The organism is Lentzea pudingi, assembly GCF_014646255.1.
GTDB lineage: Bacteria > Actinomycetota > Actinomycetes > Mycobacteriales > Pseudonocardiaceae > Lentzea > Lentzea pudingi.
The window spans coordinates 1-432,100 of record NZ_BMNC01000002.1 but is presented as its reverse complement, the minus strand read 5'-3'; the positions used below and the strand labels follow the sequence as shown (position 1 = coordinate 432,100).

Annotated in this window: 418 protein-coding genes, 2 tRNA genes, 1 pseudogene and 2 riboswitches; of the genes and pseudogenes, 277 read left to right on the top strand and 144 right to left on the bottom strand. The window is 69.2% G+C overall.

Annotation, left to right across the window (positions count from 1 at the left end; all coding sequences use genetic code 11):
• Positions 1-183 precede the first annotated feature (183 nt).
• The 3 genes from IEY88_RS07910 (at position 184) to IEY88_RS07900 (ending at position 5,365) form a co-directional block, all read left to right on the top strand.
• Positions 184-1,776, top strand: coding sequence for a serine/threonine-protein kinase (locus tag IEY88_RS07910; RefSeq protein ID WP_229693172.1), 1,593 nt, complete (start codon positions 184-186; stop codon positions 1,774-1,776).
• Between the two features lie 167 nt (positions 1,777-1,943).
• Positions 1,944-4,532: an alpha-glucan family phosphorylase gene (gene glgP / locus IEY88_RS07905; RefSeq protein ID WP_189153951.1), complete on the top strand. Its 2,589-nt coding sequence runs from the start codon at positions 1,944-1,946 to the stop codon at positions 4,530-4,532.
• Positions 4,533-4,828: 296 nt separating this feature from the next.
• Positions 4,829-5,365, top strand: a complete 537-nt coding sequence (locus tag IEY88_RS07900) for a hypothetical protein (protein WP_189153950.1) — start codon at positions 4,829-4,831, stop codon at positions 5,363-5,365.
• Positions 5,366-5,485: 120 nt separating this feature from the next.
• Here the strand turns inward: IEY88_RS07900 and IEY88_RS07895 are convergent, their stop codons facing one another.
• From IEY88_RS07895 to glgX, 4 genes are all read right to left on the bottom strand, one after another.
• The gene (locus IEY88_RS07895; RefSeq protein ID WP_189153949.1) at positions 5,486-6,607 is read right to left on the bottom strand and encodes a hypothetical protein; all 1,122 of its coding nucleotides are present in this window, start codon (positions 6,605-6,607) and stop codon (positions 5,486-5,488) included.
• A gap of 40 nt (positions 6,608-6,647) precedes the next feature.
• On the bottom strand, positions 6,648-7,037 hold the full coding sequence (locus tag IEY88_RS07890; RefSeq protein WP_189153948.1) for a rhodanese-like domain-containing protein: 390 nt from the start codon (positions 7,035-7,037) through the stop codon (positions 6,648-6,650).
• Positions 7,034-7,621, bottom strand: coding sequence for a cysteine dioxygenase (locus tag IEY88_RS07885; RefSeq protein WP_189153947.1), 588 nt, complete (start codon positions 7,619-7,621; stop codon positions 7,034-7,036). The genes IEY88_RS07890 and IEY88_RS07885 overlap by 4 nt, the downstream gene beginning before the upstream one ends.
• Before the next feature lie 242 nt (positions 7,622-7,863).
• Entirely contained in the window at positions 7,864-9,978 is a 2,115-nt protein-coding gene (gene glgX, locus IEY88_RS07880) for a glycogen debranching protein GlgX (protein WP_189153946.1), read from the bottom strand.
• 89 nt (positions 9,979-10,067) lie between these two features.
• On the opposite strand from glgX, the gene IEY88_RS07875 reads away from it, so the two are divergent.
• From IEY88_RS07875 to IEY88_RS07860, 4 genes are all read left to right on the top strand, one after another.
• Positions 10,068-10,910, top strand: a complete 843-nt coding sequence (locus IEY88_RS07875) for an ABC transporter ATP-binding protein (RefSeq protein ID WP_189153945.1) — start codon at positions 10,068-10,070, stop codon at positions 10,908-10,910.
• Between the two features lie 180 nt (positions 10,911-11,090).
• Positions 11,091-11,870: an enoyl-CoA hydratase/isomerase family protein gene (locus IEY88_RS07870; RefSeq protein ID WP_189153944.1), complete on the top strand. Its 780-nt coding sequence runs from the start codon at positions 11,091-11,093 to the stop codon at positions 11,868-11,870.
• The gene (locus IEY88_RS07865; protein WP_189153943.1) at positions 11,860-12,816 is read left to right on the top strand and encodes a class I SAM-dependent methyltransferase; all 957 of its coding nucleotides are present in this window, start codon (positions 11,860-11,862) and stop codon (positions 12,814-12,816) included. Before IEY88_RS07870 ends, IEY88_RS07865 begins: the two co-directional genes overlap by 11 nt.
• Complete coding sequence (locus IEY88_RS07860; protein WP_189153942.1) at positions 12,817-13,977, top strand: THUMP-like domain-containing protein; 1,161 nt, start codon at positions 12,817-12,819, stop codon at positions 13,975-13,977. It begins immediately after the preceding gene.
• Here the strand turns inward: IEY88_RS07860 and IEY88_RS07855 are convergent.
• The gene (locus IEY88_RS07855) at positions 13,936-14,523 is read right to left on the bottom strand and encodes a TetR/AcrR family transcriptional regulator (protein ID WP_189153941.1); all 588 of its coding nucleotides are present in this window, start codon (positions 14,521-14,523) and stop codon (positions 13,936-13,938) included. The genes IEY88_RS07860 and IEY88_RS07855 overlap by 42 nt on opposite strands.
• Before the next feature lie 92 nt (positions 14,524-14,615).
• Here IEY88_RS07855 and IEY88_RS07850 point away from each other — a divergent pair, with 92 nt between their 5' ends.
• On the top strand, positions 14,616-15,005 hold the full coding sequence (locus tag IEY88_RS07850; RefSeq protein WP_189153940.1) for a DUF4267 domain-containing protein: 390 nt from the start codon (positions 14,616-14,618) through the stop codon (positions 15,003-15,005).
• Here the strand turns inward: IEY88_RS07850 and IEY88_RS07845 are convergent.
• The 4 genes from IEY88_RS07845 to IEY88_RS07830 form a co-directional block, all read right to left on the bottom strand.
• Entirely contained in the window at positions 14,941-15,666 is a 726-nt protein-coding gene (locus tag IEY88_RS07845; protein ID WP_189153939.1) for a nucleotidyltransferase domain-containing protein, read from the bottom strand. The two genes, IEY88_RS07850 and IEY88_RS07845, sit on opposite strands and share 65 nt — an antisense overlap.
• A gap of 24 nt (positions 15,667-15,690) precedes the next feature.
• The gene (locus tag IEY88_RS07840; RefSeq protein WP_189153938.1) at positions 15,691-17,514 is read right to left on the bottom strand and encodes a hypothetical protein; all 1,824 of its coding nucleotides are present in this window, start codon (positions 17,512-17,514) and stop codon (positions 15,691-15,693) included.
• Positions 17,515-17,576: 62 nt separating this feature from the next.
• Positions 17,577-20,837 (bottom strand): GH92 family glycosyl hydrolase, encoded by a 3,261-nt coding sequence (locus tag IEY88_RS07835; RefSeq protein WP_189153937.1) that lies wholly within the window; start codon positions 20,835-20,837, stop codon positions 17,577-17,579.
• A gap of 58 nt (positions 20,838-20,895) precedes the next feature.
• Complete coding sequence (locus tag IEY88_RS07830) at positions 20,896-21,750, bottom strand: nucleoside hydrolase (RefSeq protein WP_189153936.1); 855 nt, start codon at positions 21,748-21,750, stop codon at positions 20,896-20,898.
• Positions 21,751-21,851: 101 nt separating this feature from the next.
• Here IEY88_RS07830 and IEY88_RS07825 point away from each other — a divergent pair, with 101 nt between their 5' ends.
• Positions 21,852-22,601: an acyltransferase gene (locus IEY88_RS07825; protein WP_189153935.1), complete on the top strand. Its 750-nt coding sequence runs from the start codon at positions 21,852-21,854 to the stop codon at positions 22,599-22,601.
• Positions 22,598-23,131, top strand: a complete 534-nt coding sequence (locus IEY88_RS07820; protein WP_189153934.1) for a GIY-YIG nuclease family protein — start codon at positions 22,598-22,600, stop codon at positions 23,129-23,131. Before IEY88_RS07825 ends, IEY88_RS07820 begins: the two co-directional genes overlap by 4 nt.
• Here IEY88_RS07820 and IEY88_RS07815 read toward each other — a convergent pair.
• Genes IEY88_RS07815 through IEY88_RS07795 form a run of 5 tightly spaced genes read right to left on the bottom strand, consistent with a single transcriptional unit; the run spans position 23,046 to position 27,696 of the window.
• Positions 23,046-23,822: an SGNH/GDSL hydrolase family protein gene (locus tag IEY88_RS07815; protein WP_189153933.1), complete on the bottom strand. Its 777-nt coding sequence runs from the start codon at positions 23,820-23,822 to the stop codon at positions 23,046-23,048. The genes IEY88_RS07820 and IEY88_RS07815 overlap by 86 nt on opposite strands.
• A gap of 48 nt (positions 23,823-23,870) precedes the next feature.
• A complete protein-coding gene (locus tag IEY88_RS07810) occupies positions 23,871-25,118 on the bottom strand; it encodes a glycosyltransferase family 4 protein (RefSeq protein ID WP_189153932.1) in 1,248 nt (415 codons plus the stop codon).
• A 4-nt stretch (positions 25,119-25,122) separates the two neighbouring features.
• Positions 25,123-26,598, bottom strand: a complete 1,476-nt coding sequence (locus tag IEY88_RS07805) for a 1,4-alpha-glucan branching protein domain-containing protein (protein ID WP_189153931.1) — start codon at positions 26,596-26,598, stop codon at positions 25,123-25,125.
• Complete coding sequence (locus IEY88_RS07800) at positions 26,595-27,323, bottom strand: class I SAM-dependent methyltransferase (protein WP_229693171.1); 729 nt, start codon at positions 27,321-27,323, stop codon at positions 26,595-26,597. Before IEY88_RS07800 ends, IEY88_RS07805 begins: the two co-directional genes overlap by 4 nt.
• Positions 27,324-27,333: 10 nt before the next feature.
• Positions 27,334-27,696: a hypothetical protein gene (locus IEY88_RS07795; RefSeq protein WP_189153930.1), complete on the bottom strand. Its 363-nt coding sequence runs from the start codon at positions 27,694-27,696 to the stop codon at positions 27,334-27,336.
• Positions 27,697-27,816: 120 nt separating this feature from the next.
• Here IEY88_RS07795 and IEY88_RS07790 point away from each other — a divergent pair, with 120 nt between their 5' ends.
• Positions 27,817-28,452 (top strand): TetR/AcrR family transcriptional regulator, encoded by a 636-nt coding sequence (locus IEY88_RS07790; protein ID WP_189153929.1) that lies wholly within the window; start codon positions 27,817-27,819, stop codon positions 28,450-28,452.
• A gap of 16 nt (positions 28,453-28,468) precedes the next feature.
• On the opposite strand, the gene IEY88_RS07785 is transcribed toward IEY88_RS07790, so the two are convergent.
• Positions 28,469-29,311 (bottom strand): DegV family protein, encoded by an 843-nt coding sequence (locus IEY88_RS07785; RefSeq protein ID WP_189153928.1) that lies wholly within the window; start codon positions 29,309-29,311, stop codon positions 28,469-28,471.
• Positions 29,312-29,625: 314 nt separating this feature from the next.
• Here IEY88_RS07785 and IEY88_RS07780 point away from each other — a divergent pair, with 314 nt between their 5' ends.
• The 4 genes from IEY88_RS07780 (at position 29,626) to IEY88_RS07765 (ending at position 32,873) form a co-directional block, all read left to right on the top strand.
• Complete coding sequence (locus tag IEY88_RS07780; protein ID WP_189153927.1) at positions 29,626-30,579, top strand: coiled-coil domain-containing protein; 954 nt, start codon at positions 29,626-29,628, stop codon at positions 30,577-30,579.
• Positions 30,576-31,130: a hypothetical protein gene (locus IEY88_RS07775; RefSeq protein ID WP_189153926.1), complete on the top strand. Its 555-nt coding sequence runs from the start codon at positions 30,576-30,578 to the stop codon at positions 31,128-31,130. The genes IEY88_RS07780 and IEY88_RS07775 overlap by 4 nt, the downstream gene beginning before the upstream one ends.
• 11 nt (positions 31,131-31,141) lie before the next feature.
• The gene (locus tag IEY88_RS07770; protein ID WP_189153925.1) at positions 31,142-31,978 is read left to right on the top strand and encodes a hypothetical protein; all 837 of its coding nucleotides are present in this window, start codon (positions 31,142-31,144) and stop codon (positions 31,976-31,978) included.
• 85 nt (positions 31,979-32,063) lie between these two features.
• Complete coding sequence (locus IEY88_RS07765) at positions 32,064-32,873, top strand: isocitrate lyase/PEP mutase family protein (protein WP_189153924.1); 810 nt, start codon at positions 32,064-32,066, stop codon at positions 32,871-32,873.
• Here IEY88_RS07765 and IEY88_RS07760 read toward each other — a convergent pair.
• Complete coding sequence (locus IEY88_RS07760) at positions 32,870-33,019, bottom strand: hypothetical protein (RefSeq protein WP_189153923.1); 150 nt, start codon at positions 33,017-33,019, stop codon at positions 32,870-32,872. The two genes, IEY88_RS07765 and IEY88_RS07760, sit on opposite strands and share 4 nt — an antisense overlap.
• Before the next feature lie 63 nt (positions 33,020-33,082).
• Entirely contained in the window at positions 33,083-33,925 is an 843-nt protein-coding gene (locus IEY88_RS07755; RefSeq protein WP_189153922.1) for a DegV family protein, read from the bottom strand.
• 215 nt (positions 33,926-34,140) lie between these two features.
• Here IEY88_RS07755 and IEY88_RS07750 point away from each other — a divergent pair, with 215 nt between their 5' ends.
• The 3 genes from IEY88_RS07750 (at position 34,141) to IEY88_RS07740 (ending at position 36,382) form a co-directional block, all read left to right on the top strand.
• Positions 34,141-34,923: an electron transfer flavoprotein subunit beta/FixA family protein gene (locus tag IEY88_RS07750; RefSeq protein ID WP_189153921.1), complete on the top strand. Its 783-nt coding sequence runs from the start codon at positions 34,141-34,143 to the stop codon at positions 34,921-34,923.
• A 13-nt stretch (positions 34,924-34,936) separates the two neighbouring features.
• Positions 34,937-35,890: an electron transfer flavoprotein subunit alpha/FixB family protein gene (locus IEY88_RS07745; RefSeq protein ID WP_189153920.1), complete on the top strand. Its 954-nt coding sequence runs from the start codon at positions 34,937-34,939 to the stop codon at positions 35,888-35,890.
• Positions 35,891-36,052: 162 nt separating this feature from the next.
• The gene (locus IEY88_RS07740; protein WP_143022527.1) at positions 36,053-36,382 is read left to right on the top strand and encodes a hypothetical protein; all 330 of its coding nucleotides are present in this window, start codon (positions 36,053-36,055) and stop codon (positions 36,380-36,382) included.
• Positions 36,383-36,450: 68 nt separating this feature from the next.
• Here IEY88_RS07740 and IEY88_RS07735 read toward each other — a convergent pair whose 3' ends face one another.
• Complete coding sequence (locus IEY88_RS07735; protein WP_189153919.1) at positions 36,451-36,942, bottom strand: RICIN domain-containing protein; 492 nt, start codon at positions 36,940-36,942, stop codon at positions 36,451-36,453.
• Positions 36,943-36,955: 13 nt separating this feature from the next.
• On the bottom strand, positions 36,956-38,989 hold the full coding sequence (locus IEY88_RS07730) for a tachylectin-related carbohydrate-binding protein (protein WP_189153918.1): 2,034 nt from the start codon (positions 38,987-38,989) through the stop codon (positions 36,956-36,958).
• 350 nt (positions 38,990-39,339) lie between these two features.
• Between IEY88_RS07730 and IEY88_RS07725 the strand changes: the two genes are divergently transcribed.
• The 6 genes from IEY88_RS07725 to mnmA all read left to right on the top strand — a co-directional run bounded on the left by IEY88_RS07725 (position 39,340) and on the right by mnmA (position 54,813).
• The gene (locus IEY88_RS07725) at positions 39,340-49,131 is read left to right on the top strand and encodes a LamG-like jellyroll fold domain-containing protein (protein WP_189153917.1); all 9,792 of its coding nucleotides are present in this window, start codon (positions 39,340-39,342) and stop codon (positions 49,129-49,131) included.
• 491 nt (positions 49,132-49,622) lie between these two features.
• A complete protein-coding gene (locus tag IEY88_RS07720; RefSeq protein ID WP_189153916.1) occupies positions 49,623-50,396 on the top strand; it encodes a GNAT family N-acetyltransferase in 774 nt (257 codons plus the stop codon).
• Positions 50,393-51,265 carry a lysophospholipid acyltransferase family protein gene (locus IEY88_RS07715; protein ID WP_189153915.1) on the top strand — a complete coding sequence of 291 codons (873 nt, stop codon included), beginning with the start codon at positions 50,393-50,395 and terminating at the stop codon, positions 51,263-51,265. The genes IEY88_RS07720 and IEY88_RS07715 overlap by 4 nt, the downstream gene beginning before the upstream one ends.
• The gene (locus IEY88_RS07710; protein ID WP_229693170.1) at positions 51,222-52,565 is read left to right on the top strand and encodes an MFS transporter; all 1,344 of its coding nucleotides are present in this window, start codon (positions 51,222-51,224) and stop codon (positions 52,563-52,565) included. Before IEY88_RS07715 ends, IEY88_RS07710 begins: the two co-directional genes overlap by 44 nt.
• The gene (locus tag IEY88_RS07705; protein WP_189153914.1) at positions 52,565-53,734 is read left to right on the top strand and encodes a cysteine desulfurase family protein; all 1,170 of its coding nucleotides are present in this window, start codon (positions 52,565-52,567) and stop codon (positions 53,732-53,734) included. Before IEY88_RS07710 ends, IEY88_RS07705 begins: the two co-directional genes overlap by 1 nt.
• The gene (gene mnmA / locus IEY88_RS07700) at positions 53,731-54,813 is read left to right on the top strand and encodes a tRNA 2-thiouridine(34) synthase MnmA (protein WP_189153913.1); all 1,083 of its coding nucleotides are present in this window, start codon (positions 53,731-53,733) and stop codon (positions 54,811-54,813) included. Before IEY88_RS07705 ends, mnmA begins: the two co-directional genes overlap by 4 nt.
• Before the next feature lie 290 nt (positions 54,814-55,103).
• Here the strand turns inward: mnmA and IEY88_RS07695 are convergent, their stop codons facing one another.
• Both IEY88_RS07695 and IEY88_RS07690 read right to left on the bottom strand, forming a co-directional pair.
• Positions 55,104-55,955: a serine/threonine dehydratase gene (locus IEY88_RS07695; protein ID WP_189153912.1), complete on the bottom strand. Its 852-nt coding sequence runs from the start codon at positions 55,953-55,955 to the stop codon at positions 55,104-55,106.
• The gene (locus tag IEY88_RS07690; protein WP_189153911.1) at positions 55,952-56,455 is read right to left on the bottom strand and encodes a DUF6584 family protein; all 504 of its coding nucleotides are present in this window, start codon (positions 56,453-56,455) and stop codon (positions 55,952-55,954) included. Before IEY88_RS07690 ends, IEY88_RS07695 begins: the two co-directional genes overlap by 4 nt.
• A gap of 36 nt (positions 56,456-56,491) precedes the next feature.
• Between IEY88_RS07690 and IEY88_RS07685 the strand changes: the two genes are divergently transcribed.
• Both IEY88_RS07685 and IEY88_RS07680 read left to right on the top strand, forming a co-directional pair.
• Positions 56,492-57,634 carry a hypothetical protein gene (locus IEY88_RS07685; RefSeq protein WP_189153910.1) on the top strand — a complete coding sequence of 381 codons (1,143 nt, stop codon included), beginning with the start codon at positions 56,492-56,494 and terminating at the stop codon, positions 57,632-57,634.
• A 38-nt stretch (positions 57,635-57,672) separates the two neighbouring features.
• The gene (locus IEY88_RS07680; protein ID WP_189153909.1) at positions 57,673-58,086 is read left to right on the top strand and encodes a hypothetical protein; all 414 of its coding nucleotides are present in this window, start codon (positions 57,673-57,675) and stop codon (positions 58,084-58,086) included.
• Here IEY88_RS07680 and paaI read toward each other — a convergent pair.
• Both paaI and IEY88_RS07670 read right to left on the bottom strand, forming a co-directional pair.
• A complete protein-coding gene (gene paaI, locus IEY88_RS07675) occupies positions 58,010-58,411 on the bottom strand; it encodes a hydroxyphenylacetyl-CoA thioesterase PaaI (RefSeq protein WP_189153908.1) in 402 nt (133 codons plus the stop codon). The genes IEY88_RS07680 and paaI overlap by 77 nt on opposite strands.
• Positions 58,412-58,645: 234 nt before the next feature.
• Entirely contained in the window at positions 58,646-59,986 is a 1,341-nt protein-coding gene (locus tag IEY88_RS07670) for a glycoside hydrolase family 18 protein (protein WP_189153907.1), read from the bottom strand.
• 140 nt (positions 59,987-60,126) lie between these two features.
• On the opposite strand from IEY88_RS07670, the gene IEY88_RS07665 reads away from it, so the two are divergent.
• The 3 genes from IEY88_RS07665 to IEY88_RS44075 all read left to right on the top strand — a co-directional run bounded on the left by IEY88_RS07665 (position 60,127) and on the right by IEY88_RS44075 (position 64,297).
• Positions 60,127-61,176 (top strand): methionine synthase, encoded by a 1,050-nt coding sequence (locus tag IEY88_RS07665; protein ID WP_189153906.1) that lies wholly within the window; start codon positions 60,127-60,129, stop codon positions 61,174-61,176.
• A 92-nt stretch (positions 61,177-61,268) separates the two neighbouring features.
• Positions 61,269-63,122 carry a glycoside hydrolase family 9 protein gene (locus IEY88_RS07660; RefSeq protein ID WP_189153905.1) on the top strand — a complete coding sequence of 618 codons (1,854 nt, stop codon included), beginning with the start codon at positions 61,269-61,271 and terminating at the stop codon, positions 63,120-63,122.
• A 71-nt stretch (positions 63,123-63,193) separates the two neighbouring features.
• Positions 63,194-64,297, top strand: coding sequence for a PLL family lectin (locus tag IEY88_RS44075; protein ID WP_229693168.1), 1,104 nt, complete (start codon positions 63,194-63,196; stop codon positions 64,295-64,297).
• Here IEY88_RS44075 and IEY88_RS07650 read toward each other — a convergent pair.
• A complete protein-coding gene (locus tag IEY88_RS07650) occupies positions 64,284-64,763 on the bottom strand; it encodes a GNAT family N-acetyltransferase (protein WP_189153904.1) in 480 nt (159 codons plus the stop codon). The genes IEY88_RS44075 and IEY88_RS07650 overlap by 14 nt on opposite strands.
• A 65-nt stretch (positions 64,764-64,828) precedes the next feature.
• On the opposite strand from IEY88_RS07650, the gene IEY88_RS07645 reads away from it, so the two are divergent.
• Genes IEY88_RS07645 through IEY88_RS07620 form a run of 6 tightly spaced genes read left to right on the top strand, consistent with a single transcriptional unit; the run spans position 64,829 to position 69,778 of the window.
• Positions 64,829-65,344: an LppU/SCO3897 family protein gene (locus IEY88_RS07645; RefSeq protein WP_189153903.1), complete on the top strand. Its 516-nt coding sequence runs from the start codon at positions 64,829-64,831 to the stop codon at positions 65,342-65,344.
• Entirely contained in the window at positions 65,341-65,898 is a 558-nt protein-coding gene (locus IEY88_RS07640; protein ID WP_229693167.1) for a YdeI/OmpD-associated family protein, read from the top strand. Before IEY88_RS07645 ends, IEY88_RS07640 begins: the two co-directional genes overlap by 4 nt.
• A 4-nt stretch (positions 65,899-65,902) precedes the next feature.
• Positions 65,903-66,556 carry a globin family protein gene (locus IEY88_RS07635; protein ID WP_189153902.1) on the top strand — a complete coding sequence of 218 codons (654 nt, stop codon included), beginning with the start codon at positions 65,903-65,905 and terminating at the stop codon, positions 66,554-66,556.
• 33 nt (positions 66,557-66,589) lie between these two features.
• On the top strand, positions 66,590-68,716 hold the full coding sequence (gene ligA / locus IEY88_RS07630; RefSeq protein WP_229693166.1) for an NAD-dependent DNA ligase LigA: 2,127 nt from the start codon (positions 66,590-66,592) through the stop codon (positions 68,714-68,716).
• Complete coding sequence (locus tag IEY88_RS07625) at positions 68,709-69,209, top strand: GNAT family N-acetyltransferase (RefSeq protein ID WP_189153901.1); 501 nt, start codon at positions 68,709-68,711, stop codon at positions 69,207-69,209. The genes ligA and IEY88_RS07625 overlap by 8 nt, the downstream gene beginning before the upstream one ends.
• Positions 69,210-69,268: 59 nt before the next feature.
• Positions 69,269-69,778 carry a hypothetical protein gene (locus tag IEY88_RS07620; protein ID WP_189153900.1) on the top strand — a complete coding sequence of 170 codons (510 nt, stop codon included), beginning with the start codon at positions 69,269-69,271 and terminating at the stop codon, positions 69,776-69,778.
• Here the strand turns inward: IEY88_RS07620 and IEY88_RS07615 are convergent.
• From IEY88_RS07615 to IEY88_RS45040, 3 genes are all read right to left on the bottom strand, one after another.
• Entirely contained in the window at positions 69,767-70,183 is a 417-nt protein-coding gene (locus IEY88_RS07615) for an SWIM zinc finger family protein (RefSeq protein ID WP_189153899.1), read from the bottom strand. The genes IEY88_RS07620 and IEY88_RS07615 overlap by 12 nt on opposite strands.
• A gap of 267 nt (positions 70,184-70,450) precedes the next feature.
• Positions 70,451-70,684 carry a hypothetical protein gene (locus tag IEY88_RS07610; RefSeq protein WP_373294043.1) on the bottom strand — a complete coding sequence of 78 codons (234 nt, stop codon included), beginning with the start codon at positions 70,682-70,684 and terminating at the stop codon, positions 70,451-70,453.
• A 66-nt stretch (positions 70,685-70,750) separates the two neighbouring features.
• Positions 70,751-70,873 carry a hypothetical protein gene (locus tag IEY88_RS45040; protein ID WP_268241218.1) on the bottom strand — a complete coding sequence of 41 codons (123 nt, stop codon included), beginning with the start codon at positions 70,871-70,873 and terminating at the stop codon, positions 70,751-70,753.
• A gap of 60 nt (positions 70,874-70,933) precedes the next feature.
• Between IEY88_RS45040 and IEY88_RS07605 the strand changes: the two genes are divergently transcribed.
• Positions 70,934-71,617 carry a 3-keto-5-aminohexanoate cleavage protein gene (locus tag IEY88_RS07605; RefSeq protein WP_189153898.1) on the top strand — a complete coding sequence of 228 codons (684 nt, stop codon included), beginning with the start codon at positions 70,934-70,936 and terminating at the stop codon, positions 71,615-71,617.
• Here IEY88_RS07605 and IEY88_RS07600 read toward each other — a convergent pair.
• Positions 71,614-72,267, bottom strand: a complete 654-nt coding sequence (locus IEY88_RS07600; RefSeq protein ID WP_189154511.1) for an ACT domain-containing protein — start codon at positions 72,265-72,267, stop codon at positions 71,614-71,616. The genes IEY88_RS07605 and IEY88_RS07600 overlap by 4 nt on opposite strands.
• Before the next feature lie 231 nt (positions 72,268-72,498).
• Here IEY88_RS07600 and gatC point away from each other — a divergent pair, with 231 nt between their 5' ends.
• The 8 genes from gatC (at position 72,499) to IEY88_RS07560 (ending at position 82,593) form a co-directional block, all read left to right on the top strand.
• Positions 72,499-72,798, top strand: coding sequence for an Asp-tRNA(Asn)/Glu-tRNA(Gln) amidotransferase subunit GatC (gene gatC / locus IEY88_RS07595; RefSeq protein WP_189154510.1), 300 nt, complete (start codon positions 72,499-72,501; stop codon positions 72,796-72,798).
• Positions 72,795-74,279, top strand: a complete 1,485-nt coding sequence (gene gatA / locus IEY88_RS07590; protein WP_189153897.1) for an Asp-tRNA(Asn)/Glu-tRNA(Gln) amidotransferase subunit GatA — start codon at positions 72,795-72,797, stop codon at positions 74,277-74,279. The genes gatC and gatA overlap by 4 nt, the downstream gene beginning before the upstream one ends.
• Positions 74,276-74,473: a hypothetical protein gene (locus IEY88_RS07585; RefSeq protein ID WP_308425962.1), complete on the top strand. Its 198-nt coding sequence runs from the start codon at positions 74,276-74,278 to the stop codon at positions 74,471-74,473. The genes gatA and IEY88_RS07585 overlap by 4 nt, the downstream gene beginning before the upstream one ends.
• The gene (gene gatB, locus IEY88_RS07580) at positions 74,470-75,972 is read left to right on the top strand and encodes an Asp-tRNA(Asn)/Glu-tRNA(Gln) amidotransferase subunit GatB (RefSeq protein WP_189153896.1); all 1,503 of its coding nucleotides are present in this window, start codon (positions 74,470-74,472) and stop codon (positions 75,970-75,972) included. Before IEY88_RS07585 ends, gatB begins: the two co-directional genes overlap by 4 nt.
• 69 nt (positions 75,973-76,041) lie before the next feature.
• A complete protein-coding gene (locus tag IEY88_RS07575) occupies positions 76,042-76,764 on the top strand; it encodes a hypothetical protein (RefSeq protein WP_189153895.1) in 723 nt (240 codons plus the stop codon).
• Between the two features lie 183 nt (positions 76,765-76,947).
• Positions 76,948-77,232: a hypothetical protein gene (locus IEY88_RS45035; protein WP_189154579.1), complete on the top strand. Its 285-nt coding sequence runs from the start codon at positions 76,948-76,950 to the stop codon at positions 77,230-77,232.
• Positions 77,233-77,313: 81 nt separating this feature from the next.
• On the top strand, positions 77,314-79,887 hold the full coding sequence (locus IEY88_RS07565) for a CHAT domain-containing protein (protein ID WP_189153894.1): 2,574 nt from the start codon (positions 77,314-77,316) through the stop codon (positions 79,885-79,887).
• A gap of 219 nt (positions 79,888-80,106) precedes the next feature.
• On the top strand, positions 80,107-82,593 hold the full coding sequence (locus tag IEY88_RS07560) for a M14 family zinc carboxypeptidase (protein ID WP_189153893.1): 2,487 nt from the start codon (positions 80,107-80,109) through the stop codon (positions 82,591-82,593).
• 94 nt (positions 82,594-82,687) lie between these two features.
• Here IEY88_RS07560 and IEY88_RS07555 read toward each other — a convergent pair whose 3' ends face one another.
• From IEY88_RS07555 to IEY88_RS07545, 3 genes are read right to left on the bottom strand one after another with little or no spacing between them, the layout of a single operon-like run.
• Positions 82,688-83,047 carry a VOC family protein gene (locus tag IEY88_RS07555; RefSeq protein WP_189153892.1) on the bottom strand — a complete coding sequence of 120 codons (360 nt, stop codon included), beginning with the start codon at positions 83,045-83,047 and terminating at the stop codon, positions 82,688-82,690.
• Positions 83,044-83,412, bottom strand: coding sequence for an SgcJ/EcaC family oxidoreductase (locus IEY88_RS07550; RefSeq protein ID WP_189153891.1), 369 nt, complete (start codon positions 83,410-83,412; stop codon positions 83,044-83,046). Before IEY88_RS07550 ends, IEY88_RS07555 begins: the two co-directional genes overlap by 4 nt.
• The gene (locus tag IEY88_RS07545; protein WP_189153890.1) at positions 83,409-83,933 is read right to left on the bottom strand and encodes a hypothetical protein; all 525 of its coding nucleotides are present in this window, start codon (positions 83,931-83,933) and stop codon (positions 83,409-83,411) included. Before IEY88_RS07545 ends, IEY88_RS07550 begins: the two co-directional genes overlap by 4 nt.
• Before the next feature lie 124 nt (positions 83,934-84,057).
• Here IEY88_RS07545 and IEY88_RS07540 point away from each other — a divergent pair, with 124 nt between their 5' ends.
• Positions 84,058-85,005 (top strand): LysR family transcriptional regulator, encoded by a 948-nt coding sequence (locus IEY88_RS07540; protein WP_189153889.1) that lies wholly within the window; start codon positions 84,058-84,060, stop codon positions 85,003-85,005.
• Here IEY88_RS07540 and IEY88_RS07535 read toward each other — a convergent pair.
• Complete coding sequence (locus IEY88_RS07535) at positions 84,995-86,152, bottom strand: PQQ-dependent sugar dehydrogenase (protein WP_229693165.1); 1,158 nt, start codon at positions 86,150-86,152, stop codon at positions 84,995-84,997. The genes IEY88_RS07540 and IEY88_RS07535 overlap by 11 nt on opposite strands.
• A 35-nt stretch (positions 86,153-86,187) precedes the next feature.
• The gene (locus IEY88_RS07530) at positions 86,188-87,066 is read right to left on the bottom strand and encodes an alpha/beta fold hydrolase (RefSeq protein WP_189153888.1); all 879 of its coding nucleotides are present in this window, start codon (positions 87,064-87,066) and stop codon (positions 86,188-86,190) included.
• On the opposite strand from IEY88_RS07530, the gene IEY88_RS07525 reads away from it, so the two are divergent.
• From IEY88_RS07525 to IEY88_RS07515, 3 genes are all read left to right on the top strand, one after another.
• Positions 87,065-88,009, top strand: a complete 945-nt coding sequence (locus tag IEY88_RS07525) for a 2-hydroxyacid dehydrogenase (protein ID WP_189153887.1) — start codon at positions 87,065-87,067, stop codon at positions 88,007-88,009. The genes IEY88_RS07530 and IEY88_RS07525 overlap by 2 nt on opposite strands.
• 69 nt (positions 88,010-88,078) lie before the next feature.
• Entirely contained in the window at positions 88,079-88,807 is a 729-nt protein-coding gene (locus tag IEY88_RS07520) for a DoxX family protein (protein WP_189153886.1), read from the top strand.
• A gap of 10 nt (positions 88,808-88,817) precedes the next feature.
• Positions 88,818-89,060, top strand: a complete 243-nt coding sequence (locus IEY88_RS07515; RefSeq protein WP_189153885.1) for a hypothetical protein — start codon at positions 88,818-88,820, stop codon at positions 89,058-89,060.
• On the opposite strand, the gene ilvD is transcribed toward IEY88_RS07515, so the two are convergent.
• From ilvD to IEY88_RS07500, 3 genes are all read right to left on the bottom strand, one after another.
• Positions 89,057-90,901 (bottom strand): dihydroxy-acid dehydratase, encoded by a 1,845-nt coding sequence (gene ilvD, locus IEY88_RS07510; protein ID WP_189153884.1) that lies wholly within the window; start codon positions 90,899-90,901, stop codon positions 89,057-89,059. The genes IEY88_RS07515 and ilvD overlap by 4 nt on opposite strands.
• A 77-nt stretch (positions 90,902-90,978) precedes the next feature.
• Entirely contained in the window at positions 90,979-91,404 is a 426-nt protein-coding gene (locus IEY88_RS07505; protein ID WP_189153883.1) for a vitamin K epoxide reductase family protein, read from the bottom strand.
• Positions 91,401-91,856: a PH domain-containing protein gene (locus tag IEY88_RS07500; protein WP_189153882.1), complete on the bottom strand. Its 456-nt coding sequence runs from the start codon at positions 91,854-91,856 to the stop codon at positions 91,401-91,403. Before IEY88_RS07500 ends, IEY88_RS07505 begins: the two co-directional genes overlap by 4 nt.
• 232 nt (positions 91,857-92,088) lie before the next feature.
• Between IEY88_RS07500 and IEY88_RS07495 the strand changes: the two genes are divergently transcribed.
• The 4 genes from IEY88_RS07495 to IEY88_RS07480 all read left to right on the top strand — a co-directional run bounded on the left by IEY88_RS07495 (position 92,089) and on the right by IEY88_RS07480 (position 95,829).
• Positions 92,089-93,921 carry an acetolactate synthase large subunit gene (locus IEY88_RS07495; protein ID WP_189153881.1) on the top strand — a complete coding sequence of 611 codons (1,833 nt, stop codon included), beginning with the start codon at positions 92,089-92,091 and terminating at the stop codon, positions 93,919-93,921.
• Positions 93,921-94,427, top strand: a complete 507-nt coding sequence (gene ilvN, locus IEY88_RS07490) for an acetolactate synthase small subunit (protein ID WP_045310681.1) — start codon at positions 93,921-93,923, stop codon at positions 94,425-94,427. Before IEY88_RS07495 ends, ilvN begins: the two co-directional genes overlap by 1 nt.
• Before the next feature lie 22 nt (positions 94,428-94,449).
• Complete coding sequence (gene ilvC, locus IEY88_RS07485; protein ID WP_189153880.1) at positions 94,450-95,463, top strand: ketol-acid reductoisomerase; 1,014 nt, start codon at positions 94,450-94,452, stop codon at positions 95,461-95,463.
• A gap of 102 nt (positions 95,464-95,565) precedes the next feature.
• The gene (locus IEY88_RS07480) at positions 95,566-95,829 is read left to right on the top strand and encodes a DUF397 domain-containing protein (protein ID WP_189153879.1); all 264 of its coding nucleotides are present in this window, start codon (positions 95,566-95,568) and stop codon (positions 95,827-95,829) included.
• Here IEY88_RS07480 and IEY88_RS07475 read toward each other — a convergent pair.
• Positions 95,762-96,328, bottom strand: a complete 567-nt coding sequence (locus IEY88_RS07475) for an ATP-binding protein (protein ID WP_189153878.1) — start codon at positions 96,326-96,328, stop codon at positions 95,762-95,764. The two genes, IEY88_RS07480 and IEY88_RS07475, sit on opposite strands and share 68 nt — an antisense overlap.
• A gap of 709 nt (positions 96,329-97,037) precedes the next feature.
• Here IEY88_RS07475 and serA point away from each other — a divergent pair.
• The 4 genes from serA (at position 97,038) to IEY88_RS07455 (ending at position 103,964) form a co-directional block, all read left to right on the top strand.
• Entirely contained in the window at positions 97,038-98,627 is a 1,590-nt protein-coding gene (gene serA, locus IEY88_RS07470) for a phosphoglycerate dehydrogenase (RefSeq protein ID WP_189153877.1), read from the top strand.
• Positions 98,628-98,869: 242 nt separating this feature from the next.
• Positions 98,870-102,145 carry a S8 family peptidase gene (locus IEY88_RS07465; protein ID WP_373294062.1) on the top strand — a complete coding sequence of 1,092 codons (3,276 nt, stop codon included), beginning with the start codon at positions 98,870-98,872 and terminating at the stop codon, positions 102,143-102,145.
• A 276-nt stretch (positions 102,146-102,421) separates the two neighbouring features.
• Positions 102,422-103,459 carry a 3-isopropylmalate dehydrogenase gene (locus IEY88_RS07460; protein WP_093593785.1) on the top strand — a complete coding sequence of 346 codons (1,038 nt, stop codon included), beginning with the start codon at positions 102,422-102,424 and terminating at the stop codon, positions 103,457-103,459.
• A gap of 79 nt (positions 103,460-103,538) precedes the next feature.
• A complete protein-coding gene (locus tag IEY88_RS07455) occupies positions 103,539-103,964 on the top strand; it encodes a hypothetical protein (protein ID WP_189153875.1) in 426 nt (141 codons plus the stop codon).
• Between the two features lie 2 nt (positions 103,965-103,966).
• Here IEY88_RS07455 and IEY88_RS07450 read toward each other — a convergent pair whose 3' ends face one another.
• Positions 103,967-104,386, bottom strand: coding sequence for a YciI family protein (locus IEY88_RS07450; RefSeq protein WP_189153874.1), 420 nt, complete (start codon positions 104,384-104,386; stop codon positions 103,967-103,969).
• 88 nt (positions 104,387-104,474) lie between these two features.
• Positions 104,475-104,611, top strand: a riboswitch (cobalamin riboswitch).
• A 33-nt stretch (positions 104,612-104,644) separates the two neighbouring features.
• On the opposite strand from IEY88_RS07450, the gene IEY88_RS07445 reads away from it, so the two are divergent.
• The 7 genes from IEY88_RS07445 (at position 104,645) to IEY88_RS07415 (ending at position 111,168) form a co-directional block, all read left to right on the top strand.
• Positions 104,645-105,667, top strand: a complete 1,023-nt coding sequence (locus IEY88_RS07445; protein WP_229693164.1) for a FecCD family ABC transporter permease — start codon at positions 104,645-104,647, stop codon at positions 105,665-105,667.
• Entirely contained in the window at positions 105,667-106,407 is a 741-nt protein-coding gene (locus tag IEY88_RS07440) for an ABC transporter ATP-binding protein (RefSeq protein WP_189153872.1), read from the top strand. Before IEY88_RS07445 ends, IEY88_RS07440 begins: the two co-directional genes overlap by 1 nt.
• Positions 106,404-107,381 carry an ABC transporter substrate-binding protein gene (locus tag IEY88_RS07435; protein WP_189153871.1) on the top strand — a complete coding sequence of 326 codons (978 nt, stop codon included), beginning with the start codon at positions 106,404-106,406 and terminating at the stop codon, positions 107,379-107,381. The genes IEY88_RS07440 and IEY88_RS07435 overlap by 4 nt, the downstream gene beginning before the upstream one ends.
• 701 nt (positions 107,382-108,082) lie before the next feature.
• Complete coding sequence (gene cimA / locus IEY88_RS07430) at positions 108,083-109,666, top strand: citramalate synthase (protein WP_189153870.1); 1,584 nt, start codon at positions 108,083-108,085, stop codon at positions 109,664-109,666.
• Positions 109,667-109,683: 17 nt separating this feature from the next.
• Positions 109,684-110,442 (top strand): fumarylacetoacetate hydrolase family protein, encoded by a 759-nt coding sequence (locus tag IEY88_RS07425; protein ID WP_189153869.1) that lies wholly within the window; start codon positions 109,684-109,686, stop codon positions 110,440-110,442.
• A gap of 67 nt (positions 110,443-110,509) precedes the next feature.
• Entirely contained in the window at positions 110,510-110,833 is a 324-nt protein-coding gene (locus tag IEY88_RS07420; protein ID WP_189153868.1) for a response regulator, read from the top strand.
• Positions 110,818-111,168 (top strand): helix-turn-helix domain-containing protein, encoded by a 351-nt coding sequence (locus IEY88_RS07415; RefSeq protein ID WP_189153867.1) that lies wholly within the window; start codon positions 110,818-110,820, stop codon positions 111,166-111,168. The genes IEY88_RS07420 and IEY88_RS07415 overlap by 16 nt, the downstream gene beginning before the upstream one ends.
• Here the strand turns inward: IEY88_RS07415 and IEY88_RS07410 are convergent.
• Entirely contained in the window at positions 111,158-112,414 is a 1,257-nt protein-coding gene (locus IEY88_RS07410) for an FAD-dependent oxidoreductase (protein WP_189153866.1), read from the bottom strand. The two genes, IEY88_RS07415 and IEY88_RS07410, sit on opposite strands and share 11 nt — an antisense overlap.
• Before the next feature lie 379 nt (positions 112,415-112,793).
• Between IEY88_RS07410 and IEY88_RS07405 the strand changes: the two genes are divergently transcribed.
• The 3 genes from IEY88_RS07405 (at position 112,794) to IEY88_RS07395 (ending at position 113,974) form a co-directional block, all read left to right on the top strand.
• A complete protein-coding gene (locus IEY88_RS07405) occupies positions 112,794-113,531 on the top strand; it encodes an HAD family hydrolase (protein ID WP_229693163.1) in 738 nt (245 codons plus the stop codon).
• A gap of 149 nt (positions 113,532-113,680) precedes the next feature.
• Positions 113,681-113,752: transfer RNA gene (locus IEY88_RS07400), tRNA-Gln, on the top strand.
• A gap of 149 nt (positions 113,753-113,901) precedes the next feature.
• Positions 113,902-113,974, top strand: a tRNA-Glu gene (locus IEY88_RS07395).
• Between the two features lie 366 nt (positions 113,975-114,340).
• On the opposite strand, the gene IEY88_RS07390 is transcribed toward IEY88_RS07395, so the two are convergent.
• On the bottom strand, positions 114,341-115,042 hold the full coding sequence (locus IEY88_RS07390) for an IclR family transcriptional regulator (protein ID WP_176929766.1): 702 nt from the start codon (positions 115,040-115,042) through the stop codon (positions 114,341-114,343).
• 73 nt (positions 115,043-115,115) lie between these two features.
• Here IEY88_RS07390 and leuC point away from each other — a divergent pair, with 73 nt between their 5' ends.
• From leuC to IEY88_RS07375, 3 genes are all read left to right on the top strand, one after another.
• Positions 115,116-116,522, top strand: coding sequence for a 3-isopropylmalate dehydratase large subunit (gene leuC / locus IEY88_RS07385; RefSeq protein ID WP_189153865.1), 1,407 nt, complete (start codon positions 115,116-115,118; stop codon positions 116,520-116,522).
• A 3-nt stretch (positions 116,523-116,525) separates the two neighbouring features.
• On the top strand, positions 116,526-117,128 hold the full coding sequence (leuD, locus tag IEY88_RS07380) for a 3-isopropylmalate dehydratase small subunit (protein ID WP_189153864.1): 603 nt from the start codon (positions 116,526-116,528) through the stop codon (positions 117,126-117,128).
• A gap of 186 nt (positions 117,129-117,314) precedes the next feature.
• A complete protein-coding gene (locus IEY88_RS07375; RefSeq protein WP_189153863.1) occupies positions 117,315-117,986 on the top strand; it encodes an HU family DNA-binding protein in 672 nt (223 codons plus the stop codon).
• Positions 117,987-118,533: 547 nt separating this feature from the next.
• On the opposite strand, the gene IEY88_RS07370 is transcribed toward IEY88_RS07375, so the two are convergent.
• Together IEY88_RS07370 and IEY88_RS07365 are read right to left on the bottom strand one after the other, a co-directional pair.
• The gene (locus IEY88_RS07370) at positions 118,534-119,451 is read right to left on the bottom strand and encodes an NUDIX hydrolase (RefSeq protein WP_229693265.1); all 918 of its coding nucleotides are present in this window, start codon (positions 119,449-119,451) and stop codon (positions 118,534-118,536) included.
• Positions 119,451-121,745: an RNA degradosome polyphosphate kinase gene (locus IEY88_RS07365; RefSeq protein WP_189153861.1), complete on the bottom strand. Its 2,295-nt coding sequence runs from the start codon at positions 121,743-121,745 to the stop codon at positions 119,451-119,453. Before IEY88_RS07365 ends, IEY88_RS07370 begins: the two co-directional genes overlap by 1 nt.
• 409 nt (positions 121,746-122,154) lie before the next feature.
• On the opposite strand from IEY88_RS07365, the gene IEY88_RS07360 reads away from it, so the two are divergent.
• Entirely contained in the window at positions 122,155-123,591 is a 1,437-nt protein-coding gene (locus IEY88_RS07360) for an LVIVD repeat-containing protein (protein WP_189153860.1), read from the top strand.
• Here the strand turns inward: IEY88_RS07360 and IEY88_RS07355 are convergent.
• The 3 genes from IEY88_RS07355 to cofC all read right to left on the bottom strand — a co-directional run bounded on the left by IEY88_RS07355 (position 123,513) and on the right by cofC (position 126,501).
• Positions 123,513-124,679: an acyltransferase family protein gene (locus tag IEY88_RS07355; protein WP_189153859.1), complete on the bottom strand. Its 1,167-nt coding sequence runs from the start codon at positions 124,677-124,679 to the stop codon at positions 123,513-123,515. The genes IEY88_RS07360 and IEY88_RS07355 overlap by 79 nt on opposite strands.
• Positions 124,680-124,849: 170 nt before the next feature.
• Complete coding sequence (locus IEY88_RS07350) at positions 124,850-125,824, bottom strand: hypothetical protein (RefSeq protein WP_189153858.1); 975 nt, start codon at positions 125,822-125,824, stop codon at positions 124,850-124,852.
• 53 nt (positions 125,825-125,877) lie between these two features.
• Positions 125,878-126,501 carry a 2-phospho-L-lactate guanylyltransferase gene (cofC, locus tag IEY88_RS07345; protein ID WP_189153857.1) on the bottom strand — a complete coding sequence of 208 codons (624 nt, stop codon included), beginning with the start codon at positions 126,499-126,501 and terminating at the stop codon, positions 125,878-125,880.
• Between the two features lie 71 nt (positions 126,502-126,572).
• On the opposite strand from cofC, the gene IEY88_RS07340 reads away from it, so the two are divergent.
• From IEY88_RS07340 to IEY88_RS07325, 4 genes are all read left to right on the top strand, one after another.
• Positions 126,573-127,280: a lysophospholipid acyltransferase family protein gene (locus IEY88_RS07340; protein ID WP_189153856.1), complete on the top strand. Its 708-nt coding sequence runs from the start codon at positions 126,573-126,575 to the stop codon at positions 127,278-127,280.
• Positions 127,281-127,282: 2 nt separating this feature from the next.
• Positions 127,283-128,293: an NAD(P)H-dependent glycerol-3-phosphate dehydrogenase gene (locus IEY88_RS07335; protein ID WP_189153855.1), complete on the top strand. Its 1,011-nt coding sequence runs from the start codon at positions 127,283-127,285 to the stop codon at positions 128,291-128,293.
• The gene (locus tag IEY88_RS07330; RefSeq protein ID WP_189153854.1) at positions 128,290-129,357 is read left to right on the top strand and encodes a cystathionine gamma-lyase; all 1,068 of its coding nucleotides are present in this window, start codon (positions 128,290-128,292) and stop codon (positions 129,355-129,357) included. Before IEY88_RS07335 ends, IEY88_RS07330 begins: the two co-directional genes overlap by 4 nt.
• Positions 129,358-129,476: 119 nt before the next feature.
• Positions 129,477-129,935: a cysteine dioxygenase gene (locus IEY88_RS07325; protein WP_189153853.1), complete on the top strand. Its 459-nt coding sequence runs from the start codon at positions 129,477-129,479 to the stop codon at positions 129,933-129,935.
• A 50-nt stretch (positions 129,936-129,985) separates the two neighbouring features.
• Here IEY88_RS07325 and IEY88_RS07320 read toward each other — a convergent pair whose 3' ends face one another.
• The gene (locus tag IEY88_RS07320) at positions 129,986-130,669 is read right to left on the bottom strand and encodes a pyridoxamine 5'-phosphate oxidase family protein (protein ID WP_189153852.1); all 684 of its coding nucleotides are present in this window, start codon (positions 130,667-130,669) and stop codon (positions 129,986-129,988) included.
• A gap of 67 nt (positions 130,670-130,736) precedes the next feature.
• On the opposite strand from IEY88_RS07320, the gene pdxR reads away from it, so the two are divergent.
• On the top strand, positions 130,737-132,107 hold the full coding sequence (pdxR, locus tag IEY88_RS07315) for a MocR-like pyridoxine biosynthesis transcription factor PdxR (RefSeq protein ID WP_189153851.1): 1,371 nt from the start codon (positions 130,737-130,739) through the stop codon (positions 132,105-132,107).
• Here pdxR and IEY88_RS07310 read toward each other — a convergent pair.
• Positions 132,091-133,041 (bottom strand): GNAT family N-acetyltransferase, encoded by a 951-nt coding sequence (locus IEY88_RS07310; RefSeq protein ID WP_189153850.1) that lies wholly within the window; start codon positions 133,039-133,041, stop codon positions 132,091-132,093. The genes pdxR and IEY88_RS07310 overlap by 17 nt on opposite strands.
• A 57-nt stretch (positions 133,042-133,098) precedes the next feature.
• Here IEY88_RS07310 and IEY88_RS07305 point away from each other — a divergent pair, with 57 nt between their 5' ends.
• Positions 133,099-134,148, top strand: a complete 1,050-nt coding sequence (locus IEY88_RS07305) for a D-alanine--D-alanine ligase family protein (RefSeq protein WP_189153849.1) — start codon at positions 133,099-133,101, stop codon at positions 134,146-134,148.
• Here the strand turns inward: IEY88_RS07305 and IEY88_RS07300 are convergent.
• Positions 134,145-134,708 carry a DUF3515 domain-containing protein gene (locus IEY88_RS07300; RefSeq protein ID WP_229693162.1) on the bottom strand — a complete coding sequence of 188 codons (564 nt, stop codon included), beginning with the start codon at positions 134,706-134,708 and terminating at the stop codon, positions 134,145-134,147. The genes IEY88_RS07305 and IEY88_RS07300 overlap by 4 nt on opposite strands.
• 23 nt (positions 134,709-134,731) lie before the next feature.
• Positions 134,732-134,965, bottom strand: coding sequence for an Lrp/AsnC ligand binding domain-containing protein (locus IEY88_RS07295; protein WP_090008449.1), 234 nt, complete (start codon positions 134,963-134,965; stop codon positions 134,732-134,734).
• A gap of 97 nt (positions 134,966-135,062) precedes the next feature.
• Here IEY88_RS07295 and IEY88_RS07290 point away from each other — a divergent pair, with 97 nt between their 5' ends.
• From IEY88_RS07290 to IEY88_RS07270, 5 genes are read left to right on the top strand one after another with little or no spacing between them, the layout of a single operon-like run.
• A complete protein-coding gene (locus tag IEY88_RS07290) occupies positions 135,063-136,031 on the top strand; it encodes a thiamine-phosphate kinase (RefSeq protein ID WP_229693161.1) in 969 nt (322 codons plus the stop codon).
• Between the two features lie 56 nt (positions 136,032-136,087).
• Positions 136,088-136,498 (top strand): GNAT family N-acetyltransferase, encoded by a 411-nt coding sequence (locus tag IEY88_RS07285; protein WP_189153848.1) that lies wholly within the window; start codon positions 136,088-136,090, stop codon positions 136,496-136,498.
• 10 nt (positions 136,499-136,508) lie between these two features.
• Positions 136,509-137,030: a gamma carbonic anhydrase family protein gene (locus IEY88_RS07280; protein ID WP_189153847.1), complete on the top strand. Its 522-nt coding sequence runs from the start codon at positions 136,509-136,511 to the stop codon at positions 137,028-137,030.
• A 20-nt stretch (positions 137,031-137,050) separates the two neighbouring features.
• A complete protein-coding gene (locus IEY88_RS07275) occupies positions 137,051-137,725 on the top strand; it encodes a uracil-DNA glycosylase (protein ID WP_189153846.1) in 675 nt (224 codons plus the stop codon).
• Positions 137,710-138,927 (top strand): MFS transporter, encoded by a 1,218-nt coding sequence (locus IEY88_RS07270; protein ID WP_268241224.1) that lies wholly within the window; start codon positions 137,710-137,712, stop codon positions 138,925-138,927. Before IEY88_RS07275 ends, IEY88_RS07270 begins: the two co-directional genes overlap by 16 nt.
• A gap of 19 nt (positions 138,928-138,946) precedes the next feature.
• Here IEY88_RS07270 and rpmB read toward each other — a convergent pair whose 3' ends face one another.
• Positions 138,947-139,138 carry a 50S ribosomal protein L28 gene (gene rpmB / locus IEY88_RS07265; protein WP_030467945.1) on the bottom strand — a complete coding sequence of 64 codons (192 nt, stop codon included), beginning with the start codon at positions 139,136-139,138 and terminating at the stop codon, positions 138,947-138,949.
• Between the two features lie 148 nt (positions 139,139-139,286).
• On the opposite strand from rpmB, the gene fakA reads away from it, so the two are divergent.
• The 3 genes from fakA to IEY88_RS07250 all read left to right on the top strand — a co-directional run bounded on the left by fakA (position 139,287) and on the right by IEY88_RS07250 (position 144,881).
• Positions 139,287-140,897 carry a DAK2 domain-containing protein gene (gene fakA / locus IEY88_RS07260; RefSeq protein WP_189153844.1) on the top strand — a complete coding sequence of 537 codons (1,611 nt, stop codon included), beginning with the start codon at positions 139,287-139,289 and terminating at the stop codon, positions 140,895-140,897.
• A 14-nt stretch (positions 140,898-140,911) separates the two neighbouring features.
• The gene (gene recG / locus IEY88_RS07255) at positions 140,912-143,071 is read left to right on the top strand and encodes an ATP-dependent DNA helicase RecG (protein WP_189153843.1); all 2,160 of its coding nucleotides are present in this window, start codon (positions 140,912-140,914) and stop codon (positions 143,069-143,071) included.
• Positions 143,072-143,750: 679 nt separating this feature from the next.
• Positions 143,751-144,881 (top strand): glycoside hydrolase family protein, encoded by a 1,131-nt coding sequence (locus tag IEY88_RS07250; RefSeq protein WP_189153842.1) that lies wholly within the window; start codon positions 143,751-143,753, stop codon positions 144,879-144,881.
• A gap of 3 nt (positions 144,882-144,884) precedes the next feature.
• On the opposite strand, the gene IEY88_RS07245 is transcribed toward IEY88_RS07250, so the two are convergent.
• Positions 144,885-146,219 (bottom strand): coiled-coil domain-containing protein, encoded by a 1,335-nt coding sequence (locus IEY88_RS07245; RefSeq protein ID WP_189153841.1) that lies wholly within the window; start codon positions 146,217-146,219, stop codon positions 144,885-144,887.
• Between the two features lie 318 nt (positions 146,220-146,537).
• Between IEY88_RS07245 and IEY88_RS07240 the strand changes: the two genes are divergently transcribed.
• Both IEY88_RS07240 and IEY88_RS07235 read left to right on the top strand, forming a co-directional pair.
• Positions 146,538-149,915, top strand: a complete 3,378-nt coding sequence (locus IEY88_RS07240) for a pyruvate carboxylase (protein ID WP_189153840.1) — start codon at positions 146,538-146,540, stop codon at positions 149,913-149,915.
• A 128-nt stretch (positions 149,916-150,043) separates the two neighbouring features.
• Positions 150,044-151,117 carry an MBL fold metallo-hydrolase gene (locus IEY88_RS07235; protein ID WP_189153839.1) on the top strand — a complete coding sequence of 358 codons (1,074 nt, stop codon included), beginning with the start codon at positions 150,044-150,046 and terminating at the stop codon, positions 151,115-151,117.
• 62 nt (positions 151,118-151,179) lie between these two features.
• Here IEY88_RS07235 and IEY88_RS07230 read toward each other — a convergent pair whose 3' ends face one another.
• Positions 151,180-151,446, bottom strand: a complete 267-nt coding sequence (locus IEY88_RS07230) for a hypothetical protein (protein WP_189153838.1) — start codon at positions 151,444-151,446, stop codon at positions 151,180-151,182.
• Positions 151,447-152,249: 803 nt separating this feature from the next.
• Between IEY88_RS07230 and rsmD the strand changes: the two genes are divergently transcribed.
• Together rsmD and coaD are read left to right on the top strand one after the other, a co-directional pair.
• Positions 152,250-152,804, top strand: coding sequence for a 16S rRNA (guanine(966)-N(2))-methyltransferase RsmD (gene rsmD, locus IEY88_RS07225; RefSeq protein ID WP_189154504.1), 555 nt, complete (start codon positions 152,250-152,252; stop codon positions 152,802-152,804).
• Positions 152,805-152,856: 52 nt separating this feature from the next.
• Positions 152,857-153,339, top strand: coding sequence for a pantetheine-phosphate adenylyltransferase (coaD, locus tag IEY88_RS07220; protein ID WP_189153837.1), 483 nt, complete (start codon positions 152,857-152,859; stop codon positions 153,337-153,339).
• Here coaD and IEY88_RS07215 read toward each other — a convergent pair.
• Positions 153,336-153,776 (bottom strand): GNAT family N-acetyltransferase, encoded by a 441-nt coding sequence (locus tag IEY88_RS07215; protein WP_308425971.1) that lies wholly within the window; start codon positions 153,774-153,776, stop codon positions 153,336-153,338. The genes coaD and IEY88_RS07215 overlap by 4 nt on opposite strands.
• Before the next feature lie 121 nt (positions 153,777-153,897).
• On the opposite strand from IEY88_RS07215, the gene IEY88_RS07210 reads away from it, so the two are divergent.
• The 6 genes from IEY88_RS07210 to mutM all read left to right on the top strand — a co-directional run bounded on the left by IEY88_RS07210 (position 153,898) and on the right by mutM (position 157,417).
• Positions 153,898-154,614: a DivIVA domain-containing protein gene (locus IEY88_RS07210; RefSeq protein ID WP_189153836.1), complete on the top strand. Its 717-nt coding sequence runs from the start codon at positions 153,898-153,900 to the stop codon at positions 154,612-154,614.
• A 148-nt stretch (positions 154,615-154,762) separates the two neighbouring features.
• The gene (locus IEY88_RS07205; RefSeq protein WP_189153835.1) at positions 154,763-155,344 is read left to right on the top strand and encodes a YceD family protein; all 582 of its coding nucleotides are present in this window, start codon (positions 154,763-154,765) and stop codon (positions 155,342-155,344) included.
• A gap of 2 nt (positions 155,345-155,346) precedes the next feature.
• Entirely contained in the window at positions 155,347-155,529 is a 183-nt protein-coding gene (gene rpmF / locus IEY88_RS07200) for a 50S ribosomal protein L32 (RefSeq protein WP_065916643.1), read from the top strand.
• A gap of 16 nt (positions 155,530-155,545) precedes the next feature.
• The gene (gene rnc / locus IEY88_RS07195; RefSeq protein ID WP_189153834.1) at positions 155,546-156,349 is read left to right on the top strand and encodes a ribonuclease III; all 804 of its coding nucleotides are present in this window, start codon (positions 155,546-155,548) and stop codon (positions 156,347-156,349) included.
• 8 nt (positions 156,350-156,357) lie between these two features.
• Entirely contained in the window at positions 156,358-156,558 is a 201-nt protein-coding gene (locus tag IEY88_RS07190; RefSeq protein WP_030467960.1) for a hypothetical protein, read from the top strand.
• A gap of 1 nt (position 156,559) precedes the next feature.
• Positions 156,560-157,417 carry a bifunctional DNA-formamidopyrimidine glycosylase/DNA-(apurinic or apyrimidinic site) lyase gene (gene mutM / locus IEY88_RS07185; protein WP_189153833.1) on the top strand — a complete coding sequence of 286 codons (858 nt, stop codon included), beginning with the start codon at positions 156,560-156,562 and terminating at the stop codon, positions 157,415-157,417.
• Between the two features lie 83 nt (positions 157,418-157,500).
• Here the strand turns inward: mutM and IEY88_RS07180 are convergent, their stop codons facing one another.
• Positions 157,501-158,820 (bottom strand): TIR domain-containing protein, encoded by a 1,320-nt coding sequence (locus IEY88_RS07180; protein WP_189153832.1) that lies wholly within the window; start codon positions 158,818-158,820, stop codon positions 157,501-157,503.
• Between the two features lie 133 nt (positions 158,821-158,953).
• Between IEY88_RS07180 and IEY88_RS07175 the strand changes: the two genes are divergently transcribed.
• From IEY88_RS07175 to IEY88_RS07160, 4 genes are all read left to right on the top strand, one after another.
• Positions 158,954-160,348: a TIR domain-containing protein gene (locus IEY88_RS07175; protein ID WP_189153831.1), complete on the top strand. Its 1,395-nt coding sequence runs from the start codon at positions 158,954-158,956 to the stop codon at positions 160,346-160,348.
• Positions 160,345-160,587 carry a hypothetical protein gene (locus IEY88_RS07170; protein WP_189153830.1) on the top strand — a complete coding sequence of 81 codons (243 nt, stop codon included), beginning with the start codon at positions 160,345-160,347 and terminating at the stop codon, positions 160,585-160,587. The genes IEY88_RS07175 and IEY88_RS07170 overlap by 4 nt, the downstream gene beginning before the upstream one ends.
• A 196-nt stretch (positions 160,588-160,783) precedes the next feature.
• Entirely contained in the window at positions 160,784-161,110 is a 327-nt protein-coding gene (locus IEY88_RS07165) for a PadR family transcriptional regulator (protein ID WP_189153829.1), read from the top strand.
• A complete protein-coding gene (locus IEY88_RS07160; protein ID WP_189153828.1) occupies positions 161,107-162,234 on the top strand; it encodes a DUF1700 domain-containing protein in 1,128 nt (375 codons plus the stop codon). Before IEY88_RS07165 ends, IEY88_RS07160 begins: the two co-directional genes overlap by 4 nt.
• Positions 162,235-162,267: 33 nt before the next feature.
• On the opposite strand, the gene IEY88_RS07155 is transcribed toward IEY88_RS07160, so the two are convergent.
• Positions 162,268-162,708 (bottom strand): MarR family winged helix-turn-helix transcriptional regulator, encoded by a 441-nt coding sequence (locus IEY88_RS07155; RefSeq protein ID WP_189153827.1) that lies wholly within the window; start codon positions 162,706-162,708, stop codon positions 162,268-162,270.
• Positions 162,709-163,038: 330 nt separating this feature from the next.
• Between IEY88_RS07155 and IEY88_RS07150 the strand changes: the two genes are divergently transcribed.
• From IEY88_RS07150 to IEY88_RS07140, 3 genes are read left to right on the top strand one after another with little or no spacing between them, the layout of a single operon-like run.
• On the top strand, positions 163,039-165,528 hold the full coding sequence (locus IEY88_RS07150) for a DUF4118 domain-containing protein (protein WP_229693160.1): 2,490 nt from the start codon (positions 163,039-163,041) through the stop codon (positions 165,526-165,528).
• The gene (locus IEY88_RS07145; protein WP_189153826.1) at positions 165,525-166,205 is read left to right on the top strand and encodes a response regulator; all 681 of its coding nucleotides are present in this window, start codon (positions 165,525-165,527) and stop codon (positions 166,203-166,205) included. Before IEY88_RS07150 ends, IEY88_RS07145 begins: the two co-directional genes overlap by 4 nt.
• The gene (locus IEY88_RS07140; RefSeq protein ID WP_189153825.1) at positions 166,202-166,648 is read left to right on the top strand and encodes a hypothetical protein; all 447 of its coding nucleotides are present in this window, start codon (positions 166,202-166,204) and stop codon (positions 166,646-166,648) included. Before IEY88_RS07145 ends, IEY88_RS07140 begins: the two co-directional genes overlap by 4 nt.
• Here the strand turns inward: IEY88_RS07140 and IEY88_RS07135 are convergent.
• The 3 genes from IEY88_RS07135 to IEY88_RS44065 form a co-directional block, all read right to left on the bottom strand.
• On the bottom strand, positions 166,645-167,133 hold the full coding sequence (locus tag IEY88_RS07135) for a hypothetical protein (protein WP_189153824.1): 489 nt from the start codon (positions 167,131-167,133) through the stop codon (positions 166,645-166,647). The genes IEY88_RS07140 and IEY88_RS07135 overlap by 4 nt on opposite strands.
• A gap of 128 nt (positions 167,134-167,261) precedes the next feature.
• Positions 167,262-167,723: a hypothetical protein gene (locus IEY88_RS07130; RefSeq protein ID WP_189153823.1), complete on the bottom strand. Its 462-nt coding sequence runs from the start codon at positions 167,721-167,723 to the stop codon at positions 167,262-167,264.
• Positions 167,724-167,745: 22 nt separating this feature from the next.
• Positions 167,746-168,477: a CAP domain-containing protein gene (locus IEY88_RS44065; protein WP_229693159.1), complete on the bottom strand. Its 732-nt coding sequence runs from the start codon at positions 168,475-168,477 to the stop codon at positions 167,746-167,748.
• Positions 168,478-168,558: 81 nt separating this feature from the next.
• Between IEY88_RS44065 and IEY88_RS07120 the strand changes: the two genes are divergently transcribed.
• Genes IEY88_RS07120 through smc form a run of 4 tightly spaced genes read left to right on the top strand, consistent with a single transcriptional unit; the run spans position 168,559 to position 173,723 of the window.
• Positions 168,559-168,831, top strand: coding sequence for an acylphosphatase (locus tag IEY88_RS07120; RefSeq protein WP_229693264.1), 273 nt, complete (start codon positions 168,559-168,561; stop codon positions 168,829-168,831).
• Positions 168,832-168,864: 33 nt separating this feature from the next.
• Complete coding sequence (locus IEY88_RS07115) at positions 168,865-169,371, top strand: sigma-70 family RNA polymerase sigma factor (RefSeq protein WP_189153822.1); 507 nt, start codon at positions 168,865-168,867, stop codon at positions 169,369-169,371.
• A complete protein-coding gene (locus IEY88_RS07110) occupies positions 169,368-169,997 on the top strand; it encodes an anti-sigma factor family protein (RefSeq protein ID WP_189153821.1) in 630 nt (209 codons plus the stop codon). Before IEY88_RS07115 ends, IEY88_RS07110 begins: the two co-directional genes overlap by 4 nt.
• A 60-nt stretch (positions 169,998-170,057) precedes the next feature.
• The gene (gene smc, locus IEY88_RS07105) at positions 170,058-173,723 is read left to right on the top strand and encodes a chromosome segregation protein SMC (RefSeq protein ID WP_189153820.1); all 3,666 of its coding nucleotides are present in this window, start codon (positions 170,058-170,060) and stop codon (positions 173,721-173,723) included.
• A 235-nt stretch (positions 173,724-173,958) separates the two neighbouring features.
• Here smc and IEY88_RS07100 read toward each other — a convergent pair whose 3' ends face one another.
• The 3 genes from IEY88_RS07100 to IEY88_RS07090 form a co-directional block, all read right to left on the bottom strand.
• Positions 173,959-174,672, bottom strand: a complete 714-nt coding sequence (locus IEY88_RS07100) for a lysophospholipid acyltransferase family protein (protein ID WP_189153819.1) — start codon at positions 174,670-174,672, stop codon at positions 173,959-173,961.
• A 25-nt stretch (positions 174,673-174,697) separates the two neighbouring features.
• On the bottom strand, positions 174,698-175,036 hold the full coding sequence (locus IEY88_RS07095) for a hypothetical protein (RefSeq protein WP_189153818.1): 339 nt from the start codon (positions 175,034-175,036) through the stop codon (positions 174,698-174,700).
• A 128-nt stretch (positions 175,037-175,164) separates the two neighbouring features.
• Positions 175,165-175,602, bottom strand: a complete 438-nt coding sequence (locus IEY88_RS07090) for a tetratricopeptide repeat protein (RefSeq protein WP_189153817.1) — start codon at positions 175,600-175,602, stop codon at positions 175,165-175,167.
• A gap of 90 nt (positions 175,603-175,692) precedes the next feature.
• On the opposite strand from IEY88_RS07090, the gene IEY88_RS07085 reads away from it, so the two are divergent.
• On the top strand, positions 175,693-176,616 hold the full coding sequence (locus IEY88_RS07085) for a GNAT family N-acetyltransferase (protein ID WP_189153816.1): 924 nt from the start codon (positions 175,693-175,695) through the stop codon (positions 176,614-176,616).
• On the opposite strand, the gene IEY88_RS07080 is transcribed toward IEY88_RS07085, so the two are convergent.
• On the bottom strand, positions 176,566-178,125 hold the full coding sequence (locus IEY88_RS07080) for a sodium:solute symporter (protein ID WP_189153815.1): 1,560 nt from the start codon (positions 178,123-178,125) through the stop codon (positions 176,566-176,568). The two genes, IEY88_RS07085 and IEY88_RS07080, sit on opposite strands and share 51 nt — an antisense overlap.
• On the bottom strand, positions 178,113-179,237 hold the full coding sequence (locus IEY88_RS07075) for an anhydro-N-acetylmuramic acid kinase (protein ID WP_189154500.1): 1,125 nt from the start codon (positions 179,235-179,237) through the stop codon (positions 178,113-178,115). Before IEY88_RS07075 ends, IEY88_RS07080 begins: the two co-directional genes overlap by 13 nt.
• 120 nt (positions 179,238-179,357) lie before the next feature.
• Between IEY88_RS07075 and ftsY the strand changes: the two genes are divergently transcribed.
• A complete protein-coding gene (ftsY, locus tag IEY88_RS07070; protein WP_189153814.1) occupies positions 179,358-180,647 on the top strand; it encodes a signal recognition particle-docking protein FtsY in 1,290 nt (429 codons plus the stop codon).
• Between the two features lie 448 nt (positions 180,648-181,095).
• On the opposite strand, the gene IEY88_RS07065 is transcribed toward ftsY, so the two are convergent.
• The gene (locus IEY88_RS07065; RefSeq protein WP_229693158.1) at positions 181,096-181,842 is read right to left on the bottom strand and encodes an IclR family transcriptional regulator; all 747 of its coding nucleotides are present in this window, start codon (positions 181,840-181,842) and stop codon (positions 181,096-181,098) included.
• A 76-nt stretch (positions 181,843-181,918) separates the two neighbouring features.
• On the opposite strand from IEY88_RS07065, the gene aceB reads away from it, so the two are divergent.
• From aceB to IEY88_RS07045, 4 genes are all read left to right on the top strand, one after another.
• On the top strand, positions 181,919-183,403 hold the full coding sequence (gene aceB / locus IEY88_RS07060) for a malate synthase A (protein ID WP_229693157.1): 1,485 nt from the start codon (positions 181,919-181,921) through the stop codon (positions 183,401-183,403).
• Positions 183,403-184,572 (top strand): DUF6986 family protein, encoded by a 1,170-nt coding sequence (locus IEY88_RS07055; protein ID WP_189153813.1) that lies wholly within the window; start codon positions 183,403-183,405, stop codon positions 184,570-184,572. The genes aceB and IEY88_RS07055 overlap by 1 nt, the downstream gene beginning before the upstream one ends.
• 76 nt (positions 184,573-184,648) lie before the next feature.
• Positions 184,649-185,116: an Imm1 family immunity protein gene (locus IEY88_RS07050; protein ID WP_189153812.1), complete on the top strand. Its 468-nt coding sequence runs from the start codon at positions 184,649-184,651 to the stop codon at positions 185,114-185,116.
• Positions 185,117-185,146: 30 nt separating this feature from the next.
• Positions 185,147-186,430, top strand: coding sequence for an FAD-dependent oxidoreductase (locus tag IEY88_RS07045; RefSeq protein WP_189153811.1), 1,284 nt, complete (start codon positions 185,147-185,149; stop codon positions 186,428-186,430).
• On the opposite strand, the gene pucL is transcribed toward IEY88_RS07045, so the two are convergent.
• On the bottom strand, positions 186,357-187,235 hold the full coding sequence (gene pucL / locus IEY88_RS07040) for a factor-independent urate hydroxylase (protein WP_189153810.1): 879 nt from the start codon (positions 187,233-187,235) through the stop codon (positions 186,357-186,359). The two genes, IEY88_RS07045 and pucL, sit on opposite strands and share 74 nt — an antisense overlap.
• Positions 187,236-187,239: 4 nt before the next feature.
• Positions 187,240-187,722, bottom strand: coding sequence for a 2-oxo-4-hydroxy-4-carboxy-5-ureidoimidazoline decarboxylase (gene uraD, locus IEY88_RS07035; protein WP_189153809.1), 483 nt, complete (start codon positions 187,720-187,722; stop codon positions 187,240-187,242).
• Positions 187,723-187,844: 122 nt separating this feature from the next.
• Here uraD and IEY88_RS07030 point away from each other — a divergent pair, with 122 nt between their 5' ends.
• The 7 genes from IEY88_RS07030 (at position 187,845) to IEY88_RS07000 (ending at position 196,084) form a co-directional block, all read left to right on the top strand.
• Positions 187,845-188,591 carry a hydroxypyruvate isomerase family protein gene (locus tag IEY88_RS07030; RefSeq protein WP_229693156.1) on the top strand — a complete coding sequence of 249 codons (747 nt, stop codon included), beginning with the start codon at positions 187,845-187,847 and terminating at the stop codon, positions 188,589-188,591.
• The gene (locus IEY88_RS07025; RefSeq protein ID WP_189153807.1) at positions 188,588-189,445 is read left to right on the top strand and encodes an NAD(P)-dependent oxidoreductase; all 858 of its coding nucleotides are present in this window, start codon (positions 188,588-188,590) and stop codon (positions 189,443-189,445) included. Before IEY88_RS07030 ends, IEY88_RS07025 begins: the two co-directional genes overlap by 4 nt.
• Before the next feature lie 4 nt (positions 189,446-189,449).
• Positions 189,450-191,150 carry a glyoxylate carboligase gene (gcl, locus tag IEY88_RS07020; protein WP_189153806.1) on the top strand — a complete coding sequence of 567 codons (1,701 nt, stop codon included), beginning with the start codon at positions 189,450-189,452 and terminating at the stop codon, positions 191,148-191,150.
• Positions 191,147-192,151 carry a glycerate kinase family protein gene (locus tag IEY88_RS07015; RefSeq protein ID WP_229693154.1) on the top strand — a complete coding sequence of 335 codons (1,005 nt, stop codon included), beginning with the start codon at positions 191,147-191,149 and terminating at the stop codon, positions 192,149-192,151. The genes gcl and IEY88_RS07015 overlap by 4 nt, the downstream gene beginning before the upstream one ends.
• Before the next feature lie 5 nt (positions 192,152-192,156).
• Positions 192,157-193,446, top strand: coding sequence for an allantoinase AllB (gene allB / locus IEY88_RS07010; RefSeq protein WP_189153805.1), 1,290 nt, complete (start codon positions 192,157-192,159; stop codon positions 193,444-193,446).
• The gene (alc, locus tag IEY88_RS07005) at positions 193,443-194,435 is read left to right on the top strand and encodes an allantoicase (protein WP_189153804.1); all 993 of its coding nucleotides are present in this window, start codon (positions 193,443-193,445) and stop codon (positions 194,433-194,435) included. Before allB ends, alc begins: the two co-directional genes overlap by 4 nt.
• 113 nt (positions 194,436-194,548) lie before the next feature.
• On the top strand, positions 194,549-196,084 hold the full coding sequence (locus IEY88_RS07000; protein WP_189153803.1) for an alpha/beta hydrolase: 1,536 nt from the start codon (positions 194,549-194,551) through the stop codon (positions 196,082-196,084).
• Between the two features lie 63 nt (positions 196,085-196,147).
• Here the strand turns inward: IEY88_RS07000 and IEY88_RS06995 are convergent, their stop codons facing one another.
• Positions 196,148-196,858 carry a hypothetical protein gene (locus tag IEY88_RS06995; protein WP_189153802.1) on the bottom strand — a complete coding sequence of 237 codons (711 nt, stop codon included), beginning with the start codon at positions 196,856-196,858 and terminating at the stop codon, positions 196,148-196,150.
• 175 nt (positions 196,859-197,033) lie between these two features.
• Here IEY88_RS06995 and IEY88_RS06990 point away from each other — a divergent pair, with 175 nt between their 5' ends.
• From IEY88_RS06990 to IEY88_RS06955, 8 genes are all read left to right on the top strand, one after another.
• Positions 197,034-198,377: an ammonium transporter gene (locus IEY88_RS06990; protein WP_189153801.1), complete on the top strand. Its 1,344-nt coding sequence runs from the start codon at positions 197,034-197,036 to the stop codon at positions 198,375-198,377.
• Positions 198,374-198,712, top strand: a complete 339-nt coding sequence (locus tag IEY88_RS06985; RefSeq protein ID WP_189153800.1) for a P-II family nitrogen regulator — start codon at positions 198,374-198,376, stop codon at positions 198,710-198,712. Before IEY88_RS06990 ends, IEY88_RS06985 begins: the two co-directional genes overlap by 4 nt.
• Before the next feature lie 18 nt (positions 198,713-198,730).
• Positions 198,731-201,055, top strand: a complete 2,325-nt coding sequence (locus IEY88_RS06980; protein ID WP_189153799.1) for a [protein-PII] uridylyltransferase — start codon at positions 198,731-198,733, stop codon at positions 201,053-201,055.
• Positions 201,056-201,330: 275 nt separating this feature from the next.
• On the top strand, positions 201,331-202,341 hold the full coding sequence (locus IEY88_RS06975) for a hypothetical protein (protein ID WP_189153798.1): 1,011 nt from the start codon (positions 201,331-201,333) through the stop codon (positions 202,339-202,341).
• A 69-nt stretch (positions 202,342-202,410) separates the two neighbouring features.
• Positions 202,411-202,971: an AAA family ATPase gene (locus tag IEY88_RS06970; protein ID WP_189153797.1), complete on the top strand. Its 561-nt coding sequence runs from the start codon at positions 202,411-202,413 to the stop codon at positions 202,969-202,971.
• On the top strand, positions 202,968-203,582 hold the full coding sequence (locus IEY88_RS06965) for an HAD family hydrolase (protein ID WP_189153796.1): 615 nt from the start codon (positions 202,968-202,970) through the stop codon (positions 203,580-203,582). The genes IEY88_RS06970 and IEY88_RS06965 overlap by 4 nt, the downstream gene beginning before the upstream one ends.
• Before the next feature lie 26 nt (positions 203,583-203,608).
• Positions 203,609-205,171, top strand: a complete 1,563-nt coding sequence (gene ffh / locus IEY88_RS06960) for a signal recognition particle protein (RefSeq protein WP_189153795.1) — start codon at positions 203,609-203,611, stop codon at positions 205,169-205,171.
• 2 nt (positions 205,172-205,173) lie between these two features.
• Positions 205,174-206,229 carry an amidohydrolase family protein gene (locus tag IEY88_RS06955; RefSeq protein ID WP_189153794.1) on the top strand — a complete coding sequence of 352 codons (1,056 nt, stop codon included), beginning with the start codon at positions 205,174-205,176 and terminating at the stop codon, positions 206,227-206,229.
• Here the strand turns inward: IEY88_RS06955 and IEY88_RS06950 are convergent.
• Positions 206,226-206,702 (bottom strand): carboxymuconolactone decarboxylase family protein, encoded by a 477-nt coding sequence (locus tag IEY88_RS06950; protein WP_189153793.1) that lies wholly within the window; start codon positions 206,700-206,702, stop codon positions 206,226-206,228. The two genes, IEY88_RS06955 and IEY88_RS06950, sit on opposite strands and share 4 nt — an antisense overlap.
• A gap of 114 nt (positions 206,703-206,816) precedes the next feature.
• Between IEY88_RS06950 and IEY88_RS06945 the strand changes: the two genes are divergently transcribed.
• Entirely contained in the window at positions 206,817-207,692 is an 876-nt protein-coding gene (locus IEY88_RS06945; RefSeq protein WP_189153792.1) for an RNA polymerase sigma-70 factor, read from the top strand.
• On the opposite strand, the gene IEY88_RS06940 is transcribed toward IEY88_RS06945, so the two are convergent.
• On the bottom strand, positions 207,693-208,031 hold the full coding sequence (locus tag IEY88_RS06940; RefSeq protein WP_189153791.1) for an HIT domain-containing protein: 339 nt from the start codon (positions 208,029-208,031) through the stop codon (positions 207,693-207,695).
• A 245-nt stretch (positions 208,032-208,276) separates the two neighbouring features.
• Between IEY88_RS06940 and IEY88_RS06935 the strand changes: the two genes are divergently transcribed.
• The 15 genes from IEY88_RS06935 to dprA all read left to right on the top strand — a co-directional run bounded on the left by IEY88_RS06935 (position 208,277) and on the right by dprA (position 219,479).
• A complete protein-coding gene (locus IEY88_RS06935) occupies positions 208,277-209,053 on the top strand; it encodes a type II CAAX endopeptidase family protein (RefSeq protein WP_189153790.1) in 777 nt (258 codons plus the stop codon).
• Positions 209,053-209,784: a LamB/YcsF family protein gene (locus tag IEY88_RS06930; RefSeq protein WP_189153789.1), complete on the top strand. Its 732-nt coding sequence runs from the start codon at positions 209,053-209,055 to the stop codon at positions 209,782-209,784. Before IEY88_RS06935 ends, IEY88_RS06930 begins: the two co-directional genes overlap by 1 nt.
• Positions 209,785-209,908: 124 nt before the next feature.
• Positions 209,909-210,352, top strand: coding sequence for a 30S ribosomal protein S16 (gene rpsP, locus IEY88_RS06925; RefSeq protein ID WP_189153788.1), 444 nt, complete (start codon positions 209,909-209,911; stop codon positions 210,350-210,352).
• A complete protein-coding gene (locus IEY88_RS06920) occupies positions 210,349-210,588 on the top strand; it encodes an RNA-binding protein (protein ID WP_030468017.1) in 240 nt (79 codons plus the stop codon). The genes rpsP and IEY88_RS06920 overlap by 4 nt, the downstream gene beginning before the upstream one ends.
• A gap of 19 nt (positions 210,589-210,607) precedes the next feature.
• Positions 210,608-211,123: a ribosome maturation factor RimM gene (rimM, locus tag IEY88_RS06915; protein ID WP_189153787.1), complete on the top strand. Its 516-nt coding sequence runs from the start codon at positions 210,608-210,610 to the stop codon at positions 211,121-211,123.
• On the top strand, positions 211,113-211,859 hold the full coding sequence (trmD, locus tag IEY88_RS06910; RefSeq protein ID WP_189153786.1) for a tRNA (guanosine(37)-N1)-methyltransferase TrmD: 747 nt from the start codon (positions 211,113-211,115) through the stop codon (positions 211,857-211,859). The genes rimM and trmD overlap by 11 nt, the downstream gene beginning before the upstream one ends.
• Before the next feature lie 150 nt (positions 211,860-212,009).
• Positions 212,010-212,369 (top strand): 50S ribosomal protein L19, encoded by a 360-nt coding sequence (gene rplS / locus IEY88_RS06905; RefSeq protein WP_189153785.1) that lies wholly within the window; start codon positions 212,010-212,012, stop codon positions 212,367-212,369.
• Positions 212,370-212,372: 3 nt separating this feature from the next.
• Entirely contained in the window at positions 212,373-213,113 is a 741-nt protein-coding gene (lepB, locus tag IEY88_RS06900) for a signal peptidase I (protein WP_189153784.1), read from the top strand.
• 4 nt (positions 213,114-213,117) lie between these two features.
• Entirely contained in the window at positions 213,118-213,981 is an 864-nt protein-coding gene (gene lepB / locus IEY88_RS06895; protein ID WP_189153783.1) for a signal peptidase I, read from the top strand.
• Positions 213,978-214,769, top strand: coding sequence for a ribonuclease HII (locus IEY88_RS06890; protein ID WP_189153782.1), 792 nt, complete (start codon positions 213,978-213,980; stop codon positions 214,767-214,769). Before lepB (IEY88_RS06895) ends, IEY88_RS06890 begins: the two co-directional genes overlap by 4 nt.
• Positions 214,769-215,095 carry a DUF2469 domain-containing protein gene (locus IEY88_RS06885; protein ID WP_189153781.1) on the top strand — a complete coding sequence of 109 codons (327 nt, stop codon included), beginning with the start codon at positions 214,769-214,771 and terminating at the stop codon, positions 215,093-215,095. The genes IEY88_RS06890 and IEY88_RS06885 overlap by 1 nt, the downstream gene beginning before the upstream one ends.
• 210 nt (positions 215,096-215,305) lie before the next feature.
• Positions 215,306-215,680, top strand: coding sequence for a YraN family protein (locus IEY88_RS06880; RefSeq protein WP_229693153.1), 375 nt, complete (start codon positions 215,306-215,308; stop codon positions 215,678-215,680).
• Position 215,681: 1 nt separating this feature from the next.
• A complete protein-coding gene (locus tag IEY88_RS06875) occupies positions 215,682-217,205 on the top strand; it encodes a YifB family Mg chelatase-like AAA ATPase (RefSeq protein WP_189153780.1) in 1,524 nt (507 codons plus the stop codon).
• A gap of 961 nt (positions 217,206-218,166) precedes the next feature.
• Positions 218,167-218,331: a hypothetical protein gene (locus IEY88_RS06870; protein ID WP_189153779.1), complete on the top strand. Its 165-nt coding sequence runs from the start codon at positions 218,167-218,169 to the stop codon at positions 218,329-218,331.
• Positions 218,328-219,479 carry a DNA-processing protein DprA gene (gene dprA, locus IEY88_RS06865; protein WP_189153778.1) on the top strand — a complete coding sequence of 384 codons (1,152 nt, stop codon included), beginning with the start codon at positions 218,328-218,330 and terminating at the stop codon, positions 219,477-219,479. The genes IEY88_RS06870 and dprA overlap by 4 nt, the downstream gene beginning before the upstream one ends.
• A gap of 20 nt (positions 219,480-219,499) precedes the next feature.
• On the opposite strand, the gene IEY88_RS06860 is transcribed toward dprA, so the two are convergent.
• Entirely contained in the window at positions 219,500-219,655 is a 156-nt protein-coding gene (locus tag IEY88_RS06860; protein ID WP_189153777.1) for a hypothetical protein, read from the bottom strand.
• Between the two features lie 237 nt (positions 219,656-219,892).
• Between IEY88_RS06860 and IEY88_RS06855 the strand changes: the two genes are divergently transcribed.
• Together IEY88_RS06855 and IEY88_RS06850 are read left to right on the top strand one after the other, a co-directional pair.
• Positions 219,893-220,870 carry a tyrosine recombinase XerC gene (locus IEY88_RS06855; RefSeq protein WP_189153776.1) on the top strand — a complete coding sequence of 326 codons (978 nt, stop codon included), beginning with the start codon at positions 219,893-219,895 and terminating at the stop codon, positions 220,868-220,870.
• On the top strand, positions 220,845-221,840 hold the full coding sequence (locus IEY88_RS06850) for a FliA/WhiG family RNA polymerase sigma factor (RefSeq protein WP_189153775.1): 996 nt from the start codon (positions 220,845-220,847) through the stop codon (positions 221,838-221,840). Before IEY88_RS06855 ends, IEY88_RS06850 begins: the two co-directional genes overlap by 26 nt.
• Positions 221,841-222,738: 898 nt before the next feature.
• Here IEY88_RS06850 and IEY88_RS06845 read toward each other — a convergent pair.
• Complete coding sequence (locus IEY88_RS06845) at positions 222,739-223,206, bottom strand: M23 family metallopeptidase (RefSeq protein ID WP_189153774.1); 468 nt, start codon at positions 223,204-223,206, stop codon at positions 222,739-222,741.
• 371 nt (positions 223,207-223,577) lie between these two features.
• On the opposite strand from IEY88_RS06845, the gene rpsB reads away from it, so the two are divergent.
• The 5 genes from rpsB (at position 223,578) to IEY88_RS06820 (ending at position 227,689) form a co-directional block, all read left to right on the top strand.
• The gene (rpsB, locus tag IEY88_RS06840; RefSeq protein ID WP_189153773.1) at positions 223,578-224,426 is read left to right on the top strand and encodes a 30S ribosomal protein S2; all 849 of its coding nucleotides are present in this window, start codon (positions 223,578-223,580) and stop codon (positions 224,424-224,426) included.
• Between the two features lie 72 nt (positions 224,427-224,498).
• Entirely contained in the window at positions 224,499-225,314 is an 816-nt protein-coding gene (gene tsf, locus IEY88_RS06835) for a translation elongation factor Ts (protein ID WP_093593403.1), read from the top strand.
• Positions 225,315-225,435: 121 nt separating this feature from the next.
• Entirely contained in the window at positions 225,436-226,146 is a 711-nt protein-coding gene (pyrH, locus tag IEY88_RS06830; RefSeq protein ID WP_301325822.1) for a UMP kinase, read from the top strand.
• 61 nt (positions 226,147-226,207) lie between these two features.
• Positions 226,208-226,765, top strand: coding sequence for a ribosome recycling factor (gene frr / locus IEY88_RS06825; RefSeq protein WP_189153771.1), 558 nt, complete (start codon positions 226,208-226,210; stop codon positions 226,763-226,765).
• A 69-nt stretch (positions 226,766-226,834) separates the two neighbouring features.
• Positions 226,835-227,689, top strand: a complete 855-nt coding sequence (locus IEY88_RS06820) for a phosphatidate cytidylyltransferase (protein WP_189153770.1) — start codon at positions 226,835-226,837, stop codon at positions 227,687-227,689.
• A 13-nt stretch (positions 227,690-227,702) separates the two neighbouring features.
• On the opposite strand, the gene IEY88_RS06815 is transcribed toward IEY88_RS06820, so the two are convergent.
• Complete coding sequence (locus IEY88_RS06815) at positions 227,703-228,521, bottom strand: VOC family protein (RefSeq protein ID WP_189153769.1); 819 nt, start codon at positions 228,519-228,521, stop codon at positions 227,703-227,705.
• Here IEY88_RS06815 and IEY88_RS06810 point away from each other — a divergent pair.
• Positions 228,505-229,359 (top strand): class I SAM-dependent methyltransferase, encoded by an 855-nt coding sequence (locus IEY88_RS06810; RefSeq protein ID WP_229693152.1) that lies wholly within the window; start codon positions 228,505-228,507, stop codon positions 229,357-229,359. The genes IEY88_RS06815 and IEY88_RS06810 overlap by 17 nt on opposite strands.
• Positions 229,360-229,401: 42 nt before the next feature.
• Here the strand turns inward: IEY88_RS06810 and IEY88_RS06805 are convergent, their stop codons facing one another.
• Entirely contained in the window at positions 229,402-230,061 is a 660-nt protein-coding gene (locus IEY88_RS06805; RefSeq protein ID WP_505744119.1) for a DUF8189 domain-containing protein, read from the bottom strand.
• 245 nt (positions 230,062-230,306) lie between these two features.
• On the opposite strand from IEY88_RS06805, the gene IEY88_RS06800 reads away from it, so the two are divergent.
• Both IEY88_RS06800 and IEY88_RS06795 read left to right on the top strand, forming a co-directional pair.
• Positions 230,307-230,792, top strand: a complete 486-nt coding sequence (locus IEY88_RS06800; RefSeq protein WP_189153767.1) for a hypothetical protein — start codon at positions 230,307-230,309, stop codon at positions 230,790-230,792.
• A 1,008-nt stretch (positions 230,793-231,800) separates the two neighbouring features.
• Entirely contained in the window at positions 231,801-232,778 is a 978-nt protein-coding gene (locus tag IEY88_RS06795) for an aldo/keto reductase (protein WP_229693151.1), read from the top strand.
• 1 nt (position 232,779) lies between these two features.
• Here IEY88_RS06795 and IEY88_RS06790 read toward each other — a convergent pair whose 3' ends face one another.
• Positions 232,780-233,283 (bottom strand): PadR family transcriptional regulator, encoded by a 504-nt coding sequence (locus IEY88_RS06790; protein WP_189153765.1) that lies wholly within the window; start codon positions 233,281-233,283, stop codon positions 232,780-232,782.
• 77 nt (positions 233,284-233,360) lie between these two features.
• On the opposite strand from IEY88_RS06790, the gene rlmN reads away from it, so the two are divergent.
• A complete protein-coding gene (rlmN, locus tag IEY88_RS06785; protein ID WP_189153764.1) occupies positions 233,361-234,467 on the top strand; it encodes a dual-specificity RNA methyltransferase RlmN in 1,107 nt (368 codons plus the stop codon).
• Between the two features lie 44 nt (positions 234,468-234,511).
• Positions 234,512-235,147 (top strand): hypothetical protein, encoded by a 636-nt coding sequence (locus IEY88_RS06780; RefSeq protein ID WP_189153763.1) that lies wholly within the window; start codon positions 234,512-234,514, stop codon positions 235,145-235,147.
• Here IEY88_RS06780 and IEY88_RS06775 read toward each other — a convergent pair.
• Positions 235,144-235,635 (bottom strand): beta-class carbonic anhydrase, encoded by a 492-nt coding sequence (locus IEY88_RS06775; protein ID WP_189153762.1) that lies wholly within the window; start codon positions 235,633-235,635, stop codon positions 235,144-235,146. The genes IEY88_RS06780 and IEY88_RS06775 overlap by 4 nt on opposite strands.
• Before the next feature lie 142 nt (positions 235,636-235,777).
• Between IEY88_RS06775 and IEY88_RS06770 the strand changes: the two genes are divergently transcribed.
• Positions 235,778-237,346: a serine/threonine-protein kinase gene (locus IEY88_RS06770; RefSeq protein WP_308425961.1), complete on the top strand. Its 1,569-nt coding sequence runs from the start codon at positions 235,778-235,780 to the stop codon at positions 237,344-237,346.
• Here IEY88_RS06770 and IEY88_RS06765 read toward each other — a convergent pair.
• A complete protein-coding gene (locus tag IEY88_RS06765) occupies positions 237,336-237,698 on the bottom strand; it encodes a winged helix-turn-helix transcriptional regulator (RefSeq protein ID WP_189154494.1) in 363 nt (120 codons plus the stop codon). The genes IEY88_RS06770 and IEY88_RS06765 overlap by 11 nt on opposite strands.
• Before the next feature lie 103 nt (positions 237,699-237,801).
• On the opposite strand from IEY88_RS06765, the gene IEY88_RS06760 reads away from it, so the two are divergent.
• On the top strand, positions 237,802-238,701 hold the full coding sequence (locus IEY88_RS06760; protein WP_189153760.1) for an NADP-dependent oxidoreductase: 900 nt from the start codon (positions 237,802-237,804) through the stop codon (positions 238,699-238,701).
• Here the strand turns inward: IEY88_RS06760 and IEY88_RS06755 are convergent.
• Positions 238,698-238,955: a DUF2631 domain-containing protein gene (locus tag IEY88_RS06755; protein WP_189153759.1), complete on the bottom strand. Its 258-nt coding sequence runs from the start codon at positions 238,953-238,955 to the stop codon at positions 238,698-238,700. The two genes, IEY88_RS06760 and IEY88_RS06755, sit on opposite strands and share 4 nt — an antisense overlap.
• Positions 238,956-239,111: 156 nt before the next feature.
• On the opposite strand from IEY88_RS06755, the gene IEY88_RS06750 reads away from it, so the two are divergent.
• Together IEY88_RS06750 and IEY88_RS06745 are read left to right on the top strand one after the other, a co-directional pair.
• Positions 239,112-240,251, top strand: a complete 1,140-nt coding sequence (locus IEY88_RS06750) for an ABC transporter ATP-binding protein (protein WP_189153758.1) — start codon at positions 239,112-239,114, stop codon at positions 240,249-240,251.
• On the top strand, positions 240,244-241,374 hold the full coding sequence (locus tag IEY88_RS06745) for a polyamine ABC transporter substrate-binding protein (protein ID WP_189153757.1): 1,131 nt from the start codon (positions 240,244-240,246) through the stop codon (positions 241,372-241,374). The genes IEY88_RS06750 and IEY88_RS06745 overlap by 8 nt, the downstream gene beginning before the upstream one ends.
• Here IEY88_RS06745 and IEY88_RS06740 read toward each other — a convergent pair.
• Positions 241,361-242,473, bottom strand: coding sequence for a cytochrome P450 (locus tag IEY88_RS06740; protein ID WP_189153756.1), 1,113 nt, complete (start codon positions 242,471-242,473; stop codon positions 241,361-241,363). The two genes, IEY88_RS06745 and IEY88_RS06740, sit on opposite strands and share 14 nt — an antisense overlap.
• Entirely contained in the window at positions 242,448-242,987 is a 540-nt protein-coding gene (locus IEY88_RS06735) for a TetR/AcrR family transcriptional regulator (RefSeq protein WP_189153755.1), read from the bottom strand. The genes IEY88_RS06740 and IEY88_RS06735 overlap by 26 nt, the downstream gene beginning before the upstream one ends.
• A gap of 44 nt (positions 242,988-243,031) precedes the next feature.
• On the opposite strand from IEY88_RS06735, the gene IEY88_RS06730 reads away from it, so the two are divergent.
• From IEY88_RS06730 to IEY88_RS06715, 4 genes are all read left to right on the top strand, one after another.
• On the top strand, positions 243,032-243,871 hold the full coding sequence (locus IEY88_RS06730) for an ABC transporter permease (protein WP_189153754.1): 840 nt from the start codon (positions 243,032-243,034) through the stop codon (positions 243,869-243,871).
• Positions 243,868-244,677, top strand: coding sequence for an ABC transporter permease (locus IEY88_RS06725; protein ID WP_189153753.1), 810 nt, complete (start codon positions 243,868-243,870; stop codon positions 244,675-244,677). Before IEY88_RS06730 ends, IEY88_RS06725 begins: the two co-directional genes overlap by 4 nt.
• 74 nt (positions 244,678-244,751) lie before the next feature.
• The gene (locus IEY88_RS06720; protein WP_229693262.1) at positions 244,752-246,353 is read left to right on the top strand and encodes a sensor histidine kinase; all 1,602 of its coding nucleotides are present in this window, start codon (positions 244,752-244,754) and stop codon (positions 246,351-246,353) included.
• Positions 246,350-247,000 (top strand): response regulator, encoded by a 651-nt coding sequence (locus tag IEY88_RS06715; protein WP_189153751.1) that lies wholly within the window; start codon positions 246,350-246,352, stop codon positions 246,998-247,000. Before IEY88_RS06720 ends, IEY88_RS06715 begins: the two co-directional genes overlap by 4 nt.
• A 60-nt stretch (positions 247,001-247,060) precedes the next feature.
• Here the strand turns inward: IEY88_RS06715 and IEY88_RS06710 are convergent, their stop codons facing one another.
• Positions 247,061-247,327, bottom strand: a complete 267-nt coding sequence (locus IEY88_RS06710; protein WP_189153750.1) for a GlsB/YeaQ/YmgE family stress response membrane protein — start codon at positions 247,325-247,327, stop codon at positions 247,061-247,063.
• A gap of 136 nt (positions 247,328-247,463) precedes the next feature.
• On the opposite strand from IEY88_RS06710, the gene dxr reads away from it, so the two are divergent.
• The 6 genes from dxr to map all read left to right on the top strand — a co-directional run bounded on the left by dxr (position 247,464) and on the right by map (position 254,772).
• Complete coding sequence (gene dxr, locus IEY88_RS06705) at positions 247,464-248,594, top strand: 1-deoxy-D-xylulose-5-phosphate reductoisomerase (RefSeq protein ID WP_189153749.1); 1,131 nt, start codon at positions 247,464-247,466, stop codon at positions 248,592-248,594.
• A 7-nt stretch (positions 248,595-248,601) separates the two neighbouring features.
• Positions 248,602-249,813, top strand: coding sequence for a M50 family metallopeptidase (locus IEY88_RS06700; protein WP_229693150.1), 1,212 nt, complete (start codon positions 248,602-248,604; stop codon positions 249,811-249,813).
• Positions 249,814-249,865: 52 nt separating this feature from the next.
• Positions 249,866-250,996, top strand: coding sequence for a flavodoxin-dependent (E)-4-hydroxy-3-methylbut-2-enyl-diphosphate synthase (gene ispG / locus IEY88_RS06695; RefSeq protein WP_189154492.1), 1,131 nt, complete (start codon positions 249,866-249,868; stop codon positions 250,994-250,996).
• 120 nt (positions 250,997-251,116) lie between these two features.
• Positions 251,117-251,968, top strand: a complete 852-nt coding sequence (locus tag IEY88_RS06690) for a GNAT family N-acetyltransferase (protein WP_189153748.1) — start codon at positions 251,117-251,119, stop codon at positions 251,966-251,968.
• 18 nt (positions 251,969-251,986) lie between these two features.
• Entirely contained in the window at positions 251,987-253,777 is a 1,791-nt protein-coding gene (locus IEY88_RS06685; RefSeq protein WP_189153747.1) for a penicillin-binding transpeptidase domain-containing protein, read from the top strand.
• A 137-nt stretch (positions 253,778-253,914) separates the two neighbouring features.
• A complete protein-coding gene (gene map / locus IEY88_RS06680; RefSeq protein ID WP_189153746.1) occupies positions 253,915-254,772 on the top strand; it encodes a type I methionyl aminopeptidase in 858 nt (285 codons plus the stop codon).
• Here the strand turns inward: map and IEY88_RS06675 are convergent.
• The gene (locus tag IEY88_RS06675; protein ID WP_189153745.1) at positions 254,759-255,439 is read right to left on the bottom strand and encodes an alpha/beta fold hydrolase; all 681 of its coding nucleotides are present in this window, start codon (positions 255,437-255,439) and stop codon (positions 254,759-254,761) included. The two genes, map and IEY88_RS06675, sit on opposite strands and share 14 nt — an antisense overlap.
• Before the next feature lie 28 nt (positions 255,440-255,467).
• Here IEY88_RS06675 and IEY88_RS06670 point away from each other — a divergent pair, with 28 nt between their 5' ends.
• Entirely contained in the window at positions 255,468-257,015 is a 1,548-nt protein-coding gene (locus tag IEY88_RS06670; RefSeq protein WP_189154491.1) for a cobyric acid synthase, read from the top strand.
• Positions 257,016-257,022: 7 nt separating this feature from the next.
• Here the strand turns inward: IEY88_RS06670 and IEY88_RS06665 are convergent.
• A pseudogene (locus tag IEY88_RS06665) lies at positions 257,023-257,784 on the bottom strand (EamA family transporter); the annotation flags it as partial.
• A gap of 73 nt (positions 257,785-257,857) precedes the next feature.
• Here IEY88_RS06665 and IEY88_RS06660 point away from each other — a divergent pair.
• Positions 257,858-258,781 carry a LysR family transcriptional regulator gene (locus tag IEY88_RS06660; RefSeq protein WP_189153744.1) on the top strand — a complete coding sequence of 308 codons (924 nt, stop codon included), beginning with the start codon at positions 257,858-257,860 and terminating at the stop codon, positions 258,779-258,781.
• On the opposite strand, the gene IEY88_RS06655 is transcribed toward IEY88_RS06660, so the two are convergent.
• From IEY88_RS06655 to IEY88_RS06640, 4 genes are all read right to left on the bottom strand, one after another.
• Positions 258,729-262,553, bottom strand: a complete 3,825-nt coding sequence (locus tag IEY88_RS06655; RefSeq protein WP_189153743.1) for a hypothetical protein — start codon at positions 262,551-262,553, stop codon at positions 258,729-258,731. The two genes, IEY88_RS06660 and IEY88_RS06655, sit on opposite strands and share 53 nt — an antisense overlap.
• A gap of 73 nt (positions 262,554-262,626) precedes the next feature.
• Positions 262,627-263,718 carry a winged helix DNA-binding domain-containing protein gene (locus tag IEY88_RS06650; RefSeq protein ID WP_189153742.1) on the bottom strand — a complete coding sequence of 364 codons (1,092 nt, stop codon included), beginning with the start codon at positions 263,716-263,718 and terminating at the stop codon, positions 262,627-262,629.
• The gene (locus IEY88_RS06645) at positions 263,715-264,818 is read right to left on the bottom strand and encodes an epoxide hydrolase family protein (RefSeq protein WP_229693149.1); all 1,104 of its coding nucleotides are present in this window, start codon (positions 264,816-264,818) and stop codon (positions 263,715-263,717) included. Before IEY88_RS06645 ends, IEY88_RS06650 begins: the two co-directional genes overlap by 4 nt.
• Positions 264,819-264,862: 44 nt before the next feature.
• Positions 264,863-265,534, bottom strand: coding sequence for a FadR/GntR family transcriptional regulator (locus IEY88_RS06640; RefSeq protein WP_189153741.1), 672 nt, complete (start codon positions 265,532-265,534; stop codon positions 264,863-264,865).
• Between the two features lie 105 nt (positions 265,535-265,639).
• On the opposite strand from IEY88_RS06640, the gene IEY88_RS06635 reads away from it, so the two are divergent.
• Both IEY88_RS06635 and IEY88_RS06630 read left to right on the top strand, forming a co-directional pair.
• Positions 265,640-266,827, top strand: coding sequence for an MFS transporter (locus tag IEY88_RS06635; protein ID WP_229693148.1), 1,188 nt, complete (start codon positions 265,640-265,642; stop codon positions 266,825-266,827).
• Between the two features lie 52 nt (positions 266,828-266,879).
• Positions 266,880-267,284 (top strand): VOC family protein, encoded by a 405-nt coding sequence (locus IEY88_RS06630; protein ID WP_189153740.1) that lies wholly within the window; start codon positions 266,880-266,882, stop codon positions 267,282-267,284.
• On the opposite strand, the gene IEY88_RS06625 is transcribed toward IEY88_RS06630, so the two are convergent.
• The 3 genes from IEY88_RS06625 to IEY88_RS06615 all read right to left on the bottom strand — a co-directional run bounded on the left by IEY88_RS06625 (position 267,281) and on the right by IEY88_RS06615 (position 270,121).
• Positions 267,281-267,694: a flavodoxin domain-containing protein gene (locus IEY88_RS06625; protein ID WP_189153739.1), complete on the bottom strand. Its 414-nt coding sequence runs from the start codon at positions 267,692-267,694 to the stop codon at positions 267,281-267,283. The genes IEY88_RS06630 and IEY88_RS06625 overlap by 4 nt on opposite strands.
• 64 nt (positions 267,695-267,758) lie before the next feature.
• Positions 267,759-269,132 carry a mycothione reductase gene (locus tag IEY88_RS06620; RefSeq protein WP_189153738.1) on the bottom strand — a complete coding sequence of 458 codons (1,374 nt, stop codon included), beginning with the start codon at positions 269,130-269,132 and terminating at the stop codon, positions 267,759-267,761.
• Positions 269,133-269,593: 461 nt separating this feature from the next.
• Positions 269,594-270,121 carry a YbhB/YbcL family Raf kinase inhibitor-like protein gene (locus tag IEY88_RS06615; protein WP_189153737.1) on the bottom strand — a complete coding sequence of 176 codons (528 nt, stop codon included), beginning with the start codon at positions 270,119-270,121 and terminating at the stop codon, positions 269,594-269,596.
• An 88-nt stretch (positions 270,122-270,209) separates the two neighbouring features.
• On the opposite strand from IEY88_RS06615, the gene IEY88_RS06610 reads away from it, so the two are divergent.
• The 4 genes from IEY88_RS06610 (at position 270,210) to IEY88_RS06595 (ending at position 272,540) form a co-directional block, all read left to right on the top strand.
• A complete protein-coding gene (locus IEY88_RS06610) occupies positions 270,210-270,986 on the top strand; it encodes a polysaccharide deacetylase family protein (protein ID WP_189153736.1) in 777 nt (258 codons plus the stop codon).
• A 70-nt stretch (positions 270,987-271,056) separates the two neighbouring features.
• Positions 271,057-271,512 carry an AMIN-like domain-containing (lipo)protein gene (locus IEY88_RS06605; RefSeq protein ID WP_189153735.1) on the top strand — a complete coding sequence of 152 codons (456 nt, stop codon included), beginning with the start codon at positions 271,057-271,059 and terminating at the stop codon, positions 271,510-271,512.
• 11 nt (positions 271,513-271,523) lie between these two features.
• Positions 271,524-272,000 (top strand): AMIN-like domain-containing (lipo)protein, encoded by a 477-nt coding sequence (locus IEY88_RS06600; RefSeq protein ID WP_189153734.1) that lies wholly within the window; start codon positions 271,524-271,526, stop codon positions 271,998-272,000.
• Positions 272,001-272,063: 63 nt separating this feature from the next.
• On the top strand, positions 272,064-272,540 hold the full coding sequence (locus IEY88_RS06595) for an AMIN-like domain-containing (lipo)protein (RefSeq protein WP_189153733.1): 477 nt from the start codon (positions 272,064-272,066) through the stop codon (positions 272,538-272,540).
• 61 nt (positions 272,541-272,601) lie between these two features.
• Here the strand turns inward: IEY88_RS06595 and lon are convergent, their stop codons facing one another.
• Together lon and IEY88_RS06585 are read right to left on the bottom strand one after the other, a co-directional pair.
• Entirely contained in the window at positions 272,602-274,950 is a 2,349-nt protein-coding gene (gene lon / locus IEY88_RS06590; RefSeq protein ID WP_189153732.1) for an endopeptidase La, read from the bottom strand.
• Between the two features lie 76 nt (positions 274,951-275,026).
• Complete coding sequence (locus tag IEY88_RS06585) at positions 275,027-275,677, bottom strand: cytochrome P450 family protein (protein WP_189153731.1); 651 nt, start codon at positions 275,675-275,677, stop codon at positions 275,027-275,029.
• 145 nt (positions 275,678-275,822) lie between these two features.
• Between IEY88_RS06585 and IEY88_RS06580 the strand changes: the two genes are divergently transcribed.
• Positions 275,823-276,620, top strand: coding sequence for an SAM-dependent methyltransferase (locus IEY88_RS06580; RefSeq protein ID WP_189154488.1), 798 nt, complete (start codon positions 275,823-275,825; stop codon positions 276,618-276,620).
• Here IEY88_RS06580 and srmL read toward each other — a convergent pair.
• The 4 genes from srmL to IEY88_RS06560 all read right to left on the bottom strand — a co-directional run bounded on the left by srmL (position 276,593) and on the right by IEY88_RS06560 (position 279,972).
• Entirely contained in the window at positions 276,593-277,621 is a 1,029-nt protein-coding gene (srmL, locus tag IEY88_RS06575; protein ID WP_189153730.1) for a PheS-related mystery ligase SrmL, read from the bottom strand. The genes IEY88_RS06580 and srmL overlap by 28 nt on opposite strands.
• 171 nt (positions 277,622-277,792) lie before the next feature.
• Positions 277,793-278,641, bottom strand: coding sequence for a patatin-like phospholipase family protein (locus IEY88_RS45260; protein WP_189153729.1), 849 nt, complete (start codon positions 278,639-278,641; stop codon positions 277,793-277,795).
• Positions 278,642-278,682: 41 nt separating this feature from the next.
• Positions 278,683-279,405: a GntR family transcriptional regulator gene (locus tag IEY88_RS06565; RefSeq protein ID WP_189153728.1), complete on the bottom strand. Its 723-nt coding sequence runs from the start codon at positions 279,403-279,405 to the stop codon at positions 278,683-278,685.
• 33 nt (positions 279,406-279,438) lie between these two features.
• The gene (locus tag IEY88_RS06560; RefSeq protein ID WP_189153727.1) at positions 279,439-279,972 is read right to left on the bottom strand and encodes a GntR family transcriptional regulator; all 534 of its coding nucleotides are present in this window, start codon (positions 279,970-279,972) and stop codon (positions 279,439-279,441) included.
• A gap of 126 nt (positions 279,973-280,098) precedes the next feature.
• Here IEY88_RS06560 and IEY88_RS06555 point away from each other — a divergent pair, with 126 nt between their 5' ends.
• The 3 genes from IEY88_RS06555 to IEY88_RS06545 are packed head-to-tail and all read left to right on the top strand — an operon-like array spanning position 280,099 to position 281,125.
• Positions 280,099-280,293 carry a hypothetical protein gene (locus IEY88_RS06555; RefSeq protein WP_189153726.1) on the top strand — a complete coding sequence of 65 codons (195 nt, stop codon included), beginning with the start codon at positions 280,099-280,101 and terminating at the stop codon, positions 280,291-280,293.
• Positions 280,284-280,589: a helix-turn-helix domain-containing protein gene (locus IEY88_RS06550; protein ID WP_189153725.1), complete on the top strand. Its 306-nt coding sequence runs from the start codon at positions 280,284-280,286 to the stop codon at positions 280,587-280,589. Before IEY88_RS06555 ends, IEY88_RS06550 begins: the two co-directional genes overlap by 10 nt.
• 11 nt (positions 280,590-280,600) lie before the next feature.
• Positions 280,601-281,125, top strand: coding sequence for a DUF5753 domain-containing protein (locus IEY88_RS06545; RefSeq protein ID WP_189153724.1), 525 nt, complete (start codon positions 280,601-280,603; stop codon positions 281,123-281,125).
• 3 nt (positions 281,126-281,128) lie between these two features.
• On the opposite strand, the gene IEY88_RS06540 is transcribed toward IEY88_RS06545, so the two are convergent.
• From IEY88_RS06540 to IEY88_RS06525, 4 genes are read right to left on the bottom strand one after another with little or no spacing between them, the layout of a single operon-like run.
• Positions 281,129-281,671 (bottom strand): AAA family ATPase, encoded by a 543-nt coding sequence (locus IEY88_RS06540; protein WP_189153723.1) that lies wholly within the window; start codon positions 281,669-281,671, stop codon positions 281,129-281,131.
• Positions 281,668-282,303 (bottom strand): CatB-related O-acetyltransferase, encoded by a 636-nt coding sequence (locus tag IEY88_RS06535; RefSeq protein ID WP_189153722.1) that lies wholly within the window; start codon positions 282,301-282,303, stop codon positions 281,668-281,670. The genes IEY88_RS06540 and IEY88_RS06535 overlap by 4 nt, the downstream gene beginning before the upstream one ends.
• Positions 282,300-284,174 carry an ABC transporter ATP-binding protein gene (locus tag IEY88_RS06530; protein WP_189153721.1) on the bottom strand — a complete coding sequence of 625 codons (1,875 nt, stop codon included), beginning with the start codon at positions 284,172-284,174 and terminating at the stop codon, positions 282,300-282,302. Before IEY88_RS06530 ends, IEY88_RS06535 begins: the two co-directional genes overlap by 4 nt.
• Positions 284,175-284,208: 34 nt before the next feature.
• Complete coding sequence (locus IEY88_RS06525; RefSeq protein ID WP_189153720.1) at positions 284,209-285,105, bottom strand: alpha/beta hydrolase; 897 nt, start codon at positions 285,103-285,105, stop codon at positions 284,209-284,211.
• 69 nt (positions 285,106-285,174) lie between these two features.
• Here IEY88_RS06525 and IEY88_RS06520 point away from each other — a divergent pair, with 69 nt between their 5' ends.
• Genes IEY88_RS06520 through IEY88_RS06510 form a run of 3 tightly spaced genes read left to right on the top strand, consistent with a single transcriptional unit; the run spans position 285,175 to position 287,732 of the window.
• Positions 285,175-286,197 carry a M48 family metallopeptidase gene (locus IEY88_RS06520; protein WP_189153719.1) on the top strand — a complete coding sequence of 341 codons (1,023 nt, stop codon included), beginning with the start codon at positions 285,175-285,177 and terminating at the stop codon, positions 286,195-286,197.
• Positions 286,198-286,212: 15 nt separating this feature from the next.
• On the top strand, positions 286,213-287,004 hold the full coding sequence (locus IEY88_RS06515) for a S1 family peptidase (protein ID WP_189153718.1): 792 nt from the start codon (positions 286,213-286,215) through the stop codon (positions 287,002-287,004).
• Positions 287,005-287,012: 8 nt separating this feature from the next.
• Positions 287,013-287,732 carry a S1 family serine peptidase gene (locus IEY88_RS06510; protein WP_229693146.1) on the top strand — a complete coding sequence of 240 codons (720 nt, stop codon included), beginning with the start codon at positions 287,013-287,015 and terminating at the stop codon, positions 287,730-287,732.
• Here IEY88_RS06510 and IEY88_RS06505 read toward each other — a convergent pair.
• Complete coding sequence (locus tag IEY88_RS06505; RefSeq protein ID WP_189153717.1) at positions 287,729-288,337, bottom strand: LysE family translocator; 609 nt, start codon at positions 288,335-288,337, stop codon at positions 287,729-287,731. The two genes, IEY88_RS06510 and IEY88_RS06505, sit on opposite strands and share 4 nt — an antisense overlap.
• A gap of 148 nt (positions 288,338-288,485) precedes the next feature.
• Here IEY88_RS06505 and IEY88_RS06500 point away from each other — a divergent pair, with 148 nt between their 5' ends.
• Together IEY88_RS06500 and IEY88_RS06495 are read left to right on the top strand one after the other, a co-directional pair.
• Entirely contained in the window at positions 288,486-289,220 is a 735-nt protein-coding gene (locus IEY88_RS06500) for a serine protease (protein WP_189153716.1), read from the top strand.
• A gap of 13 nt (positions 289,221-289,233) precedes the next feature.
• Positions 289,234-289,692, top strand: a complete 459-nt coding sequence (locus tag IEY88_RS06495) for a GNAT family N-acetyltransferase (protein ID WP_189153715.1) — start codon at positions 289,234-289,236, stop codon at positions 289,690-289,692.
• On the opposite strand, the gene IEY88_RS06490 is transcribed toward IEY88_RS06495, so the two are convergent.
• Positions 289,646-290,821: an 8-amino-7-oxononanoate synthase gene (locus IEY88_RS06490; protein WP_189154486.1), complete on the bottom strand. Its 1,176-nt coding sequence runs from the start codon at positions 290,819-290,821 to the stop codon at positions 289,646-289,648. The two genes, IEY88_RS06495 and IEY88_RS06490, sit on opposite strands and share 47 nt — an antisense overlap.
• A gap of 61 nt (positions 290,822-290,882) precedes the next feature.
• On the opposite strand from IEY88_RS06490, the gene IEY88_RS06485 reads away from it, so the two are divergent.
• The 11 genes from IEY88_RS06485 to cobA all read left to right on the top strand — a co-directional run bounded on the left by IEY88_RS06485 (position 290,883) and on the right by cobA (position 303,153).
• Complete coding sequence (locus IEY88_RS06485) at positions 290,883-291,944, top strand: cytochrome P450 family protein (RefSeq protein WP_229693145.1); 1,062 nt, start codon at positions 290,883-290,885, stop codon at positions 291,942-291,944.
• A gap of 19 nt (positions 291,945-291,963) precedes the next feature.
• Positions 291,964-292,926: a threonine aldolase family protein gene (locus IEY88_RS06480; RefSeq protein ID WP_229693144.1), complete on the top strand. Its 963-nt coding sequence runs from the start codon at positions 291,964-291,966 to the stop codon at positions 292,924-292,926.
• A 21-nt stretch (positions 292,927-292,947) separates the two neighbouring features.
• Positions 292,948-293,078: riboswitch (cobalamin riboswitch) on the top strand.
• Positions 293,079-293,116: 38 nt separating this feature from the next.
• Positions 293,117-295,021 (top strand): putative cobaltochelatase, encoded by a 1,905-nt coding sequence (locus IEY88_RS06475; RefSeq protein ID WP_189153714.1) that lies wholly within the window; start codon positions 293,117-293,119, stop codon positions 295,019-295,021.
• A gap of 10 nt (positions 295,022-295,031) precedes the next feature.
• Positions 295,032-295,646 (top strand): cob(I)yrinic acid a,c-diamide adenosyltransferase, encoded by a 615-nt coding sequence (gene cobO, locus IEY88_RS06470; protein WP_189153713.1) that lies wholly within the window; start codon positions 295,032-295,034, stop codon positions 295,644-295,646.
• On the top strand, positions 295,643-297,019 hold the full coding sequence (locus IEY88_RS06465) for a cobyrinic acid a,c-diamide synthase CobB (RefSeq protein ID WP_189153712.1): 1,377 nt from the start codon (positions 295,643-295,645) through the stop codon (positions 297,017-297,019). The genes cobO and IEY88_RS06465 overlap by 4 nt, the downstream gene beginning before the upstream one ends.
• 33 nt (positions 297,020-297,052) lie before the next feature.
• Positions 297,053-298,099: a cobalt-precorrin-4/precorrin-4 C(11)-methyltransferase gene (locus IEY88_RS06460; RefSeq protein WP_189153711.1), complete on the top strand. Its 1,047-nt coding sequence runs from the start codon at positions 297,053-297,055 to the stop codon at positions 298,097-298,099.
• Positions 298,099-298,920: a hypothetical protein gene (locus IEY88_RS06455; protein ID WP_189153710.1), complete on the top strand. Its 822-nt coding sequence runs from the start codon at positions 298,099-298,101 to the stop codon at positions 298,918-298,920. Before IEY88_RS06460 ends, IEY88_RS06455 begins: the two co-directional genes overlap by 1 nt.
• The gene (locus IEY88_RS06450; protein WP_189153709.1) at positions 298,917-300,173 is read left to right on the top strand and encodes a cobalamin biosynthesis protein; all 1,257 of its coding nucleotides are present in this window, start codon (positions 298,917-298,919) and stop codon (positions 300,171-300,173) included. Before IEY88_RS06455 ends, IEY88_RS06450 begins: the two co-directional genes overlap by 4 nt.
• A gap of 188 nt (positions 300,174-300,361) precedes the next feature.
• On the top strand, positions 300,362-301,138 hold the full coding sequence (locus tag IEY88_RS06445; protein WP_189153708.1) for a S1 family peptidase: 777 nt from the start codon (positions 300,362-300,364) through the stop codon (positions 301,136-301,138).
• A 41-nt stretch (positions 301,139-301,179) separates the two neighbouring features.
• Positions 301,180-301,893 (top strand): PIG-L deacetylase family protein, encoded by a 714-nt coding sequence (locus IEY88_RS06440; RefSeq protein ID WP_189153707.1) that lies wholly within the window; start codon positions 301,180-301,182, stop codon positions 301,891-301,893.
• 51 nt (positions 301,894-301,944) lie between these two features.
• Entirely contained in the window at positions 301,945-303,153 is a 1,209-nt protein-coding gene (gene cobA, locus IEY88_RS06435) for a uroporphyrinogen-III C-methyltransferase (protein WP_189153706.1), read from the top strand.
• A 127-nt stretch (positions 303,154-303,280) separates the two neighbouring features.
• On the opposite strand, the gene IEY88_RS06430 is transcribed toward cobA, so the two are convergent.
• From IEY88_RS06430 to IEY88_RS06410, 5 genes are all read right to left on the bottom strand, one after another.
• Positions 303,281-304,516 carry an MFS transporter gene (locus IEY88_RS06430; RefSeq protein WP_189153705.1) on the bottom strand — a complete coding sequence of 412 codons (1,236 nt, stop codon included), beginning with the start codon at positions 304,514-304,516 and terminating at the stop codon, positions 303,281-303,283.
• A gap of 671 nt (positions 304,517-305,187) precedes the next feature.
• A complete protein-coding gene (locus tag IEY88_RS06425) occupies positions 305,188-306,738 on the bottom strand; it encodes a DEAD/DEAH box helicase (RefSeq protein ID WP_189153704.1) in 1,551 nt (516 codons plus the stop codon).
• Positions 306,739-306,972: 234 nt separating this feature from the next.
• Positions 306,973-307,941, bottom strand: a complete 969-nt coding sequence (locus IEY88_RS06420) for a serine protein kinase RIO (protein ID WP_373294038.1) — start codon at positions 307,939-307,941, stop codon at positions 306,973-306,975.
• Between the two features lie 210 nt (positions 307,942-308,151).
• Positions 308,152-308,880, bottom strand: a complete 729-nt coding sequence (gene yaaA / locus IEY88_RS06415) for a peroxide stress protein YaaA (RefSeq protein WP_189153702.1) — start codon at positions 308,878-308,880, stop codon at positions 308,152-308,154.
• A gap of 315 nt (positions 308,881-309,195) precedes the next feature.
• Positions 309,196-309,951 carry an SAM-dependent methyltransferase gene (locus IEY88_RS06410; protein WP_189153701.1) on the bottom strand — a complete coding sequence of 252 codons (756 nt, stop codon included), beginning with the start codon at positions 309,949-309,951 and terminating at the stop codon, positions 309,196-309,198.
• 86 nt (positions 309,952-310,037) lie between these two features.
• On the opposite strand from IEY88_RS06410, the gene IEY88_RS06405 reads away from it, so the two are divergent.
• Complete coding sequence (locus IEY88_RS06405) at positions 310,038-310,994, top strand: GNAT family N-acetyltransferase (RefSeq protein WP_189153700.1); 957 nt, start codon at positions 310,038-310,040, stop codon at positions 310,992-310,994.
• Here IEY88_RS06405 and IEY88_RS06400 read toward each other — a convergent pair.
• A complete protein-coding gene (locus IEY88_RS06400) occupies positions 310,991-311,350 on the bottom strand; it encodes a VOC family protein (protein WP_189153699.1) in 360 nt (119 codons plus the stop codon). The genes IEY88_RS06405 and IEY88_RS06400 overlap by 4 nt on opposite strands.
• 135 nt (positions 311,351-311,485) lie before the next feature.
• Between IEY88_RS06400 and IEY88_RS06395 the strand changes: the two genes are divergently transcribed.
• On the top strand, positions 311,486-313,228 hold the full coding sequence (locus IEY88_RS06395) for a proline--tRNA ligase (RefSeq protein WP_189153698.1): 1,743 nt from the start codon (positions 311,486-311,488) through the stop codon (positions 313,226-313,228).
• A 75-nt stretch (positions 313,229-313,303) separates the two neighbouring features.
• On the opposite strand, the gene IEY88_RS06390 is transcribed toward IEY88_RS06395, so the two are convergent.
• Positions 313,304-314,275 carry a DUF8017 domain-containing protein gene (locus IEY88_RS06390; protein WP_189153697.1) on the bottom strand — a complete coding sequence of 324 codons (972 nt, stop codon included), beginning with the start codon at positions 314,273-314,275 and terminating at the stop codon, positions 313,304-313,306.
• 119 nt (positions 314,276-314,394) lie between these two features.
• Here IEY88_RS06390 and IEY88_RS06385 point away from each other — a divergent pair, with 119 nt between their 5' ends.
• The gene (locus IEY88_RS06385; RefSeq protein ID WP_229693143.1) at positions 314,395-315,372 is read left to right on the top strand and encodes a YhgE/Pip domain-containing protein; all 978 of its coding nucleotides are present in this window, start codon (positions 314,395-314,397) and stop codon (positions 315,370-315,372) included.
• Here IEY88_RS06385 and IEY88_RS06380 read toward each other — a convergent pair.
• The gene (locus IEY88_RS06380) at positions 315,268-315,675 is read right to left on the bottom strand and encodes a YjbQ family protein (RefSeq protein WP_189153695.1); all 408 of its coding nucleotides are present in this window, start codon (positions 315,673-315,675) and stop codon (positions 315,268-315,270) included. The two genes, IEY88_RS06385 and IEY88_RS06380, sit on opposite strands and share 105 nt — an antisense overlap.
• A 4-nt stretch (positions 315,676-315,679) precedes the next feature.
• Positions 315,680-316,237 (bottom strand): sugar O-acetyltransferase, encoded by a 558-nt coding sequence (locus IEY88_RS06375; RefSeq protein ID WP_189153694.1) that lies wholly within the window; start codon positions 316,235-316,237, stop codon positions 315,680-315,682.
• A 22-nt stretch (positions 316,238-316,259) separates the two neighbouring features.
• Between IEY88_RS06375 and IEY88_RS06370 the strand changes: the two genes are divergently transcribed.
• Genes IEY88_RS06370 through IEY88_RS06355 form a run of 4 tightly spaced genes read left to right on the top strand, consistent with a single transcriptional unit; the run spans position 316,260 to position 319,419 of the window.
• The gene (locus IEY88_RS06370; RefSeq protein WP_189153693.1) at positions 316,260-317,213 is read left to right on the top strand and encodes a glycosyltransferase; all 954 of its coding nucleotides are present in this window, start codon (positions 316,260-316,262) and stop codon (positions 317,211-317,213) included.
• 11 nt (positions 317,214-317,224) lie between these two features.
• Entirely contained in the window at positions 317,225-317,689 is a 465-nt protein-coding gene (locus IEY88_RS06365; protein WP_189153692.1) for a DUF4442 domain-containing protein, read from the top strand.
• On the top strand, positions 317,682-318,635 hold the full coding sequence (locus tag IEY88_RS06360; protein WP_189153691.1) for an aminotransferase class V-fold PLP-dependent enzyme: 954 nt from the start codon (positions 317,682-317,684) through the stop codon (positions 318,633-318,635). Before IEY88_RS06365 ends, IEY88_RS06360 begins: the two co-directional genes overlap by 8 nt.
• Before the next feature lie 55 nt (positions 318,636-318,690).
• A complete protein-coding gene (locus tag IEY88_RS06355; protein ID WP_189153690.1) occupies positions 318,691-319,419 on the top strand; it encodes a hypothetical protein in 729 nt (242 codons plus the stop codon).
• Here the strand turns inward: IEY88_RS06355 and IEY88_RS06350 are convergent.
• Positions 319,416-319,838: a ferritin-like domain-containing protein gene (locus IEY88_RS06350; RefSeq protein ID WP_229693142.1), complete on the bottom strand. Its 423-nt coding sequence runs from the start codon at positions 319,836-319,838 to the stop codon at positions 319,416-319,418. The two genes, IEY88_RS06355 and IEY88_RS06350, sit on opposite strands and share 4 nt — an antisense overlap.
• On the bottom strand, positions 319,835-320,278 hold the full coding sequence (locus IEY88_RS06345; RefSeq protein WP_229693141.1) for a hypothetical protein: 444 nt from the start codon (positions 320,276-320,278) through the stop codon (positions 319,835-319,837). The genes IEY88_RS06350 and IEY88_RS06345 overlap by 4 nt, the downstream gene beginning before the upstream one ends.
• Before the next feature lie 128 nt (positions 320,279-320,406).
• On the opposite strand from IEY88_RS06345, the gene rimP reads away from it, so the two are divergent.
• From rimP to IEY88_RS06255, 18 genes are all read left to right on the top strand, one after another.
• Positions 320,407-320,931 carry a ribosome maturation factor RimP gene (rimP, locus tag IEY88_RS06340; RefSeq protein WP_189153688.1) on the top strand — a complete coding sequence of 175 codons (525 nt, stop codon included), beginning with the start codon at positions 320,407-320,409 and terminating at the stop codon, positions 320,929-320,931.
• Entirely contained in the window at positions 320,928-321,941 is a 1,014-nt protein-coding gene (gene nusA / locus IEY88_RS06335; protein ID WP_189153687.1) for a transcription termination factor NusA, read from the top strand. Before rimP ends, nusA begins: the two co-directional genes overlap by 4 nt.
• Before the next feature lie 39 nt (positions 321,942-321,980).
• Complete coding sequence (locus IEY88_RS06330; protein ID WP_189153686.1) at positions 321,981-322,307, top strand: YlxR family protein; 327 nt, start codon at positions 321,981-321,983, stop codon at positions 322,305-322,307.
• An 87-nt stretch (positions 322,308-322,394) separates the two neighbouring features.
• Positions 322,395-325,610 (top strand): translation initiation factor IF-2, encoded by a 3,216-nt coding sequence (gene infB / locus IEY88_RS06325; protein ID WP_189153685.1) that lies wholly within the window; start codon positions 322,395-322,397, stop codon positions 325,608-325,610.
• A 70-nt stretch (positions 325,611-325,680) separates the two neighbouring features.
• Complete coding sequence (locus IEY88_RS06320) at positions 325,681-325,977, top strand: DUF503 domain-containing protein (RefSeq protein WP_189153684.1); 297 nt, start codon at positions 325,681-325,683, stop codon at positions 325,975-325,977.
• Between the two features lie 172 nt (positions 325,978-326,149).
• A complete protein-coding gene (gene rbfA / locus IEY88_RS06315; protein ID WP_189153683.1) occupies positions 326,150-326,599 on the top strand; it encodes a 30S ribosome-binding factor RbfA in 450 nt (149 codons plus the stop codon).
• A 170-nt stretch (positions 326,600-326,769) separates the two neighbouring features.
• The gene (locus IEY88_RS06310) at positions 326,770-327,756 is read left to right on the top strand and encodes a DHH family phosphoesterase (RefSeq protein ID WP_189153682.1); all 987 of its coding nucleotides are present in this window, start codon (positions 326,770-326,772) and stop codon (positions 327,754-327,756) included.
• Positions 327,753-328,886, top strand: coding sequence for an ROK family transcriptional regulator (locus IEY88_RS06305; protein ID WP_189153681.1), 1,134 nt, complete (start codon positions 327,753-327,755; stop codon positions 328,884-328,886). The genes IEY88_RS06310 and IEY88_RS06305 overlap by 4 nt, the downstream gene beginning before the upstream one ends.
• A gap of 50 nt (positions 328,887-328,936) precedes the next feature.
• Positions 328,937-330,238: an MATE family efflux transporter gene (locus tag IEY88_RS06300; RefSeq protein ID WP_189153680.1), complete on the top strand. Its 1,302-nt coding sequence runs from the start codon at positions 328,937-328,939 to the stop codon at positions 330,236-330,238.
• 136 nt (positions 330,239-330,374) lie between these two features.
• Complete coding sequence (locus IEY88_RS06295) at positions 330,375-331,700, top strand: MFS transporter (RefSeq protein WP_189153679.1); 1,326 nt, start codon at positions 330,375-330,377, stop codon at positions 331,698-331,700.
• Positions 331,701-331,711: 11 nt separating this feature from the next.
• Positions 331,712-332,599 (top strand): tRNA pseudouridine(55) synthase TruB, encoded by an 888-nt coding sequence (gene truB / locus IEY88_RS06290; RefSeq protein WP_268241217.1) that lies wholly within the window; start codon positions 331,712-331,714, stop codon positions 332,597-332,599.
• Between the two features lie 96 nt (positions 332,600-332,695).
• Complete coding sequence (locus IEY88_RS06285) at positions 332,696-333,628, top strand: bifunctional riboflavin kinase/FAD synthetase (RefSeq protein ID WP_189153678.1); 933 nt, start codon at positions 332,696-332,698, stop codon at positions 333,626-333,628.
• Between the two features lie 85 nt (positions 333,629-333,713).
• Positions 333,714-334,193 (top strand): helix-turn-helix domain-containing protein, encoded by a 480-nt coding sequence (locus tag IEY88_RS06280; protein WP_030479546.1) that lies wholly within the window; start codon positions 333,714-333,716, stop codon positions 334,191-334,193.
• Between the two features lie 287 nt (positions 334,194-334,480).
• Positions 334,481-334,750, top strand: a complete 270-nt coding sequence (gene rpsO, locus IEY88_RS06275) for a 30S ribosomal protein S15 (RefSeq protein ID WP_045318466.1) — start codon at positions 334,481-334,483, stop codon at positions 334,748-334,750.
• 233 nt (positions 334,751-334,983) lie between these two features.
• Positions 334,984-337,230 carry a polyribonucleotide nucleotidyltransferase gene (locus IEY88_RS06270; RefSeq protein ID WP_189153677.1) on the top strand — a complete coding sequence of 749 codons (2,247 nt, stop codon included), beginning with the start codon at positions 334,984-334,986 and terminating at the stop codon, positions 337,228-337,230.
• 110 nt (positions 337,231-337,340) lie between these two features.
• Complete coding sequence (locus tag IEY88_RS06265; protein ID WP_189154481.1) at positions 337,341-338,633, top strand: M16 family metallopeptidase; 1,293 nt, start codon at positions 337,341-337,343, stop codon at positions 338,631-338,633.
• On the top strand, positions 338,630-339,367 hold the full coding sequence (gene dapB, locus IEY88_RS06260; RefSeq protein WP_189153676.1) for a 4-hydroxy-tetrahydrodipicolinate reductase: 738 nt from the start codon (positions 338,630-338,632) through the stop codon (positions 339,365-339,367). The genes IEY88_RS06265 and dapB overlap by 4 nt, the downstream gene beginning before the upstream one ends.
• Entirely contained in the window at positions 339,364-339,801 is a 438-nt protein-coding gene (locus tag IEY88_RS06255; RefSeq protein WP_189153675.1) for a tetratricopeptide repeat protein, read from the top strand. Before dapB ends, IEY88_RS06255 begins: the two co-directional genes overlap by 4 nt.
• A 77-nt stretch (positions 339,802-339,878) precedes the next feature.
• On the opposite strand, the gene IEY88_RS06250 is transcribed toward IEY88_RS06255, so the two are convergent.
• A complete protein-coding gene (locus tag IEY88_RS06250) occupies positions 339,879-341,084 on the bottom strand; it encodes a winged helix-turn-helix domain-containing protein (protein WP_189154480.1) in 1,206 nt (401 codons plus the stop codon).
• 62 nt (positions 341,085-341,146) lie between these two features.
• Here IEY88_RS06250 and IEY88_RS06245 point away from each other — a divergent pair, with 62 nt between their 5' ends.
• On the top strand, positions 341,147-341,689 hold the full coding sequence (locus tag IEY88_RS06245; protein ID WP_189153674.1) for a GNAT family N-acetyltransferase: 543 nt from the start codon (positions 341,147-341,149) through the stop codon (positions 341,687-341,689).
• A 21-nt stretch (positions 341,690-341,710) separates the two neighbouring features.
• A complete protein-coding gene (locus tag IEY88_RS06240) occupies positions 341,711-342,217 on the top strand; it encodes a YqaA family protein (RefSeq protein WP_189153673.1) in 507 nt (168 codons plus the stop codon).
• A gap of 171 nt (positions 342,218-342,388) precedes the next feature.
• Here the strand turns inward: IEY88_RS06240 and IEY88_RS06235 are convergent, their stop codons facing one another.
• Both IEY88_RS06235 and IEY88_RS06230 read right to left on the bottom strand, forming a co-directional pair.
• Positions 342,389-343,264 (bottom strand): SRPBCC family protein, encoded by an 876-nt coding sequence (locus tag IEY88_RS06235; protein WP_189153672.1) that lies wholly within the window; start codon positions 343,262-343,264, stop codon positions 342,389-342,391.
• Complete coding sequence (locus IEY88_RS06230) at positions 343,261-343,803, bottom strand: ArsR/SmtB family transcription factor (RefSeq protein ID WP_189153671.1); 543 nt, start codon at positions 343,801-343,803, stop codon at positions 343,261-343,263. The genes IEY88_RS06235 and IEY88_RS06230 overlap by 4 nt, the downstream gene beginning before the upstream one ends.
• A 128-nt stretch (positions 343,804-343,931) precedes the next feature.
• On the opposite strand from IEY88_RS06230, the gene IEY88_RS06225 reads away from it, so the two are divergent.
• From IEY88_RS06225 to IEY88_RS06215, 3 genes are read left to right on the top strand one after another with little or no spacing between them, the layout of a single operon-like run.
• Positions 343,932-344,915 (top strand): aldo/keto reductase, encoded by a 984-nt coding sequence (locus IEY88_RS06225; protein WP_189153670.1) that lies wholly within the window; start codon positions 343,932-343,934, stop codon positions 344,913-344,915.
• A gap of 5 nt (positions 344,916-344,920) precedes the next feature.
• Positions 344,921-345,529 (top strand): TetR/AcrR family transcriptional regulator, encoded by a 609-nt coding sequence (locus tag IEY88_RS06220; protein ID WP_229693140.1) that lies wholly within the window; start codon positions 344,921-344,923, stop codon positions 345,527-345,529.
• Positions 345,530-345,547: 18 nt separating this feature from the next.
• Positions 345,548-346,042 carry a hypothetical protein gene (locus IEY88_RS06215; RefSeq protein WP_189153668.1) on the top strand — a complete coding sequence of 165 codons (495 nt, stop codon included), beginning with the start codon at positions 345,548-345,550 and terminating at the stop codon, positions 346,040-346,042.
• Between the two features lie 44 nt (positions 346,043-346,086).
• Here the strand turns inward: IEY88_RS06215 and IEY88_RS06210 are convergent, their stop codons facing one another.
• Positions 346,087-347,001 (bottom strand): DUF4097 family beta strand repeat-containing protein, encoded by a 915-nt coding sequence (locus IEY88_RS06210; RefSeq protein WP_189153667.1) that lies wholly within the window; start codon positions 346,999-347,001, stop codon positions 346,087-346,089.
• Positions 347,002-347,006: 5 nt separating this feature from the next.
• Positions 347,007-347,525 (bottom strand): toxin-antitoxin system HicB family antitoxin, encoded by a 519-nt coding sequence (locus IEY88_RS06205; RefSeq protein WP_189153666.1) that lies wholly within the window; start codon positions 347,523-347,525, stop codon positions 347,007-347,009.
• A gap of 68 nt (positions 347,526-347,593) precedes the next feature.
• Between IEY88_RS06205 and thyX the strand changes: the two genes are divergently transcribed.
• The 6 genes from thyX to IEY88_RS06175 all read left to right on the top strand — a co-directional run bounded on the left by thyX (position 347,594) and on the right by IEY88_RS06175 (position 351,820).
• Positions 347,594-348,298 (top strand): FAD-dependent thymidylate synthase, encoded by a 705-nt coding sequence (gene thyX, locus IEY88_RS06200; protein WP_189153665.1) that lies wholly within the window; start codon positions 347,594-347,596, stop codon positions 348,296-348,298.
• Positions 348,299-348,303: 5 nt separating this feature from the next.
• Positions 348,304-348,717, top strand: a complete 414-nt coding sequence (locus IEY88_RS06195) for an ACT domain-containing protein (protein ID WP_189153664.1) — start codon at positions 348,304-348,306, stop codon at positions 348,715-348,717.
• A 70-nt stretch (positions 348,718-348,787) separates the two neighbouring features.
• The gene (locus tag IEY88_RS06190) at positions 348,788-350,230 is read left to right on the top strand and encodes a serine/threonine-protein kinase (RefSeq protein WP_229693139.1); all 1,443 of its coding nucleotides are present in this window, start codon (positions 348,788-348,790) and stop codon (positions 350,228-350,230) included.
• A gap of 2 nt (positions 350,231-350,232) precedes the next feature.
• Positions 350,233-350,646, top strand: coding sequence for a hypothetical protein (locus IEY88_RS06185; protein ID WP_189153663.1), 414 nt, complete (start codon positions 350,233-350,235; stop codon positions 350,644-350,646).
• A gap of 55 nt (positions 350,647-350,701) precedes the next feature.
• Positions 350,702-351,337, top strand: coding sequence for a hypothetical protein (locus IEY88_RS06180; protein WP_189153662.1), 636 nt, complete (start codon positions 350,702-350,704; stop codon positions 351,335-351,337).
• A 39-nt stretch (positions 351,338-351,376) separates the two neighbouring features.
• Positions 351,377-351,820: a hypothetical protein gene (locus tag IEY88_RS06175; protein WP_189153661.1), complete on the top strand. Its 444-nt coding sequence runs from the start codon at positions 351,377-351,379 to the stop codon at positions 351,818-351,820.
• On the opposite strand, the gene IEY88_RS06170 is transcribed toward IEY88_RS06175, so the two are convergent.
• A complete protein-coding gene (locus tag IEY88_RS06170) occupies positions 351,799-352,476 on the bottom strand; it encodes a Crp/Fnr family transcriptional regulator (protein ID WP_229693138.1) in 678 nt (225 codons plus the stop codon). The genes IEY88_RS06175 and IEY88_RS06170 overlap by 22 nt on opposite strands.
• A 54-nt stretch (positions 352,477-352,530) precedes the next feature.
• Here IEY88_RS06170 and IEY88_RS06165 point away from each other — a divergent pair, with 54 nt between their 5' ends.
• From IEY88_RS06165 to IEY88_RS06140, 6 genes are all read left to right on the top strand, one after another.
• Positions 352,531-353,142 carry a TIGR03085 family metal-binding protein gene (locus IEY88_RS06165; protein ID WP_189153660.1) on the top strand — a complete coding sequence of 204 codons (612 nt, stop codon included), beginning with the start codon at positions 352,531-352,533 and terminating at the stop codon, positions 353,140-353,142.
• Between the two features lie 19 nt (positions 353,143-353,161).
• Positions 353,162-354,058 (top strand): 4-hydroxy-tetrahydrodipicolinate synthase, encoded by an 897-nt coding sequence (dapA, locus tag IEY88_RS06160; RefSeq protein ID WP_189153659.1) that lies wholly within the window; start codon positions 353,162-353,164, stop codon positions 354,056-354,058.
• A complete protein-coding gene (locus tag IEY88_RS06155) occupies positions 354,055-355,734 on the top strand; it encodes a ribonuclease J (RefSeq protein WP_189153658.1) in 1,680 nt (559 codons plus the stop codon). Before dapA ends, IEY88_RS06155 begins: the two co-directional genes overlap by 4 nt.
• 58 nt (positions 355,735-355,792) lie before the next feature.
• On the top strand, positions 355,793-357,319 hold the full coding sequence (locus tag IEY88_RS06150) for a DUF8426 domain-containing protein (RefSeq protein ID WP_189153657.1): 1,527 nt from the start codon (positions 355,793-355,795) through the stop codon (positions 357,317-357,319).
• 101 nt (positions 357,320-357,420) lie between these two features.
• Positions 357,421-358,224 carry a F0F1 ATP synthase subunit A gene (gene atpB, locus IEY88_RS06145; protein WP_189153656.1) on the top strand — a complete coding sequence of 268 codons (804 nt, stop codon included), beginning with the start codon at positions 357,421-357,423 and terminating at the stop codon, positions 358,222-358,224.
• Positions 358,225-358,300: 76 nt separating this feature from the next.
• Positions 358,301-360,610 (top strand): RCC1 domain-containing protein, encoded by a 2,310-nt coding sequence (locus IEY88_RS06140; protein ID WP_189153655.1) that lies wholly within the window; start codon positions 358,301-358,303, stop codon positions 360,608-360,610.
• 72 nt (positions 360,611-360,682) lie between these two features.
• On the opposite strand, the gene IEY88_RS06135 is transcribed toward IEY88_RS06140, so the two are convergent.
• Positions 360,683-361,297, bottom strand: coding sequence for a class I SAM-dependent methyltransferase (locus IEY88_RS06135; RefSeq protein ID WP_189153654.1), 615 nt, complete (start codon positions 361,295-361,297; stop codon positions 360,683-360,685).
• 104 nt (positions 361,298-361,401) lie between these two features.
• Between IEY88_RS06135 and IEY88_RS06130 the strand changes: the two genes are divergently transcribed.
• Together IEY88_RS06130 and IEY88_RS06125 are read left to right on the top strand one after the other, a co-directional pair.
• Complete coding sequence (locus IEY88_RS06130) at positions 361,402-364,206, top strand: AfsR/SARP family transcriptional regulator (protein WP_189153653.1); 2,805 nt, start codon at positions 361,402-361,404, stop codon at positions 364,204-364,206.
• A gap of 48 nt (positions 364,207-364,254) precedes the next feature.
• The gene (locus IEY88_RS06125) at positions 364,255-364,935 is read left to right on the top strand and encodes a hypothetical protein (protein WP_189153652.1); all 681 of its coding nucleotides are present in this window, start codon (positions 364,255-364,257) and stop codon (positions 364,933-364,935) included.
• Here the strand turns inward: IEY88_RS06125 and IEY88_RS06120 are convergent.
• Positions 364,832-365,575 (bottom strand): lysophospholipid acyltransferase family protein, encoded by a 744-nt coding sequence (locus tag IEY88_RS06120; RefSeq protein ID WP_229693255.1) that lies wholly within the window; start codon positions 365,573-365,575, stop codon positions 364,832-364,834. The two genes, IEY88_RS06125 and IEY88_RS06120, sit on opposite strands and share 104 nt — an antisense overlap.
• 148 nt (positions 365,576-365,723) lie before the next feature.
• Between IEY88_RS06120 and IEY88_RS06115 the strand changes: the two genes are divergently transcribed.
• Positions 365,724-368,102 (top strand): FtsK/SpoIIIE family DNA translocase, encoded by a 2,379-nt coding sequence (locus IEY88_RS06115; protein ID WP_189153651.1) that lies wholly within the window; start codon positions 365,724-365,726, stop codon positions 368,100-368,102.
• Here the strand turns inward: IEY88_RS06115 and IEY88_RS06110 are convergent, their stop codons facing one another.
• The 8 genes from IEY88_RS06110 to IEY88_RS06075 form a co-directional block, all read right to left on the bottom strand.
• On the bottom strand, positions 368,103-368,861 hold the full coding sequence (locus IEY88_RS06110) for a YwqG family protein (protein ID WP_189153650.1): 759 nt from the start codon (positions 368,859-368,861) through the stop codon (positions 368,103-368,105).
• A 101-nt stretch (positions 368,862-368,962) separates the two neighbouring features.
• On the bottom strand, positions 368,963-369,430 hold the full coding sequence (locus IEY88_RS06105; RefSeq protein ID WP_189153649.1) for a phospholipase: 468 nt from the start codon (positions 369,428-369,430) through the stop codon (positions 368,963-368,965).
• A gap of 84 nt (positions 369,431-369,514) precedes the next feature.
• On the bottom strand, positions 369,515-370,168 hold the full coding sequence (locus IEY88_RS06100; protein WP_189153648.1) for a nitroreductase family protein: 654 nt from the start codon (positions 370,166-370,168) through the stop codon (positions 369,515-369,517).
• A gap of 5 nt (positions 370,169-370,173) precedes the next feature.
• Positions 370,174-371,328, bottom strand: coding sequence for a YcaO-like family protein (locus IEY88_RS06095; RefSeq protein WP_189153647.1), 1,155 nt, complete (start codon positions 371,326-371,328; stop codon positions 370,174-370,176).
• Positions 371,325-371,735 carry a hypothetical protein gene (locus tag IEY88_RS06090; RefSeq protein ID WP_189153646.1) on the bottom strand — a complete coding sequence of 137 codons (411 nt, stop codon included), beginning with the start codon at positions 371,733-371,735 and terminating at the stop codon, positions 371,325-371,327. The genes IEY88_RS06095 and IEY88_RS06090 overlap by 4 nt, the downstream gene beginning before the upstream one ends.
• Positions 371,736-371,829: 94 nt before the next feature.
• Positions 371,830-372,624, bottom strand: a complete 795-nt coding sequence (locus IEY88_RS06085; protein WP_189153645.1) for a hypothetical protein — start codon at positions 372,622-372,624, stop codon at positions 371,830-371,832.
• On the bottom strand, positions 372,608-373,459 hold the full coding sequence (locus tag IEY88_RS06080; RefSeq protein WP_189153644.1) for a MerR family transcriptional regulator: 852 nt from the start codon (positions 373,457-373,459) through the stop codon (positions 372,608-372,610). The genes IEY88_RS06085 and IEY88_RS06080 overlap by 17 nt, the downstream gene beginning before the upstream one ends.
• Positions 373,460-373,522: 63 nt before the next feature.
• A complete protein-coding gene (locus IEY88_RS06075) occupies positions 373,523-374,023 on the bottom strand; it encodes an amino-acid N-acetyltransferase (protein ID WP_189153643.1) in 501 nt (166 codons plus the stop codon).
• A 144-nt stretch (positions 374,024-374,167) separates the two neighbouring features.
• On the opposite strand from IEY88_RS06075, the gene IEY88_RS06070 reads away from it, so the two are divergent.
• The 9 genes from IEY88_RS06070 (at position 374,168) to IEY88_RS06030 (ending at position 382,408) form a co-directional block, all read left to right on the top strand.
• Positions 374,168-375,364 (top strand): AAA family ATPase, encoded by a 1,197-nt coding sequence (locus tag IEY88_RS06070; protein ID WP_189153642.1) that lies wholly within the window; start codon positions 374,168-374,170, stop codon positions 375,362-375,364.
• Complete coding sequence (locus tag IEY88_RS06065; protein ID WP_229693137.1) at positions 375,294-375,896, top strand: RloB family protein; 603 nt, start codon at positions 375,294-375,296, stop codon at positions 375,894-375,896. The genes IEY88_RS06070 and IEY88_RS06065 overlap by 71 nt, the downstream gene beginning before the upstream one ends.
• A gap of 39 nt (positions 375,897-375,935) precedes the next feature.
• Positions 375,936-377,339, top strand: coding sequence for a 30S ribosomal protein S12 methylthiotransferase RimO (gene rimO, locus IEY88_RS06060; RefSeq protein ID WP_189153640.1), 1,404 nt, complete (start codon positions 375,936-375,938; stop codon positions 377,337-377,339).
• Positions 377,336-377,914, top strand: a complete 579-nt coding sequence (gene pgsA, locus IEY88_RS06055; protein WP_189153639.1) for a CDP-diacylglycerol--glycerol-3-phosphate 3-phosphatidyltransferase — start codon at positions 377,336-377,338, stop codon at positions 377,912-377,914. The genes rimO and pgsA overlap by 4 nt, the downstream gene beginning before the upstream one ends.
• On the top strand, positions 377,911-378,387 hold the full coding sequence (locus IEY88_RS06050) for a CinA family protein (RefSeq protein ID WP_189153638.1): 477 nt from the start codon (positions 377,911-377,913) through the stop codon (positions 378,385-378,387). The genes pgsA and IEY88_RS06050 overlap by 4 nt, the downstream gene beginning before the upstream one ends.
• Before the next feature lie 105 nt (positions 378,388-378,492).
• Positions 378,493-378,915 carry a helix-turn-helix domain-containing protein gene (locus IEY88_RS06045; protein ID WP_093597533.1) on the top strand — a complete coding sequence of 141 codons (423 nt, stop codon included), beginning with the start codon at positions 378,493-378,495 and terminating at the stop codon, positions 378,913-378,915.
• 357 nt (positions 378,916-379,272) lie between these two features.
• Positions 379,273-380,124 carry a PspA/IM30 family protein gene (locus tag IEY88_RS06040; RefSeq protein ID WP_189153637.1) on the top strand — a complete coding sequence of 284 codons (852 nt, stop codon included), beginning with the start codon at positions 379,273-379,275 and terminating at the stop codon, positions 380,122-380,124.
• A 41-nt stretch (positions 380,125-380,165) separates the two neighbouring features.
• Positions 380,166-380,987 (top strand): phage shock envelope stress response protein PspM, encoded by an 822-nt coding sequence (pspM, locus tag IEY88_RS06035; RefSeq protein ID WP_189153636.1) that lies wholly within the window; start codon positions 380,166-380,168, stop codon positions 380,985-380,987.
• Between the two features lie 236 nt (positions 380,988-381,223).
• Complete coding sequence (locus IEY88_RS06030) at positions 381,224-382,408, top strand: uracil-xanthine permease family protein (RefSeq protein WP_308425960.1); 1,185 nt, start codon at positions 381,224-381,226, stop codon at positions 382,406-382,408.
• Position 382,409: 1 nt separating this feature from the next.
• Here IEY88_RS06030 and IEY88_RS06025 read toward each other — a convergent pair whose 3' ends face one another.
• The 4 genes from IEY88_RS06025 to IEY88_RS06010 are packed head-to-tail and all read right to left on the bottom strand — an operon-like array spanning position 382,410 to position 386,295.
• Entirely contained in the window at positions 382,410-383,387 is a 978-nt protein-coding gene (locus IEY88_RS06025; RefSeq protein WP_189153634.1) for a quinone-dependent dihydroorotate dehydrogenase, read from the bottom strand.
• Between the two features lie 37 nt (positions 383,388-383,424).
• Positions 383,425-384,675 carry a cytochrome P450 family protein gene (locus tag IEY88_RS06020; protein WP_189153633.1) on the bottom strand — a complete coding sequence of 417 codons (1,251 nt, stop codon included), beginning with the start codon at positions 384,673-384,675 and terminating at the stop codon, positions 383,425-383,427.
• A gap of 20 nt (positions 384,676-384,695) precedes the next feature.
• Positions 384,696-385,457 (bottom strand): Fpg/Nei family DNA glycosylase, encoded by a 762-nt coding sequence (locus IEY88_RS06015; protein WP_189153632.1) that lies wholly within the window; start codon positions 385,455-385,457, stop codon positions 384,696-384,698.
• Entirely contained in the window at positions 385,450-386,295 is an 846-nt protein-coding gene (locus tag IEY88_RS06010; protein ID WP_189153631.1) for a ParA family protein, read from the bottom strand. Before IEY88_RS06010 ends, IEY88_RS06015 begins: the two co-directional genes overlap by 8 nt.
• A 33-nt stretch (positions 386,296-386,328) precedes the next feature.
• Here IEY88_RS06010 and IEY88_RS06005 point away from each other — a divergent pair, with 33 nt between their 5' ends.
• The 6 genes from IEY88_RS06005 to IEY88_RS05980 all read left to right on the top strand — a co-directional run bounded on the left by IEY88_RS06005 (position 386,329) and on the right by IEY88_RS05980 (position 390,589).
• Complete coding sequence (locus IEY88_RS06005; RefSeq protein ID WP_189153630.1) at positions 386,329-387,048, top strand: class I SAM-dependent methyltransferase; 720 nt, start codon at positions 386,329-386,331, stop codon at positions 387,046-387,048.
• Between the two features lie 100 nt (positions 387,049-387,148).
• The gene (locus IEY88_RS06000) at positions 387,149-387,718 is read left to right on the top strand and encodes a sigma-70 family RNA polymerase sigma factor (protein WP_189153629.1); all 570 of its coding nucleotides are present in this window, start codon (positions 387,149-387,151) and stop codon (positions 387,716-387,718) included.
• Positions 387,715-388,431, top strand: a complete 717-nt coding sequence (locus tag IEY88_RS05995; protein ID WP_229693136.1) for a class I SAM-dependent methyltransferase — start codon at positions 387,715-387,717, stop codon at positions 388,429-388,431. Before IEY88_RS06000 ends, IEY88_RS05995 begins: the two co-directional genes overlap by 4 nt.
• 85 nt (positions 388,432-388,516) lie before the next feature.
• Positions 388,517-389,083 carry a sigma-70 family RNA polymerase sigma factor gene (locus IEY88_RS05990; protein WP_189154475.1) on the top strand — a complete coding sequence of 189 codons (567 nt, stop codon included), beginning with the start codon at positions 388,517-388,519 and terminating at the stop codon, positions 389,081-389,083.
• A 103-nt stretch (positions 389,084-389,186) separates the two neighbouring features.
• On the top strand, positions 389,187-389,864 hold the full coding sequence (locus tag IEY88_RS05985; protein WP_189153628.1) for a sigma factor-like helix-turn-helix DNA-binding protein: 678 nt from the start codon (positions 389,187-389,189) through the stop codon (positions 389,862-389,864).
• Positions 389,865-389,962: 98 nt separating this feature from the next.
• Positions 389,963-390,589: a sigma-70 family RNA polymerase sigma factor gene (locus tag IEY88_RS05980; protein ID WP_373294061.1), complete on the top strand. Its 627-nt coding sequence runs from the start codon at positions 389,963-389,965 to the stop codon at positions 390,587-390,589.
• On the opposite strand, the gene IEY88_RS05975 is transcribed toward IEY88_RS05980, so the two are convergent.
• A complete protein-coding gene (locus tag IEY88_RS05975; RefSeq protein WP_189153627.1) occupies positions 390,570-391,880 on the bottom strand; it encodes a type I glutamate--ammonia ligase in 1,311 nt (436 codons plus the stop codon). The two genes, IEY88_RS05980 and IEY88_RS05975, sit on opposite strands and share 20 nt — an antisense overlap.
• Positions 391,881-391,892: 12 nt before the next feature.
• Between IEY88_RS05975 and IEY88_RS05970 the strand changes: the two genes are divergently transcribed.
• The 3 genes from IEY88_RS05970 to IEY88_RS05960 all read left to right on the top strand — a co-directional run bounded on the left by IEY88_RS05970 (position 391,893) and on the right by IEY88_RS05960 (position 395,042).
• Complete coding sequence (locus tag IEY88_RS05970) at positions 391,893-392,987, top strand: amidohydrolase family protein (RefSeq protein ID WP_189153626.1); 1,095 nt, start codon at positions 391,893-391,895, stop codon at positions 392,985-392,987.
• Between the two features lie 35 nt (positions 392,988-393,022).
• Positions 393,023-394,297: a DNA polymerase IV gene (locus IEY88_RS05965; RefSeq protein WP_189153625.1), complete on the top strand. Its 1,275-nt coding sequence runs from the start codon at positions 393,023-393,025 to the stop codon at positions 394,295-394,297.
• A gap of 85 nt (positions 394,298-394,382) precedes the next feature.
• Complete coding sequence (locus IEY88_RS05960) at positions 394,383-395,042, top strand: hypothetical protein (RefSeq protein ID WP_189153624.1); 660 nt, start codon at positions 394,383-394,385, stop codon at positions 395,040-395,042.
• Positions 395,043-395,835: 793 nt separating this feature from the next.
• Here the strand turns inward: IEY88_RS05960 and IEY88_RS05955 are convergent.
• Together IEY88_RS05955 and IEY88_RS05950 are read right to left on the bottom strand one after the other, a co-directional pair.
• Positions 395,836-396,936, bottom strand: a complete 1,101-nt coding sequence (locus tag IEY88_RS05955) for a DUF4034 domain-containing protein (protein ID WP_189153623.1) — start codon at positions 396,934-396,936, stop codon at positions 395,836-395,838.
• 18 nt (positions 396,937-396,954) lie between these two features.
• A complete protein-coding gene (locus tag IEY88_RS05950; protein ID WP_189153622.1) occupies positions 396,955-398,460 on the bottom strand; it encodes a M48 family metalloprotease in 1,506 nt (501 codons plus the stop codon).
• A gap of 252 nt (positions 398,461-398,712) precedes the next feature.
• On the opposite strand from IEY88_RS05950, the gene IEY88_RS05945 reads away from it, so the two are divergent.
• On the top strand, positions 398,713-401,871 hold the full coding sequence (locus IEY88_RS05945; RefSeq protein ID WP_189153621.1) for a S8 family serine peptidase: 3,159 nt from the start codon (positions 398,713-398,715) through the stop codon (positions 401,869-401,871).
• Positions 401,872-402,394: 523 nt separating this feature from the next.
• Here the strand turns inward: IEY88_RS05945 and IEY88_RS05940 are convergent.
• Both IEY88_RS05940 and IEY88_RS05935 read right to left on the bottom strand, forming a co-directional pair.
• Positions 402,395-403,933 (bottom strand): alkaline phosphatase D family protein, encoded by a 1,539-nt coding sequence (locus tag IEY88_RS05940; RefSeq protein WP_229693135.1) that lies wholly within the window; start codon positions 403,931-403,933, stop codon positions 402,395-402,397.
• A complete protein-coding gene (locus IEY88_RS05935; protein WP_189153620.1) occupies positions 403,933-404,439 on the bottom strand; it encodes a phosphoesterase in 507 nt (168 codons plus the stop codon). Before IEY88_RS05935 ends, IEY88_RS05940 begins: the two co-directional genes overlap by 1 nt.
• 281 nt (positions 404,440-404,720) lie before the next feature.
• On the opposite strand from IEY88_RS05935, the gene IEY88_RS05930 reads away from it, so the two are divergent.
• Entirely contained in the window at positions 404,721-405,116 is a 396-nt protein-coding gene (locus IEY88_RS05930; RefSeq protein WP_090073948.1) for an SCO2097 family morphological protein, read from the top strand.
• 68 nt (positions 405,117-405,184) lie between these two features.
• Here the strand turns inward: IEY88_RS05930 and IEY88_RS05925 are convergent, their stop codons facing one another.
• Genes IEY88_RS05925 through IEY88_RS05915 form a run of 3 tightly spaced genes read right to left on the bottom strand, consistent with a single transcriptional unit; the run spans position 405,185 to position 409,981 of the window.
• Positions 405,185-407,659, bottom strand: coding sequence for a transglutaminase TgpA family protein (locus IEY88_RS05925; RefSeq protein ID WP_189153619.1), 2,475 nt, complete (start codon positions 407,657-407,659; stop codon positions 405,185-405,187).
• Between the two features lies 1 nt (position 407,660).
• Positions 407,661-408,926, bottom strand: coding sequence for a DUF58 domain-containing protein (locus tag IEY88_RS05920; protein WP_189153618.1), 1,266 nt, complete (start codon positions 408,924-408,926; stop codon positions 407,661-407,663).
• Positions 408,927-408,928: 2 nt separating this feature from the next.
• Positions 408,929-409,981 (bottom strand): AAA family ATPase, encoded by a 1,053-nt coding sequence (locus tag IEY88_RS05915; protein WP_373294032.1) that lies wholly within the window; start codon positions 409,979-409,981, stop codon positions 408,929-408,931.
• 405 nt (positions 409,982-410,386) lie between these two features.
• Here IEY88_RS05915 and mraZ point away from each other — a divergent pair, with 405 nt between their 5' ends.
• The 5 genes from mraZ to IEY88_RS05890 all read left to right on the top strand — a co-directional run bounded on the left by mraZ (position 410,387) and on the right by IEY88_RS05890 (position 415,779).
• The gene (gene mraZ, locus IEY88_RS05910) at positions 410,387-410,818 is read left to right on the top strand and encodes a division/cell wall cluster transcriptional repressor MraZ (RefSeq protein WP_030479478.1); all 432 of its coding nucleotides are present in this window, start codon (positions 410,387-410,389) and stop codon (positions 410,816-410,818) included.
• A 166-nt stretch (positions 410,819-410,984) separates the two neighbouring features.
• A complete protein-coding gene (gene rsmH / locus IEY88_RS05905) occupies positions 410,985-411,938 on the top strand; it encodes a 16S rRNA (cytosine(1402)-N(4))-methyltransferase RsmH (protein WP_189153616.1) in 954 nt (317 codons plus the stop codon).
• Positions 411,935-412,510 carry a cell division protein FtsL gene (ftsL, locus tag IEY88_RS05900; protein WP_189153615.1) on the top strand — a complete coding sequence of 192 codons (576 nt, stop codon included), beginning with the start codon at positions 411,935-411,937 and terminating at the stop codon, positions 412,508-412,510. The genes rsmH and ftsL overlap by 4 nt, the downstream gene beginning before the upstream one ends.
• On the top strand, positions 412,510-414,411 hold the full coding sequence (locus tag IEY88_RS05895; protein ID WP_189153614.1) for a peptidoglycan D,D-transpeptidase FtsI family protein: 1,902 nt from the start codon (positions 412,510-412,512) through the stop codon (positions 414,409-414,411). Before ftsL ends, IEY88_RS05895 begins: the two co-directional genes overlap by 1 nt.
• A 381-nt stretch (positions 414,412-414,792) precedes the next feature.
• On the top strand, positions 414,793-415,779 hold the full coding sequence (locus IEY88_RS05890) for a putative glycoside hydrolase (RefSeq protein ID WP_189153613.1): 987 nt from the start codon (positions 414,793-414,795) through the stop codon (positions 415,777-415,779).
• Here IEY88_RS05890 and IEY88_RS05885 read toward each other — a convergent pair.
• Together IEY88_RS05885 and IEY88_RS45030 are read right to left on the bottom strand one after the other, a co-directional pair.
• Entirely contained in the window at positions 415,776-416,513 is a 738-nt protein-coding gene (locus IEY88_RS05885) for a universal stress protein (protein WP_189153612.1), read from the bottom strand. The two genes, IEY88_RS05890 and IEY88_RS05885, sit on opposite strands and share 4 nt — an antisense overlap.
• A 138-nt stretch (positions 416,514-416,651) precedes the next feature.
• Positions 416,652-416,783 (bottom strand): hypothetical protein, encoded by a 132-nt coding sequence (locus IEY88_RS45030; RefSeq protein WP_268241216.1) that lies wholly within the window; start codon positions 416,781-416,783, stop codon positions 416,652-416,654.
• 18 nt (positions 416,784-416,801) lie between these two features.
• Between IEY88_RS45030 and IEY88_RS05880 the strand changes: the two genes are divergently transcribed.
• The 8 genes from IEY88_RS05880 (at position 416,802) to IEY88_RS05845 (ending at position 427,022) form a co-directional block, all read left to right on the top strand.
• Positions 416,802-418,328 (top strand): UDP-N-acetylmuramoyl-L-alanyl-D-glutamate--2,6-diaminopimelate ligase, encoded by a 1,527-nt coding sequence (locus tag IEY88_RS05880; protein WP_189153611.1) that lies wholly within the window; start codon positions 416,802-416,804, stop codon positions 418,326-418,328.
• A complete protein-coding gene (locus IEY88_RS05875; RefSeq protein ID WP_189153610.1) occupies positions 418,325-419,785 on the top strand; it encodes a UDP-N-acetylmuramoyl-tripeptide--D-alanyl-D-alanine ligase in 1,461 nt (486 codons plus the stop codon). Before IEY88_RS05880 ends, IEY88_RS05875 begins: the two co-directional genes overlap by 4 nt.
• A complete protein-coding gene (gene mraY, locus IEY88_RS05870; RefSeq protein WP_189153609.1) occupies positions 419,782-420,867 on the top strand; it encodes a phospho-N-acetylmuramoyl-pentapeptide-transferase in 1,086 nt (361 codons plus the stop codon). The genes IEY88_RS05875 and mraY overlap by 4 nt, the downstream gene beginning before the upstream one ends.
• Before the next feature lie 4 nt (positions 420,868-420,871).
• Complete coding sequence (gene murD / locus IEY88_RS05865; protein WP_189153608.1) at positions 420,872-422,245, top strand: UDP-N-acetylmuramoyl-L-alanine--D-glutamate ligase; 1,374 nt, start codon at positions 420,872-420,874, stop codon at positions 422,243-422,245.
• A gap of 67 nt (positions 422,246-422,312) precedes the next feature.
• Positions 422,313-423,779, top strand: a complete 1,467-nt coding sequence (ftsW, locus tag IEY88_RS05860) for a putative lipid II flippase FtsW (RefSeq protein ID WP_373294031.1) — start codon at positions 422,313-422,315, stop codon at positions 423,777-423,779.
• 29 nt (positions 423,780-423,808) lie between these two features.
• Entirely contained in the window at positions 423,809-424,912 is a 1,104-nt protein-coding gene (gene murG / locus IEY88_RS05855) for an undecaprenyldiphospho-muramoylpentapeptide beta-N-acetylglucosaminyltransferase (protein WP_229693134.1), read from the top strand.
• Complete coding sequence (gene murC, locus IEY88_RS05850; protein ID WP_189153606.1) at positions 424,909-426,276, top strand: UDP-N-acetylmuramate--L-alanine ligase; 1,368 nt, start codon at positions 424,909-424,911, stop codon at positions 426,274-426,276. Before murG ends, murC begins: the two co-directional genes overlap by 4 nt.
• A complete protein-coding gene (locus tag IEY88_RS05845; RefSeq protein ID WP_189153605.1) occupies positions 426,273-427,022 on the top strand; it encodes a cell division protein FtsQ/DivIB in 750 nt (249 codons plus the stop codon). Before murC ends, IEY88_RS05845 begins: the two co-directional genes overlap by 4 nt.
• 123 nt (positions 427,023-427,145) lie before the next feature.
• Here IEY88_RS05845 and IEY88_RS45025 read toward each other — a convergent pair whose 3' ends face one another.
• Positions 427,146-427,277, bottom strand: coding sequence for a hypothetical protein (locus IEY88_RS45025; RefSeq protein WP_268241215.1), 132 nt, complete (start codon positions 427,275-427,277; stop codon positions 427,146-427,148).
• A gap of 95 nt (positions 427,278-427,372) precedes the next feature.
• Between IEY88_RS45025 and crtI the strand changes: the two genes are divergently transcribed.
• On the top strand, positions 427,373-428,788 hold the full coding sequence (gene crtI / locus IEY88_RS05840; protein ID WP_189153604.1) for a phytoene desaturase family protein: 1,416 nt from the start codon (positions 427,373-427,375) through the stop codon (positions 428,786-428,788).
• A 28-nt stretch (positions 428,789-428,816) separates the two neighbouring features.
• Complete coding sequence (locus IEY88_RS05835) at positions 428,817-429,311, top strand: DinB family protein (protein WP_189153603.1); 495 nt, start codon at positions 428,817-428,819, stop codon at positions 429,309-429,311.
• Here the strand turns inward: IEY88_RS05835 and IEY88_RS05830 are convergent.
• On the bottom strand, positions 429,308-430,192 hold the full coding sequence (locus IEY88_RS05830) for an RICIN domain-containing protein (RefSeq protein WP_189153602.1): 885 nt from the start codon (positions 430,190-430,192) through the stop codon (positions 429,308-429,310). The genes IEY88_RS05835 and IEY88_RS05830 overlap by 4 nt on opposite strands.
• 330 nt (positions 430,193-430,522) lie before the next feature.
• On the opposite strand from IEY88_RS05830, the gene ftsZ reads away from it, so the two are divergent.
• Positions 430,523-431,857 (top strand): cell division protein FtsZ, encoded by a 1,335-nt coding sequence (gene ftsZ, locus IEY88_RS05825; RefSeq protein ID WP_189153601.1) that lies wholly within the window; start codon positions 430,523-430,525, stop codon positions 431,855-431,857.
• The last annotated feature ends 243 nt before the right edge of the window (positions 431,858-432,100 follow it).

The window sequence follows — 432,100 nt, the reverse complement described above, 5'->3', positions numbered from 1 at the left end:
CGGGCATATGGGGGCGGGGGGCCCACGCCGCGAGGTGCCCTGCTGAGCGTCGGGAAACACGGCGAAGATTGTGGTCCACACACAGGGTCTCTCGGCCACGATCCCGGCATGTGGCGTCCTTCTGATTGGACACTTCGCGTACAACTCACCGTGTTACGCACGCGCTACGGGTACCGTGCGCGCGTGAACAAGCTTGGCGGTCGCTACGTCCTGCTCGATCAGCTCGGCGCCGGTGCCATGGGTGTCGTGTGGCGTGCACGCGACGAGTTCCTGCACCGTGACGTTGCGGTCAAGCAGCTGCTTCTCAACGATGTCGAGTCGAACGAGTTCCACGAGGCCGTGCAGCGCGCCATGCGTGAAGGCCGCATCGCCGCGCGCCTGCAGCACCCGAACGCGATCGCGGTCTACGACGTCGTGGTCGAGGACGACGGCAAGCCCTGTCTCGTCATGGAGTATTTGCCGTCCCGCAACCTCTCGTCGATCCTGTCCGAGCGCGGCACGATGGCGCCGGTGGAGGCCGCCCGGATCGGGTCGCTGGCCGCCGCCGCGCTGGCCGCCGCCCACGGCGCCGGGATCGTGCACCGCGACATCAAGCCCGGCAACGTCCTCATTGGACGTGACGGCACGGTGAAGATCACCGACTTCGGCATCTCGCGCGCTTTGGGCGACGTGGCCGTGACGAAGACCGGGATGCTCGCCGGCACGCCCGCGTACCTGGCGCCGGAGCTGGCCCGCGGTGCCGAGCCCGCGCCACCCTCGGACGTGTTCTCGCTCGGCGCGACGATCTACGCGATGACCGAGGGCGAGCCGCCGTTCGGCAAGAGCACGAACGACCTGGGCCTGCTCTACAAGGTCGCCCGCGGCGAGACCCGCCCGCCGATGCGCTCGGGCCCGCTCACCGGCCTGCTGACGAGGCTGCTGGCGAACGAGCCGTCGCAGCGCCCGACCGCCGCGCAGGCCGCCGAGGAGCTGAAGGCGATCGCGTCCGGAGCCCCGGTCCCGGTCACCCGCGTGATCCCGCCGCGCCCGATGACGCCGCCGGCCGGCACCGCCGTGATGGGGGCGGCGGGCCCTGGCACGCAGACCCCGCGCCCGATGCCGGCCCAGCAGGCCCCCCGCACCCGCCCGCCGGCGCCGTTGCCCGCGACCTACGACGACGACTACGACAACTACGAGCCCGAACCGGAACCGAAGAAGAACCGGGGCCTCGTGGTCGCGGCCGCGATCCTCGGCGTGCTCCTGGTCAGCGGCCTCATCTACGCGATCGCCACGATGGGCGGCGGTGGCGACGGGGACAGGACGGCCGGCTCCAACTCGACCACGCCGAAGGCCACCTCGCAGACCCAGGACCCCACCTACGAACAGCCGACGACCAACGCCCCCACGAAGACGACCGAGAAGCAGACGCCGTCGTCCAAGCCGAACCCGACGACGACCACGAAGCCGCCGGCCACCAAGTTCACCCCGGCCCAGGTCACCCAGTTCGTGAAGCAGCACTACGCGAAGCTGCCGGGCAACGTCCCCGGTGCCCGCGCCGACTGGGACCAGAACCAGGCCCCCAGCGAGGCGGGGGAGAAGGAGTTCTGGGGCAGGTACTCGAAGGTCGTGGTCAAGGAAGGCCCGCTGACCCAGGCCGACGACGACGGCACGTTCACGGTCACGACGGCGCTGGAACTGACCGAGAAAGAGTCGAACTCCGCCAAGGTCGCGGAGCACGTCCTCACGATCTCGGGCAAGGGCGACCGGCTGCTGATCACCGGCGAGGAGAGGAACTGACCGCGAACCGGACGGGCGGGACGTTCAGTGCAGAATGGACGAAGGGCCCGAGCAGTACATCGTGGCTGCTCACGGCGCTTCCCCGTCTTGACCGGTTCTGCAAGTCGTTGCAGGTGTGACCGGGAACGTTGTCAGGCACTCAGGGGTGGCAGGTAAGTTCGCTCGTCATGCGAGCACTTCGCCGGTTCACCGTCCGAGCCAGCCTGCCGGAGCCCCTGTCCGCGCTGAGCACGCTCGCCACCAACCTGCGCTGGACGTGGCACCCGCCCACGCAGGACCTCTTCGCCTCGATCGACCCCCGCGTCTGGTCCGAGGTCGGTGGCGACCCGTTGCGCCTGCTCTCCGTCGTCGACGCGAGCAAGCTGGAACACCTCGCGAGAGACGAGCAGTTCCTGCTCAAGCTCCACGCGCTCGCGACCGACCTGGAGCGGTACGTCCGAGGTCCGCGCTGGTACCAGCGCCGGCAGGACGAGATCACCCAGCGGCGTGAGCACGGGGCGCCCGACACGCCGTTGCCCACGAGCGTCGCGTACTTCTCGATGGAGTTCGGCGTGCACGAGGCGCTGCCGAACTACTCGGGTGGTCTCGGCATCCTCGCGGGCGACCACCTCAAGGCGGCCTCTGACCTGGGCGTTCCGCTGATCGCGGTCGGTCTGCTCTACCGGTCCGGGTACTTCCGGCAGTCGCTGTCGCTCGACGGCTGGCAGATCGAGCACTACCCGACGCTCGACCCGCGCGGGTTGCCGCTGGAGCTGCTGACCGAGCCGTCCGGGCTGCCGCTGCTCGTGCACGTGGCGATGCCGGGCGACCGGACGCTCCGCGCGAAGATCTGGAAGGCGCAGGTCGGGCGCATCCCGTTGCTGCTGCTCGACTCGGACGTGGAGCAGAACGACGAGGACCTGCGCGGCGTCACCGACAGGCTCTACGGCGGCGACCAGAACCACCGCATCCGCCAGGAGATCCTCGCGGGCATCGGCGGCGTGCGCGCCGTGCGGACGTTCTGCGAGCTCACCGGCCACGCGCAGCCCGAGGTGTTCCACACCAACGAGGGCCACGCCGGGTTCCTCGGCCTCGAGCGGATCCGCGAGTACATCACCAACGACGGTCTCGACTTCGACCAGGCGCTCACGGCCTCGCGCGCCGGTGCGGTCTTCACGACGCACACGCCCGTGCCCGCCGGCATCGACCGCTTCCCGGTCGACCTGGTCCAGCACTACTTCGGCGCCGAGAACCTGGTGCCGGGCGTGAACACCCAGCGCATCCTCGCGCTCGGGGCCGAGGACAACCCCGGCATGTTCAACATGGCCCACATGGGCCTGCGGCTCGCCCAGCGCGCGAACGGTGTGTCCAAACTGCACGGTGAGGTCAGCCGGGACATGTTCCGCGGCCTCTGGCCGGGCTTCGACGCCACCGAGGTGCCGATCGGCTCGGTCACCAACGGCGTGCACGGGCCGACGTGGGCCGCGACCGAGATGAGCAAGCTGCTCGGAGCGTCCGAAGCGGACAGCCACACCGGCAACGGCCTGGGCATCGGCGCGTTCGAGCCGGTCACCGACACCGGCCTGTGGGAGATCAGGAGCACCCTGCGCGGCCGGCTGGTCGACGAGGTGCGCCGCCGGGTGCGCGAGTCGTGGCTGCAGCGCGGCGCGTCGGCGCTGGAGCTGGGCTGGACCGACTCGGTCTTCGACCCCAGCGTGCTGACCGTGGGCTTCGCACGGCGCGTGCCGACGTACAAGCGCCTCACACTGATGCTGCGCGACCCGGAGCGGCTGCGTTCGCTGCTGCTGCACCCCGAACGGCCCGTGCAGCTCGTCGTGGCGGGCAAGTCGCACCCGGCGGATGACGGCGGCAAGGCGTTGATCCAGCAGATCGTGCGCTACGCCGACGAGGCGGGCGTGCGGCACCGGATCGTGTTCCTGCCGGACTACGACATGTCCATGGCCCGGTACCTGTACTGGGGCTGCGACGTGTGGCTGAACAACCCGATGCGCCCCCTCGAAGCGTGCGGCACGTCCGGCATGAAGGCGGCGTTGAACGGCGGCCTCAACCTGTCCATCCGCGACGGTTGGTGGGACGAGCTGTACGACGGCTCCAACGGCTGGGCCATCCCGACCGCCGACGGCGTCAACGACCCGGTCCGCCGCGACGACCTGGAGGCGAACGCGCTGTACGACCTGCTCGGTTCGCAGGTCGCGCCGCTGTTCTACGACCGCGGCGAGGACGGCGTGCCGACCCGCTGGATGTCCATGGTCCGGCACACGCTGGCCTCGCTCGGCCCGGTCGTGCAGGCCTCGCGCATGGTCCGCGAGTACGTCGAGACGTACTACGCGCCGGCCGCCGCGTCCGCGCAGAACGTCGTCGGTGAGGGCTACCGGGGTGCCAAGGAGCTCTCCTCGTACCGGCACCGGCTGCGCGCCTCGTGGACTCGGGTGCGGGTGCTCGACAGCGACCTGGTGATCAGCGGTTCCTCGGTGCCGGTGCTCGGTGCGCCGGTCATCGTGCGGGCGCGGGTCGAGCTGGCCGGGCTGGAGCCGTCCGAAGTGGACGTCCAGGTCGTGCTGGGCAAGGTGTCGCACGACTCCGACGAGCTCAAGGACATCGTGTCGTCGCCCATGAACTACGCGGGCAACGGCAACTACGAGGCCGAGGTGCCGTTGCCGCACGCCGGAGCGCTCGGCTACACCGTGCGCGTGCTGCCGCGTCACGGCCTGCTGGCGACGCCCGCGGAACTCGGCAGGGTCGTTCTGGCTGGTTGATCGCTTCACCAGATCCACGCAGGGCATCCGGTTCGTCTGCAAACGACGAGCTGGATGCCCTGATGTGTTCGTCTTCCTGCTTGCCTGTTCACTGCTCGTGACATGCCGCAGGCATGTACCCCCACTTCCCTTTCGCTCAAACGAATGACCCCTTTTTCGAGTGGGTGAATTCGTGATCTCCGCTGGTAGAGGGGCCTGTGCAGGCTTACGCTCTTCGGCATGGAATGAACCGCCCGGGAATCCTTTCGGTATTCCGGTGTGGCTCCGCTGAATTGCGCATGAGGAAGAAGGTAGCCGTGAAGAAAACGATTACCGCACTCTCGCTCGTTGCAGCTCTGTTCACCGCCTCGACCATTCCGGCTGCCACTGCGTCGCCCGCCGCGCCAGAGCTCCCGGCCGCCTGCGCGGGTCTCGTCACGGACCTCGCCGGAAAGCTCAAGCAGGCCATCGGCAGCCTCCTGCCCGTGCCCAACACGGGCGCTCTGACACCGTTGATCGGTGACCTCCTCGGCATCGTGACAGCGCTGCAGAACGCCGGATGCCTCCCGACACCCCCGGTGAGCGCGCCAGGCGTACCGATACCGGCGAAGGCCGCCGAGTACGCGGGTCCGGCCGACCAGTGCCTGCCGGTCGTGCTGAACCTGATCTCGGGCATCGCTGGCCTGGGCGGCACCGTCCTCGGCGCCGCGCCACCGGACGTCGCCAAGATCACCGAAATGCTGAAGGCGTTGCTCAAGACCGTGCAGGACCTGTTGAGCAAGTGCGGCCTGCCGGCGCCTCCCGGCGGCCTGCCCGCACTGCCCGGCCTGCCGGTGCCGGTCCAGCAGAGCTGATCCGTTCGCGGGGTGTGAAAGGGCCCGTCACCGGTCTCGGTGACGGGCCCCTTTCGCGCGTCCGGGAAATGTCTTTTGAATCGCGCGCGACGATTCACCCGGTTCCCGAGCTGATGCCAGTCAGCCGATCTCCAGACGGGCGCGGGTCGCCGCCACCCGCGGACTCCAGCCCGCGAGCTCGTGCGCCTCGGCCGCGAGCTCGCGGGCCTTCGCGTTGTCGCCGTCCACCATCCACGCCCGCGCGATCGTGATCAGGTCGTCCGCGCGGCCCTGCGCGTTCTCGCTCGACTCGGCGGAGTAGCCCGCGAGCTGCCTGGCGTTCGTGGTGTCGCCCTCGATCAACGCCATGATCGCCAGCGTCCCGTACGCCCTGGGCTTGGGATATCCGGCTTGGTAGGCGTTGTCGAACATGCTGCGCGCGGTCTCCAGCCCGACCTCCGCCGGGAACTGGCCCGCCTCGACCGCCAGCACAGCCACCCCGGCGGTCGTGGCCATGACGAACGCCAGGTCGCGCGTGCTCAGGTCGTCGCGTCCGGTCAGCCCGATCACCACCTGAAGCGCCTCGAGGTACCGCTCGCGCGCACACGACGTCACGACCTTCAGCCCGACGACGGTGAGCAGGTCGGGGTGCTCCTCGGCCAGCACGGCGTGGATCCGCTCGGCCTCGTCGAGGTCACCGCGCCGGTAGGCGTCCATGCCGGCGAGCACGCGGGGCCGCGCCTCCAGTTCGGCGAGCGGCCGCCCGGTCATCCTCGGCAGGCTGAACACGAACCAGCCCAGGCTGGTGTGGCCGGCCTTCTGGACCGGCACGAGCTGCCACAGGAGGCAGGCGGTGGCGGCGAGCGCCATGCCCCTGCCGAACGACGAACCGGTGGCGAGCCACGTCAGGGCCGCGACCGCCGCGCAGAAGACGATCGCGAACGCCCCGGTCAGGACCTCCCGACGGCGCACGCCGGGCTTCAGGCCGGTGACCCCGACCGTCGCGAGCACCGGGATGGAGCGCAGCACGAGCCGCTGGTGCGTCCACGTCCACGACTTGAGCTCACTGCCGACGCCGATGATCACGTGGGTGATCCGGAGTCCGAAGAGGACGGCGCCGAGCGCCAGACCCGCCTGCGCCGCGGTCAGTTCCACGACCAGGCCCACCAGCGCTCCGGCGAGGCCGAGGTGGGGCTCGGGGAGGGTCCAGGCGATCGTGCCGGCCACCACGAGTGCCGTCACGACCCAGCGCACAACTGTCACGATCACCAGACGTTACCGGTGGGACGGCGGTTCCCCGGGCTCACACCACGGGCTGTGTGCCGCCCTCGCGGATCGGCAGTCCGGCGGCGCGCCAGCCGCGGAACCCGCCGACGAGGTCCGTCGCGCGGGGCAGCCCGACCCGCTGCAGGTCCCTGGCCGCGAGCGACGACGAGTAGCCCTCGTTGCACACCACGACCACGGTCGTGTCGGCGGTGAAGCCCGGCAGCCGCCAGTCGCCTGCCGGGTCGAGCCGCCACTCCAGCACGATCCGCTCGACCACGACGGAGTTCTCGATCTCGCCCTCGGCCAGCCGGTTGTGGGCAGGCCGGATGTCCACGACGAGCACGTCCTCCAAGCCGAGCACCTCGTGCGGTTCCAGCCGATCGAGATGGGAACGCGCCTCTTCGAGGATGGTGTCGAGCTTGCTCACGGGCCCTCCAGGTCGGCTCGCCGGCGCAGTTCGGCCAGCGGCAGGCGTTGCGCGGGCAGTGGCGGGATCGAGTCGGGGATGTCGTGCAGCGACGCGTACTCGCGGGTCGGCACGAGCGGCGGCGAGTAGGCGTGCACGGTGGCGGCCGGCGCCTCGAACGGGTTCAGCACCTGGTGCGCGCGTCCGGACCCGAAGCCCAGCGCGTCCCCGGTGTCGCGCACCGCGGACCGGATCGGCCCGGCGGGGTAGCGGTAGTCCTCCCGCAGCCTGCCGGTCAGCACCGTGAAGGACCCGGCTGAACCGCCGTGGTCGTGCGGCTCGGTGCCCTGGCCCGGCAGCCACGACAGCAGCCACAGCTCGACGCCCTCGGTCAGCCCCAGCCGCGCCCACCAGCGGCGTTCGGGCGAGTAGTCGAGGATCTGGAGCAGCCCCGTGGTCAGCTCGCTCGCCACGAACGAGGTGAGGTCGCGCAGCTCGCGCGGCGTCCACAGGTCGCGCGACGGGTGGATCACGTCACGCAGCAGCTGGCTGTCCAGCACCGGGTGGAGGTCGAATTGATCTTGCTGTGCATATGTCGAAGTCACGCACTCGCTCCAAGGGCCGCGTCGGTACGGGTAGCGATCTAGACGCGACGCCGGGCGCTTGTGTCAGCGCGTGCGTCGCGTCGAGCTACACCCGCACGACGCCACGAGTACGAGGTCGATCGTGCGGTCCGTCCAGCAGTAGACGACCACGAGCGTGATGGTGCCAGACGCACTCAGAGTGTGGCTAGAGCGTCCATTTGCCGGAAGAACCTCGGACACAGAGTCAAGCAACCGCAAGGAGTTCAGCGCGGGATGCGGAGCAGCAACAACGAGCGCGCGGGAACGCTGAGCTTCGCGCGCGGCGCGAGAGAGCCCGGGTTCGCGGGGGAGCCGTCGGCCGTCGTCGTGTCGAGGAACGGCTCGTACGACGGCCCGTAGCGCTCGTGCGGCAGCGTCACGTCGATGGCCTCGGCTCCCGCGTGCATCAGCATCAGCCACGAGTCGTCGGACACGAGCTCACCCTCCCGTGTGCGCGAGAGGCAGTTCGAGCCGTCGATGAACATGCCGAGCGTGCGGCGGCCCTCGTCGAACCAGTCCGTCTCGGCCATCTCCTGCCCGTCCGGCCGGAACCACACCAGGTCCGTGTTGCCGCTGGGCGTCGCGCGGCCCTCGAAGAACTCGGGCTGCCGCAACGCGGGCGACGACGCGCGCAGGTCGATCAGCCGCTGCGTGAACCCCAGCAACGCCTCGCCCGCGTCGCTGGTCGTCCAGTCGACCCACGACACCTCGTTGTCGAGGCAGTACGGGTTGTTGTTGCCACCCTGGGTGCGCCACATCTCGTCGCCCGCCGTCATCATCGGCGTGCCGGTCGACAGCAGCAGCGTCGAGAGCAGGTTCCGCGCCTGCTTCGCCCGCAGCGCGAGGATCTCCGGATCGGACGTCTCACCCTCGACGCCGTGGTTCCACGACCGGTTGTCGTTCGTGCCGTCGCGGTTCTCCTCGCCGTTCTCCTCGTTGTGCTTGTCGTTGTACGACACCATGTCCCGCAGCGTGAAGCCGTCGTGCGCGGTGATGAAGTTGATCGACTGCCACGGCCGCCGCAGGTCGTCCGCGTACAGGTCGCTCGACCCCGAGAGCCGGTACGCGAGGTCGCGCACGGACGTGTGGCCGCGCCAGAAGTCCCTGACCGTGTCGCGATAACGGCCGTTCCACTCGGCCCACTGCATGCCGAAGTCGCCGACCCGGTACCCGTCGCCCGTCGCGTCCCACGGCTCGGCGATCAGCTTGGCCCTGCACAGCACCGGGTCCGTCGTGATGGCCGTGAGCAGCGCGCTGTCGCGGTCGAAGAACCCGCCGCCCGGCCTGCCCATGGTCGAGGCGAGGTCGAACCGGAACCCGTCGACGCCCATCTCGTCCGCCCAGTACCGCAGCGAGTCGGTGACCAGGCGCACGACCTGCGGCGACCCGGCGTCGAGCGTGTTGCCGCAGCCCGTGATGTCGACCGTGCTGCCACCACCGGCGTGCAGGTAGTACCCCGGCGCGTCGTAGCCGCGGAAGCAGATCGTCGGCCCGCCGGGCCCGCCCTCGCAGGTGTGGTTGTAGACGACGTCGATCAGCACCTCGATGTTCGCCGCGTGCAGCGCCGCGACCATCGTGCGGAACTCCTGGATCTCGTTGCCCGGCTCGCTCGCGTACGCGGCGTGCGGCGCGCAGTAGCCCAGCGGCGAGTAGCCCCAGTAGTTGCTCGAGCCCCGGCTCAGCAGCGAGGGCTCGTCCTGGAACGCCTGCACCGGGAGCAGTTCGACGCTCGTGACGCCGAGCCGGGTGAGGTGCTCGATCGCCGCCGGGTGCGCGAGGCCCAGGTACGTGCCGCGCAGCTTCTCCGGGATCTCCGGGTGGCGCTTCGTGAAGCCCTTGACGTGCATCTCGTAGATGACCGCCTCTTCGAACGGCACGTCGGGCTTCACCCCCGTGTCCGCGCCGCCCGGTGAGCTGACGACGGAGAGCGGGACGCTGCCGAGCGAGTCGATCGCGGACGGCGGGCCGTGCATCGGGTCGCCGACGTACCCGAGCGAGGCCTCCAGGTTCGTGATACCGCCCTCGATCTGCCGCGCGTACGGGTCGACCAGCAGCTTCGCCGGGTTGCAGCGCAGCCCGCGGCCCGCGTCGTACGGGCCGTGGACCCGGAACCCGTAGCGCTGGCCGGGTGTGACGCCGGGCACGAGGCCGTGCCAGACGCCGAACGTCCGTTCGGTCAGCTCGACCCGTTTCTCGGTGCCGTCGTCGTCGACGAGGCAGACCTCGACCGCGTCGGCGACGTGGGACGTCACCGCGAAGCGGACGCCGCCTGCCTCGGCGTGCGCCCCCAGCGGGAACGGTCGGCCTGCCAGCACCTCGGACTCGGGTCGAGTAGCCATGCCTCCGATCTTGGCATCTGACACCGACAGAGAACTTGAGAGTTCACACAGGCGGCGCAGCGCTGTCACCCGGCGTGAGGGACACCCCGATGAGTGGTCGGTGGGAGGCCGTTCGGAAGAATGGGGGCGTGGCGGACGTCGACGTGACAGATCTGGTCGTGCACATGGCGGGCGTGTCGGTCCGCCGCGGCAAGAACACGCTGGTCGGAAACATCGACTGGAGCGTGGAACTGGATGAGCGCTGGGTGGTGCTGGGCCCGAACGGTGCCGGCAAGACCACCCTGCTACGGCTCTCCAGCGCCGACCTGCACCCGACCAAGGGCAAGGTCCACCTCCTGGGTGAACGCCTGGGCAAAACGGACGTCCAGGAGCTCAAGCCCCGGATCGGCCTCTGCTCCGCGGCGCTCGGCGGCCGCATCCCGCCCGACGAGACGGTCGTCGACCTGGTCGTCTCCGCCGGCTACGCGGTGCTCGGCCGCTGGCGCGAGGAGTACGGCAAGCAGGACACGGACCGCGCCCGCGAGCTGCTGGCCACCCTCGGCATGGACCACCTGGCCGACCGCCTCTACGGCACGCTGAGCGAGGGCGAGCGCAAGCGCACGCTGATCGCCCGCGCGTTGATGACCGACCCCGAGATGCTGCTGCTCGACGAGCCCGCCGCGGGCCTCGACCTGGGCGGCCGCGAGGACCTGGTCGCGAAGCTCTCCGAGCTGGCGCTCGACCCGGACGCGCCCGCGATGGTGCTGGTCACGCACCACGTCGAGGAGATCCCGCCCGGTTTCACGCACGCGCTGCTGCTGCGCGAGGGTTCGATCGTGGCGCAGGGGCTCCTCGACGACACCCTCACCGAGGAGAACCTCTCGAAGACGTTCGGTCAGGACCTGGAGCTGCAGAAAGCGGGAGACCGCTTCTTCGCCCGCCGCAAGGTCTGACAAGCTACTGCTAGGTAACGTGAGGGCAGCCGGACTGAACCGCGAGTTCGCGTCGGTCGTCCGGTCGCCTCTTCGGGTCAACCGCCGGAGGCGATTCGGGCCGAAGCGGGGGCCGGATGACCGACTTCCCGGCGAACTCGCCGCCGCCTGCGGAGCAGCGGCCAAAGATACGGAGGCACAGTGGCTGAGTTCGTGAGGCTGGAAGTCGAGGACGGGATCGGGACGATCCGCCTGGAGCGGCCGCCGATGAACGCCCTGAACCGGCAGGTGCAGACCGAGCTCCAGGCCGCCGCGAAGGAGGCCTCGGAGCGTTCGGACGTCTACGCGGTCATCGTCTACGGCGGCGAGAAGGTCTTCGCGGCCGGCGCGGACGTCAAGGAGTTCGCGCAGATCTCCCACGCCGAGATGACGCTGCGGGCCAAGGGCCTGTCGGACGCCCTTGGCGCGCTGGCCTCGGTGCCGAAGCCGACCGTCGCCGCCATCACGGGCTACGCGCTCGGTGGCGGGTTCGAGGTCGCGCTCGGCTGCGACCGCCGCATCGCCGGTGACAACGCGAAGGTCGGCCAGCCCGAGATCCTGCTCGGCCTGATCCCCGGCGGTGGCGGCACGCAGCGCCTCGCCCGGCTGATCGGTCCGTCGAAGACCAAGGACCTGCTCTACACCGGCCGGTTCGTCGGTGCCCAGGAGGCGCTCGAGCTCGGCATGGTGGACGAGGTCGTGGCGCCGGACGACGTGTACGCCGCGGCCGTGCGGTGGGCCAAGCAGTTCGTGAACGGCCCGGTGCTCGCCCTGGCGGCGACGAAGGCGGCCGTCGACGGTGGCCTCGACACCGACCTGGAGTCGGGTCTCAAGCTCGAAAGCCACCTCTTCGCGGCCCTGTTCGCGACGGAGGACAAGAAGAACGGCGTGGAGTCGTTCATCGCGAACGGTCCCGGAAAGGCGAAGTTCAGTGGCAACTGATCCGGCACCGAACCCGCACGCGACCGCGGAAGAGGTCGAGGCGGCCTACAAGGACACCAAGCTCGCGCAGGTGCTCTACCACGACTGGGAAGCGGGCACGTACGACGAGAAGTGGTCAATCTCCTACGACGAGCGCTGCATCACCTACGCGACGGACCGCTTCCGCGCCGCCGCCGGTGACGTCGGACCGTACGAGCACGCGCTGGAACTGGGCTGCGGCACCGGCTTCTTCCTGCTGAACCTGATGCAGGGCGGGGTGATCGAGAAGGGCTCGGTCACCGACCTGTCTCCCGGCATGGTCGAGGTCGCGCTGCGCAACGCCGAGCACCTCGGCCTGGACGTCGACGGCCGCGTCGCCGACGCCGAGCGGATCCCGTACGACGACAACACGTTCGACCTCGTCGTCGGTCACGCGGTGCTGCACCACATCCCGGACGTCGAGTCGGCGATGCGCGAGGTGCTGCGGGTGCTGAAGCCCGGCGGCAAGTTCGTGTTCGCGGGCGACCCGACGAACATCGGCAACTTCTACGCCCGCAAGCTCGGCCAGGCGACGTGGTGGCTCACCACCAACCTCACCAAGGCCGTGCCGGTGCTGGGCGAGTGGCGCCGTCCGCAGGAGGAGCTCGACGAGTCCTCCCGCGCGGCCGCTCTCGAGGCCGTCGTCGACCTGCACACGTTCGACCCGGACCAGTTGGAGGCCACCGCTCGTCGCGCCGGTGCCGTCGGCGTTCGCGCGGTGACGGACGAGCTGTCCGCGGCTCTGTTCGGCTGGCCGGTGCGCACGTTCGAAGCAGCCGTACCGCGCGAGAAGCTGGGCTTCGGGTGGGCGATGTTCGCCTACCGCACCTGGCAGAACCTCTCGTGGGTCGACCAGAACGTGCTCTCGAAGGTGCTGCCGCGCGAGGTGTTCTACAACGTGGCGATCACCGGCAAGAAGTCTGCGTAAGTGGGCTACGCGTTCACCACGGCCGACGTGGCGTTCCTGCGCTCTGCCGCCGGAACCGCCGCGCTCGCCGAGGTGGACGCGTTGCCCTTCTCGGACGCCTCCCGGTTGCGCGACGTCGAGACGGCTCGCAAGTCCCTCGGCCCGTCGTTCGCCCCGGTCGTGGAAACCGTGCTGCTGCGGCGTCGCGCGGTGTCCAAACTGGACTCCGCCGCGTCCTGGCTCTTCACCGACGACGCGCTGCAGCAGGCCACGGCGTCCGCGGTGGCCCGGCATCGCGCCCTGCGGTTCGTCGGCCGATCGGTCCACGACGTCACGTGTTCGGTCGGTGCTGACCTCTTCGCGTTGAGCGAGGTGGCCTCCGTCTGCCTCGGCTCCGACCTCGACCCGGTGCGCCTCGCCATGGCGCGCACCAACGTTCCGGGTGGGCTGGTCGTCCAGGCCGACGCCTTGCGACCCGTGTCGCGTGCTTCCGCCGTGACCGCCGACCCGGCCCGCCGTGACTCGTCCGGCCGCCGCAAGTGGAACCCGTCGGACTTCGTGCCGCCGCTGGACGAGCTGTCCGAGGTCTACGCGGGCGTCGACCTCGCGGTGAAGTGCGCGCCCGGCATCGACTTCGCCGTCGCGCCGTGGGCCGCCGAGATCGAGGTCGTGTCGCTGGACGGTGCCGTCCGCGAAGCCTGCCTGTGGACGCGAGGCCTTGCCACACCAGGGGTTTCGCGCCGGGCCTCTGTCTTGCACGGGTCGTCGTCGTGGACCCTGACGGACGCCGAACCCGACGACTGCCCGGTGGCTGCTCCCGGCGAGTGGCTCATCGACCCGGACGGCGCGGTCGTGCGGGCCGGCCTGGTGCGCCACTACGCGGCGCGGCACGGGTTGTGGCAGCTCGACGAGCGCATCGCGTACCTGAGCGGTTCGGAACCTCCTGCGGGAATCCGGGCGTTCCGCGTGCTCGAACATGGGCATTACACGGAGAAGTCGCTCAAGTCGTTGCTGAAGACGCGCTCGATCGGCCGGCTGGAGATCCTGGTGCGCGGCCTGGACGTCGACCCGAACACGATGCGCAAACGCCTGAAGCTCTCCGGCCCCGGCTCGGCGACGGTCGTGCTGACGCGGATCGGCTCAAGGCCGGTCTTCGTCCTGTGTGAGGCTGAGCGCACCTAGCAGCAGGTCGAGGCGCAGGTCGTCGAGTTCCGGCCGCAGCCTTCCGCCCTGCACGAGCGTCGCGATGCCGTGCAGCGAGCTCCAGAACACCTCGGTCAGCGCGTCCAGGTCCCGTTCGCCGTGGACGGGTTCGACCGCGGCGACCAGCTCCCCGAACGCGTCGAGCAGTTCCTGCGGCACCTCGCTCGTGCCCCACGGCAGGTCGACCTGCTGCACGAACATCGCGTCGTAGAGCGCAGGCCTCTCTCTCGCGAACTTGAGATACGCCTCCGCTGCCGCCCTCAGCCGTGACTCCCCACGCGAGGGGCGGGCTTTCCGCAGCAGCCGCGCCAGTTCGCCGCTGCCCTGGACCGCGACCGCGCGCACGATCGCGTCCTTGCCCTTGAAGTGGCTGTAGAGCACCGGCTGGCTGTACTCGACCTTCTCGGCGAGCCTGCGCGTGGTGACCGCGTCCCAGCCCTCCGCCTCGGCCAGCTCCCGAGCGGCGTCGATGATCAGCTGATGGCGTTCGGCCCGCTCGCGCTCACGCCGGTTCTGGATGGTCACGCCAAAGAATCTAGCACTGCTAGACATTCGAGCGCTCGTAGTGTTAGCGTCGCTCTAGTCGCTAGCAGTGCTAGATCCTTCCGGAGGATGCAATGCGTTTGACCACGATCATGGGGTGGCTCGTCGTGCTGGCGGGCTTCTACTTCGGCCTGAGCTACCTGCTCAACGGCGACGGCGCGGCGGCGGGCTTCGGCATCGCCGACCCGACCGGCTACTACGTGGTGAAGGGCGTGCGAGACATCGCGTACGCCTTGACTGCCCTGATCCTGCTGCTCATGGGCCAGCGCCGAGCCCTGGGCTGGGTGGTCCTGGCCGACTCGATCATCCCGATCGGCGACTGCATCGCCGTGATGACGCACGGCGGCACAGTGGGCTACGCCCTGGCCGTGCACGGCTCGGCAGCCGTGCTCGTCCTGATCACGGCCGCGCTGCTGCTCCGGGAGACAGCGCCCGCACGGCCTCACGCAGCTCAGGCTCACTGATCTCCCCGAGCAGCAACTCGGTCAGCACGTGGAACGCCCGCGCCAGCTCGTCGGGATGCGTCGACGACACGAGCGTCCCGGCGAACGCCCCGGCGTCCCGCAGGTCGTCCAGACCCCGCCCCTGCACCGCGTTCACGCCCTCGCGCAGGCACCACAACGACATCACGTGGTCGCGCATCCCGTTGATCATGTGGATGGCCTGCCAGCCACGCCCCCGCGCGAGGGACGACCGCGCGTGCAAGGCGTACAGCCAGGCAAGCCCGACGAGGTGCTCGCGGTCGGGCTGCTGCGACTGCGGCAGCTCGTTGACCTCTCCGAACAGCAGCTTGAACGTCGGCCCGGTCGCCCCGAACTCCTCCGACGGCCAGAACGCGATGTCCACCTGCAACGTCGACCGCATCAAGAACACCCGGAACAGCGTCGTCCCGTGCCGCACGTCGAGATGCCCGACCGCCCCGCACGCGTACATCAACGCCGTCCAGTCGACCACCACCGCGTCGACGTCCCGCTCGACCGACAACGCGAAGTCGATGTCGGACCAGCGATCTTCCCTGCCCACCGCGGCCGACCCGGTCAGCGCGGCCCCGACCACGCGGGGGTCGACGTCGGCGGCGTTGACGAGGTCGCGGCGCAACTGGTCGCGTTCGGAAACCGTGAACACCTCACAACCCTATGGGTCGCGACTTCAGCCCGGCTTGCGCACCAGGTTCGTGTACCCGGCGAGCGCCAGCGTCGCGAGCCCCCACACCGCGAGCTGCACCAGCCAGATCGCCGCGGTGAACGCCTGTCCCTTGCGCGAGGCCGTGTCCAGGTCGCAGCGGGCCCGCATCCCGGTCATGGCCAGCGGCAGCCCGCGATCGAGCCCGAGCCCGACCAGCTCCACCGTGGAACAGGGAGCCCCGGTCGCGACCCGTTCGGCCGCCAAGTGGCCGGGCCGGGTCGGGACCTGCCCGGCCCACCAGCCGATCGCCCCGGCGGCGACCAGGACCAGCAGCAACGCCGCCGCCGTCCGTCGCGCCCGGTAGCCGTAGCCGGCCAGCGCGCCCCACATCCGGTGGAACCACCGCGTCATCGGGCCGCCCAACGACTGCGGACTCCGTCGCCGCAGATCGGTCTGCTGTGCCATGAGGATCCGGCGCACGGTGCCGTCGTGGCCGGCGGCACGCTCGACCGCGGCCAGCCGTTGGTAGGCGGACGCGTGGTACGCGGGGGTGTGGCAGCGGATCACGTGCAGCCACCGCTCCCAGTCCCACCCCGTCGCTAGGTGCCCGTACGTGAAGTTGTCCAGACGCACGAGTGCTTTGTGCCCGCAGGTGGTGCCGCGCCCGAGGTCGGGGCACACCGCCGACGGCAACCTCACCGCCACGCCGACCACCATGTTCCGCAGGTCCAGCAAGGAGTTCGGCTCCGGCACCTTCAGCTCGACCGTGTCCGCGCCGCCGAACCTGTCGGCGACGTGCGCTCCGGTCAGGCTCAGCGCGGGGCCCTTCTCCCGGGACGAGAGCCGGGTCGTGCCGAGCAGGGCCAGGGCGCCGCCGATGCGAGCGCGGTTCGCGCTGAACGCGGGACCGGCGGTGTTCGTGATCTCCGCGCCGTCGGTTTCGAGGACGTTCCCGATGGTGGCGTTGAACAGTTCGAGCGCGCCGTTCTCGCCGTGCCCGGTGATGGAGAGCCCTTTGCGCAGCAACAGGTTTCCGCCGACCTCGACCCCGTGGGCGAACAGGGCGCTCCCGGCGGCGTTGGTGATCTTCGTGTCGGTCAGTTCGGCATGACCGGAGATGTGGGCGCTGGAGAGGCACAGGGTGCCGTTGGAGCCGTGTCCGGACAGGCGGTTGCCGTCCGCGAGGGACAGGAAACCGCCGACTGCGGCGTTGGCCATGAGCAGGGCCGGGCCGGTGGCGTTGCCGATCTCGGTCTTCGTCATGTCGAAGTTCGAGGCCAGATGGGCACCGACGAGGTTGAGCGCTCCGTCGTCGCCGCTCCCGGTGATCCGGATGCCGTCCCGCAGCAGGACCTGACCGCCGACCGTGATGCCGGCCGCGTTGAACGCAGGGCCCGCGGTGTTCGTGATGTGCGCGCCTTCGAGGTCGAGGTCGCCCGCGACCTGGGCACCGAGCAGCCGGATCGTGCCTCGTGCCTCGTCTCCCGAGAACCGGGTGCCCCTGCGGAGGAACAGGCTGCCGTCGACCTGGAGACCGTCCGCCATGATCCCGGCGCCGCGACCGCCGTGGAAGGCCAGGTGCGGCAAGCTCGCGGAGCGCGCCTCGATCGGTTCGCCGAACACGCAGTCGCTGAAGGTGAGGCCTGCCGCGGCCTTGACGCGGACGAGGTTCAGGTGGCCGTCGATCCTTGCGCCGCCCAGCCGCACCCCGCGCGGGTCCAGTTCCCCGTGACGGCCGAGCAGCAGCTCCCTGATCAGCCCGGCGCGCACCACGGTGTCGGGCTCGTCGCACATCAGCCACTCGCCGTTGCGGGCCGCAGTGATGAGCCGCTGCTCGATGTCGGTCACTCCCGGATCATCCCCGCGCGGGAGCGGCTCCGTTGGCAGAACGGAGCCGCCCCGGACGAGAACTACCCGAGTGCCACGGCGAAGACGTGCATGTTGACGTCGTCCGGGAGCACGACGCTCGCCAGCGTCTTGCCCTCCGGAGCCACGTACGTCTTCGTCGCGAAGATGTGCGTGGCGACCTTCTCGTTGCCGCCGCCCGACTGGTTGCGGTACGGCGTGTTCGCGACGACCACGTTGCCGAAGCTCGGTGCCGCCCCGCCGCCGCCCAGCGTCCAGTCGCTGAAACCGATGTCCACCAACGCCGTGGTGCCGTCCGTGAACGTCACCGTGGCCGCCCTCGTCCGTGCCCCGTTGGCCGCGGAGCCGATGAAGGAGAGCTTGGTCCCGGACAGGGCAAGGGTTTGCTTGGCTGCGGTCGCGTTGTCGGGCCGGCCGGGAGGCGACGACGGCCAGGTGAACGTGAGGCCGTCGACGGTGGCCGTGCCGCCCGGCGGGAGACCGGCCGTGGCCAGCGCTTCCCGCGAGTAGCTGTAGCCGCCGCCGTCGAAGTCGCCCTCGCCGGTGGCGTCGGCCGAGGCACCGACGTTGTTCACGGCGGCGAGCAGGCTGCCCGCCGGCGCGACCTTCACGATCTGCGGCAGCACGACCGGTTTCGACGCTCCCTCGACGTTCACCGTCACGGTGATGTCGTAGAAGCCTTGTGGCGTATCGGGCTTGGCCGTGACCGTGAACTCCGAAGGCACGGCACCGGTGGTGGGCGTGAAGGTCAGCGCCTCCGGTCCGGTGATCGTGTAGGTCGCCTTCGGGTCACCGTCGTACAGCTTGACCGAGTTGACCTTCGCCGTGACCGACCTGCCGGGTTCCACCACGAGCTGGCGCGGTTCGACCGTCAGGAAGTACGGCTGGTCGTGCTTGATCGGCTTCTCGCCGTCGCGGAACGACGGCGGGGCGTCGTTCGCGCCCGTGCCCCAGGCGGAAGGGGCCTTGCCCAGCACGAAGTCGAGCTTGCCGCCGCGTTCCACGAACGACTCGGGCAGCCAGGTCTTGGAGGTCGCCCTGCCGTTGACCTTCAACGACTGCACGTACTTCGTGGCGGTGTTCGCCTGCGGAGCGTTGATCGTGATGTCCTTGCCGCCACCGCGGTTGATCTTCACCGACGTGAACAGCGGGCTGCTCAGCACCAGCTCGGCGCGCGACGGCACCTGCGGGTAGATGCCCATGCTGGTGAACACGAACCACGACGACATGGCGCCGAGGTCGTCGTTGCCGGGGATGCCGCCGGGAGCGTTCTTCCACAGCGTGTTGACGGTCTCGCGCAGCGTCTCCTGCGCCTTGGCGGGCTGGCCGGTGTAGTTGTAGAGCCACGGCACGTTCACCGACGGCTCGTTGTCCAGTTCGGACTTCGCGCCACCGCGTCCCGTCAACGCCCAGGTGCCGTCGGCGTTGTGGAAGAAGTCGTCCAGCCGCTTGTTGGCGCGCTCACGGCCGCCCAGCGAGTCGACGAGCCCGGCGACGTTGTGCGTGACCATCCACGTGTACTGGGCGCTGCTGCCCTCGACGAACCCGTTGCCGGTGTCGGGCGTGAAGTCCTTGACCCACGTGCCGTCGGCGTTGCGGTTGCGGATGTAGCCGCCGGTGCTGTCGGCGACCGGGTCGAAGTTGTTCTGCCACCACTGCGCGCGTTCGGCGAACGTCTTCGCGGTCTTCTTCTCGCCGGCGCGTTCGGCGAGCTGGCTGATCGCGAAGTCGGCGGCGGAGATCTCCAGCGTCTCCGCCGCGCCACCCCAGGCGTTCGACACGGCCGGCATGTACTTGTGCCGCAGGTACTTGTCGAGCGACGGCCGCTGCCCGACCGACATGACGGCCCAGCCTTCCTTGCTCAGGTCCAGCGCCGTGGGCACGGTCGCGGCCTTGACCAAGGACTTCAGGGACGACTTGAGGTCGTACTTGTCGCCGCCGAACGCTGAGATCGCCGCGAGCGCGATCGGCGCCGGGTCACCGTTCATGACGTGGGTGCCGCCGCCGTTGTGCGTCCAGCGGTCCCACACGCCGTTGTTCTGCTCGGCCTGGTTGAGCAGCGACTGCGCGATGTCCGAGCCGATCTGCGGTTCGAGCATGGTGAGCAGCTGCAGCTGCGAGCGGTAGATGTCCCAGCCGGAGAACGTGCCGTACTGGGCCTTCTGCCGGCGTTTGTCGATCTTGTGGGTCTTGCCGTCGAACCCGGCGTACTCGCCGTTGACGTCGCTGTACAGGTTGGGGTGCAACAGCGAGTGGTACAGCGCGGTGTAGAACTTGGTCCGCTCGTCATCGGAGCCGCCGCCGACCTCGATGCGCTTGAGCTGCTTCTGCCACGCGATGTACGCGTTGTCCCTCATGTCCTCGATGGACTGGCCCTTGTTCTCGGCCGCGAGGTTCTGCTTGGCGTTCTCCAGGCTGACGTAGGAGATGCCGACCTTCACACCGACCTGGCTGCCGGGCGCGAACCCGAGGTAGGCGCCGGAACCCTTGCCGAGCACCGGCCAGCCGTTCGTCCCGTAGGTCGTGCCGCCCTTCGAGGACGTGCTTCCGGGCGTGACAACGTTGTCCTGGTACGTGCCGACGTCAGTGAAGTCCTGGTCGAACTCCGCCACGAAGTGCAGCGTGTAGTAGCTGCGGCGGCCGGCCTGGTTGATGTAGCCGCAGAAGTTCCCGCTGGTCACGGAGCCGGTGATGGTCCGCTTGTCCTTGTCGACCACGGTCTGCGCGTCACTGCTGCCGACCTGCGACTTGGAGGTGTTGATCAGCACCGTCGCCGGCTTGTCGGCGGGGAAGCTGAACCGCGCCGCACCGGTGCGTTCGGTGGCGGACAGCTCGGCCTTGGCGCCGGACTTGAGCGTCACGTCGTAGCGGCCGGGCTTGGCCACCTCGTCCGCGTGCGCGAAGTCGCTGGCGTAGACGGCGTCGGTCGCGTCCGTCGTCGGGCTGGTCGTGACGGTCCCGACGTGCGGGAAGATCGGGATGTCACCGCTGCCGCCCGCGCAGCCCGTGCCCGACATGTGGGTGAGGCTGAAGCCGCGGATCTTCGTGGCGTCGTACCGGTAACCGCCGGGAGCCGCGGCGCGCAGGGTGTTGCCGCGACTGGCCTCCGGGCTGAAGGAGAACATGCCGAACGGCACGACCGCGCCGGGAAAGGTGTTCCCGAGGTTGGTCGTGCCGATGAACGGGTTCACGTGGGCCGCCGGATCGGGCACCACCTGGATCTGGGGCTGAGCGGAGGCAGGGACCACTACTCCGAACGTCATGGCCGCCGCCACCGCAGCTGTCGTGAGGACTCTTCGCTGCATGGTCGCGGACCCTACTTACCGTGCCCGCGCAACCCCAGAGAGCGACACGAAGTTGTCGTCAAACGGACAAGCGCTGCTCCATGAAGGCCCTCAGCGCGGGCCAATCGCAGTCTTCCGCGACCTCTACCTGGTGCTTTCCCTCGACGAGCGCACCCTCGTCGTCGATGTCGAGGCCGTGCGTCCTGAGGTCGAGCGAGCCGGGAACGATCGCCTCGGCCACCGCGACGGCGTCGTGGACGAGGATGCCCTCCTCACGCCCGGACATGTTCTGCTCGGAGTGCCGCGCGAGGTACTCCCGATAGGTGCCGGTGAGGTTGCTGAGCACCGGGTCGACGTTCGCGAGGAACTCGGTGTCCGCGATGCACCGCTGCGTCAGGTTGAGCGGCACGATGATCGGGTTGCCCTTGCGGATCACCGTGCGCGCGGCCTTGGCGTCGGCCCAGAAGTTGAACTCGGCCCGGACCGTCATGTTGCCGATGCCGAGCCCGCCACCCATGACGATCAGCCGGGGGAACTCGATGCCGGCGTCCAGCGCGTCGGCGATGTTGGTGAGCGGCCCGATCGCCGCGACGACGGTGTCCGGCGTGAGGTTGTCCGCGAAGAACCGGATCGGGTCCTCGCTTTTGATCCCCTCGGGGTTCTCCGGCAACGAGAGCGCCTGCCCGCCGAGCCCGTCCGCGCCGTGCACGTCCGCGGCGCCACCGGGCCCCTGCGACCCCTTGACCACCGGCACGTCGGTGCGCCCGAGGTGAGCGAGCAGCCGCAACGCGTTGGCCGTCGTGAGCTCGAGCCCGACGTTGCCGAACACCGTGGTCAGCCCCACGAGCTCGACCTCGGGACTGCGGGCAGCGAGCGCGATCGCGAACGCGTCGTCGACGCCGGGGTCGGTGTCGATGATGAGAGGAGTCGCCATGCCCCTAGGGTGCCTCAGCGCCGACCTCGGCAACGTCCCGCACCGCCCAACGCACGCCGGGACTCGGGCGTGCCGGCCGCCTGAAGTTAAAGTCTTCGTCCATGACTTCCATGTGGGGCGCACCGGTCTGGACGCGCTGGCGCAGGTCGCGCCGTGACCCGATGCAGGCGCGGTTCCTCACGACGGCCTCCCTGCGCTGGGTGCTCCGCCACCGCGCCTACACCCCCTGGTACCTCGTGCGGTATTGGCGGCTGCTGAAGTTCCGCCTGCTCAACCCGCACGTCGTGCTGCGCGGCATGGTGTTCTTCGGCAAGCGGGTCGAGGTGATGGCCCGCCCCGGCTTCGGCCGCCTCGAGATCGGCCGCTGGGTGCACATCGGCGACGGCAACGCCATCCGCTGCCACGAGGGTTCGCTGCGCATCGGCGACAAGGTCGTGTTCGGCAAGGACAACACGGTCAACTGCTACCTCGACATCGAGATCGGCGCGTCGTCGCTGGTCGCCGACTGGGTGTACATCTGCGACTTCGACCACAAGGTCGAGGACATCACGCTGCCCATCAAGGACCAGGGCATCGTGAAGTCGCCGGTGCGGATCGGGCCGGACTGCTGGCTCGGCGCCAAGGTGACGGTGCTGCGCGGGACTCGCGTCGGGCGTGGGTGCGTGCTCGGCGCGCATGCCATCGTGCGCGGGGACATCCCGGACTTCAAGATCGCGGTCGGGATGCCGGCCCGGGTGGTGCGGGACCGGCGTGCCGACTACGAGGCCGATGCGCAGCGGCGGGCGGACATCGCGGACATGGCCCGCAAGGCCAAAGAGGCGCTGGACAGGTCGGTGGAGAGCCAGCCGTGATCTCCTACGACCGCGTCTACAGCGCTGCCGACCGGACGGAGGCGCCGAAGGAGCCCGGCGTCTACGTGTGGTTCTTCGACGTGGCGCCACCGCGGGTGCCGACGGACGGCTGCTGGGAGACCGAGCACGGTTTCGCGCTGTACGTCGGCATCGCGACGGCCAAGCGGACGTTGAGATCCAGGCTGCGCAACCACTTCCGTGGCAACGCGTCCGGATCCACGCTGCGCCTCACCCTCGGCTGCCACCTCAGCCTGCCGTTGCGGCAGGTGGGGTCGCGGCTGACGTTCGGCGACCAGGAATCCGCGGTGAGCGAATGGCTCGCGGAACACGGACGCGTCGCGTGCGTTGCCCGGCAGGAACCGGAGCTGCTCGAACACGAGCTGCTCCAGTCCGCCAGGTTCCCGTTGAACATCAAGGGCAACCCGCACGCGTACGCGAAGGAAGTCAGCGAGCTACGCGCTGCGGCCAGGTCAGCGGCGCGAGCTGCGGGCGCTTGGGCACGAACCCGTCACCCGGCTGCCGACCGATGAGCTTGTTCCGCGTCCGCGTGTACGCCACCGGCAACACCTGATCCCGCAACCACCGCCAGTGGTCGACAACAGAAGCCCGAGCGGCCGCGCCCTCCAACGGCATCAGCCAGGCGGGATCGAACGGGATGCCCAGCCGCGACAGCACGTGTCCGGCCAACCGCCTGTGCCCCAACGACGACAGGTGCAGGCGGTCGGGGCCGAAGTAGCGCGAGTCGTGCACGCACTCGTCGGCCTCCACGTCGACCAGCACCGCGCCGTAACGCTCCGAAGCAATGCGCATCGCCGTGTTCAACGTGTCGATGCGGGGACGCATGCGCCGGCCGAACGGCATGCGGTGCGAGATGTCGCTCAACGTGAAGACGGCGACGGTCGGCGCGAACGACGTCACGGCGCGCACCATCGCGTCTGCGCGTGAGGCGATCTGCTCCAGCGTCGCGTTGGACATCACGTCGTTGCCGCCGCCGAAGAGCACGACGAGGTCGGGTTCCAGCGCCCGAGCGGACGGGACCTGTTCCACCAGCATCTGGTCGAGGCGGCGGCCGCGCACGCCGAGGTTGGCGTAGCGGAAGCCCGGCGCGTCCAGTGCGGACGCGACCCGGTCCGCCCAGCCGCGGTACCGGCCGTCGGGGAGCAGGTCGTCCAGGCCCTCGGTGCAGCTGTCTCCGAGAGCCACGAAGCGTTGGTATGTCATTAAGTCCTCGGTCACCAGTTGTTAACGGGACCGGCGACTGTAGCGGACCTAGGTGAACAGATTTCCCGTCGCGATCTTGGGGCGGCCCAGGACCCGTGGCTCGCGCACGACAGCCGCCGCGTAGACGGCCGCGGTGCCGGCGGCGATCGTGGCCCAGTTGAAGTCGGTGACCAGACGTGCCTTGGCGGCGCGCGCACGGGTGGCGGCCGAGGTCGGGTCCGACAGCACGTCCCGCACGGCGCGGGCTAGTCCGTCCACGTCGCCGGGGGCGAACGACAGTCCGGTGACACCGTCCAGCACGACCTCGCCGAGCCCGCCCGCGGTCGACGCGACCAGGGGCGTTCCGGCGGCCGCGGCCTCCAGGGCCACGATGCCGAAAGGTTCGTAGCGCGACGGGAGCACGACGGCGTCGGCCGCGGTGAGCAACGCCGCCAGGGACCGGTCGGGCAGGTGGCCGACGAACTCGACGGCCCGCAGCACGCGGTGTTTGCGCGCCTGGTCCTGCAGCCACTCGGTCTGCGAACCGCCTCCGGCCACGACGACGCGCGTGCCGCGGTGGAAGCGGCGGATCCGGGGGAGTGCGGCGATCAGGTCCTGGATGCCCTTCTCCCACTCGATCCGGCCGAAGAAGAGCAGCAGCGGATCACCGTGCGGCGAGTACGTGCGCCGAGCCGCGCCGACGTCCTTCGCGCGCACCTTCCAGCCGTTCGGCTCGATGCCGTTGTGCAGCACGGAGACGTCGGCGGTGTCCACTTCGAACAGATGCCCGGCCTCGCCGCGCATCGCCGACGAGCAGGTGATCAGCGAGTCGGCGCGGTTCGCCAGCCACCACTCCACCGAGTGCACCTGCTGGTTCAGCGGGTGCGAGAGCCAGCCGGAGTGACGACCGGCCTCGGTCGCGTGGATCGTGGCGACCAGCGGCACGCGGAACGCCTCGGCCAGCGCGACGGCCGGGTGCGCGACGAGCCAGTCGTGCGCGTGGATGACGTCCGGACGCCACGACCCCAGCGCCAGCCCGGCGCGTGTCATCGCGTGGCCCATCGCGAGCGTCCAGGCCAGGAGGTCCTTCTCGAACACGAAGTGCGCGGGGTCCTCGGCCACGCGGACCAGCCGCACGCCCTCGCTCACCAGGTCGGTGGTGGGGTGCGTGACCGCGTCGGTGCCGGAGGGCTGCCGGCACAGCACGACGACGTCGTGCCCCTGCGCGGCCAGCTGTGTCGCGAGCGCGTGGACGTGCCTGCCCAGCCCGCCGACGACCACCGGCGGGTACTCCCACGACAACATCAGCACGCGCATCCCGTTACCCCATTCCTCGCGCGTCCAGATGCCCGAACGGGCCGTCCGCCGCGCGGAGCTCCGCCGCCCTCGCCTGTCCACGACCGCTTCGCGCCAACGCCGCGAGCTCGCTGAACCGATCGCTGTGAATCTTCGCGCGGTACCGGGCGTAGTCGGCGGCCGAGTCCTTGGTGACCATGAAGGCCCAGTCGCTCGACAACGCCAGCAGCGCCTCGCGCACCGCCTGGTCCAGCACCGGGTTCCTCGCCCGCGCGGAGAAGTCCAGTCCCAGCAGCTCTTTCTGCACCGACTCGTTCAGCGAGACGATGTCCGACACCTGCGCGCCGTCCCACACGCGCCAGTCCTTGCCGCTGCCCCACGACGACGCCGGCAGCTCGACCGGCGCACCCACGTGCCCGGCCTCGACCGCGCCCCGCAGCGTCGTCACGCGCACGCCCGCCTCCGGCAACGCGCGCAGCACGGCCTCCAGCCACAACGGACCTTCGTGCCACCAGTGGCCGTACAGCTCGGTGTCGTAGGCCGCCACGACCAGCCCGCCGTCGATCGCACGCAACCGCCGCACGACCGTCTCCACGAAATCGGCCACGTGCCGGTCGAGAGCCTCACGCGCCAGCAACGGGTCGTAGGGCCGCTTGTCCTCCGGCGCCACGTTCTTGCCCGTCACGCGCGACGGCTTGAGGCCCGTCGGGTGATCGTAGGTGTGAAAATCCCGGTACGCGGCATCGCCCGGATAGCCGACCTTCGGCGACCAGACGCGGTACGAGACCTCGAGATCACGCCCGAACGCCAGCACGTCCGACGACCCGACGGGGTGCGCGGACGACGTGTCGCCGTGCAGCGCGGGCCCGTCGACCATGAACCTCCGGACGCCCGCCGCCGCGTAGCCCGCCTCCATGCCGGGCGAGTAACCGCACTCCGGCGCCCAGATCCCCTCCGGCGCACGGCCGACGCGCAGCGCGGTGTCGTCCAGGCCGGTCCGCAGCGCGAAAGCCCGGACCCGGGGGTCCAGCAACGGCTGGAACGGGTGCGTGGCGGGGCCGCCGAGCAGCTCGATCGTCGAGGAGTCCACAAGGGACCGCAGGACCGGCGAGAACCCGTGCCGCCACTGGCTTTCGAACCGGTCGAGCGCCCACGAGGACGCCCGGTGCTCGTAGGCGGACAGCTCCGGCAGCCGTTCCCCGGCGAAGTGTGAGCGCAGGTGCCAGTTGCCGAGCCAGTCGTGCATGCCGCGCAGGCAGTACGGGTCGTCCAGCTGCGCGGCCAGGACCGGGGTGACGCCGAGCGTCAGGACGTCCTGACGGCCCTCGTCGGCGAACCGGCGCAGCATGTCCACGATGGGCAGGTAGGAGTGCGCCCACGCCTGGTAGAGCCACTCCTCGCCGACCGGCCACGCGCCGTGGTGCGCGAGCCAGGGCAGGTGGCTGTGCAGGACCAGGCAGAACGTGCCCTCGGACGCCCCCGTCGTGCCGCGCTGGGTCACGGGCGCACCGCCACGGCCACGAGGTCGAGGCAGCCGTCCATGTCGTCTCCGGTGATGTCGAAGTCCTCCACCGTCACCGACTCCACAGCCTCCTTGAGCTCGGCCGGCCACGGCGCACCGGACAGGGCGACTTCGACCTGTGCGTTGATGATCTGTCCGTTCAGGAGCGTGTCAAGCCTCCGTCCGTGACGCAGTCCCGTCAGTTCGTCAACGCGAAAACCTGCGCCGCGCAGCATCTCGTCCAGTTCGGACGGTGCGAGTTCCCTGGTGTGGAACGGGTTCAGCGGCGTGTCCTGGCCGGGCGAGAAGGTGATCCTGTTCGGCGTCGTGACGATGAGCTTCCCACCGGGACGCAACACCCGCAGGCACTCCGCGAGGAATCCCTCCTGGTCCCACAGGTGCTCGATGACCTGCAGGTTCGCCACGACGTCGACGCTGCCGTCGCGCAGCGGCAGGGTGGCGAGGTTGCCGCGCAGCACGTCGAGCTGCGGGTACGCGCGCGACACGTGCCGGGAGGTCAGCTCGTCGTAGTCGAGGGCGATCACCCGGCGCGCCACCGTGCGGATCAGCTGCGCGCCGTAGCCCTCGCCGCAGCCCGCCTCCAGCACGACGGAGTCCGCGCAGTGGCCGATGAGGTGCAGATATGCCGCCTCGTGGCGCCGGAACCAGTAGTTCTCTTCCGCGATACCGGGCACCGTGCGTTCGCCGGTCAGGGGGAGGGTCACGCCCGCCAGGTTACTTGTGAGTAGACCGCCTGCGAACTACCTGGTGCGCGATGGCGGTGGCGACCCCGGCGGCGGCGAGGGCCGCGGTCGTCGTGGTGTCCATGTACTTGGACAGGCTCGGCGCCTGGCTCGGCCCGGCGAGCCACATCGTCAACGGCGTCGCGTAGGCCAGCGTCAGCGCTCCCGACCACCAGCGCAGCGCCTTGGACCGGCCCTTGCGCAGGCTCGCGACGAGCACGACGGCGATCGGGATGCCGGACAGCAGGCCGAACTTGCCGATCACCATCACGGGCGCGGCCCAGGCCGCCACCAGGACGGACTTCGACGGGCGGGGGGAGTTCGGGCTGGTCGTCCCGGGGGTTGTCGTGGTCATGACACGCTCCTTCGTTCGTTAGTTAGACTTGCTGAAGTTAGAGGGTCTAACAGTTGTGACATGCAGAAGCTAAGCTGAAGCCGACGTGAGTGTCAATAACGAATGTGAGAGGGTCTAACCATGACGGCAGAGTCGGTGCAGAAGCCGCGCGAGCGTTACCGGGCCCAGGTACGCGACGAGATCAAGCGGCACGCGTGGGAGCAGATCGCCTCGGCGGGGGTGACAGCGTTGTCACTCAACGCCATCGCCAAGGAGATGGGCATGAGCGGGCCCGCGCTCTACCGGTACTTCGCCGGGCGCGACGAGCTGATCACCGCGCTCATCCGGGACGCCTACCGCAGCCTCGCCGACACGGTCCGCGCCGCGCACGAGGCCGGCACCACGGTCGTGGCACTCGCTGCGGTCATCAGGGAGTGGGCGCTGAGCGACCCGCAGCGCTACCTGCTCATCTACGGCACGCCCGTGCCCGGCTACCACGCGCCCGACGACATCACCGCGATCTCGAACGAGATCCTCGCGGTGCTGCTGGAGGTCTGCCGTTCGGAGGAGGACGCGCCGCAGAGCCCGTTCGACCTCTTCCTGGGCATGGACCGCGGGTGGGCGAGCACGCTGCCTGCGTCGTCGCCCACGGTGCACCGCGCGCTGTCGTTCTGGACGCGTCTGCAGGGCGTGCTGTCGCTCGAGCTCGCCGGGCACTTCACGCCGATGGGGTTCCATCCGGGCCTGCTCCTCGCGGAGGAGGTCGCGGACCTCTGACCAGGGCTGGTGCGGCTCAGAACGGCGAGACGGTGACGGCGAGCGCGCCCGGTCCCACGTTCGCGCCGATCGCCGCGCTGACCTGCGTCAGGACGACGTCGCGGGCGTGCGGGATCCGCTTCTGCAGCATCTGGAGCAGCTCGTGGCCGTCCTTCTCGGCCGCGAAGTGCTCGACCGCGAGGTCCACGTTGCGGCCGTAGGCGAGTGCCACGGCCTTGTCCACGAGCTTCGCCAGCGCCCGGTCGCGGCCGACGACCTTGTCGAACGGTTCCACCTCGCCGTCCACGACCGTGAGCAGCGGCTTCACCGAGAGCGCGTCGCCGAAGAGCTTCGCCGCCGCGCTGACCCGCCCGGCCTGGCGCAGGTAGTGCAGGGTGTCGACGTAGATGAGCACGTTGGCGTCGCGGCCGCGCTGCTCGGCGACACCGCGCGCGTTCTGCACGTTGCCGCCGCTCTGCACTATCCGCGCGGCCGCGAGCGCAGCGAAGCCGAGCGTCATGCCCGACGAGTGCGAGTCCACGATGAACACCGGCACGCGCGACTTCGCGGCGGCCACCTTCGCCGCGTCCGTCGCGGGGGAGAGCTTCGGCGTCACGTGCACCGAGATGATCGTCTCCGCGCCCTTGGCCCACGCGTCCTGGTAGGCCCAGAAGAACGCGTCCGGTGCCGGCGGCTGCGTCGTGATGGGGATCTGCGCCTCCATCGCCTGCAGCAGCCTGTCGGTCGGCACGTACGCCTCGTCGATCAGCTCCGACCCGATCTTGAGCTGCATCGGGACCGTGATGATGTTGAACCGGTCCGCCAGACGGGCCGGGAGTGACGCGGTCGAGTCGGTGACGACGGCTACTCGTGAGGACACGAACGAGAAGGTTAACGAAGGGTGATCGAAGTAGCCACGACCGATGGAAGGCAATTCGTGTGATCTAGGTCTGGGCGGTCGCTTTCCGTGCACGGCGAACGCACGGAGTGAACACGCGGAATGGCGCCCCAGTTGACACAATCGGGTGACTGGACGTTGTTTGGTGTTGATCTAGGGACGCCGTGTTTGTGCAGGAAACAGCCAATATTCCAAGTGTTACATCATGGCTGTCCGTCCACTTTCGACGCTGGTTGGCCTCACCGGCCGTGGGTAAGCTCGCACAATCTTCAGCCCGGTTGAGTGAGTAGGTGACCATGGGTGCAAAAGAGCAGGAACTAGTTCCGCTGCACGCCGGTTTCGACGTTGTGTACCGAGGTTTTCATCGACGTCAGGTCATCGAGCACATCGAGAATCTCGAGGAGCAGCTGCGCTTCACGAGTCTCGACCGGGCCGAGGCACTGGCGCAGGCGGCCGATTTGCGCAAGCTGCTGGAAATGACGCGCCAGGACCTGGAGGAGGCGCGCGCCAGGATCGAGCGCCTGGAGACCACCTCGGGTTCGCACGCGAGCGCCACGGAACGGATGCACCGCATGCTCCGCCTCGCCGAGGACGAGACGGCGGAGATGCACCTGCAGGCCGAGCGCGAGTGCACCGACCTCCGCGAGCGCACCGACGCCGAGATGGCCGCGCTGCGCGCCGAGGCCGAACGCGAGTCCGCCGCCATGCGCGCGGAGGCCGAGTCCGAGCTCTACGCGTCCCGTCAGGACTGCGCCACCCGCGCCGCCGCGATGGAACGACGTGAGCTCGAGATGGAACGCCGCTGCACCGACCTCGAAGCGCAGCACCGCCAGCGCGCCGACGAGGTGGAGCGCGAGTGCGCCGAGGCCGTCGAACAGGCCCAGGCCGACGCGGACATGCTGCTGCGGGAGACCGCGCTGCAGTGCAACTCGATCGAGGCCGACTCCGAACGCAAGCGCGAGAAGGCCCAGCAGTTCTTCGAGCTCACGATGACCCGGCGCCGCAACGAGGCCGCGCAACACCTGCAGGAGCAGGAGGCGCTGGCGAGAGCGCGCTCGGAGTTCGTCGTGAAGATGGCGTGCCGCGAAGCCCAACGCCGCCTGGCCGAGGTCGCCGACCGCACCGACGAACTGCACGAGCTCAAGCGCGTCGTCCACTCGCAACTGTCCGCCGCCCGCGCCGCGCTGTCCGTGGCCGCCGAACGCGTGACGCCGGTGCTCATCCCGGAACAGCAGGTGGCCGCGTCGTGAAGCGCTGGGTCCCGCTGCTAGTGGGCGCACTGATGGTCCCGGCCTCGGTGACAGCGTTCGGTTTCTCCGTCTACGGCAAGGAACTGGAGACGGCGCTGTCGTCGTCGCCCGCCGCACCGGCCGTGCTCGCGGGCCCGGTCCCGGTCTCCGACTTCGTGGCACCACTGCGAATGGAACCGGCCGCCCCGATGCTGCTGTCCGCGACCGTCGCCCAGCAGGCGGTGCGAGAGCTGTTCACGTCGCACTCCGTCAAGGGCATCACGTTCGCGCCGGGCACCGCCTCCCTGGTGGGCCGCGGCGAGGACGTGCGCCGGTCCCTCGCGAGCGTGCTGCGCAACGCCACCGGCTCGGTGACGCTGATCGCGCACGCGTGGAACGGCGAGACGGCGTCACACCGCTGCGACGTCCTCGCGATGGAACGAGCGGGCCTGCTCCGCCAGTACCTCGCCGAGCAGGGCGTGGACAGGGTCGTCGCCACCCGCGTGATCGTGGACCCCACCTGGGGCCCGCCCTCGGACTTCGGACCTCAGATCGACGTCCTCGTCAACTAGGAGCCTTCGCCATGGCAGGGGCAGTCGGGATCGTCTTCGGGCTGTGCGTGCTGTCCTTCACGTTGGGGGCGGCCCTGATGTACGTGCTGGTGCGGCGCCGAGAGGACGCCGCGTCAGGCGACGCCTCCGAGTCGGCAGCGGCGGCGCCGGACGAGCGGACGTGGGTGTCGAAGCCCGCGGCGGTCGAGCCGGTGAACGACGACTACGACACGAGACCGATCCACCGCAACCCGGTGGTGGGGCTGCCGCAGCTGGAGCCGGCGCTGGCGGTGCTGGCGGAGCCGGTCGCGCAGCCGAAGGTGGTTGCGGAACTCAAGGTCGTCGCGCAGCCCGCGCGTGTCGCGGAGCCCAACGTCGTTGCGCAGCCTGCGCCTGTCGCGGAGCCCAACGTCGTTGCGCAGCCCGCGTCTGTCGCGGAGTGCAGGTCTGTCGCGATGCCCGAGCCGGTTGCGGAGCCCGAGCCGGTTGCGGACCTCAAGGTCGTCGTGCAGCCCGCGCCTGTCGCGGAGCCCGACGCGGCCGCGCAGCCCGCGCCAGCCGCGGAGCGCAGGTCTGTCGCGAAGCCCGAGCGGCTCTTCGAGCCCGAGCCCGCCCCAGAACCCGAAGCAGCTTCGGAACCCAGCACTGTCGGTGCTGCTGGATACGATTGGGATGGGGACCTCGATCCCCCCTTGGGGGAACCCGAAGCCCCCGAACCAACAGTAGCGGCGAGCACCGACACTCCCGAGCTCCCGCCGCCCGCCTCCCCCCAGCCCGTGGAACACACGACGTGGGTGGAACGCGAGGACTTCCGCCAGCGCTACCTGCGGACGTTCGAAGAGGTGCGCCGCAAGGCGGGCAGCAACTGACCGAACTCGGGTCATGTCGGAAACTCATCGGTTCCTGTCCGAAAACCGCCGGAACACCGGCGGCACCGGCTGATATCAATCGATCATGACTTCCGCCACGGATCGCACCCGGCTCTTCCACGCCCTCCACCGCCCCGGCCCGCTGGCCCTCCCCAACGCCTGGGACGTCGCCTCGGCACTGGTCGTCGAGGCCGCCGGCGCCAAAGCAGTCGCCACGACGAGCGCCGGTGTGGCGTGGAGTCTCGGTGCCGCGGACGGCGACCACATCGCGCGGGATCGGGCCGTCGACCTCGTCGCCAGGATCGTGAACGCCGTGGGCATCCCGGTGAGCGCGGACATCGAGACCGGGTTCGGCGCCACGGCGAACGAGGTGGCCGAGACGGTGCGTGCGGTCGCGGAGGCGGGGGCGTCCGGCGTCAACATCGAGGACGGGCTCGGGGCCGGTCAGCGGGACGTCGCGGAGCAGGTCGAGCGGTATGTGGCGGCGCACGAGGCCGCGCCGGAGTTGTACGTCAACGCGCGCATCGACACGTTCCTGCGTGGTGTCGGCGACCCGGAGACCCGGCTGGAGCGCACGCTCACGCGCGCTGCGCAGTTCATCGAGGCCGGTGCGAGCGGCATCTTCGTGCCCGGAGTGACCGACCTGGAGACTGCCGCGGAGCTGGCGAAGAACATCGACGCGCCGCTGAACGTCCTCGTGGGGCCCGGCGCGCCCGCCGTCGCCGAGTTCGCGAAGGCGGGCGTGGCGCGGGTCAGCCTCGGCTCTGCGGTGGCCGAGGCCGCCTACGCCGTCGCCAGGCGGGCAGCGGAGGAGATGCTGGCCAAAGGCACGTACGACAGCGTTGAGGGCGGCATCGCGTACGGCGACCTCAACGCCTTGTTCAGCAGGAGCTAGTGCTTCTTGCCCTTGAACTTGCGCAGAAGCTGTTCGGCCTGCGCGCGCTTGCGCGGGTCCTGCGCCATCTGCCTTGCCTTCATCTGCAGCTTGTGGCCCTGCGGGCTGCGCAGGAACCTGGTGATCTTGTCCATGAAGCCGGCCATTGGTCCTCCAGGTGTCCGTTACGCCCGTTTCAACGGACGAAACCGCACCTGGAGTTCCCGGATTCACACCGGTGAAACGGTGATCCCCAACGCACCCGGGCCCACGTGGGCGCCGATGGCCGAGCTGACCTGCGTCAACATGAACTGGCGGACGTTCGGAACCTTGCGCCGCAACGTGCGCAGCAGTCGCGAGGCCTTCTCCTCGGCGTCGAAGTGCTCGACGGCGACGTCCACGGTGTCGGTGCCCGCGCGCTTGATCGCGATGTCGATCATCCGGTTGAGCGCGCGGTCGGCGCCGATCACCTTGTCCAGCGGCGTGATCTGGCCGTCGGCCATGGTCAGCAGCGGCTTCATCGACAGCACCCCGCCGACCAGTGCGGCGGCGGCGCCGATGCGGCCGCCGCGGCGCAGGTACTCGAGGGTGTCGACGTAGATCAGCTCGGTCGACCTGTCGAAGCGGCGCTGCGCGGTCGCGAGCACCTTCTCCACGCTGCCGCCCGCCTCGGCCAGCTTGCCGGCGGCCTGGACGGCGTAGCCGATGCTCATCCCGCAGGTGTGCGTGTCGATGACGTGCACGGGCACGCGGACCTGCGCGGCTGCTTCACGGGCCGCCTCCACGGTCGCCGACTGGCGGCTCGACACGTGGATGGAGACGATCGTGCGCACGCCCTGTGCCGCCATCTCGTTGTACGTCCGCACGAACGCGCCCACGTCGGGCGGGATCGTCGCGACGGGCACGTTCGAGCGCATGGCCGAGACCAGGTCGGGCACCGGGATGCGGGACTCGTCCTCGGTGTGGTCGCCGATCCGGACCTGGATCTGCACCACCTCGATGCCGAGTTGATCAGTCAGCTGCGCCGGGAGACAAGCGGTGGAGTCTGTCACGATCGCTACTCGCCGGTACATGTCGGCGCAGCCTAGTCCCTCGAATGGGGTAGGTCTCAAATGGTGGCGTTAACGGGTGATAACTGTCACGCTAGCGGGGTGCTTGCTCCTGTTTGCAGGGGTGCTACTGGCGGGTAACATCCGGGTGATGGCAGGGTCGTGAACTCCCGGCGGCGCAGTTCTAGAGTCCTCCGCGCAAGCGTCGCCGCCCGTCCGCAGGAGGTCGAAGAGGACCTATGAACATTGTTGTCCTGGTCAAGCAGGTGCCTGACACCTGGTCCGAGCGCAAGCTCACCGACGCCGACCACACCCTTGACCGCGAATCCGCGGATGCCGTGCTCGACGAGATCAACGAGCGCGCCGTCGAAGAGGCCCTTCAGCTGAAGGAAGCCCACGGCGGCGAGGTGACCGTGATCGCGATGGGTCCCGACCGCGCCACCGACGCCATCCGCAAGGCGTTGTCGATGGGTGCGGACAAGGCGATCCACGTCAGTGACGAGGCGCTGCACGGCTCGGACTCGCTGGCGACGGCGAAGGTCCTCGCGAAGGCGATCGGCACGGTCGAGAACGTCGACCTGGTCGTCGCGGGCAACGAGGCCACCGACGGTCGCGCGGGTGCGGTTCCGGCCATCATCGCCGAGCTGCTCGGCCTGCCGCAGGTCACCCAGCTGCGCAAGGTCACGGTCGAGGGCTCCACGATCAAGGGCGAGCGCGAGACCGACGAGGGCGTCGCGTTCCTCGAGGCCTCGCTCCCGGCCGTGGTCTCGGTGACCGAGAAGATCAACGAGCCGCGTTACCCGTCCTTCAAGGGCATCATGGCCGCGAAGAAGAAGCCCGTCTCCACGCTCACCGTGGCGGACCTGGGCATCGACGCGTCCGAGGTCGGCCTGTCCGGCGCGTACACCCAGGTGCAGGAGGCTTCCCCGAAGCCGCCGCGCAGCGCGGGTCAGCGCGTCGAGGACGGTGGCGACGGCGGGTCCAAGATCGCCGAGTTCCTCGTCGGCCAGAAGCTCATCTGAGGGAGGGGAGAACATGTCTGAAGTCCTGGTACTGGTCGACCACGTCGACGGCGAGGTCAAGAAGGTCAGCTACGAGCTGCTGACGGCCGCGCGCCGTCTGGGCACCCCGGCCGCCGTGGTCGTGGGCGCACCCGGCACCGCGTCGAAGATCCGCGAGTCGCTCGGCAAGTACGGCGCCGCGAAGGTCTACGCGGTCGAGTCCGACGACGCCGCCGGCTTCCTCACGACCCCGAAGGTCGACGCGCTGGCCGCGCTCGCCCCGAACGCGTCCGCGGTGCTCGTCTCCGCGACGATCGAGGGCAAGGAGGTCGCTGGCCGTCTCGCCGTGCGCATCGACTCCGGCTGGCTGGTCGACGTCGTGGACGTCGAGGCCGACGGCACCGGCGTGCAGTCCATCTTCGGTGGCGCGTTCGTCGTCAAGGCGAAGGTCAGCAAGGGCATCCCGGTCATCACCGTCCGCCCCGGCGGCGTCGAGGCCGAGGAGTCCGCGGCGGACGCCACGCTGGACGAGTCGGTCTCCATCTCCGTGGACGCCGCCAAGTCCGCCCGCATCACCTCGCGTGAGTCCGTCGTCGGCGGCGACCGCCCGGAGCTGACCGAGGCCTCGGTCGTCGTCTCCGGTGGCCGCGGCGTCGGCTCGGCCGAGAAGTTCTCCGTCGTCGAGGAGCTCGCCGACTCGCTCGGTGCCGCCGTCGGTGCCTCGCGCGCCGCCGTCGACTCCGGCTACTACCCGCACCAGTTCCAGGTGGGCCAGACCGGCAAGACGGTCTCGCCGCAGCTGTACGTGGCGCTGGGCATCTCCGGTGCCATTCAGCACCGTGCGGGCATGCAGACCTCGAAGACGATCGTCGCGGTCAACAAGGACCCCGAGGCCCCGATCTTCGAGATCGCCGACTTCGGTGTCGTGGGCGACCTGTTCAACGTCGCGCCGCAGCTGACCGAGGACGTCAAGAAGCGCAAGGGTTGAGCACTTCCGCTCACGACCGGACGGCCGTCCCACCTCGGTGGGGCGGCCGTTTCGCGTTGCGCACGTCCGACGTGGTTGTCCATTTCGGGATGCTAAGGGTCGTCAGTGATTTGTCAGGGCTTTCGCGAAGTCTGTCCACATTCGACCTAGCGAGGAGTTCGCATGCGACAGATCAAGCGAGTGGCGTCCGTGGTGCTCGGCCTGACGATGGCCGCCGGTTTCATGACTCTCGCCGCCGCGCCGGCCAGCGCCGACCGCCCGTGCACCGGACGGCAGCAGAAGCTCTACTTCATGGGCGAGAAGGACGCGAACTTCGGCGGCAGCGGCATCGTCACGCTGCTGAACTGCCACGCGACGAAGCGCAAGGCGAGCATCGACGTCTCGCGCGGCTTCGACCCGGACTGCAAGAGCATCCCGTTCGGCGAGACGCGGTCCTTCGAGTACAACCGGCTCAAGGGCATCGCCGAGTACAACAAGCCGAAGTGGTGCTGAGCGACCTCACGGTGCACGAAGCCCCTCCCCGCCAGACGCTCCGGGGAGGGGCTTTCTCGTGATGGGACTCAGATCCAGCGCTGGTTCGTGTCCTGGTGGCACTGGAACTGGAAGATCGGCTTCTGCTTGACCGTCTGGATGCCGTTCTCCAGGCACTTGTTCGTGTGCTTGTTGCGCAGCGTGAACTGGTCGGGGACGTTCGGGAGCCGCTCGATGAACCAGAGCTGGTTCGCGTTGTAGTGGCACGGGAAGACCGTGACCTGGATGTTGTCGGCGAGGTTGCTCGGCTGGTCGAGGCACTTGCCGTTGAACTTGATCTTCAGGGCGTGCTCGTTGTCGCCCCTCTTCTCCAGCGTGAACTTCTGGTTGTCCGCGCCGTTGCAGTCCCACTGGACGACAGGGGCGGAGTCGGCCTGGTTGAAGCCGAGAACGTCCATGCACAGGCCGGAGTGGACGTTCTTGAAGCTGATCTCCACCGGGTTGACGATCGCGGAGGCCGGCTGGGCCAGCACGACGGTCGCGGCGCAGGCGGCGAAGAGCGTGACGAGCTTGCGGATCATGACGAAGTCCCTTCTACCGCTTGGTCTTCTTGACGGTGAACATCGGCGTCTTGGTCGCCGGTGCGTCCGCGGACGCCGTGCGGGCCGCGATCGACGAACCCGAGGTCGTCGCGTACGCGATGAGGACCTCGCCGAACTCGTTGCGGTAGCTCAGGACCCAATTGCCGTTGGACATCGCGACGACACCGGGGTCGGTGGCGGACGGCTCGGGGAAGTCGCTGCCGCGCACCAGGTTCCAGGTGCGGAAGATCGCACCGCCCGGCGTGGTGGTGCCCGTCTCGTAGACGTAGTTGTCCGTGGCGCGCGCGGCCACGAACGTCGTGCCGCCGGTGGAGGTCAGGATCGCGGGCTGGCCGAGGAACGTGCGGTCGTGGATCTTGACCCATGCGCCGGTCCAGGTGCCGTCGGTGGCCTGGCGCTTGGTGTAGATCTTGCCGTCGGTGCCGCGGGCGGCGAGCTGGATCGTGCCGTCACGAGTCAGCGCGGCCGAGGCAGCGGAGGCCAGGGTGGTGCCCTGCGGCTGGCCGAGGGCGGCCCAACCGCCGATGAAGTTGCCGTTGCCGTAGTAGTTGGCCACCCACGGCTGGCCGTTCACGTCGGACGCGATCACCACGATCGCGCCGTTGTCGGCGACGGCGGTCACAGCGCGGGCCGCGAACTTCGGCGTCGGGCCCGGCGTCGTGCCGGGGAACGAGACCTGACCCTTCACCCACGGGCGTAGTTCGGCGTTGGCCGCGTTCTGACCGCGGGTCCAGACGTCACCGTTGCCGTCGACGATGAACGCCGAGAGCAGGTTGTCCTTGCCCTTCACCACGGTCGGCGAGGAGGCGGTGAAGCCACCGAAGTCCTTGCCCACGGGGAAGTTCGCGTCCTTGGTGGGCTCGAGCGAGCTCAGGATCGACGAGTTGGTGCCGGCGCCGAGGCCGAGCAGGCGGCCGTCCTCCTGCGCGGCGAGCGAGGCGCCACCGGTGAGGTTCTGCGACTGGGGAACGGTGCTCAGGTCGGCCGCGGTCGGGTCGACCAGGTCGCGCTGCCGGGCGTGGACGAGACCGCCCTGGCCGTCCACCCACAGGTGGTGCACGCGGCCGTCGGAGGTCTGCACGAGGCTGGTGGCGCGGTTGTCACCCTCGGTCAGGCCGGGACGCTGGGGCACGGTGCCGCCGACCCACTTGCACGAGTCAGGCGCGCCGATGATCTTCCAGGCCGGGTTCCAGCCCCAGCCCATGTAGTTGCCGCCCTGCCAGGTGTTCGTCTCCGCGGCGTAGCGGTACCAGATGACCTGGTTGGGCTTGCTGGCCGGGTCGTTGCCGCCGAAACCGACGCCGTCCTTCGTGAATCCGTAGATCACGTCGGCACCGACGCCGATGAGGCGGTGGTAAATGTTCCAGCCCGCTCCGTCCGCTTTGCCGTATTGCAGCCAGCGCTGCGAATCGGCGTGGTAGACGTAGCGGTACAACCGGCCGTTCATCTCATCCGGATTGCGCGCCCAGATCACACCCTCACCCGAGGTGAAGACCTGGTCGTACTTGCCCCACCCGGTGTCGAGGACCCGCTCGGACCAGGTCAGCGTCGACGCGTTGTAGCGAGCCCACGTGAGCGTGCCGGCGTCGTCGACCTTGTAGAAATCGCCCTTCGCGTCGACCGAGATGCGGTAGCGGGCGGGCGTGTTGTTCCACCCGGCCCAGGGGACCTGAATCACCTCGGGGCTGTTGTTGTCGAAGGAAGCGCCGTTCCAGCGCCGCTTCTCCAGCTTCCCGTCGTGCACCGTGTAGATGATGCCGTCCGGCCCGGCGACCATTGTCGCGTCAATCACCTGGGGTCCGATGACGGTCGGGTCCCACTGCGCGGCACCCGTTTCCGGCTCGGAGTGCGGATAGGCGCGGAACCATTTGTCCGGCAATCCTGTGTAAATAGTCGACGAGCTCTTGCACTGAATGGTCTCCGCCGCGACAGCGGCAGGAGCCGACTGCACGAGCGTCAGCGCAGACGCCGCCAACGCGGCGCTGAGCAGCGTCGACGTGGTTCTGCGCGCATGACTGATCGCCATGACACCCCTCTGTCAGGTCATGTTCGAGATGGATCTACAAGGTTGTGCGCTGCTGGCAAGATCGACATCTCGCCCCCAGATGCCCTGCGGATCGAAGTATGACCACCCGTGTCAAGAGGCACGAATCGAGATGGTGTGAGCAGGCACACCGGTCAATGTGTAACGCTGGTCCGTTCGAAACCTGAGCTTGCGCTGAGAGGTTCCCCGGCTTTACTGTCCGATTACACGGCAGTACGTCTGTGTCGGTTCGGTCCGTCCGCTGGGGGAAGGTCCACGTGTCCAGGTTTTCGGGCGCTTTCGCGCGCCCTCATTTCGCGCGCAACAAAAGATTCGCCGTCCTGATTCTGATCTTGACTCTGGTCGGCGGCATCGTCGGCCCGTCGTCGAGCGCGGTGCTGGAGGGCTGGTTCGCCCAGCGCAACGAGCAACGTCAGTTCGAAGAGGCGCTGGCGGGCACTCCTGACCAGGACTGGACGACCGCCGGCAAGGCCGCGGCCCGCCTGAAGCACCGCGACCACGTCGTGGACGACGACGTGGCCAACACGGCGGAGGCCCGGTCCGAGCAGGCGAAGTACCCGCCGATCGTGACGATGGGCCCGCAGTACCAGCGCACCAGCGAGACCAAGGTGCTGGACTCCCCATCACCGCAGCTCAAGGGCTTCGACCAGAAGACGAGCCAGGAGCTGTCCGACCGGCGCGACGAGCACAAGACCACGTACCGCAACGCCGACGGCACCGAGACCACCGCGTACTCGCAGAACCGCGTGAACTACCGCGACGCCGACGGCAGGTGGCAGCGCGTCGACACGAACCTCCGGCAGGACGGGTCCGGCTGGCGCAACACCGCCGACTCCGTGACCACGAAGCTGGCCGGCCGTGCGGACGCGGCGCAGCTCATCACCCTCGAGCTCGACCGCGACCACTCGCTGAGCTACCGCCTGCGGGACGCGGCGCCCGTCGCCGGCCAGGCCTCCGGCAGCACGGTCACCTACCCCGGCGCGCGCCCCGAGTCCGACCTGCGCGTCAACGCCACCCCCGGCGGCTTCAAGGAAGACCTCGTCCTGCACAGCGCCAACGCGCCGATGACGTGGTACTTCCCGTTGCAGCTCAAGGGACTCAGCGCGAAGGTCGTCGACAACGCGGTCGTGCTGACCGACGCGAAGGGCACCGAACGGGCGGTCATCCCCGCGGGCTTCATGACCGACAGCCTGGTCGACGAGAACTCCGGTGAGCCCGCCACCTCCTACGGCGTGCGCTACGAGATCGTCGACGGCGCCACCCTGAAGGTCGACCTCGACCAGGCGTGGCTGAAGGACCCGGCGAGGAAGTTCCCCGTCACGGTCGACCCGAGCGTGCTGGAGCGCAAGGCCGCCACCAGCATGTACGTGCAGCGGACCGGGGGCTCGAGCGGCCGCACGTCCGACGGCCTGGAGCTCAAGGTCGGGCACGCGTCCGGCGGCATCAACGCCACCACGTACCTGAAGTTCCCCGGCATCGAGAACGACCTGCGCGACCACCGGATCTTCGGCGCGCAGCTGTTCCTGCTCAACTACTACTCCTGGTCGTGCCGGCCGTTCCCGATGCAGGTGCACGCGGTCACGCAGGACTGGGACCCGCGCAACCAGTACAGCTACCCCGGTCCCGCGGTCGACGGCAACGCCGTGAAGTCGGACTCGTTCGCGCAGGGCTACATCCCGCGCGGCGCCAACTCGTCGGCCTGCCCCGCCACCGGGCACGCGATCAACCTCGGTGACGGCGGCCGCGACCTCGTGCAGCGGTGGGTCAACCACAGCCAGGCCAACTTCGGCCTGAGCCTGCGCGCGTCGGAGACCGACCCGTTCGGCTGGAAGAAGATCGCGGGCCACAACAGCGCGGTCCCGCCGACCCTCTACGTCACGCACTCGCCGTACAACGCGACCTACCACATCGAGAACGGCGTCCCGACCCCTCCGGTCACCCGCAACCAGGACGGCGTGATCAAGGTCAAGGTCACCAACCTGGGCAAGAACACCTGGAAGCCCGGCGAGTACTTCCTCGCCTACCGGCGCTTCGACGCCCGCGGCGGCTACCAGGCCGAGACCGAGTCCGCGCAGCTGCCGCACGACGTGGCGCGCGGCCAGTCCGTGACGCTCGACGCGAAGATCGGCCGGGTCGAGCCCGGTCAGTACAGCCTCGAGTTCACCATGGTGCACAAGGGCGTCAAGGTCTTCACCGACGAGCAGGTGGCGCCGGCGCGCCTCGGCCTGCAGGTGTTCGACGTGCCGCCGATCGTCACCGGCCAGTACCCGCCGAACGGCCACTCCGCGCCTTCGCTCGACCAGCAGCTCTGGGTCAACGCCACCGACGTCGACGCGCCCGGCGGCTCCACGCTGAAGTACCGCTTCGAGGTCTGCGAGGCGGACAAGGAGAACAAGCCGATCGGGGGCTCGTGCTTCGAGTCCGGTCGTGTCGACCGTCCCATGTGGACTATCTCCAAGGGCAAGCTGCGCTGGAGCAAGACGTACGTGTGGCGTGCTTTCGCGTTCGACGGCAACTCCGAGAGCGAGGCGCTGGGGTGGAGCGCGTTGCTGACGAACGTGCCGCAGCCCGAGGTCACCTCGCAGATCGGCGCCGCGCCCTACAGCGGCGGTGACCGCGACTTCAACCCGGTCAACGGCAACTACACCTCGGCCGCGATCGACGCCTCCCTCGCGACCGTCGGCCCGGACCTCACGCTGGCCCGCACCTACAACAGCCTCGACCCGCGCCGCGACCTCGCGTTCGGGTCCGGCTGGGTGTCGCGGCTCGACATGCGCGTCACCGAGGACAACGACGGTTCCGGCAACGTCGTCGTCACCTACCCGGACGGCCAGACCGTGCGGTTCGGCGCGAACCGCAACACCGACGGCACGCTCGACCGCACCTACGCGCCGCCGCCCGGCCGGTTCTCCACGTTCTTCCTGGAGACGATCGACGGCACCGAGACGTACGTGCTGATCGACAAGGCCGCCAACCAGTACAAGTTCCGCAAGCTCGACGGCCGGCTGATCGAGATCCACGACGCGCAGCGCCGCGGCGTGAAGCTCACCTACGGTCTGCCCGACGTCGGCCCCACCCGCATCACCAGCACCCTCGCCGACCCGTCCGGCCGCGCCCGCCAGATGCGCCTGGAATGGGGCACGAACAAGCACGTCAAGCGCGCGTTCATCCAGGAGACCGAAACCAAGGTCCTGGAGTGGAAATACACTTACGACGCCACGGACCCGCACAAGCTCACCTCGGTCTGCAACCCGAAGAACGAGTGCACCACCTACAACTACGAGCAGGGCTCGCACTACCGCAGCGTCGTGCTCGACTCGCGGCCCAAGCACTACTGGCGGCTCGGCGAGGGCACCGGAGACAGCGCGCGCAGCGAGGTCCTCACGAACCTCGGCCAGGACGCGGCGAAGTTCAAGGACGTCCAGCTCGGCAAGGTCAGCCCGCTCGACGGCAACCAGAACCCGGCCGCCGGTTTCAACGGCACGTCGTCCGTCGTGGAGCTCCCGCGCGACGCCGTGCGCCTGAGCCGTGACGTCGCGGTGGAGTTCTGGTTCCGCACCACCGGCAACGGCCCGTTGCTCGGCTACCAGAACAAGCCGATCGGCGAGGATTCCGCCAACGGCGTGCCGATGCTGTACGTCGGCGAGGACGGCAAGCTGCGCGGCCAGTTCTGGAACGGCCGGGTCGCCCCGCTCACCTCCGGCGGCGCGGTCAACGACGGCAACTGGCACCACGTGGTGCTGACCGGCGCGGTCTCCAAGCAGCAGCTGTACGTCGACGGCGTGCAGCAGGGCGGCGACCTCGACGGCGACATCGACCACGCCAACCTGAGCTTCTCCCAGCTCGGCGCGGCCTACGCGCCCGTCGAGGGTGCCTGGCCGGGCTACGGCGCCGGCAAGCGCCGCCACTTCACCGGTGAGATCGACGAGCTCGCGGTCTACGAGCACTCGCTCGGCCTGCCCGCGGTGAAGGCCCACATCGCTGAGAAGGCGCAGGCGCCGCACCTCACCAGGATCACGCTCCCGAGTGGACGGACGGCGAGCACGATCGCCTACGACCACGGCAACGACCGGGTGCGCGAGGTCGCCGACGCCGACGGTGGCAGGTGGAAGATCGACCCGCCGGTCATGACCGGCTCCGCGGACAACCTCATCCGCACGATCAACGTCACCGACCCCGGCGAGCGCCTGCACAGCTACGACTACGACGCCAAGCGCAGCCGGATCCTCCGCTACGTCTCGCCGATCGGCATGAGCACCCGGCCCGAGGACCGGCTGCCGCAGGCCGCCACGCCGACGTCGAACCCGAACTGCCAGCCCGCGTCCGGGGTGGAGGACGGCGCACCCGTCTTCTGCGTCGGCAAGGGAGGCACCACGCCGCCGCAGATCGTCGACTCGAGCGGCAAGACCCGTGGCGTGCGGACCTACGACTACGACGTGTCCGGGTTCCAGAGCACCATCACCGACGAGCTGGGCAACCAGGTCAAGATGGTGAACGACGAGCGCGGCAACGTGAAGCAGACGACGAACTGCCGTCGTCACGGCACGGACTGCCACACGAGCTACGTCGAGCACTTCCTCAACCCGGGCGACTTCACCGATCCCCGCAACGACAAGGTGATCGGCGAACGGGACGCGCGCTCGTCCGGCCCGGCCGACGACCGGTACCTGGACAGGTCCGAGTACGACCCCGCGGGCAACCTGCTGACGAGCACCGCCGCGGGCGGCCAGGTCGTCAGCCACCGGTACTCGACGCAGACCTCGGACCTGGCGGCCGACAACGGCAACGTCCCGGCCGGTCTCGTGATGAGCACCGACCAGACGGGCACCGGCCAGACGAACTACGGCTACTTCCGCAACGGTGACCTCGCCTGGGCGAAGTCCCCGACCGGCCTCGTCACCTCGTACAAGTACGACGGGCTGGGCCGCAAGACCGAGGAGACCGAGACCCCGCCCGGTGGCGTCGCGGTCACGACGAAGTACACCTACGACGACCTGTCCCGGGTCGTCGCGACGACCGACCCCGCGATCACCAACCGGGTCACCGGCGTCACGCACACCAAGGAGACGCGGACCACCTACGACGCCGACGGCAACCGCACGAGGCTCGAAGCCGTCGACCTGACCGGTGGTGACGCGCCGCGCGTGGCGACGTTCGGCTATGACGACCGCGGCCGCCTGTCGGAGGAGGTCGACGCCGAGGGCCGCAAGACCAGCCACGGCTACGACCACTTCGGCAACAAGATGTGGACCGTGACGCCGGGTGGTGTCCGCACCGACTTCACCTACACCGCGCGCAACAAGATCGCCGAGGTCTGGCTGCGTGGCTACACCGGTGACCCGATCGACCCGACGAGGCCGAACGAGGACCAGAACGACGAGACCGACCCGGCCACGAACACCAGGCCGGGCAAGGACTCGTTGCTCGTCCACAGCTACCTCTATGACCTCGCCGGCAGGCTCTACGCCGATGTCGACGCGATGGGCCGCACCACCAGGTACGCGTACTACCGGGACAACTCTCTGCGCGCGATCGTCGCGGTGGGCGCAGGCCGTGACGCCGAGGGCAACCGCCGCGACATCACGGTGCAGGACAACACCTACGACCAGGCCGGCCACCTGATCAGGCAGGCCGTCGCGGGCGGCACCGTCACCGAGTACGAGGTCGACGCCGCCGGCCGCACCCGCAAGACCGTGCAGGACCCCGGCGGTCTGGCCCGCACCAGCACGCTGACCTACGACGCGGCGGGCAACGTCACCAGGGTCGAGAAGACCGGCAACGCCTCGAACTACTCGTACGTCGGCCCCTCGGTCACCGAGGTCGTCGACTTCGAGTACGACGCCTCCGGCCGGCAGACCAAGGAGATCGTCCACAAGGGATCCGAGCGGATCACCACCGTCCGGACCTACGACGCCCACGACCGGATCAAGACCGAGATCGACCCGCGTGGCATCGCGGACCCGGCCCGCCAGGCCGAGTACACGAACTCCTACACCTATGACGAGACCGGCCAGCTGGTCGAGCTCGCCGGCCCGCAGGTCCAGGTCGAGGAGAACGGCGGCGCGGCCCGCGCGGCCCGTGCCCGGATCACCAGCGGTTACAACGCCTTCGGGCAGCTGACGCACCACCGCGACGCGAAGGGCGACGTCTCCCAGACGACGTTCGACCGTATCGGCCGCGAGGTGGCGAAGAAGTCGCCGGGCTACACGCCGCCGGGCGCGACCGAGGCGATCGTGCCGGAGGTGCGCACGGAGTACGAGCCCGACGGCAAGGTCAGCGCGGTCATCGACGCCGGTGGCGCGATCACCCGGTTCCGCTACAACCAGCTCGGCCAGCTCGTGGAGAAGGTCCTCCCTTCGCCCACCGCGCCGGGCGAGGCCGGGCCCAAGACGTCGTACGTCCACACCCGCACCGGTGAGCTGCTGACCGCGACGGACCCGTCGGGTGCGATCACCAAGCAGGTGTACGACGACCTGAAGCGCCCGATCTCCGCGACGCAGCTGGAGCGCAAGCCGCGCGCCGCGGTCTTCACCTCCACGTTCCAGTACGACGACGCGGGCAGGCTCCTCAAGTCGACCAACCCGGTCGGCGACGTCACCGAGCAGGTCTACGACAAGCTCGGCCAGCGCGTCCGCACGATCGACCCGGACGGCTCGAAGACCGAGTTCGGGTACGACGGCGCGGGCCGCGAGGTCCGCACGGTCGACGGCGTCGGGCGCATCACCGACCGCGTCTACAACCAGGTCGGCTGGCTCACCGGCACGCTGAACCTGGCGCCGGACGGCTCGTTCATCCGCGGCGAGCAGCTCAAGCACGACGCCGTCGGCAACGTGGTCGAGGAGGTCGACGCGCTCGGCCGTTCCACGAAGTTCACGTTCGACGCGGCCGACCGCCTGGTGAAGCAGGTGGAGCCGGTCTCCGCGACCGACTCGATCACCACGACGTTCGGTTACAACATCGCGGACCAGCGCACGCGCACGACGGACGGCCGCGGCAACGCGACCATCGCGACGTACAACACGCTGGGCCTGCCGGAGAAGGTCGTCGAGCCTTCGACGGCGGCGCACCCCGGTGAGCCGGACCGCACCTGGACCACCTCGTACGACCGTCGCGGCCTCGCCACCAAGGTGCAGGCACCGGGCGGTGTCACGCGGGAGCGCACCTATGACGCGCTCGGCCGGCTCCGCACGGAGTCGGGTTCGGGTGCGCCCCAGGCGACCCAGACCCGCACCCGCGACTACGACGAGCGCGGTCTGCTCGTCGGCGTCAACGCCCGCAACACCAAGAACGTCTACGCCTACAACGACCGCGGCCAGCTGCTGACCGCGACCGGCCCGTCCGGTGACTCGTCGTTCGGCTACGACGCCGCGGGCCGGATGACCACCGCGACCGACGCGGCGGGCACCAACACGTTCACGTACCTGAAGGGGCGCCTGTCCACCGTCCAGGACGGCGTGACGAACGCGTTGCAGGCCTTCAGCTACAACGCGGCCGGCGACCTCGAACGCGTGACGTACGGACCGGACGCCGTCCGGAAGTACGACTACGACGCGCTGGGCCGTCAGGTGACCGACAAGATCGAGACGTCGTCGGGCGCGTCGATCGGGTCCATCAGCTACGGCTACGACCTGAACGACCAGCTGACGTCGAAGGTCACCACGGGCACCGCGGGCGCGTCGTCCAACACCTACGGCTACGACCACGCCGGTCGCATGACCTCGTGGACGTCCGGTGGCGTGGAGACCGCGTACGAGTGGGACAAGTCCGGCAACCGGGTGCGCGCGGGCGACAAGGTCTCGACCTTCGACGCACGCAACCGCCTGGAGTCCGACGGCGACTACACCTACACGTACTCGCCGCGCGGCACTCTCGAGACGCGCACCTCGTCCGGCCTGACGGAAACGTACGGCTGGGACGCGTTCGACCAGGCCGTGCAACGCGGCGGCACGTCGTTCACCTACGACGGCATGGGCCGCATGATCGGCCGCAACGGCGGCACGTTCCGCTACTCCGGCTTCGGGATCGACCCGGTGTCGGACGGCGAGTCGGTCTTCAGCCGCAGCGTCGACGGCTCACTGCTGGCCGTCGGCACCGGCGATCAGAAGAAGCTGACGGTCAGCGACCGCCACGGAGACGTGGTCGGCACGCTGAAGCCGGGTGGCGCGGCCATCGAGGACTCGGTCGCCTACGACCCGTTCGGCAAGCGCATCGCCGGCACCGGCCTGAAGGTGGGCTTCCAGGGCGACTGGACGGACCCCGAGTCCGGCGAGGTCAACATGGGCGCCCGCTGGTACAACCCGTCGTCGGGTTCGTTCACCAGCCGCGACTCGATCAGCCTGCCGTCGTCGCCGTCGATCCTGATGAACCGCTACACCTACGCCGGCGGTTCGCCGATGAACTACGACGACCCGGACGGTCACTTCTGGGGCTGGCTCGGCGACAAGGCCAAGCAGGTCGGCAACGCCATCGGCAACGGCGCCAAGGCTGCCTGGAACTGGGCCAAGACCGACGGCCTCGAACTGGTCAAGGAAGTCTCCGGCTACAACGACATCAAGGGCTGCCTCACCAACCCCAGCTGGGGCGGGTGCGCCATGGCCGCGCTGAACTTCATCCCCGCAGGCAAGGTCGTGAACCTCGCCGCCAAGGGCATCAAGGCGGGCGTGAAGGCCGTCAAGGCCACCAAGATCGGCAGGGCGGCCGACAACCTGGGTGGCGGCGCCTCCAGGCTCGCGAAGTCGGCGGGCGACCTGATGCGCTCGGCGGGCAAGCTCATCACCGAGATCAAGTGGGTCAAGGTCGGCGGCAAGCTCGTCAAGCAAACAGTGACCCGAGTGGTCAAGGGAGCAGCCAAATACGGCGCGGGGGCTGCTCGCGCGGTAGCCCGTTCCGCGGGCGACATCATCCGCTCGATGCCAGGCCACGCCTTCGCGAAGATGGCGGCCGAACAGGCGGCCAAGCGCATCCCGCCGTCGACGTTCGCGGCCCTGCGCAAGCCGATGCTCTCGGCCAAGGACCTGGTGGTGACCTCGCCGTTCTCGCCGGCGAACATCGTCAGCCACGCGCTGGACAACGTGGTGGACGGCGGCGCCGTCCTGGACTTCTTCCGCACGATGGTGCTGAAGAACACCGACGACGTCATCAAGGACGCTCCTGCGGCGGCTCGCATGGGGTCCGAGGTGGCGCAGGGTGCCGGCGCGAAGGTGGACGACTTCGCCCGTCCTGGCCGCGCGGGCGGCTCTTCGGCCGATGACCTGGCCGATGGTGCGGCGGGTGCCGCTTGTGATCTTTCGGCCCGCCTGGGCGTCACCAACAGCTTCGTGCCCGGCACGTTGGTGTTGATGGCGGACGGCTCGCGCAAGAAGATCGAGGACGTCCGCGTCGGTGACTTCGTGCTGGCCCGAGACCCGATCACCGGCGTGACCGGTGCGCGGGAGGTGACCGAGGTCCGGTCGAAGGTGTCCGAGCGGACGATGGTCGAGCTGACCGACTCGTCCGGGGGCAAGATCTCGGCGACCGACGAGCACCCGTTCTGGGTGGAGTCGGAGAAGCGGTGGGTCAACGCCGTCGACCTCCAGCCCTCGTACCGGTTCCTGACTGCGGACAACCGGTCTGCGGAGGTCACCGGGACCCGGTCGTGGAGTGGGGTCCAGAAGGTCCACAACTTCACGGTCGACGGGCTGCACACGTACTTCGTCGCGAGTTCCCGGGAGGCTGCGCCACTCCTCGTCCACAACGAGGACAAGGATGCGCCGTCGGGCTGCGGCGAGACGCCTGGTGTCAGCGTCAAGAAGGTGAAGATGGCGCTGGGACGAGCGGGCATGAGCGTTGCTGGCTACGACATCGTCCACGTTCCTACGATCGATGACGGTGGCAACGGCGCATACGGCAACAGTCCGCACGATGGTGGAGGCAGGCCTAACCTGGGACCGCGCAAGCGTCCGCTCATCGAGATCTCGAACATGGGGCTGCGGGACATGGACACCGCGGTTGCGACGATCTTCCACGAGATCAGCCACCACCGGTTCTTCGAGATTCGCGGCAACAGCGGCGGAGAGCGGGATCCCGAGGCGTATGGGCAGAAGATGCTGAACGAGTTCAACAGGAAGTCGAGGAGGTCGAGGTAGGTGACGCGCCATCAGAACTTCACCAGTGACGAACTGGCGGTCATCACGCAGGGGCCCGGCTTCCTGCATGACCAGAGCGAGCGCGAATGTCCGGGGTGCGGTCGAACCTCGGTGCGGTCGTACGTGCGGAAGTCAGTGCGGGCCGGGCATCCGTCCCTGGTGAAGTACACGTGGTGCGCCTCTTGCGGGCGCTTTGCGGGGTCAACTGGCGCCTACCCCCGTGGGCTGACCATTTACGACCGGTGGCAGAAGGCTGAACCTGACGACTGGAAAGAGTTCGACCTCAGCTTGACGAGGATGTTCCGCAGGCTTGATCGGCTCTGGCAAATGGGTGTTCTGCCTCAGCGATTCGGCTGGGAATAAGCAGCACAGGAAGGCCCCTCCGGACCCCGGAGGGGCCTTCCCCATCTCCGGCGGTTAACCCACCTGCCACTGAGGCGTCATCGATCTGACCTGCTGCGATTCGCCGACCCAGCCTCACCCTGGACCGCATGACGCAGCCGGAACTGCTTGTCAGCACCCCTGTCCACCAGGACGGGGACGCACCCCGCTATTCCCTCCTCGTGGCCCGCGACAGCGAAGAAGTCACGGCCGCCCAGAGACTGCGCTACGACGTCTTCGCCGGTGAGATGGGCGCAACGCTGCACACGACCGTTCCCGGCCACGACGTCGACGAGTTCGACCAGCACTGCGACCACCTCGTGGTGCGCGACGACCGCACGGGCGAGATCGTCGGCGGCTACCGGATGCTGCCGCCGGAACGCGCCAGGGAGGCCGGAAGGCTTTACAGCGACGGCGAGTTCGACCTCACCAATCTCGACGAAATCCGCGGCTCGACGGTCGAGACCGGGCGTTCGTGCGTGCACCCCGACCACCGCAACGGTGCCGTCGTCAGCCTCGTGTGGGCCGGTATCGCGCGGTACATGCTGCTGAGCGGCCACAAGTGGCTCGTCGGGTGCGCGTCGATCCCGTTGCACGACGGGGGCGGTCTCGCGGCCGGCGTGTGGGACACCGTGCACGCCAAGCACTACGCGCCCGAGCAGTACCGGGTCACGCCGCACAACCCGTGGGACGTCGACGCGATCGCGCGGCCGGACAAGACGGTGCTGCCGCCTCTGCTCAAGGGCTATCTGCGGCTCGGCGCCAAGATCTGCGGACGGCCCGCGCTCGACGCGGACTTCGGCGTCGCCGACCTCTTCATCCTGCTCGGCATGGACCACATGGACCAGCGGTACCTGAAGTTCTTCCTGGGGGAGACACCATGAGCCACGCGTGGATGCCCGCGTCGCCGTGCGGGGACGGGTGTGTCGGCAGCTCACCACGGCAGGCGGGCCGGTTCAGGCAGGCCTGGCGGGCCTTCACGGCCGTCACGGCGATCCTGTGCGGTGCGTGGATCGCACTGGCGCTGCTCCTGCCGAGCAAACAGCGCGAAAGCGTTGTGCGGCTGTGGTTCCACGCCGTGCTGCGGGCGTTCGGCGTCCGGCTGGAGGTCCACGGGGCCAGGCGGTTCCAGGAGGTGCCGAAGCGCGGGGTGCTCGTCGCGAGCAACCACGTGTCGTGGCTCGACGAGCTCGCGATCGACTCGGTGCAGCCGATCAAGCTCGTGGCCAAGAAGGACATCAAGAGCTGGCCGGTGCTCGGCCCGATCATCACCGCGGCGGGCACCGTCTACCTCGACCGCGAGAAGCTCCGCGAACTGCCGAAGACCGTGAACGAGCTGGCCACGACGTTGCGCAACGGCAGCGCGGTCGGCATCCACGCCGAGGGCACGACGTGGTGCGGGCTCGCGTCCGGGCACTACAAGCCGGCGCTGTTCCAGGCAGCGCTCGACGCCGGCGTGCCGGTGCGGCCGATCGTGCTGCGCTACCGGATCGGCGGCCACCTGACGACTCAGCCCGCGTTCATCGGCGGCGACACGCTGGTCGACTCGATCCGCCGGGTGCTGAAGGCCCGCGATCTGGTCGTCGAGGTCCACGTGCTGGACGAGATCGCTCCCGGACGCGCCGGGACACGACGCGAACTGGCGAAACTTGCCGAAGAGCAATCAAACCGCTTGACCTCGACCGAACTGGAGATTGCACCATCTACAGGTGACACTCACCGAGCCCGCACCATCACGCCTCTGGTCGCCTGAACGCCGCTGGCCCACCACAGGCATCCTCCTGCTGGTCACGCTCTTCGCCTTCGAGGCGATGGGCGTCGGCACGGCGATGCCCACCATGGTCCGCGAGCTGAAGGGCGAGGCGCTGTACGCGTGGCCGTTCCTCGCGAACCTCGCGGCGAGCGTCATGGCCACGGTCTTCTCCGGACGCCTCTCGGACCGCAGGGGCCCCAAGCCCGCGATCCTGATCGGCGTGGTGCTGTTCCTCGCCGGGCTCGTGGTCGCGGGCATCGCCGAGAACATGGCGGTGCTGCTCGCCGGCCGGGTGCTGCAGGGCTTCGGCGTGGGCTTCCTGATCGTCGCCGTGTACGTGCTGATCGCGGTCGCCTACCCCGAGGACAGCCGGCCCGCCGTGTTCGGCGCGCTGTCCGCGGCCTGGGTGATCCCGTCGCTGGTGGGGCCGGCGGTCGCGGGCTGGGCGACCGAGCACCTGAGCTGGCGGTGGGTGTTCCTCGGGATCATCCCGCTGGTGCTGCTCGGCATCGTGCTGCTCGTGCCGGTGCTCAAGAAGCTCCCCCCGCACGCCGAGACCCCGCCCGTGAGGAAGTACCTGCCGCTCTCCGCCGTGGCCGTGGGTCTGGGCGTGGTGGGCCTGAGCTGGGGCCTGCAGCACCGCACGTGGTGGCTGATCGTGGTGGCGGTGCTGCTGCTGGCGCCCGCTCTGCGGATCCTGCTGCCCAAGGGAACGCTCATCGCCCGTCGCGGCCTTCCCGTCACGATCCTGGCGCGTGGCCTGCTCGCGGGCACGTTCTTCGCCGTCGAGGGCTTCATCCCGCTGACGTTGAGCGTCGTGCACGGCTACTCGCCGCTCGAGGCGGGCATCCCGCTCACGCTGAGCGCGCTCGGCTGGGCCGGCGCGTCGATGTGGGCGTCGCGGCACCCCGAGATCGAGCGCCACACCCTCGTCCGCACCGGCTTCCTGTTCGTCGCGACCGGTGTCGCGGCCGTGACGCTCATCGCACCCACGTGGGGCCCGGCCTTCCTCACGCCGGTGCTCTGGGCCGTGGCGGGCGCGGGCATGGGCATGGCGACGTCCAGCGTCGGCGTGCTGATGATGGCCGCATCACCCGAGGCCGACCGGGGTTTCAACTCCGCCGCGCTGCAGATCTCGGACATGCTCTTCTCCGCGACCATGATCGGACTCGGCGGTGTGCTCGTCGTGGCGACGGCGCCGACCGCGGGCGTGGTGGTGCTCAACCTGTCGATGGCGGCGTTGGCGGTGGTGGGAGCGATTCTGACGGGGCCCCGCATGCGGGCTACCCTTGAGTCCTGATGGCTTATCTCGACCACGCGGCCACGACCCCCATGCACCCCCAGGCGGTCGCGGCCATGACCGAGGCGTTGTCCACCACGGGCAACGCCTCGTCGCTGCACACCTCCGGCAGGCGGGCGCGGCGGGCGGTCGAGGAGGCCCGCGAGAACATCGCCGACGCCCTGGGCGCCCGGCCGTCCGAGGTGCTGTTCACCGGCGGCGGCACCGAGAGCGACAACCTGGCGGTCAAGGGCATCTACTGGGCGAGCGGCAGGCGCCGCGTGCTGGCCTCGGCCGTCGAGCACCACGCCGTGCTGGACGCCGTCGAGTGGCTGGAGCAGCAGGGCGCCGAGGTCACCTGGCTGCCCACCGACCACCACGGGCGCGTGTCACCGGAGTCGGTCGCCGAGGCGCTGGACGACGACGTTGCTCTCGTCACCACGATGTGGGCGAACAACGAGGTCGGCACCATCAACCCCGTGCACGAGATCGCTGCCGTGTGCGCCGCACGCGGCGTGCCGTTCCACACCGACGCGGTGCAGGCCGTCGGCGCGGTCCCGGTCGGCTTCGCCGCGTCCGGTGCCTCCGCGCTGACCCTGACCGGCCACAAGGTCGGCGGTCCGTATGGCGTCGGTGTGCTGCTGCTCGCGCGTGACGTGAAGTGCACGCCGTTGATGCACGGCGGCGGTCAGGAACGCGACGTGCGGTCCGGCACGCTGGACGTGCCGTCGATCGTCGGCCTGGCCCGCGCGGTGCGGATCTCGGTGGAGGAACAGGCTTCCCGGGCCGTGGAGATCGCGGCGTTGCGGGACGAGCTGATCGCGTCAGTGCGCGCGGTGGTGCCGGACGTGATCGTGAACGGCGACCCGGTCGACCGCCTCCCCGGCAACGCGCACCTGACGTTCCCCGGCTGCGAGGGCGACAGCCTGCTGATGCTGCTCGACGCACGCGGTGTCGAGTGCTCGACGGGCTCCGCGTGCACGGCCGGTGTCGCGCAACCATCGCACGTCCTGCTGGCGATGGGTGTCGAACCGGCGTTGGCGCGCGGATCGCTGAGGTTCTCCCTCGGGCACACGTCGACGCACGCGGACGTCGAGAAGCTGGTGTCGGTCATCGGACCGGTGGTGGAGAGGGCTCGCACGGCGGGCCTGGCAGGCATGAGGCGTTCCCGGAAGGTGGTCAAGCAGTGAAGGTCCTCGCGGCGATGAGCGGCGGTGTCGATTCCGCGGTGGCGGCGGCACGAGCCGTCGAAGCGGGGCACGACGTGACGGGCGTGCACCTGGCGTTGTCGGCGAAGCCCGGCACCCTGCGCACGGGCGCACGCGGCTGCTGCACGATCGAGGACGCGCACGACGCCCGTCGCGCGGCCGACCTGATGGGCATCCCGTTCTACGTCTGGGACTTCGCCGAGCGCTTCACCGAAGAGGTCGTCGAGGACTTCGTCGCGGAGTACGCGGCGGGCCGCACGCCGAACCCGTGCCTGCGCTGCAACGAGCGGATCAAGTTCGAGGCGTTGCTGGACAAGGCGATCGCACTGGGCTTCGACGCCGTCTGCACCGGCCACTACGCGCGGCTGGAGCTCATCGACGGCCGTCCCGAGCTGCGCCGCTCCGCCGACCTGGGCAAGGACCAGTCGTACGTGCTGGCGTCGCTGACGGCCGAGCAGCTCTCACACGCCATGTTCCCGTTGGGGGACACGACGAAGGACGACGTACGCGTCGAGGCGGCGTCGCGCGGGCTGTCGGTCGCGAAGAAGCCGGACAGCCACGACATCTGCTTCATCCCGGACGGCGACACGCAGAAGTTCCTCGCGGGCCGCATGGAGACCAAGCCGGGCCTGCTGATCGACGACGCGACCGGCGCGGTGCTCGGCCGGCACGCGGGCGTCCACGAGTTCACCGTGGGCCAGCGCAAGGGCCTCGGCATCGACGGCCCCGCCGCCGACGGCCGCCCGCGGTACGTGCTGGCGCTGGAGCCGGTGTCGGGCAACGTGCGGGTCGGCGCGGTCGAAAAGCTCGCCGTGACAGAAATTTCCGCGTCGGCGCCGGTCGCACACGTCGAGCTCAACGGACCCGTGGAGTGCGTTGCCCAGGTGCGCGCGCACGGGGGCACCGCGCCCGCCGTCGCCGAACTGGTCGACGGCGTGCTGCGGGTGCAGTTGCGCGAGCCGTTGAAGGGCGTGGCCCCCGGCCAGGCCGTGGCGATCTACCGCGAGGACGCGGCGGGCGACATCGTCCTGGCCAGCGCGACCATCGACGCGACGAGCTAGCTTCAAGATCGCGAGTTGTCCACAGGGCGACGGCTTTCTGACCTGCGGTTTCGGGAACTCGCGTAGCCTGTGGATAGCGCGGGAACCGAAATCACGATTCCTTCGTTCCGCAAGGCAAGGAAGCGCGGGGGCCGGACCGGAAGGCTCAGCACTCGCATCGACGTACCAGTGGTGGCGACGTCGTCGTCGAGTCGTGGCACGGCCCTTCGATCGCCGGGCTAGCTGGGACGCCACCGCCGGGCTAGCTGGGACGCCACCGCCGGGCTCTAGCTAGGACGCCACCCCGAGCTCTAGCTGGGACGCCACTCCGAGTTCGCTCCGCACAGGAGCACGCAGGGCAGCTCACTCGACACCTCGCCCCTGAGGAACGACGCGAACGCCGCCGCGCCCGCCGGTTCGACCGCGAGCCGGAACTCCTCCCACAACCGGTCCCGCGCCGCGAGGATCTCCTCGTCGGTGACCAGGGCCGAGGAAACGTTGTGCTGCCGCAGGATTTCCAGCGCCAACGAGCCCGCGCGCGTGGCGCCGAGCGCGTCGGCGGCGATCGAGTCCACGACCGAGTCGACGGGCTCACCGGCGGCCAGCGCGTTGTGCATGGCGCGGCAGTTCTCGGGTTCCACGGCGACGATGTGGCGGCCGCCGGACGCCAGCGCGGCGCCCGCGACGAGTCCGCCGCCGCCGACCGCGACGAAGATCGTGTCGACGTCCGGGGCGTCCTCGACGATCTCCCGCGTGACCGTGGACTGGCCCTCGATCACCGTGGCGTCGTTGTACGCCTCGATGTAGGGCAGGTCGAGCTCGCGGGCGGCCGCGGCGGCTTCGGCGTAGGTGGCGCCGTGGCGGATCAGCTTGGCGCCCAACGCTTCGATGCGCCGCGTCTTGGTCTCGGGCGCGGTCACCGGGACGAACACCGTGGCGTGCGCGCCGAGCAGCTGGGCGGCCTGGGCGACGGCGATGCCGTGGTTGCCGCCGGACGCGGTGACGACCTCGGAGACGTTCAGCGACAGCAGCGTGTTGACCGCGCCGCGGAGCTTGAACGAGCCGGTGAGCTGCAGGTGTTCCAGCTTGAACACGAGCGGGCGCCCGTCTGCCGTGACGCGCATGATCGGGGTGCGGCGGACGTACTGCGACAGCGTTCTCATGAGACCAGCTTCCACAAGAACTGCACGAGAGTCACGATGCCCAGGATGAAACACACCAGGACGAACGTGCCGCCGGCCATGACGATCAGGCAGGCGCCCCAGGACGTCTCCTCGTTCGGCGTGCCGTCCAGGTCGCGCTGCAGCTCGCCCCGCGCCTCCTGGTAGAGCGATGCGAGGCGCGTGCGGGCGGTCTCGGTGGGTGCGTCGTCGACGCGGCCCTGCCAGGAGAGCGCGACCAGACGGGCGTCCGCGCGGCGGTAGGCGCGTTCGAAGGCCTCGAGCTCGCCGGGGTCGCGTTCTTCGGAGAGGTAGGTCCAGCGACCCGCCTGGGCCGGCTGGCCGAGCACGCGGTAGACCTCGGCGAGACGTTCACGCAGGTCGAGCCGGTCCGGGAAGGTGCCCACCAGCCCGGCGACGCGCTGACGTGCGCGAAGCACGCTGGCGAGGTCGCCTCGCTGCAACTCGTCGGCCGCTTTGCGGAGCGTCAGCTCTACCGGCATGCACATCAGTTTTGCAGGTAGGGCTAGCTTTGACCCGTGTTCGGCCTATCGCTGCTGGTCTCCGGCCTCGCCTGGTGGCTGGGTCTGTACCTGCTCGCCCGCGACCCCCGCAAGCCGCTGCTGTGGTGGGCGGGCACCGGGATGATCGGCTACTCGGTGGCCGTCGTCGTGCCACATCCCGTGGTCATCGGGGTACCGGCGCTCGCCTGGACGGGAGCGGTGTTGCTGCTCGCCCGCCCCGAGTTGATCAGGTGGTGGCTGCTCGCACTGCTGCCGTTCTTCGCCGCGTCCTTCTTCGTGCCGTGGGTCGTATTGCTTCCGCTGGCTGCCGCCACGGCCCTAGCCATAAGAAAACGTGCTTACTTTTCACTCGTTGGGGTGATGTTCGGGCTCTCGGCGGGTGCGTTCCTGCTCGGTCTGCTGCCGGACGCGATCACGTTGCCCTCACTCGGGATCGACGTGGTGGTGTTCGGCGTGCTGGTCGCCGTCACCGACGCGGTCGAGGAGGGTGAGGCGATCCGCGCGGACATGCTGCGCTCGCTCGTCATCGCGGCGTTCACCGCAGTGCTGTTCGGCTCGCAGGTCGTCTTCTTCGGCGGACCGGACCTGCTCGCGTACACGACCGTCGCCGCCGCGATCGCCGTCCAAGTGCTCGCAAACCCGCTGGCGTCCGTTGTCGACCGTCTCGCCGTGCCGTCCGTCGCGGCCGAACGCGCCGAACTGCGCGACGCCGCCGAAGCGTTGCCCAAGCGCCGGCCGCTGGTGACCGAGGACGAGGCGGAGTTCGCCAGGCTCACCCGCAAAGCCTTGAGCCATTACGGCGATCTCGGAAAGCTCGTCGCGAGTCCGCTGATGGCTTTGACCGACGACGGACCGCCGTTGGACCGGGCCGCGCAGTTGAAGAGCATGTTGCTCGCGAGCATTCAACGGCTCAAGCCGGTAGAAGGCGATTTCGGCACGAGTGACGAATGGCGTTATTACAACGCCGTCTACTTCTACTACGTCAAGGGAATCCGGCCGTATTCGGTGCGGACCAAGCGTGAGGACCTCGACGCGGAAGACCGCCGCGCGCTGCAGTGGTTCGTGACGCAGGTGCCGGAGCGGACGCTGCACAACTGGCAAAATGCCGCCGCACGCCTGGTCGCGGCGGACCTGATGGCAGGAGTTGGCAGCGCTTGACGTGGTGTTGGCAGCGTTGGACGGGCCACGGTCGGGCCATGCTGAAATTCGCTCTGAAACTCGACGGTGTGGCTTCGTTCGCTCTCGGTCTCCTGACCCTCCTGATTCGCCCGGAGGTCGGAATGCCGGCGGGCTGGCAGATCGGGCTCGGCTCCTTCTGCGTCGTTTACGGCTTGGGCGTGTTCGTTCTGGGAACCCGCGCCGTCCCGGACCGCCGAATCGTGCTGCTGGTCATCATCGGCAACGCGGTCTGGGCACTCGACAGCTTTCTCACCGCGGCACTGAAGTGGTTCCCGCTCACCGACATGGGCGTCGCGCTCGTGCTGGCCCAGGGACTCGCGGTGCTCGGCTTCGCGGTGCTGCAGTTCGTCGGCCTTAGGAGCGCGGCGTCTGCTCCCGCAGCGTCCGTGAACGACCGCGGAACTCAGCCACGACCTCGGTCTCACGCCTGACCGTGATGTCGTAGATCCCGCTGCGGCCGAACCGGGTCCGTTCCACCGCCTCCGCCACCAGCTCGTCACCCTCGTGCACGGGCTTGATGAAGTCGATCTCGGCCGTGGCGGCGACGGTGACGGACCCGGCCCTGTTGCAGGCGCAGGCGAACGCGGTGTCGGCCAGCAGGAAGACATAGCCGCCGTGCGCGATGCCGTGGCCGTTGATCATGTTCTCCGCGACCGTCATCCGCAGCAACGCGTAACCGTCGCGCAGCTCGATCGGCGCTATGCCGAGGCCGGTCGAGGCCTTGTCCGCGGCCAACATCTCAGCAGGACCATTCATTCGTGGCAGCGTAATCACCCTGGCGGTGGTGTCACGCAGCGTTCGAGGCGCCTTACTGTCCGGATGCATGATCGTTCAACATCGGAGGTGGTCATCATGGCTGGTTGTTCTTGCTGTGGAGGGTGCACGGGTCCGGGCTGCGGCTGCTGCAGCTCCTGCTAACTGCTTCGGATGTAATGAAGGCCGTTGTGGGGACGGAAGTTCCCACAACGGCCTTCGCCCTGCAGGGGTGAATCAGCCCGTGTAGGTCTTGAACAGGTTCGTGAACTCCCAATTGGCCTGGGAGATTCCACTGCACGTGGGCGATACCCCGCCGCCGGGGCAGCCCTTGTCGCGGCCGGCCGACCAGAACGCGACGCGCCCGACGTGGTTGGCCTTCGCGTAGTCGAGGACCTTGCGCGCGTCGTCCTGGGTGGTCGTCGGGCCCGTGTCGTTGCGCCCGATCATCGGCGTGAGGCCCAGCAGTGCCTTCAACTGCGCGTCGGACTTCGACGGCCAGATGGCGCGCATCTGCCCGAGGGTGGCGTTCGCGGCGTTGACCATCGCGTCGCCCCAGTTGCCCGTGTAGCCGAAGTTCATCAGCATCGGGTTCACGAGGACGGTGACGCCCTTCGCGGCCGCGTCCTTCAGCACGTCCACCGAGTACGGGTCCATGCCGTAGTCCTGGCCCTGGATGCGCATCGTGTAGCTGACGGTGGTGCCGCGGTTGTCCTGCAGCCGCTTCAGCGCCGTGTTGACGACGGCCTGCGGGATCGTGGCTTCCACGTCCACGTCGATGCTGTTCGAGCCGACGGCGTCGAGCACCTTCACGTAGGCGTTGTACAGGGCGTCCGCGGTCGAGCAGACGTGTTCGAGGTACGGGCCCATGGCGCCGCCGGTCGCGACGATGACGCTGCCGCCCGCGGCCTTCAGCGCCTTCGTGTCGTTCACGATGCGGCTGTCGTTCAACGGGACCGTGCCGCCCCACGCCGGGTCGCAGCCGGCCGACGAACCCAGTGCGAACGCGAGCGTGAAGTGCTTCTGGCCGGTGGCGTTGGCCACGTCCATCAGTGACGGCGAGGGCATCGTGATGTCGACGTACGGGGCGACGCGCGCGCTACCGGGCGTCGGCGGCACATCAGACCCCGTGGTGGTGGTCGGGCCGCCAGTCGTGGTCGTTGTAGTCGTGGTCGTCGTGGTGGTGCCACCGCCGCCGCCACACGGAACGCCGTTGAGCTTGCAGTTCGTGGGCAACGCCGAGCCGCTCACCAGGAAGCCGAAGCTGGTCGACGCGCCCGCGCCGACGTTGCCGTTGTACTCGCGGTTGGTGAACGTGTGGTGGTTGCCGCTGCTGGTCGCCGTGGCGTCCCAGTACGAGCCGAGTGAGGCGCCGGCGAGGTCGAACTCCAGCTTCCAGCCGGTCAGGGCGGTGGAGCCCGCGCTGATCGTGAACTTGCCCTGGTAGCCGGAGCCCCAGGAGGAGTCCTGGCTGAACGCGGCGGACTCGCCTGCGGCCGAGGCGGTGGGAGCGATCGCGACGAGTCCGGCCACCAGTGCGGTGGCGGCCCCGGCGGCGAAGACGGCAAAGCGGGCCATCGGGTGTGGTCCTTCCGGCAGGGGAGGAAGGGAGTGGTGCAGGACCACGGGGCGCGTCGCGGTCCTGCACCACGTGCAGGGAGGCGCCCGTACGTTCAGCGCCTGCTCAATCACGTTAAGTGGCCTAGACCATAGCGTCAATGGGTCTAGACCTCTTCTGTCTGCCGGACAGTGGAACAATTCGGCGGGTGCGTGGAGCAACTGGAATCGGATCGCTGCCCGGAACCGACATCGACGAGGCGGCGAGGGTCGTCGTCGGAGAGCTGCCGGAGCTGCCGCACGTCCCGGAGCTGCCTGGCCGGGGAGTAGGCGCGGACATGGTCGGCCGGACCGCCGGCCTGCTCGTCGACCTCGCCATCGAGGTCATCACCTCCGGTTATCGCGTGAACCCGCGCCCCGGCCGTGACCACCGCCGTGCCGTCGATCTGCTGCGTGGTGATCTGGACGCGTTCGACGAGGCGTTGGAACGCGCAGGTGCCCATCCGGAAACGGTCAAGGTGCAGGCCGTCGGGCCGTGGACGCTCATGTCGAACATCGAACTGATGCGCGGCCATCGGGTGCTCACGGACCGCGGCGCCGTGAAGGAGTTCTCCGAGTCCCTTGCCGAGGGGCTCCGTCTGCACGCGGCCGAGGTCGCCAAGCGCACGAAGGCGAAGGTCGTCGTGCAGATCGACGAACCGGGCCTGCCCGCCGTTCTGCAGGGCCTGCTGCCGACGCCGTCCAAGCTCGGCACCGTGCCCGCCGTTCCGGGTCCGGACGCCCGTGGGGTTCTTGCGACCGTCATCGAGGCGTTGAAGGACCACGAGGTGATGGTGCACTGCTGCGCGCCGCACCCGCCCTTGACGTTGCTGCGTGAGGCGGGCGCGACGGCGATCGCGTTCGACGCGACGTTGATCAAGGGTGCAGAGGCGCTCGACGAGATCGGCGAGACCTGGGAGGCGGGCACGACGCTCGCGCTCGGTCTGGTGCCGAGCCTCGACCCCGGCGTGCCGGTGTCGCTGAAGGAGATCGGGCAGCGGGCGTTCACCCTGGTCGACCGTCTCGGCTTCCCGCGGTCGATCCTCGCCGAGAGGGCGCTGCCCACTCCGACGTGCGGTCTAGCGGGTGCGACGTCCACTTGGGTCAAGCGCGCGCTGTCGCTGACCCGTGATCTCTCGTCCGCTTTTTCGGAACCGCCCGAGGGCTGGTGATGTCCGGTTTGTGGGGCTAGTCTGCTGCGAACTATTAGGAAACTTTCTTAACCGAAGGCCGAACGCCGAGGCCTGGACCGGGAGTTCCCCTCATGCGCATCAGACTCGCGGCCCTCGTGGCCGCAGTGCTCACAGGTGTGGTCGTGGCGCCTGCACAGGCCGCCCCCACCGGTCAGATCCGGCTGGACCAGGTCGGGTTCGGCACCTCCGAGCAGAAGCACGCCTACGTGCTCGGTGGCGCCGCCGACACCAGGTTCTCCGTGGTGGACAGCCGCGGCCGGACCGTGCTGACCGGGAAGACGGGTGCCTCGACGGGGTCGTGGAGCGACACGTTCCCCGCCGTGCACCCGATCGACTTCTCCGCGTTGAAGAAGGCCGGGACGTACCGGATCAAGGTCGGCTCGACGACCTCTCCGGCGTTCCGGGTCGACTCGCTGAAGAAGCTGTTCGCGCCCGTCGCGCACAACACCGTCGAGTTCTTCCAGGCGCAGCGCGACGGTGCCGACGTCATCCCGGGCAGGCTGAACCGCAAGCCCGCGCACCTCACCGACCGCGAGGCGCTCGTCTACGAGGCGCCGGTGTTCGCGGGCGAGGGCGGCGACCAGATCGCGGCTCCGCTGAAGCCCACCGGTGCGAAGGTCGACCTCGAAGGCGGCTGGTTCGACGCCGGTGACTTCGTGAAGTTCACGCACGCCTCGTCGTACTCGACCGCGTCGATGCTGCTGGCGTTGCGCAACAAGCACAACGACGCCCTCTACGACGAGGCCAAGTTCGGCCTCAAGTGGCTCGACAAGGCGTGGGACGAGAAGACCGGCACGCTCTACGCGCAGGTCGGCATCGGCACCGGCTCCGAGGAGTTCGGTTTCGTCGGCGACCACGACGTGTGGCGCCTGCCGGAAGCCGACGACAAGCTGAACGTGCAACCGGGCGACAGCGAGTACTTCATCAAGCACCGTCCCGTTTTCCGGGCGAACGTCGCCGGCGAGAAGATCAGCCCGAACCTCGTCGGCCGCGTGGCCGGCTCGTTCGCGCTGGCGGCCCAGATCGAGGCGCACCGCAACCCGCGCGTCGCCCGTTCGTACCTGGACAAGGCCGCGCAGCTCTTCGCGCTGGCCAAGACCGAGAACGTCGGCGAGCTCGTGACGGCGTTCCCGCACGCGTACTACCCCGAAGAGTCGTGGACCGACGACATGGAGTTCGGCGCGACGCAGCTCGCGCTGGCCGCCAAGGCGTTGCACGACAAGCGTTACGGCCAGTTCGCCCGCGCGGCCTCGCACTGGGCCAAGGAGTTCCTGGCGACGCAGGACCCGGACACGCTCAACGTCTACAACATCTCCGCCCTGGGTCACGCCGACCTCGCCCCGTTGCTGAAGAAGGGCGTTCCCGGCGCCGAGGTGACCGAGAAGCAGATCGTGGGCGACATCCAGCGCCAGCTGAAGAAGGGCGCGGACGCGGCTCTCACCTCGCCGTTCCGCACCGCCGCCAACGTCGAGACCTGGGACGTCGGCTCGCGGACGTTCGGCTACATCACCACCGCGGCGCTCTACCAGAAGCTCACCGGCTCGAAGGAGTACTCGACCTTCGGCACGCAGCAGCGCGGCTTCGCCCTCGGCACCAACGCGTGGGGCACCTCGCTGATCGTCGGCGTCGGCACGAAGTTCCCCGAGTGCCCGCACCACCAGGCCGCGAACCTCTCCGGTTCCGTCAACGGTGGCTCGAAGGTGCTGGTCGGCGCCGTGATCAACGGTCCGAACGACGCTTCGCTCTTCGGCGACCTCGGTGAGATGCCGCCGGGTTCCGTCAGCTGCACCAAGCCGTACACGCTGGAGTTCAACTCCGTGAAGTCCGTGTTCGCCGACGACCTGCGCTCGTGGCCGAGCTCGGAGCCGGCCATCGACTTCACGGCGACGGGCGTGCTCGGCTTCTCGTTGATCGCCCACTCCTGAGTGGCGCCGGCGCGAGCCCAGGTGTCCAATTCGGACTTGTGCTCAGGCTCGCGCTGGTTTTCGTTCTGCTCATGTCCGGTACGGCACATGCGTTGCCGTTGGACGTGAAGTGCCGAGTTCCCGGCGTGCACGACGCGGACGTCATCCGCGCCGTGCACGCCGTTGGTCTTTCTCTGCGCGTGAGCGACAAGGTGATGCTCGCCGGTTTCGAGGCTGGCTGGGTCGAGTCGCACATGAACAACCTGCCATGCGGCGACCGCGACTCGTTGGGCGTGTTCCAGCAGCGGCCGTCGATGGGGTGGGGGACGCCCGAGCAGATCATGGACGTGTCCTATGCGGCGCGGCGGTTTTTCGAGTACGCGGTGCGGGTGGACCGGCCGGAGCTGACCGCAGGACTGCTCGCCGACGCGGTGCAGCGGTCGTGCTGCCCGGAGCGGTACGACCAGGCCGAGCCCAGGGCCGGGACGATGCTGCGGCAGGCCTGGCAGGGCGGTCCCGAGGTGGTCGGCGGGGTCGTGCACGTGGTGCTGGACGGGGATGTGTGGGCTGATGGGACGCGGCTCAGCACGTCCGGTGACTTCGTGGGACGGCCTTCGGTGGCGGGGCGGTTCGTGTACGCGCGGACGGCTCGTGGGGAGGTTCGAGTGCTCGCGGATGGCGCCTGGCGGATGGTCGGGTCGGGCGTGGCGGGTGACCCGGAGGCGGCGGCGCGTCCTGATGGGACGGTCGAGCTGTACGCGATCTTGACGGACGGTAGTGTCGCGAAACTGTCAGACCCGCTTGGGATGATTGGGATGGGGGGCGGATCCCCCCAGGGGGCCCGCCAGTCGGGATCGATTCCGCTGACCCCCGCCGGCTTCGCCACCGGCAAGCCGTCCGCGATCACCCACCCGGACGGCTCCACAACCCTCTACGTCCGCTCCGGCACCAAACTCATGGCAAGCGCCCCCAACACCTGGCGCGAGATCGCCACAGGCCTCGAAGCCTCCCCGGAAGCCGTGCTCCGTCCAGACGGAACGGTCAGCCTCCACACCCTGATCAACGGCCGCCCGCACCGCCTCACCACCACCTGGGAGCCGCTCACCGAGACTCGCTTCATCGACACCGTGTCCGCGCAACCAGACGGCACGGTCTACGCGCGCACGGCCGAAGGCAAGGTGCTCAAAGCCGGTTGAACGGCTCCGCGTACCGGAACGCACCCGCGGGCACGTCCCCGAACAGCCTGGCCTGGAAGTGCGGTGCCCACGCGGGATCCGGCGGCGTGATCCCGAACTCCGAGGCGAGCCGGAACCCGAACCGCGCGTAGTACCCGGGGTCACCCAGCAGGATGACCCCGCGCTCGCCCCGAGCCTCCGCCGCGCCGAGCACGGCGTGCATCAACGCCGACCCGATACCGGCCCGCTGGTGCGACGGGTGCACGGCGATCGGCCCGAGTCCGAGGGCCGGCACGTCGCCGACGTACCCGCGCGTGCAGACGACGTGGCCTAGCACGCCGTCCTCCACCAGCGACAACTCCGGGATCCAGCCCTCGTCGGCGCGCAGCCAGTCGATCAGCGGAGCTTCCGGGCCGTCCTTGAAGGCAAGGTTGGTCACGTCACGGATGGAGGAGATGTCTGCGGGTGTCTCCCGGCGGATCAGCATGACCCCGCACTGTGGTCAAACCCGTCGCCGCGCGCCAGTCAGTTTCTGCGGCCATACTCCGCGGCGTGGTCGTGAGACAGACCGTGATGGTGTGCGTACTTGCCGTGGTTGCCTATCTTGCCGTGTGGTGGGGGTTCAGTGAAGAAGACGAACCCGCGTCGACGATGCCGGTGTTCCTCACCGACTACTCCAAGGCGGAGAAGGGCAGTTGCGTCAGGTTCGACGGGCCGGGCGAGAACGACCTGGGCCTGACCGTCGTCGACTGCAAGGGCGCGAGAGCCGCGTTGAAGGTCGGCACCGTCCTGGACGACACGAGCGGCAAGTGCCCGCGCGGTGACTACAAGGTGTTGCGCGACACCAGGCACAACGCCGCGCTGTGCCTGCTGCCCAACGCGGCCGAGGGCGACTGCTTCGAGTTCGACACCGACGACCTGCAGCGGTCCGTCGTGTCCAAGTTCGACTGCGCGGCGCCGCGGGTGAACGTGCAGGTCGTCGGGGTGGCGAGCGGAAGTTGCCCCGAAGAGGCCGAACTCGGTGTTCCCTATGAGGAGATGACGCTCTGCCTGAGGAGGGTGCGTTGATCGTCTTCGAGGAACCCGCGCAGTTCGACGCGTGGTTGCACGAGAACGGCGCGAACGAGACCGAGCTGTGGCTCAAGTACGCCAAGAAGGGCTCAGGGATCAAGACCATCACCTACGCCGAGGCGCTGGATGTTGCGTTGTGCCATGGGTGGATCGATGGGCTCACACGGTCCGTTGACGAGACCTATTACTCGCAGCGCTGGACGCCGCGAAGGCCGCGCAGCAAGTGGTCCAAGCGCAACTGCGGCAAAGTCGAGGAACTGATCGCGGCGGGCAAGATGCTGCCGGCGGGTCTCGCCGAGATCGAGAAGGCCAAGGCGGACGGGCGTTGGGACGCGGCCTACGCGGGCCCGGCGACCATCGAGGTGCCGGACGACCTGACCGAGGCGTTGCGGGCCAACCCGAAGGCCGCCGAGTTCTTCAAGACGCTGAACAGTCAGAACCGGTACGCCGTGCTGTTGCGCATCCACGACGCGAAGAGGCCGGAGACGAGGCGGAAGCGCATCGCCCAGTTCGTTGAAATGCTGGCAGAGGGACGAAAGCTCTACTCTTGAGATCATGAAGTGGTTCCGCCGCAGCAAGGCCGAAGACGTCGCCCCGACCCACCTGCCGAACGCCGAGGAAGCGGCGCAGCTGTTCTGGGAACGGTGGTTCGAGCTGGTACCGGCGGTCAGCGCGGCGCTCGGCGACGGCGAACCGCACCGGGTCGAGGACGAGCTGCAGGCCCTGGTGAGCGGGTTGCACCCGGACCTGAGGTTCTCGCTCGAACAGGGCCACCTGGCCATGTACGCGCTGGTGGTCACGGGCCAGGAGGACCCGCGGCTGCGCCCGTACACCGACGCGTGGATCGACGCGGCGCCGCCGTCGGACATGGTGTGGGAGTTCCACGACTCGGTGCCGCCGGTGCCGGACCCGACCGAGGTGGTCGTCAACCTCGGTCAGGTGAAGGTGCGGCTCGGCGACTACCGCGTCGTGGCCCAGGTGGACGGTGACGTCGTGGACGTCGCGGTCTACCACCCGGCGCTCGCGGACCTGAGCGACCAGCACCGGCAGACGATGACGTTCCTGCCCCTCGACGTCACTCTCGGCGAGCGGCTGGCGGGGGAGCGGCTGCGGCGCGTGGAGACCGCGGAACTGGAGCCGCAGGGCACGATCAGCCTGCTGGAGCTGCGTTCCCTCGTGCGTGAACTCGCCGGGGTTTCGGACCTCTGAAAAGTGTCGGACCTGGTCACTAAGCTGTGGGACGTGACCAGCGAGAGCCTTGAAGACGTCCCCGCAGAGGTGCGCGAGCGGCATGCCGTGCTCGCGGAAGAGGTGCGCTCGCACCAGTTCCGCTACTACGTGCTGGACGATCCGATCGTCACCGATGGTGAGTTCGACGCGTTGCTCAAGCGGCTCGAGGCGATGGAGGCCGAGCACCCCGGCCTCGCGACGCCGGAGTCGCCGACGCAGCTCGTCGGCGGCACCTTCTCGACCGAGTTCAAGGCGGTCGACCACCTGGAGCGCATGCTCAGCCTGGACAACGTCTTCGCCCAGGACGAGCTGACGGCCTGGTTCGAGCGCGTCCAGAAGGAGATCGGCTCCGGCACGCACTTCCTGTGCGAGCTGAAGATCGACGGCCTCGCGATCAACCTGCTCTACGAGAAGGGCCGGCTGACGCGGGCGTTGACCCGTGGCGACGGCCGCACGGGCGAGGACGTGACGCTGAACGTCCGCACGATCGCGGACGTCCCGGTGGTGCTGAAGGGGTCCGCCGAGTACCCGGTGCCGGACCTGGTCGAGGTGCGCGGCGAGGTCTTCTTCGCGGTGGACGACTTCCTGGCCCTGAACGCCTCGCTGGTCGAGCAGGGCAAACCGCCGTTCGCGAACCCGCGCAACACGGCGGCGGGGTCGTTGCGGCAGAAGGACCCGAAGGTCACCGCGTCGCGCAAGCTGCGGATGATCTGCCACGGCATCGGCAAGACCCGGGGCTTCGACGCCGCCAGCCAGTCGCTCGCGTACGAGGCGCTGAAGGCGTGGGGCCTGCCGGCGTCGCCGCACACCGAGGTGCTCACCGACCCGGCGGACGTGCGCAGGAAAGTCGAGTACTGGGGCGAGCACCGGCACGACGCGGTCCACGAGATCGACGGCCTGGTGATCAAGGTCGACGAGGTGTCGTTGCAGCGGCGCCTGGGCACGACGTCGCGGGCGCCGAGGTGGGCCATCGCGTACAAGTACCCGCCGGAGGAGGCCACCACCACGCTGCTCGACATCCAGGTCCAGGTGGGCCGCACCGGCCGGGTGACGCCGTTCGCGCTGATGGAGCCGGTGAAGGTGGCGGGCTCGACGGTCGCGCGGGCGACGCTGCACAACGGGTCGGAGGTCAAGCGCAAGGGCGTGCTGATCGGCGACCGCATCGTCATCCGCAAGGCGGGCGACGTGATCCCCGAGGTGCTCGGCCCGGTGCTGGCCGCGCGCCCCGCCGACGCGCGCGAGTTCGAGATGCCGACCCGCTGCCCCGAGTGCAACTCCGTGCTGCGCCCGATGAAGGAGGGCGACGTCGACATCCGCTGCCCCAACGCGGAGACGTGCCCCGGCCAGCTGCGCGAACGCCTGGCGTACCTGGCTTCCCGTGCCGCGCTCGACATCGAGGTGCTCGGTTACGAGGCGGCGGCCGCGATCACCGAGTCCACGATCTACACGAACGAGGCCGACCTGTTCGACCTCGACGCCGAGGCGTTGCGGCAGGTCGAGCGCTTCACGACGATGAAGGGCGAGCTGTCGGCGAACGCGCTGAAGCTGATCGACAACCTGGCGGCGGCGAAGGAGCGTCCTCTGTGGAGGGTACTGGTCGCGCTGTCGATCCGCCACGTCGGCCCGACGGCGGCCCGCGCGCTGGCGCAGCAGTTCGGCTCCATGGACGCGATCATCGAGGCTCCCGAGGAGGCGCTCGCCGGTGCCGAGGGCGTCGGCCAGACGATCGCGACGGCCGTCGTCGAGTGGCGAGAGACGGAGTGGCGCCAGGGGGTCGTGGAGCGCTGGCGGGCCGCGGGCGTGCGGATGGAGGACGAACGCGACGAGTCCATCGTGCGCAACCTCGAAGGTCTGTCCATCGTGGTCACCGGCTCACTGACGGAGTACTCGCGCGACTCGGCGAAGGAGTCGATCCTCGCCCGTGGCGGCAAGGCGGCGGGGTCCGTCTCGAAGAAAACCGCTTTCGTGGTGGTCGGCGACTCGCCAGGATCCAAGTACGACAAGGCCGTCTCGCTGAAGGTCCCCGTTCTCGACGAGGCGGGGTTCCGCGTCCTGCTGGAGCAGGGCCCGGACGCGGCGAGGGAGGTGGCCCTCCCGGTCGACGAGGCCGGCACAGTGGAGGAAGGCGCAGATGGCTGACCTGATCATCCGCCCGGCGACGGAGGCCGACCTGCCCGCGGTCGGCGCCGTGACGGTCGAGGCGTACCGCGCGGACGGCATCGTGGGCGACCACGACGACTACGCGACCCTGCTCGCCGACGCCACGTCCCGCTTCCGCGACGCCGAACTGCTCGTCGCGCAGGCCGAGCCTGGCACGGTCCTGGGCTCCGTGACGGTGGTGCGCCCCGGCACGCCCTACGCGGAGATCTCGAAGCCGGGTGAGCTGGAGTTCCGCATGCTGGCGGTGTCGGCGGCGGCACGGGGCCGCGGCGTCGGCGAGGCCCTGGTGCGCGCGGTGATCGACAAGGCGCGTGCCGCCGGCGCGAGCGACGTCGTGCTGTCGTCGTCGGAGAAGATGCTGGCGGCACACCGGTTGTACGAGCGGCTGGGGTTCACCCGGCTGCCGGAGCGCGACTGGTCACCGCTGCCGGGGGTGAACCTGGTCGCCTACGCGTACGTGCTGCCGCTCTGAGCAACCGGACCGGCGGCCGGACGTCCATCGGGTAGCAGCCGGCGAACGGGGGTTCGCGCGTGAGAGCAACCGCTGTCCTGCTCGTGACCGCGGCGCCGCTGGGCGCCTCGGCCACCCCGGTGGCGCTGGCCGGCGCCGACCAGGACGAGATCCTCGGCATCGCGCGGCACTACCTGCAGAACAGGGCGCACAAGGTCACCACCGGCCCGCAGACACCGGGCTTCGGAGTGCCGGTCACCGAGGCGCTGGCCCCGAAACTGGCCGTGCACGAGGCGAAGCTCGCCGCGGCCAGGGCATCGGCCCGCACCCACTACCGGGCGGCGGTGGTCGAGACCCGCGCCGTGCGGTTCCACGCCGACCAGACCGGCCGGACCGTCGTGGCACGCGTCGACGAGCACGCCGAGCTGTACTTCGCCGAGCCGGGCTCGGCTTCGCACACCGGCTACGGCCTGCCCCACCTGCTCACCTTCACCCGCACGGCCGACGGCTGGGTGCTCGCCGACGTCGCACTAGGCCACTACAAGCACTGCGCTCTGCTGCCGGAGACGCAGCGCCCGTCAGAGTGCTGAGACGATCCGCGCCCGCAGCTTGGAATCACCGGCGGCCTGCTCGTACAGCAGGTCCCGCAACACCTCGGCGGGCAACGCTCTCAGCACGTCCTTCAGCTCGACGTCCTCGGCGTCCGGCGGCGGCACCGTCTCACCCCGGTCGAGCAGCACCAGCCCGACGGCCACGCAGTGCTTGCAGAAGAACCCCTCGGACCCGTGCGGACAGCTGCACGCCCCCACCAGATGCGTCCCCGACCACGACAGCTCCACCACGTAGGCGTCCTCGTCACCGCCCCGCACCCGCGCCGCCACGTGCCTGCTGTGCACCCGAAGGGACAGCACGGCCTCGCGGTAGGTCAGACCGCGCCAGTACGACTTGGTACCCGCGCGGTGCAACAGCAGCTCGGTGGTGAGGGTCGTCGACACGGGGGTCATCCAACCGGGTGACCACAGAAAGGATCAACATGATCGCGGTCGGCCCGCTCCAGCCCGCCGGCCGAGGCAGGTGGCACGAGCTTTCACACGCTGCCGGCGGAAACCTGCGACGAGAAGCGGGAAGCGTTCCAAGAGGACAAAAGCATCCACGCCCTATGCGTCCGCACCGGCCCCCAAGGCGCGCGGCCAGGGCGTCGGCCGCGCGCTGATCGAGGCGGTCGCGGAGAAGACGCAGTTCGTCCACCACCGCATCGTGCTCTAACGAGCCGTCGTCTCCAGGTCGAGCAACGTCACGGCCGCGCGGAAGTACTTGTTGGTGCCCAGGTCCCGCACGGTCTTGATGTTGAACGCGGCCTTCAGCTTCTCCGCGTCACCGGCGCTCACGCCCTGCAGCGCGTCGACCGGGGCGTCCAGGATCTCGGTGAGCGGCTTGTCCTCATACGCCTTGTCGAGGAGCGAGTCGAGGTTCACGGTGATGGCCATGATCTTCATACCTCCAGCAGAAGTGGGGCGATCACGGCAGATTCTGGAGTCAGTCCGCGAATCCCGCAGGGCGAGTCAGCGCTTCCGCTTGAGCGCCACCACGATCACCGCCGCCACCGCGAGCACCCCGCCCACCCCGAGCGCCAGATCACCGATCGCCATCCCGTTCGCCTGAGCCACCACCAGAGCCAGTCGCATGACTTCACGCTAGCCCTTGGAGCAACGCCGGGAGGAGGATTGTGTGGGACCGTATGAGGTGTGCTGCAAGCCTGTCTGAACGGCTCCCGCACAGCCGCGGAGCACCCGGCCCTGCCGTTGTCCCCCGAACGCCTCGCGGAGGACGCGGCTGACGTCGCCGCGCTCGGCGTCACGTCGGTGCACATCCACCCGAGAGACGTCATCGGCGCGCCCACGCTCGTCGGGCCCGAGGTGGCCACGACGATCGCGACGGTTCGCGCCGCGGTGCCGGGCATCGAGATCAGCGTGTCCACCGACGTGCCCGGCGGCCGCACCAGGCTGATCGGCAGCTGGGGACCGCTCGCGGCCGGTCGGCCCGACATCGCGAGCGTGCACGTGGACCAGCCCGGCTGGCGGGACCTCGCCCGGGCGTTGCACCAGGTCAACGTCAGGGTCGAGCTGGTCGTGACGACCCTGGGAGACCTCGGCGACCTGCCGGAGGGCGTCAGCCGGATCACCGTCACGGCGACGCGCGAGACGGCGGAAAGCCTGCTGGCCCAGGTGGAACCGCTGGGGTTGCCGGTCCTGCTGCACGGCCGCGACGCCGACGCCTGGGCCGTCCTCGACTACGCCGCGCTCCTCGAGCACCACGTCCGCATGGGCCTGGGGGACACCCTCCGGATGCCGGACGGCCGCCAGGCCAAGAACAACGCGGAACTGATAGCGCTGGCCCGCAGACGGCAGCGGACGCGCGCCCCGAGCTAGTCGGGGAGCACCACCGCGACGATGCCCGCCAGGTGCGCCAGGCGGGCCACCTCGGCCGCGCGGAACATCGGGCCGCCGGGACGGCCGACGACGAGGACGCGGTCCGGCTTGCCCAGTGGCGTCGCGGCGAGTTCGGTGCCCAGCTCGCGCCAGGTCTCCGGCACCCACTCCTCCTCGCCGTCGAGCACGGTCGCGCGCTCCAGCGGGAACCACGGCACGTCCGCCATGCGGGTCTCCGGGGCGGCCGAGGAGGCGGTCAGGCGGTTGATGCCGGTGCCCTCCGGGCCGACGACGACGGCCCAGCCGGCGCGGATGATCTTCGGGACGCCCTCGGTGAAGATCTCCAGGCCCTTGCGGGGTTCCTCGGCGATCTCCTCGACCAGTTCCAGCTCGCGGTGGGTGTCGAGGATGCCCGCGTACGGGCGGACCGCGTCGACCTCGACGCCCTCGATGGACTCGGCGGCGGTGATCAACGTGTCCGGCAGGCGGCCGGAGGGGAGTTCCACCACGAGGTCGTCGATGGCGAGGCCGGAACCGCGTTCCACCACGTCCACGCTGAGTATGTCCGCCCCGATCTCGCCCAATGCCGTTGCGACCGCGCCGAGGGTGCCGGGACGGTCCGGGAGCTGGACCCGGATCAGGAACGACAAGGTGAACGCCTCCATAGCTCGTGCGAGAGACCCCGCGTCTCGCGCCGTTGCCGGTCGGTGATTCTCGCAGACGCATCGTCAACGCATGACCTGCTGTCCGCGTTGCGAACCGGTTAAGTTGACGTGCCGGTCAACCATAGAGGCGGTAACCCGTTCGAAGGCGCGCCTGACCAGCCCATAGACTCACGGGGTTCCCGATTCGTAATCCCGACCCTACGGGGGTTGACAGGAGTGCCCAGCATCTCCCGCGACGAGGTCGCGCACCTGGCGAAGCTCGCCAGGCTGGCTGTGTCCGAGGACGAGCTCGACTTGTTCGCAGGCCAGCTCGACGTGATCCTCCAGTCGGTGGCTTCCGTTGGCGACATCGCCACGGCCGACATCCCGCCGACGTCGCACGCCGTTCCGCTGACCAACGTCTTCCGCGAGGACGTGGTCCGTCCGAGCCTCGGTCAGCAGCAGGCGCTCTCCGGCGCTCCTGAGGCCGAGGACGGCCGGTTCCGCGTGCCCCGCATCCTGGGTGAGGAAGCATGACCAACGACCTGATCCACGCCACCGCGGCGGAGCTCGCCGCGAAGATCCACAGCGGTGAGGTCTCGTCCGTCGAGGTCACGCAGGCCCACCTGGACCGCATCACCGAGACCGACGGGAAGGTCCACGCCTTCCTGCACGTCGACACCGAGGGCGCGCTCGCGCAGGCCCGCCGCGTCGACGAGGCCGTCAAGGCGGGTGAGCAGGTCTCGCCGCTCGCCGGTGTGCCGTTGGCGCTCAAGGACGTCATGGCGACCGAGTGCGTGCCGACCACGGTCGGTTCGAAGATCCTCGAAGGCTGGATCCCGCCCTACGACGCCACGGTGACGCGCAAGCTCAAGGAAGCCGGCGTCGTCATCCTCGGCAAGACGAACATGGACGAGTTCGCCATGGGTTCGTCGACCGAGAACTCGGCGTACGGCCCCACGCACAACCCGTGGGACCTCGACCGGATCCCCGGCGGCTCCGGCGGTGGCTCGTCCGCCGCCCTGGCCGCCCTGCAGGCGCCGCTCGCGATCGGCACCGACACCGGTGGCTCGATCCGCCAGCCCGGCGCCGTCACCGGCACCGTCGGCGTGAAGCCCACCTACGGCGGCGTTTCCCGCTACGGCCTCGTGGCGTTCTCGTCGTCGCTGGACCAGGCCGGTCCGTGCGCGCGCACGGTGCTCGACGCCGCGCTGCTGCACGAGGTCATCGCGGGCTACGACCACATGGACTCCACGTCCATCAACGCTCCCGTGCCGCCGGTCGTCGCCGCCGCCCGCGAGGGTCTGAACGGCGACCTGTCCGGCCTGCGCATCGGTGTCGTCACCCAGTTCAGCGGTGAGGGCTACCAGCAGGGCGTGGCGCGCAGCTTCGAGGCCGCCGTGTCGCAGCTCAAGGAGCTCGGCGCGGAGATCGCGGACGTGTCGTGCCCGAGCTTCGACTACGCGCTCCCGGCGTACTACCTCATCGCGCCGAGCGAGTGCTCGTCGAACCTCGCCCGGTTCGACGCCATGCGCTACGGCCTGCGCGTCGGCGACGACGGCACGCGCAGCACCGAGGAGGTCATGTCGCTGACCCGCGAGGCCGGTTTCGGCCCGGAGGTCAAGCGCCGCATCATGATCGGCACGTACGCGCTGTCGTCCGGTTACTACGACGCGTACTACGGCTCGGCCCAGAAGGTCCGCACGCTCATCACGCAGGACTTCGCGAAGGCGTTCGAGAACTTCGACGTGCTCATCTCCCCGACCACGCCGACCACGGCGTTCAAGATCGGCGAGCGCGCGAACGACCCGATGGCCATGTACAAGGCCGACCTCTGCACCATTCCCGCGAACCTCGCGGGCACCCCCGCCATGAGCGTCCCGAGCGGTCTGTCCGATGAGGACGGAATGCCGGTCGGACTGCAGATCATGGCCCCGGCGCTGCAGGACCACCGCATGTACCGGGTGGCCGCCGCCTACGAAGCCGCCCGTGGCGCGTTCGGAGGTCCGTCGCTGTGAACATCAAGAAGGCAAGGGGTCTGCTCGGTCTCGCCGGTGCGGTGGCAGGAGCCGTGGGCGCGTTCTCCGGCTTCAAGGCCGCCCGTGCGAACAAGGACAAGCTGGCCCTGGCGAACGCGATCGCGAGCATCACCGTGGCGATCACCGGTGCGGCTCTGGCCGCCCGTGCCCTGCGGAAGGACGACCTGGCATGACCTCCCTGGTTGAGCTGATGGACTACGACGAGGTCATCGAGAAGTACGACCCCGTCCTGGGCCTGGAAGTGCACGTCGAGCTGCACACCAACACGAAGATGTTCTGCGGCTGCGCCAACGCCTTCGGCGGCGAGCCGAACACGAACACCTGCCCCACGTGCCTGGGTCTCCCGGGTTCGCTGCCGGTGGTGAACGGCAAGGCCGTCGAGTCGGCGATGCGCATCGGCCTCGCGCTGAACTGCGAGATCGCCGAGTGGTGCCGGTTCGCGCGGAAGAACTACTTCTACCCGGACATGCCGAAGAACTTCCAGACGTCGCAGTACGACGAGCCGATCGCGTTCAACGGCTGGCTCGACGTGACGCTCGACGACGGCGAGGTCATCCGCGTTGAGATCGAGCGCGCGCACATGGAGGAGGACACGGGCAAGTCGCTGCACGTCGGCGGCGCCACCGGTCGCATCCACGGCGCCGAGCACTCGCTGCTCGACTACAACCGCGCCGGCGTGCCGCTGATCGAGATCGTCACGAAGATGATCCCGGGCACTCGCGAGCGTGCTCCCGAGGTCGCGCGTGCGTACGTCACGGCGCTGAGGGACCTGCTCAAGGCGCTCGACGTGTCCGACGTCCGCATGGACCAGGGCTCGCTGCGCTGCGACGCGAACGTGTCGCTCAGCCCGAAGACCACCGGCGCCCTGGGCACCCGCACCGAGACCAAGAACGTCAACTCGCTGCGCAGCGTCGAACGCGCCGTCCGCTTCGAGATGACGCGCCAGGCCGCCGTGCTCGAGTCCGGCGGCGAGGTCACCCAGGAGACCCGTCACTTCGACGAGTCGTCGGGTTCGACGTCGCCGGGCCGCAAGAAGGAGACGGCGGAGGACTACCGCTACTTCCCGGAGCCCGACCTGGTCCCGATCGCGCCGTCGCGCGAGTGGGTCGAGGAACTGCGCCTCACCCTGCCCGAGCTCCCCTGGGAGCGCCGCGCGCGCATCCAGAAGGACTGGAACCTCACCGACGAGGTCCTCCGCGACCTGGTCAACGCCAACGCGCTGGACGTCATCATCGCGACGGTAGAGGCGGGCGCGAAGCCGGACGAGGCCCGCTCCTGGTGGGTGTCGTACCTCGCGCAGCAGGCCAACTCGAAGGGCATCGAGGTCACCGACCTCGCCATCACCCCGGCTCAGGTCGCGAAGGTGATCGAGCTGGTGAACGCGGGCACGCTGACGAACAAGCTCGCCCGCGAGGTCGTCAACGGCGTCCTGGAGGGCGAAGGCTCCCCGGAAGACGTCATCGAGAAGCGCGGCCTCAAGGTCGTCTCGGACGACTCGGCCCTCGAGAAGGCGGTCGACGAGGCCCTCGCGGCCCAGCCCGACGTCGCGCAGAAGATCCGCGACGGCAAGGTCCAGGCGGCCGGTGCCATCGTCGGCGCGGTCATGAAGGCCACCAAGGGCCAGGCCGACGCCGCCCGCGTGCGCGAGATCGTGCTCGCACGCTGCAGCTGACCCGTCAGGAGCTGGACGCCTCGTTCGGCGTCCAGCTCCCGCACGGTCTGTGCGAACGGGGCGACGTTCATGGCCGATCACGTCTTCGACGGGGTCAGCAGCCCCGTGCTCCTCGCGCTGTGCCTGCTCCTGCGCGAGTTCTTCGGCGACGAGATCCTCCTCGACCAGTTGGCCGACGAAGTCCTCTACCGGCACACCGTCTTCGCCGCGTCCCAACGGCACTCCGGCCGCCCGTTCGCCGCGCGGCGCGCTCCCGAACTCGACTCCATCGCCGCCGCTGTGTTGAGACGGGTGTCCAACGGCCCGCTGTCCGCGCCGCGATCACCCCAGGCGAGGTTCGCCCGGAACGCGGTGCCTTCCGCGGTCACGCTGATCGATCAGCCCACCCAGGACGACAAACCGGCCGGAGCGCTGTGGACCTCGTCCTTCCTGCCAGACGGCACGAGCATGTGGCAGTGGGGCGAGTGGGCGGAGTTCGGCCACGACCGGCCACTGCACGCACTCGCCTTCGACCCGGCCGACGTCAGGCTGTGCACGATCGGATCACCCGCCGACTACGAGCGCCTGGTCAACCGGTACCCGCGCCAGACGAGCCCGCACGCGCAGGTGCACTGGACGCGAGTGGCCGAGGACTTCGACGCCGTGCACCTGACCGTCACCGGTCTCCTCACCGCGCAACACGTCCCGATCGCCACACCGCACGGCACGGCGGTGCTGACCGGGTGGGACGCCGAGTCCACCGCCTGGCTGCGTCTGCCACCCCAGGCGACCGTGTGCGCACACCGCTCGTAGATACACAGTGGCCATAAAAATCACAAAGGGTCACCTGTTCGTGCAGGTGGTCGATTGTGATCTTAGGCCGACTGAGTGGCTGTTAGCTAAATGAGACGTGTGTGTATAGCCGTGTGTGTCACTCTCTCCGTGCAACTCATCTGGGGGGATGAGAAGTAATAGTCCAAACGAGGGGGGAACCTCATGACTGTTCAGCGCGAGAACTTCGACGCGGCTGCCGCCGAGGTCGTTCAGGAAGCCGAGTCCGTGCTCGAGGGCACGCCGGTCACGCCGACTCCGGCTCCGGCCCCGGTTCCTGCGCCGCCGCCGGCGACCACGCCCAAGCCGCCGGTCACGCCGCAGTGCTGTGGCCGTCCGCCCGGTCCGATGATGTTCGCGGGTGGCGCCGACTCGGGTGGCGACGTCGAGCACGAACTCGGCTGCGACAACCACCCCGACAACCTGGCAAAGCTGGAAGTGTCCAGCTAGTCACCCTCTGCGTTGTCCGTCGACCTGGCTGCGCCTGGTTGGCGGACAGCGCCATTTGGGGGCATGTGGTGTGATGATCACATGCCCGCTCGTGCCCTGGAGAGAGCGCGCGAGTTGTACAAGAGCGGATGGGCCGAGCAGGAGAACTACCGTGCTCCTGCGGCCATCCGGCTGCTCAACCGTGCACTCACGCACACCGATCGCGCCCCTGACAGTCCGGAACGGACAGATCTGCGGGTGCGCATTCTGTACACCCTCGGCAGAAGCCTTGGCGAGACCAGCGGCATGGCCGTCGCGCTCGACACGTTCGACGCTGCCCGTCGTGAGGCCGACACCCTCGCCGACGTGAAGCTGCGAGCTCTGCTGAACGGGTGCATCGACCACAGTCAGGGCAACATCATTCTGCGTCTCGGGCAGCCGGAGCAGTCCGTCCAGTGGTTCGGTCCGATCATCACCTTCATCGAGAACGAGATGGCCTCGGCCACTGATCGTCTCGAATCAAACCTCATTCGTCAGTTGGCCTCGGCACGAATTGCACGCGCCTTCGCCAACGGCGCCATTCGACGTCGGGATGTCGCCATTGCCGACCTCGAACGAGCAAGTGCCCTCTCTCGAGAGCACCAGCTCGATGATCTTTATCCGTACACGCAGCACGCCCTGGCCAACACCTACAAGCAGAGTGGTGACCTCGGCGAGGCGTTGAGGTGCTACGAGGAAGCCGGCCGCGTCCTCCGGCTGCAGGAGCAGGCGTCCCTGCTCAGCGGCGTTCAGCTGGACCAGGCGGAAGCCATGCTCATGATCGGGCTGTCCGACGAGGCCGGGCGGGCGCTCGACGAGGCGTTGCCGGTGATGCGCAAGGAGAAGGTCGGGCAGGACATCGCCGAGGTCGAGATGTTCCGCGCGTCGGCCGCGTTGCTGGACGACCAGTTCGACCTCGCGCGAAAGATGGCGAAGGCATCCTTGCGCAAGCTCGTGAAGCGCGGCAGCACGTGGTGGATGATGGCCGCCCTGATCGAGCTCTGGGCACACGCGATGCAGACGAAGCGCGTGACGAACTCCTTGGTGCAGAAGGCGTTGACGCTTTCCGACGAACTCGCGTCAAACCATCTGGTCGATGAGGCCCGCCTCGCGAAGTTGCTCGCGGCGCGTCTCGAGGTGCGTCGGCGCAGGACCGGCGACGCGGAGGAACTGCTGCGCCAGCTGCCCAGCCCGCGCGCGGTCACGCCGATCGACCACCGCATGCAACGGCGGCTGGTGCTGGCCGAGCTCGCGCTGGCGAAGGGGAACCGTCGCGCCGCGCTGCTGCACGCACGCAAGGGCCTCGAAGAGCTGGGGCAGGTGCGCGACCAGCTCGGCGGGCTGGAGTTGGTGTCCGCGACCGCCGTGCACAGCCGTGAGCTCGGTGAGCTGGCGATCCGGCTGGTGCGGGAGAGCAACGACGCTCGGCGGTTGTTCGTCTGGCTGGAACGGACGCGCGCGCAGGCCTACCGCTACGAGCCGCTGGAGCACGTCGAGAATCCCGAGCTGGCCGAACGGATCGTGGAGGTGCGCGGGCTCGGACGCGATCTGATGCGCGCCGGCCTCGACGGCAGGCCGACCGGTGAGTTGCGCGCCAGGCTGGCCAGGGCACAGCGGGAGGCGAACCGGCTCGGCTGGAACGCCCAGCGGTGGGGCCGGCCGCGGCCGATGGCCGGTCTCGGCGAGGTGATCGCGGAGCTCGGTGAGCGGGCCATGGTGAGCTTCGTGGTGTCCGGTGGCGGAATGCTCGCCGTCGTCATCGCGGGCGGGCAGGTCCGGAAGGTTCGGCTGGGCGACGCCAAGGAGGCGCTGGAGAGCGCCCAGAAGCTGCACTTCGACCTCAACGCACTGGCGCCCGACTACCTGCCGCAGCCGTTGGTGCAGGTGATCGGAGCCTCGGCGCGCAAGCAGGCCGACGTGCTCGACGCGATGCTGATCAAGCCGTTGATCCATCTCATCGGCGAGCGCGAGCTGGTCGTGGTGCCGACCGGCACGCTCTACGCGGTGCCGTGGGGCGTGATCCCGAGTCTGCACGGCAGGCCCGTCGTCACAGCGCCCAGTGCCACGGCCTGGCTGGCGGCGGCGCAGTCCGACAAACCCGAGACCGACAGGGTGTTGCTGGTGCGGGGGCCCAGCCTGCAGTTCGGGAACGGGGAGCTGGACCGGCTGGCGGCGCACCACGACAAGGCGGTGGTGCTGTCGGGGGAGGACGCGACCGCGGCAGAGGTGCTCGCACACCTGGACGGCGCGGATCTTGTGCACATCGCGGCTCATGGCGAGCACGAGAACGAGAACGCGTTGTTCTCGCGGCTCGAGTTGGTCGACGGCCCGTTGTTCGCGCACGAACTCGGACGCCTGCGAACACCGCCTGGGCACGTCGTGCTGGCCGCCTGTTCGCTGGCGTTGAACCGGATCAGGCCCGGCGACGAGGCGTTGGGGTTCGCCGGCGCCATGCTCGCCGGCGGCACGCGGACCGTGGTCGCCGCCGCCAGCAAGGTCGGGGACGAGACCAGTGCGGCGGCGATGGCCGACTACCACCGCGCGTTGGTGGCGGGGGCGGCGCCCGCGGTGGCGCTGGCCGAGGCGATGGCCAAGGATCCGTTCCGGCGGCCCTTCCTCTGTCTCGGTTCGGGCTGAGTGCTTAGGCCGTTCGAGTGGTTGTACGTCGTTCAGTGAATTGAACGCGCTGGTCAGCGGTGACTTGTGCCCCATTTGGGACGGGCGGTTGGTGAACTTTTCTCGCTGAACGGCGGCGGTCTGTGCCACCCTCGACGGCACAGGTCTTGACCGAGGGGATGCAACGGCCCGCCTATCGGCTCTAGTCGATACGCGGGCCGTTGTGCGAGAAACGGTCGTATGCGCAGAACTCTGCTCGCCGTACTCCTGGCGGCCGCCGCGGTGATGGCGGCGCCCGTCAACGGAACGGCGCAACCGTCGAGTCCAGACCGAGAGCCTGGCAACGGGCCCGAGCGCAACGAAGTCGCGACGTTGGACAGCGCTTTCCTCCAGCAGGGGGTGCTGGCCCAGGGGGAGAACCAGGCCGACAGGCACCAGGGTTATCCGCGCCGGACGACGTTGCGGACGTACCCGGAGAACGCGGCCGACAAGTCCATCAAGCTCGGCCTCGCGCCGTACCACTCGCTCGCGCCGAAGCTGAACGCGTTGCAGCGGAGGAGCGACAGGATCTCCGTCGAGGTCGTCGGCCAGTCAGGGCTCGGCCGCGACCTGTACCTGGTCACGCTGACCGCGCCGGAGAGCGCGGCGGAGACCAGGATCCAGGAACGGTTCCGCGCCACCATCGAGGAGGGGCGCACTGTCCCGGCGGGGCTCTACAAGGCACCGATCTGGATCAACAACAACATCCACGGCGACGAGTGGGAGGGCACCGACGGCGCGTTGCGGGTCATCGAGCACCTTGCCACGAGCAACGACGCGGAGACCAAGAAACTGTTGCAGCGCAGCAGGGTCTACTTCAACCTCACGGCGAACCCGGACGGGCGCGTCGCCGGCACGCGCGCGAACAACGCGGGCTTCGACCTCAACCGCGACTTCGTCACGAACTCGCAGCCCGAGAACCGGGTCATGCAGGACATCGTGGAGCGCACCCAGCCGTTGATGATGCTGGACGAGCACGGTTACGTGGCCAACACGCTGATCGAGCCGACCACGCCGCCGCACGGCCAGAACTACGACTTCGACCTGTACATCAAGCACGGGTACGCGGGCGGCCTGCAGATGGAGAAGGCCGTGCAGGCACTCGGACATCCCGAGACGGCGAAGCCGGAGATCCCCTTCCGCGACTACCCCGTCGGCGAGTGGGACGGCTGGGCGCCGATCTACACCGCGCAGTACTCGATGTACCACGGTGCCGTCTCGTACACGATCGAGATCCCGATACGGGTCAACCGGTCCGATTACGACGCACTGCCGGCCGCGGAGCTGCAGCGGCGTTCGAAGATCAACACCGATGTCGTCGAAGCCACCATCAAGACCACGCTCGACTACGTGGACGACAACCGGCGCAGCCTCATCGCGAACCAGACGGAGATGTTCCGCCGCGGCGCCGCCGGTGAGAAGCAGCGGCAGATCCCGGACGGCTTCGTGCCCGGCTTCGGCCCGGAGGACCGCTTCAGCACGGAGTTCCCGCGCGCCTACGTGATCACGAACGAACGGTCCGCGCCCGCCGCGGCACGACTGGTCGACCAGCTCGTCCGGCACGACGTCCGGGTCGAACGCGCCGAGAAGCCGTTCACGCTGGGCGGCAGGCGTTATCCGGCCGGGTCGTACGTCGTGGACATGCACCAGCCCAAGCGCGGCCTCGCGAACGTGATGCTCGAGCAGGGCAGCGACATCTCCGACAAGGCGCCGGTCATGTACGACATCTCCGGCTGGAGCCATCGCCTGCTCTGGGGCGCGTCGGTCGACATCCACAAGGACGGCCAGTTCCGTTTCGACGGCAAGCCCGTCGTGGCCGCCGCGCCGACCGGGGAAGTCGACGCCGCACCCGGCGCGGATCTCGCGCTGAGGCTGACCGACCAGAAGGACGTCAGCGCGGTCAACGACCTGCTCGGCCGCGGCCTCGAACTGCGCCGGCAGGACGACGGCACGATCGTCGTGCCCGCGAAGGAAAGGGCCGCCGCGAAGGAGGTCGCCGAGCGCTACGGCGTGCGCTTCACCACCGCCGAGCCGGGCGGCCAGGCGTTGCAGCGCAAGACGATCGCGGCCGCGGTGTCCGCCGACGAACTGCAGGTGCTGCGCGAGTCCGGGTTCGACGTCCGCACGATCTCCACGGCCGTGCTGAACGCGGGCTTCGACTGGTCGCGGATCGACGCGCTGTACGTGGGCGCGGGCCTGAACTACGCGCAGCTCAACGCCACCGCGAAGGCCGCGCTCGACGAGTTCCTCAAGCGTGGCGGTGTGGTCACGCGCGGTGCGACGGGCAGCAGGTTCAACACCGACGCCAAGCTCCTGCAGGCCACGCCCACAGCCGGCTGGGAGGACGCCAACGGCGTGGTGAACGTCGTCAACGGCACCGGCCCGGTCGGTACCGGCGCGCTGCCCCACTCGTTCGTCTACGCCCCGCAGTGGTTCACGAATCTCGGCACGGGCGTGACGGTCGAACAGCGCTACGGCAGCACGGTGATCGCCGCGGGCCACTGGCACGCACGTGACAACGGCACGGGCGGTCAGGACGCGGCAGCGGGTCAGGCGGCGGTCGTGTCGGGCACGGCGGCGAACGGCGCGAAGGTCGTGTTGTTCGGCACCGAGCCGATGTTCCGCAACCACCCGAAGGGCCTGTACGCGCAGGTCGCGCAGGCGATCTACTGGAGCGGGACGCGGTAGACATGGCTAGGGGCGGGGAGGCCCCGACAGCCGTCCCCGCCCCTCTTGCACATACCCCACACCTAGGTTGCCCAGGGGCACGACGCCCGAAACCTCAGACCCCTGGCGGCAGGAAGCCGTGCGCGGACAGGTCGAACCAGTTGCCCTCGGGATCGATCGCCCGGTACTCGGCGAACGGCCGGTCGCCGCCCCTCAACGCGGGCCGCGGCTCCAGGGTTTCCAGGAACGGGGCCACGTCCTCGACCTGGAACCCGAAGTGGTTGAACCCGGCCGGCACGTCCCCGTCCAGCCGTTGCTGGATCAACGCCAGGTTCATGTACCCGTCGGTGACGAAGTGGCTGCCGTCGGGATCGGTGTGGAACAACGACATGCCGAACCTCGACGTGTAGAAGTCGGCCATCTCCTCGGCGTCCCGCACGACGAACGCGATGTGCCGCAACCTGGGCCTGCTCATGACTGTCCCTTCGGGATCATGTTGTGGAACGCGGCGATCTCCCAACCGCCGGAACGCCGCACGACGACGGCCTGCGCGTGGGTGGTGATGCCCGCCGGTGCGATGGAGGACGTGACGTGCACGACCGAGATCTCCGAGGTCAGCGGCCTGATCAGGCTGATCTCCGCGGTCAGCTTCGTGTCGCGGTACGGCCCGGCGAAGAGCTGCCCGTGGCCCAGCGCCACCGCGCGGCGTCCGAACAGCTCCTCACCGCGCACGGTCACGAAGTCGACGTCCTCGGCGAAGACGGACGCGAACGCGGTGCTGTCCCCGGCCGCCCAGCCCTGCTCCATGCGGTGCCACAGCGCGTAGATCTGTTCGGTCATGAGTGGTTCATCCTCAACGGCAGGCGCAGGCACGACGCGTCCCATGCGGCAAGCGAGTAGTAGAGGCCGCCATGGCGGCGTTCGAGGTAACAGACGACGTTCACGGGCCATCCGCTGTTGCGGAACATGTGCTCGTCCATCGGTGTCGGGCTGTCGCTCAACGGCCGGTCCCGCTCGCACTCAGGGCCCAGCCGGTGCCAGTCCGGGTGCAGGTGGATCGAGCCGAGCACGTCCAGGTCCCGCGCGTCCGCCGCCCGCGTGATCGTCAGCAGGTCGGCGGGGTTGAACCACCACGCGCGCACCGGGTTCTCGTACGCCGTGCCGAACCGGGGCACGATCGTCGCCGCGAACTCCTCCCGTGCCGAGGGGTCCGTCAGGCGCGCGTTGCGGCCGAACGCCACCTCGGACACCACGGCCTCGGTGCCTGCGGACCGGCCGAGCAGCACCGCGAAACACGGTCTCGGCTCGTCCTCGGTGATGAACGAGTATTCGGCGGACGCGGCCTCCAGAAACGTCTTCACAGCGCGATCCGAAAACAGCACCGCGTCAGTGCGTGCTGGGCGCTCGGCCAATTCCATCACGCAGTCGAACATATCGATGACGAAGGGTGTCGGCCCTATTACATTGAGCGATAACATCGGGCTCATGCGTCTGGAAGTGCGGCATCTCGAACTGGTCGTGGCGATCGCCGACTGCGGGAGCATGCGCAAGGCCGCCGCCCGGCTCCACCTGACCCAGCCAGCGGTGACGACGCAGCTCAAACGCATCGAGGACCACCTGGGCGGCACGTTGTTCCTGCGCTCGGCCGACGGCGTCAAGCTCACGCCGACCGGTCAGGACTTCGTGCAGGAAGCGCGGTCGATGCTCACCCAGCTCGTCACGCTGGAACGCGTAACGCGCCGTAACGCGCAATGCGCCAGCGCTCCTACCAGGCTCGCGGGAATTCCGGCTCATCACTTCGGACTACTCGCGGCTGCGTTGAAAGACAACGTCACGAGTCGCACCATCAAGGAGACGGGCACGCTCACCGCGTTGCTCACGACCGGCGAACTCGACATCGCCGTCCTGCGGCGATTCCCCGGAACTCCGCTGACCCTTCCGCCGAACGTCGGCCATCGCCTGCTCACCCGCGAACCGCTGTTCGTCGGGGTGCCCGAGCAGCACCCGCACGCACGGCAGCCCGAGATCGCGCTGGAAGCCCTGGCGGACGACAAGTGGGTCATGCCCGAGCCCGACGACAGCGGCATGAACGCCCACTTCGCCCGCGAGTGCGCGGCGAGCGGCTTCGAACAGCGGATCGCGCACTTCAGCAGCGAGGCGCACGTCGCACTCACGTTGATCAGGGATTCCGGCGCGGTCTGCCCGCTCTACCCGGTCGGCGGCACCCCGCCCGGCGTCGCGCGCCTGCCGGTCACGGGGAACCCGCTGGTGCGCGAGGTCGTGCTGGCCTGGCGCACGGACGCACCGGTCGCCGAGGAGGTCGACGACCTGTGCGAGCAGGTCGCCACGGGTTATCTGAAGCTGGTGGAGGAGAGCGAGGTCTACGCGCGCTGGTGGCGCGACGGAGGAGAGCGGTTCGCCCTCAGTCCTTAGTGCCGCCCGCGTCCTGACGGATGACGATGGCGACCCTGTCGTCCGACGACATGGGCTGACCACCGGCCTTGTTGACGGTGCCGACCAGCGACGCCGACTCGTTGAGCATCTCCACCGGCCCGAGCAGGCCGAAGCCGTCCTGCTGCATCGTGAGCTGGGGCTTGCCGGTGAAGGCGCCGGCGGCGTTCATCGACAGCTCCTGCATGCCGGGCGTCTTGGACGTGGCCACGCTCAGCAGGTCCGAGTACGACGAGCAGCCCATCACGCCGGGCCTGTCCGGCCAGCTCCACGCGGCCTCGCCGAGCTTGCCCGGCTGGACGCGGTAGACCACGTCGGCGGTCGCGGCCCAGTCCGTCACCCAGACCTTCGAGCTGTCCGCGGAGACGCACAGGCCGCCGGGCAGCCGCAGCCCGGACGAGACGACCGCGCTGCCGGCCGTCGGGTTGCCCTGGGCGGGCTGGCCGGAACCGTCGATGCGCAGCACCTTGCCCGCCAGCGAGTTCGGGTCGGCCGCCAGCGCGGGGTTCCCGGCGTCACCGGTCGCGACGAGGATCGCGCCCTTGCGGTCGCTCGCCAGCACACCGCGGTTGCCCGACGGGCCCTTCGGGATGCCGGTGAGGATCGGCTTGGGCGTGTCACCGGGCGCGATGCGCAGCACCCGGTTGTCCGTCGCCGTCGTGACGTAGACGTACGCGAGCTGGTCCTCCGCGAACGTCGCCGACAGCGTCAGGCCCGTCAGGCCGCCGTCGGTCGACGCGTCGGCCTCGATCTGGGCGACCACGACCGGGTCGACGTCCTTGGTGACCTTGAGCAGACGCCCGCCCCGCTCGGTCGCGTACGCCGCGACCCCGCCCTTCGCGTCCGCGCCGATCGGGGCGACGCCCGTGACGGGGTTGAGGCACGTGGCCACGACGGCCGGGTGGTAGTCCTTGCAGCCCTGCGGCGGCGGCACGCTCTGCGGCGCCGGGTTGCGGCCCGGGTCGCCCGGCGTCGGGCGGTACTCACCCGGCAGCTCCGGCTTCGGCCCCGCCTGCGGGGTCAGCTGTGGTTGCACGCTCCACTGCGTCGGCGCCGGCTCGTCGGGAAAGCTCGCGCAGCCCCCTGCCAGCAGGCAGGCGGCGGTCAGCAACGCAACGGAACGAACCACGACCCCAGGTTAGGCGCGCGACCGTGAACCCGAAGTCAACTTCTCCCCGACGTGGCGAAGTCGACCGCGTGGACCCGGTCGAGCAGGAGGTCGAGCTCGTCGCTGACCACCTCGGGTGCCTCGAGCGGCAGGTAGTGGCTGCACGGCAGCACCCGCAGCCGCGCCTGGGGCAGCGAACCGACCGGCCCGGACATGCTCTCCGTCGTCGCCAGCACGTCGTCCCGCCCGGCGAGCAGTGTGACCGGGCACACGATCGGGCTCAGGTCCTGGCGCGGCGTCGCGCCCAGGGCGAGGGCCAGCGTGAAGTACCAGCGCCAGTCGTGCTGCAGGAACCGGCTCACCGCGTGCGTGACGGCCTTCGGGTCGCTCGACGGCTTGATCACGCCGCTGTGCCGCAACAGGAACGTCGTCGCGTCCGTGACCGGGAGGTGGTGCAGCACCCTGTCCAGCACCGGACCGGCCTGCTGCAACAGCTTCGCGCCCGTCAGCCCGACGACCCTGCGGACGTTCCTGGGGACGAGCGGCAACATGGCGTCGAACGAGTCACCGGGCGCACCGGCGACGAGCAGCAGGCCCGCCACCCGTTCCGGATGCCGCAGCGCCAGTTCGGCCGCGATCGTCACGCCCATCGACCAGCCCATGACGACGCACCGCTCGACCCCCGCGTCGTCCAGCGCGGCGATCGCGTCCGACACGTGGTCGTCCAGCGAGATGTTGCGCTCGTCGACCGGCCGGTCCGAGCCCATCGTGCCGCGCATGTACCAGCTGAGCAGGCCCTCGCGGCCGGTCAGCGACGGCCACGACTCGGGGCCGGACCCCACGCCGGGGCACAGCAGCACCGGTGTCCCCTCGCCGGGGACCTGCCACGTCCGGATCTTCGTGCCGTCCCACGCAATGACGTCGCGCTCCCGCATGACCAACATTCTGACGTACGTTGACCTGGTGACGCTCACCGTGCTCGTGCCAGATGATCTCGGAGTTCAAGCGCTGTCCCAGGTGGACGGTGTCCGGCCGGTCCGCTACGTGCCGGGGGAGCCGTTGCCGTCGGAGGGGCGCGACGCCGAGGTCCTGATCCCGAGGTTCCTCTCGGGCACCGACCCGCGTGAGGTGTTCGGGCAGCTGCCGAACCTCAAGCTCGTGCAGCTGCTCAGCGCCGGCGCCGAGAACTTCGTCGGCAAGGTGCCCGACGGTGTGATGCTGTCCACGGCCCGTGGCGCGCACGGCGGCAGCACGGCGGAGTGGGCCATCGGTGCGTTGATCGCGATCTACCGGGACTTCTTCGTCTTCGAGAAGGCGCGCGTCGAGGGCCGCTGGGATTACCACGGCACGGACACGTTGCAGGACAAGAAGGTCTTGATCGTCGGCGCCGGTGACCTCGGTGAGCAGCTGCGCAGGCGCCTGGAACCGTTCAACGCCTCCGCCACGCTCGTGGGCCGCACCGCCAGGGAAGGCGTGCACGGCCAGGACGAGCTGCCTTCGTTGCTGCCCGAGTTCGACGCCGTGGTGATCTTCACGCCCATGACGGAGGAGACCCGGCACCTCGTCGACGCCAAGTTCCTGGCCGCGATGAAGGACGGCGCGATCCTGGTCAACGGCGCGCGCGGCCCGGTCGTGGACACCGACGCGTTGCTCGCCGAACTGACCTCGGGACGGCTGCGCGCGGCCCTCGACGTGACCGATCCCGAACCGCTGCCGGCCGATCATCCACTGTGGACCGCGCCGGGCCTGTTCCTGACCCCGCACGTGGCCGGGTCGTGCACCGGGAGCGGACGTCGTGCGTACGCCATCGCCACCGCTGAGATCGCCCGGTTCGCGGCGGGGGACGAACCGCGCAATCTGGTCCACGGGACCTATTAGTCCAACTGGGTGAAACTGGGCTGCCGTTCGGCTCTCGCGCGCCCGCACGAGGCCCCCTAGCGTGCGGGCGTGGCTACTCACGACAAAGGCTCGGCGAGTTCGAGCGCTTTCTCCGACGACTCGTTCTACTCGAGCAGCGGAGGGGGAGTGCACCACTTCGACGACGGCACGACCAGAGCCGGGTCGGACGTCCTGTCGCCGTACGACTCGACCACGAAGTCGTTCGACACGACGGCCTACACGCCGCTGGACAAGTCCACTGTGGACTCTCGCGACGACGACCCGTTCGAGGACGAGCGCAAGAAGTTCGGCTGGACCGCCGGCCCGGACATCGGGCTGCTCGGGCTGCGGGCGGTGCTCGGTGGCATCTTCGTGCTGCACGGCCTGCAGAAGGTCTTCGGGCTCTTCGGCGGCCCCGGCATCAACGGCTTCGCGCAGTCGCTCGAGAAGATGGGCTACCGCGAGTCCGTGGTCCTCGCCTGGGTCACGGGCATCACCGAGCTGGTCGGTGGCGGTCTGCTCGTGCTGGGCCTCTTCACGCCGCTCGCGGCGGCGGGCCTGCTCGCGGTGATGGCCAACGTCATCGCGCTGCAGTACAAGGGTGGCTTCTTCGGCCCGAACGGCGTCGAGCTGGAGCTGGCGCTCGCGGGCATGGCGTTCGCGGCGCTGTTCGCCGGGCCCGGCCGGGCCGCGCTGGACTACAACCGAAGCTGGTTCCGCCACCCGCTGGTGGCCGGGTTCATCGCGCTGGTGATCGGCATCGGCGGCGCCGCGGTGACGTACTTCGTCTTCCGGTAAGAACTCTCGGATGCGGAAGAACCTGACGGGAGCGCTGCTCCAGCTCGCCCTGCTGGTGGTCGGGATCCCGGTCGTCTACCTCGTGGCGTTCCCGTTCGGCCTCACCGCGAAGTCGCTGCTCCCGCCGCTGGGCCTGCTCGCGGGCCTCGTCGTCGCCGGTGTCATGGTCAAGAAGACGGAGCAGCCCGTCAGCGGACCGCTGACGGGCTGGCTCGTGTTCGGCGCTTTTATGGCGCTTTCAGCAGTTCTCTAGAGGTCCGGGTTGCGCACGGCACCCGTGGACGCGTCCGTCGCCATCCGCGCGTACGCCCGCAGTGCCGCCGTCACCGGGCGGATCCGGTCGACCGGCTGCCACGGCCGTTCCGACGCCTCCATCTTCGCGCGGCGCTCGGCCAGCACGTCGGCGTCCACCAGCAGTTCGAGCTTGCGCTCGTGGACGTCGATCAGGATCCGGTCGCCGTTCTCGACCAGGCCGATCGTGCCGCCGCCCGCCGCCTCCGGCGAGATGTGGCCGATCGACAGGCCCGACGAACCGCCGGAGAACCGGCCGTCCGTGATCAGCGCGCACTTCTTGCCGAGACCCGAACCCTTGAGGAACGCCGTCGGGTGCAGCATCTCCTGCATGCCGGGGCCGCCGGACGGGCCCTCGTAGCGCACGACCAGCACCTCGCCCGCCTGGATCTCCTTGTTCAGGATCGCCGAGACGGCCTGCTCCTGGGACTCGACGACGCGCGCCGGGCCCTCGAAGTGCCACAGCTCCTCGTCGATGCCCGCGGACTTGATGATCGCGCCGCGCTCGGCCAGGTTGCCGCGCAGCACGTTCAGGCCGCCGTCACGGGTGTAGGCGTGCGCGTCGTCGCGGATGCAGCCACCGGCCGCGTCGGTGTCCAAAGAGGACCAGCGGTTCGACGTCGAGAACGCCTCGGTCGTGCGCACACCGCCGGGGGCGGCGTGGAACAGCTCGATCGCCTCGGCGGACGGGTTCTCGGCGCGGATGTCCCACTTGCCGAGCCACTCCGCCATCGTCGGCGTGTGCACCGACGTGACGTCGTCGTTGAGCAGGCCCGCGCGGTAGAGCTCGCCCAGCAGCGCGGGGATTCCACCGGCCCGGTGCACGTCCTCCATGTGGTAGTCGGAGTTCGGCGACACCTTCGACAGGCACGGCACGCGGCGGGACAGGTCGTCGATGTCCTGCAGCGTGAAGTCGATCTCGCCCTCCTGCGCGGCGGCGAGGATGTGCAGCACCGTGTTGGTCGAGCCGCCCATGGCCATGTCGAGCGCCATCGCGTTCTCGAACGCCTTGCGGTTCGCGATCGACCGCGGCAGTGCCGACTCGTCGTCCTCGCCGTACCAGCGCCTGCACAGCTCCACGACCACGCGACCGGCCTCGGAGAACAGCTCGCGGCGCGCGGCGTGCGTGGCCAGCGTCGAACCGTTGCCCGGCAGGGAGAGCCCGAGGGCCTCGGTGAGGCAGTTCATGGAGTTCGCGGTGAACATGCCGGAGCAGGAACCGCACGTCGGGCACGCGGAGCGCTCGACCTCGGAGAGGCCTTCCTCGCTCACCGCGGGGGAGGCCGACGCGGAGATCGCGGTGATCAGGTCCGTCGGCGCGACGGCGACACCCTCGACGACGACGGCCTTGCCGGCCTCCATCGGGCCACCGGACACGAACACGACGGGGATGTTGAGGCGCATGGCCGCGTTGAGCATGCCGGGCGTGATCTTGTCGCAGTTCGAGATGCAGACGATCGCGTCGGCCTGGTGCGCGTTGACCATGTACTCGACGGAGTCGGCGATGATCTCGCGGCTGGGCAGCGAGTAGAGCATCCCGCTGTGGCCCATGGCGATGCCGTCGTCGACCGCGATGGTGTGGAACTCGCGTGCCACGCCACCCGCCTCGCGCACGGCCTCGGCCACGATGTCCCCGAGATCGCGCAGGTGCACGTGGCCCGGCACGAACTGCGTGTAGGAGTTGGCGATCGCGATGATGGGCTTGCCGAAGTCGCTGTCCGTCATGCCGGTGGCGCGCCAGAGCGCGCGGGCTCCGGCTGCGTTGCGACCGTGCGTGGTGGTGCGAGAGCGGAGCTGAGGCACTGCTCCTCCAGATTCAGTTCAAGAAAAATGCGCGCGGGACGCGGGGGTGAGGCGTCCACCAGTCTGGGAGCGGTGCCTCAAAGGTTACTTGTGCGCAGACTCGCGGAGACCAGCAGACAGGCCAGTGCGAGCGTGATCACGTGCACGACGGTGCACCACAGGCAGATCTTGCCGATGATGAGGAACTCGGCCGCCACCAGGTAGACCACCATCAGCACGCCGACGCCGACCGCCGCGAGACGCACCCATCTGAGCGCGTCGACCCGCCACGCGAACGGGAGGCAGATCACGGTCAGGAACGCGAAGAAGGCCAGCCCGAGGAACGCGACGGGGATGCCCAGCAACTCCGACTGCTCGCTCGTGGTCACGGTCCCGCAGTCGATGACGGCGTCGGCCGAGCACAGCAGCGCGTTCGCGTCGAAGTGCGTGTACGTCAGATAAGCCGAGGTCAGCAGGCCCGCGATGGACAGCAGCAGGCTCAGCAGCGGAACCCGTTTGATCACTTCTCCGACTGTACGGACTTCTCCTCCGCCACTTTCGGGGCATCCTCGGTCACGTCTTCCGCGACCTCGGCGGGTTCTTCCGCCGTGATCGTCGGGTCGGGCACGCGCCCACCGCTGACCAGCGACAGCGCCGGCAGGTGCATGAACCGCACCGCGGGCAGCGTCACCTCGGACGCGTCCTCCCGGACGGCCCGCAGCCACCCCTTCTGCACCAGCCGGATCGACTTCACCTCGGACCAGCTGAGCGTCGTCGTGCCGAACACCCCGCGCGCGACGATCGTCTCCTCGGTGACCGTCGTGCGGTTGCGCAGGACCCAGTACGCGTAGCCGAGCGGGAGTACGTAGAGCGCTTGCAGCCCGGGAGCGAGCCACGCCACAGGGGTGACGCAGATGGCGATCAGACCCGCCGCGAGCAGGGCCGTTGCCGGGATGCGAAAGACCAGCTTCTTCACCCGGACGATTGTTCCACGTCCACGATCCGGGAATTCCATCCCGCAGAGTTGACGCACTCTTGCGCGAGGCGATAACGTCCGCTTCATGCAGCGCACGCTCGTTCTCGTACTTCTCAGGCGCGTCGACGCCTGAGCCGAACAGCCTGCGTCGACGCGCGACCCTCGCACGACCCAACTTCGGGTTGTCGAGGGTTTTTTCGTGTCCGGACCCCGATACCCACGAGGCGAACCAATGACCAGCGCACCATCGCGACAGGCTTCCGAGCCCTCGTCGCCACGTCCAGGTCCGCGGCCCAAACCGGCTCCGCCCACTGGCGCGCCGATCCGAGTGACCGGGGCGCAGTCCCTCGTCCGCTCGCTCGAGGCGGTCGGGTGTGAAGTGGTGTTCGGCATTCCGGGCGGGACGATCCTTCCCGCGTACGACCCGCTGCTGGACTCCACGAAGGTCCGGCACATCCTCGTCCGCCACGAGCAGGGCGCGGGACACGCGGCGACCGGGTACGCGCAGGCCACCGGCAAGGTCGGGGTCTGCATGGCGACCTCGGGTCCGGGTGCGACCAACCTCGTCACCCCGATCGCGGACGCGAACATGGACTCCGTGCCCATCGTCGCGATCACCGGCCAGCAGTCGCGGCCGCTGATCGGCACGGACGCCTTCCAGGAGGCGGACATCTGCGGCATCACGATGCCGATCACCAAGCACAACGTCCTCGTGACCGACCCGGCGGACATCCCGCGGGCGATCGCGGAGGCGTTCCACATCGCGGCGACCGGCCGACCCGGCCCGGTCCTCGTCGACATCCCGAAGGACGTGCTGCAGGAGCAGACCAGCTTCTCGTGGCCGCCCGAGATGCGCCTGCCCGGTTACCGGCCGACGACCCGGCCGCACGGCAAGCAGGTGCGCGAAGCCGCCAAGCTGATCGTCAACGCCCGCAAGCCCGTTCTCTACGTGGGTGGCGGCGTCATCAAGGCGGACGCGAACGCCGAACTGCTGCGCCTGGCGGAGGACACCGGCATCCCGGTCGTCACGACGCTGATGGCGCGCGGCGCGTTCCCCGACTCTCACGACCAGCACCTGGGCATGCCCGGCATGCACGGCACCGTCGCGGCCGTCGCGGCGATGCAGAAGTCGGACCTGCTGATCGCGCTGGGTGCCCGGTTCGACGACCGCGTCACCGGCCAGCTCGGCTCGTTCGCCCCCGACGCGCAGATCATCCACGCCGACATCGACCCGGCCGAGATCTCCAAGAACCGCCGCGCGGACGTCCCGATCGTGGGCGACTGCAAGGAGATCATCACCGAGCTGATCGACGCCGTCCGCACCGAGCGCGAGACGGCGAAGGCCGTCGACCTCTCCCCGTGGTGGACGACGCTGAAGTCGCTGCGCGAGACGTTCCCGCTGGGCTACGACTGGCCCGAGGACGGCACGCTGTCCCCGCAGTACGTCATCGAGCGCATCGGTGCCCTCTCGCCGGCCGACACGATCTACACCGCGGGCGTCGGCCAGCACCAGATGTGGGCCGCGCAGTTCGTGAAGTACGAGCACCCGCGCACGTGGATCAACTCCGGCGGTCTCGGCACGATGGGCTTCGCCGTTCCCGCCGCGATGGGCATCAAGGCCGGTGTGCCGGGCACCACGGTGTGGGCCATCGACGGCGACGGCTGCTTCCAGATGACCAACCAGGAGCTCGCCACCTGCGCCATCGAGGGCCTGCCGGTGAAGATCGCCGTGATCAACAACGGCAACCTGGGCATGGTCCGCCAGTGGCAGACGCTGTTCTACGGCGAGCGGTACTCCAACACGGATCTGGGGACGCACAAGCACCGCATCCCAGACTTCAAGCTCCTGGCGGAAGCCCTCGGATGTGCGGGCCTGCGCGCCGAGTCGCGCGAGGAGGTGGACGAGGTGATCGGAAAGGCGTTGGAGATCAACGACCGCCCGGTCGTGGTCGACTTCGTCGTCGGCAAGGACGCCCAGGTGTGGCCGATGGTCGCGGCGGGCACCGGCAACTCCGAGATCATGGCCGCCCGCGGCATCCGCCCCCTGTTCGATGAGGACCTGTGATGACCAGGCACACGCTGAGCGTTTTGGTCGAGGACAAGCCCGGTGTGCTCGCACGCGTCGCCGGACTGTTCTCCCGCCGCGGCTTCAACATCGAGTCGCTCGCGGTCGGCCGCACGGAGTACCCCGACATCTCGCGCATGACCATCGTGGTGTCGGTCGACGAGCTGCCGCTGGAGCAGGTGACCAAGCAGCTCAACAAGCTCATCAACGTCATCAAGATCGTGGAGCTGGAGCCGGCGGCTTCCGTTCAGCGGCAACTGGTGTTGATTAAGGTTCGTGCGGACGCGACGGTGCGGTCGCAGGTCCTCGAAACCGTCCAGCTCTTCCGCGCGAAGGTCGTCGACGTCTCGCCCGAGGCCGTCACGATCGAGGCAACGGGCACCTCTGAGAAGCTCGACGCCCTGCTGCGCATGCTGGAGCCCTACGGGCTCCGCGAGATCGTCCAGTCCGGCATGGTCGCCATCGGCCGTGGCGCTCGTTCCATCACTGCCACCGCGGTTCGCTAGAAACCAGACAGAAGGAAATACAGTGAGCGTTGAGATCTTCTACGACGACGATGCCGACCTGAGCATCATCCAGGGCCGCAAGGTGGCCGTGATCGGCTACGGCAGCCAGGGCCACGCCCACGCGCTGTCCCTGCGCGACTCGGGCGTCGAGGTCCGCATCGGCCTGCAGGAGGGCTCCAAGTCCCGCGCCAAGGCCGAGGAAGAGGGCCTGGAGGTCGGCACGCCGGCTGAGGTCTCCGCGTGGGCCGACGTGATCATGATCCTCGCGCCGGACACCGCGCAGCGCCACATCTACGCGAACGAGATCGCCGCGAACCTCAACGAGGGCGACGCGATCTTCTTCGGCCACGGCTTCAACATCCGCTACGGCCTCATCACGGTCCCGTCCGGCGTGGACGTCGCCATGGTCGCGCCGAAGGGCCCGGGCCACCTGGTCCGCCGCCAGTTCGTCGACGGCAAGGGCGTCCCGGCGCTCATCGCGGTCGAGCAGGACGCCTCGGGCAACGCGCAGGCCCTCGCCCTGTCGTACGCGAAGGGCATCGGCGGCACGCGCGCCGGCGTCATCAAGACGACGTTCAAGGAAGAGACCGAGACCGACCTCTTCGGCGAGCAGGCAGTCCTCTGCGGTGGCGCCTCCGCCCTCGTCCAGGCGGGCTTCGAGGTCCTCACCGAGGCGGGCTACGCCCCCGAGGTCGCGTACTTCGAGTGCCTGCACGAGCTCAAGCTGATCGTCGACCTCATGTACGAGGGCGGCATCGCCCGCATGCGCTACTCGATCTCCGACACGGCCGAGTTCGGCGACCTGACCCGCGGCCCGCGCGTCGTCACCGCCTCGGTCAAGGAGGAGATGAAGAAGATCCTCACCGAGATCCAGGACGGCACCTTCGCGAACGAGTGGGTGGCCGAGGACGACAACGGCCGCGCGAACTACAAGAAGCTGCAGCAGGAGGGTGAGAACCACCCGATCGAGGTCACCGGCAAGAAGCTCCGCGACATGATGTCGTGGGTCGACCGCCCGATCACCGAGACGGCCTGACCTTCTGCATCACGGCTTTCTCCAAGGAAGGCCCGTGGAGCGCGTGTGACGCTCCGCGGGCCTTCCACTTTTCGTTCGCATCCATCCGCTAACTTCTTCCGCATGACGGATAGCGCGCCGATCTACGACGACAAGGCCCACGTACGCGGCAAGCTGGACCTCCGCAACGCCGAGTGGAAGCGCCCGCCAGAGCCCGAACCGGAAGACGGCCACGTCGAAATCGCCTTCATCGAACACACCGACGGCGCCACGTACGTCGCAATGCGCAACTCCAAGCAGCTCGAACCAGTCCTCACGTTCACGATGGCGGAGTGGGACGCGTTCGTCCTGGGCGCGAAGGACGGGGAGTTCGACGAGCCCTGGTGACCGCGTAGACGACCTGCTCCAACGGCAGGGTCCCGTCCACGACCACGGCACCGACCTCCCGATACCGAGCCTCGATCCGCTCGTTGTGCCACAACGAGGCCGCCAACTCCTCAGGATGCTTCCCGAACGAGTTGCCCGTCCGCGTCGCCAGCCGCTCCTTCAGGGTCTCGTCGTCGATCACCAGGCACACCACCAGGTCGAACAGATCGCGGACCTCGTCCTCGTTCTCCACACCACCGAACAGGTAGACCTCCCGGTTCTGCGAGCGAAGTGCCAGCTCCGCCACCCGCTCCCGGCTGATCAGCCAGCCGTACCGGTCGAGCCACCCGGCGGGCACCGGGTCCGGAGGGTCGACGACGACCTCTCCACTTTCCCGGTCGACCCAGTGGTTGTAGCCCTCCCAGTCGGTGTCGACCGCCACCTCTCCGCGCTTCTTCAGCAGCTCGCAGACCGTCGACTTACCGGCTCCGGACACACCGGTCACCCACACCAGCGGCATCGGCGAAGCATGGGGGCGTTCGCCCGACCAGCGCGACCACATTTCGGCAGGCGCACCCCAACCGCACTCGCCAACGCAGGCCAACCTCGGACCAGGTCCGGCGCGCGGTGCCAACCGGTCAGCCAGCAATGCAAACCGCCCACCTACGAGTCCTGGCGTGGCGATGCGAAGCGAGCCGTGTGAACCTGGTCCTCGATGGGTTGCGGTGGGCCCAGTGAAGGGCGATTGGGGCTTTACCTTGAGGGGGCGGGATGCCACCCTCACGGGCACGGCCGGGCGCTTTTCAGCCCGGCCTTTTTCCGGCCGTCTACGCATCCCGCCAGAGGCTCAAGGTCAAGCCCCAATCGCTAGCCCTTGATCCGTCATGACCCGCGGGACCACCCTCGCAAGGCGACCAAAACCCTGGGACGCGACCAACCCCGCTGGAACGCAACCGTCCGCCCTCAGGTCGACCCCCGCCTCCACCCAGCCCAAACCATTTCCCACCCCCCGGACGTCACCCCAACGAGTGAACGCCACGTCCACCCCCTCCCATCCCATACTCCAAGACGCGGGCAGTGACCTGAGCCACCCGGCGGAATCCCCACGCAAGCCCCCTGTCTATGCTCGTTAACAGTCCGGACACATTGCGGTGCTCCGGTCGGCGCGGGCCAGCCGCCCCCGACCACGCCCGCGCCCCACGATCCGACCCTTCCTGGGAGCGATGTCCGTGAGCAACACGAGCCGACCTGTTGTCCTCATCGCCGAGAAGCTCGCGCCGTCCGTTCTGGACGCTCTCGGCGACGGCGTCGAGGTGCGCCACGTAGACGGCACCGACCGCGCCGCACTCCTCGAAGCCGTCCAGGACGCGGACGCGCTGCTCGTCCGTTCCGCCACCCAGGTGAACGCCGAGGTCTTCGCGGCCACGCGCAAGCTCAAGGTCGTGGCGCGCGCGGGTGTCGGCCTGGACAACGTCGAGGTCCCGGCCGCCACGCAGAACGGCGTGATGGTCGTCAACGCCCCGACGTCCAACATCGTCAGTGCCGCCGAGCACGCCGTGGCCCTCCTCCTCTCCGTCGCGCGCCAGATCCCGGCCGCGCACGAGACGCTGCAGAACCACGAGTGGAAGCGCTCCAAGTTCAACGGCGTCGAGCTGAACGGCAAGACCGTCGGCGTCGTCGGCCTCGGCAAGATCGGGCAGCTGTTCGCGCAGCGCATCGCCGCGTTCGGCGTCGAGCTCATCGCCTACGACCCGTACGTGTCCGCCGCGCGCGCCGCCCAGCTCGGCATCGAGCTCGTGACGCTCGAAGAGCTGCTGGAGCGCGCCGACGCGATCAGCATCCACCTGCCGAAGACGCCGGAGACCAAGGGTCTCATCGGCGCGGAGCAGCTGGCGAAGGCCAAGCGCGGCGTCATCATCGTCAACGCGGCCCGCGGTGGCCTCATCGACGAGGAGGCCCTCGCGGAGGCCGTGAAGGAGGGCCAGGTCGGCGGCGCCGGCATCGACGTCTTCTCGACCGAGCCCACGACCGAGAGCCCGCTGTTCAACGTGCCGGGCATCGTCGTCACGCCGCACCTCGGCGCGTCCACGGCCGAGGCTCAGGACCGCGCGGGCACCGACGTCGCGAAGAGCACCATCCTCGCGCTCGCCGGCGAGTTCGTGCCGGACGCCGTCAACGTCCAGGGTGGCGCTGTCGGCGAAGAGGTCCGCCCGTACCTGCCGCTGGTGCAGAAGCTCGGCACCGTCCTCAGTGCACTCGCGCCCAAGGCCCCGACCAGCGTCACCGTCGAGGTCCGCGGCGAACTGTCCAATGAGGACGTCGCGATCCTGCCGCTCGCCGCGCTGCGCGGGGTGTTCTCCAAGGTCGTCGAGTCGCAGGTGACGTTCGTGAACGCGCCGAGCCTCGCGGCCGACCTGGGCGTGAGCGTCGAGCTCGTCAAGGAGCCCGAGAGCCCGAACCACCGCAGCCTCGTCACGGTCAGGGCCGTGCAGGCGGACGGCACGACCAACTCCGTGTCCGGCACCGTCAGCGGCATCGCGCAGGTCGAGAAGCTGGTGAACATCAACGGCCGCAACTTCGACCTCCGCGCCGAAGGCACCGTGCTGCTGCTGGAGTACCCGGACCGTCCCGGTGTCATGGGCACGGTCGGCACGCTGCTCGGCGAGGCCGGCGTGAACATCGAGGCCGCGCAGATCAGCCAGACCGGCGACGACGCGGTGATGGTGCTGCGCGTCGACCGCCCGGTCGACACGCAGGTGCTCGACCCGATCGGTGCCGCCGTCGGCGCGCGCACCGTTCGTTCCGTCGACTTCGGATAGTCACGACAAACGGGAAGGGGACGCGCAAAGTCCCCTTCCCGTGTCTGTCGTTCTTCACAACGAAGTCGTAACAGGCAACTATCTGTAGACCACATTCATACTTTCGGGGCAGTCGCAGAGACACGATCAGCGATTAGCGTCCCCACGAGGTTGACCCGGTGCTGTGAGGGCACGGCACTGTTTTCACTCGGGTCGAAGGCACACACCTCGGTTGGGGCAACGTTGTGAAGAGACGATCGAGTCTGGTGGTGTTCTCTGCCATCACCACACTGCTGATCGCACCCGCCACCGCACAGGCGCAGAGCGAACCGCTCGCGCAGCCGGTCAAGGGTGCACAGGGGCTGGACGCGAAAGCGTTGCACCTCAAGGTTTCTCCCAGGCTGAACGCCACGGGCACGGTCACCGCGTTCGTCGCGCTCGACCGCAAGCCGGCCGTCGACGCGTTCGACGAGAAGAAGAGCCAGGGCAAAGAGGTCGCGAAGCAGGCCGCCAAGCAGGCCAAGAACGACACCGCCGCCACCGCGGACCAGGTCGTCGGCCAGCTCAAGAGCGCCGACACGCGGACCAAGGAGATCTACCGGACCTCCAACGGCGTCCCCGGCGTCGTCGTGAAGGCCGACGCGCAGAAGGTCCGCGAACTGGCCCAGCGCCCGGACGTCCTCGCCGTCTACCCGGTCGTGCCGAAGAAGCGCCAGAACTCGAACGCCGTCCAGCTCACCAGGACGCTCAACGTCTGGCAGCAGTACGGCAAGCTCGGCGACGACATGCGCGTCGGCATCATCGACACCGGCGTCGACTACACGCACGCGAACTTCGGCGGCCCCGGCACGGTCGAGGCGTTCAAGGCCGTCGACCCGCGCGTGAAGGACCCGAACTTCCCGACCGCCAAGGTCGTCGGCGGGTACGACTTCGTCGGCGAGGACTACGACGGGGAGAGCACCGACCCGGCGATCAACACGCCGAAGCCGGACCCCAACCCCATCGACTGCGACGGCCACGGCTCGCACGTCGCGGGCACCACGGCCGGTTTCGGTGAGAACCCCGACGGCAGCACGTTCAAGGGCGACTACGCGAAGCTCGACGCCGCGAAGCTCAACGCGATGAAGATCGGCCCCGGCACCGCGCCGAAGGCCCAGATCTTCGCGCTGAAGGTCTTCGGCTGCACGGGCTCGACCAACGTCACCTCGCAGGCCCTCGACTGGTCGCTCGACCCCGACGGTGACGGCGACTTCTCCGACCACCTCGACGTGGTCAACCTGTCGCTCGGCTCCGACTACGGCGCCCCGGACGACCCCGACAGCCTCTTCGTGAAGAAGCTGTACAAGGTCGGCGTCATGCCGGTCTTCTCCGCGGGCAACGGCGGCGACCTCTACGACATCGGCGGCTCGCCGGGCAACACGCCCGAGGCGCTGACCGTCGCCTCCACGCGCGACTCGTTCGTGCTGCGGGACGGCGCGGACGTCAAGGGCCAGGGCGTCAAGCCCGGTCAGTACAGCCAGAACTTCACCGGTTACCTGGGTTACGACAAGGAACTGCCGGTCGCGAAGGTGACCCAGGCGGGCAACGCCGACGGCTGCCTCCCGATCACCGACGCCGCCGTCGCGGGCAAGTTCGTGTGGCTGGAGTGGGACGACAACGACGCCACGCGCCGTTGCGGTTCGGCCGCCCGCGCGAACAACGTGCAGGCGGCGGGCGGCCAGGGCGTGCTCCTGTCGTCCACCCTGGAGAACTTCGCGGCGGGCATCGCCGGCAACGCGGGCATCCCGATGTTCCAGTTCACCGGCACGGCCACCGCGGCGATCCGCCCGGCGCTCGACGCGGGCACGCTGGTCGTCCGCCTCGCGGGTGACCTGCGCACCTCCGCGGCGACGTACGACGAGTCCATTTCGGACACCCCGAGCGCGTTCACCAGCCGTGGCACCCGCGGCCAGTCCATCAAGCCGGACGTCGCGGCCCCCGGTGACACGATCTCGTCGACCGCCGTCGGTTCCGGCAACGACCGCTCGGTGATCTCGGGCACCTCGATGGCGTCCCCGCACGTCGCCGGCATCGCCGCCCTGGTCCGCGAGGCGCACCCGGACTGGACGCTCGAGGAGGTCAAGGCCTCGATCATGAACACCGCCGGTGCGGACGTGAAGGAGAACGGCAAGACCTTCGCCCCCAACCGGGTCGGCACCGGCCGCGTGGACGCCAAGTCCGCGCTCGACAACCAGGTCCTCGCGTACGTCGAGGAGGACAACGGCTACGTCAGCGCGAACTTCGGCGTCGTCGAGGTCTCGAAGGCCCTGGAGAAGTCCAAGACCATCAAGCTGGTCAACAAGTCCACGAAGTCCGTGGAGTACAAGGTCGGCTACACCGCCGCCACGACCATCCCCGGCGTGAGCTACGTGCTCTCGCAGGACAAGGTCAAGCTGAGCCCGCGCGGCGTCGCGAAGGTCAAGGTGACGCTGAAGATCACCGACCCGAAGGCGCTGCGCAAGACGGTCGACTCGACCGTCGAGCCGCTCCAGCTCGACACGCCGCGCCAGTTCCTCGCGGACGCCTCCGGTCGCGTGACCTTCACGCCGACCTCGGGTGCCACCGTGCCGCTGCGCCTGTCGGTCTACTCGGCGCCGAAGCCGGTCGCGGACATCAGGACCGCGTCCAGCCTCAAGTTCCGGGGCAACGACGAGCAGGCCGTCCTGAACGTGTCCGGCAAGGGCCTCGACCAGGGCACGGGCTCGCAGGCCTACCGCTCGCTGATCAGCGTCCTCGAGCTGCAGGCCCAGTCGCCGAAGCTGCGCGACTGCAAGCGCAACGTCACCGAGAACTGCGCGCTCAACGAGACCGCCAAGGGCGGCGACCTCCGCTACGTCGGCGCGGCCTCCACGGCCCCGCTCGCGAAGGCGCAGGGCAAGCCCGAGGAGGCGCTGCTCGCGTTCGGTGTCGCGACCTGGGGCAACTGGTACAACCTGGGCAAGAACACCGTCCCGTTCGTCGACATCGACACCAACGGTGACGGCACGGCGGACTTCGAGGTGTTCGCGACCCGCCTGACCGACACCGACCTGCTGGTCGCGTCCACCGTGGACCTGAAGACGGGCGAGACCGTCGACATCCAGGGCGTGAACGGCCTGTTCGGCGACGTCGACGCGAACGTCCAGGACACCAACGTCGTCGTCCTGCCGGTGCTGCTGAGCGCACTGGGCATCGACGCGTCGAAGGACACGGCGCGCCTCTCGTACGTCGTGGGCGTCGGCGGTTACTACGCCGCGCCGGGCAACGCGAACAAGCTCGTCGACGTGATCGACCGCAACCTGTCCTACGACCCGCTCAAGCCGGGCCTGTGGGCGCAGGGCGGTGGCGACGCGGCGCTTTCCTACCTCGCGAAGCCGGGTACCGCGCTCGTCGTCAACAAGAACGAGGCCTCGCTGAAGGCCGACAAGTCCGACGGCCTGCTGGTGCTCAACCACCACAACGCCAACGGTGACCGCGCGTCGGTCGTCCTGGTGAAGTCCCGTGGGCGGGGCGCCTACTAGATCGGATGTTTCACGAGAGGCCCGGTTCCTCGTTTGGAACCGGGCCTCTCGGCACGTCACGGCCCGGAACTGCCTGCCGTCACCCCTTGACGCGACCCCGTTCCTGCGGTCGAGTGACACTCGAAAGTGGGATATGGGCCGTGTGGGTGTCCCGCAGTACGGGAGATAACACCCCGATGGGGTGTCCGGCATGCGGCGAGCGGCCGACATGCCGGTAGCCTTTCGCGAAGGAAAGTAGTCCCACCAATTGGGGACTGACACCTGGGAGGTGTGTGGATGCGGCTCGCAGTGATCCCAGGAGACGGGATCGGGCCCGAGGTCATCGCTGAGGCCCTGAAGGTTCTCGGTGAGGTCGTTCCGGCGGCCGAGATCACTCGTTACGACCTCGGCGCGGCGCGCTGGCACGCCACGGGAGAGTTGTTGCCCGAGTCGGTGCTCGGTGAGCTTCGCCAGCACGACGCGATCCTGCTCGGCGCGGTCGGCGACCCGTCGGTGCCGAGCGGAATCCTGGAGCGAGGCCTGTTGCTCAGGCTCCGCTTCGAACTCGACCACCACGTGAACCTCCGCCCGGCTCGTCTCTACCCCGGTGTCCGCAGCCCGCTCGCGGACCCGCCGGAGATCGACATGGTGGTGGTGCGCGAGGGCACCGAGGGCCCGTACGCGGGCAACGGCGGCCTGCTCCGCAAGGACACGCCGCACGAGATCGCCACCGAGGTCTCGCTGAACACCTCGTTCGGCGTCGAGCGCGTGGTCAGGGACGCCTTCGCGCGTGCCGCGAACCGTCAGCGCCGGCACCTGACGCTGGTGCACAAGACGAACGTCCTCACGCACGCCGGCTCGTTGTGGTCGCGCGTCGTGGAGGAGGTCTCGCTGCAGCACCCGGACGTCACCGTTGCCTACCAGCACGTGGACGCGGCGACCATTCACATGGTCACCGACCCGGGCCGCTACGACGTGATCGTCACCGACAACCTGTTCGGCGACATCCTGACCGACCTCGCCGCCGCCGTCACGGGTGGCATCGGCCTGGCCGCGTCGGGGAACATGGACGTCACGCGTCGCAACCCGTCGATGTTCGAGCCGGTGCACGGTTCGGCGCCGGACATCGCGGGCCAGGGCATCGCGGACCCGACGGCCGCCGTGCTGTCGGTCGCGCTGCTGCTCGACCACCTCGGTGAGCACGAGTCGGCACGCCGGATCGAGGCCTCCGTGGCGTTCGACCTGGCGACGCGCGATCACCAGTCGCCGGGCGCGACCTACGCGATCGGTGACAGGCTCGCGGCTCTCGTGTCGTCGAACGTGCGCACGGGCTGACGTTCCTCGTTCGGCTTCTCCGGCCTCCGGCACCCGCGTGGTGCCGGAGGCCGGGTCGTTTTCACCAGGGGGAGTTCTCGTGTTCGGATCGGCACGGCGCACAGCGCTGGAGACCAAGGTCGCGGAGCTGGAACAGCAGGTGCGTGCTCTCAGCGGTCAGCTGGAAGCGGTGCGGCCGTTGCTGGCCGACGCGGCCCGCCTGGACGCGCTCGCGGCACGTGCCGCGGTGGCGGTGGGGACGGCGGAACCGCTGGGCGAGCGGGTCGAGGCGCGGCTGGACACGCCGTACCTGGCCGAACGGACCGGTTTCGTGTCGGTGTACTTCGACGGTGGCCGGACCGCGCGCGTGAAGTTGCTGGTGGGGCCGGAGAACCCGCCCACGTACTGCGTGGGCGAGGTCTACGCCGACCACCTGGGCGGGGTGGTGCGAGCCGGTGAGTGGTGGATCGCCGAGAGCAACAGCAAGCGACCGGGTCTCCGCGTCCACTTCACGCCGCTCTTCTGAGGTCAGAGCTGGCCGTTGGCCTCACGCCACGCGCGTTCCTTCTGGATCCACTCGTTGTCCTGCGGGAACTCGTCGATGGTCGGCACCCGGCGGATCTCGGTCTTGAAGCCCGGTCCGGCCATCGGCATGCGCTTCGCCCACTCGACCGCCTCCTGGATGGACGCGACGTTGAGGAGGTAGAAGCCGTTGAACAGCTCCTTGGTCTCGCCGTACGGGCCGTCCGTGACGACCGGCGGCTCCTGCGAGTAGTCGACGACGACGCCCTCGGAGACGTCGGAAAGTCCTTCGGCGGCGAGCAGCACACCGGCGCGGACCAGTTCCTCGTTGAACGCGCCGACCGTCTCCAGCATCTTGTCGAAGTCGAGTTCGCCCATGTTCGCGTAGGCCTCGTCGGTGGCGCGCATGATCAGCATGTACTTCACGGTGTGTCTCCCTGATTCGGTACTCGCTCGGGCACCCACAGGTCGAACGGGCCCGGTGCCGGATCGACATCACACCCCGGAAATTTCCGAACTTTCTGTTTTCGCAGGTAGGGTCACCGAAGTCGCGTGTGGGGGAAGACCGGTCTGAGTCCGGCGCTGACCCGCAACGGTAGGTCCCCTGGGGAGGGGACGAGCCCGAACACCCGCGCGCGACGACCGAGGAACTCCAACTCCGCCGTGGACTGCGGGAAGGACCCAGTGATCTCCAAGATCAGCGCGCTCGTCGGCGTGCTCGTCGTCAGCATCGTGGCGGGCGTCGCGCTCGGCCCCGTCTCCGTGCCGTTCGACGTCACCGTCGACCTGCTCTGGCAAGCGATGACCGGCGGCACGGTGCCCGCCGGCCTCGCCGGGCAGTACCACATCGTCTGGGACATCCGGCTTCCCCGCGTCCTGCTCGCCGCCGTCGTGGGCGCCGGGCTGAGCACGGTCGGCGTCGCGATCCAGGCGATGGTCCGCAACGCGCTGGCCGACCCGTACGTGCTCGGCATCTCGTCGGGCGCGAGCGTGGGCGCGACGGCCGTGGCGACGCTCGGCGTGCTGTCCGGGTTCGGTGTCTACGCCCTCTCCGTGGGGGCGTTCCTGACCGGTCTCGGAGCCACGGCTCTGGTCTACATCACCGCGCGCACGAGCCGAGGGCTCACACCGTTGCGACTCGTGCTGACCGGAACCGCGCTCGCGTACGGGTTCTCCGCCGTGGCGATGCTGATGGTGTTCCAGGCACCGCACGGTGAGGCGGCGCGGGCCGCGATGTTCTGGTTGCTCGGCAGCCTCGGCGGCGCGAACTGGCAGTCGCTGCCCATCGCCGCCGCGGTGACTCTCGCGGGGATCGTCTACCTGGCGACCAAGGCCCGGCAGCTCAACGCGATGACGATGGGCGACGAGACCGCGACGACGCTCGGCGTGCCGGTCAACAGGTTCCGCACGTACCTGTTCATCGTCACCGCGGCCATGACCGGCGTGCTGGTGGCGGTCAGCGGTGCCGTCGGTTTCGTCGGGCTGATGCTGCCGCACCTCACGCGCATGGTCGTCGGTGCCGACCACCGCAAGGTGCTCGCCCTGGCACCGCTGGCCGGAGCCTCGTTCCTGGTCTGGGTCGACGTGGCCGCGCGGATGCTCGCGGCGCCGGAGGAACTGCCGCTCGGCGTCATCACGGCCGCGCTCGGCGTGCCGTGCTTCATCTTCCTGATGCGCCGCAGGTCCTACGTGTTCGGAGGCCGCTGATGCGCGTCGAGGTCGACCAGGTCACCGTGCGCGGCATCCTCACGGACATCTCGCTGCACGCCGACGGCGAGGTGGTCGGCATCGTCGGCCCGAACGGCAGCGGCAAGTCCACCACGTTGCGCTGCGTCTACCGGGCGTTGAAGCCGGACGCGGGCGCGGTGCTGCTCGACGGCCAGAACGTCCACAAGCGACACGACATCGCCCGCGACCTGTCCGCGCTGACCCAGGAGTCGCAGGTCGAGTTCGACTTCACGGTCGCCGAGGTCGTCGAGATGGGCCGCCTCCCGCACGACCGCGATCCCGCACTCGACGCGCGAGTGGTGTCCGAGGCACTGGCCACAGTGGACGTGACGCACCTCGCGTCCCGCAGCTTCCTCAGCCTCTCCGGCGGTGAACGGCAACGCGTGCTGATCGCGCGGGCCGTCGCCCAGCAGCCGCGCGTGCTGGTGCTGGACGAGCCGACCAACCACCTCGACATCCGCCATCAGCTCGACGTCCTCTCCTTGGCGCGCGGACTGGGCATCACGGTCCTGACCGTGCTGCACGACCTGAACCTCGCCGCGTCCTTCTGCGACCGCCTCTACGTGCTGGACGAGGGCCGCGTCGTCGCGTCCGGCACACCGGCCGAGGTCCTCGTGCCCGAGCTCATCGCCAAGGTCTTCCACGTCACCGCGCACGTCGTGCGGCACCCCACCACGGGAGTTCCCCAACTCCTGTTCGACCAGGAGGTCACCCCTTGAGAACCGTTGTCTGCGCCGCGCTGCTGCTGCTCTCCGGCTGCGGAGCGACGGTCGCCTCCGACACCTCCGCGACCGACCCGGTGACCATCACGAACTGCGGCCAGCAGGTCACGTTCGACCGCGTTCCGTCCAAAGTGGTCACCAACGACACCGGCATCACCGAGCTGATGTTCGCGCTGGGCCTGAAGGACCGGATGGCCGGGTACGTCATCAAAGGCAAGGACTCCGTCGACGTGCGGACCTCGCCGTGGAAGGCGGACTTCGACAGCGTGAAGCACCTGTCCGACAGGGTCTCGAAGGAGGTCGTGCAGGGAGCCGGCGCGGACATGGTCTTCGCGGGGTGGAACTACGGGTTCAGCGAGAGCACCGGGTTCACCCCGGACTCGCTGAAGTCGCTCGGGATCGGCACCTACCAGCTGACCGAGGCCTGCCGCAACGGCGTCGGCAAGCAGCGCGGCATCATGCCGGCGTTGGACGCGTTATACACGGACCTGCGCAATTTGGGGAAGATCTTCCGGGTGGAGGCCAAGGCGGAGGAGCTCGTCTCCGGTTATCAGAAGCAGATCGCGGACGCTGGGAAGCTGATGGCCGGCAAGCCTCGCCCTCGGGTGTTCTTGTACGACAGCGGGCAGGACCAGCCGTTCACGTCCGGGAAGAACGCGGCGCCGCAGGACGTGATCTCGAAGGCCGGTGGGGACAACCTGTTCGGGGATTTGAACGACAGCTGGACGACGGTGAACTGGGAGACCGTGGTGCAGCGGGATCCCGAGGTCGTGCTGATCGTGGACTATGCGGATGGGGAGGCGAACACGCCTGAGCAGAAGCAGGCGTTCCTGGAGGGCTTCGCTCCGCTGGCCAATTCGCCTGCGGTGAAGGGGAAGAGGTTCTTCTCGTTGCCGTATGCGGCGTTGGTGGAGTCGCCTCGGAATGCTGCTTCCATTGAGGCGTTCGCGAAGTTCCTGGCTGAGGGCTGACGCGGGTCGGCTTGCTTTGGCTGGTTCCGGTTCCAGCGGGGTTGGTTGCGTTTTAGGGGCACGGTCGCGTTGCGAGGGTGCTCGCGCGGGTCATGACGGATCAAGGGGCTGCGATTGGGGCTTGACCTTGAGCCTCTGGCGGGATGCGTGACGGCCGGAAAAAGGCCGGGCTGAGAAGCGCCCGGCCGTGCCCGTGAGGGTGGCATCCCGCCCCCTCAAGGTAAAGCCCCAATCGCCATGTGAGGTGCCCACCGGAACCCATGGAGGACAGGGTTCACACGGCTCGCTTCGCATCGCCACGCCAGGCCTCGTAGGTGGCTGGCCTGCGTTTGCGGCTTCCGGTTGGCACCGCGCGCCGGGCTTGCGTCGAGGTTGGCTTGCGTTGGCGGGTGCGGGTGGTTGCGCGTGCCGGGCCTGGTCCGAGGTTGGCTTGCGTTGGCGGGTGCGGTTGGTTGCGCGCACCAGGCCTCGTCCGAGTCGCCCTGCGTTGGCGAGTGAACCCGTGACCAGATAGTGGGAGATTTCCTCCCGTGGCTTGGTACGCCGAACTGAGCTGTGGCACCATCCCGGACATGGCTCAGTTCACCGCCATCATTATCGACGAGCGCGTCGGGTAGTTGCCGCCCCTGGCACCCGACGCGCAGACCTCTCGCATCCCGCGGGGGGTCTTTTTGTTTGCCCGGATGAGGAGATGAACCCCGATGGCCGGCCCGACCGACGCATTCCACGTCTACGACACGACGTTGCGCGATGGCGCACAACGTGAGGGCATTTCGTACTCCGTCACGGACAAGCTCGCGGTCGCGAGGTTGCTGGACGGGCTCGGCGTCGGGTTCATCGAGGGCGGTTGGCCCGGCGCTCTGCCCAAGGACACGGAGTTCTTCGCGCGGGCGGCGGCCGGTGATCTGGAACTGAAGAACGCACAGCTGGTCGCGTTCGGGGCCACGCGCAAGGCTGGGGTTAAGGTCGAGGACGATCCGCAGGTCAGGGCGTTGCTGGAGTCGCGGGCGCCGGTGGTCACGTTGGTGGCCAAGTCGGATCTGCGACACATCGAGCGTGCACTGCGGACGGACTCCGCGGAGAACCTGAAGATGGTGCGCGACACGGTCCGGTTCCTCAAGGGCGAAGGCAGGCGGGTCTTCCTCGACGCCGAGCACTTCTTCGACGGGTACGCCTTCTCGCCGGACACCAGCCTCCGGGTGCTGGAGTCCGCTGTGGAGGGTGGCGCGGACGTGGTTGTGTTGTGTGACACGAATGGCGGGCAGCTGCCGCTCAGCCTCGCCGAGACCGTCGCGGAGGTCGTCGAGAAGACGGGCTTCCGCGTGGGAATCCACTGCCAGGACGACACGTCCTGTGCTGTGGCGAACACTCTCGCGGCCGTTCAGGCGGGCGCGACGCACGTTCAGTGCACCGCCAATGGTTATGGCGAGCGAGCAGGTAATGCGGACCTGTTCGCCGTCGTGGGAAACCTCGTGACCAAGCTCGGCATGGAGGTGCTCCCGACCGGGGCACTGGCCGAGCTCACCCGTGTCTCCCATGCGTTGGCCGAGATCGCGAACATCGCACCCGACACCCACCAGGCCTATGTCGGGTCGTCAGCATTCGCTCACAAGGCGGGTCTGCACGCGAGCGCGATCAAGGTGGATCCGGAGCTGTACAACCACATCGATCCGGACACCGTCGGCAACGACATGCGGGTGCTGGTCACCGAGATGGCCGGTCGGGCGAGCATCGAACTCAAGGGACGTGAGTTCGGGCTCGACCTGGCCGGCCGGGGGACCGAGGTCGGGAGCGCTCTCCAGCGCGTGAAGGAACTGGAGGCGAAGGGCTGGTCGTTCGAGGCCGCCGACGCCTCGATGGAGTTGTTGCTGCGCGGGGAGCTGTCCGAACTGGACACTCCGCCGTTCACGCTGGAGTCCTACCGGGTCGTGCTCGACCACCGGTCGGACGGCGAGATCGTGTCCGAGGCCACGGTCAAGGTGCACGTGGCGGGGGAGCGGGTCATCGCGACCGCCGAGGGCATCGGGCCCGTGCACGCGCTGGACGCGGCGCTGCGCAAGGCGTTGCTGCCCCACCTGTCCTGGTTGGACACCGTGGAGCTGGCCGACTACAAGGTGCGCATCCTGACCGAGCACCCCGGCACGGACGCCGTGACGCGCGTGCTGGTCGAGTCCACGGACGGTGAGCGCGAGTGGACGACCGTGGGCGTGCACGGCAATATCGTCGAGGCGAGCTGGCTGGCGCTGTGCGACGCCCTCGTGCACAAGTCGATGCGCTCCAGCTGAGTCCGTAAACTGACGCTGTGCGCATCGCCCGAATTGCTCATCCCGCTGGCGTGGCCTTCGTCGCCGTTCAAGGCGACGAGGCCGCGGAAATCGCCGAACACCCCTTCGGCACGCCCACGTTCACCGGCCGGAAGTGGCCGTTGGCGGACGTGCGGCTGCTGGCGCCGATCCTGCCCACCAAGATCATTGGTGTGGGCCGGAACTACGCCGACCACGCGAAGGAGCTCGGCAACGAGGTCCCCGCGGAGCCGTTGCTGTTCTTCAAGCCCAACACGTCGGTGGTCGGCCCGAACGTGGAGATCAAGCTCCCGGCCGTGTCCGAGCGCGTCGACTTCGAGGGCGAGCTCGCGGTCATCATCGGCCAGCCGTGCCGCGACGTGCCGCGCGCCAGGGCCGCGAGTGTGATCATGGGTTACACGATCGCCAACGACGTCACCGCGCGCGACCTGCAGAAGAAGGACGTGCAGTTCACGCGTGCCAAGGGTTTTGACACGTTTTGCCCGTTGGGTCCGTTCATCGAGACGGAGTTCGACCCGTCCGACGTCCGCGTCGTCACCGAGGTCGACGGGGAAGTCAAACAAGACGGACGTACTTCCTTGATGGTGCACGACATTCCGTCGCTCGTCGAATACGTGTCCGGCATCATGACGTTGCTGCCGAGCGACCTGATCCTGACGGGCACGCCGGCCGGTGTCGGGCCGATGACGGCCGGACAGACGGTCTCCGTGACTGTGGACGGCCTTGGCACGCTCACCAATCCGGTCGCAAATAGGTAGCCGTACGGAGCAATCCGGCGTCCGGCAGGTTACGCATCCGGGTACCCGCGAGTAACTTCCCGGTGTCATGACGGACCTGGCGTCCACCCGAGTGCTGCTGGTCGACGGTTCGCAGCTCATCACCGAAGGGCTGCGGCTTTCGCTGCACCGCACGCACTGCTTCCGCGTTGTGGGCATCGCCCACACCGTGGCCGAGGCTGCGCGAAGTCTGCGCGGCACGCTGGTGGACCTGGTCGTCACGGACTTCGACGTGCCGGGCGCCGGACCGCTGCGCACCGTGCGGGACACGGCGCAGTACCGGCCGGGCGCCCGTGTGGTCGTGCTGTCCAATGCGGACAGTCCGAGCTGGGCCGCGCGGCGCTGGACGCCGGCGCGGTGGCCTACCTGCTGAAGACCTCGCCGGTGGCCGAGCTGCTACCGCTGATCGCGGCCGCCGTGCGGGGTGCTCCCGCCACGATCGACGCGCGGGTGGGGTCATTGGCGCGCTTACCGGCGCGGATGCCCCCACCCGCCTCGCTCGGCCGGCTGTCGGCGCGCGAGTTCGACGTGCTGGCCGAGATGGCGAAGGGCATGGACAACGCCCGCATCGCCCAGCGGCTCTTCATCAGCAACGACACCGTGAAGACCCACGTGAAGGCCATCCTGCGCAAGCTCGGCGCCCGTGACCGGGCCCACGCCGTGGCGATGGTGCTCGGGGAGAGCTCCGAGGCGTTCGTCACGACCTAGCGATGGTCTGCGGTGCCCTGCGCGCGAAGTCGGGTGCGTGCTCCGGACGTGGCCCGATGGCGACCACGTAGGCCGGAACCGCCTGCAGGAACGGCAGCTTCTGGGCGAGCTTGAGCGGCAACGGCATACCCGTGCTGGAGACCGTCTCGGTGCTGTCGAGCTTGCGCCCGAGGAACAGCCGGTGGATCACCCGCTGCACGGTCTGGATCGCCACGGTCGGGAAGAGCCTGCGCCCGCGCACCTTCGCGAGCGTCCTGCCCGTGACCCGGCCCTCCCGCAACGGCTTCGCGAGCAGGGTCGCCGCCGCCACCGCGTCCTGGACGGCCAGGTTGATGCCCACGCCGCCGACCGGTGACATCGCGTGCGCCGCGTCACCGATGCACAGCAGCCCGTCGACGTGCCACCGGCGCAACCGGTCCAGCTTCACGTCGAGCAGCTTGACCTCGTCGAGGTTCTTGATGTGGTTCACCCGGTCCGCGAGCCACGGGATGAGCGTGACGACGCGTTCGCGGAACTTCTCTACCCCCTCGGCGCGCACCGCCCGGTCCGTTCCCTTGCGGATCAGGAAGGCGCACTGGAAGTACTCGCCGCGGGGAATGAGCACGAGCGCGCTGCCCGCGCTGAACCTGCCCGCGCCTCCCTTGACGGAGTCGCTTTCGTTGCGCGGCAACCGGAACCACCACACGTCCATCGGCGCGCCGAAGCTGTGGACCGGGAGTTCCACGGCCGCGCGCAGGATCGAGCCCCGGCCGTCCGCCGCGACGACGAGGTCGGCCGTGAACTCGCCCTCGTGCCCGTCGACGCGGTCCCGGTACTTCACGCCCGTGATCTTGTTGCCGCTCTTCGTGATCGCGGTGACCTCGGTGTTCATCCGCAGCGAGAACGTCGGTTCGAGCTTGCCGGCGTCCGCCAGCAGGTCGAGGAAGTCCCACTGCGGCACCATCGCGATGCGCTTGTTGGGGCCGGGCAGCCGGGACAGGTCGGCGATCGTGGCCTTGGCGCCGCCGTCGAGCAGCGCCTCGATCTTGTCGACGTCCTGGTGCGGCACCTGCTCGAACGCGGGCCCCAGCCCCAGTTCGTCCAGCAGCGTGAGCGTCGACGCGTGCACCGTGTCGCCGCGGAAGTCGCGCAGGAAGTCGCCGTGCTTCTCGAGCACCGTGACCTCGACGCCACCGCGGGCCAGGAGCAGTCCCAGCACCATCCCGGCAGGTCCGCCGCCGACGACGAGACAGGTTGTCCTCTCCATGTCGATCCCCTCTTTTCAACCAGTGTTGAATAAGCTCAGCATGCTCGTGATCGCGAGGGGCGTCAAGCGGAGTTCCGAGTGGCGTGGCTCTCGTTCGGGCCGGTCCAATGTGGACGGTCTGGCGGACCAGGCCTCGAAAAGGTTGCGACTGGTGCGAAATGTCGTTGTGCGAGCTAGGGTGTCGCGCTCGCGGAGCCGCCCGTTCGGGCAGCGATCGTTGCACCTCTCGACAACACTCGTCCGGGCGATTGCATTCGGCGCTCGGACGAGTGTCACTGGTTCGTTCGGGGCCTCAAGGTCCGCTTGATCGTGCAAGGACCTAGAGGAATCACCTCGTTAGCCGAATCGGACGAGGGCCCCTCGCACCTAACCTTCCGGAGTGACAACTGCGTCCCCGACTTTCACGCGTAAGAGAACCGGCGAGATCCGCGCTGTGTGCCTGGACGTCGACGACACACTTGTCGACTACAGCACTTCTTCGCGAGCCGCGTTGGCCTCGATGGTCGGTAACGCCGACGCCTGGTCGTTGTGGCAGAGGATCACCGACGACCACGTCTCCCGCCAGCTCGCCGGCGAGCTGCAGTATCAGGACATGCGCAACATCCGCACGCAGGCCTTCTTCGCCGCGCTCGGCGAGGAGCTGCCGCTGGACGAGGCGACCCGCCGCGAGGTCGGCCGCCAGGAGGTCCTCTCCGCGGGCTGGTGCCTCTTCCCGGACGCGATCCCGATGCTCGACTGGCTGCGCGCGACCGGCCTCCCGATCGCCGCGATCAGCAACGCGTCGGGCCACCACCAGCGCGTGAAGATCGCCCAGCTCGGTCTTTCCGAGTACTTCGACGCCGTCCTGATCGCCGGCGAGGTCGGCTGCGCCAAGCCGGACCGCGTGATCTTCCACACCGCGTGCCTGGCCCTGGGCGTCCCGCCCGGTGACACCGTCCACGTGGGAGACCGCCTGCACGCCGACGCCATCGGCGCCCGCGACGCCGGAATGCACGGCGTCTGGATCAACCGCATCGGCCCGACCGGTGGCACGTTGCCCGCGGGCCTGTCGTCCATCACGACGCTCGCGGAACTGCCGGAGCTCCTCGTGTGCGAGCTCTCCACGGCCAGCGCCTGATCAGTGCCCGAGACCGGTCCTCACCTGCGCGTATGCGTTCAGGTGGGGGCCGATTTCACTTCTGCCGGGGGCGTGGTCTAGTATTTCTCTCGGCAGCAACGAGGACCTCGGAACTCCTGCGGGACAACGAAGTCGATCGTGAAAGCCAATGGGGTATGGTGTAATTGGCAGCACGACTGATTCTGGTTCAGTTAGTCTAGGTTCGAGTCCTGGTACCCCAGCTGCGAAGGAAGAACTGCCCTCGGGTAAGCTTCTGGAGCTGCTGAGAATAGCAAAGCAAGTGCACGAACCAGCAGTGAAAAGAACTGAATAGCCGGATTTGGACCGGACAGAGCGATCTGATAAGGTTCACACCGGCAAGAAGTTCTAGGGCCCCGTCGTCTAGCGGCCTAGGACGCCGCCCTCTCAAGGCGGTAGCGAGGGTTCGAATCCCTTCGGGGCTACAGAGGTGTCAGAGGCCTGTCTGCGGAGTGCGCAGACAGGCCTCTTTCGCTTTGTCCTCTGGGGGCCGAGCCCCCAGACCCCCAGCCGACGGGCTCCGCCCCCGGACCCCCGGCGGGGGGTTGGCCGGTGAGATTGGTTAGCGCTTCGCTTCGCTCGCGAAATGTGTGTGGGGACTTCGCTTCGCTCGTCTGACTGCGTTTGTGGTGGCGGTCACCAAAACCGCGGCGACTGCCTTTGGCGTGTCCTGCTGGCTATTGTTCCCACCGCATCCGGTCATCCTTCTTCGTTGCGTCGCCTGCCGCGTGTCGGAGGGTGGAACGAAACGGCCGCCACTCCCTGGGGAGGGCGGCCGTGGTGTGAGTGCGTTAGAGGCGGCTTTGTAGGGCTTCGGCTGCTGCTAGTAGGTCTGCTGCCCAGCGGGCGCCTGGGCGGCGGCCCATGCGGTCGATTGGGCCGCTTACTGAGACTGCGGCCACTACGGCGCCTGCGGAGTCTCTTACCGGGGCTGAGACTGAGGCGACGCCTGGTTCTCGTTCTGCGACGCTTTGGGCCCAGCCTCGGCGGCGGACTTCCAGGAGGGTGCGTTCGCCGTAGACGGCGTCGGCCAGGACTGCCCTTTGGGTGCCTGGGTCGGACCAGGCCGCCAGGACTTTGGCTCCTGAACCCGCTGTCATGGGGAGCCTCGCGCCGATGGGGACTGTGTCCCTGAGGCCTGAGGGGGGTTCTGCTGAGGAGACGCAGACTCGTTGCATGCCGTCTCGGCGGTAGAGCTGCACGCTTTCGCCTGTGATGTCGCGCAGGCGTGGCAGGACTGAGGAAGCGGCGTCCAGCAACGGGTCCGTCGCGCCGCCTGCCAGTTCTGCCAGAGCGGCGCCCGGACGCCAGCGGCCGTCGGAGCCTCGGCGCAGCAACCGGTGCACCTCGAGGCCTACGGCCAGGCGGTGTGCGGTTGCTCGGGGGAGGCCGGTGCGGTTGCACAACTCGGCCAAGCCACAAGGATCTTTTGCTACGGCGTTCAACACGGCCACTGCCTTGTCCAGCACGCCGATCCCGCTATGCTGTCCCACAAGCCGATACTAACTTCCCAGACAGTGAGAAGTCCAGATCTGTCGGCACGTCCATACTGTGGGAGATGTCGCGATGAGCCGCACGCTCGCGGAGAAGGTGTGGGAGGCACACGTTGTGCGCCACGGAAGTGGTGCGGAGCCGGACCTGCTCTACATCGACCTCCACCTGCTGCACGAAGTCACCAGCCCCCAGGCGTTCGACGGGCTCCGCCTTGCGAACCGCAGGCTGCGCAGGGCCGATCTCACGATCGCCACCGAGGATCACAACGTTCCGACCGTCGACATCGACAAGCCCATCGCGGATCTCGTGTCGCGCACCCAGGTCGAGACGCTCCGGCGCAACTGCGCGGAGTTCGGGGTGCGGCTGCACCCGATGGGCGACTTCGAGCAGGGCATCGTCCACGTGGTGGGCCCGCAGCTCGGCCTCACGCAGCCGGGTATGACGGTGGTGTGCGGTGACAGTCACACGAGCACCCACGGTGCGTTCGGTGCGCTGGCGTTCGGCATCGGCACGTCCGAGGTGGAACACGTGATGGCGACGCAGACGCTGCCGTTGCGTCCGTTCAAGACGATGGCCATCAACGTCAACGGCGCGCTCGGCGAGGGCGTCACGGCGAAGGACATCATCCTCGCCGTCATCGCGAAGATCGGAACCGGTGGCGGTCAGGGTTATGTGCTCGAGTACCGCGGCGACGCCATCGAGGCGCTGTCGATGGAAGCGCGCATGACGGTCTGCAACATGTCGATCGAGGCGGGCGCCCGCGCCGGCATGATCGCACCGGACGCCACGACTTTCGACTACATCGAGGGGCGTCCGCACGCACCGTCCGGCGCGGACTGGGACGCGGCCGTCGAGTACTGGAAGACGCTGCGCACCGACGACGACGCGACTTTCGACGCCGAGGTGCACATCGACGCGGCGGACCTCACTCCGTTCGTCACGTGGGGAACCAACCCCGGTCAGGGTCTGCCCCTGGGTGCGGCCGTGCCCGACCCCGAGAAGATCGTGGACGAGAACGAGCGCGTGGCCGCCGAGAAGGCGCTGACGTACATGGGCCTCGAGCCCGGCACGCCGCTGCGCGACATCCGCGTGGACACGGTGTTCCTCGGCTCCTGCACCAACGGGCGCATCGAGGACCTGCGCGCCGCGGCGGACGTCATCAAGGGCAAGCACGTCGCTTCAGGAGTACGGATGCTGGTCGTCCCCGGTTCGATGCGGGTGCGCAAGCAGGCCGAGGACGAGGGCCTGGACAAGGTGTTCCTCGACGCGGGCGCCGAGTGGCGGCAGGCCGGCTGCTCGATGTGCCTTGGCATGAACCCGGATCAGCTCGCGCCCGGCGAGCGCAGCGCGTCGACCTCCAACCGCAACTTCGAGGGCAGGCAGGGCAAGGGCGGCCGGACGCACCTCGTGTCCCCGCTCGTCGCCGCCGCCACGGCCGTGCGCGGCACCCTCTCCGCCCCCGCAGACCTGGAGGTCTGAGCCATGGATGCCTTCACCACCCACACGGGCGTCGGTGTGCCGCTGCGCAGGTCCAACGTGGACACCGACCAGATCATCCCGGCCGTCTACCTCAAGCGCGTGACCCGCACCGGGTTCGAGGACGGGCTCTTCGCCGCCTGGCGCTCCGACGAGCACTTCATCCTCAACCAGGAGCCCTACAAGGCCGCCAGCGTCCTCGTTGCGGGCCCTGACTTCGGCACCGGGTCCTCTCGGGAGCACGCCGTCTGGGCGTTGATGGACTACGGCTTCCGCGTCGTCATCTCGGCCCGGTTCGCGGACATCTTCCGGGGCAACTCGGGCAAGCAGGGACTCGTGGCGGCGCAGTGCAGCCAGTCCGATGTCGAGCTGCTGTGGAAGTTGCTGGAGTCCGAGCCCGGCACGCCGGTCACCGTCGACCTCACCGACAAGACCGTTCGCGCCAAGGACTTGGTAGCCCCGTTCGAGATCGACGACTACACCCGCTGGCGCCTTCTCGAAGGCCTCGACGACATCGCTTTGACGCTGCGCCACGAGCCTGAGATCAGCGCATTCGAGGGCAATCGCCAGACTTGGCTGCCCACAACGGATCCGCTTCCGGCGGTCTGAGAGGGGGCCGGATTCTCCCCTTGAGAGGGGCGAATCCGGCGCCTCCTGTCCCTCGAAGGGGCGCAATTAGCCACGCCACAACGAAAAATCTGGCGTGGCGATTGGTATTTCTCGCGTTTTGGGCCTACCGTTGCGTTCTAGTCGGCCCGTCTCTTAGGGCCGTGAGCGTCCTGGGAGGGACTGACGGTGAATAAGGCCCAGCTCATCGAGGCGCTCGCCGAGCGCCTTGGAGACAAGAAGACCGCCGGCGCTGCTGTTGACGGCCTCGTGGACGTGATCGTCCGCAGCGTCAACAAGGGCGAGAAGGTCAACATCACGGGCTTCGGCGTCTTCGAGAAGCGTGCCCGTGCGGCTCGCACGGCGCGCAACCCGCGCACCGGTGAGACCGTGAAGGTCAAGAAGACCAACGTGCCCGCGTTCCGCCCCGGCTCGACGTTCAAGGACGTCATCAGCGGTGCGAAGAAGCTGCCGAAGGCCGTTGCCGCCAAGGCCGCCGCGAAGCCCGCCGCCGCTGCTGCCGCGAAGCCCGCGGCCGCCAAGGCTCCGGCGACCAAGGCCGCGACGACCCGCGCGACGACCACCACGCGCACCCGCACGGCCGCGGCCGCCACCAAGGCGCCCGCGACCCGTCGCACCACCACGGCCGCCGCGGCGAAGCCCGCTGCTGCCAAGGCGCCCGCGAAGGCGACCGCCACCAAGGCCGCCGCCACCAAGACGGCTGCTGCGAAGGCTCCGGCCAAGCGCACCACGGCCGCTGCCAAGCCGGCTGCCGCCAAGACGACCGCCGCCGCCAAGCCTGCCGCGAAGACCGCGGCTGCGAAGCCGGCTGCTCGCAAGACGGCTGCCAAGAAGAAGTGAGACGGGCCTCCTGAGGGAGGCTGCGTCACTTCAGAACCACGCGGAAGGCCCCGGTGTGCGCACACCGGGGCCTTCCGCGTGTCCGGGGGAAGATCGGGGTAGAAGGTCGTTGGCCTGCAGGAAAGGCGTGCCAGAGGGTCGCTGAGGTGCTTGGCGCGCCTGGGAGGCAGCGGGTGTGGCGAGAGAGTTCACCGGGGCGCTGGGAATGCGTGAGCCGGCTGGCAGAGGCGTGTGCCGGGGGCATCAAGAAAGCGTGGCGCGGGACTTCAGCGGGGCGGCGAGCGCGCGTGACCGTGCCCGGAGAATGGTTCTTCCCGAGGCTCGCACGGTTTCCGGAACCACCCCGGGCGATTGCCGGACGAGCCTCCGAACCAGCCCGCTGAACCGGCTCGCCGAACCCCTCTGCCCGCCAATAGAAATAACGCCGGCACGCCTGCGTTCGCCCCCGGCACAAGCGAAACCGCCGCCTTCCGGCCCGACTTGGTTGCCACAGGCGAACTTTTGTCGGAGCGGGAGGACGGCGGCGGGGAACGGTGTGCGGACGGCTCTACGGGCGCGGCAGCGGTGAGGCCAGGTAGTGCGCCGACACCAGCGTTGGCCAGCGCGAAGGGGAGTCCGAAGTGGACCAGGTGCCGAACGGCCTGGTGAAGGCCAGCACCCACGTGCTGCCCTTCTTGCAGGGGACCTCGTCCAGGCGCAGCCCGCCCATCTCGGCCAGCGACTGCACGACCGCCGGGATCACACCGCCCTGCGACGAGACGGCGGCGCGGCCTTCGAGAGCGGCCACCTCCAGCAGCCGCACGAGACCGGCGTCCGGGTCGGGCCAGTAGCCCTCCTCCGACAGGCGCGGCTCCTCGGCGATCTCCACGGCCAGGTCCTCGGCCACGGCCCGCACGGTGTCCACACAACGCACCCTGGGCGCCGTGTGCACGCGTACCGGTGCCCACAGGGGCAACAACGCCCGCAACGCCGCCGCCTGGCGCCAGCCCGCGTCCGAGAGCGGGCGCAGGTCGTCGTTGTCGGTCCACTCCGACCGCTTGCCGGCTTTCGCGTGCCGCACCAGCAGGACGAGCAGCAGGTCCGCCGGCAGGCGGGCGAACTCGGCCAGCACCTCCTGGTCCGGTTCGTAGGTGAGCAGTTCCGACGCCTCGGCGATCGGCAGCCACCGCAGCAGATCGACCTCCTCGTTCGGGACGAACTCCCCGGAAACGGCCTGTGCGGCGTAGTAGTCGACCGTCTTCGGCACCCTCTTCACCGAATAGGACACCTGCCGGAGATGGCGGCCGAGGACGCAGGAGAAGCCCGTCTCCTCCTCGATCTCCCGCACCGCGCAGGCGGGAATCGTCTCGCCGTCGTCGAGTTTGCCCTTCGGCAGGGACCAGTCGTCATAACGCTGGCGGTGCACGATCGCGACTTCGACGTCACCGTCGGCCTCGCGCCAGAGCACCGCCCCAGCAGCTTTGATCACCCAAGAGCTCCGTGCTTGTGCAGCAGTTCCAGTTGGTGGTCCCGCACGGACGAGCCGTCCGCCGGCGAGGCCTCCCATTCTCCGTCAGAACGCAGGACCCAGCAGCGCGTGTGCGGGTCGAGCGCGGAGTCGAACATGCCGCCGAGCTGCTTGGTCAGGCGCGGGTCGGCCACCCGCAGGGCGACCTCGACGCGGCGGTCCAGGTTGCGGTGCATCATGTCCGCGCTGCCGATCCAGTACTCGTCGCAGGCGACGAAGTGGAACACGCGCGAGTGCTCCAGGAAGCGGCCGAGGATCGAGCGCACCTGGATGTTCTCCGACAGGCCCTTGATGCCCGGCTTCAGGCCGCAGATGCCGCGCACGACCACGTCCACGGGAACGCCGGCCTGGGACGCCCGGTAGAGCGCGTCGATGACCTGCTCGTCCACGAGCGAGTTCACCTTGATGCGCACACCGGAGGGCTTGCCCGCCTGGGCGTGCTCGATCTCGGAGTTGATCCGGTCGACGATGCCCTTGCGGACGCCGTAGGGGGCGACGAGGAGCGAGCGGTACTCGTCCTGGCGCGCGTACCCCGTCAGCACGTTGAAGAGGTCCGTGAGGTCCGCGCCGATCGTCGGCTCGGCCGTCAGGATGCCGACGTCCTCGTAGAGCCGCGCGGTCTTCGGGTTGTAGTTGCCGGTGCCGATGTGGCAGTAGCGGCGGATGGTCGAGCCTTCCTGGCGCACCACGAGCGACGTCTTGCAGTGCGTCTTCAGGCCCACCAGGCCGTAGACGACGTGCACGCCCGCCTTCTCCAGCGCCCGCGCCCACTTGATGTTCGCCTGCTCGTCGAAGCGCGCCTTGAGCTCCACCAGCGCCACGACCTGCTTGCCCGCCTCGGCCGCGTCGATCAGCGCGTCCACGATGGGCGAGTCACCGGAGGTCCGGTACAGCGTCTGCTTGATGGCGAGCACGTGCGGGTCGGCCGCGGCCTGCTCGATGAAGCGCTGCACCGACGTCGAGAACGAGTGGTACGGGTGGTGCACGAGGACGTCGCCCTCGCGCAGCGTCGCGAACACGCTCTTCGGCGTCTCGCGCTCACCGAACGCGGGGTGCGTCGCCGGCACGAACGCCGGGTCCTTCAACGTCTTGCGGTCGATGCCGTAGAGCTGCCACAGGCACGACAGGTCGAGCAGGCCGGGCACGGTCACGACGTCGTGCGGGTCGACGTCCATCTCCCGCAACAACAGTTCGAGCATGTGCTCGGTCATGTCGTCGGCGACCTCCAGGCGCACCGGCGGACCGAACCGGCGCCGCGCGAGCTCGCGTTCGAGCGCCTGCAACAGGTCCTCGTCGCGGTCCTCCTCGACCTCGAGGTCCGCGTTGCGCGTCACGCGGAACGCGTGGCACTCGATGACCTGCATGCCGGTGAACAGCTCGCCCAGGTGCGCGGCGATGAGTTCCTCCAGCGGCAGGAAGGTCGCGGACGAGGACGACCGGTCCGCTTCCACGCGAACCAGGCGCGGCACGTTGTCCGGCACCTTCACGCGGGCGAAGCGCTCGCCGCCACCCTCGGGATCGCGCACGGTCACCGCGAGGTTCAGCGACAGCCCCGAGATGTACGGGAACGGGTGCGCCGGGTCGACGGCGAGCGGCGTCAGGACCGGGAAGACCTGCTCGCTGAAGTAGTTGGAGAGCCTCAGGCGGTCGTAGTCCGTGAGGTCGCCCCACGTCACGATGCTGATCCGGTGCTCCTCCAGACCAGGCCTGATGTGGTCGAGGAACGCGCGGGCGTGCTGCTCCACCAGTTCCTGCGAGCGCTTGAAGATCGCGATGAGCTGTTCCTGCGGCGTGAGCCCGTCCGCGCTGCGCACCGAGAGACCGGTCTCCGCCCTTCGCTTCAGCCCCGCGACCCGGACCATGTAGAACTCGTCCAGGTTCGAGGCGAAGATCGCGGAGAACTTCGCGCGCTCCAGCAACGGCTGCGAGGAGTCCTCGGCCAGTGCGAGCACGCGGGCGTTGAAGTCCAACCAGGACAGTTCACGGTTGAAGTACCGGTCGTCCGGGAGGTCCGTGGGCAGGACGGGCGACGTCACCGCGGGCGGCGCCGAAGGCACTCCCCGCGTGGGTGCGGCAACCGGCGGCTGCTCCGGTTCGGCCTTCGCCCGCGCGGTCGACGCCCGCCTGGTCGCCGCGCGCGGCTCCCTCTTCGGCGCCGCCTTGCGCGGGGTGGCTTCTGCCTTGCTGCGCGTGGAACGGCGTCGGGACGGGGTCGCCTTGCCGTCGTTGTCGTCCTTGCTCACGTCACGCATTGTGTCTCACTATCGCCGTGAGCGCCCCCAACCAGGACGACCGTCTGGTGAACTCCTCGTCACAGAACAGGCATCCGAAGAGCCGTAACGGCTCCGTCGGGACTACGTTCGAGGGTCACCCGCTGACCCGGACGCAGCATCCGCCAGCCACCCGCCGTGACGGCTTCGGCGCTCACGTCGACGAGAACGCCGTCATCTCGGAGGACGGTCGCGGAACCGTCGCTGTTAAAAGTAGACACGGTCGCCTGCACGGAGCAGAACCCTAGACGTTCGGACCTACACGTCTCTTCCGGCGCGCTGCCAGGGTCGGTGCATGAAGGTTATTGCCACAGTGACTGCGGCGACCCTGTTGGCCTTCACCACGGCAGGACTGGCTTCGGCTGCGGCGGCCGAACCCAGGACTCCGGAGGTGGACAAACCACGACTGCAGGCGGCGGCCAAGAACGTTCGCCTGAAAGCCTCACTTCCCGGTACCGAACGGGCCATCTCGATCGCGTTCGCCCAGTACGACAAGCGCGACGTGGCGTTCGTGAGCATGGAGACCGGCCTCAAGACGTTCGACGTCACCGATCTCGACAAGCCGAAGCTCCTCGACCACCTCACCAAGGCGGAGATGGCGCTGCCGGGTGACGACCCGACGAAGCGCTTCTGGGAGAACGAGGACATCAACGTCGACCCCAAGCGCAAGCTCGCGTTCCTGGCGCGCGAGGTCAACTCGTTCGGCCGTGCGCTGCCGGGCGACCGGCCCACCGGCAACTACATCGTGTCCGCTGTGGACCCCGCAGACCTCAGGATCCTCAGCTTCCACAGGCAGAACACAGGTCACACCAGCACCTGCGTCAACGACTGCCAGTTCCTCTGGACCGCCGGCCTCGACCGGTCGGACGCCAAGACGGGGCGGATCTTCGTCACGGACATCCGCGATCCGAAGACGCCCAAGGAACTGCCGCACGACGTCGACGTCCGCGGCAAGGCGGGCGAGGGGAAGATCACGCACGACGTCCAGGTCGACGCCCAGGGCATCGCGTGGGTGGCGGGCGACGACGGCACCCGCGGCTACCACACGCAGGGCTGGCACCGCGACCCGTTGACCGGCAAGTACCGCGAGGCGAAGGCGTGGGACCCCGTCCCGTACGCGGGCGGCGCCGTGCCGAAGGCGGACATGCCGACCTCGTTCACGCACAACTCGTTCCGCCCGATCGGCCGCACGCTCCTCGACGGCCCGGTGCCCACGAAGGAGAACCCGCCCGGCTCGCTCCTGCTGCACACCGAGGAGGCGTTCGGGTCGCCCACCTGCAAGACCGAGGGACGTTTCGTCATCTCGTCGCTGCAGGGCACGCACAACGGTGAGGGCTGGGGCCAGACGCCCAAGGAGATGAGGACGGTCGGCATCTGGAGCCCGGACGACCAGGAGGGCACGATCCCCGGCAACGTCACGTGCTCCGCGCACTACTTCGACGTGCAGAAGAGGATCGTCGCCTACTCCTGGTACAACCAGGGCACCCGGTTCCTCGACATCTCCAACCCCGCCAGGCCGATCCAGATCGGGTACTGGCGGCCGGACACCGCGACCTCGTGGGCGCCGTACTGGCACCGCGGCACGGTGTTCGTGGCGGACATCTCGCGCGGCGTCGAGATCCTGCAACTGGAGAAGGGCGCGTACGAGGCGCAGGCGAGCGGCACTCCTGTGACGCTCACCGCGCACCATGCGAGGGAACTGGCCAGGGAGAGCGACCGGGAACCCGTGCCGCTCGCCCCGAACCCGTTCTACGGCTGGGCCTGCCCGATGGTCGCGAGCCGCGACGACTTGGACTGCGGCGTGGGAGCCTGCGGCGCACCCTGCTGAGCGACGCCCGCCCGGACGGCGGCCTTCGCGCGCTGGCGGGTGATCACACGTCGGCCGAGGTTGATCATCGGGATCTCCACGGTCGCGTAGAGGACACTCGCCAGCGCCAGTCCCAGTGCCGTGACCACGACGGACTGGCCTAGACCGGACAGGGCGGGCCAGAAGAAGGCGATGACGGTCGCGGCGATCGTCTGCACCAGATAAAGCGAGTACGAGCGCTCACCGACGAACTGCATCGGCTTCACCGACAGGAAGGTCGTGGCCGGTCCCGGCGCGATCATCGCTGTCAGCAGAACCGCCGTCGCGAGCGCGTACACCGGGATGACCAGCACGTGACCGGGGATTCCGTTGATCCCGTCGAGGAAACCGGCGATCGGCTTCACGCTCAGGTGCACCGCGAAGAATCCGATCGCGACGACGACCTGCGCGAGCCGGTTCGTGAGCGGGCGCAGCACGGCGAACCCACGCGGGCTGTGCAACGCGATCGCGAGCAGCACGCCCGTCAGGATCGAGAAGTAGTGCAGCGGCCAGCCGGGGTTGCTGTGCGCCGAGGTGAAGTTCACGACCACGAGCGCGAGCAGCATGCCGAGGGCGGCGGCACCCGCGCGGCGGCGCAGCACGACGGTGCCCAGCGCGATCGCCACCAGCGGCCAGACCAGGTAGAACTTCTGCTCGATGCCCAGCGACCACGACTGTCCGTACGGGCTCGAGCCCGCGAACTCGTTGGTGAACGAGAGGAAGTACGGCAGCGCGGGGCCGATGCCGTTGCTCAGGAACGTGCCCGCGACCGCGGACGCCACGACCGTCACGAGCAGGATCACGAAGTAGACGGGCAGGATTCTGAACGCCCGCCGCAGGTAGAACTCACCGAGGGAGATCCGGCCGGTGCGGTGTTCCTCGCGCAGCATCAGCGTGGTGATCAGGAATCCGCTGAGGACGAAGAACATCTGGACACCGGCCCAGCCCTGGAGCCGGTCCGGGCCGCCGTAGTGGAAGAAGACGACGAGAACCGCGGCAATGGCGCGCAGGCCGTCGAGAGCGGGAAAGCGGCGCAACGCCAGGTAGTCGGCGTGCGTCAGGGAACTCATGCAGTAAACACCTCAGGGCAACGCGTCGGGGAACGACGCCGGGGGAACGTCGTCGGCACAGGGGGATACGGATGTAAAGGTGCCGGGGTTCCCTGTCGCGTTGCTCAAACCAACATTTTCGTGGCGTTCGTCACGGCTTCGGCAGGTGTGAAACAGACGAACACCGCGCGTCAACAGCGGTTGAGCGACGAGAGCTTCGCCAGCGGTGCGGTGGCCGCGACCCGCCAGCCCTGCTGCGTCAGCGCTCCGCCGTGCACCTCCAGCCAGTAGCCGCCCTCGGTGGTGTGCATGGTCGCGCCGCTGCGGATGTCCGTGACGTACGACGACTCCGACTGCCACGACACGAAGTCGCCGCTGACCCGCGGGAACACGATGCCCTCCGTCAGCGGCACGGACTCGATGCCCGCCAGTTCCCGCGTCTCGGGCCAGCCCTCGCGCCAGCCGAGCAGCTTCTCGCCCTGCGTCCACACCACCGTGCGGCCGTCGGATGCCACGCTGTCACCGGGTTGCGCGTTCCGCAGCTGCTCGGGCACTTCACCCTCGGCGCGGAACCGGCCGTCCCGCAGCCAGATGACCGCGTCACGGAGGAAAACCGGCTCCTTGCCGGGACCGACGATCCTGTCCTTCTTCTTCGCCAGGTCGTAGACGTGCACACCCGCGCGGTCCGACCAGGTGGCTTTGCCGTTGTGCACCACGGCACCGCTGTCGCCGATCCGCATGGGCGCGCCGTCGTTGCGCGAGTCCCACGCGTAGGTGGTGGTGGCGTGGTTTTCCGGACTCGGTGTCGTCGAGAAGGTCACCCAGCGGCCGTCGAACTCCACGCCGAAGAGCTGGCCGTCGTTCTGGACCGCCATCACCTGCTGGCGCTTCCCGTGGTCGTGCAGCACGAGTTCGGTCGTCCGGTTGCGAGTGGTCTTCACCAGCGTGGTGCCGGCGTCCTCGTTCGCCGCGACGACGATGACCTTCTCGTGCGGGCCCGCCTCCGTCCGGTCCTGGGCCAGCAGGTCCTTCCAGCTCTGGGGCAGGTCCACCCGGCAGGTGCTGAGCCTGCTCTCCGCCGTGTAGTCGGACGGCCGGTCGATCGGATAGGCGGCGACACAGCCCGCGATGGCCGTGACACCCGCCAGCGCGATGAGCGCTCGCATCAGTCTCCCCAGTCGTGATCACCCCAGTGACCCGGAAGACGCGTGACGACTGCTCAGGTTGTCCAGGCGGGCAAGGCGTTCGCGGTGTGCACGCCGAGGCCGAGCATCAGCGCGAGCCGCAGGTCTTCTTCCGTGTCCACGTCACAGCGCAGCGACGGCCACGGTCCGATGAGCGCGACCGCACCGGAGACGCGGTGGTGCCCGGCCGACCCGACGCCGAACCGCGGGTCGAGCTCCCCACCGGGTGCGGCGAGGAGCAGCGTCGTGCCGGTGCCCTGACGGTCCGGGACGAACGCGCGGCGCCCCGCCGACGCTTCGAGCGCGGCCTGGAGTTCGTCGGACCTGAGCGCGGGCAGGTCGGCCTGCAAAGCGCCGATGCGATCGGAACGGAGCGTGCGCGCGCCGTGCCGCAACGCCGCGTTGAGTCCGGGCTCGGCCGGCTCGGGCAGCGACTCGACGCCCAGTCCGGCCATTTCGGACGCGACGGCCGGATCGGATGTGATGGTGACCACGCGCCGCACGCCTGGCGTCGCCACGGCCGCGCTCACCGTGTCGAGGGCGAGCGCGAGCGCCAGCGCCGCGTGTGACACCGGATCTCCGCCGGTCGCGCTGGTCAGCCTGGTCTTGGCCCGGTCCAGCGTCTTCACCGGAACCAGGAGGTCAACTTCATCCCGCACCTCGCCATAGTCCACGATCTGGCGACTACTGTGCTCTCGGGCGCAGATCTACGCAGGTGAGGAGAGGCCTCGTGGCCAAGAGGGAGAAGGGCGGCTTCTGGGTCGGGGTCGCCGCGGCGATCGTCTACCCGATGTCGTTCGTGCTGGGCAGGCACCGCATGGTGCACGGGGAGCGCATCCCGCGCGAAGGTGCCGCACTGCTCGTCATGAACCACATCTCGCACCTCGACCCGTGCTACGACGCCATGTTCGTGCACAAGAACTACCGGGTGCCGCGCTTCCTCGGGAAGCACAGCCTGTGGAACGTGCCGATCATGGGCGCGATCCTGAAGGGCGCGAAGCAGATCCCGGTCTACCGCGGCACCACGGACGCCCAGCAGAGCCTGCGCGCGGCGCACGAGGCGCTGGCGGAAGGCAAGTGCGTGGTGATCTACCCGGAGGGGACGATCACCAAGGACCCCGACGGCTGGCCCGCGAACTCCCGCACGGGCGTGGCCCGGCTCGCCCTGCAGCACGACGGCCCGGTCATCCCGGTCGCCCGCTGGGGCACGCTCGACCTCTACAACCACTACCAGAAGAAGTTCCGGCCGTTCCCGCGCAAGACGATCACGCACTTCGTCGGCGAGCCGGTCGACCTCTCCGCCTACCGCGGCAGGGAGGAGACGCTGCCGTTGCTGCGCGAGGTGACGGACCTGCTGATGGGCGCGGTCAAGGAGCACCTGGCCGAGGTGCGCCGGGAGCCGGCACCCGAGGGCTTCTACGGACCGAGGAAGGCCTGACCATGACGATCGAACGTGTTGCGGTGCTCGGTTCCGGTTCGTGGGGCACGGCCTTCGCGAAGGTCATCGCGGACTCCGGCCCCGAGGTCGTGCTGTGGGCGCGGCGCCAGGAGGTCGCCTCGGAGATCACCGAGACGCGCGTGAACTCCGGCTACCTGCCCGGTATCTCGTTGCCGCCCAACCTCGCGTCCACCTCCGACCCGGCCAAGGCGCTGGACGGGGCCGACGCGGTGGTGCTGGCCGTGCCGTCGCAGACGTTGCGGGTGAACCTCTCGGCGTGGAAGGAGCTGCTCCCGCCGGACGCGACGCTGGTGTCGCTGTCCAAGGGCGTCGAGCTCGGCACGTTGAAGCGCATGAGCGAGGTGATCCGCGAGGTCGCCGGCGTCGACGAGTCGCAGGTGGCCGTGGTGTCCGGGCCGAACCTGGCCAAGGAGATCGCCGTCGAGCAGCCGACGGCGACGGTCATCGCGTGCACGGACCACGACCGCGCGGTCGACCTGCAGCACGCGTGCTCGAACTCGTACTTCCGCCCGTACACCAACACCGACGTGGTCGGCGCCGAGCTGGGCGGGGCGTGCAAGAACGTCATCGCGCTGGCGTGCGGCATGGCGGCGGGCATGGGCTACGGCGACAACACGATGGCGTCGATCATCACCCGCGGCCTGGCCGAGACCGCACGGCTGGGGGCGGCGCTCGGTGCCGACCCGCTGACGTTCGCGGGCCTCGCCGGACTGGGCGACCTGGTGGCGACGTGCGCGTCGCCGTTGTCGCGCAACCGGTCCTTCGGCGAACGGCTCGGGCGCGGCGAGACTCTGGCGCAGGCGCAGGAAGCCGCGCACGGACAGGTCGCCGAGGGCGTGAAGTCCTGCTCGTCGATCCGCGAGCTGGCCGGCGCGCACGGCGTCGACATGCCGATCACCGAAGGCATCCACCAGGTCTGCCACGACGGGCTGAGCGTGCGCGAGCTCGGTGCCGCGCTGCTGGGCCGCGACCGGAAGCACGAGCGCCAGTGACCCCCGAACTCGGTGACGGCACGCGGGTCGTGCACTCCAGCCAGGGAGCGCCGGGCGACCCGTTCGGCGCGCAGCCGGTGTTCGCGTCGGCGTACCACCTGGGCGGCCAGGACTACTACGGCCGCGCGGGCAACCCGACGTGGCGTGCCCTGGAGAACGCCCTGGGGTCGCTGGAAGGTGGCGAGTGCGTCGTCTTCCCGTCCGGGATGGCGGCGATCTCGACGTTGCTGCGGACGGTTCTGTCCACTGGGGACACCCTGGCCGTCCCGTCCGACGGCTACTTCCTGACCCGCAAGTTCGTGTCCGAAATGGACGTGAACGTGCTCGAGGTGCCGACGGCGGGGCCGTACCCGTCCTTCGAGGGCGTCCGGCTCGTCCTGCTGGAGACGCCGTCCAACCCCGGTCTGGACGTCTGCGACATCGCGGAGCTGGCCGTGCGGGCGCACGCCGCGGGCGCGTTGCTGGCCGTGGACAACACGACCGCGACGCCGTTGGGGCAACGGCCGCTGGAGCTGGGCGCGGACATCGTGGTCGCCTCGGACACCAAGGCCGTCGCCGGGCACAGCGACGTCCTTTTCGGACACGTGACGCTGGCGGACGCGGAGCTGGCCGCTCGGGTTCGCGACGCGCGGACGCTGAACGGCGCGATCCCCGGCCCGTTCGAGACGTGGCTCGCGTTGCGCGGCCTGGGAACCCTCGACCTGCGGCTCGCGCGGCAGGCGGAGAACGCGGCGGCGGTCCACGCGTTGCTCAAGGGCCGCGTGGCCGGGTTGCGCTGGCCCGGCGCGCCGGACGACCCGGCGTACCTCGTGGCGGCACAGCAGATGCGGCGGTTCAACGGCGTGCTGACGTTCGAACTGCGGGACGTGGCCTCGGTGGAGCAGTTCCTGGCGCGCTCGAAGCTGGTGTCGGCGGCGACGTCGTTCGGCGGCCTGCACTCGACGGCGGACCGGCGGGCGCAGTTCGGCGACCCGGTACCGGAAGGCCTGGTGCGCTTCTCGGCCGGCTGTGAGGACACTCGGGACCTGGTCGCGGACGTGTCCCACGCTTTGGGACTGAATTGACGGAGGGTCCCGGGTCCGGGACCCTCTGCTCCATGTCCTTCAACGCATGTTGCTGTTGTACCTGGCGATAGTCCCGCGTCCTCTTTTCGCGCATTCGCCTGGTAAGGACTTTTCTACCGATGTTCGCCGTTCCCGAGAACAGCCTCGTTCTGCCTGAGAACTCCGCTCTCCTGCACCCCGTTCGGGTGGCTCTGTCGTGGGCAGTCGACCGCGACCGCTGGAAGCACCTGCTCCGGTACGACATGGAGGAGCGCTTCTCGGCGTTGGTCGACAAGACCGACGACCAGGAGATCTGGCTGATGAGCTGGTTGCCGGGGCAGACCGCGTCGCTGCACGACCACGACCACACCTCCGGCGCGTTCACCGTGGTCAGCGGCCTGCTGACCGAGGTCGTCACCACGAAGATCCAGGTCGTGCACTCGCTGCATGCCGGTCAGTCACGTGTGTGGGGGCCCGGCTACGTGCACCAGGTGCGCAACGACGGTGTGGACCCGGCCGTGTCGATCCACGTCTACCGCCACGGCACACGCGCCATGACCCCGTACCGCTACGACCCGGTCAACGGGCCGGTTCGCTGACCTGGGGGCTTCCTTGTTGCGAGACGAGACGTCTCGTCTCGACAGATCTGTCAGTTGACCTGCTGCCGCTCTGCTGCGAGACGAGACGTCTCGTCTCGGCGACCGCCGACGTGCGGCGGGATCGCCCTGTCCGTCTCGTGCGGCACAGGCGCGCCCCACGACTGGACGAGCGGCATGTGCCCGGCCCACACGAGGTTCGCTTCGAGGTCCGACGGCTCCTCGCCCGGCCCGCCGTCGCGCACCTTCACGCTCGCCTCGGTCAGGTCGATCTCCAGCGCGACCGTCTGCGCCAGCTCCTTCTTGGACGGGCTGCGCGCGTAGTCCCAGCTGCCCGGCGTGACGTGCTCGACGATGACCCTCAGCGCGTGCTCGGGGTCCTCGGCGACCTTCGCGGTGCCGTGGATGATCGCGGACCGGTAGTTCATCGAGTGGTGGAACACCGACCGCGAGTAGACGACGCCGTCCACGAGCGTGACGGCGACGCAAACCGGCTTGCCCTCGATCATGCTCCTGATGGACCGTGAGCCCGTCGAGCCGTGCAGGAAGATGCGGTTGCCGTCCCGTCCGTACGCGGTGGGGATGAGGAACGGCGCCCCGTCGACCTCCACGGCGAGGTGGCAGACCATGCCCGCGTCGAGGACGTCGTAGAGCACCTGGCGGTCTTCCACGGCCCGCTTCTTGCCGCGGACGACGGTGCTGCGAGGCGTGGGGGAGAGCTGCACGTCAGAGGTCATGGTGTCACTGTGCGCCAGGAAGTGGCATCATTGAAGCGCCAGTTTCCATCGATTTGAGAAGGCCACTTTGGCTGAGACCGCGCTTCCCGTGGCGCTGGACCGCGAATCCGCCGAACCGCTCGCCGTCCAGCTCGCCGACGCCCTGCGTTCCGCCGCGTCGGAGGGCCGTCTGCGCGCGGGTGACCGTCTGCCGTCCACGCGCGCGTTGGCCGACTCGCTCGGAGTGTCCCGCACGGTCACTGCCGCCGCCTACGAACAGCTGCACGCGGAAGGGTGGATCGCTGGTCGGCACGGTTCCGGCACGTACGTCACCACGACGCCGCCCGGGCCGTTGCGCAAACGTTCGCGCAAGCCCGTCACGCCCGTCATCACCGATTTCGTGGACCTCGGCACCGGTGCGCCGTGGGCCAGTGGCCTCGACCGCGCGGCCTGGCGGCGGGCGTGGCGGGCCGCGGCGGACGCGCCCCCGCTGTCCCGTCCCGAACGCGCGGGGCTGCCCGAGTACCGCGAGGCCATCGCCGAGCACCTGCTGCGCCACCGCGGCCTGGCCGTCAACGCCGACCCGGTGCTGGCGACCGGCGGCACCACCGCCGCGCTGACCGAGATCTCGGTCTCGGTGCTCGAGCGCGGTGCCGCGGTGGCTGTCGAGGAACCCGGCTACCAGCGGGCGGTCGGCGTCTTCAAAGCCAATGGCCTCAAGGTCGTGCAGGCACTCGTCGACGCGGAGGGCCTGCTCCCGGAGGCGGTGCCCGCGGGGGTGAAGGCCGTCTACTGCTCGCCGGCGCACCAGTACCCGCTGGGCGGTCGCATGTCGGCCGGTCGCCGGGTCGCGCTGGTCGAACGCGCGCGACGGGACGGCTGGCTCGTCATCGAGGACGACTACGACGGCGAGCTCCGCTACGACGTGGCGCCGTTGCCGTCACTGGCCGCGCTCGCCCCGGACGTCGTGGTCCACCTCGGCACCACGAGCAAGATCCTCACGCCGACCCTGGGCGCGGGCTGGATGGTCGCGCCCGAGCACATCGCCACGACCGTCCTCGAACACCGCGACCTGACCGGCACCAGCCCGGCCGCCGCGGGGCAGCGGGTCGTCGTCGAGCTGGCACGCACGGGCGACCTCGGCCGGCACCTGCGCAAGGTCCGGCGGGAGCTGTCCGAACGGCGTGCGCTCGTCATCGACACGTTCGCCGACGCGGGCATCGAGGTGCTCGGCGACGATGCGGGCGCGCACGTCGTGGTGTTGCTGCCCAGTGCCGAACAGGAGCGTGACCTGGCGAGGCAGGCGCTCGAACGCGGGCTGCGGGTGGACGGCCTGTCCCGGCACTACGTGCACCGGGCCAAGCTGCACGGACTCGTCATCGGCTACAGCGCGTGCTCGCGGGAGCAGCTGGTGAACGCGCTGCCCGTCCTGACCGACCTGCTCAGAAGGAACGGCTGACCACGACGACCTCGCGGTCGACGACGAACCCCAGTTGCTCGTTGACCTTGATCATGGGGGAGTTGCCCGCGTCCGTCCCGGTGTCGACGCGTTCCAGTTCCGGCCGGTCGGCGCGCAGCCAGTGCAGCATGTGCGCCTTGACGACCCGGCCGAGTCCGTGGCCGCGGTGAGCGGGCGTGACCATCGTGCTGCCCCAGCGGGTGTGCGTCGAGTCGCCGGGGTGCAGCGGGACGTCGGTCAGCGCCACGACTCGGCCGGTGGTCTCCTCGACCGCGACGACGACGCGCTGCTCGACGCCGGCCTCCCGCGCCTCGGCCTCCTCGGCGCGCACGAGCTCCGGCGTCCACTCCGGTGCCCGCACCGCGGACTCCGTGGCGGGCGCGTCGAGGATCGACTGCCTCGTCTCGGCCACGGACACCAGCAGGTGTTCCGGCGTCGCGCCGTTCCACCGTTCCAGCCGGTACCCCGCCGGGACGACCGGCTCGGCGGTGCCGGCGATCGTGAGCACCTGGATCACCCTGGACGCGGCGACGTGGAGCCCGCGCGCCGTCGCCCAGTGCTCGCCCGCGCTGTCCTTGATCACGCCCCAGCTCTCGAACGTGTCCCGCCCGCGGGCGCGCAGCTCCGGCAGCAACGCCTCCAGCAGTGCGGTGCCGACGCCCTGCCGGCGATGCTCCGGGTGGACCGTGATCGGGCCGACCGCCAGCCGCGCGTTCACACCACCGAGCAGACCCACGGACGTGATGCCGACGCCTTCGCCGTCACGACGGGCGACGAGGCGGACCACCTCGCTGAAGTCCGGGTTCGCCTCCCGCAGCGACTCGACGATCCGCTCCCGGCCGGGTCCCTTCCCCGTCTGGGCGGCGATCCGCACGTCCGCGTAGGCGTCGAGCAGGGCCACGTCACCCAGGTCGAGCGGTTTGATCTCCAGCACGCGACCGAGGCTAACTGGCGAGTAAGGACAATCGCCCAAACGGGTAGGGTCGCCCGCATGACGCAGCGCAAGACGAGGGTGGCCGTGGTGTTCGGCGGCCGCAGCTCCGAGCACGAGGTCTCCTGCCAGTCCGCCAAGAGCGTCCTGCCGCACCTCGACGCGGACCGGTTCGAGGTGGTGCCGGTCGGCATCACGCCGCAGGGGCAGTGGGCACTCGGCACGGACCCGACCGCGCTGGAGTCGGGCTCCGGCAAGCTCCCGACGCTGCGGAACCAGACCGTCACGGCGGTCGAGCCGGGCCAGGCGCTGAAGGACGTCGACGTCGTCTTCCCGCTGCTGCACGGCGCGTGGGGCGAGGACGGCACGATCCAGGGCCTGCTCGAACTCGGCGGCGTCCCCTACGTCGGTCCCGGCGTGTTCGCGTCGGCGGCCGTGATGGACAAGGTCTTCGCCAAGAAGATCCTGCAGGCCGAGGGCATCAGCGTCGGCAGGTTCGTCGCCCTCGACCGCGCCGCCACCACGCTGACCCTCGACGAGCGCGAGCATCTCGGGCTGCCGGTGTTCGTGAAGCCGTCCCGTGCCGGGTCGTCCGTCGGCATCTCGAAGGTGCCCGACTGGAACGACCTCGACGCCGCCATCTTCGAGGCGCGCCAGCACGATCCCAAGGTCATCATCGAGGCCGGTGTGCAGAACGCCCGCGAGATCGAGGTCGCGGTGCTGGAGTTCCCGGACGGCCGCGTCGAGGCGTCGCTGCCCGCCGAGCTGCGCCCGGTCGGGGAAGGCGCCGACTGGTACGACTTCGAGGCCAAGTACGTCAACGACTCCTACGAGGCCGACATCCCGGCGAAGCTCGACGACGACATCACCGCGCAGCTGCGCGAGCTCGCCGTCACCGCGTTCAAGGCGCTCGACTGCCAAGGTCTGTCCAGGGTGGACTTCTTCCTCACCGAGCAGCACGAGCTGATCATCAACGAGCTCAACACGATGCCCGGCTTCACGCCGATCTCCATGTACCCCAAGGCGTGGGAGGCGACGGGCATCGACTTCACCACGTTGCTGACCACGTTGATCGAGACGGCGATCGCGCGGGGCTCAGGCCTCCGCTAGGCCGTCGTCTTGACCGGCTGCTTCGCGAGCAGGTCGCGCACCGTCGTCGAGACGTCCTGCAACGGTCCGGTGCCCGCGTCGGCGGGCACCGTCAGCGCCACGTACACGCCGCGGTCGACGATCACCCAGGTCGAACTGTCCGAACCGGGCAGCTCGAGCCACTGGACGTCGGAGATCACGCGCAGCTGCGAGGTCGCCGACAGTTCCGAAGGCCGTGGCAGGCCGCACCGCAGAACCACCGGATCGTGTTTGGCGTCACCCCACGCGACCGTGGCGGGGGGAGCGGGCGAGGCGAGCTCCCGGCGCGACAGCATGTCCTTGCCGGACGGCAGTCCCACCGGCAGCTTCTCGACCAGGGAAGCGCATTCCGGGCTGGCCGCAGCCGGGGCGTCGATCGAGACCAGCGCGAGGGGACCCGTGCGACCGGGCACGTCCTCGGACTGGTTTCCCGTGCCCAGCCACAGACCGAGCCCGGCGACACCGATGGCGAGCACGACAGCGAGCCCGACCGCCGCGAGCAGCGGCCGGGACAGCGCCGACGTGGATTCCTGCTGAGTCACCCGGTTATGACAACACGGGCTGGTTAGAGATGGACCACCGGGCAGGTCAAGGTGCGGGTGATGCCTTCGACGTTCTGGATCCGCGCGACCACGAGCTGGCCGAGCTGGTCGACGGTCTCCGCTTCGGCGCGCACGATGACGTCGTAAGGCCCGGTGACGTCTTCTGCGGTGGCTACCCCGGTGATCCCGGAGATCTCGGAGGCGACTGCGGCGGCCTTGCCGACCTCGGTCTGGATGAGGATGTATGCATGCACCACGGCGTGCCCCTTCGTCGCGACAGGTTGGGTCGAGGTAGGAACGTGTCACGCAACGTACCCCAGTTGGGGTTCCGAATGTTCAGATTGGGAGGCAACTTTGCGTCCGGAGCCGCCGCGCGACGCGGAGACGGTCGCCGATGTGGGTGAGTTCAATCTCATCCATCGGGTGACGACCGGTCGGGCGCAGCCGGAGACGACCATCCTCGGTCCCGGTGACGACGCGGCCGTCGTCGCCGTCCCGGATGGACGGGTCGTCGCCTCGATGGACGTGCTCGTCGAGGGTGTCCACTTCAGACTCGACTGGTCCAGTCCCGAGCAGGTGGGCCGAAAAGCGGCCGCGGTGAACCTCGCCGACGTCGTCGCCATGGGAGCGTTGCCGTCGGCCCTGCTCGTCGGTTTCGCGTGCCCCGCGGACACGCCCGCGTCGGTCGTCGAGGGGATCATGGCGGGCCTGTGGGACGAGGCGGCGAAGGCCGGCGCGGGCATCGTCGGGGGCGACATGGTCAGCTCCGCCACGCTCGTGATCTCGATCACCGCCATGGGCGACATGAACGGACTCGAGCCGATCACGAGGTCCGGCGCGCTCGTGGGGGACGTCGTGGCGGTCACCGGAAGGCTCGGCTGGGCCGCCGCGGGACTGGCCGTGCTCGGCCGCGGATTCCGTTCGCCGGTCGGCATCGTGAACGCCCAGCGCACCCCGGAGCCGCCGTACGAGGAGGGGCCGAGGGCCGCCGAGGCGGGCGCCACGTCCATGATCGACGTCTCGGACGGGCTGCTGCAGGACCTGAGCCACATCGCGGACTCCTCGGGCGTCGCGATCGACATCCGCACCGAACTGCTGCCGTTGCACCCGCGCCTGCTCGACGTCGCGTCGGCGCTCGGCGGGGACGCGCGGCACTGGGCACTGACCGGAGGCGAGGACCACGCCCTCGCGGCGACGTTCCCCGGTCCCAAGGCGGTGCCGCCCGGCTGGACGACCATCGGCACGGTCCGCGCGGGAGAAGGTGTCACGGTCGACGGCAGGGTCTACGAAAAACCTCCTGGCTGGGAGCACTGGCGGGCGTAGACTTCAACGCTGTGGAACTATGCACGCGCGCGTATGACCATCCAGACTCGGTCAAGATGATCGCGGACCTCCAGCAGGTCTACGTCGAGCGCTACGGCGAAGTCGACGTGACGCCGGTCGACCCGGCGCAGTTCGCCGCGCCGCTGGGCTACTTCGTCATCGGCTACCTCGACGACGTGCCCGTGGCGTGCGGCGGCTGGCGCGTGAACGACGAACTGGCCGGTGCCGCCGAGATCAAGCGGATGTACGTCGTCGACGCCGCACGCGGCAAGGGCCTCTCCAGGCTCGTGCTCGCCCACCTGGAGGCCACGGCCCGAGAGGCCGGTCTCGAGCGGATGGTGCTGGAGACCGGGACGCGGCAGCCCGAGGCGATCAGCCTCTACACCTCCAGCGGGTACGAGCAGATCGCCAACTTCGGCGTGTACCGGGACCACCCGGAGAGCCGCTGCTACGGGAAGTCGTTGTAGGTTCAGGCGCATGGCCATCTATGCGCTGGGGGACTACACGCCGCAGATCCACCCGGAGGCGTACGTGCACCCGGACGCGACGGTGATCGGCGACGTGCGCATCGGCGCGTTCTCCTCGGTGTGGCCGCAAGCCGTGCTGCGCGGTGACTACGGGCGCATCGTGGTCGACGAGCGCACGTCGATCCAGGACGGCACGGTCATCCACTGCACCGAGGTCCACCCGGTGCACATCGGGTCGTCGTGCGTCATCGGCCACAACGTGCACATCGAGGGCGCGACCGTCGCCGACGACTGCCTCATCGCGTCGGGTTCGGTGGTGCTCAACGGTTCCATCGTGGAGAAGGGCGCGATCGTCGGCGCCGGCGCGGTGGTCTCGTTCGACGGCCACGTCCGCGAACGCACGATGGTGCTGGGAGTTCCCGCCCGCGAACGTGCCGGACACGTTGTGCCGGAACAGGCCTGGGCGTTCATCGTCGAGAAATACGTCCAGAACATCGCTTTGTACCGGGAGAAGCTCCGTCGGCTCGATTGAGTGAGATAGGGTTCACAGCCGTGGCTCGTCCCCTCACTGAAGTTGTCGAAGCCGGTTGGGCTGAAGCTCTCGCCCCCGTCGCTGACCAGATCGCCGCCATGGGTGAGTTCCTGCGCGCGGAGGTTTCCGCCGGTCGCACCTACCTACCCGCGGGCGAGAACGTGCTGCGCGCTTTCCAGCAGCCGTTCCACCAGGTGAAGGTGCTGATCGTCGGCCAGGACCCGTACCCGACGCCCGGCCACGCGGTCGGCCTGTCGTTCTCGGTCGCGCCGGACGTCCGTCCCATTCCCAAGTCGCTCATCAACATTTACAAGGAATACGCCGAGGACCTAGGCCACCCGATTCCGTCCAACGGCGACCTGACGCCGTGGTCGGAGCGCGGTGTCCTGCTGCTCAACAGGGCGTTGACCGTGCAGCCCGGCAAGGCGAACTCCCACCAGGGCAAGGGCTGGGAGGCCGTCACCGAGCAGGCGATCAAGGCTCTCGCCGCCCGTGACGCACCTCTGGTCTCCATTCTGTGGGGCCGCAACGCGCGCAACCTGCGCCCGTTGCTCGAACCGTTGCCCGCCATCGAGTCCGCGCACCCGTCGCCTTTGTCGGCGCACTCCGGGTTCTTCGGTTCCAAGCCGTTCAGCCGTGCCAACGAACTGCTGGAGAAGCAGGGCGCGGAACCGGTCGACTGGAAGCTCCCGTAGCTGCCGCTCGCAATCGTGATCTGACGCTGACGGCCGCCGGTGCGGCCGTCAGCGAGTTCGGCAACGCGCTGTCGTTGCTTGTCCTGCTGTTCTGGGCAACACCGATCAGCCCGTTGCTGGTCGCCGCGATCCTCGTCGCCGAACTGCTCCCGTTCGTTCTCGGCGCGCCTGTCGCGGGACTGCTCGTCGACCTTCTGCCCAATCGCCGCCTGCTGATCGTCGCCCTGCTGTGTCAGGGTGTCGCGATTGCGGTCATCGCACCGTTGATGGGTCAGCCGGTTTTCGTCGTCGCGCTGGTGTTCGTCTCGGGTTGTGGGCGGGCGATCGCCCAGCCCTGCATCTCCGCGCTCGTGCCGCACATCGCGGGCGAGGAGCACTCGACACGCGCCTACGCCCTCCTCGCCACAGTTCGCAGCGCCGGCAACATCGCCGGAGTCACCGGTGGAGCGCTGCTCGCCGGGTTCTTCGGTCATCCGGCCGCGATGCTGATCGACGGCTGCACGTTCCTCGTCTACGCGTTGGTCCTGGCGTTCGTGAAGGCGGAACGCAGGCCGTCCGGTGAGCACGAAGCACGCCCCAGCGCGCTCGCCGGCGTCCGGCACGTTCGGCGGGACGGCGTGCTGTTCGCGGCCGTCGTGGGGGTGGCGTGCTTCGTCGGAGCGACGGTGGTGATCAACGTGGCAGACCCGGCGTTCGTGCGGTTCGTGCTCCACGGCGACGAGTTCCTGCTCGGCGCGATGCAGGCCTGCTGGATGGTCGGCATCATCGTCGGCAACCGGCTGGCGGCGCGACTGACGTCAGCCTCCCAGTTCGCTCACGCGCTGGCGATCACCGGCGTGACCACGGGCATCGCGGTGCTGATCCCGGCGACCTTCCCGTTCGTCGCCACCGCCGTGATCGGGTGGTTCATCGGCGGCGTCTCCAACGGGGTGGACAACGTGGCCATCCACGCCATCGCACGGTTGCGGACCCCTGAGGAGATGCGCGGGCGGGCGTTCGCCGCCATCGGGTCGATGATCACCGGCGCGAACCTGCTCGGGACGGCAGCCGCGGGCGGGTTGCTGCTGTTCCTCGGGCCCAGGGCGGTGTTCGCGCTCGGTGGCACCGGGGCGTTGCTGGCCGGTGTCACCTGTCTGGTGTTCGTGCGCCGTGCCCTGAAACGCGAAAAGAGCCCGGCCGAAGCCGGGCTCTCCTCACTCTAAAAACGAACTGTGGCGGTGATCAGCCGCGCACGACCTTGCCGGCCTTCAGGCAAGACGTGCACACGTTGATCCGCTGGCGCTGCGAGGCCGAAACCTTGGCGCGCACAGACTGGATGTTCGGGTTCCAGCGGCGGTTCGTCTTCCGCTGGGAGTGCGAAACCGAATGGCCGAAGCCCGGCCCCTTGCCACAGACGTCGCACACGGCAGCCACGTCAGCCACTCCTTCAGGTTCCTCAAGCGGTAAGTCTCGCGTCCCGGTGGGCGCGCAAGCGTGCACAAGCCTCAACCGGGCACGGCAACCCAATCAGGGTAGCCGGTGGGCTCACCCGCGACCAAACCGGGTGGATACTCTCGCCGCCATGCAGGTCATGGATGCGGTCGCGGTGCGCAGATGGGCAGACGCCTGCGTGCGGTCGTTGGACGCCAATCGGGAGTCGATCGACCAGATCAACGTCTTCCCCGTCCCGGATGGTGACACGGGCACGAACCTGCTGCACACGATGCAGTCGGCGCTCGACGCGCTGCTGCGCTCGCCCATGTCGACGGTGGGGGACGCGCTGTCCGCGCTCGCCCGCGGCGCGCTGGCCGGGGCGCGCGGCAACTCTGGCGTGATCCTGTCCCAGGTGCTCAGGGGCCTGGCGGAGACCGTGCAGGAGGTCTCGCTGGTCACCGGCACGGCGTTGCGCAAGGGCCTGCACCGCGCCGATGAGCTGGCCACCGCCGCGGTGTCCAAGCCCGTGCCCGGCACCGTGCTGTCGGTGCTGCACGCCGCGTCCGAGGCCGCCCGTGACTGCGGGTCGGACGACCTGGACGACGTGGTGATGGCGGCGTCGCGCGCGGGGGCCGTCGCACTGGCCGATACGCCCCGTCAGCTCGCGGTGCTGGCCAAGGCCGGAGTGGTCGACGCGGGCGGGCGTGGGCTCGTTGTGTTGTTGGACACACTGGCGGCCGTGATCACCGGCCAGAGCGTGGAGACGCCGGTGGACGCGCCCCTGGTGCCGCGCACGCCGGAGTCGCTGACGACCGCGCGCGAAAGCGGGTCGTCGGAGTTCGAGTACGAGGTCATGTACCTGCTCGACGGGACGTCCGAGGAGCTCGTGGCCGGGCTGCGCGCCACGTTGAACGGCCTGGGCGACTGCGTGTCGGTGGTGGGGGACGGCGTCTCGCTGTGGACCGTCCACGTGCACTGCAACGACATCGGCGCGGCCATCGAGTCGGGTGTGCGCGCTGGACGTCCGCACCGCATCACGGTGGCGCGGTTCGCCGATCAGATCGCCGCGCAGGCTTCTCGGTTCGTGCGCGACCGGGCGATCGTGGTGGTGGTGAGCGGCGCCGTGGACCTGTTCCGTGCGGAAGGCGCCACGGTGTTCGACCTCGCTTCTTCTTCGGCGACGCCCACGGACCTGGTGTCCGCCATCGTGTCGACGCGCGCGCGTCACGTCGCCGTTCTGCCCGGCGACCCGGACCTCCGTGAGGCACTGGATGAGGCCGTGGCGTACGCACAGGCCGCTGGGCAGGACGTAGTTGTGGTGCCGACGTTCTCGCCCGTGCAGGCTCTCGCAGCGTTGGCGGTGCACGACTCCTCTCGGCGCGCCGGTGACGACGTTGTCGCCATGGCCGAGGCCGCTGCTGCCACGCGCCGTGGCGAACTCGCGATCGCCGCGGACGAGGCCCTGACGTGGGTCGGCCGCTGCCAGCCGGGCGACCTGCTGGGCATGCTGGACGGCGAGGTCGTGCTGATCGAACCCGGTCCCGCGGCGCCGGAGTCGTTGATGGACCTGTCCTGCCGGCTGGTCGACCGCATGCTGGCGGGGGGCGGGGAACTGGTCACGGTGATCCTGGGCGCCGACGCGCCGGAGGGCCTGGCCGACGTGCTGGAGGACCACGTGCGGGTCACCCATCCGGAGGTCGAGGTGACCGCTTATCCGGGCGGCCAGCCCGACGCGGTCATTTTTGTCGGTGTCGAGTAGTTCAATGGGACGCGATGATCTCCTTCGACGACAAGCTGCAGCCGTTGCTCGGCAAGAAGACCGCCGACGCACTGGAGACCGGCCTCGGCCTCACGACGGTCGGTGACCTGCTGCGCCACTACCCGCGCCGGTACGACGAGCGCGGGAAGCTGACGGACATCCGTTCGCTGGAAATCGACGAGCACGTCACGGTGCAGGCCGAGGTGCGCAAGTGCCAGAAGCGCCAGATGAAGGCGCGCCGCGGCCAGATGACCGAGGCCGTCATCACCGACGGCACCTCGGAGCTGCACCTGGTGTTCTTCGGCAAGCCGGCGTTCGTGGCCGAGCAGGAGCTCCTGCCGGGCACGCGAGCGCTGTTCGCCGGCAAGGTCGGCCGCTACCGGCAGAACCTGCAGCTGGTGCACCCGGCGTTCGAGGTCCTCACCGCGGAGCAGGACGGGTCGTCGTTCCTGCAGGCGTTCCTGCCCGTCTACCCGGCGTCGCAGCACATCAACACGTGGAACATCGCGAACTGCGTGAAGCAGCTGCTGGAGATCTGGGACGGCGTGCCGGAGGACCCGCTGCCCGCCGACTTCCGCGAGGAGCAGGGCCTGATCGGCCTGGAGGACGCGCTGCGGTCGATCCACCGGCCGGAGAGCTGGGCGCAGATCTCGGTGGCGCAGCTGCGGTTGAAGTGGGACGAGGCGCTGGCCGTGCAGCTCGCGCTGGCCCAGCGCCGCAAGGCGTCCACGGCCCGTCCCGCCCCTTCGTGCGCCCGTCGCTCGGGCGGCATCCTCGACGCCTTCGACGCGCGCCTGCCGTTCACGCTGACGGCGGGCCAGGTGGAGGTCGGCGAGCAGGTGGCGTCGGACCTGGAGTCGACCGTGCCGATGAACCGGTTGCTGCAGGGCGAGGTCGGGTCGGGCAAGACCATGGTCGCGTTGCGGGCGATGTTGCAGGCGGTCGACGCGGGCCGTCAGGCGGCGATGCTCGCCCCGACGGAAGTCCTTGCGGCACAACACGCCCGGTCTCTGTCCGAGATGCTCGGCGACCTGGCCCAGGCGGGCCAGCTCGGCGGTGCCGAGGACGCGACGCGGGTGACGCTGCTGACCGGCTCGATGAACACGGCCCAGCGCCGCCAGGCGTTGCTCGACATCGTGACCGGCGAGGCGGGCATCGTCGTCGGCACGCACGCGATCATCCAGGAGAAGGTGGAGTTCCACTCCCTGGGCCTGGTAGTCGTCGACGAACAACACCGCTTCGGCGTGGAACAACGAGCGGCGTTGAGCGCGCGGGGCGAACGCGAGAACCCGCACGTCCTGGTGATGACGGCGACCCCGATCCCGCGCACCGTCGCCATGACGGTCTACGGCGACCTGGAGGTCTCGGCCCTGCGCGAACTGCCGGGCGGCCGCTCCCCGATCAAGACCTCGGTGGTGCCCGTCCGGGAGAAGCCCACGTGGCTCGACCGCGCCTTCGCCCGAGTGCGCGAGGAGGTGGCGAAGGGCCACCAGGCGTACTTCGTGTGCCCGCGCATCGGCGACGAGGAACCGGCGAAGTCGGAGGGCGACGACGACAAGCGCCCGGCCCTGTCCGTGATCGACGTGGCCACCATGCTCGCCCAGGGCCCGTTGCGCGGCCTGCGCATCGAGATCCTGCACGGCCGCATGCCCCCGGACGAGAAGGACGCGGTGATGCGGGCCTTCTCGGCCAACGAGGTCCACGTCCTGGTCGCCACCACGGTCATCGAAGTGGGCGTCAACGTCCCGAACGCCACCGTCATGGCCATCATGGACGCGGACCGCTTCGGCGTCTCCCAGCTCCACCAGCTCCGCGGCCGAGTGGGCCGAGGCAGCGCACCGGGCCTCTGCCTGCTGGTGACGGAGATGCCGGAGATGACGGCCACGATGGAACGCCTCCGCGCCGTCGAGTCCACTCTGGACGGCTTCGAACTGGCCCAGCTGGACCTGGAACTGCGCCGCGAGGGCGACATCCTGGGCGCCGCCCAATCGGGCCGCCGGTCGGGGCTGAAGATGCTGTCGCTGCTGCGCGACGAGGACATCATCGCGGACGCCCGCACGTCGGCTCAGCAGGTCGTGGACGCCGATCCGGACCTGGTGGAGCATCCGGGGCTCGCGGGGATGGTGGCGACGTTGCTGACGGAGGAGCGGGCCGAGTACCTGGAGAAGACCTAGCCGCGAGGGGAGAAGGGGCGGGCTGGGGGCTGGGCTGCGGGCTGGGCGGGCGCGGCTGGGCTGCGGGCGCGTTTGGGCTGCGGACGGGCTGGGTGCGTGCGGGCTGGGGCTGGACTGCGGGCTGGGTGGGCTGCGGGAGCGGCTGGGGCTGGGCGGGACTGCGGGGGCACGGCTGGGCTGCGGGCTGGGCGGGCTGCGGGCGCGTTTGGGCTGGGGCTGGACTGCGGGCCTGGCTGGAGGCGGGCCGCGGGCGGGCTGGGCTGCGGGCGGGCTGGGTGATCGCCGGGTCGGTTGCCGTGCCGCCCGCCACCTGTGCCGCACCCACGTGCTCTCGCGGCCCCGTACCTGCGTGGTCTCGCGTCTCCGCACCCGTGCGACCTCGCTCTCCGCGCCCCGTGCGACCTCGTCTCCGCCCCGTGCGACCTCGTCTCCGCGCCGTGCGGTCTCGTTCCCCGCTCGCTCGGCCCCGCCGGCCACCCTGCTCGGCACCACCGGCCGCCCGCGCGGCCCGCCCCGCGCGGCCTCGTCTCCCCCGCCCCGCCGCCCGCCCCGTGCGGCCCCGTCTCTCCGCCCCGCGCAGCCCGCGTCACCCACGCCCGCGTGATCTCAAACGCCTCCCCGGCCCCATCACCTGAAGGTGTGAGCGCGCCAGCCCGGCCGCCTCGGTACGTTTGGGCCCGTGCGTCGCCTGATCACCACCGCCCTCGTCACCCTCCTCGCCCTCGTCTCCGCCCCCATCCCGACCCAGGCCGACCCGGTCCTGCTCACCGGCGAAGAGTCCCGCTACCCGCACGCGATCCGCCTGGAACACGGCGTGTACCGCGGCTCGATCCTCGTGGCGCTGCACGGGTTCCACTCCGTCAACGTCCTGCGCGCCGGTCGGGCCGGCAAGAAGTTCCGGCGGATCGGCACGTTCGTCGACGGCGTGAGCGCCCACGCGACCTGCTGCGGGCACCTTTACGAGTTGCCTCGTCGGGTCGGTGAGATGCCTGCCGGGACCGTGTTGTGGGCGGGGTCCGTGGGGACTCGGCGGGAAGGGCTCAAGGCGCGGGTCGGGCGCAGTGACGACGCCGGCGAGACGTGGCATCACCTGTCCGAGTGCGCGCGGGCGCTGCCCGGTGGCGGGCTGTGGGAGCCGGACCTGTCCGTTGACGCCCGTGGGCGGCTGAACTGCTACTTCGCCGACGAGACGCACGAGTCGCACAGCCGGTACATCGGACGGTCGGTATCGCGCGACGGTGTCATCTGGTCGGGCAAGGAGTCGGTCGTCGCCGTGCCGGACGGCTCGCTTCGGCCCGGGATGCCGCAGGTCAAGAGGTTGCCGACCGGCGAGTTCTACATGATGTACGAGATCTGCTCGCAGCCGGACCAGCACTCCTGCGAGGCCTACCACCGCAGTTCGCCGGACGGTGTCGCCTGGGGAGACCCGAGGTGGCGTGGCACCAGGCCGACGACGAAGGACGGCCGGTGCTTCGCGCACACGCCGTCGATCACCCTCGCGCCCAACGGCACGTCACGGGGGCGGGTGATCCTCATGGGGCAGATGCTGATGTCCGCCAACGGCGAGGTCGACCCCGGCAACGGCCGCACGGTCTTCGTGTCCGAGAACGGCGGCAGGGACGGCTGGTACGCGGTCCCCGCGCCCGTCTCGGTGCCGGGCGCGCGGGACGAGCGGTGCCCCAACTACCACCCGAGCGGGGTGGCGTCGCTCGACGGCCGTGAGCTCATCGGGTTCGCCAGCGACTTCGCGGCGAACGGCGGCTGCCACACGAGCTGGGCCACGAGCAGCCTGCCGCCGTTCCCCGGTTAGCGCTCAGTCCTTCTGCCGCGGCTTCGGCAGCTGCTGGGTCTTCTGCTCGGCGACCGGCGCCGGTGGGACCGAAGCTGGTGCGCCCGAAGCTGGTGCGCCTGGAGCCGGTGCGCCCGGAGCCGGTGCGGGGGAGTCCTCGTCGGCGGACCCGTCCTCCAGCGGCTTGAGCACCGACATCGCCGCGTCCACGGCGGCCTGCGCGGCGTGGAACTGCGTCGCGAGGTTGTCGTGCGCCGAACGCAGCGACGCCTCCTTCTCGGACGCGGCGGCCGCGCGCTGGTCCGACGCGGCGACGGCCGCGGCCGACTTCTCCTCGGCGTCGCGCACCAGCGCGGCCGTGCGTGCCTCCGCGTCGCGGACGAGCCCGACGGCCTTCTCGTCGGCCTCGCGCACGGTGGTCGCGGCCCGCTGGTCGGCCTCGGCGATGGTGGCCGCGGCCTTGTCCTCCGACGTCCGCAGCGTCGTCGCCGCCTTCTCCTCTGCCGCGCTGACCAGGGCAAGGGCCTTCGCGGACGCGTCGGAGGTGGTCTTCTCGGCACGAGCCAGCGTCTCGGTCTCGAGATCGGAGAGGATCTTCTCCGCCTCCGCCTGCTTGGCCTGGAGCTCGCTGGTGAGCTTCTGCAGCGCCGCGGCTCGCTCGGCCTCCGCGTCGGCGACGATCTGCTCGGCCTCGGCCTTCGCGTCCGCCAGCACCTTCTGGTGCTCGGCGGTCAGCGTCGCCTTCAGGCCGTCGTACTCCTTGTCCAGCTGGTCGTGGTACGCCTTGTACTTCGCGTCGAGCTCGACGCGGTGGGCGTCCAGGTCCGCCGACTTCTTCTCGTACTCGCCGGCGATCCGTTCGCCGTTCGCGCGCACGTCGGCGACCAGGGCCTCGTGCTCGGCGGCGAGCTTCGCCTGCAACGACGTGTGCTCCGCCTCCAGCTCGGACCTGCGGCCGGCGGTCTGCTGGTCGAGCTCGGCGTGGCGCTGCTGGTAGTTGACCTCGAGCTGCTTGCGGCGCGCCTCGGTCTCGGCGAGCAGGCGCTGGTGGGCCTCGCGCTGACCGGCCGCCCACTTCTCGGCCTCACCCCGCGTCGCGGCGGCCTTGTCGAGGGCGTCCTTGCGGATGTCCGCGATCTCTTCCTCGGCCAGGCTCATCATCACGCGGACGCGCTCGGTGACGTTCGACGCGCTCACGGGAGCGTTGGCGAGGTTCTGCAGCTGGACCTTGGTCTTGTCGAGGTCGGCGCGCATCGAGTTGAGGAGTTTGGTGAGCTCGCCCACCTGCGCGGAGGCCGCGTCGCGAGCACGGTTCGAGTTCTTGAGGTCGAACTCCAACCGGGTGACTCGTTCGTTCACCTGTCGCTGGTTGTAACCACGGAGGACAACGTCGAAATGCGGTGTGCGGGCAGTAGGCTGCCCGGCTCCATCAGCCCCGGCCATATGGCTCACCCTACCGAGATAGTCGCGAAGATCGTCACTCGATCTGGTTAAACCCACTACCGGCCGCAGTCTGACCGGGTGGTGGGTATCCACTTTGCTCTCATCACGCGAGAATCGGGTGAGCAAGACCGATCAGGATGACACCCATCACGTGAGACAGTCCTCCCAACTGGCAAGAGTCGCACGGTAACGTGCCTCGACTGATGACCGCCGAGTAACACCGGGAGGGCACGGATGTTCCGCAAGGTTCTTGTCGCCAACCGCGGCGAGATCGCGATTCGCGCGTTCCGAGCCGCCTACGAACTGGGCGCTGGAACGGTCGCCGTCTTCCCTCACGAGGACCGAAACTCGCTGCACCGCCTGAAGGCCGACGAGTCGTACGAGATCGGCGAGCCGGGACATCCCGTCCGCGCCTACCTTTCCGTCGACGAGATCATCAAGGCCGCCCGCAAGGCCGGTGCCGACGCGATCTACCCCGGTTACGGGTTCCTGTCCGAGAACCCGGAGCTCGCGATGGCCTGCCGTGAGGCAGGTCTCACCTTCATCGGCCCCGTCGCCGAGGTACTGGAGCTGACGGGCAACAAGGCGCGCGCCATCGCCGCCGCCCGCGAGGCCGGCCTGCCGGTGCTGGAGTCGAGCCCGCCGTCGTCCGACATCGACGAGCTGCTCGAAGCGTCGAAGACCATGCGCTTCCCCGTCTTCGTGAAGGCCGTCGCCGGTGGTGGTGGCCGCGGCATGCGCAAGGTCGACGAGCCCGCCGCGCTGCGCGAGTCGCTCGAAGCGGCGTCCCGCGAGGCGGAGTCCGCGTTCGGCGACCCGACGGTGTTCCTCGAGCAGGCCGTGGTCGAACCGCGCCACATCGAGGTGCAGATCCTCGCCGACGGCCAGGGCAACGTGATCCACCTCTTCGAGCGCGACTGCTCCGTGCAGCGGCGCCACCAGAAGGTCATCGAGATCGCGCCCGCGCCGAACCTCGCGCCCGAGCTGCGTGACCGCATCTGCGCCGACGCGGTGAAGTTCGCGCGGCACATCGGGTACCGCAACGCCGGCACCGTGGAGTTCCTGCTCGACCCCGAAGGCCACTACGTCTTCATCGAGATGAACCCGCGCATCCAGGTCGAGCACACGGTCACGGAAGAGGTGACCGACGTCGACCTGGTGCAGTCGCAGATGCGGATCGCGTCCGGTGAGACGCTGGAGGACCTGGGCCTGTCCCAGGACACCGTCCAGCTGCGCGGCGCGGCCCTGCAGTGCCGCATCACCACCGAGGACCCGGCCAACGGGTTCCGCCCGGACACCGGCACGATCAGCGCCTACCGCTCGCCGGGTGGTTCCGGCATCCGCCTCGACGGCGGCACGGCCGGCGCCGGCATGGCCATCAGCCCGCACTTCGACTCGATGCTCGTGAAGCTCACGTGCCGCGGCCGGACCTTCTCCCTCGCCGTCGCCCGTGCGCGCCGTGCGATCGCGGAGTTCCGCATCCGCGGTGTGTCCACGAACATCCCGTTCATCCAGGCCGTGCTGGACGACCCGGACTTCTACGAGGGCCGCGTCACCACGTCGTTCATCGAGAAGCGCCCGCACCTGCTGACGGCACGCCACTCGGCGGACCGCGGCACGCGCCTGCTGACCTACCTCGCGGACGTCACGGTCAACCACCCGAACGGCACGCGCCCGACCGCGGTCGACCCGCGCGAGAAGCTGCCGGTCGCCGACCTCAACGCGGAACCGGTCCCCGGCTCCAAGCAGAAGCTGGTCGAGCTCGGCCCCGAGGGCTTCGCGCGGTGGCTGCGGGAGAGCAAGGCCGTCGGCGTCACCGACACGACGTTCCGCGACGCCCACCAGTCGCTGCTCGCCACCAGGGTGCGCACCAAGGACCTGCTCGCCGTCGCGCCGCACGTCGCGCGCATGACGCCCGAGCTGCTGTCGCTGGAGTGCTGGGGCGGCGCGACTTACGACGTGGCGCTGCGGTTCCTCGCGGAGGACCCGTGGGAGCGGCTCGCCGCGCTGCGCGAGGCCGTGCCGAACATCAACCTGCAGATGCTGCTGCGCGGCCGCAACACGGTCGGCTACACGCCGTACCCGGAGGCCGTGACCAAGGCGTTCGTGGAGGAGGCGACGAAGACCGGCATCGACATCTTCCGGATCTTCGACGCGCTGAACGACGTCGAGCAGATGCGCCCGGCGATCGAGGCCGTGCGCGAGACCGGGACCGCGGTGGCTGAAGTCGCCCTGTGCTACACGAGCGATCTGTCCAATCCGGACGAACGCCTGTACACGCTGGACTACTACCTCAAGCTGGCCGAGCAGATCGTCGGTGCCGGCGCGCACGTCCTGTGCGTCAAGGACATGGCGGGCCTGCTGAGGGCTCCGGCGGCGTCGCGCCTGATCACCGCGCTGCGCAAGGAGTTCGACGTACCCGTCCACCTTCACACGCACGACACGGCGGGTGGCCAGCTGGCGACGTACCTCGCGGCGATCCAGGCGGGCGTGGACGCGATCGACGGCGCGACCGCGTCGATGGCGGGCACGACGTCGCAGCCGCCGCTGTCGTCGATCGTGGCGCTGACCGACCACACCGAGCGCTCGACGGGCCTGAACCTCCAGAACGTCTGCGACCTGGAGCCGTACTGGGAGTCGGTGCGCAAGATCTACGCGCCGTTCGAGTCCGGCATCCCCGGCCCGACCGGCCGCGTCTACCACCACGAGATCCCCGGTGGTCAGCTCTCGAACCTGCGCACCCAGGCCGTCGCTCTCGGCCTCGGCGAGAAGTTCGAGGAGATCGAGTCGATGTACGCGGCGGCCGACCGCATGCTCGGCCACCTCGTGAAGGTGACGCCGTCGTCCAAGGTCGTCGGCGACCTCGCGCTGCACCTCGTGGGCGCGGGCGTCGCGCCGAAGGACTTCGAGGCGGACCCCGGCAAGTTCGACATCCCGGCGTCGGTGATCGGCTTCCTGCACGGCGAACTGGGCGACCCGCCCGGCGGCTGGCCGGAGCCGTTCCGCAGCAAGGCGCTGGCCGGGCGTCCCGCGCCGAAGCCGGTCGAGGAGCTCTCCGCCGAGGACGAGGCCGGTCTCGCCGACTCGCGCAGGGCGACGTTGAACAGGCTGCTGTTCCCGGCGCCCACCAAGGAGTTCAACACGCACCGCGAGGCTTACGGCGACACGTCGGTGTTGCGCTCCAAGGACTTCTTCTACGGCCTGCGTCCGGGCGAGGAGTACTCCGTCGACCTGGAGCCGGGTGTCCGGCTGCTGATCGGTCTGGAGGCGATCTCCGAGGCCGACGCGCGAGGCATCCGCACGGTGATGGCGACCCTGAACGGCCAGCTGCGCCCGATCCAGGTCCGCGACCGTTCGGTGGCGGCCGACATCCCGGCCGCCGAGAAGGCGGACCGCTCGAACCAGAACCACGTGGCCGCGCCGTTCGCCGGCGTGGTGACGGCGGTGGTGGCCGAGGGTGACAGCGTCGACGCCGGTCAGACCGTCGCGACGATCGAGGCCATGAAGATGGAGGCCGCGATCACCGCGCCCAAGGCCGGTGTGGTGCGGCGCCTGGCGTTGCGCGGTGCGCAGCAGGTCGAAGGCGGCGACCTGCTGATCGTCCTGGAGTAGGTCGGAACGTCGTGGAGGGGCCCGGTCTGTCGCAGGCCGGGCCCCTTCGCTGTGCGGAGGACGCGGAACTCCACGACGATTCCCTGCGTTGCACCGGGCACGGGAGTCAGGGAAGAGGGTTTCGCATCATGAAGAAGGCGTTGGCCGGCCTGCTCGGCCTGGCAGGGGTGGCGTGGGCACTGAAGGACCTGCCGCGGCAGTTGGGCGGCAAGCCGGACCCGGTCCACATGTCGCGGTCACCGCGCTACCGCGACGGCAAGTTCCACAACGACAAGGAGGTCAGCACGGTCCCGGACCGCGACTCCTTCTCGATGCGCGACTTCGTCTTCGGTGGCGCCGACCGCAAGCCGTCCGTGGCCGTGCCACTGGTCGGTCCGCTGTCGCCGGTCGCGGAGGGTGTTCACATCACCTGGTACGGACACGCGTCCGCGTTGATCGAGATCGACGGTGCCGCCGTGCTCATCGATCCCGTGTGGAGTGACCGCGTCTCGCCCTCCGCGCACGTCGGACCGAAGCGGCTGCACCCGGTTCCGCATCAGTTGTCTGATTTGCCTGATGTGAGTGCGGTTGTGGTTTCGCACGACCACTACGACCACCTCGACATGGAGACCGTGCAGGCGTTGACCGCTTCTTCTGCGGCGGTGTTCGTGGTGCCGCTGGGGTTGGGCGCGCACCTGGCCCGGTGGGACGTGCCCGCCTCGCGGATCGTCGAGCTGGACTGGGACGAGTCGCACTCCGTGGCCGGGTTCACGCTCACTTGCACTGCGGCGCAACACTTTTCCGGCCGGTCCGTGCAGCGCAACGTCACGCTGTGGGCCTCGTGGGTGATCAAGCGCGGTGAGCGTTCGGTGTTCTACAGCGGCGACACGGGCTACTTCGCGGGATACAAGGCGATCGGCGAGGCGCACGGTCCGTTCGACGCCGTGCTGATGCAGGTCGGCGCGTACGGGGACGCGTGGCCGGACATCCACATGACGCCCGAGGACGGGGTTCGGGCGTTCGAGGATTTGGGGGGTGGGTTGTTGATCCCGGTGCATTGGGCGACGTTCAACCTTGCCCTGCATCCTTGGGGGGAGCCGATTGACCGGGTGTGGCGCGAGGTCAAGGCTCGGGGGATGAAGATGGCTGTGCCTCGGCCTGGGGAGCGGGTTGATGTTGATTCGCCCGGTGAGGTTGATGGGTGGTGGCAGGCGCTTGCCTGATCTTGTCGGAGGGGCTGAGTAGGTTGAGTTGTAGGGGTTCCCGGATCGGGGGGACGCCTGCGTCAGCTTGCGGTGGTCGTTGACGCGGCCTTGCGGTACGCGGCCTGGCGGGTGGTCACCTTGCGGGCGGCGGGCTTGCGGTACGTGGCCTTGCGGTACGTGGCCTGGTGGGAGGTTGCCTTGCGGTACGCGGCCTGGCGGGTGGTCACCTTGCGGGCGGCGGGCTTGCGGTACGTGGCCTTGCGGTACGCGGCCTGGCGGGTGGTCACCTTGCGGGCGGCGGGCTTGCGGTACGTGGCCTTGCGGTACGCGGCCTGGCGGGTGGTCACCTTGCGGGCGGCGGGCTTGCGGTGCGTGCTTCCCCTGGGGCTCTGCCCCAGACCCCGGCAATCTGATCAGGGGGCCCGCGCTGCCCGTAGGTAGATGGCACGCCTGTTGCTTAGAGCGGCTGCCGGTTGCGTACGAGGTGGCGTCGGCGGTGGGGTCCCATCACGAGCCGAGCCAAGAGCGGGCCACACCTGAGGGGTGAGGTCAAGTCGACGAAAAGCGTGTCGACTTGACCTCACCCCTCAGGCGCAGCAAGAGCTATGGCGCGACTCGTGATGGGACCCCACCGCCCAGTGCGCTTGCTCAAGGCGAAAGACGAAAGACAGGACGGCTCGCCTTCGGCATCGCGTGCTGTCAGGCGTGGGTGCTTGCCCTTGTGCGTAGGCGGCGGATGGCTCGTAGGACCTCGTCTCGGTGCTTTGCCGACTTCAGCCATGCCGGGAGCTTTGCCAGGATCGTCATCCGGCGTACCGACGACGGGTCTGGGTCCTCGCGCAGGGTTGCGCTGACATAGGACTCGAGTACGTCGAGGTGTGCGGTGTTCAGTGCCCACAGGGTGTGGTCTGCGCACGGAGTCGTTAGCCAGAGGTCTGGCACGTAGGACGTGGCGTCCCAGCACCACACGCGGTTGTAAGGGCGGGTGTGTGCGCACGTTGGGCAGACGAGGCGGTCTGCGGTGGCGACGGCCTGGGCTGCGCAGGACGGGCATGCCACTAGGACTGGGGTGGTGGCCAGGGTGCAGAGGCAGGCGCCCGAGTCGCGGTGGCGGGTCATGCGCACAGGATGCACCTGGGACGATGTGGGGGTGACACGAATAGTTGCCGGGTCCGCGGGAGGTCGCAGGCTCAAGGTTCCGCCCAAGGGCACGCGGCCCACGTCCGAGCGGGTGCGGGAGGCGTTGTTCAGTTCGCTCGAGGCCCTGGTCGACCTTGACGGGGTCAAGGTGCTGGATCTTTATGCCGGGTCGGGGGCGCTGGGGTTCGAGGCGTTGAGCCGGGGGGCTGGGCACGCCACGTTCGTCGAGTCGGACAAGCGGGCCGCTGACGTGCTCAAAGGCAATGCGAAGGAGCTTGGGTTCGCGGACACCGTGGTGGTCAACCGGACTGCTGAGGCGTACGTGAGTGGTGAAGGGGAGAAGTTCGACGTCGTGTTCGCCGATCCGCCGTACGCGGTGGGGGACGACGAGCTCGCCAAAGTGCTTCGGGGGGTCGTGCCTCGGCTTGCGGAAGATGCCATCTTGATCGTGGAACGTGCTTCGCGAAGTGGCGAACCAGCTTGGCCTGAAGAAGTGGAATCGTTGCGTGCCAAGCGTTACGGGGACACGGCTGTCTACTGGGCCCAGGTGCGTTCTGATGGGTGACGAGAACCACGGACACTCCTGGAGGCGTCCGATCGGGTGCTAACGTCCGCCCATGACGCGTGCCGTGTACCCCGGCTCCTACGACCCGGTAACCAACGGTCACCTGGACATCATCGGGAGAGCCGCGCACCTGTTCGAAGAGGTTGTCGTCGCCGTGCTCATCAACAAGAACAAGCGCACCTTGTTCGACGTCGAGGAGCGTCAGGAGATGCTGCGCGAGGTCACCTCTCAGTGGGACAACGTGCGTGTGGACTCGTGGCACGGGCTGTTGGTCGACTACTGCCGCGAGAACAACATCAAGGCCATCGTGAAGGGCCTGCGCGCGGTCAGCGACTACGACTACGAGCTGCAGATGGCGCAGATGAACCACCAGCTCACCGGTGTCGACACGCTGTTCATGCAGGCCAGCCCGCAGTACTCCTACCTGGCGTCCTCGCTGGTCAAGGAGGTCGCGACGTACGGTGGCGACGTCTCGACGCTGCTGCCCGCGACCATCGAGCAGCGGCTGCAGCAGCGCCTCGCCGAGACGCGCTAGAGCGTCAGTTTCATCCCCACGTGCGACGCGGTGAACCCGAGGCGCTCGTAGAACCGGTGTGCGTCCACGCGTGACGCGTCCGTCGTCAGCTGCACCATGCCGCAACCGCGTGCGCGGGCCTCGTCGACCGCCCACCTCACCAGGTGTTCGCCCAGGCCGTTGCCGCGCTGGTCGGAGCGCACCCGCACGGCCTCCACGGTCGCGCGGGTCATGCCCAGGCGGGACAGGCCCGCCGTGAACGTCAGCTGCAGCGTGCCCACGACCTCGCCGTCCGCGTCGGCCACGGCCAGGAGCTGGTGCGGGTCGGCGTCGATCACCTCGAACGCCTTCTCGTACGCCGGGCCGCCCGGCTGCTCGCGCCGCGCGCCCAGCGGGTCGTCCGCCAGCATCGTCACGATCGGGTGGACGTCGGCCGCGGTGGCCCGCCGGATTGTGATCTTCACGGTTCCCCCAGGTCGATGTGGGGAAATCCTGACACGCCCTGTCGAAGTCCCGGTGCCGGGGAGATCGGCAGGGCACACTTGTGGGTGGGAGTCACAGGGGTTAGGGGTGTGAGACGTGTACCGGGTGTTCGAGGCACTCGACGAGCTCGTCACGATCGTCGAGGAAGCGCGCGGAGTTCCGATGACCTCGGGCTGCGTGGTGCCGCGCGGCGACGTGCTCGAACTGCTCGACGACGTGCGTGACGCGATCCCCGCCGAGCTCGACGACGCGCAGGACGTGCTGGACCACCGCGACGAGGTCGTCGGCAAGGCCAAGCACGAGGCGGAGTCCGGCGTGTCGAAGGCACGTGCCGACGCGGACCGCATGCTCGCCGAGGCGCAGGCCGAGGCCGAGGCGATGCTGTCCGACGCGCGCGCCCGTGCCGAGCGGATGATCGCCGAGGCGGAGGACCAGGCCGAACGGACCGTGGCCGCCGGCCGCCAGGAGTACGACGACCTGGTGGGTCGCTCGCACGCCGAGGCCGAGCGCATGATCCAGGCAGGCCGGGCCAACTACGAGCGCGCCACCGAGGACGGCCGCGCCGAGCAGGCCAGGCTCGTCGACGAGCAGGAGGTCGTCCGGGCGGCGCACGCCGAGGCGGCCCGTCTGCTCGACACCGCCCAGAACGAGTCCATCCGGCTGCGGTCGGAGTGCGACGCGTACGTGGACGGCAAGCTCGCGGACTTCGAGGACCTCCTCGCGCACACGCTCAGGTCGGTCGGCAAGGGCCGTTCGCACCTGCGCGGGCCGGCCGTCGCGGGCGCCGCGGCACCGTTCGACTACGGTTCCTGACGAACCAGCCCGGTCGGGGACGACTGAACGTGTGATTCGCGCTACGTCGGACAGGTGCGATCACCTGCCGATTTCACGCGCGGGGGCGTCGTCCCGTACCCTGGACCGGCTGGACGTGGTAGGTCCCCGTCAGCAAAACCCGAAAATCATGACTGAGCATCGTCACGCGTCCACGCGTCCCACAGCATCCAGTCCCTGGGTCATCGACACCAGGGACATCGGCCGTCGAGCCGGTCTGAGCCGACCCCTCGTGAGGTCGGTCCCCGGCGAAGGTGTGGGGTTGCTCGGGGTGATCGCGGTGCCCGAGGGCGGAGAGGTCGAACTCGACCTCCTGGTCGAATCGGTCGTCGAGGGTCTGCTGGTGTCGGGGACCGCGTCCGCGAAGGTCGAAGGGGAGTGCTCGAGGTGTCTCGAGCCGCTCACCGACGAGGTCGAAGTCCGGGTCACGGAGCTCTACGCGTGGCCGGACAGCACCACGGACGAGACCACCGACGAACACGAGGTCAGCCGGATCGTCAACGATCTGATCGACCTCGAGCCTGTGGTGCGGGACGCCATCGTTCTCGCGCTGCCGCAGGCGCCGCTTTGCGAGCCGGACTGCAAGGGGCTTTGCTCCGAGTGTGGTGGCAGGTGGGCGGAGCTCGGGCCCGACCACGGGCATGAGACGATTGACCCTCGGTGGGCCGCGTTGCAAGAGCGGTTCAGCGATGACAACAACGAGGAGAAGTAGTCGTGGCCGTCCCGAAGCGGAAAATGTCGCGTTCGAACACCCGTGCGCGCCGTTCCCAGTGGAAGACGTCTGCTGTGCACCTGGTGGCGTGCCAGAACAAGGCCTGCCGTCAGCCGAAGCCGCAGCACGTCGCCTGCCCGGCCTGTGGTCAGTACGCTGGCCGCCAGGTCGCTCAGCCGGCCTGATCTCCTCGCTGACGTAGTGGGGGGAAAGCCGCCGCGCGCACCGCAAGCGGACCGCGCGGACCTGCTCGAAGCGCTCGGCGTCCACCTGGACGCCGAGCTGCTCGTGCTGTCGCTCACCCACAGGTCTTACGCGTACGAGAACGGCGGCTTGCCGCCGAACGAGCGTCTCGAGTTCCTGGGAGACGCGGTGCTCGGGCTGGTCGTCACCGACCACCTCTACCGCACCCATCCCGACCTTCCCGAAGGTCAGCTCGCGAAGCTCCGCGCCAGCGTGGTCAACATGCACGCACTGGCAGGCGTCGCGCGCAACCTGAGTGAGGGCGGGCTCGGTGCACACCTGTTGCTCGGTCGTGGCGAAGAGCTGACCGGCGGCAGGGACAAGGCGAGCATTCTCGCTGACGGTCTCGAGGCCGTCATCGGTGCGGTGTACCTGCAGTTCGGTATCGATACCGCACGAACGTTCGTTCATCGGCTGTTCGATCCGCTCTTGGCCAAAGCTCCGCTCTTGGGTGCTGGACTGGACTGGAAGACAAGCCTGCAGGAGCTCACCGCTCAAGCCAGCCTCGGCGTCCCGGAGTACCGCGTGGACGACCAGGGGCCGGACCACCGCAAGGAGTTCACCGCAACGGTGCTCGTCGGTGGCCAGCCTTACGGCAAGGGTGATGGGCGCACCAAGAAGGAAGCCGAGCAGAAAGCCGCCGAAGCGGCTTATCATGTTCTGTCGGAACGGGTCAAGGCCGAGCAGGAGTCGGTCCGATCCGCAAACGGACAGAATGGCGCCTCGGTGACGCCAGGGACCGCCCCAACCGAGGAAGACTGAGACACGCAATGTATGCGACCAGGAACCGCACGAACCGCCGCACCCGCACCGTCCGCGGGCCGGTGAACACCTCCCGCAGCGGAGGCATCCAGGGACTTGTGCTGGTCAGGGACACGAGCCGCGCGGGTGTGTGGGTGCTCAAGCCCACCAAGCCGCAGGCCGCCGTGATCGAGGCTCAGCCCGTCGACGAGGGCAAGTCCGAAGCCTGACGTGCCCGAACTCCCAGAGGTCGAGGTAGTACGCCTCGGCCTCGAAGCCCACGTCGCCGGCCGGGTCATCTCCTCGGTAGAGGTGCTGCACCCACGCGCCATCCGTCGGCACGACCTGGGTTCCTTGGACTTCTGCGCGCGCCTGGCAGGCCAGCCCATGGCCGCCGCCAGGCGCCGCGGCAAGTACCTCTGGGTGGAACTGGCCGACAAAGCCGCCATGCTCGCGCACCTGGGCATGAGCGGCCAAATGCTCGTCCAACCCTCGTCGGCCCCCGACGAGAAGCATCTGCGCGTCCGCTTCCGGTTCGCCGACGGCGGGCCGGAGCTCCGTTTCGTGGACCAGCGCACCTTCGGCGGCCTCGCGCTCGCCGAGCTGGTCGAGGTCGACGGCACGCTGGTGCCCGATTCGGTCGCCCACATCGCGCGCGACCCCATGGACCCCTTGTTCTCCCGTGATGCTGCTGTGCGCGCGTTGCGCCTGCGTCACACCGAGATCAAGCGTGCGCTCCTGGACCAGACCCTCGTGTCCGGCATCGGCAACATCTACGCCGACGAGGCCCTGTGGCGAGCGAAGCTGCACGGCACCCGGATGACGGACAAGCTGACGAAGGTCAAGGCCGCCGAGCTGCTGGACCACGCCACGGACGTGATGCGTGAGGCGCTCGGGCAGGGTGGCACGTCGTTCGACGCCCTCTACGTCAACGTCAACGGGCAGTCCGGGTACTTCGACCGGTCACTCAGCGCGTACGGCCAGGAGAACCGGCCGTGCAAGCGGTGCGGTGCCGCGATCGTCCGCGAGCCGTTCATGAACCGTTCGTCGTATTCCTGCCCGCGGTGCCAGCCGCGCCCGCGAAGCTGACAAATCCTCGTTTCCCTCCCTGACCAGGAAACGTGCTCTTCACCTGGCTCGCCGTGGTCGTGCTCGGCCGAAGGCTGAGGTGCTCAGTCGTGCAGGCGCTGGATCTGAGCGTGCACCTCGTCGGCGACGTGGCGCCGCACCCAGACCTGCCGCCGGTAGGCGGCTTCGACGGTGAGCCCGATGGTCAGGGCGATCGCGGCGAGCACGATCGCGGGCACCCACAGACGCATTGCGGGCAGTGCGGCCGAGGTCATCAGCCCGACCGCCGCGGCGGCCCACGCCGTGCCCAGCAGCAGCGGGAGTGCGTGGTCGGCCGTGAGCCAGGACCACCGGCTCCTGCTCGCGTCCCTGGACAGCACGTCGGCGGCGTTCTCGAGGTGGGTGACGTGCCAGCGGATCCGTTCCTCGTCGGCTCCGGCCGCCTGCTTGCGCAGCAGGCGTTCGAGCTCGCGGCGGACGGGAGCGGGCTTCACCGGTTCCTCCAGCCGCACCGGCCAGTGGTTCTCGCGGAACCTCTCGGTCTTGTACTGCCCCAGCACGAGGAAGATCGCGTACATCGTCGCGCCGCCGGCGATGAGGACGAGCAGCGGGCGCAGCCGGGGTTCGACCGGCGAGCTGAAGACGATCGCCACCGTGAACCCCGCGAGCAGGATGCCTCCCGGTGCGGCCACGAGCAGGTTGTACGTGGTCGGGTCGAGGTCCTGCGCGAGCCGTTCCGCCGAGTTGATCTGCTTGCGGCCCAGCGAGACCACGCCGACCGAGAACAGCACCACGACCAGGAGCGCGGCGGCGGCGATCGAGACCACGGCGGCGGTGTCCCTGGTGCTCGCCGGCAACGCCAGCACCGGCGCGGCGAACGCGGCGGCACCGAGCAGGGCGGCGAGCGGCCCGGCCCACGGACGCGCCGGTGTCTGCCCGATGACGGCGCGGCGCTGCGGTTCGCCGGCGATCTTCTCGCACAGCCGGACGTGCTCGGGGTCGTCGATCGTGCGGTGGGCCTGGAAGTTGGCGAACTCCCTGATGGTGCGCGGGAGTTCGTGCGCCCTCGGCATCTTCGCGCCGTCCAGGAGCAACGGGATGATCGTCTTCCCGGCGGCGAGCGCCCACCTGATCTCGTTGTGCACCCAGTCCGCGCCGTCGGTCCTGAGCTCCTTCGCCCAGCCGGCGTGCACCACGACGACGACCACGTCGGACCGGTCGAGGTGGCGCCGCAGCTGGTTCGGGTAGCGGCGGCCGTGCCCGATGGTGGCGGAGTCGAGGAAGACGGCGTTGCTCCCGAACCGGGAGACGAGCCGCGCGTAGAGCGTTCGGACGAAGGCGATGCGCTCGTCGTGCCGCCGGTAGTTGAGGAAGGTGCCGCCCATGTCGAGCGACCGTAGCGGGATGTTCGTGGTGCGCGACATGACACATGAGTGCACCGATGTGGCGATTCCTCGTCATGTGATGGGAAGCAGGTGACTTCGCACGATGCGCGGTGGCGATGCTCACGGGAATGCTGCGAGCGCTGGGATTCGAGGTCACGGTGGTGGAGAACCGATGAGCGGCGGCATCTTCATCTGTTACCGCAAGAACCACCTCAGCGGGAGGCGCGGCACGGCCCTGGCGGTCGAGGCGTTCATCGAACGGCTGCGCACCCACTTCGGTTCCGAGAAGATCCGCGCGGACACGGAGATGACCGGGGGCGACCACTTCCCGACGGTGCTCGAGGAGTGGTTGCGCGGCAGTGAGGTCGTCCTCGTGTTCGTCCACCAGGAGTGGCTCGACGACCTCGTCGAGCGCAGGGACGACGAGGGCGACTGGGTCCGTCTGGAGGTCAGGACGGCGCTGGAGCTGGGGCTGCACGTCATTCCGGTGCTGCTGGACAAGGCCACGCTGCCCACCGAGCGGATGCTGGAGGAGAAGGGGTTCCTGGACGTCGCCGAGCTCGGCAACCAGCAGTTCCGGCGCATCCCCTTCGGGGAATGGCAGGTCGCCGGCGCCGAGCTGATCCGGTTGCTCGAAGGGCGCGTCGCGACGGAGCCGCCCCCTGCGCCGCAACGCCCCGATCCCGCACGTCCGCGCAGCCCGTGGCCGGTGATCGTCGCGGCTCTTCTCGGCCTCGCCGCGCCACTGGCGCTGGTGCAGGGCGTGGAACCGAGGCAGGTGTGGCTGATCGCGCTCGCCCTCGCGCTGGTCTTCCCACTGTTGATCCCACTTGCGACGGTCGCGGTCGTGCACGCGGGCAGGAAGCGGCTCGACGAGAGCGACAAGCACCTGGCCGAGTTGTCGCACGACAAGAAGACCAACGCCACGGTCGGTCTGTTCGTGGCCGCGATGGGCGTCATCGTTCTCTTCATCAGCAACCTGGTGTCGTGGCACTGGCAGCTCCTCGCGATGGCGGTGATCGTCGGGTTCGCCATCACCTCGGGAGACCGGTGGCTGCGGGATCGACGTAAGGGCGACTTCTGGCCTTACGAGAGCCTCGCGCCGAACCCCGCGTCCGTGCGTGGTGCCCTCGCGCACGCCGAGCGGTTCATGAAGGAACACCAGCCGCTGCTGACGAAGAAGCAGCGCGAGCAGGTCGAGTTCGTGTTCGGCCAGGTCGAATGGGCCGTGGACCGGCTCCGCGAACTCGCCGCGTTGTCGAGGTGGGCCTGGTTGCGCAGGTCCGCCGTCTGGCTGCCCGCGGTGCACGTGCTGTTCGTCGCCGCCGTGATCGGCAGTGCGGCAGGCGCGCTCGTCGAGGGCGCCTGGGGCTACACCGGTCTGCTGGCCGGCGCGGTCGTCGCCGCGCTGCTCTGCCACTTCTTCACCGTCGACCTCGCCTACCGGCTGCAGCGCTGGCGCCGGAAGGTCGTCGCCGACGCCGCGCCCGCCGAGGTGGACCGCCTGCGCAAGGTGCTCGCCGAGATCAGCATTCCGCCCGCCGCGCCCGAGGAGACCACCGGATGAAGATCGTCATCGCCCTGCTCGTGCTCGTCCTCGCCGGGTGCTCCGGCACCGGGGCTCCCGCTCCCCGGGCAACGACGACCACCGCTGCCGCGTCCTCCACTCAGAGCGGGGCGAAGATGCCGAAGTTCGTGGTGAGCCAGTCGGAGGCGGCGGGCAGCACCCCCGACCCCAAGACCAAGATCACGCTCGGGGCGGTGAAGTTCGGCGAACCGACCGGTGCGTCCGGCTGCAAGAGCTGACGCGCGCCTGTCGAGACGGCCTCCCGGGTTGCTGACCTGGGAGGCCGTTCCCGTTGTACCTGCGGAATGGACAGTACTGCGCACTGCGTAGTACTGTCCACGGCGCAACAGTGCTCAACTCCTGCGAGAGGGAGCGCGGTTCGGTGGCCGAAATGGGCTTCGCCGATTTCGGCCACCAAACCGCGGGGGAGAGGTCATGGACACCAGTCAACTGCTCAAAGGGGTGCTGGACCTGGCCGTGCTTGCGGTTCTGCGCAAGGACGACGGGTACGGGTACGACGTGGTGCGCAGGCTGCGTGCCGGGGGATTGAACGGCGTGGGCGACGCGTCGGTGTACGGGACGCTGCGCCGGCTCTACAACGCGGGGATGCTGACCTCGTACGTCGTGCCCAGCGAAGAGGGCCCGCACCGCAAGTACTACAGCATCAACGAGACCGGGCGGGCGCGCCTGGCTGAGTCGAGGGAGACGTGGAGGTCGTTCGCCAGCACGCTGGACGGCCTGCTCGAGGAGGTCGCAGCATGAACACGCAAGCGCTCGGTGTCGAGCACTACCTGGCTGGGATGCGCGCCGCCCTCGACGACCTGCCGCCCAACGAGGTCGCCGAGATCATGGAGGACACCGAGGCGCACGTCGCCGAGCTGTCCACCGAACTCGGTGAGGACGAGACGCTCGAGCAGCGGCTCGGAACTCCGGAGCAGTACGCGCAGGAGCTTCGTCAGGCCGCCGGCTACCCGTCGCGGACCGAGCGGTTGCCGGTCACGACGAAGAAGCAGATGCTGACCAGGCCCCGTGCCGCGGCCTGGGGACTGGTGGCGGCCACGGGCATCACGGTGCTCGCGGGAGCGGCGGCGTTGCGGGAGCCGGCGGTGCTGCTCCTGCCCGCGGTGATCCTCGTGCTGAGCCTGGCGCTCGTGAACGACCGGGGACCCGTGCAGCAGGAGATCATGAACCTGCCGGAGACGATCAGGCTCAAGCAGTGGCTCACGCCCGAGGCGGGCACTCCCGCCGAGCGGGCGATCACCTACCTCAAGTCGTTGCAGCCGGCCTGGTGGCTGGTGCGGGCCGGTCTGCTCGGCCTCGGTGCCGTGCTGCTGGCCGGTCGCGACCTCCTCGGGTTCCTCGCGATCGCGGCCGTCGCCGTGGTGTCGGTGTTCGCCGGGCCGCGTGCCAAGGTCGACCGGCGCTGGCTGTGGTTCAGCCTGCCGGCCTCGGCGCTGGCGGTGGGGCTGCTGTTCCAGGTGATCGACGTGACGGCGGGGCAGCTCGGCTACAACGCGTCGCGGTCTTCGTACTCTGGTCCCGTCATGCAGACGTACGAGAACATCTACGTCTACGACGAGAACAACAAGCTGCTCACGAACGTGACGCTGTACGACCAGGACGGTCAGCCGATCAACGCGCCGCGGTCGTACAGCAGCTGCGGGCGTGGCGACGGCACCGATCCGGATCCGGTGATTCCGGCCAACCGCTATCCGCGGCCGGTCATCGACTACCAAAACGGTACTTGTTACACAGTGGCACCGACCGTGACCGCTCCGTCATCGGCATCTTCATCATCGCCATCAACGACGGGCACGCCGCCGTCGAGTTCTGGAAGCGCAACTCCGAGCTCGGTGCCACCTACTTCTGTGTCACCAAGCAAGTAATCCTGGAGCGGGACCCGTCGGGGGGTCCCGCTCCTACTTGTTCTCCTGCGGGTCGGCCAGGTGCCGCAAAATCGGCATGGCCGAGCGCAGGTGTTCTCTGTCTTCCGACGAAAGTTCGGACATTCTTTCACTCAATAGTTCGGCTTCGCCGTGAGCGAGCGACAGGATCGTCTCGCGGCCGACTTCGGTGAGCACGACTATCGTGGCCCTGCCGTCGGCGGCATCAGGCTCGCGACGGACGAGGCCGGTGGACTCCAAGCTGGTCACGACGGTTGTGGCGGTCGGCTGTGAACACAGCGCGCGCACCGCGATCTCGCCGATCCGCATCGGGCCGTGGGCGCTCAGTTCTGACAGCACCAATAACTGGGTGGGTTGCAAACGACGGGCCGGAGCGGCCTGTCGAAGACTTCGCACCAGCCGGTGCACGGCCACCACGAGTTGAAGTGCCTCGTGGTTGGTGACGGTGGTGGGCATCGTTTCTCCGCGCGCATGTGATTGTCCGAATTCGGACACGAACCCTGGCACTTTCCCTCATTCACGCTCCGCGCGCTATCCGCCAACTGCCGATAACCCATTCGGCCGTTGTGGTGACACGGGGTGTCACGGCGTGCGTCCGACACACTTAAATGTGCTGGTAAACGGCGTAAAAAGCGCAGCGAAGCTCACTCGAACGGGCGCCGGGCTGAAGCATGATTCAACAAGACAGATCTCCTGTCAGAACTGTGGGAAGGCGCACTCGTTTCACCGGGTGGCCCAGCGCGTACCCCCGAACGGTCCACGTCCGGCCAGGGGCAGACTGGTCTAGTGAGTCCGAAACCCAGACGTGGCGAGCTCCGCATCCACCTCGGCGCCGCTCCTGGTGTCGGCAAGACGTTCGCCATGCTCGGCGAGGCGCACCGCCGGCGGGAACGCGGCACGGACGTGGTCATCGGATTTGTCGAGACCCACGGCCGTGCGAAGACCGCTGAACTGGCCGAAGGCCTGGAAATCGTCACGCGCCGGCCCTTCACGCACCGTGGCGTCGAACTGACCGAGATGGACGTGGACGCCGTGCTCGCCCGCGCGCCGCAGGTCGCCGTCGTCGACGAACTGGCGCACACGAACGCCCCTGGATCCCGTAATGCAAAGCGGTGGCAAGACGTCGAGGAACTCCTCGAAGCCGGGATTGATGTGCTGTCGACAGTCAACATTCAGCACCTGGAATCCCTCAACGACGTCGTCCACCGCATAACGGGTGTACCGCAGCAGGAAACGGTGCCGGACGAGGTCGTGCGCAAAGCCGACCAGACGCAGCTCGTCGACCTCACGCCGGAAGCGCTGCGCCGCAGGCTCGCCCACGGCGACGTCTACGCGGCGAACAAGATCGACGCCGCGCTCGGCAACTACTTCCGCGTCGGAAACCTGACGGCGCTGCGGGAGCTCGCACTGCTGTGGGTCGCCGACCAGGTCGATGTCGCGTTGCTGCGCTACCGCACGGAACAGCAGATCACCGACACGTGGGAGACGCGCGAACGAGTCGTCGTCGCCATCACCGGTGGCGCGGAAAGCGAGACGCTCATCCGTCGCGCGCGTCGCATCGCCACGCGCGCGGGTGGCGACCTTCTCGCCGTGCACGTGCTGCGCGGTGATGGCCTCGCGGGCGCCGATCCGCACTCACTGCAGAAGTACCGCAAGCTCGCCGAGGACGTCGGCGCCACGTTCCACACCGTTGTCGGCGATGACGTACCAACGGCGTTGCTGGAGTTCTCACGAGGCGTCAACGCCACACAGCTCGTGGTCGGCACCTCGCGCCGTTCGCGGTTCGCGCGCGTGTTCTCGGCGGGCATCGGCTCCACGGTCGTGCAGGAGTCCGGCGCGATCGACGTCCATATGGTCACGCATCCGGCGACGACCAGCGGCTGGCGCGCCCGGTTCGCCGGCAGTCCGTTGAAGCCGAGCCGGCTCGCGTGGGGCTGGTTCCTCGCGGTGGCCGGGCCCGCGCTGGTCACGGCGGCGGGGGCGTCGTTGCGCGGCGGCCTGAACTTCTCCACGAACGTCATCGGCTACCTGCTGGTGACGCTGGTCGTGGCGATCGTCGGCGGGCTCGGTCCCGCGATCGCCACCGCGCTCGTCAGCGCGTTGCTGCTGAACTTCTTCTTCACCGAGCCCTTCTACACGTTCACCATCGACGCGCAGCAGAACGTCCTGACCTTCTTCGCGATGATCATCGTGGGCGTGTCCACGGCGTTGGTGGTGGACTACGCCGCTCGCCGTGCGTCCCAGGCAGCGCGCGCTCGCACCGAGGCCACGCTCCTCGCGTCGTACGCACGCACCGTGCTGACGAACCCGCAGCCGCTCGCACGGCTGTTGGAGAAGGTGAAGGAGAACTTCGGCCTCACGTCCGTCGCTTTGCTTGAACGCGTCGATGGTTCGTGGGAGCGCGTCGCGTGCGTCGGCATCGGTCCGTGCGACGAGCCCGACGACGCGGACGTCGACATCGCCGTGACTCCGGAGGTGCACCTCGCGCTGCGCGGTCGTTCGCTGCCCGCGTCCGACCGCAGCGTCCTGGAGGCCGCCGCCGGTCAGGCGTTGCTCGCCCTGCGGCAGCAACGCATGGCCGAGCAGACCCTCGAAGCCCAGCGCCAGGCGTCCCGCACCGAACTGCGCACCGCACTGCTCAGCGCTGTCGGCCACGACCTGCGCACGCCGCTGACCTCGATCAAGGCGTCCGTCGGCTCGTTGCGCGACCCGGAGCTCACGCTGTCCGACGAGGACACCGCCGAATTGCTGGAGGCGGTCGAGGAGTCGGCGGACCGGCTCACCGGCCTCGTCGACAACCTGCTCGACTCGTCCCGCCTCGCGACCGGTGCCGTGTCGCCGCAGTTCCGGGCGGTCGGCTACTACGAGGCCGTCGCGCGGGCGCTGGTCGGCCAGGCGGGGGACGTCGAGGTCGACGTGCCGGAGTCGCTGCCGCCCGTGCGCGCCGACGTGGGCCTGCTCGAACGCGTGATCGCGAACGTCGTCGGCAACGCCGTGCGCTACGCCGGCGCGGTGGCGGTGCGCGCCTCCGCCCACGGCGCCGAGGTGGAACTGCGCGTCGTGGACCACGGCCGCGGCCTGCCCAGCGGCACCGCAGGGGAGGTCTTCGCCCCGTTCCAGCGCCTGGGCGACCGCACGCCGGGTGGCGTTGGTCTCGGTCTGAGCGTGGCGAAGGGGTTCACCGAGGCCATGGGAGGCACGATCACCATGGAGGACACACCCGGTGGCGGCCTCACCGTGGTGATCTCACTCCCCGCCGAGGAGAGGGTCGCGTGACAAAAGTACTGGTGGTCGACGACGAGCCGCAGATCGTGCGCGCCCTGCGGATCAACCTCTCGGCCCGCGGCTACGAGGTCCTCACGGCTTTCGACGGCGCCACGGCCCTGAAGCTCGCCGCCGACGGCAAACCGGACGTCGTGGTCCTGGACTTGGGTTTGCCCGACATGGACGGCACCGACGTCATCGCGGGCCTGCGCGGCTGGACCACCCTGCCGATCATCGTCCTGTCCGCCCGCACCGACTCGTCCGACAAGGTCGACGCCCTCGACGCGGGCGCCGACGACTACGTGACGAAACCATTCGGCATGGATGAACTCCTGGCCCGCCTGCGCGCCGCCGTCCGCCGCTCGGCCGTGGCGGGCCCCGAGGACGAGCCGATCGTGAAGACCGGCTCGTTCACCGTCGACCTGGCGGCGAAGCGCGTGCTCAGGGACGGCGCCGAGGTGCACCTCACGCCCACCGAGTGGGGCCTGCTGGAGGTGCTGGCGCGCAACGCGGGGAAGCTCGTCGCCCAGAAGCAACTGCTGCGCGACGTGTGGGGGCCCGCTTATGAGAAGGAGACGCACTACCTGCGGGTGTACCTGGCCCAGCTGCGGCGGAAGCTCGAACCGGAGCCCACGCGGCCTCGGCACCTGCTGACGGAGCCCGGCATGGGCTACCGGTTCGAGCTGTGACCACCGAACAACCGCTTGCCGCCCTCGCCCGCGAGACTGGATGCACCGCAGACCTCGCGTCCGAACACGGCCGGTGGGAGCTGTACCAGGCCGCGTTCGGCGCCTTGCCCCTCTTGCGCGCGGCGTTGGCACACGAGCCGGACACCGCGCTGCGGACTTCCGTTCTGTTGAGGGTGCTCGATCTGGTCGATGACCACGAACCGTGGTTGGAGCTCGTCCCTGACGACACCTACGCGCAGCGCCGGAGCCGGGAGGTCGGTGTCCTGCGGAGGGCGGCGGACCTGGCCCCGGAAGAGATCGACCTCCCGGGGTGGTCGGACTGGTTGCAGCTGCGCCTGGCCGAGATGCCGGCACCGACGGTGTTGCGTGCGTTGGCGGCTGAGGGCCGGACCAAGCGCATTCGCCGGCTGGCAACCGCCGCGCTGCGGGTGGTGCCGGGCTAGGGCTGCGGGTCCGGCGGGGGCGTGGCCGACGACGAGGACGACGGCGGCGTGACCGACGGCTCCGAGGACTGAGGCGTCGACGACGGCGGCTCCGTGTGCGGGGGCGGCGTGCTCTGCGTCTCGGTCTGCGTCGGCTGGGGCTGGGCGGTGGTCAGCTGAGGCTGGTCCGGCGCGCCCTGTTTCGGCTGGTCCTGCGGCTTCGCGGCCTGCTTGCGCTCCGGTGCGGACGCCTTCTGGGACGCGCCGGAGGACACCGTGACGACGACCGTGCTGGTGCTGCCGTCCGGTGCGACGCTCGTGACGGTCTGCACGACGTCGGCCGCCGTGCGTTCCGGGGCGGCCTCGCGGCCGGAGGCGGCCAGCATGGACGCCACGGTGGCGAACAGGGTCGCCACGACCACGCCGCCCGCGGCCAGCATCACCGCCGTGCCCTTGCGCTTCTTCGGCGCCTCGGCCGGTGACTGCGGAAGATCTTTCTCGAACACCGATCGCTCCTCGGGGGAAACCCGGTCGGATGGGCTGGTGTTCGAGTTATCGGCGGAAACGCACCAAAGCCTCAGCAGCGCCACACCTTCGTGTGGCTCTGCGTCACAAGGCGGTGACTGGCGTAACCCTACGAGGTCGTCGTCGTTGTCGTCGGGTCCGTCGTCGTGGTGACCACCGTGGTCGTCGTGGTCGTCGTGTTGTTCGACGACGTGGTCGTCGTCGTGACCACCGGCGGCGGTTCCTCGGTCGTGACCGTGGTCGTCGTGCCGTCCGGACGCGTGATGGTCGTGACGCGCGTCTGCTTCTTCGTCGTCGTGGTCGTCGAGGGCGTCGTCGTCTCGGTGGTCGTCGACGTCTGCTCGGCGGTCGTCGTCGGCGTGGACGTCGGCACGATGCTCAGGGCGTCGCGCACGGCCTCCTTGCGCGGCGGTTGCGTCGCCGGGGATTCGGACGCGGTGTCCGAGCCCGCCGCGAAGGAGGCGACGGCGGCGAAGACGGTCGCCAGCACGACGCCGGAGGCGGCGAGGACGACCTGCGGCGCACCTCGGAAGATGCGCGGGCGCGAGTCCGGTTCCGGGCTCTCGTACACGAAGTTTCCCCTGTTAGAACGGTCAGCGGCCGAAGTTCTGGGTCCAGTAGTTGCCGCGGGTGTCGAGCCCCACGCCCATCGTGGTGAAGCTGCAGTTCTCGATGTTCTCGCGGTGGCCGGTCGACTTCATCCAGCCGTCCACGACGGCGGCGGCGGTGGGGTAGCCCATCGCGATGTTCTCGCCGCCCGGCTTCGGGTAGCCGGCCTCGCGCATGCGGACGTCGAACGTCCTGCCGTCCTGCGAGGTGTGCGAGAAGTACTTCTTGTTCGCCATGTCCGTGCTGTGGGCCTGCGCGGCGGTCGTGACGCGGTCGTCGATCACGAGGGCCTTGCACCCGGCGGCGGCGCGGGCGTCGTTGACGAGCGCGAGCACGGCCTGCTCAGGGGTCTGGCCGGTCGGCGGTTGCGTCTGCGCGGGCGGCTTCGGCGCCTCGGGGGGCGGCGTCGTGGTGGACGGGGCCGCGGGCGTCGAAGGCGTGGAGGAGGGCGTCTCGGACGTCGTCGAGGTGGCGGGCACCGAGGAGGACGTCTGGGGCGCGGGGGCGCCGGTGTCGGCGTTGCCGCCGTCGGAGGGCTGTCTGTTGCTGTTGGGTGCGGCGGCGTTTCCCGTTCCGAACTGGTTCGCTGCTTCGGTGGTCTCCTGCTGCGCGGCATTGGTGAAGTTGATGCCGAGAGGGGAGTTGCCGGTGACGGCGAGACCGCCGATACCGGTTGCACCGATCAGCAGGCCGAGTAAGAGGCTGCGGGCACTCACGGGTCGGGACCGTACCACTAATGGGTGACAACCCCAGCGTGCGTCTTCGATCACCTGGCGTCACTACGCAACCATTCGGAGGTGGACGTGCGACTAAACGCGTGGGTGCGGGGCCGGGTTCAGGGCGTTGGTTTTCGCTGGTGGACGCGAGCCCGCGCACTAGAACTGGGCCTGGTGGGCAGTGCTTCGAACAGGCCGGACGGACGGGTCGAGGTGGTTGCCGAGGGTTCGCGGGAGAACTGTGAACAACTGCTGAATGCTCTCCGTTCGGGTGAAACCCCCGGACACGTCGACTCTGTCGGTGAGCAGTGGTCGGACGCCAGGGGCGACCTGAGTGGGTTCATCGAGCGCTGAACCGTTTTCAGGGAGATGGCGTAGTAGGGGATCGTGGACTCTTCGGAAGACGTCCTCATCCAGTTGTACGAGCGCTGGAGGGGCCCGCTGCTGCACTACGTGCTGCGGCTGGTCGACGGCGACTACCAGCAGGCGGAGGACGTCGTGCAGGAGACGCTGCTCCGCGCGTGGCGGAACCACGAAGGTCTGAAACCGGACGACGCGGCACCGTGGCTCTACACGGTCGCGAAGAACCTGGTGATCTCCGGCTACCGCCGCCGCAACGCACGCGCGACCGAGGTGCCGCTCGAACCGGTGAACCTCCCGCCGGTCAGCGACCAGGTCGACCACGTGCTGCAGAAGTGGCAGATCGCGTCGGCGCTGCGGGCGCTCACGCCCGAGCACCGGACGGTCGTCATCGAGCTGTACTACCGCCGCCGCACCGTCGCGGAGGCCGCCAGGACGCTCGGCATCCCGCCGGGCACGGTCAAGTCGCGCTGCTTCTACGCACTGCGGGCACTGCGCGACGCACTGGAGGAAAGAGGGGTGACCGAGGCGTGAGCTGCCAGCACACCGTCGACGTCGGTGCCTACCTCTTCGGCTCGCTCGACCTCAAGGAACGGGCCGTGTTCGAACGTCATCTCGGCGACTGCGGCCACTGCCAGGCCGAGATGTTGCGGCTGGCCCCGCTGCCGGGGCTGCTCGGCGGCCTGACCCTGGAGGACGTCGAGAACCTCGACGAGATCCCCGCCGACCCCCCGAGACCGGGGCGTGACCAGCGCCGCGTACTGATCGCCTGTGCGGCGGTCCTCGTGCTGCTCGCCCTGGCCGGAGGGCTCTTCCTCCTGCGGCCGGCGCCCGCGCCGCCCGTCGCGGCACCGGTGACGCCGTCGCTCCCGCCCACCTGGACCTCGAAGGACGCGGCCACCGGCGTGAACGGCCAGGCCGAGATGGTGTCGAAGTCGTGGGGCACCGAGATGTGGTTCAAGCTCGGCGAGGTCAAGCCCGGTGCGCGCTGCAAGGTCATCGTGTTCGACCGGCGGGGGCAGCGCGAGGTCGGCGGCTGGTGGGGCTCCGATCATGCCGCTGACGAGCGGATTCCCGGCTCCACGTCGTTCCGCGTGGACCAGATCGACCGGTTGGAGGTCTCCGACGAGAGCGGGCTGCTGGTCACTCTCCGTCCCTAGAAACGCAGGTCAAGAGCGGGGTCCCGCACCACCCGCAAGCGCTTGGGTACTCTGCCCGGCGTGCATCTCAAGAGCCTGACGCTGAAGGGCTTCAAGTCCTTCGCCTCGGCTACCACGCTGCGCTTCGAGCCCGGCATCACCTGTGTGGTCGGCCCCAACGGGTCCGGCAAGTCCAACGTGCTCGACGCGCTGCGCTGGGTCATGGGCACGCAGGGCGCCAAGGACCTGCGCGGCGGCAAGATGGAGGACGTCATCTTCGCCGGCACGTCCGGCCGCGCGCCGCTCGGCCGCGCGGAGGTGACGCTGACGATCGACAACGCCGACGGCATGCTGCCGATCGAGTACACCGAGGTGTCGATCACCCGCCGCATGTTCCGCGAGGGCGCCACCGAGTACGAGATCAACGGCAACTCGTGCCGCCTGATGGACATCCAGGAGCTGCTGTCGGACTCCGGCATCGGCCGCGAGATGCACGTGATCGTCGGTCAGGGCCAGCTCGCCGCGATCCTCGAGTCCAAACCGGAGGAACGGCGCGCGTTCATCGAGGAGGCCGCCGGCGTCCTGAAGCACCGCAAGCGCAAGGAAAAAGCGCTGCGCAAGCTCGAGGCGATGCAGGCGAACCTGACGCGTCTCACCGACCTCACCGCCGAGCTGCGCCGCCAGCTCAAGCCCCTGGGCAAGCAGGCCGAGATCGCCCGCCGCGCGCAGGTCGTCCAGTCCGAGCTGCGGGACAGCAAGCTCCGCCTGCTCGCCGACGACCTGGTGACGCAGCGCGAGGCCATCCAGCAGGAGGAGCACGACGAGGCGAAGGCCCGCGTGCGCCGCGCCGAGGTCGAGAAGTCGTTGCAGGCGGCCCAGTACCAGCAGAACGAGCTGGAGGAGCGGGTCGCGGCCGACTCGCCGAAGCTGCAGGCCGCGCAGGACACCTGGTACCGGCTGTCCGCTTTGGAGGAACGCCTCCGCGGCACGGTCCGCCTCGCCGCCGAACGAGCGCGGCACCTGTCCGACGTCGTGGACGCGCCGAGCCGCGGCCGTGACCCCGACGACCTCGACCGCGAGGCCGAGGAGACCGCCGAGATGGAGCTGGAGCTCCAGGAAGGCGTGACCGAGGCCAGGATCGCTTTGGCCGAAGCCGTCGAGACGCGGGCCGAACTGGAGCGCATGGTCTCGCAGGCGGAGAAGGCGCACATCGCCGCCGTCCGCGCGATCGCCGACCGCCGGGAGGGCCTCGCGCGCCTCTCCGGTCAGGTGGAAGCGTTGCGCAGCAAGACGAACGCCACCGCCGAGGAGATCGAACGCCTCTCCGTCACGGTGACCGAGGCCTCCGAACGCGTCGAGTTCGCGTCGATCGAACTGGCGGAGGCGCAGGCGGTCACCGGCTACGAGGACGAGGGCGACAACGACCTCGACGAACGCCATCGGCACGCAGTGCAGTCCAACGACGCGGCACGGCAGCGCGTCGAGGAACTGGTGAAGGCCGAACGCACCGCGGAACGCGACATCGCGTCGTGGCGCGCTCGCGTCGACGCTCTCTCGCTGGGCCTCACGCGCAAGGACGGTGCGGGCGCGCTGCTCGCGTCGGACGTGCCGGGCCTGCTCGGTTCCGTCGCCGCCCTGCTGACCGTCGAACCCGGCTACGAGGTCGCGCTCGCCGCCGCGCTCGGCCCGATCGCCGACGCCGTCGCGGTGTCGTCCGGTGACGGCGCGCTCGCCGCCCTGAAACTGTTGAAGGAGAAGGACGCCGGCCGCGCGGGTGTCCTGATCGGCTCGCACGGGTCCACTGTGGACACGTCGCGGTGGGGTCCCCTGCCGCACGGCGCGCGGTGGGCGATCGACGTCGTGCACGCCCCCGAGGCGTTGCGCCCGGCGCTGGCCCGCGCGCTCGATCGCCTTGCGGTCGTGGAAGACCTGGACTCCGCTGCCCGTCTCAACGGCCGCGCGGTGACCCGTGAGGGCGACCTCTTCGGCACGGACTGGGCCATCGGCGGCTCGGGTGCCCAGGGCCAGAGCGTGATCGAGGTGCAGGCCGCCGTCGACGAGGCGCAGGAGCAGCTCGCGACCGCGGAACGGGCGCTGGAGCACGCTTCGGCCGCGCTGGAAGGCGCCCGTGCCGAGCAGCAGGCCCGCCGCAAGGTGCTCGACGCGGTCAAGGAGGCGATGCAGGAGGCCAAGGTCCGCCAGGCCCGCTCCGGCGAGCGGCTGAACCGGATGGTCGCGGCGGTGCGGTCGGCGGAGGCCGAGGTCAGCCGCATCACCGAGCAGCGCGCCAAGGTCGAGCGGTCGCGCGAGGAAGCCCTCATGAAGCTGGCCGAGCTCGAAGAGCGGCTGCTGATGGCCGAGGAGGAGCAGACCCTCGACGACGAGCCGGACACCGAGCAGCGCGACGCGTTGTCCGCGGAACTGGCTCAGGCGCGTCAGGGCGAGATGGACGCGCGTCTGGTGCAACGCACCGCGGAAGAGCGCGCACGGGCCGTACAGGGCAAGGCAGAGGGCTTGCGGCGTGCCGCCCGCGCTGAGCGTGAGGCTCGCGAACGCCACGCCCGCGCGACGGCTCACCGTGCGCGCGGTGCCGTGGTCGCGAAGGCCGTCGCCAAGGGCGGCGAGCAGGCGCTGGAACGCATCGAGATCTCGCTGTCCCGCGCGGCCCGTGAGCGCGACCAGGCCCAGGAACGCCGTTCGCAGCACGAACTCCTGCTGACCCAGGTGCGCAACCTGGTGCGCGAGATGTCCGGTGAGCTGGAGAAGCTCGTCGACGCCGTGCACCGCGACGAGGTCCTGCGCGCCGAGCAGCGCATGCGCATCGAGCAGCTGGAGACCAAGATCGCCGAGGACTTCGGCATCGGCCTCGAAGACTTGGTCAACGAGTACGGTCCCGACGTCATGGTGCCCGCCTCCGCCGCCGAGTTGGCCGAGTACCAGGCCGCCAAGGACCGCGGCGAGCAGGTCTCCGAGCCGCAGCCGATGCCGTACGACCGCGACACCCAGGTCCGCCGCGCCAAGCGTGCCGAGCGCGACATGTCGTTGCTGGGCAAGGTGAACCCGCTCGCGCTGGAGGAGTTCGCGGCGCTGGAGGAGCGCTACAAGTTCCTCTCCACGCAGCTCGAGGACATCAAGGACACCCGCCGCGACCTGCTCACCGTCGTGAAGGAGGTCGACGACAAGATCCTCGAGGTCTTCACGCTGGCCTACGAGGACGTGGCGCGCGAGTTCGAGATCGTCTTCAAGGTCCTGTTCCCCGGTGGCGACGGCCGCCTCGTGCTGACCGAGCCCGGCGACATGCTGACCACCGGCATCGAGCTGGAGGCCCGGCCGCCCGGCAAGAAGGTCAAGCGCCTGTCGCTGCTGTCCGGTGGCGAGAAGTCGCTGGCCGCCGTCGCGATGCTGGTCGCGATCTTCCGCGCCCGCCCCTCACCGTTCTACGTGATGGACGAGGTCGAGGCGGCGCTGGACGACACGAACCTGCACCGGCTGATCGGCCTGTTCCAGCAGCTCCGCGACCGATCGCAGCTGCTGATCATCACGCACCAGAAGCCGACCATGGAGATCGCGGACGCGCTGTACGGCGTCTCGATGCGCGGTGACGGCATCTCGCAGGTGATCTCGCAGCGACTGCGCACGTCCGCCGACGAACCGGCTCGTGCGGCCGTACCGGCGCCCGTACCGGCTGAGGACCCTTCGCCGGAACCGGCGGACGCTTCGCCGGAACCGGCGGACGCGGAAGCCTGAGAGGGCGGACGGGGCGGTGCCTGGGGGGCTTCAACCAACCCCGGCCGCAGCCTCTGCTGCGAACCACGTCAGCGCGGTGACTCTCCTCCTGGACAGCAGGAGAGACCCCCAATTTCACCGTGCGGACGCGGCTCGGCGCCCCGAACGGGTGAGATCCCCCAGTTCCACCTCACCACTTCGGGCGCGCACGGTCCACTGTGCCCGACGAGGCTTGTGAAAACCTTGTATCGCCAGGTCAGGCGCCGCGGGAGTCCAGCCTGGCCGCCTGCTCGGGCGTCGGGGCGGTGCCGCCGAGGTGCACCGGCACCCACCAGGCACCGGGCTCGTTCGGGTAGGAGGCCTGCGCGGTGTCCAGCAGGTCCTGCATCCGCTTGCGCAGCACCTCGTCGCCGGAGTCACCGGGGGAGGGCTCGAACGGTTCGCCGATGAGAATGGTGATCGGGACGTGCCGCTGGGTCAGGTCCTTGGGCTTGCCCTTGGTCCACAGGCGCTGGGTGCCCCACAACGCGACGGGGACGAGCGGAACGCCGGCCTCGTGCGCCAGGCGGTTCGCGCCGGACTTGATGTCCTTGACCGTGAACGATCGGCTGATCGTGGCCTCGGGGAAGATCCCGACGACCTCGCCGGTGCGGAGCGCGGACAGGGCCTGCTGGTAGGAGGCCTGGCCCGCGCTCCGGTCGACGGGGATGTGGTGCATGCCGCGCATGAGCGGGCCTGCGATCTTGTTGGCGAAGATCTCGTGCTTCGCCATGAACCGCGTGAGGCGCCCCGAGGGATGCGCGCCGTAGCCCGCGAAGATGAAGTCGAGGTAGCTGACGTGGTTCGACGCCAGGACCGCTCCACCCGTACGCGGGACGTGGTGCGCACCCTCGACGGTGATCTGCAGATCGAGCACCTTGAACATGAGCTTCGCTGCGGCGATCACCGGGGGATATACGCGATCCGACATGCTTGCGAACGGTAGCCTAGGGGAGCTACTGGCCGGTAGCGGACCCTTCGTGTTCTCGCATGACCTTCGGCACTCCCGCCAGGTCCTCGTCGTTGCAGAGCAACTTGAGGTCGTAGTACGGGTTGCCGTGGGTGTCGTCGTAATCGAGATGCACTGCGATCACGTCCACGGGTTCGCCCAGCCAGTCCTGGGTCTGCCGCAACCAGGCGGCAGCGCGTTCCAGAGCTGACGGAAGATCATCGTCTCGGAATTCGACCGGCCGATACGGAACTCCCTGGACACCGTCCCGGATGTTCGGCGGCAAGGGCAGGTCGACGGCCACCCCGGATTCGTTGAGATCGAGTTGGATCGTTTCCTCACTCACCGTAGAAGAGTCCCCCACCCTCACCTGCCCTGCAAGCCCGAATCTGGGTGTCGCGCCTGCGACGTCCGTGTTCGTGACGCGGCATACCAGCGCCATGTGGTGCGCCGGTGTGAGTGATGTCTCCCACGTCAGGGCGAACGCTTGAGGAACGCGATGTCGCGCTTGACCTTCGTGATCCGGTCGTGGGTGGGCAGGAACATCCGCGACAGCGCCGCTTGGAGCCGCTCCAACTCCTGCGCGGCACCCTCGGAGTCACCCGTCCGGTATCGCAGGTTGGCGAGCAGCTGCCGGGTCTCCAGGACGTCCGGGTGCTCGGGGCCGAGGACCCGGACCTGGTCGCGCAGCAGCGGTTCGCAGACGCCGACGGCCTTGCTGAACTGCTTCGCGGTGCCGAGCACGCGCGCCAGGCTCAGCCGGGCGTTGAGGGTCCGTGGATCGTCCGCGCCGGCCACCGCCACGTGTTCCTTCACGAGCGCGCTGAGCTCGGAGGCGGCCGACCTGAAGTCTCCGGCGTGGGCCTTGGCCTCGGCCCGAGCGGTCCGGACGGCCAGTTCTTCGGACGACATCCACGTCATTTTACCGGGCCGCGCGTCCGTGACCTGGGACCGCTGAAAACTCCCTCGCTTCGAACGGCCGTGCGAGTGACCATTCCTCCTATGTACGACATCCGTTTCGCCGAACCTGGCGACCTCGGCGCCACGATGGCGCTGCTGGTCCGGCTCCAGGCCGACAACGCGCACCACATCGGGTACCTCGGTGAGACAGTCGAAGAGCTCCGCGCGGAGCTCGGCGAGTTCGAGCCCACCTGGGCGGACTGCACGGTGGTGGCCGTCGACGCCGACGACAACATCACCGGCATGCTCAGCGTGGAGGTCGATGCCGAGCTCGGCCGTGCGTGGCTGCACGGACCGTTCGTCGACGTACCGGTCAACCACCCCGCGGGCAGCCGCATCTGGGACCAGACCGCCGACGCGATGTTCCGCCGGGCCGCCGAGCTCCTCAACGGCATCACCGACCTCGAGCTCTACGGGCACACGGCCCACCGGCGGTTGGCGGCGTTCGCCGAGAGGCACGCCTTCAGCGCCGGCAAGGCCAGTGCCATCCACATACTCGACAACGGGGACCTGCGCACGTTGCTGCTGCGGGACGCCAAGTGCCCCAGCGACCGCGAGATGCGCGTCCTCCCGACCGACGAGTTCGTGCACGAGGCCGTCGCGGTCCTGCACGAGCGATGTTTCCCGCACACGTACCTGTCCGGGAAACAACTCGTCGACTCCGATCCGGCCAAACGCACGGTCGTCGTCGCCATGGACGGCCAGCGCGTGCTCGGCTACGCCGCCGGCAAAGCCCAGCCGGAGGAGTACTACGTCGACTTCGTGGCCGTCGAACCCGACGTCCGAGGTCAGGGCGTGGGCGCCGCCCTCGTCACCGAACTGCTGTGGAAGCTCGCGGCGGACCACGGTGCACGACCGCAGGCCGCCGCGTCGATCTACGCGGGCAACGAGAGCTCGCAGAACATGTTCGCCCGCCTAGGATTCCGCCTTCACATCGAGCTCGTCTCGTACCGCCACACCGCGTGAGTGCCGCAGTGACAGCACCCCACCCACGAGCAAGGTGACCGCCACCCCCAGGGGCGTGTTCCACCAGCCGGTCAGGGACTTCAGGTCGGCCGTGGCCTTCCCGAAGTAGATCGTCGGCGTGCTGCCGGCGAACTTGACACCGAGGATCACGAAACCGACGACCAGAACCGTCGACACGAACGCGATGATCGCGTCCACCTGCGTGGCGCGCTTGAAGATGAGGCCGAGGAGGAAGGCCCCGAGCAGCGCGCCGTAGGTGTAGCCGGCGATGCCGAGCGCCTGCACCACGATCGGATCCGCCGTGGTCTTGTTCGAAGATGCGAACAGACCCGCGCAGACGATCAGCAGACCCGCCCACACCAGGGTCCAGATCCGGCCGTGGCGCAGACGTTCCTGATCGGTCATCGGGGTCCTGCGGATGCGTTCGTAGACGTCCGTGACGGTGCTGGAGGCCAAGGCGCCCAACGACGACGACAGCGCGGCGGCGAGGATGCCGGCGATCACGAAGCCGGACAGGCCCGACGGCAGCGAGTTGACGATGAAGTGGCCGAACAGCTCGTCCTTGTTGCCGAGCTTCAGGTCCTTCACCGGGTCGACGCCGTTGTAGAACGCCCACATCATCACGCCGATGAACAAGAAGAACGCGAACTGCAGGAACACCACGAAACCGGAGGCGATCAACGCCTTCTGCGCGGACTTCACGTCCTTCGTCGACATGAGCCGCTGCACGATCAGCTGGTCCGCGCCGTGCGAGGCCATCGACAGCAACGCACCGCCGAAGAACGCCGCGATGAACGGGTACGCGCCCGTCAGCGGTGACGAGGCGAAGTCGAACACCTGGAACTTGTTGACGTCGACGGCCTTGGAGAACCAGCCGTCCGGCAGCTGTCCCGACAGCCACCAGATCACGACCACGCCGCCCAGCACGTACCAGAGCATCTGGATGGCGTCGACCCACACGACCGCGCGCACGCCGCCGAAGAAGCTGTAGAACACCATCGCGACGCCGAGTGCCAGGATGATCGTCCAGTAGCCGGCGATGATGCCGTACTGGGCGAGCACGAGCTTGATCGGGATCGCCGTGGCGAAGAGCCGGATGCCGTCCGCGAGCAGGCGCGTGAAGAGGAACGTCACGGATGCCGTGGCGCGCATGCCGTTGCCGTACCGCTTGCCCAGGAACGCGTACGCCGTCACGAGGTCACCGGCGATGTAGCGCGGCAGCAGCACGAAGCTCACGATGATGCGGCCGACGATGTAGCCGAGAGCGAGCGTCAGGTACGTCATGCCGCCCTGCGCGGGTGTCGCCATGTACGCGATCACCGGCACGCTCAGCACCGTCAGCGTCGACGTCTCCGCCGAGACCACCGAAAGGCAGACGACCCACCACGAGATGCGCTTCTCGCTGACGAAGTAGTCGGTGGCCGACTTCTGCCTGCCGCCGATCCACATGCCGAGCAACGGCATTCCGACGAGGAACAGGACGATGATCGCGAGATCTAGTCCGCGCACTGCGGTTCCCCCACATTCAGCTTGGTCACTGCGGTGGTGACGGGCTCGGGCATTCTGAGCGGTCCGCTGCCGGGCGTGATGCTGCCGAGCAGCCGCGGCCCGGACGCGCCGGTGGCCGACGGCGTGTTGCCCGCGATCCCGTGCCACGTCAGGAATCCGAGCAGCGCGGCCAGGTAGGCCTCCTTGCCGTCGCGCGGCAGGCCCAGCGAGTCGCTGATCTTCAACGGGATGGGGTCGAGGGCCCTTTGGAGTGCCTCGACCAGCACGGGGTTGCGCATGCCGCCGCCGGACGCGACGACGGTGCTCGCGTCGTGCGCGCGGCAGGCGTCCGCGATGGTGCGGGCGGTGAGCTCGGCGAGGGTGCGGAGCATGTCCTCGGCCTGGACCGTGGGGAAGCCCTGGAGGTACTCGGCGTTGAAGTGCTCCTTGCCCGTCGACTTCGGCCACGGCTTGGCGTAGTACGGGTCGGCGAGGAGCTTCTTGAGGACGTCCTCTCTCACGGTGCCCCTGCTCGCGAACTCGCCGTTGGTGTCCTGGCGGCGTTCGCCGTTGCTCAGAACCTCCATCACGGCGTCCATCAGCGCGTTGCCCGGGCCCGTGTCGTACGCGACGGGCTGTGTGCCGGGCCGGACCACGGTGATGTTCGCGATGCCGCCGATGTTGAGGGCGACCGCGTTCTCCTCCATGCCGGCGAGCCACAACGCGTCGAGCGTGCTGGCCAGGGGTGCTCCGTGACCACCGGCGGCCACGTCCCGCACCCGGAGGTCGGCGATCACCGGGACGCCGGTGCGTTCGGCGATCCAGGCGGGCTGGCCGAGTTGCAGGGTGCCGAGGCAGTCGCCGTCCTGCACCTCGTGGTGCACGGTCTGCCCGAGCGAGGAGATCAGGTCCGCCGGCAGGTACCCGGCGGCGACTTCGCCGAAAGCCTGTCCGAGCGACGTGTCGAAGGCGCACACTTCAGCGAGGTCCCGCGGTTTCTCCAGCAGGTCCTTCGGAAACGGGTGCTCGGCGCACTGCACCGGCACGAGCTCGACGACGTCGCCGTGGATCGACAGGTCGGCGACGGCGACGTCGATGCCGTCCATCGACGTGCCGGAAATCAGTCCGATCACCCTCACGACGTGTGGTCTATTCCACACCGCAGCCGGACGCAAGAGCTTTGGTGAAATTTTCGCCTAATTGAGCAATACATGGTGGACAGGTCACATCCGGGTCTGTGAAACCATGAGCCCGTGTCGACGTCCTCCCTTGTCCTGATCCTCGTCGTCGTGGCGGTCGTGCTGATCGCCGCGCTGGTGACCGGTGTGGTGCTGACGCGTCGCCGTCGCATCAGCCTGACCCAGAAGGAGGAGACGCCGAGGCCTGGCGGATACCAGGCGTCGTCGGGGATCTCGCTGACCCCGGCGGCACCGGACGCGCCTTCGGTCGAGGCGGTCGCCGTCGCCGAGGTGACTCCCGTGGTGCCGCACCCGGTCGCCGAGCGCACCGAGGTGGACGGGCAGCCCGGGGTGGGGGACGACGCCTCCGTGCCGCGCGACTCCGTGAAGCGCGGGTTCGTCGAGGTCGACCTGCCTGTTGAGGCCTCCGAGGTCGAGGAGATCGAGCCGACCGCGGGGCGGTTGGAGCGGTTGCGCGGGAAGTTGTCGAAGTCGCGCAATGCGTTCGGGACTTCGCTGCTCGGGCTGCTCGGTGCTGGTGATCTGGATGAGGACTCTTGGCAGGATGTTGAGGACACGCTGCTGATTGCTGATCTTGGGGCGGCTTTGACCACCGAGATCGTTGCGACGCTGCGGTCGAAGATCGCTGGGGCTGGGGTTCGGACTGAGGCTGAGGCTCAGGCTTTGGTGCGGACGGTTCTGGTGGATGCGCTTGGGCCTCGGATGGATCGGTCCCTGAAGGCGTTGCCGCATGCTGGGAAGCCGGCTGTGCTGTTGGTGGTCGGGGTCAACGGGGTGGGTAAGACCACTACGACCGGCAAGCTTGCTCGGGTGCTCGTTGCTGATGGGCGCACGGTGCTGTTGGGGGCTGCGGACACGTTCCGGGCTGCTGCTGCTGATCAGTTGGAGACGTGGGGGAAGCGGGTTGGCGCGGAGACTGTGCGTGGGCCTGAGGGTGGGGACCCGGCTTCGGTTGCCTTTGAGTCGGTGAAGCGCGGTGTGGACACCGGGGTCGACACGGTGTTGATCGACACCGCTGGGCGGTTGCACACCAAGAAGGGCCTGATGGACGAGCTTGGCAAGGTCAAGCGCGTTGTGGAGAAGCAGGCTGTGGTGGATGAGGTTCTGCTGGTTCTGGATGCGACTACTGGGCAGAACGGGTTGACCCAGGCTCGGGTGTTCGCTGAGCAGGTGGACATCACTGGGATCGTGCTGACGAAGTTGGACGGTACTGCCAAGGGTGGGATTGTTTTTCAGGTTCAGCGGGAGCTTGGGGTGCCGGTGAAGTTGGTCGGGCTTGGGGAAGGGGCTGACCACCTGGCTCCGTTTGAGCCTGGGGCGTTTGTCGACGCTCTGCTTGGATGATCTTGTCGGGGTGTCTGAGTACGTTGTGATGTAGGGGTTCCCGATTCGGGGGGACGCCTGCGTTAGCTTGCGTTCCCCTGTTGCGTTGGCGGGGTTGCGGTTGCTTGCTTCCCCTGGGGGCTCTGCCCCCAGACCCCCGGCAATCTGATCAGGGGGCCCGCGCCACTCGCAGGTAGATGGCACGCCTGTTGCTTAGGGCGGCTGCCGGTTGATTTGTGTGGTGGCGTTGGCGGTGGGGTCCCATCACGAGCCGCACCAAGAGCGGGCCACATGCAGGTAGGGGTGTCAACTCGACGAAAAGCGTGTCGAGTTGACACCCCTACCTGCATGCAGCAAGAGCTATGGCGCGACTCGTGATGGGACCCCACCGCCCAGTGCGCTTGCTAAAGACGGCTCGCCTGCGGCATCGCAAGGCGGAGGGACGGCTCGCCTTCGGCTTCGCTCGTGATCAGGCGGGTGCTGCCTGGTCTGCCAGTCGCTTCGCGACTGCCAGCACCTCCGGCAGGATTCGGGTTACCGCGTCCTTCGTGAGTCTGCCCTCTGGGCCTGACACCGAGACTGCGGCCAGCGTGGGGCCGCCTACTACCGGTACCGCGATGCAGCGGACGCCCAGTTCCTGTTCGGACTCGTCCAGTGCGAAGCCTCGCTCCGCGATCTCGTCCAGTTCGTCGAGGAGTTCGGTGGCGTCGGTGATCGTGTTCGACGTGTATGCGGGTAGGCCCGTGCGTTCCAGGAGTGCGCGTACGTCTGAGCGCGGCAGTTGCGAGAGCATTGCCTTGCCCACGCCTGTGCCGTGTGGCAGTAGGCGGCGGCCTACCTCTGTGAACATGCGCATCGAGTGCTTTGACGGTACTTGCGCTACGTAGACGACCTCGTCGCCGTCCAGGACGGCCAGGTTTGCCGTTTCCTCCACCGAGTCGACCAGTTGTGAGAGCAGTGGTCTTGCCCAGGTGCCGTATTGGCGGGAGGCGGTCTCGCCGAGCCTGATCAGGCGTGAGCCGAGGGTGTAGCGGCGGTTGCTGTTCTGGCGTACGTAGCCCAGCGTGACAAGGGTGCGGATCAGGCGGTGGATTGTGGGCAGGGGGAGGCCTGACGTTGTCGCCAGTTCGGACAGCGATGCCTCGCCGCCTGCGTCTGCTAGGCGTTCTAGCAGGTCGAAGGCCCTTTGCAGGGACTGCACGCCACCTGTGGACACGTGCGGCTCCTCCCGTTGCAGTTCCGCAATGCAAAAACTATAGTCCACACAGCAAAACCGAGAGAGGTGGATTCTGGTGCAGGTCCTGACCGAAGAGGCTCTTGAGTTCGTCGCGAAGCTGCATGAGGCGCATGCCGCCCGCAGGGACGAGTTGCTCGCCCTTCGCAAGGAGCGCCGGCCCCTCGGGTTCTTGCCCGAGACGCAGGACGTGCGGGACGGGGAGTGGGTGGTTGCCCCGGCGCCTGAGGCGTTGCTGGATCGGCGCGTGGAGATCACCGGGCCCACCGAGCGCAAGATGACGATCAACGCGTTGAACTCTGGCGCGAAAGTGTGGCTTGCCGATCTTGAGGACGCGAACACGCCGCACTGGGACAACGTGGTGCAGGGGCAGGTGAACCTGTACGAGGCCGAGCGGCGGACGATCTCGTTCACCTCGCCTGAAGGCAAGGAGTACTCGCTCAAGGGTGGGCCGTATCCGACGATCGTCGTGCGGCCGCGTGGGTGGCATCTTGACGAGCGGAACCTGCAGTTCGGTGGGAAGAACGCTGTCGGTGCGCTGGTGGACTTCGGGTTGCACTTCTTCCACAACGCTGAGCTTGGGCGGCCGTACTACTACCTGCCGAAGATGGAGTCGCATCTGGAGGCACGGCTGTGGAACGACGTTTTCACTACGGCGCAGAAGCTGCTGAAGGTGCCGCACGGCACGATTCGCGCGACGGTGTTGATTGAGACGATTCCGGCCGCGTTCCAGATGGAAGAGATTCTGTACGAACTGCGTGACCACGCGTCGGGGCTCAACGCCGGGCGGTGGGACTACCTGTTCAGCGTCATCAAGTACTTCCGTGACGCGGGTGCTGACTACGTGCTGCCGGACCGCAACAGCGTGACGATGACGGCGCCGTTCATGCGCGCGTACACCGAGCTTCTGGTGAAGACGTGTCACAAGCGCGGGGCGTTTGCCATGGGGGGCATGGCGGCGTTCATTCCGAACCGGCGTGATCCCGAGGTCACCGAGAACGCGTTGCGGAAGGTTCGTGAGGACAAGACGCGCGAGGCGAACGATGGTTTCGACGGGTCGTGGGTGGCGCATCCTGACCTCGTGCCGATTTGCCGCGAGATCTTCGACGGGGTGCTGGGTGACCGGCCCAACCAGATCGACAAGCAGCGTCCGGAGGTCAGCGTCACCGCTGAGCAGTTGCTGGACTTCAAGTCCGCGGGCGGTGGAGCGACCCGGGCCGGGTTGGAGGCCGCTGTCGATGTCGGCGTGCGGTACATCGCGTCCTGGCTGGGTGGCAACGGGGCGGCGGCGATCCACAACCTGATGGAGGACGCGGCCACCGCGGAGATCAGCAGGTCGCAGATCTGGCAGTGGATCAACAACGAGGTCGTGCTCGACGACGGCACGCGGGTCACCGCCGACGCCGTGCGGGACGTGCTGGCGCGGGTCGGGAACGAGCTCGAAGGGCCGCACGTCGCGGCTGCCGTCGAGCTGTTCGAGCAGGTCGCGTTGTCCGAGGACTTCGTGGACTTCCTGACGCTGCCGGCGTACGAGCGCATCTGATGTACGAGACATCGCTGTCTCCCGACGACGTCGACCGGCTCACCGCTCGACTGTCCACTGTGGAACGCAGCTGGCCGGTGGGCCGTCAGCCCGTGCACACGTGCTACGTGCCCGCCGGGCGCATCATCGGGTCCACGATCGACGACTGGGGGCGCGAGGCCCTCGAGTCGATCGAGCCGGACCTGCTGCCGGAGCTGCCGGAAGGTGTGCTGGAGCGCGTCGAGGCCAAGCTCCGCAGGGAACCGGTCGAGGACCTGCGGATCGACTTCGAGGACGGCTACGGCGCTCCCGAGGACGACGTCGAGGACATGGACGCGGAGAGCACGGCGATCCTGCTGTCGCGCTGGGTCGCCGAGGGCACCGCGCCACCGTCGTTCGGGCTGCGGATCAAGTCCTTCGACACACCCGAACTGCGTGAGCGCGGGCTGCGCACGCTGGACATCTTCCTGACGGCGCTGGGTGACGTGCCGCCGGGGTTCGTGATCACGTTCCCGAAGGTGACCTCGGTCGAGCAGGTCGAGGTCTTCGGTGAGGTGCTCGACCTCTTCGGCAAGGAGCTGAGGTTCGAGATCCAGGTCGAGACCGCGCGGTCCGTTGTGGACGGTGAGGGGCGGCTGGCGATCCCGCGGTTCATCGCGGCGGGGCGCGGCCGGGTGACCGGTCTGCACTTCGGCACCTACGACTACACGGCGGACTGCGGGTTGTCCGCGGCGCAGCAGCACTTGGCGCATGGCGCGTGCGACTTCGCCAGGCACGTGATGCAGGTGTCCGCGGCCGGAACGGGTGTGCGGCTCTCGGACGGGTCCAGCAACGTGCTTCCCGTCGGCGACCAGAAGCAGTTCGGCTGGGACACCCACTACCGGCAAGTGCGGCGTTCTCTGGAGCACGGTTTCTACCAGGGGTGGGACCTGCACCCGGCACAACTGGTGACACGATATGCGGCTGTTTACGGTTTCTACCGCGAAGGTCTGGCCGCGGACGCCGCGCGGTTGAGGGCCTACGTGGAGCACGTGTCGGGAGGCGTGCTGGACGAGCCGGCGACCGCCCAGGCACTCTCCGCGTTCTTTCTCCGCGCGGTGGACTGCGGCGCGCTCGATCCGGTGGAGGTGCAGGCCGCGACGGGTCTGCACGAGGCAGCACTGCGAGGGCTCGTAACCCGGTCGAGCTGATCGGGGCATCACCCGTTCGTGTGGTTCTGTCCATGGCTGTCGAATGTTCCCCGCAATTGGGTGCAGGGTGGCTCGCATGACCATGCGAGCCGGCCTCTGGACAGGGTTACCCGACCTCGACTCCGCGGAGCACAGGTACCAGGTCGTCGCGTGTGATGCGGATGTGGACACACTGATCCGGCTGCTCGCCCGGCCCGAGTGCAACGACGGGTCGCTCGACCACTTCGGCCGCGACCTCACCAGCGACGGGGAACCGGACCACAACGTCGTGCTCGCCGTGCGCGGCGCGTGGGGCTACATGTACTACGTCGACAACCGCTTCATGGGCTGGCCGAGGGGCTCCGAGGATGCGCCGTACGTCAACGAGAAGTACACGGACTTCCCGCCCGGCACCGGCGTTCCGCTCGACCTGTACCGGCAGCTGCTGATCGAGTTCATGGTCTCCGGTGAACGGCCGACCGGCGTCGACTGGTACTGCGAGGCGGACCTGTTCCACTCGTGGCGCGATCAGCAGATGTCGTTGCGCGCGACCGAGAACCACTGACTCTCAGCTCGACGCTGGTTAGATGGCCCCATGAAGGCCGTGGTGATGGGTGGGGGAATCGCCGGCTTGCTCGCCGCTCGGGTGCTGACCGAGACGTGCGACGAAGTCGTGGTCCTGGAGCGCGACGAGCTGACCGGCGAACCCGAGTACCGCGCGGGTGTGCCGCAGGGCAGACACACGCACGGGCTGCTGGTGCGGGGCGGCGAGCTCTTGGAGGAGCTGTTCCCCGGCCTGCGCGCCGAACTCGTGGCGGAGGGCGCGGTGCTCGCCGACGCGGGGGACATGCAGATCCTCAACCCGCTCGGCTGGCTCGCGAAGACACATCTGGGCATGCCGCTGCTGTCGTTGAGCCGTCCCTTGCTGGAGACCTGCATCCGACGGCGGGTGGGCGCTGAGGTTGTGGGCGGCGTGCACGTGACCGGGCTGTCGTTGCGCGACGGTGTCGTCGACGGTGTGCTCACGCGGGACGGCAGGGTCGACGCGGACCTGGTCGTCGACGCGTCCGGCAGGTCGTCGAAGCTGCCGGCCTGGCTCGCCGCCGCGGGGATCACGACGCCGGAACCCGAGGTGGTCGACTCCGGCACGGGGTACGCGACCCGGCTCTACACCGCGCCGGCCGACTTTCCCGTGGTGTACGCCGAGAGCCTGTCCGCGCCGAACCTGCCGCGAGGGGTCGCGGCGATGCGTGTGGAGGGTGACCGGCTGATGGTCACCGCCCAGGGAGCTCTGGGTGATCACCCGCCGCGCGACCTCGACGGTTATCAGGAGTTCCTGGACTCGTTGCGGGTGCCCATTTCCGAGATGCTCGCCGACGCCGAACCGCTGACGCCCGTCTACCTGTTCGCCCGCACGGCCAGTCGCCGCAACGCTTTTGAAAACGTGGCGAACTGGCCGGGCGGACTGGTCGCGGTGGGAGACGCGGTGTGCGCGTTCAACCCCGTCTACGGGCAGGGGATCACCGTGGCGGCGATGGAGGCGCTGCTCTTCCGGCGGCACAAGGACTTCAGCGCCAAGGGTTGCCGGCGGTTCCAGCGGAAGGTCGCCCGGACCTCGAAGGCGTCGTGGGCGATGTCCAGCAACGCGGACCGCAACTGGGTGGAGGAGAAGCGCGGCGGGCTGCTCGGCTGGTACCTGAAGAAGTGGCAGGCCGGGATCGTGCGCGACCCCGACCTGTTCCGCCGCTTCGTCCGGGTCGTGCACATGGTCGCCTCGCCGGCGACACTGCTCAACCCGGTGGTGTTCAGAAGGCTGGCAAAGTACTCCAGGCAAGACCCGCGTCCGGAGCGTCGTCCCGCAGGATCGACCCCTCGATGAGCCCGTACGGGCGGTCCGCCGCGTAGAAGACCTCGTTGTCGTTCTCCAGGCCGAACGCGCTGAGGTCCACGAGAAAGTGGTGCTTGTTCGGCATGGAGAGCCGTACCTCGGCGACCTCCGGCCGTGACTGCAGCACGGCCTCGCCCATCGCGTACAGCGTCTGCTGCAACGAGAGGGAATGCTTGTCCGCGAACGTCTTCAGCATCACGGACCGGATCTCGGCGAACGACTTCGCCCAGTCGACGTCCGTGCCGACGTAGCGCCAGCGGGCCGTCACCGACGTCGCCAGGATGCGGTCGTGCGTCTCCTTCAACGTCGTGTACGGGTCCTTCGGGTAACCGTGGAACTCCGACCCCGTCGACTTCAGCACCACCATGTCGCGCACGCCCGACACGACCCACGCCTGTGAGCCCTCGATCGTCACGGCGGTGGTGCGCTTCTCGTTGGAGCCCTGGACGAACGAGTGGTCGTGGCCGTCGATGCGGTCCCACGAGTGCTCGTCGATCAGGATGCGCGCGCCCGTGATCGGCTCCTGCGAGCCGACGAAGTGCCGGCCGAGGCGCAGCGCGAAGTCCTCGATCTCACCGACCGGCGCCTCCTTGGCGAACGCGTAGACGGTGTTCTTCTGCGTGTCGGTCGCGAGCACCTTGGCGTTGTCGCCCGTGAGGTGCGTGTCGGCGAGGTCTCCGCGCAGCGACGTGCTGACGGTGAGGTCTTTGATCGTGTGCACGGAACCGTTGCGCGACACGGTGACGAGGCGGTTCTCCGCCTTCCCGTACTGGTTGGGGCCCAGGACGATGGCCATGAAATCAGCTCCCGATCAGCTTCTGCAGCCGCAAGGCGGCGATCTTCGCGAGTTCGTCGTTGACGACGCGGAGCTCGGCTTCCGGCGGGTTGTCCATGCGACTGGACAGGTTGCCGAGCATGTCCGCACCGCTCAAGCCGGTCGCGCACACCAGGTAGATGTGCCCGAACCGATCCTCGTACGCGGCGTTGGCCTCCGCCAGGCGATCAGCCTGGGAGCTGTCGACGCCGGACTGTTCTGACCGCGACCACCTCGCCGACACCCCACCTGTCTTCTGCCGTTCGCCGATGCGCGGGTGCCCGGCGATGGCGCCGAGCACCTCCTCGTCGGAAAGTCTTTGTGCGGCAACTGAAGAAGCCGCGAGGAGAGCATCCACCGACGCGTAGGGCCTGCCCGCCACCACCGCGTCGATCCAGCGGGGTACCGCGAGGCACTCGGCGAGCAGTGGACGGAGTTCGGCCTCCGGGGCGCTGTTGAAGCTGTCCACGGCTCTCCAAGTTTCTACATCGCGGAATTGAACTTCCACATTCTTGACCCGGGCCGCGCGGGATGTCTAGTGTCTCCGTAGTACGAAATCCAACTTCCGCAATGTGGAAGGACAAGCCACCGATGTTCGATGCCAACCTCTCGATGCTCTTCACGGAGCTACCGCTGTTGGAGCGTCCTCAAGCCGCACGCGCCGCCGGGTTCGACGCGGTCGAGATCTGGTGGCCGTTCGCGGACGCCGTACCCGAGACACGTGAGATCGAGGCGTTCGAGAACGCCATCGTCGACGCGCAGGTGCGCCTCGTCGGCCTGAACCTCTACGCGGGTGACATGCCCGCGGGAGACCGGGGACTGACGAGCTGGCCCGGCCGCGAGACGGAGTTCCGCACGAACGTCGAGATCACCGCGGCCATCGCGGCCCGCCTCGGCTGCCGCACGCTCAACGCGCTGCACGGCAACTTCGAGACCACCGCGCAGACCGTCTCCAACTACCGCTTCGCCGCCGACGTCGCGGCGGAGATCGGCGCCCAGCTCGTGGTCGAACCGCTGAGCGGCGCGCCGAAGTATCCGATCAAGACCGCCCACCAGGCGTTCGAGCTGATCGACGAGATCGACCGCGGCAACGTGAAGCTGCTCGCGGACCTCTACCACCTCGCCACGAACGGCGACGACCTCGACCTCCTCGCCGACCACGTCGACCGCATCGGTCACGTGCAGATCGCCGACGCTCCCGGACGCGGGGAGCCCGGCACCGGCGAGCTCGACCTCTTCGGGCATCTCGCGAAGCTCCGCGCCAACGGCTACACGGGCTTCGTCGGCGCCGAGTACAAGCCCGTCACCCACTCCTTCGCTTGGAGGGAACAAGCATGACCCGCATCGGATTCATCGGACTCGGCATCATGGGCAGCCCGATGGCGGCCCACCTCGTAGCCGCCGGGCACGACGTGACGGGATTCGACCTCAGCCCGGCCTCGCTGGAGAAGCTCGTCGCGGACGGCGGCAAGGCCGCTTCCACCGCACAAGAAGCCGTGAGCGGCGCCGAGGTCGTCATCACGATGCTGCCGAACCACCCGCAGGTCGAGGCGGTGATCGACGAGGTCGCGTTCGACGACGGCACGTTGCTGATCGACATGAGCACGATCCGCCCGTCCACGTCGATCGATATCGCGCGCAAGCTCTCGAACGTCCGGGTGCTCGACGCGCCGGTCAGCGGTGGCCAGACCGGTGCGGTGCAGGCCTCGCTCAGCATCATGGTGGGCGGGGAGGAACAGGACTTCGCCGCGGCCAGGCCGTTCCTGGAGGTCGTCGGCAAGACGATCGTCCACGTCGGGCCGCACGGCGCGGGCCAGGTCGTGAAGGCCGCGAACCAGCTGATGGTCGGCGGCATCTACGCCCTTGTCGCGGAGTCGATCGTGCTGCTGGAAGCGAGCGGCGTCGACCCGAAGGCGGGCCTCGACGTGCTCGCCGGTGGCCTCGCCGCGAACCGGATCCTCGACCTCAAGCGCGAGTCCATGATCGCGCGCGAGTTCCAGCCGGGCTTCCGGATCGACCTGCACCACAAGGACATGGGCATCGCACTGGACGCGGCACGCGCCGCCGACGTCGCGCTGCCGGTCACCAACCAGATCGCCGCGCTGGTCGCGGCGGCACGCGCGCAGGGCTACGGGTCGCTCGACCACTCCGCGCTGCTCAAGGTCATCGAGAACTTCGCGGGAAGGGCCTGAACACATGCCGAAGATCCCAGTCATGCAAGCGGTCGTCGAGGTCCTCAAGTCCGAGGGCATCGACGTCGTGTTCGGCTGCCCCGGTGCCGCGATCCTCCCGCTGTACAAGGCGATGGAGCAGGACGGCTCGATCGAGCACCTCATCGTGCGGCACGAGGAAGGCGCCACGCACATGGCCGACGGCTGGTCGCGCACGACCGGCAACGTCGGTGTCGCGATCGGCACCTCGGGCCCGGCCGGCACGAACATGATCACCGGTCTGTACACCGCGCAGGCCGACTCCGTGCCGATCCTGTGCATCACCGGCCAGGCCGCGGTCTCCAAGCTGCACCAGGAGGCGTTCCAGGCCGTCGACATCGTCTCGATCGCCGCGCCCGTCACGAAGTGGGCGGTGCAGGTCAAGGAAGCCGCGCAGATGCCGTGGATCTTCCGCGAGGCGTTCCGGATCGCCCGCTCCGGCCGCCCTGGCCCGGTCCTGATCGACCTGCCGATCGACGTGCAGAAGCAGGAGATCGAGTGGGACTCCACGATCGACGAACCGTTGCCCGTGCCCAAAATCGCGCCGAGTGACGCACGGGTCGAGCGCGCGCTGGAGATGTTGCTGGCCGCCGAACGTCCACTGCTGCTCGCGGGTGGCGGTGTCATCCTCGGCGAGGCGTCCGCCGAGCTGCTGGACCTGGCTGAGTTCCTGCAGATCCCCGTTCAGGCCACGCTGATGGGCAAGGGCGCGCTCGACGAGGACCACCCGCTCTACGCGGGCATGACCGGCATCCAGACCTCGCAGCGCTACGGCAACGCGTCGTTCCTGGAGAGCGATCTGGTGCTGGCGCTGGGCGCACGGTTCGGCGACCGGCACACCGGTGACCTCGCGACCTACCGCGGCGACCGCAAGTTCATCCACGTCGACGTCGAGCCGACGCAGATCGGCAAGGTCTTCGGGCCCGACCTCGGGATCGTCGCGGACACCAAGGTGTTCCTGCAGGCTCTCCTCGAGAAGGCGAAGGCTCGTGGCCCGCGTGAGGCTGGAGCCTGGGTCGAGCGCTGCCAGGAGCTCAAGCGGAAGTTGCTGCGGCGAGAAGACTTCGACACCGTGCCGGTCAAGGCGCCGCGGGTCTTCAAGGAGATCAACGAGTTCTACGGCCCGGACACCTACTTCGTCACGGCCATCGGGCTCTACCAGATCTGGTCCGGCCAGCACCAGAAGGCGCACAAGCCGCGGCACTACCAGGTCTGCGGCCAGGCCGGTCCGCTCGGCTGGGAGATCCCGGCGGCGATCGGCGTGAAGAAGGCCCGGCCGGACGCCGAGGTCGTCGGTGTCGTCGGCGACTACTCGTTCCAGTTCCTCGTGGAGGAGCTCGCGGTCGGCGCCCAGTACGACGTGCCGTTCGTGCTGATCATGCTGAACAACGAGTACCTGGGCCTGATCAGGATGGCCGAGGACCACGGTGGCTACGACATGAAGTACGAGGTCGACATCCACTACGACACCAGCGGCTCGGACAACGTGAAGATCATGGAGGCCTACGGCTGCTCCGGCATCCGGGTCGCCGATCCGAGCGAGATCCGCACGTCGCTCGAGTGGGCGCGCAAGGAAGCGGACCGGACCAGCCGCCCGGTCCTCGTGGAGATCATGATCGAACGCGAGGGCAACACCGCGAACGGCACCTCGATCGCCGCGATGAAGGAATTCGAGCCGCTGCCGTGACACGGGTGATCGTCGCGCCGGACAAGTTCAAGGGATCGCTCACCGCCCCGCAGGTCGCCGCCGCCGTCGCGCGCGGCCTGCGGGAGGCGGCCCCGGACGTGGACGTGCGCTGCCTCCCGGTGGCGGACGGCGGCGACGGGACCGTCGACGCCGCCGTCGCCGCCGGGTTCGTGAAGGTGGGGCGCTGGGTCACCGGTCCGGTCGGCCGGCCGGTGCCCGCGTCCGTCGCGGTCAAGGGGACGACCGCCGTGGTCGAGGTGGCGTCGGCGGCCGGGCTCACGTTGCTGGAGCGGCCCGCCCCGCTGGACGCCACCAGCTACGGCGTCGGGGAGCTGCTGAAAGCCGCGCTGGACGTCGGCTGCACGACGATCGTGCTCGGGCTGGGCGGCAGCGCGTGCACGGACGGCGGCGCCGGGATGCTGGAGGCGCTGGGCGGGGCGTCGTTCGCCGGCGTCGACCTGGTGCTGGCCTCGGACGTCGACAACCCGCTGCTCGGGCCGTCCGGTGCGGCGGCGGTGTACGGGCCGCAGAAGGGCGCGTCACCCGAGCAGGTGGAGATCCTCGAAGCACGGCTCAGGGCCTTCGCCGACCGCGTCGGGCCGGAGCACGCCGCACTGCCCGGCGCGGGAGCGGCCGGCGGGATCGGGTTCGCGGCACTGGCGGTGCTCGGCGCCCGGTTTCGGCCCGGCATCGAGGTGGTGCTGGAACTGGCCGGGTTCGGCGAGGCCGTCGCGGACGCGTCGCTGGTGATCACGGGCGAGGGCTCGCTCGACGCGCAGACCCGGCACGGCAAGGCGCCGTACGGGGTCGTGAAGGCCTCGGGCGACGTGCCGGTGGTCGCGGTGGCGGGACAGTGCTCGGTCGAACCCGGTGACCTGGGGTTGAAGGCCGCCTACGCGCTGGTGGACGTCGAACCGGACGTCAGCCGGTGCATGGCCCGGGCCGATTCGCTCCTGGGCGTTCTCGGCGGTCGCATCGCCCGCGACTGGGTGTCACAGTGAGGGACATGGACCTGGTCTTCCGCGCCCGCAGGGTCGTGACCCCGCAGGGCGAGATCGCGTGCGACGTGGGCGTCGCCGACGGGCGGATCGTCGCCGTCGAGCCGCACATCGACTCGCCGAACGTCGTGCACCTCGCGGACGACGAGGTGCTGCTGCCAGGCCTGGTCGACACCCACGTGCACGTCAACGACCCAGGCCGCAGCGAGTGGGAGGGCTTCGAGACCGCCACTCGGGCCGCGGCCGCCGGTGGCGTCACGACGATCATCGACATGCCGCTCAACAGCATCCCGCCGACGGTCGAGACGGCCGCGCTGGAGATCAAGCGCAAGGCCGCGGCGACCGTCTCGGTGGACGTCGGGTTCTGGGGCGGCATCGTCCCCGGCAACCTCGCCGACCTGAAGCCGTTGCACGAGGCCGGCGTCTTCGGCTTCAAGTGCTTCCTGCTGCACTCGGGGGTGGACGAGTTCCCCGCCGTCACCACTGACGAGTTGGAAGCGGCGCTCAGGCAGTTGGCGACGCTCGACGCGTTGACGATCGTGCACGCCGAGGACGCGCACACGGTCCGTGACTCGGAACCGGACTACCTGGGGTTCCTGGCCTCACGGCCGCGCGAAGCCGAGAACAAGGCGATCAGCGACGTCGTGGCGTTGACCCGCAAGACCGGTGCGCGGACGCACATCCTGCACCTCTCGTCGTCCGACGCGCTCGCGATCCTGGAGGCCGCGAAGCGCGAGAGCCTGCCGATCACCGCCGAGACCTGCCCGCACTACCTCACGTTCACCGCCGAGGAGATCCACGACGGGCAGACGGAGTTCAAGTGCTGCCCGCCGATCCGGGAGGCGGAGAACCGCGAGGCGCTGTGGCAGGGCCTGCGCGACGGTGTGATCGACCTGGTCGTCAGCGACCACTCGCCGAGCACGGTGGAGCTGAAGGAAGGCGACTTCGCGACGGCGTGGGGCGGCATCGCGTCGTTGCAGCTCGGACTCCCGGCGGTGTGGACGGGCGCACGGGAACGCGGCTTCCACCTCACCGACGTCGTCCGCTGGATGTCCACGCATCCCGCGCGGCAGGTCGGGCTGGAGACCAAGGGCGCCATCGAGGCCGGCAAGGACGCGGACCTCGTGGTCTTCGCGCCGAACGAGACCTTCGTGGTGGACAAGGACAAGCTCCACCACCGCAACCCCGTCACGCCGTACCACGGTCGCACGTTGCACGGAGTCGTGCGGCAGACATGGTTGCGTGGCAAGGAGATCAGCACAACGCAAGGCAAGCTGCTCAGAAGAGGAGAAGCATGACCGAGTGGACCCGGCTTCCCGACCTCGCCTCGCGCGCGGCCGGCGGTGGTGTGGTGTGGGCGAACGACGAGCTGTTCGCCGAGCGGGAGAACCTGATCAAGCCCGCCGAGCCGGTCTACCAGACCTACACCTTCGGCCACAAAGGCCAGGTCTACGACGGCTGGGAGACCCGGCGGCGGCGTGAGGAGGGCGTCGACCAGGCCGTGGTCCGGCTCGGCATGCCCGGCGTCGTGCGCGGGATCGTCGTCGACACGGCGTTCTTCAAGGGCAACTACCCGCCGTTCTGCTGGGTCGAGGGCGCCCAGGTCGACGGGTACCCGAGCGCCGGCGAGATCACCGAGTGGTTCCCGCTGGTCGAACGCACCGCGTTGAAGGGCGACGAGAAGCACTTCTTCGACGTGGGTGAAGGCCGCCGCGTCACGCACGTACGGCTGACCATCGATCCCGACGGCGGTGTGGCGCGGTTGCGGGTGCACGGCGAACCGATCGCGGACCCGCGTCTGCTCGTGGGTGGCGTCGACCTCGCCGCGCTGGAGAACGGCGCTGTCGTCACCGGCTGCAGCAACATGTTCTACAGCTCGCCCAACAACCTCATCGCCCCTGGGCAGGCCACGGTGATGGGGGAGGGCTGGGAGACCGCGCGCCGCCGTGACGACGGCAACGACTGGGTGTCGCTCCGGCTCGCCGCACCCGGTGTCGTGCGGCTGGTCGAGCTCGACACCAGCCACTTCAAGGGCAACGCGCCGGGCTGGGCGTCGGTCCGGGGCTGCGACGAGCGCGCGGACCCGGACGCGTGGTTCGACCTGCTGCCGCGCACCCGGCTGCAGCCCGACACGCGGCACCGGTTCGTCGTGGAGGCGACCGAGGCGACGGCCGTCCGTCTCGACATCTATCCGGACGGAGGAATGGCACGCCTCCGAATCGTCGGCACCCCTACGAGTGACGGCGTATCCCACCTGCGGGCGTTGTGGGCCAAAACGACTAACTGACGGTGGTTGTACGACCACGGTCTGATTCTGATCCCTACCTCAGTTGGTTGTCTGCGTCACACGATCGGTGGAAGCGTTCCTCCCGGAAGTTCGGGGATCCAGGGAGGAATTCCATGCAACCGATGGTGCGCGTCTTCGGCGCCGCGATCGCCAGTTCCGCTCTAGTTCTGGGCGCGAGTCAGGTCGCGATCGCGGCTCCGGAAGGGCAGCCGGAGTACAAGGTCGGCGCGATCGACTGGAAGCCGTGTGAGGAGAAGCCGACGGTCGACTGCGGCTTCCTCGAGTTGCCGATCGACTACAAGAAGCCGAACGGCGAAAAGTTCAAGCTGGCCGTGTCACGTCTCAAGGCGGCCGACCCGTCCCAGCGCATCGGCGCGATGGTGATCAACCCCGGTGGACCGGGTGGGTCGGGCGTCGACTTCTCGATGTTCGCGGACGGGTACTTCAGCAAGGAGATCATCGACAAGTTCGACGTCATCGGGTTCGACCCGCGTGGTGTCGCGCGCAGCGCGCCGATCAAGTGCTCGGCGGAACTGCTGCGGAAGACGCCGTCGAGCTACCCGAAGACCAGAGCCGAGTTCGACGCGCTGGTCGTGTTCAACAAGGCGCTGCGCGAGGACTGCCGCAAGCAGTCCGGCGCGATCTTCGACAACGCCTCCACCGCGGAGGTGGCGCAGGACATCGACTCCATCCGGCGGGCGCTGGGTGAGAAGAAGATCAACTACTACGGCATCTCGTACGGCACGATCATGGGTCAGCACTACGCGGAGCGCTTCGGCAAGAACATCCGCGCCATGATCATCGACTCCAACATGGACCACAGCCTCGGCACCAAGCAGTTCCTCGACTCCGAGGCCCGCACCGCCGAGGACTCGTTCAACGAGTGGATCAAGTGGAACGACCGCGACGCGTCGTCGCCGTTCCACGGCCAGGACCTCCGCAAGATCTGGAAGGACCTGCTGGCCAAGGCCGAGCGCGGCGAGGTGCCCGCTCCGTGGGACCCGACCGCCAAGATGACGCCGGAGGACCTCGGCGGCGGTGTGGTCAGCATGGCCTACGGCCCGAACTGGAAGGGCTTCGCCAACCAGATCAAGCAGATCATCGACGGCGCGCAGGCCCCGAAGTCCGCGTTCTCGGCCTTCGCGGCCGAGGAGACGTTCGACAACCCGTTCCCCGGCATCTTCTGCAACGACTACAACCTCCGCGTCAGCTCGTGGGGCGAGTACCAGTCGCTGACGAAGTCGGAGTACCGGATCGCGCCGAACACGCGTGGCTCCTCGCTCGGCCACGGCGCCATGATGGGCTGCGTCGGGTTCCCGAAGGCCACGAACCCGCAGCGCACGCTGAAGATCAAGAACGCGCCGAAGATCCTGCTCACCAACGCCAAGCACGACCCGGCGACGGCGTACGAGTGGGCTGTCAACGCGCACCGTCAGTCCCGTGACACCACGGTCTTCGTGACCTACGAAGGCTGGGGCCACGGCGTCTACGACCGCAGCGAGTGCACGCTGAAGATCAACAACGAGTACCTCGTCTCGCTGAAGCTGCCGCGCAACGGCACCTCGTGTGCCGCTGTCGAGCCGCCGGCCGGGCCGTCGCCCATGTCCGTGAAGCCGCGGATCCCGGCGGGGCCGTTCTCGGTCGCCTGAGTCAGGTCACGCCCGTGCCCCCGGTGTTCGCACCGGGGGCACGGTGCTGTGGCGGGCGGCCCGCTAGCACCTCTCGCCGACGCGGAAGGCGTGGTCGCACCAGACGGTGTGCCCGGCGACGTCGGCCGGTACGGGGGCCGTGACCAGCGGGCGCGAGCTCTCGTCCTTCGTGATCACCTTCGTCACCGGCACTCCGTCGATCGTCAGGTCCACCTCGACCTGCCACCTCGCCGTCCGCGTACCGGTCACCTCGACCGCGATGTCCTGGCGGAAGCCGTCCGGGCCCACCTCCCGCGCGGGCACCCCGGCGTTGACGACCTCACCGTCGCGGCCCTCCGCGCGCACCACCGGGGGCCGGTCGTCACCGGCGCAGTGGGCCAGGTGGTGCGGTGCGGGCGGGAGGGGCTCGGTGCTCACGACCCGCACGCGCACCTCGGTGAGGGTGACCGCCTGGTCGGACCTCGGCGTCATCGCCAGCGTCATGGCGCTGCGCCCGGTGTCGTGGATCGTCGGGTACGCGTAGCGGTCGTGAGCGACCGCGCACGTGGCCGGACCGCCCGCGTCCTTCATCTGCCAGTACGTCAGCAGGGTCCACCCGCCCTCCTTCGTCCGGGAGACGCCCAGCCCGTGCACGGACGGCTCCGGCGGAGCGGTGGAGGGTGCTTCGACGCCCTGCTGCACCGGGAAGGCGTGCAGGAGCTTGTACCCGATCACGGCGAGTGTCGCGAGCAACGAACAGGGGACGACCACCAGCACGATCAGGAAGGCCCGCATCAGCCCACGGTAACCAGGAGGCTCCCGTGAGGGGGTCGAATCGAGGCGTTGAACGCCGTGAAACGCGGACGTAACAACGTCGCCCCCACAGTTCACCTCCGCGAAACGTTCCACGCGGCTCGGTGAAACAGGACATCTCGATGCTCCCTGCAACCGACGTGCAGTGGAGGTCGAAGTGGATACAGGGGACACCGCCTGGGTGCTCACCAGCGCCGCATTGGTGCTGCTGATGACGCCGGGCCTGGCCTTCTTCTACGGGGGCATGGTCCGTTCGAAGAGCGTGCTCAACATGATGATGATGAGCCTGGGCGCGATGGCCGTCGTCGGTGTCCTCTGGGTGCTGTTCGGGTACTCGATGGCATTCGGCGGGGACGTCGGCGGAGGCCTGCTGGGCAAGCCGTTCGAGTTCTTCGGCCTCGACGGCCTGCTGGCCGCCGACTCGTTGTTCGGCAAGATCCCGAGCACGGTGTTCGTGGCGTTCCAGGCGATGTTCGCGATCATCACGGTCGCGCTGATCTCCGGCGCCATCGCCGACCGCGCCCGCTTCGGCCCGTGGCTGCTGTTCGCCGGTCTGTGGGCCACGATCGTCTACTTCCCGGTCGCCCACTGGGTGTTCGACTTCGACGGCAAGGACGACGCCGGCAACGTCATCGACCCCGGCGGCTGGATCGCCAACAAGCTCCTCGCGATCGACTTCGCCGGTGGCACGGCGGTGCACATCAACGCCGGTGCGGCGGGTCTCGCGCTCGCGATCGTGCTCGGCAAGCGCGTCGGCTGGCCCAAGGAGCCGATGAAGCCGCACAGCCTGCCGCTGGTCGTGCTCGGCGCCGGTCTGCTGTGGTTCGGCTGGTTCGGGTTCAACGCCGGTTCCGCCCTGGGCGCCAACGGCACCGCGGGCGTCACGTTCGTCAACACCATCGTCGCCACCTGCGCCGCGATGCTCGGCTGGCTGCTGATCGAGCGCATCCGCGACGGCAAGGCCACGACGCTCGGTGCGGCGTCGGGTGTCATCGCCGGTCTGGTCGCCATCACGCCCGCCTGTTCCGCCGTCACCCCGATCGGTGCCATCGCGATCGGTGCGATCACCGGTGTCCTCTGTGCTCTCGCCGTGTCGCTCAAGTACCGCTTCGGCTTCGACGACTCGCTCGACGTCGTCGGCGTGCACCTCGTCGGTGGTCTCGCCGGCACCATCCTGATCGGCTTCTTCGCCAGCGACGCCGCGCCCGCCAAGGTCAACGGCCTGTTCTACGGCGGCGGCTTCGACCAGCTGTGGCGCCAGGCCGTCGGTGCGTTCGCGGTGCTCGGCTACTCGTTCGTGCTGAGCCTCGCCCTCGGTTACCTGGTGAAGTTCACCGTCGGGTTCCGCGCCTCCGAAGAGGCGGAGGTCGCGAGCATCGACGAGTCCGAGCACGCTGAGCGCGCCTACGAGTACGGCAGCCTCACCAGTGCGCGGGGCACCGGCAAGCCGAGCGTGGCCGCGGGCGCGACCGCGGTCCTCGAGGGGAGCAACAAGAAATGAAGCTGGTCACCGCGATCATCAAGCCGTTCACGCTCGACGACGTGAAGAGCTCCCTGGAACAGCTCGGGGTGCTGGGCATGACCGTCAGCGAGGTGCAGGGCTACGGCCGCCAGAAGGGCCACACCGAGGTCTACCGCGGCGCCGAGTACTCGGTGGACTTCGTGCCCAAGATCAAGATCGAGGTCGTCATCGACGACGCCGCCGTCGACAAGGTGCTCGAAGCGGTCGTCGAGGCCGCCCGCACCGGCAAGATCGGCGACGGGAAGGTCTGGGTCACTCCGGTCGAGACAGTCGTTCGTGTGCGCACGGGCGAACGTGGAACGGACGCGCTTTAACAACTGGGGAGACGGTCCGTGGAGAACAACGAAACGGCCGTCGTCACGGCTGACGACCTGGTGCGAGCACGCGAAAGGCTGCTCGTGCCAGGTCGTCGTCGCTTGACCGCCGAACCGCTGCGCGAGGCACTCGTGGACCTGCACGAGTTCTGGCTCACCAAACACGCGGGGGGAGCGGGGATATCCGGAACGGGTGTCGCGCTCGTGGCGGTCGGCGGGCTGGGGCGGCGGGAGCTCGTGCCCTACTCCGACCTCGACCTGGTTCTCGTGCACAACGGCGTCAAGAACATCGATGAGATCGCCGAGAAGCTCTGGTACCCGCTCTGGAACTCCGGCATCGGGCTCGACCACTCCGTCCGCACGGTCGGGGAGGCGCTCCGGGTCGCCGCCGGTGACCTGCGCACGGCGCTGGGGCTGCTGGACGTCCGGCACATCGCCGGTGATCCCGAGGTCACGCAGAAGCTCGCGGACGGCGCGCGGCAGGCGTGGCGCGGCAACGTCCGCAACCGGCTGGACGAGATCGCCGAGTCGTCGCAGAAGCGCTGGTCGCGCAGCGGCGAGATCGCGCACCGCGTCGAACCCGACCTCAAGCACGGCCGCGGGGGACTGCGGGACCTCACGATCCTGGACGCGCTGTCGCTCGCGCAGCTGGTGGACCGGCCGTCCGCCGACGTCGACGAGGCACGGCGGTTGCTGCTGGACGTGCGCACCGAACTCCGCCGGGTGGCGCGGAAACCCCGTGACGTGCTGCGGGCGCAGGACGGCGACGAGGTGGCCTCCGCACTGGGGCTGGCGGACCGGTTCGCTCTCGCCCGTTCGCTTTCTTCTGCCGCACGCACGGTCGTCTACGCGTTCGACGTGGCTGTGCGGGCCGCTCGCGCCGCCGCTCCGAAACGAGGCCTCGGCGCGTTCCTCCGCGGCCAGCCGCCGCGCAGGCCGTTGGACGAAGGCGTTGTGCTGCACGGGTCTGAGGTGTCTCTCGCCCGTGACGCGGTTCCCAGCCGTGACCCGGCGTTGTTGTTGCGTGTCGCGACGGCGGCGGCGCGCAGCAAGCACCCGATCGCGGCCGGAACGCTGACCCGGCTCGCCGACTCCGCACCGGAGCTGCGCCAGCCGTGGCCGCGGGAGGCGCGTGAGGAGCTGCTGGCGTTGCTGGGCAGCGGCAACGGGCTCGTGGACGTCGTGGAAGCGTTGGACCGCACGGGTTTGTGGGGCCGGCTGTTCCCCGAGTGGGGCGCGGTGCGGGACCTGCCGCCGCGCGACGCCGCGCACATGTGGACCGTGGACCGGCATCTCGTGCAGACCGTCGCGCACGCCGCACGGCTCGCCACCACGGTGGCACGGCCCGACCTGCTGCTGCTGGGCGCGTTGATCCACGACATCGGCAAGGGCCGCCAGCAGGACCACTCCGAGGTGGGAGCCGCGCTGGCGACCCAGATCGGCGAGCGGATCGGGTTGTGGCCGCAGGACGTCGAGACGTTGTCCGCGATGGTCCGCCACCACCTGCTGCTGCCGCACACCGCGACCCGGCGTGACGTCGAGGACGAGGCGACCGTGCACCGGGTCGTCGAGACGCTCGGCGGCGACACTGTTCTGCTGGAACTGCTGCACGCGCTGGCGGAGTCGGACTCCATCGCGACCGGGCCCGGCGTGTGGACGGACTGGAAGGCCGCGCTGATGGCCGACCTGGTCGCCCGCTGCCGCACGGCGATGGCCGGGGAGGCGTTGCCCAAGCCGGAACCGCTCGACCCCGTGCACGTGGCGATGGCGGAACGTGTTGCGGCGTCGGGAAAGCCGGAAGTGCTGCTGGAGAAGCAGGACCACGCGGCGGTCGTGACGGTGCTCGCGCCGGACCGTCCGGGCGTGCTCTCGAAGGCCGCCGGCGTGCTCGCGCTGAACTCGCTGGAGGTCCACGCGGCGACGTTGCGCTCACACGGCGGTGCGACGGTGGACGCGTTCACGGTGTCGCCGCGGTTCGGTTCGCTGCCGGACGCTTCTCTGCTGCGCGAACAGCTCTCCCGGGCGATCGAGGGCTCGTTGCCGTTGGCCGACAAGCTCGCCGCGAAGGAACGCGACTACGGCGGCCCGCCGCTCGACCCGCCGCCCGCTCGCGTGCTGTGGTTCGACGACGAGTCGACCGGAGCGGTGGTGCTGGAACTGCGTGCCGCCGACCGGATCGGGCTGCTGCACCGCGTCGCGGGAGCGCTCGAACAGTGCGGCGCCGACGTGCAGTGGGCGCGCGTGTCCACGTTGGGCGCGACGGTCGTCGACTCGTTCAGCATCGCGGGCGCCGAGCTCGATCGGCGCCGGATCGAACGGGCGGTGCTCGACGCGGCCAGGTAGAGGTTGAGTAGCTCTACGCACAACCTCTCCGGGTGCTCACGCTCCTGCGCGGTTCGGAAACACGGCAGGGTTCGTGGTGTCCGGAAAGCGTCCTCGAGGGGTGGTGGCTTCCCGGACTGGCAGAGGCGGTGGTGCGAGGTGACGGCGCCGGGGGAGGTACCGGGCACCCGCACCACCGCCGATCCCCTTGTCTGACAACGAGACAGGTTCCTGGACAAGCTCCACGAGACCTGGGCAAGGTCGAGTTCTCGTTGTTCTGACTGGGGAGGAAGAACTTGAGAACCGCCATGGTGGCCGCCGTCGTCGCGGCCCTGCTCGTTCCCGGCACCGCACAGGCCGCTCCACTCGCCCTGGAAGACCTCGGCACGTTGCCGGGTGATCTGCGCAGCACTTCCGTCGACGTCAACGACTCCGGCTCCGTCGCCGGCAACTCCTACGGCACCGGCACCTCGCAGCACGCGGTGCGGTGGGACCGGTTCGAACAGATCAAGAAGCTCGCCGACCTCGGGTTCGACTCCGGGGCGACCGCCATCAACCGCGACTACGTGGTCGCCGGGTACGCCATCACCGCCTCGGGCCAGACGCAGGCCGTGAAGTGGGGCTCCTCCGGCCAGCTGACGCAGCTGACCGTGCCGGGCGCGACCAGTTCCATCGCCTACGACATCAACGACTCGGGCACGGTTGCGGGAGCCGCCACGATCAATGGCGTCACACAGGCGGTGTTGTGGGCCTCGTGGGGTGAGTCCACGATCCTGGGCGAGGGCAGCGCACGGCACGTGACCACCAGCAACACCGTCATCGGTACCAGTGGCAATGACGTGGTCCGCTGGAACGCGTCAGGCGTGCGCACGGTGCTCGACGCGGGCGTGTTCCTCGGCGCCAACCAACTCGGCGAGGCGACCGGCACCGTCGGTGGCAACGGTGTGCTGTGGCTGCGCAACGGCAAGACGCAACTGGGTGCCGCCGCACGGCCGTTCGACATCAACGACAACGGGGCCGCAGTCGGCGAGCTGTCGTCGCAGGCGACCCGGTGGGACGTCTCCACCGGCTCGGTGGAGACGCTGGCACCGGCGCCGTCGCGCGCCGCCGAGGTGAACAACTCCTGGGTCGTCGCCGGCACCGTCGGCACCTCGGCGGCCAGGTGGGACATGGGCGGCACCCAGACCGTGCTGCCGTCGCTGCCCGGTGCCGCACGTCACTCCGTGACCGCCCTGAGCGAGGTCGGGCACGTCAGCGGTGTCGCGACGTTCGCCGACGGCACCTATCGCGCGGTGGCCTGGCGCTAGAACCCTGTGCATTTCACCTGAAATCGGGCCAAACTGAACGAGAGGGATGGTCGAAACGTCTTCTAGGACATGACCGCCGTGTTGAACACGCAGATCGCCACCGTCCGAGTGCGTCCGCGCTCGCTCGTCGTCCTCGCCGGAATTCCCGGCGCGGGCAAGACGACGCTGCTCACACGCCTCGACGCCGACGAACCGGTCACCGTGCTCGACTCCGACCAGGTGCGCTCGTGGCTGGAGCCCCGCGTGCGCCTGCCGTACAAGTACTGGCGCGTGTTCGTGCACCTCTCGCACCGTCTGCGCGTCTTCTGGGCGGCGCTGTTCTGCGCGGGCCTGCTGGTGGTGCACGAGCCGTCCACCAGGCCCGGCACGCGCTTCATGCTGGTGCTCGCCGGTCTGCTGTCGGGGCGTTCCCGCCACTTCCTGTGGCTCGACGCCTCGGCGGCCCAGGCCCTCGACGGCCAGATCGCCCGCAAGCGCGTCGTGCGCACTCACGCTTTCGAGCGACACGTTCGCCGCGGTGACTCGATGCGTTCCCAGTTCGAGGCCGGTTGGGTGCCCTTCGGCTTCAGCGGCGTGACGCTCCTCACCCGTGCGGGGACCTCGGGTGGTCTGCGCATCATGGTGTCGTGATCAAGGCTGTCCTCTTCGACTTCGCGGGCACCCTCTTCGGGCGTCCGACCTACCAATGGCTGTCGCAGCGGCACCTCTCCGTGCTGCGCGCACCGGCGCCGTTCGTGGCGCGGATGAACGCCGCCGAGCGCGCGGTGTGGGACGCCCGCGACCTCACCGCGCTGGCGAACCGGTCAGCGCACTGGATCCTGTTCCGCCTCGCCGGCCTGCCGTTCGACGACGAGCTGTTCCAGCGGCTGCACAACCCGGCGTTCTGGCTGCCGTACCCCGACACCGCCGCCGCGCTGGAGGCCGCGCGGCCGTTGAAGGTCGGGGTGCTGAGCAACATCTCCTGGGACATCCGGCGGGTGTTCGCCCGCGAGTCGCTGTCCGTGGATGCGTTCATGCTGTCCTTCGAGCTCGGCGTCTCGAAGCCGTCCCCGCGGGCCTTCGACGCGGCGTGCGTCCGTCTTGAAGTCGAGCCCTCGGAGTGCCTGTACGTCGGTGACGACCCGGTCGCGGACGGTGCCGCGGTCGCCGCCGGGCTGCGGTTCGCGCACATCTCCACTGCTCCGGTCGGACGCCGTGAGCCGGTCCTGTTGGAGGCCCTGGCGAGCCACGGGATCGGGTGAACGTCCGGTTAGCTAGTCTGGGAGGCGTGTTCTCCACGCTTTCCGACCGGCTGACCACGGTTCTCCAGGGCCTTCGCGGCAAGGGCCGGCTCAGCGACGCCGACATCGACGCGACCGCCCGCGAGATCAGGGTCGCCCTGCTCGAGGCCGACGTCGCGCTGCCCGTTGTGCGCAACTTCATCGCCAAGGTGAAGGAGCGCGCCAAGGGTGCCGAGGTCCACCAGGCGCTGAACCCGGCGCAGCAGGTCGTGAAGATCGTCAACGAGGAGCTCGTCAACGTCCTCGGTGGCGAGACGCGGCGGCTGAACCTCGCCAAGAACCCCCCGTCGGTGATCATGCTGGCGGGTCTGCAGGGTGCCGGTAAGACGACGCTCGCGGGCAAGCTGGCGAAGTGGCTGAAGGGCCAGGGCCACACCCCGCTGCTCGTCGCCGCCGACCTGCAGCGCCCGAACGCGGTGACGCAGCTCCAGGTCGTCGGTGAGCGCGCGGGCGTGCCCGTCTTCGCCCCCGAGCCCGGCAACGGCGTCGGCAACCCCGTCGAGGTCTCGCGTCTCGGCATCGCCGAGGCCAAGGCCAAGCAGCACGACATCGTCCTCGTCGACACGGCCGGCCGGCTCGGCGTCGACGAGGAGATGATGCAGCAGGCCATCGACATCAGGGCCGCCGTCAACCCGGACGAGATCCTGTTCGTGGTCGACGCCATGGTCGGTCAGGACGCGATCAACACCGCCACGGCGTTCCGCGACGGCGTCGGCTTCACCGGTGTCGTGCTCACCAAGCTCGACGGCGACGCCCGCGGTGGTGCCGCCCTGTCGGTCCGCGAGGTCACCGGCCAGCCGATCCTCTTCGCGTCCAACGGTGAGAAGCTCGAGGACTTCGACGTCTTCCACCCGGACCGGATGGCGTCGCGCATCCTCGGCATGGGTGACGTCCTCACCCTGATCGAGCAGGCCGAGCAGCACTTCGACCAGGAGCAGGCCGAGAAGGCCGCCGCGAAGCTGCACACCGGCCAACTGACGCTCGAGGACTTCCTGGAGCAGATGCTCGCCATCCGCAAGATGGGTCCCATCGCGAACCTGCTCGGCATGCTGCCCGGCGCCGGTCAGATGAAGGACCAGCTCGGCATGCTGGACGAGAAGCACCTCGACCGCATCCAGGCGATCATCCGCGGCATGACCCCGGCCGAGCGCGACGACCCCAAGATGATCAACGGCTCGCGCCGGCTGCGCATCGCGAACGGGTCGGGCGTCAAGGTCAGCGACGTCAACGACCTGGTCAACCGCTTCTTCGAGGCCCGCAAGATGATGGCGTCGATGGCAGGCCGGATGGGCTTCGGCGGCGGTGGCGGCAGCAAGACCCGCAAGGGCAAGAAGGGGAAGAAGGGCAAGGGCGGACGCGGCCCGACGCCTCCCAAGATCAAGGGCGGCTTCCCGCCCGGGATGTTCCCCGGTGGCATGCCCGGCGGTCTGCCCGGAATGCCTCCCGGCGGGATGCCCGACCTCTCCGCCCTCGGTGGCGGCATGAACGAGCTTCCTCCCGGCTTCGACCCGAAGAAGTTCAAGTTCGACGGGGACGACAAGAAGAAGTGACCATGCACCTGCGCGGCGTCGTCCTGCCGGACGGCGAGCCGCGAGACCTGTGGGTCGTCAACGGCCGCGTCCGCACCAAGGCGGTGCCGGGCGCGCAGACCGTCGTCGACGGCGGGTTCCTGGTCCCGGGCCTGGTCGACGCGCACTGCCACGTCGGCCTGGGCCCGAAGGGCGGCGTCGAGTTGCCCGAGGCCGTCGAGCAGGCGATCACCGACCGCGACGCGGGCACGTTGCTGATCCGCGACTGCGGCTCGCCGATCGACACGAGGCCGTTGCAGGAGCGCCTGGACCTGCCGCGGATCATCCGCGCGGGCAGGCACATCGCCCGGCCGAAGCGCTACATCCCGTACATCAGCGTGGAGGTCGAGACCGACCTCGTCACGGCGGTGGCCGAGCAGGCCGCGTACGGCGACGGCTGGGTCAAGCTCGTCGGCGACTGGATCGACCGCGACGCCGGTGACCTGGCTCCACTGTGGACGGATGACGACCTGGCCCAGGCCATCAAGGTCGCCCACGACGCCGGCGCTCGCGTGACGGCACACGTGTTCGGCGAAGACGCGCTCCCCGGCCTGATCAACGCGGGCATCGACTGCATCGAACACGGCACCGGCCTGACCGACGACACGATCTCGCTGATGGCCTCACGCGGCACGGCGCTGGTGCCGACGCTGATCAACATCGAGACGTTCCCCGGCATCGCGGACAAGGCAGGCAAGTACCCGAAGTACGCGAACCACATGCGCGACCTGCACGCCGGCGTCTCCGCCACGGTCGCGTCCGCGATCGAGGCGGGCGTCCCGGTCTACGCGGGCACCGACGCGGGCGGTGGCATCGCGCACGGCCGCATCGTCGACGAGATCGTCGCGCTGCACGGCGTGGGGATGAGCGCGGTGGACGCCATCGGCGCCGCGTCGTGGGGTGCCCGCGAGTGGCTCGGCTTCCCGTCGCTGACCGAGGGCGCGGCCGCGGACATCGTCGTCTACGACCAGGACCCGCGGGAGAACCTCGAAGTCCTCCGGTCGCCGCGCATGGTCATGCTCCGGGGCCGCATCCACTAGGCGTGCTGGGCGAGAGCGCCCACCTGGTACGAGCCGCCCTTCTGCCGCGTGATGACGGCCATCCGGTTGGCGGCGTTGATCAGCCCGAGCAGGCAGACCAGCGCCGCGACCTGCTCGTCGTCGAAGTGCTTGCGCACGTTGTCCCAGGTCTCGTCGCTCACGCCCTCCCGCGTGAGCACCGTGCCCTCCTCGGTGAACGCCAGCGCGGCCTGCTCGGCCTCGGTGAACACCGTGGTCTCGCGCCAGCCGGCCACCAGGTGCAACCGCAACGGGTCCTCACCCGCCGCGATGGCCTCCTTGACGTGCATGTCGAGGCAGAAGCCGCACCCGTTCAACTGGCTCGCGCGCAGGCTGACCAGTTCGGCCGTGATCGCAGGCAACGACGTCTGGTGGACGGCCTGCCCGAGCCCCGCGAACCGCTTCGCGATCTTGCTGCCGGTCTCGGTGCCGAAGAGGTTGAAACGCGGTTCCATGGTCTTTCCTCCCTCGTGGACTTGCTTGACGACCACGAGATGCCGGACCCGCGTCCCGTGTGACTGTGATCCGCGCCACTGTCACAAACGCCGTGCGGCTGGTGTCTTGTGACCATGGACGCCGCGACCGACACGTTCGTCAGCCACCGCAACCTGCTCTTCACGATCGCCTACGAGATGCTCGGCTCCGCGGCCGACGCCGAGGACGTGCTGCAGGAGACGTGGCTGCGCTGGGTCGGCGTCGACCACGCCACCGTCGAGAACGACCGCGCCTACCTGGTCCGCATCGTCACCCGCCAGGCACTCGGCCGCCTGCGCACCCTGGGCCGCCGCAAGGAGTCCTACGTCGGCTCCTGGCTCCCGGAGCCGCTCCTGACCACCCCGGACGTGGCCGAGGACGTCGAACTCGCCGACAGCGTCTCGATGGCGATGATGCTGGTCCTCGAAACCCTCACCCCGACCGAACGAGCGGTCTTCGTCCTGCGCGACGTCTTCGACGTCGACTACGACGAGATCGCCACGGCCGTCGGCAAGAACCCGGCGGCAGTCCGCCAGATCGCGCACCGAGCCCGCTCCCATGTGGCCGCCCGCCGCCCGCGCGAGGTCGTGACCCAGGCGGCGTCCCGCGAGGCCCTGGCCGCCTTCCAGCGCGCCACCGAGACCGGCGACCTCCAGGCCCTGCTCGACCTGCTCGCACCGGACGTCGTGTTCCTCGGCGACGGCGGCGGCGTGAAGCAGGCCGTCCCGCGCCCCGTCGTGGGCTCGTCGAAGGTCGCGCGGATGATCCTGGGCGGTCTGCTGAAGGTGACCGGCTGGTCGATGGAACCGGCCCAGGTCAACGGCTGCCCGGCGCTGGTCGTGCGGTTCGGCGGCGAACTCGACACCGTGATCGCGGTGCGGGTGGAGGACGGGCGGATCAGCGGTCTGTACGCGGTGCGCAACCCGGCCAAGCTGTCGCACATGACCGAGGAGACGTCGCTGCGGCGGTGATCAGCGGGCGACGAACCGCGCGACGCCCGCGCCGGCCGCGACGTGCCAGTGCAGGTGCTTGTTGTGCTGCTCGTCGCCCAGGGTCGTGAGCACCTGGCAACCGCCGTGCAGTTCGATGACGTGCGCCGCCGCCTTCTTCACCGCGGCCAGCAGTTCCACGGCCAGTTCGTCGTCCAGGTCCAGCAACGACGACACGTGCCGGGTGGGGATCACGATGACGTGGTCGGTGCCGAAGCCGGGGATCGGCGGACGGAACGCGAGCGTGTTCGCGGTGCGGCCGAGCACCTCCACCCGCACGTTGCCCGGGATGACGTCGTCGCAGTACCAGTCCGGTCCCATGCCACGACGTTAGGGGTTTAGTAGCAGCGTTCGTACGCCGATCCAACCAACAGGAGTTGGGACGTCCGGCGGGGACCCGATCTGACCATCTTTTGGCCAGGTGCTTGGCCCGGTTTCCGTCAACGCCGCACAGTAACCTCGGATTCCGGGGAGGGCGGCGTCGATCGCGAGGTGGGCTGATCTATGAGAGTGCCATTGCCTGCTGCTGCACCGCTGGTGGCCGCGGCGTGACTAAATTGCAGAGCGTGAGCGAGCCGGAAGCCCTGAAGCCCAAGCGAGGTTTCCTCGAGAGCGTGCGGGACATCAGCCGCAACCCGGAACCGGAACGGGTCGGCCAGCGCTGGGGGTTCGGCGCGTTCCTCCTGGTGGAAGCCGTCTTCATCCTGAGTGCCGTGTTCATCACGGCCGTCGGCTCGAGTTTCGGCGCGACCCTCGAGACCTCGACCACGCTCGTGCTGGTCGGATCACTGGTGCCGATCATGCTCGCCGCCGCGCTCGCCATCGTGATCACGTACGTGCGCGGCAACGGTCCCGTCGTCGACCTGAGGCTGAGGCTGACCAAGGCGGACGTCGTCTTCGGCCTCAAGATCGGTGTCATCGGGCTGCTCTTCACCTACTTCGCCGCCTACTTCTGGGCGAAGTTCGTCGGCAAGGAGAACGCCACCAGCGCCATCGGCGACCTCTTCAGCCAGGCGAACCTGCCGCTGTCCGCGGCCATCACGATGTTCGTCTACATGAGCTTCATCGGCCCGATCTGCGAGGAGATCATCTTCCGCGGACTGCTGTGGGGCGCGGTCGAGCGGCAGGGCTGGAGCCGGTGGGCGGCGTTCGTGCTGACCACGGTGATCTTCGCGGTCAGCCACCTCGAACCGCAGCGCACGTGGCTGCTCCTGGTCATCGCGATCCCCATCGGCGTGGCCCGGCTGATCACCCGCAACCTCGGGGCGAGCATGGTGGCGCACGTGCTGAACAACTTCCTCCCCGGCCTGTCCCTCCTGCTCCTGTCGGCCGGTGTCATCTGATGGACCTGAACAGCGACCTCGGCGAGGGCTTCGGCATCTGGAAGCTCGGCGACGACACCGCCCTCCTCGGCGTCATCACCAGTGCGAACGTCGCGTGCGGGTTCCACGCCGGTGACCCGTCCACGATGCGAAGAGTCTGCGAGGAAGCCGCGAAGAACGGCGTGAAGATCGGCGCCCAGGTCAGCTACCGCGACCTCGCCGGGTTCGGGCGCCGGTTCATCGACGCCGACCCGGTCGAGCTCGCGGACGAGGTGCTCTATCAGATCGGCGCGCTCGACGCGTGCGCACGAGCAGCAGGCACCGAGGTCGTGTACGTGAAGCCGCACGGCGCGCTTTACAACGCGACGGTGCACCACGAGAAGCAGGCCGAAGCGGTCGTGAACGGCACCAAGGCGTTCAAGGACCTGCCTGTCCTGGGCCTGCCCGGCTCCCAGCTGCTCGCCAAAGCGGCGCAAGCCGGCCTGAGGCCCGTCCAGGAGGCGTTCGCCGACCGCGGCTACACCCCCGAGGGCACGCTCGTCCCGCGCAGCAGGCCGGACGCCCTGCTCACCGACACCGCACAGATCGTCGAACGGGCTCGGAGGCTGTTGGAAGGCGAGCTCGTCGCCGTCGACGGCACGGTCATCAAGACGGCCGCGGAGTCGTTGTGCGTGCACGGCGACACGCCGGGAGCGGTCGCGCACGCCCGTGCGGTGAGGGAAGCGCTCGGCACCGTCACACCCTTCGCGTAGGACCCGATTCGGATCCACCGGCCCCCATCTGGCACAATTGCCCGCTGTCCGTCGTGGTCGGCCCCTCTGCCCGGGCCATGACTGTGCGAACCACCAACACAGAGTTCTGAGGAGTACCAGGCCAATGGCCGTCAAGATCAAGCTTCAGCGTCTCGGCAAGATCCGCCAGCCGTACTACCGCATCGTGGTCGCCGACGCGCGCACCCGTCGCGACGGCAAGGCCATCGAGACGATCGGCAAGTACCACCCCAAGGAAGAGCCGTCGTTCATCGCGGTCGACTCCGAGCGCGCGCAGTACTGGCTGGGTGTCGGCGCGCAGCCGACCGAGTCGGTCCAGCGCCTGCTGGAGATCACCGGTGACTGGCAGAAGTTCAAGGGCCTGCCGGGCGCCGAGGGCACGCTGAAGGTCAAGGAGCCGAAGACTCCGAAGGCCGAGCTGTTCGCCGCCGCGCTCGCCGCCGCGAACTCGGAGCCGATGACCGACGCCACCACGCCGAAGGCGAAGAAGGCCAAGAAGGCCGACGACGCCCCCAAGGCTGAGGCCGAGGCGCCCAAGGACGAGGCGTGAGTTTGTTGGCTGACGCCCTCGAACACCTCGTTCGCGGCATCGTCGACCACCCGGACGACGTCCGGGTGAACCTCGTCACGACCCGCCGCGGCCGCACCCTCGAGGTCCACGTCCACCCGGACGACCTCGGCAAGGTGATCGGTCGTGGCGGTCGCACCGCGACGGCCCTGCGCACCGTGATGGCCGGTATCGGCGGTCGTGGTGTACGGGTCGACGTCGTCGACACCGACCGCTGAACGAAGCTGCAAAGGGCACATGGACGTCGTCGTCGGCCGAGTGGCCAAGGCGCACGGGATCACCGGGGAACTCTCCGTCGACGTGCGCACGGATTCACCCGAAATGCGGTTCAAGCTCGGAGCCACGCTCCAGGCCAGGCTGCGTGACGGCACGTCCCGAAGCCTCACCGTGTCAGCCGCCCGGCCTCATGCCGGGCGGCTGCTCGTGCGTTTCGAGGAAGTTCTCACGCGGGACGTCGCGGAGTCGTTGCGCGGCACCCTGTTGCTGGGCAGCACCGACGACCTGCCGGCGATCGACGACCCGGACGAGTTCTACGACCACGAGCTCGAAGGGCTCGCGGCCGAACTCGTCGACGGGACGAAGATCGGCACGGTCAAGGAGATCCTGCACGGACCCGGCGGTGAGCTGCTCGTCGTCATCCGTGACAAGAGCGAGGCGCTGATCCCGTTCGTGCGCGAGATCGTGCCCACCGTGGACGTTCGCGGCGGTCGCGTCGTGATCGACCCGCCAGAGGGCCTGCTCGATGCAGATTGACGTCGTCACGATCTTTCCCGAGTACCTCGCGCCGCTGCGCGCGGCGTTGCTCGGCAAGGCGATCGACAAGGGCCTGATCAGCGTCGGCGTGCACGACCTGCGTGACTGGACCCAGGACGTGCACAAGGCTGTCGACGACAGCCCGTACGGCGGTGGGCCTGGCATGGTCATGAAGGCCGACATCTGGGGTCCCGCCCTCGACGACGTGTGCACGGACGAGACGCGTCTCATCGTGCCGACGCCGGCCGGACGCCCGTTCACGCAGGCGGTCGCGCACGAGTACGCGGAGGAGGCCCACCTCGTGTTCGCGTGCGGTCGCTACGAAGGCATTGACCAGCGTGTGGTCGATGACGCTCGACGGCGCGTACGCGTCAACGAGGTGTCGATCGGCGACTACGTGCTGGTCGGCGGCGAGGTGGCGGTGCTCGCGATCGTGGAGGCGGTCGCGCGGTTGCTGCCGGGCGTGCTCGGGAACCCGAAGTCGCACGCCGAGGACTCGTTCCAGGACGGGCTGCTCGAAGGGCCGAGCTACACGCGGCCGCTCGTGTGGCGTGACCTGGAGGTGCCGGACGTCCTGCGTTCCGGCAACCACCGGCTGATCGACCGCTGGCGGCGTGACCAGTCACTCGCCCGCACCTTCGAAAGGCGTCCCGACCTGCTGGAATCGTTGCCGGCGGACGCGTTCGACAAGCACGACCGCGCCCTGCTCACGCGCCTGCGCGAGGGCGGGGAGTAGCCCGATTTCGTTCCGGGGTGCCTGGTCTGGCACACTGGACCAGTTGCCGCAGCCGGTGGATATCGGCGTGCGCACACAAGCCGACCCCCATCATGTCGTGCACAGCCATGGAACATGCTCTGGGGAGTTCAAGACACGTGAGGAACACCGATGAACATCCTGGACGCACTCGACGCCCAGTCGCTGCGCACCGACATCCCGGCGTTCCGCGCCGGTGACACGCTGAAGGTCCACGTCCGCGTCATCGAGGGCTCGCGCGAGCGCGTCCAGGTGTTCCAGGGCGTCGTGATCCGTCGCCAGGGCGGCGGCATCCGCGAGACCTTCACCGTCCGCAAGGTCTCGTTCGGCGTCGGCGTCGAGCGCACCTTCCCGGTGCACTCCCCGAACATCGCCGAGATCGAGGTCGCCATCCGCGGTGACGTGCGTCGCGCCAAGCTGTACTACCTGCGCGAGCTGCGCGGCAAGGCTGCCAAGATCAAGGAGAAGCGCGAGGCCCGTCCGGTCTCCTGACCGGTGGCTTCGAGCCCAGAAGACTCAGAGGACGCCTCCGCACCGGACGAACCGGAGCGGGGGCGTACCCCTGTTTACAGAGATGTTCTCTACGTCGTCGTGACGGCCGTCGTGCTGACGGTGCTGATCCAGGCGTTCGTGGCGCGGGTCTACGTGATCCCCTCGGCGTCGATGGAGAGCACGCTGCACGGGTGCACCGGCTGCGAGAACGACCGCGTGCTGGTCGACAAGGTGACCTACCGGTTCGGTGACGTCGAGCCGGGTGAGGTGGTCGTGTTCCGCGGCCCCGAGGCGTGGACCCACAACGACTTCCGCACTCCTCCGTCGACCAACCCCGTCGCGGGTTTCGTGCAGAACATCGGTTCGCTGCTGGGCATCGCGCCCGCGAACGAGCGCGACTTCGTGAAGCGCGTGATCGCGTTGCCCGGCCAGACGGTGATGTGTTGCGACGAGCAGCACCGTGTCGTTGTGGACGGCAAACCGCTCGACGAGCCCTATGTGCATTGGCAGGCCGGGACTTCGCCCGCGGACCACGAACCGTTCGCGCCGTTCCGCGTGCCGGATGGACGGTTGTTCGTGATGGGGGACAACCGGATGAACTCCACCGACTCGCGCAAACAGGGTGGCGGGGGCGTAGCGGGCACCGTGCCGCTCGAGAACGTCATCGGGAAAGCCCGGTACGTCGTTTTCCCGAAAGATCGGTGGAGTGTTGTGTCGGATCACAACCCCCAGCCCCTAGGCTGACCTCGTGGTCGACGACGCTCCAGAGCAGAACCCGTCCGGTGACGAGCCCAGTTCGGACGCTTCGGACAAGCCCGGGAAGCAGAAGAAAAAGGGCAACTTCTGGAAGGAACTGCCTGTCCTCATCCTGGTCGCTTTCGGCCTCGCGATCGGCATCCAGATCTTCCTCGGCCGCGTCTACATGATCCCGTCGGAGTCGATGGAGACGACGCTGCACGGGTGCACCGACTGCTACGGCGACCGGGTGCTGGTGGACAAGGTCACCTTCCGCTTCACCGACCCTGCGCCGGGCGACGTGATCGTGTTCCGCGGGCCGCCCTCGTGGCAGAACGACTTCATCTCCGACGAGCCGGGCAACCCGGTCTCGCAGGGGCTGTCGTGGCTCGGGTCGCTGATCGGGCTGCCGTCGGCGAACGAGGAGGACTTCGTCAAACGCGTGATCGCCGTCGGCGGGCAGACCGTGAAGTGCTGCGACGAGCAGAACCGCGTGACGGTGGACGGCAAGCCGCTCGACGAGCCGTACAAGCACTTCGACGAGGGAACGCCGGCCGAGCAGGAGTCGTTCGAGGAGCTGAAGATCCCGGACGGGATGTTGTTCGTGCTCGGCGACAACCGCAACCACTCGTGCGACTCGCGCTGCCAGGGCCAGGGCGGGCTCAACGGGCTCGTGCCGGTCAGCGACGTGATCGGGAAGGCGCGCGTGATCGTGCTGCCTCCGTCGAGGTGGGGCGGGGTGTCGGACCACGATCCGCAGGCCGTGTCGATGGGTGCACCGGGATGGCAGCAGAACGTTCCGCTGGGCCTGGGTATCGTCGCGGCGTGGCCGCTTCTGCTGCTCGGGCGTCGAGTGCGAGACCGATTCCGCCGATGACCATGTTCATGCCGCCCCGCGCGGTGGTGCGGGGCTCGGCGGGGAACTGGGCGTTGCAGAGCACGCTGGAGCGCCGGGGCCTCGGCCCTGTCGCCGGCGTCGACGAGGCCGGGCGCGGACCGTGCGCCGGGCCGTTGGTGATCGCCGCGTGTGTCCTTCGACCGGGTGATGCTTCGCGGTTCGAAGGGCTGAACGACTCGAAGCTGATGACGGCGGCGGCCCGCGACCGGATGTACGACCTGGTGCTCAAGCGTGCGCTGGATCACTCGGTCGTGGTCGTTCCGCCCGCCGACATCGACTGGCTGGGCATCCACGTCATGAACATCGAGGGCATGCGGCGGGCGGTGGCGCAGATGGCGACGCACCCTGGTTACGTGCTCACGGACGGTTTCAAGGTGCCGGGGATGCCCGCGCCGAACGTGGCGGTGCTCAAGGGGGACCAGGCCGCGGCGTGCGTCGCGGCGGCATCGGTGCTGGCCAAGGTCACGCGGGACAGGATCATGGCGGATCTGCATGATCGTCATCCCGAGTACGGGTTCAACGTGCACAAGGGGTACTGCACGCCCGACCACACGGCCGCGTTGATGGAGCACGGCCCGTGTGCAGAGCATCGCTGGTCGTATGTAAATGTGGCAGCAGCGGCTGCCAAGCACGGTCTCGCCGCGCCGCACAGGGTGGCGCGCGCCACGACCGCGACGGCCGTGGTCCAGAATGATGCAGCCCCGGCTGATGCCGGGGAGCTCGCGACGAGGGAGGGCGCGGAGCAGATGACCCGCGCGGAGGCGTAATGAGTGCAGAGGATCTCGAGAAGTACGAGACCGAGATGGAACTGTCGCTGTACAAGGAGTACCGCGACATAGTCAGCCAGTTCTCGTTCGTCGTGGAGACCGAACGGCGTTTCTACCTGGCCAACTCGGTGGACGTGCAGGTGCGCAACGCCGACGGCGAGGTGTACTTCGAGGTGCGCATGTCGGACGCGTGGGTGTGGGACATGTACCGCCCCGCGAGGTTCGTCAAGAACGTTCGTGTCATCACGTTCAAGGACGTGAACGTGGAGGAGCTGGACAAGCCGGACCTGCGTCTTCCGGAAAGCGGGCCGTTCCCCTCCTCCTGAGATTTTCACGGCACCGCCCCCGCGTCCCGGATCCGGGCACGCGGGGGCGGTGCCGTTAGCACATCCCACCGACAACTCCGCCGTCTCAAGATCCACAACGGCCGACTTGTCCACAGCCGCTGAGTTGTCCACAGATTCCCCGCGGCCCGGCCGCCCACCCCGTCCCGCCCTGCAAGGTCGAAGCCAACGACCCGCAGGGAGGCGAAGGCAGTGGCGCAACGGGCACTGGTCGAGACCAGGCAGCAGGAGAAGGGCCGTCAGGGCGAGGACCTGGCGTGCAGGTACCTGGAGGGGCAGGGCCTGGTCGTCCTGTCGCGGAACTGGACGTGCCGCGACGGTGAGCTCGACGTCGTGGCCGTGGAGGGCGACCGCCTGGTCGTCTGCGAGGTCAAAACCAGGTCCGGCCCGGCCTGGGGCCGCCCGGACGAGGCGGTCGACCAGCGCAAGCTCTCGCGCCTGCGGCGCACAGCCCTGCGCTGGCTTGCGTCGCACGGCGTCGGCTGGTCCAACGTCCGCGTCGACCTGATCTCGGTCACCTGGCCTCCCTCCGGCGAGCCGTGCCTGCAGCACCTGCGGGGAGCCTGAGATGGGCCTGGCGCAGGCCTGGTCCGTCGCGCTGTGCGGAGTCGACGGCCTGGCGGTCGAGATCGAGGCCGACGTGGGCGTGGGCCAGCCCCGCACCCACCTCCTCGGCCTGCCCGACGCGTCGTTGCACGAGTCGAAGGAGCGCGTGAAGGCCGCGGTCCGCAACAGCGAGGAGGAGTGGCCGAAGCAGCGCATCGTCCTCGGCCTGTCCCCGGCGAACCTGCCCAAGGGCGGCAGCAGCTACGACGTCGCGATCGCCTGCGCCACCCTCGCTGCCGCCGGCTCGATCCCGTGCGACCGCCTGGCCACCACCGTCCTGCTGGGCGAACTGGCCCTGGACGGCCGGGTCCGCGCGGTCCGGGGCGTCCTGCCGGCCCTGCTGGCCGCCCGCAGAGCAGGCCTCACGACGGCGATCGTCCCGGTCGACGCCCTGCCCGAGGCGGCCCTGGTCGACGGCATCACCCTGCACGGCGCCCAGACCCTCGCCGAAGTCCTCGCCTGGCTCCGAGGCGAGGCGGTGGAGCTGCACGAGCCACCCACACCGGCAGACCCACCGCTGCCGACCGTGCCGGACCTGGCCGACGTCGTGGGCCAGCCAGAGGCCCGCTGGGCCCTGGAGGTGGCCGCCGCAGGGGCCCACCACCTCCTGCTGACGGGCCCGCCGGGCACCGGCAAGACGATGCTGGCCGAACGCCTCCCCGGCCTCCTCCCACCCCTGAACCGCCAGGAGTCCCTGGCGGTGACGGCAGTCCACTCGGTGGCGGGCGTCCTCTCCTTCGACTACCCCTTGGTGGCCAGCCCGCCGTTCGTGAACGTCCACCACACGACGTCGATAGCGGCCCTGATAGGCGGCGGCAGCGGCATGGCCAAACCAGGCGCGGCCTCCAGAGCCCACAAGGGTGTCCTCTTCCTCGACGAGGCCTGCGAGTTCGGCCAGAAGACGATCGACACCCTCCGCACAGCCCTGGAAGAGGGCGAGGTCCGCATCCCCCGCCGAGACGGCATAGCCCGCTACCCGGCCCGCTTCCAGCTGATCCTCGCCACCAACCCCTGCCCCTGCGCCCCACCGAAGGAGACCGACTGCATCTGCACGGCCACAGTCCGCCGCCGCTACCAGACCCGCCTCTCCGGCCCACTCCTGGACCGCGTAGACCTGAGGGTCCGCATGAGAGCCACAACGGCCATGGCCAACGCGGACGCAACCCCACCAGAACCGACAGCGGTGGTAAGAGCCAGAGTCCTCAAAGCAAGGACAAGGGCCGCCACCCGCTGGTCGTCCCACGGCCACCCCTGGCAAGCAAACGCCCTCGTCCCAGGCCCAGCCCTACGCCGCGAATTCGCCCTCCCCAGACCAACAACAACCCTGCTGGACCGAGCCCTGGCCGTAGGCGCCCTGACGGGCCGAGGAGCCGACCGCTGCCTACGCGTCGCCTGGACCCTCGCCGACCTCGCCGAGGCAGACAGCCCAACCCAAGACCACGTGGCCGCCGCCCTCCAGTTCCGAGAACGCCGCGCCTACACCTAACCCCCACACCCACACCCACAGCCCACAGCCCGCAGCCCACGGCCCGCAGCCCACGGCCCACGGCCCGCAGCCCGCAGCCCACGGCCCGCAGCCCGTAGCCCGTAGCCCATCCAAGCCACCACCCTCCCGGACCCGCCGCCCTCAACAGCAGCGCACGCCACTCCACCCCAAGCCGCCGGCCGCGGAGCTTCAACGCCCCGACTCCGCGTCCGGCCCCATCCGAGCGGGCGCTCGTCCCCTGCGAGCGCCCGCTCACCCCAACCCAACAGCGCACGGCACCTGCCGTGCCCACCTGCCGCCGGGCGCGAAGCCCACTCCCGCTCCGCGCCGGCACCCACCCCAAAACGTTCGGGCGCCTGTCCCAACCCAAGCGCCCGAACCCACCGGACGCGAGCTCCGAGCCTCAACTCGCGTCCGATCCGAGCGGGTCGCCCGTCCTTCCCAACGGGCGACCCGCTCACCCTGCTCGCCCCCGCTGAAACTGCTTGGCCCGCCCAACCCGCGTGCCCCGTTCAACCTTGCCCGCCCCGCGTGCCCGCCAACCCGTGTGCCCGCCAACCCGCGTGCCTGCCCAACCCACTCGCCTCACTCACCCCGCTTGCCCTGCCCATCCCGCTCGCCCCGTGGTTCTCGACCTTGCCTCTCCCGTGCCCCGGACACCTGCTCCGCGTCCCGAATCCCCGCTCACCTCTCAACCCGTGCCCCCGGCCCTCGCCTCCCGGCCCTCGCCTCCCGGCCGTCCCGAACAGCTGCCCCGAACCGCCGCCCCGAAGTCTTGCTCACCTCTCGACCCGTGCCCCTCGCCCTCGCTTCCCGGCCGTCCCGAACCGCCGTCCCGAACCGCCGGCCCCGAACCGCCGGCCCCGAACCGCCGGCCCCGAACCGCCGGCCCCGAACCGCCGGCCCCGAACCACCGCTCGTCCTTCGAACCGTCCCAGCCCCCTCGAACAGGAGCCCAGCCATGACCCCACTTCTCATCCCCGCCGCACCCCTCATCTCCACCGCCGTACCCGCACTCCTCCAGCTGCGGTGCACAGTCGGGCGGCACGCCTCCGGTGCCGGCCCGCCGAACCCGTGGCACCCCGAACCCTGGCAGCGCTGGCTGCCCTGGTGGTGGTTCCGATGACCGCGCCGCGGACCAGGCGGGCCACTGACGCCGTCCGCCTGGCCAGGGCCTACCTGTCGCGCGTCGCGGAGCCGTATCCGGCTGCGCTCGCGGCGTTGGTCGGAGAGGTGGGGCCCGTCGAGGCGGCGGAGATGGTGCGGGCCGGCGAAGTTTCGCCGTCGGTGGCCAGTCAGACGTCCGCGCGGCGGGCCGAGGAGCGTGCCCGCGCTGATCTTGAGTTCATCACCGGGCGTGGTGGGCGGCTGGTCGTTCCCGAGGACGACGAGTGGCCGCGCTGGCCGTTGCTCGGGCTCGAGAACGTGGCTGCGCGGCGGTGTGGGGGTGAGCCGCTCGCGCTGTGGGTGCGTGGGCCGCACTTCCTCGCTGACGTCGTGGACAAGGCCGTGGCGGTGGTCGGGTCCCGGGCTGCCAGCGGGTATGGCGAGCACGTCGCCGGCGAGTTCGCCTTCGGGTTGGCGTCGGCCGGGGTGACCGTTGTTTCGGGGGCCGCGTACGGGATCGACGGCGCTGCTCACCGCGGTGCGCTCGGGGGTCGCGGGGTGACGATCGCGGTCCTGGCGTGCGGTGTGGACAACGCCTATCCCGCTGGTCACCAGGGATTGCTCGCCAGGGTCGCGCGGGAAGGCCTGATCGTCAGCGAGTACCCGCCCGGAGTGACGCCCGCGCGGCACCGGTTCCTCACCCGCAACCGGCTCATCGCCGCGTTGGGTGGCGGCACCGTCGTGGTGGAAGCCGGGAGGCGCAGCGGGGCCAAGAACACGGCCGCGATCACGCTCGCCCTGGGGCGGCCGTTGATGGTGGTGCCGGGGCCTGTCACGTCCGTGAGCTCGGTCGGCTGTCACGAGTTGTTGCGGGACGGACAGGCGGTGTCGGTGAGTTCGGTGGCCGAGATCGTCGAGTCGGTCGGGCGGTTCGGTGACGACCTCGCCACGCAGCCCGCCGAGAAGGAAAGCGATCTGGGTGCACCCCAGGGGGAGGCCATGCGGGTGTACGAGGCCCTGGGGAAGCGGAACGGCGTCAGTGACGAGGCCGTTTCGGTCGAGTCCGGGGTGCCGCTGGACCGGGTGCGGGCGTTGTTGCCCGAGCTGGAACTTGCCGGACTCGCGTTGCAGGTGGACCAGGGCTGGCAGAAGCTGGAGGTGGGGTGATGTTCGTCCACAGTGGATAGTCAGATGGGTTTGACCTGCGGCTTCGGCGGCGTGAAGTCGATGTCCGCCGGTTCGGTGCTTGCGGTGCTCGGCTGGCTCGCCGCCTTCCGGGCACCGGGAAAGCGGCTCTGTCGACTGAAGGCGGCGTCACTCACGTTGATCACCTTCATCCGCACCGGCTCACCGGCGGGCTCCTCGGGTACGTCTCGGCCAGTCGCCCTCCATCGGCTGTTCGGGGGGCGGCGCTGGCTGCCACCGCTACTCCGAAAGGTGATCTGCGAGTGCCGCTGAACCCCGGCTCGTCACAGGGAGTTGAAATCATGCGGCCTTCATGATCATGAGAGCGCTCCCAAATGGCGCGTGGGTGTGGCGATACTTGACCAATCGCCCCGACTGGCGCAGCGTCTTGGCCTATGTCCCCGCCGCCGCATGGTCGGACACGTCGTGTCGATCTCGTTCGCCTGCGCGAAAATCTGCCGGCGCACGTCGAAGACGTGCTGCGGCAGTACGAACGGCACCTCATGTTGGAGCGCGATCTCTCGCCGCACACGGTGCGCGCTTACGTCGGTGATGCGGTGACATTGCTTGGACATGTCGCTCGGAATATTCCGGGAAACGCAGATGTCGAGCGCATCGACCTCGCGAATCTGCGCTCTTGGCTTGCCGCGCAACGCACCGCGGGTGCGAGCCGCACGACACTCGCGCGGCGGGCCGCGGCTTCGCGTGCGTTCACCGCGTGGGCGCACAGAGCAGGACATTTGGCCTCGGATCCGGGGCCGAAGCTGGCTGCTCCGCGGCCGCACCGGACACTGCCGCCGGTGTTGCGGGAGGACCAGGCGAAGGACGTGATGAGGGCCGTATCCTCTGGCGCGTCCCAAGGCGATCCGGTTGCGCTGCGTGATCAGGCCGTGGTGGAGTTGCTGTACGCCACAGGTATCCGCGTGGCCGAACTGTGTGGTCTTGACCTCGGCGACGTGGACTACTCCCTAAGGGTGATTCGAGTTCTGGGCAAAGGTGGACGCGAGCGCAGCACGCCGTTCGGCGTGCCGGCCGAGCGTGCGCTGCGGCGGTGGGTGGACGAGGGGCGAAACGCCCTGGTAGCACCGGATTCGCCATCGGCTCTGTTCCTCGGTGTCCGCGGCGGCCGGCTGAACCAGCGGGCGGTTCGCACCCTGGTGCATGAGGTCGTCGCCGTGGTACCGGATGCACCGGACATCGGGCCGCACGGGTTGCGCCACTCCGCTGCGACCCATTTGCTGGAAGGAGGAGCGGACCTGCGCACCGTCCAAGAACTGCTTGGTCACGCTACGCTCGCAACGACTCAGCTTTACACACACGTCACTGTCGAACGGCTGAAGGCGATCCATGACCGAACCCACCCCCGTTCCTGACGCCGCAGGGGGAGGATCGCGTACGGCGACCGTGCCCCCTGAACCCGTCCTGCCCGCACCAGTGTCGAAGCAGGCGAGCAATGGGCACCGTCAGAACGGCGCGCCACGCACCGAGGCGACCCCCGAGCCCGGTGCCAACACGCATGTCAACGGCGCGCCGGCGGCCGTTCCGACTGCGGTGACGCGCGCGGACGTGCGGTCCGGTGACGACGTCGAGGCCGGCATCGTCGCCCTGTGGCGCAGCTACGGCGAGTCCCGCGACCAGAGCCAGCGCGATCGCCTCGTGCTGCACTACGCGCCGCTGGTCAAGTACGTCGCCGGCCGCGTCGGCACGGGCCTGCCCGCGCACGTGGACGTGGCTGACCTGATCCAGTCCGGCATCTTCGGCCTGGTCGACGCGATCGAGAAGTTCGAACCGGAACGCGGCCTCAAGTTCGAGACCTACGCCATGCAGCGCATCCGCGGCGCGATCCTCGACGACCTGCGCTCCCAGGACTGGGTGCCGCGCTCGGTCCGCAGCCGCGCCCGCGACGTCGAACGAGCCCTCGAACGCCTCGGTGCCAAGCTGCAGCGCACGCCCACCGACCGCGAGCTCGCCGCAGAACTCAAGATCGGCCTGGCCGAGCTCCGCGAGCTCTACGGCCAGCTGCAGCTCACCAGCGTCGTGGCCCTCGACGAGCTGATCGCCCCGAACAAGGGTGGCTCCTCCCTCGCGGAGTCGCTGCCCGACGACGCCGCCGAAGACCCGGTGGCGAGCCTCGTCGACCAGGACAGCCGCCGTCAGCTGGCCGACGCGATCGCCCAGCTGGCAGAACGCGACCGCGTGGTCGTGACCCTCTACTACTTCGAGAACCTGACACTCGCCGAGATCGGCAAGGTCCTCGGCGTGACCGAGTCCAGGGTCTGCCAGCTGCACACCCGAGCCGTCCTGCGCCTGCGCACGAAGCTCAACGAGCAATCCGAGGCCTGACCGCACCTCGAACCCCAGCAGCCTGGCGAGCGAGCCGTCTGCCGACCACCCGAACACCCGTACCGTGAAGCTTCGCAACCCTCACAAAGGGCGTCAAAAAGCCCCTTCCGTCCGTTGTCGGGCCTAATTCACTCGAACGGGTGGCACCTGAACCCGGTCTAAGCACGCCGAGTGCCCACTCGGGCAATCCGCCGAATGCCCGAACCGCGACTCGGGCGGGCCCTGACCGAACGTGCCGAGCGCCGCACCGACGCCGAATTGGGCGGAGCCGCCGCCATGCGGTCGGCAACCGCATGTCCTGCAGGACGGACGCCCCGCGAGCGCCTGACCAGGCGCACGCTGGGGAGGCGAACAGCCGCGCCGGTAAGCGTGCAAACGGCGGACACGGCCGATGGAATTCGGGCGATCAGCCGTTGCCGGGGCGGTGGGTGAGTGGCCGCAGTCAGGCAGGCGCAGCCAGGGAGATGCAGGCCGATTGCGGACCTGGCGTCCAGCGGACCTGGCGTTCAGCGGACCTGAGCTTCCGCAGGTCTGAGCGATTGCTAGCCACCGTGACCGGCGGGTGAGCAGCTCGCCGCCGCTGGCATGGACCTGTCGTTGACTGGCCTGGCTCAGCCGACGGCTGCGACAGCCGAGGTAGCACGTGCGTAGCGGCCGACCGATGTGACCTCCGTGGTGTTGGGGGACGGCGGACCGCGTGGCTACGCGGGACCGGTCCGGTGGTCAGGTGGGCCGGGAGGCGGCGAGGTGAGGGGTGGCCGCCTCCCGGCGCCTGACGGGCGCGCTGCGGCGGGATCGGGGTGCGCCGCGTTGTCCGGCCGCGGTGAGGGAGCGGCGGGAGGCGCCCGTTGGAGCGCCGTGCGAGGGAACGTCGCGGCGCGGGCTGGTGGCCGGCCCCCTAGGTGGGAGCGGCGGGTAGCGGTAGCAGGCGGACTCGGCCTGAGGTGACCAGGCGGAGCGGGTCCAGGTAGGCGTGGCCCCGGCGGGCGCCCCAGTGCAGGCACGGAGACGGGCAGTGGCCCGGCTGCAGGTGGCCGATCACCTCGCCCCGGCGGATCGTGCTGCCCGCTGTGACTGCGGGGGCGATCGGTTCGTACGTGGTGCGCAGGCCGTTGCGGTGCTGGAGCGACACCAGGGTTCTGGCTGCCACGGCACCTGCGAAGACGACGGTGGCGTCGCCCGCGGCCAGGACCGGGGTGCCGGCCGGTGAGGAGAGGTCCGCTCCTCGGTGGCCCGGGCCGAACGGGGTGGCCGGGGCCTCGAAGGCGCGCACCACCGGGTGCGGTGGCGGCAGCGGCCAGGCGAAGCGCTCGGGTGGCGGGGCCAGGAGGGTGGTGAGCAGCAGGGCGGTGGGGAGGAGGGGCATGGGTCAACGGTGGGCCAGGGGGTGTCCTGGGACCAGCGGGTATCGGGGATCTGTGGATTACTCGCGGGTTGTGGACAACTACGCCCTGCGAGATGGGGGCGATTCGAAGTTTGTCGGGGATGGGGAGTAGACTTTTGGGCGCGTCCCGTCTGTGCGCGGGGCGACTTCGCGTGCCAACGCAGATCCGACCGGCTGATCCCCAGCTGCGTCGAGTCACGACGTCCGACGGTCCCGAGGGTGCAGAGATGCCTCGCGGGTGCGGACGGAGGCGATGGCACCAGGGCTGAAGGCCGTACTGGCCGGAGGCGACAACCGGATCGACGCGCTGAGGCCAGACCTGGCGCGTCCTACAGATGAGGTGCGAACCGGCCATGGCCGTCGTAACCATGAGGCAGCTGCTCGACAGCGGCGTGCACTTCGGACATCAGACTCGGCGCTGGAACCCGAAGATGAAGCGCTACATCTTCACCGAGCGCAACGGCATCTACATCATCGACCTCCAGCAGACGCTGACCTACATCGACAGGGCTTTCGAGTTCGTCAAGGAGACGGTCGCGCACGGCGGGTCGATTCTGTTCATCGGCACGAAGAAGCAGGCGCAGGAGGCCATCGCCAACGAGGCGCTCCGCGTCGGCATGCCCTACGTGAACCAGCGCTGGCTGGGCGGCATGCTCACCAACTTCTCGACGGTCCACAAGAGGCTTCAGCGCCTCAAGGAGCTCGAGTCGATGGAGCAGACCGGCGGTTTCCAGGGTTTCACCAAGAAGGAAATCCTGATGATGAACCGCGAGAAGGACAAGCTGGAGCGCACGCTCGGCGGTATCCGCGACATGTCCAAGGTGCCCAGCGCCGTGTGGATCGTGGACACCAAGAAGGAGCACATCGCGGTCGGTGAGGCTCGCAAGCTGAACATCCCGATCGTCGCGATCCTCGACACGAACTGCGACCCGGACGAGGTCGACTACCCGATTCCGGGCAACGACGACGCGATCCGTTCCGCCGCCCTGCTGACCAAGGTCGTGGCCGAGGCCGCCGCCGCCGGTCTCATGCAGCGCTCCGGTGGTCGCCGCGACGCCGCTGACGGCCAGGACAAGCCCCAGCCCGCCGCCGACGAGCCGCTGGCGGAGTGGGAGCAGGAGCTCCTGACCACCAACGCCGCCGTCGCGACCGAGGCCCCGGCCGAGGCCGAGGTTCCGGCCGAGCAGCCCGTCCAGTCCTGATCTCCCCCACGAGGTGCCCGCCCACAAGCGGGCACCTCGTGACCTAAGCGCGTACATCGCAGAAGGAAAACGATGGCGAACTACACCACCGCGGACGTCAAGAAGCTCCGCGAGCTGACCGCCGCCGGCATGATGGACTGCAAGAAGGCGCTGGACGAGGCGGACGGCGACTTCGACAAGGCCGTCGAGATCCTGCGCATCAAGGGCGCCAAGGACGTCGGCAAGCGCGCCGAGCGCACCACGTCCAACGGCCTCGTCGCCGTCAAGGATGGTGCGATGGTCGAGCTGCGCTGCGAGACCGACTTCGTGGCGAAGAACGCCGACTTCATCGCCCTGGCCGACGACATCGTCGCGCTCGCCAAGGCGAACAAGGTCGCCGACGTCGAGGCCCTCAAGGCCGTCGAGGTCGACGGCAAGACCGTGGACGCGCTGGTCCAGGAGTTCTCCGCCAAGATCGGCGAGAAGCTCGAGCTGGCCAAGGCCGTCGACTACGACGGCACCGTCTCGGTCTACCTGCACAAGCGCGCTGCCGACCTGCCGCCCGCCGTCGGCGTGCTCGTCGAGTACACCGGTGACAACGCCGAGGTCGCGAAGGGCGCCGCGATGCAGATCGCCGCGATGCGTCCGAAGTACGTCACCCGTGACGAGGTCCCGGAGGAGCTGGTCGCCAACGAGCGCCGCATCGCCGAGGAGACCGCTCGCGAGGAGGGCAAGCCCGAGGGCGCGCTCCCCAAGATCGTCGAGGGTCGCGTCAACGGCTTCTTCAAGGACGTCGTGCTCACCGAGCAGGCTTCCGTGACGGACAGCAAGAAGACGGTCAAGGCTCTTCTGGACGAGGCCGGCGTGACGGTTACCCGTTTCGCTCGGTTCGAGGTCGGCCAGAGCTGATTCGCATGAGGGCGGGGTTGCGGGTACCAGCGACCCCGCCCTTGGCGTGTCAAAAGTAGTTCCCCGGGGCCAAAGGAGAGGACCTGTGAGCGAAGAAGGTAGCCACGGCTACAGCCGGGTGATGCTCAAGCTCGGTGGCGAGATGTTCGGCGGCGGTGGCGTCGGCGTCGATCCCGACGTCGTCCAGACAGTCGCCCGGCAGATCGCGGCCGTCCACAAGTCCGGCGTGCAGGTGGCCGTCGTGATCGGTGGTGGCAACTTCTTCCGCGGGTCCGAACTCCAGCAGCGCGGCATGGACCGCTCGCGTGCCGACTACATGGGCATGCTCGGCACGGTCATGAACTGCCTGGCGCTGCAGGACTTCCTCGAGCGCGAGCACGGCATCGACACGCGCGTGCAGACCTCCATCCAGATGACGCAGGTCGCCGAGTCGTACATCCCGCGCCGCGCGATGCGCCACCTTGAGAAGAAGCGCGTCGTCATCTTCGGTGGCGGCGCTGGCCTGCCGTACTTCTCCACGGACACCACGGCCGCCCAGCGCGCGCTGGAGATCGGCTGCGAGATCGTCCTGATGGCCAAGGCCGTCGACGGCGTCTACACGGCCGACCCCAAGATCGACCCGGACGCGCTGATGTTCGACAACATCACCCACCGCGAGGTGCTGGAGCGCGGCCTCAACGTCGCCGACGCGACGGCGTTCAGCCTCTGCATGGACAACAACATGCCGATCCTCGTCTTCAACCTCCTCACCGAGGGCAACATCGCTCGCGCGGTGCGTGGTGAGAAGATCGGCACTCTGGTCAGCACCCCCGGTGGCCGTCCGGCCTTCTAGACCTGGTGGGATCTCTCCAGGACCGGGAATTGGGCACGAACACGCAGAGCAAGGAGCAGTCGTGATCGACGAGACCCTCCTCGACGCCGAGGAGAAGATGGAAAAGGCGGTTTCGGTCGCGAAGGAGAACCTTTCCTCCGTCCGAACCGGTCGTGCGACTCCCTCGATGTTCAACCGCATCCACATCGACTACTACGGCTCGATGACGCCGCTGAACCAGATGGCCAGCATCACGGTGCCCGAGGCGCGCATGGCGGTCGTCAAGCCGTACGACGCGGGCCAGCTGAACGCCATCGAGAAGGCGATCCGGGATTCCGACCTGGGCGTCAACCCGAGCAACGACGGCTCGATCATCCGCATCGTCATCCCGCAGCTCTCCGAGGAGCGCCGCCGGGACATGGTGAAGGTCGCCAAGTCGAAGGGCGAGGACGCGAAGGTCTCCCTGCGCGGCGTCCGTCGCAAGGCGAAGGAAGAGATCGACAAGCTCGTCAAGGACGGCGAGATCGGCGAGGACGACGGCGCGCGTGGTGAGAAGGAGCTCGAGGCTCTGACCCACCGCTACGTGGCGCAGGTCGAAGAGCTCGTGAAGCACAAGGAAGCCGAACTCCTCGAAGTCTGATGTTCCACTGATGGTTCGCCCGGCCGAGACGCCGCAGGCGTGATTGCCCAGGCCGGGCGGAGGGTCTTGATGGGAGCACAGGTGGCAGGCGGTCCCGCGGACGTGCCGACGTCGAAGCCGTCACGCGCGGGGCGTGACCTGCGGGCGGCGATCCTGGTCGGTGCCGGCCTCGGCGCGATGATCATCGTGTCGCTGCTGACCGTCAAGGAGACCTTCATCGGCATCGTCGCGGCCGCCGCGGCGGTGTCGACGTGGGAGATCGCCAACGCCTTCAAGAAGAGCGGCATCAACGTCGCCCTCTGGCCCGCGCTGATCGGTGGCCAGGCGATCATCTGGCTGTCGTGGCCGTTGGAGCGCTCCGGCATGATGACCGCGTTCGTGGTCACCGTGCTGGTGTGCATGATCTGGCGGTTCCGCGGCGGTTCGGACGGCTACCTGCGCGACCTCAGCGCGTCGGTCTTCATCGTCGCCTACATCCCGCTGTTCGCGGCGTTCGCGGCCATGCTCGTCGTCCCGGAGGACGGAGCGGGCCGCGCGTTCGCGTTCATCATCGGTGTCGTGCTGTCGGACGTCGGCGGTTACGCGGCGGGCGTCTTCCTCGGCAAGCACCCGATGGCGCCGACGATCAGCCCGAAGAAGTCCTGGGAGGGCTTCGCCGGCTCGCTGACCGCCGGTGCGGTCGGTGGCGCGATCACGGTGACGACGCTGCTCGACGGCCAGTGGTGGCAGGGCGCGCTGTTCGGTGCCGTGCTCGTCATCACGGCCACCGCGGGCGACCTGGTCGAGTCGCTGATCAAGCGCGACCTCGGCATCAAGGACATGGGCACGCTGCTGCCCGGCCACGGCGGCCTGATGGACCGGATGGACTCGCTCCTCCCGTCCGCCGTCGCCTCCTGGCTGCTGCTGCACCTCTTCGTGCAGTAGCCCTGCCTTCGCGTCAGTCGTCGTACGGGTCGTCCACCTCGGTGCGCGGCTCGGCCTCGATCACACGGGACGGGTCGATCACCGAGAACGCCATTCCCGCGTGGTCCTCGACCACGGTGATGCGTCCGAACGGGGTGTCGTAGGGCTCGACGGTCACCCGGCCGCCGAGCTCCAGCACCCGGTAGGCCACCGAGTCGATGCCGATCTCGGGCGCGGCGGTGAAGTACACCATCCAGTGGGAGCGCTCTCCGTACGGGAACTCGCGCCCCATCTTCTGCCGCCCGATCACCTCGGTGCCCTCGACGGACCACGACGCGTAGTCCAGCCGTTGCCCGTCGCCGATCTGCGTGATGTCGTAGTGGCACAACTCGCCGAAGAACTCGTCGGCCGCGGCGCCGTCTCTGGTGTTCAGCTCGGCCCAGGCGTAGGAACCGTGGCCTCCCATGCCGAACCGCCAGTCCGGCGGCACGTGCCGGAACCCGACGACGGCACCGGTCGGGTCGGCGATCACGGTGCTCTGCGTCTGGTCGGCGGAGTCCTCGGGGTTGCGCAACACCGACCCACCGAGGTGGAAAGCTTTCTCCGCCGTAGCGCGCGCATGCGGTGTGACCAGGTATAACCGCCATGCGTCGGGGTCGCCCTGGGGTAACCCGGCGACGGGGATGCCGTCGGCCATCGCCACCGTATAGCCGGCGTCGTCGGCGTAGTGCCAGCCGAACAGGCCGGTGTAGAACTCGATCGCGCCTTTGAGGTCGTCGACGGATCGCTCGACCCAGCACGGACTTCCGGACAACAACGGTGCGAGCTTGGGCGTGTTGGGCGCGATCGACACTGCCGCCTCCTGCAGGGAAGAGATGCCAACACGCTACGCCGTGATTGGACGAATTCGAACGGTCACAGGCAAATGGAGGCCCTACAGTGGCTTCGTGAGGGGATTCGTGCGGGCGGCGTTGAACGCGGTGCGTCCGGTAGATGTCGTGCCGAGCCCGAACATCTGGCACTGGCCTGACGTCTACGAGGTCGAGAACCGCGCGCAGGACGTCAACGGTGCGATTTGGACGGCGTTAAGCGAAGAATGTCCGTTTAGTGTCAAGGATGTCGTGGACGTCGGCTGCGGTGACGGATTCCACCTGCCGCTGTTCGCGAAGACCGCGAAGTCCGTCACGGGCGTGGAGCCGCACCCGCCGCTGGTCGTACGCGCCAAGCACCGAATTGCTTCCATGTCGAATGCACGCGTCGTTTCCGGTCCCGCGCAACGACTACCGCTCGACGATGCTTCCGCGGATCTCGTGCACGCCCGCACGGCATATTTCTTCGGACCTGGATGCGAACCGGGACTGCGTGAGGCGGACCGGGTGCTGCGGCCGGGCGGCGCGCTCGCGATCGTCGATCTGGACGGTACAGCGGATCCGTACGGGCCGTGGTTGCGTGCCGACGAACCTCGGTACGACCCGGCGGTGGTCGAGAAGTTCTTCGCGGACAACGGTTTCTCGCTGCGGCGGGTCACGGCCGAGTGGCGGTTCGAGAAGCGCGAGGACCTGGAAGCGGTGCTGCGCATCGAGTTCTCCGCGAAGGTTGCCGAACGGGCGATCGCCTCGGTGGCGGGGCTGAGCTTCCCGGTCGGGTACCGGGTGCACGTCCGGCGCAAGCCGATCGGGCTGATCCTCTGACGATCGGCGGGAAGCCTCACCGGAGACTTCCCGCCGACTGCCTCAGCGCTTGGGCTTCGGTGACGGACCTCCGGCGAACCCCGTGGAGCTCGCCGCCGACGCTGACCTGGCGGTCACGCTCGATGAAGCGGGAGCCGTTTCGAACGTGTAGGTCACCTCGTCGGCGCTGCGGTACATCACCACGACCTTGCCGGTGCTCAGCGCGACCATCGAGGGCTCGGTGTCCGTTGGCCAAGCGTTGCCGGTGCGCGAGTCCACCAGCTTCGTCCAGCCGGCGAACGGACCGTCCACGACAGCCTGGCTGTTGACGTAGACGAAACCGTCCGTCCCACGCACCGCGACTTTGAGCTTGCCCGCGCTGATGACTGCGGCCGGGGCTCCGTCGGCGTTCACGCCGTCGAGCGCGGTCCATGCGTTCCCGAAGCCTGATCCGGAGTCGCGAATCGTGTGGATCTTGCCGTCCGCGCGTCGGGCGAAGATCTGAACCTTGCCGTCGGACCCGATGACGGCGGCGGGTCGGCCGGTGATGCGACCAGCCGCGTTGCTCACTGATCGGATGCGGTCGTGAGTGCCGTTGCGAAACAGGAGACTCGTCAAGTTGCTCTGGGCATCGGTCACCGGTAGTTCGACGTCGTTGCCTGCAGGCAACGCGATGACCTCACCTGTCAGGGTGTTGAAGCCGATCGGTGCCCATGGCGTCATTGGGCCGTCCACCACCGACTGGCCGCGAGTGAGCAGGCGGCCGAGACCATCGACGGCGAAAAGGCGCTTGCGGCTGTCGGCGTACGTGATGGCCTTGGCCGGTCCTACATGTACGAGTGGGACTTCGGTCGCACGGTAGGAGTAGCTGGGCCCAGGAACGGCGGTGGGGACCTCACGGCAATTCGTGTGATCATCGACGAGGATGGCAAGCTTGTCACGGCGTTCCCGTTCTGAGGAGACTGGACGTGTCTGTTATCACGTTGACTTTCGATTCTCCGCGCGTCGGTGCTGGTGCTGCGGAAAGCTGGGACAAAGTGGCTGGATTGGAAGCAGGGAAGATTCGTGAGATCGATCTTCGCTATAAACTTTTCAAGACGGAAGTCATTTTCGAAGCTGGTGGCGTCGAGCTCATCGACGGCTTCCGCCTCACTCTCGTTGATCTTGCGTTGGGTGTGATGACCGCTGTCGAGCGTTTGAAGTCGGAAGAAGATTCGGCGATCAGTTTCACCGAGAGTGCCGATGTGATCTACTTCGATAACCTCGGTGATATCGTTCAAGTGCGTTACCTTGTCGGCAACCGAGTGGAACGAGTCGTCGCCTATGTGTCCATCGCGGAACTACTGAAAGCGATGCACGCGTTCGTCAAAAACGTGTACGAACGGTTGACCACGGATTTTCCTGGGCTTGCGGAGAATCCGGTGATTCAACGCCTCGCGCCCAGGAAGCACTGAACGATCGCTGTTGGGTATTTCGCTGCCGTCGACGGCTACAACAAGTTCTGCGCTCGCAACAACGACGCCGGGATTCCTGATGACCGCGGGTAGTTCCGAGGCATGGCCGGTTGTGCCGGAGGCAGCAGGGAGAAGGCGAACCGAGCCAGGACATCCAGGGCGGCAGCAACGTGCCCAGCGCTACCAACGTCTCGGGACACGACACCACACTGAGCGGGGGCGACGCGGGTGGAGTCGATGTCTGCAAACCTGGGGCCTCTCCGACTCAGGTGGCGAAGGAAGCTACTACGTCCACTGCCCGAAACAACCCTTGCCTCGGGTTAGCTGCGGCGACGGTCCCGATCTTCAGCGACCCGGCCGGTTGCCGGCTGTGCGCGTCGCAACAGTTCCGGCGCTAATGCACCGGTGTTGATGTCAGACGATTCGACCAAGCTGATCCAGGACGTCCAGGTCGGCGAGGGGATCGTGGCGACCTGATCCACGGTGAGGGCGTTAAGGAACTTGTAGAGATCACCGTGGACACGGACAGTGTCGAGGGCACGCCGGCGGACGTCTCGACCTCCGCTGGAGGTCATCCGTTCTGGGAGGACGGTCTCAACGCCCTGGCGCGAAGCCATTGGAACTCGAACCTGGTGACGACCTGCGGGTGGTCGGTTCGCCGGCTGAGGTCGTGAGCACCACCGAGAGGGTGGAGTACCGGCAGGTCTTCCCCCGCCAGGCGAAAGCATTCACACGTACTGCGTGGTCGCTGGAACGTCTCCGATTCTCTCGCACAACTGCGGCCGCTTCCGGCGGCGGAGGAGTATGGCGCGAGTTCGCCGAGTCTGCGCGAGGGAATCGCTCCGCTCCCTGCCTGGGAGATTTTCACCCAGTCGGAGATAATCCCGATCGCGGATGACGTTGATGCGTCGAGTCAGATCTCGGACTTGTCGTGTGCGTTCCGTCGTGAGCTCATGGCTATTGCGACACAAGCGGTCGGCGACTGATCCGCCGACTAGGCTTCGGTTCGTGGAGAAGCGAAACGCAGGCAGGTTGAACCGCCAGGTCGGCGTCGTCGGGCTGGGTTGCTGGCAGCTCGGCGCCGACTGGGGCGAGGTGGACGAGAGCGACGCGCTCGCGTTGCTGCACGCCGCGGCCGACACGGGGGTCGACTTCTTCGACACCGCTGACGTGTACGGCGATGGCCGTAGTGAGACGTTGGTCGGGCGGTTCCTGAAGGAGCGCAAGGACGACGGGATCTTTGTCGCCACGAAGATGGGGCGGCGGCTGCCGGCTCAGGTCGCGGAGGGGTACAGCCGGGAGAACTTCCTCGCGTGGAACGACCGGAGCCGCCGCAATCTCGGTGTCGACACGTTGGACCTCGTGCAGCTGCACTGTCCGCCCACTGCGGTTTACAGTCGTGACGAGGTGTATGACACCTTGGATGAAATGGTTGAGCAGCAACGGATTGCTGCTTATGGCGTTTCGGTGGAGAAGGTCGAGGAGGCGCTGGAGGCCATCAGGCGTCCGCACGTGGCCAGCGTGCAGATCATCCTGAACGCGTTCCGGCTCAAGCCCCTCGAAGAGGTGCTGCCCCGGGCTGCCGAGGCCGGGGTCGCGATCATCGCGCGGGTGCCGCTCGCTTCCGGGCTGTTGACCGGGAAGTACGACAGGGCAACGACTTTCGGCGCCGATGATCACCGCAACTACAACCGCAACGGTGAGGCCTTCGACGTTGGCGAGACCTTTTCCGGGGTGCCTTACGAGGTGGGCCTGGAGGCTGTCGAACGGCTCCGGCCGCTGGTGCCGGAGGGGGCCACGATGGCGCAGTTCGCGCTCCGGTGGATCGTGGACCAGTCCGGCGTGACGGTGGTGATTCCCGGTGCTCGCAACGTCGAGCAGGCGCGTTCGAACGCGCGGGCCGCGGAGCTCGGACCGGTGGACGGCAAGGCCGTCGCCGAGGTGTACGACGAGTTGGTCCGGCCGCACGTGCACGACCGGTGGTAGGTCACTCCTCGGCGAGGATGGCGTAGAGCTTGCGCCGCAGTTCGTTGTAGAGCTCGACGGTGCGGGTCTTCTGCTCGGGTGTGCCCGCGTGGGAGATCTGCTCCATCGCGGCGCCGAGCAGGCGGGCCGCCGAGCGCAGTTCGCCGTCGACCGGGTCGAGTCGGAACTCGATGTCGCGCCAGGGCGGGGCCGGGTGCTCCGTCCTGCCGTGCTCGGTCAGGTTGAACAGCTTCTTGCCGCCCTCTTCCGCCGCGGAGACGAGGCCTTCGTCGGCGAGCATCTGCAGCGTCGGGTAGACCGAGCCGGGGCTCGGGCTCCACACGCCGCCGGTGCGCCTGGCGATCTCCTGGATGATCTCGTAGCCGTGCATCGGCCGTTCTGCCAGCAAGGACAGAACCGCCGCCCGGACGTTGCCGCGCCTCTGGCGGCCGCCCCTGCCGCCGCCCCCGAAGGGACCGCGGCGATGCCTGTGGTGGTGCTCTCTGTGGTGTGGTTTCATCATCATGTCGATAACGATATATCGGAAGCTATCGCGATGCAGCGGTCTTGTGTTGGTGAAGTTCGTGGGACACTGGATGTGCTATGACCTCGCTTCCCCTTGTCTTCGACGCGCCCAAGCGCGGCCTGCCGCCGCGCCACCTGGTCGACCTCTCGCCCGCCCAACGCGCGGAAGCCGTTGCGGCCCTTGGTGAGAAGCCGTTCCGGGCCAAGCAGCTGTCGAACCACTACTTCAGCCGCCTGACCGTCGACCCGGCCGAGATGACCGACATCCCGGCGGACGCGCGTGACAAGCTCGTCGCCGACCTGATGCCGCCGTTGTTCACGGTCGTGCGCAAGGTCACGGCCGACGAGGGCACCACGGCGAAGACGCTGCTCCGCGCGCACGACGGCACGCTCATCGAGTCCGTCCTCATGCGCTACCCGGACCGGGCGACGCTGTGCATCTCGTCGCAGGCCGGCTGCGGCATGGCCTGCCCGTTCTGCGCGACCGGCCAGGGCGGCCTGCAGCGCAACCTGTCGACCGCGGAGATCGTGGACCAGGTGCGCCTCGGCGCCGCCGCCATGCGTGACGGCGACCTGCCCGGCGGTCCCGGCCGCCTGTCGAACATCGTCTTCATGGGCATGGGCGAGCCGCTCGCGAACTACAAGCGCATCCTCGAGGCCGTGCACCGCATCTGCGACCCGGCGCCGGACGGGCTGGGCATCTCGCAGCGCCACGTGACGGTGTCGACGGTCGGCCTGGTGCCCGCGATCAAGAAGCTGACCGAGGAGAACCTGCAGGTCCGCCTCGCGGTGTCGCTGCACACGCCGGACGACGAGCTGCGCGACACGCTGGTGCCGGTGAACACGAAGTGGAACGTCGCCGAGGTGCTGGAGGCGGCGCGCGGGTACGCGGACAAGACCGGGCGGCGGGTGTCGATCGAGTACGCGTTGATCCGCGACATCAACGACCAGGGCTGGCGTGCCGATCTGCTGGGCAAGAAGCTGCGCAAGCACCTCGGGCAGTTGGTGCACGTGAACCTGATCCCGTTGAACCCGACGCCGGGCAGCAAGTGGGACGCGTCGCCGAAGCCGGTGGAGCGGGAGTTCGTGCGGCGGGTCCGGGAGCAGGGTGTGGAGTGCACCGTGCGGGACACGCGTGGGCAGGAGATCGCGGCCGCCTGTGGTCAGCTCGCCGCTGAGGGCTGAAATCAGTCGCTGAGAAGCCGCGGGGCTTCTACCGTTCCCTCTCGATGAAACTCGAGGGGGAACGCTGGCGCACGCTCGTCAGCACGGTGAGGCTGGGCAAGGACGAGTACCGCGTGGTGCAGCCTGCCCAGCCGTTGAAGCACGCGCCGCTGTACGAGGGGTACATGGGCGTCGAGGTGTGCGTGGACAAGGAGTCGGCGCTCAGCATCAGCATGGCCTGGGCGTTCGCGATGCGGTCGCCGCGCACGCTGGTGTACCTGCCGTTGCGGCAGAGCGACTGCGAGTGCCGGAGCAACGACGGACCTGCGCTGGACCTGGTGCTCCTGCACCACAGCCTTCAGTTCCGGCTGTCGAAGTGGAAGGACGTGCGAGCCAAGCTCCGGCAGGCGCGACCACACACCGTTGTGTGCCAAGGGATGCCGCCCGAACGGCCGGTGCCTCGCTGGAAGCAGGAGCTGCCGCGCGGCGAGATCGTGGAGGGCACGGTGTTCGTCGTGGGTGACAGGCCCTCGTTCCAGGCGGGCGGGGAGGCGTTCCGGCAGTTGGTCGAGGACTGTCCTCAGCACATGCACGAGGCGCCCGGAACGCACTGTTGTGCCGAGGTCACCGCCAAAGACCGCCATTGGAACTGGCTGCACGTGGTCTACTGCGACGAGCATCGCGTGCGGGCCTCGCGCTAGGGCCTCACCTCGGTCAGCACGCCGGTCGCCACGTCGAACACGAAGCCCCGCACCGAGTCTTTCACCGGCACGAACGGGTTGCCTGTGATGCGGCCGATCGACTGGCGCACGTCCTCTTCCAGGTCGCCGAACGCCTCGGCCGACCAGGAGGGCTTCACGCCGGTCTCGTCCTGGATCGAGCGCTTGAACTCGTCGTCGGTGAACGTCAGCATGCCGCAGTCGGTGTGGTGGATGAGGATGATCTCGCGCGTGCCGAGCAGGCGCTGGCTGATGGCGAGCGAACGGATCTCGTCGTCGGTCACGACGCCGCCGGCGTTGCGGATGACGTGCGCTTCGCCCTCCTGAAGGCCCAGCACGCGGTACACGTCGATGCGGGCGTCCATGCACGCCACGACGGCCACGTGCTTGGCCGGGGGCAGGGGGAGCGGGCCCGAGAACTGGGCGGCGTACGCGGCGTTGTTGGCGAGCAGCTCGTCCGTGACCGACATGATGCGAGGTCCTCTCACCTGGGATGTACAGATGAGCAAACTGTCGTATGCGCATACCTGCAACAGCGCCCGACAGGTGAGAAAGGCCCCTACTCAGACACTAGCGGGGACCGACACGACCGTGCGGCTACCATGCGGCGTCGTGGGGGATGAGACAAGGCTGGTCGCGGGCAGATACGCGATGCTCAGAGAACTGGGCCGGGGCGGCATGGGGGTCGTCTGGCTCGCCGAGGACAGGGTCATCGGGCGGCAGGTCGCGCTCAAGGAGCTGCGGACCACCGAGACCGAGCGGGTGCTGCGGGAAGCGCGTACGGCAGGCCGCCTGAACAGCCCGAACGTCGTCGGCATCTACGACGTCATCGTCGAGCACGGTGCGACGTACCTCGTCATGGAACTCGTCGAGGCGCCCACGCTCTCCGAGGTCATGACCCGCAGGACCCTGACCGAGGACGAGGTCGCGGACATCGGCCTGCAGACGCTCAACGCGCTGGAAGCGGCGCACGCGGCGGGAATCGTGCATCGGGACGTCAAGCCCAGCAACATCATGGTGCTGCCCGACGGACGCGTGAAGCTCGCCGACTTCGGCATCGCCCGCGCGATGGACGATCCGGGGCTGACGGCGACCGGCGGCATCATGGGCTCGCCCGGGTACATGGCTCCAGAACTGTTTGCGGGCAAGCAACCCTCACCGGCGAGCGACCTGTGGGCGTTGGGCGCCACCATGTTCCACGCCGTCGAAGGCCGTTCTCCGTTCCAGCGCGACACGACCGCGGCCACCATGCACGCGATCATGTACGAGGAGCCGGTCCTGCGGCGGACCAGAGGCCCGCTCGCCGACACGATCATGGCGTTGCTGACCCAGGACGACACCCGCCGGCTCACGACGGCCCAGCTGAGGGAACGGCTCAGCGGCGCCACCACGGTGGTCAAACCGCTCACGCCGTCCGAGCAGACCGTCGTCATCGAACCGGTCACCGGCTACGTCACGCCACAGACCCACACGCGCGACGACTGGAACGACGACAAACCCAAGTCCCGCAAGAAGATCGGTGTGCTCGCCGGTGCCGCCGCGGTGCTCGTGGTGATCGCGCTCGCCGCGGTGTTCATCCTGAAACCCGATGCGCGGCAAGGGGTTGCGGTCGCCCAGCAGAACCTCGGCGCGACGACGACGACCACCGCGACCCCGTCGTCGAGCGCGGCGACGAGCAGCAGTTCGGCTGCTCCGAGCAGCAGTCAGGTTTCGTCCAGCTCGGCGCCGTCGAGCACGACGAAGTCCCAGAGCCAGGCCCCGCCCCCACAACAGACGACGCAGCCGAAGCCGCCGCGGCAGACGCTCGCGATCACCCGGTACGTCAAGCAGGGCACGCCGTTCCACTACAGCGGTGTGCCGGGCAAGGGTCCGCCCGCGGGCTTCACCGCCGAGCAGACCGGAGGCCTCGGCAGGATGCTCGCGAAGGAGGAGCCGGGCACCAAGATGCTGGTCGCGTGCCGCGTGAAGGGCTCCGGTGACCACATGACGTCGCCGTGGCCCGACTGCGAGGGGCAGGACAAGCTCTGGGACCTCGGTTACGTCTTCAACGACAAGCCCGCCGACGTCCCGGCCATGCAGCTCTACCGCTGCATCTTCGAGAACGCCCACTTCGACTCGCTCGACCCGAAGTGCGAGGGCCAGCGCACGGAGTGGTCGTACGGCTGGGTCGTCACCGGCTGATCGCGGGTTCCAGCCCGACCGGCTCGGCGTTGTCGAACGTCTCGCGGGCCTCGGCCACGGACTCGTAGTTCGTCTGCGCCCACACGCGCAGCGCGGCCAACGGTCCCGTGACGCTGCGCCCGAGTTCGGTCAGCTCGTACTCGACGCGCAACGGCACCGAGGGGTAGACCGTGCGCGTGACAAGCCCATCGCGTTCCAACGTGCGCAACGTCTGTGTGAGCATCTTCTGGCTGACGCCCTCCAACCGGCGCTTGAGCTCACCGAACCGCATGGGTCCGTCCTCGAGCGCGCCGATCGCCAAAGCCGTCCACTTGGACGCGACCATGTCCAGCAGGTCGCGGCACGGGCACATCTTGAGGTAAACGTCCCTGATCACAGATAGTTTCTATCAGGTACCTAGTGCACAAGATAGTGCCTGATTGCGAACAGAGACCTGCTCTCTCATGCTTGTACGCATGCGAGCGATCATCCAGAACGAGTTCGGCGGCCCCCTCACCCTCACCGACGTCCCCAAGCCCACGCCCGTCCCGACGGAAGTCCTGGTCAGGGTGCACGCGGCCGGCGTCAACCCCGTCGACTGGAAGACCCGCGCCGGCGGCGGCATGGCCGGGATGCAGACCTTCCCGTTCATCAACGGCTGGGACGTCTCCGGCGTGGTCGAGGAGGTCGGCTTCGGCGTCACGACCCTCAAGCCGGGCGACGAGGTCTACGGCATGCCGTGGTTCCCGCGCGCCGCGAGCGCCTACGCCGAGTACGTCACGGCGCCGTCCCGCCACTTCGCGAAAAAGCCGAAGAGCCTGACCCACGTCGAAGCGGCCGCACTGCCGCTGGCCGCGCTCACGGCCCACCAGGTCCTGATCGACACTGCGGACGTGCAGAAGGGGCAGAAGGTGCTGATCACGGCTGCGGCGGGCGGTGTCGGCCACCTCGCGGTGCAGATCGCGAAGGCTCACGGCGCGTACGTCATCGGCACTGCGCGCGAGCCCAAGCACGCGTTCCTGAAGGACCTGGGCGCTGACGAGGTGATCGACTACACGAAGGGTGACTACGACGGGACCGACGTCGACGTGTTCGTCGACCTGGTCGGCGGCTCGTCACCGGCCTCGGTGCGGCCCGGCGGGCTGTTCGTCGGCGTGCCGTCCGGAGTGGACAGGCCGACGCGCGACGACATCAGGACCAGCCCGATCCTGGTCGAACCCGACCGCGCGGGCCTGGAGGCGATCGCGGCGCTGGTCGAGTCGGGCGAGCTCAGGGTGCACGTCGGCGCGACCTTCCCGCTGGAGGACGCAGGACAAGCGCATGCCCTGGGCGAGAAGGGTCGCACCCAGGGCAAGATCGTGCTCGAAACGCTCTAGCGGCGCCAGGGCTTCTTGCGGCGCGCGGCGTCCCACAAGAGCAGCGCGATGATCGTGACACCGGAGAGCACGAGCCAGATGTTCTCGGTCTGCCCGTGGTGGTTGCCGATCAGCATCAGGAAGCAGAAGATCGCGGAGAGCCAGCCGGCGATGCGCGTGCCCTTGGGCAGCTGGCCGTGCCAGCCCCACTCGTGCGACGGCTCCTCGTGAGGGTCGACGGCAGGACGCTTGTCCAGTTCCGAGGACGTAGCCACGGTTTCCTCCACTGCTCATCCGGATTACGAGGCCATCGTCGCACATGTGAGTGAGCACGGATGTGTGAGGTCGCGCGCGCACGGCTTACCGGCGAGGTCGTGCCGGTCTACGCTCGACGCGGCCACACCCGTCCGATCCTGTGAAGGCGCCTCGACTTGACCGGCTTCTCTCCCGCCGAGGCCTCCGCCCCGGACACGTTCGCCCCCGTCGAGATCGGTCTCCACGGTGTGCGCAAGCGCTTCTCCGACCAGGTGGCGGTCGACGGCGTCTCGCTCGACGTCCACGAGGGCGAGTTCTTCTCGGTGCTCGGCCCGTCCGGCTGCGGCAAGACCACGGTCCTGCGCATGATCGCCGGGTTCGCCGACCCCGACGAGGGCCGCATCGAGCTCGACGGCAACGACATGGTGGGCGTCCCTCCGTACCGGCGGGACGTCAACACCGTCTTCCAGTCGTACGCGCTGTTCCCGCACATGTCGGTGTGGGACAACGTCGCGTACGGGCTCAAGCGCCAGAAGATCCGCGGCGACGAGCTGAAGAAGCGCGTCGGCGAGCACCTCGAGCTGGTGCGGTTGTCGCAGTTCGCGAAACGCAGGCCCACGCAGCTTTCCGGCGGTCAGCAGCAACGCGTCGCCATCGCCCGTGCGCTCGCCGCCGGACCGCGCCTCCTCCTGCTCGACGAACCGCTCGGCGCGCTCGACGCCAAGCTCCGCAAGGAACTGCAGATCGAGCTGATGCGGATCCAGCGCGAGGTCGGCACGACGTTCCTCTACGTCACGCACGACCAGGAGGAGGCGCTGGTCCTCTCGCACCGCATCGCGGTGATGAACGCGGGCAGGATCGAGCAGGTCGGCTACCCCGAGGACGTCTACGAACGGCCCGCGACCCGGTTCGTCGCCGGGTTCATCGGCACGTCGAACATCCTCGACGCCGAGGTGTCCGGTGTGGACGGTGGGTTGGTCTCGCTGACGGCCCCCGGTGCCACGAACCTGCGCGCGAGGTTCTCCGGCGGCGTCAGCCACGGCCGCAAGGTCGCCGCGACCGTGCGGCCGGAGAAGGTGCACCTGTTCAACACCTCCGCCGAGCCGCCGACGGGGTGGTGCGTGCTGACCGGGGTGGTGCAGGACGTCGTCTACACGGGCGTGTCCACGCAGTTCGTGGTCGAGACGCCAGGTGGTGTGCTCACGGCGTTCGTGCAGAACGCCCAGCGCATCGACGACGCGGGCGCGCCCGGCCAGTCCGTGCGAATGGCCTGGGACCCGGAGTTCACCGTGCTGCTGGAGTCCTCGGATGGGTGAGGTCCGGATCGCCCGGCTGTGGGACGTCGACAGCCCGCGGGTGACCCGGCGCACGATGCTGGGCTCGATGGCGTTCTTCGCGCTCGCCGCGTGCGCGGTCGGCCCGGCGCCCGAGAACTCCGGTGGCCCGAGCGCCGGCAAAGCGGCGAACCTGACCGACGAGCCCAAGCTCAACTTCTACAACTGGACCGACTACATCGCGCCGGAGACGTTGCCGGGCTTCACGTCCGTCAGCGGCATCGAGGTCACGTACGACAACTTCTCGACCAACGACGAGATGGAAGCCAAGATCGCGTCCGGTCAGGCCGGCTACGACCTCGTGGTGCCGTCGGACAACTTCCTGCGGAGATTCCTGCGTTCCGGCCTGCTGCAACCGCTGGACCACGACGCGATCCCGAACCTGCGCAACCTGGAGCCGCGGTTCGCCGAGGCCGAGTACGACCCCGGCAACCGGTTCTCGGTGCCGTGGGCTTGGGGCACAACGGGTCTGGCGTACTCGAAGTCGCAGATCGGCGGCGACGTCACCGGGTTCGACGCCTTCGACCTGCCGGCCGCCCAGGGCCGCAGCTCGATCCTCGACGAGGCGCGCGACGGCATGGCGATCGGGCTGCTGAAGCTCGGCCACGACCCGAACACCACCGACCCGGAGCAGATCGACGACGCCGCGAACTTCCTGCTGTCGCTGAAGAAGAAGCTCGGCCAGATCACCTCGGACGTGATCGAACCGCTGACGTCCGGCCAGGTGCGGCTCGCGCAGTCGTACTCCGGTGACGCGTTCCAGGCGCGCGAGACCAACGACGACATCGGGTACGCCATCCCGGTGGAGGGCGGACTGTCCTACGTGGACCTGCTCGTCATCCCGAAGGACGCGCCGCACGCCGCGAACGCACACCGGTTCATCGACTACGTTCTCGGCGCGGAAGCGGGTGCGGCGCTGTCGAACGCCGTCCGGTACGGCAGCCCCAACGCCGCCGCGAAGCCGTTGATCGACAAGGAGCTGCTGAACGACCCGGTGGTCTACCCGCCGGACGACCAGCTGGCGAAGCTCCCGTTCACCAAGGACCTCGGCGGCGACGCCGAAGCGCTGTACGCGGACGCCTGGACGAAGGTCAAGACCGGCTGACGGGGAACGACCTCATCCCCCGGATCACCACCGAGTCGCGGAACTCGATCGGGCCCGTCTGCCTCAGCTCGGGCATCCGGCGGGCCAGCGCGCGGAACGCCACGGCGCCCTCCATCCGCGCGAGCGTCGCGCCCAGGCAGTAGTGGATGCCGCTGGAGAACGCGAGGTGCTCCGGCTTGTGCACGCGCAGCACGTCGAACCTGTGCGCCTCCGGGTACACCTCGGGGTCGCGGTTCGCGGCGGCGAGCAGCAGCGTCACCATCTCGTTCCGGCCGATCCCGTCGACCTCCTCGTGCGCGATCCGGCTGGTCAGCTGCACCGGCGGTGCCCATCGCAGCGTCTCCTCCACGACCGCGGGCGCCAGTTCCTGGTTGGCCTTGAAGAGCGTCCACTGCGACGGGTGGTCGAGCAGCGCGCGGATGCCGTTGCCGATCAGGTTCACCGTGGTCTCGAAGCCCGCGACCAGCAGCAACACCAGCGTGCCGAGCATCTCCTGCGCGGTCAGCTTCTGCTCCGCCTCGGCGGCGACCAGCGAGCTGATCACGTCGTCACCGGGCGTCTTGCGGCGTTGCGCGATGAGCCGGTCGAACAGCGCGAGCACCTTGTCGTTGGCGTTGGCCATCTCTGCGGTGACGCCGGTGTCGAACGAGGCCGCGACGAGCGCGCCGTAGTCCGCGAACTCGGCGGTGTCGGCGTCCGGGATGCCGAGCAGGTCGCTGATCACCGAGATCGGCAACGGCGCCGCGAAGTCCGTGATCAGGTCGAACTCGTCCTTGTCCAGCAACGAGTCCGCGACCTTCTCGACGCGCGTGCGGTACTCGTCGATCTTCTTCGGGCTGAACGCCGGCGTGGCGATCCGGCGCAGCCTGGTGTGGTCCGGCGGGTCCGTCTCCAGGAACGACTCGGGCAGCAGGCCGGCGTTGCCCGGATAGGTGCCGTCGGTGTACCTGACGCCGAACCGGCGGTCGCGCAGGATCTTGTTGGCCAGCGGGTGGCTCGTCGTCAGCCACATGCCGTTGTCGCGCGTCAGCGGGCCGTGCGCGCGTAGCCGTTCGTAGATCGGATGCGGGTCTTCATGTCCGGTCAGTTGCTCCAGCACTTGCTACCCCCTCGAACACCGTGGTGAGCACGAACCGGGGAGCGTCCAACGGCGCGAGACGGCCGTAGCTGATCGCTTCCCAGGCGTTGAAGAGCCCGGCGTAGAGGGTGTGCAGGATCCACCACGCGGGCAGGTCGCGGCGCAGCCTGGTGCCCTGCAGCCGGGTGATCAGGTCGAGCACGGGCTGGTCCATCGCCTCGATGCGGGCCCGCAGTTCCGCGTCGCGCTCCAGGCCGGGGAAGCGGAGCAGGAACTCCACCCGCGGGCCGAGCGCGACCAGGCGCGTCATCAGGTCCTCGAGCGCGTCGTCGCTGTCGAAGTCCACCTCGCACGCTACGGAGTCGATCAGGTCGAGCGCGTCGTTCGCGACGGCGCGGACCAGGTCCGTCCGGGTCGGGAAGCGCTTGTGGAGTGTGGTCCTGCCGACACCGGCCGCCTTCGCGACGTCGCCCAGCGACGCGGTCGGGTCCTTGAGCAGCACGGACGTCGCCGTCTGCAGCAGGTGAACACTCATGTTCACAACGGTACACGGATGTTCACGACCTAGGATGTGCTCTCGTGCTCCGACGCTGGCTGAAGGCCAACGCCCTCCTCGCCCCGACCGGCCTCTGGCTGGGGTTCTTCCTGATCGCACCCCTCGTCGTGGTCGTCGAGTTCTCCTTCGCGACGCGTCACACGGGTATCGCCCGCGCCGTGCTGCCGTGGACGGTCCAGGCGTACCGGACGGCGCTGGACCCGGCGTTCCTGCCGATCTTCGGGCGAACCCTGCTCTACGCGGGCGCCACGACCGCCGCGTGCCTGCTGCTCGGGTTCCCGCTGGCGTGGTTCATCGCGCGGTACGGCGGGCGCTACCGGACGGCGCTGCTCGCGGCCGTGCTGATCCCGTTCTGGTCGAGCTACCTCGCGCGGATCTACGCGTGGAAGGCGCTGCTGGACGGCGAGGGCCTGGTGAACACCGTGCTCGGATGGGTCGGGCTGGATCGCGACGGCGGGTTCCTGCTCAGTGACGGCGCTGTCGTGCTCGGCCTGACGTACGGGTTCCTGCCGTTCATGGTGCTGCCGCTGTACGTGGCGTGCGAGCGGTTCGACGTGCGGTTGGTAGAGGCGTCGTACGACCTCGGGCACGGGCGGGTGTCGACGTTCTTCCGCGTGGTGCTGCCGGGGGTCATGAGCGGCGTGCTGGCCGGGTCGCTGCTGGTGCTGGTGCCCGCGGCGGGCGACTTCGTGACGCCGAGGCTGCTCGGCGGGGTGGAGCAGTCGACGTTCGGGTCGGTGATCGACGACCAGTTCCGCGGGGGCAACAACTGGCCGCTGGGTTCGGCGATGGCGGTGTTGTTGCTCGTGCTGGTGGTGTTCCTGCTCGTGGTGCGCGGACGGCGTGGGGAGGACGTGCTGTGAACCGTCGTCCGTGGGTGCTCGGCGCCGTCGTGTGCCTGGTCTTCCTGTTCTTGTACGCACCGATCGCGTGGCTCGCCATCGCGTCGTTCAACTCGTCACGGTCGTTGTCGCGGATCAGCGGGTTTTCGCTGCAGTGGTACGCGGAGCTTGCCGACGACACGCGCGTGTTCGCTTCTCTGCAGCTGACGTTGCAGCTGGCGTTGGCGTCGGCCGTGATCTCGACGGTCATCGGGACGTTGGCGGCTTTCGGGCTGAGGCGGGCGTTTCCCGGTCGTGGGCTCTGGACGGTGTTGCTGTCGCTGCCCTTGGTGGTGCCCGAGGTCGTCATGGGTGTGGCGATGCTGGGGTTCTTCGTGAAGCTCGCCGGGGTGCCGCTGGGGTTCGGTGCCTTGCTGTTCGCGCACGTGGCGTTCTCGCTGAGCTTCGTGGTCGTCGTGGTGAGGTCGCGGGTGTCCGGAATGGACGTCCGGCTGGAGGAGGCCGCGGCCGACCTCGGGGCGTCGCCGTTCGTCGCGTTCCGGACCGTAACGCTGCCGTTGGTGGCGCCTGCGGTGGCGGCCGGTGCGGCGTTCGCGTTCCTGCTGTCGTTCGACGACGTGGTGATCTCGTCGTACCTGACCGGGGTGGGATCGACGACGCTGCCGGTGTTCGTCTACGCGCAGGCCTCGAAGCGCGGGATCTCGCCGGAGATCGTGGCGCTGTCGACGTTGATGGTGGCGGCGACGGCGCTGCTGCTGATCATCGGTGTGGGCATCGCCTCGTGGCGGGCTCGCCGGTCCGGATCAGCCGCGAAGCTGGCGCTCTAGTCAACTTTCGTCGCGGGAATTCGATACTCCAGCGTGCCGCGCGGGCATGGGACGTCTCGTAGCTTGAAAGCGTGATGACTGCTGTGCGGACCAGGGCCGAGGCGTTCCGCGCCGACGTCCTGGCCCGGTTCCGGGCGCTGACCGTCGTGCGGCTCGTCGGCGACCTGATCGTGATGCTCGCCGTGGTCCTGCTGGACGTGTGGCCGGGACCGTGGGCCGAGACGAAGGCGTCGGGCTGGACGCTCGTCGGGATCGCCGCCGTCTACGTCGTGCTGCTCCCGGTGCGGCACCTGCTGCCGGCGACGGCCATGATCTGCGGCGCGGCGATCCCGTTCGTCGGACCCGCGATGATGGTCGTGCTGAGCTACACGGCAGGCCGCCGGCTCGAGTCGTGGGTCAGGGCGGTCGCGGCCACCATGGTCACGTTCGTCGTCGTGGTGCTGGTGTGGGACTGGGACCAGCGCCCCCTGGAAATCGAGCCCGTCTACGGGATGCTGATCCTGGTCACGATCTTCGGCGTGGGCGTGGCGCTGCCGTTCCTCGTCGGGCGCTACCTCGCGCAACGCGAGGCGCTGATCCAGGCCATGCAGGACCGCGAAGCGCGCATGCGCGGCGAGCACAAGTTGCTGTCGCGGCAGGTCCGGTTGCGCGAACGCAGCCGCATCGCCCAGGACATGCACGACAGCCTCGGCCACCGGCTCTCGCTGATCTCCGTGCACGCCGGTGCCCTCGCCCTGGACCCGTCGCTGGGGGACAAGCAGCGTGAGGCGATCGGGGTGCTGCGTTCGGCGGCGTTGACCGGCATGGGGGAGCTACGGGCGATCATCGGTGTTCTGCGCGCCGAGGACGGTCCCGACGACGACCCCGCGACACGGACCGCGGAGTCCATCGACTCGTTGGTGAGTGACGCGCGCAAGGCAGGTGTTCTGGTCAGTCTGGTGCGCGGCGGGCAAGCGCACCCGTTGCCGTCCCGTGTCTCTCACGCGGCCTATCGCGTCGCACAAGAGGGTCTGACCAACGCCGCGAAGCACTCGCCAGGCGCCGCCGTGCAGGTGACGGTGAAGTACGAACCGGACGCCCTCGTCGTAGAGGTGCGCAACAACCCGTCACGCAACGGTTCTGCTGGTGGCGCACCGGGCGTGGGCCTCATCGGCCTCACGGAGCGCGTGCGCGTGGCCGGAGGCATCCTGCACGTGGGCGGCCTACCGTCCGGCGGCTTCCGCATCGCCGCCGTGCTGCCGTACGAGGAGACACCACTCCCGGACGAGCCGGAGGACGAGCAGGACGAGACCGAATCGCCGCGCGGCATCCGCAAATGGGCGGGCGTCGGCTCCATCGCGGGCGCGTCCGTGGTCCTGACGATCATCATCGGCGGCTTCACCTACCTCGGCGCGCAGCCGGTGACCGAGGTCGTCTCCCAGGAGAACCTCGACCGGATCCAGGAGGGCCAGTCCGAGGCCGACGTGCTCCGGATGCTCCCGGAGGGCGACGAACCCCTGGTCGCCGACGGTGAACGCAAGTCCCAGGCCGCCCCCGAACCGCCGGGCGCGCGCTGCGTCTACCACATCACCGACGAGCAGTCGTACCTCGCGAAGGGCACCCGAGTGGTGCGTTTCTGCTTCCGAGACGGCAAGCTGGTCGAGAAGAAGATCCACGTGCAGAGGACAGGTCAATGATCCGGGTGCTCATCGCCGACGACGAGCCGCTGATGCGTGCGGGCATCAAGGCCATCCTCGGCACCGCCGACGACATCGAGCTCGTGGCGGAGGCCGGCGACGGCCGCGAGGCGGTCCAGATCGTCCGCGAGCGCCGGGTGGACGTGGCCGTGCTCGACATCCGCATGCCGCGCATGGACGGCCTCGCATGCGCTCGTGAACTGCGCGTGGTCGCTCCGTCCGTACGCGTCGTGATGCTGACCACGTTCGGTGAAGACGACAACATCGTGCGCGCGCTGTCGGACGGTGCGGCCGGGTTCCTGCTGAAGGACTCAGCGCCCGAGGAGTTGCTACGGGCCGTGCGTGCGGTGCACAACGGTGAGGCCTACCTGTCACCGATGGTCACGTCACGCGTCGTGGGGATGGTGGCGACCTCCGGGCAGCCGAAGCGGCAGGAGGCGCAGAAGGCCGTCGAGGGGCTGACCGACCGCGAGGTCGAGGTGCTCGCGCTGCTCGGGCAGGGCATGTCGAACGCCGATGTCGGGGCGAAGCTGCACATGTCCGAGGCGACGGTGAAGACGTACGTGTCGCGGTTGCTGGCGAAGCTGGGGCTGACGAACCGGGTGCAGGCGGCGTTGCTGGCGCGGGACGCGGGCATCGCGAACTGACTCCGGAAAAGACGAGAGGCCGTCCGGGGTCACCCGAACGGCCTCAAACGTCATGTAGGGCTAAGCGTGCGTCCGCCTACCCGTTACCAGCCGGTAGATGCCCAGCAGGATCAACGATCCGACGATGGCCAGCAGCCACGTCCGCAGATCGAAGAACGTGCCGAGGTCGGTCCCGAAGACGGCAGATCCGATGAATCCGCCCAGGATCGCGCCAACGATGCCGATCAGCATCGTGATGATGATTCCGCCCGGGTCTTTGCCCGGCATGATCGCCTTGGCGATGGCTCCGGCCAGGAGGCCGAGCACGATCCATCCGAGGATGCCCACCGAGAGTCTCCTTCCAACGACTTGACGACGATGGAATGCCCACGATCCAGCGACTTCACACCTCCAAAACCACTCCGTTATCAAAGTAACGGGCTGTGCCGAGGCTCTCAGGCACTCTCCGGAACAATGAGGGGCGATGAGTACTCCACGCACTGTCCTGATCCTGGGGTCGACCGGCTCGGTCGGCACCCAGGCGCTCGACGTCATCCGGCGCAACCGCGACCGCTTCCAGGTCGTCGGGCTCGGCGCGGGTGGCCGTCAGCTGGACCTGCTCGCGCAGCAGGCCGCAGAGTTCGACGTGAAGACGGTCGCGGTGGCCAACGGCGCCGACGTGCCCGGTGTCAGGACGCTGACCAGCATGGTCGACCTGATCGAGGCGTGTCCGGCGGACGTCGTCCTCAACGGCATGGACGGGTCCAGGGGGCTGGAGCCGTCGCTCAAGGCGCTCGAGACCGGGGCGACGCTCGCGCTCGCGAACAAGGAGTCGCTCATCGCGGGCGGGCCGCTCGTGCTGAAGGCGGCGAAGCCCGACCAGATCGTGCCGGTCGACTCCGAGCACTCGGCGCTCGCGCAGTGCCTTCGCGGTGGCACCGAGAACGAGGTGCACAAACTCGTTCTGACGGCGTCCGGCGGGCCTTTTCGGGGGAAAAGCCGCAAAGAGCTCGAATCGGTCACCGTGCAGCAGGCCATGGCGCACCCGACGTGGTCGATGGGGCAGGTCGTCACCATCAACTCGGCGAACCTCGTCAACAAGGGCCTGGAGCTGATCGAGGCGCACCTGCTGTTCGGGGTCCCCTACGACCGCGTGGACGTCGTGGTGCACCCTCAGTCCATCATTCACTCGATGGTCACCTTCACCGACGGCTCGACGCTCGCGCAGGCGTCGCCCCCGGACATGCGGCTGCCCATCTCACTGGGGCTGGGCTGGCCCGAGCGCGTCGCGGGTGCGGCCGCCGCCTGTACCTTTGACACCGCCACCTCGTGGACGTTCGAACCGCTGGACAGCGTCACGTTCCCGGCGGTCGAGCTCGCGCGGCAGGCCGGCACCGCTGGCGGTTGCCTTCCTGCCATCTACAACGCCGCGAACGAGGAGGCACTCGCCTCCTTCGTCGCCGGCCACACGTCGTTCCTGTCGATCGTGGACACCATCGGCCAGGTTCTCGGCGAGGCAAAAGATTGGCATCACGACCCCGCGGACGTCGCGGAGGTCCTGGCCGCCGAGGACTGGGCACGCGCACGTGCCCGCGAGCTGGTTGGAAGGAACTGAACTTTCCGTGAACACATTCATCAACATCCTCGGGGTGCTGTTGTTCGCGTTCGGCATCGCGGTCTCGATCGCGTTGCACGAGTTCGGGCACCTGCTGACGGCGAAGTTCTACGGCATGAAGGTCACCCGGTACTTCATCGGTTTCGGCCCGAAGCTCTTCTCGTTCCGCAAGGGCGAGACCGAGTACGGCCTGAAGGCGATCCCGGCCGGCGGTTTCTGCGAGATCACCGGCATGACGGCGCTGGAGGACGTGCACCCGGACGACCGCAAGCGCGCCTTCTACAACCAGAGGGTGTGGAAGCGGGTCGTCGTGCTGTCCGCCGGCTCGATCACGCACTTCATCCTCGGCTTCCTCATCCTGCTGTTCCTCGCGATGTCGCTCGGCCTGCCGAACAACAAGGACCTGCCGGTCCTCGCCGAGATCACGCCCTGCGTGCAGGACCACACCGTCGGCCTCACCGCGCCGTGCCAGCCCGGCGCCCCGGCCCCGGCCAAGGACGCGGGCCTGCAGCCCGGCGACGAGGTCACGTCCATCGGCGGCAAGCCGATCAAGACGTGGTCCGAGATGCTCGAGATCACCCGCGCGCTCAGCGGCCCGACCGAGTTCAAGGTCCTGCGCGACGGCAAGGAGCTCGCTCTCACGGTGAACGTGCCGCAGGTCTCCCGCGAGGTGCTCGACGGCAAGGGTGGCCGCGAGGTCAAGGACGTCGGCGCCATCGGCGTCACCTGGCAGCAGAACTTCGAGTACAGCCCGCTCGCGGCGGTCCCGGCCTCCATCGCGTTCACCGGCGACATGTTCGTGAACACCTGGAAGGGCCTCATGCGCTTCCCGGAGCGCATCCCGGCCGTGGTCAAGGCCATCGGTGGCGGTGAGCGCGACCTGGACACGCCCATCTCGGTGGTCGGTGCTTCACGACTGGGTGGTGACGCCGCCGAGCGCGGCCTGTGGGCGTTCTTCATCCTTATGCTCGCAGGCCTGAACTTCTTCGTCGGTGTGTTCAACCTCCTGCCCCTGCTGCCGCTTGACGGTGGTCACATCGCCGTCAACCTCTACGAACGGGTGCGAGACTGGGTGAGGAAGCTGCGCGGGAAGCCCGCCGGCGCCCCGGTCAACTACATGCGCCTGTTGCCGCTCACCTACGTGGTCATCTTCATCGGCGGCGCCATCACGCTGCTGACCGTGACCGCCGACATCGTCAACCCGATCAGGTTGCAATAAGAGTGATCCACGGAAAGGTGCACAACCCATGAGTGACGGCGTGATGCTCGGAATGCCGGCACTGCCGCCGCCGGTGCTGTCCGAACGACGCAAGACCAGGCAGCTGATGGTCGGCAACGTCGGTGTCGGCAGCGAGTTCCCCGTCTCCGTCCAGTCGATGACGACGACTCTCACGTCGGACGTCAACGCGACGTTGCAGCAGATCGCGGAGCTCACCGCGGCCGGCTGCGACATCGTCCGGGTCGCCTGCCCCTCGCAGGACGACGCGGACGCGCTGCCGGCGATCGCCAGGAAGTCCCAGATCCCCGTGATCGCCGACATCCACTTCCAGCCGAAGTACGTCTTCGCCGCCATCGAGGCTGGTTGTGCCGCGGTCCGGGTGAACCCCGGCAACATCCGCAAGTTCGACGACCAGGTGAAGGAGATCGCGGCCGCCGCGCGCGACCACGGCACCCCGATCCGGATCGGCGTCAACGCCGGTTCGCTCGACCCCCGCCTGCTCGCCAAGTACGGCAAGGCCACGCCCGAGGCGCTGGCCGAGTCGGCGATGTGGGAGGCCTCGCTCTTCGCGGAGCACGACTTCCACGACATCAAGATCTCCGTCAAGCACAACGACCCCGTCGTCATGGTGCGGGCGTACGAACTGCTGGCCGAGCAGTGCGACTACCCGCTGCACCTGGGCGTCACGGAGGCCGGCCCCGCCTTCCAGGGCACCATCAAGTCGGCCGTCGCGTTCGGCGCGCTGCTGCGCCAGGGCATCGGCGACACCATCCGGGTGTCGCTCTCCGCCCCGCCGGTCGAGGAGATCAAGGTCGGCCACCAGATCCTCCAGTCGCTGAACCTGCGCCCGCGCAAGCTGGAGATCGTCTCCTGCCCGTCGTGCGGCCGCGCCCAGGTCGACGTGTACACGCTCGCCGAGCAGGTCACGGCGGGTCTGGAGGGCATGGAGGTGCCACTGCGCGTCGCCGTCATGGGCTGCGTCGTGAACGGTCCCGGCGAGGCCCGCGAGGCCGACCTGGGTGTCGCGTCCGGCAACGGCAAGGGCCAGATCTTCGTCAAGGGCAAGGTCATCAAGACCGTGCCCGAGCACGCGATCGTGGAGACCCTCATCGAGGAGGCCATGCGCCTCGCCGAGGAGATGGAACCGGTCGAGGGCGAGTCCCCGGCCGTCACCGTCGGCTAGCACAACGCACTGGTCGAAGGCCTCGTCTTGCGAAGTGAGACGGGGCCTTCGCCGTGTGTGCAGGCACAGAGCACTGTTGGCTGATGCAACATCGACCGTTCATCTGGCACGCTAGGTGACGTGCTGAGGCTTGCCGGAGCGCGCGTTCTCGACGAGCGCGACCTGATCGACGTGCGCGGGGTCTTCGACGACGACCCCGTGGCCGCGTGCATGGTCGCCGCACGGGTCGAAGTGGCGGGCCTTGACCCGTGGCGCCTGGGCGGCGAGATGTGGGGCTCCGACTCCAAGCCGATCAGGGGCAAGGTCGAGGGTCTGTGCTTCTCCGGCCCCAACCTCATCCCGCTCAAGGGCGGCGCGGCGGCCATGCGGATGTTCGCCGACCGGGCCCGCCGCCGGGGCCGGATGTGTTCCAGTCTCGTGGGCCCCGCCGAGCAGGTCCTGACGCTGTGGGACGAGCTCCAGCCCGACTGGGGTCCCGCCCGCGAGGTGCGCGGTGACCAGCCGCTGATGGCCCTCTCGACGGCGCCGAAGATCACCCCGGACCCGATGGTGCGCCAGGTCCGCCCGAGTGAGCTGGGCCGCTACCTCCCCGCCGCCATCTCGATGTTCATCGAGGAGGTCGGCATCGACCCGTGCGCCGAGGACGGCGGCGCGGGCTACCGGGCGCGGGTGTCCGAGCTGATCGCCGCAGGCAGGGCGTTCGCGAGGTTCGAGCACGGCGAGGTCGTCTTCAAGGCCGAGATCGGCGCGATGTCGAGCAAGGTCGGCCAGATCCAGGGCGTCTGGGTCCGCCCGGACCGGCGCGGCGAGGGCATCGGCACGGCCGGCACGGCGGCGGTCGCCGACCGGCTGACCAGGGTGCTCAACCGCACGGCCAGCCTTTACGTCAACGGCTACAACGCCGTGGCGCAGGCCGCGTACCGCCGAATCGGATTCGAACAAGTCGGGCAATACGCCACCGTGCTCTTCTGAACGGGCATACTCGCGCGAGTGCGCCTTCTCGCAACGATCACGGTAGTGCTGGTGACGGTGAGCGGCTGTGGGCTGTTCGAGTCGGAGCCCGGGCCGCCGGAGATCACCAACGACTTCCTGGCGAAGCTCGCGTCCGGTGACGTGCAGGGTGCCGCCGGGATGACCGACAACCCGAACGACGCCAAGGAGACCCTGGAGAAGTTCCGGGGAGCGCTCAAGCCGGAGGGCCTGAGCACCAAGGTCGACCAGATCCGCAAGAACGGCGAGCTGGCGTCCGAGGCGTCCGTCACGTTCGACTGGAACCTCGGCAAGAACCGCCACTGGACGTACCCGACGAAGTTCGACGTGCGCCAGGAAGGCGACACGTGGAAGGTGCACTGGGCGCCGTCGGTGGCGCACCCGAAGCTCACGCCGCAGCAGTCCGTCAAGCTCACCGAGCTCACCCCGGACCCGGCGCCGGTGCTCGACCGCGACGGCACGCCGTTGCTCGCCCCCGAACGCGTCGTGTCGGTCCTGCTCGTCGCGAAGGAGGCCGGTGACGTCGGAGCCGTCAGCAAGGCCCTCGCGGACGCGCTGGGCCCGCTCGACAAGGCCATCACCCAGCAGACGATCACCGACGGCGTGGGCAAGACCCCGGAGGGCCAGGCCTACCAGGTGGCGGCGCTGCGGGACGCGGACTACCAGTCCGTGAAGCCGAAGATCTACGAGCTGCCCGGCGTGCGGTTCAGCTCGCAGACGTCGCTGCTGGCGCCGAGCCGCAACTTCGGCACCCAGGTGCTGCCCGCCGTGCGCAAGCTCATGGAGAACGACATCGCCGGCAACGCGGGCTTCCGCGTCAGCACGGTCGACGCGCAGGGCACCGAGGTCGAGGAGCTGCACTCGAAGGCACCCGAGCCCGCCAAGGCCGTGAACACCGCGCTGTCACGGGTGATCCAGGCCGCCGCCGAGGACGCCGTGGAGCCTTTGACGCAGCCCACGATCCTCGTGGCCATCCAGCCGTCGACCGGCGACATCCTCGCCGTCGCGCAGAACGACCCGGCCGACGCCCAGGGCGCACTGGCGCTGACCGGCCGCTTCCCGCCGGGTTCCACGATGAAGGCCGTGTCGGCGCTGGCCGCGATCCAGTCCGGCAAGGTCACCGCCGACACCCCGCTGCCGTGCCCCGGCAAGACCACCATCGACGGCCGGCGGATCGTGCCGAACTCCAACGAGTTCGACAAGGGCACGATCCCGCTGCACTCGGCGTTCGCGTTCTCCTGCAACACGACGTTCGCGCAGCTCGCGGTCGACATGCCGGCGAACCTGCTGCCGGACGCCGCGCTGTCGCTGGGCCTCGGCGTCGACTTCGACGTCGCGGGGCTCACCACGATCACCGGGTCCGTCCCGCCCGCGACCGACGTCGTGGAACGGGCCGAGGACGCGTTCGGCCAGGGCAAGGTGCTGGCGTCGCCGTTCGGCATGGCGCTCGTCTCGGCGTCCATCGCGAAGGGCTCGATGCCGGTGCCGCAGCTGGTGCGCGGCAAGGAGACCAAAGCGGACAAACATCCTGCCGCGCCGCCCGCGGCCTCGCTCGAGCCGGTGCGCGCGATGATGCGCGAGGTCGTCGAGTCCGGCACTGCACCGCAACTCAAGCCGTACGGAGACGTGAGGGGCAAGACTGGCACCGCACAGTTCGGTGACGGCGTGCACTCACACGGGTGGTTCATGGGGTACCGCGGCGATCTGGCGTTCGCGACGCTGGTGCTCAGCGGAGAAACTTCGACTCCGGCCGTGGAGGTGGCGGCGAGGTTCCTCAAGGCGGTGCCGTGATGAGCAAGACCAGAGAACTGACGACGCGTGAACGCCTGATCCGGGCGGGCATCCTGTTGCCCGCTCCCCGGTGCCGCAGCCGCGGGCCGAGGACCAGGTTCCGGGTGGCTCGCGCGTGGGCGGCTAATCTGGGGAGCATGGCTGTTCGTGCTGCGCTGCAACCCGGTGTGCAATCTCCGCGGCGTCAGGTGCCCTCGCGCATCGTGCGTCCCGAGTACGTCGACAAGCCCGCGCCGACGCGCGGGACCGACCCGTGGGTGCAGACGCCGGAGATCATCGAGGCCATGCGGATCGCCGGCCGCCTCGCCGCCCAGGCGCTGCAGGAGGCGGGCAAGGTCGTCGTGCCCGGCGTGACGACGGACGAGATCGACGCCGTGGCGCACGAGTTCCTGTGCGACAACGGCGCGTACCCGTCGACGCTGGGCTACCGCGGCTTCCCGAAGTCGTGCTGCACCTCGCTCAACGAGGTGATCTGCCACGGCATCCCGGACAGCACCGTCGTCGAGGACGGCGACATCGTGAACATCGACGTGACGGCGTTCATCGGCGGCGTGCACGGCGACACGAACGCGACCTTCCTCGCGGGCAACGTCTCCGAGGAGGCCAAGCTCCTCGTCGAGCGCACGTACGAGGCCACGATGCGCTCCATCAAGGCCGTGAAGCCAGGCCGCGAGCTCAACGTCGTCGGCCGCGTCATCGAGGCGTACGCGAACCGGTTCGGCTACGGCGTCGTGCGCGACTTCACCGGCCACGGCATCGGCCGCACGTTCCACAGCGGCCTCGTGGTCCTGCACTACGACGAGCCGTCGGTGAAGACGGTGCTGGAGCCCGGCATGACGTTCACGATCGAGCCGATGATCACGCTCGGGGACTACGAGGGCGAGATGTGGGACGACGGCTGGACCGTCACCACGAAGGACAAGAGCTGGACCGCTCAGTTCGAGCACACGATCGTCGTGACCGAGACGGGTGCGGAGATCCTCACAGTCTGTTGAGGACGGACTTGAGCGCGGCCGCGACCGACGAGGGCGACGTCGCGGCCGCCAGGTGGTGCGACTCGACGCGCTCGACCGGCCAGCCCAGCTCTTCCGCCTTCAGAGCCGCGTCCTCGTAGACCGGGGACAGCAGCACGTACCCGCACGCCCCGGACCACTCGACGCTCGGGCGCTGCTCCTTCAGGAACTCCCACGGCACCTCGGGTGCCTCGTCGCGCATCTCCTCGCGCAGCCCCGCCGGCACGAGCCGCAGCGGGTCCGAGTCGAACCAGCGGTCCCAGCGCGGGAGCTTGCCGTCCCGCACCGAGGCCTTGACCTGGCTCACCAGGGCGGGATCGACGGTCTCGCGCCACGCCCTGCCCGGGGTCGGCAGGTCGGAGTCGAGGAACACCAGGCCGGCCACGTCGAGTTCGAGGGCGTCGGCGAAGGCCGGCAGCAACGGGCCCGCGCCGCTGTGGCCGACCAGCACGAGCGGTCCGGTGACGCCGGCGTCCTCCAGGGCGTCGGCGAACGCGCCGATCAGGCGCTGGTGCACCGGGGCCTCGTGGATCGTCATCCGCAGGTCGACCAGCAGGACGGCCACCCCGTCGGAGGCCAGTTCGTCGGCGAGCGGTCGCATGCTCGACGGGCCGAGGAACGGGCTGTGCATGAGCACGACGGAGACCATGGGGGTGATGATGGCAGCATTGGCGTCCATGCGGGGCGCGATGTTGATCTGTGGGACGACCTCGGACGCGGGCAAGAGCGTCCTGGTGGCCGGTCTGTGCCGCTTTCTGGCACGCCAGGGCGTCGACGTCGTGCCGTTCAAGGCGCAGAACATGTCCAACAACTCGTTCGTCACACTCGACGGCGGGGAGATCGGGCGTGCTCAGGCGTTCCAGGCGCGGGCCGCGTTCAAGGAGCCGAGCGTCCGGTTCAACCCGGTGCTGCTCAAGCCCGGCAGCGACCGCACGTCCCAGGTCGTCGTGCTCGGCCAGGCGGTCGGTGAGGTCTCCGCGCTGAGCTACCGCGAGCGCAAGCAGCAGCTGCTCGGCACCGTGTTGTCCACTTTGGACTCCCTGCGGGCCGATCACGAGGTGGTGGTCTGCGAGGGGGCGGGCTCGCCGGCCGAGATCAACCTGCGTGCCGACGACATCGCGAACATGGGCCTCGCGACCCGCGCGAACCTGCCGGTGCTGGTGGTCGGGGACATCGACCGCGGCGGTGTGTTCGCGCACCTCTTCGGCACGGTCGCGGTGCTGGACGCGGCGGACCAGGCACTGATCTCCGGCTTCGTCGTCAACAAGTTCCGCGGCGACGCCAGGTTGCTCGAGCCGGGGTTGCACCAGCTCAGGGCGTTGACCGGGCGGCCGGTGCTCGGAGTGCTGCCGTGGCGCGAGGAACTGTGGCTCGACGCCGAGGATTCGTTGTCCTACAACGCGGACGGCGTGGTGGGCAGGCCGCAGCCGCCGGTGCGGGACTGGCTGCGGGTCGCCGTGATCCGGTTGCCGCGCATCTCGAACGCCACCGACGTCGAGGCGCTGGCCTGCGAGCCGGGCGTCTCCGTGCGGTTCGTGACGGAGCCTTCACGGCTGGCCGACGCGGACGTGGTCGTGCTGCCGGGATCCAAGGCCACCGTCTCCGATCTTGCCTGGTTGCGGGAAACCGGCCTGGCCCAGGCGATCCAGCGCTTCGACGGCCCGGTGCTCGGCATCTGCGGCGGGTTCCAGATGCTGTCGAAGCACATCGAGGACGACGTGGAGTCGGGTGCCGGAGTGGTCGACGGGCTCGGCCTGCTCGACGTCGACATCCGCTTCCAGGCCAGGAAGACCCTCGCCACCCCGTCGGACACGGCGTGGGACGAGCCGGTCACCGGCTACGAGATCCACCACGGCCAGGTCGTCCGCAACGCCGAACGGCCGTGGGTCGGCGACGAGGGTGCCCAGACGGACCGCGTGCTCGGCACCCACTGGCACGGCCTGCTGGAGAACGACGCGTTCCGGCGGAAGTTCCTGCGCTGGGCGGCCGACCGCGCGGGTCGTGACTTCGAACCGGGCGAGGTGAGCTTCCAGGCCGCCCGCGAGGCCCAGCTGGACCTGCTGGGCGACCTGGTCGCCGACCACCTCGACACCAAGGCCGTCATCGACCTGCTGGAACGAGGGGCTCCGGCCGGACTCCCGTTCGTGCCGCCCGGCGCCCCAGCAGCTGCGGAACAGCCAGCCCCAGCAGCACCAGGCCACCGGCCGCCGCCTGCAGTCCGCTGAGGTCCTCGCCGAGGAACACCCATGCCGAGAGCATCCCGAACACCGGCACCAGCAACGAGAACGGCGCCACGACCGACGACTCGTACTGGCGCAGCAGGAACCCCCAGATGCCGAACCCGAGCAGCGTCGAGATCCACGCGACGTACCCGACCGCGCCCACACCGCTCCAGTCGAGGCGGCCGAGCGCGCTCATGTCCTCCGTGAGTGCGGACAACGCGAAGAGCGGAAGCACCGCCACGGCGCTGACCCACACCATGAACCGCACCATGTCCGCGGGCCGTGCGTACCGCATCAGCACGTTCGACACGCCCCAGCACGCCGCCGCCGCGACCAGCAGCGCGAACCCGAGCAACGGCGAGCTCAGCCCGTAGTCCCACGCGATCACGCCGATGCCCACGACCGCCAGCGCGATGCCGGTGATCTGCACGGGCCTGGGCCGCTCGCGCAGCACGACCGCGGCGAACAGCGTCGTGAAGATCACCTGGCTCTGCAGCACCAGCGACCCCAGACCCGCGGGCATACCGGCCTTGAGCCCGATGAACAGGAAGCTGAACTTCGCGACGCCGAGCACCAGCCCGACCGCGATGACCCACCGCCACGCAACAGACGGCCGTCCGATGAAGAACACCGCGGGCACCGCCGCCGCGAGGAACCGCAGCGCGGAGAACAGGATCGGCGGAAACTCGTCCAGGCCGACCTTGAGCACGACGAAGTTGAAGCCCCAGATGGCGGCGACGAGAACGGCGAGCAGCACGTGACGGGGACTCATGCCGTCAAGCTTGCGCGCGCTAACTATTTAGCACCAGTTCCGCTTTCTAAGTTGATGGGTTTAGCATTGCTACATGCTCGACCTGGGAAGGCTGAAAGCGCTGCACGCCATCGCTGTGCACGGCACGGTGGGCGCCGCTGCGGACGTGCTCGGCTACACGCCGTCCGCGGTCTCGCAGCAGATCGCCAAGCTCGAACGTGAGACTCGCACCACGCTGCTGGAACGCAACGGCAGGGGCGTCCGCCTCACCGACGCCGCCCGCCTGCTGGCCGAGACCGCGAGCCAGGTGCTGAAGCTCGTGGAGGAGGCGGAGGTCGCGCTGGAGGAACAGCGCGGTGCTGCCATCGGCCGCCTCTGCATCGGCGCGTTCGCCACGGCGTCCCGAGGCCTGCTGCCCGACGTCCTGGTGTCGCTGGGCGAGCAGCACCCGGCCCTCGACGTGCGGCTGACGGAGATCGACCCGCCCTACGCCACCGAGGCCGTCGCGCGCGGGGAGCTGGACATGGCGATCGTGCACGACTGGGCGAACACCCCGCTGCCGGTGCCGGAGTCGCTGTCGCGCGCGTTCATCGGCGACGACGTGGCCGAAGTGCTGCTCCCGGTCACGAACCCGCTGGCGCGCAAGGAGTTCCTCGAACCAGTCGACCTCGCCGGCGAGCGGTGGATCTGCCAGACGGAGGGGTCGATCTGCTTCGACTGGCTGGAGCGGACGTTCCACGGCGCGGGCATCGAACCCGTGGTGGCGTACCGGATCAGCGAGTACCGGACGCAGATGGCGTTGCTGGCCAAGGGGATCGGGGTGGCGCTGATCCCGCGGCTCGGTCGCGAGGAGGTGCCGGAGGGTGTCGTGGCGGTGCCGTTGCGGCCCACGCCCACGCGGCGGTTGTACGCGGTGTGGCGGACGCAGGCTTCGCGGCGGCCGGCGATCACGGCGACCCTGGAGGTCATTCGCCGGGTATCGGGCCGAGCGTCCGATACTTCGCCCGCAACGACCTGATCGATTGCGGCGTGGTGGGGGAGGAACCCCAGTCGTAGGGCTGGCTCCACTGCACGACGGAGATGCGGAGCTGGGGGTTCAGCAGGAGCGCGCGCAGGTCCAGGAGCAGGCCGGTGCAGCTCGGGCACGGGCTGTGCGAGATGTTGATCTGGATCGTGCGCACCCGCGTCGCCCAGGTGGGGTCCTTCGCGACGAACGACGTGACCTGGGTCAGCACCCGTGCCTCGGCGTGAGACTCCGCCGTCGCGTCACCGGTGGCACGGGTCACCAGTTCCAGCGGGAGCTCGGTGTGCTGGGAGGCCGCGGCGGAACCGATGACGAACCCGCCCGTCTGGCCGGTGTTCCTGCTGTCCTCGCGATCCATCGGGTGCGCGTCGCGGCGTGCTCGCTCACGCACCTTCCTGGTGTCCGCCTCGGTGCCCACCGGCCTGCCGCCGCTGCCGGGGTAGGGCTGCTCGCCGGGTGCGCAGTCGACGAGGAAGGTCGCCACGCACCGGACGCTCCCGGCGGCCTTCTTGCCTGAACCGGTGGTGTAGGCCGGAACCTTCCCGGCGAGTGCCATCCGTGCCTTGTGCACGGCGTCGAACACGGTCTTGAGGCTCGCTGCGAGAGCGATCTGTTTGTTGTGCAGCTTGTTCTTGTGGTGGGTCGTGTCGCGTTCGTCGTAGGGCATCTTCACGTCGGTGGTGAGGTTCTGCAGCTGCGTGCGCGCGGTGATGACGTTCCCCTGGAGCTCCGTCCTCTTCTGCCGCTGCGGCGCCGTGTCACCGGGGAACCCGTTGATCTGGGCCGAGTAGTGGTCGAGCAGGGCTCCCGCCTCGGTCGGCGTGCTCGCCACCATCACCCGGCGGGCGCCGGTCTTCTCGATCCACACCTTGTGCGACTCGCCGCCGCCCCGGAAGCCGGAGAACCCCGGGATGGCCGCGGCCCAGTCCTTCACCTTGGCCTTGGCTCCCTCGACCTTGCCCTTCACCCACGCCCTGCCCGCCGCCACCTTCGCCTTCACCTTGCCGCTGACCCCCTTGGCGGCCCTGATGAGCGGTCCCGCCAGCGCCAGCCCCTTCTTGATCACCCAGTCCAGCGCCTTGTTCACCGGCTTCTGCAGCGTCTCGATGATCGACCGGATCTTCGCGCCGATGCCGCCGAGCCCGATGGCGCTCGCGAGGAAGCCGATGATGAGCGGGACCATCTGGCCGAGGACGTCGTTGATCTTGTCGACGACGCCGCCGACGTTGCCGCGCACGATGTCGGCGACGGAGTCGATCACGGTGTTGACGAACTTCATGATGCGGCTGCCGTTGTTCACGAAGAACATCACGACGTCGTAGATGAGCTTGCAGGCCTTGATGAACGCGGCGGCCGGGTTGAGCAGGCCGATGAGCCAGGTGATGCCCGCGGTGATGATCTTCGTGATCACGAAGTCCTTGACCTGGGCGAGGATCGTCTCCTTGATGTCGCCGAGCTTGTCCAGCAGCATCTGCCACAGGCCCGAGACTCCCTGGGACGTCAGGACCTGGAAGATCTCGACGCCCTTCTCGGCCGCTGCCATCGCTTTCTCGCCGATCTGGCGAACCAGGCGGTTGCGGATGTTCGACCAGGTCAGGCCGAAGATCGACGCCAGCAGCTTGATGATGCCGCGCACGTCGAACTTCTCGGGCAGTTCGACGCCCGCCTCGGCCAGTGCGCCGAAGAGCCAGCCCATCAGGCCCTTGCGCAGGTGGTCGAGGATGTTGTCCTTGAACTTGAGGATGCCGCCCTTCACGCCGGCGATCAGGTTGCCGAGGAACTCGACGGGCTTCTTGACGATGTCGCCGACCACGCCGGCGGCGCGGGACAGGACGTCGCGCAGCATCCCGGCCAGTTCGCGGATCGTGTTGACCACGCCCTTGACGGCGTCGATCGCGGCGTCGACGAAGCCCTTGTTCTCGGCCTGCAACGCCTCGATGCGTTCGTCGAGTCCCTGGCGTGCCTCGACGTACTTGCTGGCGAGGGTGTCGACGACGGCGTTTTGCTTGTCGGTGACGTCGCTCTCCAACTGCGAGAACTTGTCGTCGATCTCGGCGGACGCCTCGGCTCCTACCTTCCGCAGGTCGGGGGAGAGGGTCTTCACGAACGCGGCGATCTCGGCCTTGCCCGAAGCGATCCGTTGCTTGGCAAGGGAGAGGTCGCCGCCCACGATGTCGGCGACGCGCGAGATCACGCCGTCCATCTGCTTGAGGTAGACCTCGCGGCCGGCGGTGTAGAACTCGTTCACCTTGTCCGGCATGCCGAGCAGCTTGTCCTTGGCCCAGCGGAACCCGCCGAGCCAGCCGCTGTAGCGGTCCTGCTTGTAGGCACCGACCTTGGCCGCCACGAACGACTCGAACGCCTGCTTCGCCTGCGCCTCGCCTTTGGTGAACGCCTCCTCGACCTTCGGGTCGATGCCCTCGAGGATCTTCTTCACGGCGGTCTCGGTGGCCGTGAAGATGCTCTGCACGCGCGTTGTCACCTCGGCGCGCTTCGCCTCGTCCTTGGTCTTCGTCTTCCCCTTGTCCGCCACGACGTTCGCCAGCGCCGCGCCCTTCGCGCCCTGCATGCCGGCGACACCCTCGGCGGTCACGGCGCCCGCGTCGGCCTTGGCCTGGCCGAGCACCTGCTGCTCCTGCGCGCGGAACTGGCCCGGCGCGGTGCCGGCGTGCGCGGCGGCGGTCTGCTTGGCGTCCAGGGCCTGCTGGAACTGCGGTTCGTTCGAGTGCTGGAGCTGTTCGTCGGTGACGTCGCCCTGTTCCTGCGCGACCTGGCTCCTGCCCGCGCTCAGGTCGGTCCGCGCGGGAGTCGCGGGCTTCGGCACGGCACCCGTGGCCGGGATCGGTGGTGCCGTGCCGGGGTTCTCCGGCGCCATCGGGGTGACCGGCTTCGGCACGGCCTTCGACTGGTCCGGCGGTGCGGCGGTGGCGGCCTCGACGTCCTTGGCCTGGCCGTCCTTGCCCTGCGAGACCATGCCCTTCACCTCGGCGCCGACCCCGTCCGCCTTGCCCTGCGGCGCCGTGGCCTCCTGCAACGTCTTCGGCGACTTGGCCTCGATCGCGGTCTTCACCGCCGCGATGAACGCCTGCTTGTCGAACGACCCCGCCTGCTGGGCGTCCATCGTGTCGACCTTGGACGCCTTCGCCTGGCCCGCCAGGTCGTCGGACGGCGCCTGCGCGGCGTCCTGCGCCTCCTTGGCCTTCGCCGAGGCCGGTGGGTGCGCCCTCTTGGCCGCCGCGAAGCCCTTGACCTTCTCGGTCACCTGCAGGAACGCCGGATCGGCCGCGGCGACGGCCGGAACTGCCGATGCCGCAACGGGTTTCTGTGACGAGCCTCCGGTTTTGGCGGCGGGGCGAGCGCCCGCCTTGCCCAGCTTCGACTGGGCGGGCACCGGTTTCGCGGGAGGCGTGGGCTTCTTGGGCGCGACCGCGTTCGGGCCGAACCCCGTCGTCGTCACGGCGAGCGCGGACGCCGGTGGTTTCGGGCCTTCCAGCGTGACCGGCACCCCGGCCGTCCGCGCCGCCTTCAGCCCCTTCTCGACGGTGTCGATCTCCGGCTCGTCGCGGCGGACCTCTTTCAGGGCCGCGTCGATCGCGCTCTCGTCCGGCTGCTTCTGCTTGGCCGCCATGAGCGCGCCCACGGCGGCGTTGCCCGCGTCGCGTTGCAGCGCGAGCAAGGCGTGCGGGCTCCCGGATACGCGGGCGGCTTTGCCCCCGCCGTCCACGAGAGCCTCCGTGACCTCTGCTTCCCGGCGTGCGGAGACCATGCCCCGAGCCTGACGCGCGAGAGGCCGCCGCAGACGTGGCCGTCAGACACCCGCAGGGGCACGAAACACCGCCCTAAGGGGCAATGATGACGTGCGGCTTCTTGGGGGCCATCACCTTCAGCACCGCCTTGGCCTCGCGGATGACTCCGGCCATGTCCTTCTTCGTGGTCTTGGAGTACGGCTCGATCGTCAGCGTCGCCGCGTCCTTGTTCTCCACCACGTTCCAGGTGCCGCGCAGGAAACCGTCCACGAGGAACGTCGGCGGGAACACGCCGTTGCGCACCGCGCCCCACCTCGACCGCGCGTCCTCGCTCATGATCCGCTGACGATCAGCGTGCCCCAGCAGCACGTTGTCGAACGCGGGCAACAACCGTGCGGGCGCGGGCACGTCCTCGGACACGATCACGCCGTCCGGCACGTCCAGCAGCACCTTGCCGTCCTCGTTCCTGTACTCCACGAGGTCGAGGTTCGCCGCGTGCGCCTTGAGCCCGATCAACCGCGACCAGGCCTGCATGTCCGCGAGCGTCGCCGGTCCGAACGCCCGCAGGTACCGCTCGATCAACTCCGGCACCGCTGCCTGTTCGGGGAGGTCGCGCCCGAGCCACGTGGCCATCGCGACGTTCTGCGGAACCCCGCCCACGCCCCAGATCCCGCGCGGCGGCACCTGGATCATCGGCACCAGCATCTGCGCCTGCGTCGACATCTCCCGCGCCTTGGCCTCGGGGAAGTGCTCCTCGAGGTGCGCGCCGATCTCCGCGACCGTGCGCGGCTCGGCGTCGATGTACTCGCGCGTGATGCGCGCCAGCTCGTCGAGGTCGATCTCGACCCGCGTGGCGGGCGGCATCACGATCTTCGCCCACTTGTCGAGCTCCGGCTGCAACGCCGTGCGCATGAGGTACACGTCGTTGGCCGAGATCAGGTGCAAAGTGCCGCGCCACAACGTCATCCGCACCAGCGAGCGGTCGATGATGAGCTTGCTCAGCGCGTCGACCTTGTACGGCTTGAGCCGCGTCCACAGCGCGAGGTACGGCGGGATCGGTGCCTGGGCCTGCAGGCCGCCGAGGTGTTCGACGGCCTCCACGATCGGCATGGACGTCCGCTCCAGCAGCAGTTGCCGCGCGAGCAGGGTCCGGTTGAGGGTGCGGTTGGAAAGTGTTGTGCTCACAGTGATCCGAAGAACTTCCTGATGTCTTGGACCAACAGGTCCGGCTCCTCCATCGCGGCGAAGTGGCCGCCGCGGTCGAACTCCGTCCAGTGCACGATCGACGGGATCATCTTCTCCGCCAGCGACCGCACCGGCAGGCTCAGGTCGTGCGGGAAGACCGCGACGCCGGTCGGCACGGTCGACGGCTGCTGGTTGCCCCAGTTCGCCGACTGCTCCTTGTACAGCGCCGCCGAGGAGCCCGCCGTGCCGGTGAACCAGTAGATCGACACGTTGGTCAGCATCTGGTCGCGGTCCACCGCGTCCTCGGGCGCGCCCTCGTTGTCCGTCCAGTCGTGGAACTTCTCCGCGATCCACGCGAGCTGGCCGACCGCGCTGTCCGTCAGCGCGTACGACAGCGTGCGCGGCCGGCTGCGCTGCAGGTGCATGTAGCCGGAGAGTTCCTTCTGGTAGTGGTCGAGCGACTCCAGCGCGCGCAGTTCCTCGTCGCTCAGGTCGTTGACACCCTGCGGCCGGAAGGTCTGCAACATGTTCACGTGCACGCCGATGACCTGCTCGGGGAACACCCGGCCGATCTCCTGCGCGATGCCCGAACCCCAGTCGCCGCCCTGCGTGCCGTAGCGGTCGTAGCCCAGGCCCTCCATGAGCTTCGCGAACGCCCACGAGACGCGCAGGACGTTCCAGCCCGGCTTCTTCACGGGACCGGAGAAGCCGAAGCCGGGGATCGACGGGATGACGAGGTGGAAGTCCTGCGACAGCGGTTCGATGACGTTCAGGAACTCGACGAACGAGCCGGGCCAGCCGTGGATCAGCAGCAACGGCGTCGCGTCCGGGTTCTGCGAGCGCACGTGCAGGAAGTGGATGCGCTGCCCGCTGACCTCGGTGGTGAACTGCGGGTAGGAGTTGAGCCGCTCCTCCTGCGCGCGCCAGTCGAACCCGTCGCGCCAGTACTCGGCGAGCGGGCGCAGGTAGCTCAGCGGGATGCCGTAGGACCAGCCGACACCGGGAAGGTCGTCCTCCGGCCAGCGCGTGCCGGCCAGACGCGAGCGGAGGTCGTCGACGTCGGTCTGCGGGATCTCGATGCGGAACGGCGTGATCTCCATGGCCCCCACGCTATGAGCTCATGCGGACAGCCTTTGTCCGCGATTCAGCAGAACTTCTCGATCAGCTCCTCGAAGAAACCGCCCGCCTCGATCGCCGCCTTCTCCTGGTCACCGTCACGGACCGCGTGCAGCAGCCCGGTGTGCGACACCTGGTCCTGGCCAGGCTGGCTGGTGTCGACAGAAGCCGCCACCGAAGCTTTGACCGCCTCGGTCAAGCCCTGGTAGAGCTCGGCTAGAAGCGTGTTGTGCGAGCACTGCACGAGCAGCACGTGGAACGCGGTGTCGTGCTCGATCACCTCGGCCCACTGCTCGCCCTCCATCGCCGCGTCGCGCTTGTGCAGCAACTCGGTGAGGCGTGCCAGTTCGGCGTCCGTGCGGTGCTTCGCGGCCAGGCGCGCGCCCTCCATCTCGAGGGTGCGGCGGACCTGGAGCACCTCCTTGAGTTCGGTCCCGCACATGCGGCGGACCGCGCCGGAGATCTCGCTGGTCGCGCGGACGAACGTGCCGTCGCCCTGCCGCACCTCCAGCAGTCCGGCGTGGGAGAGCGCGCGCACGGCCTCGCGGACCGTGTTCCGCCCCACCCCGAGCGCGGTGACCAGCTCGGGCTCGGGCGGGATGCGCTGCCCGACGGGCCATTCACCAGTCGTGATCGCGCCGCGCATCTGCTCGATCACCTGGTCGACGAGGCCCGCCCGTCGGGTAGTGGCCAACGGCACAGCGTCATCCTTTCATCCGAACATCCTACGTCTGCGATAGTGAAGCGCGTGACGATGAAGCAGACGACTCTTGCCGCACAGACTGCCACCGATCGAGGTCGCAGGGTGACGGTCGTCAAGAATCGTCACGTTCCGCTGGTCGGGTCCGCGTTGCTCGCGATCGGGGTCGCCCTCGCTGCCGCGAATCTCCGTCCTGCGGTGACCAGTCTGGCCTCGGTGCTCGGTGATGTCCGCGCCGCCCTTGGGGTTTCGGCCGCTTGGACCAGTGCGCTGACGGCCGTTCCGGCTCTTTGCTTCGGCTTCGCGGCGTTCGCGGCCCCCTGGCTGGGTCGCCGCCTCGGCATGGCTCGTGCGATCGGACTGTCACTGGGGGTGCTCACGCTCGGCCTGGTGCTGCGCGTGATCGACGGTCCGTGGGTCGTGCTGGGCGGCACCTTCATCGCGTGCGCGGGCATCGCGGTGTCCAACGTGCTGATCCCGGTGGTGGTGAAGGCTTCCTTCCCCACGAAGGTCGGTCTGATCACCGGTGTGTACACGGGCACCCTGGCCGCCGGCGCTGCTTTCGCTGCCGCGTTGACGCCACGGCTGGAGGACTGGCTGGGTTCGTGGCGGCTGGCCGTCGGCGCGTGGGCGTTGCTGTCGCTGGGTGCTGTCGTCGTCTGGTTCGCCGGAGCGCGGCACGGGTCGGCGGCCTCCGTGGTGCGGTCGGTCGCTCCTGCCGAGAAGCGGTCGTTGCTGCGCAGCCCGCTGGCGTGGGTCATCACGGTGTTCTTCGGGCTGCAGTCGCTGTTCGCCTACACCGTCATGGGCTGGTTGCCCGCGATTCTCGTCGACTCCGGCGTCGACCGGAACACCGCCGGCATGCTCCTCGCCGTCACGATGCTGCTGGGCGTTCCGGTGAGCCTGCTGGTGCCGCCGATCGCCGCCCGGTTCTCCAGCCAGGCGCCGATGGTGCTGGGGCTGGGTGTGCTGTCGTTCGCCGGGATCCTGGGCATGCTGGTGGCGCCCGCCGCCGCTCCTGGGCTGTGGGTCGTGCTGATCGGGTTCGGCATGGGCATGTTCCCGCTGGCGCTGCTAATGATGTCGTTGCGCACCAAGTCCACTTCGGACACCGCACGGCTGTCGGCGATGGCGCAGAGCCTCGGCTACCTGATCGCGGCTTCCGGGCCGTTCGCGTTCGGTGTGCTGCGTGAGTCCACCGGGTCGTGGACGGTGTCGCTGACGCTGCAGCTGGTGCTGCTGGTCGCGCTGACCGTGCTCGGCATGATCGCCGGGCGTCCGCGGTACGTCTAGGTGGTCAGGAATCGAGAAGCGGTGCGTTGTCGCTGGTCCTAGCGTTGTCGGCATGGACATCACCATTCACGCCACGTTCCTGCCGCACACCGACCCCGACGCCTCGCTGGCGTTCTACCGCGACCTGCTCGGCTGGGAGGTCCGGCTGGACGTCGGGCGCGGCCCGATGCGCTGGATCACCGTCGCTCCGGCGGGATTGCCGTCGTCCGTCGTGCTGGAGCCGCCGGCCATGGCCGAGGGGCTGACGGACGTTCAGCGCGGCGCCATCACCGAGATGATGCAGAACGGCTCGTACGCGTACATCACCCTGGCGACGCCGGATCTGGACGGCGCGTTCGACAAGCTCCAGGCGGGCGGCGCGGACGTCGTGCAGGAGCCGACCGACCAACCGTGGGGTGCGCGTGACTGCGTGTTCCGCGACCCCGCCGGTAACACCGTGCGGATCCAGCAGGCTTAGTTCGACACGAAACCGCGGTGCAGCACCGTGAGCTGGTCGGCGAGGTGACGGGCCCAAGCCTTGGCGCGGTCCCAGTCCGCTGCCGCCCCGCCGAAGCTGACCGGACCGACGGCGCTGAGCCTGCGGACCATGCGCGTGACGTCGTGCGGCACGGGAGGCGTGCCGCGGTGGAACAGCCACATGGGCGTGTACTTGAGGGAAGCCCTGTGCCGCTTCACGAACCGATGCGCGTCACGGGTCGCCGCGTCACCCATGATCACGGCACCGAACCCGTGCAGCGATTCGGCCGCGGCGACCGGGAGCACGGTGACTCTCAGCCCGCAGCCCGCGAGTTCGGTGCCGATGATCTCGGCTATCTCGTCGGTGGCGGCGATTCTCGAGGTGTACGCGACGAGGACTCTGTCAGTCATCGCTGCATCGTGGTCGCCGCGGCCGGTTTCCGGCAGCGGCGGAAGTCCCTGTCATTCGAGGCCTTCAGTCCAGCGGAAGGTTGAGAAGCGCGTTCTCGACCAGTTCCGGCATCGCCGGATGGATCCAGTACTGCCCACGTGCCATGGACTTCGCGTCGAGACCGAAGCTCATCGCCTGGATCAACGGCTGGATCACCGTCGACGCCTGCGGGCCGATGATGTGCGCGCCGAGCAGCTGACCGGTGGCCGGGTCCGCGATCAGCTTCGCGAAGCCGGTCGTGTCCTCCATCGCCCAGCCGTACGCGATGGACGCGTAGGCCTGGCTGGAGGTGACGTAGCGGATGCCCTTGGCTTTGGCCTGTTCCTCGGTCAGGCCGACGCTCGCGATCTGCGGGTTCGAGAAGACGGCGGCCGGGACGAAGCGGTGGTCGCTCTTGATCTGGTCGTCCGGGTTCAGCAGGTTGTGCTGGACGACCTTCGCCTCGTGGTTCGCGACGTGCTTGAGCTGGTAGTCCGAGCTGATGTCGCCCAGGGCGAAGATGTGCGGCTGGCTCGTGCGCTGGTACTCGTCGACCTTGACGCGGCCGTCCTCGTGCTGGTCCAGGCCGGCGTTCTGGACCTGGAGGAGGTCGCTGTTCGGCTGCCTGCCCACTGCGATCAGGAGCTGTTGTGCCTCAACGGTTTCTTCGCCGTTGGGGCCTTCTAGGTGGAGCTTCACGCCGGTTGTCGTTTTTTCGGCGCGGGTGGTTTTGCGGTTGAGTTTGACGTCCCACTTGTTTTTGGCGATGTCCGTGAAGCGCTGTGCGATCTCCAGATCCTCGTGGCGGAGTAGGAGGTTGGAGCGGGCGATCAGGGTGACTTTCACGCCGAAGCTGCTGAAGACGTGGGCGAACTCCGAGGCGATGAAGCCGCTGCCGACGATGATCAGGCTCTCGGGGAGTTCGTCCAGGCGCATGATCGTGTCGCTGGTGTGGAAGCCCGTGGTGTCCAGGTCCGCGATCGCCGGGATGGTGGGGCGGCTGCCTGCTGCGATGACGATCCGGTCGGCGGTGATCTGTTCGCCCGTGCCGGTGTCGATCGTGTGGGCGTCGATGAAGTGGGCCGTGCCCTCGTAGACCGTGACGTTCGCGTTCTCGTTGGCACGCCAGTTGCGGCCGCCTTCGGCGATCGGGTCGATCCGGTTGAAGATGCGGTCACGGATCTCTGGCCAGTGGATGGTGTCCGTGTGTGCGTCCACGCCTAGTTTTTTGGCGTTTGCCGGGGCTGCGGCCTGGTCAGCTGTGTGGACGAACATTTTTGTCGGAATGCAGCCCACGTTCAGGCAGGTGCCGCCGAAGGTGCCCTTTTCCAGGATGGCGATCTGCCAGCCTGCCGTGGCTTCCGCCGGGATGCTGTTGCCGGAGCCGGTGCCGATGATGACCAGGTCGAAGTGCCTCACGTGTGGATCCAACCATTTTCGTGGGGGTGGTGTTCCCCTTTGTGGGGTTACGTGGGCTTACGAGGTCTGTTCGCTACGGTCCGTAGGGGGTTGGCTTGCGGGCGGCCTGGTTGCGGTTGCGTGCTTCCCCTGGGGGCTCTGCCCCCAGACCCCCGGCAATCTGATCAGGGGGCCCGCGCTGCCTGCGGGTAGATGGCACGCCTGTTGCTTTGAGCGGCTGCCGGTTGCGTAGTTTGGGTGCGTCGGCGGTGGGGTCCCATCACGAGCCGAGCCAAGAGCGGGCCACATGCCTGAAGGGGTGTCAACTCGACGAAAAGCGTGTCGAGTTGACACCCCTTCAGGCATGCAGCAAGTGCTATGGCGCGACTCGTGATGGGACCCCACCGCCCAGTGCGCTTGCTAAAGACGAAAGACGTACGGCTCGCCTGCGGCGTCGCGTGCGATCAGGTGCCGTGTGGTCGTTAGTGCTGGTAGGTCGGGGTGATGATGGCCCTTGCCAAGGTGTGGAAGGCCAGGTTGAAGCTGACCACCGCTGGGGAGGCGTTCTCGTCCACGTCCAGCTTGTCCACGTCTACCGCGTGCACCACGAAGTAGTAGCGGTGGGGGTGGTCACCCTTGGGTGGGGCGGCACCGCCGAAGGCTCGGGTGCTGTAGTCCGAGCGGACGTGGAAGGCGTCGCCTGGAAGGGTCGCGTCCTCGGCGCCTGCGCCGGTGGGCAGTTCGGTGGTGGTGGCCGGGAGGTTCACCGCTACCCAGTGCCAGAAGCCCGAGGGGGTGGGGGCGTCCGGGTCGTAGCAGGTGACCACGAAGCTGCGGGTTTCTTCTGGGAAGCCCTGCCAGGTCAGGTGTGGGGAGGTGTTGCCGCCCTCGAAGACCTGCGCGTCGGGGAGTTGCTTGCCGTCTTGTACGTCCGTTGAGGTGACGGTGAAGGTGCCTACCTGCGGGAGCAGCTGGTAGGGGTCGGGAGCGACTGGGCGCTCGAGGGTCATGGAGTCCTCCTTTTTGTGATCACCTCGACCCTAGTCCCGTGCAACCATGGGGGCCTGCGCGACGTCTTTCGCGTAGAGGGGGAAAGTTATGTTCAGATTGCGGCTTCTTGCTGCGTTTTTGCTGGTTGCGGGTGTGGTGTCGTGTGCGGACGCGGCCGATTCGCAGACTGGTGGGCCCGTGCTCACCACTTCTGGTGCGCCGGTCACGACTACTGGCAGTGCTGTGCCGCGGCCCTCGCGGATGTTCGAGCCGCCCTATCCATATGGGACGGTGCAGGCCAAGGCGCCTGCTGTTGTGGACGGGATGGTGCCCGTTCTCACGCGGATCGCTACTGACAAGCCTTATGTGTTCATCACGATCGATGACGGGGCTGTGCAGCATCCCCAGGCTCTTGAGCTGATGATCTCGGCTGGGGTGTGGCCGTCGGTCTTCCTGAACACGAAGTACGCCGAGGGGCACAAGGACTACTTCAAGCAGTTGCCGGTGACTGTGCACAGTCATACGACCAACCACCCGAACCTGATGGGGAAGGGGTTGGAGTTCCAGAAGAACGAGATCTGCGGCAACGCGGACTTCCTGGCCTCCGAGTACGGGAAGCGGCCCACGTTGTTCCGGCCGCCGTTCGGGAACTACGACTCCACGACTCGGCACGCTGCTGCCAGTTGTGGGTTCAAGGCGCTGGTCAACTGGACTGCGGCGGTCAACGACGGGCGGGTGCAGTTCCAGCAGGGGGATCGGCTCAACCGCGGGGACATCGTGCTCATGCACTTCCGCACGACGTTCGTCGAGGACTTCACGGCCTTCCTGAACCGGGCGAAGCAGGACGGGCTGACGCCGGTGCCGCTGGAGGACTTCCTCGGGTAGTGGCAACCCCGGGGCGTGATCGCGCGTGTACTGCGCGGGCGTCTTTTTCGGGGAAGAGGGGGAGGGGAAGATGAAGCGAACTGCTGTCGCGCTCGTCGCCGTGGGGATGGCGATGGGGGGCGTGCCTGCCGCTTCGGCGGCCGAGGCGAGCGAGTTGACGGACATCCGGACCGGGGTGCACGCCGGGTTCGACCGGGTGGTGTTCGAGTTCAGCGGGCCGCGGCCGGCCGTGACGGAGGGGGTGACCTCCGAGCTGTACAACTGCGGGTCCGGCAAGCCGGTCTCGGCCAAGGGTGACGAGTTCCTGGAAGTCACCATGCAGCCCGCGAGCGCCTATGGCTATCCCGGGCCGCGTTCGTTCGAGACGCCTGGGCTCGCGAAGGTCCGGAGCGTCACGAACACCTGCGGTTTCGAGGCGCACCTCGGCTTCGGGATCGGGTACTCGGGCACGGGGCGGTCGTACGCGGTCTCGTTCCTGGACAACCCGACTCGCGTCGTCATCGACATCGACATCGACAACAGCTGACGGGGGAAACGATGAAGAAGCGACTTGGTGCGGTGCTGCTCGCGGTGGGCGCGGTGTTCACGTTCGTTCCCGTGGCGTCGGCTGACGGGCACGCGGAGTTGACGAACATCCGGACCGGCAAGCACGACGGGTTCGAGCGGATCGTGCTCGACATGAACGGGTTGCCGAGCAACTCGATGTCCCGGGAGGCCGGTGAGGTCACGAACTGCGGTTCGGGCGACCCCGTGGCAGTGCCCGGGAACGAGATCCTCGAGACGATGTTCCACGGTGCCGCGTCGTACGACGAGAACTTCGACCCGACCTACACGGGGCCTCGCAACTTCGTGCCGCAGGGGCTGACCAACGTCAAGGGCATCGCGTTCACGTGCGACTTCGAGGCGACGATGGGGATCGCGGTCGGGTATGCCGATCGGGACTCGTGGCACAAGGTCTTCACGCTGACCAACCCCGACCGGGTCGTCATCGACGTCTACTCCTTCGGCTCCTGACGCAACTGTGGCCTGGGTCACACGTCTTGAAGACATCAAGCGAGCCCTGAGAGGGGGCTGGAGATGAACAGACGTCTTGCCGCGGTGCTCATGACGGCACTGGCCGTGTTCACGTTCGTGCCGGTCGCGTCGGCGCAGAGCACCCCCACGCTGTCGAACATCCGGACCGGGCAGCACGCCGGGTTCAGCCGTGTGGTGCTGGACCTGACCGGACTGCCGACGGAGCACCGGGTCAGTGAGGTCACGAGCGTGTCGCAGTGCGCGTCCGGCAACCCGATCACCGTTGCGGGGCCGGGGATCAACGAGATCCTGTCGGTCACGTTGATCGGTGCCGCCGCCCACGACGACAACGGGAACCTGACGTACAGGGGGTCGCAGAACTTCGCGACGCCCGGCCTGAGCCACGTCCGCGGGGTCGCGCTCACGTGCGACTTCGAGGCCACGCTCGGGGTTGCTGTCGGATACAGCAACCCCTACTCGTGGCACCGGGTCTTCACGATGACGAGCCCGAACCGGCTCGTCATCGACGTAGGCCTCTAGCCAGCACAAAGCCTCGTGGGGGCAGCAGTCGCCGCTACTGCCCCCACGAGGGGTCTGTGCGTTACGCCGCAACGGTTGCGACGTTCTCCTTCGAGAGCGCGTGCTCCAGCACCTGGGCCACGTCCGAGACGAAGTGCACTGTCAGCTGCTCACGCACCGACTCGGGCACGTCGTCCAGGTCCGGCTCGTTGCGCTGCGGCAGCAGCACGGTCGTGATGCCCGCACGGTGAGCGGCGAGCAGCTTCTGCTTCACGCCACCGATCGGCAGCACGCGGCCGGTCAACGAGATCTCGCCCGTCATCGCCACGTCGGAACGCACCGGGCGGCCCGAGAGCAGTGATGCCAGCGCCGTCGTCATCGTGACGCCCGCGGACGGCCCGTCCTTCGGCACCGCGCCCGCCGGGACGTGGATGTGCACTCCCCGGTCGGCCAGTGACGCGGCCTTCTCGTCGTGCGAACGCAGGTACGACAACGCGATCTGCGCGGACTCCTTCATCACGTCGCCCAGCTGGCCGGTCAGCGTGACGCCGGACGCGCCGGTGTCCTTCGGGGCCAGCGAGGCCTCGATGAACAGCACGTCGCCACCGACACCCGTGACGGCCAGACCCGTTGCCACGCCGGGGACCGACGTGCGTTCCGCCGACTCGGGCGTGTTCTTCGGGCTGCCGATGTAGGACTTCAGCGACGGCTGGTCGACCGTGATCGGGAACTCCGCCTCGCCCAGCGCCACCTTCGCGGTCGCCTTGCGCAGGATCCGCGCGAGGGCCCGTTCCAGTTGCCGCACACCGGCTTCCCGCGTGTACTCGCTCGCGAGCTGGTGCAGCGCGGGCTTCTCGAACGTCACGTCCTCGGGGGTGAGGCCGGCGCGTTCGATCTGGCGCGGCAGCAGGTGCCCGCCGGCGATCGTGACCTTCTCGTCCTCGGTGTAGCCGTCGAGCTGCACGAGTTCCATGCGGTCGAGCAGCGGCGCCGGGATCGAGTCCAGGACGTTCGCGGTCGCGAGGAACACGACGTCCGAGAGGTCGAGCTCGACCTCCAGGTAGTGGTCGCGGAACGTGTGGTTCTGCGCCGGGTCCAGCACCTCGAGCAACGCCGCCGTCGGGTCGCCGCGGTAGTCGGAGCCGACCTTGTCGATCTCGTCGAGCAGCACGACCGGGTTCATCGACCCGGCCTCGCTGATCGCGCGGACGATCCGGCCCGGCAGCGCGCCGACGTACGTGCGGCGGTGACCGCGGATCTCGGCCTCGTCCCGCACGCCACCCAGGGCCACGCGGACGAACTTGCGGCCCATCGCCCGTGCCACGGACTCGCCGAGCGACGTCTTGCCGACGCCGGGAGGGCCCGTCAGCGCGAGCACGGCGCCGGAACGACGGCCGCCCACCACGCCCATGCCGCGGTCTGCACGACGCTTGCGCACGGCCAGGTACTCCGTGATGCGCTGCTTCACGTCGTCGAGGCCCGCGTGGTCGGCGTCGAGGATCTCGCGCGCCGCCTTGATGTCATAAGAGTCCTCGGTCCGTTCGTTCCACGGCATCTCGAGGACGGTGTCGAGCCACGTCCGGATCCAGCCCACCTCGGGCGACTGCTCGGAGGTGCGCTCCAGCTTGTCGACCTCGGCCAGCGCGGCCTTCGCGACCTTCTCCGGCAGGTCGGCGGCCTCCACGCGGGCGCGGTAGTCGTCCTGCTCGGTCGCGGGCTTGCCGTCGAGTTCGGCCAGTTCCTTGCGGATCGCGGCCATCTGCTGGCGCAGCAGGAACTCCCGCTGCTGCTTCTCGACGCCTTCCTTGACGTCCTTCGCGATCGTCTCGTTGACGTCGAGCTCGGTCAGGTGCGCCTGGCCCCACTCCACGAGCTTCTCCAGCCGCGTGGTGACGTCGCTCGTCTCCAGCAGCCAGATCTTCTGCTTCTCGTCGAGGTAGGAGGCGTAGCCCGCGAGGTCGGCCAGCGCCGACGGGTCGCTGATCTGCTGCACCGAGTCGACCATCTGCCACGCGCCGCGCGTCTGCAGGATGTTCGTCACCAGTGCGCGGTACTGCTTCGCGAGTTCGCGCGTCCGGTCGGTGATCACGGAGTCGTCCGCGATCGTCGCGTTGACCCACAGCGCCGCGCCCGGACCCGTGGTGCCCGTGCCGATGCGCACGCGCTTGGTGCCGCGCACGACGGCAGCGCGTTCGCCACCGGGCAGGCGGCCGACCTGTTCGATCTCGGCCAGCGTGCCCACGGCCGCGTACTTCCCGTCCAGCCGTGGGACGAGCAGCACTTGATGGTTCGCTGCGGTCGTGGCCGCGTCTACCGCCGCACGAGCCTCTGAGCTCGCGTCCTCGCCGGAGATGCGGATCGGCACGACCATGCCGGGCAGCACCACGACGTCGTCCAGCGGCAGTACCGGCAGGGCCAGGGTTTCGCCCATCTCGTCATCCTCCAAAGTTGAGTCTGTACCGCTCAACCAACTGGAGTCTGCCGGTGTTCCCCTGACGTGTTCGCTGTCAGCGAGCAGCGGCCCGAAGGCGTCTGACCAGCGCGATCTCGCCGGTCACGCGGGCGAGGGCGGTGCTCGTGGGACACGAGGACAGCACTCCCACGGGCTTGCGCCGCAGGTCGAGGCGCTCGCCGCCGGGAAATCTCACCGAGCACCGGTTGGCCGCCGCGACGAACGGCAGGAGCACCTCACCTGCCTCGACCGTACGCCCGCTCAGCACGAGAGGGTCCGGTGTCCGGCGGGCGGGGGCGATGGGGATCGGGGTGTCGTAGCGGAGGAGCTCCTCGACGGCGTCCTTGGCCAGTTCCGGGTCGTTCCTGAGCAGCTCGGCCTGAGCGGGGTGGTCTTGGAGCGCGCGCAAGGCGTTGGTGAGGAACCCGTGCGTGGTCTCGAGGGCGGTGGCGGCGAACACCTCCATGCCGTGCGCGAGCGTGAACGCCTCGGCCGCCGTGGCCGCGACCGACTGCGCGAACGCGGCGTCGTCGGCGTCGAGCATTTCGAGGGTGCTCAGGGTGATCACGGGTCTGGCGAGCTTCACGGCGTGCGCGATCACCCGTTTGGGTAGTGGCTGCGGATCACCGGGATCGATGCCGAGCACTGTGAGCACGTCGTCGTAACGGGAGATGCACCAGCCACCGATATCGGCGTCGAAGTGCACCGGAGAGCGTTCCCTGAGAAGACGGAACCTCGCGTGGCGTTCAGCGGTGCTGGAGTGCATGGTTCCTCACACGTGACTGAAACCGTCCTGGTTCGGATGTGTGGCGGTGGACACCCGTGCGGCGACAACGGAGGATGCGCACGTGATGGAAGAGCTGAAGTGGGTCCCGTCCACGGTCGACGTCACGCGCCCGAGCGTGGCGCGGATGTACGACTACTACCTGGGCGGCTCGCACAACTTCGAAGCCGACCGTGCCGCAGCCAAGCAGGTGGAGCAGATCTTCCCCGGCGTCGCCCAGAGCGCGCAGGCGAACCGCTCGTTCCTGCGCCGGGTCGTCCGCCACCTCATGACGCAGGGCGTCGACCAGTTCCTCGACCTGGGCTCCGGCATCCCGACCGTGGGCAACGTCCACGAGATCGCCCAGCACGACAACCCGGACGCACGCGTGGTCTACGTCGACTTCGAACCGGTCGCCGTCTCGCACAGCAACGCGCTGCTCGCCGACAACCCCAACGCGACCGCGATCCTCGCCGACCTGCGCGCGACCTCCGCGGTCCTCGACGGCGCCCGCGAGACGCTCGACTTCTCCCGCCCGGTCGGCGTGCTGGTCATCGCCGCGCTGCACTTCGTCCCGGACACCGACAGCCCGTACGAGGCCATCGCCCAGTACATGGCCGAGCTGCCGGCCGGTTCGTACCTGGCCATCACCCACGCCACCTGGGACACCCTGTCCGAGCAGGAACTCGCCGAGGCGCGTCAGGTCGCCCAGATCTACAGCAACTCGGACAACAAGCTCACGATGCGCACGCACACCGAGGTCACCAGGTTCTTCGAGGGCATGGAGGTGCTGGAGCCGGGCGTCGTCGCGGTCAACGACTGGCGCCCGGACTCCTTCGACGACGCCCACATCGGCATCTACGGCGCGGTCGGCCGCAAGAGCTGAAGCAGCCTGTCCCTGATCTCGTTGGTCTCGCGGTCGGTGAGGGTGCGTTCCGGCGCCCTCATCGTCACGCGCAGGAGCACGTTCTTCTGACCGGGTTGGGCTTCCAGCCGCTCGCGGACGTGCTCGGGCAGATCCTCCGCGGTCGTCTCGCTGAGAATCTCGATCTCCTCGATCACGTCCTCGGGCACCAGCGCGCGGATGCGGTCGCCGAGCGTCTCGACGTCCTCGTGCTCGTCCGCCATGATCGAGATGTCCCTGATCGCGGCCGGGTGCCGAGAGATCGGGCGGTACTCGGTGAGGTCCTGCATCTGCGCCGCGATGCGCTCGTCTGCGTTGCGCAGCAGCCGGATGTCCGGGATCGCCTTGCGCAGCATGAGGATCCGGTCCAGACCAAGACCCATCGCGAGGCCGTGCGGGTGGTCTTTGATGACGTGCCGCGCGGCCCGTCCGCACTCGCCGATCTCGACCCACTCGCCGTCGTGCTCCACGTCGATCTGCTTGCCGTGCGTGGTGTACGGGTGCTCGGCATCTGTTGTGCGATAACGCTTACCGGGCAGCAACGTGGTGACGACCCGGTGGATCAGGTCGTCCAGCGGTTCTTCTACGGTGCTGATCCGCCAGACGTCCAGCTGGTGCGGTGTGCCGGTGTGCAGGCGGTCGACCGTGTCACGGCGGTAGACGAGGCCGGGGCAGACGAGCGTCACGTCCGGGGTGGCGTCCTTGAGCGCGGGCGGGATCATCGCCGAGGTGTGGCTGCGCAGCATGCACGTCTCGCTGACGTACCTGGTGTAACGGGCGTCCCGGGTGATCGCGTCTTTTGGGTAGCCGAGGTGTTCGTAGTTGTGCTCGATCGGGACGAGCGGGTGGTGGCGGACCTCCCGCGGGCCGTCCAGCACGGCTGTGAGGTCGGCGATCAGGAGTTGCAACGCGTGCGGGCCCTGCGCGGGATCGGTGAGATCGCGGACGTTCAGGGCGTGCACGAGTTCTTCGGTGCGGTACATGGGGATTCCCGTTCTGCTGGTCGGTGCTGGGGTGCGGAGTCCCCCGACCAACGGGAATTTCAGGCGCGCGCCACCCACGCGGGTCGGGGGTGGCTAAATCGCGTCACGGAACCAGGTTAGCGCGCGCGGTCAAGGCGATAGCTCCGATCGGGTGACGGAACCTTCAACCTGTTAACGCGTGGTGACAGGTCTCCGAATCACCGGGCAAGCCGGCTGCTCGTGCACATGACCTCCTCCGCAAAGGCGAGACCTATGACCGAACCGACTCAGGAGCCCGCTGGGCAGCAACCTGTCGGGCAGCCGCAACCGAGCGTGTCTCCAGCTTTCGCGCTCGTGTCGGAACCGTTGGCGCCCAAGAAGAACTCGCACCAGCCAGACCAGCAGCACGATCGCCGCGGTCGCGTAGTGCCTGCTGAACGCCAGTCCGAGCACTAGCGGGATCATCGCGAACACCCAAGCGGGCCAGGGCAAACTCGACCGCAACGGCCACAACACCGTGACGAGGCACGCCAGCGCCACCACGACGACGGTCACCGCGAGCCAGCCCGGATAGGCCGACGGAGCGAGCCACGCCGAGTACAGCACGGGCCCACCCAGCCACAACAACGCCATCAGCGCCAGCACGGCCTTGGCGCGCAACCCCACCGCCCCGAGCAACGCGAAGAACAGGCACGTGACCGCACTGCGCCCCGTCGTCTCGCGCTTCTGCATGGACGCCACGACGATCCGGTACAGCGCCCGCGTCTTCTCGGCGGGCTGGAACAGCTGCGCCATCCGCCACCGCTCGGCACCCGACCCGGACGTGAACCACGTGATCAACCCGGCCAGCTTCTCGAAGCCACCGGACGCACGCCCGCGTTCGGCCGCGGCCGTGAACCCCGCGGCGATGGCCCCGGCGGACGCGCCACCGATCTGCTTGAACTCGTAGTGGCGGGCCAGCGAGGCGACCGCGAGCGGGTACACGACACCGCTGGTCGTGCCGCCCCGCATGGTCAGGTCGCAGTAGCGGTCGTACTCCATGTGCCCATGATCGCGCGGTCAGGGCGAGGTGCTCAAGACGTTCACTCGGACGCCACGGTCTGGCGATAGAGAAGCTCGTAGAGGTGCGCGCCCTTGATGAGCACGGACGCTTCGACGGGTCGCTCGCCGTCGCTGTGGACGACACGAAGCTGCCGGATCACCGGCGTCCCGTCGGGAAGGTCGAGGGACTCGGCTTCCTCCACGGTCGGAGGACGCGCCGAGATGCGATCGACGAAGGTCCTCTGCGGGAAGCCGAGCTCCGCGAGCTCCTGAGGTGCTCCGCCGCGGATCTTCGCGGGCTTCGCGAGTCCGCTGCCGGCGGCGATGTCGGCGGGGTAGTACGACGCCGACAACTCCACCGGCTGGTCGTCGTGGAAGAGGATCCTCGTGCGCACGACCGCTGTCGCGCCTGGATCAAGTCGCAGTCCGTCAGCGACGTCCGCCGGTGGTACCGCGGTCGTGACGGCGATCAGTTGATAGCGGAACCGGCCGGGTGCGGGTGGGATGTAGGAGGCGGCTTCGACCACGAGTGGCTGCCGGTCACGAACGTAGACGCCCTTACCGACGCGGCTGTCGAGGAAACCCTCGTCCTTCAGAGACTTCAGCGCGTGCTGGATCGTCGCGTTCGCTGCGCCGTACTGCGCGACGAGCTGCGAGGTGGACGGCAGTTGCGTGCCTGGGCCCAGGTCGCCGCGCATGATGAGATCGCGCAGATCTGCCGCGATCTGCTGGTGTCTGGGCCGAAGGTCACGTGCGCGGGGCAAAACCGGCTCCTCGTTGGCAGGTCGTCGTGGAGATCAAGGCGTCAGCTCGTAGCGCAACCGCCGCCCGTCCGCCGTCATCGTCATGACGCTGGCTTCGACGGGGAGATCCTTCTCGGCGAACAGCGTGCGTGCGAGCAGCAACACGCAGGACTGGACGCCGAGTCGCAGCAAGGCTTGTTCGTCCGGGGTGGCCAGCCGCGCGCTGACGTCCTCGCGGACGTGACTTGGCCGATGGCCGATGTCTGCCAAGAGGGCGACCGCGCCGCCGGGGATCTTGCGAGCCTCCGCGAGCCGGGTGCTCCGGGCGATGGCCGCGGGGTAGTACGAGTCGGTGATCTCGACGGGGTGGTCGTCGAAGAGCATCAGCCGACGTCTCACGATCACCGGATCGTCAGCGGCCAGGCCGAGCATGTGAGCGACGACCGCTGGGGCGGGCACTTCCTCCACGCCGAGCAACTTCTGGGTGCCGGTGCCGCCGTGTGCGGCAGCCTCGGCACCCCACGCGTCGCCGCGCTGGCCACTCACGTACGGCATCGAGACGCTCGTCCACGGGCTGGCGTTCGTCATCGCTCGATCCCCCTGGTCCGGTGGCTTGACCATTGACCTTAGTCGTAAAGCAGCAAGGCCACGTCGCGCCAAGATTGCTACCTTTCGGATATCGCAGTAAGGTTGGTCGGGTGGAGGGAGCTGACCATGGCGCGTGCTGAGGACGTGGTCCCGGTTGTCGTGAATCTGACTCGTGCGCAGGTCGCGGTACTGGCCAGAGCTGCGGTGGTGGTCACGTCGGCGCTGGACTGCGAAGAAGCCAACGCCGCGATGCAAGGACTGCTGGTGTTCCGTCAGGCGGTTGCGGGGCGCGCTGAGATCGGGAGGTGGGCATGCCGATGAAAGTCTCGACCGTGCGCGGTCGCGAGTTCGGTGCGGCGCTGAGAGAGGCACTCGTTTCTGCGGGCCTCGCATCGCGCCACGCCGCCGAAATCCTTGACTGGGACGAAGCCAAGATCTCGAATCTTGTGAATGGCAAAGGCGGTGCCAGCCAGGTCGAAGTCGCACTGTTGCTGGGAGTCTGCCGAGTAGAAGCCGATGAGGTTGCGCGTCTGCTCTCGCTCTTCTGCGAGAAGAACGTCTCGGGATGGTGGCAGCAGCACGGCGCGTGCTCGCTGTCGGGCTTCGCACAGTCGTAGAGCACCTGAAGGTGGCCACGGCGATGACGTGCTGGCACACGCACATGGTGCCGCTCTTTCTGCAGACGGCTGACTACATGCGCGAGGTGCTGGGTGCGGCTTTACCGGATGAACTGGAGGAGCGTGTGCAGGCGCGGCTGGCGATGCAGATGTTCCTTCAGCACGGCATGTCATGCACCTTCGTCATTCACGAGTCGGCGCTGCGCCTTCCCGTCGGTGGTGCTGAAGCACACGCGGGGCAGCTGCTGCATCTGATGTTCATGGCGAACCGCCCGAACGTCAGGATCCGGATCGTGCCCGCGGCCCGCGGCGCGCATGCCGGGCTGGCTGGGCCGTTCACGTGGTTGACGTTCAGCAGGCATCAGCCGTTGGTGTGGGTGGAGACCGAGAACTCAAGCCTCTTCGTCGAGGCGGATGACGCGATCGAGGGCTATGAAAGGGTCGTTCGTGCGCTCGACGACAGTGCTCTGGACGAGGACACGTCCAAAGCACTGATTCTTCGCTCGTACGAGACCCTTGGTGCGCGAATCAGCTGATACTCACTCCGACGCCACCGGCTCGATCGGCAGCCGTTCCGCCGCCAGCCACCACGAGATCACGTCCTGCGCCACCTCGGCCACCGGCTGGTCGGCGGAGACCACGAAGTCCTCGATCCACGCCGCCGCGAAGAGCATCTCCAGCTCCTCGGCCCGGTTGAGGTGCCACCGCAGGTCGGCCTCGGCGTGGTGCCGCCGTGCGAGCCGCGCGTGGACGACGGACAGGTCCGCCTTCAGCCGGCAGACGTTCAGCTTCGCGCCGATGACCTCGGCGTACCGCTCGCGGTCGGCCCGGCTCTCCACCACGCCCGCGAGCACGATGCGGTGCACGCCCGCCTCGACGTAGTTGCGCACCACGGCCGCGAGGTTGCGCAGTTGCAGCTCGAAGTGGAACGGGTCCTGAGAAGGCGCTGGCCAGCAGGCGGACAGCCAGTCGAGGTCGATCAGCGCGTGCGGGACGTCGGCCGCGGCGAGGCGTGAGCCGACCTCCTCGGCGACCGTCGTCTTGCCCACGCCGACCGGGCCGGTGATCAGCAGTGCCTTCACCCGGCCACCTCGGCGAGGTCGGCGGGGGTGCCGGCCATGATCGTGCGGACGTGCTCTGTCACCTTCTCCGCCGGCCAGTCCCACCAGGCGATGCGCTCCAGCAGTTCGACATCCGACTCGCTGTACCGCGTGCGAAGCAGCTTCGCCGGGTTGCCGCCGACGATGCCGTACGCGGGGACGTCCGACACGACGACGGAGCCGGCGGCGATGATCGCGCCGTTGCCGATCCGCACGCCCGGCATGATCAGGGCGTTGTAGCCGATCCAGACGTCGTTGCCCACCACCGTGTCGCCACGGGAAGGCGCGCCGAGGGCGATGTCGAGCGTCTTCTCGCCCCAGACGCCGCCGAAGATCGTGAACGGGAACGTCGACACGCCCGCCATGCTGTGGTTGGCGCCGGACATGATGAACCGCACGCCCTCGGCCAGTGCGCAGTAACGGCCGATGACCAGCTTTTCGGCGCCGAAGTTGTAGAGCACGTTGCGCTGCTCGAACTCCGTGGCGTGCAACGGGTCGTCGTAGTAGGTGTACTCGCCGATCTCGATCTGCGGGTTCTTCACCAGCGGCCTCAAAAGCACCGTGCGCGCGTAGTCCGGCAACGGGTAGAGGTTGTCGGGTGAGGGGATGGTCACGGTGCTCCGATCGGCTCTTCACTGAACTGAGTGCGGTACAGCTTCGCGTAGTGGCCTTCGCGAGCCAGCAACGTCTCATGCGTACCACGTTCGACGATCTGCCCGCTGTCCACGACGAGGATCTGGTCGGCCGCCCGGATGGTCGAGAGCCGGTGCGCGATCACCAGCGACGTGCGGCCCGCCAGCGCCTCGACCAGTGCTTCCTGCACGGCGGCCTCCGAGCGCGAGTCCAGGTGCGCGGTCGCCTCGTCCAGGATCACCACGCGGGGCTTGGCCAGCAGCAGCCGCGCGATCGTGAGCCGTTGCCGTTCGCCACCCGAGAGGCGGTAGCCGCGCTCGCCGACGACGGTGTCCAGCTGATCCGGCAGCGACGCCACCAGGTCCGCGAGGCGGGCACGGGTCAGCGCGTCCCAGATCTCCTCGTCGGTGGCCGTGGGAGCGGCGAGGTGGAGGTTCGCGCCGATCGACTCGTGGAACAGGTGCCCGTCCTGCGTCACCATGCCCACCGTCTCGCGGATCGAGTCGAACGACAGGTCACGAACGTCCACACCGGACAGCCGGACGGAGCCGGAGTCCGCGTCGTAGAGGCGGGGGAGCAGGGAGGCGATCGTCGACTTGCCGGCACCCGACGCGCCGACCAGCGCGATCAGCGAACCCGGTGCGGCGACGAACGAGATCCCGCCGAGGATCTCCTCGCCGCCACGGGTGTCGAGCGACGCCACCTCCTCCAGCGACGCCAGCGAGACCTTGTCCGCGGACGGGTAGGCGAACTTCACGTCCGAGAACTCGACCTCCACCGGACCGTCGGGAACGGTGACGGGCTCGGGCTTCTCCTTGATCAGCGGTGGCAGGTCCAGCACCTCGAAGACGCGCTCGAACGACACCAGCGCCGTCATCACGTCCACCCGTGCGCCGGCCAACGCCGTCAACGGCGCGTACAGGCGCGTCAGCAGCAGTGCCAAAGTCACGATCGTGCCGGGCGCCATCTGCCCGGCGAAGACGAAGTACCCGCCCAGCCCGTAGACCAGCGCCAGCGCCAACGACGACACGAGCGTCAACGCGACGAGGAACAGCCACTGCGCCACGGCCGTCCGCACGCCGATGTCGCGCACACGCTTCGCACGAGAGCCGAACTCCGCGCTCTCGATGGAGGGCCGGCCGAACAGCTTGATCAACGTCGCACCGGGCGCGGAGAACCGCTCGGTCATCTGGGTCGTCATCGCCGAGTCGAGGTTCGCGGCCTCGCGGTGCATGGACGCCAAACGCTTGCCCATCCGCCGCGCGGGGATGAGGAAGATCGGCAGCAACACCATCGCGAGCACCGTGACCTGCCACGACAGCGTCAGCATCACGATCAGCGTCAGGATCAGCGCGATCACGTTCGTGACGACCCCGGAGATCGTCTCGGAGAACGCCCGCTGCGCCGCGATGACGTCGTTGTTCAGCCGCGACACCAGCGCACCGGTGCGCGTGCGGGTGAAGAACGCGATCGGCATCCGCTGCACGTGGTCGAAGACGGCCTGGCGCAGCCGCAGGATCAGGTCCTCGCCGACCCGCGACGACTGCCACCGCTCGACCAGCGAGAACCCGGCCTCCAGCACTGCCACGCCGGCGATCGCCAGCGCGAGCCACACGACCAGTCCGTAGTCGCGGCCGCCGATGATGGTGTCGACGACCCGTCCGGCCAGCACCGGCGAGGCGACGGCCAGCACGGCCGCGACCGAGCTGGTGGCCAGCAGGAAGTACACGGCCCGTCGCTGAGGGTGGGCGAACCGGGCGACACGCTTCAACGTCGCCCGGCTCACGCGACGGCTTTTCTCGTCCTGCATCGCGCTTTCGAGCGCGTACCAGGCGTTGAAGTCGATGTTCATGACGACCAGTCTCGAACCTCGACCTACAACGAGGTCAAGCTGTTTTCAGGAACTCGTCGACCTCGGCGAGGGCCGCCGCACGCACTGGCGCAGGCGACAGGAACAGGTCGTGCATGCCGCCCTTGATCTCCACGACCTTGACCGACGTGCCGAGCTTCGGGCCCCACTTGCGCATGCCCGCGACGTCGAGCACCGCGTCCGCCTTCGAGACGTCCTCGCTCCACTCGCGAGCGTTCAGCATGCTCCTGTCGGAGTGCAGCACCAGCACCGGCACCCGCACGTCGAGTCCCTTGTGGACCTTCTCCTGCGCCACCAGCACCGCCCGGATCCACCCGGCCAGCACAGGGAAGCCCGCGAGCGGCTTCCACTTCAGGTCGAAGTCCCACTCGCCGTTGCGCGAGTTGTGGATCGCCGCCCCGTACGCGTCGCCGAGGTTCGCGCGGATCTTCACCTTCGGCGCGAGGCCGCCGATCAGCTTCACGACCTGCCGCATCAACGGCGGTTCGACGACATCGAGCCACGGGCTGTTGAGCACCAACGCGTCGATGAGGTCGTCGGAACGCCGTTCGTGCGCCCACAGCGACGTCGTGAGGCCACCCGTTGAGTGACCCATGAGGACCACCCGCGAGTGTTCTTCACGAACGACGGCGATCGCGGCGTCGATCTCCTCGAAGTACACCGCGATGTCGGTCGTGTAGTTCGGCAGTTCGCCGTCCCGCAGCGACCGGCCGTATCCGCGCAGGTCGACGGCGTAGAAGTCGTAGCCCTGGGCGGTGTAGTGCTCAGCCACGTGTTCCTGGAAGAAGTAGTCCGCGAAGCCGTGCACGTAGAGGATCGCGCCGCGGTCGTTGGCGACCGCGCGGCGGCGGACCAGGGTCGCTGAGGCCCCGCCGCGCAAGGGCAGAACCGTGGTGTCTTCGTCGCTGCTCACCGCGCAAGTTTGCAACGGTCTGGCGCCGATTCCGTGCAGCCTTGTCCGGATCGTGTCTAACCTGGGGACATGACGGGGGACATCGAACAGTCATCCAGGGTGCGGTTCCCGGGCATCAGCCCGCGCGCCTACGAGCATCCCGCCGACCGAGGCGCCCTCGCGGTGCTGAGGGCGGTGCCCGCCGTGGCACCGATCCTCAAGGCGGTCGCCGGAGCCTTCACCGAGCGGGGTGAGCGCCTGCTCCAGGTGGCGTCGTCCGTCCGGGTGGGTCCCAAGCAGTACCCGCAGCTCGACCGCATCCGCAACGAGGTGGCGGCGGCGTTCGACCTCACCGAGGTGCCCGAGCTCTTCGTCGAGCGCAACGCGCAGGCGTACGGCTACACCTATGGCATCGACAAACCGTTCATCGTGATCAGCACCGGCTCGGTCGACCTGCTCGACAACGAGTCGCTGCGCTTCCTGATCGGTCACGAGATGGGCCACGCGATGTCGGGCCACGCGCTCTACAACACGCTGCTGCGCAGGCTGGTCGACCTCACGACGTCGTTCGCGTGGGTGCCGGCCGGTGCGATCGCCATGCGCGCGGTCATCGCGGCGTTGCGCGAGTGGCAGCGCAAGACCGAGCTGTCCTGCGACCGGGCGGGCCTGCTGGCCTGCCAGGACCCGCAGGCCGCGTTGCGCACGCACCTCGCGCTCGCGGGTGACCTCGGCGGGCAGGTCGACATCGCGTCGTTCCTCGCCCAGGCCAAGGAGTACGAGGAGGTCGAGGACATCCGCGACAGCATCCTCAAGCTCCTGCACACCGAGACCCGCACGCACCCCCTGGTCGTGGTCCGCGCCGCCGAACTGCAGCGCTGGTCGGCGAGCGAGGAGTACCGGGAGATCCTGACGGGCACGTACGCGCGGCGCGAGGACGACCGGCCGACGACGAACCTCACCGACGACATCAAGGGCGCCGCCCGGTCGTACAAGGAGTCGATGAACAACTCCGCCGACCCGTTGATCAAGACGATCAACGACATCGGCGAGTCGGTCATGGGCGCCGCAGGAAAGATCTGGAGCAAGGTTGCGCCGAATGGACCAGCTGAGTAGCTACCATTTGGAGTCATGAGACGACTCCTGGTGCTGGTTCTCTCCGCTCTGCTCGCCACAACGGGTACCGCTGCCGCCGACGAGCGCATCGTCGGCGGTGAGCGGGCGTCCATCGAGGCCAGTCCGTGGGTCGTCTACCTGGTCGACGACCGGGGCGCCCAGTTCTGCGGTGGCACGATCGTCGCGCCGTCCAAGGTGCTCACCGCCGCTCACTGCGCGCTCGGCCGCTCGCCGCGAGACCTGCGGGTCGTCGCCGGTCGTGAGGACAAGCTGGACCGCGAGTCCGGAGTGGTGGCCACCGTCACCGACATCTGGATCCACAGCAGGTACGTCTCGGCCGACGAGGGCGAGGACGTGGCGGTGCTGACGCTCAAGCAGGCGCTGCCGTACACCCCGCTGCCGTTCGCCGAGCCGTCCGACCAGGCCCTCTACGAACCCGGCACCAAACTGAGCGCGCTCGGCTGGGGCAGGACGTCCGAGAACGGCAAGACGTCCCGCTACCTCCTGCAGGCCACCGTGCCGGTGCTGCCGAACGAGTTCTGCGTCGACACCTACCCGCAGTTCGTGGAGGAGGACATGTTCTGCGCGGGCTTCAAGGGTGGCAAGGTCGACACCTGCCAGGGCGACTCGGGCGGCCCGATCGTGGCGGACGGCAAGCTCGTCGGCGTCACGTCGTGGGGCGAGGGCTGCGCGCGCAGGAACAAGCCGGGCGTGTACGTCCGGATCTCCCGCTACGCCAAAGAACTTCACTCGATCGTGGATGCTTCGCCGCCTGGGGTTGTCGACCCGGAGGCCTCTGCGCGCTGATGGGGAGCATGCGACTGCTGGCGGCGGTTCTGGCTCTGCTCGTGAGCACGGTGACCCCGGCTCACGCCGACCCGAGGATCGTCGGCGGCGTCGTGGTGGACGACGCCGAAGAAGCGCCGTGGATGGTCGCTCTCACAACACCCCAGGGCCACCAGTTCTGCGGTGGAGCGCTCGTCGGGCCGCATGAGGTGGCCACGGCGGCGCACTGCGTCCACGGCCGCTTGCCCGGTTCGATCGTCGCCGTCGGCGGCCGGCTCGACCTGCGCACCGGCGGCGGCTCCACCTCGCTGGTGGCGGCCTTCCGCCTGGTCGAGGGCTACACGGCACCGTCCAGCGGCAAGGACATCGCCGTGCTGACGCTCTCCGAGCCGATGCCGTACCGGCCGTTGCCGATCGCCGCGTCCACCGCGTACATGGGCGGCAGCGTCGGTGCCGTGTACGGCTGGGGGCGGCAGGCCGAGCACGACACGAACAAGAGTCCGTTGCTGCACAAGGCGCACCTCCCGATCGTGCCGGACGAGCAGTGCGCCGCGACCTACCCGCAGTTCGACGCCGGGTCGATGTTCTGCGCGGGTTACCCCGGCGGTGAGATCGACGCGTGCACCGACGACTCCGGCGGCCCGTTCGTCATCGACGGACGGTTGGCGGGCATCGTGTCGTGGGGCACTGGCTGCGCGCGTCCGAACATGCCCGGCGTCTACACGCGAGTCGCGACGTACCTCCGTTAGAGCACGAGCCCCACGGACATCGTCAGGAAGACGGCCGCGCACACCGCGTCCAGCGCCGTCGTCACGCCCGGCCGCTTGAGCTTCCCGGCCACGCGGGACGCCGCCAGCACGATCATCAGCTCCCAGACCGCCGCGAGGCCGAGGAACACGACCGCGAGCATCGTGAGCTGTGGCGCCGGTTCACCCGATCCGATGAACTGCGGCAGGAACGCCAGCGAGAACAGGATCATCTTCGGGTTCGTGATGTTGGTCAGGAAGCCCTGCCGGAACGGCCGCGCGCTCATGACCTCCTCCGGCTCTCCGCCGGAGCGCCTGATCAGCCCGCGAGTGATGGAAATCGCCAGGTAGAGCAGGTAGCCCGCGCCGATCCAGCGCAACGCCGTGAGTGCCATCGGGTACCGCGCGAGCACCACCCCGAGGCCCGAGATGACCAGGGCGACCTGGACCGCCGCGGCCGTGTGGATGCCGCCCAGCGCGAGCAGTCCGGCGCGGGTGCCGGACCGCAGTGACGTGCGCAGGAGCAGGAACGCGTCCACGCCGGGGGTCACGATGACGACCGCGCACGCGATGAGGAAGGCCGGAACCTGGCCGAAGTCGAACAACACCGTACATACCCCCGTGATCTAAGTATCAGACCGCAAGTTCTCCGGTCTGACGGGACATTAACACGAAAATCTCCGGTTTTGACGCCGTCCTAGCGCGATCGCTACCGTTGGTGACCGATCGTCCACCTGGCGCAACGAGGAGTGGTCCGTGAGGGGTAAGCGTTTTGCCGTGCTGGTGGCGGTGATCGCCCTGGTCAGCGGTGCGACGTCCGCCGATGCGATCGTTGGGGGGACACCCGCGCGGGTGGCGGACACCCCGTGGGTTGTGGCGATCACCACCACGGACGGTCAGCTGATCTGCGGTGGCGCGCTCGTCGCCCCGGACAAGGTCATGACGGCCGCGCACTGCGTGACGCTCAAGGGCGTGCTCGGCAAGAACCAGCGCCCCGCCGAGCAGTTGCGCGTGGTCGCCGGCCGCACCGACCTGCGGCAGAAGGGCGAGGGCGTCGAGGCGGCCGTCGCCGGCGTGTGGCGCCACCCCGACTACGTCGAGGTCACCAAGGGCGACGACGTGGCGGTCCTGACGCTGGCCCGGCAGGTGCCGTACCGGACGATCGCGCTCGGCGAGGTCGGGGACGACGGCGTCGTGCTCGGCTGGGGCCGCACCGCCGAGAACACCCCGCCCGCGCTGTCGCTGCGCAAGGTGACGGTGCCGATCCTGACCGACTCCGAGTGCCTGTCGAAGGAACCCGACTACCGGCCGGGCGCGATGCTGTGCGCCGGACGCGGTGGCCGGGACGCCTGCACGGGCGACTCGGGTGGTCCGCTCGTGGTGCGCGGCAGGCTCGCGGGCGTCGTGTCGTTCGGCCGCGGCTGCGCTCGGCCGGACGAACCCGGTGTCTACACCCGGCTCGCGAACTACCGGCAGACGCTGGGCTTCTGATATCCACGACCAGGTGCGAACCACACAGTTTCCCGCCACCCTGCGCCGCCAGTGGGGACTCGACCTGAGTCCCGCCCAGCTCTACGCGATCCTGCGGCTGCGCCAGGAGGTCTTCGTCGTCGAGCAGAACTGCGTCTACGCCGACCTGGACGGCCGTGATCTCGAGCAGGGCACACGGCACTTCTGGCTGGAGGCCGAGGGATCGCACGATCCGCTCGCGTACCTGCGGTTGCTCGAGGAACCCGACGGCACGTTCCGCGTCGGACGCGTCGTCACCGCGCGCATGGCCCGCGGCCGCGGCTACAGCCGTCGCCTGATGCAGGCCGCGCTCGCGGACATCGGCGCCACGCCGTCAGTGCTCGACGCGCAGACGTACGTCGCCGACTTCTACGCGTCGTTCGGGTTCGTCGCCGAGGGCGCCGAGTTCATCGAGGACGGGATCCCACACCTGCGGATGCGGCGCTCTCCCTGATCACGCGCACCGCGCGCTCGATGTCGGCCTCGGTCAGATCGGCGCGCGCGGTGAGCCGCAGCCTGCTGATCTGGTCCGGCACCGACGGCGGCCGGAAGCAGCCGACGACCACACCGCTCGTGCGGCAGGTCTCGGCCCACTGGAACGCCTGCTCCGGGCTGGGCGCGCGCACGCTCACGACCGCGGCGGTCGGCGTGCTGACCTGGAAACCGGCCTCCTTCAGGCGGTTGCTCAGGTCGTGCGCCACGGTCAGCGCCCGCTCGGGACGGTCCGGTTCCTCGCGCAGGATCTTGATCGCCGCGAGGGCCGCCGCCGCGCTGCTGGGGGCGAGGCCCGTGTCGAAGATGAACGGACGCGCGGTGTCGATCAGGTGCTTGATCACCCGGCTCGGGCCGAGCACGGCGCCGCCCTGCGCGCCCAGGGACTTGCTCAGCGTCAGCGTGGTGATCACGTCCGGCGCCTTGATGATGCCCGCCTGCGCGACCGCGCCCCGGCCACCGGGGCCGACGACACCCAGTCCGTGCGCGTCGTCCACGACCAGCGCGGCGCCGGTCGCGCGGCAGGCCTCGTGCAGTTCGTTCAGCGGGGCGATGTCGCCGTCGACGCTGAACACCGAGTCCGTGACCACGATCGCGCGCCGCTTGCCCCGCGTCTCGAGCGCGTGCCGGACCTTGCCGACGTCGCAGTGGTCCGCGACGACGACGTCGGCCTTCGACAGGCGCGTGCCGTCGATCAGCGACGCGTGGATGTGCTGGTCGGCGACGATCGCCGTGCCGGGGCCCGTCAGCGCCGTGACCGCGGCGAGGTTCGCCATGTACCCGCTGCTGAACACCAGCGCCGACTGCGAGCCGCAGAAGTTCGCGAGCTCGAACTCCAGCTCCGCGTGCAGCTCCGTCGAACCCGTGACCAGGCGCGACCCCGTGGAGCCCGCGCCCCACTTCAGCGTGGCGGCGGCCGCGGCACCCGCGACGCGCTTGTCCTTGGCGAGACCGAGGTAGTCGTTGCTCGCGAGGTCGAGGTCGGTCGAGTTCGACGTGCGCGGCCGCAGGCGCCGGGTCAGACCGGCCTTGGCTCGCGCTTCAGAACGGACGTCGATCCAGTCGAGCGTCGGTTCACCGTCGCTGGACATCGCCTCAGTTGTGCTCACGGTCACCGGCCGAGTCTCCCATCCGCCCGCTAGCGTGCCGCTCGTGGACCTGTTCACCTTCACGCGCGCCGAACTCACCTCGCCGGTGCAGTTCGCCGGCGGACGCTGGGTGGTGTCCGACTACGACGACGTGCGTGCCGTGCTGGCCGATCCGGTGACGTACCTGCCCGACAACGCGCTGACCGCCGTGACGCTGGTGGCCCCGGCGGCGTTGCGGTCGCTGGTCCGAGCCCGCTTCTCGCTGCCGCCGACGCTCGCGAACAACGGGTCCTCGTCGCACGCCTCGCTGCGGCGGCTCGTGGCGTCGTTCTTCACACCCGCTCGCGTTGCCGCTGCGGAGCCTCGCATCCGGTCCCTCGTTTTGGAACGGCTGGGTGGCGCGGATCTCGTGCGCGACCTGGCGTGGGACCTGCCCGCGATCGTGCTGATGGAATTGCTCGATTGTCCGAATGTTGACATTCCTACATTGAAGCGGTGGAGCTCCGGCTCGCTGGAGTTCTTCTGGGGTGACATCACCCGCGAACGGCAGTTGGAGCTGGTCGACGAGGTCGGCGACTTCCACCAGTGGCTGATCAAGCGCTACCACGCGCGGGACGGCGGGCTGTTCTGCGCGCTGGCCGACGCCGGGGTGTCCGCTGAGGACTCCGCGGGCCTCTGCTACTTCCTGTTGATCGCGGGCCAGGAGACGACGACCCAGCTGTTGTCCACGGCGCTGCGCCGCGCGTTGCAGGACCGTTCGCTGTGGGCCCGGCTGCCCGAGCCGGGCGTGGCCGAGGTGTTCATCGAGGACGTGCTGCGGACCGAGACGCCCGTGGTCACGTGGCGGCGGCTGACCGCGCGTGACGTGGTGTTGTCCGGTGTGCACGTGCCTGCCGGTGCGGAGCTCGTGTTGTTGTTGAGCGGTAAGGAAACCGATTCGCGGCATCTCGCGTTCGGGTACGGCCGCCACTTCTGCCTCGGTGCCGGGCTGGCCCGGTTGGAAGCCGTCGTGACCTTGCGGACGGTGGCCGAGCACGAGCCGTCGCTGCATCTCGTCGGTCCGGATCCGGAGTGGTTGAACCTGCTGTCGTTCCGCGCGCCGAAGTCGGTGGCCGTGAGCCGCTGACCTGAGGTTTGATGCTGGGGTGTTGAACCGTCAGCTCTCCGGAGTCCGCAAGAAGACGCTGCTGGAGGCGCTCGGCCCCGTGCCGGACGTCGACCCCGACCGCTACGGCGACGGCGGCCCGGTGGGCGCGCTGGAGAGCCGCGTGGCCCAGCTGCTGGGCACCGAGGCCGCGCTGTTCGTGCCGACCGGGACCATGGCGCAGCAGATCGCACTGAAGTGCTGGGCCGACCGCACGCACAACCCGATCGTCGCGATGCACCCGCAGGCGCACCCGCTGCACCACGAGGACGACGCGCTGACCGTGCTGTCCGGTCTGCGGCCGATCAAGGTGCGCAACGCCGACATCGGCTCGTGCCCCGAGCCGTTCGGCACGCTCCTGCTCGAAGTGCCGGACCGCGAGGCCGGGTTCGTGCTGCCGGCCTGGGACGAGCTGACCTCGATGGTCGACCTCGCCCGGGAACGGGACGCGGTCGTGCACCTCGACGGCGCGCGGCTGTGGGAGAGCACGTACGGCCTGGGCAAGCCGCTGGAGGAGATCGCGGGCCTGTTCGACTCGGTCTACGTGTCGTTCTACAAGTCGCTGGAGGGCATCTCCGGCGCGGCGCTCGCGGGCAGCCAGGACTTCGTCGACCAGGCACGGGTCTGGCGGCACCGGTACGGCGGCATGCTGTTCCAGCAGTGGCCGGCCGCGTTGTCGGCGTTGCACGGCCTGGACACCGTGCTGCCGAGGCTCGGCGCGTACGTCGAGCACGCCAAGGTCGTGGCCGCCGCCATGGGCCTGCCCGAGCCGCACACCCACCAGTTCGCGCTGCACCTGCCCGGTGATCCCGCACACCTCAAGGAGGTGAGCGGGAAGTTCCTCGGCGGGTTCTGGCGGGACGGGACGCTCGCGAAGACCGAGGTCACGATCGCCGAACCCGCGCTGGAGTGGACGGCGGACGAGGTCCGGGCGGCCTGGGAGGAGTTCCTCAGCCGGGTCTAGGGCGACGTGGCTGTTGGACCCGGCCGTGCGAAGTGCGACGATGCCGGGGCTGTGAGGGGAGTGCGAGGAAGCCGGTGTGACTCCGGCGCCGTCCCGCGACTGTGACCGACCGCGTGTCGGGAGTCAGGAACTCGTCCCCCTCTTCACCTCACCACGGGCGTGGACACCCGAGGAAAGGACATCGCCGAGCATGTTCCCCTTTTCGGCTGTCGTCGGACACGACGACCTCCGGCTGGCCCTGCTGCTGAACGCCGTGCACCCCGGCATCGGCGGCGTCCTCGTCCGCGGCGAGAAGGGGACCGCGAAGTCGACCATCGTGCGCGCCCTCGCCGCGCTGCTGCCCGAGCTCGACGTGTCCCACGGCTGCCGGTTCGGCTGCGTGCCCGGCACCGCGGACTGCCCCGACGCACCGCACGAGGGCGTCGACCGGCGGCCTGCCCGGCTCGTGGAGCTGCCCGTCGGCGCCACCGAGGACCGGCTGGTCGGGTCGCTCGACCTGGAGAAGGCGCTGACCGAGGGCGTGCGGGCGTTCCAGCCCGGCCTGCTGGCCGCGGCGCACCGGGGCGTGCTCTACGTCGACGAGGTCAACCTCCTGCACGACCACCTGGTCGACCTGCTGCTCGACGCCGCCGCCATGGGCCGTGCGCACGTCGAGCGCGAGGGCGTCTCGATCTCGCACCCGTCCCAGTTCCTGCTGGTCGGCACCATGAACCCGGAGGAGGGCGAGCTGCGGCCGCAGCTGCTCGACCGGTTCGGGCTGACCGTGGCGGTGAAGGCCGCGCGGGACGTCGGCGTGCGCACCGAGGTCATCCGGCGCCGGCTCGCCTACGAGGCCGACCCCGTGACGTTCGCGGCGAAGTGGGCCGGCGCGGACGCCGAGCTCAAGCAGCAGATCACCGAGGCGCGCTCGAAGCTGCCGGGAGTGTCCCTTCCGGACGGAGAGCTGCGCCGGATCGCCGCCGTCTGCGCGGCTTTCGAGGTCGACGGCATGCGCGCGGACCTCGTCGTCGCCCGTGCCGCCACCGCCCACGCGGCGTGGCGAGGTGCTTCGGAGGTCGAGGAGCAGGACGTCGAGACCGCGGTCAGGCTCGCCCTGCCGCACCGGCGCCGCCGCGACCCGTTCGACGAGCCCGGCATCGAGGAGCAGCAGCTCGAGGACGCGATGCGCCAGGCTGCCGAGCACGCTTCGGATCCCGACGACGGCCCGGACGACGACGGTCCCGGCGGCGGCGAGCTGCCCGAACCGCAGGACGGCCCGAAGGGCAACGGGAACGCGCCCCGGGACCGTCCGGCACCGGAGCCCGCGCCCGCGTTCAAGGCGCGGCTGCTGGAGGTCCCCGGAGTCGGCGAGGGCGCACCGGGCAAGCGTTCCCGGGCCCGTGCCCGCACCGGCCGGATCGTCCGCTCGTCCACAGTGGACGGCAACGGGATCCACCTGGTCGACACCCTGACGAACGCCGCGCCGCACCAGGCAGCACGTGGCCGCAGCGGTCCCGGACTGCTGCTCACCGCCGCCGACCTGCGCAAGGCCGTGCGGGAGGGCAAGGAGTCGAACCTCGTCCTGTTCGTCGTCGACGCCTCCGGCTCGATGGCGGCGCAGAAGCGGATGTCGGCGGTCAGCGGCGCGGTGATCTCGTTGCTGCGCGACGCCTACCAGCGCCGGGACAAGGTCGGCGTGGTGACGTTCCGCGGGCAGACCGCCGAGGTCGCCCTGCCTCCGACCACGTCCGTCGACGCGGCGGCCACGCGCCTGAAGAAGATGCGCACCGGCGGCCGCACCCCGCTCGCGGACGGCCTGCTGAAGGCCCACCGCGTCCTCGAGATCGAACGGATGCGCGACCCGCGGAAGCGGCCCTTGGTGGTGCTGCTGACGGACGGCCGCGCGACGTCGTCCGGCCTCGGCGGCGACCCGACCAAGGACGCGCTGAAGGCAGCGGGGCTCTTGGAGCAGACGGCCGTCGTGGTCGTCGACTGCGAACAGGGCCACGTCCGCCTCGGCCTCGCCCAGAAGATCGCCGAAGCGCTGCAGGGCACCTGCGTCCGTCTCGACCAGCTGTCCGCAGACCACCTCGCCGGCGTCGTCCGGGCCGCGTAAGGAGCTTGACGTGCCGCAAGGACAACCCACCGAGGTGCCGAAGGACGGCCTGACCACCCGTCAGCGCCGCAACCGGCCGTTGCTGATGTTGCACACCGGTGAGATGAAGGGGAAGTCGACGTCGGCGTTCGGCATGGCGCTGCGCGGCTGGAACCAGGGCTGGGACATCGGCGTGTTCCAGTTCGTGAAGTCCGCCAAGTGGAAGGTCGGCGAGGAGTCGGCGTTCAAGGCGCTCGGCCGGCTGCACGACGAGACCGGCGAGGGCGGCGCCGTCGAGTGGCACAAGATGGGCGAGGGCTGGTCCTGGACCCGCAAGCAGGGCACCGAGGACGACCACGCCTCGGCCGCGCGGGAGGGCTGGGCGGAGATCGCGCGGCGCATCCGGGCCGAACGCCACGGCTTCTACGTGCTCGACGAGTTCACCTACCCGCTGCACTGGGGGTGGATCGACGTCGACGAGGTGGTCGAGGTGCTGGCGAACAGGCCCGGCCACCAGCACGTCGTGATCACCGGCCGGTACGCGCCGCAGAAGTTGATCGACGCCGCCGACCTCGTGGTGGAGATGACCAAGGTCAAGCACCCGATGGACGCCGGTCAGAAGGGGCAGCGGGGGATCGAGTGGTGAACAGGCTGGTCGTCGCCGCCCCTGCCTCGGGCAGCGGCAAGACCACCGTCGCGACCGGCCTGATGGCCGCGTTGCGCCGCGCCGGGTCGCGGGTCGCGCCGTTCAAGGTCGGCCCCGACTACATCGACCCCGGCTACCACTCGCTCGCCACCAACCGCCCTGGCCGCAACCTCGACCCGGTCATGGTCGGCGAGCACCGCGTCCCGGGTCTCTTCGCGCACGGTTCCAAGGGCTGCGACATCGCCGTGGTCGAGGGCGTGATGGGGCTGTTCGACGGCCGCATCGACACCGCGGGCATCGGCTCGACCGCGCACGTCGCCAAGCTGATCAACGCGCCGGTGCTGTTCGTCGTGGACGCTCGCGGGCAGAGCCGCTCGCTCGCCGCGCTGCTGCACGGGTTCCGCGGCTACGACCCGACCGTCCGGCTGGGTGGCGTGATCCTCAACCAGGTCGGCTCGGAACGGCACGAGCAGGTGCTGCGGTCGGCGTGCGACGAGGTGGGCCTCGACGTGCTCGGCGTGCTGCCGCGCGATCCGCAGTTCTCCTTGCCCTCACGGCATCTGGGGCTCGTGACGGCGGCCGAGCACGGGCCGGAGGCCGTGGCCGCGGTGGACGCGATCGCTGACGCCGTGGCCAAGCACGTCGACCTCGACGCGGTCCGCAGGCTGGCGCAGTCGGTGCCCGCGATGGCCGTCGCCGCGTGGGAACCGCAGGTCGAACGCGTCAAGGACGAACCGGTGGTCGCCGTCGCGGGGGGAGCGGCCTTCACGTTCGGCTACGCCGAGCACGTCGAGGTGCTGAGAGCGGCGGGTGCGGCGGTGGCCGTCCTCGACCCGCTCCACGACGAGGACCTTCCGGAGGGCACCGCTGGGCTGGTCCTGCCGGGCGGATTTCCCGAGCAGCACGCGGAAGCGCTGTCGGGCAACGTGAAGTTGCGGGAGGCGGTGGCTCGGTTCGCTCGATCGGGTGCGCCGGTCCACGCCGAGTGCGGAGGGTTGCTGTACCTCGCGCGGTCGCTCGACGGGCACCCGATGTGCGGCGTGCTCGACGCCGAGGGGTTCATGACCCCTAAGCTGACTCTCGGCTACCGGGACGCGGTGGCGTCCACGAGCTCGCCGCTGCACCCGCCGGGCAGCCGCGTGACCGGCCACGAGTTCCACCGGACCCAGCTGTCCACGCCGCACTCGACCCCGCCCGCGTGGCAGTGGCGCGGCGTCGACTCACGGCCCGTCGCCGAAGGGTTCGTGGTGGGCGGCGTGCACGCCTCGTACCTCCACACGCACCCGGCCGGTGATCCGGAGGCCGTTGCCCGGTTCGTGCGGGCCTGCCACCCGTTCGTGGCCGGAGTGGCAGACGGTACGGTCTTCGCTTAAGTCTCTCTCCCCGAAACCCCCTGTGGAGCTGTCGTGACGACGACCGGTCGGGTCACCTTCGTCGGCGCCGGTCCCGGTGCCGCCGACCTCATCACCCTCCGAGGCGCGCGCCGCATCGCCGAAGCCGACGTCGTCATCTGGGCGCCCACGGCGGTGGACGCCGAATGCGTCCGCGAGCACGCCCGCGCCGACGCCGACCTGGTCGACTTCTCGCGCGTCACGCCGGAGGAGATCACCGACCTGTACCGCCGTGCCGCCGCGTCGCGCCAGGTCGTGGTGCGCCTGCACTCCGGCGACGCCGCGACCGGTGGTGGCGTCCAGGAGCAGCACGACCTGTGCGTGCGCCTCGGCCTCGAGGTCGAGGTCGTGCCGGGCGTGTCCGTCGTCGCCGCGGCGGCCGCCAAGATCGGGCGCGAGCTCACGCAGACCGAGGCGTTCTCCACGGTGCTGATCTCGCCGGAGAGCAGCGAACGCGTCAGCGAGTTCGCCGCGCTGCAGACCACGATGGCCGCCACGGTCTCGGGCGCGCGCACCGGCCAGTTCGTGGAGAAGCTGCTGCAGGGCGGGTACTCCGAGGCCACGCCGGTCGTCGTCGCGTACAAGGTGAGCCAGGCCGACGAGCTGGTCGTGCACACCACGGTCGGCGAGCTGGAGTCGGTCGTGAAGAAGCACAAGCTGTACCGCCCGACGCTGTTCCTCGTCGGTGCGGCCGTGAAGGCGCCCACGCGCCGGGTGTCGACCTCGGCGACGACGTCGGTCGACGAGCCGTTGCGCGCCGCCCGCCCGACGAAGTGGTCGCGCCGTGCCGCCACGCGCATCGCGACGCGCGTGGACGAGCCGATCCCGGCGCGTCCGGACGAGCCCATCCCCGCCGCGTCGACCGCTCCCGTCGCCGAGCCGAACCCGGCGTGGACGGCGGTGGAGGAAATACAGCAGTCGGTGCGCAAGCCCGCCGAGGAGCCCGCTCCGAAGCCGAAGCTGACGGTGGTCGCGGCGGAGATGCCGAAGCCGCCGACGGTCAACGCCTCGACCTCCGCGCGCAAGAAGCCGGTCCGCAAGCCCAAGCGGTCCGCTAACTGATGTCCCTCGAGAAGCTGCTGGAGGCAGCGGGCCGTCCCGTCGAGATCGTCGACGCGGCGGACGGCCTGCGCCCCGCGCTGAACGTGTGCCGCGCCCACTCCGCCGTGATCGTCAGGCTCGCCGAGGGCGTCGGCCCGGCCGAGATCGGCGCGGGCCTCGCCGGCTGGCGCCGCACGCTGACGGTGCAGGACTCCGGTGAGCTGGTCGCGGTCGACCCGAGGGACGCGGTGACGCGCCGCTGGACCGCGCCGGACGCCGTGCTGTGCCTGGCGGACAACGAGTTCCTCCGTTCCAACGACGGCTGGGCCCTCCCGGACGACGCCTTCGCGAGCCGAGCTCACGTGCTCGGCGCCGAGGTGCGCGCGTTCGTGCTGGCCCGGCTCGCCCCGCGCCCCGGCGTGCTGGTGTGGGACGTGCTCGCGGGTTCCGGCGCGGTCGGCGTGGAGTGCGCCCGGCTGGGTGCCGCGGTGATCGCGGTCGAGCCGGACCCCGTGCAGTGCGTGCGGCTCATCGCGAACGCCTCGGCGCACGGCGTCGACGTCCGCGTCGAGGAGTCCGAGCTGGACGCGCCCTCGTTGCCGCGCCCGGACGCGGTGTTCGTCGGCCGGGGTGAGATCGGCACGGTCAAGGCCGCGGCGGCGGTGTCGGCCCGGCGCGTGGTCGTCGCGACCGAGAGCGTGGACGAGATCGTGCCCGCGCGTGACGCGTTGGCGGCCGCCGGGTACGAGGTGGAGGGCGTGCACTGGACCGCCTCGCGCCTGCTGGACTCGGGATTCGCCCCGGCTGTTCCGGTGACCTTGCTGTGGGGAACCAAGAAGTGATCGGAGTCTTCGCCGGTCCCGCCCAGCGCGGTGACGCCGCCGACCTCGCGGGCCTGCTCGGCGCCGACGCCGTCGTCCCGGACGGCCAGGTCCTGCCCGCCGTCCGCAACCTCTGGCCCCGCCTCGGCGCGGTCGTGCTCTTCCTGGACGCGGGGTCCGCGGTCCGGCTGGTCGCGCCCCTGTTGCGGGACAGGCGATCCGACCCCGCCGTGGTGTGCGTGGACGAGCACTTCGTCGTCGCGCTCGCCGGTGACGCGGACGTGTTCACCCGCCACGTCGCGGACCTGCTCAACCGCACGGCCGTGGTGACGACCGGGCCGCTGGTCGACTCGATGCTGGACGAGCTGGTCGAGCAGCTCGACGCCACGGCGGACGGCGACGTCGCGGCCTGCACCGCCGCCATCGAGGCAGGCGAGCTGGTCGTGCTGCGCAACCCGCTGAACTTCCCGCTGCCCGCGTTGCCGCCCAACGTGGTGGCGGGCGGTGAGGACGCGACGTGGGTGATCGTCGTCGACGACCGGGCCGCCGCGGCGAAGGAGCACGTGCTGCGGATCGTGCCGCGCACGCTCGTCGTCGGGGTGGGTTCCACTCGGGGTGCGTCGGCCACGAGCGTCGGTGCCGCACTGTCCGAGTTGGACACCCAGGGCGGGCTGGACCTGCGGGCCATCAAGGCGTTCGCGACAGCGGACGTCAAGGCGGACGAACCCGGCATCGTGGACGCCGTGGAGGACTGGGGTTTCTGGCACGGCGACACGGCGGAGCTGCTGACGTTCCCGACCGAGGAGCTGGCCGAGATCGGGGTGCCGAACCCGAGTTCGGTGGTGCGCAACTCGATGGGCACCGCGAGCGTCGCGGAGGCGGCGGCGTTGCGGGGTGCGCGCAGCATCGGGCACGGCGGGCCGATCGAGCTGGCGGCCGAGAAGTTCAAGCGGGACAACGTGACCGTGGCCGCGGCACGGGTGTTGCCACGCGGCCGGCTCGCTCTAGTCGGACTGGGGCCGGGTGCGGCCGAGCAGCGCACGCCCCGTGCGGAGGCGGAGATCCGGCGCGCGGCGTTCGTGGTCGGCACGCCCGAGGCGATCACCGCGGTGACCCCGCTCCTGCGCGCCGGCACCGAGGTTCGCCACGAGGGCGCGTGCGATTTGGCCGCTCGGGGTGCGGCCGTCGCGTTCGTCGCTTTCGGAACCGGACCGACGTTGGACGATCCGGTCGAAGCCGACGTGATCGTTGTTCCCGGAGTCTGGGAACACTGACGCTCTACGGCGACGCTGACGCCGCCTCCGTCCAGGCGGCGTTCACGGCGCGTGGAATCGGCTGAGTCAAAAGTGAAGTCGGACATGTCCGACTAATGGCGGTTACGCCGTCGAATCTCCGCCCCTGACGCTGTGTGTGCCGTGCTTCACACCCTGCACACACAGCGTCATAGGGAAGGACTGGCAACATGGCGAAAACCCTGCATCGCCTGATCGTGTCGGCCTTGGTGTCCGCTCTCGCGAGCATCTTCTTCATCGCCCCTCCGGCTACCGCGGACGACGTCTCGCCGATGATCGTCGGTGGCACGCGGGCAAGCACCTCGACGTACCCGTGGGCCGTCTACTTGGCGTCCACGTCCGGATCGCAGTTCTGCGGTGGAACGCTCGTGAAGGCCAACAAGGTCGTCACGGCCGCCCACTGCGTGTCCGGCCGTTCGGCCTCCAGCACGCGTGTCGTGCACGGACGTGACGACAAGCAGAGCACCGCGGGCACGGTCGCGAGCGTCACCCGGATCTGGGTGCACCCGAGCTACCGCACGGCGACCTCCGGCTACGACGTGGCCGTGCTGACGCTCGACCGCAACATCAGCTCGGCCACCCTGCCGCTGGCCACGCCGTCCGACACCGCGCTCTACGCGGCCGGCAACTCCGCGCTGATCCTCGGGTGGGGCACCACCTCCTCGGGTGGTTCCGCCTCGCGGTACCTGCTCAAGGCGAACGTGCCGCTGACGTCGGACTCGACCTGCAAGACCGCGTACTCGCAGTACAGCAACACCTCCATGGTGTGCGCGGGCTTCCCGCAGGGTGGTGTCGACACCTGCCAGGGTGACTCCGGCGGTCCGCTGGTCTACGGCGGCAAGCTCATCGGTGCCACGTCCTGGGGACGCGGCTGCGCGGGCGCGGGTTACCCCGGCGTGTACGCGCGGATCGCGTCGTACAACGCCGTGATCACCGCTCAGCTGTAAGCCTGTTGCGGGGTGCGTGCTCCGGCGCGCACCCTGCACGCATGGCTGATCTGGAAGCTGTGCCGGAAGACTGGTCGAGCGCGCTGGTCGTCGTCGCTCACCCCGATGACATGGAGTACGGCGGTGCGGGCGCCATCGCGCGTTGGACCGCCCAAGGCAAGAACATCAAGTACCTGCTCGCGTGCCGTGGTGAGAACGGCATCGACTCGATGGAACCGGCTGCCTGCGCGCCGTTGCGGGTCGAGGAGCAGATCGCGTCCTGTGCGGCCGTCGGCGTCACCGAGGTCGAGTTCCTGGACCACCCGGACGGCACCATCGAGTACGGCGTCCCGTTGCGGCGCGACATCGCGGCAGCCATCCGCCGCCACCGGCCGGAGTTCGTCATCACCGGCAACTACCGCGAGACCTGGCCCGGCGGTGGGTTGAACATGGCCGACCACATCGCCGTCGGACGCGCTGCCGTCGACGCGGTCCGGGACGCGGGCAACCGGTGGATCTTCCCGGAGCTCGGGCTGGAGAAGTGGGAAGGCGTCAAGTACGTGGCGGCGGCGTCCTCACCGTTGGCGACGCACGCCGTGGACATCACCGACTCGTTCGACGCTTCCGTGGCCTCTCTACGCGCGCACAAGGCGTACTTGGAGGCGTTGAGCGGCGACATGGCGGACCCGGAGCCGTTCCTCCGTTCGATGGCAGAAGCCGTGGGACAGCGCTTCGGAGGGGTGCTCGCCACCTCTTTCGAGCTGCTGACCGTGTGACCATGTTCCCTTCGGCTGGACACGGCGTGTCCGGTGTGGATGCTTCTACGCATGCCCTTTGAACAGCACTACCTGGCCGGCCTCGACCTCCGGGGCCGGCGCGTCCTCGTGGTCGGCGGAGGCACGGTCGCGCAGCGCCGTCTTCCTCGCCTGATCGCGTCCGGCGCCGTCGTCGAGCTCGTGTCGCCGTCCGTCACCCCCGCCGTGCAGGGCATGGTCGACGCGGGGGAGCTGACGTGGCGTGAGAGGTACTTCGAGACAGGCGACGTCGAGGGCGCGTGGTACGTGGTGGCGTGCACGTCCGACATCGACGTGAACGCGCAGATCGCTGAAGAAGCTCTCTCGCAGCGTGTGTTCTGCGTGCGCGCGGACATCGCCGTCGAGGGCACGGCCGTCACGCCGGCCACGGGCATGCACGACGGCATGCTGATCGGTGTGCTGGCGGGTGGTGAGCACCGCCGGTCGGCCTCCGTGCGGGACGGGCTCGTGGCGGCGTTGCGCGATGGCCGCATCGCGGACCAGGCCGCACCACCCGTCGGCGTCGCGCTGGTCGGCGGCGGGCCCGGTGACCCCGAGCTGATCACCGTGCAGGGCAAGCGTTTGCTGGCGCACGCGGACGTGGTCGTCGCGGACCGGCTCGCCCCGCGCGAGCTGCTGGAGGAACTGCCCGCGCACGTCGAGGTCGTGGACGCGGCGAAGATCCCCTACGGCCGCGCGGCGACGCAGGAGTTCATCAACCAGACGCTGATCGACCGCGCCAAGGAGGGGAAGTTCGTCGTCCGGCTCAAGGGCGGCGACCCGTACGTCTTCGGGCGCGGCTTCGAGGAACTGCTGGCGTGCGCCGAGGCCGGGATCCCCGTGACGGTGGTGCCAGGCGTGACGTCGGCGTTCGGTGTGCCCGCGTTGGCCGGTGTGCCCGTGACGCACCGAGGCGTGGCACACGAGGTCGTCGTCGTCTCCGGCCACGTCGCACCGGACGACCCGCGCTCTCTCGTCGACTGGTCGGCGATCGCACGCCTGCGTGGCACCGTCGTGCTGATGATGGCGGTCGAACGGGCAGGTGCGTTCGCCACGGCGTTGATGGAAGGTCGTCCCGGCTCGACCCCCGTCGCCGTGATCCAGGAGGGCAGCACCACGGCTCAGCGCGTCTTGCGGTCCACTTTGGACTCGCTGGGCGCGGACGTGAAGGCGCACGAGATCCGTCCGCCGGCGATCATCGTGGTGGGCCCGGTCGCCGACATCGCTTCCACGGAGAGTTAGATAAGTTTCTTCACAAAGGTCGTGCACCGGTGGACTTCGCATTCAGCCGTCAAGTCCACCGGTTTGCGGAGGCCCGCACAGCTGACGGGGTTTTCGCGACCCTCCCGACCCACAGGAGCTTGCGTGCCTACCCAGCGGACAGCCCCGTGGGCGGGACCGGGTGCTCACTACCACCGGCTGTACTCAGCGCAGTTCGCTGCAGCGATCTCAGACTGAGCACCCCCACAACGGTTCGCAGGGTTATCGCCACATACCAGGGAGCCAACAGCCCGAACCAGTCCGCCGTGAGCCCACCCAGCAGCGCACCGACCGGCTGCACACCCCAGGTGATCAGCGTCTGCGCGCTGCTGACACGCCCGAGCAACTCGGTGGGCACCGTTCTCTGCCGGAAGCTCGCCGTCGCCACACCCCACACCGCGGTGCAGAACGAACTCACCACCGCGAACACCGCGACCGTCACGAGGTCGTGGGCGACCGTGGCGATCCCCAGCCACATCAACGGGATGAGCACCACGGTGGCTGAGATCGTGTAGCGGTACCTGCTGATCAACCGCTCGGCAAACAGCCCGCCAGCCACACCACCACAGGCAAGCGTGGCCAGGAACGCCCCGAACCCCGCGTTGGTGAGCCCCAGCCGTTGCTGAGCGAACAACACCAGCGTCGCCATCGTCATCGCGATGCACAGGTTCGTGGTCGCCGACACGACGGTGATCGTCCTGAGCGCCTTGTGGTTCAACAGCCACCGCAAACCTTCTCTGGCCTTCGGCCGAACCGGTGGTTTGTCGTGGCTGGTGCGCATCTTGGTGACCAGCGCCGCCGCGATGGCGAACGTCAGCGCGTTGACCCAGAACGGCGCCGGAACCGCCACGGCGAACAACAGCCCACCAAGCGGAGGCCCCAGGAACTGCAGGGCTGTCGACTGCGAGGCGAACAGCCTGCCGTTCGCGCGCTCCAGCAGATGGTTCTCCACAGTGGCCTTGATGAGCGGCTGCCCGACCGCTCTCGGCACGGTCTCGGCAGTGCCGATGAGGAACGCCATGCCATACAGGAAAGCGATGTGCGCGTTGTGGAAGGCGGCGAGGACGGCCATCAACGCACATTGGACCCACAGCGCCGCGAGGAGAAGCCGACGGCCGTCGTACCGGTCGGCCGCCGCGCCTGCCGAGAGCGACACCAGCAGCCACGGCAGCGTGCCGAAGAAGCTGACACCGGCGATGAGCTTCGGATCCTGGGTGAGGGTGGCGGCGAGCAACGGCAGTGCCGCCAGGAAGAGGCCATCCCCCAGCGCGGAGACAGCGCTCCCGCTCCACAGCAAGTACCAGTTCCGCCCCATGGGGCACCTTATGCGGCACAAGCTGAACAACCGCCGCGCAGGCCCTACGCAGGCCCCACGCAGGCCCCACCCACCCTGGGGGCTGACCACCGGCCTTCATTCAACATAGCGACGATCCGCGCGTGTCAACCCACCGCTCACCGATCTGTGGACAACTGGGCCCGCGCACGGCGAGGCCGCCGTCCGCACACGGCGATGCCGCAGCCTCGGGGACGGCGGTGGCTGCCGCGTTGTCAACGGAGAGGGCTGCTGCTTCGCGAACGGCCTGGGGCCGCCGCCCTGCAAACGGCGAACGCTGCTGCTTCGGGAACGCTGCGCCTCGCGAACGCTGTGCCTCGCGAGCGGCGATGGCCGCTGCCCCGCGAACGCGGACGCTGCTGGCCTGGAGAGGGCGAAGGAACAGTCTCGCCAACGAAGCGGGGGTCGCCGCCCTGCAAACGGCGGACCCTGCACCCAGGAAGCGGCGCTGGTTGCTGCCCCGCGAATGGCGAAGACGGCTGTCTCGCGGTCGGCCTGGTCTGCTGTCCCGCAAGCGGGCCCCTGCACCCCAGGAAGCGGCGCTGTCCGGCGCATGGCGAAGGCTGCAGCCTTGCGAACAGCCTGGTACCGACACCTTGCAACGAGCGAAGGCGACCGGCTCCACACACGGCGAAGGCCGCCTCCCCGAAGGGAAGCGGCCTTAACCGTCGATCAGATCAAGCTCAGTGCTGCGGCGCCCGGCGCGGACGACCCGCGCTGCTGCGCTCGGGCCGGCCGAAACCACGGCCGCCCTCGGTGCGCTCCGAACGGCGCGGGCCGCCACGGAACTCGCCGCCGCCCTCGGTGCGGCGACCGGAGCCACCGCGGTACTCGCCGCGGCCGCCGCCGGCGGCCGGGGCACCGAAGCGACGTCCGCCGCTGCCGCCGCTGCGGCGGGCCGGCTTCTCGCGCTCGATGAGCGGCTCGCCCGAAGGCGTGCGGGCACCGGTGATGCGGACCAGGTCGTCGTCGCCGGGGCGCACCTTCGTGCTCTCCGGACGGATGCCGGCGCGCTGGGCCATGCCCTGGACGGCGCGGCGCTGGTCGTGCGTTACCAGCGTGACGACCGTGCCGGACTGGCCCGCGCGAGCCGTGCGGCCGGCGCGGTGCAGGTAGTCCTTCGGGTCGGCCGGCGGGTCGACGTGGACGACCAGGGACACGTCGTCGACGTGGATGCCCCGGGCTGCCACGTCCGTCGCGATCAGGACGGGCGTGGTGCCCTCGCGGAACTCGCCGAGCACGCGGGTGCGCGCGCTCTGCGCCTTGCCGCCGTGCAGGGCGCCTGCGGCGACGCCGACCGAGCGGAGCTTCTTGGCGAGGCGGTCGACGTGGTGCTTGGTGCGCACGAACATGATCGTGCGGCCCTCGCGCGCGGCCACCTCGGTCACCACGTTCTGCTTGTCCTCCGCGGACACGAACAGCAGGTGGTGCTCCATGGTCGTGACGCTCGCGGTGGACGGGGCCACCGAGTGCGTCACCGGGGAGTGCAGGTACTGGCGGACCAGCTTGTCCACGTCGCCGTCGAGCGTCGCGGAGAACAGCAGGCGCTGCCCGTCCTGCGGGGTCAGGTCGAGGATCGCGCGGACCTGGGGCATGAAGCCCATGTCCGCCATCTGGTCGGCCTCGTCCAGCGCGGTGATCTCGACGGAGCCGAGGTCGCACGTGCCCTGGCGGACGTGGTCGGACAGCCGGCCCGGCGTGGCGATCAGCAGGTCGACGCCGCGGCGGAGGTGTTCGATCTGGCGCGGGAACGACGTGCCGCCGACGACGACGCGGCACCACAGGCCCAGCGAGCGGGCGTGCGGCATGAGCGCCGTCTCCACCTGCATCGCGAGCTCGCGGGTCGGGACGAGGATCAGGCCGCGCGGCTTGTGCGGCATCGAGCGGCCGGACGCGAGGCGCGTCAGCATCGCGAGGCCGAACGCCAGCGTCTTGCCGGAGCCGGTCTGGCCGCGGCCGAGGATGTCCTTGCCCGCCATGGCGTCGGGAAGGGTGGCCGCCTGGATGGGGAACGGCTCGGTGATTTCGTTGGCGACGAGTGACTTGATCAGCGCGTCGGCCAAGCCGAGCTCAGCGAACGAGGGCAGCGGGCCTTCCGGCAGCGTGCTCTCGAAGTGCTCGGCGACGATCGGTTCCTCGACCCGCTGCTGCGGACGCGAGGAGTTGCCCTGGCGACCCGAGCGGCGCCGCGGTGACCTGCGGCTTTGTGCGTGCTCGGAACGACCTTCGGACATTGATGGCAAAACAAACCTCCGGGACATGGCACGTCTCGAGGCTGCCCCGCGTGCTACCGCGGTGCCGATCACAAGGACGGGCCCGGCGTGATGGTCACGCCGCTGATGAGTGGGTGGAAACACCGGTCAACGGCCGTCAAGCCTTCATCGGTGTACAGCACAGTCTAGCTGATCAATGAGAACGTCTCGCGCGCCCGGCAGTGTCGTTGGACACGGCCGGGCGCGCGACGCGGGTCAGGCCATACCCGCCACGTCCAGCAGCGTCGCCACCAGCGCGGACGGCTCGCCGATCTCCGCGGGCAGGCCGCGCGAGGCGAACCAGCCGCAGATGTTGCGGACGTCGCGGTCCAGGAACTCCACACCGCGCGGGTTCGCGACGAGGTCGACCACCTGCGGCAGGTCGATCATGATCAGCCTGCCCTCGTGGACCATCAGGTTGTACGCCGAGAGGTCGCCGTGCGTGATGCCCGCCTCGGCGAGCGTCATGAGCGTCGCGACCAGCTGGCGCCACAGGTCTAGCAGCTCGTCCTCGTCGGGACGGGTCTGCGCGAGCCGCGGTGCCGCGTTGCCGTCGGCGTCCCCGATGAACTCCAGCAGCAGCTCGGTGCCGCTGCGCTGCACCGGGTACGGCACGGGTGCGCCGATCTGCCACAGCCTGGTGAGAGCCGCGAACTCGGCGACCGTCCACTGTTCCGCGATCAGGTTGCGCCCGAACGCGGTGCGGTTCGCGATCGCCCGCGTCTCACGGGACTTCTTCATGCGACGACCCTCGAGGTACCCCGCGTCGCGGTGGAACATCCGGTGGTCGTTGCTGCGGTAGCGCTTGGCGGCGAGCAGGCACGCCCGGTCGCCCATCGCGCGTTCCAGCAGGAAGACGTCCGCCTCCTTGCCGGTCTTCACGATGCCCAGCTCGCGGTCGACCGCGGCCAGTTCCGTGATGAGCCAGTTCGGGTGCGGTTTCGGACCCTGCTCGGCGTCACCCCACGTGGACCAGCGGTCGCCGTCCTCGGGAGTGTCCGCCGTGCTGAGCTGGTCCTCGCGCACTCGCGCGACGCGCAGCTTCTCTTCTTCGGTCATGCGGCCGCGACGCGTGGGTTCCGCGTCGTCGGCCCTGCGGTTGGTGCGCTTTCCCTTGCGCCGCATGGTGTCGTCGGCGCCATCGAAAGCAGATTCGTAACGTTCGAAAAGATCGTGCTCGCGCACGGTGGGGTCTCCCAAAAAGATGAAGGGTGACCGCCCTGCTGGCGCTCTGCGATCAAACGGTGCTGATCAGGCGCGAAGGACGGCTGGACGGGTCGCGAATGCGGTGCCGCGCCCAAAGACAGGCTCTGACATCTCGCACCTCCTCGATCCAGCTCCGTTGTCACGCTTCGGGGAGAAGCTTGCACTGCGGGTCTCGCGCCCGCAACCGAATTAACCGGTGATCAGGTCCGCGGTCCTCTCGCCCGTCGGCACGATCTTCAGACCAGCCTTCTGCGCGAGCTTGACCAGGCCTTTCAGGTCTGCCGGCTCGGCGGCGGACTTGGTGATCGCGCGGGCGAGCAGGCCCTTGTGCGCCTTGTTGAAGTGGCTGACGACCTTGCCCTCGCTGGTGACCACCCGCACGACGACGGCGTGCGGGATCCTGGCGAGGCTCGAGTAGGCGCCGGAACGCAGGTCGACGACGAACTCGTCGGCGTCCTTCAGCACCGGTTCCAGCGCGGGCTTCCACACCGTGCGCAGGCTGCCGTGGGACGGGAGCGTGCTGCCGCCGGACAACCGGTACGCGGGCACGGGGTCGCCGCCTTTGAGCACGCCGAACAGCGCCGACGAGACGGCGAGCCGCTCGTAGGCCCGTTCCTTCTCGGCTTTCCTGAGCGACGGGAAGTCGAGGTTGTCGTAGAGCACACCGGTGTAGCGCAGCAGCGCGGGCGTGGTCTCCGACGTGCGCAAAGAGGCGTTGCGGTGGACCTCGTCGACCTGGCGTTCGGAGATGTCGAGCGCCTTGAGGCTCGCCGGGACATCGCGCGCGAGATCGGCCAGCGCGGACACGAGCTTGTCGCGCACGGGGTTGAGCTCGGGGAACGACAGCGCGTCGAGGTCGAGCGGCGCGCCCTCGCCGCCGATCGCCTTGGTCTCCGACGGGGGAAGCAGCACCAGCACGGTGCAAAGGGTAGGGCAGCGGGCGAAAACCGCTGGACCTGCGGGGTTGTTCGACGGCGTGAACGCACTCGAGCCGCGTTGCGCGGCTCGATCGACGCTGGGGGCGTCGCGGTTCGGGTGGGCCCGGCTCGCGCTGACGGACGGCGGGGCCGCGTGAGCGGCGAGGCGGTCTGCACGCCTGCCGCGGATGTGGTCTGCACGCCTGCCGCGGATGTGGTCTGCACGGCTGTCGCGGATGTGGTCTGCACGCCTGCCGCGGTGTGGTTTGGCCGGCGCGTTGCATCAGCCGGGTCGCGTCGCCTTGGCCGTGACGCCCTACGGTGCCTGCAGGATCAGGTAGGCGAGGCCCATCGTGCCGCGCCAGCCGCGGAGCCGGATGTTGCGCTGGCGGTCTGCCCTCGACCTGATCTCCTCGGCGTGTTCGGAGGTCGGGTTGGCGCGCAGCCAGCGTTCCCAGGCCAGGCCGTGGGCGTTCTCGAAGATGTCCCACTCGTCGAGGCTGGCCTGTTCCACCGCCAGCGGGCGGAAGCCGTGGGACAGGGCCAGGTCCACCAGATCGGCCAGTGAGACGTACTGCCCGCGGGGGATCGGCATCGCTGCCAGGTGGGCGTCTGTGGGTTCGCGTTCCCAGAAGCCCTCGCCCAGCAGGAACCTGCCGCCGGGGCGGAGGAGCTGCTTGGCTGCGGTGAGTGCGTTCACCGTGTGGTCCAACGGGTCTCCGCCGAACACCTGGGTGGCGCCGTTGACGATCAGGGCGTCGGCCTGTCTGGCCGGCTGCCACTCGGTCACGTCGGCCACCTGGAAGCTGACGCGGGCGGTGAGGCCTCGGGTGTCCGCGTTGGCCTGGGCGTGGGCTATGTCCACCGCGTTGCGGTCCACGCCCGTGCCGGTGGCGGTGGGGGCGGCTTCCAAGGTGCGCAGCAGGAATTCGGCCCAGCCGCAGCCCAGGTCGACCACGTGGGCGTCGTCCAGTGGCAGCAGCGAGCGGATCAAGCGGGCTGCTCGTTCCTCGGACAACGGCCCGTGGAACGTCACGTCCTCGTACAGCGGTGTGATCTTTGGCGGAGTCATCACTCGCAGAATGGCCCTTGTGGTGCGTCACGAGCAACGCAATATTCGGTTGTTGGGGACATCTCCTTTCCGTAGCTTCGGTTGGCGTGGAACTCGAGTGGCGCCCGCTCACGACAGCGGACATCCCGGCGGTCGCCGCGCTCTACAACGCGGCCGAGACGGTCGACGACACCGGCGAGCTGTTGTCCGAAGCGGACTTCGCCCAGTCGTTCGGCAAGACCGACCTGCCGGGCGGATCGCTGGCCGTGCGCGCGGGCGGAACGCTGGCGGCTTATGGACTTGTCGCGTTGCGCGACAACCCCGTTGGCACGCACCGGGTTCGGCTCGACGGCATGGTGCACCCCGAGTTCCGGCGCGCCGGCATCGGACTGCAACTCCTGCCGCGCCTTGTCTCGCTCGCGCGCGAGCTCCACGTCGCACGGCACCCGGACATGCCGCTCGCCGTGTGCACCATGATCGAGAGCCGGTCCGAGGGACACGTCGCGCTGGCGGAGAAGCTCGGCTTCACCGCCGACCGCCACTTCCACGAACTGGAGGTGGCACTGGGCGAGGCACTCGCCCAGGCGCCGATCCCGTCCGGCTACGAGATCGTGCCGTTCTCCGCCGCTCGCGACGACGAGGTCCGCAACGTCACCAACATGGCGTTCGCCCAGCACTGGGGATCGGTGGACCGCAGCCCGCAGGAGTGGGCGGCGTCGTTCACCGACAACCCTCGATTCGTGCCCGAGTCCTCCTTCCTGGCGCTGGCGGACGGCGCCGTCGTCGGGTTCGTGCTCGCACGGCACTACCCGGTCGTCGAGGAGATGACCGGCGTCCGCGAGCTGTGGATCGGGGACGTGGGCACCCTGGAGGAGCACCGCGGGCGTGGCGTGGCCTCCGCCCTGCTGAGCTGGACGCTGGCTCAGGGCAGGGCGAAGGGCTACCACCGCGCGGGACTCTCCGTGGACACGGCCAACGCGACCGGTGCGCTCGGCGTGTACGAGCGCGCCGGGTTCGAGTTGGCGCGGACCTGGATCGACTACGGGAAGCCCGTCGGGCTTTAGAGCTCCTCGCCCGGCTGGCCGACGCAGAACTGGTTGCCGTCCGGGTCGGCGAGCACGGACCACACGAGGCCGGGAACGCTGTGCACCCCGACCTCCGTGGCACCGAGGGCGACCAATCGGGCGACCTCGGCCAGGCGGTCCGGCACGTGCGAGTCGAAGTGGACCCTGTTCTTGCCCGGAGTCGCGTTCGGCACCTGCTGGATGCCGAGCACGACACCGGACTCCGTGGTCGGTGCGAGCACGATGAACTCACCCCAGTCGTTCTGGATCGTGGTGCCCAGAGCGGCCGTCCAGAACTCCGCGAGCTTGCGCGCGTCGCCCGTGTCGAGAGTGATCATGTCAATGGTCAGCGGCATGGGAGGGACGCTACCCAGGGGGTCTGACAATTCCGGTCGCCGCAGGTCAGAGCCCACACGGAGCACCGCGCGCGATTTCGGGGAGCGTCCAACCAGTACGCTGTTTCAACTGCCCGTGAACGAGGAGTACCCACCGTGATCACCAGGATGTCGTCGCTGTTCCTGCGCACCCTTCGCGAGGATCCGGCGGACGCCGAAGTGCCCAGCCACAAGCTGCTGGTGCGCGCCGGCTACGTCCGCCGCGTCGCGCCGGGCGGGTACACCTGGCTGCCGCTGGGCCTCAAGGTCCTGCGCAACATCGAGGCCGTCGTCCGCGAGGAGATGGACGCCTTCGGCGCGCAGGAGATCCAGTTCCCCGCTCTGCTGCCCAAGGAGCCCTACGAGGCGACGAACCGGTGGGAGGAGTACGGCCCCAACCTGTTCCGCCTCAAGGACCGCAAGGGCGCCGACTACCTCCTCGGGCCCACGCACGAGGAGATGTTCACGCTCACCGTGAAGGGTGAGTACAGCTCCTACAAGGACTACCCCGTCACGCTGTACCAGATCCAGACCAAGTACCGCGACGAGGCGCGTCCCCGTGCGGGCATCCTGCGCGGCCGCGAGTTCCTGATGAAGGACTCGTACTCCTTCGACCTCACCGACGAGGGCCTCAGCGAGTCGTACAAGAACCACCGCGACGCCTACATCCGCATCTTCGACCGGCTCGGCCTGGAGTACGTGATCGTCTCCGCCACGTCCGGCGCGATGGGCGGTTCGGCGTCCGAGGAGTTCCTCGCCGTCGCCGAGACGGGCGAGGACACGTTCGTGCGCAGCACCGAGTCGGGCTACGCGGCGAACGTCGAGGCCGTCACGACCCCCGCGCCCGCCGAGCAGTCGATCGACGACAAGCCCGCCGCGCAGGTGCACCACACTCCCGCCACGCCCACCATCGAGACGCTGGTCGACTTCCTCAACGCGAACACGGACCGCAAGTTCACCGCGGCGGACACGCTGAAGAACGTCCTGGTCAAGGTCAAGCACCCCGGCAAGGACTGGGAGCTGCTCGCGATCGCCGTCCCCGGCGACCGCGAGGTCGACTTCAAGCGCCTCGAGGCAGCCCTCGAACCGGCTGAGGTCGCGATGCTGGAGGCGGCCGACTTCGCCAAGAACTCGTTCCTGGTCAAGGGGTACATCGGTCCGGGCGCCATTCAGGCCAACGGCATCCGCTTCCTCGCGGACCCCCGCGTCGTCAAGGGCACCGCGTGGGTCACCGGCGCGGACAAGGCCGACCACCACGTCGTCGACCTGGTGGCGGGCCGCGACTTCACCCCCGACGGCGTCATCGACGTCGCCGAGGTCCGCGAGGGCGACGCGTCCCCGGACGGCAAGGGCGTGCTGACCGCGGCACGCGGCATCGAGATCGGCCACATCTTCCAGCTCGGCCGCAAGTACGCGGACGCGTTCTCGCTCGACGCCCTCGGCCCGGACTCCAAGCCCGTCCGCATCACCATGGGCTCGTACGGCGTCGGCGTCTCGCGGCTCGTCGCGGTCATCGCGGAGCAGTCGCACGACGACCGCGGCCTGATCTGGCCCCGCAACGTCGCTCCCGCCGACGTGCACGTCGTGGTCGCCGGCAAGGACGAGACGCTCATGGGTGCCGGTGAGGACTTCGCGAAGCAGCTCAGCGCCAAGGGTCTCAAGGTCCTGCTGGACGACCGCAAGGCGAGCCCTGGCGTGAAGTTCGCGGACGCCGAGCTCGTCGGCATCCCGACGATCCTGGTGATCGGCCGCGGCCTGAAGGACGGCACCGTCGAGGTCAAGGACCGCCGCTCCGGCGAGCGCGTCGAGGTGCCGGTCGCGGAGGCCGTCGACCACCTGGTGCAGGTCGTCTCTGGCTGAACCGCATGAGCGACAACTGACACGCCCGGCCGCACTGCGCGGCCGGGCGTTCGGCTTTCCAGGGTCGCGCGAGCGCTACGAGGTCGGCACCAGCGAGTCGACCATCTTCTGCAGGTCCGACTCCTTGGGCAACGGCGGGGTGGCGCCGCCTCCGCCGCCCTCCAGGTCGCCGTTCACGGCCAGCACGTGCAGCTTGTTGCTGCCGTTGAGCACGACGACCTTGACCATGCCCTTGCTCGCCAGGCACTTGTTGCCGGTCTGCGTGACGGTGGCGTCGACCTGCACGCCCTCGATGGTGACCTTCGCGCCGTCCTTCTGGGTGTGCTGGATCTTCACCGGCTTCGGCTGGGTCGTCGTGACCTTCGGGTCGCCGCCCGAGGAGTAGTACTGCGTGGCGAGGGCCTTGATGAAGTCGGTGGCCGCCTTGTTGATCTCGGTCTTCGGGAGCAGCGTGCCGCCGTTGGTGCCCTTGGTGAACGACTTGCCCTCGCAGGTGTAGTCGCCGTAGCTGGTGACGCCGGACAGCGAGATGCCGGCGTGGCCCTCCACCGGGATCTTGGCGTCCGCGATGACGTCCCAGTTCTTCGGGACCACGTAGTTGAAGCCGAGCGTCGTCTCCACGCACTGCTGGCCGTCGCTCTTCGGGCAGGGGCCGTCGGCCTGCTGCGAGGAGGAACTGGACGTGCTGGACGGCCCGGGCTCCGCGGTCGTGCCGCCCGAGCGCGAGATCAGGAACCAGGTGAGGCCGCCGCCGACGAGCAGCACCAGGGCGACGGTGCCGAGCACGAGCCAGAGCGTCTTGTTGCTCTTCTTCGGCGGTTCGCTGTCGAAGCCGCCGTACACGCCGAGGCCGCCGTACCCGCCGTAACCCTGCTGCGGGAAGCCGCCCTGCTGCTGGTCGGTCCAGCCGCCCTGCTGCGGGAAGCCACCGGTCTGCGGGTAGCCGCCGGTCTGGTAGCCACCGCTCTGGTGGTCACCCTGTTGCTGCTGGCCCCAGCCCTGCTGGTCGTTCCAGCCGCCCTGTCCGCCGCCACCTGGGTAAGTCACGGGGGAACGGTACCCCGTGGGTCTGACACGGGCTTAATTCATCACGCGTTGACTTTCGAGAGGAGAGCGGCGTAGCGTGCCCGTTAAATTCAACGCTTGATGAACTAAGGGGATCGATGATGCGCACCGTGCTGGTCACCGCCGTCGCAGGTGCTGTGGTGGCGTTTCTCCTGGGATTGCTGACGTTCGGCGTGCAGGCGACCGTGCACCCGCACGACGTCCCGCTCGCTGTGGTGGCGCCTCCGCCGATAGCGGAACGCGTCGCGAGAGCCGACTCGCCCGAGGTCGACATCAGGGTCGTGCGGGCCGACGAGGCCCGGAACCTGTTGCATGACAAAGAGGTCTACGGGGTGCTGGAGATCGTGCCCGGTCAGGCGACGATCCGGCTGAACCCCGCGATCAACCCGTCCGGCACGCAGGTCGCCCAGCAGGTGCTGACCGGTGTCGCGCAGGGAGCCGGGCTACCGGTCGAGATCGAGGCCACCACTCCGACGGCCGCCGAACGGACCGCGCCCCTTGCCGCGAGCGCGCTGCTGTGGGTCGGCGGGATGATCGCCGGACTGCTGTTCGTTGTCCTGAAAGGTCGGAACCTGCGGTGGTTGTCGGCGCTGACCACGGCCGTGCTCGTCACCGGCTCGACCGCGGGACTGCTGGCGTGGTGGGGCGTCACGCTCAACGCGCAGGCGCTCGCGTTCATGCTCGCCGTCGCCGCGTCGTTCGCGCTCCTGCAAGCGGGGCTGTTCCAGCACCTCGGGATCCGCGCGATGGGGGTTCTCGGCGTCCTCTACCTGATGGCACCGGCCGTCGCGGGGCAGGTCCCGGAGCTGCTCAACCCTGCCTACAAGGCGGTCCTGTGGTCGTGGACGCCGTTCAGGTTCTCGGCGGAAGGCCTGCGCAGCCTCATGTACGACAGCGCCATCAGCACCGAGTGGTGGGTGTTCGGCGGTATCGCTCTCGTCGGACTCGTGCTGCTTGCCATGAAGAAAACTGAACTAGCCGGCAAGAAAGCTCAGACGGACCGTGCGGACGGGATTGTCGACATTGGTGTCGACGAGGCAGATGGACTGCCACGTGCCGAGCGTCAGCACACCGCCTAGTACGGGAATCGTCGCGTAGGGCGGCACCAGCGCGGGCATCACGTGGTCACGGCCGTGACCAGGGGTGCCGTGCCGGTGCCGCCACTTCACGTCGCGGGGGAGGATGTGCTCCAACGCGGTCAGCAGGTCGTCGTCGCTGCCCGCGCCCGTCTCGATGATGGCGACACCCGCGGTCGCGTGCGGCACCCACACGTGCAACAGGCCGTCGCCGTTCTCGTTGTCGAGGAACCGCTGGCACTCACGCGTGAGGTCTTGCACGACCTCGTCGGCACCGGTGTGGATCTGGATCTCCTCGCTGCGCATGACCTCAGATCTTACGAACCACCCGTGCCGGGTTGCCGACCGCGAGCACGTGAGCAGGCAAATCGCGCGTCACGACACTGCCCGCGCCGACCACCGTGTTGTTGCCGATCGTCACACCGGGGCACACGATCACACCACCGCCGAACCACACCTTGTCCCCGATGACGATCGGTGCCGTCGTCTCCCAGCCCTCGATGCGCGCGTCATGGTCCTCGATGGGGTGCAACGCCGTCAGCAGCTGCACGTTCGGCCCCATCATCACGTGGTCGCCGATGGTCACCGGGCCGCAGTCGAGGATCACGCCGCCGTAGTTCATGAAGCTGTTCGCGCCGACGCGGGTGTTGTAGCCGTACTCGATCTGCAGGCGCTGCATGAACGTCGTGTTCTCGCCGATCTCCGCCACGAACCCCTTGAGGATGTCGTAGATCCCGTCGAGGTCCTCCGGGTCGTGCGCGTTGAACCTGGCCATCTCACGCCAGCCGCGGCGCCGGTCCGCGTCCAGCTCGGGGTCCGCCGGCAGGTAGCGCTCGCCGTTGATCATCTTCTCGCGGTGGGTTCCCATGAGGACTCAGTATCGTCACGGCATGCGCGTGCTCTTCGCCAGCATGGCCACCGTCGGCCACACCTACCCGTTGATCCCGCTGGCGTCGGCCTTGCGCAGGGCAGGGCACGAGGTGCACTTCGCGGTCGGCGAGGACATGCACCCGGTGCTCGGCAAGCTCGGGCTCCGACCGTTTCGTCCAGGGCTCGTGTTCGGGGAGATCTACGCCGAGGACATCGCCCAGGAGCTGGAACGACTGCTGCCGGACCTGGTGATCGGCGAGTGGGCCGTGCCCGAGGTCGTGTCCGAGGCCCGGCGCAGGGGATTTCCCGCGCTGTGGCACGGGTTCGGGCGGATGTTCGGCGAGGGCATCGGCCTCGTCCGGCCCACCGGCGGCCGGCACCTCGACATCTGCCCGCCCTCGTTGCAGGACGCGGCCTTCCTGCGGGAGGACCGGATCCCGCTGCGGGCCGTGCCGTTCTCGCCGCCCGGTGACGTGCCGGTGCGCACCGCGGGGAAGCTGATCTACCTCACGCTCGGCACGGCGTTCGGCACGCGCGAACTGCTCGCCGAGGCGGTCGTGGGGCTCGGCAAGATCCCCGAGGCGCAGGTGGTCGTGGCCGCGCCGCACGTCGAACTGGACCACGTGCCGCCGAACGTGACGGTGCACCCGTGGCTGCCCCAGGCGGAGGTGCTCCGGTACGCGGACGTCGCCGTGCACCACGGCGGCAGCGGCACGATGCTGGGCGCGCTCGCCGCCGGCGTGCCCCAGGTCGTGCTGCCGCAGGGGGCGGACCAGCCCGGCAACGCGAGCGCGCTCGTCGCGGCCGGTGCGGCGCTGCGCCCGGCCGCGTTCAGCGCCGGGCCGATCGCGGACTGCGTGCGGCAGCTGTTCGCCGACACGTCCTACCGGGAAGCCGCTGGTCAGATAGCCCGGGAGATACGTCACACGCCTTCGCCGGAGGAAGTTGCGGACAGTCTGGCCACCGTTGTGTAACACTGTTTTATATGAAGGCAAGCCGCCTGCGCTTCGGGATGAACCTGTGGCCGCCGTTCCTGTTCGCCGGCATCCGCGTCGTCGAGATCTCGCCGGACTACCGGTACGCGCGGGTGCGGATGCGCCTGCGCCCGTGGAACCGCAACTTCTTCGGCACCCACTTCGGCGGGTCGCTCTTCGCGATGACCGACCCGTTCTGGGTGTTGCTGCTGTTCAACCAGCTCAAGGGCGAGCACGTCGTGTGGGACCGGGCCGGTGAGATCGAGTTCGTCGCGCCCGGCCGCGGCACGGTGCACGCCGAGTTCCGGCTGACCGACGAGCACGTCGAGCAGGTACTGGAGCAGACCAGGGGTAGCGAGAAGGCTTTGATCTGGTTCAACACGGACGTCGTCGGGCAGGATGGGGCCGTGATCGCACGGGTGAAGAAGCAGGTCTACGCGCGCCGCAAGCGCGACAAGCAGCTCGCGCATGCGTGAGGCCTTCGGAGCGGTTTTCGACGTCGAACCCGGTTACCTGAACACGGCGTCCATCGGTGTGCCGCCGCGGCACGTCGCTGACGCGGTGATGGCGTCGCACGAACGGTGGCGGCGCGGCCAGGACACGTCGTCCACGTTCAACGAGGTCGTGGAGACCTCGCGCGAGGCGTTCGGACGGCTGGTCGGCGTCCCCGCGGCCTCGGTCGCCTGCGGTGCAACGGTTTCGCAGTTCGTGTCGCTGGTCGCGCAGTCGCTGCCGGCCGGCTCGAAGGTCTACGCCGACCCCGGCGACTTCACCAGCGTGACGCTGCCGTTCGTCGCGGCCGGCCACCAGATCGTGTCCACAGTGGAGGAAGCCGATCTCGTTGCCCTGAGCGTGGTCCAGTCGGCGGACGGGACGATCGCGGACCTCGACGCGCTCCAGGCGAGCGGCAAACCCGTGCTGCTCGACGTGTCGCAGGCCGCCGGGTGGCGACCGCTGTCGTTGGCGTGGGCCGATTTCGTCGTCGGCGTGGCCTACAAGTGGCTGATGGCACCGCGCGGCGCGGCCTGGATGGCGGTGCGACCGGACCGGATGGACTTCATCAAGCCGTTGGCGGCCAACTGGTACAGCACCGGTGAGAACTACGGCACCGAGCTCGTGCTCCGTTCGGACGCACGGCGGTTCGACCTCTCGCCGACGTGGTTCTCCCACGTCGGTGCGGCGGTCGCGCTCCCGTGGGTGGCCTCTTTGGACCTCGAAGCCGTGCGCGCGCACTGCGTGAATCTGACGGATCGCCTCCTGGCCGGTCTGGGCTTGCCGCCCAACGGCTCGGCGATCGTCTCGGTCACGACGCCACCCGTTCAGGGGGTCGTGTCCTCGGTTCGCGCAGGTCGCACGCGGTATGCATGTCACATGTACAACACGATCGAGGACGTTGACCGGGTGCTCGAAGCGCTCGCGTGACTGCCGTCCGTTACCGTGGGTCCTTGTGTCGGAACCACGCCAGTCACCTGAAGAGGTGACCCAGAACCTGCCTCGCTTCCCACCGAGGCCCACCGACACCGCGCCGTTGTACCCGGCCGACGAGCTCGTGAAGCTGCAGTCGATCATGGACAACCGCCAGGGGCAGCTGCCCCCGCCACCGCCTCCGCCCCAGCGCAAGACGACGTGGGTGGGCAAGGCGCTGGCGCTCGTCGGCGTCGCGGTGATGTCCGGGTTCGTGTGGTGGGTGTTGCAGCCGTCGGACCCGGTCGACCAGCCGGTCGCGCAACCGCAGAAGACCGCGGGGGAGTTCGAGTTCGTCACCGTCCCGGAGTTGCCGGAACCGGTGAAGGACAGCGACTGCGCGGCCCACGCGACGAGCCAGACGCAGGCGTTCTTCAAGACCACGCCGTGCATCCAGCTGACGCGTGCCTTCTACACGGCCAAGTTGCCGGACGGCCGCACCGTGTACTCGTCGGTGTCCGTCGTGAAGATGAAGACGGCGGACGAGGCGCGGCAGCTGCGCGAGCTGACCCAGAAGGACGGCACCGGCAACGTCAAGGACCTGGTGCTGGACAAGGCCATCAGCGTGCCGCCGCTGGTCACGCTGGCCAACGGCGGGTACGCCTCCGAGCAGCGCGACCAGCTGGTCGTGATCGTCGAGTCCGACTCGCCGACCAGGGGCCCGGACGCGGTCGCGCACAACAAGGAGATGAAGAAGGTCTCCAACGACGCGATCAGGCTCGCGTCCTCGTTCGGGGACTAACCGGAAGCGACACCCGGCATCGCGATCGACGCCGGGTTCGACCCCGCGGCCCTGCGCCACCGCGTCGCCCGCACCGCGGCCGTCGTCAACGCCTCCAGCGCGGACGTCCGCAGCGAGGAGTCGTCGGTCCGCTCCAGCACCCCGCGCCACGCCGCACAGGTGTCCTGCTCGACGGCCACGAGCGCGGCGAGCGCGGAAGGCCCGTCCGACACCGGCGACGGCGGCAGGTAGGCCGCGGCGGGCGGGTTCGGGGTCGCGCCGTGGTCGCGCAGCCAGCGTTCCGTCGTGTCCCGGCGCGCGCGGTGCAGGTTCGCGCCCTCCGCGACGGCCTGGTCGTTCAGGAACGCCGACACCATGCCGTAGGTCCAGAGCGCCGCGTGCTCGGTGCCGAGCGCGGTCTGGACGGACTCGACGCTCACGCGAGCACCTCCCGCAGCGAGGCGCAGCCGGCGGCCACCGAGCCGACCAGGCCCGCGCGGTACGCGGGCAGCGAGGCGACGACCGCCGAGGCCTCGCGCACCGACTCGTCGAGCGCGGTGCGCAGCGCCGCCAGCGGGTCCGGCGGGGTGGGGGGCGAGGTGGGGGCTGGCGGCGCCGTGGACGACAGCGGCGGGCGTTCGCGGTCGACCTCCGCCTGCAGCAACGAGGCGTGCGTCTCACGGGCCTTCGCGATCTCGGCGGCCGCGGGCACCGTCGTCAGCGCCTGGGCCAGCTTGACGTCCGCACGGGCCTGCGCGGCGAGGGCCGACAGCGGGTCCGGGGGCGGTGGCGGCGGCGGTTCTGCGGTGCACGCGACGGCGAGCGGTGCGGCGGCCACCGCGAGCAGCACACGGCGGCGGCTGACCGATTCGGAGATCACGCGACCCATGGTGCCAGCAGCCGTGCGGGTCGGTGGGAGCCGGGCGAACCAGATAGTCTGAACGTCCACGGCCGCCGGAAACAGCGTCGGCCGGGGTTTTCATGCGTTCGAACTGAAGGAGACACCACGTGTCCAGCCCGCCGCGCGGAGAGCTTTCCGCGCAGCTAGCACCCGTCGTGCGGGAAGCTCTCGAAGCCGCCGGCTTCGACCTCGACGCGCTCGACGTGAACCAGGCTGGGCGCCGCCGTCTGGTCAAGGTCGTCGTGGACGGTGAGGACGGCATCGGGCTCGACGAGGTCGCCGAGGCGAGCCGCGTGGTCTCCGCCGCTCTCGACGAGCACGACCACATCATCAACGGGCCGTACACCCTCGAGGTCACCTCGCCGGGTGTCGACCGCCCCCTGACGCGCCCGCGCCACTGGAAGCGCGCTCACCTGCGTCTCGTGAAGATCAAGCAGCCCGAGCAGGCCGAGTGGTTCGGCCGGGTCGGCGAGTGCGACGAGACCGGGGTCGAGCTGCTGCACAAGGACGAGCTGCGACGCGTGGAGTACCGCCACATCGAACGCGCGGTCATGGAGATCGAGTTCAAGCAGCCGCCGGTCGAGGAACTGGCTCGGCTCACTCGGAAAGCACCGAAGGAGGAGCCGAGGTGAACGTCGACATCGCCGCCCTGAGGGCGATCGAACGTGAAAAGGACATCCCCTTCGAGACGGTCCTGGAGGCGATCGAGTCAGCACTGCTGACCGCCTACAAGCACACCGAAGGGCATGCCGCGCACTCGCGCGTGGAGATCGACCGCAAGACCGGCGTCGTGCGCGTGATCGCGCAGGACCTGGGGCCGGACGGCGCGGTCCAGGAGGAGTGGGACGACACCCCCGAGGGCTTCGGCCGCATCGCGGCCACCACGGCGCGGCAGGTCATCCTGCAGCGCCTGCGCGACGCCGAGCACGAGCGCACGTTCGGTGAGTTCGCCACCAAGGAGGGCGAGATCATCGCCGGTGTCGTCCAGCGCGACGCCCGCGCGAACGCCCGCGGCATGGTCGTCGTGCAGGTCGGCGACACCGAGGGCGTGCTGCCGCCGGCCGAGCAGGTGCCGGGCGAGCAGTACAACCACGGCGAGCGCGTCAAGTGCTACGTCGTGAGCGTGTCGCGCGGCGCCAAGGGGCCCCAGATCGCCCTCTCGCGCACCCATCCGAACCTCGTGCGGCGGCTGTTCGCCCTCGAGGTCCCGGAGATCGCGGACGGCACCGTGGAGATCCCCGCGGTGGCACGTGAGGCAGGTCACCGTTCGAAGATCGCGGTGAAATCAACGGTTGCCGGAGTGAACGCCAAGGGCGCCTGCATCGGCCCCATGGGTGCCCGTGTGCGCAACGTCATGCACGAGCTCGGCGGCGAGAAGATCGACATCATCGACCACTCGGACGACCCGGCCACGTTCGTCGGGAATGCCTTGTCCCCGGCCAAGGTCGTGTCCGTGAAGGTGGTCGACGAACGTGCCAAGACGGCCCGTGTCGTGGTGCCGGACTTCCAGCTCTCGCTGGCGATCGGCAAGGAGGGGCAGAACGCCCGTCTGGCCGCCCGCCTGACGGGCTGGCGCATCGACATCCGCAGTGACGCGGAGGCTCCGGCCACCGATGCGGTCACCTCCGGTTCGGCTGAATGAGCTCCAGGGGATAGAATTATCAACGGTTCAACGTCGGGAGTGGCTTCCCAGCACATCGGCCCTGTTCGTACGTGTATCGGATGCCGCACACGGACGTTGCCCTCTGAGCTGCTGCGTGTGGTCGCGGTGGGCGATTCGGTGGTTCCGGACGTCCGTCGGCGGCTTCCTGGTCGGGGTGCTTGGTTGCATTTCGATCTCGAATGTCTCCGCAACGCCGAGCGGCGACGGGCGTTCTCGCGGGCCCTCAAGGTCCAGGGAGCACTCGACGTCGCTTCGCTGCGCGAGCACGTGGAGCGGCAAGGGAAATTGGCTTCGGGACAGCCCCGCGGCCAGGAAGCAACAAGGAAGCAGGTCGACCCGTCATGAGTCAGCCGTGAAGCTGAAGACATGAACGCGCGACGTTAAGACGAGGTCGATGGGACTTGCCCGCCGGCCTCACGACCTAGGAGACCAGTGGCAGGCAAGGCCCGCGTGCACGAGCTCGCGAAAGAGCTCGGTGTTACGAGCAAGGAAGTCCTGAACAAGCTCGCCGAACAGGGCGAGTACGTGAAGTCCGCGTCCTCGACCGTCGAGGCCCCCGTGGCCCGGCGGCTTCGTGACGCCTACGAAGCCAAGTCTTCGAAGCCGGCTCCCAAGCCGTCCGCTCCGAAGCCCAAGGCACCCGCACCCGCTGCCGCAGCAGCGCCCGCCGCACCGGCGGAGTCGAAGCCTGCGGCCGACAAGCCCGCTGCGCCCAAGGGCATGCCCGGACCCCGTCCGGCCGCCCCGCGCCCGCCGGCCCCGAAGCCCGCTCCGGCAGCTCCTGCCGCGCAGGCTCCGGCAGCCCCCGCGGCGCCCGCACCGGCACCCGCTGCCCAGCCCCAGGCTCCGGCCGCCGCACCGGCACCCGCCGCGTCGGCCCCGGCAGAGCCCAAGGCCGCTCCGGCTCCCGGCACCAAGCCGGGTGGCGGACCGCGTCCCGGCCCGCGCCCGGCTCCGCAGCAGCAGCCTCAACAGCCCCAGCAGCCGCAGGCACCCGCCGCGGCCGCCGGTGGCCAGCAGTCCCAGTCCGTGGTGCCGCCGCGCACGCAGGCTCCCAAGCCCGCGGGCCCGCGGGCCCCGCGTCCTGGCAACAACCCCTTCGGCGTCGGTGGCGGCAACGCTCCGTCGCCGCGCCCCGGACCTCGTCCCGGCCCGCGGCCCGAGCAGGGCGGCGACCGCCCCGCAGGCGGCCCGAAGCCCGGCGACCCGCGTCCGGCGAACCCGCGTCCCAGCGGCGCTCCGGGTCAGGGTGGCCCGCGTCCTGCGGCAGCGCAGGGTGGCGGCCGTCCCGGCCCCGGCCAGGGTGGTCCTCGTCCCGGTGGTCCCGGTCAGGGCGGTCCCCGTCCGAACCCGGGCAACATGCCCCCGAGGCCGAACCCCGGCATGATGCCGGGCAACCGTCCGGCCGGTAACCGTCCTGGTCCCGGCGGTGGCGGCGGTGGCCGTCCCGGTGGTGGCGGCGGTGGCGGCGGTCGTCCCGGTGGGGGCGGCGGCGGTGGCGGCGGCGGCTTCCGCGGAGGCGGCGGTGGCGGTGGCGGCGGTGGCGGCTTCCGTCCCGGTGGCGGCGGTGGCGGTGGCGGTGGCTTCCGTCCCGGCGGTGGCGGCGGCGGTGGCGGCGGCTTCCGTCCCGGCGGTGGCGGCGGCGCAGGCGGCGGTGCCCCTGCCGGTGGTGGCGGCGGTTTCCGCGGTCGTCCCGGTGGCGGCGGCGGCGCTGGTCGCGGCGGTACCGCTGGTGCCTTCGGTCGTCCGGGTGGTCCTGCGCGTCGTGGACGCAAGTCCAAGCGGCAGAAGCGCCAGGAGTACATGGACAACATGCAGGCGCCTTCGGTCGGTGGCGTCCGCCTGCCCAAGGGCAGTGGCGAGACGATCCGCCTCCCGCGCGGTGCCTCGCTGACCGACTTCGCCGACAAGATCAACGCCAACCCGGCGTCGCTCGTGCAGGTGCTCTTCCACCTGGGCGAGATGGTCACGGCGACCCAGTCGGTGTCCGACGAGATCTTGGAGCTGCTCGGCACCGAGATGAACTACGTCGTGCAGGTCGTGTCCCCCGAGGAGGAGGACCGCGAGCTGCTCGAGACGTTCGACATCACCTACGGCGAGGACGCCGGTGACGAGGACGACCTGCAGATCCGTCCGCCGGTCGTGACCGTCATGGGTCACGTCGACCACGGTAAGACGCGACTGCTCGACACCATCCGCAAGGCGAAGGTGGCCGAGGGCGAGGCCGGCGGCATCACGCAGCACATCGGTGCGTACCAGGTGCAGACCGAGCTCGAGGGCAACCCGCGCCTCATCACCTTCATCGACACCCCGGGTCACGAGGCGTTCACCGCCATGCGTGCTCGTGGTGCGAACGCGACCGACATCGCGGTCATCGTCGTCGCCGCAGACGACGGCGTGATGCCGCAGACCGTGGAAGCGATCAACCACGCGCAGGCTGCTCAGGCGCCGATCGTGGTCGCGGTCAACAAGATCGACAAGGAGGGTGCGAACCCCTCCAAGATCCGTCAGCAGCTGACGGAGTACGGCCTCGTCGCAGAGGAGTACGGCGGCGACACGATGTTCGTCGACATCTCGGCGAAGCAGGGCATCAACATCGACAGCCTGCTCGATGCCATCCTGCTCACCGCCGACGCCTCGCTGGACCTCCGGGCCAACCCGGACATGGAGGCCCAGGGTGTCGCGATCGAGGCGCACCTCGACCGCGGTCGTGGTCCGGTCGCCACCGTGCTCGTCCAGCGCGGATCGCTCCGCGTCGGCTCCTCGATCGTCGCGGGTGACGCGTACGGTCGCGTGCGCCGCATGGTCGACGAGCACGGCGATGACGTCACCGTCGCGACCCCGTCGCGTCCGGTGCAGGTCATCGGTCTGACCTCGGTGCCGCGCGCCGGTGACTCGTTCCTCGTCGTCGACGAGGACCGGGTGGCCCGCCAGATCGCCGAGCGTCGTCAGGCCCGCACCCGCAACGCCGCCAACGCGGCGAAGCGCAAGCGCGTCAGCCTGGAAGACCTGGACGCCGCGCTGAAGGAGACTTCAGCACTCACCTTGATCATCAAGGGTGACAACTCGGGTACCGTCGAGGCCCTCGAGGACGCGCTCATGAAGATCGAGGTCGGCGACGACGTCGAGCTGCGCGTGATCCACCGCGGTGTCGGTGGCATCACCGAAGGCGACATCAACCTCGCCGTGGCCGGTTCCGCCATCGTCCTGGGCTTCAACGTCCGGGCCGAGGGCAAGGCGACCGAACTCGCGAACCGCGAGGGCGTGGACGTCCGGTACTACACGGTCATCTACCAGGCGATCGACGAGATCGAGGCGGCCCTCAAGGGTCTCCTCAAGCCGGAGTACGAAGAGGTCCAGCTCGGCCGCGCCGAGGTCCGCGACGTCTTCAAGTCCTCCAAGGTCGGCACGATCGCGGGTTGCATGGTCCTGTCGGGCGAGATCCGCCGCAACGCGCGTGCTCGCCTGATCCGTGACGGCAAGGTGATCGCGGAGAACCTCCCGATCAGCTCGCTCAAGCGGTTCAAGGACGACGCCACCGAGGTCCGCGAAGGTTTCGAGTGTGGTCTCACGCTCGGCAACTACAGCGACCTCAAGCTGGAAGACGTCATCGAGACCTTCGAGATGCGCGAGAAGCCGCGCGCCTAGTCGGTAGGTGAGGGGTGCGGAGCCGTTTAACCGGTGGCTCCGCACCCCTTTCTTCTGGAGGATCTCACCCATGTACGTGGGTGCTCTGGAATTGGACGTGCTTCTGGGCGACGTCCACTCGTTGAAGGAGAAGCGTTCAGTGGTGCGGCCCCTCGTGGCCGAACTGCGCAAGCGCTTCGAGGTCGCTGTCTCCGAGGCCGGTCACCTGGACCTGCATCGGCGCAGCTTGATCGGGGTGGCGGCGGTCGCCGCCGACCTGGAGCACGTCAGGGACGTTCTCGCCGGCTGTGAAAGGCTCGTGGCGGGACGACCCGAACTGGAACTGCTTTCAGCACGGACGAGACTGGTCGGGCCCGAGGACGAGTGACCGCGGCTCGAACTGGAACTGCACTGTGTTTACTGCCTCTCGGGCACGGACGAGGCTGGTCGGGCCCGAGGACGAGTGACCGCGGCTTGAACTGGAACTGCACTGTGCTCATTGCCCTTTCGGGCCCGCACTCGATTGATCGGGCCGGAGGACGACTAGGAAGGGGAGGCTCGTGGCCGACACGGCACGTGCCCGCAAGCTCGCCAAGCGGATCTCACAGATCGTCGCTTCGGCTCTGGAGCACGAGGTCAAGGACCCGCGGCTGGCTCGGGTGACGATCACCGACACCAGGGTGACCGGGGACCTGCACGACGCGACCGTCTACTACACCGTTCTGGGCGAGCGCCTGGACGTCGAACCCGACTACGCCGGGGCCGCAGCGGCTCTGGAGAAGGCCAAGGGGGTGCTGCGATCCATGGTCGGAGCACAGACCGGGGTCAGGTTCACGCCCACGCTGACGTTCATGACGGACACCGTGCCGGATGAGGCTCGCAAGATGGAAGAGCTGCTGGCCAAGGCCCAGGCCTCCGACGCCGAGGTGCTGCGCCGGTCGGCGGGGGCCACCCCCGCCGGCGAGGCCGACCCGTACAAGGCGCCTCGCGAGGCCGAGGACGAGGACTGAGTCCTCGACGGACCTTTCCGCGCACGACCAGGGCGGGCACGTTCATCGTGTCCGCCCTCTGGTTTTCGCCGGTGGTCCACTTGGCACAGTGGCGACGGAATCGGATGGAAACTGTCTTGTCCGAGGGTGCCGCAGAGCACTTCGGGACTGTGAACGGCTAACGTCTCCCTGTGGCAGACGACCTGAGCACCACCCTTGCCGAGGCCGCGAGGTTGCTGGCCGACGCCCGTGATGTGACCCTGCTGAGTCACATCAACCCCGACGCTGACACGCTCGGGAGTGCGTTGGCGGTGGGGCTCGCGCTGCATCGGCGCGGGGTGGCGGTGCGCGTGGCGTTCGGTGAGCCCGAGGCCGTGCCCGAGTCGCTGAAGGCGCTGGACACGGCCGGGCTGCTCGTTCATCGCGACGAGGTGCCCGAGGCGCCGGAACTGCTGGTCGTCATGGACACGGGCAGCTTGGAGCGGCTGGGGCCGCTCAAGGGGCGGGTCGCCAGTTGTCGTGGGCCCGTGATCGTGGTGGACCACCACGTGTCGAACACGCGGTACGGGACGGTGCACTGCATTGACGACCGCGCGGAAGCCACGGCGCTCATCGCGCTCAAGTTGCTCGACGAGATGAACGTCGAGATCGACGAGCCGATCGCGCGGTGCATCTATGCCGGGCTCGTCACCGACACCGGGGGCTTTCGGAAGGCAGGGCCAGAGGCGCACCACACGGCTGCGCGGTTGCTGGAGACCGGTGTGGACGCGTACGCGGTCACACGGCCGTTGATGGACTCTCATCCGTTCGCCTACCTCGGCATGTTGTCGCGTGTTCTGGCCAAGGCCGAGCTTGATCAAAAGGCTGCGCACGGGCTGGGGCTTGCTCATGCTGTGGTGAGCATCGAGGACGCTCACGGGGTTCGTAGTGAAGAGGTGGAGAGCGTCATCGACGTCGTGCGCTCGGCTTCGGAGGCCGAGGTCGCGGCGGTGGTGAAGGAGCTCAGGCCCGGGTTCTGGTCCGTGTCGCTGCGGGCCGTGAGCCGGGTCGACGTTCGTGAGGTGGCGCAGGTCCTCGGGGGTGGTGGGCACCGGCTGGCGGCCGGGTTCACGTTCGACGGGACCTCGGAGCAGGTCGTTGCCGCGCTGAAGGGCGCGTTGGAGCGGGTGGGGTCATGACACGGACAGGAAGCCCGCGGCTGCTGCGGGAGATCAACGACCGGGCCGCCATCGAGACGTTGCTGCGCAGCGGGGCGATGACGCGGGCCGAGCTGGAAGAGGTGATCGGGCTGTCCAAGCCCGCCACCGCCCAGTTGCTGGCGCGGCTCGAAGAGGACGGCATGGTCGTCCGCACCGGGTTGCGTGGTGGTGGACGCGGGCCTCGGGCGCAGATGTGGGCCGTCAACGGCGGTGTCGGGTACGTGGCCGCGGTGGCGTTGACGCCCGAGCTGATCGACGTGGCCATCGCGGACATCACCGGGTCGTTGCTGGCCGAGCACAGCGCGCCGATGCCCAAGGACAACACCCTCCAGGCGTTCCGCGGGACGGTGCAGAAGGCGGCGGCGCTGGCCGGGCTGAAGCTCGACGCGTTGTCGCACGTCGTCGTCGGCACGCCGGGCGCGGTCGATCCGGCCACCGGTCATCTCGGGTTCGCGCCGCACCTGCCCGGCCTTTCCGCCGTCGACCTGCCTTCGACGCTGCGCGAGCTGCTCGGCACGTCGGTGTCGATCGAGAACGACATCAACCTCGCCGCGCTGGAGGAGATGAGCTCCGGCCGTGCCGCCGGGGTGCGCAACTTCGTGCTGTTCTGGCCCGCGGACGAGATCGGCTCGGCGGTCGTGATCAACGGCGTGCTGCTGCGCGGCGTCACGGGTGGCGCGGGCGAGATCGACTCGATGCAGGTGCCGGGCGGGCGCTACGGCGACCAGGTCGACAGCGAGGCGATCGTGGCGCTCGCGGCCGAGCACGGCATCCACGAGTCGTCCGGGCTGGAGGCCGTGGCGCACGCGTTGAACGCCGGGACCGAGGGCAGGGCGTTCCTGACGGTGCTGGCGCACCGGATCGCGCTCGGGCTGGCGAACGTCGTGTGCGTGCTCGACCCCGAGCTGGTGCTGCTGTCCGGTGCGGTGGCGCACGCGGGCGGCGAGACGTTGTGCGACCTGGTGGCGCAGGAGCTGCTGAAGCTCGTCGTGCCGAGGACGCCCGTGCACCTCGCGCAGATCACCGCGAACCCGGTCCGGTCCGGTGCGTTGCACTCGGCGCTGGCCGTGGCACGCGAGCAGGTCTTCGGGTTGCCCCAACGGTCGTGAGTGGCCGTCGTCACCAGACGGATGAGCTTCGCAAAGCTTAGGTTCGTCGGGTGGAGGATCGGGTTCCCGCTCGGCGGGTGATCGGGCTGGCGGTGCCCGCCCTGGGGGTGCTGGCGGCCGAGCCGTTGTACGTGCTCGTCGACACGGCGGTCGTGGGGCACCTGGGGGCGTTGCCGCTCGCTGGGCTCGCTCTCGGCGGTGTGCTGCTCACGCAGGTGTCCACGCAGCTGACGTTTCTCTCGTACGGCACGACGGCGCGCACGTCCCGGTTGCACGGGGCCGGGCGTCGTCAGGAGGCCGTCGAGGAGGGCGTTCAGGCGACGTGGCTGGCGCTGGCCGCCGGTGTGCTCGTGGTGCTGCTGGGGCAGCTGTTCGCGCGGCCGTTGGCCGAGCTGCTGGCCGGGCCTGGCGCCGTGGCGGACGCGGCGGTGGAGTGGGTGCGCATCGCGTTGTTCGGTGCGCCGTTCATCCTCGTCACGATGGCCGGCAACGGGTGGATGCGCGGTGTTCAGGACACGAAACGGCCCCTGAAGTACATCCTGATCGGCAACGGCATCAGTGCGGTGCTGTGTCCCGCCCTCGTCTACGGCGCGGGCTGGGGACTCGAGGGTTCGGCCATTGCGAACGTCGTGGCGCAGGTGCTGTCGGCCGGGCTGTTCTTCAAGGCGCTGTTCGCGGAGCACGTGTCGTTGAAGCCGCAGTGGACCGCCATGCGCGCGCAGCTCGGTATGGGGCGCGATCTGGTGTTGCGGAGCCTCGCGTTCCAGGCCTGCTTCATCAGCGCGGCCTCTGTGGCGGCACGGACGTCCGTAGGAGCGTTGGGCGCGCATCAGGTCGTGTTGCAGCTGTGGACGTTCCTCGCACTTGTGCTCGACTCGTTGGCCATCGCGGCGCAGTCACTCGTCGGCGCGGCGCTGGGGGCGTCGAAGCGCCGGCAGGCGGAGAAGCTCGCCTGGCAGATCACGCGGTACGGGCTGGTGTTCGGCATCGGGCTGGGGCTGGTGTTCGCGGCGCTGGTCACCGTGCTGCCGCGGGCGTTCACGACGGACGCCGGTGTGCTGGCCGAGATCCCGAACGCGTGGTGGTTCTTCGTCGCGCTGCAACCGATCGCGGGTGTGGTGTTCGCCCTGGACGGGGTGCTGCTCGGCGCCGGTGACGTGAAGTTCATGCGCACGGCGACGCTCGGGTCGGCGGTGATCGGGTTCCTGCCGCTCGTGTGGGCCTCGTACGCGTTCGGCTGGGGGCTCGCGGGCATCTGGACGGGGCTGTCGGCCTTCATGGTGCTGCGGCTGCTCGCGGTGGTGTGGCGCACGCGCTCGGGGGAGTGGGCGGTGGAGGGCGCGGTCCGCTAGGCCTGTGAGCAGGGCCACTGAGTGACTCCCTGAACGGGCGCTGTGGGCGACCTCACGGCATGAAACCGTTACCAAGAAGGTTGCTTAGTGCGATGTAACTAATATCTGCCCGCCCCTGACCTGGGAGAGTGCCGCCTTGCCGTCGGTCGATCGCGCCACCCGGACCTCGTGGCTGATCTGGACCACCGCCGTCTTCGTCTACTTCGCCGCTCTCTTCCACCGCACCACGCTCGGCGTGGCCGGACTGGAGGCGAGCGAGCGGTTCGGGCTCGGACCCGCCCAGCTCGGTGTGTTCACCGTGCTGCAGATCGGCGTCTACGCCCTGATGCAGATCCCCACGGGTCTGCTCGTCGACCGCTACGGGCCGCGCCGCGTGCTCACGGTCGCCGCCCTGCTCATGGGCACCGGCCAGGTGCTCTTCGCCGTCGCCGACTCGTACGCGCTCGGGCTCACCGCGCGGGCGGTGCTCGGCATGGGTGACGCGATGACGTTCATCAGCGTGATCCGCCTCGTCGCGACGCACTTCCCGCCGCGCCAGTACTCGCTCGTCGTCGCCGTCACGGCCGCGATCGGCGGTGTCGGCAACCTCGTCGCCACGGTGCCGCTGACGCTCATGCTCGGCTCGATCGGGTGGACCTGGGCGTTCCTCATCGCGGGCGGTGCCACGGCGCTCTACTCGGTCGTGGCGTTCCTGCGGGTGCGCGACGTGCCGGAGGGGTTCGTCGCGCCGAAGCCGGAAGCCGTGCCGTTGCGGAAGATCTGGCCGAAGGTGCGGCAGGCGTGGAGCGTGCCCGGCACCCGGCTCGGGTTCTGGGCGCACTTCAGCACCATGTCGACGCCCGCCGTCATCGGGCTGCTGTGGGGGTACCCGTACCTCGTGCAGGCGCAGGGGATGTCGCCGCGTGCCGCGTCCTCGACGCTCGGCCTGCTCGTGATCGGCGCGATCGTGGCGAGCCCGATCATCGGCGGCCTGTTCTCGCGCAACCCCGAGTGGCGCATGCCGATCTCGGTCGGGTTCCTGGCGTTCGCGTTCACCGGGTGGGGCGTGCTGCTGCTCTGGCCGGGCGGGCACGTGCCGGCGCCGGTCATCGCCGTGGTGTTCCTGGTGCTCACCGTCGGTGGGCCGATCTCGGGCGTGGCGTTCGCTCTCGCGCGTGACTACAACCCGTCGCACCGGCAGTCCACGGCCAGTGGCCTGGTCAACGTCGGAGGCTTCCTCGCGGTGACCGTGACCGCGCTTGGCGTCGGTGTGCTGCTGGACCTCTTCGAGGGTGTTCTGGCGCCTGTGTCGGCGTTCCGGGTGGCGTTCAGCTTCTGCGTGCTCGTGCTGGTCCTGGGCGGCTGGCGGATGCTCGTCTGGTGGCGGCGCGCGCGTGCCGCGGTGTTCGAGGCGGAGGAGCGCGGGGAGACCGTGCCGGTGCAGATTCGGCGTCGTCGCTGGGACGCTCTGCACGTCGCTTAAGATTTCGCGCCGTGAAACCCTCTGTTGCACCGGGCCTGGTCGTCGTCGACAAGCCGGACGGCATGACCTCGCACGACGTGGTGGCGCGCGTGCGCAGGATCCTCGGCACCCGCAAGGTCGGCCACGCCGGCACGCTGGACCCGATGGCGACCGGCGTGCTCGTGCTCGGCATCGAACGCGCGACGAAACTCCTCGGCCACCTCGCGCTCGACAGCAAGGCCTACCTCGCGACGATCGTGCTCGGCGCGTCCACCACCACGGACGACGCCGAGGGCGAGGTGCTGTCCACTGAGGACGCCTCCGGTGTCGCGGACGACGCGATCGCGGCCGAGATCGCGAAACTGACCGGCCCCATCCAGCAGGTGCCGTCGTCCGTCTCCGCCGTGAAGATCGACGGCAAGCGCGCCTACGCCCGCGTGCGCGCCGGCGAAGAGGTCGAGATCCCCGCACGGCCCGTGACCGTGCATCGGTTCGACGTGCTGTTCTCACGCCGTGAGGACAAGACCGTGCTGCTCGACGTGATGGTCGAGTGCTCGTCCGGCACGTACGTGCGCGCGCTGGCCCGCGACCTCGGTGCCGCGCTCGGCGTCGGAGGGCACCTCGGGGCGTTGCGGCGCACCAGGGTCGGACCGTTCGACCTCCGCGTCGCCAAGACCCTGCAGCAGCTGGAGGAGACGCCCGGCCTGTCGCTCGACCTGGACTCCGCGGTCGCGACGGCGTTCCCGCGCCGGGAGATCGACCCGAACGAGGCGTCGGCGCTGTCGCACGGGCAACGGCTGCGCGCGGGTGGCATCGAGGGGACCTACGGGGTGTTCGGGCCGGACGGGCACGTCATCGCGCTGGCCAAGGACGAGGGCACGGCGTGCAAGCCCGTGGTGGTGCTGAGCCCGGCGGGCTGACCGAGTTCTGCCCGTTCCAAGGCCCTGGCCGCGACCCGTGACCGCCTGGCGAGGTGGGCGGGCGACGGCTCTCGCCGCCGTCGTAGGCTGATCACCGTGCAACGCTGGCGCGGACTTGACCACCTCCCCGGCGGCTGGGGCCGCTGCGTGGTGACCATCGGTGTGTTCGACGGTGTCCACAAAGGCCACCAGGCCCTGATCGGGCGTGCCGTCGAGCTCGCGGGGCAGCGCGGCCTGCCGGCCGTGCTGATGACCTTCGACCCCCACCCGTCCGAGGTCGTGCGGCCCGGTAGCCATCCCGCGCAGCTCACCACGTTGCGGCGGCGGGCCGAGCTGGTCGAGGCGCTCGGTGTCGACCACTTCGTGGTGGTGCCGTTCACCCTAGAGACCAGCCGGATGCCCGCGGACCAGTTCGTCCACGAGGTGCTCGTCGAGAAGCTGCACGCCGCTGCCGTAGTAGTGGGTGAGAACTTCAGCTTCGGGTTCAAGGCGGCCGGTAACGTCGCGATGCTGCGCCAGCTGGGGCAGCGGTTCGGATTCGTGACCGAGGGGGCTGATCTGGTGTCCGCTGAGGAAGTGACGTACTCGTCGACCTACGTCCGCGCGTGCATCGACGCGGGGGACGTGCGGGCGGCGGCCGAGGCGCTGGGCAAGCCGCACCGGCTCGAGGGGATCGTCGTCAAGGGTGACGGGCGCGGCAAGGACCTGGGGTTCCCGACCGCGAACCTGTCCACGCCCAAGTTCGCGGCGGTGCCGGCCGACGGCATCTACGCCTGCTGGTTCACCGATGCCAAGGGCAAGACGCTCAAGGCCGCGGTCAGCGTCGGCACCAACCCGACGTTCTCCGGCAAGGAGCGTCGCGTGGAGGCGTTCGTGCTCGACGTCGACGAGGACTACTACGGCCAGCGCGTCGCCGTGGACTTCATCGAGCGGTTGCGCGAGATGGAGAAGTACGACTCCGTAGAGGCCCTGCTCGAACAAATGCATCGAGATGTAGACCGAACGAGGGAACTGCTGACCGAGTCGTGACCGTCAGATAGGTCGAAGTGCGCCTCCGGCAGCCACCGTGCTGGCAGGATGCGGGTTCAGGGTGTGGGCTACTGGAGAGGCCAAGGTGGAGGACCACAAGATCGTTCAGCGCAACCTCGCCCTGCAACGGGAGTGGTACGGGGAGCCTCTGGGTGACCGGGTGCGCCGGTTGGTCGTGGCCTTCAACGTGTCGCAGGCGCAGCTCGCGGACGTGCTCGGGATCAGCGCGCCGATGCTCAGCCAGGTGATGAGCGGCCGCCGCGCGAAGATCGGCAACCCCTCCGTGCTCGCCCGCATGATCATGCTGGAGCGCAAGATCCTCACGCCGGACGTGGCGACCGGGGCGCCGGAGGCGTTGCAACGCGCGCTCGACGACGTGCGCGAGTCCAAGCCGACGGTGTCCCGTGACTCGCTGCCGGTCAACGGCGACGAGAGCGTCGCGTACCCGGTGCTTCGCCGGGTCGCCGACCGCCTCGAACTGCAGCAGGCCGCCGACCTGCTGCACGAGGACTTCCCGGCGATCGCGGAGCTGTTCCGCCGTGCCATCCGGGCCGCCAGCAGGTGAGATTTCCGCCGGCGGGAATTCACCTCCGGTTAAATCGGTTGGCACGGACAACGGGTGCGCACCACAATGGGCACGCACCTCACGGTGGCTCGTGAGCAGCGCCGACGGCTTCCCCCGTCCGTGGATCGGGTGGGGTTGCGCACGTCAGCGCGCCGCTGAGCACAGTGCCTGATAACCTTCGCAGTTGGGTCTGGCTGCGGTCCGTGGCGGCCAGTACCGGCTACCCCCGGCCAGCAATTCGGCGGGCGTGGGGCCGCACGGACCTGAACAAGTAGGAGAAGTACCTAGTGGCACTGTCCACGGATCAGAAGAAGTCCATCCTCGGTGAGTACGGTCTGCACGACTCGGACACGGGCTCGACCGAGGCGCAGGTCGCTCTGCTGAGCAAGCGCATCGCCGACCTCACCGAGCACCTCAAGCAGCACAAGCACGACCACCACTCCCGCCGGGGCCTTCTGCTGATGGTCGGCCGTCGCCGCCGTCTGCTGAACTACCTGACCAAGGTGGACATCAACCGCTACCGCGCGCTGATCCAGCGCCTCGGTCTGCGCAGGTGATTTCCACCGAGGGGGAGTGACCGGCCGGTCACTCCCCCTCGGTGCACAACCGGGTGTATACAGATCCCTGGTTGCAAAGAGGCAAGAAAAACAGGACCCGCATCGCGCGAAGCAGTTTCCGCGCCGGTCCTCGGTAGTGGCCTCCTGGTGGAAACGCCCCAGGGGACTTCAATCGAAGACCGGCCTCGTCAGAACGCGTGAGCGGTGTCCAAAAGACGAGGAGCAACAAGTAAATGACGGACATCGAGGTCCACGAGGCGACTGCCGTTATCGACAACGGCAAGTTCGGCTCGCGCTCCATCCGCTTCGAGACCGGGCGCCTCGCGCGTCAGGCCGCCGGCAGCGTGGTGGCGTACCTGGACGACGAGACGATGCTTCTGAGCGCCACGACGGCGTCGAAGCACCCCAAGGAGCACTTCGACTTCTTCCCCCTCACGGTGGACGTCGAGGAGCGCATGTACGCCGCGGGCCGCATCCCCGGCTCGTTCTTCCGGCGTGAGGGCCGTCCGAGCACGGACGCCATCCTCACCTGCCGCCTGATCGACCGTCCGCTGCGCCCGTCCTTCGTGGACGGCCTGCGCAACGAGATCCAGGTCGTCATCACGGTGATGAGCCTGAACCCGAAGGACCTGTACGACGTCGTGGCGATCAACGCCGCGTCCGCGTCGACGCAGCTCGCGGGTCTGCCGTTCTCCGGCCCGATCGGTGGCGTCCGCGTCGCTCTGATCGAGGGCCAGTGGGTCGCGTTCCCGACCTACGAGCAGCTCGAGAAGGCCGTGTTCGACATGGTCGTCGCGGGCCGCGTGGTCGACTCCGGCGACGTCGCGATCATGATGGTCGAGGCCGAGGCCACCGACAACGTGATCGACATGATCGCCGAGGGCGCCACCGCCCCGACCGAAGAGGTCGTGGCCGCGGGCCTCGAGGCCGCCAAGCCGTTCATCAAGGTCCTCTGCGAGGCCCAGGCGCAGCTCGCCCAGGTCGCCGCGAAGGCCACCGGCGAGTACCCGACGTACCCGGCCTACCAGGCCGACGCGTTCGAGGCCGTCGAGGCGTCCGCGTCCGGCGAGCTCGCCCAGGCGCTGACCATCGCGGGCAAGGCCGAGCGCGAGTCCAAGCTCGACGAGGTCAAGGCCGCCACGCTCGAGAAGCTGGCCGAGCAGTTCGAGGGTCGCGAGAAGGAGGTCGGCGCCGCGTTCCGCTCGCTGACCAAGAAGCTCGTGCGCCAGCGCATCCTGCGCGACAAGGTCCGCATCGACGGCCGCGGCCTCACGGACATCCGTGACCTCGGCGCCGAGGTGGCCGTGATCCCGAGGACGCACGGTTCGGCGCTGTTCGAGCGCGGCGAGACCCAGATCCTGGGTGTCACCACGCTGAACATGCTGCGCATGGAGCAGCAGATCGACTCGCTCGCTCCCGAGACGCACAAGCGCTACCTGCACCACTACAACTTCCCGCCCTACTCGACCGGTGAGACCGGCCGCGTGGGTTCGCCGAAGCGCCGCGAGATCGGCCACGGCGCGCTGGCCGAGCGGGCGATCATGCCCGTGCTGCCCAAGCGCGAGGAGTTCCCCTACGCGATCCGCCAGGTGTCCGAGGCGCTGAGCTCCAACGGCTCGACGTCGATGGGCTCGGTCTGCGCGTCGACCCTGTCGCTGCTGAACGCGGGTGTCCCGCTGAAGGCGCCGGTCTCCGGCATCGCGATGGGCCTCGTCTCCGACGAGGTCGACGGTGAGACCCGCTACGTGGCGCTGACCGACATCCTCGGTGCCGAGGACGCGTTCGGCGACATGGACTTCAAGGTCGCGGGCACCAAGGAGTTCGTGACGGCGCTGCAGCTCGACACGAAGCTCGACGGCATCCCGTCCGAGGTGCTGGCGGCGGCGCTGGGCCAGGCCCGCGACGCGCGCTACACGATCCTCGAGGTCATGGCCGAGGCCATCTCCGACCCGGACGAGATGAGCGCCTTCGCTCCGCGCGTGACGTCGGTCAAGATCCCGACCGACAAGATCGGCGAGGTCATCGGCCCGAAGGGCAAGATGATCAACTCGATCACCGAGCAGACCGGTGCCGACATCTCCATCGAGGACGACGGCACGATCTACGTCGGTGCGGCGGACGGCCCCTCGGCCGAGGCCGCGATCGGCATGATCAACGCGATCGCGAACCCGCAGCTGCCGAAGGTCGGCGAGCGCTTCCTGGGCACCGTGGTGAAGACGGCCGCGTTCGGCGCGTTCGTCTCGCTGCTGCCCGGCAAGGACGGCCTCGTCCACATCTCGAAGCTGGGCAACGGCAAGCGCATCGCGAAGGTCGAGGACGTCGTCTCGGTCGGGGACAAGCTCCGCGTCGAGATCGCCGACATCGACCAGCGCGGCAAGATCAGCCTCGTCGTCGTGAACGAGGACGACGCCGCGAAGCCGGCTGACGCCCCGGAGGCCGTCGAGGCCACCGAGGCGACTGAGGCGGCTCCCGCTCAGTGAGCACGACTGACAACAACGTGACGGCCGCGGGTGCATCCACCCGCGGCCGTCCGCGTACTGCGACGACGCCCGGGCACCTCCAGAAGCCCGGCAGCACGCGCGTGCTGGAGATGTCCGCGGGCTCCGAGGTGCGGCGCAGCATGCTGCCCTCGGGCCTGCGGGTCATCACCGAGCGCATCCCGGGCGTGCGGTCCGCCTCGGTCGGGCTGTGGGTGCAGGTCGGGTCCCGTGACGAACGGCCAGAGGTCGCGGGTGCCGCGCACTACCTGGAACACCTGCTGTTCAAGGGAACCTCGCGGCGCACGGCGGCGGCCATCGCGGAGGAGATCGACGCGGTCGGCGGCGAGCTGAACGCGTTCACCGCGAAGGAGCACACCTGCTACTACGCGCACGTCCTGGACGAGGACCTGCCGCTCGCGGTCGACCTCGTGGCGGACGTGGTGTTCGAGGCCCTCTGCGGTCCGCGTGACTTCGAGACCGAACGCGGTGTCGTGCTCGAGGAGATCGCGATGCGCGACGACGACCCCGAGGACCTGCTGCACGACGCGTTCACCGAGGCGTTGTTCGGCGGGCATGCGCTGGGGCGTCCCGTTCTGGGGACCGAGAAGTCCATTCAGGACATGGAGAGGGACAACCTCTACTCGTTCTACAAGAAGCGTTACACGTTGCCGCGCATGGTGTTCTCGGTCGCGGGCAACATCGAGCACGCGCACGTGATGCGCCTCGTGCGCAAGGCCGTCGGCGACCGCCTGTCGCGGGAGGGCAGCGCGGTGGTGCCCCGCGCCGGTCGCGCGCGCATCGCCGACGCCCGCAAGCTGGTGCTGCACACCGACGACACCGAGCAGGCGCACATGATGCTCGGCATGCGCGGTCTCGACCGCCACGACGAGCGCCGCTTCGCGTTGAACGTGCTGAACGCGGCCATCGGCGGCGGCATGAGCTCCCGGTTGTTCCAGGAGGTGCGCGAGCGGCGAGGCCTGGCGTACCAGGTGTACTCGTCCGTCGGCCTGTACGCGGACACCGGCACGTTCGCCGTCTACGCGGGCTGCCAGCCGGACCGGTTGGGCGAGACCGCCGGCGTCATCCGCGAGGTGCTCGTGGACGTGGCCCGCGGAGGCCTGTCGGACGCGGAAGTGGCGCGCGGCAAGGGTCAGCTGCGGGGCGCCCTGGTGCTGGGTCTGGAGGACACCAGCTCCCGGATGTCGCGCATCGGCAAGTCCGAGCTCAACTACGGCGACCACCTGAGCGTGGAAGCGACCTTGGCGCGCATTGACGCGGTCTCCGCCGACGAAGTGGCGTTGCTCGCACGTGAGCTGCTGCGCAGGCCCGTCGCCGCGGCGGTGGTGGGCCCCTACGATCACGCCGACGATCTGCCGGACCAGGTACACGAGGTGATTGCATGATTCGCGTCGGAGTTCTCGGCGCGCGGGGCCGCATGGGTTCCGAGGTGGTCCGCGCGGTCGAGGCCGCGAAGGACATGGAGGTCGTGGCGGCCATCGACGCCGACGACCCGTTGTCCACGCTCGTCGACGCCGGTGTCCAGGTCGTCGTCGACTTCACGCACCCCGACGTGGTGATGGGGAACCTGGAGTTCTGCGTCGCCGCCGGAATCCACTGCGTGGTCGGCACTTCCGGGTTCGACCAGCCGAAGCTGGACGCGGTCGCGGCACTGCTCGCATCGAAGCCCGACGTCGGTGTGCTCGTCGCGCCGAACTTCGGCATCGGCGCCGTGCTGCTGATGCGCTTCTCGGAGATCGCCGCCCGCTACTACGAGTCGGCGGAGATCATCGAGCTGCACCACCCGCGCAAGGCCGACGCGCCTTCGGGCACGGCGGCGCACACGGCCCGTCTGATCGCGGCGGCGCGCTCCGGCATGGACCCCATGCCGGACGCCACCACGCAGGAGGAGCCGGGCGCGCGCGGTGCCGTCGTCGACGGCGTGCGCGTCCACTCGCTGCGGATCTCCGGGATGATCGCGCACCAGGAGGTCGTGTTTGGCGGTGAGAGCGAGACGCTGACGATCCGCCAGGACTCGCTGCACCGGACGTCGTTCATGCCCGGTGTCGTGCTGGGCGTGCGGGAGATCGTCGGCCGGCCCGGACTGGCCGTCGGTCTCGACAAGTACCTCGACCTGTGAAGACCCGGATCACCGTCGGGGTGCTGATCGCGGCACTCGCCGTCTACTTCGTCCTGCTCGCCGGTCGCGCGGTCGCGTTGCTGCGGACCGGTGAGCTGGTCGGGATCCTGCTCGGTGTCGGGGTGCTGATCCTGCCGCTGCTCGGCGTGTGGCTCGTGTACTCCAACCTGCGGTTCGGCTGGGAGACCGAGAAGATGGCCCGCGAGCTCGACGCGGACGGGCTCCTGCCGGACGTCTCGCACCTGCCTCGTCGGCCGTCCGGCCGGGTGGACCGGGAGGCCGCCGACTCGTGGTTCGAGGAGCGGCGGGCCGAGGTCGAGGCCTCGCCCGACGACTGGCGGGCCTGGTTCCGGCTGGCGTACGCCTACGACGTCGCGGGGGACCGCGGCCGGGCGCGCGCGACGATGCGGAAGGCGATCGAGCTGCACGCCTGATCTTGTCGGGGGTGCGGAGTACGGTGAAACGCAGGGGTTCCCGGTCAGGGGGTACCCCTGCGTCAGCGCGGATCCGGTCAGTTCCTGGCGGCCGCCACAGCCAGTTCCGCCGCCAGATCACCCTTCTGCACCACCAGAACGGCCTCCAGCCCGAGCCAGTCGGCCATGTGCCGCAACTCCGCCGCCAGCTCGACGGCGACCCGCCCGCGGTCCACCCCGGGCTCGGCCCAGGCCGACTGCACCCGCAGCACCCCTGCGGCCCGATCGGCCTTGATGTCCACGCGGGCCACGAGCGAGCCGTCGAGCAGGAACGGGAACACGTAGTACCCGTGCACCCGCCGAGGCTCCGGCACGTAGATCTCGATGCGGTACCGGAACCCGAAGATCCGCTCGGTCCGAGCCCGCTCCCAGATCAGCGGATCGAACGGACACAACAGCGCACGCCCCACGACCCGGCGGGGCGCACGAGCCTCGACATGCCGGTACCCGACGCCCTTCCACCCCTCGACCGCCACAGGCTCCAGCACGCCGTCCGACACCAGCGAGGCGACAGCGGCCTGGGAGCGGCGCGGATCCAGCCGGTAGTAGTCGCGCAGGTCGGGTTCGGTCGCCACCCCCAAAGCGACGGCGGAGCGCAACACCAGTTCGCGGGCACCCGTCTCGGGAGTCCACTGCTGTGCCAGGACGTCGGCCGGGATGACGCGCTCGGTCAGGTCGTAGAGGCGTTCGAACGAACGGCGGGTGCCGGTGGTGAGGACGCCGACGCCGAACAGGACCTCGCAGATGCGCTTGACCTCCGACCAGTCCCACCAGGGGCCCTTCGCGCGGCCGCGGTCGCCCATGAGCGCCTTCTCCAGGGCGCCGGCGCCGATGGGGCCCAGTTCCTTCACTGCCGCCAGGACGTCGTCCACCAGTTGCGGGGAGCGTTCGAGGATCGTCTGGTAGTTCTGCCACCAGCCGCGCTTCTTCGCGCCCGAGTGGAACAGCGGCCAGTCGGCGACGGGGACGAGAGAGGCTTCGTGGGCCCAGGTTTCCACGAGCATGCGGGGCTTGCGGGCCGAATCCGTCCAGGCCGCCTCGTCCAGGAGCGAAGGCGAGTAAGCGCCCAGGCGGGAGAACAGCGGCATGTAGTGCGCGCGCACGGCCACGTTCACCGAGTCGATCTGCAGGAGCTGCACGCGGGACAGGACGCGTTGAAGGTGTCTGCGGGTGGCCGCGGGCGGCCTCAGGTCGGTGAAGCCCTGGGCGCCCAGCGCGATTCGACGGGCCACGTCCGCACTCATCCTCTGCACGTCGCCGATGGTGCCACGCACCCCTGACAATTCGACGTCGATAGGGTGCGTTCATGGCCGACGCCGGCGTCCAGACCGCCACCGCTGCTGACCTTTCGGAGATCGTCCGCATCCATCGGGAGACGTGGCGGCTCGCCTACGCCGAACTCCTGCCGCCGGAGGTCCTCGACGCGCTCGACACCGACGACGCGTGGTCGCACGCCGTCCGCAGCTCTGCGGTGCTGAAGGCGACCGAGGGGGAGTGGACGGTCGGGTTCGTCGTCGCGAGCAAGGCGCCGGAGGACGAGGTGGCCAGGGCGGACGGGGCGCTGCCTGAGGACGCGGAGACCACGGCGCTCGTCAGCGTCCTCGTCGAACCGCGCTGGGGCCGGCGCGGGCACGGCACGCGGCTCCTGGCCGAAGCCGTGAAGAGGCTCCACGAGACGGGCGCGACGCGCGGGATCGCGTGGGTGCCCGAGGCGGACAAGGCGTCCAGGAACTTCTACGAGCGACTGGGCTGGACGGGGGATGGCACTGTGCGCACGTTGGACGCAGGCGGGCGTCCCCTGCGCGAGATCCGGGTGTCCGGTCCGCTCGAGGTCCGACTCGGCGACTGAGATCTGTGTAACCTCGGCCGGGTGCTCGCCTTGGTCGCCCTCACCTTCGGGGTCGCGCTCGGCTCAGCCATCGTTCCCCTGATCAGCATCGAGATGTTCGTCCTGGGACTTTGCGCGCGCCGGCCGGACACGTCGTTCTGGATCGTCGGCCTCTCGGTGGCGGTCGGCCAGGTGCTGGGCAAGTTGCTGTACTTCTACGCCGCGCGCGGCGACATCCACCTGCCGAAGTTCCTGCACCGCAAGCCGGGCGGCAAGCCGTCGAAGCTCGCGCGCTGGTTCGGGCCGGGTACGCGCATGCACCGCTGGGGCGACTGGATCCACGTGAAGTGCCGGGCGCACCCGAACTGGATGGCCGGCACGCACGGGGTGAGCGCGCTGGTCGGGCTGCCGCCGTTCATGGCGACGAGCGTGCTCGCCGGACTCGCGGGCATGTCCACGACGATGTTCGTGGCCACCGGCATGGTGGGCCGGTTCGTGAGGTTCAGCTTCCTCGCTGCCTCACCGGCCGTCGTCATGGCCTGGTTCTAGTAGTTGAACAGGACCGCCGCCGCCACGGAGAAGGCGATCAACACGGCTGCCACGGTGATGCGCGCTGATTCGAGCACGACCCCGAAGTTATCGATCCAGAGCCGACGAAATCCAGGCGCAAACGGGTGAGAGCCGAATGATCTGGCTCTCACCCGTCTGTTTCACGCCCGATCATTCGAGGACGAGTACTCCGTTGGGCAAGCCGGGCGCTTCGTACGAGTGCCACATCGGACGCCACGAAGGCAGCTCCAGCATGCGGCGCATGTCCGCGAACCCGGACAGCCAGCCCATCCACGAGCCGTAGGGCGGATCGGTCACGTCGAAGCCGCTCTGCACGAACGTCAGCCGCGTCTTGCCCTCCGAGCCCTTCAGCTCCCAGGACGACACCATCCCGTCCGGGAACTCGATCGCGAAGCGCTCCTCGTCGAGGGCGATGATCTTCGCCGGGTTCGGCTCCTCCTCGAAGCTCCCCATGGCCCACCGGCCGCCGACGTGCGGCTCGATCGAGCACCGGGCACCGAAGTACCGCGCGAACACGTCGGCGTCGGTCAGGGCGTTGATGATCGCCGCGGGCGGCGCCGCGATGTCGACCTCGATCCGCTGCTCCGGCGTCGAGAAGTCGCAGAGCGCGAACACCGGCCGGCCTTCGACGTGCTCCACCAGGTTCGCGAGGGTCAGCGACCAGAACGTGTGGATGACGCCCGCCCCGCCCTCGTCCTCGATGCCCGCGCCCCACTCCGGGTACGGGGACTGCGTCGCCACGATCAGCGTCTGGCCGTCGCGCTCCTCCACGCCGAGTTCGATCGTGTACTCGGTGCCCTTGAGCAGCCACGAGAAGCGCACCGAAGAAGAGGTGACGTCCAGCAGCTTCTGCCGGCCGCGCTCGCCGTCGGGCGTGTAGCGCCCCCAGAACTCGTACACGCCGTGTTCGAGGTCCACGTCGGCATGTTCGGCCAGCCACACGCGCAGGTCGTCGGCCGTCGTCAACGCCCGGTAGGCGGTGGCCGGGTCGGCGGACGTGCGTACTCGGACGATTCCGGTGCTCATCGGTCTTCTCCCTTGGGGTAGCAGGCGAGCGCGATGCGGAACGCATCCCCCTCCGCGCCGCCGTATCTGGTGAAGAGGTCCTGCAACGTCGTCTGCAGCTCGGCCAGGAACTCCTGGCGTTCCTCCGGTCGCACCCGGATCTCCCCGGACACTCCGACGGACGGCAGTTCGCTCGACCTGTCGAGCGCCGCCACGTCGGCCTGGATCTGTTCGGCGAGGTCCACGAGGTGCCCCAATGCCAGTTCGTCGCGCGACCCGATCCGGCCGACCAGGTGCGGTGACAGCCAGTACGACCGCGCCACCGCCTGGTAGAGGCCTTCCTGGATGCCGCGCACCCTGCGTTCGGAGACCTGGGTGGCGAGACCGGCCTTGACCAGCTTTTTGACGTGGTAGTGCACGCGTTGCGGCGTCTGGTCGAGCACCTCGGCGATCTCGGTGCACGAGCGCGGCGCGGCGAGCTGCCGCAGCACCTCCACGCGCTGCGGCTTGAGCAGGGTCTCGGCCTGCTCCATCCGGTCCAGATAGATCACGTCTCTCATCGCAAAAAAGACTTTGAACGTTCAAAACTATTTTGTCAATCGGACGGACAACTATGGAGTGACAGATATTGAAATCTGTCAGTTGATCGGGCAGGCTGGAACCCACCGAAGAGACGAAGGGGTTCGAAATGCAGAAGCGTCAGCTCGGAGCCACCGGCCCGGTCGTGTCCGCCCTCGGCCTGGGCTGCATGGGCATGTCCAACGCCTACGGCCCGGCCGACCGGGACGAGAGCATCGCGACCGTGCGAGCCGCCCTCGACGCGGGCGTCACGCTGCTCGACACCGGTGACTTCTACGGCCAGGGCCACAACGAGATGCTCCTCGCCGAGGCCATCGAGGGCCGTCGCGACGAGGTGCAGCTCAGCGTCAAGTTCGGCGGCATGAGGGACGCCGACGGCGCGTTCCTCGGGTTCGACACGCGCCCGATCGCGGTCGCCAACTCCCTCGCGTACTCGTTGCAGCGCCTGAACGTCGACCACGTCGACATCTACCGGCCGGCCAGGCTCGACCCGAACGTGCCCATCGAGGACACCATCGGCGCCATCGCCGAGCAGATCGACAAGGGCCGCGTCCGGCACATCGGCCTGAGCGAGGTCGGGGCCGAGACGATCCGCCGCGCCCACGCCGTGCACCCGATCGCGGACCTGCAGATCGAGTACGGCCTGCTGGAGCGCGCCGTCGAGCGGGAGATCCTCCAGGTCACCCGTGAGCTCGGCATCAGCATCACCGCGTACGGCGTGCTGTCGCGCGGTCTGATCTCGTCCACGCCGCTCACGGTCGACACCGGCGACTACCGCGGCCACACGCCCCGGTTCCAGGGCGACAACCTGACCCGCAACCAGGCCCTGGTCGACAAGCTCGCCGAGATCGCCGCGAACAAGGGCGTCACGGTCGCGCAGCTCGCGATCGCCTGGGTCGCGGCACGCGGTGAGGACGTGGTGCCTCTCGTCGGCACGACCAAGCGTGCGAGGCTGAACGAGGCGATCGGTGCCGTCGGCGTGACGTTCACCGAACGGGAACTGCAGGAGATCGAGGCCGTCGTCCCGGTCGGGGCCGCCGCGGGCACGCGGTACCCGGCCCAGCAGATGGCCATGCTGGACAGCGAGAGGTGAGCGACGTGGCGGAGGCGTTGACCGGCGAGGCGATCCTCGTGGCGACCGAAGAGGTGCTGCGCAGGTACGGCCCGGCCAAGGCGACGGTCGTCGACGTCGCCAAGGCGCTCGGGGTCAGCCACGGCAGCGTCTACCGCCACTTCCCGACCAAGGCCGCGTTGCGCGAGGCCGTGACGCGGCGCTGGCTCGACGCGATCCACCTGGAGATGGAGTCGGCCCTCGACCCCGAGGCGTCCTCGGCGGACAACTTGCGGGCCTGGTTGCAGCGCCTGTTCGACCGGAAGCGGCTGTCGCACGCCGACGAACCGGAGCTGTTCGCGACGTTCAAGGTGCTGGTGAGCGAGAGCAGCATCATCCCCGACTACCACCTCGGCCACCTGGTGGGTCAGATCGCGCGCATCATCCAGGCCGGAGTGGATACCCGCGAGTTCATGACGGACGACGTCGGGAAGACGGCGCAGGCGGTGTGGGACGCGACGCAGGTGTTCCACCACCCGGCTCACGCCCAGGAGTGGGGGAATCCTCACATTCAGGACGCGTTCGACGCCGTCGTCTCACTGGTCGTCGCCGGACTGCGGTACAACCGAACCCCTAGTGCCACAGGCGATGCTTGAGGGTCACGGAGGTGAACGGTGCCGCCTGACGAGTGGATCGATCTGCTGGGAGCGCCCGAGAGGCGCCCTGACCCGGTTGACTGGGACGCGCTCAAAGCCCGCGTCGGCACAGCCCTGCCCAGCGACTTCGTGCATCTCGCCGAGGCTTATCCACCTTTGATTGTGGGCGGTTACGTCCGCATTCTGCACCCAACAGCACGTGCCGGTTTCATGAACTGGATGTCGACGGCGCCCAAGATGCTGCGGGCGCTGCGCCGGCAGCCGGGCCTGCGCGCGCACCCGGACTCTCCCGGGCTGCTGCCCTGGGGCATGACCGTGAACGGCGAACACTGCCTGTGGTTCACCAAGGGCGAGCCGGACGAGTGGACCGTGCTGATCACGGACATGCGGGAGAAGTGGTCCTACGACGGGAACTTCTCGAGCTTCGTCCGGAAGTTCCTGACCGGCGAGATCCGCTGCCCGATCTTCCCGGACGACGTCCCCGGTGGCTCCAAACCGTTCCAGGAGCCCTAGGCGCCGCGGCGCCAACCGGGGACGTCTTCCCTCCGACCCCCCGGTCAGTTCGAAGCGGCGGTCACCAGCGCGTTGCCGCTGCCCGTGCGGCCCGTGACCGACAGGGTGGCGTCACCCAGCGGCTCGGACGAGACGTCGAAGTCGCTGCGGGCGGTGCCGGACGTCGACACCAGGTCGATGCGCGCGAGCGTGCCCTGGCGGATGCCGACGCGGATGTGGCCGGAGCCGGTGCCGAGCTGGATCTCGCCCGACGCCGCGTCGGCCACGGTGAGGTCGCCGCTGCCGGTGCGGACCTGGACGTTGCCCTGCACGGCGCCCAGCCACACGTCGCCGGTTCCGGTGATGAGCGTGCTCGTGCCGCCCACCGACGACACCTCGACGTCACCACTGCCCGTCTTGGCCTTCAGCGTCGAGAGCATCGTGCCCAGGCGCACGGTCCCGGCGCCCGAGTTCACCTTGGCCTCGCCGGTCGCGCGGTCCGCGGACACGCTGCCCGTGCCGGTGTTCAGGTCCAGACGACCCGCACCGCCCGTGACGAGGACATCGGCCGCACCGGTCCGTGACGCCACGTGCGACCCCACCGGAGCCGTCACCACCACGGACAGGGGCACGGCACGCAACGGCAGCGCCTTGGACGACTCGATGCGCAAACGGTTGCCCAGCAGTTCGACGCGTGCGTCGCGCACGGCCTCCTCCGGGCCTGCCTGCGGAGCGGTCTTGTCAGGGCCGAACTGGCCGCTGACCCAGCTCAGCACGCTGGTCAGGCCCTCGGTCCACGAGTTGCCGGCGTTCGGGTCGTGCCGCACCTCGACGTGCACGCCCGGAGCGTCAACGAGCTGCACCTGCACGCGGCCGCTGAGCAGCGAGACGTCGATCTCGGCGATGCCCGCGAACTCGAAGCTCTGCTGGCGCACCACACCGGACGGTTCGGAAGTCGGCTCTGCTGTCGGTTCGGTCATCCCGCTCACCCCTGCACCCATCCGCGGACGCGCGAGCCCGAGCCCGAGCCGGCGTTTCCGCTCCACCCCTTGTGCTGATGCTTGTGCTTGCCGTGCACCGCGCCGCCCACGGCCTGCTGGATGAACGAGTTCAACGACACGCCCTGGGCCGACGCGGCGGCCTCGGCCTTCGACTTGAGCTCGTTGATCATGCGCAGGGTGATGCGGCTGATGTCACCCGTGGCGTCACCCATGCCGAAGTTCGGCACCTCGTGACGCGGGGCGGGCTCCGGCTCCGGTTCGGCCGATCCCGTGACGACCACCTGGACGTCACGACCGGACAGGCGGACGTCCACGACCTGGCCGTCCAGCGAGGCGGTGACCTCCGCGGCCAGGTCAGACAGTGCGTTCATGATTGCCAGTCGCGCGGCTGGCTCGAGCGCTGCGGACAGTGCGGCGGCCGTTCGACGGGTGTTGTCGTCCCCCGCGGATGCGGCCGTCGCCAGGTCCTCGCGCAGTGACGCGATGTACGGCGACAGATCCATGACACCACTATGACGTCACTTCCGACATCGTGCAACCACTACCTGACGTCAGGGCTAATGTCGGCACCATGCCGAGAGTGCGCTTGGTGGCGAAAACCGAGTTCATCCCGCCGGACGACGTGCCGTGGACGACCGACGCGGACGGCGGCGCGGCGCTCGTCGAGTTCGCCGGCCGGGCCTGCTACCAGTCGTGGGACCGCTCGAACCCGATGACGAACACCAACGCGACGTTCCTGCACCACCTGCTCGACGTCGGCCACCTCGCCGCGTTCGAGCACGGCAGCGCGTCGCTCTACCTGACCGAGCTGCCACGCTCGCTCACCCACGAGCTGATCCGGCACCGGCACTTCTCGTACTCGCAGCTCTCCCAGCGCACCGACCCGACCGACGTCGTGGAACCGGACCTGATCGCGCGGGACCCGGAGCTGCACGCGCGGTTCGTCGCCGCGACCGAGGCGAGCCTCAAGGCGTACGAGGACCTGGTGCACAGCCTGGAGAAGACCGTCAACGGGCGGCGCGCGCGGCAGATCGCACGGTCCGTGCTGCCCAACGCCACGGGCACCGAGATCGTCGTGACGGGCAACTACCGCTCGTGGCGGCACTTCATCGCGATGCGCGCGACCGAGCACATCAACGTCGAACTGCGCGAGCTCGCCGTCGCCTGCCTGCGCGAACTGGCGAAGGCGGCGCCCAACGCGTTCGCGGACTTCGTCGTCTCGACACTCCCGGACGGCACAGAAGTTGCCTCCAGCCCACTGGTGGTTGAAGGCTGACGCCCATGAAGCGGCTCATCGTGGACGTCCGGCCCGGCGAATACGCGGTCACGCGCAACGTCGCGACCGCCGGGGTCCCAACTGGACTGTTCGACCTCACCGACTGCCTGGTGTCCGTGACCAGGACCCCGGACGAGCTGTCGATCATCGCGCCGTCGTCGTTCAAGATCGCGGGTGAGATCCCGGGGTACTCATGTGAAAAGGGCTGGCGGCTGCTGACCGTCCGCGGCCCGCTGGAGTTCACGCTCACCGGCATCATGGCCGCTCTGGCAGGCGAACTCGCGGCGGCGGGAGTCTCGCTGTTCGCGTTGTCCACTTACGACACGGACCACCTGCTGGTGAAGCAGAAGGATCTGGGCCGCGCGGTGCTCGCGTTGCGTGCCGCAGGTCACGAACTGGTTGTAGCACCGGAAGCCTAGGAACCGATCCTCCAGTCGGCGGGTCTCAAGTACCGTCAACGCCCCCGGTTCCCAGGTTCAGGAGCGCACGTTGCACGGACAGGCAGTCGAACCGCGCGTCATCGCCGGCAGGTACGCCCTGGTGGCGGAGCTCGGCCGTGGCGGCATGGGCATCGTCTGGCGCGCCCAGGACCGTCACATCGGCCGCTTCGTCGCGATCAAGGAACTCCACCTGCCGGACGGCATCGCGCACGAGGAACGCCGTGTGCTCGAAGAGCGCGCCCTTCGGGAGGCGCGCACCGCCGGCAAGCTCAACGATCCCGCCGTCGTCACGGTGTTCGACGCGATCAACGAGAACGGCACGACGTACATCGTCATGGAGCTGGTCGAGGCGGCCACGCTGTCGACGCTGATCAGCGCGCACGGCCCGATGCCGCCGAACCAGGTCGTGTCGATCGCCCTGCAGTCGTTGTCGGCGCTGGAGGCCGCGCACCAGGCCGGGATCGTGCACCGCGACGTCAAGCCCGGCAACCTGATGATCCGCCCGGACGGCAAGGTCAAGCTGACCGACTTCGGCATCGCCCAGGGCATGGACGACCCGCGCCTGACGACGAGCGGCAGCCTCATCGGGTCGCCCGCCTACATGTCGCCGGAACGCATCCACGGCCACGAGGCCGGTCCCGCGTCCGACCTGTGGGCCCTGGGCGCGACCCTCTGCTACGCCGTCGAGGGCTGGAGCCCGTTCGAACGCTCCTCCACGGCCTCGACGCTGCACGCGATCATGAGCGAGACCCCGCGCCTGACCCGCGCGACGGGAGTTCTCGGCGCCGTCATCACCGGTCTGCTGATCGCCGACCCGAACGCCCGGCTGTCCGGCCCGCAGGCCCGCGCGATGCTCTCCAGCATCGGCAACCAGCCGACGCCGCCCACCGGCATCGCGCCCGCGCAGACCCAGCAGTACCAGCAGGCCCCCGCCGCCGACCCGGCGAAGAAGAAGCGCAACCGCGTCATCGCGCTGGTCGCCGCCGCGGTCATCGCCGCGGCGGCGTTCACCGGCGGCATCTTCGCGCACAAGGCGTTCACGGCGCCCGGAGGCAGCAGCGGCAGCGCCGCGCTCACCTACGGCGAGGGCGCCGAGATCCCGGTCTTCGGCCTCTACGAGAACACCTGCGGCCTCGGCGAGGTGGCACCGACCAAGCTGCTCAACTCGGACACCCGCGAGGAGTGCGACAAGCCGCACGACTTCGAGGTGTTCGACGTGATCGACACGTTGCCGGTCGCCTCGAACATGCCCGACACCGCGTATCCGGGCGTCGACGCGCTGAAGAGCCTCGGCGTCGCCCGGTGCGAGCTGACGCTCAACTCCGAGTGGGTCAAGGACGGGTCGAAGCTGAAGCTCACCACCCTGGTCCCCAGCGAGAGCGCGTGGGCCAAGGACAAGGGCGGCAACGCGGAACGCAAGATCTGGTGCTTGGCCGGGGCCAAGGACGGCAGCAAACTCGACGGCACCATCAGCACGAAGAAGGACAACTGAACGTGAAGCGACGGATCATCTCCGCCCTGCTGGTTCTCGGCAGCACGGCCGCCCTGACGGCGTGCGCGAGCAACGAGGACAAGTTCGTCACCGAACTCAAGGCCGCCGGCTTCAGCAACCCCGGTGAGCCCAGCACGGAGAAGGAGAAGAAGTCCAGGAAGATCGGCAAGCGCACGGTCAAGTCCTCGGAGAAGATCATCGAGGTGGTGGTCCGGGTGAAGGGCTGCGACCTCGAGATGGCCAAGGTCTCCGGCCAGTCCGGCTACTGGCTGGACGAACTGCACGTCAACGGGCAGGAACCGGAGTGGCCGGGCTACCCGGAGAACCTGAAGCGCGACCAGGTGGTCAAGCTGCTGTCCGACAACTCGTCCAAGCCGACCGGCTTCACCGCCTGCTACAAGCCGAACGAGGCCTGACCTCGGCGGCAACCGGAGCAACCACTCCTGCGTGTTTCAGTGAGGGGTGGTGCAGGTGCTTCGGAACGTGTTGGGCGCGTGGAAGACGACGCGGATCCGTCACTGCGGCCTGCTGGCGGTGGACGTCGCGTCGTCGGGGCAGTGGGACTCCGAGCAGTTCGTGCGGGCGCGCGCGACGCTCTTCGAGTCGCTGCGGACGGCGTTCGAGGACAGCGGCGTTCCGTGGCGGGCGTGCCGCACCAGCGACCGGGGCGACGGCATGGTGGTCGTCGTCCCGCAGCGGTTCCCGGTCCACCGCCTCGCATATCCGCTGCTGGACCGGCTGTCCGCGCAGCTGAGGCACCACAACAGGTACGCGAGGTCGCCGCTGCGGGTGCGGGTGGCGCTGCACGCGGGCACCGTGCACATCGACCGCTACGGGGCCACCGGCTACGCCAAGGTGCTGCTGGCGCGTCTGCTGGAGTCGCCGCCGGTGCGGGGTGCGCTCGCCGACGCGCCGGAATCGTGCCCGGTGGCGGCCATCGTGTCGAACACCTTCTACGACGACGTCGTGCGCAACGGGTACCCCGGCATCGAACTGGAGCGGTACGTCCCCGTCGACGTGCACGTGAAGGAGTCGAGCGTGCGCGGTTGGGTGCACGTCCCCGGCTATGTGTCATCTGACGCAGAACGTCGACTGCGTTCGGTGTGACTCTCTGTGTCGTTGTGAACACGCACAGAGGGGGTTCTCATGCGTAAGGCATTCACAGTGCTCGGCGCGCTGGCGATGGCGCTGGCCGTCGTGGCACCGGCACAGGCGTCGGACATCGGTACGGCGGCCTCGTGCGGGGGCAGCGAGACGTACAAGGCGAGCGTGGGCGGCGTTGGCCAGCTCAAGATCTTCTACAGCGGAGGCTCGAACAACGCGTGCTTCTACCACATCGGCGCGGCCGCGGGTAAGGCCGCGGAGACGTTCGTCGACATCTACAAGTGCACCGAGACCAGCGGGGAAGGCCAGGCCGGCTGCACCTTCAGCCAGTACGACAGCGACGGTCCGGGGAACTGGCAGTCCTACGCCGGGCCTGCCACGGTCACCGGCACCGCCAACGTGTGCGTGCTCGCGACGGGATACATCAAGTGGGGCGGCAAGATCCACGAGGTCTACAGCGGCCGTCAGGGCTGCCCGCGTCCCTGAGCCCGCAGCGCGCCGACGTCCCGCACCAGCAGCCGGCGCCTGCCGGTGGTGACGAGGCCCTCGTCGCGCAACGACCGCAGCGCCCTGGCCACCGCCTCCCGCGAGGTGGCGGCCAGGCCCGCGAGGTCCTGCTGGCTCAGGCGCAACGTGATGAGCGTGCCGTTCTCGTGCGGCACCCCGTAGCTCGTGGCGAGTTCGGCGATCAGCACGGCCAGGCGCTGGGCCGAGGTGCTGTCGCTGAACTCGCTGCGCCGGTTGTTCGCGTAGCGCAGCCGGGCGGTGATGATGCGGACGAGAGCGGCCGACACCGCGGGTTCGTCGTCCACGACACCGAGAAACGCCTTGGCGGACAACCACAACGCCGCCACCTCGTCGATCGCGATCACCGACGCGGACCGCCGCGAGCCGTCCACCACGGCCATCTCGCCCAGCACGTCACCGGGGCCGCGCACCGCGAGCACCGCGTCGTAGCCGCCGGGGGTCACCGCGACGACCTTCACGTGCCCGCTCGTCACCACCAGCGCCCAGCCGCCGGGGTCGCCCTCGCACATGATCACCGTGCCCGGCGGGTAGTGCCTCGGCTGTCCGGCGGCCCGGAACCGGGCCCGCTGGGCCTCGGTGAGCATCTCCCACAGGTTCACGACGTCCCCGAGCACGCGTAGTAAGTTCGTGTCGACGGTAGATGTTGTCGATCGGGAGGACGACCGGACGTGAGTCTCGCCCGCGACGAACGCAAGGCACTGGTCGACCTCATGACCGAGCTCGGGCCGGACGCGCCCACGTTGTGCGGTACCTGGTCGACCAAGGACCTGGCGGCGCACCTCGCTATCCGCGAGCGCCGTCCCGACACCGCGCCGGGGATCCTGCTGCCCGTCTTCACGAAGTGGACCGAGAAGGTCCAGGCGGACTACACGCACAAGGCGTGGAGCGAGCTCCTCGACCTGGTGCGCACGCCTCCGTTCTGGATCCAGCCGGTCGACAAGCTGATGAACACCGGCGAGTACTTCGTGCACCACGAGGACGTGCGGCGCGCACAGGCCGGCTGGGAACCGCGGCCGTACGACGCCCGGCGCGAGGCGGCGCTGTGGAAGCTGCTGCCGTTGATCGCGCGCATGTCGTACAAGTCGTCACCCGTGGGCGTGACGCTGGTGCGCCCCGATGGCGAGCACGTCGTCGCCAAGCAGGGGGCGAACGGCGTGGTGATCACCGGTGAGGTGGCCGAGCTCGTGATGCTGGCGTTCGGGCGCGACGAGGCCCGCGTCGACTACAGCGGTGACGCCGACGCGGTGCGACAGGTGCGGTCGTTGAACCGAAGTGTGTGAACTCGGGTAGTTTCTGCGCATGCCAGGAAGCTCGTACGCAGGACCGAACCGCCCGTTCGGCCGCGTTCTCACCGCCATGGTCACGCCGTTCGACTCGCGCGGCGAGATCGATCTCCCCAAGGCGCAGGAACTGGCGAAACACCTGGTGGACCTGGGCAACGACGGCCTGGTCGTCAACGGCACGACCGGCGAGAGCCCCACGACGACCGACCGGGAGAAGGCCGCGCTGATCACGGCCGTCGTCGAGGCCGTGGGGGACCGCGCGACCGTGGTCGCCGGAGCGGGCACGTACGACACCGCGCACAGCATCCACCTGGTGGAGCAGGCGTCGAAGGCCGGCGCGCACGGTGTGCTCGTCGTGACGCCGTACTACTCGCGGCCGCCGCAGGAAGGCCTGCTGGCCCACTTCACCGCCATCGCCGACGCCTCCGAGCTGCCGGTGATGCTCTACGACATCCCGCCGCGCGCGGTCGTGCCGATCGAGGTCGACACGATCCTGCGCCTGGCGGAACACCCGCGGATCCTGGCCGTGAAGGACGCCAAGGGCGACCTGCACGCGGGCAGCCGCGTGATCGCCTCGACCGATCTCGCCTACTACTCGGGCGACGACCCGCTGAACCTGCCGTGGCTGTCCGTGGGCGCCGTCGGGTTCGTGAGCGTCATCGGTCACCTCGCGGCGGACCGCCTGCGGGATCTCATCGATGCGTATGAAGCCGGGGACGTGGCCCGGGCAAAAGAAATCCACGAGTCGCTGCTGCCGCTGCTGCGACCCTTCCGCCGGGTTCCCGGCGTGACGTACACGAAGGCTGCGCTGCGCCTGCGCGGACTGGACGTGGGTGACCCACGCCTGCCGCTGGTGCCCGCCGCAGCCGAGGACATCGAGGCCATCGCGGCCGAACTGGGAGTCAACGCGTGACCCAATCGACCGAACTGCCGCCCCCGCTGCCGGAAGGCGGCCTCCGCGTCGTCGCTCTCGGCGGAATTGGCGAGATCGGCCGCAACATGACCGTCTTCGAGCACGCCGGCCGGCTGCTCGTGGTCGACTGCGGCGTTCTGTTCCCCGAAGACGATCAGCCCGGCGTGGACCTGATCCTGCCCGACTTCCGAGCCATCGAGGACCGTCTCGACGACATCGAGGCCATCGTCCTGACGCACGGCCACGAGGACCACATCGGCGCGGTCCCGTTCCTGCTGAAGCTGCGTCCCGACCTGCCGGTCGTGGGCTCCCGCTTCACGCTGGCGCTGCTCGCCGCCAAGTGCCGCGAACACCGCCAGACCCCGCGCCTGGCGGAGGTGAAGGAGGGGGAGCGCCGCTCGTACGGTCCGTTCGAGCTGGAGTTCTTCGCCGTCAACCACTCCATCCCGGACGCGCTCGCCGTGGCCATCCGGACGTCCGCGGGCCTGGTGCTGCACACCGGTGACATCAAGCTCGACCAGCTGCCCCTGGACGGCCGCCTGACCGACCTGGCGGGCTTCTCCAGGCTGGGCGACGAGGGCGTGGACCTCTTCCTGGTCGACTCGACCAACGCCGAGGTGCCCGGCTTCGTGGTGCCCGAGCGCGAGATCGGCCCGGTGCTCGAGAACGTGATCCGCAAGGCGGACCAGCGCGTAATCGTCGCGTGCTTCGCCTCGCACGTGCACCGCGTGCAGCAGGTTCTCGACGTGGCCGTGCAGTACAAGCGCAAGATCGCGTTCGTCGGCCGCTCGATGGTCCGCAACATGGGCATCGCGTCCGAGCTGGGCTTCCTGAACGTGCCGGACGGCCTGTTCGTCGACCTCGACGTCGCGATGCGGATGGAGGAGGACGAGGTCATCTTCGTCTCCACCGGTTCGCAGGGCGAGCCGCTCTCCGCGCTGTCCCGCATGGCCCGCGGCGAGCACCGCCAGATCTCGATCCGCGAGGGCGACACGGTCATCCTCGCGTCGTCGCTGATCCCCGGCAACGAGAACGCGGTCTTCAACGTCGTCAACGGCCTCGCCAAGCTGGGCGCCACCGTCGTGCACCAGGGCAACGCCAAGGTGCACGTCTCGGGCCACTCCCCGGCAGGCGAGCTCCTGTTCCTCTACAACGCCGTGCGGCCGTCGAACGTGATGCCCGTGCACGGCGAGTGGAGGCACCTGCGTGCGAACGCGGCTCTCGCCGTGGCCACCGGTGTCGCCGAGGACCACGTCGTGATCGCCGAGGACGGCGTCGTCGTCGACCTGATCGACGGCAAGGCAGCCGTCTCAGGCCGCGTCGTCGTCGGCCACGTGTACGTCGACGGCCTCTCCGTAGGCGACGTCGGCGAGTCGACGCTCTCCGACCGCCTGGTGCTGGGCGAGGGCGGCTTCATCTCGATCTCGGTCGCCATCGACAGGACCTCGGGCCGTGCCGTCACGGCACCGACCATCTCCGGTCGCGGCTTCTCCGACGACCCGAAGGCGCTGGAGGCCGTGGTGCCCCTGGTCGAGATGGAACTGGCGCGCACCGAGGCCGAGGGCATCACGGACATGCACCGGGTCGCGCAGGCCGTGCGGCGCGTGGTGGGCCGCTGGGTCGCGGAGACCTACCGGCGCCGGCCGATGATCGTTCCGACGGTCATTCCCGTCTAGATCAGTTGGTGGCGAACGAGCCACTCGGTAACGTCGCCTCCTCTTATGAGGGGGCGACATGGGTGAATCACCCGCCGCGTGGCTCGTGCGCGGAGGCAGGGACGGGGAACGCGAAGCCGACGCGGTCGGCCAAGGCCTGTTCATCGCGGGCTGGCCGGGTCTGGGCGACATCAGCGGGTGCGCGGACCGCGACGAACTGAGGTTCGCACTGCGCACCGCGTACCCGGAGGCCAAGAAGGGCTCGATCGACAACTGGGTGGGCCAGTTGTGGCGCCTGGTGCGCGAGATCGAGACGGGCGACCACGTCGTCATGCCGCTCAAGAAGACCCGGCTGATCGCGATCGGCCGGGTGAGCGGTGAATACCGGTTCCGCACCGAGTGCCCGCCAGGACGCCAGCACGTGCGGCCGGTGGAGTGGTTGCGCACGGACCTGCCGCGTGACGCGGTGGGGCCTGATCTGCTGCCGAGCCTCAACTCGTTGCTGACCATCGCGGGCTTGCGCAGGGCCGGTGCTCCGCGCAGGATCGCGGAACTGGCCGCGTCCGGCGAGGATCCGGGTTCCGGCACCGGTGACGCGACCAGTCCCGTGCCCGCCGCCGCCCAGTCGTTCCTGGAGGCCGCGGCGCAGTCGGCGCCGGGCCGGCCGAGGCGGGTCAGGGTGGCGGAGTTGCTGAGGCTGTTCGACGGGACCCGCAAGACCGCCGTCGTGTCGGCCACGATCGAAGCGGCGCTCGCGGAGAAGGGGCTCGTGGCCCGTCCGCCGATCATGCAGAGCGACGCTGGCGACGTGGTCTCGCTGGAGTCGGCCGTCGACGACGGCACCGAGGTCGAGTCCGAGCCTGCGGCCCCGGTGGAGGAGCGCCTGATCAAGCTGCACATCGGTCGGATCAGGTCGGCCACGGCCGGCGTGGTCTCCGTGCGGCTGCGCGACCCGTTGGTCAAGGTGCGGACACTGATGCTGACCCACAACTTCTCGCAGCTCGCGGTGATCGAGGAGGACGGTGAGTTCCGCGGCGTGGTCAGCTGGGAGTCGATCGGCCAGGCGGACATGGCCGGGCGTGCGGTGCAGGTCGAGGACGCGCTGATCCACGCGCGGGTCGTCGACCACAACGAGGACCTGCTCAACCAGATCGGCGAGATCTACGCCAGTGGTCATGTCTTCGTTCGGGGCGCTGACCGCGCGATCTGCGGCATCGTCACCGCGGCTGATCTCACGCAGCAGTTCGACGGGGTCGTGCGGCCGTTCGTGTTGCTGGAGGAGATCGAGCAACGTTTGCATCGGACTGTCGGCACGGAGTTCACGCCCGAGGAGATCGCGGCGAAGGCGGGCTCTCGCCAGCGCCAGCAGGTCCTGGGCGGGCAGAAACCGATGCTCGGCCTCTACCAGCAGGTGTTGAAGGACTCGGCGATGTGGGCGCGACTGCGGTGGCGGCTGGACCACGAGGCGTTCCTGAGGCTGTTCGACGAGGTCCGCGAGATGCGCAACAGCCTGATGCACTTCAGTGGAGGCACGCTGTCCAATGAGGAATTGGCGCCGCTGCACGGCTTGGTGCGCATGTTGCGCGTGGTCGACCCGTTGCCTTGACACGTCACTGTGAAACGGGCCACGTCGTGACCCTGCTGTGATCTGCGTCCCCCTCGTCCGATAAGGTTTGTACCCAGACCATGGACGAGGGGGTTCGCCCAATGGCCGGTAACGACGTTTTCAGCCCACCGGGCAAAGACGACATTCTTCTCCCACCGATCTTCACCTGGCACGAGCCGTTCGGCCTGCCGTTCGACTTCTCGGTGACCAAGCCGCAGGCCCTGCTGGTCCTGTCGGTGGTGATCATCCTGACCTTCTTCCTGGTCACGACCAGGAACATGAGGATCGTTCCGACCCGCTGGCAGTTCGCCGCCGAATCGATCTACGACTTCGGCCGCAACACCATCGCGCGGGAACAGATCGGCGCCAAGGAATTCGCGCCGTACGTGCCGTTGATCGTCAGCATCTTCTGCTTCGTGCTGGTGAACAACGTCTACGGGTTGATCCCGTTCGTCCAGTTCCCGACGTTCACGCACAGCGGGTTCCCGGCGGCCGTCGCGTTGCTGGTGATCTTCCCGCTCTACCACTACGTGGGCATCCGCAAGTTCGGCCTCCGGGGCTACCTGCGCAACCAGTTCATCATCCCGGACGTGCCGAAGCCCGTGCTGTGGGGCCTGCTCATCCCGACCGAGGTCATCCTCAAGTTCTTCTTCGACCCGGTGAACCTCGCGATCCGGGTGTTCGCGGCGATGTTCGCCGGGCATCTGCTGATCCTGGTGTTCACGCTCGGCAGCGAGTTCCTGCTGTTCAACGCGCCGATCTACCTCAAGCCGGTGTCGGTGCTGGGGTTCGCGCTCGCGATCGCGTTGTTCTTCCTGGAGGCGCTGGTGCAGGTGCTGCAGGCGTACATCTTCGCGCTGCTGTCCGCGCACTTCATCGGGCGCGCGCTGGCCGAGCACCACTGACGCCGCTGTTCAGCGGTTTCTCCCGGCGCGTCCGATACCTACAGTGGTCGGCTCACAGGGGATCTTTGGGGGATTCATGAGACGTTCGCTCGTCTTGTTGTGCGCGTTCGCGCTGCTGGGGGTTCACCCCGTCGCTGCACAGGCCGCACCGCCCGCACCACTTGCCCAGGCTCTGGACGAGGGCAACACCTTCGTCCCGCTGCCACCGCTGCGGGTGCTGGACACCAGGAACGGCACGGGCACCGGGGGCGAGGTGGAGCCGGTCACGTCCGGCCTGCAGCTGGACCTCTCCGCCGCGCTGCCGGCCTCGGCGACCGCGGTCGTGCTGAACCTGACGGGCACCCAGCCGTCGGCGTCCACCTACGTCCGGGTGTCGCCGGTCAACTACAACGTCCCGGAGATCTCCAGCCTCAACCTCGTCGCGGGTGAGACCAGGGCCAACCAGGTGAGCGTCGCGGTGCCGGCGGACCGGAAGATCTACCTGTTCAACAACGCCGGCTCCGTCCACCTGCTCGCGGACGTCGCGGGCTACTACACCACCGACAGCGCGTCGCGGTTCACCACGACCGCCCCGACGCGGCTGGTGGACACCCGCTCGGGCGCGCCCGTGGGCACGGCTTCGACTCTGGACGTGGACCTGTCCGGCGTGGTGCCCGCGTCGGCGACCTCGGTGACGTTCAACCTGACCGGCACCGAACCGACCTCGCCGACCTACGTGACGGCGTTCCCGTCCGGCACCGTCCGTCCCTCCGCGTCGAACGTGAACCTGGTCGCCGGGCAGACCTCGCCCAACCTCGTGACCGTCGCGCTCGGCGCCGACCGCAAGATCACGCTGTACAACAACTCCGGCTCCGTCCACCTGATCGTGGACCTGGCCGGCTACTACGCGTCGGACCGCGGGCACCGCTACTTCCCGGTGTCCCCGGTGCGCGCCCTCGACACCCGCAGCGCGCCGGGCGGTCCGGCCGGTCCCGGGCAGACCAAGACCGTCGAGCTCGCCACCAGGATCGCTCCCAGCGCGGCCGCCGCGGTGCTGAACCTGACGGGTGCCGCTCCGACCTCGGCCTCCTTCGTGACCGCGTACGCGAACGGCACGCCGCGGCCGGCCACGTCGAACCTGAACCTGACCGCGGGGCGTGACACGGCGAACAGCGCGGTGATCGCCCTCAACGGTGACGCGCGGATGGCGTTGTTCAACAACTCGGGCACGACGGACCTGGTCGTCGACGTCGCGGGCTTCTTCGCCACGCCGCCGCTGTGCGTCAGCGACTGCCTGTACGGCTGGGGCGGGTACAACGCCGGTTACGGCCCGACGCCCTCCCGTCGTCCGTGGCTGTCCGGCATCACCTCGGTGGACGCCCACACCGAGAACGTCCTCGCGTTGAAGTCCGACGGCACCGCGTGGTCCTGGGGCGAGAACCAGTTCGGCCAGCTCGGTGCGGGCGGCACCGACGGCAGGTCGACGGTGCCGTTGCGGGTCGCGGGGCTCACCGGGGTGACCGCGGTGGCCACGGGCACCTGGGCGGGATACGCGCTGAAGTCCGACGGCACGGTGTGGTCCTGGGGCTCGAACGCGGCAGGCCAGCTCGGCTTCGGCTCCAGCTCCGGCGGCTCGAACGTGCCGGTGCGGGTCTACGGCCTCTCCGGCGTGACGGCCATCGCCGCCACCCACCAGACGGCGTACGCGTTGAAGTCCGACGGCACAGTGTGGGCGTGGGGCAGCAACGTCTGGAACGGCCGCGGCGACGCCGTTTGCCCGGCCGGTCAGGTCTGCCCGCCGGCAACGCCGCTGCGAGTGGCGTTGCCGCTGCCGGGTACCACCAAGATCACCGCGATCGCGACAGGGGGAGCGGAGACCGGCTTCGCGTTGCGCTCCGACGGCACCGTCTGGGCGTGGGGGCGCAACTGGGCCGGGGCGACCGGAACGGGCTCGCCGTACGGGGCGAGCGTGAGCCCGTCGCAGGTCGTCGGGGTGACCGGTGCCGTGACGATCGCGGGCGGCGACGACGTCGGGTACGCCACCACCTCCGACGGCAAGGTGTGGGCGTGGGGCGACGACTACTGGGGGACGCTCGGCACCGGAGGCCTGTGCACCGAGCCCGAGTTCTGCAAGTCCAACGTCCCGGTCGTGGTCCAGGGCCTCACCGGCCCGGTCGCGATCGACAGCGGCGCCGGGACCACGTTCGCCGTCAAGCCGGACGGTTCGGTGTGGGCGTGGGGGCGCAACGGCAGCAGCGGGAGCCTGGGCAACGGCACCTCCGACCCCTGCGGCGCGCTCCCGTTCACCCCGGCCTGCCGGGCGAGCACGCCGGTGCGGACCTCGATCAGCGGGGTGCGTGACGTCGCGGCCGGGTTGTGGGCGATGTACGCGGTCGTGCCGAACTAGTGGCGGCACGTGGTGCCGTCCTCGTGCGGGGGCGGCACCACGACGCACCCCGTCCGACGGCCGGCGTTCCCGTCAGGGGCGCTGGCACACCAGGTGCAGCGACTCCTCCGGCATGGCGCCGGGGTAGGACGGGGTGAAGACCGGGCGGCTGCGGCGCACGACGCGCAGGCCGACCGAGCCCAGGTGCGCCTCGAAGTTCTCCTCGGAGAACGACGACACCTCGATCTCCTGGCCCATCCAGGGCAGGGTGACCTGCTCCACGTCTATGGCGACGGTGGCGAGGAAGAAGTGACCGCCGGGCCGCAGCCAGGTGGAGATCTGGCCGAGGGTCCGGATGATCTCGGCCTGCGTCAGCTGCAGCAGCGAGAAGACCGCGCAGATCACGTCCCACGAGCCGGGGGGCGACTCGAAGTCGCGGATGTCGATCTTGTGGAACGTGGCGTCGGGGACCTGCGTCGACGCGAGGTCCACCATGACCGGGGAGACGTCGAGACCGGTGACCTTCATGCCCGCCTTGGCGAGGGTGCGCGCGACGGGAACGCCCGTGCCGCAACCGATGTCCAGCACGCGCGAGCCCGAGGGCTGCGTCGCGGCGAACCAGGCGAGGGTGCCGTGCAGTGCGGGCTGGTGCGACCAAGCGCGTTGGTACTCCAGTCCGAGCGTGTCGAAGACCTCGGCCGCGTTCATACCCCGCCCCTCATTTCGACCCAATCCACCTGAGTGAAGTGTGGAGAAGCTCTCTGCACGCCGTCTGGATGGCTTCTGGACGAAAACTGACGGTAGGTTGCTAAATGAACGCGGACAGCGACGAAGTGAGAATACGAGTGCAGAACGAGTTGCGCGTCAGCTTGCTGGGCGCGCTCGCGGCCGCGGTGGACGGCGAGGAGCTCACACTCGGTCCCCCGCGGCAGAGGGCTGTGCTCGCGGTGCTCGCGTTGCGCGCCAACCACGTCGTGTCGCGCAGTGAGCTCATCGACGCCGTGTGGGGCGATGATCCGCCCGCCAGCGCGGACAACGGCATCCACACCTACGTCGCCGGGCTGCGCAGGCTGTTCGAGCCGGGCAGGGCTTCGCGGGCGCCGAGCTCCGTTCTGCTCTCCACGGACGCTGGATACTTGCTGAGGCTCCCATCCGGCAGTTCCGACGCCGCGGTGTTCCGCGCGCACCTCGACGAGGCCGGGCGGCTGCGCGACGAACCCGCGAAGGCCGTCGCCGCGTTCGACGCGGCGCTGGGGCTGTGGCGGGGGATTGCTCTGGACGGCGTGCCGGGGCCGTTCGCTGCGGTGGAGCGCGCGCGTCTGGCCGAACTGAGGCTCACGGCCGTGGAGCAGCGTGCGGCGTTGAGACTGACGATCGGCCACGAGGCCGACGTGGCGGCGGAGCTGACGACGCTGGTGAGCGCGCACCCGTTGCGCGAGAGGCTGCACGGCCTGCTGATGTCCGCGCTGTACCGCGCCGGCAGGCAGGCCGAGGCGCTCGCCGTCTACGCGGACCTGCGCCGGCTGCTGATCGAGGAGCTCGGCATCGAGCCCGGTCCCGAACTGCGCCGGCTGCACGAACAGCTGCTCGTCGGCCGGCCCGACCCGCAGCCGGAACCGGCGGCGCCCGTGCTCGTGCCCGTCCAGCTGCCGCACGAGGCCCGCGACTTCACCGGGCGTGAGAAGGAACTGGCGAAGCTCGCCGAGGTCGTCCCGCACGACCACTCGCCGGTGCTCGTCGCGATCACGGGCACCGGTGGCGTCGGCAAGACGGCGCTGGCCGTGAGGTTCGCCCACCAGGTGGCCGCGCGGTTCCCGGACGGTCAGCTGCACGTCGACCTGCGCGGGTTCGACGCGTCGGCACCGCCCGTGCAGCCCGGCGCCGCGTTGCACCAGCTGCTGCAGAGCCTGGGCGTGCCGTCCGAACGCATCCCGGAGGACCTTTCGGCGAAGTCCGCGCTGTACCGCAGTGTCCTCGCGGGCAAGAAGGTTCTGGTGCTGCTCGACAACGCGCGGCTGGCCGAGCAGGTCCGTCCGCTGCTGCCGGGCCGTTCCACGTCGATGGTGCTCGTGACGTCCCGCAACCACCTGGGAGGGCTCGTCGCCCGCGACGGCGCGCACTCGGTGACGTTGTCGATCCTCACGCGCGACGAGGGCCTGGCGTTGCTGACGTCCGCGGTGGGCCCGGACCGGGTCGCCGCCGAACCCGCCGCCGCCGCGAAGCTCGTCGAACTGTGCGGGCACCTCCCGCTGGCCGTGCGGATCGCGGCCGAACGCGTCGTGACGCGGCCCCACCTGACCCTGGCCGACCTCGCGAGCGACCTCGCCGACGAGCGCGACAGGTTGAACGTGCTGGCCACCGGCGACGACGAGGACACGGCCGTGCGCGCCGCGTTCTCCTGGTCGTACCTGGCCCTGAAACCCGATGCCGCGAGGATGTTCCGGCTGATCGGCCTGCACCCCGGTGCCGAGATCAGCCTGAACGCCGCGGCGGCGCTCGCGGGCGTGCCGGTGTCGCGGGCGCGGACGTTGCTCGACGTGCTCGCGGGAGGGCACGTGCTGGAGGAGGTCGCGCGCGGCCGGTTCCGGTTGCACGACCTGCTTCGCCTGTACGCCACGGAACTCAGCTCCACCGAGGAGTCGTCGGAGGGCCGCGCCGAGGCCGTGGGACGTCTGCTGGGCTGGTACTTCGACACCGCGAACGCCGCCGGCACCGTCATCGCGCCGCCGGACCACCCGGCGTTCCTGCTGCCGCCGCTGTCCACTCAGGACTTCACCTCGCACGACGAGGCCTTCACCTGGTGCCGCACGGAATCGTCGAACCTGCTGGCGGTGGCGCGGCTCGCCGAGGAGCACCACTCGCCGACGGCGTGGCAGATCCCGGTGGCGCTGTGGAACTACTTCATCGTGTCGAGCGCGCTGGACGAGTGGACGCGCACGTACCGCGTCGCCGAGCGCACCGCGACCCGTGACGGCAACCAGATCGCGCGCGCGTGGGCGGTGCACGGCCAGGGCCTGTCGGCGTTCCGCGGCCAGCGCTTCGCCGACGCCCTCGAACTCTTCGACCGCGCGCTCGCCATCCGCCGCGAGATCGGTGATCTCGCCGGCGCCGCGTGGAGCCTCACGGGCCTGGGCATGGCGTACGGCGGCCTTCGCCAGTTCGACCTCGCCGTCGACAGGTTCGGTCAGGCGCTGCGCGGGCACGCCGAGGTCGGCTCGTGGTTCGGCGAGGGCGGCACGAGGCTGTTCCTGAGCGACATCCTGCGTTCGGCGGGCCAGTTCGACGCGTCACTGGCGTCCGCGCGCACGGCCTTCGAGCTGATGGACTCGCACGACGCCGTGCACGGCAAGGCGATGGCGCTGGTCAGCATCGGCTGGGCGCAGTCGAAGCTGGGCAGCAAGGTCGAGGCGCGTGAGTCGTTCCGGCACGCGATCGAGTTCCTGCGGGAGCTCGGTGACCGCAAGAGTCTCGCGGAGGCGCTGCACGGCCTGGGGGAGACGAGCGCCGGGCAGCCCGACGTGGCGCGCACGTACCTGCTGGAAGCGTTGACGATCTACGAGGACTACGACCACCCGTTGATGCCGGAGATCCGCGCAAGGCTCCACGACCTCTCCTAGGGGCGATCCCTGATGTGCCCGCGCTGATGCGTAGGCAAGCTACATGTCATGCAGAAGCGCGCTCGGACCCTGTTGGTGTGGCTGCACGTCGTGACGTCCGTCGGATGGCTCAGCCAGGCGGTGGCCCTGCTGGCCCTGGTGCTGTACGGCATGAGGTCGGGCGACCGCACCGCGTTCGAGATGGCGCGCTACCTCGACCACAGCGTGCTCGCGATCATGGCCAACACCAGTGCGTTCACCGGCTTCATGCTCAGCGCCACGACGCCGTGGGGCTACTTCCGGCACTGGTGGGTGCTCGCGAAGTTCGTGATCACGATCGTCCAGCTCTACATCGGCATCTTCATCCTGAGCGACAACCTGCAGGCGGCCGTGAACGGGCACGTGAACGTGTGGATGCCCGTGGGGACCGCGCTCATGATCAGCGCGATCGCGTTCCAGGCGTGGCTCAGCGTCGCGAAGCCGTGGCGGCGCACGCCGTGGGCGGACCCGAAGGTCAAACTGCCCACGGCGAGCACGGTCACGTTCATCGCGGCGCTGGTGATCCCGGTGATCGACTTCGCGATCAGCCTGTGGCAGGGCAACCCGATGCCGATGCTCATGCTGATCACCGTGATCGGCTACTCGATCAGGCGGGCCGCCAGGGGGAGACGCCGGTCGTCGGGCGCGTCGGGTCGTGGAAGCGCGGCAGGTCCGGCTCGTCGAGACGTAACGGCACCAGGCCCTCGGTGATCGCGACCATGATCCGCTCGTGGGCGCGGCGGGCGTCGCCCATGGTCTCGGCCTTCAGGTCGGACAGCTCGACCGGCTTGCCGAAGTGGACCTTGAACGTCGGCCGCTTGCGCACCGCGCGCAGCCACGACGTCAAGTAGGGCAGGGCGTCCCTCCAGCCGGAGACGTGCAGGTTGCCCCAGTACACCGCCTCGTGCGCGCCCCACTGGCTGATCGGGACCACCGGGATGCCGCCGCCCAGCGCCATGCGGGCGACGCCGGTCTTGCCGCGCTCCGGCCACAGGCCGGGGTCCAGGCTGATCTTGCCCTCGGGGTAGACGGCGATCGGGTCGCCGCCCTTGCTCAACGCCTCGACGGCCCGGTGCATCGCCTCGCCGACGTTCGCCGACCGCCGGTCGACGCGCAGGTGACCGCACGCCTTCAGCGCCGGTCCCATGACCGGGGCGTCGAGCAGGCCGCCCGCGAGCATGAAGCGCGGGTTGACGCCGATCTTGCGGCAGGCCGCGATCAGCACCATCGGGTCGAGGTTGCCGATGTGGTTCGAGGCGAGCAGCAACGGCTTGCCGAGCAGCTCCGGCGGGATGTCACCCGATACCTCGAGCTTGCCGGTCAGCGCGATCAGGCCACGGTCGACCACCATGAGCACGCGCCAGAAGAGCGGTGTGGACACGCGGGGCAGCGTACGGCGTGTCGGAACGACACAGTGCCCGATCCGGTGAACCATGAGGATTCGCACGCGTCCCGGTTGCAAGCGTGGCTGGTGAGACGCAAGGGACTAGGTTATAGACATGGCCGGGCGCACAGGGACTTCGAGAAAGACCACGTCACGCGGCAAAGCACCAGCCAAGCCGCGGGCGCGATCGACCGCGTCCAGAAAGCCCGCTCCACGCAGGAGCGGCGGCGCCATCAGCGCCGTGTGGGGTGCGTTGGGCCGTGGCGTCGGCAGTCTCGTGCGCACCGTCAGCCGTACCAAGGACCTCGATCCCGAACACCGTCGTGACGGCCTCGGGCTGTTGCTGATCGCACTCGCGGTCATCACGGGCGCGGGCGTGTGGTGGCAGGCAGGCGGACCGGTCGGCCAGTGGGTCGACGTCGCCGTCCGCAGCTCCGTCGGGTTCCCGGCGGTGATCGTGCCGGTCGTGCTGCTCGGCATCGGCGTCACGTTGATGCGCACCGACCCGGCGCCCGACGCGCGGCCGCGGCTGATCATCGGCTCGTTGCTGATGATGATCGGTGTGCTCGGCATGTTCCACCTCATCCGCGGCCTGCCGATGGACCCGCTCGAACGCCGCAGCGCCGGGGGAGCCCTCGGCTACCTGGCCGGCGGGTTCCTGGCGCAGGGCCTCACGCCGTGGGTCGCCGGTCCGTTGCTGTTGCTGATCTTCTCCTACGGCCTGCTCGTCGTGACGCACACGCCGATTCGCCAGGCGCCCGAACGCATTCGTTCGTTGCTGCACCCCGGCACGCCGAAGGACGCGGCACCCTCCGACGAGGAAGAGCTCGCAGAGGAACCGAAACCGGTGCGCCTGCGCCGTCCGTCCCGCCGCCGTCAGGCCGTGGAGCCGGTCGAGGAGGAGCAGGCCGAGCTCCCGCTGGAGGAGCCCGCGGAGCCCCCGCCCGCGAAGCCTGCGAGGGAGAAGAAGGCCGCCGCCGCACCGGCGATGGCCGTGCGCGCGGTCGAGGGCGAGTACCAGCTGCCGCCGCCGGACGTGCTGAAGGACGGCGACGCGCCGAAGACCCGTAGCAAGGCGAACGACCTCATGATCGAGGCGATCTCCGGTGTGCTGGACCAGTTCTCGATCGACGCCCAGGTCACCGGGTTCACCCGCGGCCCGACGGTCACGCGCTACGAGGTCGAGCTCGGCCCCGGCGTGAAGGTCGAGAAGATCACCGCGCTGACGAAGAACATCGCGTACGCCGTGGCGACGGACAACGTCCGGCTGCTGGCCCCGATCCCGGGCAAGTCGGCGGTCGGCATCGAGGTCCCCAACAGCGACCGCGAGATGGTGCGGCTGGGCGACGTGCTGCGCGCGCCGTCCACGGTCAAGGACACGCACCCGATGGTGATCGGCCTCGGCAAGGACATCGAGGGCCACATGGTCACCGCGAACCTGACGAAGATGCCCCACCTCCTGGTCGCGGGCTCCACGGGTTCCGGCAAGTCGTCGTTCGTCAACTCGATGCTGGTCTCGTTGCTCGCGCGCGCGACGCCCGACGAGGTCCGGATGATCCTGATCGACCCGAAGATGGTCGAGCTGACGCCGTACGAGGGCATCCCGCACCTGATCACGCCGATCATCACGCAGCCGAAGAAGGCCGCGGCGGCCCTTGCGTGGCTCGTCGAGGAGATGGAGCAGCGCTACCAGGACATGCAGGTCAACCGGGTGCGTCACGTCGACGACTTCAACCGCAAGGTGAAGTCCGGCGAGATCACCGCGCCGCCCGGTTCCGAGCGCGTCTACCGGCCGTACCCGTACATCATGGCGATCGTCGACGAGCTCGCCGACCTGATGATGACGGCGCCCCGTGACGTGGAGGACGCGATCGTCCGCATCACGCAGAAGGCCCGTGCGGCAGGCATCCACCTGGTGCTGGCGACGCAGCGCCCGTCCGTCGACGTCGTCACCGGCCTGATCAAGACCAACGTGCCGTCCCGCCTGGCGTTCGCGACCTCGTCGCTGACCGACTCGCGCGTCATCCTGGATCAGCCCGGCGCCGAGAAGCTGATCGGCATGGGCGACGCCCTGTACCTGCCGATGGGCGCCTCGAAGCCGGTGCGCATCCAGGGCGCGTTCGTGGGCGACGAGGAGATCTCGTCGATCGTCGAGTTCACCAAGAACCAGGCGCAGCCGGAGTACACCGACGGCGTCACGGCGCAGAAGGCCGGCGAGAAGAAGGAGATCGACGCCGACATCGGCGACGACCTGGAACTGCTCGTGCAGGCGACCGAGCTGATCGTGACGTCGCAGTTCGGCTCGACGTCGATGCTGCAGCGCAAGCTGCGCGTCGGGTTCGCGAAGGCAGGGCGCCTCATGGACCTGCTGGAGACCCGCGGCGTCGTCGGGCCTTCCGAGGGCTCGAAGGCACGAGAGGTGCTGATCAAGCCGGACGAGCTCGAGAACGTGGTCTACCTGATGCGTGGGGGCGGCCCCGCCGACGACGAGTGACTACTCGGACATCACCTTGACGGGGTGGTGGACGTTCTCGGGGCACACCCAGACGTTCAGCGCTCCGTCGTTGAAGTCCCAGCCCACCGGCCTGGCCTCGGGTTCGAAGCAGAACTCGGGCTCGGCGCGTTCGTACGTGTGCAACGCCAGCAGCAGCTCGCGGTAGGCCCCGCACTCCGGGCACTCCATGTCGCCGGGCCCGCTCGCGTACCAGAACGCCCAGCCACCGATCTTGGTCGACACCGCGACCTCGGACCAGTCGCTCCGGGAGGCGCCCTCCGGGGCTTCGTGCACGGTGGGGTGTTCGACGCGCCGGCACGGACTGAGCACGCACGGCCGTGCGAGGTGCATCGGCTCGAACGCCGCGGGCGTCGGCGGAGCGGCGAGTACCTCCGTCACCGTCGTGGAGTCGCGCCACACCAGGCGGACGTCCGGCCAGAACGTGTTGACGTCCGGTTCGTGGAACAACGGGCAGATCAGGAGCTGGAACAGGTCCGTGCCGTCCGGGAACGGCAACTCCGGGTAGTCCCTGCGGTAGAGCTGCACCGCGGCGGTGAAGGCGTTGCGCACGCCGCGCGTGTCACCCGTGTCGAAGCCCTGGTCCGTGTGGGTGGTTCCGTCGCAGTGCGGCCACGGCTCGTCCCGCGGCCAGAGCACGGGGCCGCCGATGTGGCTGTCGGTGATGGCCGGGGTGCCGGGCCGCGGGTGCAGGCGCACCGAAGGCCTCGCCCAGGCGTCGTCGTTCGTGTTCGTGTTCATGACCGCTCCCCCAAGCTGACGCAGGGGTCCCCCTTGATCGGGAACCCCTGCGTTTCAACGTACTCGGGAGGTCCGACAGTTCTCGGCCGTCGGCGGAAGACCTACTTCAGGCCGGCGTTCTGGATGCTGGTGGCCGTGGAGCTCGCGGTGTTGCCGAACTCGCGCACGGCCGCGTAGTACAGGTCGGCGGTGCGCTTGCAGGCCCAGTTCGAGCCGCACTGCTTGTACATGTCGGACTTGAAGTTGTCGTCGATGCGCAGGCGGTTCGTCTCGTTCCACCGGCCCTGCCGCTTGTAGTTGCGGTAGCCGAAGTCGTGCCGGTGGCAGGTCGGCAGGAACTTGAAGCCGAAGGGGTTGTCCGGCGAGTACGAACAGCCGTCGGACGACCAGTCGAGCTGGCCCGCGTAGGGCTGTTGTGCGCGCAGTGTCGTGAACTGGCCGACGGTCTTCGAGTAGAGGTAGTCGTCGGTGACCGCGACGATGTCCACGGCGTGAGCCGGGGCGCCCGTGAAGATCAGGGCGATCGAGGCGGCGGCACCCACGAATGCCGAGCGCAGGGTCTTCGACATGGCGAGCTCCTCGGGGTGTGATCAGGGTCTCGCCCAGTTGTAGCGGGTGATCGACTGTCCTCGGTAGACACGATCTGATGAACGTCACGTGATCATGTGGCCGCACGCGATCGCCGTGGCCACGCGGAGTTCACGCGGCAGCCCCAGGCAGTGGAGCATTTCGTTGTCCGCTACTCCGCCGAGCAGGTACCCGCCGAGCTTCTGCTCCGCCAAACGGAGGCAGACGTTCTGCGCGGCGGCTCCCGCTTCGATCAGGCCGAAGCGGCCCGCGCGTTCGCCGTACTTCTCGAACGAGTCCTTGTCCGTCAACACCAGCACGATCGTCAGCGGTGGAGCGTCCGGCGTGCCGAGGATCTCCGCGAGGTCCGCCGGTGCCGGGCCGATGTCCTGCACCGCGTGACGGCGGATGTCGTAGCGGAGGGCACGGCCGCGCGCGAACACGTAGCAGCGCAACGGGTTGAGCCCGCCCGCTGACGGATAGCTGTTGTCGGACAGGGCGCTCAGCACCGTGCCCAGTTGCCGGTCCGTCAGCGGTTCGTCCGAGAACTCGCGGGTGCTCCGGCGTGCCTGGAACAGCTTCTGCAGGCGGTCGTGCGGGCGGGGCAGGGGCAGCGGGGCGGTGGGCAGTTCCAGCGGGTCGATCAACGCGGGCTGCGGCCGGAAGTCGCGCAGGCGGTCGCCGAGCCTGCGCTGGTGCAGCGTCGAGTACCGGCTCGCGGCCCAGAAGTCGTCGAACATCGGCGTCACCCCAGCGGATGCGGTGCGGGATTGGGGAACACGCCCGGTGAGGCGTGCGGGTAGCGCCGGCCGAGGTCGCGGGCACGGCCTGCCAGGTGCGGCCAGCGGTGGTCCGAGTGCAGCGGCGCGAGGTCGGGGGACAGGACGCGGACGCAGTGCAGTCCGACGGCGGACAGCTCGGGCGTGGTGAGCTCGCGGTAGGCGAGCCGGACGCCGGCGCGGTCGAGGGCGTGCACCAGCTCGGTCAGTTCCGCTGCCGTGCCACGGGATTCGGCGTCAGGTGGCGGGTCTGTCTCGAAGCCCGCGAACCACGGGAGCGCGTCCCACTCCGCCGGGTGTGTGGCGTAGTAGACGGCGTGCCGGTCGAAGTCCGTGACGTCCTCGACGGGCTCGTCCCCGTTGCGCGCCAGCCACACCTCGATGAACACCGTGCCCTGCACCCACTCCTCGTAGGCCTTGCGCACGGCCTCGGCCGTGGTCGCCCGGCAGGCGAGCCCGAGCGTCGGCCGCGGCCTGCCGGCGATCGGCAGCGAGCCCGCGACGGCGACCACCGGGTGCGGGCTGTAGGCGGGCGTGAGGTCGAACGCCTGGACGCCGTGCGGCAGATCGGTGGCGAACTTCTGCGGCGCGACGGAATGCAGCCACGTCGTGGTGAACGCGTCGCGCTCGACGAGTTCCTGGGTGGCCCTGAGCAACGCGCTGGTCGTCGACGGACCGGCCGCGAGTCCCGATGAGGTCGCGGGCAGTCCGTACGCGGCGTCGAGGCCCACGAGACCGGCCGGCACGCGGATCGGTTCGTTGCCGGGCAACGTCCACGCCCGCGTGTACGGGGTGTCGACGTATCCCTTGCGGTAGCGGTAGTTCGGGGCCACCCGCTGCTCGACCGTGTGCAGGCTGAAGTGCTCCAGCGGCCAGCACTCGCCGTCGGTGGCGATCTCCAGCGGTGCTCGTGCGGCCGCGTGGCGTTCCAGTGCCTCGGCGATCGCGGCGATCTTGCTGGTGCCACCGGAGGTGCCGCCGGTGGCGAACGGCTCCGGCACCGCGGCCCACCCCTCGACGTCCACATCGGACAGGCTGTGCGGCACGGGGTGCAGCTGTGACACCACCCCCTGCCTCCAGCCGACCGCGCGCTCGGCGAGCGCCTCCGCGACCGTCCTCACCGCTTGCTCCGGTAGTGCCGGAAGAGCCTGTGCCCGAACCACAGCGCCCCGCCGACGTAGAGCACGCCGACGACCACCGCGGCCACGACGCCGAGACCGGCGAACGGGCCGAGCACGAACAGCACGAAGACAGGTTCGACGCACCACAGCAGCATCCAGCCGAGCAGCCGGACCAGACTCATCCACGGCTTCGGTGACCGGGCGATGAACCCCGACGCGACCGCCCAGGCCAGTGCGGCACCCAGGGCGCCGGCCCACCAGCCCCAGTGGAGGTCGAAGACCGCGCCCATCGTGACGAAGGGCAGCACGAGCACCAGCAACGGGAAGATCGCGGAGGGAAGGACCAGCGCACCGCGTGGTTCGGGCAGGTCTTCGGTGTCCTGGCGCAAGGCTGCCGGGATGTGCACGGCCGCACCGACCGAGGAAACCGCACAGCAGCAACAACAACAGCAACAGGTGGGCGTGGCGGCGTTTGCGGCGGCCGCGCCGGGTGAGAACTGGTCAGGTAACCGTACTGCCGTCGCGTTCATGGTTCCCCCAAGGAAGTGACACGCGCCCGAACTCGACCGTCGGGCAGATCTCGCAGTCAGCCGCGGGCAGCACGCTCTCGCGCGTCGTCGTGAACTCGTCGAGGTCGACGGTCACGACCGTGTCCAGCAGGGCCAGCGAGCCCTTGCGGATGTTCTGGATCGCCTGCACGGCAAGGGAAATCGGAAACTCGTGAGCAAGTGCTCCGGGGCGCGGGGGAGGCGGCGGATCCCCCCACCGCCGCCCCGCCCGCACCGCGAGGCACGCCAGGCACGCGCCGGCACCGGGCACCACGAAGGGCCCGACGGCGGCGGTGTGGTGGTACGCGAGGTTCAGCAACAGGTGCGGGACCTTCGTCTCGCGTGCCACCTCGACCAGGTCGACCAGCGTGCCGGTCGTCCGCACGACGAGCAGCAGGTCCGGATCCTCGTTGTGCGGCAACAGCTCTACCAGCCCGGCGGGTGCCTTCCCGACGACGCGCGTACCGACCCCCATCGGTTCGTGCGCGTCACCGGTCGGCAACCCGGCCGGGCGGAGAGCGCCCAGGGTCCTCAGCTGGGCCAGGTACTGGCGAACCGGTTCCCCCGACCGGCTCTCGTCGACCGTTCGAGCCACTCCCCTCAAAACTGGCTCGAACAGGCCGGCCAGCGCCACGGCCACCGCCCTGGGCAGGTCTGGGATCAGGTACGCGAGATCCGCACCCGCGTACACGACGAGGCCTTCGTCTCGAACTTGGGCGTGCCAGGCGGGATCAGCGACCAGGTTCATCCTCGTCCCCTCTGCGCAGGAAGCTCTCGATCTCCTGCTCGCTCGGCAGGTCCCCCGCCGGATCGACGATGTTCTCGGCGATCGGCGGCAGCGGCTGCTCGGCCCACGCGGGCTGGTACTCGTCACTGGGCAGCAGCCCGTGCCGCGACGCGAACTCCTCGGCCGCGTCCCGGATCGACTCCCGCAGCGTCCCCACCACCGCGGTCTCCGCCGTGTACGTCAGCTCGACGAGCAACGCCCGCACGTTCTCCAGCTGGTTCTCGTCACCGGCCTTGCGGGCCAGTTCGGGCCAGAACTGCCGCTCGAACAACCGCACGAAGTCCGCCGCCACCGCGTCGGTAGCCGTGCGCAGGCGCGTGAAGCTGTCCATGACGTCATCGCTGGGCACCCTGAGGCCGGCAAGCCTGCCGCCCGCTTCGAGTGCCCAGCGACGCGTGTGCGGCCAGCCGTACTTCCACCGCACCAAGCCCAACCGCATAGCCCGGAGGAGGAGTCGCGGTTGGACGTCTCCGGTCGGGATCAGGTGCTTGATGTCGCGCACCTTGATCCGAACCCAGTCGTCGGGACCCTCGGTCTCGCCCATGCCGAGGACCGCGGCGACCGACTCGCCCTTCTCCCGTGCCGAGATCAGCTCGGCGATCGCGGGCAGCGAGAACCCCCGCTGCTGCAACCGCTGCACCAACGTCAACCGCTGGACGTGCGAGGCGTCGTAGTACGCCACGCGCCCCTGCCGTCTCGGCGCGTGCAGCACACCCTTCGTCTGGTACATGCGAATGGTGCTGCTGGGCAGGCCGATCCGGGCGGCTAGCTCGTCGACGGTGAGCGATTCGGACACGGCTCAGATACTGGCGTCGACGCGTTAGTTGAGTCAAGACTCTTCGAGTAAATACTCGAAGAGTTACAACTCCAGGAGCATCCGGCTGTTGCCGAGCGTGTTCGGCTTCACGTAGCTGAGGTCGAGGAACTCCGCCACACCCTCGTCGGCCGACCGCATGATCTCCTCGTAGACCTCGGGACTCACCGGCGTGCCCTCGATCTCGACGAAGCCGTGCTTGGTGAAGAACTTGGTCTCGAACGTCAGCACGAAGATGCGCGCGAGCTGCAGCTCCTTGGCCGTCGCGATGAGCTGCGCCACGATCCGGTGCCCCACGCCCTTGCCGAGCGCCATGGGGGAGACCGCGACACTGCGGATCTCGGCCAGGTCCTCCCACATCACGTGCAGGGCGCCGCAGCCGAGCAGCTCGCCGTCCTCCTCGGCCACCCAGAACTCCTGGACCGCCTCGTACAGCGTGACCAGGGGTTTGGCCAGCAGAACCTTGCCCGCGTACCCGTCGATCAACGCCTTCATGGCGCGCACGTCGCTGGTGCGGGCGCGCCGCACGACTACCCCACTGGTCACAACCGTCAAGTATGAGCGGCGCCCCCGTGAGCGCTGCGGGCAGTGGCCTCAAGCTTGAAAATGGATTCCCAGGGTCTCAGAGACCTCTCTGTGAGGTTTACTTGCACAGATCGGCCTGTAGATGTGTTCGGAGGTGTTTGGGTGATGCTGCGGAGTTTCAGGATCGGGAATCACCGGTCGTTCCGCGACGAGCACGAGCTTCTGCTCATGGCTGCCTATGCGAAGGACCGCGACATCCTTCCGGTCGCCGCCATATACGGTGCCAACGCCTCCGGGAAGTCGAACCTGCTCACGGGCCTGCGGTTCATGGCGTCTGCGGTACGCGACTCCTTCGCGTCGTGGAATCCGGGCTTGGGTGTTCCTCGAAGGCGGTTCGCCCTCGACGACGATGAGGAGTCGCCATCGGTCTTCGTGGTCGAACTCGTCCTCGAAGATGTGCGCTACACCTACGGATTCGAGGTCAACGACTTCGAGGTGCTCGACGAGTGGCTCTACTCGTACCCGGAAGGGCGCAAGCGGGTCGTCTTCGAGCGGAGCCTGAACGGTGTGCGGTTCGGAAGCACGCTCGGGGACCGGGCGAAGCTCGAGTTGCTTAGCAATCTGCTCAGGCGGAACGCGCTCTTCCTGAGTCTCGCTGCGCAGTCGGACATCGCTCCGGTACTCCCGGTTAGGACCTGGTTTCTCGAAGCGCTTCACTTCAGGCTCGGCGACTGCGTACAGGTCGACGAAGCGGGGATCGTCGACTTCCTGGACGCGAGTCAGGCGGATCACGACACCGTCGTCGATCTCGTACGGGTTGCCGATCTCGGGATCTCGAGGCTGTTCACGGTGAGCGCAGACGGCATCGACGGCTCGAAGCTCCGGCGGCTGCGAGTCGAGCATGGCGTGGGGAAGTGGTTGTTCCCGCTCGCGGACGAATCGGTGGGCACCCAGTCCTGGCTTGGTCTGTTGCCAACCGCGTTGACGGTGCTGCGGAACGGTGGAGTGCTGGTGATCGATGAGATCGACGCGAGTCTGCATCCTCTACTCGCAGGACGGTTGATCGGGCTCTTCCGCGATGCAGCGGTAAACGTCGCCCAAGCGCAGTTGATCTTTACTACCCATGACGCAACACTGCTGCATCCCCCGCTTGGAGACGAAGTGCTCGCGCGCGACGAGGTCTGGTTCGTGGAGAAAGATCGAGAGACCGGTGCCAGCACGCTGTACCCACTCACGGATTTCAAGCCGCGCAGCGAGGACAACCTTGAAAGAAGGTATCTGGCTGGCCGTTATGGTGCGGTACCCGAGCTTTCGGAAGACGAGTTCTCGAAGGCAGCTAGGGGTGTACGTGACGAGGCGTGAGAACACGCAAAGTCGGCGCGGGCGTGCTCGTGATCTGCGACCTGGACATGTTCTCGTGGTCAGCGGAGGGCAGCGCACCGAGCCTGACTACTTCAAGGGCTTCGCTCGAAGTCGTCGCGTACCACTCAAGGTGAAGACGAAGGTCGATTCGCCAGAGAACCTGGTCAGATACGCGAAGAGCATCTTCACCGCTGATGAGTACGACGGCGTGTGGTGCGTGGTGGACGTCGACAACTTCGACATCGGAGCCGCTCGCGTGGCCGCTGCGCGAGCGGAGATCGAACTCGTGGTGTCGGAGCCCTGCTTCGAGCTGTGGCTGCTGCTGCACTTCGTTGATCACCGAGCGCACATCGACAACGGAAAGGCCGCGTGTGCGCTGCTGGCCAAGCACGTTCCGGGATACGGCAAAGGCCTCGACTACACGATCTTCGACGAGCATGTGGAGCTCGCAGTTGAGCGGGCCAAGTCGCTCGGCCCGGGCAATCCGGGGACTGACGTCTGGAGGCTTGTCGAGGCGGTCTTGAAAGCCTGAGTTCAAACGCCCGTACCTGGGCCGGTTACTCTGAGCGTCGTGTCTTCTCCCACCACTCCGCGACGCGTGTCGCTGCTGACCCTGGGCTGCGCCCGCAACGAGGTCGACTCCGAAGAGCTCGCCGGACGCCTCGGCGAGGGCGGCTGGGAGCTGGTGGACGAGGGCGCTGACGTCGTCGTCGTCAACACGTGCGGCTTCGTCGAGCAGGCGAAGAAGGACTCGGTCGACACGCTGCTCGCCGCGTCCGACACCGGCGCCAAGGTCGTCGCGGTCGGGTGCATGGCGGAGCGGTACGGCAAGGAGCTCGCGGACAGCCTTCCCGAGGCGGCGGCGGTGCTCGGGTTCGACCAGTACAACGACCTGGCCGAGCGGCTGCAGGACGTGTTGCACGGCAAGCCCGTCGAGTCGCACGTGCCGGTGGACCGCCGCACGCTGCTGCCGATCACGCCGGTCAAGCGCCAGGAGGCCAAGGACGCCGTCCAGGTGCCCGGCCACGGCTGGGGCCCCACGAAGACGCCCCGCAAGCGCCTCGACGACGCCCCGGTGGCGCCGCTGAAGATCGCGTCCGGCTGTGACCGGCGGTGCAGCTTCTGCGCGATCCCGAGCTTCCGCGGCGCGTTCGTGTCGCGGCACCCGGACGAGATCGTGTCCGAGGCCATGTGGCTCGCCGAGAACGGCGTCAAGGAGCTGTTCCTCGTCAGCGAGAACTCCACGAGCTACGGCAAGGACCTGCCGCGTGAGCAGGGCGCCCTCGAGCAGCTCCTGCCGCGGCTCGCGTCCATCCCCGGCGTCGAGCGGGTCAGGGTCAGCTACCTGCAGCCGGCCGAGACGAAGCCGAGCCTCGTGGCCGCCATCGCGAAGACCGGCAAGGTCGCCGACTACTTCGACATGTCGTTCCAGCACTCCAGCGAGAACGTGCTGCGCCGCATGCGCCGGTTCGGCGACACGGACAGCTTCCTCAAGCTCGTGTGGCAGATCCGCGAGCACGCGCCCGAGGCCGGCATCCGCAGCAACTTCATCGTCGGCTTCCCCGGCGAGACCGAGGAGGACGTGCGGGAACTGGAGCGGTTCCTGAACGAGGCGCGGCTCGACGCCGTCGGCATCTTCGGGTACTCCGACGAGGACGGCACCGAGGCCGAGAACCTCGACGGCAAGCTCGACGCGGACACCATCGCGGAGCGCGTGCAGCGCATCGGCAACCTCGTCGAGGAGCTCACGAGCCAGCGCGCCGAGGACCGGGTCGGCACCGAGGTCGTGGTGCTGGTCGAGACCGAGGAGGACGACGAGAACGACTGCGTCGGCCGCGCGGAGCACCAGGCGCCCGAGGTCGACGGCGAGTGCATCGTGCTCGAGGCCGAAGGGCTCAAGCGTGGCGACCTCGTGCGCTGCCGCGTGGTCGACTCCGAGGGCGTGGACCTGATCGTCGAGGTAATCCCGACATGACGGAAGCCCGGAAGGTCCCGCTGCTCAACGTCGCGAACATCCTCACGATGGCGCGGCTGGCGCTCGTTCCGGTCTTCCTGTTCTCCCTGTTCGAAGCGGGCGGCTTCGACACGACGTGGCGCCTCATCGCGTTCGGGATCTTCGCCGTCGCGAGCTTCACGGACCACATCGACGGCACGCTCGCGCGCAAGCACGGGCTCATCACCGACTTCGGCAAGATCGCCGACCCGATCGCGGACAAGGCGCTGACCGGGTCCGCGCTGGTGGGCCTGAGCATCCTCGACGTGCTGCCGTGGTGGATCACGATCACCATCGCCGTCCGCGAGATCGGCATCACGCTGCTGCGGTTCTGGGTGATCCGCTACGGCGTCATCCCCGCGAGCCGCGGCGGCAAGGCCAAGACGCTGGCCCAGGTCATCGCGATCGGGCTCTTCGTGCTCCCGCAGAACGACGTGCTGGGGCTCATCGCCTGGGTGATCATGGCCGTCGCGCTCGTCCTCACGATCGTCACGGGAATCGACTACGTGATCCACGCGTTCAAGATGAAGGCAAGAGCAGGCCGGGCCGTGCTGTGACAGGCGTCGTGGAGCTGCTCAAAGCGAGGAACCAGACCGTCGCCACGGCCGAGTCGCTGACCGCGGGTCTGCTGTGCGCGACGATCGTCGACACACCGGGGGCGAGTGCCGTGGTCCGCGGTGGGTTGATCGTCTACGCGACCGAGCTCAAGCACGAGCTCGCGGGCGTGGACCAGCAGTTGCTCGACGAGCACGGTGCCGTGCACCCCGACGTCGCGATCCAACTGGCCGAAGGCGCCCGCGACAGGTGCGGTTCGGACTGGGGGATCGGGCTCACCGGGGTCGCCGGACCCGATCCGCAGGACGGAGTTCCTCCGGGGACGGTCCACATCGGCTTGAGCGGGCCTGGAGTGTCCACAGTGCGGACAATCACGGTGAGTGGTGACCGCAAAGCGGTCCGTGCGGCCGCTGTGGAGAAAGCCCTGGTCCTGCTCTCGGAGCAGCTGCTGGCCACCGGAGGCGGGAACAAATGATGACTCCGCGTTCGTTCGCCCTTGGCGGACGTGTTCGGAAGTCAGTGCCCGTTGTCGGTGTCGATCGGTAACGTAGGGACACGGCCGGCCGGAAGGAGGCGCGCGATGACCGTGCTGCTGCGCGAGGCGATCGGTGATCGACTTCGCCATGCCCGCACCAACCAACGCCGCACGCTGCGCGAGGTCTCTCGGACCGCCCGCGTGAGCCTGGGGTACCTGTCCGAGGTGGAGCGCGGCCGCAAAGAGGCGTCCAGCGAGCTCCTCGCGGCCATATGTGACGCTTTAGAGCTGCCCTTGTCCGAACTGCTGCACCACGTGGCCTCCGACATCGGCGCGGTCCAGCAGACGCCGGACACGGTGCCCGACACCGTCCCGGACGGACGATCGGACCGCGGCAAGCTCGAAGGTGGCCGCGTGCTGCCGTCCACGCTCTCGGACGACCTGTCCGACCTGCGCCTGCAGCCCATGCTCAGTCACAGGCTCACGAGCAAGATCGGCGAGACCCCGAAAGCCGTTGTTGCGGCTTGATCCATGTCATCCACGACCCCGCACGCCGTCCGGCGAGCGGGGTCGCCTGCATTCGGGTGAACATCATCAGGCTGTGGCCGTCGCCACGTGACGGTCTGCAACAAGATTGCGTGTTCGAACGTTCAACTGACAACGACGGCAGCGCGCGGGACGACAGGCAACGGCTTGGCATCGGCACGCTGGGTCACCGCGTCTCCGGACGCGGGTGCGGGCAGGATTGGCACGTCGTCAGGCGTGTACTCCTAAGTCCCGGGGTGGGTCAGGGTGTTCCCGGATATCTCCCCGTGTCGGTGGATACGCCGACGCACAATTGAGACGATGGATCCAACACCGGCACCGAGAAGGCAGGCGTAGGAGATGGCCAGTCCGTTCGTGAAGTTCTGGAAGTACCTGATGGCGTCGTTCTCGTCGAAGATCGACGAGCACGCTGACCCGAAGGTGCAGATCCAGCAGGCCATCGAGGAGGCGCAGCGGCAGCACCAGGCCCTCTCGCAGCAGGCTGCGGCCGTCATCGGCAACCAGCGCCAGCTGGAGATGAAGCTGAACCGCCAGCTGGGCGACGTGGAGAAGCTGCAGGCCTCCGCGCGTCAGGCGCTCGTGCTCGCCGACGAGGCGCGCTCGAAGGGCGACGAGGCCAAGGCGACGCAGTTCGAGAACGCCGCGCAGAGCTTCGCCACCCAGCTCGTCACCGCCGAGCAGGGCATCGAGGACCTCAAGACGCTGCACGACCAGTCGCTGCAGGCGGCCGCGCAGGCCAAGCAGGCGGTCGAGCGCAACGCGATGATGCTGCAGCAGAGGCTGGCCGAGCGCACCAAGCTCCTCAGCCAGCTGGAGCAGGCCAAGATGCAGGAGCAGGTCTCCGCGTCGCTGAACCAGATGAGCGAACTCGCCGCGCCGGGCAACGTGCCGTCGCTGGAAGAGGTTCGCGACAAGATCGAGAAGCGCTACTCGACCGCCCTCGGGTCCGCCGAGCTCGCCCAGAACTCGGTGCAGGGCCGGATGATGGAGGTCCAGGCCTCGACCACCCAGCTCGCGGGCTCGTCGCGCCTGGAGCAGATCCGTGCCTCGATGCACGGCGGTCAGGCGAACACCCCGCAGCAGGTGACCGCGGGCAACAGCGCGGCCGCGCAGATCCAGGCCGAGATCGCGCAGCGCGTCCAGTCCGAGCAGAAGACCACGCAGCAGCAGGTTCCTCCCGCCCAGAACTGAGGTTCTGAGGCAGGGGGAGCAGGAGGAGTCAGCAGGTGATCATGGAGCCCTGGAGAAACCGTCCCAACAACGAGATCGTCCGCAAGGTCGTCAACGAGTTGGGTGCGTCGCTCCAGGGCCACCCGCTGGCCGAGCAGGCGCGCTACCGCATCCAGAAGTGGAACGACCCTTTAGCCAAGCTCGAACGCAAGCGCAAGCGCACCAACGCCGTGCTGACGTTCTGGCTGATCGTCATCACGATGCTCGGCACCCTCGCGGTGCTGGGCTTCACCGGGGTGCTCGGCACGTGGGCCGCCGTCACCGGCGCGGTCGGCGCGGCGGTGCCCGCAGTCCTCGCCGTGCGCAGCGGGTTCAAGCTGAAGGAACTGGGCGCCGCCCGGCAGCGGCTGGCGTTGTCGCCACCACCGCCGCCCCGGCCGCCGCTGCCCGCGCACATCTCGTCCGCGCGCGTCCCGATGGAGAAGCTCCACGGTGCCGAGGACGCGATGAGCCAGCTGCTCGTGCAGCTCGACTCGCCGGCGCTCACGTCGATGCCGACCGAGTCCGTCCAGCACGCCCGCCAGACCGCCCAGGAGGCCGCCACGGCCATCCGCGCGGTGTCGGCGCAGCTGCAGGCCGTCGAACGCGCCCGCGACACCGCACCGCATCTGGAGCGCGCGTCTCTCGTCGAGGCCGTGAAGGCGCTCCGGATCCAGCTGGCGGACGGCGTGGACCGCTACTGTGCGCTGGTGGCCGAGGCCGGCAAGGCCCTGGCGGCGAGCACGCAGTTCCAGAACCCGGGCGAGGTGCTGGACGACGCCACGGACCACATGGCCGGACTGGCGTCCGCGATGCGTGATGTCTCAGGCTATTCAGCGTACTGAGAGTGACTCTCCGTAGTTGCGTGCGACTATTCGGCGAGTCTCTCTGGAGATCCCTGCTGCAATCGTGTGATTATCGGACTGTTATCTAGCCGTAGCCGCTACATGGCGTGGCAGGATTCCGGGGCCGGTCTGCGGGAAGTCCGGCTGAATTGCCGGGAGGCAGTGCATTGGCGTTGTGGACCGTGCACGGGGACGGTCGGATCACCGACAGTGAAACCGTCGCACCCCAGGAACGGGTGAGCTGGCCGCTCACCATCGGGTTCGGAGTGCAGCACCTCGTCGCCATGTTCGGCGCGACGGTGATCGTTCCCGCCGCCACCGGCCTGCCCGTCGCCACCACGCTGCTGTTCTCCGGTCTGGGCACGCTGCTCTTCCTCGTCATCACCAAGAACCGCGTGCCGAGCTACCTCGGTTCGTCCTTCGCCTTCGTGGCCCCGCTGGTGGCCGCGCGCGAGCAGGGCATCGCGGCCCAGCTCGGCGGTGTCGTCGCGGCGGGCCTGCTGGTGATCGTCGTCGGCATCGCGGTCAAGGCGCTCGGTGTGCGCCTGCTGGAGTCGGTCATGCCGCCGGTCGTCACCGGCGCCGTCGTGATCCTCATCGGCCTGAACCTCTCGCGGCAGGCCACCTCGAACTTCAGCGAGCAGCCCCTGCTCGCCGGCTTGACCACGCTGGTGATCCTGCTGGCCGGCGTGCTGGGCCGCGGCCTGGTGTTCCGGTTCTCGATCCTGATCGGCTTCGTGGCGATCTGGATGGGCGGCCTGGCGTTCGGCGCCGTGTCGTCCGAACGGATCGCCGCGCTGCGCGACGCCGCGTGGGTCGGCCTGCCGAAGCTCTACCAGCCCGAGCTGCGGCCGTCGGTCGTGCTGCTGATGCTGCCCGTCGTGATCGTGCTGGTGGCCGAGGTCGTCGGGCACGTGAAGGCGGTCGCGGCGCTGACCGGCCGCAACCTCGACGGCAGCGCGGGCGACGCGATCATCGCGAACGGCCTGTCGACCGCCCTGTCAGGCCTCGGCGGCGGTGCCGGCACGACGACGTACTCCGAGAACATCGGCGTGATGGCCGTGACCCGCGTCTACACGACGGCGGCGTTCGCCTTCGCCGGTGTGTTCGCCGCGCTGCTCGCGTTCTCCCCGAAGGCCATCGCGCTGTTCGGCACCATCCCGCCGGGGGTGCTCGGCGGCTGCACGCTGGTGCTCTACGGCCTGATCGTGCTGGTCGGCGTCCGGATCTGGATGGACCGCGGCGTCGACCTGGCGAACCCGGCGAACGCGATGGTCGGCGGCGCGGCACTGGTGGCCGGTGTCGGCGACCTGACCATCGAGATCGGCGATCTGGAGATGGGCGGCATGGTGTGGGGCTCGCTGCTCGTCGTGATCCTGCACCCCGTGATGCGCTGGCTCAGGGCCGCGCGCCACACCTGACTCACCGCAGGGCGCGGTTGATCCTCGACACGAGCCCAGGGCCCTCGTAGATGAACCCGGTGTAGATCTGCACGAGGCTCGCGCCGGCGTCGATCATGCGCTTGGCGTCGTCGGCGGTCGCGATGCCACCGACACCGATGACCGGCAGATCGCTGTTCTTCGTGATGAACCGGACCACGTCGTTCGCGCGCTGGGTGAGCGGCCTGCCGCTGAGGCCGCCGGTCTCGCCCTTGTGAGCGCTCGTGAGGCCCTCACGGCTGAGAGTGGTGTTCGTGGCGATGAGGCCCTTGATGCCGTTGTCCACGCACACCTGGATGACCTCGGCGATGGCGTCCTCGGTCAGGTCCGGAGCGATCTTGACGAGCATCGGCTTGTCCGTGGCCGACGTCAGCGTCGCGACGAGCTCGGTCAGCGCGCCCTTGTCCTGCAGGCTGCGCAGGCCGGGGGTGTTCGGCGAGCTCACGTTGATCGCGTAGTAGTCGCCGTGGTCCTGCAGGGCCTTCAGCGAGTTCAGGTAGTCCTGCACGGCGTCCTCGACGGGCGTGATCTTGGACTTGCCGAGGCTGATGCCGAGCGGTGCCCGCAGCGACGTCCGGTCGAGCTTCGCGGCAAGCGCTTGCGCACCCGCGTTGTTGAAGCCCATCCGGTTGATGATCGCCTCGTCCTCGCGCAGGCGGAACAGCCGCGGCTTCGGGTTGCCCGGCTGCGCGTGCCACGTGACGGTGCCGACCTCGACGAACCCGAACCCCAGCGCACCCCACGCCGGCAACGCGCGCCCGTCCTTGTCGAGACCCGCCGCGAGACCGACCGGGTTCGGGAAGCGGACACCGAACACCGTGCGCGGGTTGTCCTGGTTGCGGGCGAACCTCGCCAGCGGGCTCAACCGGGCCATGACGTCGAGCGTGGTCTCGTGGACCCGCTCCGCGTCGCCGCCGTGCATCCCGAACAACGCCCTGCGAACCACCTGCTTGTACACCACGTGCTCACCCTATAACGCCAGCTCAGGGTAGCCGCAGTCACATGGGCTTGGGCACCTTGATCGTGGCCTGCTCGTCCAGCGGCATCCGGGGCTTGGTCCGGAACTTCACCGGCAGCGTCCGCAACCCGCGGCTGCCCAGCGACACCCGCCACCCCAGCGGCCGCGACGTGTCGAGCGCCAGCCCGGCGCACCGTCCCAGCAGCGTCCGGAACGCCACCTCGCCCTCCAGCCGGGCCAGCGGCGCGCCCAGGCAGAAGTGGATGCCGTGCCCGAACGCCAGGTGCTGGCGGTCCGCCCGCTCGATGTTGAGCTGGTCGGCCCGCGGGTACCGGTTGCCGTCGTGCTCGGCGGAGGCCAGCGACAGCAGCACGACGTCGCCAGCCGGGATCTGTACGCCGCCGATCGTCAACGGCCGCGTGGCGAACCGCAGCACGTGCGAGGTCGGGCCGTCGAACCGCAGGAACTCCTCGATGGCGCCGGGCAGCAGTGACGACGAGCGCTGCAGCAGTTCGAGCTGTTCGGGGTGGCGCAGCAACGCCAGTGCGCCGTTGCCCACCAGGTCGACGGCCGTCGTGTAGCCGGCCACGAGCAGCAGGAACGCCAGCGAGGCCAGTTCGGAGTCAGACAGCGCCGCCTCACCCGTCGCGCGGGCCAGGCCGCCGATCAGGTCGTCGTCGCCGGACGTGCGCTTGTGCGTCACCAGATCACGCAGGTACCCGGAGGTCTCCTCACGGGCCGAGGCCGCGTCACCGTCGGCCAGCCCGGTGACCACGTCGGCCCAGTAGCGGAAGTTCTCCTGGTCGACGGCGGGGACACCGAGCAGTTCCATGATCACGGTGATCGGCAGCGGCGCCGCGAAGTCCGCGATGAGATCGCAGTCGCCGGAGTCGGCGAAGTCGTCGGCGAGCCGGGCCGCGACCTGCTCGATCCGGGGGCGCAGCGCGGCGATGCGGCGTGGCGTGAGCTGGCTCGACACCGCGCGGCGCAGGCGGGTGTGATCGGGTTCGTCGCTGTTCATCATGTGCTCGGACAGGTCGCCGAACCACCACGACGCGAAGTGCGGATGGCCGCGCAGGGGTTCGGCGAGCGCGGAGCCGTGCGAGGACAGCAGCGGGTTGTCCAACGCGGCACGCACGTCGGGATAGCGGGTCACGAGCCACATGGGCACGCCGAAGGTCTCAACCCGGTGCACCGGGCCCGCATCGCGCAGGCTCTTCAGCACCGCGTACGGGTCGTCGGTGTAGCCGGGACGCAACGCATCCAGATTGACCGCCATATTGGGGGACACGGCCGGGAGAGTGCTTCGGTTCAACCTTTTTGGCATTTTGGGCAGAAGTACACAAATCTGCCGTCGATCTCGTCCGATCGGACTCTTGTGCGGCAGCGCAAACAGGGTCTGCCGGTCCGCTCGAAAACGTAGTGCTGCACGCGCAGGTCGCCGGTCGTGCTCTGCTCCGGCCGCCACTGGTTGGCCTGCAAGAGTTTCCGTGACAGCGCGACCGCACGTGAGGCGTCCACGGCGGACACCGGAACCGTGGGCAGGACCCGCAACAGGAAACAGACTTCCGCGCGGTAGAGATTGCCGACGCCGGCCATCACGCGCTGGTCCAACAATGCGAGACCGACCGGCCGGGAAGGGTCGGCGGTCAACCGCCGAACGGCCTCAGCGGTGTCGAAGTCGGGTGCCAGGAGATCAGGTCCGAGGTGGGAGATCAGTCGATCTTCTTCAGAGGTGGGCACGAACTCCAGGTCGTGCAACGCGAACCCGATGGCCTGCCGGTCGTCCACCTCGAACACCGCGCGGGCCTGGTGTGCGGGACGGCGCCACTTCTCACCGGGCCGGTACAGGTGCCATGAGCCGTCCATGCGGAAGTGGCTGCGCAGGCTGTTGCCGTCGGAGAAGTGGGTGAACATGTGCTTGCCGTACGTCCGCACGCCGAGCACGTCCAGGCCGGTCAGGTCGAGTGCGGCCAGCCGGGGATGACGCAGCTCCCCGCGCCGCAGCGTCTTCCCGGCCAGCGCCTGGTTCATGCGATGACCGGCCAGGAAGACCGTGTCCCCTTCAGGCATCCACCGCTTCCTGGATCTCGTCGTCGTCGAAGTCGTGGTGCACGGCCCGGCGCCGGCTCCGCGAGATGCGCTGGATGCGCGCCAGCAGGAGGTTGAACGCCAGCGCCACTTCACGCGCCCCTGGAGTACCCCACTCGTGGATGGGCATGCATGCGCCCTGTGCCTGCTGCACGGCCAGACGGTCCGGCAACGCCACCGGCATCACCAACGGCCCGAAGATGTCGCGCAGCTCCTCGATGCGGAACTGGTGCTCGTGCGAACGCGGCCGCACGCGGTTCACGACGACACCCAGCGGCTGCAGGTCGGCGTTGTTGCTCTCCCGCTCGTTCTGCACCGCCTCGAACGCCCGCTGCACGCCCGCCACCGCGAACATCGTCGGCTCGGTGACCAGCAGCGCGCGGTCGGCCGCCACGAGCGCCGAGCGGGTCAGCTGGCCCAGCGACGGCGGGCAGTCGAGCAGGACGAGCTGGTACGGGAACTCGTCGTACATGTCCCGCAACGTGCGCAGGGCGTCCTTCAGGCGGTGCAGCCGGGACTCGTTCGGATCGGGGTGGTTGAGCAGTTCGGCGTCCTCGGACCCGGACAGCACGTCGATGCCGTCGCCCCACCTGCTCGGGCGGATCGCCTGCTCGACGTTCTCCTCGGACGGGTCTTGCAGGACGTCGTAGATGGTCGCCTTGGACTCCTCTGGCTCCAGCGTCGACGTGGCGTTGCACTGCGGATCGAGATCGATCACGAGAGTGCGGACACCACGGCGGAGGGCGGCAGAGGCCAGGCCGAGCACCACCGTCGTCTTGCCGACGCCTCCCTTGAGGCTGAGCACGGACACCGTATGCACAGACCTACTCTAGGGTCTCCTACTCTGTTGGCCATGCGACCGGACGCCGTACAGAGGCTGCTCGACGCGGAATTGTCCGCCGCACGCGAGCGCAGGGGTGGACAGCAACCCCGTGTGCTCGACGTCGGCGGTGGCAGCGGTGTCTGGGCCGTGCCCCTGGCCGCAGCAGGATGCGTGGTCACGGTCGTGGAGCCCTCACCGAACGCACTCGCTACGTTGAACACCCGTGCGCGCGAAGCCGGTGTGACGATCAACGCAGTCCAGGGCGACACGGACTCGCTGGGTGTTCCCGCTGGTGAGGCCGATCTGGTGCTGGCGCACGGCGTGCTGGAGGTCGTCGACGACGCACCCGCCGCACTCGCCTCGCTGGCCGCCGCGGTCGCACCCGGTGGCGCGGTGTCGGTGCTGGTCGCGAACCGGTTCGCGGCGATCCTGCACCGCGCGATCGCCGGCCGGATCGTGGACGCGCGGCGGTTGCTGGACGACGACGCGGGGCAGCTCGCGGGCACCCGTGACCCGCTGCAACGCCGGTTCGACGTGGCCGGGCTCGAGAAGCTCGTGCTGGACGCGGGTCTGTCAGTCGAGATCCTGCAAGGTCACGGTGTAGTTTCAGATCTCGTGCCCGGTGTGGTGCTGGACTCGAATCCGGGTGCCGCCGACGCACTCGCCGAGCTGGAACTGGCCGCCGCAACGCGTTCCCCGCTCCGAGACGTCGCAGCCCGGCTGCACGTGCTCGCCCGCCGAACCGGCTGAAACGCTGTGCATCGGGGAGATTTATGCCCCTGATGAGTGGTCCCGAACGACGCGGCGGCGAAAGATAATGGCTCCGCTGCCGACGTAGGGAACCAACGCGATGGAGAGTTCCGACCTGCTGGCCTCCTTGGTCAACGAGGCCGTGGCGGGTGACCGGCAAGCCGTCGAACGGCTGCTGGCCTCCGTGCGACCGCTCGTGGCGCGGTACTGCCGTGCGCGCGTCGGTCGCAACGAAAGGGCGTTCGCGTCGGCCGACGACGTGGCGCAGGAGGTCTGCCTGGCGGTGCTCACAGCACTGCCCACCTACCGCGAGCAGGGAAGACCCTTCCTGGCGTTCGTCTACGGCATCGCCGCGCACAAGGTCGCGGACGCGCACCGGGTCTCGGCGCGCAACCGGTCCGAGCCCGTCGCGGAGGTCCCGGACGGTCCGTCGACGACCGTCGACCCCGAGGAGAACGCGCTGCTCGCCTCTCTCTCGGTGCGGCTGGGGCAGCTGCTGCGGGTGCTGCCGGACAAGCAGCGCGAGATCCTGCTGCTGCGCGTGGTGGTCGGCCTGACGGCGGAGGAGACGGCCGAGGCGATCGGGTCGACGCCGGGTGCCGTGCGGGTGGCTCAGCACCGTGCACTGGCCAAGCTGCGCACGTCCGTGGGGGTCGAGGAGCTGATTTGACCGGCGCCTTCTACGACGACCTGTCCGGGACGTACGACCTCATGTTCCCGGACTGGGACGCATCGATGGCCCGGCAGGCGTCGCAGCTCGCGGAGTTCATCCCGCAGGGCGCGCGCGTTCTCGACTGTGCGTGTGGCATTGGTACGCAGGCGATCGGTCTGGCTCTGCGCGGCTACGAGGTCGTGGGTACCGATCTGAGCCCGAAGGCTGCTTCTCGGGCCGTGGGGGAGGCCTCTGCGCGTGGGGTCTCGTTGCCCGCGTTCGCCGCGGACATGCGCGCGCTGCCGTTCGCTGATGCCTCGTTCGACGTCGTGCTCGCGGCGGACAACGCGTTGCCCCACCTGCTGAGGACTGAGGACGTGCTGGCGGCGTTGTGCGAGATGCGGCGGGTGCTGCGGCCCGGTGGCCGGCTCGTGCTCTCCACGCGCGACTACGACGCGATCCGCGCCGAACGGCCGTTGTCGACCCCTCCGTCCGTCGGGCCGGGTCGCGTTGTGTGGTTCCAGCTCTGGCATTGGGACGGCGATCAGTACGAACTGGAGATGTTCCAGCTGCACGAAAGCGACTCGTGGCGCGTTGTGGTGGGCAAGGCACGGTATTGGGCGATTACTCGTCATGAAATCACCGAATTGGCGGAACGCGCCGGTTTCGGTTACGTGGAGTGGTCGCTCCACGCTTACTACCAACCGCTACTCGTTGCTGCAAACGGGTGACGTTTGAAGTTTCTCCCTACTTTCCGCATAAGGAGTGACGCGTCGCACGTCTCCTCCACGGGACGTCGACGAGGGGACGCTTCGGATGGAGAGTTCAGCGTTATCCGCAGAACTGGTCAGTCTGGCTGTGCAGGGTGAGCGCAGGGCCACTGACCAGCTACTTCGCTATCTTCGACCGCTGGTGGTGAAGTACTGTCGCGCGCGTGTGGGACGTTCCGCGACAACTGCGGACGACGTCGCGCAGGAGGTCTGCCTGGCCGTGCTGACGGCCCTCCCGAACTATCGGGAGCAAGGAAGACCGTTCCTCGCGTTCGTCTACGGCATCGCCGCGCACAAGGTCGCCGACGCGCACCGGGCCCTGGCTCGTAACCGTGCGGAGCCGGTTGCCGAGGTGCCGGATCAGGAGGTGCGGGGTGTCGGGCCGGAGCAGTTCGTCCTCCAGGACGAGCTGAACGGCACGCTGGGGCGGCTGCTGCACGTCCTGCCGGACAAGCAGCGCGAAATTCTCGTGCTGCGCGTCGTGGTGGGTCTGTCCGCGGAGGAGACCGCGGACGCCGTGGGCTCCACGCCGGGTGCGGTCCGTGTCGCTCAGCACCGCGCGCTCGGTCGTCTCCGCAAGGAAATCGCATCGTTGGCTGTCCCGATCGGGTGACATTCGTTTGCGTTTGTTACGAGTCGTGGCGAGTGCGTGGGGAGAACGCACCCAAACGACATACCTAGAGGGCAGGAAGACACCGACATAGGGACCAAGGGGCATGGGAAGTTCGGACTCAGCGTCTGCCGCCGAGCGGCTGCGCCTCGACGGAGTGCTGGTGCAGCACTTCCGTGAGTCAGGGCTTGCCGGGCCCCGCTGGAACCAGTTCCACCGTCAGCTTCTCGGGCGTGGGCTCACGATCGTTACGAAGCTCGTGCGGTCCGGCGCGATGTTCTCCCGTTGCGGGCAGCAGGGCCGTTACCTGCACAGGCAGGAGATCTCGCCGCAGGAGGCCGAGGAGCTGGCGAGCGACGCGGTGTACGACGGGTACGTCTACTTCCGGGACCGGGGTCTGCTCGGCCGGGAGTGGTCGGTGGGGCACGGACTGCCGTTGGAGGAGTACTTCGTCAACGCGTGCGTGCTCGCGTTCCCGAACGTGTACCGGCGGTGGCAGACGCATGCGCACGGCTGGCACGACGTCCGGCTCGTGGACAGCGTGGCCTCGCTCGAACACGTCGTGACCGAGGCGACGCCCGAGGACGCGGTCATCGAGCAGGCTGCGGCGAACGCCGCGTTCGCGACGCTGAGCGAGGACGGCAAGCGGTTGCTCTTCCTTCATGACCAGGGCTATTCGCATGCGGAGATCGGTGAGTTGATGCGACTCACCCCGCGCGCGGTCGAAGGACGGATCCGGCGGGCGCGTCTCGCGGTGCGCCGGCGTCCAGAAGAGGAACGGTGATCTGCGTGGAGTTCACACCCGGCCTGCACCGCAAGGTGCCCGCGGAAGCCGTGCGGGGCTCGTCCGTCGGTGGGCCGGTTTCCGCGTCGAGGGGGACCCTGGACGCGCTGGTCGAGCGGACCGCCGGTGGCGACAAGGAGCCTGTCGACCCTCCGGCGCCCTCTTACTACTCGAGTCGCCCGCAGAGCGCGGACGAGCACGTCGCGCGCGCTGTCGCCGGTGATCGCGTCGCCATCGAACGGCTGCTGGGCACCATCCGGCCGTTGATCGTGCGGTACTGCCGTGCGCGCGTTGGATCGTTCGCGTCGGCGGACGACGTTGCGCAGGACGTGTGCCTGGCGGTGCTGACCTCGCTGCCGTCGTACCGCGACCAGGGGCGTCCGTTCCTGGCGTTCGTCTACGGGATCGCGGCGCATAAGGTCGCGGACTCGTTCCGCAGCTTCTCGCGCAACAAGGCCGAGGCCGTGCCCGAGCTGCCCGAGTCGATGGACACCGCCGCGGGGCCCGAGCAGCGGGCGATGCAGGGGGAGCTCTCGAACCAGATGGCGACGCTGCTGCGCGTGCTGCCCGAGAAGCAGCGCGAGATCGTCGTGCTGCGCGTGATGGTGGGGCTGTCGGCGGAGGAGACGGCCGAGGCGGTCGGCTCGACGCCCGGTGCGGTGCGGGTGGCCCAGCACCGGGCGCTCTCGCGGCTGCGCAAGGAGCTCAGTGCCGCCAGCGAGTGACGTTGGCGATGCCCTGCGGACTCGCGTCCTTGTAGCGCTCCATCTCGCCACGCCGCACGTCGGCGATCGTGCCCGCCAGCTCACGGCCGAACGCCTCGGTCAGCACGGCGTCCTTCTCGAACTCGTCGACCGCCTCCTTGAGCGACGTGGGCAGGCGCTGCACGTCGCCGAGCAGTGCCGGGTCGACGTTGAGGCCCTCGGGTAGCCCGGCCTCGGTCCTGATGCCGTCCAGGCCGGCCGCGATCACGCCCGCGACGACGAGGTACGGGTTCGCGGTCAGGTCGAAGCACTTGATCTCGAGGTTGTCCTTGATGAGGCGTAGCGCCGTTTCGCGGTTCTCCTCGCCCCACGCCACGAACGGTGCTGCCCATGTGTTCGGTACGAGCCGGAGGTAGCTCGCGAGAGAGGGGCAGCCGATCGCGCACAACGCGCGGAGGTGGGTGAGGACGCCCGCGCTGAACCGCTTCGCCTCGTCCTGGAAGCCGTCGAAGAGGTTCGTGCCGTCGCGCCAGAGGCTGAGGTGCAGGTGACCGCCGTTGCCGACGCCGCCGTTCACGACCTTGGGGGAGAACGACGGGCGCATGCCGTGCCGGATCGTGACGGCGCGGATGGTCTCCTTGACGAGCACGGCGGTGTCTGCGGCGGCTACCGGATCCTCCGGTGCGGTGGAGACCTCGAACTGGCCGGCGGCGTACTCGGGGTGGAACTGGAGGACCTCGACGTTCTGCTGGTCCAGGGCGTTGAGGAGGTCGACGCAGTAGTCGGACAGCTCGACCTGGCGGGCGTGGCCGTACGCGGAGCCGCTGGTCGCCGGGACCCAGTCCTCGGTGCCGGTCTTGCCGACGCACCACTCGATCTCGAAGCCGGCCTGGGCGGTGAGTCCCTCGGCCGCGAGGTTCTGGGCGGCCTTGCGGGCCTGCAGGCGCTGGTCCATCGGGTAGGGGACGCCGCTCTGGTAGTGGCGGTCGGCCGGAGCCCAGGCCCAGCCCGGCTGGCCCGCGAGCACGGTGACGCGGTCGAGGTCGGGGTGCAGGCGCAGGTCGCCGACCGGACCGCCGGCGAACCGGCCCTGGATGATCCAGTCGTCGAACAGGAAGACGTCGAACACCGGTGACGCGCCCACGCCGTGCGCGGCCGCGTGGGCCAGCCTGCGCAGGGGGACGGACTTGGTGCGGGTGATGCCGCTGTTGTCGACCCAGGTGAGCGCCACGACGCTCACGTCCCGCGCGTTGAGCCCGTCGAAGAGTTCCGCCGCCCGCTCGAACCGCTGGTCCCGTTCCGCAGAGTCCACGATCCTAAGGTTATGGGCATCTTGCCGTTCGTCGCCGAACTCGGGCTGGTGGATCACCACTGCCACGGGGTGCTGCGCACCGACAGCACCCGTCCGGAGTTCGAGTCGCTGTTGCTGGAGGCCGACGGGGTCTCGCCGCTGGGTGGGTCGTTCTTCGACTCCGCGGTCGGGTTCGCGGTGCGGCGGTGGTGCGCGCCGTTGCTCGACCTGCCTCGGCACGCGTCCGCCGACGAGTACCTCGAACGGCGGAACTCGCTGCACATCGCCGAGGTGTCGCGGACGTTCCTGATGGCGTCCGGGATCCACACGTTCCTGGTGGACGGCGGGTTCCAGCCCGATCGGCTGCTCTCGGCCGCTGAACTGGCCGGGCTGGGCGGGGGTGTCGCCCACGAGGTCGTGCGGCTGGAGGTGCTGGCGGAGTCGTTGCGGGAGTCCTCGCCCTCGGAGTTCTTGGATGCGGTCCGGTCGCGGCTCGCCTCGACCTCGGCCGTGGGGGCGAAGTCCGTTGCGGCGTACCGGATCGGGCTGGGGCTTCCGGGCGTGCGGCCGGCGGACGCGGACGTGGAACGGGCGGTCGGCTCGTGGTCGTCGGGGCGGCTGGAGAATCCGGTGGTGATCACCTGGCTGGCCTGGGAGGCGTTGGACGCCGGGCTGCCGTTGCAGTTCCACGTCGGCTACGGCGACTCGGACATCGACCTGCACCGGTGTGATCCTTCGTTGCTGACGCCGTTCCTGCGGGCGACCGCGTCTTTGGGCGTGCCGGTGCTGCTGCTGCACAACTACCCGTTCCACCGGCAGGCCGGGTATCTCGCGCAGGTGTTCCCGCACGTGTTCTGCGATCTCGGGCTGGCCACCCACGGGCTGGGGCATCAGGCGTCGCGGGTGTTCGCCGAGGCGCTGGAGATCGTGCCCTACGGCAAGTTCCTGTTCTCCTCTGATGCCTTCGCTTTGCCCGAGTTGTACTACCTCGGCGCGTTGCTGTTCAGGCAGGCGTTGTCGGACTTCTTGGCTGATGGGTTGCGCCGGGACGCGTTCGTCGAGGAGGACGCGCATCGGATCGCACGGCTCGTTGCGTCGGAGAACGCGGCACGGGTGTACGAACTGTAGGATTTGCTTCGAACGGACGTTCGAGAGGGGTGTTCATGGGTCGCAGTGCGAACCTGCCACGCGGCCTGGTTGACCGGTTCCGTGCGCGTGACGGTGTCTGGCCCGACGACACGGGCTGCCGGATGCTGCACGTCGACATGGACGCCTTCTACGCGTCGGTGGAGATCCGCGAACGCCCTGAGCTCGAGTCCGTGCCGGTGGTCGTCGGCGGTGTCGGTGGACGTGGCGTCGTGTGCTCGGCGAACTACCTCGCGCGTGAATACGGTGTGCGTTCCGCGATGCCCACGGCGCACGCCCGCCGTCTGGCGCCCCATGCCGTGTACCTGCCGCCGCAGTTCGATCTCTACCAGGAGGTCTCACGCGGGGTCATGGCGATCTTCCGCGACATCACGCCGCTGGTGGAGCCCCTCTCGCTGGACGAGGCCTTCCTCGACGTGGGTGGTGCGCTGCGCCGGCTCGGCCTGACGCCGGGCGGGGTGGGGGAGCTGATCCGGTCTCGCGTGTTCGACGCCCATGGCGTGTCCTGTTCCGTTGGTGTCGCATCGACGAAGTTTCTCGCGAAGCTCGCCTCGGGCATGTGCAAGCCCGACGGCATGATGGTCGTGCCTGCTTCCGCGACTCTCGACTTCCTGCACCCGTTGCCCGTGTCGGCATTGTGGGGCGTGGGCGCGAAAACCGCCGCACGCCTGGAGGAACTGGGCCTGGACACCGTCGCCGACGTGGCCGCGATGCCTCTCCCGCGGCTGCGCCGCAAGATCGGCGTGGCGCTCGCAGAACACCTGTACGCCCTCGCCTCCGGCGTGGACGACCGCGCGGTGGTGCCGGTGTCGCGCGAGAAGTCGATCGGCGCCGAGGAGACCTTCGAGGTCGACGTCACCGACCGCGCCGTGCTGCGCCGCGAACTGCTCCGCCTGTCGGAACGCTCGGCAGGTTCGTTGCGCGCCAAGGGTCTGCACGGCCGGACGGTGTCGATCAAAGTCCGCTTCTCCGACTTCACGACGATCACCCGCTCCCGCACCCTGCCGGTGGCGACCGACGTGACGCAGGAGGTCTACCGCGTCGCCGCCGAGCTCCTCGACACCCAGACCCCACCCGGCGCGGTCCGCCTGATCGGCGTCCGAATAGAGGGTCTTGACAACGCCGACTCCGCCCAGCAACTGATCTTCGACGCCCCGGAACGAGGCTGGCGCGAAGCCGAACAAGCCGCCGACCAGGCCCGTTCCCGCTTCGGCTCGCTGGCCGTCCGCCCTGCCTCACTGCTGCGCGACAGTCCCGAAAGGACAGCGGACTTCGATCCGAAGCCCGAGTGATCGCAACCTGTCCACAACCCGGAAGTTGTCCACAACTTCCCGCTCACCCGGATCCCCCCACCCCCACCGGGCGCACCATGAACCCATGCGCCACCCCATCGACCTCGAAGCCCTGGGCACCCTCTTCCTCCACCGAGTGGCCCCAGTGGCAGCCCTGCTCCACATAGGACTGTCCCCGTCCCTGATCGACCAGCGCTCCCGCCCAGGCGGTCCCTGGCAGCGCCTCTTCCCGAGCATCTTCCTGCTGTCCAGGGCGGGCCCGTCCCGGGAGCAACTGGTGCAGGCCGCCCTCCTCTACGCGGGCGAGGGCGCGATGCTCACCGCCTTCGACGCCCTGTACCTGCACGGCATGAGATCGGTCCTGCCCACGGCAGACGCCATCCACGTCCTCACCCCACGCAACTCGCGAGCCTGGGGCCACGCGGTCCTGCGCCTGGAACGAACAGACCGCCTCCCCAAACCAGCCCTGCGCAGAGGCTTCCACGTAGCCCCACTGGAACGCGCCGCAGTGGACGCGATCCGCCGAACCCACTCGATCCCGGACACCAAGGCCATCCTCGAGGAGGTGTCGCACTACGTGGGCATCCAAGCCCTCAGGGCCGAACTGGCCATGGCCCCGCGCAAGGGCACCACCCTGGCCCGCAAACTCCTGGGCGACTCCCCGGCCCGCCAACTGGAACTGGCCGTGATGGACCGCCGCCCCGCCTCCGTCCCGCAGGCCCGCACCCCACTACCCATCGGCTGACCACCCACCGGCACCGCCGCCACGCGCCAGACCGGCATCCAGGCAATCGCCCGAGCCACCAGCGAGGCCAGCCGCCGCGTCGGCAACCCGCTTCGCAATCAGTCGCTCTGCGACCGCAAGCACCAAGCCGTCTTCGCTGTCAAGCGGCCGCTCCACGTCTCTGCTCCACAGCGTTGCCCGGCAACGGATTTCCACGCCACCCCAAGGCATGCAGCACCCACCTGCAAGCACCGGCAGCCCCATCTCGGTGCCAGCGATCGACCCCGGCCGCCAGCGACCCAATCCCTTCCAACGCAACAAGAGCAGCCGCCACCGACCTGAAAGGAGCCGCCATCTCACCCGCAAAGCCGCTACCTCGCCGACAGGGCCGCCATCTTGCTCTCGACCCGCGTCCTTGCTCGAGAACCGGCTCCCATAGAGCCGTGTCTCCCGTCGGATCACCGCTCCGGCTGAGTCGTCCTCGCTGGATCGCCTCTACCGCGCCGACGGTGCCGCCATCTCGCCCGCGAGCCTGCACACCACCCAAGAAGCCAGCACCTTTACGGAGCCGGTGTCTCCCGCCGGATCACCGTTCCGGCTGAGCCTGCCCCGCTGGCCCGCCCGTACCGCGCCGCCGGAGCGGCTATCTCGCCGACAGGGCCGCCATCTCACCCGCAAGCCGCCACCCCACCCCAGAATCCGGACCCTTCACCCCAGAATCCGGACCCCTCACCCCAGAATCCGGACCCCTCACAGACCCCGGCGCCTCCCATCAGACCACCACTCCGACCGTGCCCACCCGCTGGAGCACCATCTACCGAACCGGAGCCTTGACCCCCTTGCCCTTGGCCACAGCCTTGACCGCGATCCCCCGCTGACCCAAGAACCTCAACCGAGGCTCGTCGTAGTAGTTCCAAGGCCCAGCATCCGCCAACGCCCCCAAAGCCCGGAACTGCCCGACAGCCTCCTCGAACCGCTGCAGCTCAAGCAAAGCGTAGATCGCATACCCACGATCATTCCGGAGCGAATAAGTGTCAGCACCCTCATCCGCCAGCCGAACCAGCAAAGCGTCCAACGCCGACACGACCGCGGGCGACTTCCACACGTCCGGGGAGGTGCCCTCGGCCTCATAAGCGGCCTGCAGCGGCAAACCGAGGAGCTTGGGCGACTTGGCCGCCGCCTCGGCCGCGAACTCCAGGGCCAGCTCGTCGGACCCGTGCCACTTGCGGCACCAGTACTGCAGCGCCTGCGCGTGTCCGTTGTGGTGCAAAGGGTCGCGCTCCACCAGTTCCGCCCAGATCGCGCGGAACTCGTCGTGGTTCACCTGCAGGCCGCGGGCGAGCGTGAGCATCGTGTTCCACGGCGTCGGGTCGTCCGGCATCACGGCGGCGGCGACGCTTGCGGCCTCGCGGGCCTCGAACAGGACGCGGTGGAAGCCGTCGAACTGTTCGCGGGTGGTCTGGGACGACGTGCCACTGCCCCGGATCTCCCAGGCGAGGGAGACCAGCGACATCGAGTGCACGACGATCCAGTGCGGGTCACCTGGGCGGGCGGTCTGCCAGGCGTCCATCCAGGTGTCGTCCTTGGCGGCGAGGCCGGCCAGGGTCGAGACCACGCGCTGGCGGCGGTCCCAGTCGCCGTGGGTCGCGGTGACGAGGTCGGCGGCGTTCTCCCAGTTGCCGGCTCGGACGTCGTCCTTCACGGCGGCGAGGGCCAGGTCCTCCAGCGGCGAGGTGGCCGTCACCTCGGCGTCGGGGACGAGGCCGTAGCGCTCCGGGTGGGTTTTCGGCAGGACGAAGGAAGCGACCACGTCGGTGGGGAGTTCGTCGATCTCGACGCCCAGCCGCTTCGCCTCGCGCATGAGGCGGATGACGGTGATGAGTTCCTTGGGCTTGAACAGAAGTGAGAGCACCACGGGGTTTCTCCTGAACGCTCAGTGTGCGGGGCGGTAGTCGGGGGCCACTCCGGCGGTGGCGAGCGCGGTGCGCAGGGCCTCGGTGCTGCCGTGGTCGGCGACCGCGGCGTCCAGGTGTTCGGCCATGTCGAAGTCGTGAGAGGAGGTGACGAACGTGGTTCGTCCCAGCCAGTCCAGCTCCCAGCGGGCGAGGCCCGCGTCGGAGAAAGCCAGTGCCACCAACGCGGACAGCTCGGGCAGCACCTCGCCGCGGGCCATCTCGCGGCGGGCTCGGGCGCCCGCCTCCCGGTTGCCGGGTGTGTGAGTGCCGAGGCTGATGAGGTGGCCCGCGTCCAGTGCGTCGAGCACGGTCGTCAGCGACGGTGGCTGGTTCATCGCCGTGGCGGAGGCCTGAAGCAGCCGTTCGGTGCCTCGGACGACGCCGGCTCGGGCGCCGATGTGGCCGAGTGTGGCCCAGTCGACGCGTTCTTTCGTGGCAGCGTCGGACACGAGCGTGTTGAGCACGGCGGCGTCGAGCAACGGCATCGGGTCGGTGAGCAGTTCCTGTGCCGGGCGGTCGCCCCAGCCCTGCTCGGGTTCGAGGCCCAGGGCCTCGATCGCGGCGATGCGGTCCTGCAACGGCGGGTGCGAGTCGTACGGGCCGCGGTCCGGGGTTTGCGGGTGCTGGCGGATCTCCTCCAGCTCCTCGTGGAGTTCGGGGGAGGTGCGCAGGCGGGCGAAGCCGTCGAAGAACGTCGTGGGGAGGTAGCCGAGCTCCCACGCGACGGTCAGGTGGCGGTTGGTGAAGAGGTTCCACGCGGCATCGATCACCGGCAGTTCGCGCCATGCGGACGCGGCGGCGGACGAGCCGGCGAGCGTGGCGGCGAAGCGGTCGGCGGCGAACTCCTGGTGGCGGCTGATCGCCTGGGAGACACGGAGGTACAGCTTGGCGTAACCGCGGAACAGCTTCGCGATCATGCGCTGGAACCAGTGCTCGGTGTTCATGTGGGAACCGGCGCGCAGCATGGCGTCGCGGCCGGAGACCACGACGCCGGCGAGGCGCGTGTCCTTGTTGGCGTAGTGCCCGAGCTCGTGGGCGAGCACAGCGATGAGTTGCTTCTCGGTCAAGGAGGTGAGCAGAGGTGCGCCGATGAACATCCTGCGCTTGAGGACGCGCAGCCCGAGGAATCGGGTGTCCTCGGCGACTCCGGCGTTCACCGCGGCGAGGATCCGGATCTCGTCCGGCGGGCGGGTGCCGACGTCGGCGGCCAGGCGGCGGACGAGGTCCCAAAGCGCGGGCTGCTCCGCAGGCGTGACGAGGATGCCGGGCACCTCGTCCTGCGTGCGGCGCTCCAGCGAGATCAGGCCCTTGACCAGTGCGAACACCACCGGCACGACGAACAGCGCCAGCTTCAACCCGACGAACGGGCGCTCGATCAGGGCGTAGGTCTCCAGCGCGAGCAGGCCACAGACCAACCCGAGAGCGAGGACGTAGAAACCGACGAGCAGTGCCACCGAGATGGCAGCACGCAATGAAACACGCATGAGTAAAGCGACCTTCCCCCAAGCCCCCAGATGACGGCAGGACGAAGTGTGCACGAGAACCCGGTCACGACTCAATTCCGAAAGGAGGTGCGCCGGCCCGGCGGCGGCGTGTCAACCAGCCGATCGGCCAGTGCGGTACCCCTGCGGGATGACATCCGCACCCGCAGCTCCGGCCTCCAGAGGGAGGTGTGGTGACGCTCGGTGTCCCTACGGTCACTGACGCAACACCTCATCGAGCACTGGAGGTACCCAGTGAGAGCAGGACAGCGAGGTGCCCGTCGGGGGTTCACCGCGCTCGCGTTGTCGGCGGGCCTCGTCACCGCGGGAACGATCACGGGGACGACGGCCGTCGCGCACGCGGACGAGCAGCAGGCAGGGCGGGGTGACCGCAGCGTCACGCTGATCACCGGTGACCGGGTGGAGCTGGCGGGCGACCGCGTCGTGCGGTTCGTGCCGGGACCGGGGCGGGGCAGGCTGCCGGTGCGCACCTTCACGCGGGACGGGCATCGGCACGTGGTGCCCGCGGACGCGATCGCGTTGGTGGAGAACGGAAAGCTCGACCCGCGGTTGTTCGACGTGACGTCGCTGGCCGAGTTCGGCTACGACGACGCGCGGCGCAGCAGCATCCCTGTGATCGTGCGGCCGGCGGCGGGCGCGCGATCGGGCGGCATCAACGCCTTGGCGGCCAAGGAGGCCGTGGCCGGTCTGGTGACGGGCTCCGCCGAGAAGTCGGGCAGCGCCTGGGAGTCGCTGCGCGGTGGTGCGGTGGAGAAGGTGTGGCTCGACGGCGTCCGCAAGGTGTCGCTCGACCGCAGCACCAAGCAGATCGGTGCGCCGCAGGCGTGGCAGGCCGGTGTCACGGGCAAGGGCGTGAAGGTCGCGGTGCTCGACACGGGCGTCGACGAGAAGCACCCGGACCTGCAGGGCAAGCAGGTCGCCGAGAAGAACTTCACCGACTCGCCGGACAACACCGACGAGGTCGGGCACGGCACGCACGTCGCGTCGACGATCGCGAGCAGGGGCGAGCAGTACCGCGGTGTCGCGCCGGACGCCGAGATCCTCGACGGCAAGGTGTGCCAGCCGGGCGGTTGCCCGGACTCGGCGATCCTCGCGGGCATGCAGTGGGCGGCCGACCAGGGCGCCAGCGTCGTCAACATGAGTCTGGGAGGGGGTGACACACCGGAGATCGACCCGATCGAGGAGGCCGTCAACCGGATCTCCCGGGAGACCGGCGCGTTGTTCGTCGTCGCGGCGGGCAACTCCGGGCGCCCGGAGACGATCGGCTCGCCCGGCAGCGCCGAGTCCGCGCTGACCGTCGGGGCAGTGGACCGCAACGACGGCATCGCGCCGTTCTCCAGCCGTGGTCCGGCGGCGGACGGAGCGGTGAAGCCGGACGTCACCGCGCCCGGTGTGGGCATCGTGGCCGCCGAGGCCGGCACGCAGGGGCACGTCGCGATGGACGGCACGTCGATGGCGACGCCGCACGTGGCGGGTGTCGTCGCGCTGCTCAAGCAGCAGCACCCGGACTGGACCGGGTCGCGGCTCAAGGCGACGGTCATGGCTGCGGCCAAGGCGAACCCTTCGCTGACGGCGTTCGACCAGGGCGCCGGACGGGTCGACGTGCCGAGGATGTTGGAGCAGCAGGTGATCGCCGACCCGGCGAACATCAACTTCGGGCTGCAGCAGTGGCCGCACGACGACGACCAGAAGGTCGTGCGTGAGGTCACCTACCGCAACCCCGGCAAGGAGCCCGTCACGCTCGACCTGAGCGTGGACGTCAAGGGACCGGACGGCAAGCCCGCACCCGCGGGTCTGTTCACCGTGTCCCCGGCGGAGGTCACCGTTCCGGCCGGCGGCGAGGCGAAGGCCACGATCACGGCTGACACCAAGGCGAACGCGCCGGACGGTGCCTACAGCGGCGCGGTCGTCGCGTCGAACGGACCGCGCACGCTCGTCAGCGTCAACCGGGAGGTCGAGAGCTACGACACCGTTCTCGCCGTGCTCGGACCCGACGGCAACCCGGCCGAGGACCACAGCACGGTGTTCGTCGACACCAAGACCGGCAAGGCGTATCCGGGCAGGGGCGGGAACGTCCGACTGCCCAAGGGCGAGTACCTCGTCGACAGCTCCGTGGTCAGCGCGGACTTCAAGGTGGCGTTCGTGGTGCGGCCGAAGTTCGTGGTGGGCGGCAAGGGAACGATCACGCTCGACACGCGCACGGCCAAGCCGGTGGCGCTCCGGACACCTGACGCCGCGGCCAAGGGCATGATCGGCACCGTCGGCTACACCGCGCAGGTCGCCGGACGGCCCTTCGGCCACGGCTGGGCCTTCTTCGACGGTCTCGCGGGCCAGGTGTCCACCGCTCAGTTCGGGCCGGACACCCCGGGCTTCACGACGACGATCGCCGAGCAGTTCCAAGGCACGCCACGCGACGAGAAAACACCGGTCAGCTACCGCCTGATGTACACGGAAAAGGGCATGCCGACCGGCTACGAGCGGACGGCCGGGGCGAACGAGCTAGCCGAGATGACGTCGAGCTTCCGCAACGCGGGAGAGGGCCGCAAGCACGGCATCGCCGTGATGCCGAACCCGATCGACGGCAGCGGCGGCTTCGGCTGGTTCACGCAGGTGCCGGACGGCGGTCGCGCCGTCGATCTCGTCTCGACCGTGACCGGCAAGTGGGCCTGGATCTACGACCGGGTCGGCCCGGACAACAACAACGAGTACTCGACCGAGACGCCCGCGCGTTCCTTCAAGGGCGGCAAGAAGTACTCGCAGACGTTCGGCGCCGCGGTCCTCGGCCCGTCCGTCCCGTCGGCGCCGGGCTTCGGCCTCGCGAGGCTCGAGGACCAGATCGCGGTCAGGGTGCCGCTCCACACCGACCGCAACGGCGGCGAGGGCAGGGCCGGCACCGGTACCGCGAAGACCACGCTGTTCCACAACGGCACCAAGCTCGGCGAGTCGGACCGGCCCGCCGCGGTCTTCGACGTCCCGGCGGCGGAAGGCGCTTACCGGGCCGAGATGGAGCACAGCCGCGACACGGAGCTGTCGACGAAGGTGAGTGGCTCCTGGTCCTTCAAGGCCAAGCACACCACCGAGATCACGCACCTCCCGCTCACGGTGGTCCGCTTCCTGCCGAAGCTCGACGACGAGGACACCGCGCGCGGCCGCGTGCAACTGGTCCCGCTGGTGGTCGAGCAGGCCCAGAACACGCCGAAGGTCAAGCGCGTCACCGTCGAGGTGTCGTTCGACGACGGCGCGACCTGGAAGCAGGTGCGGGTCGCCGGCGACAAGGCGGTCGTGCAGCACCCGAAGAACGCGAAGTTCGCCTCACTGCGCGCCAAGACCACGGACGCGGCGGGCAACACGGGCGAGGTGACGATCATCCGCGCCTACAAGATCGCGAGCTGACCCCGCAGAACCGTCGGTTCTGCTGGACAGCAGGTACCTCAAAGGAAGGGCGTTGCGACAGAAGTGTTCAAGTGACTTCGGTCGGGAGCTGGGTGAGGCGCTCGGCTGGGTTGTCCCAGCCGAGCGCCTCGCCTGGGCGGTCGTTGGTCGAGCGGTGATGGTGACGGCCAGGGCGTCGCGGACGGTTGCGTCGAGCGCGGTGCACGATCACCACGTAGTTCCGCTCGTTCCGCTGAGAAATGTGATCAGGTTCCGGCCGCCACTGTCAGGCCCGCCGAACTGCACCAGAACTGTCAGACCTGCTGAGTAGCACCAGAACTGTCAGACCGGCTGAGTAGCACCAGAACTGTCAGACCCGCTGAGTAGCATCGGATTCGGGGGATCCACCCGCCGCCCACACAGGGCCCGGGAACCCCCGAATTCGAGCATACTCAGCGGGTCTGACACTTTTCAGCGCCTCAGGCCTGACCCAACAGGTCCGACGCTTTCAGCGCCTCAGGCATGACCCAACAGGCCTGACACCTCAGGCCCGCCGGTACTGCGCAGGCGACCCAGCCGTCGAAGGATCCTCGTAGCTCCCGGCCTTCCCCCGGTCGACGTGGAACGTCGTCAGCGTCGACACCGGGGAAGAAGCGTCCCGCCGGTCCCCGATCACCTTCATGTGCGTGGTGAACCGCTGGGGCGTCACCTCGTACACGTCATAGCCGTACCTGTTGCCCTCGAAGTACTTCAGGTGCGGGTTCGCCGCCCCCATCACCGGCCCGTTGACCGCGTTCCACTCCGGCGAGTAGGCCCCGGACGTGACCGAGTGCGCGGTGAACTCCGTGCCGATCACCGGTGACGACACGTCGTCGAAGTCCGGCCGGATGTCGTCCACGAACGCCGAGTGCCAGTCGCCGGTCAGCACCACGAAGTCTCGAAGGCCCTCGGCGGCGACGTGGCCGAGCACCTCGCGGCGTTCGGCCAGGAAGCCGTCCCACTGGTCGGTGAAGTAGTAGCCGCCGCCCCGGCGAGCCAGTTGGGACAGCATGATCGAGTTGATCCACACCTGCCACGCCTCGCGGGCGCCCGAGATGCCGTCCAGCAGCCACTGCTTCTGCGAAGCGCCCAGGATCGTGCCCGACGGCAGGTTCTGCGCGGAGCGGTACTGGCGCAGGTCCAGCACGGTCAGGTCGAGCAGGGAGCCCCACTCGCGGCGGCGGTGGATCTGCGGTTCGAGAGCGCTCCCAGAGCGGATCGGCAGGTGTTCGTACCAAGCCTGGTAGGCGGCGGCACGGCGTTTCACGAACGGTGCGGAGCCCTCGGTGCCGCTGTAGTCGTTGACGACCTCGTGGTCGTCCCAGGTCAAGAAGAAGGGGTGAGCGGCGTGGGCGTCGCGCAGGGACGGGTCGCCCTTGTACAGGGCGTGGCGGCGCCGGTAGTCCGCAAGGGACAGCACCGCGGGGCCCTCGTGATCACGCACGTGTGCGCCGCCGACCTGGCCGTGCTCGTAGATGTAGTCGCCCAGGTGCACGACGAAGTCCAGGTTCTCGGCCGCGATCCCGCGGTGTGCGGCGTAGAAGCCGTCGTGGAACGCCTGGCAGTTCGCCGTCGCGAAGCGCACCTTCGACACCGGGCCGACCGGGGCCGTGCGAGTGCGGCCGACGCGAGAACGCTTGCCCAGAGCCGAGAACTGGTAGTAGTAGGTGCGGCCGGGACGAAGTCCGTGCACGGGCACGTGCACGCTGTGCCCCAACAGGTTCGACGCGGCGACCTTCCCGCACGCCACGCGCGAACGCATCGTGCGATCCAGCGCGACGGCCCACTCGACCTCGACGATCTCGGGCAGCGGCTGCTCGAACGCGAGCGGCTCGGGAGCCAGGCGCGTCCACAGGATCACGCTGTCCGGCAACGGGTCCCCGGATCCGACGCCCAGGCAGAACGGCGCCGCGTCCCACGACGCGCCCAGGTCGAGAGCGGCCGCGTGGGCCTGCGCGGGGGACAGACCGGCCGACAGCGGCCACACCGTGCCGAGAGCACCGGCGGCGGCCGCGGCGCGGAGGAGATCACGTCGGTTCAGCATCAGCGGCCTCCGACCGTGAACGAGATGTTGTCCGCGTAGCCGTCGTTCGACGTGCCGCCGCCGGAACGGGTCAGTTGCAGCGTCACCACGGCGGTGCGGCTGCCCGGTGGCACGGTGCCGCGCGCCGACCGCTCGACGAGGCCGGTGCGGCCGGAACGTTCCTCGGCCGTCACCGGGCCGAGCACCACGAGACCGCGCGGGGTACCGCCGGCGTCGAGGAACTCCACGGACAGCCGGGCGCCGTCCTGTTGCGAGGCGTAGCCGCCGAGCCACGCGGACACGGCGAACTGAGACGAGCGGCGCGGCAACGTCACGCTCTGTCGAAGAGTGCTCAGTGGCGTGTCGCCGCCGCCGAAGAACGACGCGCCGCGCTCCGCCGGACCGGGATCACCGGGTCCCGGATACCCCTGCCCCGTGTCGTACCGCAGCACCACGGGGGCGCCTGCGACGACGAGCCAGCCGGTCAGGCCCTGCTCGGCGGCACCGTTGACGATGAGTTCGGTCATGCGACCGATCCGAGCAAGCCGGGATTTCCCTGGCGAGGCCCAGGGCGGAACGACACGTGAACGCAAGGCCACAAGGGGCTGGAGGGGCCTCACGAAGGCCTCACCACTGCCCCAGGAGGATGATGGTGACAGAACAGACCGTATGAGAAGGCCGACTGGGTAGTCGCCGGGGCGCGCGGATCGTATCCTGGAGGGTGACGTCCCCAGGGTGGGTCGTCCGCCGGGTTCGGCGGAAACCGAAAACACCCGGCGCCCGCGACCGCTGTGCCGGAGGAGGAACGATGCCACTCTCCGAGCACGAGCAGCGACTGCTCGACCAGATCGAGCGCGCGCTCTACGCCGAGGACCCGAAGTTCGCATCCACCGTACGGGGCGCCAAGTTGCGGCGGCCGTCCAAGCGACGCCGCGTGCAGGGCATCGTGTTGTTCGTGGTCGGCGTGGCCGCGCTCATCACCGGAGTGATGCTGCCGCAGCTCTCGATCGCCAGCATTCCCGTGGTGAGCGTCTTCGGCTTCCTGCTCATGTTCTTCGGTGCGCTCATCACCCTGACGACGCTTCGTCGTGGTGACCAGGTCGCCGAGGGAGCGCAGGAGGACGGCAAGCCAGCGCGCAGCCGCAGCTCGTTCTCCGAACGGATGGAAGAGCGCTTCCGCCGTCGCTTCGACGAAGAGCAGTAGACCCCGAGGAGCTTCACGACGAAGGGCCCGCCCCCGGCAGGGGAGCGGGCCCTTCGTCCGTGCGGGACCTACACCCCGACGGGCTCCCGGTCGGGAGCGTCCGCCACCGGTGCGGGCGCCGGCTTGAGCACCGACTTCGGGAACAGCTTCGCCTTCCACGACAGCGGCGCGTTCTGTCGCAACGACTGTCGCACCGCGGCCAGCGCTCCGGGCAACGACGGGTCGGCGGCCGGGTTCGGGCTGTACCAGGACCGCTCGATCGCCCCGATCACCGTCCGCAGGCCGTTCTTGCCCGCGTCGTCCAGGTTGTGCTCGCGCGCCAACCGGCGGGCGGCGACCCGGATCGTCTCGGCGGACGGCACGGGCGCGCCGCGGTCGATCGACTCCGCCATGAGCTCACCCCACGCCGCCGTGGCCGAACCGGGGCCGAGCGCCGTCACCGCGTGCAGGTGGTTGCGCCGTCGCACGGCACGGATCAGCAGCGGCGTGAACAGGATCCCGGCGAGCACCAGCACCACGCCGAGCCACCACGACAGCACCGCTGCCGCGAGCCCCGCGCCTATCAGCCACAGCCCGGCCACGGCCGGAATGAGCAGCTTGCGCGCCCACGTCATGCCCAGCAGCCCGGCGCCGATCACGCCGAGCAGCGCCAGCACCAGGAAGACCGACGACAACGCCGCCAGCACCAGCACGACGCCCAGCGCCCACAGGTGCCACGGGGGCGGGCCCGACTCCTGGGCCTGCGGCAGCCCCTGGTCGCCGTCCTCACCGTCGGGCGAGGCCGACGCCTGGGCCGAACCGGACTGCGAGGGCGCCACCGTGTTCGTGCTCGTCTCGGCGGTCGGCACCTCCTCCTGGCCCTGCGCGGTCTCGCGCAGGTACGGCGGCACGATGCCGCGGCCGTCGTTGACCGGGGTCGGGTCGAAGGTCATCCAGCCGTAGTTCGGGAAGAAGATCTCGACCCACGCGTGCGCGTCCTCGGTGCTGACCACGCGGTAGGAACCGTCCGCGGACGGGACGCCGGCGGTGAAGCCGATCGCCACGCGCGACGGCAGGCCCACCACGCGCGCCATCACGGCCATCGCGGAGGCGAACTGCTCGCAGTAGCCGACCTTGCTCCTGAGCACGAAGTCGCTCAGCGCGTCCGTGGTGATGTCGCCGCCGGTCTGGAGCTTGTACTCGAACCCGCTGGTGGGGCTGTTGAAGAACGCCGTGAGCGCGGCGGCCTTGTCGAAGTCGTTGGTGGCGCCCTCGACGGCCTTCTTCGCGGCGTCCACGACCTCCTGCTCGACCCCGTCGAACTTGTAGTACTCGCGGTCGACCGCGTTCGCCTGGGTCGGTGCCAGCCGCAGCGCCTGCTTCGTCGGCGTCGACATCACCGTGTCGATCTCGTACGGGTCCGGCTCGCGCTCCCGCTGGGTGTAGATCACGCCCTTCTTCGGGTCGAACTGGTAGTCGTCGTCCGGCGTCTGGATGCGGCGCACGGAGCCGTAGGTCGGCAGCCAGAAGCTCCGCCAGTCACGCGGCTCGATGTTGATCCGGGTCGTCTTGCCCTCGCCGCGGTCGCCCGGCTGCGGCGGAAGCTCACCACGCGCGGGCTGGCCGCCGGGAGGGGTGCCCCGCTCCCAGCCCTTGTTCGGCACGTACTGGGCGAGCGTCGACGCCCGCATGTACGTCGGGTCGGTCATGCCCCGCACGTAGAACACCTCGGCGCTGCGGCCGCGGTTGAGCATGCCGCGCAGCGACGTCATCTCGCTCAGCCCGATGCCGCCCTTGCCACCCCCGCCGCCACCGCTGCCGGGCAGCCTGCCGACCGTGCCGACGAGCGTGAAGCCCGCGCCGACGACCAGCGCGATCACCATCGCGATCGCCGCCACGGAGGTCGCGGACCCGCCGGACCCGCTCGCCGAACCGGAGCCGAGCCGGCCCCGCCACGCCTCGTGCCGGTGCTGACCGTCGACCGCGAGCAGCATCGCGAACGCCGCCGCGCCCAGGATGAACGTCCAGAACGGCAGCATCTCGTCGGCCAGCGACGCGGGGACCGCGAACACGCACAGCAGCACCAGGCCGGACGCCGCCGGGGCCGCCGCCGCGACGGCCAGCGTGTCGACCAGCACCGCGACCAGGCCGATCGCCAGCACCACGAGCGCCTGGATCGCCGGTGACGCGTGCACCGGCGGAACACCGGTCTGCACCTGCGCCACGGAGTCCGCGAGCACGTCGCCGAGCTCGCCCAGCGCGTCGGGACCGGGGATGAACAGGAAGATGCCCGACCGCGTGTGCAACGCCGTGAGCAGGCACAACAACACGAAGACCTGCGCGATCGCGACCAGCGGCGGGGTCAGCCGGGTCGCCCGCAGGAACGCGCCGGTCACGGTGATCGCGACGATCACCACGCCGATGCGCACCAGCCACAGGTCGCCCTCGATCACGCCGGACAGCGCGGTGGACGCGCAGAGCACGGCCAGCGCGGCGATCCACGGCGTCGCCGAGGTGAACCACTCGGGCTCGGTGCCCTTCGAGGTAGCGGAACGGGACCCCATCTCAGCCCACCTCCGTGCGGAACGACGAACCCCGGGTTCCCGCCGAGGCGCACAACTCCTGCCACACCTGCTGCATCGACGCGGACGGCTTCGCGATCGCCACGCCCCAGCCCGCCCCGGTCAGCAACCGCCGGGCGTCCTCGGGTTCGGGAGCGGCGCTGTCGGTGCCACCGCCCCACGCGTTCACGTCCAGCAGCACGGCCAGGCTGCGGGTGCCGCGCGGCCGGTACCGGACCAGCTCCTCCGCCGACGCGGGCGACAGGCCGCCCAGCACCGCGATGACCTCCTGGCCGGCGCCGGGGTCCATCCCGCCGCTGAGCTCGCGGCGGTGCGAGCCCTGCAACGCCGCGAGTGAGTCCAGCACCACGTGGTCGCTGTGCCCGCCGTCGGACGACCCGCCCGCGAGCACCCGCCCGTCCTCGGAGACCAGGCGCACCTGGTGGCCGAAGTGGTGCAGGTGCAGGCAGATCGACGCCGCGAACGAGATGGCCCACTCCAGTGACGCCGTGGGCCCGCTGCCGCGGTGCGCGTGCACCCGGTGGTCCAGCAGCACCGTCGTGCCGCCGCGCCACGGACGTTCCTCGACGCGCACCATCAGCTCGTCCCGGCGGGCCGTGGACCGCCAGTGGACCTTCCGCAGGTCGTCGCCCTGCCGATAGGGCCGCACGACCGCGTCGTCCTCACCCTGACCGGCACTCAGCCGCACCGAGCCGTCGTCACCCGCGCCCATGCCGGACCCGCCGGGCAGACCGGCCAGCCGCACGACGCGAGGCACCACGACCAGCCGGGAGCGGCCCGCGAGTTCGCGGTCGAACTCGGCCAGGCCGAACGGGTCGGTGATCCGCGCCATCAACGGCCCGACCTGCTGGATGCCGCGCATGACCGGCTTGAGCGGGTAGCGCAGCGAGGTCGGCGTGTTGCGGGGCAGCCGCTCCACCAGGAACCGCGGCCGCGCGCCCAGGGCGTACGGGACGGTGTCCTCCAGCATCAGCCCGCCCGTGGGCAGCCGGCCGGTGCTGCGCAGGTCGAGCTTCACCTCCGACGCGGCACCCACGGGCACGCGGCTCGGCGCGAGGTACCGGGCGGCGTGCAGCCCCACCCGAGCCCTCGTCGCGAGCCACGCGGCCAGCAGGGGCAGCGCGATCACGAAGGCGGCGACCCGCAACAGGTCGCGTTCGTTCAGCACCGCGGCGCACACTCCGGCGGCGAACCCCGCGGCCAGCAAGCATCTCCCGCGTGTGGTCAGACCGGACAGTGCGGTGCGCATCGTCAGCGTGGCGTCCCTGCGTTGTTGTTGTTCATGCTGCGGACGAACGCGGCGCTCGGGTCGAGTGCCGCCGTCGGCACCGGCACGCGCTGCAGCAGGGCCCTGATCAGCTCGGCGGGCGACCGGCGGGCGGCCTGGGCCTCCGCGGTCAGCACGAGCCGGTGGGCCAGCACCGGGATCGACACCGCGTGGATGTCGTCCGGCACCACGAAGTCACGCCCGGCCAGCGCCGCCTGCGCTCGTGCGGCGCGCACGAGGTGCAGCGTGGACCGCGGCGAGGCACCCAGCCGGAGCTCCGGCAGGCGGCGCGTCGCCGAGACCAGCTCGACCGCGTACCTGCGGACCTCCGGGGACAGGTGCACCCGGCGCACGGCCTCGACCAGCCGCAGGATCTGCGCCGCGTCCGAGACGGGCCTCAGGTCGTCGAGCGGGTTGTGACCCGCGTGCTCGTCGACCATCGCGAGCTCGGCCTGCGGGTCCGGGTAGCCGATCGACACGCGCGCGGTGAACCTGTCGCGCTGCGCCTCGGGAAGGGCGTACGTGCCCTCCATCTCGATCGGGTTCTGCGTCGCGATCACCATGAACGGCGAACCCAGCGGGTACGTGTTGCCGTCGACGGTGACCTGGTGCTCCTCCATGCACTCCAAGAGCGCGGACTGCGTCTTGGGGGAGGCGCGGTTGATCTCGTCGCCGACCACGATGTTCGCGAAGATCGGGCCCGGCCGGAACTCGAAGTCGTTCTCCTGCCGGTTGTAGATCGACGAACCGGTGATGTCGCTCGGCAGCAGGTCGGGCGTGAACTGCACCCGGCTCACCGTGCAGTCGATCGAACGGGCCAGCGCTTTGGCCAGCGAGGTCTTGCCGACACCCGGCACGTCCTCGACCAGCAGGTGCCCCTCGGCGAGCAGCGTCACGAGGGCGAGGCGGACCACGTCGGGTTTGCCGACGAGCACCCGCTCGACGTTCGCGGCGATCCGCTGGACGGCGCCGTGCAACTCACCCAGAACCTGATCGACCGGCGCGTGACTGTTCGCGCTTGGGCTTCCCGGCGTCACTAAACCTCCAGCAGCCGTGTCCGGAACACGGACGTGTGAGCGTTTCACGCAGTGTGTCAAACCACGGCTAAGTGCCCTACACCTGCGGGCTACATCGGGTTCGCTCCACCTCAGTCCACCTTCCCCCACCCATACGCCCCAACCCCATGTTTTGGCCAGAATTTCTAGGCCGTTCGAGTGCTAATTCGGACCTGAACACTCACCCGCGAAGGTGGTGCCTGACCACTTCCCCCACCGTCCCCCCACGCTGCCCCACGGCGTCTACCTGGGAAAACGAGTTCCGACATGCTGTGCGGACACCCGTTTCAACGTTGACTGTGGTGAAAAGTGGGGTACTGTGGCGGCCGGTGGGGCAGACGGGGGCTCCACTGCCGGTCTCGTCGTCCGGCAAGGGAGGTGGATGCCGTGTTCCTGGGCACTCACTACCCGCGCCTGGACGACAAAGGTCGGCTGACACTGCCTGCGAAGTTCCGGGACGAACTGGCGGGAGGTCTCATGGTCACCAAAGGCCAGGACCACTGCCTGTACGTGTTCCCCCGGGCCGAGTTCGAGCAGATGGCGAAGAAGGTCGCCGAGGCGCCGTTCACCAACGACGCCGTACGCGCCTATCAGCGTTATCTGTTCGCAGGAACGGACGAGCAGCGTCCGGACGGTCAGGGCCGGGTCCTGATCGCACCGGAACTGCGCCGGTATGCCGGGCTGACCAAGGAGTGCGTGGTCGTCGGCGCGTTCACCAGGATGGAGATCTGGGACGCGGCGGCCTGGCAGACCTATCTCGACGAGCACGAGGACGGCTACGCCACCGCTCGCGAGGAGGTCATTCCGGGCGTCTTCTGATGGCGGTCAGCCGAGCAACAGGCCGGATGTTCAAACGCGATTCGGGTGCCGTGAGGCCTCGGTCCGCTCGAGTATCGGCCCTGGCGCACCTTCCCCGGCGCCAGGTTCGACGGGCGGGCGGGGACCTGACGTCACCCGAAACGCGCATCAGGGGAGCAGAGGGACGATGGATCAGCCGCGGCACGTACCGGTGCTGCTGGACCGCGTCCTGGAACTCTTCGCTCCAGCGCTCTCCGGCAAGCCCGCCGTCGTCGTCGACACGACCCTCGGCATGGGCGGCCACTCCGACGCGCTGTTGAGCGCCCACCCCGAGCTCACGCTCATCGGGCTCGACCGCGATCCGCAGGCCATCGAGATGGCGGGCAAGCGTCTCGCCCGCCACGGCGACCGCGTTCATCTCGTCAACGTCACCTACGACCACATCGACGAAGCCGTGCAGGACCTCGGTTTCCCGAAGGTCGACGGCGTCCTGATGGACCTCGGCGTGTCCTCGTTGCAGCTGGACGAGGAGGAGCGCGGGTTCGCGTACTCGAAGGACGCCCCGCTCGACATGCGGATGTCCAAGGGCACCGGCATGACGGCGGCGGACGTGCTCAACACGTACTCGCACGGCGACCTCGCGCGGATCCTGTCGACCTACGGCGAGGAGCGGTTCGCGGGCAAGATCGCCTCCGCGGTGCTGCGGGAGCGCGAGAAAGAGCCGTTCACGAACAGCGGCCGGCTCGTCGAGCTGCTCTACGCCGCCGTGCCCGCGGCGTCGCGGCGCACCGGCGGGCACCCGGCGAAGCGCACCTTCCAGGCGTTGCGGATCGAGGTCAACGGCGAGCTGGAGTCGTTGCGGCTCGCGCTGCCCGCCGCCCTGGGCGTGCTGGGCGTCGGCGGTCGCATCGTCGTGGAGTCGTACCAGTCCCTCGAGGACCGGATGGTGAAGCAGGCGCTCGCGGAGCTGGCGAAGTCGAAGACGCCGCCGGGCCTGCCGGTCGAGCTGCCGGGCCACGGGCCCGAGGTCAAGCTGCTGACCAGGGGCGCGGAGCTCGCGAACGAGCAGGAGATCGAGGACAACCCGCGAGCGGCGCCGGTGCGCCTGCGCGCGGCCGAGCGGATCGGAGCACCGAGGTGACGGCACCCGCACGGGTCGGTGGCTCCTCGCCCCGCGACCCCTCGAAGGACAAGGCCGAGCAGCAGGACAAGGCTCGCCGGCGCTCAGCCGGAGCCGAGCGCGCCTACGCCCGGCGGGCCCAGCGCGCCTCGAACCTGCGGGGCGGTGCGGCGAGCCCGCAGCAGAAGGTGGCGTCCAAGGCGCCGTTCGTCGTGCTGGTGATGCTCGTGCTGGGCGCGGGCGTCGCCGGGATCATGTACTTCTCCACCCAGGCCGCCGCCGACACCTACCGGCTGCAGGAGGCGCGGGCGGAGGCCGAGAGGCTGACGTTGCAGATGGAGCAGCTGCGCCGCGAGGTGGCGCTGCTCGAGTCGCCGACGGACCTCGCGCGCCGGGCCGCGGAGATGGGCCTCGTCGAGCCGTCGAACCCGGCACGGCTGCGGCAGAACCCGGACGGCTCGATCGAGGAGTTCGGCAAGCCGAGCGCGCCGACCAAGTCGACGCCGCCGTCCCCGCCCGCTCCGGAGACCCCCGCGCCGCCCGCGGGCCAGACTCCTCCGCCGGCCGGTCAGACACCTCCGGCGGCCGGCTGATGCCCGGTCCCCAGACGAGGGGGCCGCGCCGCCCGTTGTCGGTGCGCGGCTCTCGCCCGGCCGCGCGCCTGGGCGGCAACAGCAGGCTGCGCATCGGCGTCGGCCGCGTCCTGCTGATCGGTGCACTGGTGATCGCGGGCGTCAAGCTCGTGCAGGTGCAGGGCTTGCAGGCGGAGGAACTCTCGCTGCAGGCGCAGAAGCAGCGCACCACGCCCATCGACATCCCCGCCGAGCGCGGTTCGATCCTCGACCGCAACGGCAACCAGCTCGCGTTCTCGATCGAGGTGCGCGCGCTCTACATCCTTCCGCAGCGCGCGCGCAAGAACTGGGACGACGCCCACGCGAAGGACGCGAAGAAGTACCCCGGCACCTACGAGGACCGGGCGCGCGAGATGGCGAAGTTCATCTCGTCGACGCTGGGCCCCGAGGTCAACGGGGAGAAGACCGACGAGGAGACCGTCTACCGGCAGCTGGTCGAGGACGTCACCTACGAGGTCCTGGTCAGCGAGTCCGAACCGGCCAAGGCCGCGAAGATCGTCGAGAAGTACCCGGCGGAGATCGGTTCGGAGTACCGCTCCAAGCGCATCTACCCCAACGGCGACCTGGCGTCGAACATCATCGGCGCGGCGAACTGGCGCCAGGAGGAGAAGCCGCCGACCGTCCAGGGCATCCTCGGGCTGGAGAACGCCCAGGACAACGTGCTCGCGGGCCGGACGGGCCGCCGCGTGGTCGACACGATGTCGGGTGACGACACCCTCGTCATCCCGAACACCGAACGCGAGCTCGTGAAGCCGCAGCCGGGCAAGAGCCTCGAGCTCACGATCGACATCGACACGCAGTACGCCGTGCAGAAGATCATCAGCGACTACACGAAGAAGTTCGGCGCCAAGAACGGTTCCGCCGTCGTGCTGGACAGCCGCACCGGCGAGATCGTCGCGATGGCCAACGACAAGACGTACGACCCGACCGACTTCGGCCAGGCGTCCGAGGACCAGAAGCGCAACACGGCGGTGTCGTCGAGCTTCGAGCCCGGCTCGGTGAACAAGATCGTCACGGCCGCGGCCGCCGTCGAGTACGGCCTGTTCAAGCCGGACGACGTGCTGCAGGTGCCGGGGTCGATCAAGGTCGCCGACCGGATCATCAAGGACGCCTGGAACCACGGCACCGTGCCGATGTCGTTCACCGGCGTGTTCGCCAAGTCCTCCAACGTCGGCACGCTCGAGGCGGCCCAGCAGGTGGGCCAGGAGCGCTACGCCGAGATGCTGCAGAAGTTCGGCCTGGGCAAGCGCACCCAGTCGGGCGTCCCGGCCGAGGAGGCCGGTGTCGTCCCGCCGCTCAACCAGTGGTCCGGCTCGACCTTCGGCAACCTGCCGATCGGCCAGGGCCTCTCGATGACGTTGCTGCAGATGACCGGTATGTACCAGGCCATCGCGAACGACGGCGTGCGCATCCCGCCGCGGCTGGTCCGCGCCGAGATCGGCGAGGAGGGCGCGCGGTCGGAGAAGCAGCGTCCCGAGGGTGTGCAGGTGGTGTCGAAGGAGACCGCGAAGACCGTCCGCGACATGTTCCGCTCGGTCACCCAGTCCGACCCGCGCGACGCGAACCAGAACGGCACCGGCAAGTCCGCCGCCGTGCCCGGCTACCAGATCGCGGGCAAGACCGGCACGGCGCAGCAGATCGACCAGGCCTGCAAGTGCTATTCCCAGTCCCAGTACTGGACCACGTTCGCCGGCATCCTCCCGGCCGACAACCCGCGTTACGTCGTCGGCATCATGCTCGACGCGCCGAGCGGCGCCCAGTCGGCGGCGCCGGTGTTCCACGACATCGCGACGTTCCTGACCCAGCGGTTCCAGGTGCCGATGTCGGTGGAGCAGACGCCGTACGTCCAGCTGCAGCTGTAGGTCGAATCGGGCGGCGCGCATTCTTGGTCGTGCGCGCCTGATCCGCAAGTGTCCTGAGTCACGCCAGGCGTGAATTCGGGACATTCTTGTTTTTCACAGTGAAAAACTCTTCGTGTTGAGACGCAATTCATCACGTCTAATACTCCGAAACCGGAGTGGCAAGGCGAGATGGGGTTTGTCGTGCGCTTTATCAGTCATTCGATCTTGGTCGGCGTCTTGGCGGTGACGATGGTTCCCGCAGCTCAAGCCGGTGAAGACGGATTGACGGCCGAGTCCTTCTGGCTGCACATGAACAGCACGCCCATCACTGATCAAATGATCTCGGTCGAGGCGCAGCGACGTTCGTACGTCGTTCTCAACGCGTGGGAAACCGATCTTGCCGTGAAGTTCAAAAAGGCGAATCCGGAGATCCAGACGTTCGTCTACAAAGATCTCTCGTCGACGCGCAGCTACGCGTGTTCGAAGGGCGTGGACGACGCCGATCTCCCCACCGGCGTCGGGTACTGCGAGGCCGACCCGTCGTGGTTCCTGCGCGACGCCAAGGGCAATCGTCTCGAGTACGGCGGCTACGAGGGTCACTGGCAGATGGACGTGGGCAACCCCGGCTACCAGAACGCCTGGGCCGACAACGTGGTCGCGTCCTCGGCGGAGGTCTTCGACGGCGTCCTGATGGACAACGCCCTGTTCGCCTGCGACACCTACCACGACGGCGTCTGCCCGGCCGCGTACCCGACCGACGCCGCCATGCGCGACGCCTACGTCTCCATGCTCTCCGGCACCAGGCAGAAGTTCGTGGACGCGGGCCTGAAGACCGTCGCGAACATGTCCAACGCCCGCCTGCACGACGGCGCCTGGGACACCTACGTCGAGCACCTCGACGGCGGCTTCGACGAGTGGTGGCTGACCTTCGGCGACGGGGACCTGCTCTCCGAGTACTCGCAGGGCTGGAGCCGGCAGGTCGAGCAGATCACCGCCAACGAGGCCAAGGGCAAGATCACCTGGGTCCAGCCGCACCACAGCGGCGCCGAGCAGCCGTTCCGCTACGCCTTCGCGAGCTACCTGCTGGCCAAGGGCGAGCACGCGGCCATCTCCGAGATCGAGGAGACCGACCGCTACGACGGCCCGTCGCGGTGGCGCACGGAGTACGACTGGGACCTCGGCGCACCTCTTGGGGCCCACCGCGAGATCGCGAAGAACGTGCACCAGCGCGACTTCGGGTGCGCCACGGTGATCGTCAACGCGAACCGGACCGGCACCGGGCCGGTGACCGTGCGCCTCGACTCGATCCACACTGACGAAAAGGGCGCACGGGTCAGCTACATCGCCCTGGCGGGCACCACCGGAACCGTGCTGCGCAAGGACTGCTAGAGCTTGGCCCGGTCGTCGTGCAACGGCTCGGGCCGGGCCACCAGCACGGGACACGACGAGTGGTAGAGCGCCGCACGGGTGATCAGCCCGACCCCGTCGCCCTGCCCGCCCCGTCCGAGCACCACGAGGTCGGAGTCCAGGGCCGCCAGCGACTCGTGCGGCGGCCCCGCCCGCACCAGCACCTCGGGAGTCAGTTCGGGAGCGGTGGTGCGCAGGAACAACACGGCCCGGCGGACCGCTGCCTCGTCGCGCGGGACTGAGGCGTCGTGCTGGGCCGGCAGGTGCAGGTGCAGCAACCGCAGCCGCGCGCGGCGGGTGCGGCAGAGCTCGACCGCGCGCCGCAGCACGACCGGGTCCTCGCACCCGCCGACGGCGGCGGTGACCCAGCCGCGTTCGCCGCGGATCGCCTCCGGGCGGCCGCGAACCACCACGACCCCGCACCGCGCGCGGCGCAGCACCGGCAGGACGAGGGAGCCCAGCCCCAGGCCGCGGTGCTGTTCGCCCGTGCACCCCAAGACCAAGGTCGCGCTGGAGTCCGACGCCCTGACCAGTGCGGCCACCGGGTCGTCCCCGCTGGGGCGGAAGTGGGCGGTGAGCATGGGAAGTCTTTCCAGGACCCGCTGGACCGTCGTGTCACCGGGGTCCGCGAGGTACACCTGGAGGTCCGTCCTGAGCGACCACGCGTGCCGCGCCGCCCACTCGAACGCGTGATACGCGGATTCGGAAGTGTCCACTCCGACCGTGACCGAACGACTGAAATCCGGTGCCCAGAACGAGAATCTCCTGGGTTCCACCGCCGAGCTGGTTCTCATCGCCGCCTCCTGCCGTCCTCCACCTCACCGCAGCCGCACCTGTGCCCACAGGGCACTAAGTCACGAAGCGGGCAGGAACTTGTTCGCCCGGACGGGCTCGCCCGCGAGGACCAGCGCGAACGGCCACCCGAACGGCCCAGAACCGCCGATCATCACCCGAACGCCAACGCGCCGCTCGACCACTCCGCGCACGCCGGTAGCCTCTTGCCCGTGCCTGCCAAGCTCGAGGGCAAGGTCGCGACCGCCCCGCCCCGCCCCAACGCCATCCGCCCTGCTTCCGTGGCTGCTCTCGCCGCGGTGGCCGACGTGCACCTGACCAGGCCAGCGCATGCCGACGTCCAGGTGACGGGGGTGACTCTGCGTGCACAGCACGTGATCGCAGGGGACCTCTACGCCGCGCTGCCCGGTGCGCAGGTCCACGGTGCCGACTTCGCCGACACGGCGATCGCAAACGGTGCCGTCGCTGTGCTGACGGACGAGGCCGGAGCCGCGCGCGACTCCCTCAAAGACGTGCCCGTGCTGGTCCACCCGCGCCCCCGTGAGGTCGTGGGCCTGCTCGCCGCGCACGTCTACGGACAGCCGTCGACCAAGATCAAGCTGTGGGGCGTCACCGGCACGTCCGGCAAGACCACCACGACGTACATGATCGAGTCGGTGCTGCGCGCCGCCGGGAGGCAGACCGGCCTGATCGGCACGGTCGGCACCCGCATCGGCACCGAGCAGCTCGGCAGCTCCCACACCACGCCCGAGGCGCCGGACCTGCAGGCGCTGTTCGCGGTGATGGCCGAGCGCGGCGTCACCGACGTGGCGATGGAGGTGTCGAGCCACGCGCTGCACATGGGCCGCGTCGCCGCCACCGAGTTCGAGATCGGCGCGTTCACGAACCTGAGCCAGGACCACCTCGACTTCCACGCCGACATGGAGGAGTACTTCCAGGTCAAGGCGCAGCTGTTCGACGGCCGCGCGCGCAGGGAGATCGTCTGCGTCGACGGTGAGTGGGGCGACCGGCTCGTGAAGCCGGGCACCGTCACCGTCGCCATGACCAAGCCCGCCGACTGGACCGCGAGCGACGTCGAGGTCTCGCCGACCGGTGAGCAGAGCTTCACCGCGCACGGTCCCGGCGGAGACATCCGGATCCACCTCCCGCTCGCGGGCAGCTTCAACATCGCGAACGCCCTGCTGGCCATCGCCTGCCTGCACGTCGAGGGCATCGGCGCCGAGGCCGTCGCCGAGGGGCTGCGGACCGTCCAGGTGCCCGGCCGCATGCAGCGCGTCGACGAGGGCCAGGACTTCACCGCCGTCGTCGACTACTCGCACAAGCCCGCCGCCGTCGCGCTCGCGCTCGACGCGGTGCGCGCCAAGACCGACGGCCGGGTGATCGTCGTGCTCGGCTGCGGTGGCGACCGGGACCGCGCGAAGCGGCCGCTGATGGGCGAGGCCGCCGCGGCACGTGCCGAGGTGTTGATCATCACCGATGACAACCCCAGGAGCGAAGACGCGTCCTCCATTCGGGCCGCCATGCTCGAAGGGGCCCTCGCCACCGCGAACCGGGGCGAGGTGCTCGAGATCGGCGACCGGAGGCTCGCGATCGAGAAGGCCGTCGAGCTGGCACTTCCGGGTGACGTCGTCGTCGTGGCGGGCAAGGGGCACGAGACGGGACAGGAGATCGCCGGCGTGGTCCAGCCGTTCTCGGACGTCGAGACGCTGACCGCCGCGATCAGGAGGGCACACCGTTGATCGCACTCACGCTCGCCGAGATCGCGGAGATCGTCGGCGGACGCCTGCACGCCACCGATGGCAGTCCGGTGGTCACCGGCACCATCGAGTTCGACACCCGCAAGGTCACCGAGGGGGGCCTTTTCCTGGCCCTGCCCGGTGAACGCGTGGACGGCCACGACTTCGCCGCGCAGGCCGTGGCGTCGGGCGCCGCCGGCGTGCTGGCAGGCCGCGAGGTCGACGCACCCGCGGTGATCGCACCGCCGGTGGAGACCAGGCACGCCAACGCCTACGTGCTCGCGGGGGACAAGACCGGCGAGGGCGCGGCGGTGCTCGCGGCACTGGCCAAGCTCGCCCGCCACGTCACGGACCGCCTGAAGGACCTGACGATCATCGGCATCACCGGCTCCGCGGGCAAGACGTCCACCAAGGACCTCATCGCCCAGGTGCTGGCGCCGGTCGGCGACGTCGTGGCGCCGCCGGAGTCGTTCAACAACGAGCTCGGCCACCCCTGGACCGCGCTGCGGTCCACGGAGGACACCAGGTTCCTGGTGCTGGAGCTGTCCGCGCGCGGCATCGGCCACATCGCGCACCTGTGCGAGATCGCCCCGCCACGCTTCGGCGCCGTCCTCAACGTCGGCACCGCGCACCTCAGCGAGTTCGGTTCCCGCGAGGGCATCGCCCAGGGCAAGGGTGAGCTGGTCGAGTCGTTGCCGGAGGACGGTGTCGCGATCCTCAACGCCGACGACCCGCTGGTGGCGGGCATGGCGAGCCGCACCAGGGCCAAGGTGGTCCTGGTCGGGGAGAACAAGAACGCGGACGTCCGCGCCGAGGACATCGAGCTGGACGAGCAGGCCCGGGCGAGCTTCACGCTGAAGACCGCTAAGGGCGACGCGCGCGTCAAGCTCTCGCTCAACGGCACGCACCAGGTCGGCAACGCTCTGGTCGCCGCCGCCATCGCCCTGGAGCTGGGCGCCACGCCCGCCGAGGTCGCGGAGAGGCTCGGCGCGGCGGAACGGGTCTCCGCGCACCGCATGGTCATCAAGGACCGGGCGGACGGCGTGACGGTCATCGACGACGCCTACAACGCGAACCCCGACTCGGTGCGGGCGGCGTTGAAGGCGCTCGCGTCGATCGCGCGCTCCACCACGCCCGCCCGCCGCAGCTGGGCCGTCCTCGGCCCGATGGCGGAACTGGGCGGCGACGCGGTGCGCGAGCACGACGAGATCGGTCGCCTGGTGGTGCGCCTGGACATCAGCAAGCTGGTCGTCGTCGGTGAGGCGGCCCGCGCGATGCACCAGGGCGCGCACCTGGAAGGATCTTGGGGAGACGAATCCGTCAGGGTGCCGGACGTGGACGCGGCTGTCGCGTTGCTCCAGGGGGAAGTCCGGCCCGGTGACGTAGTGCTGGTCAAGGCATCCAACGCCTATCGCCTGTGGCGCATTGCCGAGGCCCTGCTGGAGGCAGGAACCAAGTGAAGAGCATCCTGATCGCGGCAGCGATCGCCCTCGCGGTGTCGATCCTGCTGACGCCTTATCTGATCAAGGTCTTCTCCCGGCAGGGCTTCGGCCAGGAGATCCGCGAGGACGGTCCGCAGCACCACAAGACCAAGCGCGGTACGCCGACCATGGGTGGCCTCGCCATCCTGGTCGCGATGTGGGCCGGTTACCTCGGCACGCACCTCGTGAACTCGATGTCGGCCTCGGCGTCCGGGCAGACCCCGACGGCGTCCGGCCTGCTCGTGCTCATGCTGACGACGTCCCTCGGGCTCGTCGGCTTCCTCGACGACTTCATCAAGATCCGCAAGGCCCGCAACCTGGGCCTGAACAAGACGGCGAAGCTGGTCGGCCAGTTCATCGCGACGATCACGTTCGCGGTGCTCGTGCTGCAGTTCCCGAACAAGGACGGCCTGACGCCCGCGTCGGTCAACCTGTCGTTCGTCCGCGACATCACCGTGGTCTCGTTCGGCACCATCGGTTTCATCGTCTTCTGCTACGGCATGGTCGCCGCGTGGTCGAACGCCGTGAACCTCACCGACGGCCTCGACGGCCTGGCCGGCGGCTCGTCGGCGATGGTGTTCGGCACGTACGTCGTGATCTCGTTCTGGCAGTTCCGCTACAACTGCTCGAGCTACGCCGTGGCCGGGTGCTACGACGTGCGCGACCCGCTGGACCTCGCCGTGATCGCCGCGGCCGCGATGGCGGGCTGCATCGGCTTCCTCTGGTGGAACGCGGCCCCGGCCAAGATCTTCATGGGTGACACCGGTTCGCTCGCGCTCGGCGGCCTCGTCGCCGGTCTCGCGATCGCGACCCGCACCGAGCTGCTGATGATCGTCATCGGTGGCCTGTTCGTGGTCGAGGCCCTGTCGGTGGCGTTGCAGGTCGCGGTCTTCCGCACCTCACGACGGCGCCTGTTCCGCATGGCACCGTTCCACCATCACTTCGAGCTCGCGGGCTGGGCGGAAACCACGGTCATCATCCGGTTCTGGTTGATGGCGGGCATCTGCTGCATGTTCGGGCTCGGCGTGTTCTACAGCGAGTGGCTGACGGGCGGTTTCTAGAGTTATGACCAAGCTGGCCGGTTCCAAGGTGCTGGTGGCCGGTGCTGGAGTGACCGGCCGGTCCGCCGCGGAGGCGTTGCTCGCGGCGGGCGCCGAGGTCGTGGTGACGGACTCATCGCCGGAACGGCTCGCGGCGCTGGAGACCGTGCTCGAAGGTGTGGAACTGGTGCCCGGCCTGGTGCACCCCCCGGCCGGCACCTCCCTGGTGGTCACGAGCCCCGGCTGGCAGCCGTCCAGTCCGCTGCTCGCGGCCGCCGCCTCCGCGGGCATCGAGGTCATCGGCGAGGTCGAGCTGGCCTGGCGGATGGGCACCGAACTGGCCGACCCGCCTGTGTGGCTCGCGGTGACCGGTACGAACGGCAAGACCACGACGGTCGGCATGCTGGAGTCGATCCTGCACGCCGCCGGTGCGGACGCTGTGGCCTGCGGCAACGTCGGCCTGCCGGTCGTGGACGCACTGCTCGCCGGTCGCCGGGTGCTCGCGGTGGAGCTGTCGAGCTTCCAGCTGCACTGGGCACCGTCGGTGCGTCCGCAGGCGGGCGCGCTGCTCAACCTCGCCGAGGACCACCTCGACTGGCACGGCGGCATGGACGCCTACGCCCGGGCCAAGGCCGGGGTCCTCACCGGTGAGGTGGCGATCGGCTGGCTCGACGACGACCGGGTCGTCGACCTGCTGGAGGACTCTCCCGCCCGTGACCGCGTCGGGTTCACGCTCGAGGAGCCCGCAGCGGGCCAGCTCGGCGTGCGCGACGGCTGGCTGGTCGACCGCGCGTTCGCCGACGACGAGGCGCTGGTCGAGGTCGCGAAGATCCGCCCGGCCGGTCCTCCCGGCATCGCGGACGCCCTGGCCGCCACGGCTCTCGCGCGTGCTTACGGCGTGCCGTCCGAGGCCGTGCGCGAAGGCCTGGAGGCGTTCGAACCGGCCGCCCACCGCGCCGTGCTCGTCACGGTCGACGCCGCCGACGTGAAGTACGTCAACGACTCGAAGGCCACGAACCCGCACGCGGCCGTGGCGTCGTTGCGCGCGTTCGACAGCGTTGTCTGGATTGCCGGCGGGCTTTTGAAGGGCGCGTCGGTCGAGGACATGGTGCGGACGGAGGCCCATCGTCTGCGAGGTGCCGTGCTGATCGGCGCCGACCGTGCGGTGATCGCGGAGGCGTTGGCGAAGCACGCGCCGGACGTTCCGGTGCGCGCGCTCGATCTCGCCGATGACGACGACCCGATGCTCGCGGTCGTACGTGCCGCACAGGAGCTGGCGCAGCCCGGGGACACGGTGCTGCTCGCTCCCGCGGCGGCGTCGATGGACATGTTCACCGACTACGCGCACCGGGGACAGGCCTTCACGGACGCCGTGAAGCGTCTGACCGGCGGTCGGTAGGGTTCTAAGAGGCGACACGCCCCGAGGAATCCCCGTTCGAGCGCTTGACACAGGAGACGATGATCTGGTGACCGTCGTCGCCGACAAGCCGAGAAGCAAGCGGAAGGTTCGTCCCGCGGGCCGCGTCGCCTCGTTGCGCAGCGGCATGACCTCGTGGCTGAGCCGCCCGCTCGCCGACTTCCACCTGTTGCTCGCGATCTTCGGCATGCTCACCGTGCTCGGCCTGGTGATGGTGCTGTCCGCGTCGGCGCCCGGCCAGGTCGCGTCGGGCGTGTCCGCGTACAGCGTGTTCCAGAAGCAGCTGATCTACGTGTGCATCGGCGCCGTGCTGTTCTGGGTGATGCTGCGGTTCCCGTTGCGCAAGCTGCGGCACGTCTCGACGGCCGCGATGGGCATCGGCGTGCTGTTGCTGGCGCTCGTGCTGACGCCGCTCGGTGACGTCCGCGGTGGTGCGCGCTCGTGGTTCACGCTCGGGCCCGTCTCGTTCCAGCCGATCGAGACCGTGAAGCTCGCGCTGGCGTTGTGGGGCGCGCACGTCCTGGTCACCAAGCGGGCGCTGCTGTCGCAGTACCGGCACCTGCTGGTGCCCGTCGTGCCGGTGGCCATGCTGGTGTTCGCGCTCGTCATGCTGCAGCCCGACCTCGGCGGCACGATCACGCTCGGCGTGGTGCTGATCAGCCTGCTGTGGTTCGTGGGCGCGCCGATGCGGTTGTTCGGCGTGATCGCCGCCGGCGCGGTGGCGGGTGCCGTCGTGCTCGCGATCGGTGCCACGTACCGCCTGCAGCGCGTGACGTCGTTCCTCAACCCCGACGCCGATCCCGACGGCGCCGGTCACCAGGCGCGGCAGGCGATGTTCGCGCTCGCCGACGGTGGCCTGTTCGGCAAGGGGCTCGCGCGGGGCAGTTCGCAGTGGCGGTACCTGCCCAACGTCGAGTCGGACTTCATCTTCGCCGTCATCGGCGAGGAGCTCGGGTTCGTCGGCTGCGCGCTGGTGCTGGTGCTGTTCGGCGGTCTCGCGTGGGTCGGTCTGCGGATCGCGTCGCGCAACACCGACCCGTGGATCCGGATCGTGGCCGCGACGCTGACGGTGTGGCTCGTCGCGCAGGCCGCGATCAACATCGGCTACGTCGTGAAGCTGCTGCCCGTCACGGGCCTCACGCTGCCGATGATCTCCTCCGGCGGCACCTCGATCGTGACGACCATGATCGTGTTCGGCATCCTGGCGAACTGTGCCCGGCACGAGCCCGAGGCCGTGTCGGCGCTGCGTTCGCTCGGTCCCGGCCGTGTCGGCGGGCTGCTCAGGCTGCCCGCCCCGGAGGCCTACCGGGCGCCCTCGAAGCGCAAGCCGGTCCGCCCGTCCACGCCTCCCCGCGCACCAGGCCGTTCACGTACGCAGCAACTTCCGGTCATGGATGAACGTCGTATGGCAGGAAGGTCCGCTCCGCCCTCGGAGTACCGTCGCCGCGACTCGCGGCGCACACAGGGCCGTTCTGAGCAAGGCCGGTCGACCCGCGGTCGCGGGCGATCGAACTGATTCGTCAGCCGACAAACTTGGGAGAAGTCTTGACCGGGCACCCTGCCCCCAGTGGTCCGTGCGTCGTGGTCGCGGGCGGTGGCACCGCCGGACACATCGAGCCGGCACTGGCGCTGGCCGACGCGGTCATGCGGCTGCGACCGGACGCGCGCGTCGTCGCGCTCGGCACCGAGCGCGGCCTCGAGAGCAAGATCGTCCCGGCCCGCGGTTACCCGCTGGAGCTGATCCCGCCGGTGCCGATGCCGCGCAAGCCCACCCTGGACCTGCTGAAGCTGCCGCTGAACGTGCGCGGCGCCGTGAAGCAGACCCGCGAGGTGCTGGAGCGCGTCGGCGCGGACGTCGTCGTCGGGTTCGGCGGCTACGTGGCGCTGCCCGCGTACCTGGCCGCGCGTGGCCGCCTCCCGATCGTGGTGCACGAGGCGAACGCCAAGGCCGGTCTCGCGAACAAGGTCGGCGCCAAGTTCGCCGACCACGTCGCCGCGGCCGTGCCGGACTCCGGCCTGACCGACGCGCAGATCATCGGCATCCCGCTGCGCCAGTCGATCACGACGCTGAACCGCGCCGCGTTGCGCGACGAGGCCCGCCGGTTCTTCGGCCTGGACCCGCACGCGCCGGTGCTGCTGGTGTTCGGCGGCTCGCAGGGCGCACGTTCGATCAACGAGGCCGTCGCGCCCGTGGCCGCCGAGTTCGCCCGTGCCGGCGTCGGTGTGCTGCACGCGTACGGCCCGAAGAACAACATTGCGGTGCAACAGGTTCCGGGCCGTCCGCCGTACGTGCCGGTGCCGTACCTGGAGCGCATGGACCTGGCGTACGCCGCCGCGGACGCCGTGCTGTGCCGTTCGGGCGCGATGACCGTCGCCGAGGTGTCGGCCGTCGGCCTGCCCGCGATCTTCGTGCCATTGCCGATCGGCAACGGCGAGCAGGCGCTGAACGCCGGTCCGGTCGTCTCCGCGGGCGGTGGCCTGCTGGTGCCGGACGAGGAGCTGACGCCGCAGAAGGTCGCGTCACTGGTGGTGCCGCTGATGGCGGACCGCGAGCGGCTCGCGCAGATGTCCCGCGCGACGCTCGGCACCGGCCGTCGTGAGGCGGACGAGATCCTGGCCCGCACCGTCCTGGATGTGATCAAGAAATGAGCCTCGAACGCGTTCACCTCGTCGGCATCGGTGGTGCCGGCATGAGCGGTATCGCCCGCATCCTGCTGGCGCGCGGCGTGCAGGTGTCCGGATCGGACGCCAAGGACTCGCGGACCGTGCTGGCCCTGCGCGCCCAGGGCGCCCGGATCGCCGTCGGTCACGACGCCGCGAACCTGGACCAGCTCGACGGCGGCGCGACCGAGGTCGTGGTGTCGACCGCGATCAAGGACACGAACCCCGAGTACGCGGCGGCCCGCGAACGCGGCATCACCGTGCTGCGCCGTGCCGAAGCGCTTGCGGCGTTGATGGAGGACCATCGCGTCGTGTGTGTCGCCGGCACGCACGGCAAGACGTCGACCACGTCGATGCTCACCGTCGCGTTGCAGCACTGCCGCCTCGACCCGTCGTTCGCGATCGGTGGTGACCTGAACGAGTCCGGCGCCAACGCCCACCAGGGCACCGGCGGCGTGTTCGTGGCCGAGGCGGACGAGTCCGACGGCTCGTTCCTGTTCTTCTCGCCGTCCGTCGCCGTCGTGACGAACGTCGAGGCCGACCACCTCGACCACCACGGCACCGTCGAGGCCTACACGGCCGTGTTCGACTCGTTCCTGGAACGGATCGTGCCCGGCGGTGTGCTGGTGTCCTGTGTGGACGATCCCGGTGCGGTGCGCCTGATCGCCGAGGCTCGTGCGCGCGGGATCCGCGTGCGCGAGTACGGGCGTTCGGCCACCGACGCGAAGCTGGTCGACTACAAGCCGTTCGAGTCGGGCGGCCTCGCGTCGGTCGAGATCGACGGCGTCGCGGTCGAGGTCCGGGTCGCGGTGCCCGGCGAGCACATGGCGCTGAACGCGATCGCGGCTCTGCTGGCCGGTCTGGAACTCGGTGCCGACCAGGCCGGGATGCTCGAAGGTCTCGCGGCCTTCGGTGGCGTGCGGCGGCGGTTCGAGTTCAAGGGCCGTGGTGGTGGTGTGTCGGTGTACGACGACTACGCGCACCATCCGACCGAGGTCGACGCACAGCTGCGCGCCGCCCGTCCGGTCGCCGGTGCGGGCCGTGTCGTCGTGGTGTTCCAGCCACACCTGTACTCGCGCACGCGCACGTTCGCCGTCGAGTTCGCCGCCGCGCTGTCGCTGGCGGACGAGGTCGTGGTGCTGGACGTGTACGGCGCCCGCGAGGAACCGGAGCCCGGCGTCACCGGCGCGCTGATCGCCGACCAGGTCACGGCTTCCGTGCACTACGAGCCGTCGTTCGACCGCGTTCCCGCACTGGTGGCCTCGCTGGTGCGCGAGGGCGACCTGGTCGTGACCATGGGCGCGGGCGACGTGACGATGCTCGGCCCCGAGATCGTCAGCGCGCTGTCATGAGCGCACCGGTTCGCGGCAGGTCCACGCGAGTTCGCCCCGCGAACCGGAGACCGAAGAGCGCGGAGTACAAGGCGCGGCGCAGGGTCATCCTGCGCCGCCGCCTGGTCGCGCTGCTGACGGTGCTGTCCGTGGTGGGCCTGGTCTACTGCGTCTACTTCACCCCGTTGCTCGGCGTCAGCCGGGTCGACGTCCGCGGCAACGGCGCGCTGACCGAGGACGAGGTCCGCGCCGTGGCGGCGATCGAGACCGGTTCCCCGCTGATCCGCCTGGACCTCAAGGAGATCCACGACCGGGTCGCGGGCATCCCGCGCGTCGCCGCCGTCGAGGTGGAACGCCAGCTCCCGGGCACGGTCCGCCTGGTGCTCACCGAACGGGTCCCGGTCGGCTCGGTGAAGCTGCCCGACGGCTTCCACCTCGTCGACTCGACGGGCAAGGACTACGCGATCCTCCCGGCCGCCGCGCCGGGCGTGCCCGAACTGGTGCTCACCCTGCCGTCGTCCTCGGACCCGGCCACTCGCGCCGTGGTCGGGGTCTTGAACGAACTGCCGGAGAAGCTGCGGCCGGAAGTGCTGGCGGTGGCGGCGACGACCGGTGCCGACGTCCGGTTCACGCTGTCGGGAGGCCGCACAGTGAAGTGGGGCAGCGCCGAGGACACGGCTCGCAAGGCGGCCGTGCTGCTCGTGCTGCTTTCGCGGCCAGGCATGAACTACGACGTGTCGTCGCCCGACCTGGCCACGGTTTCCTAGCTGTCCGTCCGTGTCACCGCCGCGGTGCCGGCGGTCGTGACGGAGTCGGGAACCGGCGGACCCGGCGGATCGGGGACCGGGGAATCGGCTGGGAGCACAAGGGTTTCTCCTAGGATTCGCGCGTCAGCCGTTCGGCCTCAGCCGCGCCGTCGCGACCCGTACGACGAGGCTGCCGAGCCTGCTCGTGACGAGTTCCAGGACGATCGCTTCGATGAAGAGCGAACGCACGGACGCGGGTGCGGGTGCGGGTGCCAAGACATGCCTCCTGGTGATGAACGACTAACGTGCTCATCGGGCTACCACTCGCGGTATTAGCCAGTTTGATCGTTGTCACCCGAAGGAAGTACTCAATGCCGGGCCACGTCGTCGTTGTGGGTGCCGGTCTTGCCGGACTGTCAGCGGCGTTGCACCTGCAGGGGGCCGGTCGGCGGGTCACGGTGGTCGAGAAGGGTGACGTGCCTGGTGGGCGGGCCGGCACTGTGCATGTCGGTGGGTTCGTCGCGGACAGCGGGCCGACCGTGCTGACTATGCCCGAGTACCTGGAGGAGGCGCTCGATGCCGTGGGGGAGCGGCTTTCGGACTGGCTGACGCTCGATCGCGTAGAGCCCGCCTACCGCGCGCGGTTCGCGGACGGGTCGCGGATCTCGGTGCACACCGATGGCGCCGCGATGGAGGACGAGGTCCGTTCCGTCTGCGGGGCAAGGGAAGCGGCCGGGTACCGCGACCTGCGGCGGTGGCTGGGTGAGCTGTACTCGGTGCAGCGCGAGCACTTCATCGGGGCGAACTTCGACTCGCCGTTGGACCTGGTGCGGCCGGAGCTCGTGAAGCTCGCGGCTCTCGGTGGGTTCGGACGGCTCGAGCCGCAGTTGCGGCGGTTCCTGCGGGACGAGCGGTTGATCAGGCTCTTTTCGTTCCAGGCTTTGTACGCGGGGGTGCCGCCGCAGCAGGCCCTCGCGGCGTATGCCGTCATCGCGTACATGGACACCATCGCGGGCGTGTACTTCCCGCGCGGTGGGATGCACGCGGTGCCTCAGGCGATGGCTGGTGCTGCTGGTAAGCACGGTGCGGAGTTCCGTTACGGCGCAACAGTTACACGGCTGGAGTGGCGCGGTGCGCGCGTTGCGGCCGTGCACACCGCTGAGGAGCGCATCGAGTGTGATGCTGTCGTCTTGGCGTGCGAGCTGCCGGACGCCTATCGGCTGCTCGGGAAGTCGCCGCGGCGGGTGGTGCCGCACCGGTGGTCGCCGTCCGCGGTGGTGCTGCACGCCGCGACGGACCGCACGTGGGACCTCGGACACCACAACATCCTGTTCGGGGCGGCGTGGCGGGGGACGTTCGACGAGATAGTCCACAAGGGACGGTTGATGTCCGATCCGTCGCTGCTCGTCACGCACGCGCAGGACGGACTGCACTACGTGCTGGCGCCATCGCCGAACCTCCGGACCGGGCCGGTCGACTGGGCCCGCGTCGGGCCCCGGTACCGCGACGAGCTGGTGAGGACGCTGGAGGAGCGCGGGCTCGACGGGTTCGGCGCGGCGGTCCGCGACGAGGTGCTCGTGACGCCGCTGGACTGGGGCAACGCGGCGGGGACGCCGTTCGGGCTCGCGCACACCTTCGCGCAGACGGGACCGTTCCGGCCGCGCAACGTCGTGAAGGGCGCCGAGAACGTGGCACTGGCCGGAGCGGGCACCACGCCGGGCGTCGGGGTGTCGCCGGTGCTGATCTCCGGACGGCTCGCTGCGCAACGGATAAATGCGGTGCGATGACGTCACACGCTCGTGCACGCTGCGCCGCATGACACGGACTGCACCACCACTAGTCGCCGACGAACGTGCGACGTACACGGCCCTGCTGGATTACTTGCGCGCGACGATCGAGTTGAAGGTCGAGGGCCTGTCCGACGACGACGCGACGCGGGCGGTGCTGCCGTCGAAGCTGACGACCGCGGCCGGCGTGGTGAAGCACGTGCGCTGGACCGAGCACCACTGGTTCGAGGTGGTGCTCGCCGGACGTGACTCGCGGGCGCCGTACACGATGGAGGACCCCGACGCGGACTGGCGCGTCGAGGAGGGCGAGACGCTCGCCGGGTTCCTGGCCGACTACCGCGCGCAGTGCGAGGTGAGCCGCGAGGTCCTCGCCGGCCTGGACCTCGACGCCGAGGTGCCGTTCCGGGGCGACCGGACGATCTCGGCCCGATGGGTGCTCGCGCACGTCATCGACGAGACCGCCCGGCACGCCGGTCACCTGGACGTCGTCCGTGAACTGCTCGACGGGACCGTCGGCGACTAGGCCGCCGGGAGCTGCCAGCGCTGCAGGAGGCTGGTCTCGAAGGGCTCGAAGACGAGCACGTGCCCCCTGGTGTCCGAGGTCAGGAGGTCGGCGCCGTTCACGATCGTGTGGTTGCCGAGTTCGTCACCGACGAGGGACCACTGCTGCGCCAGGCGGGAGAGGTCGCAGCTCTCCAGCTTCACGGCGAGCGAAGGCTTCGGCATCACCGTCAGGCAGTTGCCACTGGCCTGACTCCGCAACGCGACCTTGCCGCCGCCCGCGTCGATCCGCTCGAAAGCCGGAGCGGCGTCGCAGGCCCTCAGCTCGTTGATGAACTCGACGCTGTCGGACACGCAGGTGCCCTCCTGCGCCTGCCTCAGCTTGACCGGTGCTCCGGGCTGCGGTGGCGGCACCACTCCGACCTCGCGGACCAGCCATCGCTGCGTGGGCCGCGTGGAGGCCTCGAACATGCTCACCTCGTTGAACAGCGAGAAGAGGTACGAGTCGACGAACCGGGTGCCGAACCGCCCCGCGACCGTCAGCTTCACGGTGCCGTCGGCGTCGGCCACCTCCTGGAACCGCTGGCCGGCCTCGGCGGTCTCGCACGTCCAGGCCGTCACCGAGCTGTTGTACCCGTCCAGACAGGTCCCGCTGCCGATGTTGCGCAGGTACGACCCGCCTGCGACGGCGGGGACGCGTTCGAACTGCTGCGCCGCGCTGCCGTCGCACGCACTCACGGCGGCGCGGTGAGTCTCCGGCTTGCCGAGGTCGAGACACAGCCCGTCGGCCGCGCTCCTGATCTCGATGATCTTGTTGCCTTCCGGTGCCGCACTCGCGGGTGCGGCCGTCACTGCCCCTAGCGCGATCGCGGCCAGCGCGACGCCCAGCATCTTCATCCCCATCTACGGACAGTAGCGAGAGGTCACCCTGACATGGTGTGCAACTGAGGAAGGCATGGGCGAGACGATCTCCGATTCGTCGTCCGACTAGGCTTGTGGTGCGTCGTCCTCAGGACCGCGCGCACTACTTGACGGCACGACCGGGGAGTAGTAGCGCACAGTGTTGGGACCCTACGGCGTGGCTGCTGGACCGACGCACCGCCGGTGCTTACCGTCCAGCAGGAACATACGGGGTTGACATAACTCTGAATCTCGACGAGAGGTTGAGAGTTTCAATCCGGGTGCATCACGCCCAGCACCACAGCGCGGACCACGATCAGGAAGGCGGATCCGATGACGCCCCCGCACAACTACCTCGCGGTGATCAAGGTCGTCGGCATCGGTGGTGGCGGTGTCAACGCCGTCAACCGCATGATCGAGGTCGGGCTGAAGGGCGTCGAGTTCATCGCGGTGAACACCGACGCCCAGGCCTTGCTGATGTCTGATGCCGACGTCAAGCTCGACATCGGCCGCGAGCTCACCCGCGGCCTCGGTGCCGGCGCCAACCCCGAGGTCGGGCACAAGGCCGCCGAAGACCACCGCGAGGAGATCGAGGAGGTCCTCAAGGGGGCCGACATGGTCTTCGTCACCGCAGGTGAAGGCGGCGGCACGGGCACCGGCGGCGCACCCGTCGTGGCCTCGATCGCCCGCAAGCTCGGCGCACTGACCATCGGCGTCGTGACGCGCCCGTTCTCGTTCGAGGGCAAGCGCCGCGCCAAGCAGGCCGAGGACGGCATCCAGGCCCTGCGCAACGAGTGCGACACGCTCATCGTCATCCCCAACGACCGGCTGCTGCAGCTCGGCGACATCGGCGTCAGCCTGATGGACGCCTTCCGCTCCGCGGACGAGGTGCTGCTGTCCGGTGTCCAGGGCATCACCGACCTGATCACGACCCCCGGTCTGATCAACCTGGACTTCGCCGACGTCAAGTCGGTCATGTCCGGCGCGGGCTCGGCGCTGATGGGCATCGGCTCGGCGCGCGGCGAGGGAAGAGCGGTCCAGGCCGCGCAGAAGGCGATCAACTCGCCCCTGCTGGAAGCCTCGATGGAGGGCGCGCACGGCGTGCTGCTCTCGATCGCCGGCGGCTCCGACCTGGGACTCTTCGAGATCAACGAGTCCGCATCCCTGGTCCAGGAAGCCGCACACCCGGACGCGAACATCATCTTCGGTACGGTCATCGACGACTCCCTGGGCGACGAGGTCCGGGTCACGGTGATCGCGGCTGGCTTCGACGCCGGCGGGCCCACGCACAAGAAGCTGGAGCCGACGGCGCTGTCCTCGCCGCCTCGGACGGCCACCGGGCCCATCGCGTCTGCGTCTGCGGTGCCCACGCACGTGCAGCAGCCGGTGGCCCAGACGCCGCCTCCTGTTGTGCAGGCTCCCGTCGTGCAGGCTCCGGTGCAGCCGGAGATCCGGCAGGCCCCGCCTGTGCAGCCTCCGCCTGTCCAGCCTCCTGTGCAGCAGCCGCCGGCTACTGTGCCGCCGCAGCCTTCGCACGCTCAGGGGAACGGGTACGTTCCCTCGGTGCCTCGGTCGTTGTCGCCCAACGGGTCGTTGCCTTCTCGGCCTGTGCCGGTTACCGAGGACCCGGATGATGAGGTGGATGTGCCGCCGTTCATGCGGCGGTGAGGTTGTTGGGTTGGCCCTTGGATCTGCGGACGTCTGAGCGTTCGGGTCGTTGGTGGCTCGGTTTTTAGCTTTCTGATCTTGTCGGACCCCCTGAGTAGCGTTTGGGCTCAGGGGGTCTTCCTGTTGGGGGGACGCCTGCGTCAGCTTGTTCCCGCTGTTGCGTTGGCGGGGTGCTGTTGCGGGCTTCCCCTGGGGGCTCTGCCCCCAGACCCCCGGCAATCTCTTGGGTTCTAGCGGTCGTTG

Excerpts from the sequence above, each read along its gene's own strand:
- allB (WP_189153805.1), top strand. The coding sequence starts at position 192,157 with ATGGACCTGGTCTTCCGCGCCCGCAGGGTCGTGACCCCGCAGGGCGAG.
- IEY88_RS06490 (WP_189154486.1), bottom strand. The coding sequence starts at position 290,821 with ATGTCCAGCGACGGTGAACCGACGCTCGACTGGATCGACGTCCGTTCT.
- IEY88_RS07515 (WP_189153885.1), top strand. The coding sequence starts at position 88,818 with ATGCGGAAGAACCTGACGGGAGCGCTGCTCCAGCTCGCCCTGCTGGTG.
- IEY88_RS06940 (WP_189153791.1), bottom strand. The coding sequence starts at position 208,031 with ATGGGACCGGACTGGTACTGCGACGACGTCATCCCGGGCAACGTGCGG.
- IEY88_RS05965 (WP_189153625.1), top strand. The coding sequence starts at position 393,023 with ATGGGTCGCAGTGCGAACCTGCCACGCGGCCTGGTTGACCGGTTCCGT.
- IEY88_RS06135 (WP_189153654.1), bottom strand. The coding sequence starts at position 361,297 with ATGAACGCGGCCGAGGTCTTCGACACGCTCGGACTGGAGTACCAACGC.
- srmL (WP_189153730.1), bottom strand. The coding sequence starts at position 277,621 with ATGTACCGCACCGAAGAACTCGTGCACGCCCTGAACGTCCGCGATCTC.
- IEY88_RS07815 (WP_189153933.1), bottom strand. The coding sequence starts at position 23,822 with ATGACATACCAACGCTTCGTGGCTCTCGGAGACAGCTGCACCGAGGGC.
- IEY88_RS06985 (WP_189153800.1), top strand. The coding sequence starts at position 198,374 with ATGAAGCTGGTCACCGCGATCATCAAGCCGTTCACGCTCGACGACGTG.
- IEY88_RS06820 (WP_189153770.1), top strand. The coding sequence starts at position 226,835 with ATGGGAGCACAGGTGGCAGGCGGTCCCGCGGACGTGCCGACGTCGAAG.
- IEY88_RS07720 (WP_189153916.1), top strand. The coding sequence starts at position 49,623 with ATGACGCAGCCGGAACTGCTTGTCAGCACCCCTGTCCACCAGGACGGG.
- IEY88_RS07660 (WP_189153905.1), top strand. The coding sequence starts at position 61,269 with ATGCGCATCAGACTCGCGGCCCTCGTGGCCGCAGTGCTCACAGGTGTG.
- IEY88_RS06475 (WP_189153714.1), top strand. The coding sequence starts at position 293,117 with ATGTTCCCCTTTTCGGCTGTCGTCGGACACGACGACCTCCGGCTGGCC.
- IEY88_RS06100 (WP_189153648.1), bottom strand. The coding sequence starts at position 370,168 with ATGTTCGACGACTTCTGGGCCGCGAGCCGGTACTCGACGCTGCACCAG.
- pyrH (WP_301325822.1), top strand. The coding sequence starts at position 225,436 with ATGCTCAAGCTCGGTGGCGAGATGTTCGGCGGCGGTGGCGTCGGCGTC.
- IEY88_RS06610 (WP_189153736.1), top strand. The coding sequence starts at position 270,210 with ATGTTCAGATTGCGGCTTCTTGCTGCGTTTTTGCTGGTTGCGGGTGTG.
- IEY88_RS07305 (WP_189153849.1), top strand. The coding sequence starts at position 133,099 with ATGACGCAGCGCAAGACGAGGGTGGCCGTGGTGTTCGGCGGCCGCAGC.
- IEY88_RS07100 (WP_189153819.1), bottom strand. The coding sequence starts at position 174,672 with ATGTCGGATCGCGTATATCCCCCGGTGATCGCCGCAGCGAAGCTCATG.
- IEY88_RS07365 (WP_189153861.1), bottom strand. The coding sequence starts at position 121,745 with ATGCGTGACGTGAGCAAGGACGACAACGACGGCAAGGCGACCCCGTCC.
- IEY88_RS07695 (WP_189153912.1), bottom strand. The coding sequence starts at position 55,955 with ATGAGAACGCTGTCGCAGTACGTCCGCCGCACCCCGATCATGCGCGTC.
- IEY88_RS07530 (WP_189153888.1), bottom strand. The coding sequence starts at position 87,066 with ATGCGGGAGCGCGACGTCATTGCGTGGGACGGCACGAAGATCCGGACG.
- IEY88_RS06410 (WP_189153701.1), bottom strand. The coding sequence starts at position 309,951 with ATGACTCCGCCAAAGATCACACCGCTGTACGAGGACGTGACGTTCCAC.
- IEY88_RS06875 (WP_189153780.1), top strand. The coding sequence starts at position 215,682 with ATGGGCCTGGCGCAGGCCTGGTCCGTCGCGCTGTGCGGAGTCGACGGC.
- IEY88_RS06005 (WP_189153630.1), top strand. The coding sequence starts at position 386,329 with ATGCGACCGGACGCCGTACAGAGGCTGCTCGACGCGGAATTGTCCGCC.
- IEY88_RS06735 (WP_189153755.1), bottom strand. The coding sequence starts at position 242,987 with ATGAGTGTTCACCTGCTGCAGACGGCGACGTCCGTGCTGCTCAAGGAC.
- IEY88_RS07030 (WP_229693156.1), top strand. The coding sequence starts at position 187,845 with ATGTTCGATGCCAACCTCTCGATGCTCTTCACGGAGCTACCGCTGTTG.
- IEY88_RS06720 (WP_229693262.1), top strand. The coding sequence starts at position 244,752 with ATGACTGCTGTGCGGACCAGGGCCGAGGCGTTCCGCGCCGACGTCCTG.
- IEY88_RS07320 (WP_189153852.1), bottom strand. The coding sequence starts at position 130,669 with ATGACCTCTGACGTGCAGCTCTCCCCCACGCCTCGCAGCACCGTCGTC.
- IEY88_RS06675 (WP_189153745.1), bottom strand. The coding sequence starts at position 255,439 with ATGGTCTCCGTCGTGCTCATGCACAGCCCGTTCCTCGGCCCGTCGAGC.
- IEY88_RS07875 (WP_189153945.1), top strand. The coding sequence starts at position 10,068 with ATGAGTGGTCGGTGGGAGGCCGTTCGGAAGAATGGGGGCGTGGCGGAC.
- IEY88_RS06125 (WP_189153652.1), top strand. The coding sequence starts at position 364,255 with ATGCAGAAGCGCGCTCGGACCCTGTTGGTGTGGCTGCACGTCGTGACG.
- IEY88_RS44075 (WP_229693168.1), top strand. The coding sequence starts at position 63,194 with ATGTCCGGTACGGCACATGCGTTGCCGTTGGACGTGAAGTGCCGAGTT.
- gatA (WP_189153897.1), top strand. The coding sequence starts at position 72,795 with ATGACCAACGACCTGATCCACGCCACCGCGGCGGAGCTCGCCGCGAAG.
- IEY88_RS07235 (WP_189153839.1), top strand. The coding sequence starts at position 150,044 with ATGAAGAAGGCGTTGGCCGGCCTGCTCGGCCTGGCAGGGGTGGCGTGG.
- IEY88_RS06790 (WP_189153765.1), bottom strand. The coding sequence starts at position 233,283 with ATGATGATGAAACCACACCACAGAGAGCACCACCACAGGCATCGCCGC.
- IEY88_RS07440 (WP_189153872.1), top strand. The coding sequence starts at position 105,667 with ATGCGCGTCGAGGTCGACCAGGTCACCGTGCGCGGCATCCTCACGGAC.
- glgX (WP_189153946.1), bottom strand. The coding sequence starts at position 9,978 with ATGGCTACTCGACCCGAGTCCGAGGTGCTGGCAGGCCGACCGTTCCCG.
- IEY88_RS07190 (WP_030467960.1), top strand. The coding sequence starts at position 156,358 with ATGTATGCGACCAGGAACCGCACGAACCGCCGCACCCGCACCGTCCGC.
- ilvN (WP_045310681.1), top strand. The coding sequence starts at position 93,921 with ATGACCAGGCACACGCTGAGCGTTTTGGTCGAGGACAAGCCCGGTGTG.
- IEY88_RS06870 (WP_189153779.1), top strand. The coding sequence starts at position 218,167 with ATGACCCCACTTCTCATCCCCGCCGCACCCCTCATCTCCACCGCCGTA.
- rsmH (WP_189153616.1), top strand. The coding sequence starts at position 410,985 with ATGGATCAGCCGCGGCACGTACCGGTGCTGCTGGACCGCGTCCTGGAA.
- IEY88_RS06995 (WP_189153802.1), bottom strand. The coding sequence starts at position 196,858 with ATGCGGGCCTTCCTGATCGTGCTGGTGGTCGTCCCCTGTTCGTTGCTC.
- IEY88_RS06245 (WP_189153674.1), top strand. The coding sequence starts at position 341,147 with ATGGCCGACGCCGGCGTCCAGACCGCCACCGCTGCTGACCTTTCGGAG.
- IEY88_RS07170 (WP_189153830.1), top strand. The coding sequence starts at position 160,345 with ATGAAGATCGTCATCGCCCTGCTCGTGCTCGTCCTCGCCGGGTGCTCC.
- IEY88_RS05990 (WP_189154475.1), top strand. The coding sequence starts at position 388,517 with ATGGAGAGTTCAGCGTTATCCGCAGAACTGGTCAGTCTGGCTGTGCAG.
- IEY88_RS06930 (WP_189153789.1), top strand. The coding sequence starts at position 209,053 with ATGGACCTGAACAGCGACCTCGGCGAGGGCTTCGGCATCTGGAAGCTC.
- IEY88_RS07420 (WP_189153868.1), top strand. The coding sequence starts at position 110,510 with ATGACGGACCTGGCGTCCACCCGAGTGCTGCTGGTCGACGGTTCGCAG.
- IEY88_RS07540 (WP_189153889.1), top strand. The coding sequence starts at position 84,058 with ATGCGTCTGGAAGTGCGGCATCTCGAACTGGTCGTGGCGATCGCCGAC.
- IEY88_RS07335 (WP_189153855.1), top strand. The coding sequence starts at position 127,283 with ATGACGATCGAACGTGTTGCGGTGCTCGGTTCCGGTTCGTGGGGCACG.
- IEY88_RS05960 (WP_189153624.1), top strand. The coding sequence starts at position 394,383 with ATGCGCCACCCCATCGACCTCGAAGCCCTGGGCACCCTCTTCCTCCAC.
- IEY88_RS07825 (WP_189153935.1), top strand. The coding sequence starts at position 21,852 with ATGACTTCCATGTGGGGCGCACCGGTCTGGACGCGCTGGCGCAGGTCG.
- crtI (WP_189153604.1), top strand. The coding sequence starts at position 427,373 with ATGCCGGGCCACGTCGTCGTTGTGGGTGCCGGTCTTGCCGGACTGTCA.
- IEY88_RS07525 (WP_189153887.1), top strand. The coding sequence starts at position 87,065 with ATGACCAACATTCTGACGTACGTTGACCTGGTGACGCTCACCGTGCTC.
- IEY88_RS05935 (WP_189153620.1), bottom strand. The coding sequence starts at position 404,439 with ATGACCGAACTCATCGTCAACGGTGCCGCCGAGCAGGGCCTGACCGGC.
- IEY88_RS06560 (WP_189153727.1), bottom strand. The coding sequence starts at position 279,972 with ATGACGAACGCCAGCCCGTGGACGAGCGTCTCGATGCCGTACGTGAGT.
- IEY88_RS06380 (WP_189153695.1), bottom strand. The coding sequence starts at position 315,675 with ATGCGCAGCGAGGAGATCCAGATCCACACCGGTGCCGACGAGGTCGTG.
- tsf (WP_093593403.1), top strand. The coding sequence starts at position 224,499 with ATGGCGAACTACACCACCGCGGACGTCAAGAAGCTCCGCGAGCTGACC.
- dxr (WP_189153749.1), top strand. The coding sequence starts at position 247,464 with ATGAGTACTCCACGCACTGTCCTGATCCTGGGGTCGACCGGCTCGGTC.
- IEY88_RS05925 (WP_189153619.1), bottom strand. The coding sequence starts at position 407,659 with ATGGGGTCCCGTTCCGCTACCTCGAAGGGCACCGAGCCCGAGTGGTTC.
- IEY88_RS06625 (WP_189153739.1), bottom strand. The coding sequence starts at position 267,694 with ATGACTGACAGAGTCCTCGTCGCGTACACCTCGAGAATCGCCGCCACC.
- coaD (WP_189153837.1), top strand. The coding sequence starts at position 152,857 with ATGACGCGTGCCGTGTACCCCGGCTCCTACGACCCGGTAACCAACGGT.
- IEY88_RS06105 (WP_189153649.1), bottom strand. The coding sequence starts at position 369,430 with ATGTCGAAGACCCTGCGCTCGGCATTCGTGGGTGCCGCCGCCTCGATC.
- IEY88_RS07355 (WP_189153859.1), bottom strand. The coding sequence starts at position 124,679 with ATGAGTTCCCTGACGCACGCCGACTACCTGGCGTTGCGCCGCTTTCCC.
- IEY88_RS06040 (WP_189153637.1), top strand. The coding sequence starts at position 379,273 with ATGGCCAGTCCGTTCGTGAAGTTCTGGAAGTACCTGATGGCGTCGTTC.
- gatB (WP_189153896.1), top strand. The coding sequence starts at position 74,470 with ATGACCTCCCTGGTTGAGCTGATGGACTACGACGAGGTCATCGAGAAG.
- IEY88_RS06210 (WP_189153667.1), bottom strand. The coding sequence starts at position 347,001 with ATGACCGAACCGACAGCAGAGCCGACTTCCGAACCGTCCGGTGTGGTG.
- IEY88_RS05835 (WP_189153603.1), top strand. The coding sequence starts at position 428,817 with ATGACACGGACTGCACCACCACTAGTCGCCGACGAACGTGCGACGTAC.
- IEY88_RS06230 (WP_189153671.1), bottom strand. The coding sequence starts at position 343,803 with ATGAGAGACGTGATCTATCTGGACCGGATGGAGCAGGCCGAGACCCTG.
- IEY88_RS06780 (WP_189153763.1), top strand. The coding sequence starts at position 234,512 with ATGAAACTCGAGGGGGAACGCTGGCGCACGCTCGTCAGCACGGTGAGG.
- IEY88_RS06365 (WP_189153692.1), top strand. The coding sequence starts at position 317,225 with ATGAAGGCAAGCCGCCTGCGCTTCGGGATGAACCTGTGGCCGCCGTTC.
- IEY88_RS06555 (WP_189153726.1), top strand. The coding sequence starts at position 280,099 with ATGGCGCGTGCTGAGGACGTGGTCCCGGTTGTCGTGAATCTGACTCGT.
- IEY88_RS06715 (WP_189153751.1), top strand. The coding sequence starts at position 246,350 with ATGATCCGGGTGCTCATCGCCGACGACGAGCCGCTGATGCGTGCGGGC.
- IEY88_RS07610 (WP_373294043.1), bottom strand. The coding sequence starts at position 70,684 with ATGAAGATCATGGCCATCACCGTGAACCTCGACTCGCTCCTCGACAAG.
- IEY88_RS07665 (WP_189153906.1), top strand. The coding sequence starts at position 60,127 with ATGGGTCTAGACCTCTTCTGTCTGCCGGACAGTGGAACAATTCGGCGG.
- IEY88_RS07550 (WP_189153891.1), bottom strand. The coding sequence starts at position 83,412 with ATGACCGAACAGATCTACGCGCTGTGGCACCGCATGGAGCAGGGCTGG.
- IEY88_RS06605 (WP_189153735.1), top strand. The coding sequence starts at position 271,057 with ATGAAGCGAACTGCTGTCGCGCTCGTCGCCGTGGGGATGGCGATGGGG.
- IEY88_RS06670 (WP_189154491.1), top strand. The coding sequence starts at position 255,468 with ATGCGGGGCGCGATGTTGATCTGTGGGACGACCTCGGACGCGGGCAAG.
- IEY88_RS07790 (WP_189153929.1), top strand. The coding sequence starts at position 27,817 with ATGACGGCAGAGTCGGTGCAGAAGCCGCGCGAGCGTTACCGGGCCCAG.
- IEY88_RS07410 (WP_189153866.1), bottom strand. The coding sequence starts at position 112,414 with ATGGAGAGGACAACCTGTCTCGTCGTCGGCGGCGGACCTGCCGGGATG.
- IEY88_RS06955 (WP_189153794.1), top strand. The coding sequence starts at position 205,174 with ATGCACCTGCGCGGCGTCGTCCTGCCGGACGGCGAGCCGCGAGACCTG.
- IEY88_RS06270 (WP_189153677.1), top strand. The coding sequence starts at position 334,984 with ATGACGGACATCGAGGTCCACGAGGCGACTGCCGTTATCGACAACGGC.
- IEY88_RS05970 (WP_189153626.1), top strand. The coding sequence starts at position 391,893 with ATGGGCATCTTGCCGTTCGTCGCCGAACTCGGGCTGGTGGATCACCAC.
- IEY88_RS06600 (WP_189153734.1), top strand. The coding sequence starts at position 271,524 with ATGAAGAAGCGACTTGGTGCGGTGCTGCTCGCGGTGGGCGCGGTGTTC.
- rpsB (WP_189153773.1), top strand. The coding sequence starts at position 223,578 with ATGGCCGTCGTAACCATGAGGCAGCTGCTCGACAGCGGCGTGCACTTC.
- IEY88_RS07055 (WP_189153813.1), top strand. The coding sequence starts at position 183,403 with ATGTACGAGACATCGCTGTCTCCCGACGACGTCGACCGGCTCACCGCT.
- IEY88_RS07705 (WP_189153914.1), top strand. The coding sequence starts at position 52,565 with ATGGCTTATCTCGACCACGCGGCCACGACCCCCATGCACCCCCAGGCG.
- IEY88_RS45040 (WP_268241218.1), bottom strand. The coding sequence starts at position 70,873 with ATGCGACTGGCTCTGGTGGTGGCTCAGGCGAACGGGATGGCGATCGGT.
- trmD (WP_189153786.1), top strand. The coding sequence starts at position 211,113 with ATGCAGATTGACGTCGTCACGATCTTTCCCGAGTACCTCGCGCCGCTG.
- IEY88_RS06360 (WP_189153691.1), top strand. The coding sequence starts at position 317,682 with ATGCGTGAGGCCTTCGGAGCGGTTTTCGACGTCGAACCCGGTTACCTG.
- IEY88_RS06520 (WP_189153719.1), top strand. The coding sequence starts at position 285,175 with ATGACGGGGGACATCGAACAGTCATCCAGGGTGCGGTTCCCGGGCATC.
- rlmN (WP_189153764.1), top strand. The coding sequence starts at position 233,361 with ATGACCTCGCTTCCCCTTGTCTTCGACGCGCCCAAGCGCGGCCTGCCG.
- IEY88_RS07560 (WP_189153893.1), top strand. The coding sequence starts at position 80,107 with ATGCGCAGAACTCTGCTCGCCGTACTCCTGGCGGCCGCCGCGGTGATG.
- glgP (WP_189153951.1), top strand. The coding sequence starts at position 1,944 with ATGCGAGCACTTCGCCGGTTCACCGTCCGAGCCAGCCTGCCGGAGCCC.
- IEY88_RS07835 (WP_189153937.1), bottom strand. The coding sequence starts at position 20,837 with ATGCAGCGAAGAGTCCTCACGACAGCTGCGGTGGCGGCGGCCATGACG.
- IEY88_RS06885 (WP_189153781.1), top strand. The coding sequence starts at position 214,769 with ATGAGTGCAGAGGATCTCGAGAAGTACGAGACCGAGATGGAACTGTCG.
- IEY88_RS07325 (WP_189153853.1), top strand. The coding sequence starts at position 129,477 with ATGTTCGCCGTTCCCGAGAACAGCCTCGTTCTGCCTGAGAACTCCGCT.
- IEY88_RS07495 (WP_189153881.1), top strand. The coding sequence starts at position 92,089 with ATGACCAGCGCACCATCGCGACAGGCTTCCGAGCCCTCGTCGCCACGT.
- IEY88_RS05940 (WP_229693135.1), bottom strand. The coding sequence starts at position 403,933 with ATGCTGAACCGACGTGATCTCCTCCGCGCCGCGGCCGCCGCCGGTGCT.
- gcl (WP_189153806.1), top strand. The coding sequence starts at position 189,450 with ATGCCGAAGATCCCAGTCATGCAAGCGGTCGTCGAGGTCCTCAAGTCC.
- IEY88_RS06150 (WP_189153657.1), top strand. The coding sequence starts at position 355,793 with ATGGGTGAATCACCCGCCGCGTGGCTCGTGCGCGGAGGCAGGGACGGG.
- IEY88_RS07780 (WP_189153927.1), top strand. The coding sequence starts at position 29,626 with ATGGGTGCAAAAGAGCAGGAACTAGTTCCGCTGCACGCCGGTTTCGAC.
- IEY88_RS07460 (WP_093593785.1), top strand. The coding sequence starts at position 102,422 with ATGCGGCTCGCAGTGATCCCAGGAGACGGGATCGGGCCCGAGGTCATC.
- IEY88_RS07810 (WP_189153932.1), bottom strand. The coding sequence starts at position 25,118 with ATGCGCGTGCTGATGTTGTCGTGGGAGTACCCGCCGGTGGTCGTCGGC.
- IEY88_RS06370 (WP_189153693.1), top strand. The coding sequence starts at position 316,260 with ATGCGCGTGCTCTTCGCCAGCATGGCCACCGTCGGCCACACCTACCCG.
- IEY88_RS05895 (WP_189153614.1), top strand. The coding sequence starts at position 412,510 with ATGCCCGGTCCCCAGACGAGGGGGCCGCGCCGCCCGTTGTCGGTGCGC.
- IEY88_RS06510 (WP_229693146.1), top strand. The coding sequence starts at position 287,013 with ATGCGACTGCTGGCGGCGGTTCTGGCTCTGCTCGTGAGCACGGTGACC.
- IEY88_RS05845 (WP_189153605.1), top strand. The coding sequence starts at position 426,273 with ATGAGCGCACCGGTTCGCGGCAGGTCCACGCGAGTTCGCCCCGCGAAC.
- ispG (WP_189154492.1), top strand. The coding sequence starts at position 249,866 with ATGCCGGCACTGCCGCCGCCGGTGCTGTCCGAACGACGCAAGACCAGG.
- IEY88_RS07740 (WP_143022527.1), top strand. The coding sequence starts at position 36,053 with ATGCGACAGATCAAGCGAGTGGCGTCCGTGGTGCTCGGCCTGACGATG.
- IEY88_RS06660 (WP_189153744.1), top strand. The coding sequence starts at position 257,858 with ATGCTCGACCTGGGAAGGCTGAAAGCGCTGCACGCCATCGCTGTGCAC.
- IEY88_RS07650 (WP_189153904.1), bottom strand. The coding sequence starts at position 64,763 with ATGCTGATCCGCCGGGAGACACCCGCAGACATCTCCTCCATCCGTGAC.
- IEY88_RS07050 (WP_189153812.1), top strand. The coding sequence starts at position 184,649 with ATGACCATGCGAGCCGGCCTCTGGACAGGGTTACCCGACCTCGACTCC.
- IEY88_RS07690 (WP_189153911.1), bottom strand. The coding sequence starts at position 56,455 with ATGCCGGTAGAGCTGACGCTCCGCAAAGCGGCCGACGAGTTGCAGCGA.
- recG (WP_189153843.1), top strand. The coding sequence starts at position 140,912 with ATGATCTCCTTCGACGACAAGCTGCAGCCGTTGCTCGGCAAGAAGACC.
- IEY88_RS06630 (WP_189153740.1), top strand. The coding sequence starts at position 266,880 with ATGGACATCACCATTCACGCCACGTTCCTGCCGCACACCGACCCCGAC.
- IEY88_RS05985 (WP_189153628.1), top strand. The coding sequence starts at position 389,187 with ATGGGAAGTTCGGACTCAGCGTCTGCCGCCGAGCGGCTGCGCCTCGAC.
- IEY88_RS07760 (WP_189153923.1), bottom strand. The coding sequence starts at position 33,019 with ATGGCCGGCTTCATGGACAAGATCACCAGGTTCCTGCGCAGCCCGCAG.
- IEY88_RS06645 (WP_229693149.1), bottom strand. The coding sequence starts at position 264,818 with ATGGAGATCACGCCGTTCCGCATCGAGATCCCGCAGACCGACGTCGAC.
- IEY88_RS06615 (WP_189153737.1), bottom strand. The coding sequence starts at position 270,121 with ATGACCCTCGAGCGCCCAGTCGCTCCCGACCCCTACCAGCTGCTCCCG.
- IEY88_RS06760 (WP_189153760.1), top strand. The coding sequence starts at position 237,802 with ATGCGAGCGATCATCCAGAACGAGTTCGGCGGCCCCCTCACCCTCACC.
- murC (WP_189153606.1), top strand. The coding sequence starts at position 424,909 with ATGAGCCTCGAACGCGTTCACCTCGTCGGCATCGGTGGTGCCGGCATG.
- IEY88_RS06115 (WP_189153651.1), top strand. The coding sequence starts at position 365,724 with ATGGCCGGGCGCACAGGGACTTCGAGAAAGACCACGTCACGCGGCAAA.
- IEY88_RS07670 (WP_189153907.1), bottom strand. The coding sequence starts at position 59,986 with ATGGCCCGCTTTGCCGTCTTCGCCGCCGGGGCCGCCACCGCACTGGTG.
- IEY88_RS06225 (WP_189153670.1), top strand. The coding sequence starts at position 343,932 with ATGCAGAAGCGTCAGCTCGGAGCCACCGGCCCGGTCGTGTCCGCCCTC.
- IEY88_RS07350 (WP_189153858.1), bottom strand. The coding sequence starts at position 125,824 with ATGCGAGCGCTCATCGCGCTGGCGGGTGTCACGGCCATCGCGGGCTGT.
- IEY88_RS06765 (WP_189154494.1), bottom strand. The coding sequence starts at position 237,698 with ATGTGCCCGTGCCGCGACCTGCTGGACATGGTCGCGTCCAAGTGGACG.
- IEY88_RS06805 (WP_505744119.1), bottom strand. The coding sequence starts at position 230,061 with ATGACGCCATGGGCACCGATCGGCTTCAACACCCTGACAGGTGAGGTC.
- IEY88_RS07045 (WP_189153811.1), top strand. The coding sequence starts at position 185,147 with ATGAAGGCCGTGGTGATGGGTGGGGGAATCGCCGGCTTGCTCGCCGCT.
- rimM (WP_189153787.1), top strand. The coding sequence starts at position 210,608 with ATGGACGTCGTCGTCGGCCGAGTGGCCAAGGCGCACGGGATCACCGGG.
- IEY88_RS07085 (WP_189153816.1), top strand. The coding sequence starts at position 175,693 with ATGTACGACATCCGTTTCGCCGAACCTGGCGACCTCGGCGCCACGATG.
- IEY88_RS06110 (WP_189153650.1), bottom strand. The coding sequence starts at position 368,861 with ATGAACACGAACACGAACGACGACGCCTGGGCGAGGCCTTCGGTGCGC.
- pspM (WP_189153636.1), top strand. The coding sequence starts at position 380,166 with ATGGAGCCCTGGAGAAACCGTCCCAACAACGAGATCGTCCGCAAGGTC.
- IEY88_RS07205 (WP_189153835.1), top strand. The coding sequence starts at position 154,763 with ATGACTGAGCATCGTCACGCGTCCACGCGTCCCACAGCATCCAGTCCC.
- IEY88_RS07735 (WP_189153919.1), bottom strand. The coding sequence starts at position 36,942 with ATGATCCGCAAGCTCGTCACGCTCTTCGCCGCCTGCGCCGCGACCGTC.
- fakA (WP_189153844.1), top strand. The coding sequence starts at position 139,287 with ATGCAGGTCATGGATGCGGTCGCGGTGCGCAGATGGGCAGACGCCTGC.
- IEY88_RS07565 (WP_189153894.1), top strand. The coding sequence starts at position 77,314 with ATGCCCGCTCGTGCCCTGGAGAGAGCGCGCGAGTTGTACAAGAGCGGA.
- IEY88_RS07280 (WP_189153847.1), top strand. The coding sequence starts at position 136,509 with ATGGCCATCTATGCGCTGGGGGACTACACGCCGCAGATCCACCCGGAG.
- IEY88_RS06205 (WP_189153666.1), bottom strand. The coding sequence starts at position 347,525 with ATGGATCTGTCGCCGTACATCGCGTCACTGCGCGAGGACCTGGCGACG.
- rpsP (WP_189153788.1), top strand. The coding sequence starts at position 209,909 with ATGGCCGTCAAGATCAAGCTTCAGCGTCTCGGCAAGATCCGCCAGCCG.
- IEY88_RS07770 (WP_189153925.1), top strand. The coding sequence starts at position 31,142 with ATGGCAGGGGCAGTCGGGATCGTCTTCGGGCTGTGCGTGCTGTCCTTC.
- IEY88_RS05830 (WP_189153602.1), bottom strand. The coding sequence starts at position 430,192 with ATGGGGATGAAGATGCTGGGCGTCGCGCTGGCCGCGATCGCGCTAGGG.
- IEY88_RS07745 (WP_189153920.1), top strand. The coding sequence starts at position 34,937 with ATGTCTGAAGTCCTGGTACTGGTCGACCACGTCGACGGCGAGGTCAAG.
- IEY88_RS07755 (WP_189153922.1), bottom strand. The coding sequence starts at position 33,925 with ATGTACCGGCGAGTAGCGATCGTGACAGACTCCACCGCTTGTCTCCCG.
- IEY88_RS07090 (WP_189153817.1), bottom strand. The coding sequence starts at position 175,602 with ATGTCGTCCGAAGAACTGGCCGTCCGGACCGCTCGGGCCGAGGCCAAG.
- IEY88_RS07680 (WP_189153909.1), top strand. The coding sequence starts at position 57,673 with ATGCTGAAATTCGCTCTGAAACTCGACGGTGTGGCTTCGTTCGCTCTC.
- IEY88_RS06305 (WP_189153681.1), top strand. The coding sequence starts at position 327,753 with ATGACACGGACAGGAAGCCCGCGGCTGCTGCGGGAGATCAACGACCGG.
- IEY88_RS06175 (WP_189153661.1), top strand. The coding sequence starts at position 351,377 with ATGCGTAAGGCATTCACAGTGCTCGGCGCGCTGGCGATGGCGCTGGCC.
- IEY88_RS45035 (WP_189154579.1), top strand. The coding sequence starts at position 76,948 with ATGACTGTTCAGCGCGAGAACTTCGACGCGGCTGCCGCCGAGGTCGTT.
- thyX (WP_189153665.1), top strand. The coding sequence starts at position 347,594 with ATGCCGAGAGTGCGCTTGGTGGCGAAAACCGAGTTCATCCCGCCGGAC.
- IEY88_RS06425 (WP_189153704.1), bottom strand. The coding sequence starts at position 306,738 with ATGTCCGAAGGTCGTTCCGAGCACGCACAAAGCCGCAGGTCACCGCGG.
- IEY88_RS05950 (WP_189153622.1), bottom strand. The coding sequence starts at position 398,460 with ATGCGTGTTTCATTGCGTGCTGCCATCTCGGTGGCACTGCTCGTCGGT.
- paaI (WP_189153908.1), bottom strand. The coding sequence starts at position 58,411 with ATGAATGGTCCTGCTGAGATGTTGGCCGCGGACAAGGCCTCGACCGGC.
- IEY88_RS07180 (WP_189153832.1), bottom strand. The coding sequence starts at position 158,820 with ATGTCGCGCACCACGAACATCCCGCTACGGTCGCTCGACATGGGCGGC.
- IEY88_RS06015 (WP_189153632.1), bottom strand. The coding sequence starts at position 385,457 with ATGCCTGAAGGGGACACGGTCTTCCTGGCCGGTCATCGCATGAACCAG.
- IEY88_RS05920 (WP_189153618.1), bottom strand. The coding sequence starts at position 408,926 with ATGCGCACCGCACTGTCCGGTCTGACCACACGCGGGAGATGCTTGCTG.
- IEY88_RS06845 (WP_189153774.1), bottom strand. The coding sequence starts at position 223,206 with ATGCCCCTCCTCCCCACCGCCCTGCTGCTCACCACCCTCCTGGCCCCG.
- atpB (WP_189153656.1), top strand. The coding sequence starts at position 357,421 with ATGGCCGGTAACGACGTTTTCAGCCCACCGGGCAAAGACGACATTCTT.
- IEY88_RS06970 (WP_189153797.1), top strand. The coding sequence starts at position 202,411 with ATGACCGCCGTGTTGAACACGCAGATCGCCACCGTCCGAGTGCGTCCG.
- IEY88_RS07715 (WP_189153915.1), top strand. The coding sequence starts at position 50,393 with ATGAGCCACGCGTGGATGCCCGCGTCGCCGTGCGGGGACGGGTGTGTC.
- IEY88_RS07850 (WP_189153940.1), top strand. The coding sequence starts at position 14,616 with ATGCGTTTGACCACGATCATGGGGTGGCTCGTCGTGCTGGCGGGCTTC.
- alc (WP_189153804.1), top strand. The coding sequence starts at position 193,443 with ATGACCGAGTGGACCCGGCTTCCCGACCTCGCCTCGCGCGCGGCCGGC.
- IEY88_RS06140 (WP_189153655.1), top strand. The coding sequence starts at position 358,301 with ATGAGACGTTCGCTCGTCTTGTTGTGCGCGTTCGCGCTGCTGGGGGTT.
- IEY88_RS07830 (WP_189153936.1), bottom strand. The coding sequence starts at position 21,750 with ATGGCGACTCCTCTCATCATCGACACCGACCCCGGCGTCGACGACGCG.
- IEY88_RS06265 (WP_189154481.1), top strand. The coding sequence starts at position 337,341 with ATGTCCGCGGGCTCCGAGGTGCGGCGCAGCATGCTGCCCTCGGGCCTG.
- leuC (WP_189153865.1), top strand. The coding sequence starts at position 115,116 with ATGAGCCGCACGCTCGCGGAGAAGGTGTGGGAGGCACACGTTGTGCGC.
- IEY88_RS06945 (WP_189153792.1), top strand. The coding sequence starts at position 206,817 with ATGGACGCCGCGACCGACACGTTCGTCAGCCACCGCAACCTGCTCTTC.
- IEY88_RS06085 (WP_189153645.1), bottom strand. The coding sequence starts at position 372,624 with ATGAACCTGGTCGCTGATCCCGCCTGGCACGCCCAAGTTCGAGACGAA.
- cimA (WP_189153870.1), top strand. The coding sequence starts at position 108,083 with ATGGCCGGCCCGACCGACGCATTCCACGTCTACGACACGACGTTGCGC.
- IEY88_RS07160 (WP_189153828.1), top strand. The coding sequence starts at position 161,107 with ATGAACACGCAAGCGCTCGGTGTCGAGCACTACCTGGCTGGGATGCGC.
- IEY88_RS06070 (WP_189153642.1), top strand. The coding sequence starts at position 374,168 with ATGCTGCGGAGTTTCAGGATCGGGAATCACCGGTCGTTCCGCGACGAG.
- IEY88_RS06445 (WP_189153708.1), top strand. The coding sequence starts at position 300,362 with ATGGCGAAAACCCTGCATCGCCTGATCGTGTCGGCCTTGGTGTCCGCT.
- IEY88_RS06855 (WP_189153776.1), top strand. The coding sequence starts at position 219,893 with ATGTCCCCGCCGCCGCATGGTCGGACACGTCGTGTCGATCTCGTTCGC.
- pgsA (WP_189153639.1), top strand. The coding sequence starts at position 377,336 with ATGACGGAAGCCCGGAAGGTCCCGCTGCTCAACGTCGCGAACATCCTC.
- IEY88_RS07475 (WP_189153878.1), bottom strand. The coding sequence starts at position 96,328 with ATGCCGCTGGTGTGGGTGACCGGTGTGTCCGGAGCCGGTAAGTCGACG.
- IEY88_RS07285 (WP_189153848.1), top strand. The coding sequence starts at position 136,088 with ATGATCGCGGACCTCCAGCAGGTCTACGTCGAGCGCTACGGCGAAGTC.
- IEY88_RS06775 (WP_189153762.1), bottom strand. The coding sequence starts at position 235,635 with ATGTCGGTCACGGACGAGCTGCTCGCCAACAACGCCGCGTACGCCGCC.
- IEY88_RS06550 (WP_189153725.1), top strand. The coding sequence starts at position 280,284 with ATGCCGATGAAAGTCTCGACCGTGCGCGGTCGCGAGTTCGGTGCGGCG.
- IEY88_RS45260 (WP_189153729.1), bottom strand. The coding sequence starts at position 278,641 with ATGGAGTACGACCGCTACTGCGACCTGACCATGCGGGGCGGCACGACC.
- IEY88_RS06385 (WP_229693143.1), top strand. The coding sequence starts at position 314,395 with ATGCGCACCGTGCTGGTCACCGCCGTCGCAGGTGCTGTGGTGGCGTTT.
- IEY88_RS07575 (WP_189153895.1), top strand. The coding sequence starts at position 76,042 with ATGGCCGATCACGTCTTCGACGGGGTCAGCAGCCCCGTGCTCCTCGCG.
- IEY88_RS06440 (WP_189153707.1), top strand. The coding sequence starts at position 301,180 with ATGGCTGATCTGGAAGCTGTGCCGGAAGACTGGTCGAGCGCGCTGGTC.
- rplS (WP_189153785.1), top strand. The coding sequence starts at position 212,010 with ATGAACATCCTGGACGCACTCGACGCCCAGTCGCTGCGCACCGACATC.
- IEY88_RS07155 (WP_189153827.1), bottom strand. The coding sequence starts at position 162,708 with ATGCCCACCACCGTCACCAACCACGAGGCACTTCAACTCGTGGTGGCC.
- IEY88_RS07750 (WP_189153921.1), top strand. The coding sequence starts at position 34,141 with ATGAACATTGTTGTCCTGGTCAAGCAGGTGCCTGACACCTGGTCCGAG.
- IEY88_RS06120 (WP_229693255.1), bottom strand. The coding sequence starts at position 365,575 with ATGGTGGTCGACCGTGGCCTGATCGCGCTGACCGGCAAGCTCGAGGTA.
- IEY88_RS06850 (WP_189153775.1), top strand. The coding sequence starts at position 220,845 with ATGACCGAACCCACCCCCGTTCCTGACGCCGCAGGGGGAGGATCGCGT.
- IEY88_RS06455 (WP_189153710.1), top strand. The coding sequence starts at position 298,099 with ATGTCCCTCGAGAAGCTGCTGGAGGCAGCGGGCCGTCCCGTCGAGATC.
- IEY88_RS07000 (WP_189153803.1), top strand. The coding sequence starts at position 194,549 with ATGCAACCGATGGTGCGCGTCTTCGGCGCCGCGATCGCCAGTTCCGCT.
- IEY88_RS07765 (WP_189153924.1), top strand. The coding sequence starts at position 32,064 with ATGACTTCCGCCACGGATCGCACCCGGCTCTTCCACGCCCTCCACCGC.
- IEY88_RS06375 (WP_189153694.1), bottom strand. The coding sequence starts at position 316,237 with ATGGGAACCCACCGCGAGAAGATGATCAACGGCGAGCGCTACCTGCCG.
- IEY88_RS07555 (WP_189153892.1), bottom strand. The coding sequence starts at position 83,047 with ATGAGCAGGCCCAGGTTGCGGCACATCGCGTTCGTCGTGCGGGACGCC.
- murD (WP_189153608.1), top strand. The coding sequence starts at position 420,872 with ATGACCAAGCTGGCCGGTTCCAAGGTGCTGGTGGCCGGTGCTGGAGTG.
- IEY88_RS05930 (WP_090073948.1), top strand. The coding sequence starts at position 404,721 with ATGCCACTCTCCGAGCACGAGCAGCGACTGCTCGACCAGATCGAGCGC.
- IEY88_RS07730 (WP_189153918.1), bottom strand. The coding sequence starts at position 38,989 with ATGGCGATCAGTCATGCGCGCAGAACCACGTCGACGCTGCTCAGCGCC.
- IEY88_RS06515 (WP_189153718.1), top strand. The coding sequence starts at position 286,213 with ATGAGACGACTCCTGGTGCTGGTTCTCTCCGCTCTGCTCGCCACAACG.
- ftsZ (WP_189153601.1), top strand. The coding sequence starts at position 430,523 with ATGACGCCCCCGCACAACTACCTCGCGGTGATCAAGGTCGTCGGCATC.
- IEY88_RS06655 (WP_189153743.1), bottom strand. The coding sequence starts at position 262,553 with ATGGTCTCCGCACGCCGGGAAGCAGAGGTCACGGAGGCTCTCGTGGAC.
- leuD (WP_189153864.1), top strand. The coding sequence starts at position 116,526 with ATGGATGCCTTCACCACCCACACGGGCGTCGGTGTGCCGCTGCGCAGG.
- dapA (WP_189153659.1), top strand. The coding sequence starts at position 353,162 with ATGCCAGGAAGCTCGTACGCAGGACCGAACCGCCCGTTCGGCCGCGTT.
- IEY88_RS06595 (WP_189153733.1), top strand. The coding sequence starts at position 272,064 with ATGAACAGACGTCTTGCCGCGGTGCTCATGACGGCACTGGCCGTGTTC.
- pucL (WP_189153810.1), bottom strand. The coding sequence starts at position 187,235 with ATGGCCATCGTCCTGGGCCCCAACCAGTACGGGAAGGCGGAGAACCGC.
- IEY88_RS06950 (WP_189153793.1), bottom strand. The coding sequence starts at position 206,702 with ATGGAACCGCGTTTCAACCTCTTCGGCACCGAGACCGGCAGCAAGATC.
- dprA (WP_189153778.1), top strand. The coding sequence starts at position 218,328 with ATGACCGCGCCGCGGACCAGGCGGGCCACTGACGCCGTCCGCCTGGCC.
- IEY88_RS07165 (WP_189153829.1), top strand. The coding sequence starts at position 160,784 with ATGGACACCAGTCAACTGCTCAAAGGGGTGCTGGACCTGGCCGTGCTT.
- IEY88_RS06235 (WP_189153672.1), bottom strand. The coding sequence starts at position 343,264 with ATGAGCACCGGAATCGTCCGAGTACGCACGTCCGCCGACCCGGCCACC.
- IEY88_RS07635 (WP_189153902.1), top strand. The coding sequence starts at position 65,903 with ATGAAGTGGTTCCGCCGCAGCAAGGCCGAAGACGTCGCCCCGACCCAC.
- IEY88_RS07025 (WP_189153807.1), top strand. The coding sequence starts at position 188,588 with ATGACCCGCATCGGATTCATCGGACTCGGCATCATGGGCAGCCCGATG.
- IEY88_RS06320 (WP_189153684.1), top strand. The coding sequence starts at position 325,681 with ATGTACGTGGGTGCTCTGGAATTGGACGTGCTTCTGGGCGACGTCCAC.
- IEY88_RS06745 (WP_189153757.1), top strand. The coding sequence starts at position 240,244 with ATGGGTGAGGTCCGGATCGCCCGGCTGTGGGACGTCGACAGCCCGCGG.
- map (WP_189153746.1), top strand. The coding sequence starts at position 253,915 with ATGGCTGTTCGTGCTGCGCTGCAACCCGGTGTGCAATCTCCGCGGCGT.
- IEY88_RS06530 (WP_189153721.1), bottom strand. The coding sequence starts at position 284,174 with ATGAACATCGACTTCAACGCCTGGTACGCGCTCGAAAGCGCGATGCAG.
- IEY88_RS07625 (WP_189153901.1), top strand. The coding sequence starts at position 68,709 with ATGGCTGACCTGATCATCCGCCCGGCGACGGAGGCCGACCTGCCCGCG.
- IEY88_RS06000 (WP_189153629.1), top strand. The coding sequence starts at position 387,149 with ATGGAGAGTTCCGACCTGCTGGCCTCCTTGGTCAACGAGGCCGTGGCG.
- IEY88_RS06065 (WP_229693137.1), top strand. The coding sequence starts at position 375,294 with ATGGTGCGGTACCCGAGCTTTCGGAAGACGAGTTCTCGAAGGCAGCTA.
- IEY88_RS06250 (WP_189154480.1), bottom strand. The coding sequence starts at position 341,084 with ATGAGTGCGGACGTGGCCCGTCGAATCGCGCTGGGCGCCCAGGGCTTC.
- IEY88_RS06045 (WP_093597533.1), top strand. The coding sequence starts at position 378,493 with ATGACCGTGCTGCTGCGCGAGGCGATCGGTGATCGACTTCGCCATGCC.
- IEY88_RS06130 (WP_189153653.1), top strand. The coding sequence starts at position 361,402 with ATGAACGCGGACAGCGACGAAGTGAGAATACGAGTGCAGAACGAGTTG.
- IEY88_RS07795 (WP_189153930.1), bottom strand. The coding sequence starts at position 27,696 with ATGACCACGACAACCCCCGGGACGACCAGCCCGAACTCCCCCCGCCCG.
- IEY88_RS06400 (WP_189153699.1), bottom strand. The coding sequence starts at position 311,350 with ATGCCGCTGACCATTGACATGATCACTCTCGACACGGGCGACGCGCGC.
- IEY88_RS07480 (WP_189153879.1), top strand. The coding sequence starts at position 95,566 with ATGACGGATAGCGCGCCGATCTACGACGACAAGGCCCACGTACGCGGC.
- cobA (WP_189153706.1), top strand. The coding sequence starts at position 301,945 with ATGCCCTTTGAACAGCACTACCTGGCCGGCCTCGACCTCCGGGGCCGG.
- dapB (WP_189153676.1), top strand. The coding sequence starts at position 338,630 with ATGATTCGCGTCGGAGTTCTCGGCGCGCGGGGCCGCATGGGTTCCGAG.
- IEY88_RS07175 (WP_189153831.1), top strand. The coding sequence starts at position 158,954 with ATGAGCGGCGGCATCTTCATCTGTTACCGCAAGAACCACCTCAGCGGG.
- lon (WP_189153732.1), bottom strand. The coding sequence starts at position 274,950 with ATGGGCGAAACCCTGGCCCTGCCGGTACTGCCGCTGGACGACGTCGTG.
- IEY88_RS06580 (WP_189154488.1), top strand. The coding sequence starts at position 275,823 with ATGGAAGAGCTGAAGTGGGTCCCGTCCACGGTCGACGTCACGCGCCCG.
- IEY88_RS07240 (WP_189153840.1), top strand. The coding sequence starts at position 146,538 with ATGTTCCGCAAGGTTCTTGTCGCCAACCGCGGCGAGATCGCGATTCGC.
- IEY88_RS06890 (WP_189153782.1), top strand. The coding sequence starts at position 213,978 with ATGACCATGTTCATGCCGCCCCGCGCGGTGGTGCGGGGCTCGGCGGGG.
- IEY88_RS06195 (WP_189153664.1), top strand. The coding sequence starts at position 348,304 with ATGAAGCGGCTCATCGTGGACGTCCGGCCCGGCGAATACGCGGTCACG.